This is a genomic window from Micromonospora sp. NBRC 110009, from assembly GCF_030518795.1.
GTDB lineage: Bacteria > Actinomycetota > Actinomycetes > Mycobacteriales > Micromonosporaceae > Micromonospora.
In genome coordinates, this window is sequence record NZ_CP130427.1 from 2,991,488 (window position 1) to 3,439,787 (window position 448,300).

428 protein-coding genes, 6 tRNA genes, 6 pseudogenes and 1 riboswitch (1 of these 441 only partly in view) are annotated in these 448,300 nt (G+C 72.9%); of the genes and pseudogenes, 277 read left to right on the forward strand and 163 right to left on the reverse strand.

What is annotated here, in order from left to right; all coding sequences use genetic code 11:
• Positions 1-57: 57 nt before the first annotated feature.
• Positions 58-696: a ferritin-like fold-containing protein gene (locus Q2K19_RS14335; RefSeq protein WP_302771392.1), complete on the forward strand. Its 639-nt coding sequence runs from the start codon at positions 58-60 to the stop codon at positions 694-696.
• A gap of 44 nt (positions 697-740) precedes the next feature.
• On the opposite strand, the gene Q2K19_RS14340 is transcribed toward Q2K19_RS14335, so the two are convergent.
• On the reverse strand, positions 741-968 hold the full coding sequence (locus tag Q2K19_RS14340; RefSeq protein WP_302771394.1) for a DUF3107 domain-containing protein: 228 nt from the start codon (positions 966-968) through the stop codon (positions 741-743).
• A gap of 65 nt (positions 969-1,033) precedes the next feature.
• Positions 1,034-1,672, reverse strand: a complete 639-nt coding sequence (locus Q2K19_RS14345; protein WP_302771396.1) for a TetR/AcrR family transcriptional regulator — start codon at positions 1,670-1,672, stop codon at positions 1,034-1,036.
• 150 nt (positions 1,673-1,822) lie between these two features.
• Between Q2K19_RS14345 and Q2K19_RS14350 the strand changes: the two genes are divergently transcribed.
• The 6 genes and pseudogenes from Q2K19_RS14350 to Q2K19_RS33340 form a co-directional block, all read left to right on the forward strand.
• Positions 1,823-4,885, forward strand: a complete 3,063-nt coding sequence (locus tag Q2K19_RS14350) for a hypothetical protein (protein ID WP_302771398.1) — start codon at positions 1,823-1,825, stop codon at positions 4,883-4,885.
• A 46-nt stretch (positions 4,886-4,931) separates the two neighbouring features.
• Complete coding sequence (locus Q2K19_RS14355; protein WP_302771400.1) at positions 4,932-5,933, forward strand: alpha/beta fold hydrolase; 1,002 nt, start codon at positions 4,932-4,934, stop codon at positions 5,931-5,933.
• Between the two features lie 5 nt (positions 5,934-5,938).
• Positions 5,939-6,823, forward strand: a complete 885-nt coding sequence (locus tag Q2K19_RS14360; protein WP_302771402.1) for a DUF3152 domain-containing protein — start codon at positions 5,939-5,941, stop codon at positions 6,821-6,823.
• Between the two features lie 83 nt (positions 6,824-6,906).
• Positions 6,907-7,800, forward strand: coding sequence for a DUF3152 domain-containing protein (locus Q2K19_RS14365; protein ID WP_302771403.1), 894 nt, complete (start codon positions 6,907-6,909; stop codon positions 7,798-7,800).
• 41 nt (positions 7,801-7,841) lie between these two features.
• Positions 7,842-9,089 (forward strand): adenylyltransferase/sulfurtransferase MoeZ, encoded by a 1,248-nt coding sequence (moeZ, locus tag Q2K19_RS14370; RefSeq protein ID WP_302772494.1) that lies wholly within the window; start codon positions 7,842-7,844, stop codon positions 9,087-9,089.
• A gap of 68 nt (positions 9,090-9,157) precedes the next feature.
• Positions 9,158-10,027: pseudogene (locus Q2K19_RS33340) on the forward strand (hypothetical protein); the annotation flags it as partial.
• Positions 10,028-10,560: 533 nt separating this feature from the next.
• Here Q2K19_RS33340 and Q2K19_RS14380 read toward each other — a convergent pair.
• Positions 10,561-11,802 carry a glutamate-5-semialdehyde dehydrogenase gene (locus Q2K19_RS14380; RefSeq protein WP_302771406.1) on the reverse strand — a complete coding sequence of 414 codons (1,242 nt, stop codon included), beginning with the start codon at positions 11,800-11,802 and terminating at the stop codon, positions 10,561-10,563.
• Positions 11,803-11,868: 66 nt separating this feature from the next.
• Positions 11,869-13,026: a glutamate 5-kinase gene (gene proB, locus Q2K19_RS14385; RefSeq protein ID WP_302771408.1), complete on the reverse strand. Its 1,158-nt coding sequence runs from the start codon at positions 13,024-13,026 to the stop codon at positions 11,869-11,871.
• A gap of 13 nt (positions 13,027-13,039) precedes the next feature.
• On the opposite strand from proB, the gene Q2K19_RS14390 reads away from it, so the two are divergent.
• Genes Q2K19_RS14390 through Q2K19_RS14400 form a run of 3 tightly spaced genes read left to right on the forward strand, consistent with a single transcriptional unit; the run spans position 13,040 to position 16,266 of the window.
• Entirely contained in the window at positions 13,040-13,354 is a 315-nt protein-coding gene (locus Q2K19_RS14390) for an MGMT family protein (protein ID WP_302771410.1), read from the forward strand.
• Positions 13,355-13,386: 32 nt separating this feature from the next.
• The gene (locus tag Q2K19_RS14395; protein WP_302771412.1) at positions 13,387-14,763 is read left to right on the forward strand and encodes an MFS transporter; all 1,377 of its coding nucleotides are present in this window, start codon (positions 13,387-13,389) and stop codon (positions 14,761-14,763) included.
• Between the two features lie 27 nt (positions 14,764-14,790).
• Entirely contained in the window at positions 14,791-16,266 is a 1,476-nt protein-coding gene (locus Q2K19_RS14400) for a pyridoxal phosphate-dependent decarboxylase family protein (protein WP_302771413.1), read from the forward strand.
• Positions 16,267-16,320: 54 nt separating this feature from the next.
• On the opposite strand, the gene Q2K19_RS14405 is transcribed toward Q2K19_RS14400, so the two are convergent.
• From Q2K19_RS14405 to Q2K19_RS14420, 4 genes are all read right to left on the reverse strand, one after another.
• On the reverse strand, positions 16,321-17,265 hold the full coding sequence (locus Q2K19_RS14405) for a hypothetical protein (RefSeq protein WP_302771415.1): 945 nt from the start codon (positions 17,263-17,265) through the stop codon (positions 16,321-16,323).
• A gap of 127 nt (positions 17,266-17,392) precedes the next feature.
• On the reverse strand, positions 17,393-18,124 hold the full coding sequence (locus Q2K19_RS14410; protein WP_302771417.1) for a hypothetical protein: 732 nt from the start codon (positions 18,122-18,124) through the stop codon (positions 17,393-17,395).
• A 365-nt stretch (positions 18,125-18,489) separates the two neighbouring features.
• Positions 18,490-19,701, reverse strand: coding sequence for a hypothetical protein (locus Q2K19_RS14415; protein ID WP_302771419.1), 1,212 nt, complete (start codon positions 19,699-19,701; stop codon positions 18,490-18,492).
• On the reverse strand, positions 19,694-20,263 hold the full coding sequence (locus Q2K19_RS14420; protein WP_302771421.1) for a SigE family RNA polymerase sigma factor: 570 nt from the start codon (positions 20,261-20,263) through the stop codon (positions 19,694-19,696). Before Q2K19_RS14420 ends, Q2K19_RS14415 begins: the two co-directional genes overlap by 8 nt.
• 138 nt (positions 20,264-20,401) lie before the next feature.
• On the opposite strand from Q2K19_RS14420, the gene Q2K19_RS14425 reads away from it, so the two are divergent.
• On the forward strand, positions 20,402-20,962 hold the full coding sequence (locus Q2K19_RS14425) for an NADH-quinone oxidoreductase subunit B (protein ID WP_302771423.1): 561 nt from the start codon (positions 20,402-20,404) through the stop codon (positions 20,960-20,962).
• 36 nt (positions 20,963-20,998) lie between these two features.
• Entirely contained in the window at positions 20,999-22,315 is a 1,317-nt protein-coding gene (locus tag Q2K19_RS14430; RefSeq protein ID WP_302771425.1) for a DUF2252 domain-containing protein, read from the forward strand.
• A gap of 16 nt (positions 22,316-22,331) precedes the next feature.
• Here the strand turns inward: Q2K19_RS14430 and Q2K19_RS14435 are convergent, their stop codons facing one another.
• Entirely contained in the window at positions 22,332-23,378 is a 1,047-nt protein-coding gene (locus Q2K19_RS14435; RefSeq protein ID WP_302771427.1) for a glucose 1-dehydrogenase, read from the reverse strand.
• Positions 23,379-23,486: 108 nt separating this feature from the next.
• On the opposite strand from Q2K19_RS14435, the pseudogene Q2K19_RS14440 reads away from it, so the two are divergent.
• Together Q2K19_RS14440 and nuoH are read left to right on the forward strand one after the other, a co-directional pair.
• Positions 23,487-24,083: pseudogene (locus Q2K19_RS14440) on the forward strand (NADH-quinone oxidoreductase subunit C); the annotation flags it as partial.
• Between the two features lie 314 nt (positions 24,084-24,397).
• Entirely contained in the window at positions 24,398-25,360 is a 963-nt protein-coding gene (gene nuoH / locus Q2K19_RS14445) for an NADH-quinone oxidoreductase subunit NuoH (protein ID WP_302771429.1), read from the forward strand.
• Positions 25,361-25,413: 53 nt separating this feature from the next.
• Here the strand turns inward: nuoH and Q2K19_RS14450 are convergent, their stop codons facing one another.
• Positions 25,414-26,469: a glutathione S-transferase family protein gene (locus tag Q2K19_RS14450; RefSeq protein WP_302771431.1), complete on the reverse strand. Its 1,056-nt coding sequence runs from the start codon at positions 26,467-26,469 to the stop codon at positions 25,414-25,416.
• 93 nt (positions 26,470-26,562) lie between these two features.
• Here Q2K19_RS14450 and Q2K19_RS14455 point away from each other — a divergent pair, with 93 nt between their 5' ends.
• From Q2K19_RS14455 to htpX, 8 genes are all read left to right on the forward strand, one after another.
• Positions 26,563-26,985 (forward strand): ester cyclase, encoded by a 423-nt coding sequence (locus tag Q2K19_RS14455; protein ID WP_302771432.1) that lies wholly within the window; start codon positions 26,563-26,565, stop codon positions 26,983-26,985.
• 157 nt (positions 26,986-27,142) lie between these two features.
• A complete protein-coding gene (locus Q2K19_RS14460) occupies positions 27,143-27,733 on the forward strand; it encodes a NuoI/complex I 23 kDa subunit family protein (RefSeq protein ID WP_302771434.1) in 591 nt (196 codons plus the stop codon).
• The gene (locus Q2K19_RS14465) at positions 27,730-28,335 is read left to right on the forward strand and encodes an NADH-quinone oxidoreductase subunit J family protein (RefSeq protein WP_302771436.1); all 606 of its coding nucleotides are present in this window, start codon (positions 27,730-27,732) and stop codon (positions 28,333-28,335) included. The genes Q2K19_RS14460 and Q2K19_RS14465 overlap by 4 nt, the downstream gene beginning before the upstream one ends.
• Positions 28,332-28,703, forward strand: a complete 372-nt coding sequence (gene nuoK, locus Q2K19_RS14470) for an NADH-quinone oxidoreductase subunit NuoK (RefSeq protein ID WP_302771437.1) — start codon at positions 28,332-28,334, stop codon at positions 28,701-28,703. The genes Q2K19_RS14465 and nuoK overlap by 4 nt, the downstream gene beginning before the upstream one ends.
• On the forward strand, positions 28,700-30,628 hold the full coding sequence (locus Q2K19_RS14475; RefSeq protein ID WP_302771438.1) for an NADH-quinone oxidoreductase subunit 5 family protein: 1,929 nt from the start codon (positions 28,700-28,702) through the stop codon (positions 30,626-30,628). Before nuoK ends, Q2K19_RS14475 begins: the two co-directional genes overlap by 4 nt.
• Positions 30,625-32,133, forward strand: a complete 1,509-nt coding sequence (locus Q2K19_RS14480) for a complex I subunit 4 family protein (protein ID WP_302771440.1) — start codon at positions 30,625-30,627, stop codon at positions 32,131-32,133. Before Q2K19_RS14475 ends, Q2K19_RS14480 begins: the two co-directional genes overlap by 4 nt.
• Entirely contained in the window at positions 32,130-33,593 is a 1,464-nt protein-coding gene (locus tag Q2K19_RS14485) for an NADH-quinone oxidoreductase subunit N (RefSeq protein ID WP_302771442.1), read from the forward strand. Before Q2K19_RS14480 ends, Q2K19_RS14485 begins: the two co-directional genes overlap by 4 nt.
• 153 nt (positions 33,594-33,746) lie before the next feature.
• Positions 33,747-34,625 carry a zinc metalloprotease HtpX gene (htpX, locus tag Q2K19_RS14490; RefSeq protein WP_302771444.1) on the forward strand — a complete coding sequence of 293 codons (879 nt, stop codon included), beginning with the start codon at positions 33,747-33,749 and terminating at the stop codon, positions 34,623-34,625.
• 52 nt (positions 34,626-34,677) lie between these two features.
• Here the strand turns inward: htpX and Q2K19_RS14495 are convergent, their stop codons facing one another.
• On the reverse strand, positions 34,678-35,874 hold the full coding sequence (locus tag Q2K19_RS14495) for an MFS transporter (RefSeq protein ID WP_302771446.1): 1,197 nt from the start codon (positions 35,872-35,874) through the stop codon (positions 34,678-34,680).
• 262 nt (positions 35,875-36,136) lie between these two features.
• On the opposite strand from Q2K19_RS14495, the gene Q2K19_RS14500 reads away from it, so the two are divergent.
• Complete coding sequence (locus Q2K19_RS14500) at positions 36,137-37,396, forward strand: MFS transporter (protein ID WP_302771448.1); 1,260 nt, start codon at positions 36,137-36,139, stop codon at positions 37,394-37,396.
• A gap of 10 nt (positions 37,397-37,406) precedes the next feature.
• Here the strand turns inward: Q2K19_RS14500 and Q2K19_RS14505 are convergent, their stop codons facing one another.
• From Q2K19_RS14505 to Q2K19_RS14515, 3 genes are all read right to left on the reverse strand, one after another.
• Positions 37,407-37,967 carry a MerR family transcriptional regulator gene (locus Q2K19_RS14505; RefSeq protein ID WP_302771450.1) on the reverse strand — a complete coding sequence of 187 codons (561 nt, stop codon included), beginning with the start codon at positions 37,965-37,967 and terminating at the stop codon, positions 37,407-37,409.
• Positions 37,964-38,320, reverse strand: a complete 357-nt coding sequence (locus tag Q2K19_RS14510; RefSeq protein WP_302771452.1) for a hypothetical protein — start codon at positions 38,318-38,320, stop codon at positions 37,964-37,966. The genes Q2K19_RS14505 and Q2K19_RS14510 overlap by 4 nt, the downstream gene beginning before the upstream one ends.
• Before the next feature lie 62 nt (positions 38,321-38,382).
• Positions 38,383-38,877: a YajQ family cyclic di-GMP-binding protein gene (locus Q2K19_RS14515; protein ID WP_302771454.1), complete on the reverse strand. Its 495-nt coding sequence runs from the start codon at positions 38,875-38,877 to the stop codon at positions 38,383-38,385.
• Between the two features lie 147 nt (positions 38,878-39,024).
• Between Q2K19_RS14515 and Q2K19_RS14520 the strand changes: the two genes are divergently transcribed.
• The 4 genes from Q2K19_RS14520 to Q2K19_RS14535 all read left to right on the forward strand — a co-directional run bounded on the left by Q2K19_RS14520 (position 39,025) and on the right by Q2K19_RS14535 (position 42,761).
• Positions 39,025-39,108 (forward strand) — tRNA-Tyr (locus tag Q2K19_RS14520).
• Positions 39,109-39,339: 231 nt separating this feature from the next.
• On the forward strand, positions 39,340-40,035 hold the full coding sequence (locus Q2K19_RS14525) for an ElyC/SanA/YdcF family protein (RefSeq protein WP_302771456.1): 696 nt from the start codon (positions 39,340-39,342) through the stop codon (positions 40,033-40,035).
• A 388-nt stretch (positions 40,036-40,423) separates the two neighbouring features.
• On the forward strand, positions 40,424-41,014 hold the full coding sequence (locus Q2K19_RS14530; RefSeq protein WP_302771458.1) for a GrpB family protein: 591 nt from the start codon (positions 40,424-40,426) through the stop codon (positions 41,012-41,014).
• Between the two features lie 1,093 nt (positions 41,015-42,107).
• Complete coding sequence (locus tag Q2K19_RS14535) at positions 42,108-42,761, forward strand: class I SAM-dependent methyltransferase (protein WP_302771460.1); 654 nt, start codon at positions 42,108-42,110, stop codon at positions 42,759-42,761.
• 36 nt (positions 42,762-42,797) lie between these two features.
• On the opposite strand, the gene Q2K19_RS14540 is transcribed toward Q2K19_RS14535, so the two are convergent.
• Positions 42,798-43,232 (reverse strand): VOC family protein, encoded by a 435-nt coding sequence (locus Q2K19_RS14540; RefSeq protein ID WP_302771462.1) that lies wholly within the window; start codon positions 43,230-43,232, stop codon positions 42,798-42,800.
• 280 nt (positions 43,233-43,512) lie between these two features.
• Here Q2K19_RS14540 and Q2K19_RS14545 point away from each other — a divergent pair, with 280 nt between their 5' ends.
• From Q2K19_RS14545 to truA, 60 genes are all read left to right on the forward strand, one after another.
• The gene (locus Q2K19_RS14545; RefSeq protein WP_302771464.1) at positions 43,513-44,691 is read left to right on the forward strand and encodes a low temperature requirement protein A; all 1,179 of its coding nucleotides are present in this window, start codon (positions 43,513-43,515) and stop codon (positions 44,689-44,691) included.
• A gap of 643 nt (positions 44,692-45,334) precedes the next feature.
• Complete coding sequence (locus Q2K19_RS14550; RefSeq protein WP_302771465.1) at positions 45,335-45,466, forward strand: hypothetical protein; 132 nt, start codon at positions 45,335-45,337, stop codon at positions 45,464-45,466.
• A 34-nt stretch (positions 45,467-45,500) separates the two neighbouring features.
• Positions 45,501-48,023, forward strand: coding sequence for a putative bifunctional diguanylate cyclase/phosphodiesterase (locus Q2K19_RS14555; RefSeq protein ID WP_302771467.1), 2,523 nt, complete (start codon positions 45,501-45,503; stop codon positions 48,021-48,023).
• A 96-nt stretch (positions 48,024-48,119) separates the two neighbouring features.
• Positions 48,120-48,192: transfer RNA gene (locus Q2K19_RS14560), tRNA-Thr, on the forward strand.
• A 25-nt stretch (positions 48,193-48,217) separates the two neighbouring features.
• Positions 48,218-48,290, forward strand: a tRNA-Met gene (locus Q2K19_RS14565).
• A 131-nt stretch (positions 48,291-48,421) separates the two neighbouring features.
• A complete protein-coding gene (rpmG, locus tag Q2K19_RS14570) occupies positions 48,422-48,589 on the forward strand; it encodes a 50S ribosomal protein L33 (RefSeq protein WP_067301359.1) in 168 nt (55 codons plus the stop codon).
• Positions 48,590-48,711: 122 nt separating this feature from the next.
• Positions 48,712-49,158 carry a MaoC family dehydratase N-terminal domain-containing protein gene (locus Q2K19_RS14575; protein ID WP_302771470.1) on the forward strand — a complete coding sequence of 149 codons (447 nt, stop codon included), beginning with the start codon at positions 48,712-48,714 and terminating at the stop codon, positions 49,156-49,158.
• A 3-nt stretch (positions 49,159-49,161) separates the two neighbouring features.
• Positions 49,162-49,554, forward strand: a complete 393-nt coding sequence (locus Q2K19_RS14580) for a MaoC family dehydratase (protein WP_302771472.1) — start codon at positions 49,162-49,164, stop codon at positions 49,552-49,554.
• 128 nt (positions 49,555-49,682) lie between these two features.
• Positions 49,683-49,755 (forward strand) — tRNA-Trp (locus Q2K19_RS14585).
• A gap of 213 nt (positions 49,756-49,968) precedes the next feature.
• Positions 49,969-50,370 carry a preprotein translocase subunit SecE gene (gene secE, locus Q2K19_RS14590; protein WP_302771474.1) on the forward strand — a complete coding sequence of 134 codons (402 nt, stop codon included), beginning with the start codon at positions 49,969-49,971 and terminating at the stop codon, positions 50,368-50,370.
• 35 nt (positions 50,371-50,405) lie between these two features.
• Positions 50,406-51,125: a transcription termination/antitermination protein NusG gene (gene nusG, locus Q2K19_RS14595; protein WP_302771476.1), complete on the forward strand. Its 720-nt coding sequence runs from the start codon at positions 50,406-50,408 to the stop codon at positions 51,123-51,125.
• 187 nt (positions 51,126-51,312) lie between these two features.
• Positions 51,313-51,744, forward strand: coding sequence for a 50S ribosomal protein L11 (gene rplK, locus Q2K19_RS14600; protein ID WP_302771478.1), 432 nt, complete (start codon positions 51,313-51,315; stop codon positions 51,742-51,744).
• An 84-nt stretch (positions 51,745-51,828) separates the two neighbouring features.
• Positions 51,829-52,545 (forward strand): 50S ribosomal protein L1, encoded by a 717-nt coding sequence (rplA, locus tag Q2K19_RS14605; protein WP_302771480.1) that lies wholly within the window; start codon positions 51,829-51,831, stop codon positions 52,543-52,545.
• 76 nt (positions 52,546-52,621) lie between these two features.
• Positions 52,622-53,566, forward strand: a complete 945-nt coding sequence (locus Q2K19_RS14610) for an ATP-binding cassette domain-containing protein (protein ID WP_302771482.1) — start codon at positions 52,622-52,624, stop codon at positions 53,564-53,566.
• Positions 53,563-54,252 carry a hypothetical protein gene (locus tag Q2K19_RS14615; RefSeq protein ID WP_302771484.1) on the forward strand — a complete coding sequence of 230 codons (690 nt, stop codon included), beginning with the start codon at positions 53,563-53,565 and terminating at the stop codon, positions 54,250-54,252. The genes Q2K19_RS14610 and Q2K19_RS14615 overlap by 4 nt, the downstream gene beginning before the upstream one ends.
• Positions 54,253-54,599: 347 nt before the next feature.
• Positions 54,600-55,145: a 50S ribosomal protein L10 gene (rplJ, locus tag Q2K19_RS14620; RefSeq protein WP_302771485.1), complete on the forward strand. Its 546-nt coding sequence runs from the start codon at positions 54,600-54,602 to the stop codon at positions 55,143-55,145.
• A gap of 55 nt (positions 55,146-55,200) precedes the next feature.
• A complete protein-coding gene (rplL, locus tag Q2K19_RS14625) occupies positions 55,201-55,587 on the forward strand; it encodes a 50S ribosomal protein L7/L12 (RefSeq protein ID WP_302771486.1) in 387 nt (128 codons plus the stop codon).
• Between the two features lie 577 nt (positions 55,588-56,164).
• On the forward strand, positions 56,165-59,596 hold the full coding sequence (rpoB, locus tag Q2K19_RS14630; RefSeq protein ID WP_302771488.1) for a DNA-directed RNA polymerase subunit beta: 3,432 nt from the start codon (positions 56,165-56,167) through the stop codon (positions 59,594-59,596).
• Positions 59,597-59,678: 82 nt separating this feature from the next.
• Positions 59,679-63,566: a DNA-directed RNA polymerase subunit beta' gene (locus tag Q2K19_RS14635; RefSeq protein ID WP_302771489.1), complete on the forward strand. Its 3,888-nt coding sequence runs from the start codon at positions 59,679-59,681 to the stop codon at positions 63,564-63,566.
• A gap of 116 nt (positions 63,567-63,682) precedes the next feature.
• Positions 63,683-64,297: an ArsR/SmtB family transcription factor gene (locus Q2K19_RS14640; RefSeq protein WP_302771490.1), complete on the forward strand. Its 615-nt coding sequence runs from the start codon at positions 63,683-63,685 to the stop codon at positions 64,295-64,297.
• Positions 64,272-65,597 carry an MFS transporter gene (locus tag Q2K19_RS14645; protein WP_302771491.1) on the forward strand — a complete coding sequence of 442 codons (1,326 nt, stop codon included), beginning with the start codon at positions 64,272-64,274 and terminating at the stop codon, positions 65,595-65,597. Before Q2K19_RS14640 ends, Q2K19_RS14645 begins: the two co-directional genes overlap by 26 nt.
• Complete coding sequence (locus tag Q2K19_RS14650) at positions 65,533-65,901, forward strand: hypothetical protein (protein ID WP_302771492.1); 369 nt, start codon at positions 65,533-65,535, stop codon at positions 65,899-65,901. The genes Q2K19_RS14645 and Q2K19_RS14650 overlap by 65 nt, the downstream gene beginning before the upstream one ends.
• A gap of 541 nt (positions 65,902-66,442) precedes the next feature.
• Entirely contained in the window at positions 66,443-66,868 is a 426-nt protein-coding gene (locus tag Q2K19_RS14655) for a DUF4190 domain-containing protein (RefSeq protein ID WP_302772495.1), read from the forward strand.
• A 534-nt stretch (positions 66,869-67,402) separates the two neighbouring features.
• A complete protein-coding gene (gene rpsL, locus Q2K19_RS14660; protein ID WP_007465318.1) occupies positions 67,403-67,777 on the forward strand; it encodes a 30S ribosomal protein S12 in 375 nt (124 codons plus the stop codon).
• A gap of 1 nt (position 67,778) precedes the next feature.
• Positions 67,779-68,249 (forward strand): 30S ribosomal protein S7, encoded by a 471-nt coding sequence (rpsG, locus tag Q2K19_RS14665; RefSeq protein WP_088647009.1) that lies wholly within the window; start codon positions 67,779-67,781, stop codon positions 68,247-68,249.
• 75 nt (positions 68,250-68,324) lie between these two features.
• Positions 68,325-70,421, forward strand: coding sequence for an elongation factor G (gene fusA / locus Q2K19_RS14670; RefSeq protein ID WP_302771493.1), 2,097 nt, complete (start codon positions 68,325-68,327; stop codon positions 70,419-70,421).
• A gap of 227 nt (positions 70,422-70,648) precedes the next feature.
• A complete protein-coding gene (gene tuf, locus Q2K19_RS14675; protein ID WP_091317970.1) occupies positions 70,649-71,842 on the forward strand; it encodes an elongation factor Tu in 1,194 nt (397 codons plus the stop codon).
• Positions 71,843-72,197: 355 nt separating this feature from the next.
• Complete coding sequence (rpsJ, locus tag Q2K19_RS14680) at positions 72,198-72,506, forward strand: 30S ribosomal protein S10 (protein ID WP_007073037.1); 309 nt, start codon at positions 72,198-72,200, stop codon at positions 72,504-72,506.
• A gap of 11 nt (positions 72,507-72,517) precedes the next feature.
• Positions 72,518-73,183 carry a 50S ribosomal protein L3 gene (gene rplC, locus Q2K19_RS14685; protein WP_302771495.1) on the forward strand — a complete coding sequence of 222 codons (666 nt, stop codon included), beginning with the start codon at positions 72,518-72,520 and terminating at the stop codon, positions 73,181-73,183.
• Positions 73,180-73,830: a 50S ribosomal protein L4 gene (gene rplD / locus Q2K19_RS14690; RefSeq protein WP_302771496.1), complete on the forward strand. Its 651-nt coding sequence runs from the start codon at positions 73,180-73,182 to the stop codon at positions 73,828-73,830. The genes rplC and rplD overlap by 4 nt, the downstream gene beginning before the upstream one ends.
• Positions 73,827-74,129 (forward strand): 50S ribosomal protein L23, encoded by a 303-nt coding sequence (gene rplW, locus Q2K19_RS14695; RefSeq protein WP_073834931.1) that lies wholly within the window; start codon positions 73,827-73,829, stop codon positions 74,127-74,129. The genes rplD and rplW overlap by 4 nt, the downstream gene beginning before the upstream one ends.
• 12 nt (positions 74,130-74,141) lie before the next feature.
• Positions 74,142-74,981, forward strand: coding sequence for a 50S ribosomal protein L2 (rplB, locus tag Q2K19_RS14700; protein WP_088997376.1), 840 nt, complete (start codon positions 74,142-74,144; stop codon positions 74,979-74,981).
• 12 nt (positions 74,982-74,993) lie between these two features.
• Entirely contained in the window at positions 74,994-75,275 is a 282-nt protein-coding gene (gene rpsS / locus Q2K19_RS14705; RefSeq protein ID WP_007073032.1) for a 30S ribosomal protein S19, read from the forward strand.
• Between the two features lie 40 nt (positions 75,276-75,315).
• Complete coding sequence (rplV, locus tag Q2K19_RS14710) at positions 75,316-75,771, forward strand: 50S ribosomal protein L22 (protein ID WP_302771500.1); 456 nt, start codon at positions 75,316-75,318, stop codon at positions 75,769-75,771.
• Positions 75,771-76,628 (forward strand): 30S ribosomal protein S3, encoded by an 858-nt coding sequence (rpsC, locus tag Q2K19_RS14715; RefSeq protein ID WP_302771502.1) that lies wholly within the window; start codon positions 75,771-75,773, stop codon positions 76,626-76,628. Before rplV ends, rpsC begins: the two co-directional genes overlap by 1 nt.
• A gap of 3 nt (positions 76,629-76,631) precedes the next feature.
• The gene (rplP, locus tag Q2K19_RS14720; protein WP_088647000.1) at positions 76,632-77,057 is read left to right on the forward strand and encodes a 50S ribosomal protein L16; all 426 of its coding nucleotides are present in this window, start codon (positions 76,632-76,634) and stop codon (positions 77,055-77,057) included.
• On the forward strand, positions 77,057-77,293 hold the full coding sequence (gene rpmC / locus Q2K19_RS14725) for a 50S ribosomal protein L29 (RefSeq protein WP_007073028.1): 237 nt from the start codon (positions 77,057-77,059) through the stop codon (positions 77,291-77,293). Before rplP ends, rpmC begins: the two co-directional genes overlap by 1 nt.
• Positions 77,290-77,571, forward strand: coding sequence for a 30S ribosomal protein S17 (gene rpsQ / locus Q2K19_RS14730; protein WP_302771504.1), 282 nt, complete (start codon positions 77,290-77,292; stop codon positions 77,569-77,571). The genes rpmC and rpsQ overlap by 4 nt, the downstream gene beginning before the upstream one ends.
• A 97-nt stretch (positions 77,572-77,668) precedes the next feature.
• A complete protein-coding gene (gene rplN, locus Q2K19_RS14735) occupies positions 77,669-78,037 on the forward strand; it encodes a 50S ribosomal protein L14 (protein ID WP_007073026.1) in 369 nt (122 codons plus the stop codon).
• Positions 78,034-78,354 (forward strand): 50S ribosomal protein L24, encoded by a 321-nt coding sequence (gene rplX, locus Q2K19_RS14740; protein WP_007465276.1) that lies wholly within the window; start codon positions 78,034-78,036, stop codon positions 78,352-78,354. The genes rplN and rplX overlap by 4 nt, the downstream gene beginning before the upstream one ends.
• On the forward strand, positions 78,354-78,923 hold the full coding sequence (gene rplE / locus Q2K19_RS14745) for a 50S ribosomal protein L5 (RefSeq protein ID WP_091317981.1): 570 nt from the start codon (positions 78,354-78,356) through the stop codon (positions 78,921-78,923). Before rplX ends, rplE begins: the two co-directional genes overlap by 1 nt.
• Position 78,924: 1 nt before the next feature.
• Positions 78,925-79,110, forward strand: coding sequence for a type Z 30S ribosomal protein S14 (locus tag Q2K19_RS14750; protein ID WP_007465272.1), 186 nt, complete (start codon positions 78,925-78,927; stop codon positions 79,108-79,110).
• A gap of 96 nt (positions 79,111-79,206) precedes the next feature.
• The gene (rpsH, locus tag Q2K19_RS14755; RefSeq protein ID WP_013288624.1) at positions 79,207-79,614 is read left to right on the forward strand and encodes a 30S ribosomal protein S8; all 408 of its coding nucleotides are present in this window, start codon (positions 79,207-79,209) and stop codon (positions 79,612-79,614) included.
• A gap of 16 nt (positions 79,615-79,630) precedes the next feature.
• Positions 79,631-80,173, forward strand: a complete 543-nt coding sequence (gene rplF, locus Q2K19_RS14760) for a 50S ribosomal protein L6 (RefSeq protein ID WP_302771506.1) — start codon at positions 79,631-79,633, stop codon at positions 80,171-80,173.
• Positions 80,170-80,559, forward strand: coding sequence for a 50S ribosomal protein L18 (gene rplR, locus Q2K19_RS14765; protein ID WP_302771508.1), 390 nt, complete (start codon positions 80,170-80,172; stop codon positions 80,557-80,559). Before rplF ends, rplR begins: the two co-directional genes overlap by 4 nt.
• A 33-nt stretch (positions 80,560-80,592) precedes the next feature.
• Positions 80,593-81,207: a 30S ribosomal protein S5 gene (gene rpsE, locus Q2K19_RS14770; protein WP_120780907.1), complete on the forward strand. Its 615-nt coding sequence runs from the start codon at positions 80,593-80,595 to the stop codon at positions 81,205-81,207.
• The gene (gene rpmD / locus Q2K19_RS14775) at positions 81,207-81,389 is read left to right on the forward strand and encodes a 50S ribosomal protein L30 (protein ID WP_302771512.1); all 183 of its coding nucleotides are present in this window, start codon (positions 81,207-81,209) and stop codon (positions 81,387-81,389) included. Before rpsE ends, rpmD begins: the two co-directional genes overlap by 1 nt.
• Positions 81,389-81,832, forward strand: coding sequence for a 50S ribosomal protein L15 (rplO, locus tag Q2K19_RS14780; protein ID WP_123240576.1), 444 nt, complete (start codon positions 81,389-81,391; stop codon positions 81,830-81,832). Before rpmD ends, rplO begins: the two co-directional genes overlap by 1 nt.
• A 235-nt stretch (positions 81,833-82,067) precedes the next feature.
• Positions 82,068-83,396, forward strand: coding sequence for a preprotein translocase subunit SecY (secY, locus tag Q2K19_RS14785; protein WP_302771516.1), 1,329 nt, complete (start codon positions 82,068-82,070; stop codon positions 83,394-83,396).
• Entirely contained in the window at positions 83,397-84,050 is a 654-nt protein-coding gene (locus Q2K19_RS14790; RefSeq protein ID WP_302771518.1) for an adenylate kinase, read from the forward strand.
• A 91-nt stretch (positions 84,051-84,141) separates the two neighbouring features.
• Positions 84,142-84,993, forward strand: a complete 852-nt coding sequence (gene map, locus Q2K19_RS14795) for a type I methionyl aminopeptidase (RefSeq protein ID WP_302771519.1) — start codon at positions 84,142-84,144, stop codon at positions 84,991-84,993.
• Between the two features lie 138 nt (positions 84,994-85,131).
• The gene (locus Q2K19_RS14800; protein ID WP_302771521.1) at positions 85,132-85,653 is read left to right on the forward strand and encodes a DUF1707 SHOCT-like domain-containing protein; all 522 of its coding nucleotides are present in this window, start codon (positions 85,132-85,134) and stop codon (positions 85,651-85,653) included.
• Positions 85,654-85,922: 269 nt separating this feature from the next.
• Complete coding sequence (gene infA / locus Q2K19_RS14805) at positions 85,923-86,144, forward strand: translation initiation factor IF-1 (RefSeq protein ID WP_007073013.1); 222 nt, start codon at positions 85,923-85,925, stop codon at positions 86,142-86,144.
• Between the two features lie 92 nt (positions 86,145-86,236).
• Positions 86,237-86,353 carry a 50S ribosomal protein L36 gene (gene rpmJ / locus Q2K19_RS14810; RefSeq protein ID WP_091262778.1) on the forward strand — a complete coding sequence of 39 codons (117 nt, stop codon included), beginning with the start codon at positions 86,237-86,239 and terminating at the stop codon, positions 86,351-86,353.
• Between the two features lie 260 nt (positions 86,354-86,613).
• Positions 86,614-86,994 carry a 30S ribosomal protein S13 gene (rpsM, locus tag Q2K19_RS14815; RefSeq protein WP_091262776.1) on the forward strand — a complete coding sequence of 127 codons (381 nt, stop codon included), beginning with the start codon at positions 86,614-86,616 and terminating at the stop codon, positions 86,992-86,994.
• Between the two features lie 18 nt (positions 86,995-87,012).
• The gene (rpsK, locus tag Q2K19_RS14820) at positions 87,013-87,420 is read left to right on the forward strand and encodes a 30S ribosomal protein S11 (protein WP_007073011.1); all 408 of its coding nucleotides are present in this window, start codon (positions 87,013-87,015) and stop codon (positions 87,418-87,420) included.
• Between the two features lie 14 nt (positions 87,421-87,434).
• Positions 87,435-88,061: a 30S ribosomal protein S4 gene (gene rpsD / locus Q2K19_RS14825; protein WP_302771526.1), complete on the forward strand. Its 627-nt coding sequence runs from the start codon at positions 87,435-87,437 to the stop codon at positions 88,059-88,061.
• Positions 88,062-88,157: 96 nt separating this feature from the next.
• Positions 88,158-89,180 (forward strand): DNA-directed RNA polymerase subunit alpha, encoded by a 1,023-nt coding sequence (locus Q2K19_RS14830; protein ID WP_007073009.1) that lies wholly within the window; start codon positions 88,158-88,160, stop codon positions 89,178-89,180.
• 34 nt (positions 89,181-89,214) lie between these two features.
• The gene (gene rplQ, locus Q2K19_RS14835) at positions 89,215-89,775 is read left to right on the forward strand and encodes a 50S ribosomal protein L17 (RefSeq protein WP_302771528.1); all 561 of its coding nucleotides are present in this window, start codon (positions 89,215-89,217) and stop codon (positions 89,773-89,775) included.
• A 74-nt stretch (positions 89,776-89,849) separates the two neighbouring features.
• Positions 89,850-90,683, forward strand: coding sequence for a tRNA pseudouridine(38-40) synthase TruA (gene truA / locus Q2K19_RS14840; RefSeq protein WP_302771530.1), 834 nt, complete (start codon positions 89,850-89,852; stop codon positions 90,681-90,683).
• Between the two features lie 63 nt (positions 90,684-90,746).
• Here truA and Q2K19_RS14845 read toward each other — a convergent pair whose 3' ends face one another.
• A complete protein-coding gene (locus Q2K19_RS14845; RefSeq protein ID WP_302771531.1) occupies positions 90,747-91,733 on the reverse strand; it encodes a hypothetical protein in 987 nt (328 codons plus the stop codon).
• A gap of 344 nt (positions 91,734-92,077) precedes the next feature.
• Here Q2K19_RS14845 and Q2K19_RS14850 point away from each other — a divergent pair, with 344 nt between their 5' ends.
• From Q2K19_RS14850 to thiC, 10 genes are all read left to right on the forward strand, one after another.
• Complete coding sequence (locus tag Q2K19_RS14850) at positions 92,078-92,683, forward strand: class I SAM-dependent methyltransferase (protein ID WP_302772497.1); 606 nt, start codon at positions 92,078-92,080, stop codon at positions 92,681-92,683.
• Between the two features lie 41 nt (positions 92,684-92,724).
• Positions 92,725-94,404 (forward strand): ABC-F family ATP-binding cassette domain-containing protein, encoded by a 1,680-nt coding sequence (locus Q2K19_RS14855; RefSeq protein ID WP_302771533.1) that lies wholly within the window; start codon positions 92,725-92,727, stop codon positions 94,402-94,404.
• Positions 94,405-94,513: 109 nt separating this feature from the next.
• Positions 94,514-95,476: an aldo/keto reductase gene (locus tag Q2K19_RS14860; protein ID WP_302771535.1), complete on the forward strand. Its 963-nt coding sequence runs from the start codon at positions 94,514-94,516 to the stop codon at positions 95,474-95,476.
• A gap of 224 nt (positions 95,477-95,700) precedes the next feature.
• Positions 95,701-95,812, forward strand: a riboswitch (TPP riboswitch).
• Positions 95,807-96,433, forward strand: a complete 627-nt coding sequence (thiE, locus tag Q2K19_RS14865) for a thiamine phosphate synthase (RefSeq protein ID WP_302771536.1) — start codon at positions 95,807-95,809, stop codon at positions 96,431-96,433. It overlaps the preceding riboswitch by 6 nt.
• The gene (gene thiO / locus Q2K19_RS14870) at positions 96,427-97,563 is read left to right on the forward strand and encodes a glycine oxidase ThiO (RefSeq protein ID WP_302771538.1); all 1,137 of its coding nucleotides are present in this window, start codon (positions 96,427-96,429) and stop codon (positions 97,561-97,563) included. Before thiE ends, thiO begins: the two co-directional genes overlap by 7 nt.
• Complete coding sequence (gene thiS / locus Q2K19_RS14875; protein ID WP_302771540.1) at positions 97,554-97,754, forward strand: sulfur carrier protein ThiS; 201 nt, start codon at positions 97,554-97,556, stop codon at positions 97,752-97,754. The genes thiO and thiS overlap by 10 nt, the downstream gene beginning before the upstream one ends.
• Positions 97,755-97,759: 5 nt before the next feature.
• Positions 97,760-98,530 (forward strand): thiazole synthase, encoded by a 771-nt coding sequence (locus tag Q2K19_RS14880; protein ID WP_446839657.1) that lies wholly within the window; start codon positions 97,760-97,762, stop codon positions 98,528-98,530.
• A 38-nt stretch (positions 98,531-98,568) separates the two neighbouring features.
• Positions 98,569-99,237 (forward strand): thiamine phosphate synthase, encoded by a 669-nt coding sequence (locus Q2K19_RS14885; protein ID WP_302772499.1) that lies wholly within the window; start codon positions 98,569-98,571, stop codon positions 99,235-99,237.
• A complete protein-coding gene (gene thiD / locus Q2K19_RS14890; protein WP_302771544.1) occupies positions 99,234-100,022 on the forward strand; it encodes a bifunctional hydroxymethylpyrimidine kinase/phosphomethylpyrimidine kinase in 789 nt (262 codons plus the stop codon). The genes Q2K19_RS14885 and thiD overlap by 4 nt, the downstream gene beginning before the upstream one ends.
• Positions 100,023-100,039: 17 nt before the next feature.
• A complete protein-coding gene (thiC, locus tag Q2K19_RS14895) occupies positions 100,040-101,632 on the forward strand; it encodes a phosphomethylpyrimidine synthase ThiC (RefSeq protein WP_302771546.1) in 1,593 nt (530 codons plus the stop codon).
• Positions 101,633-101,673: 41 nt separating this feature from the next.
• Here the strand turns inward: thiC and Q2K19_RS14900 are convergent, their stop codons facing one another.
• From Q2K19_RS14900 to Q2K19_RS14915, 4 genes are all read right to left on the reverse strand, one after another.
• Positions 101,674-104,763, reverse strand: coding sequence for a hypothetical protein (locus Q2K19_RS14900; protein WP_302771547.1), 3,090 nt, complete (start codon positions 104,761-104,763; stop codon positions 101,674-101,676).
• A gap of 65 nt (positions 104,764-104,828) precedes the next feature.
• On the reverse strand, positions 104,829-105,137 hold the full coding sequence (locus tag Q2K19_RS14905) for a cupin domain-containing protein (protein WP_302771548.1): 309 nt from the start codon (positions 105,135-105,137) through the stop codon (positions 104,829-104,831).
• Positions 105,134-106,084: an LLM class F420-dependent oxidoreductase gene (locus Q2K19_RS14910; protein WP_302771549.1), complete on the reverse strand. Its 951-nt coding sequence runs from the start codon at positions 106,082-106,084 to the stop codon at positions 105,134-105,136. The genes Q2K19_RS14905 and Q2K19_RS14910 overlap by 4 nt, the downstream gene beginning before the upstream one ends.
• 2 nt (positions 106,085-106,086) lie before the next feature.
• Positions 106,087-106,908, reverse strand: coding sequence for an ABC transporter ATP-binding protein (locus Q2K19_RS14915; protein ID WP_302771551.1), 822 nt, complete (start codon positions 106,906-106,908; stop codon positions 106,087-106,089).
• Positions 106,909-107,193: 285 nt separating this feature from the next.
• Between Q2K19_RS14915 and Q2K19_RS14920 the strand changes: the two genes are divergently transcribed.
• Both Q2K19_RS14920 and Q2K19_RS14925 read left to right on the forward strand, forming a co-directional pair.
• Positions 107,194-108,222: an ABC transporter substrate-binding protein gene (locus Q2K19_RS14920; protein ID WP_302771553.1), complete on the forward strand. Its 1,029-nt coding sequence runs from the start codon at positions 107,194-107,196 to the stop codon at positions 108,220-108,222.
• 108 nt (positions 108,223-108,330) lie between these two features.
• The gene (locus Q2K19_RS14925) at positions 108,331-109,167 is read left to right on the forward strand and encodes an ABC transporter permease (protein WP_446839810.1); all 837 of its coding nucleotides are present in this window, start codon (positions 108,331-108,333) and stop codon (positions 109,165-109,167) included.
• Positions 109,168-109,343: 176 nt separating this feature from the next.
• On the opposite strand, the gene Q2K19_RS14930 is transcribed toward Q2K19_RS14925, so the two are convergent.
• Positions 109,344-110,525 carry an ABC transporter substrate-binding protein gene (locus Q2K19_RS14930; protein ID WP_302771556.1) on the reverse strand — a complete coding sequence of 394 codons (1,182 nt, stop codon included), beginning with the start codon at positions 110,523-110,525 and terminating at the stop codon, positions 109,344-109,346.
• Positions 110,526-110,956: 431 nt separating this feature from the next.
• Between Q2K19_RS14930 and Q2K19_RS14935 the strand changes: the two genes are divergently transcribed.
• The 5 genes from Q2K19_RS14935 (at position 110,957) to Q2K19_RS14955 (ending at position 116,343) form a co-directional block, all read left to right on the forward strand.
• Positions 110,957-111,793, forward strand: coding sequence for an IS5 family transposase (locus Q2K19_RS14935; RefSeq protein ID WP_302767336.1), 837 nt, complete (start codon positions 110,957-110,959; stop codon positions 111,791-111,793).
• 117 nt (positions 111,794-111,910) lie between these two features.
• Entirely contained in the window at positions 111,911-114,910 is a 3,000-nt protein-coding gene (locus Q2K19_RS14940; protein WP_302771558.1) for a sensor histidine kinase, read from the forward strand.
• Positions 114,907-115,314, forward strand: coding sequence for a roadblock/LC7 domain-containing protein (locus tag Q2K19_RS14945; RefSeq protein WP_046567138.1), 408 nt, complete (start codon positions 114,907-114,909; stop codon positions 115,312-115,314). The genes Q2K19_RS14940 and Q2K19_RS14945 overlap by 4 nt, the downstream gene beginning before the upstream one ends.
• 68 nt (positions 115,315-115,382) lie before the next feature.
• The gene (locus Q2K19_RS14950) at positions 115,383-115,745 is read left to right on the forward strand and encodes a DUF742 domain-containing protein (protein WP_302771561.1); all 363 of its coding nucleotides are present in this window, start codon (positions 115,383-115,385) and stop codon (positions 115,743-115,745) included.
• On the forward strand, positions 115,726-116,343 hold the full coding sequence (locus tag Q2K19_RS14955) for a GTP-binding protein (RefSeq protein ID WP_302771562.1): 618 nt from the start codon (positions 115,726-115,728) through the stop codon (positions 116,341-116,343). Before Q2K19_RS14950 ends, Q2K19_RS14955 begins: the two co-directional genes overlap by 20 nt.
• A 19-nt stretch (positions 116,344-116,362) precedes the next feature.
• Here Q2K19_RS14955 and Q2K19_RS14960 read toward each other — a convergent pair whose 3' ends face one another.
• Genes Q2K19_RS14960 through Q2K19_RS14980 form a run of 5 tightly spaced genes read right to left on the reverse strand, consistent with a single transcriptional unit; the run spans position 116,363 to position 123,983 of the window.
• On the reverse strand, positions 116,363-117,451 hold the full coding sequence (locus Q2K19_RS14960) for a uroporphyrinogen-III synthase (RefSeq protein ID WP_302771563.1): 1,089 nt from the start codon (positions 117,449-117,451) through the stop codon (positions 116,363-116,365).
• A complete protein-coding gene (gene nirD, locus Q2K19_RS14965; RefSeq protein ID WP_302771565.1) occupies positions 117,451-117,798 on the reverse strand; it encodes a nitrite reductase small subunit NirD in 348 nt (115 codons plus the stop codon). The genes Q2K19_RS14960 and nirD overlap by 1 nt, the downstream gene beginning before the upstream one ends.
• Positions 117,795-120,341 carry a nitrite reductase large subunit NirB gene (gene nirB, locus Q2K19_RS14970; RefSeq protein WP_302771566.1) on the reverse strand — a complete coding sequence of 849 codons (2,547 nt, stop codon included), beginning with the start codon at positions 120,339-120,341 and terminating at the stop codon, positions 117,795-117,797. Before nirB ends, nirD begins: the two co-directional genes overlap by 4 nt.
• Before the next feature lie 49 nt (positions 120,342-120,390).
• Positions 120,391-121,827, reverse strand: a complete 1,437-nt coding sequence (locus tag Q2K19_RS14975; RefSeq protein ID WP_302771568.1) for an FAD-dependent oxidoreductase — start codon at positions 121,825-121,827, stop codon at positions 120,391-120,393.
• Positions 121,824-123,983: a molybdopterin oxidoreductase family protein gene (locus Q2K19_RS14980; RefSeq protein WP_302771570.1), complete on the reverse strand. Its 2,160-nt coding sequence runs from the start codon at positions 123,981-123,983 to the stop codon at positions 121,824-121,826. The genes Q2K19_RS14975 and Q2K19_RS14980 overlap by 4 nt, the downstream gene beginning before the upstream one ends.
• A gap of 146 nt (positions 123,984-124,129) precedes the next feature.
• On the opposite strand from Q2K19_RS14980, the gene Q2K19_RS14985 reads away from it, so the two are divergent.
• From Q2K19_RS14985 to glmM, 7 genes are all read left to right on the forward strand, one after another.
• Positions 124,130-124,825, forward strand: a complete 696-nt coding sequence (locus Q2K19_RS14985; RefSeq protein WP_302771571.1) for a class I SAM-dependent methyltransferase — start codon at positions 124,130-124,132, stop codon at positions 124,823-124,825.
• Between the two features lie 128 nt (positions 124,826-124,953).
• Positions 124,954-125,214 carry a DUF6364 family protein gene (locus tag Q2K19_RS14990; RefSeq protein ID WP_302771572.1) on the forward strand — a complete coding sequence of 87 codons (261 nt, stop codon included), beginning with the start codon at positions 124,954-124,956 and terminating at the stop codon, positions 125,212-125,214.
• Positions 125,204-125,497, forward strand: a complete 294-nt coding sequence (locus tag Q2K19_RS14995; protein ID WP_302771573.1) for a hypothetical protein — start codon at positions 125,204-125,206, stop codon at positions 125,495-125,497. The genes Q2K19_RS14990 and Q2K19_RS14995 overlap by 11 nt, the downstream gene beginning before the upstream one ends.
• Positions 125,498-125,619: 122 nt before the next feature.
• The gene (locus Q2K19_RS15000; RefSeq protein WP_302771575.1) at positions 125,620-126,990 is read left to right on the forward strand and encodes an MFS transporter; all 1,371 of its coding nucleotides are present in this window, start codon (positions 125,620-125,622) and stop codon (positions 126,988-126,990) included.
• Positions 126,991-127,182: 192 nt separating this feature from the next.
• Positions 127,183-127,626, forward strand: a complete 444-nt coding sequence (gene rplM / locus Q2K19_RS15005) for a 50S ribosomal protein L13 (RefSeq protein ID WP_091262713.1) — start codon at positions 127,183-127,185, stop codon at positions 127,624-127,626.
• A 20-nt stretch (positions 127,627-127,646) separates the two neighbouring features.
• Positions 127,647-128,111: a 30S ribosomal protein S9 gene (rpsI, locus tag Q2K19_RS15010; RefSeq protein ID WP_030501567.1), complete on the forward strand. Its 465-nt coding sequence runs from the start codon at positions 127,647-127,649 to the stop codon at positions 128,109-128,111.
• Positions 128,112-128,229: 118 nt separating this feature from the next.
• Entirely contained in the window at positions 128,230-129,585 is a 1,356-nt protein-coding gene (glmM, locus tag Q2K19_RS15015) for a phosphoglucosamine mutase (RefSeq protein ID WP_302771577.1), read from the forward strand.
• Between the two features lie 39 nt (positions 129,586-129,624).
• On the opposite strand, the gene Q2K19_RS15020 is transcribed toward glmM, so the two are convergent.
• Positions 129,625-130,374 (reverse strand): ABC transporter ATP-binding protein, encoded by a 750-nt coding sequence (locus tag Q2K19_RS15020; RefSeq protein ID WP_302771578.1) that lies wholly within the window; start codon positions 130,372-130,374, stop codon positions 129,625-129,627.
• A 5-nt stretch (positions 130,375-130,379) separates the two neighbouring features.
• The gene (locus Q2K19_RS15025) at positions 130,380-133,208 is read right to left on the reverse strand and encodes an FtsX-like permease family protein (protein ID WP_302771580.1); all 2,829 of its coding nucleotides are present in this window, start codon (positions 133,206-133,208) and stop codon (positions 130,380-130,382) included.
• 99 nt (positions 133,209-133,307) lie between these two features.
• Between Q2K19_RS15025 and Q2K19_RS15030 the strand changes: the two genes are divergently transcribed.
• Positions 133,308-133,913: a PadR family transcriptional regulator gene (locus Q2K19_RS15030; RefSeq protein WP_302771582.1), complete on the forward strand. Its 606-nt coding sequence runs from the start codon at positions 133,308-133,310 to the stop codon at positions 133,911-133,913.
• A 72-nt stretch (positions 133,914-133,985) separates the two neighbouring features.
• Here the strand turns inward: Q2K19_RS15030 and Q2K19_RS15035 are convergent, their stop codons facing one another.
• From Q2K19_RS15035 to Q2K19_RS15050, 4 genes are read right to left on the reverse strand one after another with little or no spacing between them, the layout of a single operon-like run.
• Positions 133,986-135,095: a threonine aldolase family protein gene (locus Q2K19_RS15035; protein ID WP_302771583.1), complete on the reverse strand. Its 1,110-nt coding sequence runs from the start codon at positions 135,093-135,095 to the stop codon at positions 133,986-133,988.
• Positions 135,092-136,279 carry a pyridoxal phosphate-dependent aminotransferase gene (locus tag Q2K19_RS15040; RefSeq protein WP_302771585.1) on the reverse strand — a complete coding sequence of 396 codons (1,188 nt, stop codon included), beginning with the start codon at positions 136,277-136,279 and terminating at the stop codon, positions 135,092-135,094. The genes Q2K19_RS15035 and Q2K19_RS15040 overlap by 4 nt, the downstream gene beginning before the upstream one ends.
• A gap of 43 nt (positions 136,280-136,322) precedes the next feature.
• Entirely contained in the window at positions 136,323-136,991 is a 669-nt protein-coding gene (locus Q2K19_RS15045) for a hypothetical protein (protein ID WP_302771587.1), read from the reverse strand.
• Entirely contained in the window at positions 136,988-137,431 is a 444-nt protein-coding gene (locus tag Q2K19_RS15050; RefSeq protein WP_302771589.1) for an MmpS family transport accessory protein, read from the reverse strand. Before Q2K19_RS15050 ends, Q2K19_RS15045 begins: the two co-directional genes overlap by 4 nt.
• 848 nt (positions 137,432-138,279) lie before the next feature.
• On the opposite strand from Q2K19_RS15050, the gene glmS reads away from it, so the two are divergent.
• A complete protein-coding gene (glmS, locus tag Q2K19_RS15055; RefSeq protein WP_302771591.1) occupies positions 138,280-140,193 on the forward strand; it encodes a glutamine--fructose-6-phosphate transaminase (isomerizing) in 1,914 nt (637 codons plus the stop codon).
• A gap of 65 nt (positions 140,194-140,258) precedes the next feature.
• Here the strand turns inward: glmS and Q2K19_RS15060 are convergent, their stop codons facing one another.
• Positions 140,259-141,989: an alpha/beta hydrolase gene (locus Q2K19_RS15060; protein ID WP_302771593.1), complete on the reverse strand. Its 1,731-nt coding sequence runs from the start codon at positions 141,987-141,989 to the stop codon at positions 140,259-140,261.
• Entirely contained in the window at positions 141,986-142,282 is a 297-nt protein-coding gene (locus tag Q2K19_RS15065) for a type VII secretion target (protein WP_302771595.1), read from the reverse strand. The genes Q2K19_RS15060 and Q2K19_RS15065 overlap by 4 nt, the downstream gene beginning before the upstream one ends.
• A gap of 227 nt (positions 142,283-142,509) precedes the next feature.
• On the opposite strand from Q2K19_RS15065, the gene Q2K19_RS15070 reads away from it, so the two are divergent.
• From Q2K19_RS15070 to ung, 6 genes are all read left to right on the forward strand, one after another.
• Positions 142,510-142,878: a holo-ACP synthase gene (locus Q2K19_RS15070; protein WP_302771597.1), complete on the forward strand. Its 369-nt coding sequence runs from the start codon at positions 142,510-142,512 to the stop codon at positions 142,876-142,878.
• Between the two features lie 54 nt (positions 142,879-142,932).
• Positions 142,933-144,402, forward strand: coding sequence for an NAD(P)H-hydrate dehydratase (locus Q2K19_RS15075; protein WP_302771598.1), 1,470 nt, complete (start codon positions 142,933-142,935; stop codon positions 144,400-144,402).
• A gap of 86 nt (positions 144,403-144,488) precedes the next feature.
• Entirely contained in the window at positions 144,489-145,607 is a 1,119-nt protein-coding gene (gene alr / locus Q2K19_RS15080; protein WP_302771599.1) for an alanine racemase, read from the forward strand.
• The gene (locus Q2K19_RS15085) at positions 145,604-146,695 is read left to right on the forward strand and encodes an alpha/beta fold hydrolase (protein WP_302771600.1); all 1,092 of its coding nucleotides are present in this window, start codon (positions 145,604-145,606) and stop codon (positions 146,693-146,695) included. Before alr ends, Q2K19_RS15085 begins: the two co-directional genes overlap by 4 nt.
• 5 nt (positions 146,696-146,700) lie before the next feature.
• On the forward strand, positions 146,701-147,174 hold the full coding sequence (gene tsaE, locus Q2K19_RS15090) for a tRNA (adenosine(37)-N6)-threonylcarbamoyltransferase complex ATPase subunit type 1 TsaE (RefSeq protein WP_302772500.1): 474 nt from the start codon (positions 146,701-146,703) through the stop codon (positions 147,172-147,174).
• Between the two features lie 60 nt (positions 147,175-147,234).
• Positions 147,235-147,936, forward strand: coding sequence for a uracil-DNA glycosylase (gene ung, locus Q2K19_RS15095; protein WP_302771601.1), 702 nt, complete (start codon positions 147,235-147,237; stop codon positions 147,934-147,936).
• Here ung and Q2K19_RS15100 read toward each other — a convergent pair.
• Both Q2K19_RS15100 and Q2K19_RS15105 read right to left on the reverse strand, forming a co-directional pair.
• Positions 147,925-148,647: a helix-turn-helix domain-containing protein gene (locus tag Q2K19_RS15100; RefSeq protein ID WP_302771603.1), complete on the reverse strand. Its 723-nt coding sequence runs from the start codon at positions 148,645-148,647 to the stop codon at positions 147,925-147,927. The genes ung and Q2K19_RS15100 overlap by 12 nt on opposite strands.
• Positions 148,648-148,722: 75 nt before the next feature.
• Positions 148,723-149,985, reverse strand: a complete 1,263-nt coding sequence (locus Q2K19_RS15105) for an ISL3 family transposase (protein ID WP_302762472.1) — start codon at positions 149,983-149,985, stop codon at positions 148,723-148,725.
• A 434-nt stretch (positions 149,986-150,419) separates the two neighbouring features.
• On the opposite strand from Q2K19_RS15105, the gene tsaB reads away from it, so the two are divergent.
• The 6 genes from tsaB (at position 150,420) to Q2K19_RS15135 (ending at position 156,391) form a co-directional block, all read left to right on the forward strand.
• On the forward strand, positions 150,420-151,097 hold the full coding sequence (tsaB, locus tag Q2K19_RS15110; protein WP_302771605.1) for a tRNA (adenosine(37)-N6)-threonylcarbamoyltransferase complex dimerization subunit type 1 TsaB: 678 nt from the start codon (positions 150,420-150,422) through the stop codon (positions 151,095-151,097).
• Complete coding sequence (rimI, locus tag Q2K19_RS15115; RefSeq protein WP_302771607.1) at positions 151,094-151,546, forward strand: ribosomal protein S18-alanine N-acetyltransferase; 453 nt, start codon at positions 151,094-151,096, stop codon at positions 151,544-151,546. Before tsaB ends, rimI begins: the two co-directional genes overlap by 4 nt.
• A gap of 5 nt (positions 151,547-151,551) precedes the next feature.
• Positions 151,552-152,598 (forward strand): tRNA (adenosine(37)-N6)-threonylcarbamoyltransferase complex transferase subunit TsaD, encoded by a 1,047-nt coding sequence (tsaD, locus tag Q2K19_RS15120; protein ID WP_302771609.1) that lies wholly within the window; start codon positions 151,552-151,554, stop codon positions 152,596-152,598.
• A gap of 16 nt (positions 152,599-152,614) precedes the next feature.
• Entirely contained in the window at positions 152,615-152,869 is a 255-nt protein-coding gene (locus tag Q2K19_RS15125) for a hypothetical protein (RefSeq protein ID WP_302771610.1), read from the forward strand.
• 70 nt (positions 152,870-152,939) lie between these two features.
• The gene (locus Q2K19_RS15130) at positions 152,940-154,646 is read left to right on the forward strand and encodes an ABC transporter transmembrane domain-containing protein (protein WP_302771611.1); all 1,707 of its coding nucleotides are present in this window, start codon (positions 152,940-152,942) and stop codon (positions 154,644-154,646) included.
• Positions 154,643-156,391, forward strand: a complete 1,749-nt coding sequence (locus tag Q2K19_RS15135; RefSeq protein WP_302771613.1) for an ABC transporter ATP-binding protein — start codon at positions 154,643-154,645, stop codon at positions 156,389-156,391. Before Q2K19_RS15130 ends, Q2K19_RS15135 begins: the two co-directional genes overlap by 4 nt.
• 14 nt (positions 156,392-156,405) lie before the next feature.
• Here the strand turns inward: Q2K19_RS15135 and Q2K19_RS15140 are convergent, their stop codons facing one another.
• The 6 genes from Q2K19_RS15140 to Q2K19_RS15165 form a co-directional block, all read right to left on the reverse strand.
• Entirely contained in the window at positions 156,406-157,137 is a 732-nt protein-coding gene (locus tag Q2K19_RS15140) for a DUF4142 domain-containing protein (protein ID WP_302771614.1), read from the reverse strand.
• Positions 157,138-157,333: 196 nt separating this feature from the next.
• Positions 157,334-158,434 carry a substrate-binding domain-containing protein gene (locus Q2K19_RS15145; RefSeq protein WP_302771615.1) on the reverse strand — a complete coding sequence of 367 codons (1,101 nt, stop codon included), beginning with the start codon at positions 158,432-158,434 and terminating at the stop codon, positions 157,334-157,336.
• Between the two features lie 52 nt (positions 158,435-158,486).
• On the reverse strand, positions 158,487-159,785 hold the full coding sequence (mmsB, locus tag Q2K19_RS15150; RefSeq protein ID WP_302771617.1) for a multiple monosaccharide ABC transporter permease: 1,299 nt from the start codon (positions 159,783-159,785) through the stop codon (positions 158,487-158,489).
• Positions 159,782-161,302 carry a multiple monosaccharide ABC transporter ATP-binding protein gene (gene mmsA / locus Q2K19_RS15155; RefSeq protein ID WP_302772502.1) on the reverse strand — a complete coding sequence of 507 codons (1,521 nt, stop codon included), beginning with the start codon at positions 161,300-161,302 and terminating at the stop codon, positions 159,782-159,784. Before mmsA ends, mmsB begins: the two co-directional genes overlap by 4 nt.
• Before the next feature lie 404 nt (positions 161,303-161,706).
• Positions 161,707-162,186, reverse strand: a complete 480-nt coding sequence (gene ybaK / locus Q2K19_RS15160) for a Cys-tRNA(Pro) deacylase (RefSeq protein WP_302771619.1) — start codon at positions 162,184-162,186, stop codon at positions 161,707-161,709.
• A gap of 47 nt (positions 162,187-162,233) precedes the next feature.
• Positions 162,234-163,463 (reverse strand): THUMP-like domain-containing protein, encoded by a 1,230-nt coding sequence (locus tag Q2K19_RS15165; protein WP_302771621.1) that lies wholly within the window; start codon positions 163,461-163,463, stop codon positions 162,234-162,236.
• Positions 163,464-163,838: 375 nt separating this feature from the next.
• Between Q2K19_RS15165 and groES the strand changes: the two genes are divergently transcribed.
• The 4 genes from groES (at position 163,839) to Q2K19_RS15185 (ending at position 168,920) form a co-directional block, all read left to right on the forward strand.
• Positions 163,839-164,153, forward strand: a complete 315-nt coding sequence (gene groES, locus Q2K19_RS15170; RefSeq protein WP_089005269.1) for a co-chaperone GroES — start codon at positions 163,839-163,841, stop codon at positions 164,151-164,153.
• A gap of 70 nt (positions 164,154-164,223) precedes the next feature.
• The gene (gene groL / locus Q2K19_RS15175; protein ID WP_302771626.1) at positions 164,224-165,870 is read left to right on the forward strand and encodes a chaperonin GroEL; all 1,647 of its coding nucleotides are present in this window, start codon (positions 164,224-164,226) and stop codon (positions 165,868-165,870) included.
• 123 nt (positions 165,871-165,993) lie between these two features.
• Positions 165,994-167,694 carry a molybdopterin-dependent oxidoreductase gene (locus Q2K19_RS15180; RefSeq protein WP_302771627.1) on the forward strand — a complete coding sequence of 567 codons (1,701 nt, stop codon included), beginning with the start codon at positions 165,994-165,996 and terminating at the stop codon, positions 167,692-167,694.
• 56 nt (positions 167,695-167,750) lie between these two features.
• Positions 167,751-168,920, forward strand: a complete 1,170-nt coding sequence (locus Q2K19_RS15185; RefSeq protein WP_302771628.1) for a low temperature requirement protein A — start codon at positions 167,751-167,753, stop codon at positions 168,918-168,920.
• Positions 168,921-169,031: 111 nt separating this feature from the next.
• Here Q2K19_RS15185 and Q2K19_RS15190 read toward each other — a convergent pair whose 3' ends face one another.
• From Q2K19_RS15190 to Q2K19_RS15200, 3 genes are all read right to left on the reverse strand, one after another.
• Entirely contained in the window at positions 169,032-169,778 is a 747-nt protein-coding gene (locus Q2K19_RS15190; RefSeq protein ID WP_302771630.1) for an SDR family NAD(P)-dependent oxidoreductase, read from the reverse strand.
• Positions 169,779-169,920: 142 nt separating this feature from the next.
• Positions 169,921-170,829 (reverse strand): LysR family transcriptional regulator, encoded by a 909-nt coding sequence (locus Q2K19_RS15195; protein WP_302771632.1) that lies wholly within the window; start codon positions 170,827-170,829, stop codon positions 169,921-169,923.
• Positions 170,830-170,936: 107 nt separating this feature from the next.
• Positions 170,937-171,320, reverse strand: a complete 384-nt coding sequence (locus tag Q2K19_RS15200; protein WP_302771634.1) for a WhiB family transcriptional regulator — start codon at positions 171,318-171,320, stop codon at positions 170,937-170,939.
• Positions 171,321-171,575: 255 nt separating this feature from the next.
• Here Q2K19_RS15200 and Q2K19_RS15205 point away from each other — a divergent pair, with 255 nt between their 5' ends.
• A complete protein-coding gene (locus tag Q2K19_RS15205) occupies positions 171,576-172,400 on the forward strand; it encodes a helix-turn-helix transcriptional regulator (protein WP_302771636.1) in 825 nt (274 codons plus the stop codon).
• Between the two features lie 7 nt (positions 172,401-172,407).
• On the opposite strand, the gene Q2K19_RS15210 is transcribed toward Q2K19_RS15205, so the two are convergent.
• On the reverse strand, positions 172,408-172,818 hold the full coding sequence (locus Q2K19_RS15210) for a DUF5319 domain-containing protein (RefSeq protein ID WP_302771637.1): 411 nt from the start codon (positions 172,816-172,818) through the stop codon (positions 172,408-172,410).
• Positions 172,819-173,016: 198 nt separating this feature from the next.
• On the opposite strand from Q2K19_RS15210, the gene guaB reads away from it, so the two are divergent.
• The 4 genes from guaB (at position 173,017) to Q2K19_RS15230 (ending at position 178,741) form a co-directional block, all read left to right on the forward strand.
• Complete coding sequence (guaB, locus tag Q2K19_RS15215; RefSeq protein ID WP_302771639.1) at positions 173,017-174,579, forward strand: IMP dehydrogenase; 1,563 nt, start codon at positions 173,017-173,019, stop codon at positions 174,577-174,579.
• 30 nt (positions 174,580-174,609) lie between these two features.
• Positions 174,610-175,728, forward strand: a complete 1,119-nt coding sequence (locus tag Q2K19_RS15220; RefSeq protein WP_302771641.1) for a GuaB3 family IMP dehydrogenase-related protein — start codon at positions 174,610-174,612, stop codon at positions 175,726-175,728.
• A 75-nt stretch (positions 175,729-175,803) separates the two neighbouring features.
• The gene (locus Q2K19_RS15225) at positions 175,804-177,195 is read left to right on the forward strand and encodes a M1 family metallopeptidase (RefSeq protein WP_302771642.1); all 1,392 of its coding nucleotides are present in this window, start codon (positions 175,804-175,806) and stop codon (positions 177,193-177,195) included.
• A gap of 85 nt (positions 177,196-177,280) precedes the next feature.
• Complete coding sequence (locus tag Q2K19_RS15230; RefSeq protein ID WP_302771643.1) at positions 177,281-178,741, forward strand: M1 family metallopeptidase; 1,461 nt, start codon at positions 177,281-177,283, stop codon at positions 178,739-178,741.
• Position 178,742: 1 nt separating this feature from the next.
• Here the strand turns inward: Q2K19_RS15230 and Q2K19_RS15235 are convergent, their stop codons facing one another.
• Positions 178,743-179,852: an LCP family protein gene (locus Q2K19_RS15235; protein WP_302771644.1), complete on the reverse strand. Its 1,110-nt coding sequence runs from the start codon at positions 179,850-179,852 to the stop codon at positions 178,743-178,745.
• A 147-nt stretch (positions 179,853-179,999) separates the two neighbouring features.
• On the opposite strand from Q2K19_RS15235, the gene Q2K19_RS15240 reads away from it, so the two are divergent.
• Together Q2K19_RS15240 and guaA are read left to right on the forward strand one after the other, a co-directional pair.
• Entirely contained in the window at positions 180,000-181,694 is a 1,695-nt protein-coding gene (locus Q2K19_RS15240) for an FAD-dependent oxidoreductase (protein WP_302772504.1), read from the forward strand.
• Between the two features lie 117 nt (positions 181,695-181,811).
• Positions 181,812-183,365: a glutamine-hydrolyzing GMP synthase gene (gene guaA, locus Q2K19_RS15245; RefSeq protein ID WP_302771646.1), complete on the forward strand. Its 1,554-nt coding sequence runs from the start codon at positions 181,812-181,814 to the stop codon at positions 183,363-183,365.
• A gap of 7 nt (positions 183,366-183,372) precedes the next feature.
• Here the strand turns inward: guaA and Q2K19_RS15250 are convergent, their stop codons facing one another.
• Positions 183,373-183,741, reverse strand: a complete 369-nt coding sequence (locus tag Q2K19_RS15250; protein WP_302771647.1) for a PspC domain-containing protein — start codon at positions 183,739-183,741, stop codon at positions 183,373-183,375.
• 144 nt (positions 183,742-183,885) lie between these two features.
• Here Q2K19_RS15250 and Q2K19_RS15255 point away from each other — a divergent pair, with 144 nt between their 5' ends.
• The 3 genes from Q2K19_RS15255 (at position 183,886) to Q2K19_RS15265 (ending at position 187,107) form a co-directional block, all read left to right on the forward strand.
• Complete coding sequence (locus Q2K19_RS15255) at positions 183,886-184,833, forward strand: NUDIX hydrolase (protein ID WP_302771649.1); 948 nt, start codon at positions 183,886-183,888, stop codon at positions 184,831-184,833.
• A gap of 105 nt (positions 184,834-184,938) precedes the next feature.
• Complete coding sequence (locus Q2K19_RS15260; protein WP_302771651.1) at positions 184,939-185,850, forward strand: NUDIX hydrolase; 912 nt, start codon at positions 184,939-184,941, stop codon at positions 185,848-185,850.
• A 345-nt stretch (positions 185,851-186,195) separates the two neighbouring features.
• Positions 186,196-187,107 (forward strand): CDP-alcohol phosphatidyltransferase family protein, encoded by a 912-nt coding sequence (locus Q2K19_RS15265; protein ID WP_302771653.1) that lies wholly within the window; start codon positions 186,196-186,198, stop codon positions 187,105-187,107.
• A 58-nt stretch (positions 187,108-187,165) separates the two neighbouring features.
• On the opposite strand, the gene Q2K19_RS15270 is transcribed toward Q2K19_RS15265, so the two are convergent.
• The 3 genes and pseudogenes from Q2K19_RS15270 to Q2K19_RS15280 all read right to left on the reverse strand — a co-directional run bounded on the left by Q2K19_RS15270 (position 187,166) and on the right by Q2K19_RS15280 (position 190,750).
• Complete coding sequence (locus tag Q2K19_RS15270) at positions 187,166-188,413, reverse strand: phosphatidylserine decarboxylase (protein WP_302771655.1); 1,248 nt, start codon at positions 188,411-188,413, stop codon at positions 187,166-187,168.
• 385 nt (positions 188,414-188,798) lie between these two features.
• Positions 188,799-189,029 (reverse strand): annotated as a pseudogene (locus Q2K19_RS15275) (hypothetical protein); the annotation flags it as partial.
• Positions 189,026-190,750 (reverse strand): PspC domain-containing protein, encoded by a 1,725-nt coding sequence (locus Q2K19_RS15280; RefSeq protein ID WP_302771656.1) that lies wholly within the window; start codon positions 190,748-190,750, stop codon positions 189,026-189,028. The gene Q2K19_RS15280 and the pseudogene Q2K19_RS15275, both read right to left, overlap by 4 nt.
• Positions 190,751-190,948: 198 nt before the next feature.
• Between Q2K19_RS15280 and Q2K19_RS15285 the strand changes: the two genes are divergently transcribed.
• Both Q2K19_RS15285 and Q2K19_RS15290 read left to right on the forward strand, forming a co-directional pair.
• A complete protein-coding gene (locus Q2K19_RS15285; RefSeq protein WP_302772506.1) occupies positions 190,949-192,190 on the forward strand; it encodes an ATP-binding protein in 1,242 nt (413 codons plus the stop codon).
• Between the two features lie 2 nt (positions 192,191-192,192).
• On the forward strand, positions 192,193-192,873 hold the full coding sequence (locus Q2K19_RS15290; protein WP_302771658.1) for a response regulator: 681 nt from the start codon (positions 192,193-192,195) through the stop codon (positions 192,871-192,873).
• A gap of 45 nt (positions 192,874-192,918) precedes the next feature.
• Here the strand turns inward: Q2K19_RS15290 and Q2K19_RS15295 are convergent, their stop codons facing one another.
• Positions 192,919-193,653 carry a PIG-L deacetylase family protein gene (locus tag Q2K19_RS15295; protein WP_302771659.1) on the reverse strand — a complete coding sequence of 245 codons (735 nt, stop codon included), beginning with the start codon at positions 193,651-193,653 and terminating at the stop codon, positions 192,919-192,921.
• Positions 193,654-194,084: 431 nt separating this feature from the next.
• Between Q2K19_RS15295 and Q2K19_RS15300 the strand changes: the two genes are divergently transcribed.
• The 5 genes from Q2K19_RS15300 to Q2K19_RS15320 all read left to right on the forward strand — a co-directional run bounded on the left by Q2K19_RS15300 (position 194,085) and on the right by Q2K19_RS15320 (position 199,831).
• Positions 194,085-195,731 carry a peptide ABC transporter substrate-binding protein gene (locus Q2K19_RS15300; protein WP_302771660.1) on the forward strand — a complete coding sequence of 549 codons (1,647 nt, stop codon included), beginning with the start codon at positions 194,085-194,087 and terminating at the stop codon, positions 195,729-195,731.
• Positions 195,732-195,877: 146 nt separating this feature from the next.
• On the forward strand, positions 195,878-196,804 hold the full coding sequence (locus tag Q2K19_RS15305) for an ABC transporter permease (RefSeq protein ID WP_302771662.1): 927 nt from the start codon (positions 195,878-195,880) through the stop codon (positions 196,802-196,804).
• Positions 196,797-197,768 carry an ABC transporter permease gene (locus Q2K19_RS15310; protein ID WP_302771663.1) on the forward strand — a complete coding sequence of 324 codons (972 nt, stop codon included), beginning with the start codon at positions 196,797-196,799 and terminating at the stop codon, positions 197,766-197,768. Before Q2K19_RS15305 ends, Q2K19_RS15310 begins: the two co-directional genes overlap by 8 nt.
• A 25-nt stretch (positions 197,769-197,793) precedes the next feature.
• Complete coding sequence (locus Q2K19_RS15315; protein WP_302772508.1) at positions 197,794-198,822, forward strand: ABC transporter ATP-binding protein; 1,029 nt, start codon at positions 197,794-197,796, stop codon at positions 198,820-198,822.
• Complete coding sequence (locus tag Q2K19_RS15320) at positions 198,815-199,831, forward strand: ABC transporter ATP-binding protein (RefSeq protein ID WP_302771665.1); 1,017 nt, start codon at positions 198,815-198,817, stop codon at positions 199,829-199,831. The genes Q2K19_RS15315 and Q2K19_RS15320 overlap by 8 nt, the downstream gene beginning before the upstream one ends.
• 115 nt (positions 199,832-199,946) lie before the next feature.
• Here the strand turns inward: Q2K19_RS15320 and Q2K19_RS15325 are convergent, their stop codons facing one another.
• Together Q2K19_RS15325 and Q2K19_RS15330 are read right to left on the reverse strand one after the other, a co-directional pair.
• A complete protein-coding gene (locus Q2K19_RS15325; RefSeq protein ID WP_302771666.1) occupies positions 199,947-200,534 on the reverse strand; it encodes a MauE/DoxX family redox-associated membrane protein in 588 nt (195 codons plus the stop codon).
• A 107-nt stretch (positions 200,535-200,641) separates the two neighbouring features.
• The gene (locus Q2K19_RS15330) at positions 200,642-203,563 is read right to left on the reverse strand and encodes an AfsR/SARP family transcriptional regulator (RefSeq protein ID WP_302771668.1); all 2,922 of its coding nucleotides are present in this window, start codon (positions 203,561-203,563) and stop codon (positions 200,642-200,644) included.
• Between the two features lie 154 nt (positions 203,564-203,717).
• Here Q2K19_RS15330 and Q2K19_RS15335 point away from each other — a divergent pair, with 154 nt between their 5' ends.
• The 4 genes from Q2K19_RS15335 to Q2K19_RS15350 all read left to right on the forward strand — a co-directional run bounded on the left by Q2K19_RS15335 (position 203,718) and on the right by Q2K19_RS15350 (position 206,854).
• Positions 203,718-203,885 (forward strand): hypothetical protein, encoded by a 168-nt coding sequence (locus tag Q2K19_RS15335; protein ID WP_302771670.1) that lies wholly within the window; start codon positions 203,718-203,720, stop codon positions 203,883-203,885.
• 81 nt (positions 203,886-203,966) lie between these two features.
• Complete coding sequence (locus Q2K19_RS15340) at positions 203,967-204,500, forward strand: TlpA disulfide reductase family protein (protein WP_302771672.1); 534 nt, start codon at positions 203,967-203,969, stop codon at positions 204,498-204,500.
• Positions 204,497-206,335, forward strand: a complete 1,839-nt coding sequence (locus tag Q2K19_RS15345) for an ABC transporter ATP-binding protein (RefSeq protein WP_302771674.1) — start codon at positions 204,497-204,499, stop codon at positions 206,333-206,335. The genes Q2K19_RS15340 and Q2K19_RS15345 overlap by 4 nt, the downstream gene beginning before the upstream one ends.
• Positions 206,336-206,353: 18 nt before the next feature.
• Positions 206,354-206,854, forward strand: a complete 501-nt coding sequence (locus Q2K19_RS15350) for a S26 family signal peptidase (protein WP_302771676.1) — start codon at positions 206,354-206,356, stop codon at positions 206,852-206,854.
• Between the two features lie 74 nt (positions 206,855-206,928).
• Here Q2K19_RS15350 and Q2K19_RS15355 read toward each other — a convergent pair whose 3' ends face one another.
• Entirely contained in the window at positions 206,929-207,282 is a 354-nt protein-coding gene (locus Q2K19_RS15355; RefSeq protein ID WP_302771678.1) for a chorismate mutase, read from the reverse strand.
• A gap of 290 nt (positions 207,283-207,572) precedes the next feature.
• Here Q2K19_RS15355 and pcrA point away from each other — a divergent pair, with 290 nt between their 5' ends.
• Entirely contained in the window at positions 207,573-209,981 is a 2,409-nt protein-coding gene (gene pcrA / locus Q2K19_RS15360) for a DNA helicase PcrA (RefSeq protein ID WP_302771680.1), read from the forward strand.
• 60 nt (positions 209,982-210,041) lie between these two features.
• Here pcrA and Q2K19_RS15365 read toward each other — a convergent pair whose 3' ends face one another.
• On the reverse strand, positions 210,042-210,818 hold the full coding sequence (locus Q2K19_RS15365) for a M23 family metallopeptidase (RefSeq protein ID WP_302771682.1): 777 nt from the start codon (positions 210,816-210,818) through the stop codon (positions 210,042-210,044).
• Between the two features lie 250 nt (positions 210,819-211,068).
• Positions 211,069-211,782, reverse strand: coding sequence for a M23 family metallopeptidase (locus tag Q2K19_RS15370; RefSeq protein WP_302771684.1), 714 nt, complete (start codon positions 211,780-211,782; stop codon positions 211,069-211,071).
• A gap of 409 nt (positions 211,783-212,191) precedes the next feature.
• On the opposite strand from Q2K19_RS15370, the gene Q2K19_RS15375 reads away from it, so the two are divergent.
• The 4 genes from Q2K19_RS15375 (at position 212,192) to sucD (ending at position 216,485) form a co-directional block, all read left to right on the forward strand.
• Positions 212,192-212,596: a cobalamin B12-binding domain-containing protein gene (locus Q2K19_RS15375; protein ID WP_302771686.1), complete on the forward strand. Its 405-nt coding sequence runs from the start codon at positions 212,192-212,194 to the stop codon at positions 212,594-212,596.
• A gap of 1,086 nt (positions 212,597-213,682) precedes the next feature.
• The gene (locus tag Q2K19_RS15380) at positions 213,683-214,234 is read left to right on the forward strand and encodes a hypothetical protein (RefSeq protein WP_302771688.1); all 552 of its coding nucleotides are present in this window, start codon (positions 213,683-213,685) and stop codon (positions 214,232-214,234) included.
• Between the two features lie 182 nt (positions 214,235-214,416).
• Positions 214,417-215,595 (forward strand): ADP-forming succinate--CoA ligase subunit beta, encoded by a 1,179-nt coding sequence (sucC, locus tag Q2K19_RS15385; protein WP_302771690.1) that lies wholly within the window; start codon positions 214,417-214,419, stop codon positions 215,593-215,595.
• Between the two features lie 2 nt (positions 215,596-215,597).
• Positions 215,598-216,485 (forward strand): succinate--CoA ligase subunit alpha, encoded by an 888-nt coding sequence (sucD, locus tag Q2K19_RS15390; RefSeq protein ID WP_302771691.1) that lies wholly within the window; start codon positions 215,598-215,600, stop codon positions 216,483-216,485.
• 57 nt (positions 216,486-216,542) lie between these two features.
• Here sucD and Q2K19_RS15395 read toward each other — a convergent pair whose 3' ends face one another.
• Complete coding sequence (locus Q2K19_RS15395; RefSeq protein WP_302771692.1) at positions 216,543-216,812, reverse strand: DUF4190 domain-containing protein; 270 nt, start codon at positions 216,810-216,812, stop codon at positions 216,543-216,545.
• A 158-nt stretch (positions 216,813-216,970) separates the two neighbouring features.
• Between Q2K19_RS15395 and Q2K19_RS15400 the strand changes: the two genes are divergently transcribed.
• Positions 216,971-218,332, forward strand: coding sequence for a cell division protein PerM (locus Q2K19_RS15400; protein ID WP_302771694.1), 1,362 nt, complete (start codon positions 216,971-216,973; stop codon positions 218,330-218,332).
• Between the two features lie 122 nt (positions 218,333-218,454).
• Here the strand turns inward: Q2K19_RS15400 and Q2K19_RS15405 are convergent, their stop codons facing one another.
• The gene (locus Q2K19_RS15405; RefSeq protein ID WP_302771696.1) at positions 218,455-219,087 is read right to left on the reverse strand and encodes a DUF4190 domain-containing protein; all 633 of its coding nucleotides are present in this window, start codon (positions 219,085-219,087) and stop codon (positions 218,455-218,457) included.
• A gap of 174 nt (positions 219,088-219,261) precedes the next feature.
• On the opposite strand from Q2K19_RS15405, the gene purN reads away from it, so the two are divergent.
• The 4 genes from purN (at position 219,262) to Q2K19_RS15425 (ending at position 224,997) form a co-directional block, all read left to right on the forward strand.
• The gene (gene purN, locus Q2K19_RS15410; protein WP_302771698.1) at positions 219,262-219,882 is read left to right on the forward strand and encodes a phosphoribosylglycinamide formyltransferase; all 621 of its coding nucleotides are present in this window, start codon (positions 219,262-219,264) and stop codon (positions 219,880-219,882) included.
• Positions 219,879-221,450 (forward strand): bifunctional phosphoribosylaminoimidazolecarboxamide formyltransferase/IMP cyclohydrolase, encoded by a 1,572-nt coding sequence (gene purH / locus Q2K19_RS15415; protein WP_302771700.1) that lies wholly within the window; start codon positions 219,879-219,881, stop codon positions 221,448-221,450. Before purN ends, purH begins: the two co-directional genes overlap by 4 nt.
• 257 nt (positions 221,451-221,707) lie before the next feature.
• The gene (locus Q2K19_RS15420) at positions 221,708-222,184 is read left to right on the forward strand and encodes a hypothetical protein (RefSeq protein ID WP_302771702.1); all 477 of its coding nucleotides are present in this window, start codon (positions 221,708-221,710) and stop codon (positions 222,182-222,184) included.
• A 179-nt stretch (positions 222,185-222,363) separates the two neighbouring features.
• Complete coding sequence (locus Q2K19_RS15425; protein ID WP_302771704.1) at positions 222,364-224,997, forward strand: beta propeller repeat protein; 2,634 nt, start codon at positions 222,364-222,366, stop codon at positions 224,995-224,997.
• 158 nt (positions 224,998-225,155) lie between these two features.
• Here Q2K19_RS15425 and Q2K19_RS15430 read toward each other — a convergent pair whose 3' ends face one another.
• The 5 genes from Q2K19_RS15430 to Q2K19_RS15450 form a co-directional block, all read right to left on the reverse strand.
• Complete coding sequence (locus tag Q2K19_RS15430; RefSeq protein ID WP_302771706.1) at positions 225,156-226,184, reverse strand: ABC transporter ATP-binding protein; 1,029 nt, start codon at positions 226,182-226,184, stop codon at positions 225,156-225,158.
• Positions 226,168-227,205: an ABC transporter ATP-binding protein gene (locus Q2K19_RS15435; RefSeq protein ID WP_302771707.1), complete on the reverse strand. Its 1,038-nt coding sequence runs from the start codon at positions 227,203-227,205 to the stop codon at positions 226,168-226,170. The genes Q2K19_RS15430 and Q2K19_RS15435 overlap by 17 nt, the downstream gene beginning before the upstream one ends.
• A gap of 7 nt (positions 227,206-227,212) precedes the next feature.
• On the reverse strand, positions 227,213-228,169 hold the full coding sequence (locus tag Q2K19_RS15440) for an ABC transporter permease (protein ID WP_302771709.1): 957 nt from the start codon (positions 228,167-228,169) through the stop codon (positions 227,213-227,215).
• Positions 228,162-229,100, reverse strand: a complete 939-nt coding sequence (locus Q2K19_RS15445) for an ABC transporter permease (RefSeq protein ID WP_302771711.1) — start codon at positions 229,098-229,100, stop codon at positions 228,162-228,164. Before Q2K19_RS15445 ends, Q2K19_RS15440 begins: the two co-directional genes overlap by 8 nt.
• Positions 229,101-229,292: 192 nt before the next feature.
• Complete coding sequence (locus Q2K19_RS15450; RefSeq protein WP_302771713.1) at positions 229,293-230,900, reverse strand: peptide ABC transporter substrate-binding protein; 1,608 nt, start codon at positions 230,898-230,900, stop codon at positions 229,293-229,295.
• A 413-nt stretch (positions 230,901-231,313) separates the two neighbouring features.
• Between Q2K19_RS15450 and Q2K19_RS15455 the strand changes: the two genes are divergently transcribed.
• Both Q2K19_RS15455 and mdh read left to right on the forward strand, forming a co-directional pair.
• Complete coding sequence (locus Q2K19_RS15455) at positions 231,314-232,177, forward strand: bifunctional methylenetetrahydrofolate dehydrogenase/methenyltetrahydrofolate cyclohydrolase (protein WP_302771715.1); 864 nt, start codon at positions 231,314-231,316, stop codon at positions 232,175-232,177.
• A 100-nt stretch (positions 232,178-232,277) separates the two neighbouring features.
• Complete coding sequence (gene mdh / locus Q2K19_RS15460) at positions 232,278-233,228, forward strand: malate dehydrogenase (RefSeq protein ID WP_302771717.1); 951 nt, start codon at positions 232,278-232,280, stop codon at positions 233,226-233,228.
• A gap of 30 nt (positions 233,229-233,258) precedes the next feature.
• On the opposite strand, the gene Q2K19_RS15465 is transcribed toward mdh, so the two are convergent.
• Entirely contained in the window at positions 233,259-234,095 is an 837-nt protein-coding gene (locus Q2K19_RS15465) for an MBL fold metallo-hydrolase (protein ID WP_302771719.1), read from the reverse strand.
• 136 nt (positions 234,096-234,231) lie between these two features.
• Between Q2K19_RS15465 and Q2K19_RS15470 the strand changes: the two genes are divergently transcribed.
• Positions 234,232-235,449 carry an NADP-dependent isocitrate dehydrogenase gene (locus Q2K19_RS15470; protein ID WP_302771721.1) on the forward strand — a complete coding sequence of 406 codons (1,218 nt, stop codon included), beginning with the start codon at positions 234,232-234,234 and terminating at the stop codon, positions 235,447-235,449.
• A gap of 252 nt (positions 235,450-235,701) precedes the next feature.
• Here the strand turns inward: Q2K19_RS15470 and galT are convergent, their stop codons facing one another.
• The 3 genes from galT to cysC all read right to left on the reverse strand — a co-directional run bounded on the left by galT (position 235,702) and on the right by cysC (position 239,251).
• Complete coding sequence (galT, locus tag Q2K19_RS15475; protein WP_302771723.1) at positions 235,702-236,775, reverse strand: galactose-1-phosphate uridylyltransferase; 1,074 nt, start codon at positions 236,773-236,775, stop codon at positions 235,702-235,704.
• The gene (locus Q2K19_RS15480; RefSeq protein ID WP_302771725.1) at positions 236,772-237,560 is read right to left on the reverse strand and encodes a DeoR/GlpR family DNA-binding transcription regulator; all 789 of its coding nucleotides are present in this window, start codon (positions 237,558-237,560) and stop codon (positions 236,772-236,774) included. The genes galT and Q2K19_RS15480 overlap by 4 nt, the downstream gene beginning before the upstream one ends.
• Positions 237,561-237,721: 161 nt before the next feature.
• Positions 237,722-239,251, reverse strand: coding sequence for an adenylyl-sulfate kinase (cysC, locus tag Q2K19_RS15485; protein ID WP_302771727.1), 1,530 nt, complete (start codon positions 239,249-239,251; stop codon positions 237,722-237,724).
• A 166-nt stretch (positions 239,252-239,417) separates the two neighbouring features.
• Between cysC and Q2K19_RS15490 the strand changes: the two genes are divergently transcribed.
• From Q2K19_RS15490 to Q2K19_RS15505, 4 genes are read left to right on the forward strand one after another with little or no spacing between them, the layout of a single operon-like run.
• Complete coding sequence (locus Q2K19_RS15490) at positions 239,418-240,332, forward strand: ABC transporter ATP-binding protein (protein ID WP_302771729.1); 915 nt, start codon at positions 239,418-239,420, stop codon at positions 240,330-240,332.
• Positions 240,325-241,206: an ABC transporter permease gene (locus tag Q2K19_RS15495; RefSeq protein WP_302771731.1), complete on the forward strand. Its 882-nt coding sequence runs from the start codon at positions 240,325-240,327 to the stop codon at positions 241,204-241,206. The genes Q2K19_RS15490 and Q2K19_RS15495 overlap by 8 nt, the downstream gene beginning before the upstream one ends.
• The gene (locus Q2K19_RS15500; RefSeq protein WP_302771733.1) at positions 241,203-242,156 is read left to right on the forward strand and encodes an ABC transporter ATP-binding protein; all 954 of its coding nucleotides are present in this window, start codon (positions 241,203-241,205) and stop codon (positions 242,154-242,156) included. The genes Q2K19_RS15495 and Q2K19_RS15500 overlap by 4 nt, the downstream gene beginning before the upstream one ends.
• Positions 242,157-242,159: 3 nt before the next feature.
• On the forward strand, positions 242,160-242,870 hold the full coding sequence (locus Q2K19_RS15505; protein WP_302771735.1) for an ABC transporter permease: 711 nt from the start codon (positions 242,160-242,162) through the stop codon (positions 242,868-242,870).
• A gap of 147 nt (positions 242,871-243,017) precedes the next feature.
• On the opposite strand, the gene valS is transcribed toward Q2K19_RS15505, so the two are convergent.
• The 5 genes from valS to Q2K19_RS15530 are packed head-to-tail and all read right to left on the reverse strand — an operon-like array spanning position 243,018 to position 251,388.
• Positions 243,018-245,582 carry a valine--tRNA ligase gene (gene valS, locus Q2K19_RS15510; RefSeq protein WP_302771737.1) on the reverse strand — a complete coding sequence of 855 codons (2,565 nt, stop codon included), beginning with the start codon at positions 245,580-245,582 and terminating at the stop codon, positions 243,018-243,020.
• Positions 245,583-245,635: 53 nt separating this feature from the next.
• On the reverse strand, positions 245,636-247,543 hold the full coding sequence (locus tag Q2K19_RS15515) for an ABC transporter ATP-binding protein (protein WP_446839656.1): 1,908 nt from the start codon (positions 247,541-247,543) through the stop codon (positions 245,636-245,638).
• Positions 247,540-249,354 (reverse strand): ABC transporter ATP-binding protein, encoded by a 1,815-nt coding sequence (locus Q2K19_RS15520; protein WP_302771739.1) that lies wholly within the window; start codon positions 249,352-249,354, stop codon positions 247,540-247,542. The genes Q2K19_RS15515 and Q2K19_RS15520 overlap by 4 nt, the downstream gene beginning before the upstream one ends.
• Before the next feature lie 37 nt (positions 249,355-249,391).
• Positions 249,392-249,904 (reverse strand): methylated-DNA--[protein]-cysteine S-methyltransferase, encoded by a 513-nt coding sequence (locus Q2K19_RS15525; RefSeq protein WP_302771741.1) that lies wholly within the window; start codon positions 249,902-249,904, stop codon positions 249,392-249,394.
• Positions 249,901-251,388, reverse strand: coding sequence for a DNA-3-methyladenine glycosylase 2 family protein (locus Q2K19_RS15530; RefSeq protein ID WP_302771743.1), 1,488 nt, complete (start codon positions 251,386-251,388; stop codon positions 249,901-249,903). The genes Q2K19_RS15525 and Q2K19_RS15530 overlap by 4 nt, the downstream gene beginning before the upstream one ends.
• A gap of 361 nt (positions 251,389-251,749) precedes the next feature.
• Between Q2K19_RS15530 and Q2K19_RS15535 the strand changes: the two genes are divergently transcribed.
• Positions 251,750-252,205, forward strand: coding sequence for a hypothetical protein (locus Q2K19_RS15535; RefSeq protein ID WP_302771745.1), 456 nt, complete (start codon positions 251,750-251,752; stop codon positions 252,203-252,205).
• Positions 252,206-252,303: 98 nt separating this feature from the next.
• On the opposite strand, the pseudogene Q2K19_RS15540 reads toward Q2K19_RS15535, so the two are convergent.
• Positions 252,304-253,071 (reverse strand): annotated as a pseudogene (locus Q2K19_RS15540) (EamA family transporter); the annotation flags it as partial.
• 92 nt (positions 253,072-253,163) lie between these two features.
• Between Q2K19_RS15540 and Q2K19_RS15545 the strand changes: the two are divergent.
• From Q2K19_RS15545 to ychF, 3 genes are all read left to right on the forward strand, one after another.
• Positions 253,164-253,676, forward strand: a complete 513-nt coding sequence (locus tag Q2K19_RS15545; protein WP_302771747.1) for a MarR family winged helix-turn-helix transcriptional regulator — start codon at positions 253,164-253,166, stop codon at positions 253,674-253,676.
• A 30-nt stretch (positions 253,677-253,706) separates the two neighbouring features.
• Entirely contained in the window at positions 253,707-254,453 is a 747-nt protein-coding gene (locus Q2K19_RS15550) for a Type 1 glutamine amidotransferase-like domain-containing protein (RefSeq protein WP_302771749.1), read from the forward strand.
• Between the two features lie 68 nt (positions 254,454-254,521).
• Positions 254,522-255,607 carry a redox-regulated ATPase YchF gene (gene ychF / locus Q2K19_RS15555; RefSeq protein WP_302771751.1) on the forward strand — a complete coding sequence of 362 codons (1,086 nt, stop codon included), beginning with the start codon at positions 254,522-254,524 and terminating at the stop codon, positions 255,605-255,607.
• A gap of 1,159 nt (positions 255,608-256,766) precedes the next feature.
• On the opposite strand, the gene Q2K19_RS15560 is transcribed toward ychF, so the two are convergent.
• The 3 genes from Q2K19_RS15560 to Q2K19_RS33515 all read right to left on the reverse strand — a co-directional run bounded on the left by Q2K19_RS15560 (position 256,767) and on the right by Q2K19_RS33515 (position 259,013).
• Entirely contained in the window at positions 256,767-257,006 is a 240-nt protein-coding gene (locus Q2K19_RS15560) for a hypothetical protein (RefSeq protein WP_302771753.1), read from the reverse strand.
• A 270-nt stretch (positions 257,007-257,276) separates the two neighbouring features.
• Positions 257,277-258,149: a class I SAM-dependent methyltransferase gene (locus tag Q2K19_RS15565; RefSeq protein ID WP_302771754.1), complete on the reverse strand. Its 873-nt coding sequence runs from the start codon at positions 258,147-258,149 to the stop codon at positions 257,277-257,279.
• A 180-nt stretch (positions 258,150-258,329) separates the two neighbouring features.
• A complete protein-coding gene (locus tag Q2K19_RS33515; protein ID WP_458329372.1) occupies positions 258,330-259,013 on the reverse strand; it encodes a DUF7710 domain-containing protein in 684 nt (227 codons plus the stop codon).
• A 131-nt stretch (positions 259,014-259,144) separates the two neighbouring features.
• On the opposite strand from Q2K19_RS33515, the gene Q2K19_RS15570 reads away from it, so the two are divergent.
• From Q2K19_RS15570 to Q2K19_RS15590, 5 genes are all read left to right on the forward strand, one after another.
• A complete protein-coding gene (locus Q2K19_RS15570; RefSeq protein ID WP_302771755.1) occupies positions 259,145-259,636 on the forward strand; it encodes a SigE family RNA polymerase sigma factor in 492 nt (163 codons plus the stop codon).
• Positions 259,633-260,655: a hypothetical protein gene (locus Q2K19_RS15575; protein WP_302771756.1), complete on the forward strand. Its 1,023-nt coding sequence runs from the start codon at positions 259,633-259,635 to the stop codon at positions 260,653-260,655. Before Q2K19_RS15570 ends, Q2K19_RS15575 begins: the two co-directional genes overlap by 4 nt.
• 69 nt (positions 260,656-260,724) lie before the next feature.
• On the forward strand, positions 260,725-261,294 hold the full coding sequence (locus Q2K19_RS15580; protein WP_302771757.1) for an RNA polymerase sigma factor: 570 nt from the start codon (positions 260,725-260,727) through the stop codon (positions 261,292-261,294).
• Positions 261,295-262,510: 1,216 nt separating this feature from the next.
• The gene (locus Q2K19_RS15585) at positions 262,511-262,780 is read left to right on the forward strand and encodes a hypothetical protein (RefSeq protein ID WP_302771759.1); all 270 of its coding nucleotides are present in this window, start codon (positions 262,511-262,513) and stop codon (positions 262,778-262,780) included.
• Positions 262,781-262,993: 213 nt separating this feature from the next.
• Entirely contained in the window at positions 262,994-263,416 is a 423-nt protein-coding gene (locus tag Q2K19_RS15590; protein WP_302771761.1) for a glutaredoxin domain-containing protein, read from the forward strand.
• 345 nt (positions 263,417-263,761) lie between these two features.
• On the opposite strand, the gene Q2K19_RS15595 is transcribed toward Q2K19_RS15590, so the two are convergent.
• Positions 263,762-264,109, reverse strand: a complete 348-nt coding sequence (locus Q2K19_RS15595) for a hypothetical protein (protein ID WP_302771763.1) — start codon at positions 264,107-264,109, stop codon at positions 263,762-263,764.
• Between the two features lie 485 nt (positions 264,110-264,594).
• Between Q2K19_RS15595 and Q2K19_RS15600 the strand changes: the two genes are divergently transcribed.
• Positions 264,595-265,002 carry a DUF805 domain-containing protein gene (locus tag Q2K19_RS15600; protein ID WP_302771765.1) on the forward strand — a complete coding sequence of 136 codons (408 nt, stop codon included), beginning with the start codon at positions 264,595-264,597 and terminating at the stop codon, positions 265,000-265,002.
• A gap of 293 nt (positions 265,003-265,295) precedes the next feature.
• Here Q2K19_RS15600 and Q2K19_RS15605 read toward each other — a convergent pair whose 3' ends face one another.
• From Q2K19_RS15605 to Q2K19_RS15620, 4 genes are all read right to left on the reverse strand, one after another.
• A complete protein-coding gene (locus tag Q2K19_RS15605) occupies positions 265,296-265,676 on the reverse strand; it encodes a hypothetical protein (RefSeq protein ID WP_302771767.1) in 381 nt (126 codons plus the stop codon).
• A 457-nt stretch (positions 265,677-266,133) separates the two neighbouring features.
• Complete coding sequence (locus Q2K19_RS15610; protein WP_302771769.1) at positions 266,134-266,364, reverse strand: DUF2188 domain-containing protein; 231 nt, start codon at positions 266,362-266,364, stop codon at positions 266,134-266,136.
• Between the two features lie 643 nt (positions 266,365-267,007).
• The gene (locus Q2K19_RS15615) at positions 267,008-267,583 is read right to left on the reverse strand and encodes a hypothetical protein (RefSeq protein WP_302771770.1); all 576 of its coding nucleotides are present in this window, start codon (positions 267,581-267,583) and stop codon (positions 267,008-267,010) included.
• 128 nt (positions 267,584-267,711) lie between these two features.
• Positions 267,712-267,924 (reverse strand): hypothetical protein, encoded by a 213-nt coding sequence (locus tag Q2K19_RS15620; protein WP_302771771.1) that lies wholly within the window; start codon positions 267,922-267,924, stop codon positions 267,712-267,714.
• A gap of 145 nt (positions 267,925-268,069) precedes the next feature.
• Here Q2K19_RS15620 and Q2K19_RS15625 point away from each other — a divergent pair, with 145 nt between their 5' ends.
• Both Q2K19_RS15625 and Q2K19_RS15630 read left to right on the forward strand, forming a co-directional pair.
• Positions 268,070-268,567, forward strand: a complete 498-nt coding sequence (locus Q2K19_RS15625) for a SigE family RNA polymerase sigma factor (RefSeq protein ID WP_302771772.1) — start codon at positions 268,070-268,072, stop codon at positions 268,565-268,567.
• The gene (locus Q2K19_RS15630; RefSeq protein ID WP_302771773.1) at positions 268,564-269,574 is read left to right on the forward strand and encodes a hypothetical protein; all 1,011 of its coding nucleotides are present in this window, start codon (positions 268,564-268,566) and stop codon (positions 269,572-269,574) included. The genes Q2K19_RS15625 and Q2K19_RS15630 overlap by 4 nt, the downstream gene beginning before the upstream one ends.
• Before the next feature lie 330 nt (positions 269,575-269,904).
• Here Q2K19_RS15630 and Q2K19_RS15635 read toward each other — a convergent pair whose 3' ends face one another.
• The 7 genes from Q2K19_RS15635 to Q2K19_RS15665 all read right to left on the reverse strand — a co-directional run bounded on the left by Q2K19_RS15635 (position 269,905) and on the right by Q2K19_RS15665 (position 273,878).
• Positions 269,905-270,522, reverse strand: coding sequence for a GrpB family protein (locus tag Q2K19_RS15635; RefSeq protein WP_302771774.1), 618 nt, complete (start codon positions 270,520-270,522; stop codon positions 269,905-269,907).
• Positions 270,523-270,553: 31 nt separating this feature from the next.
• Positions 270,554-270,910 (reverse strand): transcriptional regulator, encoded by a 357-nt coding sequence (locus Q2K19_RS15640; RefSeq protein WP_302771776.1) that lies wholly within the window; start codon positions 270,908-270,910, stop codon positions 270,554-270,556.
• Positions 270,907-271,602 (reverse strand): hypothetical protein, encoded by a 696-nt coding sequence (locus tag Q2K19_RS15645; protein ID WP_302771778.1) that lies wholly within the window; start codon positions 271,600-271,602, stop codon positions 270,907-270,909. The genes Q2K19_RS15640 and Q2K19_RS15645 overlap by 4 nt, the downstream gene beginning before the upstream one ends.
• A 136-nt stretch (positions 271,603-271,738) precedes the next feature.
• Positions 271,739-272,194 carry a hypothetical protein gene (locus tag Q2K19_RS15650; RefSeq protein WP_302771780.1) on the reverse strand — a complete coding sequence of 152 codons (456 nt, stop codon included), beginning with the start codon at positions 272,192-272,194 and terminating at the stop codon, positions 271,739-271,741.
• 271 nt (positions 272,195-272,465) lie between these two features.
• Positions 272,466-272,819 (reverse strand): hypothetical protein, encoded by a 354-nt coding sequence (locus Q2K19_RS15655; protein WP_302771782.1) that lies wholly within the window; start codon positions 272,817-272,819, stop codon positions 272,466-272,468.
• Positions 272,820-272,897: 78 nt separating this feature from the next.
• Entirely contained in the window at positions 272,898-273,323 is a 426-nt protein-coding gene (locus Q2K19_RS15660) for a DUF6234 family protein (protein ID WP_302771783.1), read from the reverse strand.
• A gap of 177 nt (positions 273,324-273,500) precedes the next feature.
• The gene (locus Q2K19_RS15665; RefSeq protein ID WP_302771785.1) at positions 273,501-273,878 is read right to left on the reverse strand and encodes a hypothetical protein; all 378 of its coding nucleotides are present in this window, start codon (positions 273,876-273,878) and stop codon (positions 273,501-273,503) included.
• A gap of 92 nt (positions 273,879-273,970) precedes the next feature.
• Here Q2K19_RS15665 and Q2K19_RS15670 point away from each other — a divergent pair, with 92 nt between their 5' ends.
• A complete protein-coding gene (locus Q2K19_RS15670) occupies positions 273,971-274,684 on the forward strand; it encodes an SMI1/KNR4 family protein (protein ID WP_302771787.1) in 714 nt (237 codons plus the stop codon).
• Here Q2K19_RS15670 and Q2K19_RS15675 read toward each other — a convergent pair.
• The gene (locus tag Q2K19_RS15675; protein ID WP_302771789.1) at positions 274,675-274,953 is read right to left on the reverse strand and encodes a DUF7660 family protein; all 279 of its coding nucleotides are present in this window, start codon (positions 274,951-274,953) and stop codon (positions 274,675-274,677) included. The two genes, Q2K19_RS15670 and Q2K19_RS15675, sit on opposite strands and share 10 nt — an antisense overlap.
• On the reverse strand, positions 274,950-275,360 hold the full coding sequence (locus Q2K19_RS15680) for a GntR family transcriptional regulator (RefSeq protein ID WP_302771791.1): 411 nt from the start codon (positions 275,358-275,360) through the stop codon (positions 274,950-274,952). The genes Q2K19_RS15675 and Q2K19_RS15680 overlap by 4 nt, the downstream gene beginning before the upstream one ends.
• 238 nt (positions 275,361-275,598) lie before the next feature.
• Here Q2K19_RS15680 and Q2K19_RS15685 point away from each other — a divergent pair, with 238 nt between their 5' ends.
• Positions 275,599-275,916, forward strand: a complete 318-nt coding sequence (locus Q2K19_RS15685; RefSeq protein WP_302771793.1) for a DivIVA domain-containing protein — start codon at positions 275,599-275,601, stop codon at positions 275,914-275,916.
• A complete protein-coding gene (locus tag Q2K19_RS15690; RefSeq protein ID WP_302771795.1) occupies positions 275,916-276,173 on the forward strand; it encodes a hypothetical protein in 258 nt (85 codons plus the stop codon). Before Q2K19_RS15685 ends, Q2K19_RS15690 begins: the two co-directional genes overlap by 1 nt.
• 40 nt (positions 276,174-276,213) lie before the next feature.
• Here the strand turns inward: Q2K19_RS15690 and Q2K19_RS15695 are convergent, their stop codons facing one another.
• The gene (locus Q2K19_RS15695) at positions 276,214-276,921 is read right to left on the reverse strand and encodes a SanA/YdcF family protein (RefSeq protein WP_302771796.1); all 708 of its coding nucleotides are present in this window, start codon (positions 276,919-276,921) and stop codon (positions 276,214-276,216) included.
• An 83-nt stretch (positions 276,922-277,004) separates the two neighbouring features.
• Between Q2K19_RS15695 and Q2K19_RS15700 the strand changes: the two genes are divergently transcribed.
• Positions 277,005-277,454, forward strand: a complete 450-nt coding sequence (locus Q2K19_RS15700) for a hypothetical protein (protein WP_302771798.1) — start codon at positions 277,005-277,007, stop codon at positions 277,452-277,454.
• Between the two features lie 6 nt (positions 277,455-277,460).
• Here the strand turns inward: Q2K19_RS15700 and Q2K19_RS15705 are convergent, their stop codons facing one another.
• Genes Q2K19_RS15705 through Q2K19_RS15715 form a run of 3 tightly spaced genes read right to left on the reverse strand, consistent with a single transcriptional unit; the run spans position 277,461 to position 278,906 of the window.
• Positions 277,461-278,183 (reverse strand): class I SAM-dependent methyltransferase, encoded by a 723-nt coding sequence (locus tag Q2K19_RS15705; protein ID WP_302771800.1) that lies wholly within the window; start codon positions 278,181-278,183, stop codon positions 277,461-277,463.
• An 18-nt stretch (positions 278,184-278,201) separates the two neighbouring features.
• Entirely contained in the window at positions 278,202-278,564 is a 363-nt protein-coding gene (locus tag Q2K19_RS15710) for a PH domain-containing protein (protein WP_302771801.1), read from the reverse strand.
• 33 nt (positions 278,565-278,597) lie between these two features.
• The gene (locus tag Q2K19_RS15715) at positions 278,598-278,906 is read right to left on the reverse strand and encodes a 4a-hydroxytetrahydrobiopterin dehydratase (protein ID WP_302771803.1); all 309 of its coding nucleotides are present in this window, start codon (positions 278,904-278,906) and stop codon (positions 278,598-278,600) included.
• Positions 278,907-279,090: 184 nt separating this feature from the next.
• On the opposite strand from Q2K19_RS15715, the gene Q2K19_RS15720 reads away from it, so the two are divergent.
• Positions 279,091-279,531: a (deoxy)nucleoside triphosphate pyrophosphohydrolase gene (locus tag Q2K19_RS15720; RefSeq protein WP_302771804.1), complete on the forward strand. Its 441-nt coding sequence runs from the start codon at positions 279,091-279,093 to the stop codon at positions 279,529-279,531.
• 82 nt (positions 279,532-279,613) lie between these two features.
• On the opposite strand, the gene Q2K19_RS15725 is transcribed toward Q2K19_RS15720, so the two are convergent.
• From Q2K19_RS15725 to Q2K19_RS15750, 6 genes are all read right to left on the reverse strand, one after another.
• On the reverse strand, positions 279,614-280,681 hold the full coding sequence (locus Q2K19_RS15725) for a succinate dehydrogenase/fumarate reductase iron-sulfur subunit (protein ID WP_302771806.1): 1,068 nt from the start codon (positions 280,679-280,681) through the stop codon (positions 279,614-279,616).
• Positions 280,681-282,594 carry a fumarate reductase/succinate dehydrogenase flavoprotein subunit gene (locus tag Q2K19_RS15730; RefSeq protein WP_302771808.1) on the reverse strand — a complete coding sequence of 638 codons (1,914 nt, stop codon included), beginning with the start codon at positions 282,592-282,594 and terminating at the stop codon, positions 280,681-280,683. Before Q2K19_RS15730 ends, Q2K19_RS15725 begins: the two co-directional genes overlap by 1 nt.
• 10 nt (positions 282,595-282,604) lie before the next feature.
• Complete coding sequence (locus Q2K19_RS15735; RefSeq protein ID WP_302771810.1) at positions 282,605-283,411, reverse strand: hypothetical protein; 807 nt, start codon at positions 283,409-283,411, stop codon at positions 282,605-282,607.
• 297 nt (positions 283,412-283,708) lie between these two features.
• The gene (locus tag Q2K19_RS15740; RefSeq protein WP_302771812.1) at positions 283,709-285,121 is read right to left on the reverse strand and encodes a TldD/PmbA family protein; all 1,413 of its coding nucleotides are present in this window, start codon (positions 285,119-285,121) and stop codon (positions 283,709-283,711) included.
• The gene (locus tag Q2K19_RS15745) at positions 285,118-286,554 is read right to left on the reverse strand and encodes a TldD/PmbA family protein (RefSeq protein WP_302771814.1); all 1,437 of its coding nucleotides are present in this window, start codon (positions 286,552-286,554) and stop codon (positions 285,118-285,120) included. Before Q2K19_RS15745 ends, Q2K19_RS15740 begins: the two co-directional genes overlap by 4 nt.
• A 33-nt stretch (positions 286,555-286,587) precedes the next feature.
• On the reverse strand, positions 286,588-287,136 hold the full coding sequence (locus Q2K19_RS15750; RefSeq protein ID WP_302772513.1) for a Uma2 family endonuclease: 549 nt from the start codon (positions 287,134-287,136) through the stop codon (positions 286,588-286,590).
• A gap of 235 nt (positions 287,137-287,371) precedes the next feature.
• Here Q2K19_RS15750 and Q2K19_RS15755 point away from each other — a divergent pair, with 235 nt between their 5' ends.
• From Q2K19_RS15755 to Q2K19_RS15775, 5 genes are all read left to right on the forward strand, one after another.
• On the forward strand, positions 287,372-288,475 hold the full coding sequence (locus Q2K19_RS15755; RefSeq protein ID WP_446839654.1) for an ABC transporter ATP-binding protein: 1,104 nt from the start codon (positions 287,372-287,374) through the stop codon (positions 288,473-288,475).
• Positions 288,472-289,488, forward strand: coding sequence for an ABC transporter ATP-binding protein (locus Q2K19_RS15760; protein ID WP_302771816.1), 1,017 nt, complete (start codon positions 288,472-288,474; stop codon positions 289,486-289,488). The genes Q2K19_RS15755 and Q2K19_RS15760 overlap by 4 nt, the downstream gene beginning before the upstream one ends.
• Positions 289,485-290,486, forward strand: a complete 1,002-nt coding sequence (locus tag Q2K19_RS15765) for an ABC transporter permease (protein ID WP_302771818.1) — start codon at positions 289,485-289,487, stop codon at positions 290,484-290,486. The genes Q2K19_RS15760 and Q2K19_RS15765 overlap by 4 nt, the downstream gene beginning before the upstream one ends.
• 12 nt (positions 290,487-290,498) lie before the next feature.
• On the forward strand, positions 290,499-291,485 hold the full coding sequence (locus Q2K19_RS15770; protein ID WP_302771820.1) for an ABC transporter permease: 987 nt from the start codon (positions 290,499-290,501) through the stop codon (positions 291,483-291,485).
• 107 nt (positions 291,486-291,592) lie between these two features.
• Positions 291,593-293,338 carry an ABC transporter substrate-binding protein gene (locus tag Q2K19_RS15775; protein WP_302771822.1) on the forward strand — a complete coding sequence of 582 codons (1,746 nt, stop codon included), beginning with the start codon at positions 291,593-291,595 and terminating at the stop codon, positions 293,336-293,338.
• Positions 293,339-293,424: 86 nt separating this feature from the next.
• Here the strand turns inward: Q2K19_RS15775 and Q2K19_RS15780 are convergent, their stop codons facing one another.
• Positions 293,425-295,569, reverse strand: a complete 2,145-nt coding sequence (locus Q2K19_RS15780) for a prolyl oligopeptidase family serine peptidase (RefSeq protein ID WP_302771824.1) — start codon at positions 295,567-295,569, stop codon at positions 293,425-293,427.
• Positions 295,570-295,655: 86 nt separating this feature from the next.
• On the opposite strand from Q2K19_RS15780, the gene mshB reads away from it, so the two are divergent.
• The 3 genes from mshB to Q2K19_RS15795 all read left to right on the forward strand — a co-directional run bounded on the left by mshB (position 295,656) and on the right by Q2K19_RS15795 (position 297,621).
• Positions 295,656-296,579 (forward strand): N-acetyl-1-D-myo-inositol-2-amino-2-deoxy-alpha-D-glucopyranoside deacetylase, encoded by a 924-nt coding sequence (mshB, locus tag Q2K19_RS15785; protein ID WP_302771826.1) that lies wholly within the window; start codon positions 295,656-295,658, stop codon positions 296,577-296,579.
• Between the two features lie 17 nt (positions 296,580-296,596).
• A complete protein-coding gene (locus Q2K19_RS15790) occupies positions 296,597-297,073 on the forward strand; it encodes a hypothetical protein (RefSeq protein ID WP_302772517.1) in 477 nt (158 codons plus the stop codon).
• Between the two features lie 83 nt (positions 297,074-297,156).
• Complete coding sequence (locus Q2K19_RS15795; protein WP_302771828.1) at positions 297,157-297,621, forward strand: hypothetical protein; 465 nt, start codon at positions 297,157-297,159, stop codon at positions 297,619-297,621.
• 9 nt (positions 297,622-297,630) lie between these two features.
• On the opposite strand, the gene Q2K19_RS15800 is transcribed toward Q2K19_RS15795, so the two are convergent.
• Positions 297,631-298,581: a GNAT family N-acetyltransferase gene (locus Q2K19_RS15800; protein ID WP_302771829.1), complete on the reverse strand. Its 951-nt coding sequence runs from the start codon at positions 298,579-298,581 to the stop codon at positions 297,631-297,633.
• Positions 298,582-298,660: 79 nt separating this feature from the next.
• Between Q2K19_RS15800 and fdxA the strand changes: the two genes are divergently transcribed.
• The 5 genes from fdxA to Q2K19_RS15825 are packed head-to-tail and all read left to right on the forward strand — an operon-like array spanning position 298,661 to position 302,511.
• Positions 298,661-298,987, forward strand: coding sequence for a ferredoxin (gene fdxA / locus Q2K19_RS15805; RefSeq protein ID WP_089005361.1), 327 nt, complete (start codon positions 298,661-298,663; stop codon positions 298,985-298,987).
• Positions 298,984-300,090 carry a succinyldiaminopimelate transaminase gene (dapC, locus tag Q2K19_RS15810; protein WP_302772519.1) on the forward strand — a complete coding sequence of 369 codons (1,107 nt, stop codon included), beginning with the start codon at positions 298,984-298,986 and terminating at the stop codon, positions 300,088-300,090. The genes fdxA and dapC overlap by 4 nt, the downstream gene beginning before the upstream one ends.
• Before the next feature lie 16 nt (positions 300,091-300,106).
• Positions 300,107-301,168, forward strand: a complete 1,062-nt coding sequence (locus Q2K19_RS15815) for a prephenate dehydrogenase (protein WP_302771831.1) — start codon at positions 300,107-300,109, stop codon at positions 301,166-301,168.
• Positions 301,169-301,210: 42 nt separating this feature from the next.
• A complete protein-coding gene (locus tag Q2K19_RS15820; RefSeq protein WP_302771833.1) occupies positions 301,211-301,864 on the forward strand; it encodes an SIMPL domain-containing protein in 654 nt (217 codons plus the stop codon).
• The gene (locus Q2K19_RS15825) at positions 301,864-302,511 is read left to right on the forward strand and encodes a nucleoside/nucleotide kinase family protein (RefSeq protein ID WP_302771835.1); all 648 of its coding nucleotides are present in this window, start codon (positions 301,864-301,866) and stop codon (positions 302,509-302,511) included. Before Q2K19_RS15820 ends, Q2K19_RS15825 begins: the two co-directional genes overlap by 1 nt.
• Before the next feature lie 18 nt (positions 302,512-302,529).
• On the opposite strand, the gene Q2K19_RS15830 is transcribed toward Q2K19_RS15825, so the two are convergent.
• Positions 302,530-303,087 (reverse strand): sugar O-acetyltransferase, encoded by a 558-nt coding sequence (locus Q2K19_RS15830; RefSeq protein ID WP_302771837.1) that lies wholly within the window; start codon positions 303,085-303,087, stop codon positions 302,530-302,532.
• A gap of 66 nt (positions 303,088-303,153) precedes the next feature.
• Entirely contained in the window at positions 303,154-304,113 is a 960-nt protein-coding gene (gene dapD, locus Q2K19_RS15835; protein ID WP_302771839.1) for a 2,3,4,5-tetrahydropyridine-2,6-dicarboxylate N-succinyltransferase, read from the reverse strand.
• A gap of 24 nt (positions 304,114-304,137) precedes the next feature.
• On the opposite strand from dapD, the gene dapE reads away from it, so the two are divergent.
• Positions 304,138-305,211: a succinyl-diaminopimelate desuccinylase gene (gene dapE, locus Q2K19_RS15840; RefSeq protein WP_302771841.1), complete on the forward strand. Its 1,074-nt coding sequence runs from the start codon at positions 304,138-304,140 to the stop codon at positions 305,209-305,211.
• 72 nt (positions 305,212-305,283) lie between these two features.
• On the opposite strand, the gene Q2K19_RS15845 is transcribed toward dapE, so the two are convergent.
• Positions 305,284-305,445 carry a hypothetical protein gene (locus Q2K19_RS15845; RefSeq protein WP_302771843.1) on the reverse strand — a complete coding sequence of 54 codons (162 nt, stop codon included), beginning with the start codon at positions 305,443-305,445 and terminating at the stop codon, positions 305,284-305,286.
• A 157-nt stretch (positions 305,446-305,602) separates the two neighbouring features.
• Here Q2K19_RS15845 and Q2K19_RS15850 point away from each other — a divergent pair, with 157 nt between their 5' ends.
• The 6 genes from Q2K19_RS15850 to Q2K19_RS15875 all read left to right on the forward strand — a co-directional run bounded on the left by Q2K19_RS15850 (position 305,603) and on the right by Q2K19_RS15875 (position 316,106).
• The gene (locus Q2K19_RS15850; RefSeq protein ID WP_302771845.1) at positions 305,603-306,469 is read left to right on the forward strand and encodes an LOG family protein; all 867 of its coding nucleotides are present in this window, start codon (positions 305,603-305,605) and stop codon (positions 306,467-306,469) included.
• A 3-nt stretch (positions 306,470-306,472) separates the two neighbouring features.
• A complete protein-coding gene (locus tag Q2K19_RS15855; RefSeq protein WP_302771847.1) occupies positions 306,473-307,018 on the forward strand; it encodes an LOG family protein in 546 nt (181 codons plus the stop codon).
• 153 nt (positions 307,019-307,171) lie between these two features.
• The gene (locus Q2K19_RS15860; RefSeq protein WP_302772520.1) at positions 307,172-310,693 is read left to right on the forward strand and encodes an ATP-dependent helicase; all 3,522 of its coding nucleotides are present in this window, start codon (positions 307,172-307,174) and stop codon (positions 310,691-310,693) included.
• A complete protein-coding gene (locus tag Q2K19_RS15865) occupies positions 310,690-314,091 on the forward strand; it encodes an ATP-dependent helicase (protein WP_302771849.1) in 3,402 nt (1,133 codons plus the stop codon). Before Q2K19_RS15860 ends, Q2K19_RS15865 begins: the two co-directional genes overlap by 4 nt.
• 203 nt (positions 314,092-314,294) lie before the next feature.
• On the forward strand, positions 314,295-314,498 hold the full coding sequence (locus Q2K19_RS15870) for a cold-shock protein (protein WP_067374184.1): 204 nt from the start codon (positions 314,295-314,297) through the stop codon (positions 314,496-314,498).
• Between the two features lie 219 nt (positions 314,499-314,717).
• The gene (locus Q2K19_RS15875; RefSeq protein WP_302771853.1) at positions 314,718-316,106 is read left to right on the forward strand and encodes a DEAD/DEAH box helicase; all 1,389 of its coding nucleotides are present in this window, start codon (positions 314,718-314,720) and stop codon (positions 316,104-316,106) included.
• Positions 316,107-316,254: 148 nt separating this feature from the next.
• On the opposite strand, the gene Q2K19_RS15880 is transcribed toward Q2K19_RS15875, so the two are convergent.
• Genes Q2K19_RS15880 through Q2K19_RS15895 form a run of 4 tightly spaced genes read right to left on the reverse strand, consistent with a single transcriptional unit; the run spans position 316,255 to position 319,405 of the window.
• Positions 316,255-316,695 carry an RrF2 family transcriptional regulator gene (locus Q2K19_RS15880; protein WP_302771855.1) on the reverse strand — a complete coding sequence of 147 codons (441 nt, stop codon included), beginning with the start codon at positions 316,693-316,695 and terminating at the stop codon, positions 316,255-316,257.
• 4 nt (positions 316,696-316,699) lie between these two features.
• Positions 316,700-317,584 carry an ABC transporter permease gene (locus tag Q2K19_RS15885; protein WP_302771857.1) on the reverse strand — a complete coding sequence of 295 codons (885 nt, stop codon included), beginning with the start codon at positions 317,582-317,584 and terminating at the stop codon, positions 316,700-316,702.
• Positions 317,574-318,350, reverse strand: a complete 777-nt coding sequence (locus tag Q2K19_RS15890; RefSeq protein ID WP_302771859.1) for an ABC transporter ATP-binding protein — start codon at positions 318,348-318,350, stop codon at positions 317,574-317,576. The genes Q2K19_RS15885 and Q2K19_RS15890 overlap by 11 nt, the downstream gene beginning before the upstream one ends.
• Positions 318,347-319,405, reverse strand: a complete 1,059-nt coding sequence (locus Q2K19_RS15895; protein WP_368046147.1) for an ABC transporter substrate-binding protein — start codon at positions 319,403-319,405, stop codon at positions 318,347-318,349. The genes Q2K19_RS15890 and Q2K19_RS15895 overlap by 4 nt, the downstream gene beginning before the upstream one ends.
• Positions 319,406-319,634: 229 nt before the next feature.
• On the opposite strand from Q2K19_RS15895, the gene Q2K19_RS15900 reads away from it, so the two are divergent.
• From Q2K19_RS15900 to nudC, 3 genes are read left to right on the forward strand one after another with little or no spacing between them, the layout of a single operon-like run.
• Positions 319,635-320,945 carry a M16 family metallopeptidase gene (locus Q2K19_RS15900; RefSeq protein WP_302771863.1) on the forward strand — a complete coding sequence of 437 codons (1,311 nt, stop codon included), beginning with the start codon at positions 319,635-319,637 and terminating at the stop codon, positions 320,943-320,945.
• A complete protein-coding gene (locus Q2K19_RS15905; protein ID WP_302771865.1) occupies positions 320,942-322,279 on the forward strand; it encodes a M16 family metallopeptidase in 1,338 nt (445 codons plus the stop codon). The genes Q2K19_RS15900 and Q2K19_RS15905 overlap by 4 nt, the downstream gene beginning before the upstream one ends.
• 46 nt (positions 322,280-322,325) lie before the next feature.
• A complete protein-coding gene (gene nudC / locus Q2K19_RS15910) occupies positions 322,326-323,273 on the forward strand; it encodes an NAD(+) diphosphatase (RefSeq protein WP_302771867.1) in 948 nt (315 codons plus the stop codon).
• A gap of 134 nt (positions 323,274-323,407) precedes the next feature.
• On the opposite strand, the gene Q2K19_RS15915 is transcribed toward nudC, so the two are convergent.
• The 3 genes from Q2K19_RS15915 to Q2K19_RS15925 form a co-directional block, all read right to left on the reverse strand.
• Positions 323,408-323,683, reverse strand: coding sequence for a hypothetical protein (locus tag Q2K19_RS15915; RefSeq protein ID WP_302771868.1), 276 nt, complete (start codon positions 323,681-323,683; stop codon positions 323,408-323,410).
• 212 nt (positions 323,684-323,895) lie between these two features.
• The gene (locus Q2K19_RS15920) at positions 323,896-324,135 is read right to left on the reverse strand and encodes a DUF397 domain-containing protein (protein WP_302771870.1); all 240 of its coding nucleotides are present in this window, start codon (positions 324,133-324,135) and stop codon (positions 323,896-323,898) included.
• Positions 324,136-324,208: 73 nt separating this feature from the next.
• A complete protein-coding gene (locus Q2K19_RS15925; RefSeq protein ID WP_302771871.1) occupies positions 324,209-325,186 on the reverse strand; it encodes a helix-turn-helix domain-containing protein in 978 nt (325 codons plus the stop codon).
• A 231-nt stretch (positions 325,187-325,417) separates the two neighbouring features.
• Between Q2K19_RS15925 and Q2K19_RS15930 the strand changes: the two genes are divergently transcribed.
• Complete coding sequence (locus Q2K19_RS15930; protein ID WP_302771873.1) at positions 325,418-326,713, forward strand: MFS transporter; 1,296 nt, start codon at positions 325,418-325,420, stop codon at positions 326,711-326,713.
• 67 nt (positions 326,714-326,780) lie between these two features.
• On the opposite strand, the gene Q2K19_RS15935 is transcribed toward Q2K19_RS15930, so the two are convergent.
• Positions 326,781-327,023: a mycoredoxin gene (locus Q2K19_RS15935; RefSeq protein ID WP_302771874.1), complete on the reverse strand. Its 243-nt coding sequence runs from the start codon at positions 327,021-327,023 to the stop codon at positions 326,781-326,783.
• Between the two features lie 94 nt (positions 327,024-327,117).
• On the opposite strand from Q2K19_RS15935, the gene Q2K19_RS15940 reads away from it, so the two are divergent.
• The 3 genes from Q2K19_RS15940 (at position 327,118) to Q2K19_RS15950 (ending at position 330,149) form a co-directional block, all read left to right on the forward strand.
• The gene (locus Q2K19_RS15940; protein WP_302771875.1) at positions 327,118-329,271 is read left to right on the forward strand and encodes an ATP-dependent DNA helicase UvrD2; all 2,154 of its coding nucleotides are present in this window, start codon (positions 327,118-327,120) and stop codon (positions 329,269-329,271) included.
• A 131-nt stretch (positions 329,272-329,402) separates the two neighbouring features.
• Positions 329,403-329,657, forward strand: a complete 255-nt coding sequence (locus Q2K19_RS15945) for a hypothetical protein (protein WP_302771877.1) — start codon at positions 329,403-329,405, stop codon at positions 329,655-329,657.
• A 126-nt stretch (positions 329,658-329,783) separates the two neighbouring features.
• Positions 329,784-330,149: a WhiB family transcriptional regulator gene (locus Q2K19_RS15950; protein WP_091262418.1), complete on the forward strand. Its 366-nt coding sequence runs from the start codon at positions 329,784-329,786 to the stop codon at positions 330,147-330,149.
• Positions 330,150-330,445: 296 nt separating this feature from the next.
• Here the strand turns inward: Q2K19_RS15950 and Q2K19_RS15955 are convergent, their stop codons facing one another.
• The 3 genes from Q2K19_RS15955 to Q2K19_RS15965 form a co-directional block, all read right to left on the reverse strand.
• Positions 330,446-331,792 (reverse strand): ABC1 kinase family protein, encoded by a 1,347-nt coding sequence (locus Q2K19_RS15955; RefSeq protein ID WP_302771880.1) that lies wholly within the window; start codon positions 331,790-331,792, stop codon positions 330,446-330,448.
• A 36-nt stretch (positions 331,793-331,828) separates the two neighbouring features.
• Entirely contained in the window at positions 331,829-332,905 is a 1,077-nt protein-coding gene (locus Q2K19_RS15960; protein ID WP_302771882.1) for a hypothetical protein, read from the reverse strand.
• A gap of 203 nt (positions 332,906-333,108) precedes the next feature.
• Positions 333,109-333,276 carry a DUF5679 domain-containing protein gene (locus tag Q2K19_RS15965; protein ID WP_012014940.1) on the reverse strand — a complete coding sequence of 56 codons (168 nt, stop codon included), beginning with the start codon at positions 333,274-333,276 and terminating at the stop codon, positions 333,109-333,111.
• 492 nt (positions 333,277-333,768) lie between these two features.
• On the opposite strand from Q2K19_RS15965, the gene Q2K19_RS15970 reads away from it, so the two are divergent.
• The gene (locus tag Q2K19_RS15970) at positions 333,769-334,299 is read left to right on the forward strand and encodes a M48 metallopeptidase family protein (RefSeq protein WP_302771889.1); all 531 of its coding nucleotides are present in this window, start codon (positions 333,769-333,771) and stop codon (positions 334,297-334,299) included.
• Positions 334,300-334,429: 130 nt separating this feature from the next.
• The gene (locus Q2K19_RS15975) at positions 334,430-335,128 is read left to right on the forward strand and encodes a hypothetical protein (RefSeq protein WP_302771891.1); all 699 of its coding nucleotides are present in this window, start codon (positions 334,430-334,432) and stop codon (positions 335,126-335,128) included.
• A gap of 63 nt (positions 335,129-335,191) precedes the next feature.
• Here Q2K19_RS15975 and Q2K19_RS15980 read toward each other — a convergent pair whose 3' ends face one another.
• Positions 335,192-336,406, reverse strand: a complete 1,215-nt coding sequence (locus tag Q2K19_RS15980) for a zinc-dependent metalloprotease (RefSeq protein ID WP_302772523.1) — start codon at positions 336,404-336,406, stop codon at positions 335,192-335,194.
• A 184-nt stretch (positions 336,407-336,590) separates the two neighbouring features.
• Between Q2K19_RS15980 and Q2K19_RS15985 the strand changes: the two genes are divergently transcribed.
• From Q2K19_RS15985 to Q2K19_RS16015, 7 genes are all read left to right on the forward strand, one after another.
• The gene (locus tag Q2K19_RS15985; RefSeq protein ID WP_302771893.1) at positions 336,591-337,604 is read left to right on the forward strand and encodes a YlbL family protein; all 1,014 of its coding nucleotides are present in this window, start codon (positions 336,591-336,593) and stop codon (positions 337,602-337,604) included.
• Positions 337,605-337,727: 123 nt separating this feature from the next.
• On the forward strand, positions 337,728-340,712 hold the full coding sequence (locus Q2K19_RS15990; protein ID WP_302771895.1) for a UPF0182 family membrane protein: 2,985 nt from the start codon (positions 337,728-337,730) through the stop codon (positions 340,710-340,712).
• Positions 340,713-340,854: 142 nt separating this feature from the next.
• On the forward strand, positions 340,855-341,364 hold the full coding sequence (locus Q2K19_RS15995) for a SigE family RNA polymerase sigma factor (protein WP_302771897.1): 510 nt from the start codon (positions 340,855-340,857) through the stop codon (positions 341,362-341,364).
• Positions 341,354-342,286, forward strand: coding sequence for a hypothetical protein (locus Q2K19_RS16000; protein WP_302771899.1), 933 nt, complete (start codon positions 341,354-341,356; stop codon positions 342,284-342,286). Before Q2K19_RS15995 ends, Q2K19_RS16000 begins: the two co-directional genes overlap by 11 nt.
• A 50-nt stretch (positions 342,287-342,336) precedes the next feature.
• Positions 342,337-342,410: transfer RNA gene (locus Q2K19_RS16005), tRNA-Met, on the forward strand.
• Between the two features lie 115 nt (positions 342,411-342,525).
• Positions 342,526-342,599, forward strand: a tRNA-Met gene (locus tag Q2K19_RS16010).
• 97 nt (positions 342,600-342,696) lie between these two features.
• On the forward strand, positions 342,697-342,945 hold the full coding sequence (locus tag Q2K19_RS16015; RefSeq protein ID WP_302771901.1) for a hypothetical protein: 249 nt from the start codon (positions 342,697-342,699) through the stop codon (positions 342,943-342,945).
• A gap of 28 nt (positions 342,946-342,973) precedes the next feature.
• On the opposite strand, the gene Q2K19_RS16020 is transcribed toward Q2K19_RS16015, so the two are convergent.
• Entirely contained in the window at positions 342,974-344,293 is a 1,320-nt protein-coding gene (locus Q2K19_RS16020; RefSeq protein ID WP_302771902.1) for an ABC transporter substrate-binding protein, read from the reverse strand.
• Between the two features lie 160 nt (positions 344,294-344,453).
• Between Q2K19_RS16020 and Q2K19_RS16025 the strand changes: the two genes are divergently transcribed.
• Positions 344,454-345,287, forward strand: a complete 834-nt coding sequence (locus Q2K19_RS16025) for a phosphoribosylaminoimidazolesuccinocarboxamide synthase (RefSeq protein ID WP_302771904.1) — start codon at positions 344,454-344,456, stop codon at positions 345,285-345,287.
• An 18-nt stretch (positions 345,288-345,305) separates the two neighbouring features.
• Positions 345,306-346,244 carry a ribose-phosphate diphosphokinase gene (locus Q2K19_RS16030; protein WP_302771906.1) on the forward strand — a complete coding sequence of 313 codons (939 nt, stop codon included), beginning with the start codon at positions 345,306-345,308 and terminating at the stop codon, positions 346,242-346,244.
• A 23-nt stretch (positions 346,245-346,267) separates the two neighbouring features.
• Here Q2K19_RS16030 and Q2K19_RS16035 read toward each other — a convergent pair whose 3' ends face one another.
• Positions 346,268-346,732, reverse strand: a complete 465-nt coding sequence (locus Q2K19_RS16035; protein WP_302771908.1) for an ATP-binding protein — start codon at positions 346,730-346,732, stop codon at positions 346,268-346,270.
• Positions 346,733-346,847: 115 nt separating this feature from the next.
• On the opposite strand from Q2K19_RS16035, the gene macS reads away from it, so the two are divergent.
• Both macS and Q2K19_RS16045 read left to right on the forward strand, forming a co-directional pair.
• Positions 346,848-347,972 carry a MacS family sensor histidine kinase gene (macS, locus tag Q2K19_RS16040; RefSeq protein ID WP_302771909.1) on the forward strand — a complete coding sequence of 375 codons (1,125 nt, stop codon included), beginning with the start codon at positions 346,848-346,850 and terminating at the stop codon, positions 347,970-347,972.
• Positions 347,973-347,983: 11 nt separating this feature from the next.
• Positions 347,984-348,616, forward strand: a complete 633-nt coding sequence (locus tag Q2K19_RS16045; RefSeq protein WP_302772526.1) for a response regulator — start codon at positions 347,984-347,986, stop codon at positions 348,614-348,616.
• A 4-nt stretch (positions 348,617-348,620) separates the two neighbouring features.
• Here the strand turns inward: Q2K19_RS16045 and Q2K19_RS16050 are convergent, their stop codons facing one another.
• From Q2K19_RS16050 to Q2K19_RS16060, 3 genes are all read right to left on the reverse strand, one after another.
• The gene (locus Q2K19_RS16050; protein WP_302771910.1) at positions 348,621-349,196 is read right to left on the reverse strand and encodes a DUF5709 domain-containing protein; all 576 of its coding nucleotides are present in this window, start codon (positions 349,194-349,196) and stop codon (positions 348,621-348,623) included.
• Between the two features lie 79 nt (positions 349,197-349,275).
• Positions 349,276-350,004, reverse strand: coding sequence for an ATP-binding protein (locus Q2K19_RS16055; protein WP_302771912.1), 729 nt, complete (start codon positions 350,002-350,004; stop codon positions 349,276-349,278).
• 56 nt (positions 350,005-350,060) lie between these two features.
• Positions 350,061-351,059, reverse strand: coding sequence for an SDR family oxidoreductase (locus Q2K19_RS16060; RefSeq protein ID WP_302771914.1), 999 nt, complete (start codon positions 351,057-351,059; stop codon positions 350,061-350,063).
• Between the two features lie 193 nt (positions 351,060-351,252).
• Here Q2K19_RS16060 and Q2K19_RS16065 point away from each other — a divergent pair, with 193 nt between their 5' ends.
• Entirely contained in the window at positions 351,253-352,506 is a 1,254-nt protein-coding gene (locus tag Q2K19_RS16065) for a glycosyltransferase (protein ID WP_302771916.1), read from the forward strand.
• Here Q2K19_RS16065 and Q2K19_RS16070 read toward each other — a convergent pair.
• From Q2K19_RS16070 to aroA, 4 genes and pseudogenes are all read right to left on the reverse strand, one after another.
• A pseudogene (locus Q2K19_RS16070) lies at positions 352,404-353,383 on the reverse strand (hypothetical protein). The gene Q2K19_RS16065 and the pseudogene Q2K19_RS16070 sit on opposite strands and share 103 nt — an antisense overlap.
• A gap of 60 nt (positions 353,384-353,443) precedes the next feature.
• A complete protein-coding gene (gene hisN, locus Q2K19_RS16075) occupies positions 353,444-354,253 on the reverse strand; it encodes a histidinol-phosphatase (protein WP_302771919.1) in 810 nt (269 codons plus the stop codon).
• A gap of 16 nt (positions 354,254-354,269) precedes the next feature.
• Positions 354,270-355,457 (reverse strand): ribosome small subunit-dependent GTPase A, encoded by a 1,188-nt coding sequence (gene rsgA / locus Q2K19_RS16080; protein WP_302771921.1) that lies wholly within the window; start codon positions 355,455-355,457, stop codon positions 354,270-354,272.
• Complete coding sequence (aroA, locus tag Q2K19_RS16085; protein ID WP_302771922.1) at positions 355,427-356,728, reverse strand: 3-phosphoshikimate 1-carboxyvinyltransferase; 1,302 nt, start codon at positions 356,726-356,728, stop codon at positions 355,427-355,429. Before aroA ends, rsgA begins: the two co-directional genes overlap by 31 nt.
• A gap of 102 nt (positions 356,729-356,830) precedes the next feature.
• Here aroA and Q2K19_RS16090 point away from each other — a divergent pair, with 102 nt between their 5' ends.
• The 5 genes from Q2K19_RS16090 (at position 356,831) to rsrA (ending at position 360,266) form a co-directional block, all read left to right on the forward strand.
• Entirely contained in the window at positions 356,831-357,541 is a 711-nt protein-coding gene (locus Q2K19_RS16090; RefSeq protein WP_302771925.1) for an SOS response-associated peptidase, read from the forward strand.
• A gap of 213 nt (positions 357,542-357,754) precedes the next feature.
• The gene (locus Q2K19_RS16095) at positions 357,755-358,147 is read left to right on the forward strand and encodes a WhiB family transcriptional regulator (protein ID WP_109945430.1); all 393 of its coding nucleotides are present in this window, start codon (positions 357,755-357,757) and stop codon (positions 358,145-358,147) included.
• 105 nt (positions 358,148-358,252) lie between these two features.
• On the forward strand, positions 358,253-358,918 hold the full coding sequence (locus Q2K19_RS16100; RefSeq protein WP_446839653.1) for an alpha/beta hydrolase family protein: 666 nt from the start codon (positions 358,253-358,255) through the stop codon (positions 358,916-358,918).
• 251 nt (positions 358,919-359,169) lie between these two features.
• Positions 359,170-359,976 carry a sigma-70 family RNA polymerase sigma factor gene (locus Q2K19_RS16105; protein ID WP_302771930.1) on the forward strand — a complete coding sequence of 269 codons (807 nt, stop codon included), beginning with the start codon at positions 359,170-359,172 and terminating at the stop codon, positions 359,974-359,976.
• 2 nt (positions 359,977-359,978) lie between these two features.
• The gene (gene rsrA, locus Q2K19_RS16110) at positions 359,979-360,266 is read left to right on the forward strand and encodes a mycothiol system anti-sigma-R factor (protein ID WP_302771932.1); all 288 of its coding nucleotides are present in this window, start codon (positions 359,979-359,981) and stop codon (positions 360,264-360,266) included.
• Positions 360,267-360,366: 100 nt separating this feature from the next.
• On the opposite strand, the gene Q2K19_RS33520 is transcribed toward rsrA, so the two are convergent.
• Positions 360,367-360,441, reverse strand: a complete 75-nt coding sequence (locus tag Q2K19_RS33520) for a 50S ribosomal protein bL37 (RefSeq protein ID WP_369752275.1) — start codon at positions 360,439-360,441, stop codon at positions 360,367-360,369.
• A 222-nt stretch (positions 360,442-360,663) separates the two neighbouring features.
• On the opposite strand from Q2K19_RS33520, the gene Q2K19_RS16115 reads away from it, so the two are divergent.
• Positions 360,664-360,885, forward strand: coding sequence for a biotin/lipoyl-binding carrier protein (locus Q2K19_RS16115; protein WP_302772528.1), 222 nt, complete (start codon positions 360,664-360,666; stop codon positions 360,883-360,885).
• Positions 360,882-361,394: a GNAT family N-acetyltransferase gene (locus Q2K19_RS16120; protein WP_302771934.1), complete on the forward strand. Its 513-nt coding sequence runs from the start codon at positions 360,882-360,884 to the stop codon at positions 361,392-361,394. Before Q2K19_RS16115 ends, Q2K19_RS16120 begins: the two co-directional genes overlap by 4 nt.
• Here the strand turns inward: Q2K19_RS16120 and Q2K19_RS16125 are convergent.
• Positions 361,292-361,973: pseudogene (locus tag Q2K19_RS16125) on the reverse strand (TetR/AcrR family transcriptional regulator). The gene Q2K19_RS16120 and the pseudogene Q2K19_RS16125 sit on opposite strands and share 103 nt — an antisense overlap.
• Positions 361,974-362,087: 114 nt before the next feature.
• Between Q2K19_RS16125 and Q2K19_RS16130 the strand changes: the two are divergent.
• On the forward strand, positions 362,088-363,677 hold the full coding sequence (locus tag Q2K19_RS16130; RefSeq protein ID WP_302771938.1) for an MDR family MFS transporter: 1,590 nt from the start codon (positions 362,088-362,090) through the stop codon (positions 363,675-363,677).
• 89 nt (positions 363,678-363,766) lie between these two features.
• Here Q2K19_RS16130 and Q2K19_RS16135 read toward each other — a convergent pair whose 3' ends face one another.
• Positions 363,767-365,590: a tetratricopeptide repeat protein gene (locus Q2K19_RS16135; RefSeq protein WP_302771940.1), complete on the reverse strand. Its 1,824-nt coding sequence runs from the start codon at positions 365,588-365,590 to the stop codon at positions 363,767-363,769.
• Between the two features lie 182 nt (positions 365,591-365,772).
• On the opposite strand from Q2K19_RS16135, the gene Q2K19_RS16140 reads away from it, so the two are divergent.
• From Q2K19_RS16140 to Q2K19_RS16160, 5 genes are all read left to right on the forward strand, one after another.
• Complete coding sequence (locus Q2K19_RS16140; protein ID WP_302772530.1) at positions 365,773-366,804, forward strand: SIS domain-containing protein; 1,032 nt, start codon at positions 365,773-365,775, stop codon at positions 366,802-366,804.
• A gap of 25 nt (positions 366,805-366,829) precedes the next feature.
• On the forward strand, positions 366,830-368,356 hold the full coding sequence (locus tag Q2K19_RS16145) for a PAS domain-containing sensor histidine kinase (protein ID WP_302771942.1): 1,527 nt from the start codon (positions 366,830-366,832) through the stop codon (positions 368,354-368,356).
• Positions 368,357-368,623: 267 nt separating this feature from the next.
• The gene (locus Q2K19_RS16150; protein WP_302771944.1) at positions 368,624-370,276 is read left to right on the forward strand and encodes a glycosyltransferase family 2 protein; all 1,653 of its coding nucleotides are present in this window, start codon (positions 368,624-368,626) and stop codon (positions 370,274-370,276) included.
• A complete protein-coding gene (locus Q2K19_RS16155) occupies positions 370,273-371,277 on the forward strand; it encodes a glycoside hydrolase family 26 protein (RefSeq protein ID WP_302771946.1) in 1,005 nt (334 codons plus the stop codon). Before Q2K19_RS16150 ends, Q2K19_RS16155 begins: the two co-directional genes overlap by 4 nt.
• Positions 371,274-372,815: a glycosyltransferase family 39 protein gene (locus tag Q2K19_RS16160; RefSeq protein WP_302771948.1), complete on the forward strand. Its 1,542-nt coding sequence runs from the start codon at positions 371,274-371,276 to the stop codon at positions 372,813-372,815. Before Q2K19_RS16155 ends, Q2K19_RS16160 begins: the two co-directional genes overlap by 4 nt.
• A gap of 18 nt (positions 372,816-372,833) precedes the next feature.
• Here Q2K19_RS16160 and Q2K19_RS16165 read toward each other — a convergent pair whose 3' ends face one another.
• Entirely contained in the window at positions 372,834-374,426 is a 1,593-nt protein-coding gene (locus Q2K19_RS16165) for a glycosyltransferase family 39 protein (RefSeq protein WP_446839652.1), read from the reverse strand.
• A 386-nt stretch (positions 374,427-374,812) separates the two neighbouring features.
• Here Q2K19_RS16165 and Q2K19_RS16170 point away from each other — a divergent pair, with 386 nt between their 5' ends.
• From Q2K19_RS16170 to Q2K19_RS16185, 4 genes are read left to right on the forward strand one after another with little or no spacing between them, the layout of a single operon-like run.
• The gene (locus tag Q2K19_RS16170) at positions 374,813-376,519 is read left to right on the forward strand and encodes a nitrite/sulfite reductase (protein WP_302771950.1); all 1,707 of its coding nucleotides are present in this window, start codon (positions 374,813-374,815) and stop codon (positions 376,517-376,519) included.
• Positions 376,516-376,674, forward strand: coding sequence for a hypothetical protein (locus tag Q2K19_RS16175; protein ID WP_302771952.1), 159 nt, complete (start codon positions 376,516-376,518; stop codon positions 376,672-376,674). Before Q2K19_RS16170 ends, Q2K19_RS16175 begins: the two co-directional genes overlap by 4 nt.
• The gene (locus tag Q2K19_RS16180) at positions 376,671-377,435 is read left to right on the forward strand and encodes a phosphoadenylyl-sulfate reductase (RefSeq protein ID WP_302771954.1); all 765 of its coding nucleotides are present in this window, start codon (positions 376,671-376,673) and stop codon (positions 377,433-377,435) included. The genes Q2K19_RS16175 and Q2K19_RS16180 overlap by 4 nt, the downstream gene beginning before the upstream one ends.
• On the forward strand, positions 377,417-378,193 hold the full coding sequence (locus Q2K19_RS16185; protein ID WP_302771956.1) for a sirohydrochlorin chelatase: 777 nt from the start codon (positions 377,417-377,419) through the stop codon (positions 378,191-378,193). Before Q2K19_RS16180 ends, Q2K19_RS16185 begins: the two co-directional genes overlap by 19 nt.
• Before the next feature lie 116 nt (positions 378,194-378,309).
• Here Q2K19_RS16185 and Q2K19_RS16190 read toward each other — a convergent pair whose 3' ends face one another.
• On the reverse strand, positions 378,310-378,567 hold the full coding sequence (locus tag Q2K19_RS16190; RefSeq protein WP_073834718.1) for a WhiB family transcriptional regulator: 258 nt from the start codon (positions 378,565-378,567) through the stop codon (positions 378,310-378,312).
• 449 nt (positions 378,568-379,016) lie between these two features.
• Entirely contained in the window at positions 379,017-379,967 is a 951-nt protein-coding gene (locus Q2K19_RS16195) for a diacylglycerol/lipid kinase family protein (RefSeq protein WP_302771959.1), read from the reverse strand.
• A 43-nt stretch (positions 379,968-380,010) separates the two neighbouring features.
• Here Q2K19_RS16195 and Q2K19_RS16200 point away from each other — a divergent pair, with 43 nt between their 5' ends.
• The gene (locus Q2K19_RS16200; RefSeq protein WP_302771961.1) at positions 380,011-380,418 is read left to right on the forward strand and encodes a hypothetical protein; all 408 of its coding nucleotides are present in this window, start codon (positions 380,011-380,013) and stop codon (positions 380,416-380,418) included.
• Here the strand turns inward: Q2K19_RS16200 and Q2K19_RS16205 are convergent.
• The 3 genes from Q2K19_RS16205 to sodN all read right to left on the reverse strand — a co-directional run bounded on the left by Q2K19_RS16205 (position 380,412) and on the right by sodN (position 381,777).
• Complete coding sequence (locus tag Q2K19_RS16205) at positions 380,412-380,819, reverse strand: ATP-binding protein (RefSeq protein WP_302771963.1); 408 nt, start codon at positions 380,817-380,819, stop codon at positions 380,412-380,414. The genes Q2K19_RS16200 and Q2K19_RS16205 overlap by 7 nt on opposite strands.
• A gap of 32 nt (positions 380,820-380,851) precedes the next feature.
• Positions 380,852-381,307, reverse strand: coding sequence for a GNAT family N-acetyltransferase (locus Q2K19_RS16210; protein WP_302772534.1), 456 nt, complete (start codon positions 381,305-381,307; stop codon positions 380,852-380,854).
• A gap of 65 nt (positions 381,308-381,372) precedes the next feature.
• The gene (sodN, locus tag Q2K19_RS16215; protein ID WP_302771965.1) at positions 381,373-381,777 is read right to left on the reverse strand and encodes a superoxide dismutase, Ni; all 405 of its coding nucleotides are present in this window, start codon (positions 381,775-381,777) and stop codon (positions 381,373-381,375) included.
• An 85-nt stretch (positions 381,778-381,862) separates the two neighbouring features.
• Here sodN and Q2K19_RS16220 point away from each other — a divergent pair, with 85 nt between their 5' ends.
• The 3 genes from Q2K19_RS16220 to Q2K19_RS16230 all read left to right on the forward strand — a co-directional run bounded on the left by Q2K19_RS16220 (position 381,863) and on the right by Q2K19_RS16230 (position 384,572).
• A complete protein-coding gene (locus Q2K19_RS16220; protein WP_302771967.1) occupies positions 381,863-382,219 on the forward strand; it encodes a S24/S26 family peptidase in 357 nt (118 codons plus the stop codon).
• A gap of 139 nt (positions 382,220-382,358) precedes the next feature.
• The gene (locus tag Q2K19_RS16225) at positions 382,359-383,534 is read left to right on the forward strand and encodes an NAD(P)-dependent malic enzyme (protein ID WP_302771969.1); all 1,176 of its coding nucleotides are present in this window, start codon (positions 382,359-382,361) and stop codon (positions 383,532-383,534) included.
• A gap of 75 nt (positions 383,535-383,609) precedes the next feature.
• A complete protein-coding gene (locus Q2K19_RS16230) occupies positions 383,610-384,572 on the forward strand; it encodes a zinc-binding dehydrogenase (RefSeq protein ID WP_302771970.1) in 963 nt (320 codons plus the stop codon).
• Positions 384,573-384,620: 48 nt separating this feature from the next.
• On the opposite strand, the gene Q2K19_RS16235 is transcribed toward Q2K19_RS16230, so the two are convergent.
• The 3 genes from Q2K19_RS16235 to Q2K19_RS16245 form a co-directional block, all read right to left on the reverse strand.
• Positions 384,621-385,583, reverse strand: a complete 963-nt coding sequence (locus Q2K19_RS16235; RefSeq protein WP_302771972.1) for an alpha/beta hydrolase family protein — start codon at positions 385,581-385,583, stop codon at positions 384,621-384,623.
• A gap of 71 nt (positions 385,584-385,654) precedes the next feature.
• Complete coding sequence (locus Q2K19_RS16240) at positions 385,655-386,188, reverse strand: nucleotidyltransferase domain-containing protein (protein WP_302771976.1); 534 nt, start codon at positions 386,186-386,188, stop codon at positions 385,655-385,657.
• 39 nt (positions 386,189-386,227) lie between these two features.
• Positions 386,228-387,163, reverse strand: a complete 936-nt coding sequence (locus tag Q2K19_RS16245; RefSeq protein WP_302771978.1) for an alpha/beta hydrolase family protein — start codon at positions 387,161-387,163, stop codon at positions 386,228-386,230.
• A 157-nt stretch (positions 387,164-387,320) separates the two neighbouring features.
• Between Q2K19_RS16245 and Q2K19_RS16250 the strand changes: the two genes are divergently transcribed.
• The gene (locus tag Q2K19_RS16250; RefSeq protein ID WP_302771980.1) at positions 387,321-387,491 is read left to right on the forward strand and encodes a hypothetical protein; all 171 of its coding nucleotides are present in this window, start codon (positions 387,321-387,323) and stop codon (positions 387,489-387,491) included.
• A gap of 71 nt (positions 387,492-387,562) precedes the next feature.
• Complete coding sequence (locus Q2K19_RS16255) at positions 387,563-388,078, forward strand: hypothetical protein (protein ID WP_302771981.1); 516 nt, start codon at positions 387,563-387,565, stop codon at positions 388,076-388,078.
• Between the two features lie 9 nt (positions 388,079-388,087).
• On the opposite strand, the gene Q2K19_RS16260 is transcribed toward Q2K19_RS16255, so the two are convergent.
• From Q2K19_RS16260 to Q2K19_RS16295, 8 genes are all read right to left on the reverse strand, one after another.
• Positions 388,088-389,209, reverse strand: coding sequence for an acetate/propionate family kinase (locus Q2K19_RS16260; protein WP_302771983.1), 1,122 nt, complete (start codon positions 389,207-389,209; stop codon positions 388,088-388,090).
• Entirely contained in the window at positions 389,206-391,278 is a 2,073-nt protein-coding gene (gene pta / locus Q2K19_RS16265; RefSeq protein ID WP_302771984.1) for a phosphate acetyltransferase, read from the reverse strand. Before pta ends, Q2K19_RS16260 begins: the two co-directional genes overlap by 4 nt.
• 72 nt (positions 391,279-391,350) lie before the next feature.
• Positions 391,351-392,055 carry a DUF998 domain-containing protein gene (locus Q2K19_RS16270; RefSeq protein ID WP_302771986.1) on the reverse strand — a complete coding sequence of 235 codons (705 nt, stop codon included), beginning with the start codon at positions 392,053-392,055 and terminating at the stop codon, positions 391,351-391,353.
• A 103-nt stretch (positions 392,056-392,158) separates the two neighbouring features.
• On the reverse strand, positions 392,159-392,338 hold the full coding sequence (locus tag Q2K19_RS16275; RefSeq protein ID WP_302771989.1) for a DUF6104 family protein: 180 nt from the start codon (positions 392,336-392,338) through the stop codon (positions 392,159-392,161).
• A 90-nt stretch (positions 392,339-392,428) separates the two neighbouring features.
• Positions 392,429-396,163 carry a multifunctional oxoglutarate decarboxylase/oxoglutarate dehydrogenase thiamine pyrophosphate-binding subunit/dihydrolipoyllysine-residue succinyltransferase subunit gene (locus Q2K19_RS16280; protein WP_302771991.1) on the reverse strand — a complete coding sequence of 1,245 codons (3,735 nt, stop codon included), beginning with the start codon at positions 396,161-396,163 and terminating at the stop codon, positions 392,429-392,431.
• Positions 396,164-396,423: 260 nt separating this feature from the next.
• Positions 396,424-397,248, reverse strand: coding sequence for an ABC transporter permease (locus tag Q2K19_RS16285; protein WP_302771992.1), 825 nt, complete (start codon positions 397,246-397,248; stop codon positions 396,424-396,426).
• Positions 397,245-398,183 (reverse strand): ABC transporter ATP-binding protein, encoded by a 939-nt coding sequence (locus Q2K19_RS16290; RefSeq protein WP_302771994.1) that lies wholly within the window; start codon positions 398,181-398,183, stop codon positions 397,245-397,247. Before Q2K19_RS16290 ends, Q2K19_RS16285 begins: the two co-directional genes overlap by 4 nt.
• A 163-nt stretch (positions 398,184-398,346) precedes the next feature.
• On the reverse strand, positions 398,347-399,003 hold the full coding sequence (locus tag Q2K19_RS16295) for a hypothetical protein (protein WP_302771996.1): 657 nt from the start codon (positions 399,001-399,003) through the stop codon (positions 398,347-398,349).
• A 164-nt stretch (positions 399,004-399,167) separates the two neighbouring features.
• Between Q2K19_RS16295 and Q2K19_RS16300 the strand changes: the two genes are divergently transcribed.
• The 15 genes from Q2K19_RS16300 (at position 399,168) to Q2K19_RS16370 (ending at position 416,932) form a co-directional block, all read left to right on the forward strand.
• The gene (locus tag Q2K19_RS16300) at positions 399,168-399,974 is read left to right on the forward strand and encodes a GNAT family N-acetyltransferase (RefSeq protein WP_302771999.1); all 807 of its coding nucleotides are present in this window, start codon (positions 399,168-399,170) and stop codon (positions 399,972-399,974) included.
• Positions 399,971-400,879 (forward strand): lysophospholipid acyltransferase family protein, encoded by a 909-nt coding sequence (locus Q2K19_RS16305; protein WP_302772001.1) that lies wholly within the window; start codon positions 399,971-399,973, stop codon positions 400,877-400,879. The genes Q2K19_RS16300 and Q2K19_RS16305 overlap by 4 nt, the downstream gene beginning before the upstream one ends.
• 111 nt (positions 400,880-400,990) lie before the next feature.
• Positions 400,991-401,827, forward strand: coding sequence for a DUF4097 family beta strand repeat-containing protein (locus Q2K19_RS16310; RefSeq protein WP_302772002.1), 837 nt, complete (start codon positions 400,991-400,993; stop codon positions 401,825-401,827).
• The gene (locus tag Q2K19_RS16315; protein ID WP_302772004.1) at positions 401,824-402,450 is read left to right on the forward strand and encodes a PadR family transcriptional regulator; all 627 of its coding nucleotides are present in this window, start codon (positions 401,824-401,826) and stop codon (positions 402,448-402,450) included. Before Q2K19_RS16310 ends, Q2K19_RS16315 begins: the two co-directional genes overlap by 4 nt.
• A gap of 74 nt (positions 402,451-402,524) precedes the next feature.
• Positions 402,525-403,226, forward strand: a complete 702-nt coding sequence (locus Q2K19_RS16320; RefSeq protein ID WP_046571468.1) for a response regulator transcription factor — start codon at positions 402,525-402,527, stop codon at positions 403,224-403,226.
• Positions 403,223-404,779, forward strand: coding sequence for a HAMP domain-containing sensor histidine kinase (locus Q2K19_RS16325; protein ID WP_302772009.1), 1,557 nt, complete (start codon positions 403,223-403,225; stop codon positions 404,777-404,779). The genes Q2K19_RS16320 and Q2K19_RS16325 overlap by 4 nt, the downstream gene beginning before the upstream one ends.
• Positions 404,780-404,842: 63 nt before the next feature.
• A complete protein-coding gene (locus Q2K19_RS16330) occupies positions 404,843-406,414 on the forward strand; it encodes a trypsin-like peptidase domain-containing protein (protein WP_302772011.1) in 1,572 nt (523 codons plus the stop codon).
• Positions 406,415-406,577: 163 nt separating this feature from the next.
• Complete coding sequence (locus tag Q2K19_RS16335) at positions 406,578-407,249, forward strand: BON domain-containing protein (RefSeq protein ID WP_302772013.1); 672 nt, start codon at positions 406,578-406,580, stop codon at positions 407,247-407,249.
• Between the two features lie 81 nt (positions 407,250-407,330).
• On the forward strand, positions 407,331-408,446 hold the full coding sequence (locus tag Q2K19_RS16340; RefSeq protein ID WP_302772014.1) for a glycosyltransferase family 4 protein: 1,116 nt from the start codon (positions 407,331-407,333) through the stop codon (positions 408,444-408,446).
• Between the two features lie 171 nt (positions 408,447-408,617).
• Entirely contained in the window at positions 408,618-409,451 is an 834-nt protein-coding gene (locus tag Q2K19_RS16345) for a patatin-like phospholipase family protein (RefSeq protein WP_302772015.1), read from the forward strand.
• Positions 409,451-410,497, forward strand: coding sequence for a 1-acyl-sn-glycerol-3-phosphate acyltransferase (locus Q2K19_RS16350; RefSeq protein WP_302772016.1), 1,047 nt, complete (start codon positions 409,451-409,453; stop codon positions 410,495-410,497). The genes Q2K19_RS16345 and Q2K19_RS16350 overlap by 1 nt, the downstream gene beginning before the upstream one ends.
• 9 nt (positions 410,498-410,506) lie before the next feature.
• Positions 410,507-410,827: a divalent-cation tolerance protein CutA gene (gene cutA, locus Q2K19_RS16355; RefSeq protein WP_302772017.1), complete on the forward strand. Its 321-nt coding sequence runs from the start codon at positions 410,507-410,509 to the stop codon at positions 410,825-410,827.
• Positions 410,828-410,874: 47 nt separating this feature from the next.
• Positions 410,875-414,444 carry an SCO7613 C-terminal domain-containing membrane protein gene (locus tag Q2K19_RS16360; RefSeq protein ID WP_302772018.1) on the forward strand — a complete coding sequence of 1,190 codons (3,570 nt, stop codon included), beginning with the start codon at positions 410,875-410,877 and terminating at the stop codon, positions 414,442-414,444.
• Between the two features lie 122 nt (positions 414,445-414,566).
• Positions 414,567-415,616, forward strand: coding sequence for a fatty acid desaturase family protein (locus Q2K19_RS16365; RefSeq protein ID WP_302772019.1), 1,050 nt, complete (start codon positions 414,567-414,569; stop codon positions 415,614-415,616).
• 167 nt (positions 415,617-415,783) lie between these two features.
• Positions 415,784-416,932 carry an FHA domain-containing protein gene (locus Q2K19_RS16370; protein WP_302772020.1) on the forward strand — a complete coding sequence of 383 codons (1,149 nt, stop codon included), beginning with the start codon at positions 415,784-415,786 and terminating at the stop codon, positions 416,930-416,932.
• A 58-nt stretch (positions 416,933-416,990) separates the two neighbouring features.
• Here the strand turns inward: Q2K19_RS16370 and rocD are convergent, their stop codons facing one another.
• From rocD to Q2K19_RS16385, 3 genes are all read right to left on the reverse strand, one after another.
• Positions 416,991-418,205: an ornithine--oxo-acid transaminase gene (rocD, locus tag Q2K19_RS16375; protein WP_302772536.1), complete on the reverse strand. Its 1,215-nt coding sequence runs from the start codon at positions 418,203-418,205 to the stop codon at positions 416,991-416,993.
• Positions 418,205-419,020, reverse strand: a complete 816-nt coding sequence (gene ddaH, locus Q2K19_RS16380; protein ID WP_302772538.1) for a dimethylargininase — start codon at positions 419,018-419,020, stop codon at positions 418,205-418,207. Before ddaH ends, rocD begins: the two co-directional genes overlap by 1 nt.
• A gap of 342 nt (positions 419,021-419,362) precedes the next feature.
• Positions 419,363-420,040, reverse strand: coding sequence for a thrombospondin (locus Q2K19_RS16385; RefSeq protein ID WP_302772021.1), 678 nt, complete (start codon positions 420,038-420,040; stop codon positions 419,363-419,365).
• A 104-nt stretch (positions 420,041-420,144) separates the two neighbouring features.
• On the opposite strand from Q2K19_RS16385, the gene Q2K19_RS16390 reads away from it, so the two are divergent.
• Complete coding sequence (locus Q2K19_RS16390; RefSeq protein WP_302772023.1) at positions 420,145-420,954, forward strand: Fpg/Nei family DNA glycosylase; 810 nt, start codon at positions 420,145-420,147, stop codon at positions 420,952-420,954.
• A gap of 86 nt (positions 420,955-421,040) precedes the next feature.
• Here Q2K19_RS16390 and Q2K19_RS16395 read toward each other — a convergent pair whose 3' ends face one another.
• Both Q2K19_RS16395 and Q2K19_RS16400 read right to left on the reverse strand, forming a co-directional pair.
• Complete coding sequence (locus Q2K19_RS16395; protein WP_302772025.1) at positions 421,041-421,166, reverse strand: hypothetical protein; 126 nt, start codon at positions 421,164-421,166, stop codon at positions 421,041-421,043.
• A 52-nt stretch (positions 421,167-421,218) separates the two neighbouring features.
• The gene (locus tag Q2K19_RS16400) at positions 421,219-422,088 is read right to left on the reverse strand and encodes an aminoglycoside phosphotransferase family protein (protein ID WP_302772027.1); all 870 of its coding nucleotides are present in this window, start codon (positions 422,086-422,088) and stop codon (positions 421,219-421,221) included.
• 88 nt (positions 422,089-422,176) lie between these two features.
• Between Q2K19_RS16400 and Q2K19_RS16405 the strand changes: the two genes are divergently transcribed.
• Both Q2K19_RS16405 and Q2K19_RS16410 read left to right on the forward strand, forming a co-directional pair.
• Entirely contained in the window at positions 422,177-422,698 is a 522-nt protein-coding gene (locus tag Q2K19_RS16405) for a SigE family RNA polymerase sigma factor (protein WP_302772028.1), read from the forward strand.
• Complete coding sequence (locus Q2K19_RS16410; RefSeq protein ID WP_302772029.1) at positions 422,695-423,957, forward strand: hypothetical protein; 1,263 nt, start codon at positions 422,695-422,697, stop codon at positions 423,955-423,957. Before Q2K19_RS16405 ends, Q2K19_RS16410 begins: the two co-directional genes overlap by 4 nt.
• Before the next feature lie 43 nt (positions 423,958-424,000).
• On the opposite strand, the gene Q2K19_RS16415 is transcribed toward Q2K19_RS16410, so the two are convergent.
• The 3 genes from Q2K19_RS16415 to Q2K19_RS16425 form a co-directional block, all read right to left on the reverse strand.
• A complete protein-coding gene (locus Q2K19_RS16415; protein ID WP_302772031.1) occupies positions 424,001-425,422 on the reverse strand; it encodes a WGR domain-containing protein in 1,422 nt (473 codons plus the stop codon).
• Between the two features lie 128 nt (positions 425,423-425,550).
• Positions 425,551-426,924 (reverse strand): FAD-dependent oxidoreductase, encoded by a 1,374-nt coding sequence (locus Q2K19_RS16420; protein ID WP_302772033.1) that lies wholly within the window; start codon positions 426,922-426,924, stop codon positions 425,551-425,553.
• A gap of 40 nt (positions 426,925-426,964) precedes the next feature.
• Positions 426,965-428,107, reverse strand: a complete 1,143-nt coding sequence (locus tag Q2K19_RS16425; protein ID WP_446839651.1) for a carboxylate-amine ligase — start codon at positions 428,105-428,107, stop codon at positions 426,965-426,967.
• Positions 428,108-428,293: 186 nt separating this feature from the next.
• Between Q2K19_RS16425 and lysX the strand changes: the two genes are divergently transcribed.
• From lysX to Q2K19_RS16450, 5 genes are all read left to right on the forward strand, one after another.
• Positions 428,294-431,680 (forward strand): bifunctional lysylphosphatidylglycerol synthetase/lysine--tRNA ligase LysX, encoded by a 3,387-nt coding sequence (gene lysX / locus Q2K19_RS16430; RefSeq protein ID WP_446839808.1) that lies wholly within the window; start codon positions 428,294-428,296, stop codon positions 431,678-431,680.
• A 40-nt stretch (positions 431,681-431,720) separates the two neighbouring features.
• The gene (locus Q2K19_RS16435) at positions 431,721-432,008 is read left to right on the forward strand and encodes a DUF6412 domain-containing protein (RefSeq protein ID WP_302772541.1); all 288 of its coding nucleotides are present in this window, start codon (positions 431,721-431,723) and stop codon (positions 432,006-432,008) included.
• A gap of 123 nt (positions 432,009-432,131) precedes the next feature.
• Positions 432,132-432,875, forward strand: a complete 744-nt coding sequence (locus Q2K19_RS16440; RefSeq protein WP_302772037.1) for a YidC/Oxa1 family membrane protein insertase — start codon at positions 432,132-432,134, stop codon at positions 432,873-432,875.
• Between the two features lie 76 nt (positions 432,876-432,951).
• The gene (locus tag Q2K19_RS16445; protein WP_446839650.1) at positions 432,952-434,373 is read left to right on the forward strand and encodes a carbohydrate-binding protein; all 1,422 of its coding nucleotides are present in this window, start codon (positions 432,952-432,954) and stop codon (positions 434,371-434,373) included.
• Positions 434,374-434,530: 157 nt separating this feature from the next.
• The gene (locus tag Q2K19_RS16450; RefSeq protein ID WP_302772039.1) at positions 434,531-436,096 is read left to right on the forward strand and encodes a cellulose binding domain-containing protein; all 1,566 of its coding nucleotides are present in this window, start codon (positions 434,531-434,533) and stop codon (positions 436,094-436,096) included.
• Between the two features lie 12 nt (positions 436,097-436,108).
• Here Q2K19_RS16450 and Q2K19_RS16455 read toward each other — a convergent pair whose 3' ends face one another.
• Entirely contained in the window at positions 436,109-436,771 is a 663-nt protein-coding gene (locus Q2K19_RS16455; RefSeq protein ID WP_302772040.1) for a DedA family protein, read from the reverse strand.
• Between the two features lie 83 nt (positions 436,772-436,854).
• Positions 436,855-437,454 (reverse strand): DUF1349 domain-containing protein, encoded by a 600-nt coding sequence (locus tag Q2K19_RS16460; RefSeq protein ID WP_302772041.1) that lies wholly within the window; start codon positions 437,452-437,454, stop codon positions 436,855-436,857.
• Positions 437,455-437,537: 83 nt separating this feature from the next.
• On the opposite strand from Q2K19_RS16460, the gene Q2K19_RS16465 reads away from it, so the two are divergent.
• On the forward strand, positions 437,538-439,190 hold the full coding sequence (locus tag Q2K19_RS16465) for an alpha-amylase family protein (protein WP_302772042.1): 1,653 nt from the start codon (positions 437,538-437,540) through the stop codon (positions 439,188-439,190).
• A gap of 55 nt (positions 439,191-439,245) precedes the next feature.
• Positions 439,246-440,004, forward strand: a complete 759-nt coding sequence (fabG, locus tag Q2K19_RS16470) for a 3-oxoacyl-ACP reductase FabG (protein ID WP_302772043.1) — start codon at positions 439,246-439,248, stop codon at positions 440,002-440,004.
• Between the two features lie 65 nt (positions 440,005-440,069).
• Here fabG and Q2K19_RS16475 read toward each other — a convergent pair whose 3' ends face one another.
• Together Q2K19_RS16475 and Q2K19_RS16480 are read right to left on the reverse strand one after the other, a co-directional pair.
• The gene (locus tag Q2K19_RS16475) at positions 440,070-440,486 is read right to left on the reverse strand and encodes a hypothetical protein (protein ID WP_302772044.1); all 417 of its coding nucleotides are present in this window, start codon (positions 440,484-440,486) and stop codon (positions 440,070-440,072) included.
• The gene (locus tag Q2K19_RS16480) at positions 440,479-440,898 is read right to left on the reverse strand and encodes a hypothetical protein (RefSeq protein WP_302772046.1); all 420 of its coding nucleotides are present in this window, start codon (positions 440,896-440,898) and stop codon (positions 440,479-440,481) included. Before Q2K19_RS16480 ends, Q2K19_RS16475 begins: the two co-directional genes overlap by 8 nt.
• A 134-nt stretch (positions 440,899-441,032) precedes the next feature.
• Between Q2K19_RS16480 and Q2K19_RS16485 the strand changes: the two genes are divergently transcribed.
• Positions 441,033-441,932: a Gfo/Idh/MocA family protein gene (locus tag Q2K19_RS16485; RefSeq protein ID WP_302772547.1), complete on the forward strand. Its 900-nt coding sequence runs from the start codon at positions 441,033-441,035 to the stop codon at positions 441,930-441,932.
• 347 nt (positions 441,933-442,279) lie between these two features.
• Positions 442,280-443,110: an ErmE/ErmH/ErmO/ErmR family 23S rRNA (adenine(2058)-N(6))-methyltransferase gene (erm, locus tag Q2K19_RS16490; RefSeq protein WP_302772047.1), complete on the forward strand. Its 831-nt coding sequence runs from the start codon at positions 442,280-442,282 to the stop codon at positions 443,108-443,110.
• A gap of 24 nt (positions 443,111-443,134) precedes the next feature.
• On the opposite strand, the gene Q2K19_RS16495 is transcribed toward erm, so the two are convergent.
• Positions 443,135-443,326, reverse strand: coding sequence for a DUF2795 domain-containing protein (locus tag Q2K19_RS16495; protein WP_302772049.1), 192 nt, complete (start codon positions 443,324-443,326; stop codon positions 443,135-443,137).
• Positions 443,327-443,417: 91 nt separating this feature from the next.
• On the opposite strand from Q2K19_RS16495, the gene Q2K19_RS16500 reads away from it, so the two are divergent.
• Positions 443,418-444,674, forward strand: a complete 1,257-nt coding sequence (locus tag Q2K19_RS16500) for an erythromycin esterase family protein (protein ID WP_302772051.1) — start codon at positions 443,418-443,420, stop codon at positions 444,672-444,674.
• 62 nt (positions 444,675-444,736) lie between these two features.
• Here Q2K19_RS16500 and Q2K19_RS16505 read toward each other — a convergent pair whose 3' ends face one another.
• From Q2K19_RS16505 to Q2K19_RS16515, 3 genes are all read right to left on the reverse strand, one after another.
• Positions 444,737-446,911, reverse strand: a complete 2,175-nt coding sequence (locus Q2K19_RS16505; protein ID WP_302772054.1) for an MMPL family transporter — start codon at positions 446,909-446,911, stop codon at positions 444,737-444,739.
• 34 nt (positions 446,912-446,945) lie between these two features.
• Positions 446,946-447,491, reverse strand: coding sequence for a TetR/AcrR family transcriptional regulator (locus Q2K19_RS16510; RefSeq protein WP_302772055.1), 546 nt, complete (start codon positions 447,489-447,491; stop codon positions 446,946-446,948).
• An 80-nt stretch (positions 447,492-447,571) separates the two neighbouring features.
• Positions 447,572-447,964 (reverse strand): winged helix-turn-helix transcriptional regulator, encoded by a 393-nt coding sequence (locus Q2K19_RS16515; protein ID WP_302772057.1) that lies wholly within the window; start codon positions 447,962-447,964, stop codon positions 447,572-447,574.
• Between the two features lie 79 nt (positions 447,965-448,043).
• Between Q2K19_RS16515 and Q2K19_RS16520 the strand changes: the two genes are divergently transcribed.
• On the forward strand, positions 448,044-448,300 hold the start of the coding sequence (locus Q2K19_RS16520) for an MFS transporter (RefSeq protein WP_302772058.1). It continues 1,183 nt past the right edge of the window; only the first 257 of its 1,440 coding nucleotides appear in the window; it begins with the start codon at positions 448,044-448,046; the stop codon falls past the right edge of the window.

Consider the following 448,300-nt stretch of genomic DNA (forward strand, 5'->3'; position numbering starts at 1 on the left):
TCCGGGGGTGATTGGTGTGACCTGGACCACAGATCATCCGGACGGTAGCCTGCCCTGGTGTCCGCCCCCGACCCCGCCGTGGCCGACCTGCTCGGCCTCGTGGCGTACGGCGAGCTGCTCGCCTTCGACCGGCTTGCCGCCGACGCCCGCCTCGCCCCCGACCTGCGGCGCCGCGCGGCGCTCTGCGAGATGGCCGCCGCCGAGATCGCGCACTACCGGTGGATCGCCGACCGGATCACCGCCCTCGGCGCGACACCCGACGAGGCCATGACCCCGTACGCGGAGGCGCTCGAGGCGTACCACGACTCGACCGAGCCGAAGGACTGGCTGGAGGCGGTGACCAAGGCGTACGTGGGGGACGCGATCACCGACGACTTCCTTCGGGAGATCGCCGACGGGCTGGACGGGCCCGACCGTCAGCTCATCCTCGACGTCCTGCACGACTCGCGGTACGCCGGGTTCGCCGCCGCCGAGATCCGGGCGGCCATCGAGGCCGACCCCCGGGTGGCCAACCGGCTCTCCATGTGGGCCCGACGGCTGCTCGGTGAGGCGCTCTCGCAGGCCGGGCGGGTGGCCGCCGCCGACCGGGGCGCGCTCACCGCGCTGATCGCCCGCCGGGCCGACGTGTCGGCGCTGTTCCGCCGGCTGACCGACGCACACACCGCCCGGATGACCGCGGCGGGGCTGAACAACTGAGGTGCCGTGGCGGGTGCCCCCCGCCACGGCGACCCGGCAGGGAATCAGCGGACGGTGAACCCGACCGCGCGGGGCGCGGCCTCCGCGATCTCGACGTAGGCGACCTTGCCGACCGGCACGATGACCCGCCGGCCCTTCTCGTCGGTCAGGGAGAGGGTGCCCTCACCCTTGGCGACGGCGTCGGTCACGATCTGCTCGATCTCGGCCGGCGACTGCGCGCTCTCCAGGACCAGCTCCCGCGGCGCGTACTGCACGCCGATCTTGACCTCCACTGTGCCTCCTCAACTGGGGCGAAAGTGCCGCCGTGAGAAGGCTATCCGATCTGACGGGCCGATGTTCAGGCTGACTCACCTTGCAGCGGGAAGCTGGCGATGCCCCGCCAGGAGAGGGCCGCGACCAGCGCCTCGGCCTCCGCCTTGGGCACCTGCCGGCCGCCCGCCAGCCAGAACTGGGCGGCCGTCTCCGCCGTGCCGACCAGGCCGGAGGCGAGCAGCTCGGCGTGCGCCCGGCTCACGCCGGTGTCCGAGATGATGGTGTCGGTGATCGCGGCGATGGAGCCCTGCTTGACCCGCTCCACCCGCTGCCGGACGGCCGGGTCGTTGCGCAGGTCCGACTCGAAGACCAGCCGGAACGCTTCGCTCTCGTGGTCGACGAAGTCGAAGTAGGCGCGCACCGAGGCGCCGACCCGCTCCTTGTTGTCGGTGGTGCTGCGCATCGCGTCGTGCACCTTGGCCACGATGGCGTCACAGTGCGTGTCCAGCAGCGCCAGGTAGAGCTCCATCTTGCCCGGGAAGTGCTGGTAGAGCACGGGCTTGGAGACTCCCGCCCGCTCGGCGATGTCGTCCATCGCGGCGGCGTGGTAGCCCTGTGCGACGAACACCTCCTGGGCGGCCGCGAGCAGCTGCTTGCGCCGGGCCGAGCGGGGCAGGCGGGTGGGCCGGCCGGCGGTCTGCGCACCGTTCCCCACAGCGGTCATGCGAACCTCCGAGTTTCTTCGTACGAGCCGGCACTTAATCACCCGAACCGGTCCGGGCTCCTGAACCCGGACCGGAATTGGCCCGCCGCTGTAACTTATCGCCACTGTCACCACACGGTAGCCTCAGCGGGGGCGACCAAGGAGCGCGCGGTGAGTGAAACAGGGCAACCCGGAGCCGCCACCCCGGGAGAGCACGGCGACGGGACGGGTCGACAGGACGACCTGGCCCGCACCGGCAGCGGGTGGGCGCCCCCGGCGACCGGTTGGGCCCGGGGCGCGCAGGCGTCCGGCGGCTGGCCCCGGTCCGACCTCACCACCGGCTGGGGCGCCTCGTCCCCGCGCCACGGCGATCTTCCGGCCCCGCTGCCGGGGCTGCCCGTCGAGGAGCCGTCGGCCCGGGTCAACGGCCGACACGTCAACGGCGTGCCGCACGCCGGGGAGGAGTCGCCCGTGACCCACCAGGCGCCGGTGAGTGCCCCGCCCGTCGACGAGCCGCGTCGGGAGCCCGACGACGACCGACTGGTCCTACCGGCCCAGCGGCCGGCGCCCGCGGTGGAGCAGCCGACCGCCGACGCGGAGTCCGGGCCGGCCCGGCACGCCTCCGACGAGCCGCCCACCGGGCGGGCGTCCCGGTGGGCCGAGGGTGGCGTCCCGTCGTCCGCGCCGCCGGCCCTCCAGGTGCCGCCGGTGGGCGCCGCCGCCTCCGGCTTCGAGGTCCCGCCCGGATTCCACGCCCCCACCGCCGACCGGCCCGCCGCCGAGCAGCCCCCGTCCCTCTCCCACGGCTGGGCCGACCGGTTCGCGGACGAGTCGCCTTCGCTCTCCCGGGGCTGGGCCGACCGCCCGTCGTCCGCGCCCCCCGCCCAGCGGGACGCGGGCCCGGCCGACGAGCGCCGCGTTCCGGCCGAGGAGCCGCGGGTCGACGCCGACGACCGGCACACCGGGCGGGCGGACGAGCGTCGGGCGGCGTCGGCCGAGGAACCGGAGTGGGCCGCCCCGAACTGGAATCGGCCGAGCCTGGGCACCGGCTGGGCGCCGGCCTGGGCCCGGGAGGACGGGTCCGCCGGTCGCCGGGCCGCCGCCGAACCGGAGCCGGTCGGCCGTCGCGCCGCCGCCGAGGCCGAGCTCCCGGCCGACGCCTCCCGGAGCCGGGACGAGCCGGTGGGCCGCCGGGCCGCCGAGAACCAGGTGCCGGGCCGGGAGGACGGGCCGGTCGGTCGCCGGGCCCGCGACGAGCGGGCCGTCGAGTGGGCGCCCGAGCCGGCGCGGCCGTTCGAGCCGCCGCGAGCCGAGCAGCCCCCGGCGTACGAGCCGCCGCGAGCCGAGCCGGCCCTGGCGTACGAGCCGCCGCGAGCCGAGCAGGCTCCGGCGTACGAGCCGCCGCGGGCGGAGCCGGCCCCGGCGTATGACCCGCCGCGAGCCGAGCAGTCCCCGGCCTACGAGCCGCCGCGGGCCGAGCCGGCGCGGCCGTACGAGCCGGTGCGCGCCGAGCGGAACCCGGCGTACGAGCCGTCCCGCGCCGAACCGGCCCGACCGTACGAGGTGCCCCGGAGCGGGGAGCCGCACCCGGTGCCCGAGCCGGCCGCCCGGGAGGTCCCCGAGCGCCCCTCCTGGGCCGGGCCGCCCGTCCCGGTGACCCCGTTCAGCGCTCCGCCGCACGCCGCCCCGACCAGCGCCCCGCCGGTTCACCGCGAAACCCCCGCCCCCGCCTCGCCCGCCGCGTACCCCCCGCCGTCCGCCGGGTATGCCCCGGCCGGCGGGGTCCGGCGGGCCGAGGAGCGCGACGGCCTGGCGTACCGGCCGCGGAGCGCGGCCGAGGAGAGCCCCGCCGCGCCGCCGACCGCTGCCGGTCCCGCCCCCGTGACGAGCGGGACGGCCCGTTTCGACCGCACCCCCACGCCCGCTCCGACGAGCGCGCCTCCCTACGCGGCCCGCCGGTCCGCCCCCGAACCGGTGCCGCCGGCCGAGCCGGTCGCCGACCGCCGGGCGGCGGAGCCCGCCCCGGTGGTGCTGCCGCAGCGCGTTCCCGCCGAGCCGGACGTACCCGTCGTGCCGGAGCCGCCAGCCGTGGAACCGTCCGCCGAGACCCCGGAGCTCGCCCGCATCGCCACCCACCTGCGCCGCGACGACGAGCCAGCGCCGCTCCGCGAGCGCCCCGAAGGCTTCGACGTCAACGCCATCCTCGACGCCGTCCGTGAGGTCGCCGGCGTCCGGGACGCGGCGCTGCGCCGCACCCCAGCCGGCGCGCACAGCCTCCGGCTCGACCTGGCCGACGGGGCGGACCCGGCCGAGGTGAGCCGGGTGGTGGCCCGCCTGCTCCAGGAGCGGATGGGGTTGGCCGCCGCCCCGCAGAACCTGCCTGGCGCGCCGGCCACGCCGCCGCCCCCGGTCCGCCGCCGGTCGGCCGCGCCGCGCGCCGCCGAGCCGCGGCCGGCCGACGAGGGACCGCCCACGCCCGATCTGGCCCGGTCCGCCGAGGGGTCGACCGTGGCCCGCCCGGGGCGGGTCGGCGAGGGGCGGCCGGCGGAGAACCGGGCGGGGGAGAGCCGCTTTGCCGCACCGGAGGCGCGTGGCGGCCGGCTCGCCGAGGTACCCGCCGACGGCGCGGAGCCGGGCGACGAGCCGCCGCGTCGACGCCGACCGAGCGCGACCCACCGGGGCCGAGCGGCGGTCGAGGAGTCGTCGCTGGCGTCCGCCCCGACCGGTACGCCCACCGGCAGCCCGGCGACACTCGGCACGTCGTACTCCGGCGGGCATCTGACCACCACCGAGACCGCCCCCTCGCGACCGCTGGACACGGGCGGCGCGGCCGGGCCCCGGGTGGTGATCGACCACGTCCAGGTGAGCACCTTCGGCCTCGACGCCACCGTGGAGGTGCGCCTGATCGCCAGGGACCGGACGGCGGAGGGCCACGCCACCGGCCCGGCCGTCGACGGCTACGTGCTGCGGCTCTGCGCGGTGGCCGCCGCGGCGGCGGTGGACGAGCTGCTCGGCCGCGCGCCGGCGGGGGAGCGGGGGCGGTGCTTCGTCGAGCACGCCGCCGTGGTGCCGTTCGGCAACTGCGAGGTGGCCACCGTGGTGGTGCTGCTGGTCTGTGACGGCTGGGTGGAGCAGCTGGCCGGCTCGGCCCTGGTCGCCGGGGATCCCCGGCAGGCCGTGGTCCGGGCGACCCTGGCGGCGGTGAACCGCCGGCTGGAGGCCCTGCTCGCCTGAGCCGGAGCCGGTGTGGCGCGGCCGGGCTCCGGGGAAGACTGGGGGCATGAAGCCCGCCTCCCTCTGGCCGGACCACCACCTGCCCGTGCATCACGTCCCACCGCCCTGGCCCGGCCGGGAGGTGGTGCTCGACGGCACGGTCACCTACGTCCGGGAGACCCCGGCCACCGGCCCGGACGCCGAGCCGGCGCTCTACGTGCACGGCCTCGGCGGGTCCGCACAGAACTGGACGGACCTGGCCGGCCTGCTCGCCGACCGGCTCGACGGGCAGGCCATCGACCTGCCCGGCTTCGGCCGCAGCGAGCCCGGCCGGCGATACACGATCCCGGCCTTCGCCGACCGGGTGGTCCGCTGGATCGAGCAGAGCGGCCGGTGGCCGGTGCACCTGTTCGGCAACTCGCTGGGCGGCGCGGTCACCGTCCGGGTGGCGGCCCTGCGTCCGGACCTGGTCCGCACCCTGACCCTGATCTCCCCGGCGCTGCCGTTCCTGGACTTCCGGCGCTCGTTGCAGGGGCGGATGCTGCCGTTGCTGGCGGTCCCCCGCGGCGAGCGGCTGGCCGCCTGGCGGCTGACCCAGCTCGCCCCCGAGGTGATGGCCCAGCAGGTGATGGAGGCGTGCATCGCCGACCTGACCCGGATCAGCGAGCAGCGCCGGCTGGAGGCGGTCGAGGAGATCCGGATCCGCTACGAGGCCGCCCACTACGCCGCCGCGTACGTCCGGACCTTCCGCGGCCTGGTCTCCAGCTTCCTGCGCTCGTACCTGCCGGGGACGGGCTCGCTGTGGCGGCTGGCCGGGTCGGTGCGGGCGCCCACCCTGGTGGTCGGGGGACGGCAGGACCGGCTGGTCGACGTGCGGGTGGCGCCGCAGGCGGCCCGGGTCATCCCGGACAGCCGGCTGCTGATGCTCGACGGGGTCGGGCACGTGGCCCAGCTGGAGGTGCCCCGGACCGTGGCCCGGGCGGTGCTGGGCCTGCTCGCCGACGCCGGGGGACACGCGTCGCTCGGCGGACCGGAGGAGAGCGCCCGCCGCCGGGACATGGCAGGCTGAGCCGGATGCCCACTTCCTCCCGTCCGCGTGGCGCCGCCGCGCGGTCCGTCTCCGCCGGTCGCCCGGCCGCCCGCCGATGGCGGTCCGCGGCCGTGGTGGTCGCGTTCCTGGCCACCGCCGGCGTCGGCGTCGGGGTGGTGGTGCAACGGCCGTCCGCCGGGGCCGAGTTGCTGGTGAGTGAGGGGTCGGTGGTCCGGCCGGCGGAACCGTCCCCGACCGGGCCGTCGCCGTCCACCCCGGCGAGCCCGTCGCCGTCGCCGAGCCCGGTCCCGCCCGCACCGGTGTTCTCCCTGCCCGGCCCGGTGCCCGCGCACGGCCGGGGCAGCTACGCCTACGACGACCGGCCGGGCCGGGTGCTCGGTCGGGCGGGGGCGCTGCACCGGTTCCGGGTGGCCGTGGAGAACGGCTCCGGCGAGGACGTGCACGCCTTCGGCGACACCGTGCAACGGGCGCTCGCCGGGCCGGGGAGCTGGGTGGACGACGGCCGGCTGCGGCTGCGGCGGGTCGCCCCCGGTTCCCGGTACGACTTCACCATCTACCTGGCCACCCGGGACACCGCCGCCCGCCTGTGCCGCCGGGGCGGCATCGACATCCGCAAGGGCGGGGTGCCGTACACGTCCTGCCGGGTGTCCGGCAAGGTGGTCATCAACCTGGACCGCTGGCGCACCTCGGCGCCGCACCTGGTCGCGGCGGTGATGCCGCTGGACACGTACCGGCTCTACGTGATCAACCACGAGGTGGGGCACCAGTTGGGGCATCACCACGAGGGCTGCCCGGGGGCGGGGCGACCGGCGCCGGTGATGCAGCAGCAGACCCTCTTCCTCGACGGCTGCCAGCCGAACCCGTGGCCGTTCCGCAACGGCAGGCGCTACGTCGGCCCGACCGTCTGAACTACCTGATCGCGACGATGAGAACTCGCGAAACAAGCGGTAAAAGCGACCGAATGCCCTAATTTGCGTGGCACGCTGGTGGCATGACGCCGTCGTCCCCTTCCGACCCGCCTGCCGACCCCGGCGCACCGTCGGCACCGGCGTCCCGTCCCGTCCGGCTCGACTTCGACCGTCCGCCGGCCCACCCCGGCACGGCCGCCCCACCCGTCCGCCCCGGTCTGCGCCGGATGCGACGCCGGCGGCGCCGTACCGTCCTGCTCCTGGTCACCCTGCTGGTGCTGGGCGGCGGCGCGGCCGGCCTGACCGGGCTGCTCCGCCGGGCCGACCCGGCCCCGATGGCGGCCCGCGACGCCCGGCTGGCCAACCGCCTGGGCGCCGGAAACCACGAGGAGCCGACCGGCTACCCCACCCAGGGCGCCGGGAGCTTCGCCGCGGCCGACGGCCGCTCGCCGGTGCGGGGGTACGACGGGCCGCTGCGCCGCTACCGGGTGGAGGTCGAGCGGGACAGCGGCCAGGACGCCGACGGGTTCGCCGCCACGGTCGACGCGGTGCTCGGCGACCCGCGGAGCTGGATCGCCTCCGGTGAGCTGCGGGTGCAGCGGGTGACCGAGGCGGCCGCCGCCGACTTCACCATCTACCTCGCCACGCCGGCCACCTCGGAACGGATGTGCGCCGAGGGCGGCCTGATCACCGAGCGGTTCACCTCCTGCCGGCTGCCCGGCCAGGTGATCATCAACCTGGCCCGCTGGATGGAGGCGGTGCCGGACTACGGCACCTCGCTGGAGGCCTACCGGACGTACGTGATCAATCACGAGGTCGGGCACGAGTTCGGCGAGGTGCACCAGGCCTGCCCCGGACCCGGCCGGCCGGCCCCGGTCATGCAGCAGCAGACGTACGGGCTGGACGGGTGCGTCGCCAACGCCTGGCCGTACCTGGACGGGAGCCGCTACGAGGGGGAGCTCGTCGACGGCCTCTGAGTTATTCCCGCTCCCGCATGTCGGGCTACGTGGCCCTCATCATGGCCGATCCCTACCGGGGCGAGCGACAATGGCGCGGTCCCACCGCCGATCCCGGGGAGTCCACCGTGTCGTTGCCCCCGCTCGTCGAGCCCGCCGCCGAGCTGACCGTAGACGAGATCCGTCGCTACTCCCGCCACCTGATCATTCCGGACGTCGGGGTCGAGGGGCAGAAGCGGCTGAAGAACGCCCGGGTGCTCTGCGTCGGCGCCGGCGGTCTCGGCTCGCCGGCCCTGATGTACCTGGCCGCCGCCGGCGTCGGCACCCTCGGCATCATCGACTTCGACACCGTCGACGAGTCCAACCTCCAGCGGCAGATCATCCACGGCGTGTCCGACGTCGGGCGGTCCAAGGCCGAGTCGGCTGCCGCCTCGATCCGCGAGATCAACCCGCTGGTCAACGTGGAGATCCACAACACCGCGCTGGACCGGGAGAACGTCAAGGAGATCTTCTCCCAGTACGACCTGATCGTCGACGGCACCGACAACTTCGCCACCCGCTACATGGTCAACGACGCGGCGGTGCTGCTCGGCAAGCCGTACGTCTGGGGTTCGATCTACCGGTTCGACGGCCAGGCGTCGGTGTTCTGGGCCGAGCACGGCCCCTGCTACCGCTGCCTCTACCCGGAGCCCCCGCCGCCCGGCATGGTGCCGTCCTGCGCCGAGGGTGGCGTGCTGGGCGTGCTCTGCGCGTCCATCGGGTCGATCCAGGTCAACGAGGCGATCAAGCTGCTCACCGGGATCGGCGAGCCGCTGGTCGGGCGGCTGATGGTCTACGACGCCCTGGAGATGAGCTACCGCAAGATCAAGGTCCGCAAGGACCCGAACTGCGTGCTCTGCGGCGACGACCCGACGGTCACCGACCTGCTGGAGGACTACGAGGACTTCTGCGGCGCGGTCCCGGTCGAGGCGCAGGAGGCGGTGGTCGACTCCACCATCACCGCGCTGGAGCTGAAGGAGTGGCAGGACGCCGGCAAGGACATCTTCCTGGTCGACGTGCGCGAGCCCGCCGAGTACGAGATCGTCCGCATCCCCGGCGCCACCCTGATCCCCAAGGGCGAGATCATCTCCGGCGAGGCGCTGGCGAAGCTGCCGCAGGACAGGCAGATCGTGCTGCACTGCAAGTCGGGCGTCCGGTCCGCGGAGGCGCTCGCCGCGCTGAAGGCGGCCGGCTTCAAGGACGCCGTGCATGTGCAGGGCGGGGTGCTCTCCTGGGTGAAGCAGATCGACCCGTCGCTGCCCGCGTACTGAGTCCGTCCGCCAGGGCCCGTCCGGCACGGACGGGCCCTGCGCGTACCCACCGGTGGGCGAGGCCACCCCTGGCCGAGCTACCGAGGCGCAACCACGTTTGCACAGGTAGCGTTGCCGGCGTGGTCGATTTGGACGCCGCGATCGGGTTCGTCGTGGCTCATGGGGACGCGGTGGACCGCGCCCGTCTGTCCCGGCTGCGCACCGGAGCTCCCGTGCCGGCCGACCTGCTCGACTCGGCCGAGGCCGGGCAGGCGCCTGGCGGCGGCTGGCCGGCCGTGCTCGACGGCGAGGTGGCTTCGGTCGACGCCACCTGTTTCCGCCTGGCCGAGCTGGACGACCTCGGCGGGCTGGGCCGCCCGGCCGCCCGGCACGCCCTGGACTGGCTGGCCACCGGGCAACTCCCCGACGGCGGCTGGGACGAGCACCCGTCGCTGGCCGGGTTCGCCCCCGAGTGGGCCACGCCGGGTGACCCGGAGGCCCGCCTCTTCCTGACTGCCAACGCCGGGTTCTGGCTGACCGTGGCCGGGCTCGACGCCCGGGCCGCCGGCCCGCTGGACCACCGCGTCGGCGGGGCGTACGCCGGGGTGGTGCAGGCGGCGGCCCACGCGCTCGCGGCGCAGCTCGCGCCCGACGGGAGCTGGCCGTCCTTCCTCCCCGCCGGCTGGCTCGCCGCGGCGGTGCTGCACCGCCAGCAGCTGTACTACGAGTCGGCGCGGATCCAGGCGGTGCTGGCCGAGCGGATCCCGCAGATGTCCCCGGCCGACGTGGCCTGGCTCGCCGCCACGCTGCGCCGGGTCGACGTGGGCGAGGAGCAGTGGCTGCTGGTCTCGGCGCGCAAGCGGCTCGCCGAGACGCAGCGCAGCGACGGCGGCTGGGACAGCGACGACGGCCACCAGTTCGACGTGCACACCACGCTGCGCGCCATCCGGGCCTGCCGCCCGACCGCGCCCGAGGTCCCGGTCTCCGGGGCGCCCTTCCGGTCGCCGCAGCCGACCGCGCTGCCCGTGGTGCCCGCGCCGCGCGCGGCCCCCGTGGTCCCGCCGCCGGCCCCGGCCCGCGCGTCGTCCGTCACCGCGGCCGGATCGCCCGTCGTGGCGGCGCAGCCCGGTCGGCCCGTCGTGCCGGCGCAGCCCGGACCGCCCGTCCTGCCAGCGCAGCCCCGGGGACCGGTGGTGCCGGCGGAGGCGGAACCGCCCGCCCTGCCGGCATTGTCGGCCGAGGTGGGGCCGCCGGCCGCGCCGACCGTCCCGGGCGTCGAGCCGCCGTCGGACGTGGTCGCGCCGGCCGCCCCGCTGGCCCGGCCCTTCGTGCCGCCGGTCGGCATGCCGCCGTGGACGGTCGGGTCGACGCCGGAGGCCGTGGTGCCGCCGGTGGCGCCGCGGCCCGGGCCGGAGCCCGAGGGGCCGCGGGTGGCCCCGCCGGAGCCGACCGCCCCCACCGCCTGACCGGACGCGGCCGGCGGGGGTGCCGGTCAGCGCAGGTGGCCGTCGCCGGTGACCACGTACTTGGTGCTGGTCAGCTCGGGCAGCCCCATCGGGCCGCGGGCGTGCAGCTTCTGGGTGGAGATGCCGATCTCCGCGCCGAAGCCGAACTCGCCGCCGTCGGTGAACCGGGTGGAGGCGTTCACCATCACCGCTGCCGCGTCCACCCGGGCCACGAACTCCCGCGCCGCCGACTGCGAGTCGGTGACGATCGCCTCGGTGTGCCCGGTGCCGTACCGCCGGATGTGCGCGACCGCCGCGTCGAGGGAGTCGACCACGGCGACCGAGATGTCGGCGGAGAGGTACTCGGTGGCGAAGTCCTCCTCGGTGGCCGGCACGACCGCGGCGGAGTATCCGGCCACCCGCGCGTCGCCGTGCACGGTCACCCCGGCCTCGGCGAAGGCGGCCAGCACGGCCGGCAGGAAGGCGTCCGCGATTCCGGCGTGGACCAGCAGCGACTCGGCCGTGTTGCAGGTGGAGAGGCGCTGGGTCTTGGCGTTCAGGGTGATCGCCACCGCTTTGGCGAGGTCGGCGGCGGCGTCCACGTAGACGTGGCAGTTGCCCACCCCGGTCTCGATCACCGGCACGGTGGACTCCTCGACCACGGTCCGGATCAGCGACGCCCCGCCGCGCGGGATCAGCACGTCGACCAGGCCTCGGGCGCGCATCAGCTCCTTGACCGACTCCCGCGAACTGGCGTCGAGCAGTTGCACCGCGTCGGCCGGCAGGCCGGCCCCGGCGACCGCGTCCCGGAGCACCGCGACCAGGGCGGCGTTGGAGCGCGCGGCCGAGGAGGAGCCGCGCAGCAGCGCCGCGTTGCCGGACTTCAGGCAGATGCCGGCCGCGTCCACGGTCACGTTCGGCCGGGCCTCGTAGATGATGCCGACCACCCCGAACGGCACCCGGACCTGCCGCAGCTCCAACCCGTTCGGCAGGGTCGAGCCGCGGACCACCGCACCGACCGGGTCGGGCAGCGCGGCCATCTGGCGCAGGGCGTCGGCGATGCCGGCCACCCGGCCCGCGTCGAGGGCCAGCCGGTCCAGCACGGCCGCGGTCAGCCCGGCCTCGCGCCCGGCCGCCAGGTCCGTCGCGTTGGCGGCCAGGATCTCCGGGGTACGCGCCACCAGCGCGTCGGCCATCGCGTGAAGCGCGGCGTCCTTGACGGTACGGGTGGCGACCGCGAGGGCCTCCGCCGCGTCCCGGGCCCGCCGGGCCTGCTCGACGACGCTCATCGTGCACTCCTCAGTGGTTAGGAGGGGGCCCCTGTACAACGCCAGGCGTTAGCAAGGGGCCCGTGCTTACAGCAGTACGAGGTCGTCGCGGTGGACGACCTCTCGTTCGTAGGCCGGGCCCAGCGCCGCGGCGAGTTCCGAGGTGGAGCGGCCGAGCAGCCCGGGCAGCTCCACCGCGTCGTAGTTGACCAGCCCCCGGGCGACCGGCGCGCCCTCGGTGTCGACCAGGTCCACCGGGTCGCCGGCGGTGAACGCGCCGTCCACCGCGGTGATGCCGGCCGGGAGCAGCGACTTCCGCCGCCCCACCACCGCCTGCACCGCGCCGGGGTCGAGGTGCAGCCGGCCGCGCGGCGCGGTGGCGTGCGCCAGCCAGAACAGCCGGGCGGCGGGCCGCCGGCTGCTCGGGTGGAAGAAGGTGCCGACCGGCTCGCCGGCCAGTGCCGCCGCGGCCAGCGGCGCGGCGGTCAGCACGACCGGGATGCCGAAGCCGGTGGCGATCCGGGCCGCCTCGACCTTGGTCACCATGCCGCCGGTGCCCACCCCGGCCCGGCCCGCGCCGCCGACGTCGACGCCGGCCAGGTCGGCGTCGCCGTGCACCTCGGTGATCCGGGTGCTGCCGGGGCGGGTCGGGTCGCCGGTCCAGAGCGCGTCCACGTCCGACAGCAGCACCAGCAGGTCGGCCTGGACCAGGGCGGCGACCAGGGCGGCGAGCCGATCGTTGTCGCCGAACCGGATCTCCTCGGTGGCCACCGTGTCGTTCTCGTTGACGATCGGCACCGCCCGCAGGTCGAGCAGCTTGCGCAGGGTCCGGTACGCGTTGCGGTAGTGCGCCCGCCGGGTCACGTCGTCGACGGTGAGCAGCACCTGCCCGACGGTCCGGCCGTGCCGGGCGAAGCTGGTCGCGTACCGGCCGATGAGCAGGCCCTGCCCGACGCTGGCGGCGGCCTGCTGGGTGGCCAGGTCGCGGGGGCGCCGGGCCAGCCCGAGCGGGGCGAGGCCGGCGGCGATCGCGCCGGAGGAGACCAGCACCACCTCGCGGCCCCCGGCGGCCAGCGCGCCGAGCGTGTCGACCAGCGCGTCGACCCGGGTGTCGTCCAGGCCGCCCGTCGCGGTGGTCAGCGAGGACGAACCGATCTTGACGACGATCCGGCGGGCCGAGGTGACTGCTTCGCGCACCCGCCCATTCTGCGCGTCCGGGTCCCCCGGACCTCGGTGCGTTCCCATATCGTGGCCGGTCATGACGCCTGAGGAGTACGTCGAGGCGGTGCTCGACCTGGTCGAGCGGATCCCGCCGGGCCGGGTGATGTCGTACGGGGCGGTCGCCGACGCGCTGGCCGAGCGCTCGGGGCGCGTCTCCGCCCGGCTGGTCGGCTCGATCATGGCCCGGCACGGGGGCGGCGTGCCCTGGCACCGGGTGGTGAACGCGGCGGGCCGGCTGCCGCCCGGGCACGAGGTGGAGGCGCGCGCCCGGCTGCGGGCCGAGGGCTGCCCGTTGCGGCAGTCCGGGGTGGACATGTCGGCGGCAGCCTGGTCGCCGGAGGAGGGGATGTGACCCGGGCCATAACGTGAGCAACATTCGGCGCCATGAGGGGGACAGGGGCGGACCCCACCGGGCGGCTGCCCCGCCGGGTGCACGCCGGGTACGCGCTCGGTTCACTGGTCACCGGGGCGTTCGGCACCGTGCCCGGGCTGCTCCTGCTCCCGTACCTCACCGACACGCTGGGCGTCGCGGCCGGCGTGGCCGCCCTGCTGGTGCTCCTGCCCAAGGCGTGGGACGTGCTGGTCAACCCGGTCGCCGGGCGGATCTCCGACCGGACCCGGTCCCGCTGGGGCGCCCGCCGGCCCTACCTGCTCGGCGGCGGGCTCGCGCTGGCCGTCCTCTTCGCCGCGATCTTCGCCGCGCCGTTCGGGGCCGGCCCGGCCGCCGGGGCGTACGTGGCGGTGGCCTTCCTGGCCACGGCGACCGCGTTCGCCTTCTTCCAGGTGCCGTACGTGGCGATGCCCGCCGAGCTGACCGACGACCCGGCGGAGCGTACCCGGCTGATGACCTGGCGGATCGCGGTGCTGGCGTTGGCCATCCTGGTCTCCGGCGCGGTGGCCCCGGCGGTGGTGACCGCGGGCGGCGACGGCGTGCCCGGGCATCGCTGGATGGGACTCTTCGTCGCCGCGCTGATCGGCGCCGGCGCGATCGGCGCCTTCCTCGGCACCCGCGCGGCCCCGATCGGCCCGGTGGCGGAGAGCGAACCCAGCCTGCGCGCCCAGCTCGCCGTCGCCGCCGGCAACCGTCCGTTCCGTGCCCTGCTGGTCTGCTTCGTGGTGCAGTCCGCCGGGGTGGCCACCGTGCTGGCCGGGGTGAAGTACTTCGCCGACCAGGTGCTGCGCGCCCCGGACACCGGGCCGACCCTGCTCTTCGCCTGCTTCGTGGCCCCCGCCCTGCTGGTCATGCCGCTCTGGACCCGGGTCGGCGCACGGCTGGGCAAGCGGGCCGCGCTGGTCATCGCGTCGCTGCTCTTCGCGGCGGGCGCGCTGGCCCTGGTCACGGCCCCCGCGCTGCCGGCCGCCGGGGTGTACGTGGTGGTCGCGCTGATCGGCGTCGGGTACGCCGGCCAGCAGGTCTTCGCGCTCGCCATGCTGCCGGACTGCATCGCGTACGACACCGCGCGCACCGGGCGGCGGCAGGCCGGGGTGTTCACCGGGCTGTGGACCGCCGGGGAGACCTTCGGCCTCGCCCTCGGCCCCGGCAGCTACGGGTTGGTCCTCCAGTTCTCCGGCTACGTCTCGTCGTCGACCGGCGCGGCGGCCACCCAGCCGGCGAGCGCCCGGCTCGGCGTCCTGCTCGGCTTCACCGTCCTCCCCGCGCTGCTGGTCGCCGCCCCGGTGCTGCTGCTGCGCGCCTACCGCCTGCCGTCCCCCGCCGGTCCCACCGACCGGGGCGTCCTGGTGGGGGACGAGAGTCGCTGACCATCACGAGAAGGGCGCCACGAGTCCATGACCGACCATGAGCAGCTGAGCGCGCTGCCCGAGCAGGGGGTGGCGGCGGAGCGGGTGCTGGCCGAGATCCGCGCCCTGCGGGCGGCCGACCGGCCCACGCACGGGGGCCGGCTGTTCGCGTACGTCTACGACCCCGGGGTGGCCGGGCTGGACGAGCTGGCACAGGCCGCGTACGCCGAGAGCGCCCACGTCAACGGACTCGACCCGACCGCCTTCCCGTCCCTGCTGGCGATGGAGAACGCCCTGGTCGGCGCGGCCGCCCGGCTGCTCGGCGGGGGCCCGGGCACGAGCGCTCCGGACGTGGTCGGCAGCGTCACCAGCGGGGGCACCGAGTCCCTCATCCTGGCCGTGAAGGCGGCCCGGGACGCCCGGCCCGAGCTGGCCGAGCCGCGGATCGTGGTGCCGGCCAGCGGGCACGCCGCCTTCGCCAAGGCGGCCCACTACCTGCGGGTGAAACTGGACCCGGTCGAGGTCGACCCGGTCACCCTGCGCCCCGGGCCGGCGGACGTGGCCGCCGCGATCCGGCCGGAGACCGTGCTGGTCGCCGCCTCCGCCCCGTCGTACGCGCACGGCGTGGTCGACCCGGTCGCGGAGATCGCCGCGCTGGCCGGGGCGGCCGGGGTGCGCTGCCACGTGGACGCCTGCTTCGGCGGCTGGACCCTGCCCTGGCTGCGCCGGCTCGGCGCCCCGGTGCCGGCGTTCGACTTCGCCGTGGCGGGGGTCACCTCGATCTCCGTCGACCTGCACAAGTACGCGTACGCGCCGAAGGGGGTGTCGGTGCTGCTGCACCGGAACCCGGGGCTGCGCGCGCCGCAGTACTTCGCGTACGCCGACTGGCCCGGTTACACGATGGTCAACCCGGTGATCGCCTCGACCCGCTCGGGCGGCCCGATCGCCGCCGCCTACGCCACCCTGCGGCACCTGGGGGAGGACGGCTACCTGCGGCTGGCGGCGCTGACCCGGGACGCGGTGGCCGGGCTGGCCGATGCGGTCCGCGCGGTCGACGGGCTGCGGCTGATGGCCGAGCCGGCGTCGACCGTGGTCTGCTTCACCAGCGACGACCCGGGTCTCGACCTGTTCGTGCTGGTCGACGAGCTGACCGCCCGGGGCTGGCACACCCAGCCGCAGCTCGCGTACGCCGGGCTGCCGGCCAGCGTGCACCTGACGGTGACCGCGGCGGTGGCCCCCCGGGTGGCCGAGTTCGGTCCGGCGCTGGCCGAGGCGGTCGCGGCGGCCCGGGCGGCCGGGCCGGTCGTGCTGCCGCCGGAGCTGCTGGCCCTCGCCGGGAGCCTCACCCCCGAGGCGCTGACCTCCGAGCTGATCGCCGGGCTCGCCGCCGGCCTCGGGCTCGGCGCCGGCCCGGCGCCGGACCGGATGGCGGCGGTGAACACCCTGCTCGACGCCGCCCCGGTGCCGTTGCGGGAGCGCCTGCTGGTGGAGTTCGTCGGGCTGTTGCAACGCCCGACCTGGTGACCGCCGCGACGAGACCGTCGCCCGGCCGGGGCTCCCCGGCCGGGCGACGGTCGTTCAGCTCGCGGTGACGGTGAACGAGGTGGTGTTGTCGGTGGGGTCGACGTCCTGCACGGGCTCGCAGTAGCAGTAGCTGGACGTCACCGTGTACGAGCCGGCACCCAGCTCGCCCGCCGGGGTCTCGGCCGGAGCCCTCAGGATGACGTCGAAGGTCCGCTCCTCACCGGGCATGAACCGGCCGCCCGGCACGCTGAAGCCCAGGTTCCAGCTCGGGGCGTCCTGCGGCTCGATGTGGTCGACGACCACCCCCTCCGGCAGGGTCGCCTCTACGCCGAGGTCGTACGACGGGGCGTCGTTGCCGTACCGGACGGTCAGCGGCATCCGGCCCTGCAGGCTGCCGTCGGCGAGTCGGCTCAGGGCGACGGTGCCGGGCGTGGTGCTGGCCCGGATGTCGCTCTGGGTCGCCTGCACGTACGGCTTGGGCTTCTTCAGGCTGCCGTTGGTCGACCGGAACAGCGTGGTGAAGGCGACGTTGTCGGACAGTTCGCCGCTGCCGACCTCCAGTACGCCGATCTCGCCGCCGGTGGCGATCATGGCGTACTTCTGCGGGGTGGTCCACACGTGGAAGCCCAGCGTGTAGGCCTTGCTCGCGCCCGCAGCGATCTCCTCGCCGGTGCACTGGCTCCGCATCCGGTTCTGCGTCAGGCCCTGGATGGTGCAGCCGAAACCGGGGTCGATCGTCGTGTGCGAGCCTCCCGCCGGTTCGGTGAGGGCCAGCGTCGGGTAGTCGGCGACCGTGCCGTTGTTCGTGACGGTCACGGTGAAGGTGCCGACGTAGCCCTGGTCGGTCGGGTCGAGCACCAACTGCGGTGCCGTGATGGAGAACGTGCCGGTCGCCTCGGCCGGCGCGGCGGCGGCGGGTGCGCCGGCGGCGAGCAGCGCCAGCGCCGAGCCGAGCAGGCCGGCGGCGACCCGGCGTCCGGTGGACAGGGTGATGGACATGAACGATGAACCTTCCCCGTGATTCCCCACGCGCCCTTCTGGCTCGCGGTGAACGAGCAACATAACGAGGCCCGTTCCATCCACGCTGACCCATCGGATGAAACGGGCTTCTCGCCAGGAATGCCGCTCAGCTCGCGTCGACCGCCGTCACCGTGAACGAGGTGGTGTTGTCGGCCGGGTCGACGTCCGGCACCGGGATGCCGGAGAAGTAACCCGCCGTGACCGTGTACGAGCCGGTGCCCAGGTCACCCGCCGGGGTCCCGGCCGGAGCCCGGAGGATGACGTCGAAGGTGCGCTCCTCACCGGGCATGAACCGGTTGCCCGGCACGCTGAACGAGTCCGGGAAGCTCGGCATGTCCTGCGGGTCGGTGCCCCAGACGAGGACGCCCGCCGGCAGGTTCGCGGCCACGTCCACCTGGAACGACGGGGCGTCGTTGCCGTACCGGACGGTAACCGGCATCCGGCCCTGGAGGCTCCCGTCGGCCTGCCGGGTCAGCACCACGGCGTCACCGCGGATCGCCAGGTCCGTCGCGGTGGCCTGCTCGTACGTCCGGGGGTGCCGCAGGCTTCCGGTGGTGGAGGCGAACAGGGTGGTGAACCGGGCGGTGTCCGACGGGCTGGAGGCGCCGGACGGCACCACGGCGATCTGCCCGCCGCGGGCCACCATCGGGTAGTCCCGGGCGGTGGTCCAGACGTGGAAGCCGAGCTGGAACGTCAGGCTCGCCCCGGGCTCGAGCCGGCCGCCGTAGCAGTCGGTGACGAGCCGGTTCTCCACCAGCTCCTGGTAGAGGCAGGGCCCGCCGCCGGGCTCGAAGGTGGTGAACGAGGCCCCGGCCGGCTCGGTGACGAGCAGGTCCACGCTGGTGGCGGTGCGCCCGGGTTGGTCACCGTCGCGGTCAGCGTCCCGACGTACCCCCGGTCGGTCGGGGTCAGGACCAGGCGCTGGGCGGTGACGTCGGGGCCGGCCGCCGTGGCGGTCGCCGCGCTGGCGGGCGCCGCCAGGCCGAGCAGGGCCGCGCTCGCGCCGAGCACCGCGCTGGTGATCCGTGCCGTACGTGTGGTCATTGCTGTTCCTCCCGTGATCCCCGTGGGTGGGCGACGGTGCTTCCGTCCGCCCGGTACCGGGAACACGCCCCGCCGGGGCTGCCCGTTGCGACATCTTTTGTCGTGAATACGACGAGGGCCCGGCTGTTGCCGGGCCCTCGCCTCCGTTTCGTGCGGCGGTCAGCCCACGACGTGCAGGTTCACGAAGTTGTCCCGCAGACGGAGGTCCGTCCAGTACCGCCCCTGCGCGTCGAAGTGGATCACCCGCAGGCTCCGCTGGCCACCCGGCGGCCCGGCCGGATCGACCAGGAACCGGAAGGTGTACGTCCGGCTCCGCCCGACCTGGAGGCCGTCCAGCACGCAGGCGTCGCTCCCGTCCGTCGGTGTCATCCGGCAGCGGGTCAGGTCCCCGCCGGCCGGCTCACCGATCGTGAACTGCTCGCCGAAGCCGACCCCCGGCACGTCGACCGGACCCTTGTTGGTCACCGTCACGGTCACCGACCCGGGCCGTTTCCCGCTGGCGTCGGCCGGGCCGAGGACGAGGTCACCGGCGGTCAGCCTGAGGTCGGTCAGCCGGGGATCCGTCCCGAACTTCGTCGGCCCGGCCGTCTGGCTGAACCGGCTGCCCGTCCAGGTGTACGTCCGCCACTGCCGCTGCGGCCACCACTGGGGGGTGCTGCAACAGGGCTGGATGTCGGCCACGTGCGCCCGGACCGTCCCGTCGGCGGCGACGGAGAAGTCCGTGATGTCGCCCATCCCCTCGCGAACGCCGACCACCTGGCCCAGGGTGACGACCCGTCCGCGCTCGTCCCGGTCGAACGCGACCACCTGCTTCGCCGAGGCCTCGCCGAACCGGCAGGCGATCAGGGCCACCGTCTCGACGGCGCCGTCGCCGTCCAGGTCGCCGTAGCGGGGCTCGCCGAACAGCACCGGCACGGGGTCCGCGATGATCCCCGGTCCCGGGTCGAGCCGGACGTCGTTGACCGTGCAGGATTCCGGGGCGTAGGACGGCCAGTCGGGGAGGTCGACGCGGGCAGCCAGGAGCTGGGCCCGGCTGATCCGGCCGTTCGGGGCGGCCGGGGTGGGGCTGGCCGTGCTCGGCGTCGGCGACGAAGTGGCGGACGGCGTCGGCGACCCGGTCGGCTCCGACGGGGTCGGTTCGACGCTCTCGGTCGGTGCGGGCGACCGACGTTCGTGCAGGGCCGCGTTCGCCGCGACCGGGAGGGCCACCGCGAGCGCCACGACGGCGGCGGTGGTGACCGCGGCCCGCCGGCGGCGCCGGCGTACGGTCCGACGCACCTCGGCCGGCCCGGCCGGCCGCACCTCGGGGCCGTACGCGTCGCGGAACGCGGCGAACTCGCCGCTGACCAGGATGTCGTCAAGCTCAGTCACGGTCGTTCACCTCGTTCGTGCCGACGAGCTGCGCGGCCAGCGCGGCCCGCCCCCGGTGCAGCCAGGACTTGACCGTGCCCTCCGGCACCCCCTCCTGCTCCGCGATCTGCAGGACGGAGAGGTCCGCCAGGTAGTGCAGCACCACCGCGCGGCGCTGGTTGGTCGGAAGCTGGGCGAGGGCGACGTTCAGCGCAACCCGGTCTGGGTCGGGACCCGGCACGTGCTCCTCGCGCTGTCGGTGCAGCCAGGACTGGGCGGTGCGCAGCCGCCGCCAGCGGCTGGTGGCGAGGTTCCAGGCGACCCGGCGTACCCAGGCGACCGGGTCGTCGTAGCGGGATACCCGGGACCAGCGGGCGAACGCCCGGCAGAACGCCTCCTGCACCAGGTCCTGCGCCTGCGGCAGGTCGCCGCAGTACGCGGCGAGCTGGAGGGTCAGCGACCGGAAGTAGGCGTGGTAGAGGCCGTCGAAGTCGATCCCCTCGGCCCGCTCCCGGCGCTCCGGCCGCTGCGCTGTCCCGTCCGGTGGCGGCTCACCGAGCCGCGGTTCCCTCATCACCGTCATCCGGTCCTCCCCGTGCACCGTGGCCGCCCGTGCGGTCCACGTCGGTCACACGTGTCGACGCCGGGCCCGGTTGCGTCGGTTGCCGTCTCCGGCGCTGTGGTTGACTGTCGTATCGGGGACAGGTGAGGGAGGCCCGAGGTGCAGTTGCCGGCCGTGCTCGGCGAGCCGATCCGGTTCGTGCTGAACTGGGGCCGCCGCTACTCGTTGTGGGTGTTCAACTTCGGCCTGGCCTGCTGCGCGATCGAGTTCATCGCCACCAGCATGGGCCGGCACGACTTCATGCGGCTCGGCGTCATCCCCTTCGCGCACGGCCCCCGGCAGGCCGACCTCATGGTGGTCTCCGGCACGGTCACCGACAAGATGGCCCCGGCGGTCAAGCGGCTCTACGACCAGATGCCCGAGCCGAAGTACGTCATCTCCTTCGGCGCCTGTTCCAACTGCGGCGGCCCGTACTGGGACTCGTACTCGGTGACCAAGGGGGTCGACCAGCTCATCCCGGTCGACGTCTACGTGCCGGGCTGCCCGCCCCGCCCGGAGGCGCTGCTGCACGGCATCCTCCGCCTCCAGGAGAAGATCGCCGCCGAGGAGGCCGGCCTCGGCGGGGTCCACCGTCCGGACCGGCTCACCTCGCCGGCCGACGCGGCCCCGCGTCCGGTCGAAGCCCTCACCGCCCCGCCGGTACGTCCGCCGACCGGCTGACCGGTCGGGTGGCGGTCGAGGGCTAGCCTGCGGACCATGACCCAGTCCGCGGACCAGCGCTCCGCCTTCATCATCGACGTGCTGACCGAGGAGTTCGGCGCGTCGATGGCGCTCGACCCGGCCGCCTTCCGCCGCAAGTTCCGCAAGATGGCGGCCTCCCCGTTCGCCTTCTACCGGGGCAGCGCCTCGCTCTTCTACGCCGACCAGCTCGGCGACTTCGCCAGCGACCGGTTCCTCGACGATCGGACCAGCCGGGTGTGGATCCACGGCGACCTGCACGCGGAGAACTTCGGCACCTACATGAACGGCTCCGGGCAGCTCGTCTTCAACGTCAACGACTTCGACGAGGCGTACGTCGGGCCGTTCTCCTGGGACCTGAAGCGCTTTGCGGCCAGCGTGGCGCTGCTCGGCTACGCCAAGGCGCTCTCCGACCGGGCGATCGGCGAGCTGGTGGCCGGCTTCGCCCGCTCGTACCTGACCGAGCTGCGGGCCATCGCCGCGGGCGGCGACGACGCGATCGGCTCGATCACCCTGGAGAACGCGGACGGGATGCTGCGCCGGGTGCTCCAGCAGGCCCGGCTGAACACCCGGGTGGACCTGCTCGCCACCCAGACCACCATCGACAACTACGAGCGCCGCTTCTCCCTCGGCGACGGCGTCTTCGAGATCGACGCCGGGACCCGGGACAAGGTCTGCGCCGCCTTCCACGACTACCTGAACACGCTGCCGACGGCGACCGCCCGGCTGCGTCCGGTGGCCGCCAACATCAAGGACGTGGTGCTGCGCAAGGGCGTCGGCATCGGCTCGGCCGGGCTACCGTCGTACAACCTCCTGCTGGAGGGGCACACCCAGGCGCTGGAGAACGACGTCGTCATCTACATGAAGCAGGCCCAGGTGCCGGCGGTGGCGCGGCACATCGACGACGAGCGGGTCCGGTCGTACTTCCGGCACCAGGGGCACCGGACGGCCGAGTCGCAGCGGGCGTTGCAGGCGCACGCCGACCCGTGGCTGGGCTTCACCGAGCTGGACGGCAGCGGCCAGCTCGTCGCCGAGGTCTCCCCGTACGCGGCCGACCTGGACTGGTCCGACGTGAACGAGCCGGAGCAGCTCAGCGGCGTGCTCACCGACCTCGGCCGGGCGGTGGCCCGGATGCACTCGGTCGCCGACGACGAGTCCAGCCACGACCTGGTGGACTACTCCACGGAGGAGTCGATCGTCGCGGTGGTCGACGCCGACGCAGCCGGCTTCGTCGACTACCTGGTCGACTTCGCGCACGCGTACGGGATCCGGGCCCGCGAGGACCACCAGCTCTTCGTGGACCTGTTCCGCAACGGCCGGCTGCCCGGCATCTGATCCGCGAGCCGGGCGGTCAGGCCTGGAAGTCCAACACCACCTTGATGTCATCCTTCTGGGAGGCGTACGCGTCGGCGTACGCCCCCACCGGCACCCGCCGGGTGATCAGCGAGTTCAGCCAGCCCCGGTCGGCGCGGGCGAGGGCCTCGGCGGCCTGCTCCCAGTGCCGTCGGTTGGCGTTCACCGAGCCGAAGATGACGTTGTTCTCCAGCACCAGGGCCCGGTTGAGCGCGCCCGGGTCGGATTCGATGGTCCGGCCGCCGCTGGACACGCCGGTGAGGCAGACGATGCCGGTCGGTCCGACCTTGTACATCACGGCCATCACCACGACGGGCGCGCCGGTGCACTCCACCACCACGTCCGGCTCGAAGTCGAGCTCGGCCACCTGCGTCGCGTGGTAGGTGGCGCCGAGCGCGCGGACCAGGTCCGGCTTCGGGCCGGCGGTCGCCCGGTCGAGCACGTGCACCGACAGCCCGCGCTGGGTGGCGAGCAGCGCGGCCAGCAGGCCGATCGGCCCGGCCCCGGTGACCAGCACGGTCTGCGGCTTCCACTCGGCGCGGCGGCCGATCCGCTCGATGTGGTCCCAGGCCTTCGCCACCACGCTGGTCGGTTCCAGCAGCATCCCCACCTCGGCGAGGGCCGGGTCCAGGCCGACGGCGAACCTGGGCTGCACCCGCCACCGGTCCCGGGCGAACCCGGGGAGTCCCTTGATGCCGTGCTCCGTGTACAGCCCGTTGCGGCACATGTCCCACTCGTCCACCGCGCAGTTCGTGCAGGGCACCGGGTCGGGATGGCGGACGATGCCGGCGACCAGGTCGCCGGCCTGGAGTGTGCCGGTCGGGTCCTCCAGCACCCGGCCCAGCGCCTCGTGGCCCAGCACCAGCCGTTCCTCGCCGGGCGGCGCCTCCCCGTAGGCCCCGGCGATGATCTCCAGATCGGTGCCGCAGATGCCCACCGCAAGGGCCTCGACCAGGATCGCGCCCTCCTCGGGGGGCGGTTCGGGCCAGTCGGCGATGCAGCGTAGCGAGTTTTGGCTACCGGGAGTGACAGTCACAGCACGCACGGGTATATCTTTCCCTGCCGGACGGCCGCCCGTCCGCAAAGCGGCGGATCCGGCCCCGCCGCGGGCGGCCCGAGGCGGGTCATTGTCGGCAGCCCTAGGATCAGCGGCATGACTCCGGAAGAGGTCGGCCGGCGACTGGTCGCGCTGCTCGCGCCTGATGAGGCCACCGCGTCGGTCTCCGGCGGTCAGGGGTACGCCCGCGCCACGGTGGACGTACCCCCGGCGAGCTGGCGGGACGCGGTGCGCGCGGCCCGCGACGACGCCGAGCTGAGCCTCGACTTCTTCGACTGGCTCTCGGCGGTCGACGAGCTGGCCGACGGCTTCGACGTGGTGGCGCACCTCTGGTCCACCCGGCACCGGCACGGGCTGCTGCTGCGTACCCGGGTGTCCCGGGAGGCGCCGGTGGCGGCGTCGGTGGTCGACCTGTTCCCCGGCGCGGCCTGGCACGAGCGCGAGACCCACGAGATGTTCGGCATCGGGTTCGCCGGGCACGGCGAGCTGCGGCCGCTGCTGCTGCCGCCGGAGTTCGAGGGGCACCCGCTGCGCAAGGAGTTCGTGCTCGCCTCCCGGGTGGCCAAGCCGTGGCCCGGCGCCAAGGAACCGGGCGAGTCGGAGGCCGGCGGCGGCCGGCGGCCGATGCGGCCGCCGGGCGTACCGGCGCCGGGGGAGTGGGGGACGACGCCCACGCCGGCCGGCGCGGCCGGGGTGGGCGAGGGCCCGCGCGGCGGTACGCCCGCCCGGCCGGCCCGGGAACGCCCGGTCCGCGCGGCCCCGGGCGAGCGGCCGGCCCGACCCACGCCGGGTGAACGCCCAGCGCGGCCGGCCGGCGGTGCGGGCGTGGCCCGGCCGACCCCGGGCGAGCGACCGACCGGCCCGGCCCGGCCCGAGCCGGCCGGCGAACCCGAGCGAGCCGTCGGCGAAGCCGGCCCGCCCGGGCGTCCGCTGCCCGGCGAGCGGCCGACCGGGCCGACCCGGCCCGAGCCCGCCGCCGACACCACGCCCGAGGAGGGGGACGCCTGATGCCCGCCTGGTTGGAGCTGGTCCTCCGGGTGGTGGGCGTGCTGGTCGCGTTCCTCACCCTGCCGCTGATCGTGGGCCAGACCGAGCACAAGGTCATGGCGCACATGCAGGGCCGGCTCGGCCCGATGTACGCGGGCGGCTTCCACGGCTGGGCGCAGCTGGTGGCCGACGGGATCAAGTTCGTGCAGAAGGAGGACGTCACCCCGCGCGACGCGGACCGGCCGGTGTTCCGGCTGGCCCCCGCGGTGGCCCTGGTGCCGTACCTGCTCGCCCTGCTGGTGATCCCGCTCGGCCCCGGCGACCTGGTCGGGCAGCCGCTGGACATCGGCCTGTTCTTCGTGCTGGCGGTGGTCGGCATCGGGGTGCTGGCGGTGCTGATGTCGGCCTGGGCCTCGGCCAACAAGTACAGCCTCCTCGGCGGGCTGCGCGGCGCGGCCCAGCTGCTCGGCTACGAGCTGCCGCTGGTGCTGGCGGCGGCGTCGGTGGCGATGGCGGCGGGGACGTTGAGCCTCTCCGGCATCGTCGAGGCGTGGCGGCCGTGGTGGCTGCTCTGGCAGGCGCCGGCCATGGTGGTCTTCTTCGTCGCCGGGCTGGCCGAGATCCGGCGGCCGCCGTTCGACATGCCGGTGGCCGACTCCGAGCTGGTCTTCGGCTACATGACCGAGTACACCGGCCTGCGCTTCGCGTTCTTCCTGCTCGCCGAGTACGTCGGCATCGTGGTGATCGCCGCGCTGACCACGGTGCTCTTCCTCGGCGGCTGGCAGGGCCCGTTCGCCGACGCCCAGCTCGGCTGGCTGTGGACGCTGATCAAGGTGTTCGTCGTCGCGTTCGTGATCATCTGGCTCCGGGTGTCGTACCCCCGCCTGCGCGAGGACCAGCTCCAGCGTCTCTGCTGGCTGGTGCTGGTCCCGCTCGCCCTGGCGCAGCTCGTGCTGACCGCCGCCGTCCGCCTCGCCCTGTAAGGAAGGGCCCCTTCTTAACGCCTCCGGTAGAGAAGGGTGCCCTTCTCACCCACTCAGCCGAGGTCGCGCAGCGGGGTGTGGGCCGGGTCGACGCGTTCGGCGGGCGGGGCCGGCAGCGGGGGCGTGCCGTCGCCGAAGGGGCGGCCGCCCAGCTCCTCGCGGGCGTGCGGGGTGAGCCAGCCTGACAGGTCGGGGCCGAGCGGGACGATACCGGTCGGGTTGATGTCCCGGTGCACCTCGTAGTAGTGCCGCTTGATGTGGTCGAAGTCGATGGTGTCGCCGAAGCCGGGGGTCTGGAACAGGTCCCGGGCGTACGCCCAGAGCACCGGCATCTCGGTGAGCTTCTGCCGGTTGCACTTGAAGTGGCCGTGGTAGACCGGGTCGAAGCGGGCCAGCGTGGTGAAGAGCCGGACGTCCGCCTCGGTGATCGTGTCGCCGACCAGGTAGCGCTGCCCGGCCAGCCGCTCGCTCAGCCAGTCCAGCCGGTCGAAGAGCCGCTGGTACGCCCGCTCGTACGCCTCCTGGCTGCCGGCGAAACCGCACCGGTAGACCCCGTTGTTCACGTCCTTGAACACCACCGCGTTGACCTCGTCGATCTCGCCCCGCAGCCGCTCCGGGTAGAGGTCCGGAGCCCCCGGCCGGTGGTACGCCGTCCACTCCGTCGACAGGTCCAGGCTCATCTGCGCGTAGTCGTTGGTGACCACCTGCCCGGTGGGGACGTCCACGATCGCCGGCACGGTGATGCCCCGGTCGTACCCGGGGAACCGCGTGAAGTACGCCTCGGCCAGCCGCTCGATGCCGAGCACCGGGTCCCGGCCGCCGGGATCCAGGTCGAAGGTCCAGCTCCGCCTGTCGTGGGTCGGGCCGGCCACCGCCATCGAGATGGCCTCCTCCAGCCCGAGCAGGCGGCGGACGATGATCAGGCGGTTCGCCCAGGGGCAGGCCCGGCTCACCGCGAGCCGGTACCGGCCGGGCTCGACCGGCCAGCCGTCCCGTCCGTCCGCGGTGAGCCGGGTGGCGATGTAGCGCTGGTCCCGGGTGAACTCGCCGCCCGGCTCGACGTACTTCCCGCCGGTCCGTCCGAGGATCTCGTCGCCCTTGCCGCCCACGCCGCCTCCCGAGGTTGTCGTCCGGTCCCATCATGGTCGCTCCGGCGGCTCCCGGCAGGCCGGACGGGAGGCCGCCCGGGCTAGGCTGCCGCGGTGACCGATGTGGAGGCGGCGGCCCGACGCTTCATCGCCGACGTGTGGAACGCCGGCCGCGAGGAGAGCGCGTACGAACTGGTCGCCGAGGACTGCCCGGGACTGGGCGGGACCGGGCCGGCGGCCACGCTGGCCTGGCACCGGGACCGGCGGGCGGCCTTCCCCGACCTCCGCTACAAGATCGTCGAGCTGGTGGCGGCCGGCGACCGGGTGGCCGTGCACTGGCGGGCCGCCGGCACCCAGGCCGGCCAGTTCGGCCCGGTGCCGCCGACCGGCCAGGTGGTCAGCTATTCGGGGGCGTCGTTCCTGCGCTTCGACGAGGCCGGCCGGATCGTGGACGTGTGGAGCGTCAACGAGCTGTTCCAACTGCTCCAGCAGCTCGGCGTCGAGATGCTTCCCCCGCCGCCCGCCCTCGACGTCTGACCGCCGGCCGGCCCGGCGGCGGGCGATCGACCGGGTGGTGGTCGCGCGCGTCGGAGGCACAGGGCAGGATGGGCGGCATGAGCGAGCGCAGCGAGCGAATCAGCCAGCTCAGCGCGGAGGTGCCGCACGGCGTCGGTGAGCGAAGCGAGGCGACGGCGTGAGCGAGCGCAGCGAGCGGCCCGGCGAGGGGCTGGTGAAGGGGCTGGCGGTCACGCTCCGGACGATGACCCGCCGCTCGACCACCCAGCAGTATCCGGACGTCGCGCCGGAGCTGCCGCCGCGCTCGCGCGGCGTGATCGCGCTGCTGACGGAGAACTGCACGGTCTGCATGCTCTGCGCGCGGGAATGCCCGGACTGGTGCATCTACATCGACTCGCACAAGGAGGAGGTGGCGGTGCCCGGCGCCGCCCGCCCCCGGCAGCGCAACGTGCTCGACCGCTTCGACATCGACTTCTCGCTCTGCATGTACTGCGGCATCTGCGTCGAGGTTTGCCCCTTCGACGCGCTCTACTGGTCCCCGGAGTTCGAGTACGCCGAGTACGACATCAAAGACCTGCTGCACGACAAGGACCATCTCGGCGAGTGGATGGCCACCGTGCCCCCGCCGCCCGCCCACGACCCGCACGGCGAGCCCGCCAAGGAGGAGACCACCGCCGCCCGCAAGGCCGCGGCTCCCGCTGCCCGTCCGGCCCCGTCCGGCGTACGCCCCGAGCCCGGTGCGGAGCAGGGCGGAGGCACGCCGTCATGACGGGTGCCGACGTGCTGCTGCTCGCCCTCGGTACGGTGGCGGTGGGCGCGGGCGGGCTGGTGGTCGGCACCCGGCACCTGGTCCGGGCCGGCCTCTGGCTGGTGGTCTGCCTGGGCGCGCTGGCCGGGGACTACCTGGTGCTCACCGCCGAGCTGGTGGCCTGGGTGCAGGTGCTGATCTACGTCGGCGCGGTGGTGGTGCTGCTGCTCTTCGCGGTGATGCTGACCCGGGCGCCGATCGGCGCCTCCGACGACCTGGACCGGCCCGGCTGGCCGGCCGCGCTGATCGGTGCCGGCAGCGGGCTCGGCCTCGCGGTGCTGCTGGTCGACGCGTTCCGCTGGACCCGGGTCGACCTGCCCGCCGCCGGCACCGCCGAACGCCTCGGCGAGCAGGTGTTCCGCTCCTGGGTGCTGCCGTTCGAGGTGCTCTCGGTGCTGCTCCTCGCCGCCCTGGTCGGCGCGATCGTGCTGTCCCGCCCCGAGATCGGCCGCTCCCAGCCGACGGCGGCCGGTACGCCGGCCGGTCCCGGTCGGCCGGTCACCGGTCCCCACACCGCACCGGCCACCGTGGCCGCCTCGGCCGACGAGGGCGGACGCCCGTGAGGCCGGTCATCCCGTACGTCACCGCGGCGCTGCTGTTCGGCCTGGGCGTCTACGGCGTGCTGCGCCGCCGCAACGCCGTCCTGGTGCTGATGGCCGTCGAGCTGATGCTGAACGCGGTCAACCTGATCCTGGTCGCCGCCGACACCACCGTGCGGGCCCAGCTCCCGCACTCCGGCCAGGTCTTCGCGCTCTTCGTGATCGTGCTGGCGGCCGCCGAGATCGGGGTCGGGCTGGCCATCGTGCTCCAGCTCTACCGGCTGCGGGCCAGCGTCACCGTGGACGACGTGCCGCTGAGCGAGCCGGCGCCGGTCGGCGTGGGCGCCGGGGACGGGCCGTCGCGCCCCGGCGGGCCGGAGGGGGAGAAGTGACCGGACTGCTCGCGGCGGCGCTGCCGGGCGTACCCCTGCTCGTGGGTCTGGTCGGGTTGCTGCTGCTGCCGCCGTCGCCGCGCGGCGCGTCGACCGGCGAGGACCGGGCCCGGCGGGCGGCGATCGCGCTCGGCGTGGCCGGCGCGGCGGTGGCCCTGGTCGTCGCGGTGACGCTGCTGGTCCGGGTGGACCGTCCGGTCGAGGGCGGCACCACCTGGGTCGACCTCGGCGGGCTGACGGTCACCCTCGGCTACCGGCTGGACGGGGTGGCCGTGCTGGTGGCCACCGCGGTCGCCGCCGTGGCCCTGGCCGTCCAGGTCTACTCGATCGGCTACCTGCGGCGGGGCCCGCACGACGACGTCGAGGTCGACCACCGCTACCCGCCCTATGCGGCCCAGATCAGCCTCTTCACCGCCGCGATGCTGACCGTGGTGGTCTCCGGCGACCTGATCCTGCTGCTGGTCGGCTGGGAGGTGATGGGCATCTGCTCCTACCTGCTCATCGCCCACGACCGCCGGCTGCCCGAGGCGCCGGCCGCCGCGGTGAAGGCGTTCCTGGTGACCCGGGTCGGCGACGTCGGCTTCCTGCTCGGCATCGCGCTGCTCGGCGTCGGCGCGGGCAGTTTCAAGATCGCCGACGTGCTCGCCCACCACTGGTCCACCGGCACCCTCACCGCCGCCTGCCTGCTGCTGCTCGCCGGGGTCGCGGGCAAGAGCGCCCAGTTCCCGCTGCACACCTGGCTGCCGGACGCGATGGCCGGCCCGACCCCGATCTCCGCGCTGATCCACGCGGCCACCATGGTCGCCGCCGGGGTGTACGCGGTGGCCCGGCTCTTCCCGCTCTTCGCGCAGGCCCCGGCCGCCCTCGCCGTGCTCGGGGTGATGGCGGCGGTCACCCTGCTGCTGGGCGCGTTCGCCGCCACCGCGCAGGACGACATCAAGCGGGTGCTGGCCTGGTCGACGGTCTCCCAGATCGGCTACATGACCGGCGCGCTGGCCGTCGGGGCGCCCGCCGCGGCGCTGTTCCATCTGCTCACCCACGCCGCGTTCAAGGCGCTGCTCTTCCTCGCCGCCGGCGCGGTGATCCGCGCCGTCGGCACCACCCTGATGTCCCGGATGGGTGGCCTACGGACCAGCATGCCGGTGACCTTCTGGTGCATGGTGGTCGGCCTCGGCGCGCTCGCCGGGGTGCCGCCGCTCTCCGGCTTCTGGAGTAAGGACGGGGTGCTGGCCGCCGCCGAGGCCGCCGCGCTGGACGGTGCCGGCTCCGCCCCGGCCTGGGTGGGCTGGCTGGTCTGGCTGGCCGGGCTGCTCGGCGTCGCGGTCACCGCCTGGTACGCGACCCGCCTGCTGCTGCGCACCTTCCTCGGCGCCCCCCGCAGCCCACTGGTCCACCCGCACGACCCGCCGGCGGTGCTGCGCTGGCCGGTGCTGCTGCTCGCGGTCCCCGCCGCGCTGCTCGGCCTGGCCGCCTTCGCGCCGTGGTTCGCCGACCGCCTCCGGGTGCCGGCCGACGACACCGGGGCGGCCGTCGAACTGGTCCACCTCGCGCCGAACGTGCTGCTCCCGCTGCTGTTGCTGCTGGTCGGGGCGGGGGTCGCCGGGTTCCGCTGGCGCCGCGACCCGGCCGCCGACCCGGCCCGCTTCCTGGGTCCGCTGCGGCCGGTCTTCGCCCGGGCGTTCCGGCTCGACGACGTCCAGCACGCCCTCGTCGTACGCCCGACCACGGCGCTCGCCCGGGCCGTGCGTACCGGTGACGAGCTGGGGGTGGACGGCCTGGTCGAGGGGAGCGGGCGCGCGGCGGTGGGCCTGGGCGGCGGGCTGGCCGCGCTGCACCGGGCGGCGCTGCCGCGCGCGGCGGCCGCGGTGCTGGCCGGCGCGCTGCTGATCGGCCTCGCCGCCGCCCTGATCGGAGCGTGGTCATGAGCTTCGGACAGTTCCTGCTGGTCGCCGCCCTCGCGCTGCCCGCGCTGGGCGCGGTCGCGACCGCCGCCACTCCGGGCGACCGGGCCGGGCGCCTGGTCGGCACGGTCGCCGCCGGGCTGACCCTGCTCGCCACCCTGCCGCTGGTCGGCGGCGACCACGGCTGGTTCGGCTACGGGCCGCGGCCGGCCGTGCAGCCCTGGCACCAGGTCGACCTGCCCTGGGCGCCCGGCCTGGACCTCCGCTTCCACCTGGGCGTGGATGGCATCTCCTGGCCGCTGGTGGCGTTGACGGCGCTGCTCACCCTGCTCTGCTGCGGGTACACGTTGTGGCGGGTGCCGGACGGCGGCGGCAGCGGAAAGGCCCTGGTCGCGCTGCTGCTGGTGGTCGAGGTGGGCATCCTGGGCACCTTCCTCGCCCTCGACCTGGTCCTCTTCTTCCTCTTCTTCGAGGTCGTCCTGCTGCCGATGTACGCGATCATCGCCGGCTGGGGCGGCGCGGACCGGCGGCGGGCGGCCCGGAAGTTCACCCTCTACACCCTGCTCGGCTCGGTGCTGCTGCTGGTCGGCGTCTACCTGGTGGTCGCCGCCGCGGGCACCGCCGACCTGGTGGCGCTGACCGGCGGCGCCGGGCTGTCCCGGGGCACCCAGCTCGCCGCGTTCACCCTGCTGGCGCTGGCCTTCGCGGTGAAGAGCCCGCTCTGGCCGCTGCACTCCTGGCTGCCCGACGCGCACACCCAGGCACCCACCGTCGGCAGCGTGATCCTCGCCGGGGTGCTGCTCAAGATGGGCACGTACGGCCTGATCCGGGTGGCCGTCGGGGTGGCCCCGGAGGGCGCCCGCTGGGCCGCCCCGGTGCTCGGGGTGCTCGCCGTCGCGGCGATCCTGGTCGGCGCACTGGTCTGCCTGGCGCAGGACGAGCTGAAGCGGCTGATCGCGTACTCCAGCGTCGGGCACATGGGTTTCGTGCTGCTCGGGGTCGCCACGCTCACCGCCACCGGCCTGCAGGCCGCGCTGATCGGCAACATCGCGCACGGCGTGATCACCGGGCTGCTCTTCTTCCTGGCCGGGGCGGTCAAGGACCGGACCGGCACCGGCTCGCTCACCGAACTGTCCGGGCTGCGGGAGACCGCGCCCCGGCTGGCCGGGCTGCTCGGCTTCGCGGCGATCGCCTCGCTCGGGTTGCCCGGGCTGGCCGGCTTCTGGGGCGAGGCGTTCGCCGTGATCGCCGCCGTCCGGCGGGGCGGCGGGTTGTGGACCACCCTCGCGGTGCTGGCCGCGCTCGGCGGCGCGCTGACCGCGGCGTACTTCCTGCGGCTGCTGCGCCGGGTCACCCACGGCCGGCCCAGCGCGGCGGTCGGGCGGCTCGCGCCGGGGCTGGCCGGGGTGGAGCTGACCGCCTGGGCGCCGCTCGTGCTGCTCGCGCTCGCCGTGGGCCTGGTTCCGGCCCTCGTCCTGTCCTACGCCTCCGGTCCGGTTGAGGCCCTGGTGGGAGTGGTCACCAAATGAACCTGGTGCAGAGCGTGGACCACGTGGCGTTGCTGCCGGCCTACCTGGCCGGCGGCACGGCCGTACTGGTGCTCCTGGCCGACCTGCTGGTGGCCCGGGTCGCGGTCACGGTGACCACGGCCGCGACCGGCTGGGCGGCCACCGCGCTCGGCGCGGCCCTGGTCGGCGCGGGCGGCGAACGGCGCACCTTCTGCGTCGGCGCCGACTGCTCGTGGCAGTACGGCGGCCGGGCGGCTCTCGTCGCGGTCGTCTTCGCCCTGCTCACCCTCGGCGTGCTGGCGCTGTCCGGTCCGCTGCTGCAGGCCGGCCGGACGCCGGTGGGGGAATACTGCTTCCTGCTCGCCTGCGCGCTCACCGGCGGCGTGGTGCTCGGCGCGGCCGGCGACCTGATCACCCTGGTGGTGGCGCTGGAGACGCTCACCCTGCCGCTGTACATCCTGGTCGGGTTGCGCCGGGGCAGCGTGGCCGGCGCCGAGGCGGCGCTGACCTTCTTCGTGGTGAGCGTGGTGGCGACGACGCTGACCCTGCTCGGCGCGGCGCTGCTCTACGCGGTTACCGGCGGCCTGCACCTGGACCGGCTCGGCGCCGCCTTCGCCGACCGGGAGAGCCTGCTCGACCTGCCGCTCACCACGGTCGCCGTGGCGCTGGTGGTGGCCGGGCTCGCGTTCAAGGTCGCCGCGGTGCCGTTCCATGCCTGGGCCCCGGCCACCTACGACGGCGCGCCGTTGCCGGTGGCCGCGTACCTGTCGACCGCGTCGAAGCTGGGCGGGGTGGTGGCCCTGCTCGCGGTGGTGCAGCGCGCGCTGCCGGCCGGCGTCAGCGGGCCGGTGCTGGCGCTCCTGGCCGTGCTCACCATGACCGTCGGCAACCTGGTGGCACTGCGGCAGCGGCGCACGGTCCGGCTGCTCGCCTGGTCCTCGGTGGCCCAGGCCGGCTACATCCTGGCCCCGCTGGGCGCGTTGGCGCTGGCCGGCGGGCGGACCGCCGACGCCCGGGCCACGGCCTACGCGGCGGCCGTCGCGTACGCCGTCTTCTTCGTGCTGCTGGAGCTGGCCGCCTTCGCCGCGGTGGTGGCGCTGCGGCCGGCGGAGGGGGACGGCGGCACCCTGGCCGACCTGAGCGGGGCGGCCCGCCGGCACCCGTGGGTGGGCGGCGCCTTCGCGCTCGCCCTGATCGGGCTGGCCGGGCTGCCGCCCGGCCTGGCCGGGCTCTTCGCCAAGGTCACCGTGGTGCGCGCGCTGCTGGCCGGACACGCCGGCTGGCTCGCCCTGGTGGTGGCGGTGAACGCGGTCCTCGGCCTGGCCTACTACCTGCGCCTGGCCGCCACCCTCTACGCCGCGCCCGGCCCGGTGACCGCCCGGCCGACCCGGGTGGTGGCCGTGGCCCTCGGGGTGGCCACCGCGCTGGCCGTGGTGGTCGGCTTCGCTCCGCAGCTCGTGCTCGACGTGGCCGGCCGCTGAACCGGGCGTTTCGTCCCGCGGTGGGCAGTCGGCACAGCCGATGCACAGAAATCCTCAGTCAACTCTCAGCCATGAGCAGGATGGTTGACGGGTACCGGTGGTGTTGAACCGGTCAGCGGTCCCCGCGCGGGGCCGCGCACCGAAGGAGCGATCGTGCATCACAACCGTCTGAAGACCGCAGCGCTGCTCGGCCTGTTGACCTCGCTGATCCTCGCGGTCGGCTACTGGTTCGGCGGGAGCGGCGGCCTCGTCATCGCCGTCGTCGTCTCGTTGCTGATGAACGGCGTGACCTATTTCTACTCCGACAAGCTCGCCCTGCGCTCGATGGGGGCGCAACCGGTCAGCGAGGCACAGTTCCCCGAGCTGTACCGGATGGTGCGGGAGCTCTCCACCCAGGCGGGCCAGCCGATGCCCCGCCTCTACGTCAGCCCCACAGCGCAGCCCAACGCGTTCGCCACCGGGCGTAACCCGCAGCACGCGGCGGTCTGCGTCACCCAGGGCATCGTCGAGGTCCTCGACTACCGCGAGCTGCGCGGCGTGATCGGGCACGAGCTGTCCCACGTCTACAACCGGGACATCCTCATCTCCAGCGTCGCGGCCGGCCTGGCCGGCATCATCACCGTGCTGGCGAACATCGCCTGGTTCATCCCGCTGGGCTCCTCCGACGACGAGGACGCCCCGAACCCCGCGGTGCTGCTGCTCACCCTGATCCTCGGCCCGATCGCGGCCACCGTGATCCAGCTGGCGATCAGCCGGAGCCGGGAGTTCCAGGCCGACCAGTCCGGCGCCGAGCTGAGCCGGGACCCGCTGGCGCTGGCCAGCGCCCTGCGGAAGATCCACAGGGGGACGCAGATGCGTCCGTTGCCCCCGCAGGGTCAGCTCACCAGCACCGCCCACCTGATGATCGACAACCCGTTCAAGCGGGGTGGCGGCATTGCCGCTCTCTTCTCCACCCACCCGCCGATGGAGCAGCGGGTCGCCCGGCTGGAGCAGTTGGCCCGCAACTCCGGGCCGGTGCAGTTCCAGCGCTGACCCGACCTGTCACGCCGCCCGCGTCCGACCTCGGACGCGGGCGGTCGTGTCGTCAGAAGGTGGCCTGGGGCAACCGGTCGGGTCGGGCGAACACCACGGCGACCAGCAGGATCAGCCCCGCCACCAGGTACGCGGTCGCCGGACCGAACAGCTCGGCGGTGCTGCCCAGCAGGAAGATCCCGCAGCCGCCGACGACGATGTTCGCGGCGACCATGGTCGCCTCGACCTGCCCCATCCGCTCCTTGGGCGCCAGCCGGGCGAAGGTCGCCTGCGCCCCGATCAACCAGCCGGCGCCCGCGCCGATCAGCGCGTTCGCCCCCGCCAGCGCCCAGGCCGGCGCGTGGACCACGACCAGCACCGCGGCCAACAGCAACGCCCCGGCCAGCGCGGCGGCGGCCGCCACCTGACCGGCCACCCGGGCCAGCCAGCCCCGCCGCCCCGCCAGCAGCACGAAGACCGCGCCGCCGAACGCGGAGGCGGCCAGCACGACCGGACGCCACCCCCCACCGGCCAGGTCCGGGGCCAGGGTCTCCGGCAGGGCCCCGGAGAGGACCGTGCCGAAGGTGAGCAGCGCGACGCCGCGCAGCACCGGGTGGCCGACGATGGTGCGCACACCCGCGGTGGCCGGCGGCCGGGCCTTCCGGCGTTCCCCCCGGCCCCCCGGGAGCCCGGCCAGGACGACCGCGGCGAGCAGGAACGACACCAGGTCCACCAGGAGCGCGACCCGGGGGCCGAGCGCCACGGTCACGCCGGCCCCGGCGAGCAGGCCGGTCACCTGGCCGACCTGGTTCCCGAAGGCGGAGAGGCCGAACAGCGGCAGCCGCAGCGGCGTGTCCACCGCCTCGGCGGTGATCGCCACGTTGACGCTGGCGTACGCGGCCCGGACCCCGCCGAGCAGGCCGGCCGCGACGATCGCCGGCAGCGGCTGGGGGACCGCGGTCGGGACCGCGATCAGCACCGCGCCGGCCAGCGACAGCCCGACCAGCATGGTGCGCCGGGGCGGCACGTCCAGCCAGCCGCTGAACACGATCGCCACCAGCAGGGCGGGCACCGTCCGGGCGGCGTACACGGCGGCCGGGCCGAGCACCGACTGCGTCTGGTCGTACGCGAGCAGCAGCAGGGCGGCCAGCCCGACGAAGTCGCCCAGCTCGGAGATGCCGCGGGCGATGACCAGCCGGGAGGCGACGGGGTGGCGGAACAGGGCTCGGTAGCCGGGCGGGGGCGCGAGCCGTTCGTCGGCGTCGGTCATCAGCTCGGCTGATCCGCTTCCTTGCCCTGCCGCGCGACCCGCAGCGGTTCGATGGTGGCGCCGGTCATCGGACCTCCGTACGGCGATGGGCGGAGTCTGCGGGGAATGGACCCAGTTCGATCAGCAACCTACCGTCTCTCCGCTGGCGGGGCAGCCCCGCTCCGGGCCCCGATGTGAGCGAGCCGACCGTCCCCGCGGCGACCTTCGGCGTTAGGGTCAGAAGGGATTCCACCCGTTACCTGTCCGCACCGGAGGTGCACCCTTGGCCGCACTGCGCCACTACCTGGGCGTCTGGCGGATCCCCGGCGCTCCGATGCTGCTGATCCTCGGCATCATCGGTCGGCTCGGGATCGGCATGACCTCGTTGGCGCTGCTGCTCGTGGTCGAGGAGGTGACCGACCGGTACTCGCTCGCCGCGGTGGCCGGCGGCATCTACGCCCTCTCCGGCGCCGCGCTCAGCCCGGTGGCCGGCCGGATCGCCGACCGGGTCGGCCCCACGCCGGTGCTGCTCACCACCGCCGCCGCCCACCCGCTCGCGCTCTTCGGCCTGCTCTGGGCCAGCCGCTCCGGCACCGGAAGCCTGGCCCTGATCTACCTGGCCGCCGCCGCGGCCGGGGCCACCTACCCGCCGCTCACCGCCGCCATCCGGGGCGCCTGGAACGACCTCACCGCCCCCGCCACCGGCCGGGCCCACCTGCGCAACACCGCGCTCGCCGCGGAGACCTCCCTCTTCGAGATCGTCTTCGTGCTCGGCCCGCTGCTGGTGGCCGCGTTCGTGCTGGTCGCCGACGCCGCCGCGGCGCTGGTCGGCGCCGCCGTGGTCACCCTGGTCGGGACCACCGCCGTCGCGCTCGGCCAGGTGATGCGGAGTTGGCGGCCGCACCCCCGGGAACACCACGCCCGGGGGCTCGGCCCGCTGCGGGTCGGCGGCTTCCCCGCCCTGCTGCTCTGCGTGGCCAGCCTCGGCATCGCGTTCGGCGCGGCCGGCGTGATCGTCCCGGCCTTCGCCGGGAACGCGGCCGCCGACGACCCGGAGAGCCTCGCCGGCCTGCTGCTCGCCGTCTGGGGCATCGGCAGCGCCGCCGGAGGCTTCTGGTTCGGGGTACGCCCACCGGCCGCCAGCATGACCCGCCAGTTCGCCTGGCTGCTCGGCGCCGTCGCGGCCAGCTTCGCCGTCTTCGCGGTGATGCCCGGCCCGCTCGCCCTCGGCATCGCCCTGGTGCTCGGCGGGGCCACCATCGCCCCGGCGCTGACCCTGGAGAACACCCTGGTCGGCCGGATCGCCCCGGCGGGCATGCTGAACGAGGCGTACACCTGGGTGGTCACCATGTCGGTGGCGGCGAGCGCCGCCGGCGGAGCGGTGGCCGGGCTGATCGTCGACCACGCCGGCGGCGTGCCGTGGGCCTTCCTCTTCGCCGGCGCGGCGGTCGCCGTCGGGGCCGCGGTCGCCGCGCTCCCCGCCGGCCCCATCGCCCGCGCCGAGGCCGTGGCGGTCCGCGCCGAGCAGCCGGTCGCCGCCTGACCCGGGCGGATCAATCCCGCCCTGGCGGGTATCCGCCGGGATGTTCGTCTTCTTCTCGAACCGGATCGGCTGCCTCGGCTCGATCCTGGTCAGCGCGATCCTGACCGTGATCCTGCTGCTGATCTTCTCCCGCTGAGCGATCGTTCCCCTCGGCGAGTTCCGCGAACGGTAGGGGACAGCAGGAGCTGCCGGCGCAGGCGATCAGGTCGTCGCAGCCGGCCGAGATGGCGGCTCGCAGGGTGTCGCGGATGACGGTCAGGTCGGCCACCTTCCGTTCCACCTCGACGAGCTTCTGCTGGGCCCGTGCCCGGAGGCCGGCGTCGGATCGGCCGCGGTGCCGGTGTCGACCGGCGTCGAGCAGGTCGGCGACCTCGTTGAGGGTGAAACCGAGGCGTTGCGCCGTCTTGATGACCCGCAACAGGGTGACCGTCTCGGACGGGTAGAGCCGATGTCCGCCCGGCGACCGCCGCGGGGCGGTGAGCAGTCCCCGGCGCTCGTAGTAGCGCAGGGTCTGCGGGTTGACCCCGGCCGCGTCGGCCAGCTGGCCGACGCGCAGCCCGGCGCCGCTCATCGCGTGCCCGTGGCCGACGCGGCCCGATCGGCCACGCCGTCGAGCACGTCCACGTGTGCCGCCGGTACCCGAACGTCCAAGGCCAGCGCGCCGGGCTCGGGCCGGGACAGCTGGAAGGTGAAGAACGTGCAGCACGACGACTCCCGGGCCGTCAGATCCCGGGCCATCTGCTCCACCTGGGCCGTGCCGGCAAGCCGCAACCGCAGGTGCTGCGCCGACGGCCGGTCGACGGCGCGCACGGAGTCGGCGAAGAACTGATCGAACTCGGCGAGCCGCAGCGGCCGTTCCGCCGTCGGCAGGGTGCAGGCATCCGGCACCCAGGCGTCGTCCGTCGTGATCTGGTGGTCACCCATACCCCGACGGTAAGCCTGTACCCAGGTACCGGATGCAAGCCAACTGCGGCGCGAGCAGGTTCCTACCGGTAGTTGGTGAACTGCAGGGCGACGCCGAAGTCCTCGCCCTTGAGCAGTGTGATGACGGCCTGCAGGTCGTCCTTCTTCTTGCCGGTGACCCGGAGCTGGTCGCCCTGGATCTGCGCCTGGACGCCCTTCGGGCCCTCGTCGCGGATCTTCTTGCTGATCGCCTTGGCCTTGTCCGAGTCGATGCCCTGGATCACCTTGGCGTCGACCTTGAAGACCTTGCCCGAGGCGCGCGGGTCGCCGGCGTCCAGCGACTTGAGGGAGATGTTCCGCTTGACCAGCTTCTCCTTGAAGACCTCCAGGGCGGCCCGGACCCGCTCCTCGGTCTCCGCCTGGAGGCTGATCGCCTCCTCGCCCGACCAGGAGATCTCCGCGCCCGTGCCGCGGAAGTCGAACCGCGTCGCGAGCTCCTTCTCCGCCTGGCGGAGGGCGTTGTCGACCTCCTGCCGGTCGACCTTGCTCACGATGTCGAACGACGGGTTCGCTGCCATGCTCATGCTCCTGCTGTCCGGCGGTCTGTCCTGTTCCGTCCCCCGCTGACCAGCGTGGGACCCCCTGACGGTACCCGGTTGCGACCGCCCCGGGGGCAGCCGCTATCCTTGCTTCCGCTGCCGCGTTGCGACGCGGTGGGGTGCCCTGGCGGGTTGCCCGAGCGGCCAATGGGAGCGGACTGTAAATCCGTCGCGAAAGCTACAGAGGTTCGAATCCTCTACCCGCCACCAGGGATCGGCAAGGCCTCTGAACTGCGGAAACGTAGATCAGGGGCCTTAGTCGTTTGCTGCCCTTGTTGACCGTCGTTGCGCCTGATCGACCGGCCCATCGGGCACGTATCGGGCACGCGAGGGAGGGCTGAGGGCTGGAAAGATCGCATGCATGATCTCCCCCTACCTCGACCCGACGATCTGGCGTCCCTCGTGTTGCGCACCGGCCGTCACGACGCGTGGGGTGGTTCGGTGAATCCCAACAAGGCGGCCGCTCGGGTTGTGGCGGAAGAGGATCTAGCCGGCTTCACAGCGGGCCAGTTCCTGGAGGCGATGAAAGCCCTCACGGTGATCCTGACCCTGCCCCAGTCAGCCGCCGACCACGTCGACGCGCTCGTGGTAGCCACTGGTCAGGGCGAAGAATGGCGTCTCACTCATGCGATCCGCAACTGGGAGGCGAACCGAGCGCTCCGCTACCTTCTGGTAGCGAACGGGAACCCGGATGAAGACACCTACGTCGAGATCACGCTCGACTACCTGCGGAGCCTCGGCCTTCGTCGCACCAATGGTGTCTACCTCCAAGCCGAGCCGGCCCCCAACACCGGCTTACAGGCCGCATGGATCGTCAACCAGGTCCAAGCCCGCGGCATCACCAGCCTCGCGCTCGCTGTCTCCCCTTACCACCTGGCCCGCGTCTACCTCACGGTCCTCAAAGCCCTCACGAAGGCTGGATTTCGCCTCCCCATGATCCCCCTTCCCGTGCCCGTTCCTCCTGACACGCCCGTTCCGGAAACCGGAGCGACCGCCTACGACCTCGTACCCGGCGAGATCAAACGCATCCTCAACTACATGGACCACGGCTGGGTCGCCACGCCCGAGGAAATGCAGCAGTACCTACAGTGGCTTTGGAGCCACCACAAAACCCTCCTCGGCACGAGCCCGATCTGAGACAGTCGTAGCCCGGCGGGCACTCCAGCAGAAGGTGGCCGCCACTCTGCCCTCGGTCTCTCCGATCGGTGCAAGGACTGCGGCGCCCGGCCGATCTGTGCCTTGCGAAGATCAAGACTGCTGTCGGCCGGCGTCGTTAGCGGTCGCTGACCTGCTCGCTGTGTCGCCCGCCGTCGCCCTCGGACCACCTTCGACGGAAGGCTTGGCTGTACGGGTGGCTGTACAGCGCAGAGCTCTTTGTGGGGGAACATGGCGGGAGCACCGATCTTGGCTGTGGTCGTGGTCCGGTGGCTTCGCCCGCGCCGCCGGGAATCCCTCCTCGAACTTCCCCCATGAAGCTCGGCGAACGGGGCTGCGAATCACGGGCGACCTCACTAAGGTGCCTCCAATGCGCATTCCACCTCTGCCTAAGGCATCGCTGGATCTCACCGGCGACAAGGCTGCGAAGCGAGCAGTCGGCAACCGTCCGGCGAACGTCACCTCACCCATCACGATCGACGCCTACAACCCTGAGTGGCCCGCAATGTTCGCCAAGGAGGAGGCGGCCATCCGGGCTGCGCTAGGTGCCAAGGCGCTTGCGGTCGAACACGTAGGGTCGACCGCCGTGCCCGGTCTGGCGGCCAAGGATCGACTCGACATCGACCTCATCGTTGCGGACCCGGCAGATGAAGATGCCTACGTTCCGCCGCTGGAAGCCGCCGGCTACTTCCTACGCACCCGCGACCCCGACTGGTACCAGCACCGCTGCCTTTGGACCCACGACCACGGCGTGAATCTGCACGTCTTCGGTCCTGACTGCGATGAGTACCTCCGGCACCTAATCCTCAGAGACTGGCTCCGCACGCACCCAGAAGATCGCGATCGCTACGCAGCAGAGAAGCACCGGGTCGCCCAGGAACACCCGATGGACATGGCGTTGTACGTCCAGGGCAAGACGAGGATCATCATCGACATCCTCAAGCGATGCGGGCTGCGCTGAACAGCACACGCTGCCCCCCTCGCCCTCCGTCTGCTGCCGACCCACACACCGTGGAGCGGGCCAGGGCCAGGGTGACAAGGTGGAGCGCCCTACTGGACGAGTCTCAATGGCGACTGTCAAGGTCGATGTGAGCGGCCAGGCCTGGCCTAGGGATTAGAAGAGGAACGGAGCGGGCTGGTGCGGGAGCCGTTCTCCTGCTCAGCCCGTCCGTCACTGTCGGATGCCGTCGGCGTTGGCGGGCGGTCTGGGCTGTACGGATGGCTGTACGACACGCCGCTGCTGACCATCTGATCCGTAGATTCCCAAGACCACTCCGCAGCCGTTCGGCAACGTCCGCCTCGCCCTGGTCGCCGCGCTCTCGGCAACTGGATCGGTCCGGGCTCGTCCGGCTCCGTTCGCCCCGGTGGCTCCCGGCCATGGCTCCCACGCTCAGGTAGCCACCTTCTGGCCCAGGGGCCCCGCCAACCATGGCCCGTTTACCAACGCTGTCGGTTCTGTCATGGACTGACCGGCTTCTGGAGGTAGAGCATGCTCATCGTCACGGTGCTGATGGCCATTGCGGGGCTGGCCGCAATAATCTGGGTTGCCAACTGGCCCTTCAACACCCCCTTGCGAGAAGGACCTGAGTCCCGAAGAACGTCGCATTAGCGCTGCGCACAATCGGCGTCATCACCGCGCTGCGGCGCGTGGGATATTGCCCATTCTTGCCATCGTGTTCGGGATTGCATCGGTGAGCCCTTTGTCGGGCCCGAAAAGCGATCCGTTCGCGGCGGTAGTCATGGGCTTGTGTTCGGCCGTGTGCGTGGGCGTGTTCGGTGCGCTGATCAAGACGGGGCGCAGGCGGCGCACTTCGACACGGCGATGAACTCCCTGGACGGGACAAGGCGGAGCAGCCTCGTGGAGGGGCACGGCGACCGAGGGATTATGAGATCGAGTTGGCGACCTGTGCCCACAGCTGCGCCCTTGGTCATCCGTCTGATCGGGCGGGTATCGGGCACGCACGGAGGGCTAGGGTGGGCGACCAACGCGGCGAGGCCCTTCGCACCGACTCGAAGCCACGGGTCCAGGGCTTCCCGAAGGCGAGGAGGCGTCCGTGCACGACCACGATGTGACCCACCGGTTGCCTTCCCCGGCCACCGCCGAGAGCGATCCGGCCGGCTGGTTCGAGCGGCTCTACGCCGACGCCGAGCGAGGCGAGGCGGCCGTCCCGTGGGACCTCGACCGGGCGCAGTCCCTGCTCAGCGAGTGGACCGACCGGACCCGGCCGGACGGATCCGGTCGGCGCGCCCTGGTCGTCGGGTGCGGCTTCGGCCGCGACGCCGAACATCTGGCCCGCCTCGGCTTCGCCACCGTCGCCTTCGACATCTCTCCCACGGCGGTACGGGCGGCCCGCCGCCGCCACCCGGACTCCCCGGTCCGGTACGAGACCGCCGACCTGCTCGACCCGCCGCACGACTGGCTGGGCGGTTTCGATTTCGTGCTGGAGAGCATGAACGTGCAGGCACTGCCGGCCGAGCTGCGGCAGCGGGCGATCCCGGCGGTCGGCCGGCTGGTCGCGCCGGACGGGACGCTGCTGGTGATCGCGGCCGGCCGGCGGGACGACGAGGTCGTCGAGGGCCCGCCCTGGCCGCTGGCCCGGGCCGAGGTCGACGCCTTCGCGGACGGCCCGCTGACCCTCGCCCGGGTCGAGGAGATCGTCGCCCCCGACGGTGGGATCCGCTGGCGCGCGGAGTTCCGCCGCGCCTGAGGTTGGCAAACGGGGCGGTGCCACGTTCGCGGCCGCTCAGTCGAGACAGAACTCGTTGCCCTCGACGTCCTGCATCACGAGGCACGACTCGTTGTCGTCATCGGCAGGCAGTAGTCGCACGCGTACCGCGCCGAGCGCGACCAGTCGTGCGCATTCGGCCTCAAGTGCGGCCAGGCGTTCTTCACCCACGAGCCCGGTGCCGACCCGCACGTCAAGATGCAGCCGATTCTTCACGACCTTGCCTTCGGGAACGCGCTGGAAGTACAGGCGCGGGCCCACACCTGAGGGATCAATGCATGCGAACGCTGAACCCTGATGCTCAGGCGGCAGCGTGCGATCGAAATCGTCCCACGTAGCAAACCCCTCCGGTGGCGGCGGTACGACGTACCCCAACACCTCGCACCAGAAACGAGCGACGCGCTCAGGTTCTGCGCAGTCGAAGGTGACTTGGATCTGCTTGACCGACGGCATCGGCCCACCCTAGAGGCGGGGGTCTTCCATCGTCTCCACGGGCCCGCCCCCGGGCTAGGTTGTGGCGCATGCGGCCGACTCGTCAAGACGAGTGGGACCTTGAGCCCTGGATGACACGATCACGCTCCGTCGGCGAGGCGTTCGCAGGCGAAGATGAGCAGGTCCGTGAGCGCCAGTCCCAGGAGTGTGTACGACGTCCAACCGCCGGTGAGCCGGGTATTGCCCGGCGAGTATGAGCGGTATGGGGGATCGGGAAGGCGGTGGACCGGGGCAGGACCTGTTGCAACGTCGTGAGGACGTGCGGCAGGCCAACTTCCTGGAGCTGTTCGTCGACCTGGTGTTGGTGTTCGCCCTCGCCGGGGTGGTCAGCCGGGTCGCGCGGGACCTGATCAACGATGACGTTGTCGTGCGATGGCGGGCGATGGCCTACATGCTCGTGCTGTCGCTGCCGCTGATCTGGTTGTGGATCACGACCGCGCACATCACCAGCTGGTTCGACCCCCGTCGCCGCAAGATCCAGTGGATCGTGCTGGCCAGTGCGTTCGGGCTGCTGGTCATGTCGACCTCGCTGCCGTCCGCGTTCATCGGCCGCGGGTTGGCGTTCGTGCTGCCGTACGTGATCCTGCAGTTGGGCCGGCCGCTCATCCTGATACCCGCGCTGCGCGGACACCCCCTGCAACAGATCTACCGCCGGTCGCTGCCCTGGCACGTGGTCTCGGCGGGGATCCTTGTCGCCGGCGCGGCCGTCAGTGGCGGTGCCCGGGCCGCTCTCTGGGGGGCCGCCGTGACCGTGGACATCGTCTCCGCGCAGCTACGCTGGCCGGCACCGGGGATGGCCGGGCCGCCGGTCAGCGCGTGGGCCACGGACAGCAAGCACCACCTGCCCGAGCGCTATCAGCAACTCCTGATGATCGCCCTCGGCGAAACCGTGCTCGCCGTCGGCACCACCTTCACCAACGAACCGATCAGCCCGGCGACCTCCGCGCTGCTGGTGGTGACGTTCGTGTCGACGGTGCTGCTCTGGCGCATCTACTTCTACCGCTCCGGGCAGATCCTCGCCGAAGCCCTCGCCACCGCCAGGGACCGGGACGCCGCCGGCCGCGCCACCGGCACTGCCCACGTCGTCATGGTGCTGGGCATCGTCGCCACCGCCGTCGGCTTCGAGGCGGTGCTGAAACACCCGCAGGGCCTGCCTGAGCCCGCGTGGCTCGTCGCCAGCCTCGGCGGCCCGGCACTGTTCCTCTACGGCCGCATCCGGCTGGAACGCATCGTGTTCAACCGGCTCTCGCGCCGCCGCGTCGTCGCCATCGCCGCCCTGGCAGCCGCCGCCATCCCCCTGGACTTCGCCCCGCCGCTAGCCTCTCCGATCGTCGCCGGACTCATACTGCTCGCCGTCGCCCTCGCCGACGCCCACCACTCCGCCGGCCGTCCCCCCGAGGCCCCCTCCCCGGCGCACTAGGTGTACTGCCCGGGGGCCTTCCTTCCGGCCGGCTGGATTCCTCGACCGACCGCCGCGCCGTCGGGGGCGGGCCCCGCGGCAGGGGCCCACGTCCTGGATGAGCGGAGGCCGTCAGAGGCCGAACATCGAGCGGCAGGCCGACAGCCCGTCGACCCTCGCCGCCGGCCGTACCTGCTGAGTCCACTCTTCCCTGGTGAGCCGTAGGCGGTCGGACACGAGGGCCTCGCCGCCGCGCGCGTCGGGTTATCGCGAGAGAAGGTCAGGGGTGTGCCGACCCGGGTGGCCGGCTGGGTGGAGTCGGATTCGCGCGGACGGGTTGCCCGGTGAGCTGGGTGAGTTATGGTGGTCGATGCGACGGCTCGCGGGGCGACGTACCGGGCCGCCCCTGATGGTCCCTGATGGCCGGACCCGAGGTGACATCGCCGGATTTGTGCTGTTGGTGTGATTGAGCGATTCGCGGACAGGGTCAGCCGGGCGGTCCAGGCCGGGGACCTGACACGACGAGATGGTGGGTGCTGGGCCGAACGGCGGAACCTGACCGAAACTCGGGCTGCCCTCGGCCTCCCCGCTTTGCTGCCCGTGCGCCGTGTGGCACGATCGTGGAACCTCACCATCCTTGCGACATTCCCCGACAGGAGCAATCATGTCTGGTCGAAGGCTGGGCCTGCTGCTCGGCTCGCTCCTCCTGCTCGCCGGTGTCCTCGTCGGTGCGGGCACCCTCACTCCCGATGTGCAGCTCACCGACGTCATCTGGGCCGCCGGCATCTTGCAGTAACCCACGGCGGGGCGGTGCCGAGTAGGGGAGTGGTATGGCGGGCCCAGACCAACAACGCAGGTCGACGGAACGCGCCTGGCTCATCACCGCACCCCTGACGCTTCTTGCCGTCGTCTTCAGCACCGCGGTCGCCCTCATCTCCGATGAGCCCGTCGGTGAGTGGCTCCTGGCGCTGGTTCTCTTCGTGGCCATAACGGCCGTCAGCGTCCCGGTGCTGAACTTCATCGTCCGGCGCCAGTCGATGGTCGTGACACTGACCGAGGTGCCGCTGGTGGTGGCGCTCTTCTTCCTGCCGCCGCTGACGGTCGTCGTGATCTACACCCTCTCGTCGCTGGCCCGTTACTCCTGGCAGCGGTTCGCCCCGGCGAAGTTGTGGTTCAACGTGGCCAAGGCTGCGGCAGCCACCTCCCTGGCCGGCCTTCTCCTGCTCGCCCTACCACCGCTGGAAGGCGTGGGTCCGGGGACCTGGGGAATTCTCTTCCTCGCCGTCAACACCATCACGCTGGTCAGCGTGGTGTCGGTGGTCGGCGTGAACGTGCTGCTGCAGGGTTGGCAGGCGGGCCGGGAAATGCTGCGTACCACTCCTTCGGTCTTCCTGACCACCTCCATCAACGCCTCGGTGGGCCTGCTCATCCTGATCGCGTTGTACACGACATGGTGGTCCGCGCTGCTGCTGGCCGCGCTCTTCGCAGCGCTCGTTCCGGTCTACCGGTCGTACTCCCAGTTCTTCCAGCAGCACCGCACGTTGACCGGCATCTACGACCTGTCCCGCGTGATCACCACCAGCACCGAGGGTGCCCTCGGGGATGTCCTGCTCGGTCGGGTCCGGGCGCTCATGCAGGCCGAGTACGCGACGCTCTGGTTGCCAGCCCAGGGTCGGCATCCCGAGGTGCTGCTCACCGCCCGCGTCGACACCACCGGGCTGCTGGATGTCGCCCCGACCCCGGCGGCGTTCCGGGAGCAGGCTCGCGACCTTGGGCGGACCCTCTCGACCGGGCGGCTGCTCGGGGGCGACAGTGCGCTGCGCGGCGTCGCCGACGCGAACCAGGTCAAGGACGCGATCGTCGTGCCACTCCGCTCGGGTCAGGCGGTGATCGGCACTCTCGAGGTGATCAACCGGCTCAGCGACATCGGCCACTTCGCGCCCAGCGACATCCCGGTCTTCGAGACGGTCGCCGCACACGCCGCGATCGCGCTGGAAAACTCCCGCCTGGTGGACCGGCTGCGGCACGACGCGAACCACGACGGGCTCACCAAGCTGCCCAACCGTCGGCGGATCACCGCGGCGGTGGCCGACGCGGTCAAGATCGCGGCACCCGGCGAGGTGGTGGCGCTGCTGCTGTTCGATGTGGACGGGCTGCGTCAGGTCAACGAGTCGCTCGGCCACGCGGCCGGGGACAAGGTCCTCGTCGAGGTCGCCGAGCGGCTGCGCGCCTGCGCGCCCTCCTCGGCGCTGGTCGGCCGGGCCGGCGGCGACGAGTTCCTGGTCACCCTGCGGCTGGAGAGCGCCGAGGCGGCGCTGGAGCTGGCCGGGCAGCTACGCGAGCAGATCCGCGACGAGATGGTCTTCGACGCCCTCACCCTGGACGTGGACACCGCGGTCGGGGTGGCCGTGCACCCCGACCACGGCAGCGATGCGGTGGCCCTGCTGCAGCGGGTGGACCTGGCGGCGTCGGCGGCCAAGTCCGTCCCGGGCAACGTGCAGCTCTACAGCCCGGCGCTGGAGTCCCGGTCGCTGCGCCGGCTCGGCCTCGCCGGCGACCTGCGCCGGGCGTTGGACGACGGCGCGCTGGAGGTCTACTTCCAGCCCAAGATGACGCTGCGGGACCGTCGCCTGGTCGGGGTGGAGTGCCTGGCCCGCTGGGACCACCCCGCGCACGGCACGGTGGCCCCGGACGACTTCGTGGCGGTGGCCGAGCACACCGGCCAGCTGGGGCGGCTCACCGAGTTCGTGCTCCGGGAGAGCCTGCGCCGCAGCCGGGACTGGGGGCACGGCGAGCAACCGCTCGCCGTCTCGGTCAACCTGGCCGCCCGTACCCTCACCGATCAGCATTTCCCCGCCGTGGTGCGGGACCTGCTCGAGGAGTACGGCGTGCCGCCGCAACGGCTCACCCTGGAGATCACCGAGGCCGGGGTGCTGGATGGCACCGAACGTCCGATCCCCACCCTGCGACGCCTTCGCGACCTCGGGGTCCGGCTCTCCGTGGACGACTTCGGCACCGGGAACTCGTCCCTGGCGCAACTGCGCCGGCTGCCGGTGCACGAGGTGAAGGTCGACCGGTCCTTCGTGCAGGGAATGGCGACCGACCCGGGCGACCTGGCGATCGTGAACGCCGTGGTGACCCTCTCGCAGCAGTTCGGCCTGGCGGTGGTGGCCGAGGGCGTGGAGAGCGAGCTGACCCTGGAGCTGCTCCAGGACATCGGCTGCGAGATCGGCCAGGGATTCCTGTTCAGCCGGCCGCTGCCGTACGAGCGGCTGGAGGCCTGGTTCGGCGCCCAGGTGGACCCGGAGACGATCTCGGCCAGCGAGCTGCCTCGCCTGCGTGTGGTGCCCTGAGCTGCCGATACGGCACAATAGGGGATCCGATTTCACCTCGGCGGCGAGGTCGTGTACTGTTTCCTCTGCGCGACACCCCACGGGGTGATCGGGCAGGCCCCCTTAGCTCAGTCGGCAGAGCGTCTCCATGGTAAGGAGAAGGTCTACGGTTCGATTCCGTAAGGGGGCTCAAAGGGTCCGGCTGGACCCGTCACGGCGGTGTAGCTCAGATGGCAGAGCAAGCGGCTCATAATCGCTGTGTCGCCGGTTCAAGTCCGGCCACCGCTACTCTCGTCCTCCGGGTTCGCCCGGTGGTCGGTGGGATGGGCGCCACAGGCGCCCACTTTGCATGTCTGCGCCATCAGCGCGTAGGCTCATGCGCCGTAGTTGTTACCCGTTAGCGAGGAAGGCACTCCGCCGTGGCGAAGGCGACCGATGTCCGGCCGAAGATCACTTTGGCGTGTGTGGAGTGCAAGGAGCGCAACTACATCACGCGCAAGAACCGTCGTAACGACCCGGACCGCATCGAGCTGAAGAAGTTCTGCCCCCGGGACGGCAAGCACACGATCCACCGCGAGACCCGCTGACCCACGGCCGGCTCGCCGGCCTGGTCCCGAAGCATCTCCCGAAAGCCGATCCGCACGGACGGCGGCCCCGAGCCGCCAACCCGTAGGGGTCGGCTTTCGTGTTCCCCGTGTAGGTTCGCGCCATGTCCCTGGACCCGTCCTTCGTCGGCCGGACCTATCCGCCGACCGCCCCCTACCTGGTGGGCCGAGAAAAGATCCGCGAGTTCGCCACGGCCATCGGCGCCACCGACCCCGCGCACCACGACCCGGCGGCTGCCCGGGCGCTCGGGCACCCCGACGTGGTGGCCCCGCCCACCTTCCCGGTGATCGTCACCATGGCCGCCAGCCGGCAGATCGTCGAGGATCCGGCGCTCGGCGTCGACTACAGCCGGGTGGTGCACGGCGACCAGCGGTTCGCGTACACCCGGCCGGTGGTGGCCGGCGACGAGCTGGTCTGCGTCAACACCATCGAGGAGATCACCACCCGGGGCGGGCACGGCTTCCTGACCACCCGCACCGACGTGAGCACCGCCGCCGGCGAGCCGGTGGTCGCCGTCTGGTCCAAGATCGTCGTACGCGGGGAGGCCTGACCCATGGAGCTGCCCACCCAGACCTTCCGGGTGACCCGGGCGGACCTGGTCCGCTACGCCGGCGCCTCGGGCGACTTCAACCCGATCCACTGGAGCGACCGGACCGCCACCAAGGTGGGGCTGCCGGGGGTGATCGCCCACGGCATGTTCACCATGGCGCTGGTCGGCCGCGCGGTCACCGCCTGGGCCGGCGCGCCGGACGCGGTGGTCGACTTCGGGGTGCGGTTCACCCGCCCGGTGGTCGTCCCGGACACCGACGAGGGCACCGAGATCGAGGTCAACGCGGTGGTCAAGGAGGTCACCGCCGACGGCCTGACCAGGCTCGACGTGACCGCGACCTGCCTGGGCGAGAAGGTGCTGTCGCAGGCCCGGGCGACCGTCCGAACGCCGCGCTGACCAGCCGGTCGACGCGCTAGGGGCAGACCGGTTGGGAAAGTCGCACGACTACCCGTACACTGGTCCGCCGTGGGGCAAGTGACCCCTGCCCGGCACCGCGTGCTCGGGTGGGGTGGCAGTTGCCGCACAGGGGTGTAGCTCAATTGGCAGAGCAGCGGTCTCCAAAACCGCAGGCTGCAGGTTCAAGTCCTGTCACCCCTGCGCCTCAGGCCTGACCGTTCCCGTGGGTCGCGCCGCCCGTATGGCGGCGTCCGGCCCGTGGTGGTGGCATCGGCGGGGTGGTTCCGAGGCATCGGGACCCTCTCGTTCGGTCCGCCGGCCGCGGCCCGTCGCGGGACGGTTGGTCCGGCCGGCGTGACCACACGCCGCGCACGCCCATCGGCGTGCGACCCGATATCCCGCACGGAGGGCGAAGTGGCCGAGAGCAAGCGGCGCGGCGAGGACGCCGGCGACGAGCGTCTGCCTGAGGACGCGGTCGTCGACGACGTGGCCGACGACGACGCCACCAGCGCGGACGAGGCCGAGGAGTCGGTTTCCCGGGGCGGCACGGCTACCCGCAAGCGGGCCCGCGCCGAGTCGACCGAGGGCCGGAAGACCCGGAAGGACACCGAGCGGATCGGGCTGTTCGCCCGCATCGCGCGTTTCTTCCGCGAGGTCGTGGCCGAACTGCGTAAGGTCATCTGGCCGACCCGCAAGGAGCTGCTGACCTACACGGCGGTGGTGGTCACCTTCGTCGCGGTGATGCTGACGATCGTGGCCGGCCTGGACTACGGCTTCGCGAAGGCGGTGCTGTTCGTCTTCGGCAACCCCAGCTGACGGGCCAACAGCGATAGTGACGGAAGTGAGCGAGCGTGCCTGAGTACGACGAGACCGCCGAGACCCCGGACGAGCAGTCCGCGGTGGCGACGGCGGCCAACGATGAGTCGGTCGAGGCCGCCAGCGAGCCGGAATTCCCGACCGCCGAGCCCGCGGACGAGGAGTTCGACCCGGTCGCCGAGCTGCGCCAGAAGCTGCGCTACGCCCCGGGCGACTGGTACGTGGTGCACTCCTACGCCGGCTACGAGAACAAGGTCAAGACCAACCTCGAGACCCGGATCACCTCCCTCGACATGGAGGACTTCATCTACCAGGTCGAGGTGCCGACCCGGGAAGAGGTCGAGGTCAAGAACGGCAAGCGTTCGCAGGTCCAGGCGAAGGTCTTCCCGGGCTACATCCTGGTCCGGATGGAGCTCACCGCCGAGTCCTACTCCTGCGTCCGGAACACCCCGGGGGTCACCGGCTTCGTCGGGGCGACCGACCGGGCCGACCGTCCGGCGCCGCTGAGCCTCGACGAGGTGCTGAAGTGGCTGGCCCCGGCGGTGGAGGCCGTGGAGAAGAAGGCCAAGCCCGAGGTCAAGGTCCTCGACTTCGAGGTCGGCGACTCGGTCACCGTCACCGACGGCGCCTTCGCCTCGCTGCCGGCGACGATCAGCGAGATCAACGCCGACCAGCAGAAGCTCAAGGTGCTGGTCTCGATCTTCGGCCGGGAGACGCCGGTCGAGCTCAACTTCAACCAGGTCGCCAAGATCTGACGTACGCCCAGGCACCGGCGGTGGGCCTCCCGGCCCGCCGCCGGTGTGTCGTTTCGCCGCCCCGCCGGACCTCGGCGGAAGGATGGCGGACGGCTGCGCTACCCTAGAACGTCGGCTGTCCGCACCGCGCTGACCGTGCGCGCCCGCGAGCGGCCGAAAATCCCAGTTCCAAGCCCCAGGAAGAGACATGCCTCCGAAGAAGAAGCTCGTCAAGACGTTCACGCTTCAGCTGCCGGCGGGCCAGGCCACCCCGGCGCCGCCGGTCGGCCCCGCGCTCGGTCAGCACGGCGTGAACATCATGGAGTTCTGCAAGTCCTACAACGCGCAGACCGAGTCGCAGCGGGGCGACATCGTCCCCGCCGAGATCAGCGTCTACGAGGACCGCACCTTCAGCTTCGTGCTGAAGACCCCGCCCGCCGCCCGGCTGCTGATCAAGGCCGCCGGCGTGCAGAAGGGCTCGGGCGTCCCGCACACGCAGAAGGTCGGCTCGGTGACCCGCGCCCAGCTGCGCGAGATCGCCGAGAAGAAGATGGCGGACCTCAACGCCAACGACATCGAGCAGGCTGAGAAGATCATCGCCGGCACCGCCCGGTCGATGGGCCTGACCGTCGCCGACTGACCTCTCCTCACCGCTCCACCCGATCAGATCGTGGGAGGGCCGCGGACGCCGCGGGCCCGCCATAGACCACAGGAGTAACGAGAAATGCAGCGCAGCAAGAGCTACCGCAAGGCCGCCGAGGTCATCGACCGGTCGAAGCTCTACTCTCCCGCCGAGGCCGTCAAGCTGGCCAAGGAGACCACCAATGTCAAGTTCGACGCCACGGTCGAGGTCGCGATGCGCCTCGGCGTCGACCCCCGCAAGGCGGACCAGATGGTCCGCGGCACGGTCAACCTGCCGCACGGCACCGGTAAGACCGCCCGCGTGATCGTCTTCGCCGCCGGCGCGAAGGCCGAGGAGGCCGCCGCCGCGGGTGCGGACGAGGTGGGCACCGACGAGCTGGTCGCCCGTATCCAGGGCGGTTGGCTGGACTTCGACGCGGCGATCGCCACCCCGGACCAGATGGCCAAGATCGGCCGGATCGCGCGGATCCTGGGCCCGCGCGGCCTGATGCCGAACCCGAAGACCGGCACGGTGACCATGGACGTCACCAAGGCTGTCGCGGACATCAAGGGCGGTAAGATCACCTTCCGGGTGGACAAGCACTCCAACCTCCACCTGATCATCGGCAAGGCCTCGTTCACCGAGTCCCAGCTGGTCGACAACTACGCGGCGGTGCTGGACGAGGTGCTCCGCTCGAAGCCGTCCGCGGCCAAGGGCACCTACCTGAAGAAGGTCACCCTCACCACCACCATGGGCCCGGGCGTCCCGGTCGACCCGAAGCTGGTGAAGAACCTGCAGGAGGCTCCGGCCGAGGCCTGAGCACCACTGCCCTGACGGGGCCCCGCCACCTGGTGGCGGGGCCCCGTTCGTCTGTCCGGTGTGGCAGGCTCGGCGCATGCGGCTGGAAGGCGTCTGGCTGCGGTACCACCGGCGCGGTCCGTGGGTGCTGCGGGAGACCGACCTGCGGATCGACCCGGGCGAGGTGGCGGTGGTGCTCGGCCGCAACGGGGTGGGCAAGTCGACCCTGCTCCAGCTCGCGGCGGGCGTGCTCCGGCCGACCCGCGGCCGGGTCGTCGACCGGCCGGCGGCCGTCGGCTGGGTGCCGGAGCGGTTCCCCGCCGATCAGCCGTTCACCGTCGGCGCGTACCTCACCGCGATGGGCCGGGTCGCCGGCCTCCCCGCCGCCGAGGCGGACCGGGCGGTCCGACGCTGGGTCGACCGGCTCGGCCTGACCAGGTTCCACGGGGTCCGGCTGCCGCAGCTCTCCAAGGGCACCGCCCAGAAGGTCGGCCTGGCCCAGGCGCTGCTGCGCGCGCCCGGGCTGCTGGTCCTCGACGAACCCTGGGAGGGGCTGGACGCCGCCGCCCGGGAGCTGGTGCCGGAGGTGATCGACGAGGTGCTGGCCGACGGCGGCGCGGTCCTGGTCAGCGACCACCGCGGCGAGACGGTCCGGCTGTCGGGCGCCCGGCACTGGACGGTCGCCGCCGGCACCGTCGCCGAGCAGGCGCCGCCCGCGGGCGCGGCCGTCGCGGTGGTCGAGCTGGCGGTCCCGGCCGCCGGGGTCGCCGCCACCGTGGCCCGGTTGCGCGCCGACGGCCACCACGTCCTGCGGGTACGCGACCACGCGGCCCCGCCCTCCACCACGCGGCCCGACACAGCGCCGTTGTCCCACGCCGCCCCCGAGCCCGACGATGGCCCGGTTCTCGCCGGTGACCCGGGTTTCGCTGCCGGTCCGACGGCCGACGTCGCGATCCCGGTGGAACCGGCTCCGGCCGCACCCGACGGTCGTGCCGCGGCCGGGCGTGGCCTGACCGGGCCGGCGACCGAGGTGGTGCGGTGATCGCGCTGGTCCGGCTGCGGCTGGCCGGCTTCCTGCGTACCGGACGGGCGCTGGCCCCGGTCCTGGCCGGCCTGCTCGCCCTCGGCGTCCTCTACGGCGGCGGCCGGGCGCAGCCGGCGGAGGCCTACGGGGTCTCCGCCGTGGTGCTCTTCCCGGTGCTGGCCTGGCAGACCAAGATCCTGCTGGACGTGGAGCCGGACGTGCAGCGCCGGCTGGCCCAGGTGCTGCTCGGGTCGGCCCGGGAGCGGGCCGCGGGGCTGCTCGCGGCAGCGGTGGCCGGGCTCGGCACGATCGTCGTGGCGCTGGTCCTCCCGTGGCTGGTCGGCGGGGTGACCGGCCCGGCCGGGCCGGGGGACCGGTCGGTGGTCGCCGGCGTGGCGCTCGGCCTCTGGGCCCATCTGCTCGCGCTGCCCGGCGCGGTGGCCGTGGGCGCCCTGGCCAGCCGGGCGGTCACCCGCAGCGCCGGGTACGGCGTCGCCGTGCTCGCCCTCGGCGCCGTCGGGGCGCTGGTCCTCGGCCTCTCCGGCTCGGTGGCCCCCTGGCTGGTGCCGCCGCTGCTGCCGACGGCCCGGGCGCTGGCCGAGCACCTGGCGGTCGTCACCGGCCTGCTGCTGACCGCCTGGGCGTCCGCGTGGGCCGTGCTGGCGCTGGCCGGCTACGCCTGGGCCCGGCGAAACCGGGCGTGAGGGCATAAACGGCGCTCGGGGGCCACCCCGTGCCGTGACGGACGGCACTTCGGGGGCGATTTGGCGGTACCGGGACCCGTCGCGTAACCTTGTCGCGTAGTTCCACCCAAAGACCGCTGGTCACCGTGCCCCGGCACGGTCGAAGGTCCCGCGATGACGGGCGACCCGCGCAGGGCGGTAAGCGAAAATCGGTGCTGTGCGTGGTCCGCCGACTGCGTTCATCGTGCCGGCCCTCGCCCCGTGCGCCCTGCGCCGGGGCTTTTCTCGTTGTCGTGATGCCTCCGCCGCCGTCGCGAGCCTCCGCTCGTCGCCGGCGTACCAGCTCCGAGCAACGAGAGAGGAGGGACATGGCGGACAAGCCGATCCGGGCCGACAAGGCCACGGCCGTCGCCGAGCTGACCGAGAGCTTCCGCAACGCGGGGGCCACCGTGCTGACCGAATACCGCGGGCTCACGGTTTCGCAGCTCACCCAGCTGCGGCGCTCGCTCGGCAACGAGACCAGCTACACGGTCGCGAAGAACACGCTGGCCAAGCGTGCCGCGACCGAGGCGGGCATCTCCGGCCTCGACGAGCTGTTCACCGGTCCTACCGCGCTGACTTTCGTTTCGGGCGACGTCGTCGAGGCGGCGAAGGGGCTTCGCGACTTCGCGAAGGCCAACCCGAAGCTCGTCATCAAGGGCGGTGTCTTCGAGGGCAAGGCCATTTCCGCGGCCGAGGTCACGAAGCTCGCCGACCTGGAGTCCCGCGAGGTGCTGCTGGCGAAGCTGGCCGGCGCCATGAAGGGCAACCTGAGCAAGGCCGCGGCCCTGTTCCAGGCTCCGCTCGCCAAGACCGCGCGTCTGGCGGCCGCTCTGCAGGACAAGCGCGAGAAGGAGGGCGCCGAGGCGGCCTGAGGCCACCCGGCGCACCCACGTTCTTAGTTAAACCATTCAGGAAAGGACGCCAGACATGGCGAAGCTCAGCACCGAAGAGCTGCTCGACGCGTTCAAGGAGATGACGCTGATCGAGCTCTCGGAGTTCGTGAAGCAGTTCGAGGAGACCTTCGAGGTCACCGCCGCCGCTCCGGTCGCCGTCGCCGGCGCCGCCGTCCCGGGTGCCCCGGCCGCCGAGGCCGAGCCGGAGAAGGACGAGTTCGACGTCATCCTCGACGCCGACGGTGGCAAGAAGATCCAGGTCATCAAGGTCGTGCGTGAGCTGACCGGCCTGGGCCTCAAGGAGGCCAAGGACCTGGTCGAGGCTGCTCCGAAGGCCGTCCTGGAGAAGGCCAACAAGGAGACCGCCGAGAAGGCCAAGGCCAAGCTCGAGGGCGAGGGCGCCAAGGTCACCCTCAAGTGACCTTGCGCTTGACCTGACGCGCGTCCGGCTCACGTGAGCCGGGGCACACCGCGTTCGCAGCGGGCGGTGATCCGGGAACGGATCGCCGCCCGCTGTGGTTGGTGGTACCCGGTGGCAGCGGCGTGAGCAGGGCGTCCAGGTTGTTCGTACCGGCTTCACAGCAACGCCTGTCGGTAGCCCGTCGGTGGGAAAGACACCCCGAGCGGTAACCGGCCCTTGACGCGACACCCGGCTGACAGGCACGCTGACACCAGCAAGACCTTCCGCGCTTGCAACGGCCACCTCTTGGGTAATGGCAGCGGCAGCAAGATCCCGCCGTGACACCCGAGCGGACCGGCAGGAGCGTCGCGTTCCGAGCGGCCCGGTAGACCCGGTTTTTGGGGGTCCCGAGGCAAGTTCCGCGACGACCTGCGGGGTGGGCTGGACAGCGGTTAGCCTCTCGGCTACACTGCTAGTTTGCGCTGCCTTCCGACTTGACCCCTGCTCGGAAATGTCCGTTTGTGGATATTTCCGGTGGGGTCATTGGAGTGCACGCGTACCAGCCGTTCTGCAGCACCGGTCCTCGGAAGGACGCATCTTGGCAGCTTCCCGCCCTGCGAAGACCAGTCGTACGTCGAGCGCTTTCGCGCCCCGCCGAGTTTCTTTCGGTCGGATCACCGAACACCTCGAGGTCCCCAACCTCCTCGCCATCCAGAACGAGTCCTTCGACTGGCTGGTCGGCAACGAGGCTTGGCAGGGCCGGTCGTCCGACGACGCGCACGCACGCTCGGGTCTCGCGGAGATCCTCGACGAGATCAGTCCCATTGAGGACTTCTCCGGCACCATGTCGCTCTCCTTCTCGGCTCCGCGCTTCGACGAGGTCAAGGCCTCGATCGAGGAGTGCAAGGAGAAGGACCTGACCTACTGCGCCCCGCTGTTCGTGACCGCGGAGTTCACCAACAACACCACTGGCGAGATCAAGAGCCAGACGGTGTTCATGGGTGACTTCCCGATGATGACGCCGAAGGGCACCTTCATCATCAACGGCACCGAGCGCGTCGTGGTCAGCCAGCTCGTCCGCTCGCCGGGCGTCTACTTCGACAAGCAGCCGGACAAGACCTCCGACCGCGACCTCTCCAGCGTCAAGGTCATCCCGAGCCGGGGTGCCTGGCTGGAGTTTGACATCGACAAGCGCGACACGGTCGGCGTTCGCATCGACCGCAAGCGCCGGCAGGCCGTCACCGTCCTGCTCAAGGCCATCGGGTGGTCCGCGGAGCGGATCCGCGAGAAGTTCGGCTGGTCCGAGCTGATGATGACCACGCTCGAGAAGGACCACATCGCCGGTCAGGACGAGGCGCTGCTGGACATCTACCGCAAGCTCCGTCCCGGCGAGCCGCCGACCCGCGAGAACGCCCAGACCCTGCTCGACAACCTCTTCTTCAACCCGAAGCGGTACGACGTCGCCAAGGTCGGTCGTTACAAGTTCAACAAGAAGCTCGAGCTGGACGTGCCGATCACCACCGGCACGCTGACCGAGGACGACATCGTCGCCACCGTCGAGTACCTCTGCCGGCTGCACGCCGGTGAGGAGGGCTACGAGGCCGACGACATCGACCACTTCGGCAACCGGCGCCTGCGTACCGTGGGCGAGCTGATCCAGAACCAGGTCCGGGTCGGCCTCTCCCGCATGGAGCGGGTCGTCCGGGAGCGGATGACCACCCAGGACGTCGAGGCGATCACGCCGCAGACCCTGATCAACATCCGCCCGGTGGTGGCGGCGATCAAGGAGTTCTTCGGTACGTCGCAGCTGTCCCAGTTCATGGACCAGACCAACCCGCTGGCGGGCCTGACCCACCGGCGCCGGCTGAGCGCGCTCGGCCCGGGTGGTCTGTCCCGGGAGCGGGCCGGCTTCGAGGTCCGCGACGTGCACCCGTCCCACTACGGCCGGATGTGCCCGATCGAGACGCCGGAAGGCCCGAACATCGGTCTGATCGGCGCGCTCTCCACCTTCGCCCGGGTCAACCCGTTCGGCTTCATCGAGACGCCGTACCGGAAGGTCATCGACGGTCGGGTCACCGACCAGATCGACTACCTGACCGCGGACGAGGAGGACCGGTTCGTCAAGGCGCAGGCCAACGCCCCGCTGAAGTCCGACGGGTCGTTCGCCGAGGACCGCGTCCTGGTCCGCCGTAAGGGCGGCGAGACCGAGGACGTGGCGCCGGAGGCCGTGGACTACATGGACGTCTCGCCGCGGCAGATGACCTCGGTCGCGACCGCGATGATCCCGTTCCTCGAGCACGACGACGCCAACCGGGCGCTCATGGGCGCGAACATGCAGCGCCAGGCGGTGCCGCTGGTCAAGGCCGAGGCCCCGCTGGTCGGCACGGGCATGGAGTACCGGGCGGCCGTGGACGCCGGTGACGTCGTCGTCGCCGAGGTCGGCGGTGTGGTCGAGGACCTCTGCGCGGACTACATCACGGTCCACCAGGACGACGGCCACCGCCGGACGTACCTGCTGCACAAGTTCCGCCGCTCCAACGCCGGCTCCTGCGTCAACCAGAAGCCGGTCGTCTTCGAGGGCGACCGCGTCGAGGCCGGCCAGGTCATCGCCGACGGTCCGTGCACCGACGAGGGCGAGATGGCGCTCGGGCGCAACCTGCTCGTGGCGTTCATGTGCTGGGAGGGCCACAACTACGAGGACGCGATCATCCTGTCGCAGCGCCTCGTGCAGCAGGACGTGCTCACCTCGATCCACATCGAGGAGCACGAGGTCGACGCCCGGGACACCAAGCTCGGCCCGGAGGAGATCACCCGCGACATCCCGAACGTCAGCGAGGAGATGCTCGCCGACCTCGACGAGCGCGGCATCATCCGGATCGGCGCCGAGGTCGTCCCCGGCGACATCCTGGTCGGCAAGGTCACCCCGAAGGGCGAGACCGAGCTGACCCCCGAGGAGCGGCTGCTCCGCGCGATCTTCGGTGAGAAGGCGCGCGAGGTCCGGGACACCTCGCTGAAGGTGCCGCACGGCGAGACCGGCACGGTCATCGGCGTGCGTACCTTCTCCCGCGAGGACGGCGACGAGCTGCCCCCGGGCGTGAACGAGCTGGTCCGGGTCTACGTGGCCCAGAAGCGCAAGATCCAGGACGGTGACAAGCTCGCGGGCCGCCACGGCAACAAGGGCGTCATCTCCAAGATCCTGCCGATCGAGGACATGCCGTTCCTGGAGGACGGCACCCCGGTCGACATCGTGCTGAACCCGCTCGGTGTGCCGTCCCGGATGAACATCGGCCAGGTCCTGGAGACCCACCTCGGGTGGGTGGCCAAGACGGGCTGGAGCGTGGACGGCGACGACGCCGACTGGAAGCGCCAGCTCCGCTCGATCAACGCGCACGAGTCCGAGCCGGACACCAACGTGGCCACCCCGGTCTTCGACGGTGCCCGCGAGGAGGAGATCTCCGGTCTGCTCGAGTCGACCCTGCCCAACCGGGACGGTCAGCAGCTGATCGGGCGCAGCGGCAAGGCGCAGCTGTTCGACGGTCGCTCCGGCGAGCCGCTGCCGGACCCGATCGCGGTCGGCTACGTCTACATCCTGAAGCTCAACCACCTGGTCGACGACAAGATCCACGCCCGGTCGACCGGCCCGTACTCGATGATCACGCAGCAGCCGCTGGGTGGTAAGGCGCAGTTCGGTGGCCAGCGCTTCGGTGAGATGGAGTGCTGGGCGATGCAGGCGTACGGCGCCGCCTACGCCCTGCAGGAGCTGCTGACGATCAAGTCCGACGACGTCCTCGGCCGGGTGAAGGTCTACGAGGCGATCGTCAAGGGCGAGAACATCCCGGAGCCGGGCATCCCGGAGTCGTTCAAGGTGCTGCTCAAGGAGCTGCAGTCGCTGTGCCTCAACGTCGAGGTGCTGTCCAGCGACGGCGTGGCCCTGGAGATGCGCGAGACCGACGACGAGGTGTTCCGGGCCGCGGAGGAGCTGGGCATCGACCTGTCCCGGCGCGAGCCGAGCTCGGTCGAAGAGGTCTGAGGTTGGTGGTTCGGGGGCCGGTGCGCCGGCCCCCGACCCCGCCCGTTAGCTAGGCAGTACAGACGACGACATAGGGGACATAGTGCTCGACGTCAACTTCTTCGACGAGCTGCGCATCGGCCTCGCCACCGCCGACGACATCCGTCAGTGGTCCCACGGCGAGGTCAAGAAGCCCGAGACCATCAACTACCGCACCCTGAAGCCGGAAAAGGACGGGCTCTTCTGCGAGAAGATCTTCGGTCCGCAGCGGGACTGGGAGTGCTACTGCGGTAAGTACAAGCGGGTCCGCTTCAAGGGCATCATCTGCGAGCGCTGCGGCGTCGAGGTGACCCGCTCCAAGGTTCGCCGGGAGCGGATGGGTCACATCGAGCTGGCCGCTCCGGTGACCCACATCTGGTACTTCAAGGGCGTGCCGAGCCGGCTGGGCTACCTGCTGGACCTCGCCCCGAAGGACCTCGAGAAGATCATCTACTTCGCCTCGTACGTCGTGACGAGCGTGGACGCCGAGGCGCGTCACCGTGACCTCTCGACCATCGAGAACGAGATCCTGGCCGAGAAGCGGCAGGCTGAGAACAGCCGCGACTCGGAGATCGAGAAGCGGGCCGCCAAGCTCGAGGCCGACCTGGCCGAGCTGGAGGCCGAGGGCGCGAAGGCGGACGTCCGGCGCAAGGTCAAGGAGGGCGGAGAGCGCGAGATGCGCCAGATCCGCGACCGGGCCCAGCGCGAGATCGACCGCCTCGACGAGGTCCTCGACACCTTCCGCAAGCTCGAGCCGAAGCAGCTGGTCACCGACGAGCTGCTCTACCGCGAGCTGCGCGACCGCTTCGGCGAGTACTTCACCGGCAGCATGGGTGCCGAGGCCATCAAGGCGCTGGTCCAGAACATGGACCTCGACGCCGAGGCCGAGAACCTGCGCGAGACCATCCGCTCCGGCAAGGGCCAGCGGAAGATCCGGGCGCTCAAGCGGCTGAAGGTCGTCGCGGCGTTCCAGAACACCCGCAACTCGCCGCTCGGCATGGTGCTGGACTGCGTCCCGGTCATCCCGCCGGACCTGCGTCCGATGGTGCAGCTGGACGGTGGCCGCTTCGCGACCTCCGACCTGAACGACCTGTACCGCCGCGTGATCAACCGGAACAACCGCCTCAAGCGGCTGATCGACCTCGGCGCGCCCGAGATCATCGTCAACAACGAGAAGCGGATGCTCCAGGAGGCCGTCGACGCGCTGTTCGACAACGGCCGTCGCGGCCGGCCGGTCACCGGCCCGGGCAACCGCCCGCTGAAGTCGCTCTCCGACATGCTCAAGGGCAAGCAGGGTCGGTTCCGCCAGAACCTGCTGGGCAAGCGCGTCGACTACTCCGGCCGTTCGGTCATCGTGGTCGGCCCGAAGCTCAAGCTGCACCAGTGCGGCCTGCCCAAGCAGATGGCGCTGGAGCTGTTCAAGCCGTTCGTGATGAAGCGGCTGGTCGACCTCAACCACGCGCAGAACATCAAGTCCGCCAAGCGGATGGTCGAGCGGCAGCGGCCGGTCGTGTGGGACGTGCTGGAGGAGGTCATCGGCGAGCACCCGGTTCTGCTGAACCGGGCGCCGACCCTGCACCGGCTGGGCATCCAGGCCTTCGAGCCGCAGCTGGTCGAGGGCAAGGCCATCCAGATCCACCCGCTGGTCTGCACCGCGTTCAACGCCGACTTCGACGGTGACCAGATGGCGGTCCACGTGCCGTTGTCCGCCGAGGCCCAGGCCGAGGCGCGGATCCTGATGCTGTCGTCGAACAACATCCTCAAGCCGGCCGACGGCAAGCCGGTCACCATGCCCACCCAGGACATGGTCATCGGCCTCTACCACCTCACCCACCTCACCCCCGGTGGGCAGGGCGAGGGTCGGGCGTTCAGCTCGGACGCCGAGGCCCGGATGGCGTTCGACAACGGTGAGCTGCACCTGCAGACCCCGGTCAAGATCCGTCTGCGGGACATCGTCGGGGTCGACAACGGCGCCGGCGCCGAGCCGTGGGTCGCGCCGGAGGGCTGGGTCGAGGGCGAGCCGGTGACCGTCGAGACCACGCTGGGCCGGGTCCTGTTCAACGAGACGCTGCCGCAGGGCTACCGCTTCGTGAACTACGAGATCCGCAAGGGCCAGCTCTCCGCGATCGTCAACGACCTCGCCGAGCGCTTCCCGAAGGTGGCTCTCGCGGCCACCCTGGACGGGCTCAAGGAGGCCGGTTTCCACTGGGCCACCTGGTCCGGCGTCACCATCGGCATGGAGGACGTCATCGCTCCGCCGCGCAAGCGGGAGATCCTGGAGCGGTACGAGAAGGAAGCCGACCGGATCGACAAGCAGTACCAGCGTGGTCTGATGACCGCCGAGGAGCGTCGCGGCGAGCTCATCGAGATCTGGACCAAGGCGACCAACGAGGTGGCCAAGGAGATGGACACCGCGCTGCCGCAGGAGAACCCGCTGTGGAAGATGATCAACTCGGGTGCCCGCGGTAACCTGCTCCAGCTCCGGCAGATCGCGGCGATCCGTGGTCTGGTGGCCAACCCGAAGGGTGAGATCATCCCGCGACCCATCAAGGCGTCGTACCGGGAGGGTCTCTCCGTGCTGGAGTACTTCATCTCCACGCACGGTGCCCGTAAGGGTCTCGCCGACACCGCGCTGCGTACCGCCGACTCGGGTTACCTGACCCGTCGTCTGGTGGACGTGTCGCAGGACGTCATCATCCGCGAGGAGGACTGCGGCACCGACCGCGCCATCCCGATGCAGATCGGCGAGCGGCTCGACGGCAAGCTGGTCGTGCACACGCACGCCGAGACCAGCGTGCACGCCCGTACGCTGGCCGACGACATCAAGGGGCCGGACGGCACCGTCGTCGCCGAACGGGGTCAGGACATCAACTCGATCGGGGTCGACCGGATCGTCGCGGCCGGGGTGGAGACCGTCCGGGTGCGCAGCGTGCTCACCTGCGAGTCGAAGCTGGGCGTCTGCGCGGCCTGCTACGGCCGTTCGCTGCCGACCGGCAAGTCGGTCGACATCGGTGAGGCCGTCGGCATCATCGCCGCCCAGTCCATCGGTGAGCCGGGTACGCAGCTGACGATGCGTACCTTCCACACCGGTGGTGTCGCGGGTGAGGACATCACCCAGGGTCTGCCCCGGGTCCAGGAGATCTTCGAGGCCCGGATCCCGAAGGGCAAGGCGCCCATCGCCGACACCCCGGGCCGGATCCGGATCGAGGACGGCGAGCGGTCCCGGAAGATCATCGTGATCCCGGACGACGGCAGCGACGAGATCGTGTACGACAAGATCTCGAAGCGGGTCAAGCTCCGGGCCCACGACGGCGACCACGTCGAGGTCGGCGAGAAGCTCACCGAGGGCACCATCGACCCGCACGAGCTGCTGCGCATCCTCGGCCCGCGCGCGGTCCAGGTCCACCTGACCCAGGAGGTCCAGGAGGTCTACCGCTCGCAGGGTGTGCTCATCCACGACAAGCACATCGAGATCATCATCCGCCAGATGCTCAAGCGGGTGACGGTCATCGACTCCGGCTCGACCGAGTTCCTGCCGGGCGTGCTGGTCGACCGGGCGCTCTTCGAGTCGGAGAACCGCCGGCTCGTCTCCGAGGGCGGCGAGCCCGCCGCGGGTCGCCCGGTGCTGATGGGTATCACCAAGGCCTCGCTGGCCACGGACTCCTGGCTGTCGGCGGCCTCCTTCCAGGAGACCACCCGGGTGCTGACGGACGCGGCGATCCACGCCCGCAGCGACTCGCTGATCGGCCTCAAGGAGAACGTGATCATCGGTAAGCTCATCCCGGCCGGTACGGGCATCAGCAAGTACCGCAACGTCCGGGTCGAGCCGACCGAGGAGGCGAAGGCCAAGGTCTACTCGATGACCGGCTACCCGGAGACCGACTACGGCTTCGGGCCGGCCAGCGGCCAGGCGGTGCCGCTGGACGACTTCGACTTCGGGTCGTACCGCTAAGCAGTAGGAAACGACGAGGCCCCCGGCAGCCGCCGGGGGCCTCGTCGCGTCTCGGGGTGCATCATCTGAAGAGAAGGCTATCGAGAGAAAGCTGTCGAGAGAATACTCTCGACACCATGGAGAGCGACGAGCCGCGTACCCTCACCGACGCCCGCGAGCTGCGGGCGCTCAGCCATCCCGTGCGCCTGGCCCTGATGGAGGCCCTCGGCGGCGGCCCGCTGACCGCCACCCAGGCCGGCGAGTTGATCGGGGAGACGGCCACCACCTGTTCGTTCCACCTCCGGCAGCTGGCCCGCTACGGCTTCGTCGAGGAGGCGGGCGGCGGGCGCGGCCGGGCCCGGCCGTGGCGGCTGACCCGGCGGGGCTGGTCCGCGCCGGCCCGCCCGGAGGACCCCGACTGGACCCGGGCCTCCCAGGCCCTCGACCGGGTGCTGCTCGAGCGGTACGTCCAGCGGCTGCGCCGCTTCGTCGACGAGGCCCCCACCTACCCCCCGCAGTGGTACGCGGCGGCCACCGGACAGCAGCACCTGTTCCACCTCACCCCCGACGAGCTGGCCGAGTTCGTCGCCGCGTACCGGGAGCTGGTCGCCGGTTTCACCGCCCGCTTCGACCGGCGGCGCACCGACTCCGGCGCCCGCCCGGCCGGGGCCCTCCCGGTTGAGTTGCTCTTCTTCGGCTACCCGGTGCAGGCTCCGGAGGTGTCGGATGTCGACCCGACGGCTGCTGGCTGACCGGCCCGCCCGCCGCTACCTGGCCGGGCAGACGCTGTCCCTGATCGGGGACAGCTCGATGTGGCTGGCCTGCGGCATCTGGGTGAAGGAGCTGACCGGCAGCGACGGGGCGGCCGGCCTGACCTTCCTCTTCTTCGCCGCCCCGGCGCTGCTCGCGCCGCTGGCCGGGATGCTGGCCGACCGGCTGCCGCGCCGTCGGCTGCTGGTGGCCGCCAACCTCGTCGGCGCGGTCGTCCTGCTGCCGCTGCTGGCGGTCCGCGGCCCCGGCCAGGTCGGCCTGGTCTACGCGGTGATGTTCCTGTACGGCTGCCTCAACCTGGTCATCGCGCCGGCGCAGTCGGCCCTGCTCACCACGCTGCTCCCCGATGACCTGCTGGCCAGCGCGAACGGGCTGCTGCGTACGGCCCGGGAGAGCCTGCGGCTGCTCGCCCCACTCGCCGGCGCCGGCCTGTACGCGCTGCTCGGCGGCGCGGCGGTGGCCGTGCTGGACATGGCGACCTTCGTCGGCGCGGCGGCGCTGCTGCTCACCCTGCGCGTCCCGGACCCGGCCCCGGACCGCCCGGACCGCACGGGTGGCGTGCTGCGGCACTGGGCGGGAGAGGCGACGGCGGGGATCCGGCACCTCGCCGGCCACCCGCTGCTGCGCCGGGTGGCGCTCGCCTGCACGGTGCTCGCCCTGGTGCTCGGCTTCAGCGAGTCCACCGGGTACGCCGTGGTCGACCGCGGCCTGCACCGGGCCCCGGAATTCCTCGGCGTGCTCCAGGCCGCCCAGGGAGTCGGCGCGATCCTCGGCGGGCTGGGCAGTGCGGCGGCCATCCGCCGGTGGGGTGAGGTACGGGTCGCCGCGGCGGCGTTCCTCGCCTGGGCGGCAGGCGCCACGCTCGCCGCCGGGCCGGTGCTCGGGGTGGTGCTGGCCGGCCGGGTCAGCTCCGGGATGGGGCTGACCGTCATGGCGATCGCCCTGCTCACCGTCCTCCAGCGCAGCGCGCCCGACCGGCTCCAGGGCCGGGTGTACGCCGCCTTCGAGGTGACCACCACCGTCCCGCAGACCGCCTCGATCGGGCTCGGGGCGTACCTGATCGGGGCCCTGGACTACCGGGCGGTGCTGCTCACCGAGGCGGCCGTGGTGGTGGTCGCCGCGCTGCTGCTGCTCCGGGCGGACCGGTTCGCCGTGCCGCCGCCGGTCGGGGCGTCGGCGGGACCGGGCGCGCCCGGATCGGGGCATGATGGTGGGCATGACGACCATGCCCGGGCAGCTGCCCGTCGCCCAGCAGGGGTCGCGCCATCCGCTCGACCCTGAGCCGGTCCGGTCGACGAAGGCCCGCGCGGTCTTCGCCCTCGGGCTGATCGGGGCGCTGACCGGGTTCTTTCTCGGCGGGGTGGTCCCGTCGACGATCGCCCTCACGCTCGCGAGGCAGGCCCGCCGGGAGGCGTACGCCTCGGGGGGCTTCCTCACCGGTGGGGACTGGCTGCGCCGGGGCGAGCGGCTGGCGTGGACCGGGCTGGTGCTGGCGGCCGTCGCGGTGGTGGCGGCGGTGGTGGTCGGGGTGGTCCGGCTCGCCGACGCTCCCTTCGGCCACGACTACGCCCCGAACGTCGACTGACCGGGCGGGGGAGCGGGCCGCGCCCGGCCCCGCCGGCGGGACGCGCGACGGTAGCCTTGGCCGATGTCCGCCGCGCGGCGGGCGAGCCAGTCGACAGGAGGACCCCGTGACGGAACCGGCCCCTCCGCCGGGAGACGACCCGACCCGGTCCGCCGCCGGGCCGGACGCGGTCGGGGGCGCGCGCGGCGCCGAGCCGGTCAGTCCGTGGGCCGGGCCCGACGAGGGGCCGAGCGCACCGCCGGAGGTCGCCACCGTGGGGTACGCCCCGCCGCCCGTCCCGCCGGCCGGCCCGTACCCGCCCGCCGGACCGTCGGCCCCGGGCGTCTTCCCGGGCCCGCCCCCGTCGCCCGGTGTCCCGGCGGGTCAGCCCGGCCCGGCCCGGCCGGGGCCGTACCCCGGATCGCACCCGGCGGCCGGCGGCGGGTGGGCGGCGCCCGGGGCGTACCCGGGGAATCCGCCGCTGGCGGGTGGCGGGTGGCCGGCTCCGGGCGGCGGCTGGGGCCCGGTGCCGCCGGCGGTGGTCGGTCCCTCGCCGGGGGCGGTGCCGCCGCCCCCGCGGGAGGCGCCCCGCCCGCCGAAGCGGGTCGACCCGGTCCCCGGCACCCCGTTCGGCGTGGTCCACCTGGACGTGCCCCCGGTGACCTCGGGGCTCGCCGTCGGGTCGCTGGTCAGCGGGATCGCCTCGATCCTGGTGTCGCTGCTGGTCCTCTGCTTCGGCGTCGCCGGGCCGGACTACGGCGGCGCCTGGGCGGCCGGGGCGTTCACCGTGCTCGGCGCGCTCGGCGGGACCGCCGCGATCGTCGCCGGCCTGCTGGCGCGGCGGCAGATCCGGCGGCCGGCGCCGCCGCCGCCGGCGGTCCGGTTCACCGGGCGGGGCCTGGCCGTGGCGGGGCTGGTCTGCGGGGTTGTCGGCCTGCTGCTCAGCCTGCTCGGGCTCGCGGTGGCGCTGGTGGTGCAGATCACCTGACCGGTGGCGGCCGCCGGCGACGGGGGTGAACAGGTGCGACGCCGTCCCGGGGGCCGGTGGGGCGGGCGGAACCGGGGCCGCCCGGCCGGTAGCACGGGAAGCCGGTACACTTGTAGCCGTAGGTGCCCAGCATGGGTGGGTAGGGACGAGACGACCGGCCGGTGGACTGCGACGCAGTTCTCCCGGACCGCTCCGTTTTGACCTGCGCGCCTGTGGTAGGTACTCTTCCTCCTTGTGCCCGGGCAAGCCCGGGCAATGCGTGCGTGCGTCGGAACCGGTCAGCCGGTGATCGCGCGGCGGCACGAACAAAGCCCAAGACCCGGCGTTTGAGATTTCCTGCGCCGGTGACAGAAACACCGGTACGACGTGTGAGCGGCGACACCGGGACCGTGATCTGGGCGACACGCCCGACCGCGGGTGCTGGGACCTCCGTCAGGTGGCCCTGGTTGGAATGTAGGAGAGCCGTCCATCAGGTCGGCTAACGAGCAGACGGCGCGGTCGCCTCGCAGCGGCCGAAGGGAGCGGAGAAACCCGGTGCCCACCATTCAGCAGCTGGTCCGAAAGGGCCGCCAGGCCAAGACGACCAAGACCAAGACCCCGGCGCTGAAGGGGTCCCCCCAGCGGCGCGGCGTGTGCACCCGCGTGTACACCACCACCCCCAAGAAGCCGAACTCGGCGCTGCGCAAGGTCGCTCGTGTGAAGCTCAGCAGCCAGATCGAGGTGACCGCCTACATCCCGGGCGTCGGCCACAACCTGCAGGAGCACTCGATCGTGCTCGTCCGCGGCGGCCGTGTGAAGGACCTCCCCGGCGTGCGGTACAAGATCGTTCGCGGCTCGCTGGACACCCAGGGTGTCCGCAACCGCAAGCAGGCTCGCAGCCGCTACGGCGCGAAGAAGGAGAAGAGCTGACATGCCGCGTAAGGGACCCGCTCCGCGGAAGCCGCTGGTCGCTGACCCGGTGTACAACTCGCCCCTGGTCACCCAGCTGGTGAACAAGATCCTGATGCGCGGCAAGCGTCAGCTCGCCGAGCGCATCGTGTACGCCGCCCTGGAGGGGTGCCGCGAGAAGAGCGGCACCGACCCGGTCGTCACGCTCAAGCGCGCGATGGACAACGTCAAGCCCACCCTCGAGGTGCGCAGCCGCCGGGTCGGTGGCGCCACCTACCAGGTGCCGGTCGAGGTTCGTCCGGCCCGCGCGACCACCCTCGGCCTGCGCTGGCTGGTGACGTACTCCAAGGCCCGTCGCGAGAAGACCATGGTCGAGCGGCTGATGAACGAGCTGCTGGACGCGAGCAACGGCCTCGGTGCCGCCGTCAAGCGGCGCGAGGACACGCACAAGATGGCCGAGTCCAACAAGGCCTTCGCGCACTACCGCTGGTAACACCCAGGTTCCGGCGCCCACGAGGCGCCGGAACCGCCACCAGTTGTGTCTAGACGACGATAAGTAGGGATTGAAGTGGCCGCCGCAGACGCGCTCGCCAACGTACGCAACATCGGCATCATGGCGCACATCGATGCCGGTAAGACCACGACCACCGAGCGGATCCTGTTCTACACCGGTATCACGTACAAGATCGGTGAGGTCCACGAGGGCGCTGCCGTCATGGACTGGATGGAGCAGGAGCAGGAGCGTGGCATCACCATCACCTCCGCTGCTACCAAGTGTGAGTGGAAGGGCCACACGATCCAGATCATCGACACGCCCGGTCACGTCGACTTCACGGTCGAGGTCGAGCGGTCGCTGCGGGTGCTGGACGGTGCGGTCGCGGTCTACGACGGTGTCGCCGGCGTGGAGCCGCAGACGGAGAACGTCTGGCGGCAGGCCGACAAGTACCACGTCCCGCGGATGTGCTTCGTCAACAAGCTCGACCGGACCGGTGCCGACTTCTTCCGCTGCGTGCAGATGATGATCGACCGGCTCAACGCCACCCCGCTGGTGCTCCAGATCCCGATCGGGCTCGAGGGCGACCACATCGGTGTCGTCGACCTGATCGGCATGCGCGCCCTCACCTGGCGCGGGGAGACCCAGAAGGGTGAGGACTACGCGATCGAGGAGATCCCGGCCGACCTGGCCGACTCCGCGGCCGAGTGGCGCGAGAAGCTGATGGAGACCCTGGCCGACGTCGACGACTCGGTGATGGAGAAGTACCTGGAGGGCGAGGAGATCTCCGTCGAGGAGATCAAGGCCGCCATCCGCCGGGCCACCATCGCCGGCAAGGCCAACCCGGTGCTCTGCGGCTCCGCGTTCAAGAACAAGGGCGTCCAGCCGATGCTCGACGCCGTGGTCGACTTCCTGCCGTCGCCGCTGGACATCCCGGCGATCGAGGGCACCGCGACCGACGGCGAGACCCCGATGCAGCGGAAGCCGTCCACCTCGGAGCCGTTCTCCGGCCTGGCCTTCAAGATCCAGACCGACAAGCACCTCGGCAAGCTCACCTACGTCCGGGTCTACTCCGGCGTGGTCGAGTCCGGGTCCCAGGTGGTCAACTCCACCAAGGACCGCAAGGAGCGGATCGGCAAGATCTACCAGATGCACGCCAACAAGCGGGAGGAGCGCAGCTCCGCCAAGGCTGGCGACATCATCGCGGTCCAGGGTCTGAAGCAGACCACCACCGGTGACACCCTGTGCGACCCGGCGAACCCGGTCATCCTCGAGTCGATGACCTTCCCGGAGCCGGTCATCGAGGTGGCCATCGAGCCGAAGACCAAGGCCGACCAGGAGAAGCTCAGCACCGCCATCCAGCGGCTGGCCGAGGAGGACCCGACCTTCCGCGTCAAGCTCGACGAGGAGACCGGTCAGACGGTCATCTCCGGCATGGGCGAGCTGCACCTGGACATCCTGGTCGACCGGATGCGCCGCGAGTTCAACGTCGAGGCGAACATCGGTAAGCCGCAGGTGGCGTACCGCGAGACGATCCGCCGCAAGGTGGAGAAGATCGAGTACACCCACAAGAAGCAGACCGGTGGCTCCGGCCAGTACGCCCGCGTGATCGTGAGCATCGAGCCGCTGCCGCTGGACAACGACTCGCCGACCTACGAGTTCGCGAACGCCGTCACCGGTGGCCGCATCCCCCGGGAGTTCATCCCGTCGGTGGACGCGGGCGCCCAGGACGCGATGCAGTACGGCATCCTCGCCGGCTTCCCGCTGGTGGGTGTCAAGCTGACGCTGCTGGACGGCCAGTACCACGAGGTCGACTCGTCGGAAATGGCATTCAAGATCGCCGGCTCGATGGTGATGAAGGAGGCGGCCCGCAAGGCCGACCCCGCACTGCTCGAGCCGATGATGGCCGTTGAGGTCACCACCCCTGAGGAGAACATGGGTGACGTCATCGGCGACCTCAACTCCCGGCGGGGCATCATCCAGGCGATGGAGGAGCGCAGCGGCGCCCGCATCGTCCGGGCCCTGGTGCCGCTCTCGGAGATGTTCGGCTACGTCGGCGACCTGCGGTCGAAGACCCAGGGCCGGGCTAGCTACAGCATGCAGTTCGACTCCTACGCCGAGGTTCCGCAGAGCGTGGCGAAGGAGATCATCGCCAAGGCGACCGGTGAGTGACGCTCACCTGAGCTGATCCGATGATTCGGGGCCGGTCGCGGGAGGGTTTTCTTCCCGCCCGCGACCACCTCGGTCGGGTTGTGTGAATCCGGGCCTGTAGGCTTCATCGCCGCAGAACCCACAAAGGCTCTCCGGCCGTCAAGGTCGGAAAGGCTGTCGACAGAGTCCTAAGCGCCGACCCGGCGCACCGGGGCGAACGAACCAAGAAAGTCCACAGGAGGACACCAGTGGCGAAGGCGAAGTTCGAGCGGACTAAGCCGCACGTCAACATCGGCACCATTGGTCACATCGACCACGGTAAGACGACGCTGACGGCGGCCATCACCAAGGTCCTGCACGACCAGTTCCCGGACCTCAACCCGTACACGCCGTTCGACGAGATCGACAAGGCGCCGGAGGAGAAGGCCCGCGGCATCACGATCTCGATCGCGCACGTCGAGTACCAGACCGAGGCGCGTCACTACGCGCACGTCGACTGCCCCGGTCACGCCGACTACATCAAGAACATGATCACCGGTGCCGCCCAGATGGACGGCGCGATCCTGGTGGTGGCGGCGACCGACGGCCCGATGCCGCAGACCCGCGAGCACGTGCTGCTGGCCCGTCAGGTCGGCGTGCCGTACATCGTCGTGGCGCTCAACAAGAGCGACATGGTCGACGACGAGGAGCTCCTGGAGCTCGTCGAGCTCGAGGTCCGCGAGCTGCTCTCGTCGCAGGAGTACCCGGGTGACGACCTGCCGGTCGTCCGGGTCTCGGCGCTGAAGGCCCTCGAGGGCGACCCGGAGTGGACCGGGAAGCTCATGGACCTGATGAACGCCGTCGACACCGCGATCCCGCAGCCGGAGCGCGAGACTGAGAAGCCGTTCCTCATGCCGATCGAGGACGTCTTCACGATCACCGGCCGCGGCACCGTGGTCACCGGTCGCGCCGAGCGCGGCATCCTCAAGCCGAACGAGGAGGTGGAGATCGTCGGCATCCGCGAGAAGTCGATGAAGACCACCTGCACCGGCATCGAGATGTTCCGCAAGCTGCTCGACGAGGCCCGCGCGGGTGAGAACGTCGGTCTGCTGCTGCGCGGCATCAAGCGCGAGGACGTCGAGCGCGGCATGGTCGTCATCAAGCCGGGCACCACGACCCCGCACACCGAGTTCGAGGCGACGGTCTACATCCTCTCCAAGGAGGAGGGCGGCCGGCACACCCCGTTCTTCCAGAACTACCGTCCGCAGTTCTACTTCCGGACCACGGACGTCACCGGTGTCGTCACCCTTCCCGAGGGCACCGAGATGGTCATGCCGGGCGACAACACCACGATGACCGTGAAGCTGATCCAGCCCATCGCGATGGAGGAGAACCTCAAGTTCGCGATCCGGGAGGGTGGCCGTACGGTCGGCGCGGGTCGCGTCACCAAGATCATCAAGTGAGCTGGGTAACCCCGATTAGCGTTGCCGTGCGGTAGTACGGCATACTGGTCAGGTTGCGTAACGACGGTTAGTCGCCTGCGTCCGGTGCATGCTGGACCTCCGGGCCGACCAACAGTCGCGCGTAGGGTGGTTGATCGCCCCTGGCGGTCAACCACCCTCGCAGGGCGTCCAGGTCGCGGTAACGCGATCGGCGCCATGACCCACCGCGTGGTCAGAGAATCGCTCCGGAGCCTCGGGGCGGAGCCTGGTCCACGGGCGCGACACGCCCGACCGCGGGGGTCGGCGAAGTGGGCCTGTGCCAGCCGGTACAGGCGCCCGCAACACAGCGGCATCGAGAGAAGGAACAGAAGCCACCATGGCGGGACAGAAGATCCGCATCCGGCTCAAGGCCTATGACCACGAGGTCGTCGACTCCTCGGCTCGGAAGATCGTCGAGACGGTGACGCGTACCGGGGCGCAGGTCGCTGGCCCGGTGCCGCTGCCCACGGAGATCAACCGTTTCTGCGTTATCCGCTCGCCGCACAAGTACAAGGACTCGCGCGAGCACTTCGAGATGCGCACGCACAAGCGGCTGATCGACATCATCGACCCGACCCCGAAGACGGTCGACTCGCTCATGCGCCTCGACCTGCCGGCTGGCGTCGACATCGAGATCAAGCTGTAGGGACCGGACAAATGGACAGGCAAGTCAAGGGGATCCTGGGCGCAAAGCTCGGCATGACCCAGGTCTGGGACAACAACAAGGTTGTCCCGGTGACCGTGGTTCAGGCCGGCCCGTGCGTCATCAGCCAGGTTCGTAGCGCCGAGAAGGACGGTTACTCCGCGGTCCAGCTGGCGTACGGCACGATCGACCCGCGCAAGGTGAAGAAGCCGATCGGCGGGCACTACGCGAAGGCGGACGTCGCGCCGCGCCGGCACATCGTCGAGCTGCGCACCGTGGACGCCGCGGACTACTCGCTGGGCCAGGAGGTCACGGTCGAGGAGTTCCCCGCCGGCGTGACCATCGACGTGACCGGCAAGACCAAGGGCAAGGGTTACGCCGGCCCGATGAAGCGGCACGGCTTCCACGGTCTGCGCGCCAGCCACGGTGTCGAGCGCAAGCACCGCTCGCCGGGCTCCATCGGCGCCTGCGCGACCCCGGGTCGCGTCTTCAAGGGCACCCGGATGGCCGGTCGCATGGGTGGCGTGCGCTACACCGTGCAGAACCTCACGGTGCAGGCGATCGACACCGAGAACAACCTCCTGCTCGTCCGCGGCGCCATCCCCGGCCCGAAGGGCGCGCTGGTCCTGGTCCGTTCCGCGGCCAAGACCAAGGTGAAGAAGGGCGGTGCGGCCAAGTGACCACCGTTGACGTCCGCAACGTCGAAGGCGCCAAGAGCGGCTCCGTCGAGCTGCCGGCCGACATCTTCGACGTCCAGGCCAACATCGCGCTGATGCACCAGGTCGTGGTGGCTCAGCTCGCGGCGGCCCGGCAGGGCACGCACAAGGCCAAGAGCCGCGGCGAGGTCTCCGGCGGAGGCAGGAAGCCGTACAAGCAGAAGGGCACCGGTCGTGCCCGCCAGGGCTCGACCCGCGCGCCGCAGTTCGCCGGCGGTGGCGTGGTCCACGGCCCGGTGCCGCGCGACTACAGCCAGCGCACCCCGAAGAAGATGAAGGCCGCCGCCCTGCGTGGCGCCCTCTCCGACCGGGCCCGCGCCGGCCAGGTGCACGTCGTCGAGGCGTTCGTCTCGGGCGAGAAGCCGTCGACCAAGGCCGCGCTGGCCACGCTGGCGAAGCTGACCGAGGCCCGTCGGGTCCTGGTCGTGCTGAGCAGCACCGACGAGCTGAACTGGGTGTCGCTGCGCAACGAGCCGCGGGTGCACCTGATCGAGGCCGGCCAGCTCAACACGTACGACGTGCTGGTGGCCGACGACGTGGTCTTCACCAAGGAGGCCCTGGACGAGTTCCTGGGCGTTCCCGCCGAGACCACCGAGGAGGGTGGCAAGTGAGCACGATTGCCGATCCGCGCGACATCATCGTCGCTCCGGTCGTCTCGGAGAAGAGCTACAGCGAGCTGAACCGCAACTGGTACACCTTCCTGGTGCACCCGGACGCCAACAAGACCGAGATCAAGATCGCTATCCAGCAGATCTTCAACGTCCGCGTCCTGACGGTCAACACGCTCAACCGCGAGGGCAAGCGCAAGCGCACCAAGACCGGCTTCGGTCAGCGCAAGGCCACCAAGCGGGCGATCGTGAAGCTGGCTGACGGTGACCGTATCGAGGCCTTCGGCGGCCCGGTCAGCTGAGGGGTGTAGACAATGGCTATCCGTAAGTACAAGCCGACGACGCCGGGCCGGCGTGGCTCGAGCGTGGCCGACTTCGCCGAGATCACCCGGTCGACGCCCGAGAAGTCGCTGCTGGCTCCGCTGCCGAAGAAGGGCGGACGCAACGCCCACGGCCGGATCACCACGCGGCACCACGGTGGCGGCCACAAGCGGCAGTACCGTCTGATCGACTTCAAGCGGGTCGACAAGGACGGCGTGCCGGCGAAGGTCGCCCACATCGAGTACGACCCGAACCGCACCGCGCGCATCGCGCTGCTGCACTACGCCGACGGCGAGAAGCGCTACATCATCGCGCCGAAGGACCTGAAGCAGGGCGACACGGTGGAGTCGGGCCCGGGCGCCGACATCAAGCCGGGCAACAACCTGCCGCTGCGCAACATCCCGGTCGGTACCACCATCCACAACGTGGAGCTGCGTCCGGGCGGCGGCGCCAAGCTGGCCCGCTCGGCCGGCGTCGGCATCCAGCTGCTCGGCCGGGAGGGCGCCTACGCGACCCTTCGCATGCCGTCCGGTGAGATCCGGCGCGTCGACGTCCGCTGCCGCGCCAGCGTCGGTGAGATCGGCAACGCCGACCAGTCGAACATCAACTGGGGTAAGGCCGGCCGGATGCGGTGGAAGGGCAAGCGCCCGACCGTCCGTGGTGTCGCCATGAACCCGGTCGACCACCCGCATGGTGGTGGTGAGGGTAAGACCTCCGGTGGTCGCCACCCGGTCAACCCGCAGGGTAAGCCCGAGGGCCGCACCCGTCGTAAGGGCCAGCCGAGCGACCGGCTGATCGTCCGCCGCCGCTACGCCACGCGTAAGCGCGGCTGAGGGAGATAAGACATGCCTCGCAGCCTGAAGAAGGGCCCGTTCGTCGACGACCACCTGCTCAAGAAGGTGGAGACGCAGAACGACAAGGGCTCGAAGAACGTCATCAAGACCTGGTCGCGGCGCTCGACGATCATCCCGGAGATGCTGGGTCACACGATCGCCGTGCACGACGGACGCAAGCACGTCCCGGTCTTCGTGACCGAGGCCATGGTCGGGCACAAGCTCGGCGAGTTCGCGCTGACCCGCACGTTCAAGGGTCACGAGAAGGACGACCGGAAGAGCCGCCGGCGCTGACGCCGCGGGCATACGGATAGAGGAACAAGGGGTTACAGCGATGCCAGGAAAGGGCGACGCTCCGGTGCTTCCGGGCGCGCGGGCGGTTGCGCGGCACGTGCGCATCTCGCCGATGAAGGCGCGCCGGGTGGTCAACCTCGTCCGCGGCCTGCCCGCGAAGGAGGCGCTCACGGTGCTGCAGTTCGCGCCGCAGGCTGCGAGCGAGCAGGTGTACAAGGTGCTCGCGAGCGCGATCGCCAACGCGGAGAACAACGAGCGGCTGGACCCCGACGCGCTGCTCGTCAGCGAGGCGTTCGTCGACGAGGGCCCGACGATGAAGCGGTTCCGGCCGCGGGCGCAGGGCCGGGCGTACCGGATCCGCAAGCGGACCTGCCACATCACCGTGGCGGTCGAGGCGGTCGCGCCGGCCACGCCGAAGAAGTCGGCGAAGAAGGCCGCCCCGGCCAAGCAGGCCGAGGCCGCCGAGGGGCAGAGCACGACGGAAGGTGCCGAGTAATGGGTCAGAAGGTTCACCCCACTGGGTTCCGGCTCGGCATCTCGACCGACTGGAAGTCCCGCTGGTTCGCGGACAAGCTCTACAAGGACTACATCGGCGAGGACGTCAAGATCCGCCGGATGATGTCCAAGGGCCTGGAGCGCGCCGGCATTTCCAAGGTCGACATCGAGCGCACCCGGGACCGGGTCCGCGTCGACATCCACACCGCCCGGCCGGGCATCGTCATCGGCCGTAAGGGTGCGGAGGCCGACCGGATCCGCGGCGAGCTGGAGAAGCTCACCGGCAAGCAGGTTCAGCTGAACATCATCGAGGTGAAGAGCCCCGAGTCGGACGCGCAGCTGGTCGCCCAGGGCGTCGCCGAGCAGCTGTCCAGCCGGGTCAGCTTCCGTCGGGCCATGCGCAAGGCGATGCAGTCCGCGATGAAGAACCCGGTCTGCAAGGGCATCCGGGTCCAGGTCTCGGGTCGCCTCGGCGGCGCCGAGATGAGCCGGACCGAGTTCTATCGCGAGGGCCGGGTTCCGCTGCACACGCTGCGGGCCAACATCGAGTACGGCTTCTTCGAGGCCCGTACCACCTTCGGCCGGATCGGCGTGAAGGTCTGGATCTACAAGGGCGACGCCGTCCCGGGCCGGGAGGCTCCGGCCGAGGCCGGCCCGTCCCGCCCGCGCCGTGACCGCGGCGACCGGCCCGAGCGGCCGCGTCGTGGCCGGTCGGGTTCGTCCGGCACGACCGCCGGTGGCACCGAGGCCGGCCGGGCTGCCGCGACCACCATCGCGCAGCAGGCCGAGACGCCGAGCGGCGAGCCGGTTGACGCCGGTGCTGTCGCCGCCGCGGCAGAAACGCAGCAGGAGGGCTGACAGATGCTGATGCCGCGCAAGCCCCCGAAGGGCTTCCGCAAGCCGCACCACCCGGACCGCCACGGCGCGTCCAAGGGCGGTAACCGGGTGGTGTTCGGCGAGTTCGGGATCCAGGCTCTCGAGCCGGCGTACGTGACCAACCGCCAGATCGAGTCGGCGCGTATCGCGATGACCCGTCACATCAAGCGTGGCGGCAAGGTCTGGATCACGGTCTTCCCGGACCAGGCCCTCACCAAGAAGCCGGCGGAAACCCGGATGGGTTCCGGTAAGGGTTCGCCCGAGTGGTGGGTCGCCAACGTCAAGCCGGGGCGGGTTCTCTTCGAGATGTCCTTCCCCAACGAGCAGATCGCGCGAGAGGCGATGCGTCGCGCGATCCACAAGCTCCCGATGAAGTGCCGCATTGTTACGCGCGAAGTGGGTGAATCCTGATGGCAGCGGGCGTCAAGGCCTCCGAGCTGCGTGAGCTCTCCGAGGAGGAGCTGGTCACGAAGCTGCGCGAGGCGAAGGCGGAGCTGTTCAACCTCCGCGTGCAGGCCGCAACCGGGCAGCTGGACAACAACCGGCGGCTGCAGGTCATCCGTCGGGAGATCGCCCGGATCTACACGATCATGCGTGAGCGTGAGCTGGGTCTCTCGGCCGCGCCGACTGAGGTGACTGCATCATGAGTGAGAACACCACCACCACCGCCGCCGCGCGGGCCACCCGCAAGGTGCGTGAGGGCCTCGTGGTAAGCGACAAGATGGACAAGACCGTCGTGGTCGAGGTCGAGGACCGGGTCAAGCACGCGCTGTACGGCAAGATCATGCGCCGGACCAGCAAGCTGAAGGTCCACGACGAGCAGAACTCGGCCGGCATCGGCGACCGGGTCCTGATCATGGAGACCCGGCCGCTCTCCGCCACCAAGCGGTGGCGGCTCGTGGAGATCCTCGAGAAGGCCAAGTAGCGAAGGCTCGAGCTCGGCCGGCTTCGGTCGGGCGCAGGTTCCGCCAGGCTCCGGCCGCCTCCGGCGGCCGGAGAACCGGCAGACATAGGAGATAGACGTGATTCAGCAGGAGTCGCGACTGCGCGTCGCCGACAACACGGGTGCCCGGGAGATCCTGTGCATCCGGGTTCTCGGTGGCTCCGGTCGGCGCTACGCGAGCATCGGCGACGTCATCGTGGCCACGGTCAAGGACGCGATCCCCGGTGCCGGTGTGAAGAAGGGCGACGTCGTCAAGGCCGTCGTCGTTCGCACCGCCAAGGAGAAGCGGCGGCCGGACGGCTCGTACATCCGCTTCGACGAGAACGCCGCCGTCATCATCAAGGACGGCGGGGACCCGCGCGGTACCCGTATCTTCGGCCCGGTGGGCCGCGAGCTGCGGGACAAGCGGTTCATGAAGATCATCTCTCTCGCGCCGGAGGTGTTGTGACCGTGAAGGTCAAGAAGGGCGACACGGTCGTCGTCATCGCCGGCAAGGACAAGGGTGCCAAGGGCAAGGTCATCGCGGCCTACCCGCGGCAGGACAAGGTCCTGGTCGAGGGCGTGAACCGGGTCAAGAAGCACACCCGCATCAGCACCACCCAGCGTGGCGCCAAGACCGGTGGCATCGTCACCCAGGAGGCCCCGATCCACGTCTCGAACGTGCAGGTCCTGGACTCCGACGGCAAGCCGACCCGCGTCGGTTACCGGATCGACGACAACGGCCAGAAGGTCCGCATCGCGCGTAGCACCGGTAAGGACCTCTGATGACCACGGCTACCGAAACCAAGACCCTGCCGCGCCTCAAGGAGCGGTACCGCAACGAGGTCGTGGCGAAGCTGCAGGAGCAGTACAGCTACGGCAACCCCATGCAGGTGCCCGGGCTCGTCAAGATCGTCGTCAACATGGGCGTCGGCGAGGCCGCTCGGGACGCCAAGCTGATCGACGGCGCGGTCCGCGACCTGGCCACCATCACCGGCCAGAAGCCGCTGGTGCGGCGGGCGACCAAGTCCATCGCGCAGTTCAAGCTCCGCGAGGGCATGCCGATCGGCGCGAAGGTCACCCTGCGGGGCGACCGGATGTGGGAGTTCCTGGACCGGCTGCTCTCCATCGCGCTGCCGCGTATCCGTGACTTCCGCGGCCTGGACGGGCGCAAGCTCGACGGCCACGGCAACTACACGTTCGGTCTGACCGAGCAGTCGGTGTTCCACGAGATCGACCAGGACAAGATCGATCGCCAGCGGGGCATGGACATCACGGTGGTCACGACCGCCACGACCGACGACGAGGGCCGGGCGCTGCTCAAGCTCCTGGGCTTCCCGTTCAAGGAGAACTGAGATGGCCAAGAAGGCGCTGATCATCAAGGCGGCCGCGAAGCCGAAGTTCTCGGTTCGCGCGTACACCCGCTGCCAGCGGTGCGGGCGTCCGAAGGCGGTCTACCGCAAGTTCGGTCTCTGCCGGGTGTGCATCCGGGAGATGGCCCACCGCGGTGAGCTGCCCGGCGTGTCCAAGGCTTCCTGGTAATAGCCCGGCGCGCTTCGCGCGTCAGCTGAACTGTCTCTTCGCCGTAGGCCCCGGGCCTGGCCCGGGGAACCCCGGCGAGAAAGGTTGACGAATTTCATGACGATGACCGACCCGATCGCAGACATGCTCACGCGTCTGCGTAACGCCAACCAGGCGTACCACGACCGGGTGACGATGCCCTACTCGAAGATCAAGGCGAACATCGCCGAGGTCCTCAAGGCCGAGGGTTACATCGCCACCTGGTCGGTCGAGGAGCCCGAGGAGGGCGCCGTCGGCAAGCGACTGGTCGTCGAGCTGAAGTACGGCCAGAACCGGGAGCGGAGCCTGGCCGGCATCAAGCGCGTGTCCAAGCCCGGTCTCCGGGTGTACGCCAAGTCGGACGGGCTCCCGCGGGTGCTCGGCGGGCTGGGCGTGGCGATCATTTCGACGTCCCAGGGGCTGCTCACCGACCGGCAGGCCCGCAAGCGGAGCGTTGGCGGGGAAGTCCTCGCCTTCGTCTGGTAACGGGAGACAGGTAGAAATGTCGCGTATTGGACGTAAGTCGATCCCGGTGCCAGCCGGCGTCGATATCACCATCGACGGCCAGACCGTCAAGGTCAAGGGCCCCAAGGGCGAGCTGAGCCACGTGCTGGCCGAGCCGATCACGGCGGAGCGGGGCGAGGACGGCGAGCTGCACGTCAACCGGCCGAACGACGAGCGCAAGGCCAAGGAGCTGCACGGCCTGAGCCGTACGCTGGTGGCCAACATGATCGTCGGCGTGACCGAGGGCTACCGCAAGAGCCTCGAGATCGCCGGTACCGGTTACCGTGTCACCGCCAAGGGCAAGGACCTGGAGTTCGCGCTCGGGTTCTCGCACCCGGTGCTGGTTCCGGCCCCGGACGGCATCACCTTCACGGTGGAGAAGCCGACCCTGTTCCACGTGGCCGGCATCGACAAGCAGCAGGTCGGCGAGGTCGCCGCCAACATCCGGAAGATCCGCCCGCCGGAGCCCTACAAGGGCAAGGGCGTGAAGTACCAGGGCGAGGTCATCCGCCGCAAGGCTGGAAAGGCAGGTAAGAAGTGAGCGCCACGCTGCTCAAGCGCCGCCGCGGCGTCGCCGCCAAGCGTGCCGTCGGGCGTGCGCGTCGGCACTTCCGGGTCCGCAAGAACGTCAGCGGCACCGCCGCCCGTCCTCGCCTGGTCGTCACCCGCTCGCTGCGTCACATCGTCGCCCAGATCGTGGACGACACCAAGGGTCACACCCTGGCGTCGGCCTCGACCATGGACGCCTCGCTGCGCGGTGCCGAGGGCGACAAGAGCGCCCTGGCCGGCAAGGTCGGCGCCCTGCTCGCCGAGCGCGCCAAGGCCGCCGGCGTCTCGAAGGTCGTCTTCGACCGCGGTGGCAACCGGTACGCGGGGCGGGTCGCCGCGCTTGCCGACGCCGCCCGCGAAGCCGGGCTCGAGTTCTAGAAACCCCGTCACGAGAGAGAAGGAAGGCTGCTGATGCCAGGTCAACAGCGCCGTGGCGGCGGGTCCGGTGGCAACGAGGGTGGTCGCCGCGACAACCGCCGTGAGGGCGGCCGCGGAAACGCGCCCGTCGAGAAGACCCCGCACCTTGAGCGGGTCGTCGCGATCAACCGCGTCGCCAAGGTCGTGAAGGGTGGTCGTCGCTTCAGCTTCACCGCCCTGGTGATCGTGGGCGACGGCGACGGCACCGTCGGCGTGGGCTACGGAAAGGCCAAGGAGGTGCCCGCGGCGATCGCCAAGGGTGTCGAGGAGGCCAAGAAGCACTTCTTCAAGGTGCCGCGGATCGGCCAGTCGATCCCGCACCCGGTGCAGGGCGAGGACGCGGCCGGTGTGGTGCTGCTCAAGCCGGCCTCGGCCGGTACGGGCGTCATCGCCGGTGGTCCGGTGCGTGCCGTGCTGGAGTGCGCGGGCATCCACGACGTGCTCTCCAAGAGCCTCGGCTCGTCCAACCCGATCAACATCGTGCACGCCACGGTGGCGGCCCTGAAGGCGCTCGAGTCGCCGGAGGCGGTCGCGGCCCGTCGTGGTCTGCCGGTCGAGGACGTCGCGCCGGCCGCCATGCTGGCGTCGCGGGCGGGGGTGGCGTCCTGATGGCGCGCCTGAAGGTCACCCAGGTCCGGTCCGAGATCGGGACCAAGAAGAACCAGCGTGACTCGCTGCGTTCGCTCGGTCTCAAGCGGATCAACGACGTGGTGGTCAAGGAGGATCGTCCGGAGATCCGGGGCATGATCTTCGCGGTCAACCACCTCGTGAAGGTCGAGGAGGTCGAGTAATGACGATCAAGGTGCACCACCTGCGTCCGGCGCCCGGGGCCAAGACCGACAAGACCCGCGTGGGTCGCGGTGAGGGCTCGAAGGGCAAGACCGCCGGTCGCGGTACCAAGGGTTCCAAGGCCCGGAAGAACATCTCGCCGGCGTTCGAGGGTGGGCAGATGCCCATCCACATGCGCCTGCCGAAGATGAAGGGCTTCAAGAACAAGTTCAAGGTCGTCTTCCAGGTGGTCAACCTGGACCGGCTCGCCGAGCTCTTCCCGAACGGCGGCCAGGTCGGCCCGGTCGAGCTGGTCGAGGCCGGCGCGGTCCGCAAGGGCCAGCCGGTCAAGGTGCTCGGCACCGGCGACCTCGGCGGTGTGGCGCTCCAGGTGTCGGCGCACGCGTTCAGCGCGTCGGCCAAGGAGAAGATCACTGCTGCCGGCGGTTCGGTCACCGAGCTGTAAGGCACGACTCATGGCGCCCGCTCAGTTGTCGACAACTGGGCGGGCGCCATGGTCTCCACGGCGAATGTGCGCCGGGTAACATCGGATTCGTTTTATGTAGCCGGGCACGTCTGCCCCCACCGGGATCGGGCTGTTAGAGTCCCTTCCCAGCTATGGATATCGGGCGCTCGCCCGGCACCCACCCCGCCCCGCCAGGGATCATCACCGGCGGCCCGCCTCGCGCAGGAGGAAGAAGTTGCTGTCCGCCTTTCTCAGTGCGTTCCGTACGCCTGACCTGCGCAAGAAGCTGCTGTTCACAGTAGGCATCATCGCGGTCTATCGGCTCGGCGCCACTCTGCCCAGCCCAGGCGTCTCGTACGGCAACGTGCAGAAGTGCCTCGACACGATCCAGGGGAGCGGCACCGGTGTGCTGAACCTGCTGGACCTGTTCTCCGGCGGTGCGCTGCTCCAGCTCTCGGTCTTCGCGCTCGGCATCATGCCGTACATCACCGCGTCGATCATCCTGCAGCTGCTGACCGTGGTCATCCCGCGGCTGGAGCAGCTCCGCAAGGAGGGTCAGGCCGGCCAGGCGAAGATCACCCAGTACACCCGCTACCTGACGCTGGGCCTGGGCATCCTGCAGTCGTCGGCGTTCGTGGCGCTGGCCCGCTCCGGGCAGCTCTTCCAGAACCGCTGCGACCAGTTCCCGATCATCCCCCGGGGCACCGGCATCCCGGACTGGCTGACCCTGTCCATCCTGGTCATGACCATGACCGCGGGCACCGGTGTGGTGATGTGGCTCGGCGAGCTGATCACCGACCGCGGCGTCGGCAACGGCATGTCCGTGCTGATCTTCACCTCGATCGCGGCCCGGCTCCCCAGCGAGGGCTGGAAGATCAAGACCACCAAGGGCTGGGGGATGTTCCTCCTCGTCATCGCCCTGGTCCTGCTGGTCATCACCGCGGTCACCTTCATCGAGCAGGCCCAGCGCCGGATTCCGGTGCAGTACGCCAAGCGCATGATCGGCCGGCGGATGTACGGCGGCACATCCACCTACATCCCGCTGAAGGTGAACCAGGCCGGTGTCATCCCGGTCATCTTCGCCTCGTCGCTGCTCTACCTGCCGACGCTCGTGCTCCAGTTCTTCGACCAGACCAACCCGGGCAAGACCCAGGCCTGGATCCAGAACCACATCGTGAAGGCGAGCGCGCCGGAGCACATCGCGATCTACTTCCTGCTGATCATCTTCTTCACGTACTTCTACGTGTCGATCACGTTCAACCCGACCGAGGTCGCGGACAACATGAAGAAGTACGGCGGCTTCGTGCCGGGCATCCGCCCCGGCAAGCCGACCGCCGAGTACCTCGACTTCATCCTCAGCCGGATCACCCTGCCGGGTGCGCTCTACCTGGGCATCATCGCGATCCTGCCGAACTTCTTCTTCATCTGGCTCGACAACCAGCAGTTCCAGAACTTCCCGTTCGGCGGCACCGCTGTGCTCATCATGGTCGGCGTCGGTCTGGAGACCGTGAAGCAGATCGAGAGCCAACTCATGCAGCGGAACTACGAAGGGTTCCTGCGGTAGATGCGACTCGTTCTGGTTGGCCCGCCGGGCGCGGGCAAGGGCACACAGGCGGAGTTCATCGCCGCCCACCTTTCGGTGCCGAAGATCTCCACCGGTGACATCTTCCGGGCCAACGTCTCCCAGGGCACGCCCCTCGGGGTAGAGGCGAAGCGGTACATGGACGCCGGCAAGCTGGTCCCGGACGAGGTCACGATCAACATGGTGCGGGACCGGCTCGCCGAGCCGGACGCCGGCGAGGGCTTCCTCCTCGACGGCTTCCCGCGTACCACGCCGCAGGCCGCCGCGCTCGACAAGCTCCTCGCTGACCTCGGCACCGCGCTGGACCTGGTGCTGGAGCTGGTCGTCGACGACGACGAGGTGATCCGGCGGCTCTCCGGCCGGCGCACCTGCCGCGGCTGCGGCAAGATCTGGCACGTCGAGTTCGACGCCCCCACCCGGGAGGGGGTCTGCGACCGCTGCGGCGCGGAGCTGTTCCAGCGGGACGACGACAAGCCGGAGACCATCGCGGCCCGGCTCCGGGAGTACGCCGAGAAGACCGCGCCGCTGGTCGACTACTACGGCGCCCAGGGCAAGCTCGTCGGCATCGACGCCACCGGGCCGGTGGAGGACGTCACGGTCCGCGCCATCGACGCCCTGCGCTCGTACGGCGGCTGACATCCCGCCGGCGATCCCGGCGGATAGAGTGCGACCAGCGGGGTACGTCCGGCGTGCCCCGCTGTTCCGCGCGACGAAAGGTAACGCCTCCATGCGTCGTCCCCAGCTGGACATCCAGCTGAAGACCCCGGACCAGATCGAGCTGATGCGGGCCGCCGGTCTGGTGGTCGCCCGTGCGCTGCGTCTGATGCGGGAGGCGGTCGCCCCCGGGGTGACCACCGCGGACCTCGACGCGATCGCCGAGGCCACCATCCGCGACGCCGGCGCGATCCCGTCCTTCAAGGGCTACCACGGCTTCCCGGCGTCGATCTGCTCCTCCGTCAACGAGCAGGTGGTGCACGCGATCCCGTCGTCGCAGCAGGTGCTCCGCGAGGGAGACCTGATCTCGATCGACTGCGGCGCGGTGCTCAACGGCTGGCACGGCGACTCGGCGATCACGGTCGGCGTCGGCGAGGTCGACCCGGCGCTGCTCAAGATGGCGGCGGTGGCCGAGGACGCGATGTGGGCCGGGATCGCGGCCGCCGCCCGCGGCGCGGCCAGCGGGAAGGGTCGCCTCACAGACATCTCGTACGCGGTGGAGAACGCGGTCCGCAAGGGCGGCCGGTACGGCATCGTCGACGGCTACGGCGGCCACGGCATCGGCACGGAGATGCACCAGGACCCGCACGTGCTCAACCACGGGCGCCCGGGGAAGGGGCCCCGCCTGGTTCCCGGGCTGGCGCTGGCGATCGAGCCGATGATCACCATGGGCTCGCCGCGGACCGTGGAGCTGGCGGACGGCTGGACCGTGGTGACCCGGGACAGGTCGATGGCGGTGCACGTGGAGCACTCGATGGCGCTGCTGGACGACGGGGTGTGGGTGTTGACCGCCGAGGACGGCGGCCGGGCCCGGCTCGGCGACCTGGTCACGTCCCGCCAGCCGGCCGGCTCCCCGGCGGTCTGACCGGTCCGTCCCGGCCTTGGCGCTCCTCGCGCCGATCGGGCGGTTTCCGCCCGGCTGCGTACCGCCGCACCGCTCGTCGCCGCTGGGTGCGACAGAGGGGTTACCGCGCGGTGGCACGCCGGTGGCATGCTTGCCGTCATGGACGGGCGGAGCGGGATGCGGGCGGCCGACGCCGACCGGGCGGCCACGGCGGAGCGGCTCCGGGTGGCTCTCGAGGAGGGCCGGCTCGACCTGCACGAGTACGACGAGCGGCTGGTCCGGGCCTACCAGGCGAAGACGTACGCCGAGCTGGACGAGGTCGTGGCCGACCTGCCCGGGGCGACACGCGCACAGCGCGCCGCGGTGGCCCCGTCCGCCCCGTCGGCCCCGACGGCCCCGGCCCCCGATGCCAGCGAGAAGGTCGCCGACAACAGCGGGCGCGGCGCCGGCTGGGTGCTCGCGATCTGGTCACCGTGGCTGCGGGTCGCCGGGATCCTCACCGTGATCTGGTTGTTCGCCTCGGTCGGCTCGGGTCACCTCGGCCACTACTGGCCGGCCTGGGCGATCGGGCCGTGGGGGTTTTTCCTACTGATGCGCACCGTCGGCGGCCACGACCATGGGTGGCGGCACTCGACCGAGCGGCGCCGCAAGGACCGGCGGGACCGGCGCAGACGATACTGACCGCCGAGGCTGTGGCCAGGGTCACAGCAGGCGATCGGGGCTTGACGAATTTCCTTCGGCCAGGTGACCGGCCGGGCGGCCGGTTTGGCGACGGCCCGCTGGCGGGCGTACACTTTCTGATCGGCGCACAGCGTCCACTCCGGCATGCCCACCCGCGCTTCGGTGGGAGCTGGAGCCGCGGCTGGCGCGGGTTTCCTGATCTTGGTCAGTTCACCCGTGTAAGACGTTGTGGGCCGTCCGGAGCAACCGACGTCAGGACAGCGGAGGACATGCCGAAAAAAGACGGAGCCATCGAGATCGAGGGTCGGGTCATCGAGCCCCTGCCGAACGCCATGTTCCGGGTGGAGCTCGCGAACGGCCACAAGGTGCTGGCTCACATCAGCGGCAAGATGCGGCAGCACTACATCCGCATCCTGCCGGAGGACCGGGTCGTCGTCGAACTCTCGCCGTACGACCTGACCCGCGGGCGCATCGTCTACCGCTACAAGTAAGCCTGACGACGGCCGGGACGTCCCCGTGTCCGTCTTCGACGTCCGGGTCGCGCTGCGTCGCGCCTCCGGGCCAGATGGGAAGTAAGGCAACCGTGAAGGTCAAGCCGAGCGTCAAGAGGATCTGCAACAACTGCCGGGTGATTCGCCGGCACGGCCGGGTCATGATCATCTGCTCCACCGACCCGCGCCACAAGCAGCGCCAGGGCTGAACCAGTCCCACCGGCCGTGACGGCCGGTCGGATCGGTCCGGGCCGCAGATCCCGACAACAGATCATCAGCTCGTCCCAGCCGCGAGCGGTACGCAGCGCGTACTCCCTCGTGGTTGACCCCCGGTCGGAGGCCGGGGCCCGCTCGGGCAGCGACCGATCCCGGTCGCCGGCGCGGAACGCGTCGGAAGGACGGGACGGTCGGTAGCGGGGTGGGACGGGTCCACACCTCCGCCACAACATCACGAGGAGTACGCCCGCACATGGCACGTCTAGTCGGCGTGGACCTCCCCCGCGACAAGCGGATGGAGATCGCGCTCACCTACATCTTCGGGGTCGGTCGCACCCGTGCCCTGGAGACGCTCGCCGCCACCGGCATCTCGCCGGACAAGCGCGCTCGGGACCTCACGGACGAGGAGCTCGTGCAGCTCCGCGACCACATCGAGGCCAACTACCAGGTTGAAGGTGACCTTCGCCGCGAGGTCGCCGCTGACATCCGCCGCAAGGTCGAGATCGGCTGCTACGCGGGTATCCGGCACCGCCGGGGCCTGCCCGTCCGTGGCCAGCGGACCAAGACCAACGCGCGGACCCGGAAGGGCCCGAAGCGGACCGTGGCCGGCAAGAAGAAGCCCGGCAAGAAGTAACTAGGAGCGCACAGACTTATGCCACCGAAGGCTCGTGCCGGAGCCGCCGTCAAGAAGGTCCGGCGCAAGGAACGCAAGAACGTCGCCCACGGGCAGGCGCACATCAAGAGCACCTTCAACAACACCATCGTGTCCATCACGGACCCGACCGGTGCGGTCATCTCCTGGGCCTCCGCCGGCCAGGTGGGCTTCAAGGGCTCCCGCAAGTCGACTCCGTTCGCCGCGCAGCTGGCCGCCGAGGCCGCCGCGCGTCGGGCCATGGAGCACGGCATGCGCAAGGTCGACGTGTTCGTCAAGGGACCCGGCTCCGGCCGGGAGACCGCCATCCGTTCGCTGCAGGCCGTGGGCCTCGAGGTCGGTCAGATCTCCGACGTCACCCCGCAGCCGCACAACGGGTGCCGTCCGCCGAAGCGTCGCCGGGTCTGAGAGGTTAGAGAGAGATGGCTCGTTACACCGGTGCTGACTGCCGCCGTTGCCGGCGGGAGAAGATGAAGCTGTTCCTCAAGGGCAGCAAGTGCGATGGCCCGAAGTGCCCGTTCGAGTCCCGGCCGTTCCCGCCCGGGCAGCACGGCCGCGGCCGCACCAAGGAGACGGAGTACCTGCTCCAGCTCCGTGAGAAGCAGAAGGCTCGCCGGGTCTACGGCGTGCTGGAGAAGCAGTTCCGCGGTTACTACGAGGAGGCCGTGGGCAAGCAGGCCAAGACCGGTGAGGTCCTCCTGCAGATCCTCGAGTCGCGGCTGGACAACGTGGTCTACCGGGCCGGCTACGCCAAGTCCCGGGACATGGCCCGTCAGCTGGTCAAGCACGGTCACTTCACGGTGAACGGCAAGAAGGTCGACATCCCGTCGTACCGGGTCAAGGAGCACGACATCATCGAGGTGCGTGCGAAGAGCAAGGAGCTCACCCCGTTCCTGGTGGCGCAGGGTGAGGCCGGCTCGCGGACCGTCCCGGCGTGGCTGGAGGCCATTCCGAGCCAGCTGAAGATCCTCGTGCACTCGCTCCCGGCCCGCCAGGTGATCGACACCCAGGTCCAGGAGCAGCTGATCGTCGAGCTCTACTCCAAGTAAGGGCTCGTTGCGGTGGCCCGCCCTCCGGGGCGGGCCACCGGAACAGTTTGTGTCGTGGGCGTCATATAGCGGGCGCCCCGGAAGAGAAGAGAAAAGATGCTCATCAGCCAGCGACCGTCTCTCTCCGAAGAGTCGATCAACGAGACCCGGTCCCGGTTCACCATCGAGCCGCTGGAGCCGGGCTTCGGCTACACCCTGGGCAACTCGCTGCGGCGCACGCTGCTGTCGTCCATCCCGGGTGCGGCGGTCACCTCGATCAAGATCGACGGTGTCCTGCACGAGTTCACCACGATCCCCGGCGTCAAGGAGGACGTGGTCGAGCTCGTCATGAACATCAAGGAGCTCTGCGTCAGCTCCGAGCACGACGAGCCGGTCAGCATGTACCTGCGCAAGCAGGGCCCGGGGGACGTGACCGCCGGCGACATCCAGCCCCCGGCCGGTGTCTCGGTGCACAACCCGGACCTGAAGCTCGCCACCCTCAACGGCAAGGGCCGGCTCGACATGGAGCTGACCGTCGAGCGGGGTCGTGGCTACGTCACGGCGGCGCAGAACAAGCAGGCGGGTGCCGAGATCGGCCGCATCCCGGTCGACTCGATCTACTCGCCGGTGCTCAAGGTGACCTACCGCGTCGAGGCGACCCGTGTCGAGCAGCGGACCGACTTCGACCGGCTGATCATCGACGTCGAGACCAAGCCGTCGATGGGCCCGCGTACCGCGCTGGCCTCGGCCGGCTCGACGCTGGTGGAGCTCTTCGGGCTGGCCCGGGAGCTGGACGAGACCGCCGAAGGCATCGACATCGGGCCGTCCCCGCAGGACGCCCAGCTGGCGGCGGATCTGGCTCTGCCGATCGAGGAGCTGGACCTGACCGTCCGCTCCTACAACTGCCTCAAGCGCGAGGGCATCAACTCCGTTGGTGAGCTCATCGGGCGTACCGAGGCCGACCTTCTCGACATCCGTAACTTCGGTCAGAAGTCGATCGACGAGGTCAAGATGAAGCTCGCCGGGATGGGTCTGGGGCTGAAGGACTCGGCTCCGAACTTCGACCCGGCGCACGTCGTGGACGCCTTCGGCGAGGCCGACTACGACACCGACGACTACCGCGAGACCGAGCAGCTCTAAGTCCGGCTGCCGCCACTTCTGAGGAGCACCAACAATGCCCACGCCCACCAAGGGCCCCCGCCTCGGCGGCAGCCCCGCGCACGAGCGGCTGATGCTGGCCAACCTGGCCACCGCGCTGTTCCAGCACGGCAAGATCCAGACCACCGAGACGAAGGCCCGGCGGCTGCGTCCGCTGGCCGAGCAGCTCATCACCAAGGCCAAGCGCGGCGACCTCGCCTCGCGTCGGCGGGTGCTGGGCGTCGTCAAGGACAAGGACGTGGTCTACGCCCTGTTCGACCAGATCGCGCCCCGGTACGCCAACCGCAACGGTGGCTACACCCGGATCGTGAAGACCGGTCCGCGCAAGGGTGACGCCGCTCCGATGGCGATCATCGAGCTGGTCGAGGAGCTTCAGGTCGCCGAGCCGAAGGCGAACAAGAAGACCGCCGCCCGCAAGGCCGCCCAGCAGGACAAGGTCGAGGCCCTGGCCCCGGCCGAGGAGACCCCGGCGTCGGCCCCGGCCGACCAGGACTCCGAGCCGCCGGTGCACGCCTCCGGTGACACCGCCGAGTCGCGCGAGGACAGCGACGAGGCCGGCGAGAACGACAAGGCCTGAGCGCAGGCAGCAACGTCGGGCCCGGCACCCCTCCCGTGGGTGCCGGGCCCGACGGCGTCAACGGGAGGTACGAGGTGGACGAGCGGACCCGGCTGCGGCTGGACGTCTCGTACGACGGCACCGACTTCTCCGGCTGGGCCGCCCAGCCGACCCGCCGTACCGTGGCCGGCGTCCTGATGGAGACGCTGGACCTGGTCCTCGGCGCCGGGACCGCGACCGGGCTGACCGTGGCCGGCCGGACCGACGCCGGCGTGCACGCCACCGGGCAGGTCTGCCACCTCGACCTGCCGGCGGAGGTCTGGCGCCAGCACGACGGGCGGCTGCTGCGCCGGCTCGCCCGGCTGCTCCCGCCGGACGTGCGGGTGCGCGCGATGACCGAGGTGCCGGCCGACTTCGACGCCCGCTTCTCGGCCACCTTCCGCCGCTACGAGTACCGGGTCACCGACGCTCCCTGGGGTGCCGAGCCGCTGCGCCGCCGGGACACCCTCGCCTGGCCGAAGCCGCTCGACCTGGCGGCCCTGAACGCCGCGGCCGCCGGTCTGGTGGGGGAGCACGACTTCGCCGCCTACTGCCGGCGCAAGGAGAACGCCACCACGCTGCGCGAGGTGACCCGGCTGGACTGGCGGCGCGACCCGGACGGGATCCTGGTCGCCACCGTGCAGGCCGACGCGTTCTGCCAGAACATGGTGCGCAGCCTGGTCGGCGCGATGCTGGTCGCCGGGGACGGCCGCCGCCCGGTCGAGTGGCCGGCGAGTCTGCTGACCCGCCGGGAACGGTCCAGCGAGGTGACCGTGGCGCCGGCGCACGGGCTGGCCCTGGTCGAGGTCGGCTACCCCGACGATCCGGCCGGGTACGCCCGCCGCGCCGAACTCACCCGCCGGCTGCGCGTCCCGGTCGCCGAGGGCTGACCGCCCGGGACGGGAACCGGTCCGCCGCCCGCGGGTGGGGGCGACGGGCCGTCGAGGTGGGGGTCAGTTGTTCGACGGGCCCCGGCCGGTGGTGTCGTCCTGGCCGGTGGTGCCGTCCGTCGGGTCGTCGGCGGGCTGGCTGGCCACCCCACCGTTCGCCCGGCGCTCCAGCACGCCACGGTTCAGGTGGACCTCGATCAGGTCGTACAGGATCTCGCGCGCCCGCGTGTCGGTGGAGCTGATCCTCTCCCCGTCGGCCCGGGTGACCAGGCAGTACGCGATGTAGTGGCCGCGTACCTGCCAGCCGACCCGGGCGGCGGCCTGCTCGACGGCCTGGGTGTCGTTGCCCGCCGCCAGGCCCCGGAACCGGCCCTGGCGCTCGTCGAGCAGCTGGCGGATCCGGTCCCGGGCCCGCTGGGCGCTGGCCACGTCGGTGAGGTTGAGCAGCCCGGCGGTGAGCAGGTACTGGCCGTCGGGGGAGCGCAGCGTCGCCCGGACCACCTGGTTGCAGCCGAGGCGGACCAGCAGGTCCGCGATCTCACCGGTCGCCGCGACCGCGCAGCTGCCGCTGGAACTCGCCTTGAGCACCTGGTAGGCGGGCTGGCCGGTGGTGGTCACCAGCGCCTTGCCGGGGAAGACCTCCTTGGCGGTGAGCGCCAGCTGGTCGGTGTCCCGCGAGTCCAGGTCGGTGTTGTCGGCCGCGCCGGCCTGCTCCACCGCAGGCTGACCGGTCGGCGTGCCGGCCTGCGGCGTGCCGTTCCGATCCTGGAGCAGGGCGGCGACGGCCAGGCCGCAGAGGGCGAGCAGCACCAGTACGGCGGCCCCGCCGATGAGCGCCTGCCAGGCCCGGCCGCCGCCGCGTCGGCCCCCGTCCTGGCGGGTACGGGCCGGGTCGGTCGGGTCGTTGGTCCGGAAGTCCGGCGGCGGAGGGGTGGACGCGGGCGGGTGCGGCGTCTCGTCGGGCGCCGGGACGGTGGCCCGGGGGACGTCGGTCGCGACCGCGGGCCGGGCCGGTTCGGGAGCGGGCAGGGGCGCCGGCCGGGACGGCACGGAAGGCGGCGCCGGAGTGACCTCGACGGCCCGTCTGCTGGGTCGGACCGGCGGGGGGAGCGACGGGGTGGGGAAGCGGGACGGTGAGGGCCCCGCAGGCGGAGGCACGGCGGCGCCGGGCATGGACGGGTCCGACCCGGGCCTCGGGTACTCCAGGAAGGCGTCCTCATCGGACTCGTACCGATACACCATGTCGGATACAGTAGGACTGATTGCCCCTTTCGATGGGAATTTCGCGAGATTCTAGCGGAGTGGCGTCTTTGCGGCCTTCGCCGCGCCCCGTCCCGGGCACCACGGCCGCACCGTCGCCGGGGCCGTGCCCGACCGGTGCGACAATGCCCGACGTGACCGGCGACCACTACTTCTCCGCTGAACCCACGAGCGCCGCCCAGCCGCGCGAGGTCGAGTTCTCCGTCGCCGGGCGCGACTACACCCTCGCCTCGGCGGGTGGGGTCTTCTCCGCCGACCGGCTCGACCCCGGCACCGCTGTGCTGCTGCGCAAGGCCGAGCTGCCGGGCGCCGACCACACCGGTCAGTTGCTCGACATCGGCTGCGGCTTCGGCCCGATCACCTGCGTCCTGGCCACCGTCGCGCCGTCCGCCACCGTGTGGGCGCTCGACGTCAACGAGCGCGCCCGCGCGCTCACCGCCGCCAACGCCGCCCGGGTGGGCGCCGCCGGCCGGGTCCGCGCGGTCGCGCCCGAGGACGTACCGGCCGACCTGTCGTTCGACCAGATCTGGTCCAACCCGCCGATCCGGATCGGCAAGGGGGAGCTGCACGAGCTGCTGCGGCGCTGGCTGCCCCGGCTCGCCCCGGACGGGGTGGCCTGGCTGGTCGTCGCGAAACACCTGGGCGGCGACTCGCTGCACCGCTGGCTGGTCGAGCAGGGCTGGCAGGTGCAGCGGCACGCCAGCCAGAAGGGCTACCGGGTGCTCCGCGTCACCCGGTAATCGAGTGTCGTCCGCCCCGGTCCCTCGGGCAGGATGCCGGCGTGGGATACGTGGACGTGGCAGCGGTCGGGCACATCCTCCCGGACGGCCGGGAACTCTTCGCCGAGGTGTCGTTCCGGGTCGGTGAGGGCGCCAAGGTGGCGCTGGTCGGGCCCAACGGGGCCGGCAAGACCACGCTGCTCCGGATGGTCGCCGGTGATCTGACGGTGAAGACCGGCGCGATCGCCCGCTCCGGCGGCCTCGGGGTGATGCGCCAGTTCATCGGCATGATCGGGGACGGCTCCACGCTCGCCGACCTGGCGCTCTCGCTCGCCCCGCCGGCGCTGCGCGACGCCGGCCGCCGGCTCGCCGAGACCGAGGCGGCCATGCGGGCGGCCGAGGTCCGCGGCAAGTACAGCACCGCCGCGAGCAAGGCCCAGCTCGCGTACGCCGACGCGCTGGCCGCCTGGGGCGAGACCGGCGGGTACGACGCGGAGGTGCTCTTCGACACCGTCGCCACCATCGTCCTCGACCTGCCCTGGGACGCCGCCCGGGACCGTCCGGTGCGGACCCTCTCCGGCGGCCAGCAGAAGCGCTTCGCCCTGGAACTGCTGCTCCGCGGCACCGACGAGGTGCTCCTCCTCGACGAGCCGGACAACTTCCTCGACGTACCGGGTAAGCGCTGGCTGGAAGCCCGGCTGCGGGAGTCCGGCAAGTCCGTGCTCTACGTCTCACACGACCGGGAACTGCTCGCCCAGACCGCCGACCGGGTGGTCGCCGTGGAGGGCGGCAGCGCCTGGGTGCACCCGGGCGGCTTCGCGAGCTGGCACGAGGCGCGGGTGGCCCGGCACGCCCGCCTCGACGAGCTCCGCAAGCGCTGGGACGAGGAGCACCAGAAGCTGCGCGAGCTGATGCTGATGTACAAGCAGAAGGCCGCGTACAACGACGGGATGGCCTCCCGCTACCAGGCCGCGCAGACCCGGCTGCGCAAGTTCGAGGAGGCCGGGCCGCCGCCCGTACCCCCGAAGGACCAGGACATCCGGATGCGGCTGACCGGCGGGCGGACCGGCAAGCGCGCGGTGATCGCCGAGCAGCTCGAGCTCGACGGCCTGACCTACCCGTTCGACCTGGAGCTCTGGTACGGCGACCGGGTCGCCGTGCTCGGCGCGAACGGGACGGGGAAATCGCACTTCCTCCGCCTGCTGGCCCGCGGCGGCACCGACCCCGACCCGGCCAACACGCCGGTCGACGGCGCGGCGGCGCTCGCACCCGTCGCGCACGACGGGGTGGTCCGGCTCGGCGCGCGGGTCCGCCCCGGCCACTTCTCGCAGACCCACGACCGGCCGGAACTGATGCAGAAGACACTGGTCGACATCCTGTGGCGGGGCGACGAGCACCGGGCCGGGATGGACCGGCACGCGGCCATGGCCGCGCTGTCCCGGTACGAGCTGGCCGGCCAGGGCGACCAGCGCTTCGGCACCCTCTCCGGCGGTCAGCAGGCGCGTTTCCTGGTGCTGCTGCTGGAGCTCTCCGGGGCCACCCTGCTGCTGCTCGACGAGCCCACCGACAACCTCGACCTGGCCTCCGCCGAGGCGCTGGAGGCCGGCCTGAACGCCTTCGAGGGGACGGTGATCGCAGTGACCCACGACCGCTGGTTCACCCGCTCCTTCGACCGGTTCGTCCTGTTCCGGGGCGACGGCGAGGTGGTCGAGACGCCGGAGCCGGTCTGGGACGTCGGATGATCGACGGCGGGGGGGCTGGCGGTGACCCGCGCGGCCGCGCGGGCCCTGGTCGCCGAGGCGCTGGGCTGAGCGGCGACTCGGTGGGTGGCCGTCCGGCGGTCGGCATAGGGTGGCTCTCGTGACTGAGATGACCTACCGTCGACTGGGCGACTCCGGGCTCGTGGTGTCCGTGGTCGGCATCGGCTGCAACAACTTCGGCCGCAAGCTCGACTTCGACGGCACGCGCGCGGTGGTCGACGCCGCGCTCGACGCCGGAATCAACTTCTTCGACACCGCCGACATCTACGGGGAGCCGCAGGGCGGCTCCGAGGAGCTGCTCGGCCAGGCGCTCAAGGGCCGCCGCGACGACGTGGTGGTCGCCACCAAGTTCGGCATGGACATGCACGGCCTGAACGGGCCGGACCACGGCGCCCGGGGCGCCCGGCGCTACATCGTCCGCGCGGTCGAGGCGTCGCTGCGCCGGCTCGGCACCGACCACATCGACCTGTACCAGATGCACGAGCCCGACCCCGCCACCCCGGTCGACGAGACCCTCGCCGCCCTGGACGACCTGGTCCGCGCCGGCAAGGTCCGCTACCTGGGCAACTCGAACTTCGCCGGCTGGCAGATCGCCGACGCCGACTGGACCGCGTCCTCCCAGGGCCGCACCCGGTTCATCTCCGCGCAGAACCACTACTCGCTGCTGGAGCGGAGCGTGGAGGCGGAGGTGATCCCCGCCTGCGAGCGGTTCGGCCTGGGCATGCTGCCGTTCTTCCCGCTGGCGAACGGCCTGCTCACCGGCAAGTACAAGCGGAGCGAGGCGCCGCCCGCCGGCAGCCGGCTCGCAGGCGGCGGCCGGTACGCCGCGCGGCTCGCCGCGGCCGACTGGGACACCATCGAGGCGATCGAGGCGTACGCGGCTGAGCGCGGGGTCAGCATGCTCCAGGTGGCCATCGGCGGGCTGGCCGCCCGCCCGGCGGTGACCTCGGTGATCGCCGGCGCCACCACCCCCGAGCAGGTACGCGCCAACGCCGAGGCCGGCACCTGGCAGCCCACCGACGAGGACCTCGACGCGCTCGACGCCCTCCTCTGACCGGGCTTTCCGCTGCCCCGGTGCCGACGGCGCCGGGGCAGCGTGCTGTCCGGCGCCAGTGGCGGCCGCCGAGGCACGGTTGCGTACGAGCGGTCGAGGGCATCCGGAGAGCATGGCGTGAGTGGACGGTCACGCGCTGTCCCTGTCGTCCGTTCCGGACGGTGGGTGGGAAAAAGTGTCACCGGCCCTTGGCGGATCCGGGGGAACGTCGTACGGTAGGCGCGCAAGTGACCCACGGGAGCCCGGTGTGTACCGGGCTGAGAGGGGGGCTGGAAGCCCCCGACCGTCGAACCTGATCCGGGTAATGCCGGCGCAGGGAGGAGTGTTGCCGTGCCGTCCCTGGGACGACTGCATCTGATCACCGACACCCGGCCCGGGCGGGACCCCCTCGGCGTGCTGCGCGCCGCCCTGCCGGTGGCCCGCGCCGAGCTGGTCGTCCAGGTCCGGGTGGCGGACGACGCCACCGACCGTGAGGCGTACGAGCTGGCCGGCCGGGTCCTCGCCCTGTGCCGGCCGTACGGGGCGGCGTGCCTGGTCAACGACCGGCTGCACGTGGCGCTGGCGGTGGGCGCCGACGGGGGCCACGTGGGCGCGGACGACCTGCCGGTGCCGGCCGCCCGCCGGGTGCTCGGCGCCACCGCGGTGCTCGGCGCGACCGCGCGGGAGCCGGGCGGCGCCGCCGCCGCGGTCGCCGCCGGGGCCAGCTACCTGGGCGTGGGACCGTGCCACCCGACCACCACCAAGTCCGGCCTGCCCGACCCGATCGGCCCCGCCGGGGTGCGCGCCGTCGCCGGGGCGGCCCACGTGCCGGTGATCGCCATCGGCGGGGTGACCGCCGCTGCGGTGCCGGCGCTGCGGGCCGCCGGGGCGTACGGGGTGGCGGTGGTGGGGGCCCTCTCCGGGGCCGCCGACCCGGGCCGGGCCACCGCCGAGCTGCTCGGAGCGCTGACGTGTTGACCGGGGAGCCCTCCGCCACCGGAGGCGTTGACCGGGGACCTTTCCTGCCGGACGTCGCCGTGGTGGGGGCGGGGCCGGTGGGGCTGGCGATCGCGTGGCGGTGCGCGTCCCGGGGACTGCGGGTGGTGGTGCACGACCCGGCGCCCGGTTCGGGCGCCTCGCACATGGCGGCGGGGATGCTGTCGCCGGTCGCCGAGGCGTACTTCGGGGAGCACGAGCTGACCGCGCTGCTCGCCGAGTCCGCCGCCCGCTGGCCGGGCTTCGCCGCCGAGCTGGCCGCGGCCGCCGGCACCGACTTCGGCTATTGCACCGACGGCACCCTGATGGTCGGGTTGACCGCCGACGATCTGGCCGAGGCGCGCCGGCTCTGGTCGTACCAGCAGGGGTTGGGGTTGCCGATCACGCCGCTGCGGCCCTCGGCGTTGCGGGACCGCGAACCGGCGCTGGCCCCGCGGGTGCGGGGCGGTGCGATCGCCCCCGGCGACCACCAGGTCGACCCGCGCCGGCTGGTCGCCGCGCTGCGCGCGGCGGCCGAGCGGGCCGGCGCGGTGCTGCGGCCGGCGCCGGTCGGCGCGCTGTCCGAGGTGGACGCCCGGGTGACCGTGGTGGCGGCGGGCTGCGGCGCGGCGGCGCTCACCGGCCTGCCGGTCCGGCCGGTGAAGGGGCAGGTGCTCCGGCTCCGCGCGCCCGGTCGCGGCGCGCCGGGCTTCCGCCACGTGATCCGCGGGTACGCCGACGGCGAGTCGGTCTATCTGGTGCCCCGGGACAGCGGCGAGGTGGTGGTCGGGGCGACCGTCGAGGAGCGCGCCGACCCGGAGGTGACCGTCGGCGCGGTGCTCCGGCTGCTTCGCGCCGCCGTGGACCTGGTCCCCGAGCTGGCCGAGTACGACCTGGTCGAGGCGGCCGCCGGGCTGCGCCCCGGTACGCCGGACAACGCGCCGATCATCGGGCCGCTGCGCGGGCGGCCCGGCGTGCTCGTCGCCACCGGGCACCACCGGCACGGCATCGTGCTCACCCCGGTCACCGCCGACCTGGTCACCGGGCTGATCGTCACCGGCGAGCCGGACCCGCTGCTCGCCCCCTTCACCGCCGACCGGTTCGTGGCCGGGAAGGAGCGCACGTGGAACTGATCGTCAACGGCGCCGGGCGGAGCGTGCCCGGTGGAGCGACCGTGGCGGACGTGGTCCGCGCGCTCACCGACCAGCGGCGCGGCCTCGCCGTCGCGGTCAACGGCGAGGTGGTGCCGCGTGGCGGCTGGTCGGCGACCGTGCTGCGGGACGGCGACCGGGTCGAGGTGCTCAGCGCCGCGCAGGGCGGGTGAGCGCGGTGTCCCTCGAGATCGACGGGGTCACCTTCGGCTCCCGGCTCATCCTCGGCACCGGCGGCGCGGCCAACCTGCACCTGCTGGAGCAGGCGATCCGCGCCGCAGGCACCGAGCTGGTCACCGTCGCGCTGCGCCGGGTGGACACCGCGCCGGGCAGCACCGGCGGCCTGCTGGGCCTGCTCGACCGCTGCGACGTACGGCTGCTGCCGAACACCGCCGGCTGCTACACCGCGCCGGAGGCGGTGAAGGTGGCCCGGCTGGCCCGGGAGGCGTTCGACACCGACTGGGTGAAGCTGGAGGTGATCGGGGACGAGCGCACGCTGCTGCCCGACGGGGTGGAGCTGCTGCGCGCGGCCGAGGAACTGGTGGCCGACGGGTTCACCGTCCTGCCGTACACCTCGGACGATCCGGTCCTGGCCCGGCGGCTGGCCGATCTGGGCTGCGCGGCGGTGATGCCGGCCGGCGCCCCGATCGGCTCCGGGCTGGGCGTCGGCAACCCGCACCACATCCGGCTGATCCGGCAGAGCGTGGACGTGCCGGTGATCCTCGACGCCGGCATCGGCACCGCCTCGGACGCGGCCCTCGCCATGGAGCTCGGCTGCGACGCGGTGCTGCTGGCCAGCGCGGTCACCCGGGCCGCCGACCCGGTGGCGATGGCCACCGCGATGCGGTACGCGGTGGAGGCCGGGCGGCTCGCGTACGGCGCGGGCCGGATCGCCCGCCGCTTCCACGCCCTGGCGTCCACCCCCGACGACGGCCGGCCCGAGCTGTGATCGCGCCTCCCGATGTGGATCTTGGAAGGATCGGGCCCCTGGAGTGGCCGGGAACTGCCAAGGTCTCGGGGGGTACGGCACCGACCGGCGTCGTGCTGTTGGCGGATCGGCGGGTGGCGCGCAGGCCACTTCTGGAGGTGGTCGCGGGAGCGGGGGCCGGGGGAGTCCGGTTCGTGGTGCTGCGCGAGAAGGACCTGCCGCGCCCCGAGCGTCTCGCCCTCGCCGTCGAGCTGCGCGCGGTGCTCGCGGACGTCGGCGGCACCCTGATCGTCGCCGGCCCGGACCCGCTCGACGGAGACGCCGTGCACCTGCCCGCCGCCGGCCCGTACCCGCCACCGCGGCTCGGACTGGTCGGCCGCTCCTGCCACGACCCGGCGGAACTCGCCCGACTCAGCACAGAGGACTACGCCACCCTCTCGCCGGTCTTCCCCACCAGAACCAAGCCCGGCTACGGCCCACCCCTCCAGCCGACCGGGCTCGCCGAGCTGATCAAGGTCAGCCCGGTCCCGGCCCTGGCACTCGGCGGCATCGAAACCCCAGACCAGGTCAGGGCGTGCGTCGAGGCAGGCGCCACCGGAGTGGCCGTGCTCGGCGCGCTCATGCGAGCCGAAGACCCCACCGAAACAGCAACCACGCTGACCGGGAGCTTTCAGAAGGTGGTCACCCCGGTGCCGCAGCCCCCCACCGCAACCAGGGGGAAAGAGTGACGCCGAAAACCATCCTCACCATCGCCGGCTCCGACTCCGGCGCCGGCGCCGGCATCCAGGCCGACCTCAAGGTCTTCGCCGCCCTCGGCGCGTACGGCACCAGCGTCCTCACCGCCGTCACCGCGCAGAACACCCGGGGCGTCGACGCCGTCCTGCCGTTGCCCCCGCAGACCGTCCGCGACCAGCTCGACAGCGTGCTCGGCGACTTCTCGGTACGCGCGGTGAAGACCGGCATGCTCGGCACTCCGGCGGTTGCCGAGGCGGTGGCCGAGGCGGCCCGGGCGGGCCGGCTGCCCCGGCTGGTCGTCGACCCGGTGCTGGTCGCCACCAGTGGACACCGGCTCGGCGTCGTGGAGGCGGTCGAGCGGCTGCTCCCGTACGCCGAGGTGGCGACGCCGAACTGCGCGGAGGCCGCGGCCCTCACCGGACGCCCGGTGACCACGGTGGCGGAGATGGTCACGGCGGCCGAGGCGCTGGCGGCCGGCGGTCCGGCGCACGTGGTGGTGACCGGCGGCGACGTGGACGCCCACGGCGAGTCGGTGGACGTGCTGGCCGGCGGCGGGACGACCACGCTGCTGCGGGCGCCCCGGGTGGCCACCCGGCACTCCCACGGCACGGGCTGCTCGTTCTCGGCGGCGATCGCCGTCGGGCTGGCGGCGGGCGACCCGGTGCCGGTCGCGGTGGCCGCCGCCAAGGAGTACGTGACCCGCGCGCTGACCGGCGCGCGGGACTGGGACCTGGGCGCGGGACGCGGCCCGCTGGACCACTTCGGCTGGTCCTGTTGACCATCAGGGAGGCTGTCATGCAGGCACGACGCAAGGTCTACGTGGAGGGGTCGCGGCCGGACGTCCGGGTGCCGTTCGCCGAGGTGGAGCTGACCGGGGACAACCCGCCGGTGCGCCGCTACGACACCTCCGGTCCCGGCTCGGACCCGGGGGTGGGGCTGCCGCCGCTGCGTGGCCCGTGGATCGCGTCCCGCGGCGACGTGGCCCCGGTGCGGGGCGCCGGTACGCCGCTGGCGGGCGTGGCCGGGAAGCGCCCGACGCAGCTCGCGTACGCCCGGGCGGGCGTGGTCACCCCGGAGATGGAGTTCGTGGCGATCCGCGAGGGGGTCGCGCCGGAGTTCGTGCGGGACGAGATCGCGGCCGGGCGGGCGGTGCTGCCGCTCAACGTCAACCACCCGGAGTGCGAGCCGGCGATCATCGGCAGGGCGTTCCTGGTGAAGGTGAACGCCAACATCGGCACGTCGGCGGTCACCTCGTCGATCGCCGAGGAGGTGGAGAAGCTGACCTGGGCCACCCGGTGGGGCGCGGACACCGTGATGGACCTCTCCACCGGCAAGCGGATCCACGAGACGCGCGAGGCGATCGTGCGGAACTCGCCGGTGCCGATCGGCACGGTGCCGATCTACCAGGCGCTGGAGAAGGTCGGCGGCGACCCGGTGAAGCTGAGCTGGGAGGTCTTCCGGGAGACGGTCGTCGAGCAGGCCGAGCAGGGCGTGGACTACATGACGGTGCACGCCGGGGTGCTGCTGCCGTACGTGCCGCTGGCGGTGGACCGGGTGACCGGCATCGTGTCCCGCGGCGGTTCGATCATGGCGGCCTGGTGCCTGGCGCACCACGAGGAGAACTTCCTCTACACCCACTTCGCCGAGCTGTGCGCGTTGCTGGCCCGGTACGACGTCACCTTCTCGCTCGGCGACGGGCTGCGCCCGGGTTCCATCGCGGACGCCAACGACGCGGCGCAGTTCGCCGAGCTGCGTACCCTCGGCGAGCTGACGAAGGTGGCCTGGGAGCACGACGTCCAGGTGATGATCGAGGGCCCGGGTCACGTGCCGATGCACAAGATCAAGGAGAACGTGGACCGCCAGCAGGAGTGGTGCCACGAGGCCCCGTTCTACACGCTCGGCCCGCTGACCACCGACATCGCGCCCGCGTACGACCACATCACCTCGGCGATCGGCGCCGCGATGATCGGCATGTTCGGCACCGCGATGCTCTGCTACGTCACCCCGAAGGAACACCTCGGCCTGCCGGATCGGGACGACGTGAAGGCGGGCGTCATCGCGTACAAGATCGCGGCGCACGCGGCCGACCTGGCCAAGGGGCATCCGGGGGCGCAGGCCTGGGACGACGCGCTCTCCAGGGCCCGGTTCGAGTTCCGCTGGGAGGACCAGTTCAACCTCTCGCTGGACCCGGAGACCGCGCGGTCCTACCACGACGCGACGTTGCCGGCGGTGCCGGCGAAGACCGCCCACTTCTGCTCGATGTGCGGGCCCAAGTTCTGCTCCATGAAGATCACCCAGGAGCTGAAGGACTACGCGGCGCGCGGGATGAAGGACAAGTCCGCGGAGTTCGTCTCGGGCGGGGCGCGGGTCTACCTGCCGCTGGCCTGAGCGGGTGCGGTGGCCGGGCCGGACCAGGGCCCGGCCACCGGTCAGTCGCGGTGGTGGCGACCGGTGCGCAGCGCACGGATGTCCCCGGCGTCGTCGTCCGAGGCGAGGCCGGCGACCCAGTCGACGTACTCCTCGTCCTGCGCGAGCTGCCCCGACTCGCGATCCGGCTCCGGCACGTCGCCGCCCTTGGCCCGGTTGCGCCGGAACAGGCCGCGTCGCTGCTTCGACTTTCCACCGCCGGGCTCGTCGGCCTCCTCGGCGGGGTCGGCGGCCGTCGCGGCGGGATCGACCGGGCCGGCATGCCGGCCGCCGGCCGGCGACGCGTCGGGCCCGACCGGGGTGGCGGGTCGGGCGTTGGGGAAGGCATCCCAGTTCGGCCGCGCCAGATCCGGCAGCGCCCGGTGACGCGGACGCGGGGCGGGTGGCGTCTCGGCCTCGTCCGCCGGGGCCACGCTGCTCTCCGGCCCGCCGCTCGGGCCGGCCTCGCCAGGGGCGGCGGTGGCCCGCGGGGTGACCGGCCAGTTCGGCGCGGCCGCGGCCGGCCGAGCGGGCCGGTCGTCGTCCGGCCGGTCCGTCACGTCCTCGAACATCGGGACGCGCGGGCGGGGCGACGCCGGGGGGTCGAGCGGGCCGGGTCCGGCCGGCTCGTCGGCGAAGAGGTAGCTCCTGCTCCTCCCGTCGGTCGAGGTGTCCGGCGCGGGCGACCCGGGAGTCCCCGCCTTCGCCACCCCGGCGGGTTCGGCGGCGGCCGGATCGCGGGGCACGGGGGTGACCTGCGCCCGCGCCGGCACGTCGACCTCGGCGGCCGGCTCGGCGGGAGTCGTCCCGACCGGCTCGGTGGTGGGAGCCGGGGCGGCGGCGGGGCTCTTGCGCCCGCGCTTGGACCGCCCGCGCGGCGCGGCCGGCGTCCCGTCCTCCGGCTGGCCGACCGGGTGCTCCGCCGGAGCCTCGGCCTGGTCGGGACGGGCCGGCGGGAGGACCTCGGTCTGTGCCGGCGTCGACTGGTCCGCCGGCGTGGGCGCGTCGATGCCGTCCGGCCGGTCGGTGCGCTCCTGCCGGGCCGACGCGGGAACGCCTGTTCGCTCCTGCTGTGTTGTTGCGGAAGCGTCGGTCCGGTCCGGGGCTGTGGCGGCGCCGGCCCGTTCGGGTCGGCTGGTCGCCGGGGTGGTGGGGATCAGCCCAGCGGCGCCCTTCGCGCCGGAGGTGCCCCGGCGGGAGCGGCGTCCGCCGCGCGGTGTGGGCGCGGTGCCCGGCTCCGCGTCGCCGGGCTGCGGCGTTGCGGAGTCGGACGGCCGGTCGCCGGCGGCCGGTGCCGGTGCCGGTGTGGCGGACGCGCCAGCGGTCGCCGGGCCGCTCGCCGCCATGCCGCGGGTGACCGCGGCCTTCCGGTCCGGACGGTCGCCTTTGGACGGTTCACCGCCGCGCTGCTCCGCCCGCGACGACGCCGGGGCCGGCTCGGCGGGCCGGGCCGACCGTCCGGCAACCGGCGGGGCCGATTCCGCAGGCGCGGCCGGCGACTCCTCGCCCGGCGTCGCCGAAGCCACGCCGGCTGCCTTCCGAGCCGGCTCCGAGATCCGCTCCCGTCGCCTCGACGGCGTGGCGTCGGCGGGCGTCGCGGCGGGGGCCGGCGGCTTCGGCTCGGCGGCCGGTCGACCGGCGGCGAGCACGTCGATGGCGGAGGTCCGCCGGCCCGGGGGCAGCATCGGAGCGGGCAGGTTCCGGGTCAGCTCGTCGGCGTCGCGGGTGCCGCGCTCCGCGCGGCCGTCGATCTCCGCGATGCTCGCCGCCGGCTCGGCGACAGCCACGTCGGGAGTGGCCGTCTCGGCGGTCGGGATCGGGTCGTCCGGGGCGGCCGTCGCGGCGGTCGGTCTCACCGGGCGGACCGGCTCGTGCTCGGTCGTCCCGGCGGCCGCCCCTGCCGGGGGGACCCGGTCGTCGGGCGTGGCCGGCGCCACCGGGGGGATCCCCTCGTCGGGCGTGGCCGGCGCCACCGGGGCACCGCGATCGTCGGGAGCGGAGTGCCGGGGCACCGTCCGGCCGGACCGGACCGGTGCGGGTGTGAGGCCGGACGCGGCCGGCCAGTCCCAGTGGGCGGGGGCGAGCGAGCCGGCGCCCGGAGACTCCGACATCGGGGCGATCCGGCCCGGCTGGTCCGCCGTGCCGTCGGCTGCCGGCGCGGCGAGGTTCGACCCGGTCGCGGCCGCCGCGACCGGAGTGGCGGGCGAGGCCGGCAGGGGCTGGAGGATGTCGGTGGGCTCGATCGCGTCGGTGTCGGGGGCCGGCGTCGGCCGGCGCAGCACCGTGGCGGCGGTCGAGCCGAGCGCGCCGGCGGCGACCGCGATCAGCGCCCCGTAGTAGGGGGCGAGCTGGTAGCGGTCGCTGGCGTCGCCGGGCCCGGCGGTCAGGTACGCGAAGGCCAGCAGCACCGGTCCGGCCAGCCCGGCCGCCCCACCGATCGGCGCAAGGTGACCCCGCCGGCGGGCCAGCGCGCCGGTCGCCGCGCCGGCGAGCAGGGCGATCGTGGGCAGGACCAGCATCGCCAGCCGCTGCGCCGCCGCCGGGTCCAGCCAGGACGGTTCGAGGACGCCGAGGCGTACGGTGCGCAGCGGCCCGGTCGAGGCCACCGTCGGCGCGACGGAGACCAGCGCGAGCAGCCAGATGACTGCGGCGGTGAGCGCGATGTTCCACCCGAACGGCGGTCTGAGCAGGACGACCATGGCGGCGCCCGCCCCGACCAGCGCGCCGAGCATCGCGCAGATGCCGACCGCCCAGACCGGGTCGACGGTCCCGCCGAGCTCGGCGGTACGGGCCGGCTGCATGCAGAGCGGGGCGACCACGGTCGCGCCGAGCGCGGCGACGCCGGCGACGGCGAGCTGTTCGCTGATGCCGCCCGGCGACCCGTCCCGGCGGGCGAGGCGTTCCGTCACGACGGCACCGGCCACCGCCGCGATCGCCGCGAACCAGCCCACCCAGGCGAGCTGGGCGGGCCACCGGTTGACCGAACCGTCGGCGAACGCACCGTCGAGGCGTACGACGCCGAACCCGTACGCGATGCCGAGCTGGCCGGCCCCGGCCAGCATGCTCACTCCAAGCGCGGTGAGCGGCAGCCTGCCCCACGTCCGAAAGGCCATGTCGGGCACGTTACGGCCCGGTGGGGTCGGCCGCTACTTACTCGCCGAGGTTGGTGTCGGCGTGGTTACTTCAGCTCGACCAGGCGGGCCAGGTAGGTGGTGTCCCCGACGTTGGTCAGCATGTGCACGGCGCCGGGGTCGCGGTAGACCACCCCGCCGGTCGGTTCATCCGCGTCGATCTTCGTGCCGTCGATGGTCTGCACCACGTTCTTCGCGCCCTGGATCGCCACCACGAGGTAGGGGTGGTCGTGCCGGTGCAGCGGCTGCCGCTCGCCCGGCTCCAGTCGGATGTGCCAGACGCGCACCCGGTCGTTCTCGTAGACGATCTCCTGGCCCACCGGGCCGAGTTCGAGATCGGTGGCGCTGCCGGTCATCGCGTTCCGTTCAGTTGGGGGAGCACCTCGGCGGCGATGAGCTCCAGGTGGTCGAGGTCGGCAAAGTCGATCAGGCGCAGGTGCGCCCGGGTGGCGCCGACCGCGGCGAACTCGCCCAGCCGGTCAACGAGCTGCGCGGGGGAGCCGACCACCGGGTCCTCCGGCGGCAGGGCGCTCTTCACGTGCAGTGGCGCGGCCCGCAGCCGCGCCTCCGCGTCGGTGCGCCCGATGGCCACCACCACGCCGGCGGAGAGGACCAGCGGCGCCCGCCCCGAGGCGGTACGCCCGATCCGGTCGCACGCCTCGCGGACCCGCTCGTAGGCGGCGGCCGTCTCGGCGACGGTCTTGAACGGCATGTTGAACTCGTCGGCGTACCGGGCGGCCAGCTCGGGGGTGCGCTTCGGGCCCCGGCCGCCCACGATCACCGGCGGGCCGGGGCGCTGCACCGGCTTGGGCAGCGCGGGTGCGTCGAGGAGCTGGTAGTGCTCGCCCTTGAAGCTGTACGTCTCGCCGGGCGGGGTGCGCCACAGCCCGGTGACGACCTCGAGCTGCTCGGCGAGCCGGTCGAACCGCTCGGCGACGCCGGGGAACGGGATGCCGTACGCGGTGTGCTCGCGCTCGTACCAGCCGGCGCCGATGCCCAGTTCGACCCGGCCGCCGCTCATCTGGTCGACCTGCGCCACCAGCACGGCCAGCGGCCCGGGCAGCCGGAAGGTGGCCGAGGTGACCAGGGTGCCGAGCCGGATCCGGGAGGTCTCGCGGGCCAGCGCGGCGAGGGTCAACCAGGCGTCGGTGGGGCCGGGCAGCCCCGGCTCGTCGCCCATCGACCGGTAGTGGTCGGCCCGGAAGAAGCCCTCGAAGCCGGTCTCCTCGACTCGCCGGGCGAACCGGAGCTGGTCGTCGTAGCTGGCTCCACGGTGCGGTTCGGTGAACACCGACACCCGCATGGTCACTGCCCTCCCGTGCCGGCGGAGGCCGGCGTCTCGGTCCCGTCGGTCGACTCGGCCGGCGCGGGCGCGTCCCGCTCCATCAGCAGCTCGTGCAGTTCGGCGCTGATCCGGGCCACCTCGGCCAGGTGCGCGTGCCGGCCGAGCGTGCGCGGCCGGGGCACCTTCACCTCGACGACCTCGCGGATCCGGCCGGGGCGCGGGCTGAGCACGACGACCCGGTCGGCGAGCAGCACCGCCTCGTCGATCGAGTGGGTGACGAAGACGATGGTCGCCCGGGTCTCCATGTGCACCCGCTGGAGCTCACCGGCGAGCTCCTCCCGGGTGAGCGCGTCGAGCGCGGAGAAGGGCTCGTCCATGAGCATCACCCGCGGTTCGCCGATCAGCGAGCGGCAGAGCGAGACCCGCTGCTGCATGCCGCCCGAGAGTTCGTGCGGCAGCCGCTTCTCGAAGCCGCCCAGCCCGGCCATCTCCAGCAGCTCCCGGGCCCGGTCGCGGTGCTTCGCCCGGCGCCAGCCGAAGATCTCCACCGGGAGCAGGACGTTGTCCAGCACCGAGCGCCAGGGCAGCAGGGCCGGCCGCTGGAACAGCATGGCGATGTCCCGGCGGGGTCTGGTGATCGGCGTCCCACCGACGGTGATCTCGCCCGCGCTGACCGGCAGCAGGCCGGCGATCATGCGGAGCAGGGTCGACTTGCCGCAGCCGGACCGGCCGAGGACGGCAACGAACTCGCCCTCGGCGACGTCGAGGTCGACCTCGCGCAGCGCCTCCACCCGCCCCGAGCGGCCGTCGAAGGTGCGGGACACCCCGGACAGTCGGATCATCTCCCGCCGGCTCCCTTCCACGTCGCGAACGCGAGCCGGGCCAGCGTAGCCGGACGGGCTCCTCATAGCACCGTCCGGGGTGGACAGCGACCACTTTCCGTCAGGCAACTTCGTTTCCGTACCGCAACGGTGGGCCGGACGTGCCGGCAAGAAGCTTCTCGTACGCTGTTGCGCGCGAAGAGTCCCCTCACGACGGTCCCGTCGGCTGCCCCCTCCCGCCGACCCCGTCAGACCCACGACCCGTCCGGGCGAGCATGGCCTGGTCGGAAAGGACATGGTGCACTGATGAGAAGGCTGACCCGTACGGTCGCCGCCGCCGCGCTGGCCACCGCCCTCGCCCTGGTTTCCGGTTGCAGCAGCGACTCGGACAAGTCCGCGGACAAGGCCGCGGGTGGCGCGGCGCTGGAGAAGGTGACATACCTCACCTCCTTCGGCAACTTCGGCCGGGACTCGTACGCCTGGGTGGCGAAGGAGAAGGGCTTCTTCAAGGAGGCCGGCTTCGACGTCGACATCAAGCCGGGCCAGGGCACGGGCGATGTCATCAAGCTCGTCACCGGCGGCCAGGCCGACTTCGGCCCGATCGACCTGACCGGTGGCATCCTCCAGATGGGCAACGGCCAGGCCAAGGACTTCGTCGCGGTGGCGGCGATCCAGCAGCGCACCATGGCCGCGATCGTCTCGGTCGAGGGCAAGAACATCGCCACGCCGAAGGACCTGGAGGGCAAGAGGCTCGCCGACACCAAGTTCTCCGTCGTGTACAACCTCTTCCCGACGTACGCCAAGCTGGCTGGCATCGACGCCAGCAAGGTGACCTGGGTCAACGGCGACGCAGCGGGACTGATCGGCATGCTGGGCGCCGGCTCGGTCGACGGCATCGGCCAGTTCGTGGTCGGCCAGCCGACGGTCGAGGCGGTGACCAAGAAGAAGCCGGTGGTGCTGCCCTACAGCAACGTGATGCAGGACCTCTACGGCAACGCGCTGATCACCTCCACGAAGATCGCCAAGGAGAAGCCGGAAATGGTCAAGCGCTTCACCGCGGCGCTGATCAAGGGCTTGGAGTACTCCCTGGCCCACCCGGAGGAGGCGGGCCAGATCTTGAAGAAGAATGTGGACGCCGCCAACCCCGCCGCGGCCGCCGCCGAGCTCCAGCTGATGGCCGCGTACGTCCGGTCCAACAACTCCGGCACCGCGCTGGGCACCCTGGACAGCGGCCGGGTCGCCAAGAGCATCGCGCTGCTTCAGGGCGCGGGCGCGCTCAAGCAGAACCTGACCCCCGACCAGATCATCGACTTCAACCTCGCGCCGAAGGCCTGACCGGCCGGCTCGGACCACGGGGTGCGGCCCGCCGGGGTTCCGGTGGGGCGCACCCCTTTCGCGTGCCGGTCGTCCGACCGGCCGAGAGAGGAGGACACGTTGACGCAGTTGACCGGGACCCGCGCCGGGGCACCGGCGCCGCACCCGTCGGCGCAGACCGCGACCGTTCCGCGCCGGCTGGGCGTACGCCCGGCGGTGGGGCTGCCAGCGCTCGGGCTGGTGATCGCGGTGGCGGCCTGGTGGCTGGTCAGCTCGGGACTGCACCTGGTCCACCCGGCAGTGCTGCCACCGCCGCAGGCGGTGTGGCAGGGGCTGACCGCCAGCTTGCCCGTGCTCCTGCCGGCGCTGGGGATCACCATCTGGCTGACCCTTTTCGGCTTCCTGCTCTCGTCGGTCGCCGGCGTGCTGATCGGGATGGCCCTGGCCGCCTCCCGCCGGGTGGAGCGGATGTTCGCGCCGCTGCTGGTGGCGGTCAACGCGGTGCCGAAGATCGCCTTCGGACCGCTGCTCGTGGTCGCCGTCGGCTGGGGGCAGAAACCCATCCTGACCATGGTGTTTCTGCTCTGCTTCTTCCCGATCGTGCTGTCCACCGCGACCGGGCTGACCACCACCCCCGCCGACATGGCCGACCTGGCCCGCTCGCTCAACGCGTCGTGGTGGCAGGCGTTCCGGAAGGTGCGCTTCCCCGCCGCCCTGCCGCAGATCTTCGTCGGACTGAAGGTGGCGATGCCGCTCGCCGCGATCGGCGCCGTGATCGGGGAGTTCTACTCGGACAAGCCCGGGCTGGGCTACCAGATTCTCCAGTACAACGGCGTCGGCGACATCGCGACGGCGTGGGCGGCGATCGTGCTGGTAGCACTGATGAGCATCCTGCTCTACTCCGCCCTGACCCTCCTCGAACGCCTGGCCCTCCCCTGGGTCCGAGCCACCACCTCCGCCAGATGACCCGCAAGGCAACCAGTCGACAGTGGACCCGGCGTTGACCGTAGACACCCGAGGTCCACAGAAGCGGACGGACGGCGCGGCACCACCGAAGGTGTGGCCCCACCGCAACCGGCGGAGGGATCAAGCCTGACCGCCCGGAGCCGGTTGCGGTGGGGCCACACCCCCAAGCCCAACCACTAGCCGGCGAGACGCCAGCGACCCCCACGCGCCACGAGCGTCGTCAACGCCTGCGGCATCAATCCCGAGTGGTTGTCCGGCGTCATCCGGATCGGCCCGGAGAGTCCGTCGAGCTGCGAGGTCTCCAGCACGTCGCGCAGGGTGTCCCGGTGCGCCGTCCCGGACTCGTCGCCGCTGCGCAGCTCGGCGTCCGCGATGAGCTGGACCGCGTCCGCGGCGAACGAGGAGAAGCCGTTGTAGCCGCCGAAGCGGGCGGTGTAATCCTGGAACCACTGCCGCCGGGCGGCCTTGGCCGGGGTGGTGGCGATGACGTCGTCGATCACCATGGTCTGGGTGAAGATCAGCGTCGCCTTCTCGGCGGAGCGGGCGGAGGCGCCGAGGAAGAGGTCGCCGGCCGCCGAGGCGTCGAAGAACAGGTCGCCGCTGAAGCGGCTCTGCCGGGCGTTGGCGGCGGCCAGCGCCGCCTGCTCCGGCGGCGTCCAGACGATCAGCGCGTCGGGCTTCCGGTCGACCAGCTGCCCGACCTGGCCGCTCACGTCGGTGTCGGTGGTGCGCGCGGCCTCGGCGCGGAGCAGCCGGATGCGGGCCTTGTCGAACTCGCCGCGCAGGGCGGTCAGCCCCTCCTCGCCGTAGCTGTCGGCGCTGTGCAGCACGGCCACCTTGGCGATGCCGCGTCGCTTCAGTTCGGCGGTGAGCGTTGCGGCGCTGTCGGCCGCGTTCGGGGCCAGCTTGAAGACGTACCGGCGTTCGGCGACCGGTTCGGTGATCGCGCCGGAGGAAGCGAGCGCGACGGTCGGAATGTGCTTCTCGCCGATCGTGCGGACGGCGCCGACCGCACATTCGTTGCAACCGCCCATGATGATGGCGCTGACCCGCGAGTCGCCGCTGAAATCGTTGATGTTGCGCAACGACTCGGCGGCGTCGGATCGGTTGTCCTTCACCTTGAGCTCGATCTTCCGGGCACCGAGCGCGCCGGACGAGTTCAACTGCTCGACCTTCAGTTCGAGGGCCCGTTGGTACACCTTGCCGATCGCTGCGGATGCGCCGGAAAGTTCGAGGTCCGCAGCGATCACGATGGGCCTGCTGTCCTGCTTTTCCCCGCCGAACTGGCAGCCGGTGAGCGTGGTGGCCAGCACGGCCGATGCGAGCGCCGCGATGCTCGCGGAGCGGATGGGGCTCAACTCAGTCCTCCAGGTGTGGCGCGGGTGTACGCCCGATCACCGCCGCTCATCCGTCCTCAGTGGAGGAACGAGATTGGTGTGCCGTACGGTGTGCGCGAAGCCTGCAAAACCTTGCCAATGCCGGGCCGTGTGGTCAAGCGCGGACGCGGTGCGCCGTTTCGGGACACCCGTCCCACATGTTGGGGACACGAAACGTTAACTTGCAATTACTGCGCAGATGCGACCGACCACTCTGGAGTTACATCCCCTGTTCAGGGGCCCGAAAAAATGAAGGCATTAGTTGACTGCTGCACTGGTTGAGTCGCCGCCGACCGTTTCCGGTCTCACTGCGGCTTCCCAAACAGCACCTCGTCTGAGTGCGTGTTTGAGAAGGCCGGGTGTGGACGGTGTGGCGGCGTGACGATGGCCGCCGGGGCGGGCAGGGTGTCTGGGTGTCGTCGCCTCGTCGTGGTTACCCGTCGGACCTGACCGATGCCCAGTGGGCGTTGATCGAAGGGTTGTTGCCGGAGCCCAGCACGGACGGGCGGCGGGAGAAGCACCCTCGTCGGGAGATCGTCAACGCGATCTTGTACGTGGTCCGCTCGGGGTGTCCGTGGCGGTACCTGCCGGCGGATCTGCCGCCGTGGCAGACGGTGTACTGGTATTTCGTGCGCTGGGAGGACGCCGGTGTGACCGAGAACCTGCTGGCCACGCTGCGGGTCAAGGCGCGGGTGCAGGACGGGCGGAATCCGGAGCCGTCGGCGGGGATCATCGACTCGCAGTCGGTGAAGGGCGCCGACACCGTCGGGCAGCAGACGCGTGGTTACGACGCGGGTAAGAAGGTCAACGGCAGGAAACGGTTCATCATCACCGATACCGGCGGGCTGTTGGTCACCGTGGCGGTGATGGCCGCGTCGTGGCAGGACCGCGACGGCGCGAAGACGGCCCTGCTCGGCGCTTATCTGGCCACCCCGATCCGGCACGTCTTCGCCGACCAGGGCTTCGCGGGCCGTCTCGTCGACTGGACCCGCGACACCTTGAAAATCACGCTGGAGATCGTGCGCAAGCCCGCTGAGCAGCGGGGCTTCGCCGTGCACCCGCGCAGGTGGGTCGTGGAGCGGACCCTGGCATGGCTCACCGCCTGCCGCCGGCTGGCCCGCGACTACGAACGCCACCCTGAAACCTCCGAAGGCATCGTCAGGTGGGCCGCCATCGCCGGCATGACCCGCCGCATCACCCGCGGCCGACCAGCCCGACGGCAGGCAAAGCGCACCTTCATCTGGACCTGATCAAGTCCCTCTCAAACACGCTCTGATGAAATCGCGGCCGTGCCGCGCGCGGCGCCGCCCGCCGCGCCAGGCACGGGTCGGTGGGTCAGCCGTGGAAGAAACGACGGAGGCGATGTCGTGAGCACCGGACCTACGACCCTGCCCGAGAGTCCCGGCGCCGACCAGCGAAACCGGCGACGGCGACTTCCTCGGCTGCGTGACGCGCGGATCCGTTCCAAGCTCGCCCTCATCCTGGTCGTTCCGGTCGCCGCAGTTATCGCACTGGCGACAATCCGACTCGTCTCGGTCGGCGAGGGCGCGTACGAGGCCACCCGGATCCGGTCGCTCACCGCGCTGTCGATCGACGTCTCGGCGCTCGCCCAGGACCTGCACAAGGAGCGGATGGCAGCGGCCGCGTACCTGGCCGCGCCGGACCAGAAGCCGGACGACTACAACCTGCGGGTCCGGCGCACCGACGAGCGGATCGCGGCGTACCGGGAGGAGCGCGGAAAGCTCGGCGGCGTGCCCCGTTCGGTGACCGACCGGCTCACGGTCATCGAGGACCACCTGGCCACGCTGAACGGCACCCGCCAGGAGGTGCTGGACCGGCAGCAGATGCCGGTGGCCGAGGCCAGCCTGCGCTACGGCATCATCGTCAACGACCTGGTCGCGTACGGCGACACGCTGGCCCAGCAGCCCGGCGCCGAGGGCATCGCCGACGCCCGCCGCGCGGTGGCCGCGTTCTCCCACGCGAAGGCGGAGGTCGCCGAGGAGCAGGCGGTCGCCTTCACCGCCCTCGCCACCGGCCAGTTCGACGAGGAGCAGTTCTCCTCCTTCGTCGCCACCCTGACCGGCCAGCAGGAGGCGCTGCTCTCCTTCTCCCGTGCCGCCGAGCCGGCACAGCGGGCCCTGGTGGACGGCACCGTCTCCGGTGACGCCGTGCAGCTCGCCGACCGGGTCGCCAACGACCTGTCCCGCTCGGTCAACCAGTCCCCGCTGGTCGGCCGGGACGACGCCGCGGCGGCCATCGGCGCGGTCGCCGACCTGATGCGGTGGGCCGAGATCCAGCTCCAGGACCGGCTGCTCGCCGATGCCGACGCGGTCCGGACCGACGTCATCCGGCAGGCCGTCCTGGAGAGCCTGCTCGTCCTGGTCACGCTGCTGATCGCCGTGACGCTGGCGGTGGTGCTGGCCCGCTCGCTGAACGACTCGCTGCGCCGGCTGCGCGAGGGTGCCCTGGCGGTGGCGAACCACGACCTGCCGGACGCGGTGAGCCGGCTGCAGAGCGTCAATGCCATCGGCGACGGTGGCGTCGACGAGATCGTCCAGCAGGTCCGGGACCCGATCAGGCTGACCAACCGCGACGAGGTCGGCCAGGTGGCGGCGGCGTTCAACGTGGTCCACCGGGAGGCGGTCCGGGTGGCCGCCGAGCAGGCCGCGCTGCGGACCAGCGTCTCGGCGATGTTCCTCAACCTGGCTCGCCGGTCGCAGAGCCTGGTCGACCGGATGATCGGCGAGCTGGACGCGATCGAGCGTGGCGAGGAGGACCCGAAGCGGCTGGCCCAGCTCTTCGAGCTCGACCACCTGGCCACCCGGATGCGTCGCAACGACGAGAACCTGCTGGTGCTGGCCGGTGCCGACTCGGCCGTCCCGCGCCGGGAGGACGCCCTCCTGGTCGACGTGCTGCGCGCCGCCCAGTCCGAGGTGGAGCTCTACAACCGGATCGAGTTCGGCACCGTCGACACCGACATCTCGGTCGCCGCGCACGCGGTCAACGACGTGGTCCGGCTCGTCGCCGAGCTGCTGGACAACGCCACCCGCTTCTCGCCGCCGAACACCACGGTGGTCGCCGACGGCCGGCGGATCCGCGACTATGTGCTGATCCAGGTCGAGGACCGCGGTCTGGGCCTGAGTGACGAGCAGCTCGACTCGCTGAACCGCCGGCTGGCCGCCCCGCCCACCGTCGACGTGGCCGCGTTCCGGCTGATGGGTCTGGCCGTGGTGAGCCGGCTCGCCTCCCGCTACGGCATCCGGGTCGAGCTGCGGCGCAACGTCGACGGCGGCACGGTCGCCCAGGTGACCCTGCCCAACTCCGCGGTGGTGCTGCCGGCCAACCGGGGCCAGGCCCCGCTGACCCGGCCGCGCCAGCCGCTCGCCGTCGAGCAGTCCCCGCTGAGCCAGCTCGGCGCCGCCGTCGAGCCGCTGGCCGGGCGGGGCGCCACGGCGACCCTGACCGACCAGTGGCAGACCGCCGCCCCGCCGCCGGCCCGCTGGCAGGCCGCCACCGAGGCGCGGGACACCGGTCCGGCCGTGCAGTTGGGCGGGGTGGCCGGCGCCCTGCCGAGCCTGCCGACCGTCCCGGTCGCGTCCGCGCCGCCCGCCCCGGCCACCCCGGTCTCCGGCGCCGGCTACGGCCTGGGCACGCCGGGTCCGGCGTTCCCCGCGCGCGACCCGCTGCCGAAGCGGGCCCCGGCCGGCGGGGCGGTCGACCCCGCTCCGCTCGCGCCGCCGACCTTCCCTCCAGCGGCGTATGCGCCGGTCGCGGCGGTCCCGCCGCCCGTCGAGACCGCGCCGGCGCCGGCCGCACCGGTGGCGGCCCACCGGGCCGAGGCCCCGATCTTCCGGGAGATGGAGGCCGTCTGGTTCCGGTCGCACGGGGAGGACGAGACGACCATCTTCGCCCGCCCGCGGTTCGACGACGAGCCGGCGGCGCAGCCGGTCGCCGCGGCCACGCCGCCGCCGCTGCCGACCCGGACCCCGGGAGCCCAGGCCGCCGGCGTGACCACGCCGCCGCCGTACAATCCGCCGCCGGTGCCGTCCGCGCCGCCCGCCGCCGCGGTACCCCCGCCGGCGACCGACCCGGACGCCTGGCGGACGGCGGCGGACGAGGGCTGGTCCCGGGCCAACCGGGCCGCGGAGCCCACCAACGGCGGCACCACCCGCTCCGGCCTCCCCAAGCGGGTGCCGCAGGCCCAGCTGGTGCCCGGCGGCATCGAACAGAAGGGCGGCCGGGACGTCACCCGGCGTACGCCGGACGAAGTACGCGGCCTGCTGTCGGCCTACCACCGCGGGGTACAGCGGGGGCGGACGGCCGGCGCGGACCTGAACAGCACCTCGACCAAGGAGACGAACCGATGAACAGGCCAGCGGCCATGCAGGACATGGGTTGGCTGCTCACCAACTTCGCCGACAGCGTGGCGGGCATCGCCCACGTGGTGGCGGTGTCCGCCGACGGGCTGCTGCTCGCCTCCTCCCGGGACCTGCCCGCGGACCGGGCCGACCAGCTCGCCGCGATCACCTCCGGCGTGGTGAGCCTGACCGAGGGTGCCGCCCGGATGTTCAGCGCCGGCGGGGTCCTCCAGACGGTGATCGAGATGGACAGCGGATACCTCTTCCTCATGTCGATCAGCGACGGCTCCTCGATGGCGGTCCTGGCCGCCCGGAGCTGCGACGTCGGACAGGTGGGCTACGAGATGGCGCTGCTGGTGGAGCGGGTCGGCCAGGCGTTGTCGCCGCTGCCGAGGGACGCCGTCCGGTCCTGACCGGGCGTCGGGTGTGACTGGGTGATCCGGAGCCGGCCCGGCTCCGGACGAGGGGAGGTGATCGCGAGATGGAACCACGGCGGGACCCGCGTGGGGCGCTGGTGCGACCGTACGCGGTCACCCGTGGCCGCACCGAACCGTTGCAGAACATCGCGCTGGAGGCGGTGCTGTCCTGCACCGCGACCCAGTCGGCCGAGGCGCGGTTCGCCGGGCACGACAAGTACCGCATCGCCACGGTCTGCGAGGGCCGGGCGCAGTCGCTCGCGGAGATCGCCGCGTACACCCGGATGCCGCTGGGCGTCACCCGGGTGCTGGTCGCCGACATGGTGGCCGAGGGCCTGCTGACGCTACACACTGCCGCTCCCGCGACGGGGTTCGCGGCGCGGATGAACCTGCTTGGAAGGGTGCTAAGTGGACTTCGCGAACTATGACCCCGCCGGGGCGAACCGCAGCCGGGAGATCATCTCCGCGAAGATCGTGATCGCGGGCGGCTTCGGGGTGGGCAAGACCACCATGGTCGGTGCGATCTCCGAGATCACGCCGCTGACCACCGAGGCGCTGATGACCGCGGCCGGCGTGGGCATCGACGACCCGTCGAAGGTGCCCGGCAAGGAGACCACCACGGTCGCCATGGACTTCGGCCGGATCACCATGGCCGAGGACCTGATCCTCTACCTCTTCGGCACGCCCGGTCAGACCCGCTTCTGGTTCATGTGGGACGAGATCATCCGGGGTGCGGTGGGCGCGGCCGTCCTGGTGGACACCCGCCGGATCACCGATGCCTTCGCCCCGCTCGACTACTTCGAGAACCGCAACCTGCCGTACGTGGTGGCGCTGAACCGGTTCGACGGCGCGCCCCAGTACGAGCCGGAGGAGGTCCGCGAGGCGCTGGCGATCTCGCCGGACGTACCGCTGGTGATGTGCGACGCGCGGCAGCGGGAGTCGGTCAAGCAGGTCCTGGTGACCGTCGTCGAGCACGCCATGCTCCGCCTCCAGGCCGAGCACGGCTTCGCGGCCCCAGTCGGCTGATCCTCCGCCCGGCGGCGGGTCAGTCGACCCGCAGCCGGTAGCCGCGCTTGACCACGGTCTGCACCACGCGGGGGGCGTTCAGCCCGACCCGCAGGCGGGCGACCGCCATCTCCACCGCGTGCTCGTCGGCGCCCCGGGGCAGCGTACGCAGCAGCGCGGTGCGGGACAGCACCTTCCCGGGCGCCGCGGCGAGCGCCCGCAGCACCGCCATCGGGGCCGGGGCGAGCGGCCGCAGCTCGCCGTCCACCACGGCCGCGTGCCCGCGCAGGGTCAGCAGGTGCCCGCCGGCCTTCACGGTGACGGTCCGCCGGGGCAACTCGTCGACGATCGTCCGGACCAGGGCGCCGAGCCGGGCCCGGCTCGGGGCGCTCACCGGCACCCCCCGCCGCACCAGCGGCTCGGCGGTGACCGCGCCGACGCAACTGGCCAGCACGTCACCGCGCAACGCCGCCAGCACCGTCTCGGTGCGGTCCCCGGCCGCCCGCAGCAGCGCCTCCGCCGCCGGGGCGGAGGTGAACGTGACCGCGTCGACCAGCCGTCCCGCGACCAGGTCGATCAGCCGGTGCAGCGGGGCGGGGTCGGTGGGGGGCGCCCACCGGTAGACCGGCACCTCGATCACCGTGGCGCCGGCCGCCTCCAGCGCCTCGGTGCACTCCGGCTGCCGCTCGCCGTGCAGCTGCATGGCGACGACCTGGCCGGCCACTCCCCGCCGAACCAGGTGGTCGATCACCTCATCGCAGCTCTCCGACGCCGGGGACCAGTGCTCGCGCAGGCCGGCCGCCCGGATCGCGCCGGTGGCCTTCGGGCCGCGGGTCACCACGTACGACCGGGCGAGCACGCCGCGCAGCGGCTCCGCCAGCCCCCACCCCTCGGCCGCCTCCAGCCAGCCGCGCATGCCGATGCCGGTGTTGGCCATCAGGACGTCCGGCGGCCGGTCGAGGCAGGCCCGGGTGGCCTCGCGCAGGTCGGTGTCGTCGGCCAGCGGCACGATCCGCAGGGCGGGGGCGAGCACCACCCGCGCGCCGCGCCGCTGGAGCAGCGCGGCCAGCTCGTCGCGCCGCCGGTCCGCGGTGACCCCGATGGTGAAGCCGGCCAGTTCCTCCCGCATCACTCCTCCTGTCGCAACCGCACCTCGACCAGCCCGTCCCGGCAGCGCGCCTCGTGCCGCCGCAGCGCCACGCCCGGGAGGTCCAGACACCGCCCGGTGGTCAGGTCGTAGACCTGCTTGTGCAGCGGGGAGGCGAGCGTGGGCAGGCCGCCGCGGCTGCCCACGATCCCCCGGGACATCACCTGCGCGCCGCCGACCGGGTCGAGGTTGTCGACCGCGTACAGCTCGCCGCCGGTGCGGAAGAGGGCCACCTGCACCCCGTCCACCAGCGCGGCCACCCCACGGTCGGGCTCCAGCCGGTCCACCGGGCAGATCGGGGTCCAGTCGAGGGTGATCGAGGCGGTCATCGGCGTACCTCCGGGAGACCGAGCGGGACCGGCTGGCGCCTGCGGTCGGCGCCGGCGCCCGGCGGCGCCCCGCGTGCCGGCACGGGCTGCCCCCGTTCGACGGCGAACGTGATGGACGGGTCGGGCACGTCGGGGGCATTGACGAAGGAGGTGAAGCGGCGCAGCCGCTCCGGGTCCTCCAGCACGTCCCGCCACTCGTCCGAGTAGGACGCGACGTGCCGGGCCATCGCCGCGTCCAGTTCGGCGCAGAGCCCGAGCGCGTCGTCCACGATCACCGACCGGAGGTGGTCCAGGCCGCCCTCCATCGCCTCGATCCAGGCGGCGGTGCGCTGCAACCGGTCGGCGGTGCGGATGTAATACATCAGGAATCTGTCGATCAGCCGAATCAGCGCTTCGGTGGACAGATCGGTGGCGAACAGGTCGGCGTGCCGGGGGCGGAAGCCACCGTTGCCGCCGACGTAGAGGTTCCAGCCGGTGTCGGTGGCGATGATGCCGAAGTCCTTGCCGCGCGCCTCGGCGCATTCCCGGGCGCAGCCGGAGACCGCCGACTTGAGCTTGTGCGGGGCGCGCAGCCCCCGGTAGCGCAGCTCCAGCGCGACGGCGAGCCCGACCGAGTCCTGCACCCCGTACCGGCACCAGGTCTCGCCGACGCAGGACTTCACCGTGCGCAGCGCCTTGCCGTACGCGTGGCCGGACTCGAACCCGGCGTCGACCAGCCGCCGCCAGATCTGCGGGAGCTGCTCGACCCGGGCCCCGAACAGGTCGATCCGCTGCCCACCGGTGATCTTGGTGTAGAGCTGGAAGTCCCGGGCCACCTCGCCGATCACGATCAGCTTCTCCGGGGTGATCTCCCCGCCGGGGATCCGGGGCACCACCGAGTAACTGCCGTCGCGCTGCAGGTTGGCCAGGAAGTGGTCGTTGGTGTCCTGGAGGGAGGCCCGCTCGCCGTCGAGCACGTGCCCGGTGCCCAGCGAGGCGAGGATCGAGGCGACCACCGGCTTGCAGATGTCGCAGCCGCGCCCCCGCCCGTGCTCGGCGATGAGCTGCGAGAAGGTGCGGATGCCGCGGACCCGGACGAGGTCGAACAGCTCCTGCCGGCTGGCATCGAAGTGTTCGCAGAGCGCGGTGGACTGCCGCACCCCGGCCGCGTCGAGGAGTTGCTTGAGCATCGGCAGGCATGAGCCGCAGCTCGTCCCGGCCCGGGTGCACGCCTTCAGCGCGGGCACGTCGGTCGCCCCGCCGGCGATCGCCGCGTCCAGGTCGGCCCGGGTCACCGCGTTGCAGGAGCAGACCTGTGCGGCGGCCGGCAGCGCGCCGGCCCCGGCGCCCGCACCGCCGGCCGGGGCCAGCAGCGCCAGCGGGGGAGCGGGCAGCGGCCCGCCGACGCTCGCCCGCAGCGTCGGGTAGGCGCCGGCGTCCCCGACCAGCACGCCGCCGAGCAGCGTGCGCGCGTCGTCGGAGAGGACCAGCTTCGCGTACGAGCGGGTGACCGGGTCGGTGAAGGTCACGTCGAGGCAGCCCGGGGTGGTGCCGTGCGCGTCGCCGAACGAGGCCACGTCCACCCCGAGCAGCTTCAGCTTGGTCGCGGTGTCCGGGCCGGGGAAGGTGGCCGCCCCACCGAGCAGCCGGTCGGCGACCACCTCGGCGGTCGCGTACCCGGGGGCGACGAGGCCGTGACAGGTGCCGTCCACGGCGGCGCACTCACCGACCGCCCAGATCCGTTCGTCCGCCGTCCGGCAGGTCGCGTCGACCAGCACCCCGCCGTGCGGGCCGAGCGGCAGGCCGGCCGCCCGGGCCAGCTCGTCCCGGGGCCGGATGCCGGCGGCCACCACCACCAGGTCGGCGTCGATCGTGCGCCCGTCGGCGAGTTCCAGCGCGGCGACCGTGCCGTCCGGGCCGGGACGCAGCGCGCTGCTGGCCACCCCGAGGTACGGGGTCACGCCCAGCTCCTCGACGTAGCGGCGCAGCATCGCCCCGCCCGCCTCGTCCACCTGCACCGGCATCAGCCGGGGCGCGAACTCGACCACGCTGGTCGCCAGCCCCAGCAGGCGCAGCGCGTTGGCCGCCTCCAGGCCGAGCAGCCCGCCGCCGATCACCGCGCCGGTCTGCCGACCCGCCGCGTGCGCCCGGATCGCGGAAAGGTCGTCCAGCGTCCGGTAGACGAAGACCCCGGGCAGGTCGGTGCCGGCCACCGGGGGGACGAAGGCGGACGAGCCGGTGGCCAGCACCAGCGCGTCGTACGGGTGCTCGCCGGTCACGGTGTGCACCACCCGCCGCCCCCGGTCGACGCCGAGGGCCGGCTCGCCCAGCCGCAGCTCCACCCCGGCGTCGGGGGTGTGCAGGTTCAGCTCCTCGGCGCTCACCCCGTCGAGGAAGGCCGACAGCCGCACCCGGTCGTACGCCGGCCGCCGCTCCTCGGCGAGCACCGTGACCCGCCAGCGCCGGTCGTGGTCCCGGGTTCGCAACGCTTCGACGAAGCGCTGCCCGACCATGCCGTTGCCGACGACCACCAGCCTGCCGCCGCTCTCGCTCCGCTCGCTCATCGCGTCACCTCCACGCGGTCGGTCCCGTCACCTGCCCGGGCGCGTCCGGTCATCGGGCCGCCACCGGGTCCGCCTCGGCGAGCCAGCCGGCGATGCCGGCCACCGCGTCCCGGCAGCCGCCGCAGCCGGTGGCGGCCCGGGTCGCCGTGGACAGCTCGTCGACGCTGCGCGCGCCGGCGCGCCAGCACGCCACCAGCGCGCCCTTGTTGACGTCGTTGCACTGGCACACCGTGGCCGCGTCCGGCATCAGTGCCGGGGACGCGGCCGGGGTGGCCGGGGCGGTGCCGAACGCCCGCCCGAGCAGCAGCGATCGCCGGTCCGCGGGCACCGGGGCACCCCGGTCGAAGAGCTGCACCACGGTGCCGACGGCCGGGTTGTCGCCGAGCAGGATCGCCCCGGTCAGCCGCTCGTCGCGGATCCGCAGCCGGGCGTACGTGCCGCGGGCCGGGTCGGCGAAGGTCAGCTCCTCGACCGGCCCGCCGTCGGCCGGTACGCCGGTGGCGTCGCCCATCGCGGCCAGGTCGATGCCGGCCGCCTTGAGCCGGGTCACCACCGGCCGGGGCCGGTACCGGGCGAGCGGGTCGCCGCCGGAGAGCACCTCGGCCACCACCCGGGCCTGTGCCCAGGCGGGGGCGACCAGCCCGGTCAGCGTCCCGTCGTGCTGCGCGCAGTCGCCGATCGCGGAGATGTGCCGGTCGCTGGTCCGCATCCGGTCGTCCACCACCACGCCCCGCTCCACGACCAGCCCGGCCGCGGCGGCCACCGCGGTGTCGGGGCGTACGCCGCAGGAGAGCACCAGCAGGTCGGCGGTGAACGCGCGACCGTCGGCGAGATCCAGGCGGACCTGGTCGGCGTCGGCGGCCACCGCCACGGCGGGGGCGGCCAGCGCGGTCCGGACGCCGAGCCCGGCCAGGGTGCCGGCGAGCACCGCCCCGGCGGCCGTGTCGAGCTGCCGTTCCATCAGGTGCCCGACGGGGTGGACGACGGTCACGTCCAGCCCCCGGGTGGCCAGCCCGCGGGCCGCCTCCAGCCCGAGCAGGCCGCCGCCGAGCACCAGGACGCGGCGGGCGTCCCGGGCGGCGGTGCGGATCCGCCGGCAGTCGTCCAGGGTGCGGAACGGCACCACCCGGTCCGGCAGCGGGTCGAGCCCGGGCAGCGGCGGCACCACGGCCTGGCTGCCGGTGGCGAGGATCAGGTGGTCGTAGCGGTGCCGGTCACCGTCGGCGGTGCGTACCTCCCGGGCGGCCCGGTCGATCGCGGTGACCGCCACCCCGGTCCGCACGTCCACGGCCTGTCCGGCGACCTCGGTCAGCGCCACGTCCGGCTCGTCGATCTTCCCGGCGAGCAGGGTGGCGAGCATGATCCGGTTGTACGCCCGGTGCGGCTCCGCCCCGAGCACGGTGACCTTGCGGTCCCCGTCCCGCGCGTGCAGTTCGGCGGCGACCCGCGCCCCGGCCATGCCGTAGCCGACGATGACGATGCTCATGCTCGCTCCACCCGGACCGCGCAGATCTTGAACTCGGGCATCCCCGAGACCGGGTCGACGGCGTCGTTGGTGACCGAGTTGGCCCGGGCCGCGCCCGGCCAGTGGAACGGTGCGAAGACGGTGTCCGGCCGGATCGCCGGGCTGAGCCGGGCCGGGGCGCGCAGCTCGCCGCGGCGGGACAGCACCCGTACCTCGTCCCCCTCGGCCACGCCGAGCCGGTCGGCCAGGTCCGGGTGCAGCTCGACGAAGCCGCCGGGGGCGGCCCGGCGCAGCGCGGCGACCCGCCGGGTCTGCGCGCCGGACTGGTACTGGGCGAGCACCCGGCCGGTGGTGAGGTGGAGCGGGTAGTCGGCGCAGACCGGCTCGGCGGCCGGCCGGTGGGTCACCGCGTGGAACCGGGCCCGGCCGTCCGGGGTGGGGAAGGAATCGGCGAAGAGCCGGGGGGTGTCCGGGGCGTCCTCCGCCGGGCAGGGCCAGAAGACCCCCTCGTCCCGGTCGATCCGCTCCCAGGTCACCCCGGCGTAGTCCGCCGGCCCGCCGGCCGAGGCCCGCCGCAGCTCCGCGAACACCGCCCGCGGATCGCTCGGGAACGCCTCCTCCGGTGTTTGGCGGGGGCCCTTGTTATGCATTTCCCGATAAGAAGGGGCCCCTCCTTGCAGGCGGGCGGCGAGGGCGGCGAGGACGGCGAGGTCGGTGCGGACGCCGGGCGGGGGTTGACGCAGCGCGCGGCGGCGCAGCACCCGACCCTCCAGGTTGGTCATCGTGCCGTCCTCCTCGGCCCACTGGGCGACGGGCAGCACCACGTCGGCCAGCTCGGCGGTCTCGGAGCGCAGGAAATCGGCCACCACCAGCAGGTCCAGGTCGCGCAGCCGGGACTCGACCCGGGCCGCGCGGGGCGCGGAGACCACCGGGTTGGAGCCGAAGACCAGCAGCGCCCGCGGACCGGTCGCGGTGCCGAGCGAGTCCAGCAGGGCGTACGCGGGCACGCCCGGCCCGGGCAGGTCGTCGGCCGCCACGCCCCAGACCCCGGCCACGTGCTCGCGGGCCGCCGGGTCGTCGATCCGCCGGTAGCCGGGGAGCTGGTCGGCCTTCTGCCCGTGTTCCCGGCCACCCTGTCCGTTGCCCTGGCCGGTCAGGCAGCCGTACCCGGAGCCGGGGCGGCCGGGCAGCCCCAGGGCGAGCGCCAGGTTGATGAAGGCGGTGACCGTGTCCACGCCCTTGGCGTGCTGTTCGGCGCCCCGGGCGGTGAGGATGACCGCGCGGTCCACGGTGGCCAGTGCCCGGGCGGTCGCCTCCAGGTCGGCCACCGGCACGCCGGAGAGGAGTTCCACCTCGGCCGGCCACCAGCCGGCCACGGTCCGGCGCACCTCGTCGAAGCCGCTGGTGCGCTCGGTCACGTACGCCCGGTCGAGCCAGCCCTCGGTGAGGGCGATGTGCAGCAGCGCGTTGGCCACCGCCAGGTCGGTGCCGGGCAGCGGCTGCAGGTGGAGGTCGGCCTGGCGGGCGGTGGCGGTGAGCCGGGGGTCGACCACGATCAGCCGGCCGCCCCGGCGCCGCTGGTCGGCGAGGTGCCGCATCAGCGGCGGCATGGTCTCGGCCGGGTTCGCGCCGACCAGCAGCAGGGTGTCGGCCCGGCCGAGGTCCGCCACCGGGAAGGGCAGTCCCCGGTCGACGCCGAAGGCGCGCAGCCCGGCCGCCGCCGCCGAGGACATGCACCAGCGTCCGTTGTAGTCGATGTGCCGGGTGCCCAGCGCCACCCGGGCGAACTTGCCGAGCGCGTACGCCTTCTCGTTGGTCAGTCCGCCGCCGCCGAAGACCGCGACCGCGTCCCGCCCGTACCGGTCCTGGACGGCGCGGAGGCCGGCGGCCACCCGGTCGAGAGCCTCGTCCCAGCCCGCCGGCCGCAGCTCGGCGCCGGGCCGGTCGCGCAGCAGCGGGGTGGTCAGCCGGTCCGGGTGGTCGAGCAGCTCGGCCGCGGTCCAGCCCTTCTGGCAGAGGCCGCCCCGGTTGGTGGGGAACTGCCGGGGGAGGACCTCGACCCGCCGGTCGGTCTCGCGCAGCACCATGCCGCACTGGAGGGCGCAGTACGGGCAGTGGGTGGCCGCCTCCCGGGGGTGGGCCTCCGGTCCCGTCGCCATCCGTGCACCGTGCGTCATGTCCGAAGAGCGTGCCGCCGGGCGGTTTCCGGTCCGGGTCCCTTCTGTTTCGGCCCTGTCAAGAGCACCTCACCCCGCACGGGAGTGACGGACCGGACCGCCGGGTTTAGAATGTGGGACACATATCCTGAATACTGGGAGACCCGATGAGTGTGGCGGACGCGTTCGACGCGGTGGCGGGAAGCTACGACGAGGCCCGGCGCCGGCTGGTGCCGTGCTTCGACGCGTTCTACGGCACGGCGGTCGAGGTGGCCGCGCCGCCGCTGCGGGCCGCGCTCGCGGCGGGGCGTACCCCCGAGGTGCTGGACCTGGGCGCGGGCACCGGGCTGCTCTCCCTGCTGCTCGCCGCGGCGGTGCCCGGGGTGCGGCTGACCCTGGTCGACGCCGCGCCCGGCATGCTCGCGGTGGCCGCCGGCCACCTGGCCGCCCGGGACGTGCCGCACCGGACGGTGCTCGCCGACCTCACCGACCCGCTGCCCGCCGGCCGGTACGACGCGGTGGTCTCCGCCCTGGCCATCCACCACCTCGACGACGACGGCAAGCGGGCGCTCTACCGGCGGGCCGCCGAGGCGTTGGTGCCCGGCGGGGTCTTCGTCAACGCCGAGCAGGTGGCCGGCCCGACCCCCGCCCTGGACCGGCGCTACGACGAGGTCTGGACCGCCAGGATCACCGCGCTCGGCTCGGCCGCCGAGGAGATCGCCGCGGCCCGGGAGCGGATGCGGCACGACCGGCCCGCGCCGGTGGCCGAGCAGTGCCGATGGCTCTCCGCGGCCGGGCTGGCCGACGTCGACTGCTTCTTCAAGGAGTGGCGCTTCGCCGTCTTCGGCGGTCGCCGCCCCTGACGGCGGCGCCGGACCGGCGCGGCTGACCGCTCTTCCCGGTCGAAGGGCCAGCTGGGCGGCTTGTCCGGTTCGCCGGCCGGCGCGAGCGGGGATGACTACTGGTCATACCAGTGGGTAATCTCTCCGGCATGACCGCCAAGGTGACACTGTCGTTCTCCGACGAGACGATCGAGGAGGCGCGCCGGTTCGCCAAGCGGGAAGGGCTCTCCCTCTCCGCCTGGATGGACCAGGCCGCCCGGGAGAAGGCGCTGCGCGAGGTCTTCACCGCGCACGCCGAGGCGGTCGCCCGCGCCGGCCTGGACCTGGAGTCCGCCGCGCTGGCCGACGCCCAGGAGGCCGCGATCGTCGACGACGCCCTCTTCGGCGGCGGGCGCCCGCGTGCTGCGTAGGGGAGAGGTCTGGCGCATCTCCGGCGCCCGGGAACGATTCGGTCTGGTGATCAGCTCCGACGTCTACAACTCCACCGACGTGCCGATCGTCATGGTGGCCGAGGTGGTCGAGGAGTCGCTGCTGCGGGATTCGCCGCTGGCCGTGCCGATGGGCGGCTACGTGGTCATGCCCGATCGGCTCTCCTCGCCGATGAAGAAGTGGTTCACCGAGTGCGTGGACGTGGCCGACACCGAGACCATGCAGCGCGTCGGGCGGGCGCTGCGCATCCTCCAGGAGCTCTGACCGGCTCACCGCCGGTTCCCGGCGGACGTGCGAGCTCCGTTTCCGGAACGACCCGCGCCGGGCACGGCCGGGAAACCGCCCGTTCCTAGCGTCCCCCTCGTCGCCGACGAGGAGGAGTCGCCGTGAGCACGCTCGTTTCCCCCACCCCGACCCCGGCCGCCGCCGGGCGCCGGAGGCCGATCACCGACTGGCGCCCCGAGGACTCCGGGTTCTGGGCGACCACCGGCGCCCCGGTCGCCCGCCGCAACCTGTACGTCTCGATCTTCGCCGAGCACGTCGGCTTCTCCGTGTGGAGCCTCTGGTCGGTGACGGTGCTCTTCCTGGGCCCCGACTACGGCATCGACCCGGCCGGGAAGTTCCTGCTCACCGCCGTGCCGGCCGCGCTGGGCGCGGTGCTGCGCCTGCCCTACACCCTGGCGGTGGCCCGGTTCGGCGGGCGGAACTGGACCATCGTGAGCGCGCTGCTGCTGCTCGTGCCGGCGATGCCGATGGCCCTGCTGATCGAGCCCGGGGTGTCGTACGCCACGCTGATGGTGCTGGCCTGCCTGACCGGGGTGGGCGGGGGCAACTTCGCCTCCTCGATGGCGAACATCAACCTCTTCTTCCCGGAGCGGCTCAAGGGCCGGGCCCTCGGCCTCAACGCCGGCGGCGGGAACCTGGGCGTGCCGGCCGTGCAGCTCGTCGGGCTGGCGGTGCTGGCCACCGCCGGGGCCGCGTACCCCCGGCTGGTGCCCGCCGTCTACCTGCCGCTGATCGTGCTCGCGGCGCTGGCCGCGGCGCGCTGGCTGGACAACGTCCCCGGGGCGCGCAACGAGCCCGGCGCGCTGCGCGCGGCGGCCCGCGAGCCGCACACCTGGGTGATGTCCCTGCTCTACGTCGGCACCTTCGGCTCGTTCATCGGCTTCGGCTTCGCCTTCGGGCAGGTGCTCCAGCTCCAGTTCCACGACCGGTTCCCGACCGCGGTCGACGCCGCCTGGCTGACCTTCCTCGGACCGCTGATCGGCTCGCTGATCCGGCCGCTCGGCGGCCAGCTCGCCGACCGGCTCGGCGGCGCCCGGGTCACCTTCTGGAACTTCGTCGCGATGGCCACCGGCGCCGGGCTGGTGCTGTACGCGGCCCGGGACCGCTCCTTCCCGCTCTACCTGGCCGGGTTCCTGGCGCTCTTCGTCTTCTCCGGCATCGGCAACGGGTCGACGTACAAGATGATCCCGGCGATCTTCCGGGCCCGGGCCGCCGCCGAGGCGGAGCTGACCGGGGACCGGGCGGCGGCCGAGCGGCGGGCCCGGCGGCTCTCCGGGGCGCTCATCGGTATCGCCGGGGCGGTGGGCGCCTCGGGCGGGGTGCTGGTGAACGTCGCTTTCCGGCAGTCGTTCCTGGCCGCCGGCACCGCCGACGCCGCCTACCTGGCCTTCATCGGCTGGTACGCGCTCTGCTTCCTGGTGACCTGGGCGGTGTATCTGCGGCCGGGGCCGCGTAAGCTGACCGGCGTGTGACCTCCGCCATGGGGAAAGGCGCAGGCCACGCGGGGTGACACCCCGTTTTGACCTGCCGCCGGGCGGCCGGGTATCGTTGCCTGCTGTTGTACGACATTCTTAGGCGTGCCGCATCAGGTACGCTTGGTCGTTCGTGCGCGCCTGGTCACCTCGGCGCGCGACCCCAGACCGACGACGAGACAAGGTAGACCTGTGCGTACGTACAGCCCGAAGCCGGGTGAGATCGAGCGTCAGTGGCACGTCATCGACGCCTCTGATGTCGTGCTGGGCCGCCTCGCGACCCACGCCGCCACGCTGCTGCGTGGCAAGCACAAGCCGACTTTCGCGCCGCACGTCGACACGGGCGACTTCGTCGTCATCGTGAACGCGGGCAAGGTCGCGCTGACCGGCAACAAGCGCCAGACCAAGATCGCCTACCGCCACTCCGGCTACCCGGGTGGTCTGAAGCAGGTCGGCTACGACGAGCTGCTGACCAAGCGGCCCGAGCGGGCCATCGAGCTGGCCGTGAAGGGCATGCTCCCGCACAACAAGCTGGGCCGCCAGATTCTCAAGAAGCTGAAGGTCTACGCCGGTGCCGAGCACCCGCACGGCGCGCAGCAGCCGGTGCCGTTCGAGATCAAGCAGATCGCGCAGTGAGCGCGGGCGAAGGAAGCAGCATGACCGACATCACCGCCACCGAGGTTGCCCCCGAGGCCACCGAGGCGCCGGCGCCCGTCGCCCGCGCGCCTCGTGGCGACCGCCCGATCCAGACCGTGGGTCGGCGCAAGGAGGCCATCGTCCGGGTTCGCATCGTCCCCGGCAGCGGCAAGATCACCTGCAACGGCCGCGACCTCGAGGCCTACTTCCCGAGCAAGGTGCACCAGCAGCTCATCAAGGACCCGCTGGTCACCGCCGAGAAGGCCGAGGCCTTCGACGTGATCGCCAACCTGCGGGGCGGCGGCACCACCGGCCAGGCCGGCGCGCTGCGCCTCGCCATCGCCCGGGCGCTGATCGTCAGCGAGCCGGACGACCGCCCGGCCCTGAAGAAGGCCGGCTTCCTGACCCGTGACGCCCGGGTCAAGGAGAGCAAGAAGTACGGCCTCAAGAAGGCCCGTAAGGCTCCTCAGTACTCGAAGCGCTGATCACCACCAGCGCCTTGTACTCCTGACGGACGGCCGGGTCCGCCTCCCTCGACCGGGGAGGTGGCCCGGCCGTTCCGCGTTTCTCCTCTCAACGGCACTCCATCGGAGGTTGGCGGGTATGGGTCGGTTGTTCGGCACGGACGGCGTACGCGGGCGGGCGAACGCGGATCTCACCCCGGAGTTGGCGCTCGCGGTGGCGGTCGCCGCCGCGCACACGCTGGCCGAGTCGGACAAGAGCCATCCGCCGCTCGCCGTGGTCGGCCGGGACACCCGGGCCAGCGGCGAGATGCTGGAGGCCGCCGTGGTGGCCGGGCTGACCAGCGCCGGCGCCAACGTCGTGCGGGTCGGCGTGCTGCCCACCCCGGCGGTGGCGTTCCTGACCGCCGAGGCCAAGGCCGACCTGGGCGTGATGCTCTCCGCCTCGCACAACCCGATGCCGGACAACGGCATCAAGCTCTTCGCCGCCGGCGGGCACAAGCTGCCGGACGAGATCGAGATGCGGATCGAGGCGGCCGTCGAGGCGAACGCCACCACCGCCTGGGAACGCCCGATCGGCGCCGGCGTCGGCCGGGTGCACGACCTGCTCGACGGCGCCGACCACTACGTCCAGCACCTGGTCGGCACCGTGCCGCACCGGCTGGACGGGATCAAGGTCGTGGTCGACTGCGCCAACGGCGCGGCCGCCGAGGTCGCCCCGGTCGCGTACCGGGAGGCCGGCGCCGAGGTGATCGCGATCTGCGCCGAGCCGGACGGCCTCAACATCAACGACGACTGCGGCTCCAACCACCTCGACGCGCTGCGCGCGGCCGTGGTTGAGCACGGCGCCCACCTCGGCATCGCCCACGACGGGGACGCCGACCGCTGCGTGGCGGTCAGCGCCGACGGCGAGGAGGTCGACGGCGACCAGGTGATGGCGATCCTGGCCCTGGCCATGCGGGAGTCCGGCGAGCTGACCCGGGACACCCTGGTCGCCACCGTGATGAGCAACCTCGGCCTGCGGCTGGCCATGTCCGCGGCGGGCATCCGGCTGGTCGAGACCAAGGTCGGCGACCGGTACGTGCTGGAGGAGCTGCGCGCCTCCGGCCTGGCGCTCGGCGGCGAGCAGAGCGGCCACATCGTGATGCCCGCCTACGCCACCACCGGCGACGGGGTGCTCACCGGGCTGCACCTGATGTCCCGGCTGGCTGCCACCGGCAAGTCCCTCGCCGAGCTGGCCTCGGTGGTCACCAAGCTGCCCCAGGTGCTGATCAACGTGCCGGTGGGCGACCGCACCGTGGGTGCCGCCGCGCCGGCCGTCCGCGCCGAGGTGGAGCGGGCCGAGGCCGAGCTGGGCGAGACCGGCCGCGTGCTGCTCCGCCCGTCGGGCACCGAGCCGCTGGTACGCGTCATGGTCGAGGCCGCCACCGAGGCCACCGCCCAGTCGGTGGCCGAGCGCATCGCCGAGCAGGTCCGCAGCGCCAGCCCGGTCGCCTGATCCGGCCGATCGCGCGGCCGTCACCCGGTGAATCCGGGCTCAGAGGCGCAGTGTGCTGGCCCGGGCGTACGTGGTGGACGGGTCCTCGCCGTCGGTGAGGTCGACGTCCTCCACCACCCGGCCGTCGCCGAGCCGGATCAGCCGGTCGCAGCGGGCGGCGACGGCCCGCTCGTGGGTGGCCAGCAGGATCGTCATCCCGTGCCGGTCGCGGAGGCCGAGCAGCAGGTCGAGGATCTGGACGCCGGTGGCCGAGTCCAGGTTGCCGGTGGGCTCGTCGGCGAGCAGCAGGCCGGGCGAGCCCATCAGCGCCCGGGCGATCGCCACCCGCTGCTGCTGGCCGCCGGACAGCTGCGCGGGCAGCGCCCGTTCCCGGCCGGCCAGGCCGACGGCGTCGAGCAGCTCCCGGGCCCGGTCCACCTGATCGGCGCGGCCCCGGCGCGGCAGCACCGGCGCGATCACGTTGTCCAGCACGGTGAGCGCGGGCAGCAGGTGGTAGCGCTGGAAGACGAACCCGACGCGCTGCCGGTAGCGGGCGAGCGCGGCCCGGCGCAGGCCGGTCACGTCCACCCCGTCGACCGTCACGGTGCCGTCGTCGGCCTGCTCGATCGCGCCGATCAGGTGCAGCAGCGTCGACTTGCCCGAGCCGCTCGGCCCGGTCAGCGCCACCACCGAGCCGGCGGTGATCTCCAGCGCGACCCCGTCGACCGCAGTGATCCGCTCCGCGCCGGCCCCGAACCGTTTCACCAGGCCCGCGATCTCGACGCGGCTACCGGCGGTGCTCTCGCCCATGGCTCTCACTCCTCTGCCAGCAGTCGTGCGGTGGGTAGGCGGCGCAGTAGCGCGGCCGGCGCCAGCGCCGCGCAGGCGGTGAGCAGCACGCCGCCTGCCGCCGTCAGCGCGGCGACCAGCACCAGCGCGCCCGGGACGTCCCCGACCAGCCAGGCCGCACCGCCCGTGCCCAGCCCGGCGCCGGCGAGCGCGCCGAGCCCGCCGAGCAGCAGCCCCTCGTAGCCGACCAGCCGGCCGAGCGCGAGGTCGGTCCAGCCGGTGGCGCGCAGGGTGGCCAGCTCGGCCGCCCGGTCCCGGATGTTGAGGTAGAGCACGTCCGCGACCGCGGCGGCGCCGAGCAGCACGGTCGCGCCGGCGGCCAGCACGTCGGCGCCGCGCACGCTCAGCGCCACCGAGTCACCGAGCAGGGTCCCGACGATCGCGCCCCGGAACGCGTACCCGACGGCGGCCACCAGGGTCAGCGCCGCCACGCCGATGGCCAGAGCGCCGGCACCGAGCAGGGTCCGCCCGGGGGTGCGTACCAGGTTGGCCAGGGCCAGCCCGAACAGGGTGCGGGGCCGGCGTATCCAACGGGCGGTGGCGACCTGCGGGCGGAGCGCGGCGGCCGGGTGGGCGCGCGCCGCCCGCAGCGCGGGCGCCAGGCCGGCGGCCAGCGCGAGCAGCAGCGCCACCGGTACGGCGAGCGACGCCCGCCGCCAGTCGACGCCGATGCCGAGGGCGGCGCCGAGCGGTACGGCGAGCCCGAGCGACAGCAGCCCGGCGGCGAGGCCGAGCAGGGCCACCTCGCCGAGGATGAGAGCCCCGATCCGGCGGGCCGGCCACCCGAGGCAGGCCAGCACCGCCAGTTCGGAGCGGCGGTCCCGGACGGCGGCGGAGACGGCGTTGCCGAGGAAGAGCACACAGACCACCAGCACCAGCAGGAACAGCACGGCGCTCTTGCGGTCCACCGCCTGGACGATGGTCGAGGCGACGCCCAACGCCGACCAGTTCTCGGTGAGCCGCAGGTCGGGGCGGCCGAATGCGCCGCCCGGCAGCTCCACGGTCTGCGGGGCGGCGGACGAGCCCAGCGTGATGTCGACGTCCAGGCCGGTCGCCCGATTGATCTGCTCGGCGATCAACCGGACCCGCTCCGCGGCGTGCTCGCTGTATCCGTCCACGCCGGCGACCCGGACCCGGATCGCGCTGATCGGCGCGCCGCGTTGCGGGCTGTTGCTGGTCTCCAGCAGCTTCGGCACGCTGGCGAGGTTGGTGAGCACGAGCGGCGGCACCGAGAGGTAGCCGGCCGGATTGCCGCTCGGCTCCAGGGGCCGGCGGCCGAGCGCGGTACGGCTGCGGTCATCCGCGCCCTCGGCGCGCGGCGCCTCGTACGTCTCCAGCGGGACCGCGCCCACGTCGCTGAAGCCGGCCAGCTTCTCCGGGTCGAACACCCCGACGGCCTGCCACTGGTGGTACTGCGTGACCGCGCCGCCTTCCTTTCCGGCGAGGGCCCGGACCGGCCGGGAGCCGGTGTCCTCGGCCAGCCAGGGCCGGGGCAGGAAGTTGAAGGTGAACCGATTGCCGTACACCTCGGGGTCCGCGGGCGGCACCGCGTCGGCGCGCAGGGTGCCATCAGGCAGTTCGCGGTAGGTCACCGGCCCCGCCTGGATGACCCGCTGGAGCTGGCCGCGGCAGCAGGCGTCCTCGGCGACCCCCTCCGTCAGCTGGGCGCGGTAGGCGGCGCCCGCGTCGACCTCGGCGGAGCCGGCCGGGATCCCGGCGGCGCGGCCCAGGGTCTGTTCGAGTTCGATCGCCGGCACGGTGGCCGGCCGGGCCGTGGGCAGCCGGGTGAACCGGACGCGCACCGTGCTGTCGAAGAAGGGACGGTTGGTGACGAGCGCCGGTGCGGTACGGGTGAGCAGGGTGCCGCCCCGGCGCTCGGTCACCGGGTCGTCGGCCCGGACCGACCGCCCGCTGACCACCGCGGAGTCCAGCCCCACGAGCCGGTTCTCGGCGACCGGGTCGATGGCGGCGATCAAGAACGGCACCGTCAGCTGGTAGGTGAGCACCAGGCGGTCGGTGGTGGTGGGGGCGGTGCCCGGCGCGAGCACGCCGTCGGCGGTCTCGAACCGGCCGTCCGGCAGCAGCCGCGCCGAGTCCAGGCTCCACACCTCCCGCTCGGAGAGGGTGGCCGGGCTGGCCTGCAGACCGCCGAACATCGGATCGCAGATCGGGCGGCTCGCTCCGCCCGGGAGCACCTCCCGCGGGACGGGCCCGCACACGTGGTCCCACGCGTACGACCGGCCGTCGCTGTAGGGCGTCGCCTGCTCGGACAGGTCGCCGTCGTAGCGGGGGTAGATGAGGCGGTGCTTCGTCACGTACACGTAGCGCGGCTTGGCCGGCGCGGTGGAGAGGCCGCGTTCGGCGACGAAGGTGGGGTCGACGCGGATCACCTGGCGGTCCAGGCTCCGGTCGACGGCGTCGGTGACGTCGAACGACATGGGCACCGGTACGGTGGAGTGGCCCAGCATCGCGATGGGCGCGGCCACGTCGACGCCGTCCACCGCCTTGACCTGCTCGTACTGGGCCGTGGTGATCCCACCGAAGAGGCCGGAGAGGTAGTTGGGGCGGACTAGCCGTCGCTCGACCTCCAGCGGGGTGCGCGTCCCCTTCGGACGGACCAGGATCTGGTACGCCGCCTCGGTGTTCCGCTCGACGGTGCCGGTGACGTCCAGGCGGGAGGTGGTGGTGGCGCCGGTCAGGACGGTGAAGCCGGTGGTCGCCACCAGCACGCCGACCAGCAGCGCCACCGACCGTCCCGCACGGCCACGAAGTTGCCCCCAGATGACGTGGAACATGTCGCGCCTCCCCGTGTGCTGACTCACACTGTGCGCGATACATTGTGACAATGCAAGGCCCCTCCGGGGTGCCTGTCCGGAACCGGATCGGAGGAGACGGTGGCGATCCAGCACGCGGTCCTGGCCCTGCTCGCCCGCGGCCCCAGCTACGGGTACGAGCTCAAGGGCGCCTTCGAGGCGGCGGTCGGCCCGCAGTGGGGGCCGCTCAACATCGGGCACCTCTACCAGATCCTCGACCGGCTGTCCCGGGACGGACTGGTGGTCGCCGAGCGGCACGCCCAGCCGGTCAAGCCCGACCGGGTGGTCTACGAGATCACCCAGGCCGGCCGGACCGAGCTGGATCGCTGGCTCGCCGAACCCAGCCCGCGCAGCGGCGGCTTCCGGGACGACTTCTTCCTCAAGGTGACCGCCGCCGCCCGGTCCGGCGAGGCCACCACCGTCCGCACCGTGCTGGCCAACCAGCGCGGCCACCTCATGCGGGAGCTGCGCAACCTTGACGGGCTGCGCCGCCGCTCCGAGGACCCGGTGGTCCGGCTGCTACTCTCCGCCGCCGCCCGGCACGTCGAGGCGGACCTCGCCTTCGTCGACGACGCCGAGTCGGCGCTGCTCGCCGACGGGGGTGCCGTGCTCCGGGCCCTGGCAGCGGACCGGCCGGGCCCGGCGACGCCGGCAGCGGACGCGGGCCCGGCCCGTTCCGCGGGCTGACCGCTGTCGGTGCGCGCCCGGGCTCGACGGTGCGCCGGCCCGGGTGCGGGACGGCGGGTCGTCAGGCCGGGGTCAGCGGGACGACACCCGGCGCAGGAACCGGTCGGCCAGGTCGAGGATCTGGTCGGGGCCCAGCTCCAGCGCCGGGCCCGCCACGGTCACCTCGGTCAGCGCCAGGCCGGGCACCTCGGTGTCCCGCCAGCCGCCGGCGAACCACGACTTCTCCTCCTCGGCGAGCGCGAGGTTGGCCGCGTCCAGCGCCTCGGCCGGATGTGGCAGCCAGAGGCGGAACTGGTGGGTGTGCGGGGGCGCCGGGTGGACCTTGGCGCCCGGCAGGGCGGCCAGTGTCTCGGCCACCATCGTCGCGTGCGCCACGTAACCGGGCAGCCGCGGCAGCTCCCGCTCCAGGCCGGCGAGCGCGGCGAGCGCGGCCGGCCACTGCTGGAACAGGGTCCCCCCGTAGCGGTGCCGCCAGGCGCGGGCATACCGGACCAGCTCGGCGTCGCCGGCCAGGGCCGCGCCGGAGTGGCCGCCCAGGGACTTGTAGAACGAGACGTAGGTGCTGTCGGCCAGGGCCGCGATCTCGGCCGGAGAGTGCCCCAGGCGGACGCTCGACTCCCAGAGCCGGGCGCCGTCCAGGTGCACCCGGGCGCCCCGCTCCCGGGCCGCGCCGACCACCGCCACCAGCTCGTCCCAGTTCGGCAGGACGAACCCGGCGTCGCGCAGCGGCAGCTCCAGGAAGAGCGTGCCGATCGGCTCGTCGAGCGCGGCCACCTCCTCGGCCGTCGGGTTGCGCGGCGCCGCCGTCGTCCGCACCGCCCGCAGCCCGCCGAGCACCGCGTACGCGTCGCGCTCGTGCAGCAGCGGGTGGCTGAGCGGGTGCAGGCCGACGGCGTCGCGGCCGGTCAGCTCGGCGCCGTGGCGCATCGCGACCTGCTGGGCCATGGTGCCGGTGGGGAAGAAGGCCGCCGCCTCCACGCCGAGCAGCTCGGCGACCCGCCGCTCGAGCTGCTCCACCGCCCCGCCCTCGCCGTAGAAGTCGGGCAGCAGGTCGTCGCCGACGGCCGCCCCGAGCGTCGCGAGCTGCTCCCGCACGGTGGCCGGCCGGACGCCGGAGAGCACCGTGTCGCAGTCGCGCTGCGCGGCGAGGCGGCGCATCCGCTCGGCGTACGCGTCGGTCATGCGTCCTCCTTGAGCCGGCGCAGCCGGCTGACCGCCTCGGTGAGCACCGCGGGTCGCTTGCAGAACGCGAACCGGACCAGCCGCCGGCCCGCCTCCGCGTCGTCGTAGAACACCTGGGTCGGCACCGCCACCACGCCGCAGCGTTCCGGCAGGGCCCGGCAGAACTCCACCCCGTCGCGCCCGCCCAGCGGGGTGACGTCGGCGGTGACGAAGTACGTCCCCTCCGGCGCGAGCACCCCGAACCCGGCGTCGATGAGCCCGGCGACGAGCTGGTCCCGCCGCCGCTGCATCCCGTCGCGGAAGTCTTCGAAGTACGCGTCCGGCAGGCCGAGCGCCACCGCCACGGCCGGCTGCAGCGGCCCGGCGTTGACGAACGTGAGGAACTGCTTCACCCGCAGCACGGCGGCGACCAGCGGCGCGGGCCCGCTCACCCAGCCGACCTTCCAGCCGGTGCAGGAGAACGTCTTGCCCGCCGAGGAGATGCGCAGGGTCCGCTCGCGCATGCCCGGGAGCGTCGCCAGCGGCAGGTGCGGTGCGGCGGCGTCGGTGAAGACCAGGTGCTCGTAGACCTCGTCGGTGACCGCGTACGCGCCGTGCTCCTGGCACAGCTCGGCGACCAGGGCCAGCTCGTCGGCCGTGAACACCTTGCCGGTCGGGTTGTGCGGCGTGTTCAGCAGCACCAGCCGGGTGCGCGGCCCGAACGCCGCGCGTAGCTCCGCCGGGTCGACGGCGTACCGACCGTCGGCGCCGGGACGCAGCGTCACCGGGCGACGGACCGCGCCGGCCAGGGCGATCGAGGCCGCGTACGAGTCGTAGTAGGGCTCGAAGCACACCACCTCGTCGCCCGGCTCGCAGAGGGCGAGGATGCTCGCCGCGATCGCCTCGGTGGCGCCCGCGGTCACCACGATCTCGTCGTCCGGGTCGTACTCCAGGCCCCAGAACCGGCGCTGGTGTGCCGCCACGGCCGCCCGCAGCGCCGGGATGCCCGGGCCCGGCGGGTACTGGTTGTGGCCGGAGCGCAGCGCCACGGCGGCCGCGGCGAGCATCTCCGGCGGGCCATCGGTGTCGGGGAAGCCCTGCCCGAGGTTGACCGCGCCGGTGCGCACGGCCAGCGCGGACATCTCGGCGAAGATCGTGGTGCCGAACGGCCGCATCCGGGCCACCAGCGGGTCGGTCGTCGTCACGCGGGCCAGCCTACGGCCCGGCTCCGCCGCCGCAAGCCCGCCGTCAGCCGCCGACGCCGCACCGCCAGCCACCGGGGCCGACCGTCTCGGTCACCCGCCGGCCGCCGTCCACCGCGACAGCGCAGGTGATCGTCCGCCCGCCCTTGTCCTCGGCCTTGCCGGCCTGCAGAAACAACTGGTTCGGGTCGTCGGTGTGGACGGTGCGGCGCCAGGGCAGCGCCACCTTGTCGAGCCAGATCAGGTAGCCGTCGGCGTCGCGATACAGGATGTCGGCCGGCCCCTGCCCGGTCACCGCGTAGGCGACGGCGAACCGGCCGGGCCCGTTCGACGGGGTCGACGCGGGCTTCCGGGTCGGGGTCGGATCCGGTGCGGGCTCCGCCCGCGGGCTCTCGTCGGCCTCGGACTCGGCCGGCCCGTCGGGCGTCTGCTGCTGGCCGACCTGTGCCTCGGGGTGTGACCGGTCCGGCAGGTTGAGCACGAGGCTCGCGGCGCCGAGGCCGCCGCAGACCAGCACCACAGCCGCCGCGAACGTGGCGAGCAGGACGGTGGTGAGCCGGCCGTCCCCGAATCGGGGCCGGGGCACACCGGACGCTTCGGCCGCCGGCAGGGCCGGCAGTTCGCCGGTCGGGACGGGCGGTGCGGGCTGCACCGCTGCAGGGACGTGGGGCGGGTCCGGAGGAACCCAGGGCGCGGCCGGATCGGTCTGGCTCACGCGAAGCAGTCTCCTCCGTACACGCCGCTGTCTTCCGCGACGACGTTACCGTCGACGATGATCCGGCAGGTCGCCCGGTCGATCTCGTTCGGCTCGGAGAGCTGGGCCAGCACCATCAGCCCCCGGTCCGTCCGGTTGGTGGTGAACTGCAGCCGCCACGGCGAGGTCACCCGTTCGTTCTCGATGTAGTCGCCGTTCGCGTCGTAGTACTGGAGGTCCACCGGGCCGACGCCGGTCACCTCGTACACCACGCTCAGCTCGCCGGGGCCGCCGGACGGTTGGGTGGCGGGGTGCCGGGACGGCACGGGGAACGGCGCCTCGGCGGTGGCGCCCCCGCCCGGCTCGCCATTGCCGTGGCCGTCGTACGAGTCCCCGTACCAAGGGCCCAGCACGCCCATGCTGAGGCAGCCGCAGAAGACGAGCACCACGACGGTGGCCACGGCGATCACGATCGCCGCGATCCGCCCGTCGCGCGTCCGGGCCGGCGCCCCAGGGTGCGCGTACGGCGGCGGATAGCCGGGTGGGGGCCAGGGCGCCGTGGCGGACCCGGGCCAGGGATGGCTGGGCGGGTACCCCGGCCCTGGCGGGTTCGTGGGCGGGACGGTCGGCCCTGGTGCCCGGCCCGGATCAGGTCGCCCGGCCGGGGGCGGCGGTCCGGGGTGGCCGGGCGGTGAGCCGATTTGGCCGGGCTGTCCGTGGGGAGCCACGGGCGGGTCGGCGGAGGTTCCGGAGTCGCCCGGCGCGCCGGTCGAGTCCGGGGTGCCCGGCGTGCCGGACGGCGACCAGGGGCTAAGCGACCACGGGGTGGGTGTCCAGGGCGCCGGGGGTGCCCACGGTTGCGGGGTGGCGAGCGGGTCCGGCGGCGTCCAGGGCGTGGGCGTCGGGGTGTCCGGCCCGGCGGTGGGATCGGTCGGGTTCCCGCCGGTGCCGGGATCGGGGGAGGGCGGCATCGCTTCGGGCATCAGCTCAGCTCGCAGGGGACGGGCGCGGACACGACCGCGGGCAGGGGGCCGGTCGAGGTGGCTCCCGACCAGGGCCTCAATGTAAGGCCCGGCCACCACTCCCGCGGCCCCCGCCGGCTCGTCGCGGCGCAGCGCCGCCAGCCGGCGTTGGCGGCCGGCGGCGAAGGGCGCGTCGGTGCCCGTTCCCTGCCTCCGGCCTACTGCCGGTCCGGTATGGGTGATTCACCCGATCCTTGTCCTCTGCCCACCGGTTCGCTCAAATTCAGTGATCGTTTACCCGGCTTCCGAGCACGCATGATGAGCGAAACTGGGTTAGGCTGCGGACCATGTGTGGAATCGTGGGTTACGCCGGCGCGCGCCCGGCGCTCGGCATCGTGCTCGACGGACTGCGGCGGCTGGAATACCGGGGCTATGACTCGGCCGGCGTGGCCATCGTCTGCGACGACGAGCTGCTGATCGAGAAGAAGGCCGGCAAGCTGGCCAACCTGGAGAAGGTCCTCGCCGAGCGGGCCGCCTCCGACCCGGAGTCCTGCGCCGCCAGCCCGATCGGCATCGGCGACGGGACCACCGGCATCGGCCACACCCGGTGGGCCACCCACGGCGGCCCGACCGACCGCAACGCCCACCCGCACCTCTCCCCGGACGGCCGGGTCGCCGTGATCCACAACGGCATCATCGAGAACTTCGCGAAGCTCCGCACCGAGCTGGAGGCCGACGGCGTCGAGTTCACCAGCGACACCGACACCGAGTGCGCCGCCCACCTGCTCGCCCGCTCGCTGGCCGACCTGCGTTCGGCCGGCGAGGTCGACAGTCCGCAGCTGCTCGCCTCCGCCATGCGGCTGGTCTGCCAACGGCTGGAGGGTGCCTTCACGCTGCTGGCCGTCGACGCCGGCATCCCCGGCGCGGTGGTCGGGGCCCGGCGCAACTCGCCCCTGGTCGTCGGCCGCGGCGACGGGGAGAACTACCTGGCCAGCGACGTGGCCGCGTTCATCGAGCACACCCGCGACGCGGTCGAGCTGGGCCAGGACCAGATCGTCCTGATCACCCCGGAGGACATCGAGATCACCGACTTCGCCGGGCAGCCCGCCACCGGCAAGGACTTCCACATCGACTGGGACTCCTCGGCCGCCGAGAAGGGCGGCTACGACTGGTTCATGCTCAAGGAGATCGAGGAGCAGCCGCAGGCCATCGCCGACACGCTGCTCGGTCGGCTCACCGAGACCGGCGAGATCGCCCTCGACGAGGTCCGCCTCAGCGAGCAGGACCTGCGCGACGTCGACAAGATCTTCATCGTCGCCTGCGGCACCTCGTACCACGCGGGCCTCGTCGCCAAGTACGCCATCGAGCACTGGACCAGGATCCCCTGCGAGGTGGAGCTGGCCAGCGAGTTCCGCTACCGCGACCCGGTCCTCGACCGGTCCACGCTGGTCGTGGTGATCTCGCAGTCCGGCGAGACCATGGACACCCTGATGGCGCTGCGCCACGCCAAGGAGCAGAAGGCCCGGGTGCTGGCCATCTGCAACACCAACGGCTCCACCATCCCGCGCGAGTCCGACGCCGTCCTCTACACCCACGGCGGCCCGGAGATCGCGGTCGCCTCGACCAAGGCGTTCCTCACCCAGGTCGTCGCCTGCTACCTGATCGGCCTGCACCTGGCCCAGGTGCGCGGGATCAAGTTCGCCGACGAGGTGGGCGCGGTCGTCGCCCAGCTCCAGGAGGTGCCGGGCAAGCTGCGTGAGCTGCTCGACCGGATCGAGCCGGTCCGGGAGCTGGCCCGCGACCTGAAGTCCGAGCCGACCGTGCTCTTCATCGGGCGGCACGTCGGCTACCCGGTGGCCCTCGAAGGCGCGCTGAAGCTCAAGGAGCTGGCGTACATGCACGCCGAGGGCTTCGCCGCCGGCGAGCTGAAGCACGGCCCGATCTCGCTGATCGACCAGGGCACCCCGGTGATCTGCATCGTCCCGTCGCCGATCGGCCGGGGCATGCTGCACGACAAGGTCGTCTCCAACATCCAGGAGGTGCGGGCCCGCGGTGCCCGGACCATCGTGATCGCGGAGGAGGGCGACCAGGCGGTGGTCCGCTACGCCGACCACCTGATCTACGTGCCGCGGGTGCCGACGCTGCTGGCGCCGCTGGTGACCACGGTGCCGCTCCAGGTGCTGGCCGCCGAGATCGCCGCCGCCCGCGGCCACGACGTGGACCAGCCGCGCAACCTGGCCAAGTCGGTCACCGTCGAGTAGTCGTCCCCGCCGAGGCCCCTCCGTCCCCGGGCGGAGGGGCCTCCGCATGTCCGGACCTGGCGCGCTCATCGGCCCAGCACGATCCGGGCCATCCCGTCCAGCGCCGGGTTGTCCGGGTCCCAGTAGCCGGTGTGGCCGTGCCGGCCGCTGGGGAAGCGCCGGCCGCCGAAGCCGGGATCGGTCGGATCCCGGCCGAACCACAGCTCGTGGTCGTCGGGCAGCACCGCCGCCAGCGGGCCGAGCGGCGTCCCGGCCAGGACCGCCCGGGGGGCCAGCTCCGCCGGCGGCCGGGCCAGCCGGATCACGTCGTCCGGCGCGGTCGCCGACCAGACCTGGCCGGGCGGCATCCGCAGCTCGGTGGCGTGGTCGACGCCGACGCCGGGCGAGCCGACGAAGACCAGCGCGTCGGCGCTCAGCCCGTGGTCGCGGGCGGCGCTGCCGACCACCAGCGCGCCGTAGCTGTGGCCGAGCACGGTCTGCCGGGCCGGCGGACCCTCGTGCGAGGCGCGCAGCCCCTCCTGGAAGCGGTGCAGGGCCGGCCCGGCGTCCTCGGCCTGCCGGGAACGGGACGCCTCGTCCAGGAAGTCCGGGGCGTCGTAGTCCAGCCAGAGCACCGCCGCCGCCTCGTCGGCCGGGGCGACCGCCGCGCACCGCTCCAGCACCCGGCCGGCCCGGCCCAGCTCGCCGGGGGCGTCGGCGAGGTCCGCGGTCATCCCCGGCACGTACGTCAGCACCGCGCCGGCCCGGTCGGGGTTGCCCAACGCCACCACCGCCCGCCCGTCCCCGGTCGGGTCGAGCCCGAGCAGGTACGCCCGGGGCGCCCCCGGCGAGGCCAGCCGCTCGCCGAGCTCGTCGAGGCCGCGCAGGGACGCCTGCACCCGGCGGAGCCGGGTCAGCCGGAGCAGCTCGGCCGGACCCGGCGGCAGCGGGCGCAGCAGGCGGCGGCGCAGGGTCAGCAGCTCCGCCCGCCGCTCGGCCAGCAGCAGGCGGTTGGCCTGGTCGCGGGCCGCCACCGGCACCCCGTCGAGGCCGCCCACCCGGGCCGGCTCGTGGCGGACCAGCCAGCGGCGCTCGGCCGGGGTGAGCCCGGCCCACCAGCGGCTCACCTCGGCCGGGCCGGCACCCGGCGGGGGCCGCCAGGCGGGCCGGACGCTCAGCCAGCCGGTGACCGCCGCCGTCGCCAGCCCGGTCAACCGGGCGGCCGCCTCCCCGTCGGCCGCGCCGGCCAGCGCCAGCGCACCGCGGATCTCGGCGGCCACCCGGGCCATCCCGGGACCGACCTGGGCGACGGGGCGGGGGCGGGCCGGATCCGGGCGTACCGTGCCCGCCCGGTCCACCAGCAGGCCGCCGGCGTCGGCATCGGCCACCGCGGCGGCGAGCCGGGCCTTGGCCACCCGCAGCCGGGCGGCGAGGTCGGCGAGCGCCTGGTCGACCTCCACCAGCGCGGGCAGCACGTCGGTGAGGGTGTCCCGCAGCGCGCCGATGCGCCCCCGGGCGGCCGTGGCCGCCCCACCGGACCAGCCGGGGCGCAGGGCGGCGGCCCGGGCGGCCAGCCCGTCGGCCCACTGCCGGACCGGTCCGGTGAGCCCGCCCCAGGCCGCCCCGGCGCCGGCCCAGGCCCCCGGGTCGGCCCGCCAGAGCTGCGCGTACCCGACCGGTTGCGGCGCCTCCGGGCGGCCCGCCGGTCGCCGGCCGCGGACGGCCGCCGGGCGGCCCGCGGTCGCTGGTGCGCGGCCGGGTCCCGTCCCCGCGGGCGGCGCGGCGCGGGCCGGGGAGGTGCGCGGATGCCCGCTCACCGGACCACCCCGGCCAGCCGCGCGGCGGCCCGCTCGTCCACCGCCTCGTAGCCGTCGGCGGCGCCGCGGACCGCCTCGGCGGTCGCCGCCATTCCGGCGGCCAGGGTGCCGCACCAGTGCTGCACGGCCGCCTCCAGCTCGGCCAGGGCGGTCCCGGCCCGCCAGCCGTCGGCCGGCACCAGCAGCCCCGGGGCGGCGGCCAGCCCGTGCGCCAGCCGGTACGCGTCGTCGCCCAGCTCCCGGGCCACCCCACGCAGCAGCTCCGGCTCGACGGTGAACGGCTCCTCGGACATCGGCGCACCCCCACGGGACGGGCCGCCGGCGGGTGACGCCGGCGGCGGACGACCGTCCGCCCGGCGGCGCGGCGGAACGGACACCGGGGACGTTAGGCGCCCCGGGCGCGCCGGCACCGGCCCTGTGGACAACCGACGGTCGCCGCACCGCGCCGTTGTCCACAGGCGTTGTCCACGGCCGCATCCGCTGACTAATGTGCGGCCGCGACCGCCGGTAGGGTGAGTTCGTGATCGTGGCTGTCGGCATCGATGTCGTGCTGGTGGACCGGTTCGCCCGGGCCCTGGAGCGGACGCCGCTGCTTTCCGACCGCCTCTTCACCGAGGCGGAGCGCTACACCCGCGCCGGCAACCCGCGCTCGTCCGAGTCGATGGCCGCCCGCTTCGCGGCCAAGGAGGCGGTGGCCAAGGCGCTCGGCGCGCCGGCCGGGCTGAGCTGGCACGACTGCGAGGTCGTGCCGGACCCGGACGGCCGGCCCTGGCTGACCGTCTCCGGCACGGTGGCCGCCGCGGCGGCGGAACGTGGGATCAACCGCTGGCATCTGTCGTTGTCGCACGACGGCGGGATCGCGTCGGCGATGGTGGTCGCGGAACGCTGAGCTGACCGGTGGGCCGGCCGGCCCACCGGGGACGAACGGACTGGACGGGGTGGCATGAGACCGGTGTGGCGGGTCGCGGACGTACGCGCGGCGGAGGCGGGCCTGATGGCCACGCTCCCGCCCGGGACGCTGATGCAGCGGGCCGCCGCCGGGCTGGCCCGCCGCTGCGCGCTGCTGCTCGGCGACCGGGGCGGCGTCTACGGCGCCCGGGTGCTGCTGCTGGTCGGCTCCGGCGACAACGGCGGCGACACCCTCTACGCGGGTGCCCACCTGGCCCGCCGGGGCGCCGCGGTGGCCGCCCTGCTGCTCTCCCCGGGCCGGGCGCACGCCGAGGGGCTGGCCGCGCTGCGGGCCGCCGGCGGGCGGGTGGTCGACCGACCGCCGGCCGTGGTGGACCTGGTGCTCGACGGCATCGTCGGAATCGGCGGCACCGGCGGGCTGCGGGAGACCGCCGACCAGCTCGCCGCGAGCCTGGCCGAGCGCAGCGGGCGGGACGGCACCCGGGCCACCGTGGTGGCGGTGGACGTGCCGAGCGGCGTCGCGGTGGACACCGGGCACGTGCCGCTCACCGCGTCCGGCCGGCCCTGCGCGGTCCGCGCCGACGTGACGGTGGCCTTCGGCGCGCTCAAGCCGGCCCTGGTGGTCGGCCCGGCCGCCGCGCTCGCCGGGCACGTCGAGTTGGTCGACATCGGGTTGGCGCCGTGGCTGCGCGGGACGCCGGCGCTGCGCGTCGTCGAGTGGTCGGACGTGGTCGACTGGTGGCCCCGGCCCGGCCCGTCGTCGGAGAAGTACAGCCGGGGCGTGGTGGGGCTGGCAACCGGTTCGGCCCGCTACCCGGGCGCGGCCGTGCTGTCGGTGGGCGGCGCGCTGGCCGGCCCCACCGGCATGGTCCGCTACGCGGGCGGCGCCCGGGAGGAGGTGCTGCACCACCACCCGTCGGTGGTCGCGGCCGACCGGGTCGCCGACGCCGGCCGGGTGCAGGCGTGGGTCTGCGGCTCCGGGCTGGGCACCGGCGAGGAGGCGGCGGCCGAGCTGCGCGCGGTGCTCGCCGCGCCGGTGCCGGTGGTGCTCGACGCCGACGCGCTGACCCTGCTGGTCGACGGCAAGATGGCGGACCGGCTGCGGGACCGGGACGCGCCGATCGTGGTGACCCCGCACGACCGCGAGTACGCCCGGCTCTGCGGCGAGACCCCCGGCGCGGACCGGGCGGCGGCCGCGCTGCGGCTGGCCGCCTGGATGAACGCGGTGGTGCTGCTCAAGGGCGACCGGACGATCATCGCCACCCCCGACGGCCGGGCGTACGTCAACCCGACCGGCACTTCGGCACTGGCCACCGGGGGCACCGGCGACGTGCTGGCCGGGCTGCTCGGCTCGCTGCTCGCCGCCGGGCTGCCGGCCGAGCGGGCGGCCGCCGCGGCGGCGTACCTGCACGGGTTGGCCGGCCGGGAGGCGACCCGCGGCGGGCCGGTGACCGCGCCCGACGTGGCGACCGCGCTCCGCCCGGTGATCGCCCAGCTGGGCTGACCCGGCGCGGGACGGCGGGTTCCGCGGCCCGGGCCGGCCGGGCGGCTCGCGGCCACGGTGATCACCGACGGAAGTAGGCTGGGGGCATGTGGCAGTCGGAGGTGCGCGTCGACCTGGACGCGATCCGGGAGAACGTCGCCCGGCTCAAGTCGGGCACCAGCGCCGAGCTGATGGCGGTGGTGAAGGCCGACGGATACGGCCACGGCATGGTCCCGGCGGCCCGCGCGGCGCTGGACGCCGGCGCGGACTGGCTCGGGGTCTGCACCCTCGACGAGGCGCTCGCCCTGCGCCAGGAGGGGGTAACCGCGCCGGTGCTGGCCTGGCTGCTCGACCCGGGCCTGCCGCTGCACGACGGGGTCGCCGTCGGCGTCGACCTGGGCTGCGCCAGCCTCGCCCAGCTCGACGAGATGATCGAGGCGGGCCGCCGGGCGGACCGCCCGGCCCGGCTGCACCTGAAGATCGACACCGGGCTGTCGCGCGGCGGGGCGACCGTCGCCGACTGGCCCGCCCTGCTGGAGGCCGCCGCGAAGGCCCAGGCCGACGGCCTGGTCGAGGTGGTCGGGGTGTGGAGCCACTTCGTGTACGCGGACTCGCCCGGACACCCCACCACCGACCGGCAGCTCGCCGTGTTCCACGAGGGGCTGGAGATGGTGGAGCGGGCCGGCCTGCGCCCCCGCTACCGGCACCTGGCCAACTCGGCCGCCACGCTGACCCGCCCGGACACCCACTTCGACCTGGTCCGCCCCGGCCTGGCCGTCTACGGCCTCTCGCCGATCGAGGGCGAGCAGTTCGGCCTGCGCCCGGCGATGACCGCCCGGGCCCGGGTGATGTTGACCAAGCGGGTCCCGGCGGGCACCGGCGTCTCGTACGGCCACACCTACCTCACCGAGCAGGAGGCCAACCTTGCCGTCGTCCCGCTCGGCTACGCCGACGGGGTGCCCCGGCACGCCTCGAACACCGGCCCGGTGCAGCTCGGCGGGAAGCGGCGGAGCATCTCCGGCCGGGTCTGCATGGACCAGTTCGTGGTCGACTGCGGCGACGACGAGGTGGCCGCCGGGGACGTGGCGACCCTCTTCGGCAGCGGCGCCGACGGCGAGCCGACCGCCGACGACTGGGCCGCGGCGGTCGGCACCATCAACTACGAGATCGTGACCCGGTTCGGTGGCGTCCGGGTGCCCCGCGTCTACGACGGCGAGCGGCCGTGAGCCGAGGCTTCCGCGTTCCCCGGCCGCGGACCGCCGCCGGCAAGGTGGCCGGGGTGGTCGGTGCCGCCGTCGGCGTCGCCGCCGCCGGGCTCGCCGCGGGCGTGGTGAGCGAGCGCGTCCTGGTCCGCCGGCTCCGGAACGACCCCACCGACCCGTACGCCCGCGAGGTCTTCGGCGAGCAGCGGTACGACGAGGCGTACCTGTTGGAGATGCCGGACGGCACCGACATCCACGTGGAGGTGGTCGAGCCGACCCGGCCGGTCGCCGGGCACCCGACGGTGCTGCTGGTGCACGGCTTCTGCCTGGACATGGGGACGTTCCACTTCCAGCGCAAGCTGCTCGCCGCGCGCGGCGACTACCGGGTCGTCGCCTACGACCAGCCCGGGCACGGCCGCTCCGGGAAGCTGGAGACGGGCGACTACGACCTGGCCACGCTGGGCCGGACGCTGCGCCGGGTGATCGACCGGGTGGCCCCCGAGGGGCCGCTGGTGCTGGTCGGGCACTCGATGGGCGGCATGACGATCATGGCGTTGGCCGAGCTCTACCCGGAGCTCTTCGGCGACCGGGTGGTCGGCACGGTGCTGATGGCCACCTCGGGCGGCCTGCTCGCCGAGACCAAGCTGGTGGCCCCCGCGCTGCTCGGCCGGGTCGGCGCGCCGGTGCTCTACATGATGAGCAACGCCACCCGGTACGGCGGCACGGTGATCGACAAGGCCCGCAAGTCGACCACCAACGTCGCCTGGCTGCTCACCCGCAGGTACGGCTTCGGCACCGCCAAGCCCAGCCCGGCCCTTGTCTCGTACGTCGAGACGATGAACTCGCGGACCTCGGCCGACACGGTCACCCGCTACCTGCGTACCCTGGCCACCCACTCCCGGTTCCCCGCGCTGGCCGCGCTGGCCGGCACGCCGGTGCTGGTGATCGTGGGGGACAAGGACATGATCACCCCGGTGACCCACTCCGAGGAGATCGTCCGGCGGCTGCCGCACGCCGAGTTCGTCAAGATCCACGACAGCGGACACGTGGTGATGCTGGAGCACGCCGACGAGGTGAATGCGGCCCTGGAACGTTTCCTGGGGTCGCTGTGACCGTCATGGTCGAGCTGAAGACGGTCGACGACACCCGCGAGTTCGGCCGCCGGCTGGCCGGGGTGCTGCACGCCGGGGACCTGCTGCTGCTCAGCGGCCCGCTGGGGGCCGGCAAGACCGCGCTGACCCAGGGCATCGGCGCCGGCCTCGGCGTACGCGGCGACATCACCTCGCCGACCTTCGTGATCGCCCGGGTGCACCGGCCGGACCCGGCCCGGGGCGGGCGGGTGAGCCTGGTGCACGCCGACGCGTACCGGCTGGGGGAGTCGGCCGACCCGCGCGCCGAGATCGACGACCTGGACCTGGACGCCTCGGTGGACGAGGCGGTCACCGTGGTCGAGTGGGGCGAGGGCATGGTCGAGCAGCTGGTCGACGCCCACCTGCGGGTGCTGATCGACCGGCGGGAGGACGACACCCGGGTGGTCACGCTGGAGCCGGTCGGCGGCGACTGGGCCGCGCGGCTGGCCACCCTGGACTGACGGTTGTCGTACCCGCTGCCTACAGTGCCGGGGACCGATCCGACCGGTGAAAGGTTGCCGATGCCCGACGACGTTGCCCCCCTCGACCTGCTGGCGCTCCTTCCCGAGGCGTGGCGGACGGCGCTCACCCCGCACCTCGACCCGGCCGGCACCGCGGCGCTCGCCGAGTTCGTCGCCGAGGAGTATGCGACCGGGACGGTCTTCCCGCCGGTCGAGGACCTGTTCTCCGCCTACCGGGTGTGCGGGCCGGCGGAGACCCGGGTGCTGATCCTCGGGCAGGATCCCTACCACAAGGCGGGGCAGGCGCACGGGCTGAGCTTCAGCGTGCGGGCGGGGGTGTCGGTGCCGCCGTCGCTGCGCAACGTCTTCAAGGAGCTCGGCGAGGACCTGGGCGTGCCGAAGCCGTCCAGCGGCAACCTGGACGGCTGGGCGGCGCAGGGTGTGCTGCTGCTCAACTCGGTGCTCACCGTCCGGCAGGCCACCCCGGGCTCGCACGCGAACAAGGGCTGGGAGGAGTTCGCCGACGCCACCATCCGCGCCCTGGACGCCCTCGACCGGCGGGTGGTCTTCCTGCTCTGGGGTGGCTACGCCCGCAAGAAGGCGGCCCTGGTCACGAACCCGCAGCACGTGGTGCTGGAGGCGGGCCACCCGAGCCCGATGAACCCGCGCGGCTTCCTGGGCAGCCGTCCGTTCAGCGCGGCCAACAAGGCCCTCGCCGACGCCGGCCTGCCCACCATCGACTGGGAGCGCTCAGCCGGCTGACCCGGTCTTCCGGGACGTGGCGGCGAGGCGTTGCCGATGCCGGCGCAGCAGGTCGGCGGCGCGTGGGTCGGCCAGCTCCACCCGGACCAGCGGCTCCACCGGATAGCTCCGGCCGGCGTGCCGCACCTCGACCGGCTCCGGCAGTTCGTCGCACATCCGGGCCCGTAGTTCGCCGTACCGGGTCTGCCAGCGGTGCTCGCCCGGCTCCTCCGGTTCCAGTCGCAGCCCACCCCACTCCTCCCAGCGGGCGTTCCAGCGCTGCCCGTACGCGTTCTCGAGGAATGCGGTGAGCCGGGGCGAGTCCGGCCACCGCACCGCGACCTCGACCGCGTCCACCGGCAGCGGCGCGCCCTGGAGCAGCGCCGCCGTGCTCCCCGTCAGCACGTACGGCAGCTCGCCCAGCGCGTCGAGCATCTTGGCCAACCCGAGTTCCCGGATCCGCTCGGTCACCGGCCGCCCGGCCAGCCCGTCCAGCGCCGCGTCCAGGTGGCTGTCCAGCGGCTCCAGCTCGATGCGCAGCTGTCGTCCCAGCGCGGCGAACAGCCGCTCCACCATCGGCAGGCTCGGCAGCCGGTCGCCCCGCTCGATGCGTGCTACGGCGCCCTGGCTCAGCCCGGCCAGGTTGGCCAGGGCCTGCTGGGTCAGCTCTCGGCGATCCCGCTCGTGTCGAACGGCGGCGGCGATCTGGTGGGCCAGGCGACTCTCGGACATCTCCGGAGGATGACAAAGACTCGTGAGCGATATGCCTCCGAGTCATATTTATGGGTCTTGTGTCGGATGTGTGGGTCAGCGGCCGGGGAGTTGGGGCCGGTGGCCGCCGAGGCTGAGCATGGCCAGGGCGATGAGGGCGTCGGGGGAGTGGAAGCCGAAGGCCATGCGGGTGAGTAGGCGGATCTTGGCGTTGACGGACTCGATCCGGCCGTTGGACATGCCGTGTTCGATGGCGGCGATGATCGCGTCGCGGTGGCGGGTGACGCGTCGTTGCAGGTCGATGAAGATGTCGATGCGGCTGCGGCGGGCCCAGCCGATCCACCTGTCGAGGGCTTCGACCGCGGCGGTCGGGCTGGTCTTGGCCAGGCTGAAAATGCAGCGCAGGCCTTCCTTGAGCGCCCATGCCCGGTGCAGGCGGGGGTGGGTCTTGGCGATCCAGTCGAGCTTGGCCCGTTGACCCTCGGTCAGGTTCTCCGGGTTCTTCCACAACGCCCAGCGGGTGTTCTTCAACATCCGGGCCTCACCGATAGCGACGCCACGACGGCCGGCCCCACGGCCGGTGGCCTCGTTCCACACCTGCCGGCGAACTCGGTCGACGGCGTCGGTGGCCCAAGCGACGACGTGGAACGGGTCGGCGCAGCGGACGGCGTTCGGGCAGCGACGACGGATGACCGTGGTGATCCAATCGGCGCCGTCGGCGGACACGTGGGTGATCGCGGCCGTGCGCTGCGGGCCGAGCAGGTCGAAGAACGCGTTCAGCGTCGCCGCGCTCTTGCCCGGCGCAGCCCACACCAGCCGACCGGTGTCGTGATCCACCACGACGCTCAGATACCGGTGGCCCTTCTTGTAGCTGACCTCGTCAATACCGATACGACGCAACCCGTCATACCGGTCCTGCAGACCACCGGTGTCTGCCCACACCCGCGCCACGATCGACCCCACGGTGCGCCAACTGATCCGCATCAACCGCGACACCGCCGACTTCGTGGTGTGCACCGCCAACCACGCCACCGTCGCGTCGAACGCCCGAGTATGCCCCGCCCCATGACGAGCCCACGGGACCGCCGCGACCACCACCCCATGCACCGGACACGACACCCGAGGCGCGTCCGCCTCGATCACCGCCCGCACCACGCCCAGATCCAACGCCCGCCACCGACGACGAACACCAGCGTCATACCGCGCACACCGCCGCCCGCAATGCGGACACCGCTGCCGAGCAGCCTTACGCACCCGCACCCGAGCCACCAACACCGACTCGGCCGGGTCGAACTCGACGTCCTCCACCACCGCCTGCTCGACCCCAAGCAGCCCAGCCCATACCCTGGCAGAACGCACGCCGTTCTCCCACCCATCCAGTTCTGACCTTCGACAAGCCAGAACCTAGGCAGGACAACGGCGTGCGCCATCAACGACGCACCGCACCACCCACAGATGCGCCACAAGACCCATATTTATGCCTCAGAGGCATATCGCTCACTGGTGGTGTGCCTCCCAGCGGGCGTCACGGCGAGTAACAGACGCGGCCAGGCTTGGCTCTGCCCGAATTGTGCGCGGGGGGCGAACCGAGGGGCCGACGGCCAGGCCGCGCGGTGAAGATGCGGCGACGGCCGGACAAGGCCGGAACGGCGGTTCGCCGACCTGATCTGCGGCCGCCGACTCCGTCGCCCGGCCGACCATGCCCCACGCCTGCCACCCGGACGCGCCCGCTGGCAGTCGTCGAGGACAGGTCGTGACCGGCCGTGAGCGGAGGGCGGCTAGGCTGGCTTACCGTGCTCGTACTCGTGGTGGACTCCTCGACGCCCGCGGTGACCGCGGCCCTGGTCGAGGTCTCGGCGGCCGGCGTGGTGGCGCGCGCGCAGCGGTGCACGGTCGACGCCCGGGCGCACGGTGAGCTGCTCGCCCCGCAGGTCGACGCGGTGCTGGCCGACGCCGACGCCCGTCCCGCCGACCTGGCCGCGATCGTCGCCGGGCTCGGCCCCGGGCCGTTCACCGGGTTGCGGGTCGGCCTGGTCACCGCGGCCACCATGGGCCAGGTGCTCGGCATCCCCACATACGGTGTCTGCTCGCTGGACGGGATCGGCCACCCGGCGGCCGCCGGCGAGCCCGTGCTGGCCGCCAGCGACGCGCGGCGCCGGGAGGTCTACTGGGCCGTCTACGACGGCGCCGGCCAGCGCATCGCCGGCCCGGACGTGGACGCTCCCGCGGTCGCCGCCGAGCGGGCCCGGGGCCTCGCCGTCACGGTCGCGGTCGGCGACGGCGCGCACCGGTACGCGGACGTCCTGGGCCTGCCGGTGCGGGAGGAGCCCCGCTACCCGGACGCGACGGCGCTGGCCCGCCTCGCCGCCGAGCGGATCCGCGCGGGTGCCCCCGGCGAGCCGCTCACCCCGCTCTACCTGCGGCGTCCGGACGCCGTCGCGGCGACCGGGCACAAGCCGGTCCTCCCATGAGTGGGGTGCGTCTCGACCGCTTCCGGTGGTGGCACATCGACCAGGTGCTGCCGATCGAGGCGGACCTCTTCGGGGCCGAGCGGTGGTCCCCGGCGATGTTCTGGAACGAGCTGGCCAGCGGGCACTTCTACCTGGTCGCCAGCGACGACGACGGCAGCGTCCTCGGCTACGCCGGGCTGATGGTGGCCCCGCCCGACGAGGCCTGGGTACAGAACATCGCGGTCCGCCGGGACGCCCAGCGGCGGGGGATCGGCCGGGAGTTGCTCGAGGCGCTGCTGGCGGAGGCGGCCCGGCGGGGCGCGCGCAGCACGCTGCTGGAGGTCGCCGCGGACAACGGCCCGGCGCAGCGGCTCTACGCGATGTACGGCTTCGAGCCGATCGGCGTGCGCCGCGGCTACTACCAACCGAGCAACACCGACGCGCTGGTCATGCAGCGCAACGAGGACTGACGAGCATGGCTGACGAACCACTGATCCTCGGCATCGAGACCTCCTGCGACGAGACCGGGGTCGGCATCGTCCGCGGGCACACCCTGCTCGCCGACGCGCTGGCCTCCAGCGTCGAGGAGCACGCCCGGTTCGGTGGCGTGGTGCCCGAGGTGGCCAGCCGGGCCCACCTGGAGGCGATCGTGCCGACCATGGACCGGGCGCTGCGCGAGGCCGGGGTGACGATCGCGGACATCGACGCCATCGCGGTCACCTCCGGTCCGGGCCTGGCGGGTGCGCTGCTCGTCGGCGTCGCCGCCGCGAAGGGGTACGCGGTGGCCGCCGAGAAGCCGGTGTACGGGGTGAACCACCTCGCCGCCCACGTGGCCGTGGACACCCTGGAGCACGGTCCGCTGCCCGAGCCGGCGATCGCCCTGCTGGTCTCGGGTGGGCACTCCTCGCTGCTGCGCATCGACGACCTGGCCCGGGAGGTCACCCCGCTCGGCGCGACCATCGACGACGCCGCCGGCGAGGCGTTCGACAAGGTGGCCCGGCTGCTCGGGCTGCCGTTCCCGGGCGGCCCGTACATCGACCGGGAGGCCCGGGCCGGCGACCCGGCGGCGATCGCCTTCCCGCGCGGCCTGACCGCCGCCAAGGACCTGGCCGGCCACCGTTACGACTTCTCCTTCTCGGGCCTCAAGACCGCGGTGGCCCGCTGGGTGGAGGCGCGGCAGCGGGCCGGCGAACCGGTTCCGGTGGCCGATGTGGCCGCGTCCTTCCAGGAGGCGGTCTGCGACGTGCTGGTCGGCAAGGCGCTCGACGCCTGCCGGAGCAGCGGCATCGACACCCTGGTGATCGGCGGCGGGGTGGCCGCCAACTCCCGGCTGCGGGCGATGGCCGAGCACCGCGCGGCGAAGCACGGCGTCCGGGTGCGGACGCCCCGGCCGAAGCTCTGCACCGACAACGGCGCCATGGTGGCCGCGCTCGGCTCGCACCTGGTCGCCGCGGGTGTCGCCCCGAGCCGGCTGGACCTGCCGGCCGACTCCGCGATGCCGCTGACCGTGGTCAGCGTCTGACCGGGAGAGGACCGACGTGATCGTCCGGATGTGGGAGGCGAAGGCCGAGCCGTACGGCTTCGCCGACCTGATCACCTGGGTGTGCGAGACCGCGCTGCCCGAGTTCGAGCACGACCCGCTGCACCTGTCCAGCGAGGTGTTCTCCTCCACCGACCACCGGCTGGTGGTCATCTCGAAATGGCGCAGCGCGCCCCGGGACCTGCCCGAGCCACCCATGCGCCTGGTCGCCCGGCCCCCGCACAGCTGGGACTTCACGCAGGTCGATCGCTGATCCGGAGCCCGCCTGACCGGCGGGAATTGGTTGGCGCCGGGCCCGGCCCGGCACCTAGCGTCGGGACGTCATGCGCTTCGCACCCGCCGGCGATCCCGGCACCCCCGACGCCCGGTCCGCCACCCGTTACCTGGTCTGGCTCGCCGGTCGACACCCCGTGTACTTCGGTGCCGCCATCGCCCTCGGTGTCATCTGGATGGTGGCCCAGGCGCTGATGCCCGCCGCCGTCGGCCGGGCCGTCGACGCCGGCCTCGCCCAGCGCGACCCAGACGCGCTGCTCCGCTGGGGCCTCGTCCTGCTCGGGCTGGGCCTCGTCCAGGCGACCGCCGGCATCCTGCGGCACCGCTGCGCGGTGCGCAACTGGCTCGGCGCGGCGTACCGGACCGTGCAGGTCACCGTGGACGCCACCAACCGCCTGGGCGCCGCGCTGCCCCGCCGGGTCGCCGCGGGCGAGGTGGTGAGCATCGGTACGGCCGACATCGAGCACATCGGCGGCGCGGTCGACATCACCGCCCGGGGCACCGGCGCGGTGGTCGCCATCGCCACGGTGACGACGATCCTGCTCACCGCGTCCCTGCCGCTCGGCCTGGTGGTGGTGCTCGGGGTGCCGGTGCTGATGGGGCTGGTCGCGCTGCTGCTCCGGCCGTTGCACCGGCAGCAGGTCGCGTACCGGGACTCCACCGGCCGGCTCACCGCCCGCGCCGCGGACATCGTCTCCGGGCTGCGGGTGCTGCGCGGCGTGGGCGGCGAGCCGGTGCTCGGCGCCCGGTACCGGGAGCAGTCCCAGGCGCTGCGCGCGGACGGCCTGCGGGTGGCCCGGGTCGAGTCGCTGCTCCAGGCGGCGCAGATCCTGCTGCCGGGTGCCTTCGTGGTGCTGGTGACCTGGCTCGGGGCCCGGTTCGCCCTGCGCGGCGAGATCAGCGCGGGCGAGCTGGTCTCGTTCTACGGCTACACGGCGTTCCTGGTCAGCCCGCTGCGCAACCTCACCGAGGCGGCCGACAAGCTGACGCGGGGACACGTCGCGGCCCGCCGGGTGGTGCGGCTGCTCCGCCTCGCCCCGGAGTTCACCGACCCGGCCCGCCCGGTGCCGCTGCCCGAGGGGCCGGGCGAGCTGGTGGACGTCCGCTCCGGGCTGGTGCTGCGGCCGGGCCGGTTCACCGCGCTGGCCGCCACCGCCCCCGAGGACGCGGCCGAGATCGCCGACCGGCTCGGCCGGTACGTCGACGCGGACGTGACGCTGCACGGCGTACCGCTGCGGGACGTGGCGCTGGCGACGGTGCGGGAGCGGATCCTGGTCGCCGACAACGACGCGCAGCTCTTCAGCGGGGCGCTGCGCGCGGAGCTCGACCCGCACGACCGGGGTGACCGGCCCGCGGTGGAGGCGGCGCTGGCCGCGGCGAGCGCGACGGACATCGTCGAGGCGCTGCCCGCCGGCCTGGACAGCACGGTGGCCGAGCGGGGGCGGGAGTTCTCGGGCGGGCAGCGGCAGCGGTTGCGGCTGGCCCGGGCGCTGGTCGCCGACCCGGAGACGCTGATCCTGGTCGAGCCGACCAGCGCGGTGGACGCGCACACCGAGGCGCGGATCGCCGACCGGCTGGGCGCGGCCCGGTGCGGCCGGACCACGCTGGTCTGCACCACCAGCCCGCTGGTGCTCGGCCGCGCCGAGCACGTGGTCTTCGTGGAGGACGGCAAGGTGGTCGCCGAGGGCCGCCACGACGAACTGCTCGCCGCCGAGCCCCGGTACGCGGCCGCGGTGAGCCGGGAGGAGGACCGGTGAGCAACGCCCTGCCCGTCGCCGACGCCCACCAGGTCCGGCGGTACGCGCGGGAGCTGGCCCGCCGGCACCCGCGCGGCCTGGCCGCGGCGCTCGGCCTGCACGCGCTCGCCGCGGCCGCCGGCCTGGTCGCGCCCCGGCTCCTCGGCGACCTGGTCGAGGGGATCTCGCGCGGCGTCGGCGCAGTGACCGTGGACCGGGTCGCCCTGGCGATCGCCGGTTTCGTGGTGGTCCAGTCGGTGCTGGTCCGCTTCGCCCACCTGGCCTCGGCCCGGCTCGGCGAGCGGCTCCTCGCCGAGCTGCGTGAGGAGTTCGTCGACCGGGTGCTCGCCCTGCCGCTGTCCACGGTGGAGCGGGCGGGCACCGGCGACCTGCTCACCCGGACCTCGCGGGATGTCGCCGCGCTCTCCCGGACGGTCCGGTTCGCCGCGCCCGAGACGCTGATCTCGGCGGTCACCGTGCTGCTGATCCTCGGCGCGCTGGCGCTGACCGGGCCACTGCTGGTGCTGCCGTGCCTGATCGCGGTGCCGATGCTCTGGGCCGGCACCCGCTGGTACCTGCGCCGGGCGCCGGAGGGGTACCTGCGGGAGAACGCCGCCTACTCCGACATCACCGACGGGATCAGCGAGACGGTCGAGGGGGCGCGGACCACCGAGGCCCTGCGCCAGCGGGCCCGCCGCCGGGCCCGCAGCGACACCGACATCCGCCGGTCGTACGCGGCCGAGCTCTACACGCTGAAGTTGCGGACGGTCTTCTTCCCGGTCGCCGAGATCGGCTACCTGCTGCCGGTGGTCGGCACCCTGCTGCTCGGCGGCTGGTTCTACCTGGAGGGCTGGGTGAGCCTCGGCCAGGTCACCGCGGCCACCCTCTACGCCCAGCAGTTGGTGGACCCGGTCGACCGGCTGCTCTCCTGGCTGGACGAGTTCCAGGTCGGCGGCGCCTCGCTGGCCCGGCTGCTCGGCGTCACCGCCGACCAGCCGGACGCTCCGGCCACCCCGCCCGCCGGGCCGCGCGTCCCCGCCGACGGCCGGCTCGCCGCCCACGACGTGCGGTACGCGTACCGGGACGGCCGCGACGTGCTGCACGGGGTGACCCTGGTGCCCCGGCCGGGGGAGAAGCTGGCCATGGTCGGCCCGTCCGGGGCGGGCAAGTCCACCCTGGGCCGGTTGCTGGCCGGGGTGCACGTGCCCCGCGCCGGCTCGGTGGCCGTGGACGGCCGGCCGCTCGCCGAGCTGCCCCTGGCCGAGCTGCGGACCCACGTTGCGCTGGTCAGCCAGGAGCACCACGTCTTCATCGGCACGCTGACCGACAACGTGGCGATGGTCCGCCCGAACGCCGACGCCGCCGAGGTGCGCGCGGCGCTGGCCGCCGTCGAGGCGCTGGGCTGGGCGGAGGCGCTGCCGGACGGGCTGGACACCCGGGTCGGTTCGGGCGGGCATCCGCTCTCGCCGGCCCAGGCGCAGCAGCTCGCGCTGGCCCGGCTGGTGCTCGCCGACCCGCACACGCTGGTGCTGGACGAGGCCACCTCGCTGATCGACCCGCGGGCGGCCCGGGCGCTGGAGCGCTCGCTGGCCGCGGTGCTCCAGGGCCGTACGGTGATCGCGATCGCGCACCGGCTCTTCTCCGCGCATGACGCGGACCGGGTGGCGGTGGTCGAGGACGGCCGGATCACCGAGCTGGGGTCGCACGACGAACTGGTCGCGGCCGGTGGCTCGTACGCCGCCCTCTGGCGCTCCTGGCACGGGTGAGCGAACGGACGGCGTCAGTTGCGGCGCAGGATGCGCCAGGTGGCGTAGCCGCCGGTGAGCAGGGCGAGGAGGAAGACCGCCCACACCACCGTGGTGCTGACCTGGACGCCGCCGCCGCTGCCGATGTTGGCCCCGGCCGCGGCGACCAGCGAGTCGCTCTGCGCCGGGGGCAGCGCGGCGGGCGGGAGCTGCTGCCAGCGGACCAGCCCGGTGCTCTCCAGCATCGTCATGTGGTCGTTGACGAACGTGTTCGCCTGCTCGGCGAGCTTGCGCACGATCGGGTCCCGGGTGCTGGCCCGGACCGCGCCGATCACCGGGAAGATCTTGCCGTGGGCCACCCGGAGCCGGGTCACGAAGATCTGGTCGAACCGGGCGCCGGTGGCGTTCTGCAGCTCGCTCAGCCACCCCTTCTGCTCGGTCGTCGGCTCCGTCGGCAGGGTGGCGCCCAGCTTGTTCGCCGCCTCGACCACGAGCTGGTCCAGCACGCCGTGCTGACGCGCGATCTCCGCGCCGATCTCGCGTACCCGGGCCGACTGGCCCTTCTCGGCGGCCATCTGCCCGGCCGGCATCTCCCAGAGGCCGGCCAGCCGTACGCCGTTCAGCAGGGTCATGTCGGCGGCGTTGAGCTGCTGTCCGGGCGCGGCCGTCGCCGGGCCGGGAAGGATGCCGATCCCCGCGACGAGCGCGACGAGCAGCAGCGCCACCCGGTGCGCCACCCGGCGGCGTGCGGATTCCAGCGGTGCCATGGTTGCGGTGCCTCCTCGGTCCGGACCGGTACGCGGTTGTCCCGGGCGGCCGCACCCTGCCGGCCGTCCGTCCGGACACTGGTACGGATCACCGGCCCGCTCGGTTCAGCGCCGGTCGAGTTGGCTGGCGGATCCCGCAACGACGAAGGGTCCCGGAGCGGACTCCGGGACCCTTCGTGGCGACGAGCGCCGGGTGTTACTTGGTCAGCGGCGAGAGCTTCGGGTCGTTCGCGTACGCCTCGGCCGCGTTCGCCTTGGTGACGGCGACCGGCGGGAGCAGGTACGTGTCGACGACCTTGACGCCGTTGTTGTAGGACTTGGTGTCGTTCACCTCGGGGGCGTTACCGGCCTGCAGCGCCTTCACCATTTCGATGGTCTGCTTGACCAGGTTCCGGGTGTCCTTGTTGATCGTCATGTACTGCTCGCCAGCCATGATCGACTTGACCGACTCGACCTCCGAGTCCTGGCCGGTGACGACCGGGATCGGCTTGCCGGCGCTCTTGACCGAGGTGATGATCGCGCGGGCGAGGGTGTCGTTCGGAGAGAGGACGCCGTCCAGCGTCTTGCTGCCGTAGGCCGAGGTCAGCAGCTGGTCCATGCGGGCCTGCGCACCCTCGGCCTTCCAGCCCTGGATGGCGGTCTGCTTGACGTCGGTCTGCTTCGAGGCGACGACCAGGTTGCCCTTGTCGATCTCCGGCTTGAGCACGCTCATCGCGCCGTCGAAGAAGACACCGGCGTTGTTGTCGTCCGGCGAGCCGGAGAAGAGCTCGATGTTGTACGGGCCGTTCGGCTTCTTGGCCTTCATGCCGTCCAGCAGGGCCTGGCCCTGGAGCTGGCCGACCTTGAAGTTGTCGAACGCGACGTAGTAGTCGAGGTCCGGCGTGTTCTTGATCAGCCGGTCGTAGGCGATGACCTTCGCGCCGGCCGCGTGCGCGGCGGCGACCTGGGTCGACAGCTGCGAGGCGTCGGTCGCACCGATGACGATGACCTTGGCGCCCTTGGTGACCATGGCGGTGATCTGCGCCTGCTGGTCGGCGACCGTGGTCGACGCGCCCGCGTACTGCACGTCGCTCTTGAAGCCGGCCTCCTTCAGGCCGTTGGTGAACAGGTCGCCGGCGAGAACCCAGTTCTCCGAGGTCTTGGACGGCAGGGCCACGCCGATCAGCGAGTCCGCCGCGAAGCCCTTGGTCTCGGCCTTCGATCCGTCGGTGCCCCCGTCGCGGCCGGAGCCGCAAGCGGTCAGAGCAAGCGCCGCGATGGCACCGATGGCCACCGACTTGCCGATGAGATTGCGCATGACTAGGGAGTGCCCTTCTGAAGTGGTGATACGGGGTGGGGGTCGGTGACCGTCAGCCGGGCACCGAGGCCTTGGCGGGCTCGCGGTCCACGTCGGACGACGACGTGGCCGTTCTGGTTCCGTCATGGCGGAAGTTACGCATGATGCTGCCGATGATGGAGAACCGGCCCTGGCGCTTGTTGTAGACGTCGAGCGCGACGGCCAGCAGCAGAACCAGGCCCTTGATGATCTGGACCCGGTCGGTGCCGACGCCGAGGAGTTGCAGGCCGTTGTTGAGCACGGCCATGACCAGACCGCCGACGACCGAGCCGCTGATGGTGCCGATACCGCCGGAGACGGCCGCGCCACCGATGAAGACCGCGGCGATCGCGTCCAGCTCCCAGCCGTTGCCGTCCTGCGGGCCGGAGGCCGCCGACCGGGCCACGAAGATCATGCCGGCCAGTGCGGCCAGAATCGACATGTTCATCATGACGAAGAAGTTGACCCGCTTGAGCTTGACACCGGACAGCTCGGCGGCTCGGGAGTTGCCGCCGACGGCGTAGATGTGCCGGCCGCCGGCGGTGTTGCGGGTGTAGAAGGAGTAGGCCAGGAGCAGCGCCACCAGGATGATGCCGGAGACCGGGAAGCTGGTGCCGACGCGGCCGCTGGCGAAGCGCAGCGCGACGAAGACGATGACGCCGACCATGACGGCCATCCGCAGCACCGAGATCCACATCGGGGCGGGATCGGCGTCCATCTCCCGGCGCGTCCGGCGGGCCTTGAGCTCCCGCCACACCACGGCCACGCACCCGGCGAGGCCGAGCAGCAGCGTCAGGTTGTTGTAGCCCGTGTCCGGGCCGACCTCGGGCAGGAACCCGGCGCCGATCACCCGGAAGCCTTCGGGCACCGGGATGGTGTTCGCGTTGCCGATGAACTGGTTGCCGCCGCGGAAGAGCAGCATGCCCGCCAGGGTGACGATGAACGCCGGCACCCCGATGTAGGCGACCCAGAAGCCCTGCCAGGCGCCGATGATCGCGCCGATCACCAGGCCGAACAGGATGGCCGCGGGCCACGGCAGCGACCACTCCGCCATCGACTTGGCCACCAGGATGCCGGCGAAGGCGGCGATCGAGCCGACCGACAGGTCGATGTGCCCGGCGACGATCACCATGAGCATGCCGATGGCCAGGATCAGGATGTACGAGTTCTGCTGGAACAGCGCGATCAGGTTGTCCGACCGCAGGGTCAGGCCGTCGGTCAGGATCTGGAACAGGACGACGATCGCCACCAGCGTGAAGATCATCCCGAACTGGCGGGCGTTGGAGGTGGTGCCTCCGAAGAGGTTCTTCTGCAGGTCCTTCAGTCGGCTCATCGTGTCTGCATCTTCTTCGTCGAGGTCATCTGCTTCATGAGGGTTTCCGGGTCCGCGTCCTGCCGGGCGATCTCGCCGGTGATGGTGCCTTCGAACACGGTGTAGATGCGGTCGCACAGCCCGATCAGCTCAGGCAGTTCCGAGGAGATGACGACGACGCCCTTCCCCTGGTCGGCGAGCCGCTGGATGATGCCGTAGATCTCGTACTTGGCGCCCACGTCGATGCCGCGGGTCGGCTCGTCGAGGATCAGTAGATCGGGGTCGGTGAACATCCACTTCGCCAGCACGACCTTCTGCTGGTTGCCGCCGGAGAGCTTGGAGACGCTCTCGTCGACGGTCGGGGCCTTCGTCCGCAGTTCCTTGCGGTACGACTCGGCGGCCCGGTACTCCTCGACCTCGTCCAGCACGCCGTGCCGGGAGATCTTGGACAGCTTGGCGGACACCGTGGACGCCTTGATGTCGTCGAGCAGGTTCAGCCCGATGGCCTTGCGGTCCTCGCTGACGTAGGCAAGTCCGTGGGCGATGGCGTCGGCGACCGACTTCAGGACGACCGGCTTGCCGTCCTTGACGATCGTGCCGGACTCGTACACGCCGTAGGAGCGCCCGAAGACGCTCATGGCCAGCTCGGTGCGGCCCGCGCCCATCAGCCCGGCGAAGCCGACGATCTCCCCCCGACGTACGACGAAGCTCTCGTTCTTGCAGACCTGGCGCTCGGCGGAGATCGGGTGCCGGACGTTCCAGTCGCGGACCTCGAAGAAGACCTCGCCGATCTTCGGCGTGTGGTCCGGGAACCGGCTGCTCAGCTGGCGGCCGACCATGCCCCGCACGATCCGGTCCTCATCGACGTCGCCCGCCTTGACCTCGAGCGTCTCGACCGTCTTCCCGTCCCGCAGGATGGTGATCTGGTCGGCGATCGCCTCGATCTCGTTGAGCTTGTGCGAGATCATGATCGAGGTGATGCCCCGCTCGCGGAAGCCGCGCAGCAGGTCCAGCAGGTGCTGGGAGTCGGCCTCGTTCAGCGCGGCGGTCGGTTCGTCCAGGATGAGCAGCTTGACGTCCTTGGCGAACGCCTTGGCGATCTCCACCAGCTGCTGCTTGCCGACACCGATGTCCTTGACCAGGGTGTCCGGGTCCTCGCTCAGACCGACCCGGGCCATCAGTTCGAGCGCCATCCGGTTCGCGGACTTCCAGTCGATCGCGCCTCGTTTGCGAGGCTCGTTACCGAGAAAGATGTTCTCGGCGATCGACATGTCCGGAATCAGGGCGAGTTCCTGATGGATGATGACGATCCCGGCGTGTTCACTGGCCCGAATGTCGGAAAAGCGAGTTTCGGTCCCCTGATAGAAGATGTCGCCGTCGTACGTGCCGTACGGGTAGACCCCGCTGAGCACCTTCATCAGGGTGGACTTGCCGGCACCGTTCTCGCCGCAGATCGCGTGGATCTCGCCGGCGCGCACCACAAGGTTGACGTCGGAGAGAGCCTTGACCCCGGGGAACTCCTTGGTGATGCCGCGCATCTCCAACAGGATCGGCGTCTCGCTCACTGTTCGGCCCGCCTCACGACTGTCATGGATGCCTCCGCGAGGGACTGGGTTCCACTTGCCTTAGTTGCCAGTGCAACCTATTGCGGGTGGAAGGACTTTCACAAGCTTCGGGCCTGAAAAAAGGGTAACAATCCTGCAATAAAGGGCGCTCACAGGCAAGTCCAATATCGGACTGACACCTGAATGTGAGCGATATCACAATTCCGTTGGATGTCGTTCGGGCCGTCCGGGGTGTACCGCACCGGCCTGCTCGACATCATCGGCAATGGTGGCGCGGAGCGGTAGAGGGCCCTGGTTCCGGAACTTCTCGGCCGTCGCCCCGGCACGGACGCCCGGGGCCGGGTGCAGTGTGCCAGAGGTCTCTTGCCGCCGGCCGTTCAGCGGGCCGCGATGGGGGCGGTGACGGCGTCGGTCAGCGCGACCAGATCCGCCGGGGCGAGTTGCACCTGCAGGCCCCGGCGGCCCGCCGAGACGTAGACGGTCGGGTGGTCCAGCGCCGACGCGTCGACCACGGTGGGCAGCCGCTTGCGCTGGCCGAGCGGACTTATCCCGCCGCGGACGTACCCGGTGGCCCGCTCGGCGACCGTCCGGTCCGCCATGGCCGCCCGCTTGCCACCGCGCGCGGCGGCCAGCGCCTTGAGGTCCAGCTCGCCGGTGACCGGGACGACCGCCACGGTGAGCGCGCCGTCGACCTCGGTGACCAGCGACTTGAACACCTGCTCCGCCGGTACGCCGAGGGCCGCCGCGACCAGCGCGCCGTAGTTCGGCGCCTCGGGGGAGACGTCGTACGGGTGGGTGCGGTGGGCGATCTTCCGCTTGGTCAGCAGTGCCGTCGCCGGAGTGCCCTGTCCCGCCATGCCCGACAAGCTAACCCGGCCGGGGCGCGCGGGCGAGGGAGAAACCGTCAGCCGGGAACCGGCCGGCAGAGCAGGACCGTCGGCGCGCCGGCCACCCGGGTCAGCACCAGGCTGGCCGAGGCGTCCCCGGCCAGCTTCAGGTCCCGCCGCAGCCGCTCCGGCTCCAGCGCCGAGCCGCGCTTGAGGATCTCCACCCGGCCGACCCGGCGCTCGCGGAGCAGGGCGCGCAGCCGCTTCAGCGAGAACGGCAGCACGTCCGTGACCTCCAGGCAGCGGGCGAAGGGCGTGGTCACGCGCTCGTCGGCGTACAGGTACGCGATGCTCGGGTCGGCCAGGTTCCCGCCCAGCGTGGTGGCCAGCTCGGCGACCAGGTGGGCGCGGACCACCGCCGGGTCCGGGTCGTACAAGAAGCGGCGGACCGGCCCGACGGTTGCCTCGATCTCGCCCGAGCCGGTCAGCTGATAAGGCTGATAAGAGGGGACCCCTGCTCTACCGGAGGCGTTAAGAAGGGGCCCTTCCTTCAACACGGTCGCGCGGCGGGGCACCTCGGCCAGCGCGCCGCACCAGAGCGCCGCCTCGACCAGGTCGCCGTCCACGCTGACCCATTCGGCCTCGGCGCCCGCCGGGATCAGCCCGTGGTCCAGGCCGGGGGCCACCTTGACCACCGTGCGCGGCACCCGCTCGGCCAGCCCGGTGACGAAGTCCCAGGGCGGCGAGTAGGCGTTCGGGTCGAAGATCCGCCGTCCGGTGCCCGCCGCCCGCCGGGCCGGGTCGCAGAAGACCGCCTCCACCCGGCTGACGTCGAACGCCGTCGCGTCCCCGCACTCCACGGTGAACCACGCGCCCAGCCCGGCCGCCTCGGCGTTCGCGGCGGCCATCGCGGCGGTCACCGGGTCGGCCTCCACCCCGTACACGCGGATGCCGGCGCGGGCGGCGGCGAGCGCGTCCGCGCCGAGGCCGCAACCCAGGTCGGCGAGGGTGCGCACCCCGGCGGCGTGCAGGCGCGCGGCCCGCCGGTCGGCGACCACCCGGCGGGTGGCCTGCTCCAGCCCGGGGCGGGTGAGGAACATGCCGTCGGCCTCCGGCCCGAACTTGCCCACCGCCCGGCGGCGCAGCTCGGCCTGCGTCAGTGCCGCCGCCGCGAGTCCGGCCGGCACCCCGGCCGAGCGGAGCGCCGCCGCCGCGGCCAGCGGGTCGCCGCCGGCCACCCGGGCGGCCGCGGCGAGCGCGGCCGACCCCTCGGGGGTACGCAGGGCGGCGAGCTGGTCCAGATCCACGCGCCCATTCTCCGGCCCCGGCCGGACCGTCCGGACGGTGGTGTCAGCGCCGGACGGGGGTGGCGGCCACGAAGGCCCGCCAGGTCGCGGTTCGAAGGTGAACACCGGACCGGACGGGTCCTTGCTGTCCGGACGGCTCGGCGCCGGCGACACGAGGGGTGGCGGGTTGGCACTCTCCTTGACGGAGTGCTAGCCGAGGAATAACCTGCGAGTTAGCACTCTCGCCCTGAGGGTGCCAACGCCCGGGCCCGGTGCCCGGGGGTTTAACGCCAGGCGGACCGGCACCCGCGACGACGGCCCCGCCCGGTGGCATGTGGCAGATTGACACTGGTCGGCCCCGGTCGACCGGTAACGAAACCAGTACCCCAGGAGGGTATGCCCGTGACTACCGCGACCAAGGTTGCGATCAAGCCGCTCGAGGACCGCATCGTGGTCCAGGCGAACGAGGCCGAGACCACCACCGCCTCGGGCATCGTGATCCCCGACACCGCCAAGGAGAAGCCGCAGGAGGGCACCGTCCTCGCTGTCGGCCCGGGCCGGATCGACGACAAGGGCAACCGCGTGCCGCTCGACGTCAAGGTCGGCGACACCGTTCTCTACTCGAAGTACGGCGGCACCGAGGTCAAGTACGCCGGCGAGGAGTACCTGGTGCTCTCCGCCCGCGACGTCCTCGCGGTCATCGAGAAGTAAGCAACCGATCAGTGTCGCTGCCCCGGTCCGGCTCGCCGGGCCGGGGCAGCGACGCTTCGAAGGGATATTGATGGCGAAGATCCTGAGCTTCTCGGACGACGCCCGGCACCTGCTGGAGCACGGTGTCAACGCCCTCGCGGACGCGGTCAAGGTCACTCTCGGCCCGCGGGGGCGCAACGTCGTCCTGGACAAGAAGTTTGGTGCGCCCACGATCACCAACGACGGCGTGACGATCGCCAAGGAGATCGAGCTCACCAACCCGTACGAGAACCTCGGCGCGCAGCTGGTCAAGGAGGTGGCGACCAAGACCAACGACGTCGCCGGCGACGGGACCACCACCGCGACCGTGCTGGCCCAGGCCATGGTCCGCGAGGGCCTGCGCAACGTGACCGCCGGGGCCAACCCGACCGGCCTCAAGCGGGGCATCGACGCGGCGGCCGGCAAGGTCTCCGAGGCGCTGCTCGGCAAGGCCGTGGAGGTCGCCGACAAGGAGTCGATCGCGCACGTCGCGACGATCTCCGCGCAGGACGCCACCATCGGCGAGCTGATCGCCGAGGCGATGGAGAAGGTCGGCCGCGACGGTGTCATCACCGTCGAGGAGGGCTCCGCCCTGACCACCGAGCTTGAGGTCACCGAGGGTCTCCAGTTCGACAAGGGCTTCATCTCGCCGAACTTCGTCACCGACGTGGAGGGGCAGGAGGCGGTCCTGGAGGACCCGTACATCCTGATCACCACGCAGAAGATCTCGGCGATCGAGGAGCTGCTGCCGCTGCTGGAGAAGGTCCTCCAGAACAACAAGCCGCTTCTGATCGTGGCCGAGGACGTCGAGGGCCAGGCCCTGTCCACGCTGGTGGTCAACGCGATCCGCAAGACCATCAAGGTCTGTGCGGTGAAGGCCCCCGGCTTCGGCGACCGCCGCAAGGCGATGCTCCAGGACATGGCGATCCTGACCGGCGCCGAGCTGGTCGCCCCGGAGCTGGGCTACAAGCTCGACCAGGTCGGCCTGGAGGTGCTCGGCACCGCCCGCCGCGTGGTGGTCGACAAGGAGAACACCACCGTCGTCGACGGCGGCGGCCAGTCCGCCGAGGTCGCCGACCGGGTCGCCCAGATCCGCAAGGAGATCGAGGCCTCGGACTCCGAGTGGGACCGGGAGAAGCTGGCCGAGCGGCTGGCGAAGCTCTCCGGCGGCATCGCGGTGATCAAGGTCGGCGCGGCCACCGAGGTCGAGATGAAGGAGCGCAAGCACCGCATCGAGGACGCCATCGCGGCGACCAAGGCGGCGGTCGAGGAGGGCACGGTCCCGGGTGGCGGTGCCGCCCTGGCCCAGATCCTCCCGGTGCTCGACGGCGACCTGGGCCTCACCGGCGACGAGAAGGTCGGCGTCTCGATCGTGCGCAAGGCGCTGGTCGAGCCGCTGCGCTGGATCGCCCAGAACGCCGGCCACGACGGCTACGTGGTGGTGCAGAAGGTCGTCGGCCAGGACTGGGGCAACGGCCTCAACGCGGCCAACGGCGAGTACGTCGACCTGGTCAAGTCCGGCATCATCGACCCGGTGAAGGTGACCCGTAACGCGGTCGCCAACGCCGCGTCGATCGCCGGCCTGCTGCTCACCACCGAGAGCCTGGTGGTGGAGAAGCCGGAGAAGGCCGAGCCGGCCGCCGCCGGCGGCCACGGCCACGGCCACGGCCACGGTCACCAGCACGGCCCGGGCTTCTGATCCCACGCCTACGGCCTGAGTCAGGGCGCACCGCCTTCCCGGCGGTGCGCCCTGATCCGTATCTGGTTACGGAACGCTGACGTGGTTGGCGGCCGCCCGGTCGGCTCGACAACACTGGTCGGCGTGAGCAGCATCTCCCGCGGCCACGCCGCGCTGGCCGGGGTCACCGCCGCGGCCGTGGCCATCGGCGCCGCCGAACCGGTGGCCGTCCTCACCGGACCCCGATCCGCGCCGCTGATCGCGGTCGGCGGGCTGGTGGTCGACCTGGTGCCCGAGTCGCTGAAGCATCTCGCCATCTCGCTCTTCGGCACCCACGACAAGATCGCCCTGCTGATCGGGACCGGGGTGCTGCTGGCCGCGTTCGCCGCGCTGCTCGGCGTGCTGGCCGCCCGGCGGCTCCGGATCGGCCTGGCCGGCATCGCCGCGTTCGCCGCCCTCGGGGTGGTCGCCGCGCTGACCCGGCCCGGCGCGGGCCCCGCCGCGGCACTCCCCGCGCTGGTCGGGGCGGCACTGGGCGGGCTGACGCTGTGGCTGCTGCTGGCCGGTCCGCTGGCCCCCGACCTCTGGTCCTGGTCCCCGCCCACCCCCGCGGGATCCGGCGCGCCGGCCGGTCCCGCCGGGCCGACCGCCCCGGCCGCGCCCGCCGAACCCACGTCGGCCGGTCCGGTGGGCGGGCCCGAGGTCCGGCCGGGGGAGCCGGCACCCATCGGTGCCCGGGCGGCGGGTCGGCCCGGGGAGCGCGGGGACGAGGCCGACCAGGAGGGGCGGCGGCGGTTCCTGACCGGGGCGGGGGCGCTGCTGGGCGCGGCGGCGGTGGCCGGGCTCGGCGGGCACTGGCTCGCCGGGCGGCGCGGCGTCTCGGCGGCCCGCCAGTCGGTAACCCTGCCCACCCCGTCGGCCGCCGCGCCGGCGGCGCCGGCCGGCGCCGACCTGTCGCTGGCCCAGCTCGCCCCGTACGTGACCCCGAACAGCGGCTTCTACCGGATCGACACCGCGCTGGTGGTGCCGCAGGTGGACCCGGCGACCTGGCGGCTGCGCATCCACGGCCGGGTCCGCAACCCGATCGAGTTGAGCTTCGCCGACCTGCTGGCCCGGCCCATGGTCGAGCGGTACGTGACGCTGGCCTGCGTCTCCAACGAGGTGGGCGGGGACCTGATCGGCAACGCCCGCTGGCTGGGCGTACCGATCAAGGAACTGCTGGACGAGGCCGACCCGGAGGACGGCGCGGACCAGGTGGTCGGGCGCTCGGTCGACGGCTGGACCTGCGGCACCCCGACGGCGGTGCTCCGCGACGGGCGGGACGCGCTGCTCGCGGTGGGGATGAACGGCGAGCCGCTGCCGGTGGCGCACGGCTTCCCGGTGCGGATGGTGGTCCCCGGGCTCTACGGGTACGTCTCGGCGTGCAAGTGGGTGACCGAGCTGGAGCTGACCAGCTTCGCCGACTTCGACGCGTACTGGGTGCCGCGGGGGTGGGCGGCCCAGGGGCCGATCAAGACGGAGTCCCGGATCGACACCCCGGGCCCGCGCAACCGGCTCACCGCCGGCGCGGTCATGGTGGCCGGGGTGGCCTGGGCCCAGCACCGCGGCATCCGCCGGGTCGAGGTACGCGTCGACGGCGGCCTGTGGCGGGAGGCGACGCTCGCCCCGACGGTCTCGGTGGACACCTGGGTGCAGTGGTCGTGGCGCTGGGACGCCACTCCCGGGGAGCACACCCTCCAGGTCCGGGCCACCGACGCCGACGGGGTGACCCAGACCGCGCAGCGCCGTCCGGTCGCGCCGGACGGCGCCACCGGCTGGCACACTGTCAAGGTCGCCGTGCGCTGACGGGTCACCCCGCGGAATCCGGATATTCCGGGCCGGCCCCTCGTTAGCCTCATCCGGTGGAGGCGGGGCAGGGACGCAGGCGGTCGCTGATCCACGGCTACGGGACCGCCCGGCGGGCCAGCTGGCTGGAACTCTTCTTCGACCTGGTGTTCGTGGTCGCGGTGTTCCGGCTCGGCCAGCTGCTGCTGGACGATCCGTCGACGCGCGGGCTGTTGGTCTACGCCGGCCTGATCAGCACGATCTGGTGGTTGTGGTTCAGCTTCTCCTACTTCGCCGACCTGTTCGACGACGACCGTCCACCGAGCCGACTGGTGCAGCTCGCCGCGATGCTGGGAGTGCTGGCCCTCTCCGCCGCCCTGCCGAGCGCGAGCGCCGCCGACGCGGAGCGCTTCGCGGTGGCGTACGGGCTGCTGCTGGTGCTGCTCACCGCCGCGTACGGGGTGGTGGGCCGGATCGACGTCGAGGCGCGCGAGTTCTGCTGGTGGAACGCCGGCGGCTTCCTCTCCGCCGCCGTGCTCTGGTTCGGTTCGCTGCTGGCGCCGCCACCGCTGCGGTACGGGGTCTGGGCGGTCGCCCTGGCCGTCAACGCCGCGATCGCCGGGCCGCTGGCGTACGCCCTGGTGTCCCGGGCACCCACCCAGAAGTCGCACATGCCCGAACGGTTCGGCCTGTTCACCATCGTGGTGCTCGGGGAGGCGGTGCTGGCCGTCGCGAACGGTATCGACGCCAGTGGCTGGCAACCGAGCTCGGTGGCGATCGGCGTCGCCGGGTTCGTCATCGCCTGCGGGGTGTGGTGGGTGTACTTCCTCGCCACGTACGACAGCGAGGCGGGCAACCGGGTGCTGCGCGCCGGACGGCAGGCGACCGTCCGCAGCTACTTCTACGCCTACGGCCACCTGGTGGTCTACGCGGCGATCGTGACCGCGAGTGTCGCCGTCGAGCTGGCGGCGAAGGCGGCGGCGCATCAGGGACCCGGCCACGAGGTGGCCGCGCGGCTGCTGGGCGGCAGCCAGCTGGCGATGATGGCCGGTTGCGTCATCATCTACCGGGGGATCAGCCTGTCGGTCAGCCGGCCGGTCGCGCTGACCCAGGCCGGGCTGGCGCTCGTCGCGCTGGTGATCGCCCTGGCGGGGCCGCCGCCGCTGGTGGCGGTGTCGCTCAGCGCGGCGGCCTGGGTGGTGCTGGCGGTCGTCGAGCAGCGCTCCGCGTCGGGCCCGCGTCGGTGACCGCCGGAGCGCCGGGGGTGACCGGCCCTCGCCCGGTCGACGCCGCACGCAGGGCACGCGGCCCGCTCCACGGCATGCGGGAGCGGGCCGCGGCGGCCCGGCCGAACGAACTCAGACGGCGATGCGCCCACCGTCGACGGGCAGGATCGCGCCGTGCACGAAGCTCGCCCGGTCGGTCGCCAGGAAGATGATCGCCTCGGCGATCTCCTCGGCCGAGCCGGGCCGGCGGGCCGGGAGCGTCGTCGCCAACTGGTCGAAGTCATCGCCCATGCCGGCGGTGCCCTCGGTGCGGGTCGGGCCGGGGCTGACCGCGTTGACCCGGACCCCGTGCGGCCCGTACTCGGCGGCCCACGACTTGGTGAGCAGCACCAGCGCGGCCTTGCTGGCCCCGTACAGGCCCATCCCCGCCTGGCCGAACTCGGCGACCATGGTGGTCAGGTTGATGATCGAGCCCTCGCCCCGCTTCACCATCTCCGGGGCGAGCTCGGCGACCAGGAAGTACGGCACCTTCACGTTCAGCGAGAACACCTCGTCGAAGGTCTGCTCGGTCGTCAGCTCGGTCGGGCCGAACGGATAGATCCCGGCGTTGTTGACCAGGATGTCCACGTGGCCGGCCAGCTCCCTGGTCCGTGCGGCCAGCTTTCGGGCCGAGGCCTCGTCGCGCAGGTCGATGGCGACGAAGTCGGCCCGGCCACCGCTCGCCCGGATGTCGCGGACCACCTGGTCGCCCCGCTCGGCGTCCCGGCCGGAGATCACCACGTGCGCGCCGAGGTCGGCGAGCGCCTTGGCGGCCGCCCGGCCGATGCCGCTGTTGCCACCGGTGACCAGCGCCGACCTGCCCTGCAATGCTGTGCTCATCGTTCACCCACTTCTGTTCCGCAAAGCTGCGACTTCGGTCGGGGCTGTCCCGACCAGTAGGTGAAAGTCGGCGGGGGGATCGAGCTTTCCCGGCGAGTCGATGGCGTCACTTATGGCGGCCATAAGCGAACCGCCCGGCGGCCTAGCGGACCTGCTCCGGCCGCCGGATCTCCAGGGCGGCAATCAGCTGGCCGAGGTCGCGGCGGCGGGAGCTGGCCGGCCACACCGCCCAGGTGCGCCGGATCAGGGGATGCCCGACCAGTGGCGACCAGGTGACCGAGGCCGGGAGCGGCGGCGAGAAGTCGGGCGGCGCCAGCGCGAACGCTCCGCCTGCGGTCACGGCCGCGAGTTTCACCTCGGCGATCAGCTCCTGCCCTTCCGGTGCGGCGGGCCCGAGATCCAGCCCGTGACTGCGCAGGATCGCGGTGAGTTCGTCGTACCAGGCGGGGCTGCCGGAGCGGGGGAAACCGACCCAGTCCAGCCCGGCGAGCGCGTCGAGCCGGATCCCGTCCGGCCCGGCGAGCGCGGCGGCCCGGGTGGTGGCCAGCAGCACGCCCAGCCGCTCCTCGACGGCCAGTACGGCGTCCAGGTCGAGGCCGATCGGGTGTTCGCGGACCAGCCCGACGTCGAGCTCGCTCTGGCGCAGCGCGGTGAGCTGTGCCGCGGTGGACATGTGGCGGGCCTGGACCCGGGTATCCGGGTAGGCGGTGGCGAGGTCGGCGAGCGGTCTGGTCAGCAGGTCGGGAGGAAGCTCCAGCGGGATGCCGAGCCGGAGGAGGCCGCCGCCCGCCGCGGCGTGCCGGGTGACCGCGGCCACCGCCTGGTCGTACCGCGCGAGGACGGCGCGCGCCTCCGCCAGCAGGGTCATGCCCGGCTCGGTGGCCCGCACGCCGGTGCTGCCGCGGACCACCAGTTGCACGCCGAGCTGTCGCTCCAGCGCGTTCATGGTCTGCGACAGTGCGGGCTGACTCACATGCATCCGCCGTGCGGCCGCGGACAGGCTCCCTTCCTCGACGACCGCCACGAACGCCCGCATTTCCCGCAGTTCCACCGGCCCATCACACCACGCCCACCCGTGGCTCCCGGGCGGTCCGGGGCGGGCATATGCCGACGCCGCGCCCTACCGGGCGCGGCGTCGGGTTGGTCGGTGTCGGTGGATCAGGCGATCTTGCGCTGGTCCGGCACGGCGGTCTTGTGCGGCCGGCCGAGGCGGGCCTCCAGCCGGGCGACGTCCACCCGGGTCTGCCGGCGGTCGGCCAGGTCCTCCCAGCCGAGGGCGAGCAGGCGCAGCCGCTCCGCCTCGCTGAACCCGCCCCACACGCCGTAGGGCTCGCGGACCGACAGGGCGTGCGCGGCGCACTCGGCGCGCACGGGGCAGCTCCGGCAGACCGCCTTGGCGCCCGACTCGCGGCGCAGTCGCGAGGAGCCGCGCTCGCCGTCGGGGTGGAAGAACTGGGCGCTGTCCCGGCCCCGGCAGGCACCGAGCCGCTGCCAGTCCCACAGGTCGACGATGGGTCCAGGCAGCCTACGTACGTTCGACATCAGCACCCCTCCTCCCGCGCGGCACCGCGGAGAATCCTTTGTGGCGAGCTACCGGGCGGCGGGCCCGCGCGGGACGCCGGTTCCGGTCTGGACCCCTCGGTACCCGGGCTTTCCCGCGCTCACACATCTGTGATCGAAAACCTCGGACAACTAGCGGCATATGCCCCATCTGCCGGAAAAGTTCGGATGATTGCCCGGAACCTCCTCCCGAGCCGACGCCGTCATGGTCTGCTCTGAGGCGGAGAGGAGACCACTGTGCGTAGCGTTCTCGTGTGCGTTCGGACACCACTCGCGGCCCAGCATCTGACCTCCGCGGCGGCGCGGCTCGGGCTGTCCGGCGTCCTGCGGACCGCCGTCTCCGATCCCGAGGTGATGTTGCGGCTCGCCGAGCGGCCGGTCGATGTGATCCTCGCCGACACCGCCCTCACCCGGCCGGACAGCGCGGGGTTCGTCCGCCGGGTGCTCGCCCGGGCGCCCCAGGCCGCCGTGGTGCTGCTCGGCACGGAGGAGTCCGAGGCGGCGGCCGCCACCATCAACGCCGGGGCGCGCGGGCTGATCCAGGGCGCGGACCACGACCTGACCAGCGCGGTGGCGAAGGCCCTGCTGCTGCTCGCCGCGCCCGGACGGGCCACCCGGAACCGGGTGACCGACCCGGCCCGGGACGCCGCCGCGGTCGGCGGACCGGTCCGGTCGGCCGCGCCCGGGCGCACCCCGAGCGGGTCGACGCCGGCCTGGCCGGCGGGGGCGGCGGAGGGGCCTGGCAACGCGCCGACCATGGTGCCGGTGCAACGCGGGGACGACCCGGCCGAACCGACGGCCGGTGAGCCGGAGCCGACGCCGGCGACCACTGCGCCGCGCGCGGGCTCCCGGGGCCCCCGCAGCGCGATCGGGCTCACCGAGCGTGAGCTCCAGGTGCTGCTCGGCATGGCCGAGGGGAAGAGCAACGCGGAGATCGGCCGGGAGCTGTTCGTCTCGGAGGACACGGTCAAGACGCACGCCCGGCGGCTCTTCCGCAAGTTGGGCGCCCGCGACCGGGCGCACGCGGTGGCCGCCGGCTTCCGTGCCGGCCTGGTCGCCTGAGCGCCGGTCAGTCCCCGGCGGGGGTCTCGTCCTCGGTGCCCTCGGTCAGGGTGTCGTGCACGCCGTCGGCGTAGCCCCGGGCGTAGTCCCAGCTGACGTAGTGGTCCGGATCCGGGTCGTAGGCCGGCTCGTGCACCCGCGGGCGACCGGAGTTGAGCAGGTGCCGCAGGTTGCCCCGGAGGAGGTCCCAGTCGAAGTAGTGCGGCTCGCGGCAGTCCTCGCACTCGATGACCAGGCCCCGGACCCCGATCGGCTGGAGCAGCGCCTGGTAGATCTCCAGGTCGGCGAGGTCCTCCAGGACGTCCTGCCGCTCGACCTCGGTCAGCGGGTCGAGCGGGTCGTCCTCGCGCGGGTCGTGCAGGCCGGCGGCCGGATCGGCCGGGTCGCCGTTGAACGGGTCCATGGGCTCGTCGTGCACCCCCTCACCGTAGTCCCCGACGCGCCGGAAAGTCCGCCCCAGGGGACTGCGTGTGGCACGGCCTGCCGGGGCCCGCCGCTGCCGGGGGCGGCGCAGCTCAATGGGTACGATGAAGCGACGCGCCGTCACCTCGGTGCGCGCCGGTGCCCGCGCGCGCCGCCTCGCTGAAGCCCGTCCGAACAGCTCAGGGGAGCAATCGTGGAGAATTCGCCCAGCACCGAACTTCTGGCCGGCGTTGACGGCGGCGAGCTGGGTGGTCACCTGCCCGAGCTGCCCGCCGGCTCGGCGCGGGTGGTGCCGCTCGGGCTGACCTTCGACGACGTGCTCCTCCAGCCGGGCGAGTCGGACGTGGTGCCCAGCCGGGTCAACACCCGCACCAAGCTCACCCGCAACATCGAGCTCAACATCCCGCTGCTCTCCAGCGCGATGGACACCGTCACCGAGGCGCGGATGGCGATCGCCATGGCCCGCCAGGGCGGCATCGGCGTGCTGCACCGCAACCTGTCGGTGGAGGACCAGGCGCTCCAGGTGGACCTGGTGAAGCGCTCCGAGTCCGGCATGATCACCAACCCGGTGACCGCCAGCCCGGACGACACCCTGCGGGAGGTCGACGCGCTCTGCGGCCGCTACCGCATCTCCGGCGTCCCCGTCATCGACGGGCAGGGCCAGCTGGTCGGCATCGTCACCAACCGGGACATGCGCTTCGTCTCCGAGCCGGCCACCCCGGTCCGCGAGATCATGACCCGTACCCCGCTGGTCACCGCCCCGGTCGGGGTGAGCAAGGACGAGGCGCTCGCGCTGCTGCGCCAGCACAAGGTGGAGAAGCTGCCGATCGTCGACGACGCGGGCAAGCTGCGCGGGCTGATCACCGTCAAGGACTTCACCAAGAGCGAGCAGTACCCGAACGCCACCAAGGACTCCGCCGGCCGGCTCCGGGTCGCCGCCGCGGTCGGGGTGGGCGAGGACGCGTACAAGCGGGCCCGCACCCTGGTCGACGCGGGCGTCGACGTGCTGATCGTGGACACCGCGCACGGCCACCAGCGGGCCGTGCTGGAGATGGTCGCCCGGCTCAAGAAGGACGTCGCCATCGACATCGTCGGCGGCAACGTCGCCACGTACGCGGGCGCGAAGGCGCTGGTCGACGCGGGCGCGGACGGCGTCAAGGTGGGCGTCGGCCCGGGCGCCATCTGCACCACCCGGATCGTCGCCGGGGTCGGCGTGCCGCAGATCACCGCGATCATGGAGGCCGCCCGGGCGGCCCGCCCGGCCGGCGTGCCGGTGATCGGCGACGGCGGCATCCAGTATTCCGGCGACATCGCCAAGGCCCTGGTCGCCGGCGCCGACGCCGTGATGCTCGGCAGCCTGCTGGCCGGCTGCGAGGAGAGCCCGGGCGAGCTGATCTTCATCAACGGCAAGCAGTACAAGGCGTACCGGGGCATGGGGTCGCTCGGCGCGATGCAGTCCCGGGGCCAGGGCAAGTCGTACTCGAAGGACCGGTACTTCCAGCAGGACGTGCTCGCCGAGGACAAGCTGGTGCCCGAGGGCGTCGAGGGCCAGGTGCCCTACCGCGGCCCGCTCGCCCAGGTCGCCCACCAGCTCATCGGCGGGCTCCGCGCCGCGATGGGGTACGTCGGCGCCGAGAGCATCCCCGAGCTGCACCGGCGCGGCCAGCTCATCCGGATCACCGCGGCCGGGCTCAAGGAGAGCCACCCGCACGACATCCAGATGACCGTCGAGGCGCCCAACTACCACTCCCGCTGACCCACCACCCCCAACCACCTGGAGTCCCCCATGCGTGACGTGGTCGAGATCGGGCTGGGCAAGACCGCGCAGCGCGGCTACCACCTGGACGACATCGCCATCGTGCCGAGCCGTCGCACCCGGGACGTCGACGACGTCTCCACCGCGTGGCAGCTCGACGCGTACCAGTTCGGCATCCCCTGCGTCGGGCACCCGTCCGACGCCACCATGAGCCCCACCTCCGCGGTGAAGCTGGGTCAGCTCGGCGGCCTCGGCGTGCTCAACGTCGAGGGCCTCTGGACCCGCTACGAGAACCCGACCAAGGTGCTCGAGGAGCTGGCCGGCCTGGACGAGGAGGCCCGGGCGACCAAGCGCCTCCAGGAGGTCTACGCGGAGCCGATCCGGCCCGACCTGATCGCCGAGCGGGTCCGCGAGCTGCGGGCCGGCGGCGGCACGGTGGCCGTCCGGGTGTCCCCGCAGCACACCCTCGCGCTCGCCCCGGTGATCCTCGACGCCGGCGTGGACATCCTGGTCATCCAGGGCACGATCGTCTCCGCCGAGCACGTCTCCACCACCGACGAGCCGCTGAACCTCAAGGAGTTCATCGCCGACCTGGACCTGCCCGTCATCGTCGGCGGCTGCACCGACTACAAGACCGCGCTGCACCTGATGCGGACCGGCGCCGCCGGCGTGATCGTCGGCATCGGCGGCGACGACTGGTCGACCACCGAGTCGGTGCTCGGCATCCGGGTGCCGATGGCCACCGCCATCGCCGACGCCGCCGCGGCCCGCCGCGACTACCTGGACGAGACCGGCGGCCGGTACGTGCACCTGATCGCCGACGGCGACATGCAGACCTCCGGCGACATCGCCAAGGCGCTCGGCTGCGGTGCCGACGCGGTGATGCTCGGCGAGCCGCTCTCGCTCTGCGAGGAGGCCCCGGCCGGCGGCGCCTGGTGGCACTCGGCGGCGAGCCACCCGTCGCTGCCGCGCGGCGCGTTCGAGGTGGCCGGCGAGCCGCTCGGCTCGATGGAGAAGCTGCTCTTCGGGCCGGCCGACGAGCCGGAGGGCCAGCTCAACCTCTTCGGCGGCCTGCGCCGGGCGATGGCCAAGTGCGGCTACCGCGACCTCAAGGAGTTCCAGAAGGTCGGCCTGGTGCTCGACCGCTGAACCGTCGGCGACCGGGCGACGGCGCGGGTGCGGGATTTCGTCCCACCCGCGCCGTCGCGCATCTAGGCTCGGCGGATGACACGGGGGTGGCGCTGGTCGGCGGTCGCGCTGGCCGTCGCGCTGCTGGCCGCCGGGTGCACGGGGGACGACGGTCGGTTCCGTCCCGGTGCGGCCGACGCGGGCGACCCGTACGTGCCCGGGGCCGGCAACGGCGGCTACGACGTCGACCACTACGCGCTGAAGGTCCGCTACGACCCGGCCGACGACCGGCTCACCGGCCAGGCGACCATCACGGCCACCGCCACCACCGGGCTGTCCCGGTTCCACCTGGACCTCGCCGGCCTCACCGTCGACCGGGTCCGCGTCGACGGCGCCCCGGCCACCCAGCGGCGGGACGGCAACGAGCTGGTGGTCACCCCGGCGCGCGGCCTGCCGGCCGGGAAGCGGTTCACCGTCGAGGTGGCGTACGGCGGGGTGCCGCGGTCGCTGCCCAGTGGGGAGCTGGGCGACGGTGGCTTCCACGCCACCCCGGACGGCGCGATCGCGCTCGGCCAGCCGGAGTCGGCGAGCACCTGGTACCCGGTCAACGACCACCCCTCCGACAAGGCCACCTACGACCTCGAGGTGACCGTGCCGGACGGGCTCGCCGCGCTGAGCAACGGGGTGCCGAAGGGGCGGGACAGCCGGGCCGGCTGGACCACCTGGCGCTGGGCCGAGGGCGCGCCCATGGCCAGCTACCTGACCACCCTGGTGATCGGGAACTACCGGGTGTCGACCGGCACCCATGCCGGGAAGCCGCTGGTCACCGCGGTCGCCGCCGGGCTGCCCGCGGACGGGCCGGAGGCCGCCTCGGTGGCCCGCACCGGCGAGATCGCCGACTTCCTGGCCGGCCGATTCGGGCCGTACCCGTTCGACGCGTACGGCGGGATCGTGGTCGCCGACGGCCGGATCCGGTATGCGCTGGAGACCCAGACCCGCCCGGTCTACGGGCCGGGCTTCTTCCGCGGCGGCCGGCCGAACCCGACGGTCGTCGCGCACGAGCTGGCCCACCAGTGGTTCGGCGACAGCGTGTCGCTGGCCCGGTGGGGGGACATCTGGCTCAACGAGGGCTTCGCCACGTACGCGGAATGGCTCTGGGACGAGCACGACGGCGGCCCCACTGTCGCGCGGGCCTTCGCCGAGCGCTACGCGGCGACCGACTGGACCAGGCCGACGGTCGACCCGGGCCGGGCGGGGATGTTCGGCGACGCGGTCTACCAGCGTGGTGCGCTCGCCGTGCACGCGTTGCGCCGCGCGGTCGGCGACGAGACCTTCTTCCGGATCCTGCGCGGCTGGCTGGCCGAGCGGCGGAACGGCACCGCCACCACCGCCGACTTCGTCGGCTACGTCGAGCGGGTGGCCGGCCGGCCGCTCCGCCCGCTCTTCGACGCCTGGCTGGCCGGTGCCACCGCGCCCGCCCTGCCGTGATGCGGGCGTGACGGTCGGTCGGTAGGCTGCCGCGGGCGGAGCGGCCCGCGTGGGTCCGCTCGCCCGCCAGGGAGGGATCGAGGCGATGACGCTGGCGCGGCGGAGCGGACGACGACTCGGGCTGCTGGTCTCCGGCGTGCTGCTGCTCAGCGGCTGCGGCGCCCCCGCCGCCGAGCGGGCGGCCACCACGTCCGGCGCACCCACGCCGACGGCCGCGCGCAGCTTCGCGCCCGGCGCGCCCGGGGTGGGCGACCCCTACTTCCCGAGCTACGGCAACGGCGGGTACGACGTCGCCCACTACACGGTCAAGGTCCGCTACGACCCGGCGACCGACCGGCTCGCCGGCACCACCACGCTGCGCGGCACCGCCACCACCAACCTGTCCGCGTTCAACCTCGACCTGGCCGGGCTGACGGTGCGGTCGGTGACGGTGGACGGGGCCAAGGCCCGGCACGCGCGCACCGGCGACGAGCTGGTCGTCACCCCGGCGGTCGGCCTGACCTCGGGCAACGGCTTCGTCGCCGAGATCCGGTACGACGGGGAGCCGGCCGCCCTGAAGAACGACGTGCTCGGCGAGGGCGGCTGGCTGCACACCTCGGACGGCGCCATCGCGCTCGGCCAGCCGGAGTCGGCGAGCACCTGGTTCCCGGTCAACGACCACCCCTCCGACAAGGCCGCCTACGACTTCGAGATCACCGTGCCGAAGCAGCTCACCGCGGTCAGCAACGGGGTGCCGACGGGGCGGACGGTCCGGGGTGGCTGGGCCACCTGGACCTGGTCCGAGGGCGCGCCGATGGCCAGCTACCTCGCCACGGTGGTGATCGGGAAGTTCCGGGTGACCACCGGGGAGCACAAGGGACGGCCGGTGTTCAGCGCGGTCAGCACGAAGGTGGCCGCCGGGGCGCCGGACCGGTCCGTCGCGCGGACCATCGAGGTCGCCGACTACCTGGAGAGCGTCTTCGGGCCGTATCCGTTCGACGCGTACGGCGGGGTGGTGGTCGCCGACGACCGGGTCCGGTACGCGCTGGAGACCCAGACCCGGCCGGTCTACTCGGCCGGCTTCTTCCGGCAGGGCGAGAACACCGGCGTGGTCGCGCACGAACTGGCCCACCAGTGGTACGGCGACAGCGTGTCGCTGGCGAAGTGGCAGGACATCTGGCTCAACGAGGGGCTGGCCACCTACGCCGAGTGGCTCTGGGCCGAGCACACCGGCTCCTCGACCGTGCAGCGCACCTTCGACCAGACGTACACGACCGCACCCGGGCAGGTGTGGCGTACCCCGCCCGGCAAGCCCGGGGTGTCGAACCTGTTCGGCCGGTCGGTCTACGAGCGGGGCGGGATGACGGTCCACGCGTTGCGGGTCGCCGTCGGCGACACCGACTTCTTCTCCATCCTGCGGAGCTGGGCGGCGGAGCGGAAGAACGGCAACGCCACCACCGCCGACTTCGTGGCCCTCGCCGAGCGGGTCTCCGGCAAGAAGCTGGGCAAGGTCTTCGACTCCTGGCTCTACGGGACCGAGCGGCCGGCCCGGCCGAAGCCGCTCTGACTCAGGTCTTCACCCGCAGCGACGGGTGGGCGGCGAGGAACCGGTCGGCGGTGCCGCCGCGCAGCGCCGCGAGGAACTGCCGCCCCACCGGGCGGAGCTGTTCGCCCCGGTACGACCCGCCGCTGCCCACCGCCCCGCCGGGGAGCCCGACCAGCACGAAGCCGTCGGCGGGCACCCCGCTCAGGGCGTACGCGAAGTCCACCAGCTTGCGCCCGCCGCCGACGTACACCAGGGTCCGGCCGAGCGCGGCCACCACCTGCTCGACCCGGTCCGGGTCCCGGGCCAGGCCCTGGTCCAGGATCTTCCGGGCCAGCGCCCGGATGAGCTGCTGCTGGTGGCGCTGCCGGGTGTAGTCACCGCCGGCGGTGTAGCGCTGCCGGGCGTAGTCCAGCGCCTGCCAGCCGGTCAGGTGGCGGTTGCCCTTCTCGTAGACCATCTGCGGTCCGGTGTACGTGCTGCCGGCGCGGTCCCGGTAGCGCCCGTCGGGCCGGCGGTGGATCGAGGCGACCCGCTGGTCCACGTAGAGGTCCACCCCACCGAGGGTGTCCACCAGCTTGTCGAAGCCGCCGAAGGTGATCACCGCGCCCGCGTCGATGCGCAGCCCGGTGTACCGGCTGACGGTGGCGCGCAGCAGCTCGTACCCCTGGGCGGTGCTGGGGTGCGCCTTGTCCCCGGGGACCCGGCTGCCGTAGCTCATCGCGTGGGTGAGCTTGGTCCGGCCGCCCGGGTAGCCGGACTTCGGGTAGGCGGGGATGTCCACCACCAGGTCGCGGGGGAGGGAGAAGAGGTACGCCCGGCCCAGCCCGGCCGGCACGTGCAGCACCAGCACCGCGTCGGCGTGCGGCTCCCAGCCGGGCACGCTGACCCGGGTGTCGACGCCGACGAGCAGCAGGTTGAGCGGGCCGGTGAGGTCGGCGCCCGGCGGCGGGGTGGGGCTGGCCGGGCTCGGCGTCGGGGTCGACGGGCCGGGCGATCCGGTGGGTGCGGCGGAGCCGGCGATCGGGGCGGGCGACGGGCGGGACACCAGCCGGGCGGTGACCACCGCGCCGGCGGCGACCAGCAGGACGGCGACCAGGGCGGCCAGCCCCAGCGGCCAGCGTCGTCTCGTCATGGGTTTCTCCTTCCCCCGTGTGACTCGACGCGGTAGGGGGTGCCACAGGTTGCAGTGACAGGAATCCCGGGCCATCGAGCGCTCTGCATGATCCGCGAAAAACTCGTGCTGGCGCTATAGCTACTCGTCGGTAATGATGCGTTCATGGTGCGGTACGACGTGGTCGTCATCGGGTCCGGCTTCGGTGGCAGCGTCACCGCGCTCCGCCTCGCCGAGAAGGGCTACACCGTCGGCGTGCTGGAGGCCGGGCGGCGCTTCGCCGACGACGAGTTCCCGGAGACGTCCTGGCGGGCCCGGCGTTTCCTGTGGGCCCCGAAGCTCGGCTGCTACGGGCTGCAGCGGATCGACCTGCTGCGCTCGGCCGACCGGAAGGCCGGCGGCGGGGTGCTGGTGCTCTCCGGCGCCGGGGTGGGCGGCGGATCCCTCGTCTACGCGAACACCCTCTACGAACCCCTCGACGCGTTCTACGCCGACCCGCAGTGGCGGGACATCACCGACTGGCGCGACGAGCTGGCCCGCCACTACGACCAGGCGAAGCGGATGCTCGGGGTCACCACGTACCCGATCGTGACCGGCGCGGACCGGGCGATGCGGGCGGTGGCCGAGCGGATGGGGGTGGCGAACACCTTCCACGCGACGCCGGTGGGAGTGCACATCGGCCGGCCCGGCGAGCGGGTCGCCGACCCCTACTTCGGTGGGGTCGGGCCGGAGCGGACCGGCTGCAACCACTGCGGCTCGTGCATGACCGGCTGCCGATACGGCGCGAAGAACACCCTGGTCAAGAACTACCTCTGGCTGGCCGAGCGGCTGGGCGTCCAGGTCCACCCGCTGACCACGGTGACCGCGGTCCGGCCCGCCGCCGGCGGCGGCTACGACGTGCACACCACGCGCACCGGCGCCTGGGTGCGCAAGCGCCGCCAGGTGGTCCACGCCGACCAGGTGGTCTTCGCCGCCGGGGCGCTGGGCACCCAGCGGCTGCTGCACGAGATGCGGGCCACCGGCGCGCTGCCCGGGCTCTCGCCCCGGCTCGGCGAGCTGACCCGGACCAACTCGGAGGCGATCCTCGGCGCCTCGGTCGGGCCGCGGCAGGCCCGGCAGCGCGGGCTCGACTTCACCCAGGGGGTGGCGATCACCAGTTCGTTCCACCCCGACCCGCAGACCCACATCGAGCCGGTCCGCTACGGCAAGGGCTCCAACGCGATGGGGCTGCTCCAGTCGCTGCTGGTCGACGGGGGTCCCCGCCGGGCCCGGCGCTGGCTGGGCAGCATCGTCCGGCAGCCCGGGCTGGCCGCCCGGATGCTCTCCGTCCGCGGCTGGTCGGAGCGGACCGTGATCGCCCTGGTCATGCAGTCGGTGGACAACTCGCTCACCACCCGGTTCCGGCGGGGGCTGTTCGGCCGCCGGCTGGTCTCCGGCCCGGGCCACGGCGCCTCCAACCCGACCTGGATCCCGGCCGGCAACGAGGCGGCCCGGCTGCTCGCCGAGGAGATCGACGGGACGCCCGGCGGGGCGCTCACCGAGCCGTTCAACATCCCGATGACCGCGCACATCCTCGGTGGGGCGGTGATCGGCGCCAGCCCGGAGCGCGGGGTGGTCGACCCCTACCACCGGGTCTACGGCCACCCGGGGCTGCACGTGGTGGACGGCGCGGCGGTCTCGGCGAACCTCGGGGTCAACCCGTCGCTGACCATCACCGCGCAGGCCGAGCGGGCCATGTCGTTCTGGCCCAACAAGGGCGAGGAGGACCCGCGCCCGCCGCTCGGCGCGGCGTACCGGCGGCTCGACCCGGTCCCGCCCCGTGACCCGGCGGTGCCGGCGCACGCGCCCGCCGCCCTGCGGTAAGGAAGGGCCCCTTCTTAACGCCTCCGGTAGCGCAGGGGCCCCCTGTTAACACGCTCACGTCGGCTCACCGCCAACCCGCGCCCGGTCCGGCGGTGACTGTCGGTAGGCTTGCTGCACATGAGCACGCCTCGCCCCGTCCTCGTGGTGGACTTCGGAGCCCAGTACGCCCAGCTCATCGCGCGCCGCGTCCGCGAGGCGAAGGTCTACTCGGAGATCGTCCCGCATTCCATGCCGGTGTCCGAGATGCTGGCGAAGAACCCGGCCGCGATCATCCTCTCCGGCGGCCCGTCCAGCGTCTACGCGCCGGGCGCCCCGCAGATCGACGCCGGCATGTTCGAGTCCGACGTCCCGGTCTTCGGCATCTGCTACGGCTTCCAGGCGATGGCCCAGGCGCTCGGCGGCACCGTGGCGAAGACCGGCAACCGGGAGTACGGCGGCACCCCGCTGCACGCCCGCCCGCAGGCCGGTGTGCTGCTCCGCGACCTCCCCGACGACCTGCCGGTCTGGATGAGCCACGGCGACTGCGTCACCGAGGCGCCGACCGGCTTCACGGTCACCGCCGAGTCGGCGGGCGCGCCGGTCGCCGCGTTCGAGGACCTGGCCGGCCGCCGGGCCGGCGTGCAGTTCCACCCGGAGGTGGGGCACACCGCGCACGGCCAGGAGATGCTGGCCCGCTTCCTCCACGACATCGCCGGGATCGAGCCGACCTGGACGCCCGAGAACATCATCGACGAGCAGGTGGCCCGGATCCGGGAGCAGGTCGGCGACAAGGAGGTCATCTGCGGCCTCAGCGGCGGCGTCGACTCGGCGGTCGCCGCGGCGCTGGTGCACAAGGCCGTCGGCGACCAGCTCACCTGCGTCTTCGTCGACCACGGCCTGCTCCGCGCCGGCGAGGCCGAGCAGGTCGAGAAGGACTACGTGGCGGCCACCGGCATCAAGCTCAAGGTGGTCGACGCCCGGGAGCGGTTCCTCGGCGCGCTGGCCGGGGTGACCGACCCGGAGCAGAAGCGCAAGATCATCGGCCGGGAGTTCATCCGGGTCTTCGAGGCCGCCGCCCGGGAGATCGCCGTGCACGGCGACGTGGAGTTCCTGGTCCAGGGCACCCTCTACCCGGACGTGGTGGAGTCCGGCGGCGGCACCGGCACCGCCAACATCAAGAGCCACCACAACGTCGGCGGCCTGCCGGAGGACCTGAAGTTCGCCCTCGTCGAGCCGCTGCGCACGCTGTTCAAGGATGAGGTCCGCGCGCTCGGCCTGGAGCTGGGGCTCCCCGAGGCGATGGTCTGGCGGCACCCTTTCCCGGGCCCGGGCCTGGCCATCCGGATCATCGGCGCGGTCGACGAGGAGCGGCTCGCCGTGCTCCGCAAGGCCGACCTGATCGCCCGGCAGGAGCTCACCGCCGCCGGGCTGGACCGGGGCGTCTGGCAGTTCCCGGTGGTGCTGCTGGCCGATGTGCGCAGCGTCGGCGTGCAGGGCGACTTCCGCACCTACGGCCATCCCGTGGTGCTGCGCCCGGTCTCCAGCGAGGACGCGATGACCGCCGACTGGTCCCGGCTGCCCTACGAGGTGATCGCCAAGATCTCCACCCGGATCACCAACGAGGTCGCCGAGGTGAACCGGGTGGTGCTGGACGTGACCAGCAAGCCGCCGGGCACCATCGAGTGGGAGTGACCCGGCCTCAGGTCGCCGGCGGCTGAGGCGCGGGCCGGGGCGCCGGCTCCGGCGTCGGTCCGGCCTGCGGCGCCGGTCCGGCGGTCGGCTGTGGCGCGGTCGGCGGGACCGGCGGCCAGCCCGGTGCGGTGCCCGCCGGGTGCGGCCAGGCGGGTGCGCCCGCCGGCTCCTCCGGCATCAGGAACCACATGATCGGGTACGCCAGCGCGGCGAGCCCGCCGGTGAGCAGGGTGGCCACGGCGAAGACCACCCGGACCAGGGTGGGGTCGACGGCGAAGTAGCGTCCGACGCCGCTGGCCACCCCGGCGATCATCCGGTCGGTGACGGGTCGGCGGAGCTGCTTGTACGGGGCATGAGGGGTGCTGGTGTAGGTCATGTCCCCACGGTCCCGCGCGGCACGGCCGACGACCTCGGTGACCGCCCGGACTCCTACCCTGATGGATCCCTGAGGTGCCAGCCAAGTGTCAGGAATCTGACTCTTTTCGATGGAGGTAACCGGCGCCGGGGAGAATTTCCTCCCGTGACCACCTCGCTGGAGCCGCTCCGCAGGATCGCGGCATACGCAGTTTGTGCTGATTCCGCCGGCCGAGTGTTGCTGGTCCGCGCATCGGAGCGCTCCGGCACCCCCGGCGCCTGGTCGCTGCCCGGCGGGGCGGTCGACCACGGTGAGGACCCGAACCACACCGTCGTGCGGGAGACCGCGGCGGAGACCGGCCTCTCGGTCGCCGTGTCCGGCCTCCGCGACGTGATCGCCGACATGCGGGCGCTGCCCGAGCGGGGCATCACCATCCACACCGACCGCCTGCTCTACACGGTCTCGGTGCGGGGCGGGACGCTCGGCGACCGGGTCGACCGGCCGACCGACCTGGCCCGCTGGTTCACCCTCGACGAGGCCCGGGAGCTGCCGCTGCGCTCGTTCACCGCGCGCGCCCTGAGCCTGCCCACCGCCACCGGCGACATCGTGCCGGAGGAGGTGCCCGAGTTCCCGTCGTTCTACGCCGTCCCCGGCCCCGACGGGCTGCACCGGGCGCAGCGCTTCGCCGCGTACGCGGTGGTGACGGATCCGGAGGAGCGGGTGCTGCTCACCCGGGTCTCCGACGGCTACCCGGGCGCCGGCTGCTGGCACCTGCCCGGCGGGGGCACCGACTACGGGGAGCAGCCGGGCGCCGCGCTGATCCGGGAGCTGGTCGAGGAGACCGGGCAGACCGGCCGCCTGGTCGAGCTGCTCGGGGTGGCCAGCCACCGGGACGCGGCCTCGCTCGGCCCGGAGGGCTACCCGATCGACTGGCACGGCGTACGCGCCTTCTATCGGGTGGTCGTCGACCAGCCGGCCCCGCCCACGGTGGTCGACGTCGGCGGCTCCACCTGCGAGGCCCGCTGGTTCCGCCGGGAAGAGCTTGGCGCCCTCCCCACCGACCGCCTCACCGAGGTGACCGCCGAAGCCGTGCACGCCGCCCAGCTCATCTGACCCACCCCCGAGCACCCCGCAGCCGCCGTTGATCATGAGGTTGGCCGCTAACCTCATGATCGACGGGAGCGAGGCGGCGGCGAGCGGGATGACGAGGGGTGTGCGGTGGAGGAACGGCGGCGGATCGGGGCGTACGGGGTCCTCCGGGATGAGCACGGGCGGGTGTTGTTGGTCCGCGGGTCCGCGGTGGCGGACTTCCCGGGCGTCTGGCAGCTCCCCGGAGGCGGGCTCGAGCACGCCGAGCACCCCGAGCGCGCCGTGGTCCGCGAGTTCGCCGAGGAGACCGGGCTGACCGTCCGGGCGGCCGGGCTGCGCGCCGCGGTCGCCGACGTCACCCGGTACGCCGACCTCGGCGTCGCCCTGCACACCGACCGGATCGTCTTCGACGTGGTGGCGACCGGCGGGACGCTGCGGGACGGACCGGACAACACCACCGACCTGGCCCGGTGGTGCGCCCTCGACGAGGCGCCCACCCTGCCGCTGCTGCCGTTCACCGCCGAGGTGCTCGGCCTGGCCGTCGACCCGCTGCCGGAGAGCGCCGTCCGGCGGGCCCGGGAGCCGTTCCCGCCGCTGCCGACCGACCGCCGCCAGCGCTTCGCCGCGTACGGGCTGGTCACCGACCCGGCCGACCGGGTGCTGCTCACCATGATCGCCGACGGGTACCCGGGGGCCGGGCAGTGGCACCTGCCGGGTGGTGGCACCGACCACGGAGAGCAGCCGGCGGCCGGGCTGCTCCGCGAGCTGGTGGAGGAGGCCGGCCAGCTCGGGCGGGTGGTCGACCTGCTGGCCGTGGACAACCTGCACAACCCGGCCGCGCTGGGCCCGGAGGGGCGGCCGCTGGACTGGCACGGCGTCCGGGTGATCTACCGGGTCCGCGTCGACGCCCCCACCGACGCGGTGGTGACCGAGCTCGCGGGCGGTTCCACGGCGCGGGCCGCCTGGTTCGCCCCGGAGCAGGTCGGCGTCCTGCGGATGACCGACGTGGCGGTCCGGGCAACCGGACAGCGGGGCAGGTAGCGCCCGCTCGCCGAGCCGGCGTGGGGTGCCTCCGGTACAGTCGGGAGTTGGGGTTGGCCGAGGAAAACGGGCGATGAGGCCCGAGATGGGAATAAGTGAGCAGTTCGCGCGGTTAAGGGAGTTATAAGTACCGCCGGCAGCTATCGCCAAGCCCCTATCCCCTGTGCAATGGTGTACTCCGCAAAACGGGCTGCCGGACCAGAGAGGTCCGGCACGAGACAGCCGGACAGCCGCCCCGAGGCGGTCACCCGATCCGGTGATGGAGGAAACGTGCCGAGAGCCCCATGGCGCCGGCGTCGTACGACTGACAGTCCGCGCCCCGCAGGGCGTCGCTGGGCGGGCCGGTTGCGCCGCAGCAGCACGTTCGCCCGCCAGGTGCTGCTGGTCCGGGTGGGCCGCCGGGACGGCGCCGCCGCGACCGCGACCGACCTGGTCACCCCCGACCACCGGTGGAGCGACCGCCAGCGCCGCCGCTACGGCCGGTTCGACGCCGAGGTGGAGGCGGTGATGCCGGTCAGCCCGGCGCTCGCCCCGGTCGCATCGGTCGACGAGGCGCCGGCGATGTCGATCCCGCTGCTGCCGGGCGAGCGGACCACCGCCCGCCGGGCCAAGTTCGCCCTGGTCAACGCCTGCACCCTGAGCAGCCTGATGCTCGGCATGCTGGCCATCTTCCTGGCCATGCAGGGCGAGGTGCGGTCCGCGGCGCTCTGCCTGATCGCCTGCGTCGCGTTCGACGGCCTGGACGGCGCGCTCGCCCGCAAGCTCGGCGTGGCCAGCCCGTTCGGGGCCCAGATGGACTCGCTGGCCGACATGTGCTCGTTCGGTCTCGCCGCGCCGGTCGTGGTCTACGCCTCGCTGGCCGGGTCGGTCCCGCCGGCGGCCGCCGCGGTCGCCTGCGCCCTCGTCGCGGGCTGCGCCGCGATCCGGCTCGCCCGGTTCAATGTCTCACCCAAGGACGGGCGCTTCTTCTGCGGCGTACCGACCACCATGGCGGCGGCCGTGCTGGCGCTGACCGTGGCGATCGGGCTGCCGGTCTCCGGCCTGGTGATGGTCGGCGGGGTCGCCCTGCTCGCCTTCGCCATGGTCTCCAGCTTCCCGTACGCGAAGCTGGCTCGGCTGGTGAAGCTGCCGCCGTGGATCTGGCTGGCCCCGGTGGTCGGCGCGCTGGTCGACATCCGGCTCACCTTCGCCCTGGTGGTGGTGGGCTACCTGGTCAGTGGCCCGGTGCTCTGGCTGCACCAGCGCCGCACCGCCTGACCCGTACCAACGAAAAGGGGCGCCGCGACGAGCGGCGCCCCTTTTCGCAGCTGCGGGATCAGACCCAGCGGGCGATCACCGTCGCACCACCGACCACCTTGTCGCCCGGGCCGACCAGCGGCTCGGCCGCCGTCGCCGGCAGGTAGACGTCGGTGCGCGAGCCGAACCGGATCAGGCCGAACCGCTCACCCTTCGCCAGCAGCGCGCCGACCGGCGCCCGCTGCACGATCCGCCGGGCGATCAGGCCGGTCCGCTGCGCGACCACCACCGTGCCGTGCTCGGTCTCCAGCACCGTGTACGCCGCCACGTTGTGCTCGGCGTCCGGCTTCATGGCGTTGACGAAACCGCCGTCCGCGACGAAGTAGTCGACCACCTTGCCGGCCACCGGGGCGCGGTTGACGTGCACGTCCAGCACGGAGAGGAAGACGGCGACGCGCAGCCACTCCGCGTCACCGAAGCGCTCGTCGTGCAGCCGCTGCACCGAGAGGACCTGTCCGTCGGCCGCGGCGACCACCGCCGACGGGTCCTCCGGCACGTCCCGCTCCGGGTCGCGGAAGAACGCGGCCACCGGCGCGGCGGCCAGCGCCGGGAGCAGCCACAGCTTCGACTTGGGCCGGGCCACCCGGGCCAGCGCGGCCAGGCCGAGGCTGATGCCGGCCGCGGCGACGCCGTTGGAGTCGATGTGCATGCTCCGGGTCAGCGGCACGCTCGACGGGCGGTACGCCGGGGCGAGCTTGGCCGCCAGCGCCGCGCCCGCCGGGGTGAAGCGGAGGTGGTGCACCCGCACCGGCGGGGAGTTGCGCAGCACCAGGTCGGTGCGGACCCCGTGCAGCACGCCCTGCCGGTCCAGTTCGGCGCCGGCGCCCTCGGTGCGGAACACCGGTGCCGCCAGGCTGAGCACCGCGCCGTCGGTGAGGTACTTCGACAGGCCGTCGACGGCCACTCGGGCCTCGTCGGCCGTGCCGGTGAACGGCTCGGCGGCGATGACCACCTCGGCGGCGTCCGCCTCGGCGAGGGTGTCGGCCACCCGTACCCGGTCGGCGACCCAGCGGCCCTGGGCCGTCACGTGCTCGCGGAGCGCCGCCGCGGAGGAGCCCTCCGCCGGGACGACGGTGAGCCGGTCCCCGGGGAGCAGCGCGTCGACCGCCGCGGCGAGCACCGCGGAGTCCGGGGTCGCGCCGACCAGCAGGCCGGCCTTCGGGTCGTTGCGCCGGGCGAGCTCGGAGACGAGGGCGCGGGCGGCGCGCTCGCCGATGCGGACCGGGCCGGACAGGCCGGGGGTGCGCACGGCGGGAGACTGGGTCATGTCGGACGGGCTCCTGACGGTAGCGACGGGACGCGGCGGGACCGCCACGGCGACCTGGCCGGCCGGGGCCGCGCACGGGGTGGGCCGGCCGGCGGAGGCGGGATCTCCACCAGCCAGCATAGGCGGCGCCGCCGGAGCGCCGCACCGCCCGTGGTCAGCCCGGCGGACGCTCCCCGGGGCCCGGCTCGTCCCCGTCCGTGCGCCGGTCGCCGGCCGGCCGCTCCGGCGGGTCCGCGACCGGCAGCTCCCGGGTCACCGGCTCGCTGCCGAACGGGCGGTCCTCCCGCGCCGCGACGAGGTCGTCGCTGACGGCGTCGGTGGCCCACTCGTCGGCCTCCCGGGCGACGGGACCGCCGCTGGTCGGGGTGCCGTCCACGTAGGGCGCCGCGACGGTGGCCTCCGGCTGCTGGTCGGCGGCCTCCCGCTCGGGGTGCCGCCCGGAGCGCAGCGCGCCGACCAGGCCCAGCAGCCCGACCACGATTAGCGCGCCGGCCAGGAACCAGCCCACCGGGGGCAGGGTGAGCCCGAGGATCCGGGCCAGCAGCCACCAGAGGGCGAGGGCCAGGAAGACCAGCCCGAAGGCGAACGACACGAGGTCGGTGCGGTGGGCCTTCACCGGGTCACCTCCAGGTTGCCGGCGTTCATGTGGACGAGCAGCCGCAGGGTGCCGCCGCCCGGGCCGTCCGCGCCGAGGTCGGTGCTCTCCCACTGGCGGCCGTTGAGGCCGCCGCTGTGCCGGCCGAAGACGGTGGCGTCACCGGCGTTCACGTCGGCCACCGTGGTGACGTCGACGTTCGGCGGTACGACCACCGTGGCCTGGCCGAAGTTGACCTCCACGGTGATCTGGGTGTCCTTCTTGTCGAAGTCGACCGCGCGCAGGTCCAGCACCGAGTCCCCGAAGTTGTTCTGGTAGCGGACCGCCAGGTCGCGGTAGTCGACCGGGGCCCAGGTGACGTCGCCGTCGATGCCGCGTACCCGGTCGTAGGACTCGGCCACGGTGGCGATGCCGAGCGCCGCCGCGGTCACCAGGCCGAGGGCGATCAACCAGCGGGCCCGGCCGAACCAGGTGCCCACCAGCAGCCCGAGCCCGATGGTGGCCAGCGCCGCGGCGAAGTATCCGGCCGCGCCCACCGGGAAGACGTCGAGCAGGTCGAGCATGGCCACCACGCCCAGCGCCAGGAAGATCAGTGAGAAGGTCACCGCGCCGAGGGCGGAGCGCTCCCTGGGCCGCTTCGGGGCGCGGACCGGCCGGGCCGGGGCCGCCGGCGCGGGCGGGTACGGCCTGGCGTACGGGCCGTGCGGGGCGAAGGGCGGCCGGTAACCGCCCGGCGGCAGCGGTGCGGTGACCGGCGACGGCGGTCGCGCCGAGACCGGCTCCCCGAGCGGGGCACCCGTGGTCGGCGTGCCCGGCCAGCTCGGCTGCGCGACGGTGGGTTCGGCCGGCGGCGGGACGACCTGCCCGGTCTCCGCCCAGGCCGGCTGCGGGGCCGTACGCTCCGCGCCGGACCAGACGACGCCGTCGTCCGCGGGTGGCACCTCCGCCACCTGTGCGGTGGCCGGGGCCGGCGGCGCGGCGGCGGGCGGTTCCGCGCTCGCGCCGGCCGGAGCGGCCGTCCGCCAGGCGGTGCCGCCGGCGGTCGCCGGGGCGGCGCCGGACCAGGCCGGGCCGGCGGTGGGGCCGGCCGGTGCGGTGGCGGGACCGGGCGTCGGCCAGCCGGCCGGCGGCACCGGACCGGGCGCGGGCTGCCCGGCCACCGGGTTGCGGGGGTCGCGGTTGAGCAGCAGCGCCCCGCCGATCAGGATCACCGCGCCGAGCAGGATCGCCCGGAACGCGTTGGTGACCACGTAGCCGAAGCCGACCGCGACCACGATGCTGAGCACGATCACGGTGACCGGGGACATGCTCGACCGCCCCCGCCCGAGCATCGACTCCACCGGGGAGGCGGTGTCGCCCTCGCCGGGGATGATCAGCCAGGCGGTGACGTACACCAGAATGCCGATCCCGCCGAAGAAGCCGAGCACGGCGAGGAGCACCCGCCAGAGCACGGGGTCGGTGTTGGTGGCCCGGCCGATCGCCGCGCAGACGCCGGCCAGGTACCGGCCCTCGCGGGGACGGACCAGCCCGTACCGGGAGGTGAAGCCGGCGCCGCCGGGCGGCGGGCCGTACCCGGCCGGGGCCGCGCCGGGGTACGGCGGGGAACCGGCGGTCTGCGCGCCGGGCGGCGGGGGCGCCGCAGGGTCGGCGGCGGTGGGCGCCGGCCCCGGCGGTGGGGGTGGCGGTGGCCCGTCCTGTGCTGCCGCCCCGGGGCGGGGCGGACGGGCAGCTTCCTCGGTCATGCCTCCGATCCTGCTGCCCCGGTCGCCCGAGCGTCCTCAGGACCCGACCCTGACGCCACCCTGAGATCCCGGAGACCCGAATGTCGGGGGCGTCCCCGTGGTCGGGACGGGTTCGCCCGTGTGACGATCGGGGCGGTGCCGGCGGAGACCGGCCCGCACCGCCGTCCCTCGACCCGGGAGCCTCCGATCAGCAGCACCATCACCCCCCACCCGCCGCGGCTCTACCGGGCCACCGAGCACCGGTTGGCCGCGGGGGTGGCCGCCGGCCTCGCCGAGCACCTCGGCATCTCGGTGCTCCGCGTCCGGATCGCCTTCATGGTGCTGCTCGGGCTGAACGGTCTCGGGCTGCTGCTGTACGCGGCGTTCTGGGCGGTCGTCCCGCCCCGGCCCGGCGACACCGCCGTGCCGCCCCGCCGCGACCTCGGGCAGCTGCTGCCCTTCGTGGCCATCGGGCTCGGCGTGCTCATGATCCAGGTGATGGCCTTCCATTCGGTCGGCGCGGCCGGCACGGCCGGCTGGCTGGTCGCCATCATCGCGGTCGGCGCCGGGGTGATCTGGCACCAGTCCGCGCCGGAGCGCCGCCGGCAGTGGGGCGGGTCCATGCCGGTGCCCTGGCTGGGCGTGGTGGTGGAGGAGAGCGACCGGCGGGCGTTCGTGCTGCGCTTCATCGGCGGCGGGGTGCTCGTCGCCGTCGGCATCATCGGCGTGGCCGCGGTCTACTCGCCGGCGCAGAACTTCGACGCCGTGCTCAACGGCGTCATCTTCGCGCTGGTCGGGCTGGCCGGGGTCGGCGTGGTGACCGGCCCGGTGCTGTGGCGCACATGGAACCAGCTCCGCTCGGAGCGCGAGGGGCGGATCCGGGAGCAGGAGCGGGCCGAGCTGGCCGCGATGGTGCACGACCAGGTGCTGCACACCCTCGCCCTGATCCAGCGCAACGCCAGCGACGTCAAGACGGTGCAGCGCCTGGCCCGTGGTCAGGAACGGTCGCTGCGCAACTGGCTCTACAAGCCGACCGCCTCGCCCACCGAGCGCTTCGCGGCCGCGCTGGAACAGGCCGCCGCCGAGGTGGAGGACACCTTCGCGATCACCGTCGAGGCGGTGGTGGTGGGCGACCGGGAGACCGACGAACGGGTCGGCGCGCTGGTCGCCGCGGCCCGCGAGGCGCTGGTGAACGCGGCCCGGCACGCCGGGGTACGCACCGTGTCGCTCTACGCCGAGGTGGAGCCGGACCAGGTCAGCGCCTTCGTGCGGGACCGGGGCAAGGGTTTCGACCCGGATACCGTGGAGGATCATCGGCACGGCGTCCGGGGCTCGATCATCGGGCGGATGAAGCGGCACGGCGGCCGGGCGGAGATCCGGTCCGGCCCGGGGGAGGGGACGGAGGTCCGGCTGATCCTGCCGATCAGCGGCACCGGCTCCACGGCGGAAAGGGACAGATGACCATGGCCGAGCAGGGACCCGTCGAGCCGGCGGCGCCACGGGACGGGCGGCTGCGGGTGTTCCTCGTCGACGACCACGCCATGTTCCGCGCGGGCGTGCGCGCGGAGCTCGGCGCGCACGTCGAGGTGGTGGGTGAGGCGAGCACGGTGGCCGAGGCGGTCACCCGGATCGCGGCGACCCAGCCCGACGTGGTGCTGCTGGACGTGCACATGCCGGACGGTGGTGGCCGGGCGGTGCTGGAGGCGATGCGGCGTACCCACCCGCAGGTGCGGTTCCTGGCGCTGAGCGTCTCCGACGCGGCCGAGGACGTGATCGGGCTGATCCGGGCCGGCGCCCGGGGGTACGTCACGAAGACGATCTCGCCCGACGAGCTGACCGACGCGATCCGCCGGGTGGCCGACGGGGACGCCGTGTTCAGCCCCCGGCTGGCCGGGTTCGTGCTGGACGCCTTCGCGGCCCGCCCGGACGCGCCGGTGGCCGATCCGGAGCTGGACCAGCTCACCAACCGGGAGCGCGAGGTGCTCCGGCTGCTGGCCCGGGGGTACGCGTACAAGGAGATCGCGAAGGAGCTGTTCATCTCGATCAAGACGGTCGAGACGCACGTCTCGAACGTGCTGCGCAAGCTCCAGATGTCGAACCGGTACGAGCTGTCCCGGTGGGCGGCCGACCGCCGGCTGGTCTAGCGACCTCGCGGGACGCGGTCCGGGTGATCGGTTCCGGTCACCCGGTCACTCGGTGCGGAACACGGTGAACGCCTCGGCCATCCGGCCGGCGGGGAGCCCCGCGTTGTCGGCCATCGTGGTGAGCCGGTCCCGGACCCAGGTCTCCACGTCCAGGTGCGCGGTCTGCGAGCGGTGTGCCCGCATCGCGGCGATCTTGCGGTCGACCTGGTCGGTCACGTCGACGACGTGGTCCGGCGCGGGGCCGCCCGCATACCAGATCTCCCGGACCACGCACGGCTCCAGCCCCTCGGCGAGCAGGTCCGGGAAGACGAAGCGGTTGCGGGAGTCGGGGTAGACGGCGCAGGTGGTGGCCTCGCCGACGGCCAGGTGGTCGGGGTGGCTCGGGCCGGCGAGGTGTTCCCAACGGCGCAGCGGCGAGCTGGTCAGCACCCGGTCCGGCCGGAACCGGCGGATCGCGGCGGTGATCTGACGGCGCAGCTCCACGCTGGGGGCGATGATGCCGTCGGGGTGGCCGTCGAGGAAGGCGACCCGGTGCACGCCGACCGCGGCCGCCGCGGCCCGCTGCTCCGTCTCCCGCCGAGCGGGCATCGCCGCGCGCGGGGTGTCGTCGAAGCCGCCGCTGTCCCCCCTGGTGACGACCAGATACGCCACTTCGATACCCTCATCCACCCAGCCGGCGATGGTGCCCGCACAGCCGAAGTCGACATCATCCGGATGGGCAAAAACGGCGAGGGTCCGGCGGACGTCGGTCAGCACCGGGGCGGAGGCAGGAAAGCTCACAGCGCCTGAGCCTACGCGCCCGGTCTCGCGCGGTCTGGTCGTGTCTTACCTGTTCAGAGCGGTACGACCGGCGCGTTTCATGATCTTTTCTCAAGTATCGGCAACGTGGCGGCCAACTAACGGCTTGATAACGGCACCTTCACGGAAAGGGCCGGTGAGTGTCACAGTGGCAGCACCTCACCCCCGGTGTGGGGCACCCCGTCGGGCCCACCGACCACGTGACGCCGCCTCCGTGCGACGGCGCGTGGCCGTCGACCCTGCGCGGTGTCTGTCGCCGAGGGTGCGGTGCCCGGCGGATCGGTGCCCCTGGGGTGTCCCGATTTCCTCTGCGGTAAACCGACGACCCGTGGTTCGGGTCGGCGGTGGTGTCACCCCCCAGACGTGCGTGAAACCCACGACGGAACCAGGTTAGAAAGAGGAGGCCCCTCGGAATGAGAGTCTCGAAGCGGGCGAGCGGCGCGCTCGCGGTGGGCGCGGCGTTCGCGCTCATCGCGTCCGGCTGCTCCAGCGGGAACAGCGGCGACGGCGGCGACGCCGGCGCCAGCTCGGACGGCGCGATCGTCGTCGACGGCGGCCAGCCGGAGAACCCCCTGGTTCCGGCGAACACCACCGAGACCCAGGGTGGCAAGGTCATCGACTGGATGTTCACCGGTCTGGTCGAGTACCCGAACAACGGTGGCGCTCCGCAGAACGCGCTGGCCGAGTCGATCGACACGACCGACTCCAAGGTCTTCAAGATCAAGATCAAGCAGAACACCAAGTTCCACGACGGCACCACCGTCAAGGCCGAGAACTTCGTCAAGGCCTGGAACTGGGCTGCGTACGGCCCGAACGGCGCGCAGAACGCCAGCTTCTTCTCGGACATCCAGGGCTTCGGCGACACCTACACCGAGGACCCGGACGGCCCGGACGGCCCGCAGAAGGCCCCGGAGCCCAAGGCCAAGGAGATGTCCGGCCTGAAGGTCATCGACGACTGGAACTTCGAGGTCACGCTCTCCGCGCCGACCGCCGTGTTCCCGACCAAGCTCGGCTACAGCGCCTTCATGCCGCTCCCGGACGTCTTCTTCACCCAGAAGCCCGAGGAGTTCGGTAAGAAGCCGGTCGGTAACGGCCCGGTCAAGTTCGTCTCGTGGCAGGACAACGTCGAGATCAAGCTCACCCGCTTCGACGACTACAACCTGCGCGACAAGATGAAGATCAAGGACGTCACCGTCAAGCTGTACCAGGACGACACGGCGGCCTACAGCGACCTGGTCTCCGGCAACCTGGACTTCCAGCAGCAGGTCCCGGTCTCCTCGCTGGCCGGTGACAAGTGGAAGAGCGACCTGGGCGACCGGGCGATCTCGTCGACCACCCCGTCGACCGGCATCATCGCCTTCCCGATCTACGACCCGAAGTTCAAGAACCCGAAGCTCCGGGCCGCGATCTCGCACGCCATCGACCGGCAGCAGATCACCGACAAGATCTTCTTCGGTAACCGCAAGCCGGCCGACAGCTGGGCCAACCCGCTGACCCCGGGCGCCGAGCCGGGCAACTGCACCGCCTGCAAGTTCGACGTGACCCTGGCGAAGCAGCTGCTCCAGGAGGCCGGTGGCTTCACCGGTAAGCTGACCCTGTCGTACAACGCGGACGCCAGCCACAAGGAGTGGATGGAGGCCGTCGCCCAGCAGATCAAGACCAACCTGGGCATCGACGCCGTCGCCGTCGGCGTGCCGACCTTCGCGGTCTTCCGGGCCAACATCAACGCCTACAAGATGACCGGCGCCTACCGGGCCGGCTGGCAGCAGGACTACCCGGACGTGGAGAACTGGATCAACCCGCTCTACGTGACCGGTGGCTCCTCGAACGACGGCAAGTACAGCAACACGCAGGTGGACGCCCTCGCCAAGGAGGCCTCGTCGGCCCCCAGCCTCGAGGACGCGCACAAGAAGTTCGCTGAGGCCGTCAAGCTCATCGACCAGGACGTCCCGGCCATGCCGATCTACTTCGGTGGCCAGCAGTCCGGCCACTCCGAGAAGATCAAGAAGATGGAGCTGACCAACGTCGGCGAGATCGACATCACCTCGGTCGAGCTCTGATCCGAACGGTCTGACCCCGGGTCGGGCTCGCCTACCGGTGAGCCCGACCCGGGGCCGTTCCGCGAGGGGGTGTACAACAAACCCCTCGCACGTTTGTCACCACCGTGTCGGCCGTCCGACGCGCCCCCTGTCTGGAGGACCACCCCATGGGCCGTTATCTCTTGAGACGGCTGCTGCAACTCGTGCCGGTGTTCATCGGCACGACGTTCCTGATCTACTGGCTCGTCTGGTCGGTGCCCGGCGACCCGTTCGCCGGCAAGTGCGGCGACCGCGGTTGCCCGGACAACTTCCGGGCGATGATGACCGAGAAGTACCACCTCGACCAGCCGATCTGGGTGCAGTACGCCAGCTACATGAAGAACCTTTTCCAGGGTGACTTCGGCACCACGTTCAGTGGTCGCCAGATCAGCGACATCATCCTGACGTCGTACCCGAACACCCTGAAGCTGGCGGTGGTGGCGCTCACCATCGAGGCCGTCATCGGCCTCAGCGCGGGCGTGCTGACCGGTCTCCGGCGCAACGGCTTCCTGGACAACCTGGTCCTGATCTCCACCCTCTTCCTGATCGCGCTGCCGGTCTTCGTCATCGGCTTCGTGCTCCAGTGGCTGTTCGGCGTCAAGTGGGGGATCGTCCACCCGACGGTCTCCAACGAGATGCGGATCTCCGAGTTGATCCTGCCCGGCTTCGTGCTGGGTAGCGCCTCGATGGCATACATCGCCCGGGTGGCGCGGACCAGCATCGCCGAGAACCGGCGGGCCGACTACGTCCGCACCGCCATCGCCAAGGGCCTGCCCATGCGGCGGGTGGTGGGCGTGCACCTGCTGCGCAACTCGCTGATCCCGGTCGTCACCCTGCTCGGCACCGACCTCGGTGCCCTGATGGGCGGCGCCATCGTCACCGAGGGCATCTTCAGCATCAACGGCATCGGCCGCCAGGTTCTCCGGTCGATCGTCACGAAGGAGAGCGCTACCGTTGTCTCCATCGTGGTGGTCCTGGTGATGGTCTATCTCCTGATGAACCTGCTGGTGGACCTGCTCTACGCCGCCCTGGACCCGAGGATTCGCTATGAGTGACCCGAGTACCGCGTCGATCGTCTCGACGCCGCCCGCGACCATGCCGTCCGAGGCGCCCGTCACCGGCCTGCCGGAGAGCGCCCAGAAGCAGCAGAAGCCGCGCAGCCTGCTCGGCGACGCCTGGCGCGACCTGCGCCGCAAGCCGCTGTTCTGGATCTCGGCGGCGTTCATCGTGCTCTTCGTGCTGATGGCGGCCTTCCCCTGGGTCTTCACCTCGGGTGACCCCGTCAACGGCTCGCTGGACCGCAGCCGGGTGGAGCCGTCCGGGTCCGCCTGGTTCGGCTACGACGTGCAGGGCCGGGACGTGTTCGCCCGGACCATCTACGGTGCCCGTGCCTCGATCATGGTGGCCCTGCTGTCCACCATCGGCACCCTGCTGATCGGCGGCACGATGGGCATCATCGCCGGCTACCGCGGTGGCTGGGTGGACGCCCTGCTGTCCCGGGCCGCGGACATCTTCTTCGGCCTGCCGTTCGTGCTCGGCTCGATCGTCATCCTGACCACCTTCAACGGTTCGGGCACGGACAACGGCGAGTGGACGATCATGGGGCTGGTGATCATGTCGCTGACCGTGCTGAGCTGGCCGGTGGTGATGCGGCTGATGCGCTCCTCGGTGCTGGCCACCAAGGAGGCCGACTACATTGTCGCCGCCCGGGCCCTGGGCGCCGGTACGGGTCGGATCATCCTCAAGCACCTGCTGCCGAACTGCCTGGCCCCGCTGCTGGTCTACGGCACGATCATGGTCGGCTCGTTCATCGGCGCCGAGGCCACCCTGTCCTTCCTGGGCATCGGCCTGAAGACCCCCGTCGTGTCCTGGGGCATCATGATCAGCGAGGCGCAGAACTACATCCGGGTCTCGCCGTACCTGCTGTTCTTCCCCGCCGCGTTCCTCGTCACCGCCGTGCTGAGCTTCGTCATGCTCGGCGAGGCGGTCCGCGAGGCCCTCGACCCGAAGCTCCGATAGGGGAACTGAGTTGTCCGACATTCTCGTGTCCGAGCAGTCCGCGCCGGGCGCCGACGGATCCGGTCGCCCCTCGGGCCGGCTGCTGGAGGTCGACGGCCTCCGGGTCGAGTTCCGCACCCGGGACGGCGTCGCCAAGGTCATCAACGGGGTGACGTACCACGTCGACGCGGGGGAGACCCTCGCCGTGCTCGGCGAGTCCGGCTCCGGCAAGAGCGTCACCGCGCAGACCATCATGGGCATCCTCGACACCCCGCCCGGCTTCGTCACCGGCGGCCAGATCCGCTTCCACGGCAAGGACATGCTCAAGATGTCCGCCGAGCAGCGGCGAAGGATCCGTGGTGAAGGCATTGCGATGATCTTCCAGGACTCGCTCTCCGCCCTCAACCCGGTTTTCACCGTCGGTTTCCAGATCGCCGAGCAGTTCCGCATCCGCCGTGGCATGAGCCGCGCGGACGCCAAGAAGCGGTCGATCGAGATGCTCGACCAGGTCAAGATCCCGAACGCCAAGGGTCGGTACAGCAACTACCCGCACCAGTTCTCCGGCGGCATGCGGCAGCGCGCGATGATCGCGATGTCGCTGGCGCTCGACCCGGAGGTGCTGATCGCGGACGAGCCGACCACCGCGCTGGACGTGACCGTGCAGGCCCAGATCATGGACCTGCTCGGCGAGCTCCAGCGGGAGCGGCAGATGGGCATGATCCTGATCACCCACGACCTCGGCGTGGTCGCCGACGTCGCGGACCGGATCGCGGTCATGTACGCCGGCCGGATCGTCGAGGAAGCCGATGTGTACGACCTGTACGCCAAGCCGGCGCACCCGTACACGCTCGGCCTGCTCAACTCGATCCCGCGGATGGACGAGAAGGGCCAGGAGCTCCGGACGATCAAGGGCCTGCCGCCGAACCTGATGAACATCCCGCCGGGCTGCCCGTTCAACCCGCGCTGCCCCATGGCGCAGCCGGTGTGCCGGGAGCAGCTGCCTCCGCTGCTGCAGATCGGCAGCGGCCGGGCCAGCGCCTGCCACTTCGCCGAGGAGCTCGTGAGCCGTGACTGAGAACATCATCGAGGTCCGTGACCTGGTCAAGCACTACCCCGTGACCCGGGGCATCGTGTTCAAGAAGACCATCGGGCACGTCAAGGCGGTCGACGGCGTCTCCTTCGGGCTCAAGGCCGGCGAGACGCTCGGCGTGGTGGGCGAATCCGGCTGCGGCAAGTCGACGCTGGCCCGGGTCCTGATGAACCTGGAGAAGCCGACCGCCGGTCAGGTGCTCTACAAGGGGCAGGACATCTCCAAGCTCCGGGGGGCGGCGCTGCGGCGCCTGCGCCGGCAGATCCAGCTGGTCATGCAGGACCCGTACACCTCGCTGAACCCGCGGATGACGGTCGGTGACCTGATCGGCGAGCCGTTCGAGATCCACCCGGAGGTGGCCCCGAAGGGGTCCCGCCGGAGCAAGGTCAAGGAGCTGCTCGACCTGGTCGGCCTGAACCCGGAGCACATCAACCGCTACCCGCACCAGTTCTCCGGTGGTCAGCGGCAGCGCATCGGCATCGCCCGGGCGCTCGCCCTGCGGCCCGAGATCATCGTCTGTGACGAGCCGGTGTCCGCCCTGGACGTGTCGATCCAGGCCCAGGTGATGAACCTGCTGGAGAAGCTCCAGGCGGAGTTCGGCCTGTCGTACGTCTTCATCGCCCACGACCTGTCGGTCGTGCGCCACCTCTCCGACCGGGTCGCCGTGATGTACCTGGGCAAGATGGTGGAGGTCGGCACCGAGGACGAGATCTACGAGCGGCCGACGCACCCGTACACCCAGGCGCTGCTGTCGGCGGTGCCGGTGCCGGACCCGACCCTGCGGGACAACAAGGCGATCATCCGGCTCACCGGTGACGTCCCCTCCCCGGTGAGCCCGCCCTCGGGCTGCCGGTTCCGCACCCGGTGCTGGAAGGCGCAGGACATCTGCGCCCAGGAGGTGCCGCTGCTGCAGATCCGGCGCTCCTCGGACCACCCGAGCGCCTGCCACTTCGCGGAGCGGCGCGAGATCGTGCCGACCCACGAGGCGGCCTGATCGAAACGGACCGCCTGCCGGCGTCAGCGTGACGCCGGCAGGCGGTTCGCCTTATCCGGGGGGTGCACGGTCACCCGGCCGATCGTTCCGGGTGGCCCGGCCGCCGTCAGGACGCTCAATCCGAGCGGCTGGTCCGGTGTGGTCCGCGCGTGGATGTCGCGGACACCGACCGGAGCGTCCCGATCGGCTTCACCAGGGCGACGATGTCCTCTGCCGCCGTGATCAGGATGCCGAGGATCAACCCGCCGGTGCCGGCCAGCAGCGCGTACGGGACCTCGGCTGTGCCTTCGCTCAGCGCACCGATCAGCCCGAGCACGGCCGCGAGGATCAGCACCAGGTTCCGTATCACGTGCGGCATGCCCAGCGGGACCCTGGAGGCGCCAAAGCATCGGCAGGGGGCGCGGTTGCCGCGCGAAACGGCCAGTCCGATCACGACGGTGAAGGCCAGGAGCAGGCCGGCCGCCACCGCGAATCCGGCCGCACCGACGGCCCGCACCGGAACGAGCAGCAGCAGGGCGACGGTCGTCTCCGTCGTCACCGCGGCAACCGCCACCGGCCGCACCAGCGAGGCAGGCACCTGCCTCAGCTGGTGCAGTGACTGAACGAAGCTGAGCCAGGCGGTCTTCCCGGAGGCCTTGTTGAACGCCGCCACGACGAAGACCGCCGCGAGGAGTAGCCGGCACGTCACCTCCAGATACCGCACGGAGGGAATCTATCCGTTCGGCCCCAACGCAACAACCTGCTACCGGTGCCGGATTCGCCGGCTGCCTCGCGGTGCGATCCGCCGAAGCCATCGCCCGCCGACGACGCTCAGCTGGCCACCGTTACCGCCGGCGACGAAGGTGCGCGGTTCAACCTGGCCCGGACTTCCGCGGCCCGGGCATGGCCCAGCGCGGTCAGGATGGCCAACGCCTGGGTCCAGTAGGCGCGACCGGCATGCGGGTCACCGGCCGCGCGGCAGGTGTCACCCAGCCGCGTCAGCGACATCGCCTCCTCGAACCGGTCAGCCGTCTCCTGGAACCGCGAGACCGCCCGCTGGAAGCAGCGTGCCGCGGACCCGTACCGGCCCAAGCCGTAGCTGGCGTATCCGATGCTGTCCCAGACGTGCCCCTCCCCCCGCCGGTCGCCGAGGCGCTGGTACAGCCGCAACGACCGGGTGCAGTACGTCAGCGCGCGCCCGTGGTCGCCGAGCAGCGCGTGGCACCAGCCGACCGCGTTCAACGCCTTGGCCTCGCCCGGCTGGTAGCCGACGACCTCGTAGAGACCGAGCGCCTGCTGCAGGTGGGCGAGCGCCTCCCGGTGACGACCCTGCCGCTCACAGCAGTCAGCCAGGCTCATCATCGTCGTGGCCAGGCCGGCATCGTCTCCCAGCGCCTCGTAGCGGACCAGCGCCTCGCCCAGCTCACGACGGGCATCCTCGGGCCGGCCCAGGCGCAGGTATGCCCGGCCCAGGCCACGATGCGTGCGGGCCCGCACCGACGAGTCCCCCAGCCGTTCGGCCGCGGCCAGCGCGGCTCGCTGGACGTGTTCCTGCTGGGTCCAGTAGGCCCGACGGTCGAGAAAGGCGGTCAGGTGCCACGCCAGATCGCACACCGCCTGGTCGAAGCCGGCCTCGACCGCTTGGTCGATGAGCGCGAACAGCGCCCGGTACTCCATTGTGAACCAGGCGAGCGCGGCCTCGACGTCGGCCGGCGGTTCGCTGTCGCCGGAGTGCCCGGTGGCGTCCCGCACAGGCGTGCGGCCCGGGTCGACCGGGGGCCCGGGCGGCACCGGGCCGCCGGGAAACCGGTTCGGCGTGATCAGCTGGTCGGCGAGCGCCGCCGACCGCACGTAGTGGTCGAGGACCCGGCGCAACGCGGCCCGTCGCGCCTCCTCCGGGTCGACCGTGCGGGCGAGTTCCGCCGCGTACGCCCGGAGCAGGTCGTGGCAGCCGAACCGGCCGGGCCGGTGCTCCATGACGAGGTGGGCCCGGGCGAGCTGGGTCAGCAGCGGACGGACCTGACCCTCCGCGGAGCCAGCCAGGGCGGCGGCGGCCGAGACGGAGATGTCCGGCCCCGGATGCAGACCGAACAGCCGGAACAACGCCGCCGCGTCGGCGCTGAGCAGGCGGTACGACCAGGAGAAGACCGTTCGCACGTCGAACGCCGCATCCTCGTCGGAGAACACCGTCAAGGCGTCGGACCCCTCCCGCAGCTCCCTGCTCAGCGCGGCGAGGGGAAGCTGGGGGTTGGTGCTGGCGCGGGCGGCGACGATGGCCAGCGCCAGCGGCAGCCGCGCACAGGCGGCGACGAGATGATCGACCGCCGCGGGCGCGGCGGCGACCCGGTCCGAGTCGATCCGGCTGGCCAGCAGTTGCCGTGCCTCTGCGCCGGTCATCAGCTCCAGGGTGAGCGAGTGGGCGCCAGCGGCGACCAGCCCGGGCAGATGATTGCGGCTCGTGACGACGACCAGACAGCCGGCCGAGCCGGGCAGCAGCGGACGGATCTGGTCGGCGCGGCGAGCGTTGTCGAGCAGAATCAGCACCCGCCGTCCGGCGAGCAGACTTCGGTAGAGGCCGACCTGCGTGGTCAGGTCCACCGGGATGAGTTGCGGGGCGACTCCGAGTGCCACCAGAAAGGCCCGCAGCACCTCGTCGGTCGGGGCGGGTCCGACGTTTGCGTCGAAGCCCCTGAGATCGGCGTGGAGTTGCCCGTCGGGGAACCCCTCGGCCACCCGGTGTGCCCAGTGCACCGCCAAGGTGGTCTTACCGACGCCCGCCGTTCCGGTTATCGCGGCCACGACCGGCCGACCGCGCACCGGGGCCGTCGCCAGTTCGTCGAGCCAGTGCAACTGCTCGGTCCGCCCGGTGAAGGCCACAATGTCGGGGGGCAGCTGGGCCGGCATCACCGGCGGCGGGGCCGACGCCGGTGGATCGACCGTGATCGCGGGGAATTCGGCCGGCGGTGCCGCAACGCTGGCGCGTCGCTCTGGTTCGAGCAGCTCCTCGTAGGCGGCGGTGAGCAGGGTCCCCGGATCGACACCCAGCTCGGTTGCCAGCCGTCTGCGCGTTTCGTCGAAGACGGCGAACGCCTCTGCCCGCCTGCCCACGGCTGTGTAGCACCGCATGAGGTGTGCCTGGGTCTGCTCATCGAGCGGCCGGCTCCGGGCCTCTTCCCGGACCAGGGCCAGGACCTCATCGGCGCGACTCTCGCGGATCGCGACGTCGACGCGCCAGGAGAGCACCAGTTGCGCCTCTGCGATCAGCGTCATGATCCGGGAATTCTCGGCGAGCATGGGCAGGTCGGCCAGCGGCGGTTGCCACAGCCGTAACGCCTCTCCGGTCAACTCCCAGACCCGCGGATGGTCGTTGAGCCGCCGGGCCGTGCGCGACTCCGCAACCAGGCGCCGGAATCGGGCCAGGTCGACGGTGAGATGGTCCACGTCCAGGCGGTACGCGGTCCCCGCCGACGGCAGCAACCGGCTCGCCGTTCGCGCCGGTCGGTTCGGCTCCAGGACCCGGCGCAGGTGCTTCACATGCGTCTGCAGGACGTTGGTGGCGCGCCTCGGCGGCTCCACCGGCCACAGCGCGTCCACCAGCTCGTCTCGGCCGACCGGCTGGCCCGCGGCCAGCGCGAGCAGGGCCAGCACCGCTCGCCGTTGCGGTGGACCCGCCGAAAGTTCGACCGCACCTCGCCACAGGCGGATCGGGCCCAACAGCTGTAATCGCACCCCGGTCGATCCGTCGTCTTCCACTGTGTCCCCCGTTCGCGGTGGGGCCCGCTCGACGCCGGCCCCCTGTCTGTCAGGCCGTCCATTCTGCATCCAGTCGACGACCAATCGAAAGATTCATACTCGTGATCACGCGGGGATGAAGGAGGTGAATCAGATGTTGCGAGCGATCAATGCCATGGGCGACAGGCTGCTGGGTCTCGTCGCCCCCCGGGCCACCGCCTCGGCGGATGACTGCGGGGCGTACTACCAGTACCGCTGCTACAACGGCTACTACCAGAAGCGCAAGTGCTGCAATGTGGGCGGCGGTTGTTACCGCTGGGAGACGCTGTACTACGGCTGCTGATTCCCTGGGCTCGACGGCCGGCCGGGTTGCCGGCCGTCGAGCCGCGTCATCCGATCCTGTCACGCATGGAGGAGAGAGACAGTGCCCTACCTTGTCACCGGCGTCGTCCTGGCCTCCGCGTTGGGCATCCTCAACCTGTTGCTCAGCCTCGCGGTGATCCGACGTCTACGGGAACACACCGAGCTGCTGGCCGCGGCCGGCGACGAGCCAGGCATCATCGCGGCCGGGCAGGTGCCCGGCGAGTTCACGGCCACCGATCTCGACGGCGGGCGGCTACGGCGGGTGGACCTTACCGGTGAGGTGTTGGTCGGCTTCTTTTCGACGAACTGCCCGGCGTGCACGGAGGCGCTGCCCCGGTTCGTGACGTGGGCCGCCGCGTTCCCGGGCGGGCGCAGGCAGGTGCTCGCCGTGGTGAGCAGTGACGAGCCGACCGGCGGCGGGTTGTCCGCAACGCTGACCGGCGTGGCCCGGGTGATCGTCGAGGAGCCCGACGGTGCACTCGCCACGGCCTTCCGGGCCACCGCCTCTCCCGGCTGGTGCATCCTGGATGCGACCGGCGCCGTCCGGGACAGCGGTACCGGGGTGCGGCGGCTGCCCGCTCCCGTAGCGGCGTGACCCGGGACGTGGCCGGCAGCCGGGTGGACGTTCGGCTGGCCGGCGCGGCAGCCGGTCTCGCCTACCGGTCCGCGCCGGTGACGGCCGTGACGCAGGCCCTGCTCGCTGTCGCCGCCGGGCTCACCCCGGTCGCTGTCGGTCTCCTGACGAAGGTCGTCGTGGACCGGCTCGCCGGGCCGGACGGCGGGTCGGTGGCGACGGTGATCGGGGCGGCCGTCGGTCTCGCCGTCGCCGGGGTCGCCGTGGCCACCCTGCCGCACCTGCTGCGGCACGTGGAGGCCGAGTGGCGGAGGGCCACTGCGGTCCGGGCGCAGGCCGCCCTGTACGCCGCGGTGAACCGGCTGCCCGGGTTGAGCCGGCTGGAGAATCCGGGCTTCCGTGACCACCTCAACCTTGCCGACGAGGCGGGGCGGAACAGCCCGATCGCGGTCGTCGGCGGCGGTCTGGACCTGCTGCGCAGTGTGCTCACCATCGTTGGTTTCGCGAGCACGCTTGCGCTGCTCAATCCATGGATGGTCGGCCTACTCGCGTTGGCCGCCATCCCGACCGCGCAGGCCGAACTGCGGCTGTCCCGGCAACGGGCGGAGCTGATGTGGCGGCTCAGTCCCGTGGAACGGCGCCAGTTCTTCTATGCGGAGCTGTTGATCGGCCTGGCGGCGGCGAAGGAGATACGGCTGTTCAACCTGGGAGACCTGTTCGGCCAGCGGATGCTCAAGGAACTGCGCGTGCTCAACGCGGCCAACCGGCGGATGGACCGCAGGGAACTCGTTGTCCAGGTGGTGCTGGCCGTCGCCGGTGCCGTGGCCGCCGGCGCCGGTCTGGTCTGGGCCATCCAGGCCGCCCGCGCCGGTCGGCTGAGCATCGGCGACGTAACGATCTTCGTTGCCGCCGTGGCCGGGGTGCAGGGGGCGGTGGCGACGGGGATCGGCCGCTTCGCCAGCGCCCACCAGGCCCTGCTGCAGTTCGCCCACTACCGAGAGGTCTTGACCGCCACACCGGATCTGGTCCTGCCCACCGAGCCCAGGCCGGTATCGCCGCTGCGGCAGGGCATCGAGCTGCGCGACGTGTGGTTCCGGTACGGCGAGGGGCAGCCCTGGGTGCTGCGCGGCGTCGACCTGACCATTCCACGGGGACAGACCGTGGCGCTCGTCGGGCTCAACGGCGCCGGTAAGAGCACCCTGGTGAAGTTGCTGGCCCGGTTCTACGACCCGAGCCAGGGGAGCGTGCACTGGGACGGCGTGGACTTCCGCGACCTGTCCGTCAGCGAGCTGCGTGACCGGATCGGGGCGACCTTCCAGGACTTCATGTCCTATGACCTGTCAGCTGCGGAGAACATCGGCGTCGGGGACGTCGCGGCCCTCGATGACCGCGAACGGATCGTCGCCGCGGCCCAGCGGGCCGGCGCGCACGATGCCGTGACAGCGCTGCCGCACGGGTACGAGACCCAGTTGACCCGGCTCTTCACCGATCCCGCCGACCGCGACGACGTGGGCAGCGGAGTCCTGCTCTCCGGCGGGCAGTGGCAGCGCCTCGCGCTCGCCCGATCCTTCCTGCGCGCCGACCGCGATCTGTTGATCCTCGACGAACCCAGCGCCGGCCTGGACGCGGAGGCGGAGGCGGAGCTGCACCAACGGCTGCGCGGACTGCGCGAGGGGCGGACGACCCTGCTGATCTCGCACCGTCTGGGCACCGTCCGCGACGCCGACCATATCGTCGTGCTCCGCGACGGAGTGGTGGCCGAACAGGGCAGCCATGCCGAGTTGCTGGCGGCGCAGGGCGCGTACGCCCGGCTGTTCAACCTCCAGGCTGCCGGCTACCAACCGGTAGCGGGCTGACCGGCAGGGAGGCGGCCGATGGTCTACGCCCTGATCGCCGGGTCCGTCGGACTGACGCTGGGTGTCCTCTTGATCCGGTTACGGCGTGGGTGGGTGCTGGTCACGGTGGAGGGCCGGTCCATGGTGCCGGCGCTGGCGCCGGGGGACCACGTCCTGGTCCGGCGCATCCCGCCGACGAGCATCCAGGTCGGGCAGATGGTCGTCGTCGAGAAGCCGGTCGACGGGGCGTGGCCTACGCCGCCGCTGGCCGGGGGTGCCTCGCCCTCGACCGACCGGAGCTGGATCGTGAAACGCGCGGTCGCCGGACCGGGCGATCCGGTGCCGGCCGATGTCATCGCCGCGGTCGGCGGCGGCCCCGGGGCCGACGACGGGCCGGCGGCGGGCGACGTACCGCAGGTTCCGTCCGGGTACTTCGTGCTGCTGGGCGACAACCGCGACGCCAGCTTCGACTCCCGGATCTTCGGGTTCGTCCCCGCCGCCCGAATCCTCGGACCGGTACGCCGCGTCGTGCCCCGGTAGGTGACGCCCCTGGCACACCTGGCCAGCGGGGATGCGGACCCTCCCGCGGCAATCGACGGCCGGCATGCCAGGACTCACAAAGGGCCCCGGCCGGCACGGAGCAGCAGCAGCGCCACCTGGGTGCCGTCCGCGCCGAGCGCCTGGCGGAACCGCTCCAGGATCTCCCGCTCCCGGGAGAGCACCAGCCGGGTGCCGCCGGAGGCCATCCGGGTGGCGCCGACCTCCTGGGACAGCGCGGCCCGCTCCTGCCAGAGCGCGATGATGGTGCGGTCGATCTCGTCGATCCGCTCCCGGATGGCCACGATCCGCTCGGCGGCCGCCGAGTCGTCGGTGCCGGTGCGGGACGCCGCGGCCCCGGTCGGGTCCGTGCCGTCGGCCCGCTCGCCGGGCGCCAGGCTGCCGCTGGACTCCACCACGTCAGTCATCATCGTCGTACCCTTCGGGGTCTCGGGCCCGGTGCCCGGATCCCGGGACGAAAAAGCCCCGGGCTCCAGGAGCCCGGGGCTTTCGTAGGTCTTGTGATCAGGCGCGACCCACGGCTGCCGGACTCCCGGTGCCGTAGTAAAAGTAGAAGCGCTGACCGAACACGCCGTCGAGTATGCCGACCGGTGGGCGGCCGGCGCAAGGAAACCGCCAACCTGTGGGACGCGACGCCTTTGTCTCGTCCGGGCCCGCGCGCACCGGAGATGTCCGTCCGGCGGCATAGACTCGCCGTGCGATGCATCCTCTCTTCGACATCCCCGTGTCCCCGTCCGCGCCGGAGTCCCGGTCGACCCCGCCGCGCCGCAACCTCGCGCCGTCGGCCGCCCGGTCGGATCCGCAGGCCCTGCTCACCGGGCTGAACGGCCCCCAGCGGGACGCGGTCACCCACGCCGGCTCCCCGCTGCTGATCGTGGCCGGCGCCGGCTCCGGCAAGACCCGGGTGCTGACCAATCGGATCGCCTACCTGCTCGCCGCGCGGGACGTGCACCCGGGCGAGATCATCGCGATCACCTTCACCAACAAGGCCGCCGGCGAGATGAAGGAGCGGGTGGCCGCCCTGGTCGGCCCGCGCGCCCGGCTGATGTGGGTGTCGACCTTCCACTCGGCCTGTGTCCGGATCCTGCGCGCCGAGCACGAGCACGCCGGCCTCAAGTCGACCTTCTCGATCTACGACGCGGACGACTCCCGCCGGCTCATGCAGCTCGTCGCCCGCGAGCTGGACCTCGACCCGAAGCGCTACCCGGCGCGCGGCCTCGCGGCCCAGGTCTCCAACCTCAAGAACGAGCTGGTCGACCCGGAGGAGTTCGCCGGCCGGGCCAAGGGGCCCAACGAGCGGGCTCTGGCCGAGGCCTACACGCTCTACCAGCGGCGGCTGCGCGAGGCGCACGCGCTCGACTTCGACGACCTGATCATGACGACGGTGCACCTGCTCCAGTCTCACCCGCACGTGGCGGAGAGCTACCGGCGCCGGTTCCGGCACGTGCTGGTCGACGAGTACCAGGACACCAACCACGCCCAGTACGTGCTGATCAAGGAGCTGGTCTCCGGCACCGAGGGGATCCCGCCGGCCGAACTCTGCGTGGTGGGTGACGCCGACCAGTCGATCTACGCGTTCCGCGGCGCCACCATCCGCAACATCCTGGAGTTCGAGCGCGACTTCACCGACGCCCGGACGATCCTGCTGGAGCAGAACTACCGCTCCACCCAGACCATCCTCAACGCCGCCAACGCGGTGATCGACCGGAACACCTCCCGCAAGCCGAAGCGGCTGTGGAGCGACGCCGGGGCCGGCGAGCAGATCGTCGGCTATGTGGCCGACACCGAGCACGCCGAGGCGGACTGGGTGGCCCGCGAGATCGACCGGCTGGTCGACGAGGGCGACACGCGCCCGGGCGACGTGGCCGTCTTCTACCGCACCAACGCCATGTCCCGGGTCTTCGAGGAGGTCTTCATCCGGGTCGGCCTCCCCTACAAGGTGGTCGGCGGCGTGCGCTTCTACGAGCGCAAGGAGGTCCGGGACGCGCTGGCCTACCTCCGCGCCGTGGTCAACGACGACGACACGGTCAGCCTGCGCCGGATCCTCAACACCCCCCGCCGGGGCATCGGCGAGCGGGCCGAGGCGTGCGTGGAGGCGCTCGCCAGCCGGGACCGGATCTCCTTCGGGGCGGCGCTGCGCCGGGCCAAGGATGCGCCGGGGATCTCCACCCGGGCCGCGAACGGCATCGCCGAGTTCGTCGCCCTCCTCGACGGCGCCCGCGAGCTGGCCGCCACCGGCACCCCCGAGGAGGTGCTGGAGGCCCTGCTGACCCGCTCCGGCTACCTCACCGAGCTGGAGGAGAGCCTGGACCCGCAGGACGCCGGCCGGGTGGACAACCTCCAGGAGCTGGTCAGCGTCGCCCGCGAGTACACCGAGCGGATCGAGGCGCTGGGGGCGGAGGACGAGCGGGCCACCCTGGCCGGCTTCCTGGAGCAGGTGGCGCTGGTCGCCGACGCCGACCAGGTGCCCAGCGACGACCCCGACCACCAGGGCGTGGTCACCCTGATGACGCTGCACACGGCGAAGGGCCTGGAGTTCCCGGTCGTCTTCCTGAGCGGGCTGGAGGACGGCGTCTTCCCGCACCTGCGCTCGCTGGGCGACAGCCGGGAGCTGGAGGAGGAGCGCCGGCTCGCCTACGTGGGCATCACCCGGGCCCGGCAGCGCCTCTACCTGTCCCGAGCGGTCACCCGGTCGGCCTGGGGCGCGCCGGCCTACAACCCGCCCTCCCGGTTCCTGGAGGAGTTGCCGACGGAGCTGGTGCGCTGGGAGCGCACGGAGGGGTCGTACACCTCATGGGCCGGCGGGGGCGGCGGTGTCGGCGGCCGCGCGGACCGCGCGCCCGGCGGGCGCGGCGGCTTCACCGGGGGTACGCCGAAGGCGGCGCAGCTCGCCAAGCGGCTCGGGGTGGACGCCAGCCGGCTCGCCACGGCCAGCGAGCTGAAGCAGGCGCCGAAGGTCTCGGCGGGGGACCGGGTCAACCACCAGCGCTACGGCCTGGGCCGGGTGCTGGCCGTCGAGGGGCACGGCCCGGGCGCCCGGGCGCAGATCGACTTCGGCGACCAGACCATGTGGCTGGTGCTCCGGCACGCCCCGATCGACAAGCTCTGACAACGGCGAGGCCCGGTCCGGCGGAGCGCCGGACCGGGCCTCTCCTCGTGCCGTGGCCCGTCAGCAGGCCACGTCGATGCCCCGGGCGCGCAGGAACGGCGCCGGGTCGATCTGGTTCCACATGGCGCCCTTGTGCACCTCGAAGTGCAGGTGCGGGCCGGTGGCGTCGCCGGTGGCGCCCTCGTAGCCGATGACCTGGCCCGCGCTCACCTTGTCGCCGACGCTCACGATGAGGCGGCTCTGGTGGGCGTAGTGGGTCAGGTAGCCGTTGTGGTGGTCGATGAAGACCGAGTTGCCGTACCCGTCGCCGGCGTCACCCGCCTTGACCACGGTGCCCGCCGCGGCGGCGTGGATCGGGGTGCCGGCGGGCATCGCGAAGTCGATGCCGGCGTGCAGCGTGCCCCACCGCTGCCCGTAGCAGGAGGTGATCGTGGCGCCCTTCATCGGGATGACCCAGGTCGGCTTCGGCTTGCTGGTCTTCTTCGGGCTGGGCTTGACGGTCCTCGTCGGCTTCGGGCTGGCCGTGGTCGGGCTCGGCGACGGGCTGACCGGGGTGGCGGACGGGGTGGCCGGGACGGCCGGCTCGCGGACCGAGCGGTCGGCTCGTGCGGCGGCCTCGGCGCGGGCCCGGGCGTCGAAGTCGACGGCGGTGGGGGTCGGGGTGCCGTGGTCGGCGGTGACGACGGAGACGCCGCCGAGACCGAGGCCGACCAGGGCGACCGCGCCGATGATGAAGTATGCGGTGCGCCGGGCCGGACGCGTGCGCCGGTGCCGGGCGGGGGTGTCCTGGGTGTTCTCGTTCTGGATGGAGCTGTCTTCCTGCACGGGGACCTTCATCAGTCGAGGGGGCACGTGACCTCGAAATACTGGTGTCGGTCGGGCCGCCGGCGGGTACTGGCTCCGGGGGCCGGGCAGGTCCGTCCACCGCCCGCCGTCGGTTTCGTCCCCGGTCGGTCGGTTTGGTGCGGTAGAGGATCATGTAGCGCTGTGGCGCCGCGCACAGTTTCGACTGTGACCGGGCAGACTTTGCCGCAACGAAAACCGCCCGGATCGGCCGATCCGGGCGGTCAGTGGACGATACGGAGCGTCAGGACGCGGCTACGTCGGCGTAGATTGCCTCGACTTGCAGCTTGATGTCCACCCCGCGCTCCGCGAGCCACGGCACCGGGTCCAGCGGCTGCCCGTTGACATGGATCTCCAGGTGCAGGTGGGAGCCGTAGGAGTGGCCGGTGTTGCCGACCAGGCCGAGCTGGTCGCCCGCCTTGACCTGCTGGCCCTCCTGCACGTTGATCGCGGAGGAGTGGCCGTAGATGGCCTCGCTGCCGTCCGCGTGCTGGACGATCACCGCGTAGCCGTAGCCGCCGAACCAGCCGGCCTTGGTGACCGTGCCGTCGTGGATCGCCACGTAGGGCGTGCCCTCCGGGGCGACCAGGTCGATGCCGGTGTGCAGCTTGCCCCAGCGCATGCCGTAGGGCGAGTTGAAGTCGTAGCCGTGCAGGGGGAGCAGCCAGACGTCCTGCTCGGTGGAGGCCTTGCTCTCGGCGCGGCCGTCGCGCGTGGCGACGTTGGCGGAGTCGGCCCGGGCCGCGGCGTCCTGGCTGGTGACCGAGGCCTGCTTGAGTTCGTCGAGGACCGACGGGCTGACGCTCTTGGCGTCGGGGAGGGCGTTCGCGCCGAGGGCGACGAGGCCGGCGCCCACGAAGGCGGTGGTCACCACCGCCGCGTAGCGGCTCCGCGGGGGGGTGGGTACGCGGCGGCGGCCGCGATATCTATCGGGCTCAGACGACAGGCGCTGGCGCACGCACACCCTCCGTTGTCGGGGATCCGAGGCGACCTCGGGCCGTTCGGTGAAGCTCTGTCGAACGTCCGGTGGCCGCGTCGTCACCCGTCCATGGACCTGATGACAACCGTGGACACGTTAGCCAACCGCCACTCCTGTCACAAGCCGAAGCGCCGAATTGGCGTTTCATTCTGTCCGTTTCTATCCGGTCTTGCCCCGGCTCGTGCCGCCGCTCGGTTGGCGCGACAACCGTCCGTTCGTCGCGCACAGTGACCGTTCGGCGGAGGCGTCCGGCTTCCCGGGCGGGGCGTCGGACGCTAGGGGCGCCGCGTCGAGGCTAGGGGTGTGGCCCGGGTTCCCGGTCGCGAGCCGGCCGGGTTACCGTTCGTTCAGTTGAGGTAGTGCGGTAGCCGGGGAAAGGTGTGCGCTGATGAGCTCTCGTATCCGGGTCGTCGTCGCGAAGCCCGGCCTGGACGGCCACGACCGGGGCGCGAAGGTGGTCGCGCGCGCCCTGCGGGACGCCGGCATGGAGGTCATCTACACCGGCCTGCACCAGACGCCGGAGCAGATCGTGGAGACCGCGATCCAGGAGGACGCCGACGCCGTCGGCCTGTCCGTGCTCTCCGGCGCGCACATGACCCTCTTCAAGCGGGTACTGGAGCTGCTCGCCGAGCGCGACGCCACCGACATCGTGGTCTTCGGCGGCGGCATCATCCCGGACGCCGACATCCCCGAGCTGGAGCAGCTCGGCGTCGCGAAGATCTTCACCCCGGGCGCGACCACCCAGTCCATCGTCGACTGGGTCCGGGAGAACGTCGCCCAGCCGGTGGCCTGAGCTTCGACCCCCGGCGGGTCGCGGTCGCGGGACCGGGGCCCGGACAGGGGGGAGGGGCCGGACGCACCCCTCACACGCCCGGCCCCTCTATGCACGATGCCCCGCCGCCACCCCTCGACCGACAGGGCATCGGCCGTCTCCCGTCGCCGCGCTGTACCAGCGCTCCGACATCAGACTCAACGACGCCCCCATCGGGGGGTTACGCAACTTCTCCAACATCCCCCGGACGGCTGATCCCCGCCCGCCGGTGCCCTGCTCCCAGCCTCCGCGCCCGGGATCCCGGCGGGAATCCGCGCGGTTTCCGGGACGCGGTCGTGCCCCGACCCGACGGGACCGCTACTTCTACTTCGCTCCCTCCTGCAGAGCCCGGACGCGCGCCACGCGGGGCCCGCGTTCGGGGCCCGGGTCGTATCGTGTGGCTGCCCGTACCGCGTCCGCGGTCGACGACCCCGCCGGGAGCCCGCCGTGACCCAGCCGTCGTACCCGTCCCCGCACCCCGCCGAGGGCTGGCCGCCGGCACCGCCGGCCGACGGCGCGGCGCAGCCGCCGTCCGCCCCGGGATGGTCCGGCCCACCGGCCCAGCCGGGGGCGGCAGGTCCGGCCCCGCAGCAGCCCGGCGCCGGCTGGCCGGCCCCACCCCAGCGGCCCCCGGCCGGCGGCGGGCAGGCGGCGGCGCGCCAGCCCGAGGCCGGTTGGCCGGCTGCGCCGCAGCAGCCCCCTGCGGGCTGGCCCGCGACACCTCAGCAGCCCACCACCGGCTGGTCGCCGCCGCAGTCTCCGCCGCCGGCGGGTCAGGGTTGGCCCGCAGCGCCCCAGCAGCCCACCGCCGGTTGGTCGGCGCCGCAGTCCCCGCCGCCGGCCGCCCAAGGTTGGCCCGCCCCGGCGGCGCCGCCGGCCGGCCCCGGATGGCCCGCCCCGGCCGCCCCGCCGCCGGCGGGCGCGGGTTGGCCCGCCCCCGCCCAGGCCGGCGCGGGTTGGCCGGGACAGCCGCAGCCGGGGCAGGGTTGGCCCGCGGGGCCGCAGCCGGGGTACCCCGGCGCGGTCGGCCCGGCGCAGCTGCCACCGCCGTGGCAGCCCCCGACGGCGGTGACCGCGAAGCGGATCCCGGAGGACCTGCCGTTCGTGTCCCGGCCGAGCCTGCGCAAGCGGGCCCTGGCCCTCGGGGCGGTGACGCTGGTCATCGGCCTGGTACTGGCCTGCCCGATCGGCGCCGCCGCGTCCGGCCCGAACGGCGACCTCGCGCTGCTCTGGATGATCCCGGTGATCATGCTGCTCTTCTTCCTGCCGGTGGGCCTCCAGCTCTGGCTGGTCTCCTCCGGTGGCCCGGTGCTCGCGGTCGGGCCCGAGGGCCTGTGGATCAAGACCCGGCCGACCCGGGGGCAGGCGATCTGGCTGCCCTGGGCGGCGATCGACCGGATCTACCTGCGCCGCTGGGGCCTGGAGAAGATGCTCTGCGTCAAGCCGCGTGACCCGCGCGTGGGCAGCGGGCTGGGTGCCTTCACCGCCGTCGACGCCGGCATGACGCAGGCCTTCTTCGGCACCGGCTTCACCGCCACGGTGAACTACGCCGACCACTCGGAGGACGAGATCATGCGGGCGGTCGTCGGCTACGCGGCCGGCCGCTGCCGGGTCGGCTGACCCCCGAGCGGCCGGCGGCTGTGCATTACCGCACACCGCGCACCCGCTCGGTTGCCGCCGGTTCCCATCTCGTTAGGCTGCGGCAAATGGCCTGTCTCATCTGATGACAGGCGTCAAACTGATTTTCCAACGCTGGTGGCGGCGCGACGGCGCGCCGCGGAGACGGGACGGGACGCGCAATCGTGGACCTGTACGAGTACCAGGGGCGGGACCTGTTCGAGCGGCACGGGTTGCCCGTGCTCGCCGGCGGCGTCGCCACTACCCCGGAGGAGGCCCGCGCGATCGCCGAGCGCCTCGGCGGCCGGGTGGTCGTCAAGGCGCAGGTGAAGGTCGGCGGCCGCGGCAAGGCCGGCGGCGTGAAGCTGGCCGAGGGCGCGGAGGAGACGGTGGCCCGGGCCACCGACATCCTCGGCATGGACATCAAGGGTCACACGGTCCACAAGGTCATGATCACCGTGACCGCGGACGTGGCCGAGGAGTACTACTTCTCGTACCTGCTCGACCGGGCGAACCGCACCTTCCTCTGCATCGCCAGCGTCGCCGGCGGCATGGACATCGAGCAGGTCGCCGCCGAGACCCCGGAGAAGGTCGTCAAGGCCCCGATCGACGCCAACACCGGCGTGGACGAGGCGAAGGCGCGGGAGATCGTCAGCGCGGCCGGCTTCCCGGCCGAGGTCGCCGACCAGGTCGTCGAGGTCGCGGTCAAGCTGTGGCAGGCGTTCGTCGCCGAGGACGCCACGCTGGTCGAGGTCAACCCGCTGGCCAAGACCAAGGACGGCAAGCTGCTGCTGCTGGACGCCAAGATCACCCTGGACGAGAACGCCGCGTTCCGGCACCCGGACCACGAGGCCCTGGTCGACCAGGCCTCGGTGGACCCGCTGGAGCAGGCGGCCAAGGAGAAGGACCTCAACTACGTCAAGCTCGACGGCGAGGTCGGCATCATCGGCAACGGCGCGGGCCTGGTCATGTCCACCCTCGACGTGGTGGCGTACGCGGGCGAGCGGCACGGCGGCGTCAAGCCGGCCAACTTCCTCGACATCGGCGGCGGCGCGAGCGCCGCGGTGATGGCGAACGGCCTGGAGATCGTCCTCTCCGACCCGTCGGTGAAGAGCGTCTTCGTCAACGTCTTCGGCGGCATCACCGCCTGCGACGCGGTGGCCAACGGCATCGTGCAGGCGCTGGGGCTGCTGGAGCAGCGGGGCGAGAAGGTCACCAAGCCGCTCGTCGTCCGCCTCGACGGCAACAACGCCGAGGCCGGTCGGGCGATCCTCGACGGCGCGAACAACCCGCTGATCGAGCGGGTCGACACCATGGATGGCGCGGCCGAGCGGGCCGCCGAGCTGGCCGCTGCGGGGGTCTGATCATGGCAATCTGGCTGACCAAGGACTCGAAGGTCATCGTGCAGGGGATGACCGGCTCCGAGGGTTCCAAGCACACCCGGCGGATGCTTGCCGCCGGCACCAACGTCGTCGGCGGCACCAACCCGCGCAAGGCGGGCCAGAAGGTCGACTTCGACGGCACGGAGCTGCCGGTCTTCGCGACCGTCGCCGACGCCATGAAGGAGACCGGGGCCGACGTCACGGTCATCTTCGTCCCGCCGCAGTTCACCAAGGCCGCGGTGATCGAGGCGATCGACGCCGGCATCGACCTGGCCGTGGTGATCACCGAGGGCGTGCCGGTGCACGACACCGCCGCGTTCTGGGCGTACAACGTGGCCAAGGGCGAGCGGACCCGGATCATCGGCCCGAACTGCCCGGGCATCGCCTCGCCGGGCGCCTCCAACGCCGGCATCATCCCGGCCGACATCACCGGCTCCGGCCGGATCGGCCTGGTCAGCAAGAGCGGCACGCTGACCTACCAGATGATGTACGAGCTGCGGGACATCGGCTTCTCGACCTGCGTCGGCATCGGCGGCGACCCGATCATCGGGACCACCCACATCGACGCCCTGGCCGCGTTCGAGGCGGACCCGGAGACCGACGCCATCGTGATGATCGGTGAGATCGGCGGCGACGCCGAGGAGCGGGCCGCCGAGTTCATCAAGGCCAACGTCACCAAGCCGGTGGTCGGCTACATCGCCGGCTTCACCGCCCCGCCCGGCAAGACCATGGGCCACGCCGGCGCCATCATCTCCGGCTCGGCGGGCACCGCCGACGCGAAGAAGGCGGCGCTGGAGGCGGTCGGCGTCAAGGTCGGCAAGACCCCGACCGAGACCGCCAACCTGATGCGGGAGATCATGTCCAACCGCTGAGCGGTCCCGTGACGTGCCGAGGGGGTCGACCGGAAAGCGGTCGGCCCCCTCGTCTGCTCAGCGGTACCAGTACGGGTAGTAGTAGCTCCCCCGGGCCCGGATGATCGCGCTGGTGATGATGTTGATGACGCCGAACGCGATGGCCAGCCAGCCGAGCAGTTGGGACCGCCCGAAGCGCTTCGCGTCCCGGATCGACAGGTAGCCGAAGACGATGCCGAGGATGCCGCAGCACAGCAGACCGAAGATGATCCCCAGGACGCCCCACAGGGTGGTCCGGTCCCGGCCGGCGGCCGGCGGCGGTGGCGGCGGCGGATACGGAGCGTTCACGGCGTCCTCCGAGCGGTCGGTGCCGCGACAGGAAAGGTCGCGTCCTGGGCCGAGGCTAAACCGGATCAGCGCCGGGAACCGGTGGATCACGGAACTCGCCGGGGCGCCGGGGCGGTATCGGACTGCCACCGTCGGCGCGACATGCCAGAGTAGAGCCGATGTCACCCGTCACCCCTGACCAGCCCCGCCGTTCCGCCGCCGAGGTCACCGCCGACGCCCGGCCGGCCGGGCGCGCCCGGCCGGCGCCCCGGGTGCCCGCGCCCCGGTCGCCGGAGGCGCCGCGCGGTCGGGCCCCGCTCCCCGTCGCCGCCGGGGTGGCGGCCGGCTGGGCGGCCGTGACGTCGTGGCTGCCGGTCACCCTGGTGCTCGGTCTGGCCCAGCTCAGCGAGGACGCCGGCTCGCTGACCGGGGCGATGCGCGCCGGCCTCGCCGGCTGGCTGCTGGGGCACGGGGTGCCGCTGGAAACCTCCGCCGGGCCGCTCGGGCTGGTGCCGCTCGCCCTGACCGCGCTCGCCGTCTGGCGGCTCACCCGGGCCGGGGTGCACGTCACCCGGGCCGTCGGCGCCCGCGGTAGCCGGTCCCCCGGGCGGGCGCTCACCGTCGCGGTCGCCGTCGGCATCGGGTACGCGCTGCTCGGCGCCGTCGCCGCGATCGCGGTCAGCGCCGGTGGCCTGCGGGTGTCCCCGATCCGGGCCGGGCTGGCCTGCGCGGTCGTCGGCACGCTCGCCGCCCTGGTCGGCGCGGTGCGCACCACCGGCGTGTCGGTGCTGCTGGCGCGGCGGTCTCCACCGGCGCTGCGGAACGGGCTGCGGACCGGGCTGGTCGCCGGGTTGCTGCTGCTCGGCGCGGGTGCCGGGGCGGCCGGGCTGTCGGTGGCGACGGGGGGTGGCGACGCGGCCGACATGATCGGGGCGTACCGGACCGGGGTGGCCGGTCAGGCCGGCATCACCCTGGTCAGCCTCGCGTACGCGCCGAACGCCACCGTCTGGTCGGCCAGTTACCTGCTCGGCCCCGGGTTCGCCGTCGGCACCGACACCGCCGTACGGACCAGCGAGGTCTCGGTGGGCGCGCTGCCCGCCGTACCGCTGCTGGCCGGCCTGCCGCGCGGCCCGGTCGACGGGCTCGGCGTGGGGCTGCTCGCGGTGCCGGTGCTGGCCGGGATGGCCGCCGGCTGGCTGCTGGCCCGGCGGCTCGTGCGAATCGCGGCCGAGGAGCGGGCGGCGCTCGGCTGGCCGGCGCTGCTGGCCCCGGCGGCGCTCGCCGGCCCGGTGGCCGGGGTGCTGCTCGGCGCGGCCGCCGCGGCCTCGGGCGGCCCGCTCGGCGGGGGGCGGCTGGCCGAGATCGGCCCGACGCCGTGGCTGGTGGCCGGGGTGGCGGCACTGGTCGTCGCCGCCGGCGCCCTGCTCGGCGCGGCAGCCGTCAAGGCCCTCACCCACGACACCCCCACCTCCCGCCCGACCACCTCCCGCCCGACCACCCCTCGCCCCGCCGCGCCGCGTCCGGCCGCCCCGCCCCGCTGAACAGGTAGTTCCGGTCGCGGGACCGGGTTCGCGGGCGACCCTCCTGGTCGACGCCGAGGGGTGGGAGGAACGGCGAGGGGCGCTCCGGATGCTCCGGAACGCCCCCGCGGTGATCGGGTCGATCAGGGCTCGGTCGGCAGGTTGACGTTGGCGACGATACCGAGGATGAGCACCAGGATGCCGAGACCGGCGCCGACGGCGCCGCAGATCAGCCCGGCCTTGGCCTGGCCGTCATTGCTGGCCAGCCCCTGCGCGGCCTTCTGCCGGCCGAGGTAGCCGGTGATCACACCGGCGATGCCGACCGGGATGCCCAGGTAGAGGCAGCAGGCCAGCGGGATCGACGCGATGCCGAGGATCATCGACACCAGGCCGAGGGTGTTGTTGTTCTGCCCCTGTCCGCTGGGGTAGCCGGCGGCCGGGTAGGTCGGCGCGGCGCCATACGGCTGCTGCTGCGCGTACGGGTCCTGGTACGGCTGCTGCTGTCCGTAGGGCTGGCCCGAGGTCGGCTGGCCGTAGGGCTGGCCCGAGGTCGGCTGCTGGCCGTACGGCTGCCCGGAGGTCGGCTGCTGCCCGTACTGCGGAGCCTGCGGCGGCTGGGCGTACGGGTCCTGCCCGTACGGCTGGCCCGAGGTCGGCTGCTGCCCGTACTGGGGAGCCTGCGGCGGCTGGGCGTACGGGTCGTACTGAGGGGAGGTCGGGTCCTGGTTGGGCTGCTGCTGGCCGTACGGATCCTGACCGGGGTAACCGGGCTGCATTGCTGGTTGCTCCTCAAACTGGGGGTCGACGGTCCATGGTGCCGCTGATGATTCCGCCCAGCACCGGGACGCACCGGGCGTCGGCAGCGTATCGTGCCGATGCCACCCGGGAGATCACCCGCGACGCCGCCGCCCGAGCGCTGGACGGCCCGAGCAGCCCGATAGGGTTGCCGGGTGACCGAGCCCGCGTCCGTCGCCCGCCTCGTCGTCCTCGTCTCAGGCTCCGGCAGCAACCTCCAGGCGCTGCTGGACGCCACCGCCGACCCCGGGTACGGGGCGCGGGTGGTCGCCGTGGGCGCCGACCGGGACGGGATCGCCGGCCTGGACCGGGCGACCGCGGCCGGGGTGCCCACCTTCGTCGAGCGGCTGACGGACCATCCGACCCGCGCGGACTGGGACAAGGCGCTGACCGCCCGGGTCGCCGAGCACCAGCCGGACCTGGTGATCAGCGCCGGCTTCCTCAAGCTCGTCGGCCCGCAGTTCCTCGCCGCGTTCGACGACCGCTACCTCAACACGCACAACACCCTGCTGCCGGCGTTCCCCGGCATCCACGGCCCCCGGGACGCGCTCGCGTACGGCGTCAAGGTCACCGGGGCCACCCTGTTCTTCGTCGACGCCGGGATGGACACCGGCCCGATCGTCGCCCAGGTCGCCGTGCCGGTGCTGGACGACGACGACGAGGAGACGCTCACCGAGCGCATCAAGGAGGCCGAGCGGCGCCAGCTCGTCGAGCAGGTCGGTCGGCTGGTCCGTGAAGGTTGGACGATCACCGGCAGAAAGGTCACGGTTCCGTGAGCACCACTGAGGACGCCCGCCGCCCGATCCGGCGTGCGCTGGTCAGCGTCTACGACAAGACCGGCCTGGTCGAGCTGGCCCGGGCCCTGCACGAGGCCGGCGTGGAGATCGTCTCGACGGGCAGCACCGCGTCGACCATCTCCCGCGCGGGCGTGCCGGTGACCCCGGTCGAGCAGGTGACCGGCTTCCCGGAGATCCTCGACGGCCGGGTGAAGACCCTGCACCCGAAGATCCACGGCGGCCTCCTCGCCGACCTGCGCAAGGACGCCCACGCCGCGCAGCTCGACGAGCACGGCATCGCCGGCATCGATCTGCTGGTCTCCAACCTCTACCCGTTCCAGGCCACGGTCGCCTCGGGCGCCGGCCGGGACGAGTGCGTCGAGCAGATCGACATCGGCGGTCCGGCGATGGTCCGGGCGGCAGCCAAGAACCACGCCTCGGTCGCTGTGGTGACCGATCCGGCGGCGTACCCGGCGCTGCTGGCCGCGCTCGCCGAGGGCGGCTTCACCCTGGCTCAGCGCCGGGCGCTCGCCGCCCGCGCGTTCGCCGACATCGCCGACTACGACGTGGCCGTCGCGGAGTGGTTCGCGACCACGGTGGCGCCGGCCGCCGACGGGTGGCCGGAGTTCGCCGACCTGGCGCTGCGCCGGCAGGCGGTGCTGCGCTACGGCGAGAACCCGCACCAGGCGGCCGCCCTCTACGCCGACCCGGCGAGCCCGGCGGGCCTGGCGCAGGCGGAGCAGCTGCACGGCAAGGAGATGTCCTACAACAACTACGTCGACGCGGACGCCGCCTGGCGGGCCGCGAACGACTTCCCCGGCCAGCCGGCGGTGGCGATCATCAAGCACGCCAACCCGTGCGGCATCGCGGTCGGGGCCGACGTGGCCGAGGCGCACCGCAAGGCGCACGCCTGCGACCCGGTGTCCGCGTACGGCGGGGTGATCGCGGTGAACCGGCCGGTCAGCGTGGCGATGGCCCGACAGGTCGCGGAGATCTTCACCGAGGTCCTGGTGGCGCCCGGCTTCGACGAGGGCGCCGTGGAGATCCTCCAGGCCAAGAAGAACATCCGGCTGCTGCGGGCGCCGGAGTTCGACCCGCTGCCGGCCGAGTGGCGGCAGGTCACCGGCGGCGTGCTGGTGCAGCTGCGGGACCGGATCGACGCCGACGGCGACGACCCGGCGAACTGGCGGCTGGCCACCGGCGAGGCGGCCGACGAGGCGACGCTGCGGGACCTGGCATTCGCCTGGCGGGCGGTCCGCGCGGTGAAGAGCAACGCGATCCTGCTGGCCCGGGACGGCGCCACCGTCGGCGTCGGGATGGGTCAGGTCAACCGGGTGGACTCGGCGCAGCTCGCGGTGCGCCGGGCGGGCGCCGACCGGGCCCGCGGGTCGGTCTGCGCCTCGGACGCCTTCTTCCCGTTCGCGGACGGGCCGAAGATCCTCATCGAGGCGGGCGTCCGGGCGATCGTCCAGCCCGGCGGCTCGATCCGCGACGAGGAGACCATCGCGGCCTGCAAGGAGGCCGGCGTGACCATGTACCTCACCGGCACCCGGCACTTCTTCCACTGATCTCCCGGGCTTTGCAGGGGCGCGACCGACCGGTCGCGCCCCTGTTTCATGTGTTGACATTCCTGTTCGGAGCGATGTCACGAGCCGGGCGCTGACCAGCCGAAAGTACGACTGCTTCCCATTGCCCGGTTGTGAAAGTTGTTGCTAGCGTTGTCCCGCAGCAAGCGATCGACCCTCCCCGTTCTCTCCGCCGCCCGCTCCGGCCCGCGGCCACCGCGCCGCCCGCCCGAGCGGCTCCCCCTCCCGACAGGTTGCCCATGCGCGTACTCGACCGGTTGACCGCCGTCGTCGTCGCGTTGGCGTTCGTCCTGGCCGGCCTGGGGGCGCCCGCCTGCGGAGAGACCCTCGATCCCGGCGCGGTGGTCACCGCCGCGCACCGGTCGATCGTCCACGACGGCCCGTCCGTTCTTCCTCCGGACGGATGGTCCGTCGACGCACCGGTCACCACGCCGAGCAGTCCCGCCCCGCCCTCCGGCGACCCCCGAGCCGTCGGCGCGCGCCTCACGCATCCCGACGCTCCGTCGGAGCTGTGGACGGAAGTCTCCGGCGGACCCTGTGGTGATCACCGCGCCGGCGTCGTCACCGACGGACCGGACGATCTCCTCCCGGCCGCGCCCCCGCGCGTCGACGACACGTCCGCCCCGGACCTCGTCGCGACCGGTTACCGGCAGCCCGCCGTGCCGTTGCCGCCGCGCGGCAGCCCCTCCGGCCGGGCCCCACCGGCCGTCGCCTGACCCTCCTCGAGTTCGTTCATCGCGGCTGATCCACGCGTCACCGCGCGCCCAGCCGGCTCTGGGTCGACTCCGGAGGGTGTCCGCCCGATGACCGATGCGCCGTGGGGGGTCATCCGCCGCCCACGGTTTCCCACCCCGGGCAACCCTGCCCGGGACCCCTTGAATCCCGGAGGATTCACATGTCCACATCACGCTGGCGCAGGCCGGCGACAATCGCGGGCGCGCTGGTGCTCACCGCCGCGCTCGGTGGCGTGGTCGCCACCAACCACGAGGTACAGGAGAAGCTGGGCCTGGCCGACGAGCCGGGCGCCAACATGCCCTGGCACCCCAGAGAGTTCATGGAGATGGCGGCCGGCGAGGAGTCGGAGGAGGCCGGCGAGGAGGCCTTCGAGGCCCGCACCATCGCCGAGCAGTTCGCCCAGGCTCGCTACGCCCCGGGCATCGTCTCGCCAGGCGCGTACTCGAACGCGCTGAGCCAGCTCAACGGGCTCGCCGCCACCAAGGGCACCTGGCGCGAGGTAACCAACATCAAGTACGACGGGGACGACCCGCGCTACCGCGACTACGCGTCGAACTCCTCCGGTGGCGCCGGCCTGGTCACCGGTCGGATCACCGGCCTCGCGTCGGACAACAGCGGCTACGTGTACGCGGCCGGCGCCGACGGCGGCGTGTGGCGTTCCTCGACCGGCGGCGGGAGCTGGACGCCGATCACGGACGCGCTGCCCACCCTGTCCAGCGGCGACATCGTGCTGGCCGGCGACGGTTCGCTCTGGTACGCCACCGGCGAGGCGAACACCGGCGGCACCTCGTACGTGGGCGCCGGGGTGTACCGGCTGGCCAACCCGAAGAGCGGCAGCTTCAAGCCGACCGACCGGGTCGGCGGGACCGAGCTGGAGAGCACGGTCATCAACAAGCTGCGCTTCTTCGACGGCAAGGTCTGGGTCGCCACCAACCGGGGCCTGTTCTCGCACGCGATGAGCAGCACCTCGGGCGCCTGGAAGCGGGAGTTCGCGCCGAACCCGAGCTACCTGCCGGGCGGGGCGAACGCCGGCGACGCGAACGCCGCGTACAAGAACATCGTCAACGACGTGGCCCAGGACCCGCGCAACCCGAAGCACGTGGTGGTCGCCTCGGCGTGGCGCTCCGGCGACACCTACAACGGTTTCTACGAGACGGCTGACTACACCGCCGGCGGCTGGACGAAGGTCAACCCGACCGGCGCCATGCCGGCCGACGACATCGGCTACGTGACGTTCGCCTTCTCCGCCGACGGCGGCAAGCTGTATGCGATCAACCAGTCGCCGCGGCTGCTCAACAAGCCGGCCGGCAACGTGAACAGCTACCTGGACGGCATCTACGTCTCCAACACCGGCTCGCCGGCCGGGCCGTGGAACAAGATCGCCGACTCGTCGAAGCTGGGCAACTCCGGCTCGGCGCTGAAGCAGACCGTGATCGGCAAGGGCTACGGCCCGGGCATCCAGGCCTGGTACAACCAGTTCCTGGCGGTGGACCCGGCCAACCCGAACCACGTCTGGGCGGGTCTGGAGGAGGTCTACGAGTCGACCGACGCCGGCGCCAACTGGAAGACCGTGGGTCCGTACTGGAACTTCGGCTTCTCCTGCTGGAGCATCTACGACGCCCAGAACAAGTGCAACAAGACCACCCACTCCGACCAGCACTCGGTGGCGGTCGGCAACGGGTTCGTCTACGTCGGCAACGACGGTGGTGTGTACCGCCGGCCGATCAACGGCAAGACCGACAAGGACGGGCACGCCACCGACTGGCAGAGCCTGAACGACGGCACCATCGACGCCCTCCAGTACTACTCGGTGGCGCTGGGCAAGGACCCGGCCAAGGCCGGCACCATCGTCTCCGGCGGTCTGCAGGACAACGGCACCTCGATCCTGCGCCCCGGCGACACGGTGATGGGTTCGCACTTCGGCGGTGACGGCGGCGACTCGCAGGCCGACCCGGCGAACGGCTGCCGGCAGGTCCAGGAGTACACCAACCTGGCCATGCGGGTGACCGAGAACTGCAACGCCAACACCGGCTCGGGCACGCTGGCGGACTCCACCTCGCGGGACATCCAGCCGTACACCAACGCGCCGGGTGACGAGCTGGCCCGGTTCATCGCGCCGTTCGCTCCCGACGACCACGACGCGAACGTCTGGGTCGCCGGTGGCCAGCACGTCTGGGTCAACACCAAGGGCTACTCGATCCAGAACGGCAAGGGCTGGACGAACGTCTTCAACCTGGGCGCCGGACACACCGCCACCTCGGTCGCCGTCTCCGGCGGCATGGCGTACGTCGGCTGGTGCGGACCGTGCAACAACGCCGGGTTCGCCCGGGGCCTCGCGGTCGGCAAGGTCACCGACCCGTCGAGCTGGCACCAGGTCAGCCTGCCGGGTGACTTCCCGAACCGGTTCCTGCAGGGCGTCGGGATCGACCCGGCGAACGCCTCGCACGCCTTCGTCGCGGTCAACGGCTTCTCCCGCCGCTTCACCGAGGGGCCGGGGGCCGGCTTCGGCCACGTCTTCGAGACCACCGACGCGGGCGCGACCTGGAAGGACGTCTCGGCGAACCTGCCGGACGTGCCGGCCAGCTCGATCAAGGAGCTGTCCACCGGCGCGCTGGTGCTCGCCACCGACCTGGCCACGTTCTACCGGGCGCCCGGCGCCACCGACTGGCAGCGGCTCGGCGCCGGCCTGCCGCTGACGGTCGGCATGGACGTCGAGTACAACGCGGCGGACAACTCGGTCTACGTCGCGACCCACGGTCGGGGCATCTGGGCGTTCAACCTGGCCCAGCTCTGAGGCGTCGTCCGGTCCGGCGCGGCCCCCGATCCGCCCGGGCCGGACGACCCCCGGTCCGGCGCCCTCGTCCGGGCCGGACGCAAGGAGGGGCCCCTGCTCAACGCCAGGCGTTGAGCAGGGGCCCCTCCTTTCCCCACAGGCTTCCGGTTGTGCCCTGCTCAGGCGGCCGGGCGTACCTCGGCGAAGTGGCACGCCGAGGGGTGCGGGTCCGCCGCGCGGAGCACCGTGTGCGGCTCCTGCTTGGCGCAGATCTCCTGGGCCTTCCAGCAGCGGGTGCGGAACCGGCAGCCGGACGGCGGGTCGGCCGGGCTCGGCACGTCGCCGGTGAGCCGGATGATGTTCCGCTCGTTCCGGGCGTCCGGGTCGGGCACCGGCACCGCCGAGAGCAGCGCCTGGGTGTACGGGTGGGTGGCCCGCTCGTAGATCTCCTCCTCGGTGCCGATCTCCACGATCTTGCCGAGGTACATCACCGCGACCCGGTCCGAGATGTGCCGGACCACCGACAGGTCGTGCGCGATGAAGATGTACGACAGCCCGAACTCGTCCTGGAGCTGCTCCAGCAGGTTGATCACCTGGGCCTGGATCGACACGTCCAGGGCGGACACCGGCTCGTCGCAGACGATGATCTCGGGCCGCAGGGCGAGCGCCCGGGCGATGCCGATGCGCTGCCGCTGACCGCCGGAGAACTGGTGCGGGTAGCGGTTGATGTGCTCGGGGTTGAGGCCGACCACGTCCAGCAGCTCCTGGACCCGGCGCTGCTTGCTGCCCTTCGGGGCCGCCTCGGGGTGGATGGCGAACGGCTCGCCGATGATGTCGCCGACCGTCATCCGCGGGTTCAGCGAGGTGTACGGATCCTGCATCACCATCTGCATGTTCCGGCGCAGCCGGCGCAGCTCCGACCCGGAGGCCTTGAACAGGTCCTTCCCCTCCAGGGTGGCCCGGCCGGCGGTCGGCGTCTCCAGCCGCATGAGCAGCCGGGCGAGGGTGGACTTGCCGCAGCCGGACTCGCCGACCACGCCGAGCGTCTCGCCCCGGCGCAGCTCGAAGCTGACCCCGTCGACGGCCTTGACCGCGCCGGTCTGCTTCTTGAACAGCACCCCCTGGCTGATCGGGAAGTGCTTGACCACGTTGTTGACCTCGAGAATGGTCTCGCCGCGGACCTTGGTCGGGCTAGCGGACGCTGTCATCACGGACCTCCTGCGCGAAGTGGCACGCGCTGGTCCGGCCGTCGCCGAGGACCAGGTCGTGCGGCACCTCGTCCACGCAGACCTGCTGCGCGTACGGGCACCGGGGGTGGAACGGGCAGCCGGACGGGATCCGCATCAGGTTCGGCGGCAGCCCCTTGATCGTCGAGAGCTCCTGCCCGCGTACGTCCAGCCGCGGGATCGACTCCAGCAGCCCCTTGGTGTACGGGTGGGCCGGCGCCCGGTACAGCGAGCGCACGTCGGCGTGCTCCACGATGCGGCCGGCGTACATGACGGCGATCCGGTCCGCGACGCCGGCGACCACGCCGAGGTCGTGGGTGATCAGGATCATCGCCATGTTCAGGTCGCGGCGCAGGTCGGCCAGCAGGTCCATGATCTGGGCCTGCACGGTGACGTCGAGCGCCGTGGTCGGCTCGTCGGCGATCAGCACCCGCGGGTTCAGGGCGAGCGCCATCGCGATCATCACGCGCTGGCGCATGCCGCCGGAGAACTGGTGCGGGTAGTCGCCGAGCCGCTTCGCCGCGGCCGGGATCCGGACCAGGTCCATCAGCTCGACGGCCCGCTTGCGGGCGTCGGCGCGGGACATCCCCTCGCGCTGGCGCAGCGTCTCGCCGATCTGCCAGCCGACGGGGAAGACCGGGTTCAATGCCGACAGCGCGTCCTGGAAGATCATCGCGATCTCCTTGCCGCGCACCTGCCGGCGCTGCTCCTCGGACTGGGTCAACAGGTCCCGGCCCTGGTAGAGGATCTGGCCGGAGCGGATGTGCGCCGGGGGAGTGTCCAGGATGCCCATGATCGCCTGGGCGGTCACCGACTTGCCGGAGCCGGACTCGCCGAGCACGGCCAGGGTCTCGCCCGGGTCGAGGTGGTAGGACACCCCGTTGATCACCGTGGCCACGCCCTCGCGGGTGCGGAACTCGATGTGCAGGTCCCGCACGTCGAGCAGGTGGCCGCCCGGCGGGGTGGGGGAGGCCGGCGTGGGCCGGACAGCGGACTGGGTCATCAGGGTCTCACCGCAGCTTCGGGTCGAAGGCGTCGCGGATCGCGTCGCCCAGCATGATGAAGGCGAGCACGGTCAGCGCGAGGAACGCCGAGGGGACGATCAGCGGGGTCGCCGACTCCCGCATGTGGATGCGGCCGGTGTCGATGTCCTGGCCCCAGGAGATGGTCGGGGCCTTCAGGCCGATGCCGAGGAAGCTCAGCGTCGCCTCGGCGGCGATGAACGAGCCGAGCGCGATGGTCAGCACCACGATGGCCGGGGCGAGCGCGTTCGGCAGGATGTGCCGCCACATGATCCGGCCGTTGCGGGCGCCGAGCATGCGGGCCGCGGCGACGTAGTCCTGCTCCTTGGCGGTGATCACCGAGGAGCGCACCACTCGGGCCGCGGTGGTCCAGCCGAGCACCGCCAGCACGAAGATCACCGCGAACAGCCGGACGTTGTCGCTGCTGGTGCTCACCCGCTTGAGCAGCACGATCGCGGCGAGCAGCAGCGGGATGCCGAGCACGATGTCGATCACGCGGGAGAGCACCGCGTCCACCCAGCCGCCGAAGTAGCCGGCGAGCATGCCGACGAGCAGCGCGATGACGCCGGTGGCCAGCGCGGCGAGGGCGCCCACCAGCAGCGACGCCCGCGTGCCGTAGACCGCCCGGGCGTAGACGTCGCAGCCCTGGAAGTCGTACCCGAAGATGGCTCCGCCGGACGGCCCGGCGTGCTGCCGGGAGAGCAGGCAGTCGCGCGGGTCGTTGGCGGTGAACAGCGACGGCACGACGGCCATCGCGGCGACCAGCACGACCAGGGCCAGGCTGATCCAGAAGATCGGGTTGCGGCGTAGGTCCCGCCAGGCGTCGCCGGCCAGGCTGCGCGGCTTCTGCGGCACGCCGACCTGGTTGGGCGTGCCCGGCTCGCCGGAGACGCCCCGCCGCGCGGCCTGGTTCTCCGTGGCCGCCACGGTCTCGAAATCACTCATAGCGGATCCTCGGGTCGAGTACGGCGTACAGGACGTCCACCACCAGGTTGGAGATCAGGTAGACCACGACGAGCACGCTGACGATGCCCACCACCAGGGGGCCGTCCTCGGTGCGGATGCCGCGGAAGAGGTTGAAGCCGACGCCGGGGATGTTGAACACGCCCTCGGTGATGATCGCGCCGCTCATCAGGTTGCCCAACTCGACGCCGAGGAAGGTGACCACCGGGATGAGCGAGTTGCGCAGCACGTGGACGCTGACGATCCGCCGCTTGACCAGGCCCTTCGACCGGGCGGTCCGGACGTAGTCGGCGCGCAGGTTCTCCGCCACCGAGGTGCGGGTCAGCCGCAAGGCGGTGGCCAGCGACAGCGAGCCGAGCACGATGCCGGGCAGCAGCAGCGCGTAGAAGCTCGGTTGGGCCCCGGCGGTGGGCGGGAAGAGCTGCCATTTCACGCCGAGGAAGTACTGGGCCAGCGGGGCGAGCACGATCGTCGGGATGCCGAGCACCAGCAGGGTGAGCACCAGGGTGGAGTTGTCGAAGATGCTGGCCCGCCGGATGCCCGCGATCACGCCGGCCGTGACGCCGAAGACGATGGCCACGGCGAGCGCGATCAGCGCCAGCTTCACGGTGACCGGCCAGGCCTGCTGAAGGATGTCGCCGATCTGCCGGCCGGTGAGCGACTGGCCCAGGTCGCCCTGGAGCAGGCTCTTCACGTAGTCGAAGTAGCGGTAGAAGAAGCCGCCCACGCCGGTCTGGTCCAGGTGGTACTTCTGCGTGAGGTACGCCCGCTGGGCCGCCGTCACCGGCCGCTCCCCGGCGAGGGCCTGGATCGGGTCGCCCTGCCCGGCGAACATCAGCGCGTAGACGATCAGCGTGGTCCCGAAGAACGCGAGGACCATCTGCAGGAGGCGCCGCAGGATGAAGCGGAACATACTTGCCAGTCTCTCCGGAAAAGTGCGAATGGGGCGCAGATCGACATCTCTGGCTGAACCGGAAAATTGGGATCGGCGCGTCCGGTCCGGTGGGGACCGGCGCCGAGACCGGCCCGGCGGGGTGCCAGCGAGCCGGACCGCCGCGTGCACGGGCCACCCGGGTCGCCCCGGGTGGCCCGTGCCACGATCAGCTCAGCTGGCCGCCTCGATCTTGACGAGGTTGACCCGCTGGAACAGGTCCATCTGGACGTTCTTGACCTTGGCGGAGTGCCCGTACACGTTCTCGCCGAAGCGGAGCGGGATCACCGGCATGTCCTTGGCCAGGATGTCCTCGGCCTGCTGGTACTTCTTGATCGCCTCTTCCTGGGTGGGCGCGGCCGAGCCCTCCTTGACCAGGCGGTCGAACTCCGGGTTGCTGTAGCCGTAGTAGTTCGACGAACCGTTGGTGCTGTAGAGCGGGCCGAGGTAGTCCTCCATCGAGGGGTAGTCCATGACCCAGCCCATCCGGAACAGACCCACCGGCTGCTTCTTCTCGACCTTGGTCAGCAGGTCGGCGAACTTCGGCTCGGCCGAGCCGACGCAGTCGACGCCCAGGTTGGCCTTGAGCTGGTTGCAGGTCGCGTCGACCCAGTCCTTGTGACCGCCGTCCCCGTTGTAGGAGATGGTGATCTTCGACGGGCCGCCGGCGGCCTGGTAGAGCTTCTTGGCCTCGGTCGGGTTGAACTGACCCGCAGCACCCGTGGTGTTGTCCCGGTAGCCCGGCAGGACCGGCGAGACGAACGAGCGGGCCGACTGCTGCGAACCCTTGAAGATCGACTTGGTGATCTCGTCACGGTCGATCGCCATCGAGATCGCCTTGCGCACGTCCGGGTTGCTGTAGTCCTTCTCGAAGGTGGGGAAGGCCAGGAACTGGAACGACGACATCGGGCTGGTCTGGTAGCGGTCGCCCAGGTCGCTCGGCGCGGTGCTCAGGTTCTCGGTCGGGATCGTCGGCAGCACGTCGAGGTTGTCCGACTGCAGGTCCGAGTACGCCGCGGTGAGCTGCTGGTAGACCCGGAACTCGACGTCCTTCACCTTGGGCTTCTCGCCCGGGTACGCGTCGTAGCGCTCGACGTCAATCTTGGCGTCGTGCTGCCAGGTGCCCTTGATCTTGAACGGACCCTGGCCGATCGGCGCCTGCTCGTACGAGTCGTTGAGCACGCCCGGCGCGGAGAACGCGGCCTTCGGCAGCGGATAGAACGCGGTGTAGCCGAGCATGGACTCGAAGTCGATGTACGGCTCGGCGAGCGTCACCTGGAAGCTCAGATCGTCCAGCTTCTTCAGGCCGGACATCGTCTTGGCCTTCGGCTTGTCACCCTGCAGGTCCTGGTAGCCCGCGATCTTCTCGAAGAAGTAGCTGGCGCCCTGGCCGTTGGGCGCGTACGCGCCGTAGTTCCAGGCGTTGATGTAGTCGTCGGACGTGACCTTCTCGCCGTTGTGGAAGGTGAACCCGTCCTTGAGCTTGATCGTCCAGACCTTGTTGTTGTCGGACGGCGTCACCGACTGGGCCGCGACCTCGTACGGCTTGTTCTGCGCGTCGTAGTCGACGAGCGGGCTGAACAGGCCGGCGAGCACCTGCGAGCCGGACGTTTCGGTGGTGTTGGTCGGAACCAGGTGCTGCGGCTCGGAAATCTGGATGCTGACCGCCGCATCCTGGCCGCTGCCGCTCGATCCGCCGTTCCCGCCGTTGCCGCAGGCCGTCAGGCCCAGCGTCACCACGAGCGGGAGGGCGGCCCAGGCGGCGAGTCTACGAACTCGCATGGGAGTCTCCTCATCTCCTCACAGTGCGCAGTCAGGCCCGACGCTGGGTAACGCTGCGCAACGCTCGGTAACGGTAGGTCGGTGGTCAGGCTTCGACAACGAAGCCATTGCGATGCGATAACGGAGTCGGCATGGACTCCTTGTTGGCTGCCACGTGCTGTGGTAATGCCAAGCGACGTAACTCCTGCCCAGCCGGGCTGTCGCCCGGCGTCTTGCGGCACCCGTCGGGCCGCTCCGTCCCGGTCCTGCCCGCCTCGGCGGGCTGTCGGGTCTCGCCGGTTTCCGGGCGCCTGTCCGAGCCGAGGTGTGGAAAAGACCACAGGATGTGACTGTTAGTGACAATGGCCACGTAACAGATCGTGACCGTTTGCCGTCATCGGCCCGCCGGTTCGGCGGCGTGAGACGATCTGGTAGTGACGGCGACGATCCTGGACGGCAAGGCGACCGCGGCGGAGATCAAGGACGAGCTGCGGACGCGGGTCAAGGCGCTGGCGGAACGGGGCATCACCCCCGGGCTCGGCACGGTCCTGGTCGGCGGCGATCCCGGCTCCCAGGCGTACGTGAACGGCAAGCACCGGGACTGCGCCGAGGTGGGCATCGCCTCGATCCGGCGCGAGCTGCCCGCGGACGCCACCCAGGAGCAGCTCGACGCGGTCCTGGCCGAGCTGAACGCCGACCCGGCGTGCCACGGCTACATCGTCCAGCTCCCGCTCCCGGTCCAGCTCGACACGCAGCGGGCGCTGGAGATGATCGACCCGGCCAAGGACGCGGACGGCCTGCACCCGGTCAACCTCGGCCGGCTGGTGCTCGGCTACGAAGGGCCGCTGCCCTGCACCCCGCGGGGCATCGTCGAGCTGCTGCGCCGGCACGAGGTCCCGCTGCGCGGTGCGAAGGTGGCGGTGGTGGGCCGGGGCAACACCGTGGGCCGGCCGCTCGGCCTGCTGCTCACCCGCCGCAGCGAGAACGCCACCGTGACCCTCTGCCACACCGGCACGCTGGACCTGGCCGCGCACACCCGCGAGGCGGACATCGTGATCGTGGCGGCCGGGGTGCCGGGCCTGCTCACCGTCGACATGATCACGCCGGGCGCCACCGTGGTCGACGTGGGCATCACCCGGGTGATCGGCGCCGACGGCAAGGGCCGCTACACCGGCGACGTCGACCCGGAGGTGGCCGAGGTGGCGGGCAAGCTGGTGCCGATGCCGGGCGGGGTCGGCCCGATGACCCGGGCCATGCTGCTGACCAACGTGGTGGAGCGCGCCGAGCAGCAGGTCTGACCGCCCAAGCACGCCATAACCGTCCGCCCCTGGCCCGATCGGTGCCAGGATGGCTGATACGGTCCGGAAAACCGACTGGTATCAGGGGAGTGGGACGACCATGGGTAAGAAGGTCACTGTCGTCGGCGCCGGCTTCTACGGCTCCACCACCGCACAGCGCCTGGCCGAGTACGACGTCTTCGACACCGTCGTGATCACCGACATCGTGGAGGGCAAGCCGGCCGGTCTCGCGCTGGACCTCAACCAGTCGCGCGCGGTCGAGGGCTTCGAGACCAAGGTCGTCGGCGTCACCACCGGCCCGAACGGCGAGGGCTACGAGGCCATCGAGGGCTCGGACGTCGTCGTGATCACGGCCGGCCTGCCCCGCAAGCCGGGCATGAGCCGGATGGACCTGCTCGAGACCAACGCCAAGATCGTCCGTCAGGTCTCCGAGAACGTCGCCAAGTACGCGCCGAACGCCGTCGTCATCGTCGTCTCCAACCCGCTCGACGAGATGACCGCGCTGGCCCAGCTCGCCACCCAGTTCCCGAAGAACCGGGTGCTCGGCCAGGCCGGCATGCTGGACACCGCCCGGTTCACCAACTTCGTGGCCGAGGCGCTGAACGTGCCGGTGAAGTCGGTGAAGACCCTGACCCTGGGCTCGCACGGCGACACCATGGTCCCGGTCCCCTCGAAGAGCACCGTGGACGGCAAGCCGCTGCGCGACGCCATGCCGGCCGAGCAGATTGAGGAGCTGGTCGTCAAGACCCGCAACGGTGGCGCCGAGGTCGTGGCGCTGCTGAAGACCGGCTCGGCGTACTACGCCCCGTCGGCCGCCGCCGCCCGGATGGCCAAGGCGGTCGCCGAGGACTCCGGCGAGATCCTGCCGGTGTGCGCCTGGGTCGACGGGCAGTACGGCATCTCCGGCGTCTACCTGGGCGTCGAGGCCGAGATCGGCGCCGAGGGCGTCAAGCGGGTCGTCGAGACCGACCTGGACGCCGACGAGTTGGCCGCCCTCAAGGCGGCCGCCGAGGCGGTCCGCGCCAAGCAGGGCGACGTCGCCAACATGTGACCTGAGCACCTCCCGAAGGGGCGGGCCCGGCTACCGCCGGCCCGCCCCTTCGCCGTCCCGCTCCCCGCGGGAGGGGCGGGGGAGGGGGGTGAAGGGGTGGCCCAGGTGGGGGGTGGCGAGCGTGGCCGGGCCGCGGTGGGCGAGGGAGTCCAGGAGGCCGGTGCGGGAGGTGCGGGCCAGTGCGGGGTCCTCCTCGTGGGCGTAGGCGAGGGCCGGGTCGACGAGTTGAAGGGTGTGGACCAGGAGGTCGCCGGTGACCAGCAGGCGGTCGGCGCCGGAGTCGACCAGCACGGACTGGTGGCCAGGGGTGTGTCCGGGCGTGGCGAGCAGGCGTACCCCGGGGGTGAGGTCGCGGTCTCCGTCGACCACCCGGAGCTGGCCGGCGGCGCGCAACGGGCCCAGGAGCCGGGCCGGCAGCTCGGGGTGGAACAACTCCAGCGCGGCCAGCTCGGCGCGCTGCACCAGATGGTCCGCGTTCGGAAAGAGCGGGCCCGCCCAGCCCACGTGGTCGGTGTGCAGGTGGGTGAGCACCACGGTGCGCACGTCCGCCGGGTCGATGCCGGCGGCGGCCAGTTCCTCGGGGAGCCGCCCGGGCACCGGCGCCCAGCTCGCCGCGAGCGCCTCGGCCGGGCCGATCCCGGCGTCGACCAGGGTCACCGGCCCGTCCCCGGCACGCAGCGCGAAGCAGCGGAACGGCAGCCACCAGCGGCCGTCCGGAGTGACCGTCTCGGGGTCCCGCCGGTCCGCCTCCCGCCACTGCGCCGGGGTGGCGTCCGGGAACGCCTCCTCGCGGGGTTGGAAGAAGGGACCCGCCCCGTCGGGCAGGGCGGTGACCGTGATAGACCCGACCGTGTGAGTCAGCGGCATCCGGGAAGGATGCCACCGCGGCCCGTCCCGGGCGACCCCGCGTCCGGCGCGGGGTGAGGCCGGCTGGGGAGCCCCGGTCCGTTTGCAGTACGCTCGTACTGCTTGAGCACGTGTCCCCCGAGAGGAGCGCCGGCCGATGGCGAAGATCAAGGTAAACAACCCGGTCGTGGAAATCGACGGCGACGAGATGACCCGGATCATCTGGAAGCAGATCCGGGAGCAGCTGATCCTGCCGTACCTCGACGTCGACCTGCACTACTACGACCTGTCGATCCAGCACCGCGACGCCACCGACGACCAGGTCACCGTCGACGCCGCCAACGCCATCAAGGAGCACGGCGTCGGCGTCAAGTGCGCCACCATCACCCCGGACGAGGCCCGGGTGGAGGAGTTCGGCCTGAAGAAGATGTGGCGGTCGCCGAACGGCACCATCCGCAACATCCTCGGCGGCGTCGTCTTCCGTGAGCCGATCATCATGTCCAACGTGCCGCGGCTCGTCCCCGGCTGGACCAAGCCGATCATCATCGGCCGGCACGCGCACGGCGACCAGTACAAGGCCACCGACTTCGTCGTCCCCGGCCCGGGCACGGTGACCATCACCTACACCCCGGCCGACGGCGGCGCGCCGATGGAGATGGAGGTCGCCAACTTCCCCGGCGGCGGCATCGCCATGGGCATGTACAACTTCGACGACTCGATCCGGGACTTCGCCCGCGCCTCGTTCCGGTACGGCCTGGACCGCGGCTACCCGGTCTACCTGTCGACCAAGAACACCATCCTCAAGGCGTACGACGGCCGGTTCAAGGACATCTTCGCCGAGGTGTTCGAGAACGAGTTCAAGTCGGAGTTCGACGCCGCCGGCATCACCTACGAGCACCGGCTGATCGACGACATGGTCGCCGCCGCGCTCAAGTGGGAGGGCGGCTACGTCTGGGCCTGCAAGAACTACGACGGTGACGTGCAGTCCGACACCGTCGCGCAGGGCTTCGGCTCGCTCGGCCTGATGACCTCCGTGCTGCTCTCCCCGGACGGCCGCACCGTCGAGGCCGAGGCCGCGCACGGCACTGTCACCCGGCACTACCGGCAGTGGCAGAAGGGCGAGAAGACCTCGACCAACCCGATCGCCTCGATCTACGCCTGGACCCGGGGCCTGGCCCACCGGGGCAAGCTGGACGGCACCCCGGCGGTCACCGAGTTCGCCAACACCCTGGAGCAGGTCATCGTCGACACCGTCGAGGGCGGCCAGATGACCAAGGACCTCGCGCTGCTCATCTCGCGGGACGCCCCGTGGCTGACCACCGACGAGTTCATGAACGCGCTCGACGAGAACCTGGCTCGCAAGCTCGCCGCCTGATCGTCACCGTCGCACCGGAGCCCGTCGGCCGTCGGCCGGCGGGCTCCGTCGTGCCCGGCCGCGTCACCGCCGGTGGCGCGCCTCGTTGAACAGGGTGGACGCGATGCCAGTCCCGTCCACGGAAGGTTGACCCGCGGTCGCCTCGCGGCGCGAGTGCCGACCAGCAACCTTCCCGGCTGTCGCACACAGCCGGCCGTCCCTTCCCTTGCGGGGGGCCCTGTCCCGGGCCCCCCGCGCCCTGTTGTGCGGGCGTCAGGCGGCGCGGAGCAGTTCCGCCGCCCGCTCGGGCGCGACGTCGTTGATGAACACGCCCATCGCGGACTCGGAGCCGGCCAGGTACTTCAGCTTGTCCCTGGCCCGCCGGATGCTGAACAGCTGCAGGTGCAGGTGCCCCAGCTCGCGGTCCACCCGGACCGGGGCCTGGTGCCAGGCGGCGATGTACGGCATCGGCAGGTCGAACAGCCCGTCGAAGCGACGCAGCAGGTCCAGGTAGAGCGGGCCGAACGCGTCCCGCTCGGCGTCGTCCAGGGCCGGGATGTCCGGCACCGGCCGGTGCGGGGCGACGTGCACCTCGAACGGCCAGCGCGCCGCCGCCGGGACGTACGCCGTCCAGTGCTCGTTGGCGGCCACCACCCGGTCGCCGGCGGCGCGTTCGGCGGCGAGCACGTCCGCGTACAGGTTGCCGCCGGTGCGGTCGGCGTGCCGACGGGCCGCCGCGAGCATGGTGCGGGTCCGGGGCGTGACGAACGGGTACGCGTAGATCTGGCCGTGCGGGTGGTGCAGGGTCACGCCGATCTCCACGCCCCGGTTCTCGAACGGGAAGACCTGCTCGACGCCGGGCAGCGCACCCAACGCGGTGGTCCGGTCGGCGAGGGCGTCCACGACGGTCCGGACCCGGCCGGGGGAGAGGCTGGCGAACGAGGCGGTGTGGTCGTCGGTGAAGCAGACCACCTCGCACCGGCCGCGCCCGGCGCGGACCGGGGTGAACGGGGTGATCTCGGCCGGCTCCTCCGCGACCCGCTGGCTCAGCGAGGGGAAGCGGTTCTCGAAGACGGCCACGTCGTAGTCGGGGGCCGGGATCTCGCTGAGCCGGCCGTCCCGGGACGGGCAGAGCGGGCACTCGTCCGCCGGGGGCAGGAAGGTCCGGGTCTGCCGGTGCACCGCCACCGCCACCCACTCGTCGGTGAGCGGGTCGTACCGGAGCTGGGACGCCGGCGGTGGTGGGGGCAGCTCCCGCCGGTCCGGCTGGTCGCGGACCGCGTCGTCCCGCTCGTCGAAGTAGATCAGCTCGCGGCCGTCGGCCAGCTCGATCTGCGTGCGCTTCACTCCGCTCCCTCCGTGGCCGGCACCAGCATCAGCTCGCCCACCCGGTCCTCCAGTACCCGTCGCGCGTCCGGCGCCAACCGGTCGTCGCTGACCAGCACGTCCGCCGCGTCCAGGCCGACGATCGAGGAGATGCCGACCGTGCCCCACTTGGTGTGGTCGGCGAGCACGACCAGCCGGTCGGCGGCCGCGACGAGGGCCCGGTCGGTGTCCGCCTCCATCAGGTTCGGGGTGGTGAAGCCGGCCCGCTCGCTGATCCCGTGCACGCCGAGGAAGAGCAGGTCCAGGTGGAGCGCCCCGAGCGCCGCCACGGCCAGCGGGCCGACCAGCGCGTCGGAGGGGGTGCGCACCCCGCCGGTCAGCACCACGGTCTGGTCCGGCCGGCCGCCGATGTGCAGGATCTCGGCCACCGGCAGCGAGTTCGTCACCACGGTCAGCCCCGGCACATCGACCAGGCGGCGGGCCAGCTCGGCGGTGGTCGTGCCGGCGGAGAGGGCGACCGCGGCGCCGGGGCGGACCAGCTGCGCCGCCCGGGCGGCGATGGCGGCCTTCTCGGCGGACTGGCGGATCGACTTGGCGTGGAAGCCGGGCTCGTCGGTCGAGCCGGGGCCGGCGAGGGTGGCCCCGCCGTGCACCTTGGCCAGCAGGCCCTGCTCGTGCAGCGTTTCCAGGTCGCGCCGGATGGTCATGTCGGAGACGCCGAACTCGGCGGCGAGCTGAGTGACCCGTACGCCTCCGGCGGCGCGGACCCGCTCCAGGATGGCCGCCTGCCGCTGCCGCGCCAGCACCCGCCGTCACCTCCGGCTTCCTCGACCACGTGCCCACGCGGTCGAACGTGTTCCAACAAAGATGAACACTAGCGCGCACCGGCGCACGGCGGAAGGAAGGGGTGGGCATACGCGAACCGCCGCCGTCCCCGGTCCGGGACGGCGGCGGTCGGCGGCAGGAATCAGGCGGACTGGAGGCGCGGCTCCACCCAGCCGGTCTCGGTCAGGTGATCCATCACCCGCTGCACCGCCTCCTCGACGGTCAGGTCCGTGGTGTCCACCACCAGGTCCGCGTCGGTCGGCTCCTCGTACGGGTCGTCGATGCCGGTCATCCCGGTCAGCAGGCCGGCCCGGGCGCGGGCGTACAGGCCCTTGCGGTCGCGCTGCTCGCAGACCGCCAGCGGAGTCGCGACGTGGACCAGCAGGAAGCCGGCCCCGGCGGCGGTCGCCATCTCCCGGGCGATGAGCCGGGCGGCCGCGTACGGGGCGATCGGGCAGCAGATGCCCACGCCCCGGTGCCGGGCGATCTCGGCGGCCACCCAGCCGATCCGGCGGACGTTGGCGTCCCGGTCGGCCTTGCTGAAGCCCAGCCCCGCGGAGAGCTCCCGGCGCACCACGTCCCCGTCGAGCAGGGTGATCGTGCGGTCGCCGCCCTCGCGCAGCAGGTCGGCCAGGCCGCGGGCGATGGTCGACTTGCCGGAACCGGAGAGGCCGGTCAGGAAGACCACCAGGCCGCGGTGCCGACGCGGCGGGCGAGCCCGGGCCAGCTCCTTCGCCACCGCCGGCGGGGTGTGCCACTCGGGCAGCGGGAAGCCCCGGTCCAGCAGGTCGTCGATCTCGTCCTGGCGGAGCGCCAGCCGCCGGTTGCGCGGCGGGATGTCCTCCCGCCAGCGCCACTGCCCGTCCCGGTTGTCGTAGGCCAGCTCCCGGGGCAGCAGCACCCGCAGGCCGGCCCCGGAGAGCATGCCCTCGGTGGAGAGCAGGTGGGTCACCCCGTACGCCGCGGCGACCCGGGCCCGCAGCAGGGCGTCGCTGATCTCGTCCGGGCGGCGGGCCAGCGGCACCGCCACCAGGGTGGCCGGGGGCATCCGGTCCCGGGCGGCGAACACGCTGCGCACCAGCGCCTCGGCCGGCACCCCGCCGGTCGCCTCCTCGCCCACCGGGATCAGCACCAGCAGGTGCGCGCCCAGGGTGCGCGCGGCGTGGGCGATCTGGGCCAGCTGCGGCCGGTGCAGCGGACGGTCGGCGAAGACCCCGAGCACCCGCCCCGGCGGCAGCAGCGCGCGGATCTCCTCCGGGTCGCGGCGCAGCCGCTGGAACGGCCCGTGGCCGCCGTCGCCCAACCGGCGGACCGCGCCGCCCACGCCGACCACGCCGGTGCGGACCGGCCAGACGTCGGTCACGTCCATCGCGGCCACCGGGGCGCCCTCGCCGTCGGTGAGCACCAGCGCCCGGCGCAGCGGGTCGTCCAGTTCCAGCCCGTCGGCCAGCGGCGCCGGCACCTGGAGGGTCACCGGCACCGGCCACGGCGTGCCGTCGGCGAGCCGGCCGCGGCGGCTCAGCGAGGTCAGGTCGGCGCGGGTCATGAAGCCGGTCAGCGGGGCGTACGCCCCGGTCAGCAGCAACTCCAGATCGGCCAGCTCAGCGGCCCGGAGCGCGTACGTCGGCGCGTCCCGCAACACGTCCTCGGGCAGCACCCACCCGTTGCTCATCAGACCCCCAACGTCACCGGCCGGTCCACAGTTTCTCAGCCCATCGCCATTCGGTCGAGAGCGCCACTCCTTCCGCGGGTCCGCGCCCCCCATCCGGGCGGAATCAGGGGCAACCCCGAGCGTTTCCCGGTGCCCGGGCGTGCCCCGCCTTCCTACGCTGTACCCCGTGACACTGCTCGCGACCGAGTCGCTGACCAAGACGTACGGAGGTCGGGTCACCGCGTTGACCGATCTCACCGTGTCGGTCGAGCCGGGGATCATCGGGCTGGTCGGCGCGAACGGCGCCGGCAAGTCCACGCTGATCAAGATCCTGCTGGGTCTGCTCGCGCCGACCAGTGGCCGGGTCTCCGTGCTCGGCCTCGACCCCACCACCGACCCGGCGGCGGTCCGCGCCCGGGTCGGCTACATGCCCGAGCACGACGCCCTGCCACCGGACCTGTCCGCCGCCGAGCTGGTGACCCACCTGGGCCGGATGAGCGGCCTGCCCCGCACGGTCGCCCGGGAGCGGGCCTCCGAGGCGCTGCGCCACGTCGGCCTGCACGAGGAGCGCCACCGCGCCGTCGGCGGCTACTCCACCGGCATGAAGCAGCGGGTGAAGCTCGCCCAGGCCCTGGTGCACGACCCCGACCTGCTGCTGCTGGACGAGCCGACCAACGGCCTCGACCCGGCCGGCCGGGACGCCATGCTCGCCCTCATCCACCGGATCGGCACCGAGTTCGGCATCTCCGTGGTGGTCTGCTCGCACCTGCTCGGCGAGGTCGAGCGGATCTGCGACACCCTGGTCGCCATCGACGGTGGGCGGCTGCTGCGGGCCGACCGGGTCGCCGCGATGACCTCGGCCACCGACGTGCTGGCCGTCGAGGTCAGCGAGGGCACCGAGGACCTCGCCGCCCGGCTCGCCGGGCTCGGCCTGCCGGTGTCCCGGGACGGGCGGCTGCTGCTCGTCCCGCTCGCCGACGACGTCACCTACGACCTGATCCTCGGCGCGGTCGCCGAGCTGGACCTGCCGCTGCACCGGCTGGACCAGCGGCGGCACCGGGTGGCCGAACTCTTCGCCACGAGGGAGCCCAGCCATGTCTGAGCCGACCGGCGTCATCCACGACATCGGCTACCAGCGCTACACCGGGCCGCGGCTGGGCCGCCGGCACGTCCTCGGCGCGCTCTACGTGCACGGGCTGCGTACCGCCTTCGGGCTGGGCCGGTCCGCCAAGGCGAAGATCTTCCCCTGGCTGGTGATGGGCATCGTGCTGGTGGTGGCCGCCGGGGTTACCGCGGTCCGGACCCAGACCGGCCAGGTTGTCATGACGTACGCCCAGTTCGCCGACGCGATGAGCTGGCTGGTCATCTTCTTCGTCGCGGTGGTCGGGCCGGAGCTGGTCTCCCGCGACCTGCTCAGCGGTGTGCTGCCGCTCTACTTCTCCCGCCCGCTGCCGCGTGGCGACTACGCCCTGGCCAAGCTCGGCGCGCTGGTCAGCGCGCTCTGGCTACTGCTCGGCGCGCCGCAGCTGGTGATGTTCCTCGGGGCGGCGTTCACCACCAAGGACGGGCTGCACGGCGTCTGGACCGAGCTGGGCGACCTGCTGCCCGGCCTGCTCTACGCGGCGCTCTGGGCGGTGGTCTTCGCCTCGGTCGGGCTGCTGATCGCCTCGCTCACCGGCAAGCGGGCGTTCGCGGCCGGCGGCATCGTGGCCGTGTTCCTGATGACCGCCCCGATCGTCGGCATCCTGTCGATCATGCCGTCCCGGACGGTCAACGAGCTGGCGATGCTCGGTTCGCCCACCGCCCTGATCCACGCCGTCGGCGAGTACACCCTCGGCGACCTGCTCGTTCCCAACGGGCAGACCGATTATCAGATCGGCGGCTTCGGGCCGGTCTACGTGGCCGCCGCCGTGCTGCTGGTGGCCGGCTGCGTCGCCCTGCTGCTGCTGCGATACCGGAAGGTGGCCACCCGATGACCACGATCAGCGCGGAGGTGGCGGCCCCGGCCACGCCCGCCGCCACCCTCGACCTCGCCGGCGTCTCCCGCTGGTACGGCAACGTGGTGGCGGTCAACGACGTCACCATGCGGCTCGGGCCGGGGGTGACCGGCCTGCTCGGGCCGAACGGCGCCGGGAAGACCACTCTGCTGCACATGATGGCCGGTTTCCTCGCCCCGTCCCGGGGCGCGGTCACCCTGGACGGCGCGCCCACCTGGCGCAACCCGGGTGTCTACCGCCGGCTGGGCCTGGTCAGCGAGCGGGAGGCGGTGCACGCCTTCCTCACCGCGTACGAGTTCGTGCTGGCCAGCGCGAAGCTGCACCGGCTGCCCGATCCGGAGGCGGCGGCCCGCCGGGCGATCGACCTGGTCGAGATGGCGGACGCGCAGGACCGGCGGATCGGCACGTACTCGAAGGGCATGCGGCAGCGCACCCGGGTGGCCGCCGCCCTGGTGCACGACCCGCAGGTGCTGCTCCTCGACGAGCCGTTCAACGGGATGGATCCGCGGCAGCGGCTGCACATGATGGCCCTGCTGCACCGGCTCGGCGACGCCGGCCGGACCATCCTGTTCAGCTCGCACATCCTGGAGGAGGTCGAGCAGGTCTCCGGCACCGTGCAGGTGATGGTCGCCGGCCGGCTGGCCGCCTCCGGCGACTACCGGACCATCCGCCGGCTGATGACCAACCGCCCGCACGTTTTCCGGGTGCGCTCCACCGACGACCGGGCCCTCGCGGTCGCGCTGATCGCCGAGGAGTCGGTGACCGGGGTGGAGCTGGGCCGGGAGGGGCTGACCGTCCGGGCCGGCGACTACGGCGCCTTCACCCGGGCGCTGCCCAAGATCGCGCTGGCCCGGGGCGTCCGGGTCCGGTCGCTGACGCCCGAGGACGAATCCCTGGAGAGCGTCTTCTCCTACCTGGTGGGGAGCTGACCCATGTCGACGGTTACCTGGATCACCGCGCGCGGACTCTTCGGCCGGCGCCGGTTCCTGCTGCTGCTCCCGCTGCCCGTGCTGCTGCTGGCGCTGGCCATCCTCTCCCGCTCGCTCGGCGTGGACCCGGGCCAGTGGGGCCCGCCGGTGCTGGTCGGCCTCGGGCTCGCCGTGGTGCTGCCGGTCGTCGCGCTGATCGTCGGCACCGGGGTGCTCGGCGCCGAGATCGATGACGGCACAGTGGTGCACATCCTCACCAAGCCGCTGCCGCGCTGGCAGATCGTGCTGCCGAAGCTGGCGGTGGCCACCGGGGTCACCGCGGTCACCGTCGCCGTGCCGCTCTACGTCGCGGGCGTGCTCGCCGATTCGGTACGCCTCGGACTGGCCCTGGCCGCCGCGTCGGCGCTGGGCGCGCTGGCGTACTCGGCGCTGTTCCTGGCGCTGAGTCTGCTCACCCGCCGGCCGGTGCTGCTCGGCCTGGTCTACGTGCTGATCTGGGAGGGGCTGCTGGGCCGGTTCGTGGACGGCACCAAGGTGCTCTCCATTCAGCAGTGGGTGATCGCGCTGGCCGACCGAATGGCCCCCACCGACCTGCTCGCCACCACGGTCTCGGTTCCGGTCGCCGCCGTGCTCACCGGCCTCGTCGTGGTCGGCTTCACGGTGCTCGCCGTCGACCGCCTCCGCTCCTTCAGCGTGGCCGGCGAAACGAGCTGACGGGTAAGGAGGGGGCCCCTGTTAACGCCTCCGGTAGAGGAAGGGACCCCTGTTAACACCGCGCACAGAGCCCCGCGGGGAAGCGCAGGTGTTAAGAAGGGGCCCCTGCTCTACGCCAGGCGTTAACAGGGGGCCCCTCCTTGCACCTCAGAAGGCGCAGGCGACGACGAGTTCGGGGGTGCGGTCGGGGAGCAGGTCGAGCTTGGCGATCCGGCCCGCCGCCCGCAGGTCGTCGGCGACCAGGGTGAGCTGGTCGAGCAGGGCGGCCGGGCCGAGCGCCTCGGCCAGCGGCACCTCCGCCTTCATCGACAGCTTCCGCTCCGACTTGGCCCGACGCACCTGGCCCAGCGCGTCGGCCGCCAGCCGCAGCAGCTCCGGGTCGCCCGGCGCCTGCACGGCCCGGCCCACCTCGTAGGTGGTGGGCCACGGGGCGCGGTGCACCGAGCCGTACCGCCACCAGGACCAGACCTCCTCGGTGACGAACGGCAGCACCGGGGCGAAGAGCCGCAACTGCACCGACAGCGCGGTGGCCAGGGCCGCCCGGGCCGAGTCGGCCCCCGGCCCGGTGCCGTAGGCGCGCTCCTTCACCAGCTCGATGTAGTCGTCGCAGAACCGCCAGAAGAACGCCTCCGTCGCCATCAGCGCGGCCGTGTGGTCGTACCCGTCGAAGGCGGCGGTCGCCGTGGCCACCACACCGGAGAGCTCGGCGAGCATGGCGGCGTCCAGCGGCTCGGTCGCCGGGGCGCGCAACGCGTCGGCGGCGCCCAGCCCGAGGGCGAACTTCGACGCGTTGAGCAGCTTGGTGGCGAGCCGTCGCCCCACCTTGATCTGGGCTGGGTCGAAGGCCAGGTCCATGCCGGGCTTGCCGGTGGCCGCCCAGTACCGGACCGCGTCGGAGCCGTGCTGCTCCAGCAGCCCCATCGGGGTGACCACGTTCCCCTTGGACTTGGACATCTTCTTCCGGTCCGGGTCGAGGATCCAGCCGGAGAGCACGGCGTCCCGCCAGGGCAGCACGCCCTGCTCGAGGTGGGCCCGGACGACCGTGTCGAAGAGCCAGGTCCGGATGATCTCCTGCCCCTGCGGGCGCAGGTCCATCGGGAAGACCCGGCGGAACAGGTCCGGGTCGGTCTCCCAACCGCCGACGATCTGCGGGGTCAACGACGAGGTGGCCCAGGTGTCCAGCACGTCCGGGTCGCCGGCGAAGCCGCCCGGCGCCCCGCGCTGCGCCTCCTCGTAGCCCGGCGGCGGGTCGCTGGACGGGTCGACCGGCAGCAGCGACTCGTCCGGTGTGAGAGGCTGGGACCAGTCCGGCTCGCCAGCGTCGTCGAGCCGGTACCACACCGGCACCGGCACGCCGAAGAAGCGCTGCCGGCTGACCAGCCAGTCGCCGGTCAGGCCGCCCACCCAGTGCTCGTAGCGGTGCCGCATGTGCTCCGGCACCCAGCGCAGCTCCCGGCCCCGGGCCAGCAGCTCCTCGCGCAGGCCGAGGTCACGGCCGCCGTTGCGCAGGTACCACTGCCGGGTCGAGACGATCTCCAGCGGCCGGTCGCCGCGTTCGTAGAACTTCACCGGATGGGTGATCGGGCGCGGCTCGCCCACCAGGTCGCCGGCGTCGGAGAGCAGCTCCACGATGGTCCGCCGGGCGCCGTTCACGGTCTGCCCGGCCAGCGCCGCGTAGGGCTCGGCGGGCACGCCGGCCGGCGGCTCGGGCAGCAGCCGCCCGTCCCGGCCGATCACCACCCGGGTGTCCAGCTGCAGCTCCCGCCACCAGGTCACGTCGGCCAGGTCACCGAACGTGCAGACCATCGCGATGCCCGTGCCCTTCGCCGGGTCCGCCAGCGGATGCGCGCGGACCGGCACCTCGACCCCGAAGAGCGGGGTACGCACGAAGCCGCCGACCAGGTCCGCGTACCGCTCGTCGTCGGGGTGACAGACCAGCGCCACGCAGGCCGGCAGCAGCTCCGGCCGGGTGGTGTCGATCAGCACCTCGCGGCCGCCCGGCCCGGCGAAGCGCAGTCGGTGGTAGGCCCCCGGCCGCTCCCGGTCCTCCAGTTCGGCCTGGGCCACCGCGGTGGCGAACCCGACGTCCCAGAGCGTCGGCGCCTCCGCCTGGTAGGCCTCGCCCCGGGCCAGGTTGCGCAGGAACGCCCGCTGGCTGGTCGCCCGGGCCACCCGCCCGATCGTGGTGTAGGTCAGGGACCAGTCCACGGAGAGACCGAGCCGCCGCCAGAGCGCCTCGAAGATCTTCTCGTCGTCCACGGTGAGCAGCTCGCACAGCTCGATGAAGTTGCGCCGGGAGATCGGCAGCGGATCCTTCCGGGCCGCCTCGCTCACCGGCCCGGCCGGCGGCCGCCAGTCCGGGTCGTACGGCAGCGCCAGGTCGGGCCGCACGCCGTACACGTTCTGCACCCGCCGCTCGGTGGGCAGGCCGTTGTCGTCCCAGCCCATCGGGTAGAAGACGGTCCGGCCGCGCATCCGCTGGAACCGGGCCACCGTGTCGGTGTGCGTGTACGAGAAGACGTGCCCCATGTGCAGCTCGCCCGATACGGTCGGCGGCGGGGTGTCGATCGCGTACACGTCGCCGCGCTCCTTGGCGCGGTCGAACGCGTACGTGCCCTCCTCCTGCCAGCGGCGCGCCCAGGTCTCCTCGATGCCGTCCAGGGTGGGACGCTCGGGGACGCCGGCGCGGGCCGACCTTGCCGTATCGGTCATCAGCCGATCGTAGGCACCCGGTGACGTGCCGACCACGGGTTATGCCGTCGCGGTCAGATCAGCGAGTCGCGCCACTGCCGGCGCAGGTCGGCGTACCGGCCCCCGGCGGCGGCCAGTTCGGCCGGCGGGCCGTCCTCCACGATCCGGCCGCCGTCCAGCACCAGCACCCGGTCGGCGATCTCCACCGTGGAGAGCCGGTGCGCGATGACCACCGCGGTGCGGTCCCGCAGCACGCTGCGCAGCGCCCGCTGCACCAGGCGCTCGGTGGGCACGTCCAGCGACGAGGTGGCCTCGTCCAGGATCAGCACCCGCGGATCGGCCAGGAAGGCCCGGGCGAACGCGACGAGCTGGCGCTGCCCGGCCGAGAGCCGGCCGCCGCGGCGGCGCACGTCGGTGGCGTACCCGTCGGGCAGCGCGGCGATGAAGTCGTGCGCGCCGATGGCTCGGGCGGCCGCCTCCACCGCCGCCTCGTCGGCGTCCGGGCGGCCGAACCGGATGTTTTCCGCCACCGAGCCGCTGAACAGGTGGTTCTCCTGGGTCACCAGCACCACCGCGCGGCGCAGTTCGGCGTCGGCCAGGTCCCGCAGGTCGACCCCGTCCAGGCTGACCGTGCCGGCGGCCGGGTCGTGGAACCGGGCGAGCAGCTTGGCGATGGTGGACTTGCCGGCGCCGGTCGGCCCGATCAGCGCGACCGTCTGCCCGGCCGGCACGGTCAGCTCCAGCCCGGCCAGGATCGGCGCGTCCGGCCGGTAGCCGAAGGAGACCGACCGGAAGACCACGGTGCCCCGGCGCCGGACGGCGGGCAGCGGCACGGGCCGCGCCGGCTCGGCCACCGCGGGCCGCTCGTCGAGCACTCCGGCCAGCTTCTCCAGCGCGGCGGTGGCCGACTGCAACGCGTTGTAGAACTGGCTCAGCTCCTCCATCGGCTCGAAGAAGCGGCGCAGGTAGAGCAGGAACGCGGCGAGCACCCCCACCTCGGTCCCGCCGTTCAGCACCCGGACGCCGCCGTAGGCCAGCACCACCGCGGCGGTCAGGTTGCCGATCAGCCGGATGCCGGGCGAGTAGACCGCGATCAGCCGGAAGGCGTCCAGGCTGGCCTGCCGGTAGTCGTCGTTCACCGCGGCGAAGATGCGCTGGTTGCGCGGCTCCCGCCGGTAGGCCTGCACCGCCCGGATGCCGCGCAACGACTCGACGAAGTGGACGATCACCAGGGCGACCGCCTCCCGGGTCCGCCGGTACGCCCCGGCGGACGCGCGGGCGAACCAGCGGGACAGCCAGAACAGGAACGGGAACGCGAGCAGGGTGACCGAGGCCAGCGGCAGGTCCAGCCAGAGCAGGATGCCCGCCACGGACAGCACCGACAGCGCGGCCATCACCAGCTTGTCGATCCCGCCGTCGACCAGCTCGGCGATCGAGTCGAGATCGCTGGTCAGCCGGGACACCATCCGGCCCGAGGTGTAGCGCTCGTGGAAACCCACGTCGAGGCGGAGGAAGTGCCCGTACACCCGGCGGCGCAGGTCGAGCAGGACGGCCTGGCCGATCCGGGCGGCGAGGGTGAGGAAGCCGCGCCGGGCCACGTACTCGGTGCCGGTGGCGACGGCGAAGGCGGCGGCGACGGCGACCAGCGGGCCGGGGTCGCCGGCCCGCAGCGGGGCGATGCCCCGGTCGATACCGAGCATGACCAGGTACGGGCCGGCCATGGCGGCGGCGTTCTGGACCAGCAGCAGCGCGACCGCCACCCCGAGCCGACCCCGGTGCGGGCGCAGCAGCCGGCGGAGCAGCAGCCGGCTGCGGGCCCGGAGCCGGGCCACCGCCGCCGGGGTGGCGCCCTCGGCCCGGCTGCGGTCGGCGTCCGGGTCGGTGGCCCGCCCGCGCCACCGGGTCAGGTCGAGGTCGTCGCCGTCGGGGGCGCGGCGCGGCCGGGGGACGCGGGCCGGCCCGCCCGGAGCGGCGTCGGTCACGAGCGCACCAGGCCGGCGTCGTCGCGGCGCCGCTCCGGCTCGGCGGAGAGCACCGCCCGGTACGCCGGCACCTCGGCCAGCAGCTCGGAGTGGGCGCCGACGGCGACGATCCGCCCGCCGTCGAGCAGCGCCACCCGGTCGGCGAGCGCCACCGTGGAGGGGCGGTGCACCACCAGCAGCGCGGTGGTGTCCCGCAGCACCCGCCGCAGTGCCGCCTCCACCAGCGCCTCGGTGTGCACGTCGAGCGCGGAGAGCGGGTCGTCGAGGACGAGCAGCGCGGGCCGGCCGAGCACGGCCCGGGCCAGCGCCAGCCGTTGCCGCTGCCCGCCGGAGAGGGAGAGCCCCTGTTCGCCGACTCGGGTGGCCAGCCCCCACGGCAGCCCGTACGCGAACTCCGCCTGGGCCAGCGCGAGCGCGGCGCGGACCTCGTCCTCGCCGGCGTCGGGCCGGCCCAGGGTGAGGTTCTCCCAGACCGACATGGAGAAGAGGGTCGGCTCCTCGAACGCCACCCCGACCAGCCGGCGCAGCGACCCGAGCCGCAGCTCGCGCAGGTCGTGCCCGTCCAGGGTGATCCGGCCGCCGGTGACGTCGTGCAGCCGGGGGACCAGCGAGAGCAGCGTGCTCTTGCCGCAGCCGGTCGCCCCGACCAGGGCCAGCGTCTCGCCCGGCTCGACGGTCAGCTCGACCTCGCGCAGCACCGGCGGGCCGGTCCCCGGGTAGCGGAAGCTCACCCGTTCGAAGCGCAGCCGGCCGCGGACCTCGGCGCGCCCCAGCACCCGGGCGTGCGGGGCGTCCACGATGGCCGGCCGGGTGTCGAGCAACTCCTGGATCCGGTCGGCGGCGGTGGCCGCCTCCTGGCCGTTGGCGATGATCCAGCCGAGCGACTGCACCGGCCAGATCAGCATGAGCTGGAGGCTGACGAAGGCGACCAGTTCGCCGATGGTGAGCGCCCCGGCGGCCACCGCCGCCGCCCCGGCCACCAGCACCGTCCCGAGGGTGAGGTTGGGGACCAGGTCGAACAGGGCCGACGTGCGGGCCAGCAGCCGCGCCTTAACGATCCCGGTGTCGTGCAGGGCCCGCGCGCCGCCGGCGAACCGGGCGGCCAGCTCGGGCCCCCGCCCGTACGCCCGCATGGTGCGCAGCCCCTGCGCGGTCTCCTCGACCAGCGTGGCCACGTCGCCCTGCTGGTCCTGCATCCGCCGGGACGCGGCGTGGTAGTGCCGGGCGAACCGGCGGCTGATCAGGAACAACGGCACGGCGCTGGCGGCGACCAGCAGGCCGAGCCAGGGGTGCAGCCGGATCAGCAGCACCACCACGGCAGCGTAGGTGACCAGGTTGAGCACCAGGAAGAGCAGGCCGAAGGAGAGGAACCGCCGGATCACCGAGAGGTCGCTGGTGATCCGGGAGAGGAGCTGGCCGGACTGCCAGCGGTCGTGGCAGCCGGCCGGGAGGCGTTGCAGGTGGGCGTAGATGTCGGCGCGGATCGCCGCCTCCATCCCGACCGAGGAGGAGGACTGGGTCCACCGGCGGATGAAGATCAGCGCCGCCTCGGCCAGGCCGAGCAGCAGGGCGAGGGCGCCGAGCCGGACCAGCCCGGCCACGTCGTGCCGGGCCACCGGCCCGTCCACCACCCGCTGCACCACCAGCGGCACGGCCAGGCTCGCCGCCGTGGCGGCCAGGGCGGCGAGCAGCAGCCAGGCGAACTCGGTCGCGTACGGGCGGAGGTAGGGACGCAGCCGCCAGAGGTTACGCAGCGGGTGGTACCGGGCTTCGTGACGCACCGCCGGGTGCCCGTCGCTCTGCGCACGCACTATCCGACGGTAGCGGCATTTGGGAGCGGTGCCGGTGTCAGCTTGCCGTCACCCGTCCCTCATGCCCGAGAAGCCACTTCTTCACGTCCAGCCCCCAGCGGTAGCCGCCGAGCGTGCCGTCGGTGCGCAGCACCCGGTGGCACGGCACGAAGAGGGCGGCCGCGTTGCGGGCGCAGGCCGCCGCGGCGGCACGTACCGCGGCGGGGCGGCCGGCCAACTCGGCGAACCCGGTGTAGGTGACCGGCTCGCCGGGCTTGACGTGGCGCAGCACCTGCCAGGCGTGCGCCATGAAGTCGCCGCCGGTGTGCTGCGCGACCGGCACGGTGTCGATCGCGGTGAGGTCGCCCGCCAGGTACGCCCGGACGGCGGCGGTCACCGGGCCGAGGTCGGCCCGGTCCCGCAGTTCGCCGCGGAGCGTCGGGTGCATCAGCGGCACCAGGGCCGCCGGGTCGGCGGTGAAGCCGGCGGCGCGTACCGCCCCGTCGGGTCCGGTGAGGACGCTCAGCGGGCCGGCGGGGGTGTCGATGACGGTGCTGTCCAGTGTGGTCATGCCGCTCTCCAGAGTCGGATCACCGCGTACGACCGCCAGGGACGCCAGCGGTCCGCGTACGCGTTCAGGGTCTTCGGGTCGTCGGGCAGGCCGAGCGCGGTGGCGCCCCGGCGTACGCCCAGGTCGGTGGGGAGGAGGACGTCCGGGTCGCCGAGGGCCCGCATGGCCACGTAGCCGGCGGTCCACGGCCCGATCCCGGGCAGCGCGACGAGCCGCCGTACCGCCTCCTCGCGGTCCCCGCCCGGCTCCAGGTCGAGTGCTCCCTCGGCGACGGCCCGCGCCACCGCCCGCAACGTCTCCCGCCGCGCCCCCGGCATCCGAAACGCGCTGTCCGGCGCCGCCAGCACCGCCTCCGCCGCCGGAAACCCGCGGAGCTCCTGTTGATCAGGAAGTTGACCGCGGCTTTGGAGATCGACTTCGCCGTCAATCTCATGATCAGCGGGCTGGGTGGTGGTGGCCGTCAGCAGGTGGGTGAGGGTGGTGCGGGCGGAGGCCAGGGAGATCTGCTGGGTGGTGATGGCGCGGACGGCCATCTCGAAGCCGTCCACCGCGTGCGGGAGGCGGACGCCGGGTTCGGCGTCCACCGCCGGGGCCAGGGCGAGGTCGGCGGCCAGGACGGCGTCGATCGCGACCGGATCGGCGTCGAGGTCGAGCAGGCGGCGGCAGCGGGCCACCGCGGGTGCCAGGTCGCGCAGGTCGGCCAGGCGCAGCGTGGCGGCCACGTGCCCGTCGGCCGGGGTCAGCGACACCGTGCCGGGCCCGTGCGGCAGCCGCAAGCCCCGGTGGTACGTCCCGTCGCGTACCTCCTCGACGCCGGGCAGGGCCCGCAGGGCGAGGAAGTCCAGCAGCGCCGCCGCGTGCAACGGCGGCCGGTACGCCAGCCGCAGCGAGATGGTGCCCGCCCCGCCCGCCGCCGGCCGGCCGCCCCGGGTGATCCGCAGCTCGGACGGGGTGGTGGCGTACACCTCCCGGACGGTGTCGTTGAACTGCCGGACGCTGCCGAACCCGGCGGCGAAGGCGATCTCGGCCATGCCCAGCTCGGTGGTCTCGATGAGGATCCGGGCGGTCTGCGCCCGCTGCGCCCGGGCCAGCGCGAGCGGCCCCGCGCCCAGCTCGGCGTAGAGCATCCGGTGCAGGTGCCGCTCGGTGTAGCCGAGCCGGGCGGCCAGCCCCGGTACGCCGTCCCGGTCGACCACCCCGTCCGCGATCAGCCGCATCGCCCGCCCCACCACGTCCGCCCGCACGTCCCACTGCGGGGAGCCCGGGGCGGCGTCGGGGCGGCAGCGGCGACAGGCCCGCAGCCCGGCGCCCTGTGCGGCGGCAGCGGACGGGAAGAACCGGACGTTCTGCCGTTTCGGCGTCATCGCCGGGCAGGACGGCCGGCAGTAGATCCCGGTCGACGTCACGCCGGTGTAGAACCACCCGTCGAACCGCTGGTCGCGGCTGTCGACGGCCCGGTAGCACCGCTCGAAGTCCAACTCCACGCCATCGATACTGCCTCGCAGGTCCAGCCGTCGGCTGGCGGGATTCGGACCTGACCGCACGCCCCCTGGTCTGCCGCCCCCGGGCCACCCTCGGCGAGGGGGGTGCGCCTCCCGGCCGTGACGGGCGGGGGGAGGGAACCGCGGTGACGGTCGGAGCCAGCCCACTGGGTGAGGGACGGTGGAGCAGGTCCTCCCCGTTCGTGTGGGTCACCCATACAGACGCCCCAGCTCACGCCGGCTGTCCCAGGCGCGGCAAGGGATTCCGGCGCGGAAAAGTGTCGGTAGTGGTCGGTACGGTCCCGCCACCAACTCAAGAAAAGGTGCGAGAGATGGCGAGCGTGGCCGGGCGAGGTGCCCGCTGATGCGGTCGGGGCGGATTCGGCTGGACCGCGCGGTGGTGCAGGGCTTCTACGACCGGATGCGGGTGGTGGCGCCGGCCGCGTACGGCGCGATCGAGCGGGACCGGGCCGACGACCCGGGGCGCGCCTTCGCCGAGACCGCCTGCGGCCGGCTCGCCGGCTCGCTCGACGCGGCCGGCTTGCGGGCCCTCGGCATGTGGGCGCACCACTGGTGCATGCGCTTCTACGACGACGACACGCGGGTGGGGCTGCGCCTGGTCCGGGAGATCGCCAACCGGCCCCGGCTGGGCTGGACGGTGGACGAGGTGCGCTGGCTGCTCGACCAGTCGCACTCGGTCGGCCCGGCCGTCGCGCACCGGTTCACCTTGCCGCTGGCCGCGGCGGCCGAGCTGCCCCCGGGCGCGCTGCCCGAGTGGGGTGACGAGGCGCTGGAGTGGCCTCGCCTGCTCGCCGGCTGAGCTGCCGGCCCGGGACGGCCGGGTAGCTGACCGGCAACCATCGCGGCGACCGCCACGGCGAAGCCGGCGAGCTGGACCGGGCTGAGTGACTGGCCGAGCACCAGCCAGCCGAGCGCGGCGGCGGTCAGCGGGCTGAGCGCCCCCAGCATCGACACCCGGGCGGCCGGCAGCCGGGCCGCGCCCCGGAACCAGAGCACGTACGCCAGCGCCGTGCCGACCAGCCCGAGCCACGCGTACCCGAGCAGGGCGGGCCCGTCCGGCGCGGGCGGCGCGCCCTCGACGGCGGCGGCGACCGGCACGATCATCAGGCCACCCGCGACCAGCTGCCAGCTCGTCGCGGCGAGGGTGCCGACGCCGGCGGGCCGCCCCCAGCGGCGGGTGAGCACCAGGCCGGTGGCCATGGCGGCGGTGCCGGCGAGCCCGGCGGCGACGCCGAGCGGGTCGAGGCCGGCGCCGCCCCGCAGCACCACCAGGGCGACGCCCGCCGGCGCGGCGAGCGCGGCGAGCAGCGCCCGGCGTCCGGGCCGTTCGCCGAGGGCGGCCGGGCCGAGCGCCGCGACCAGGAGCGGCTGGGTCGCCCCCAGCACGGCCGCCGTGCCGCCGGGCAGCCGGTAGGCCGCGACGAAGAGCAGCGGGAAGAACGCGCCGATGTTGAGCGCGCCGAGCACCGCGGCCCGCCACCACCACCCGCCGGTGGGCCGTCGGCGGGTCAGCGCGAGCAGCAGCAGCCCGGCCGGCAGGGCGCGCAGCGCGCCGGACCAGAGGGGCCGGCCGGCCGGCAGCAGTTCGGCGGTGACCAGGTAGGTGGTGCCCCAGGTGGCGGGGGCGGCGGCGGTGAGCGCGACACCGGTCCAGCGGCGGTTCATGGCATCCCTCTTCCTTCGATGCTAAGTAGCTTAGCTCTAAGCTAGTCAACGCCGAGTGAACGGGGAAGTGGGAGGTGCGGCACAATCCCTGCGTGGCAGCGGACGAGGTGGACCAGATCGTCGAGCAGTGGCGGCGGGAGCGCGCCGGCCTGCGGCCCGAGCCGATGGCCGTCTTCGGCCGCATCTACCGGCTGGCCCGGCTGGTCGGCGACCGCCAGGAACGGGTGTACGCCGGCTGGGGCATCGGCCGGGGCGAGTTCGACGTGCTCGCCGCGCTGCGCCGCTCCGGCGCGCCCTACACCCTGGCACCCAAGGCGCTCGCCGCCGCGCTCATGCTCACCTCCGGCGGGATGACCGGGCGGCTCGACCGCCTGGAACGGGCCGGCCTGGTCCGGCGCGCCCCCGACCCCGCCGACCGGCGCGCGCTCCGGGTCAGCCTCACCGACGACGGCCGGCGGGTGGTCGAGGAGTCGGTCGAGGCCGGCCTCGCCGTGCAGCGCCGGATCCTCGACGCCCTGCCCCCCGACGACCAGGAGCGCCTGGCCGACCTGCTCCGGACGCTGCTCGCCGCCGCCGAGGCGGAGCAGCCCGGCCAGGCAGGATGATCTCGACCGTCACCGACCGGAAGGACGACCATGCCCGCCAGCGAACCGACCATCGTCGCCACCAGCATGGGCTTCAGCAGCCGCCGCCGTGGCCCGTGGGACGCCCAGCCCGGCCCGGTCTTCGACCTGATGGCCGAGCTGGCGCAGGCCGGCGACGCGCCGAAGATCTGCTACCTGAACCAGGCGGTCGGTGACCAGCCCACCTCGTTCACCGTCTTCCACGGCGCCTTCGCCGGCACCCGGTTCCGCGCCTCCCACCTGGCGCTCTTCCCGATGCCCAACGTCGAGGACATCCGGGCCCACCTGCTCGCCCAGGACGCCATCTGGGTGGGCGGCGGCAGCGTCGCCAACCTCTGCGCCGTGTGGCGGGTGCACGGCCTGCCGGACATCCTGCACGAGTGCTGGCAGGCCGGCGTGGTGCTGGGCGGGGTCTCCGCCGGGTCGATCTGCTGGCACCTCGGCGGCGCCACCGACAGCTACGGCCCGACCCTGCGGCCGTTCACCGACGCGCTCGGCTGGCTCCCGTACGGCAACGGCGTGCACTACGACAGCGAGGAGCAGCGTCGACCGCTGATGCACCGGTTGGTCGGCGACGGCACGCTGCCGACCAGCCACTGCACCGACGACGGGGTCGGTCTCGTCTACCGGGGCACCCGCCTGGCCGAGGCAGTGGCGGACCGGGAGGGCGTGGCCGCGTACGAGGTGAGCCGCGGCGAGGACGGCAGCGTCCGGGAGACCCGGATCGAGCCCCGGCTGCTGACCGCCCAGCCCTCCTGAGGCCGTTTTCCGGCCCCGCCGGACCTGCCTGCCCGAGACTCGCGGCGAACCGCGTAAGCTGGCTCGTCGTGAGTCTCACCATCGGCATCGTCGGCCTGCCCAACGTGGGCAAGAGCACCCTGTTCAACGCGCTGACCAAGAACGACGTGCTCGCCGCGAACTACCCGTTCGCCACCATCGAGCCGAACGTCGGCGTGGTCGGGCTCCCCGACGAGCGGCTGGCCACGCTCGCCGAGATCTTCTCCTCGCAGAAGGTGCTGCCGGCGCCGGTGTCGTTCGTCGACATCGCCGGCCTGGTCCGGGGCGCCTCCAAGGGGCAGGGACGGGGCAACGCGTTCCTGGCGAACATCCGCGACGCCTCGGCGATCTGCCAGGTGGTGCGCGCCTTCTCCGACCCGAACGTGGTGCACGTCGACGGCAAGGTCTCCCCGGCCGACGACATCGAGACGATCAACACGGAGCTGATCCTGGCCGACCTCCAGACCCTGGAGAAGGCGCTGCCCCGGCTGGAGAAGGAGGCCAAGCTCCGCAAGGACCGGGCCGCCGCCGTCGAGGCCGCCAAGAAGGCCGTCGAGGTCCTGGACGGCGGCACCACCCTGTACGCGGGGGCCGCCGCCGCCAAGATCGAGCTGGAGCACCTGCGCGAGCTGCACCTGCTCACCACCAAGCCGTTCCTCTACGTCTTCAACGTCGACGAGGCCGAGCTGGGCAACGCCGAGTTCCTCGACGAGCTGCGCGCCCTGGTCGCCCCGGCCGAGGCCGTCTTCATGGACGCCAAGATCGAGTCCGAGCTGGTGGACCTGCCCGAGGAGGAGGCCCGCGAGCTGCTGGAGTCGATCGGGCAGTCCGAGCCGGGCCTGGACCAGCTCGTCCGGGTCGGGTTCCGCACCCTCGGGCTCCAGACGTACCTGACGGCCGGCCCCAAGGAGGCACGGGCCTGGACCGTCCCGGTGGGCGCGACCGCGCCGGAGGCCGCGGGGGTCATCCACAGCGACTTCCAGCGCGGCTTCATCAAGGCCGAGGTGGTCTCCTACGCCGACCTGGTCGCGGCCGGATCGATGGCGGCGGCCAAGGCCGCCGGCAAGGTCCGGATCGAGGGCAAGGAGTACGTCATGCAGGACGGCGACGTGGTGGAGTTCCGCTTCAACGTCTAACACCCGAGCTGGGCGACCAACTGGGTGACGGTGGGCGCAAGCAACGCTGAACGTCCGTGGACTTCGGTGGACCGTTCAGGCAGGTTAGCGCTACCGCTGACGCTGCTCATCGACGGCTGGTCATTCCTTCGGGACGAGAAACCGACTGGGTTGCTAGCTGTAGCCCAAATGCGAGATGGGCCAAGATGGCTGTGGAAAGTTGGGGGGCATTTGAGTTGAGACGCCGTGAATTATTAGGGGGAACTCTCGACCGAGGGACTCGCCTTTTCGACCCCTGCGCCTTTGCTGGCCGGTCTAGGCAGGGATCGGGCTCGCGAACCTCGTACTCTCCACCTCAGCAACCCCGGCGGAGGTGGGAGGGGTCCTAGACCCAACTCCTTACGCGCAGCACATAGGAATGCGTAGCGTGCTTCCGCGTATTTCCAGTAAAGCTCGCGCTCCCTGCTCAAATCATATTCTGGCGTGCCAGCGTTCAAACGTAAATATTCCCATCCATCCGCTATTGAAGATGTGACCTCCTTGGCCGCAGTGGCTACCTTTGAGCTTGCTGTCACTTCCAGGGCATCAAGAAGCTCTTTAGAAATCCTGTATTCGGCCCTCGCGGTAGTTTCCTTCTCCTCCCGCGAATTCTGCCATTTCTCGACTTGAAAAAAAACCATCGCGTTCAGCTTGTGATTAGATCCGCTGAACATGCGAATGAGGTCAGGAAGTTTATCGCGCTGCCATTTGCGGGCCTCGTTCTTGTTCGATAGGTAAGCTTGGTAGCCAACGTTAATGAGGCTGAGGGCGGCGGCGGCGCATGCAGCGACGGCTGCCAACGTCTGTGCCTGCATGGCCAGCAACCTACCGGACATGAGCCAGTCTGCGAGGCAAACCATACGGCGGTCAGCGCGGCGACAGTCGCGCCGAGGTGATAGGCGTCAGCACCGACGCTGGTGGCGCTGGGCGCGTCCAGCTTGAAACGGACATGGTGCGCGAGGCCGAGGCCTTGCTGCGGGACGTGGGTGACTAACTGGGTGACGATCGGGTCGGACACCGCCGGACGAGCACGGACGAGGGTGGACCAGGCCCGCAGTCCAGAGCCAACAAAGCAGTAGGTGAGAGCGCCGTGATTGTTGCCTGGGGGTCAAGGAGTCGCGGCATTCGCAGACAACCGCATCTACTCGTCGTCGACGTTGGAGGGGACGGCGGATGTCCGACTGTTGTGCCAGCGGCGAGCGTAGACCCAGGTCAGCAGACCGAAGATAGCGAGTCCGAGCCCCTGACCTACCGTGGCAAAGGACACCCGCTGGAGTGCAATGCCGAGCACCAGCGCAAGTCCGTTGATGAGCGCAAAAAAGCCGAAGGCGATCGTGATGAAGGCAACGGACCGCCGGCTCTCAACAGACGAGGTGGCCACGACATGAAGGTTACCGAGCCGTCAAGCGGAAGGATCCGGACGGCCGCGTCCTGTCGTACGCCGCTTCTGTGACAGCAACGGTGACAGCAACCGGCCCGGACGGAAGCGACCAGGACGAGCCGCCGGTGGACAGATGTCCGAGGTCACGACCGTGCCGCGGATGACGCCGGACGAGTCGCCTAGGACTTGTAGACGAGGCGTCCGGGCTCCCGAGCAGCCAAGCAGGCACCCAAACCGGCGAGCAAGAGCGGACAATCCCGGACCTGAACCTCAGGGCCGCAGCGCGCGTAGGAACGCTATGGCTGTAGTGCGGCGGGTAGGCGTCCTGGCCGCTGCCAGGGCAGCCATGTGCGCGTCGAGGCGCTCGCGCTCGTCGTTAGTCAGCGCGGCGGCGATGGCTTCGCCATACGTCGGGACCAGGGGGTTGGGGGCGACCCGCTTGAGCGCGTCCCAGTCGCTGATCGGCTCGGCGGGTACGTCGAGCTGGGCGCGGTAGTCCAGCTCCACCGCCTCGAAACCCGAAGTCTCTGCCCAGGCGATCAGGTCGCGCTCGTCGAAGTCAACCATCGGCTGCTCGTCCGCTTCTGTGCGTCCCCGGTACTCGTTGCGGACCTTGGCCACCAGGTCGTCGACCGGGGAGCCGCCCAAGCCGAACAGTTCGTCGGGGCGGTGCTGCCGCGCGAAGCGGTTGATGGGCTCGAAGAGGGAGAGCCTTCCGCCTGGCCGCAGCACTCGGAAGAACTCTGCGAACGCGGCGGCTTTGCGGTCGGAGTAGATGAGCACCGACCGGGTGGTGACGACGTCGACGGAGGCATCCGCAACGCCGGCAAGGTCCTCGGCCGGCGACTGTACGAAGCTGCACCGCTCATCGCCGTCGGCGATCCGCCGGCACTGGTCGAGCAGGTCCTGCGACACGTCGCTGAAGATGACACGGCCGTCCGGGCCGAGACGGTCGAGAGCACCAAACCCAATTAATCCGGTTCCGCATCCGACGTCGAGGAGGACGTCATCGCGCTTCAGATCGGCTCGGTCGAGGACGCCGTCGCGGAACCACGCCAGGTCTGAGGCGTACCGGGCGCGCAGGGTGGCGCTTCCGCCGTCTCGGCGCGTCAACAACCACTGTGCCCACCTGTCGGTCGTCATCGGGTCACGATAGTTCCGGCCCGAGCACCGCACTGGCCCGTCACACAGCGATAGCGGGCCAAGATCCGGACTATGCGCGGAATGATCAAGGATGGTAGGTGACGGGCAACCAGCGCTTCCGCTGCTCAAAGTGCCATTGCAGCTTGCAGCGCAACTGCCTTCCTAAACCGTGTGCCCTAGCTAGTCCGGCACGCCATCGGTCAGATGCAGGTGGCTGAGGCTAGGTGAAAAGGCAGCAACATGGTCAGGGGTTCCATGGTGCGGCTTGCCTGGTCGGAAGCGACCGGCCGCCACGGCCTGGTCGTAGCAGCCGACGCCTACGGGGTACTCGCTCAGAATGCCCGACAGCCGATGCTGCGCCGCCCAGGCGAGTCCGTCAGCCTGAGACTGAAACACGCCGGAAGCGAATCGCGCATTCGAGCCGTGAAAGATCCACACCGTGGAGGTCGCTGCGCCACGCGGGTCTGGGCTGGCAGGTGTTTGCACGGCCCGAGTATGCCGGGCACAGCCAGCCAGCGTGCGGCCCGTACCAGCCGACCGGATCGCAGCAGGGATGGCTGTCGACAGCAACGGCGACAGCAACCGGCCGGGACGAGAGCAGCCGGCAGCGGCCGGGCACGGACAGTCGCCCGAGGTCGCAGACGCGGATGGACCCCGCCGGACAGCGCGCCTAGAACTTACAAGCGAGGGGTCGGTTGGGCCGTCTACGGGCCGTCTGGTCCGTCGCTGGGCCGCCAAACGCCGACCAGAGATAACCGCCGACGACCAGCAGCACCCAAGAAAACAGCAGGTCAGCCACCACGTGACGGCGGCTGACCTGGTGGGCGACGGACGAGTCGACCTGTACGCCGGATTCTGGGTCACCGATCCTTGAAGTCGCGGCGGCCACTCCCACCTCGAGCTTGTCCGCGGCGCTCGACTTTCTCGGCCAGGCAGGCAACCTTCCAGGGAGCCCGACTGGTATCTCCCCTGTGACCGGGTCGAAGGAGATGGTGGTGTCGAAGCAGCAGGAGTTCGATGAGTTTGTGGTGGCGTGCTCTCGTCGGCTGCTGCGTATGGCCTATCTCCTCACGAGGGACTGGGTGGCCGCCGAGGACCTGCTACAGACAGCGTTGACGAAGGCATGGTTCGCCTGGCATCGGATCGAGTCGAACCCTGAGCCGTACGTCAGGAAGATCATCGTGAACACGTACGCGTCATGGTGGCGGCGTAGGTGGAACGCCGAAGAGCCTGTGGCGGACCCGCCGGAGCGGACAGGCCCGTCGTCCGATCCCTTTGCGGCCCTCGACGTCCGCGACGAACTCTGGCGGTCCCTCGGCCGGTTGCCGAAGCGCCAACGCACTGTCCTGGTGCTGCGCTACTTCGAGGACATGACGGAGGCAGAGATCGCACAGGCGATGGGCTGCACGGCCGGCACGGTCAAGAGCCAGGCATCCAAGGCGCTGGCGAAGCTTCGACTGGACGAAACTCTTGGGGTGATGGCATGAGCAGCTTGCTGCGGGAAGTGTTCGAGGACCGCTCGACCGGCGAGCCCGACGAAATCATCCACCAAGCACGGCCCTCCGCAGTCCGTCGCAGGATCGCCCGTGCCCGCCGTCGTCGCGCCGCAGCGACCGGTTCGGCGGTCGCCGCCGTCGCCGTTCTGGTCGGGGTCGTGATGTCCGGCCTGGGGGTACCACGGCATCTTCCCGACCGACCCGCCGACGGCGCACCCACGGTGAGCCCCAGCCCGACCGCCAGGACGATCGAGGGCTTCCCGGAATACCTGAACGGCGCGCGGGTGCTTTCCGCTGCGTCCGCGTCGCTCCCGGACACTACCGCGACCCTGACATTCGTACCCACGACGCATGATCTCGTGTTCTTCACCAGATGCGATCCGCCCGAGCTCGACGCCCAGTTGATCCTCCCTGACGGCGGTATGGCGGGCGGTCGCTGCGGGTCCAGCCATGGGGGATTCACCGAGAAAGGGTTGTCGTTCGCTGGGATTCGCGTCGGCAAGCCCGCCACCATCAGGCTGGAGGCCATTGGCACCCTGTCGTTGACCCGCCCGCCGCGGCTCGGACCGCTGCCCGCTACTGGGACCTTCGCGGTCGCTGTCGGCGAGCGGATCCCCTTCGACGAGTACCCCCTGCCTCCCCGGCCCGCGACGCTGCCGCCGCTGGCCATACCGCCGGGTGCCGACACCACGGTGCGCAGCACGCCGGGAGATGCCCTCGCTCCGCGAACGATCGAGGTCAGATCGCGGAAGAGACTGACCTTCTTCGCGCAGATGCAGACACCCGGCACCCTGCGCGTGATGGCCAACGGCCGTGAAGTCACTAGCTGCGTGAAATGGAATTACGACAAGACGTCAACGACCCCGAGCCAGACGGAAATCGACAACGGCTGCTACGAGGAACTGATCCCCGGGGATAGCGACAAGCCTGTGAAGAACGGTGATGCCATCACGGTCACGATCGAACCGCAGCATGTGACAGGCGACTGGGCCGTTCATGTCTCCTACTAGCCGGCCATCGTCGGCTGCCAGCATCGCCCGGCGACAAGTATTGGTGTGAGACCACAACCTGGAGGATCGGTGCCCGACGCCCCGAGAACAGCTTTGGACCGTCAGCGCCTTACCGACTTGTTCCGTCGGCATGGCGAGGCCGTCTTCGCCTACGCCAGCGATCGACTGGGCGGAGAGGATGCTCAGGATCTGGTGGCCGAGGTCTTCGTCGTTGCATGGCGGCGACTGGCAACCATCAAGGAAGGCCGGGAGCGGCCGTGGTTGTTCGGGGTCGCGCGGCAACTGGTGATGCAGCATCGGCGAAGCCGCGCCAGCCAGGCAGCGTTACAGATCCGGCCCTATTCCCATGCGGAGCCCAGCGACCCCTCACACTCGAGTCCCGCGGCCACTCAGCGGGCTGAGGTGCTCGCGGCGTTGGCGACGCTGCCAGAAGCGGACCGGGAACTGCTGCTGCAGCGCTACTGGTACGACCTCAGCGGGAGTGAGTCGGCGATGGTGCTGGAGTGCACTGTGGCGACGCTCGCCGTGCGGCTGCACCGGGCACGCCGCCGGTTCGCAAATATCTACGAGCACCGATCAGTTGAGCCGAAACCGTCTCCGACGGAAAGCTTGACCGCCTACGCGAGAGGGCTGCAGTGAAGCGGCAGGACAGCGCAACCGATGAACTGATCAAGAGCGCGCAGCCAAGCGCTCGGGTCCAATTCACCACAACTCCACAAGGAGCGAGGATCCTTGCCCGGATCCTCGACATGCCGCTGCAGTCCCACAGGGCGCCCGAGCGAAGGGCGCTGGGTATCTCGGCGCTGGTCGCTGGTTGGGGCGTTGTTCGCTGGCGGCGCGGCGGCGGCGATCGGCGGCGTGAATCCACGACCGTAAGGGCCAGCCGGCACCCGTGAGGGAGAGTAATGGCAGTCAGGTGGGCGCCCGTTGCGGGCGGTCTTGTAGCAGCCGTAGCGGTGCTGGCCTTCCTTGCGAGCCTTACGCCGGGCAGCTCTGGTCGGGTGATAGTGGACCATTGTTACGTCACGTATGACCGCCAAGAGCAGCGGTACAGCCGGTGCGTCGGGCACTGGACTCAGCTAGGGCGCGCCCAGTCGGGACCGGTCTTTGGCGTGGATGTCAGCCGGCACTGGCAGGTGCTCAGGGTCGAGCCCGATCCCAACTACGAGTGGGAAGTACAGGTTCCGCAGTCCGCACGCGAGCAGGTTGCAATACTGGCCGGCTCGCGTGCCCATGTCGCCCCCGGGTTTCTGCCGGCCCTTCTTGTCGTCCTGGACTTGTTGGCAGTGAGCTTTCTGGGCTGGATCACGGTAAAGCGGATACGACGGGCCGTGACGCCTGCATAGATTGCAGAGCCTTCGCCGCCGAGACCTGTCGGTTCGTAGCTCCGGCTCAACGGACTGGCGCGACGGGCTGCCGGAGGGACAGCCACGCACGGACGCTCGGAGGCAGCAACGAGGCAGCAAGCCGGTCGATACAAGCCGGTATCCAGCATCGAAGGACGAGTGCGTGGCGTACCCGAGCCAGCAAGGATCGACGCCGACCGCCACGGGCGGACAAGGGGTGTCCGACTCCGCCAGCGGGTTCGTGCTCGGGGAGTGGTGCGGACGTCGACAGCAACGCTGGCAACCAGCGTGAACGACGACGCGCGGACAAGCCCAGCGAGGGACGCCGCTCCGAGCGGGCGACGGTTGCCGGACGGACGCGGACGCAGTGCACAGAGCTTGTAAGCGAGATGTCCTAGCCGCTGGCCGCGATCGAGAGAATGGGGCGGACGAGGCGACAGCGGCTGTGGATCCGCGGCGAGCTGCTTCGTAGACTCGGGCATGTCCCCGAGCTGGAGCCGGCAGAGCCGATGAGCGACCTCTACGGCGATATCGAAGAGTTTGTCCGCAACCTGCGCCGAGGCGGCCTGGGGCAGCTGGCGCAGTCGCTGGAGGACGCCGTGCTATACGGCGCTACCAGTGGTGAGATCCTGACTAACATTGCGCGCCTGCTTGACCCGACTCCTCGTGAGGAATCCAGGTTGCCCGAGGAGCTGGCATCGCAACGCGACGACATTCTCCAGAGGGCAGTACGCGCCCTCGGAGATGTTGGACAGCGCCTAGCTTTTGAGCCCGACTAAGAGCAGCCAAGCGAGCAGCCAAGCCGGCGGACGGGCGCGGACGATGACGGACCTGGACACCATGTGACACGCGCCGAGCGCCCCCGGGAGCAGGAGCCGGGGACTGACTCGTAATGCGTAGGTCGACGGTTCGATTCCGTCAGGCAGCTCGGTACGGAAAGCCCAGATCATCGGCCTGGGTTTCGCCGTTTCCGAGGGGTAGCGTTCGGCGGCGTGGTGCGTAGTTGGAGTCTGGCCGGCCTCATGCTGACATGCGGCGTCATCGTGGCCGTCGCCCAGGAACTGCCCTGGATCGGTGTCATTGAGTTCGTGGTCTTCGTGGCCCTGGCCGGTCTGTTGTCGCCGCTGGTCTTCCCGCGCTCGCTGACTGCCGCGGAAGCGCAGCAACGCAGCAGCGGGGATGGCCATCCGATCGTCTACTGGCGGCCCGGCTGCCGGTACTGCCTGCGGCTGCGGCTGCGCCTCGGCCGCTCGGCACGCCAGGCTCACTGGGTCAACATCTGGCGCGACCCGTCGGGCGCGGCAACGGTACGGGCGGCCACCGGCGGCGACGAGACGGTGCCGACGGTGGTGGTCGACGGGGAGCCGTACGTTAACCCCGAGCCGGCGTGGGTGCGGCAACGGCTGGCGCAATAACAGCGGGCCGGCGGCGCGGACCCCGGCGCCGCCGGTGGGTGACCCGAACCATGTGCCGGTAGAGGCAGCTAGAAGGCAGCGAGACGTGCGTCAGCGGCCGAGGTGAGTCGCCAGCGGACCGCAGATGCGGTGCGGTGATTGGTAACCCCAGTACTCAGCCACAGCCGTTGGTACGCCGCACCCGGCTCCCCCCGGCGGGGGTCGTCCCATTGTGGAAGGGATGCTCCGCAGCTGGCTCACGCAGGTCCTGAGACCCCCGACAGCCGCCGCGCTTCAGCAGCCGGCCGACGGCGGCGTCTAGGTTTCGCTTCAACGTCTGACTGCAGTCGGAGGCGCGTCGGGTGGCTACATCCAGATGTACTCCTCAGCGATGGCGCCGTCGCGCCATTTCGCTACCGTCACCATCCGGCTGCCGTCTTCCAACTCGCCTACCACACAGGTCCACTCTCCCGACCCGAACCCGATGGGATGCGACTTGATCTGGACCGGCTTGCCACCGGTCTTCTGGGCGAAGGCTTGCATGGCGTCGATGTGCTCCTGGAGGCCATGAGTCTGCGGTTGCCCTTTCAAGTCCACGAGCACGTCATCAGTGTGGTGGTGGGCGAACACTCCGTTCCAGTCCGCCGGGTTCCACCCCTTGAAGTCGAGGTCGTCCATGCCCTTCAGGTTGCGGGTGACCTGGTTGTCGGCCATGACAAAGCCCCTTCCACGGCCTGTCGCGAGTACGTCTCTGAGTGAGCCTACGGAGACTTTCGGGACCTATCAGGTGAATGGCGAGCCGGGCAGTAGTACTCACTCTGACGTTCCGCCCGCTTCATCATCGAGGGGGTGGCTCATCATCCGCCGTGCAAGTCCAGGACTACGGCCACGGCCAGGGCCGAGGCCGGCAACTGACGGCGATCGACGGGCTGGCGAGATCACCCGGCACAAGGTGGGCACAAGTGACGCCGACAAGGACTATCGACTGCTGTAAGGCGACGAGAGGCCTCGCCCAGGTCGGGACGCCGATCCGCCCGATCTGGGATGATCCACGGGCCGCCGGAGGGGTTCAGGGTTCAAGTCCCAGGCCCCAACCGGGCAGGGGCAGCCGAATGGCCATTGACCGCCCGCCGGCCGTCTGCTTGGCTGCGTCGCAGTTGACCTTGCAGGTCTGAGTCTCCGATTGCACTGGAGAATGTATGTCCCCCGTGGATGCCATCAAATCCGTTCTCTCCCAGTACGCCGGCTTTGGCGGTCGAGCTCGCCGGTCCGAGTACTGGTGGTTCTTCCTCTTCACCCTGATCCTCAACGGCCTCGCCGGAGTTCTGGACGGCGCGCTGGGGACCGACATCGGGTCGGGTTCCAGCTCTACCGGCGTCATCGGGATCATCGTCGGCTTGGCCCTGCTACTGCCGGGCCTGGCAGTTGCCGTGCGGCGACTTCACGACACCGACCGCTCGGGCTGGTGGCTGTTGATCGGACTCGTGCCTCTCGTGGGGGCCATCGTCCTGCTCGTGTTCCTCGTGAAGGACGGCACGCGGGGAAGTAACCGGTACGGTGCCGACCCGAAGGACGCTCCGCAAGCCGCCGCCCCCAGCATGGCCTGATAGGGCCCAGCGAGTGGCTGCTTGCTAGAGCTAAGCCAGCCCAGGAAGCCCATGCCGGCGGTGACAGCGCACGACTGTCGCCGCCGGCGCCATTCATCGGACTTTGGCCAGCGCCGGCAACTGTGGCCACGCCCAGGGCCGGAGGCAGCGAGAAAGCAGCAAGCCCTTTGATGTGGGCCGCGACTACGCATCAGAGGACGCTTGGCGCGAGGTACGGATCAGCACCGCCCGGCATCCACCGACACATAACGGCAGCGGGCGTCCGGCTCCCCCGGCGGGGGTCGTCGCACTGTCTACCCCACGTCTTCGGGCAGCTCCCCGACGCGGAGCTGCACCAAGCCGTCGTCGTTCCACTCCTCTCGAGATTGAGCTGGTGGGAGTTCCACTCCCGCAACACCGGCAGGGGATGAGAACTCCTGCCGGAGACGGCCGAGAAGGTCCGTTGCCTGCTCAAGCGTCTGCGCGGAGCTTTCGGGGTCATCCAGGCTTAGGCCCAGGACACTCGCGCCTTCACTGGTGACTGTGATGATGGCCTTGTAGTAGTTGCGAGCTCGGACGTAGAGCGAGAAGCCGCTGCCAGCGTCGGCGCTTCGGCCGAGGTCCCGGAGCGCTTCTGCGTCCCCGCCCCAGGGCGATCCCGCGATGTAGGTCCGCATAAACGGATGCAGCCTCATCGCCGGGATCATCGACGTCGACATACCGGTCGACGAAGGCCCGGAACACATCCGGCTCGCAGCCGGGGACCCATACATACACGTCAAGGCAGGGGGGCATGATCGAAGGCTACGGCCTGCCCGATGGCCAGGCGGCCAGGCGTGAGAGCCACGTAGTGGGCGATCGGTCGACCGAGCGCCGGCCGCAGGGGCAACGTGACATCAGCCGTTGACATCAACGGTGGCGGCCGAGGCCGCACACGTGCGTACGGATCTCGCCACCGGCCCGAACCCAGTGGACGTCAACGGACGCCACGACTCTCGCCGAAAACGCCTTGTAAGCGAGATGTCGCGCGCGGAGCCGTCGGGGCTGTAGCCGCCGGCGGTGGCGTCCGGACACCCGGACGCCACCGAATCCACCAACAGCGCTTCAGTAACCGTTGGGGGCGCGCCAGCAGTGCTGGTAGCGACAAGCAGGTCAGCCTTTGGTCTCGCGAGGGTCACGGCTACGGGGGTAGGTGTTCCTCTCGCCGATCGTGCCGTCCTTCTTCTTGATCACGTGCTCGACGCCGCGCTGAGTGGCCATCTGTCGGCCTGCGGCTTCCGCTTCTGCCTTGGTGTCGTGTGCGCTGCTCGCCCGCTGATTGCCCGCTGGGCGATTCTTCCACTGCCCGTCCTCGTAGTAAGTCTCGATGTCGCCCTGTGCCATGTCGTGGCCTCCCTGATTGCATGGTCGGTCACGAATATCTGCCCGCGCCGTATCCCTCCTCAAACGTCGTCACGTCGCCTCGCCAATTGGCAGCCGACGAGCTGATCCGAGAGGAGGGGGCGAGATCAAATGCAGGAGGTTGGAGGGCTGGCATCGAGAGCAGCGAGGCAGCAAGGAGGCATCCCGAACCTCGATCAGAGTCGGTCCCGGACGGCAAGGGACGCTGCCCACCACGTGCTGCGCCACGCAGGTTGGTGCGGTCCGGCAACCGTCGGCACGATGTGTTGTCGGCTCCCCCGACGGGGGTCGTCCCTTTCCGGGCTGAATGCTCCGACGTAGGTCACAGGCACTCGTCGTCCTCGTCGAGCGGGTTTCGCGCCGGCGTTTCCTCGGCCGGAGTCAGCAAATCGCCAGGGTGGCCGCCGGTGACCAGCTCCGAGCCCGGGAGCCGGGTTCGCGCCAGACGAGGTTAGTTCAACTGCGCCGCTGTGGCGGTGTCCGTGGGGCTCGCGGTCCGTGACACGAGAGCCGACTCGCCTGTTCGGGCAGGGGCCGTACGAGCCGTCCAGGCCCGCTTGACGTGACGGGCCGGGCGGCGGCCCGCTCCCTAGAAGTCCGGGTCGACGGCGGACGGGACGGCAAGTTACCTGCGGGGGCGTGCCGGGAGTGGGTACTTCCAGGTCTGCTCCTCGCGGCCGGAGTCCCCGCCGAACCATCGGATGGTGATCGTGCTGTCGCTGGTCGCCATGCTTCGCGCCGCGATGAAGATGATTGCTTCGTCAGGTGCGACCATGGCGTGCTCCGGGGCCTTCAGGAACATCGACTCGTGAGCAGTGATCCGGACGTTCTCCGCGACCTCATCTCCGACGTTCGTCAGCCGATAGGCGTCGTTCTGATGGTGTTCCAGCGACCATTGAACTCGTGGAGCTATCGGCCCTGCTTCGGCATTGCCGGTGCTGTTAGCGGCCATGGTTTCCAGTGCCTCAACGACTCGACGGGTGTATTCCTCCGTTAGCCGAGCGGCTGACTCCGAGCGTTCCGCAGCAGCCCGAGCCTCTGTCGCCTGGAGCCGCTGGCCATCCCTCGTAACCTTCTCCTGCCGGATCATCACGACGGTGGTCGCAATGCCTACAGCCAAGGCGACAAGGACGCCGATGACGGTCGCTTGATCCGATGCCTCTTGCCAGTCGAGGGCCAGGGCGGTGGGACTCAGCAGCACCAGATCAAAGTAGCGGTGGCGAGCAAGAGAGGACTTGCCCGAGGCTACGCGCGGAGACCGTCGACGAGCTTCTGAAGCCGGGCGCGGATGTCGTCGCGCACCTGGCGGACGACATCCAGGGGGCTCACTCACATGGAGTTGTTGGGCATGTTGCGGCTCGCTGCCTGGCCCTGCACGATGTGACGCTCCGCCTCGTGCCGATCCTGTTCGGCACCGGCCCGGAGAACCGCACCGGGATCCTCATCCGAAGAGAGGCGGTTCCGGTCTCGCCATGCCACGAAGACAACAACCGCGGCAACCAGCAACAGAAGCCCCACCAGAGTTACCGCCATCGCCGTCATGGCATCGACGCTACGGCGTGGACTCCGGTTCTGGCGACCACAGAGGGAGTGGGCATCGGCGCGACCGAGTCGAGTGGCCGTTGGCCATGCAACCTTTTCTGTTCACAGCCGGTACTACCTGATGACTGGGAGGAAGGGCGGGAACTTGATCACACCTGAGGGGTTCGACGAGTTCGTCGCGACCCGCTCGCCCCGGCTGTTGCGTACTGCGTTCCTGCTCACGCGTGATTGGGCGTTGGCCGAGGATCTCTTGCAGACGGCACTGGCGCGGGCGTGGGAGGCGTGGCGGCGTATCGAGGGTGACCCGGAGCCGTATGTGCGACGGATCATCGTCAACGCGAACGCGTCGTGGTGGCGGCGCCGGTGGCGGGGTGAGGTTCCCACGGCGGACCTTCCTGAGGTGGCCGTCGAGGCGGACCGGTACTCGGGCCTCGACGACCGGGACCGCCTCTGGCGGGCATTGGGACGCCTGCCTCGCCGGCAGCGCGCCGTGCTCGTGCTGAGGTACTTCGAGGATCTGTCGGATGCCGAGATCGCCGAAGTGCTCGCGTGTTCCGTCGGCACCGTCAAGAGCCAGGCCAGCCGGGCCGTGGCCAAGCTCCGCCTCGACGAGACCCTGGCACCGGAAGGGATGCTGCGATGAATCTGACCGATCTGACGCAGGTGCTCGACGAGCGTTCCGGCGAGGCGGCGGCCCAGGACCGGCACGACGAGCGGCTGCGCGGCGTCCGGGCAAAGGTAATCGCGCGGCGCCGCCGCCGTGTCGCAACCTGGACGACCTGCGCGGTGGTCGCCCTGGGCGGCGTCGTCGCGGCCGCTGTCCTGCCGGGGCTCCGCCCGGACGCCACCCCCGCTCCGGCGGACAGCCCGTCGCCGGGACGCACCATCGAAGGATTTCCCGAGTACGCCAACGGGGCCCGGCTCGTGGCCGTGAAGTCCGCAGCGCTGCCGCAGCGCCGCGTCGAGGTGACGTTTGTGCCGAGCACCCTCGATCTCGTCGTGTCCACCCGCTGCGACTACCCCCTGCTTCAGGAGCAGCTGAGCATCAACGGTCACGACCTTTCCTCCCACGGTGACTGCGGCACGGTCCAGCTCGGGCCCGGATGGGACGAGTACGGCGTGGCTGTCGGCAAGCCCGCGACTTTCGTCCTGACGATCACCGGGACGCGGCCGTTGGACCAGTCGGGCGAGATTCGGACGCAGGTCCCCGCCAGCGGCACGTTCGGGCTCGCGATCAGCGAGCGGACTTCGCTGGACCAGTACCCGCTGCCATCCCGGCCGTCAGGAGCACTCGTCCCACTGACGCTCCCAGCCGGCTGCACCGAGGTGCCGTGCCAGGGCTTCGTCATCATCCGGTCCGATCCCGCCGACCCGTCGCGCCCCGTCCGACAGACCGTGACCTGGAAGACCACCCACTCCATCGTCATGGCCGCCCAGACGACCGGGCTCCTCCACCTCCGCGTCAACGGCACAGAGATCAAGACCGGCCGGTGGTGGGACTACGCGGGAAACCCAGACGGTATGTACGGCGACGAGGACAGCCGCTGGAAGCGCGATTTCGGCCTCGATCTACGCCCCGGGGACCCGGTGACCATCGAGATCGTGCCCGAGCGCGTCACCGGAGCTTGGCAGGTCATCTTCGCGACCTGAACAACATCAACTGCCGCCCGCACGCGCCGAGATGCGGAGCCTAGCCCGGCTGAGTAGCCACCGAAGTAGGCAAGGCGGCGTACCCGGCCGAACTATCCCGTACTTCGGGGGAGCCGTTGAGCAGTGCTGGGCGAGGCTGACCTACCTCTGCCCGCTCCTGGCAGTGTGGGGCACACGCGGGGCACAAGACACCGCGAAACGTCGAGAACCAGCCATCAACGATGGCAGCCCAGACACCGCACGAGCAGGCGTCACGTGCGGTTCTCGCAGGTAGCGAGGCGGCGGCTCTATGTTCCGCTTCAACGTCTGAATCCGACCCGTTCCCCCAGGTCAAGAGGGTGCGCCCGCGCTTTGGGGGCGAAGTCCCGCTCGCCGTAGGACCTCGATGATCGAGGTGGCTTTCTGCGTGTTGTAAGCGGACATGGACCAGGGGCTGTCAGCGGCGGCGCGTCGTTTTTCGGCCTCGTAGAAGTCGCGGTCGTCCGGGTGTGTGCGCAACCAGTCGCGGAAGATCAGATGCCGTAGGTGCTCGTCGCAATCGGGCCCGAACACATGCAGGTTCACGGTGTGGCCCTGGTTCCACAGGCAGCGATGTTGGTACCAGTCCGGTTCCCGGGTCCGCAGCGCGTACCCAGCGGCTTCCAGGACGGGCACGTAGGCAACCTCGTCGGTCGGATCGGTCACGATCAGATCGATGTCCAGCCGGTTCTTGGCCGACAGTCCCGGTACCGCCGTCGATCCGACGTGCTCGATGGCGAGTGCGCGGGTGCCGAGCGCGGTGAGTATCCGGCTCCGCTCGGCGGTGTACAGCGCGGGCCAGGCCGGGTCGTACGGCATGATCGTGATCGCCGAGAGCGGAACGTCGATGGGCCGGTCTCCGACTGCTCCGGCGGCGATGCGGTCGGGGGTGAGCGGGGTCGACGGGTTCGGCAGTGGCGGCATTCGCATGCCGACGACCTTATGGCGTCAGTTGGTGTCGCTACTGACCGCTGGCCGTCTCGACCCGCGTGATCAGTAGCTTCAGCCGTGCGATCTCGTCGGCGAGGGCGGCGTTGCCCGCTGCGGTGAGGGTGATCCAGGTCCGGCCGCGCCGCCCGGCGTAGCCTTTCTCGACCTCGATCAGACCGGCCGTCTCCAGCACGCCCAGGTGCTGAGAGAGGTTGCCGGCGGTCAGTTCCAGATGGGTGCGCAGGTAGCCGAACTCCACCCGGCGCGCCTCGTGCGTGATGGTGAGGATCCCGAGCCGGACCCGCTGGTGCACCACGTCGTCGAGCCCGTTGACCGGGTGGGCGGGTGCGGTCGGCTCCGGCGCCGGGCCGTCGGTGGGGTCGCTCACCGGGGCCGCCGCAGCCGTTGCGCCAGGGCGAACCCGGCGCTGCCCAGCAGCAGCGCGCCGCCGTTGATGACCAGTTGGGGGATGAACCAGGTGTGCGGACCCCAGTGCGCGCCCCAGCCGAAGGTGATCGGCACCAGCACCACCGTCAGGTACCCGAGGGTGAACAGCAGCAGCGCGACGTGCCGCTCCAGCCAGGCCAGCACCAGCAGGGCCAACCCGATCGCGCCGGGCGGGTCGAGCAGCCGGGACAGGAACTGGGCGAGGGCGGACGGCTCCTCCGGGTAGGTCAGCGGGTTGAGGCGGACCCACACCGCCGCGAAGGCGAAGCCCAGCGCGACGAGGGCGACGCCGGCGACTGCGTACGGCAGCACCCGGGCGTCCACGCCCCGGGCCCGGGCGACCCGCAGGTACCCGCCGGCGATCACCACGTACGCCAGGACCAGTGCCGCCAGCCAGTAGAACGTCACGGCCTGGAACCAGACCTTGCACACCTGACCGCCGTCCACGGGCTGGCAGTCACTGACGACCCGGCCGAACCGGTAGACGGGAATGGCCCCGAAGGTGACCAGGGCGAGCACCAGCAGCGGCAACCACGTGACCCGCTGGGCAAGACGGACCCGCTGCGCGAGGTGGCGCAAGTCCGCCAGCAGCCGGCGGGGGTCGCCGCTGTCGGGTACCGAATCAGTAGTCATGCAGACAGGTTTGCATAACAAACCGGTTGGCGCTAGAGGTTGCGAACAGTGCTGTTCCAGTTGCCGACGAGCATCTCGCCTCAGGCGCTGGAACTCGCTGGAGGACGGGTGGGGCACACAGGGTGCGGTCGCTTGCCTAACCTTGCAGCCTGTGCGCCCAATAGATCTGGTTGTCGGAGCCGACGCAGACCACGGCCAGGAGCAGGTCCGACACTGCGATCGGCTCGGTGGTGAGGGCAGTCTCTGGTAGCTGGGGATTCCGCGTCGGCGGGAAGCGGGCCACGAAGGTCAGCGGTGACGCTTCCTGGTCGTGCGCCCAGATGACGTTGCCTTCACTGAGCCACTCGTTCTCCCCGATCTTCTTGTAGCCCATGCCTCTCAACCACGGGTAGCGCTGGGCGATCTTGTTCTGCGGCCCACCACCCCCGACCCCAGCCGGGTACGCGTCCCTGGCCCAGTTGCGTCGCAGGTCGATCACGGGCAGCCGGTTCGAGCGCTTGTCGATGAGAACGACCATGAGGAAGCCGTCGAGCGGCTCAGGTGTAGGGCGCCAGGAGACTCGACCGACCACCATCCGGACCTTTGGCTCCATCGATGGCGGGTAGTCCACGGGTCGGCCAAGGGCCTCCTGGGACTGCGTGTAGCCGACCAACTCAAGCGACGACTGCAGTGACAGCGCTTCAGGGCCGAACGGGGGGCGGTTGTGCCACCAGCGCCAGCCAGCGTTGGCAGACAACGCCAGACCGACAACCAGCGCCAGCGCCAAGGCCCACCGAACTCTCCGCCTCATCATGGTCAACAGTGAAGCAGTAAGAATCTGGCGTAGCGTGCCCGGTCGACCTGGTGGGTGGCCGGGTACGGAATCAATCGTCCTCGATCACCGGCTCGGCCCATGCCGCATGGTCGAACCTCCAGTACCACGCCAGATCCTCGGACCGACCCAGGGACCACTCGACGGCGGCGGCGATCAGGTGCCGCCCGGCCGGCACGATTTCGACCCGCTGGCGGACCCGTGGCGCGTGGCGGATGCGGTAGGGCAGGCCCTCGACGTCCACCACACCGCACTCGTCGCCCGGCTCGTCCACCGAGGACGACTGCACCGTCACGGACCAGCCTTGCTTCTCGGCCTTGTAGCGCCAGACCTCGAAGGCGCGCTGCTTCCCGTCCCGCTCTGCCACCCGGGCGATGATCTCGATCGGGTCCGTTCGGTTGTCCATCCTCGTCCTCTGCCGGTCGGCGACGACCGCACCCTAACCGGACCCGGCGGTCCGGGGCGTCCCGTGGCGGCGTGGGCGTCAGCCGCCCGGGCACCGGGTGTCGCCGCCGCTGAGCTCCACGCAGTGGCCCGGCGGCCCGGGCGGCGGCGGTGATGGAGCGAGGTCGCGGTAGGCGTGCGCGGCGACCCACAGGGCAGGAATCCCGATCGCGACGGCCAGCACGAGGAAGACGGTTCCGGTACGGACGAGCCGCATCCAGTACGCCGCCAGCGCGATGAGAGCCGGGCCGCCCGCCGCCACCACGGCCAGGGCCAGCAGCAACTGGTTCCCTTGCCGACCCAGCTCCGCCGCGCGGGCACCGCCATTCGACTGCTGGTCGGCCCAGCTCTCCATACCGAGGGCGAACGCCCACCACAGCAGTGCGAGCAGGCCCACCAGCCAGAGCAGGACCAGGAGCCCGACGACGGGTCCGCCCCGACGGGCGGTCGTGGTCGAAGACGTCATGCGGTCCAGGTTGGTCCAGCCGGGTTGGCCAGGCATGAGTCGGCGTACTCAGACCCGGATTCCCGGGCCCGCAGGCGGAGCTGATGGCTCCGCTCCTCGACGATGTCCACCGCGGCTGGGAGGGAAAGCCGGATCCGTCCAGCCGCGACGGTCGCCGCCGGCCACGGTGCCGCCGCCTCAGGCCGTGCTCGACGCCGTCTGGGCCAGCTCGTGCAGGGTGTCCCGGCAGCGGAGCAGGCGTGCGGTGATCTCGTCGAACATCGCCGGGTCGGTCCGGCCGCCCGGGCGCCACATGGCCCGCAGAGCAGCCTGGCTCACGGCGAGCTGCGTACCGGCGCCCTCGACCATGTTGACGTGGTCGTCACGGTGGGTCCGCGGCGCGGACCGGACGGCCTCGCGCGCCGCCCGCAACGCCGCTCCGGGTCGCGCGAAGAGCGCGTCGGCGTCGCCGTCGGCGCGGTGTGCGCCGATCGCGGCCAGCGTGTGCTCCAACTCGGTCGCCGCGACGGTCATCCGGCCGATCGCCGCCAGTGTCTCCCCGGCCAGCTTCACCACGCCCCGACCATACTGCCGGCCGGCTGCGCGGATCCAACTCGGCAGGCTAGCCTCGCCGCCGTACGACTCGATGCGACGGGTGGGTGGGCAGGGTGGACGGGTACGACGTCGCCGCCGCGTTGCGGGACGGGGTCGCCGATCGACGTGCGGCATGGCGATTCATCCGGGCCTTCGCAGCTGCGTGGGCCGAACCCCTGCGGGACAACGACGGGGTCGATCCGCAGGAGCTCGGCGCGGCGCAGGAACGGCTGGGGATTCCGCTGCCGGCCGCGCTGCGCGAGGCGTACCTGTTGTTCGGCCGGCGCGACGACCTGACGAGCAACCAGGACTGGCTCGCGGCCCCGAACGGACTTTCGGTCGACCGCGAGGTGCTGGTCTTCCGCCACGAGAACCAGAACGCCGCGTCGTGGGGAATACCGGTGGCGGCCGTCGCCGACCCGGACCCGCCCGTGCTGGTGGAGCACGATGCCGGCTGGCAGCCTTTCCTGGACCGGGTGTCGCTGGCCTGCGTCGAGATGGTGCTCTCCGAGACGCTGTTCGCCCCAGGCGACCGGGACAACGCCGCCGAGGTGCCGGCGGAGCTGATCGAGCTGGTGGAGAAGAACTACCGGCGGGTCAACTTCCCGGAATACCCGTCCTGGGCCGATCCAGCGGACCCGATCCGGTGGTACTCGGCTCCCGGGCAACTGTTGCGGATGGACGGCGGGGGCGAGTGGGCGTGGCTCTACGTCCGGGGCCGGACGGCTGAGGAACGGGAGCGGATCGAGCAGGCCGTGCCGGCGCGGTGGGCGATCGGTCACTCGTAGCCGGTGGCCATCACCAGAGCTTCGGCGAACTGTTTCCAGGTCGGCGGGTCGGGGAAGTCCTCACCGCGGTTCCGGTAGAGCTGCGGCAGGCCCTGGAGCGACCTCGACAGGGCATCGAGGAAGGTCTCGGGGCTGGTGTTCTCCCACTCGCCGGGGTGCGCCTCCAGGTCGCCGAGCATCTCGTCGACGATGCGGGCGACGTCCGTTGGGGAGGCCACGCCGTCGAGGTTGCTGGTCTCGGCGAACCGGCCGCTCTCGTACGGGTTCATGCCGGACGGGTCAGCTCGACCTCGTCGGCGGCGAAGACCTCGGTGCCGCCCTTCGGATCGCGGACCTCCAGGACCGGTACGCCCTCGTTGAGCTGCATCGACCGGCGCTCGCCGCCGCTCGGCATCCGCGCGATGACCGACGCGCCCGGTGCCAGCTCGACCTGCCGCCGGTCCGGCGTTTCCCGGACGTAGCTGCCGTGCCCGCGCACCGTGTTGACCAGGCCTTCCGAGCGCAGCAGCGAGATGGCCATTCGCACCGCCTCTCGGCCGACTCCGTGCTCCTGGGTCAGCCTGGCTTCGCTGGGCAGTGCCGATCCGGCTGCCAGCACCCCCGACTCGATCTGCTCGCGAAGCAAATCGGCGAGCTGCACGTAGACCGGAGTGTGTGAGCGCGGATCGATGGTCATGGCACGAAGCCTTATTCCCCCGTGGGCAAGTCTGGTTGTGCCCCTGAGCCCCTGGGCGTATGGTCGCAGTAACAACCAGTGGCCGGGCGGAAACGCTCGAATGCGCTGACAGCTGCTGACCAGCCTTGCTGTCGTACCGCTGATCGGAGCTGCGGTGGTGGGGCGGGGTGGTCGGCCCGCGCGCGGCGGGTGGGCACGGCCACCCCTTCAGTGCTGAACCGAGAGAGGTGGGGCGATCATGCGTGCCTTCATCCGTGGGCTGCGCCGGAACGAGGGGCCGCGGCCCGGCGCGTCGACCTGTTACCGCTCCTCGACGTACGTCCCGCTGTCGGCCTGGCAGGTGCGGCAGCGGCGGTTCCGGCCGACCCGGTTCGGCCGGCGCGGCCTCGACCCGGGCGAGGTGCAGGATTTCCTGGACCGGGTGGCCGACGAACTCGCCGCCGCCTACCAGGCCCTGGGCGACAGTCGGCAGGAGACGGCCCGGATCAAGGACGCACTGCGGAGGTGGCAGTCCGAGCAGGCGCAGCAGCGGGCCAACGCCGGGCGGTACTGCTGATGGTCGAGCGGGAACGGTTCGTCATCCACCTGCCGGTGGCCGCCGGCGACCTCACCGGCGCGGTCCGCCTGGCCCGGGTGGTCGCCCGCTGGGCGGGTCTGCTCCCGCAGGCCGACCCGGGGGAGACCACCGTCTCCGCCGAGGACGACCAGGGCGTACGCCATCGGGTCTTCTGCGACCTGCGGCTGGCCGGCGGCCGGCGCTGCCTGCTGCGGGCTGACCACGACGGACCGTGCACCCGCCGGCTGACCCGCTGAGCGCCGCGTGCCCGGCCGTCGCCCCGGCGGGACCCGATCGTCAGCCGGCGCGGAGGGCGTCCTCGACGCCGGTCTCGTGCCGGCCGAGGTGGACCGGGTCGCGGCCGGAGAGCAGATCCACCGCCGCCTTGACGGAGGCGCCGTACTCGCGAGCGGAGCTGATCCGCCACCGCTCGGTGTACCGCCGGGCGGTGTCGTCGCCGACGCCGTTGGCCGCGATGCCGAGACGCCGGCACAGCGCCACCGCGCGGGGCAGGTGGAAGGACTGGGTGACCACCGTCGCGCGGTCCACCCCGAAGATCCGCTTGGCCCGGGCGCACGAGTCGTACGTGTCGAAGCCGGCGTAGTCCATGACCACCTTCCCCGCCGGCACGCCCCGGTCGAGCAGCCAGCGCCGCATCGCCTCGGGCTCGTTGTAGCCGACGTTCATGTTGTCCCCGGACACCAGGATCACGCGGACCTTTCCGGCGTCGAGGAGCCGCCGCGCGATCTCCAGCCGGGCGGTGAGGAACGGCGACGGCGTGCCGTCCGGGTCCACCTTGGTGCCCAGGACCAGGGCGACGGGTGCCTCCGGCACGTCGGCCTCGGTGAAGAGGTGGCCGTCGGCGCCGCCGCGGACCCACGCCACGCTGGCCACCGTGCCGGCGACGAGCAGCACCACGCCGGCGAGACCCGCGACGAGCAACCTGCGCAGCAACGATCGGTGCGTCCCGCACCAGCGCCTCAGCCCCGCCAACCGCCCCCGCATGCCGACGATTATTCCGGCGCGGGGCCGACACGCCACCCCGGCCATCGATAGCGTGGATGCTTCGACAGCGGGAGGAGAACGAGATGGCGGAGCGGCATCCCGCGCTCGCGCGGCTCGACGTGCTCGTCGGACGGTGGACCGTGCAGCCGAAGGTGCCCGGTCTCGGTGCCGGGTGGACCGAGTTCAGCTGGCTCGAGAATGGCCAGTACCTGCGACAGTTCAGCGACGCTGAACCGTTGCCGGAGACGGCGCCGCAGGCCTGGCGGGACAACAACCCGTTGCCCACCACACAGGTGATCGGGCTCGACGACACGACGGAGACGTTCGCCGCGCTGTACGCGGACGCGCGTGGCGTGCACCGGGTCTACCAGATGACGTTCGCCGACGGCGCCTGGCGGATGTGGCGGCGGGCGCCCGGCTTCCACCAGCGCTGGGTCGCCACGGTGGGCGACGCCGTCATCGACGGGCGGTGGGAGCGGTCGGCGGACGGCTTCGACTGGGCGCTCGACTTCGAGTTGACGTACCGCCGCTGACGGCGGTCAGGGTGCCGCGCGGGCGATGACGATCAGCTCCCCGTCGTCGCCCGTCCCGACCGGCTCGCCTGCCCAGCCGCCGCACACCCGCTCGACGGTGAAGCCGGCGTCGGCGAGGGACGCCCGCAGCTCCGCCTCGGTGCGGAAGCGCAGCGTGCCCCGGCTGCACAGTGCTTCCCCGTCGGGGAACTGGTAGTGGTGGCGGTAGCGGACCAGCCCGTCGCGGACCTCGGTCAGCTCGGTCCAGGCGTCCACCGCCGTGCCGTCGGGCAGGGCGAGGCGGCGGCGGGACGCGGCCGGCGTCCAGCGTTCCCAGCGGCGGGCCGACGGGTCGCGCGAGTCGAACGCCAGCCGGCCGCCGTCGGCCAGTGCCCGGCGCAGGTCGGCCAGGGTCCGCGCCCATTCGTCGTCGTCCCGGATCTCCTGCGCCACGTGGCTGGTCAGCAGGGCCACGTCGTAGGCGGCGGCGGGCAGGTCGGCCGAGGTGCCGTGGATCCAGGCGATCCGGTCGGCGCCGGGCTTGGCGCGGGCCGCGTCGAGGGACGTGCGCAGGGGCTCGACGCCGGTCACGGTGTGGCCGGCAGCGGCCAGCGCCAGGGTGAGCCGGCCCGTGCCGCAGCCCAGGTCGAGGACGCGGGTCGGGGCGCTGCCGGCGACACCGAGGAAGAACTCGTCGTCGCGCCCCCACGCGTTCTCCACGTCGTAGAGCGCTGCCAGCCGGTCCGTCATGACCGGTCAGGGTAGCGGTCAGGAGATGTGGTGGAGGATCACGTTGTGCACGTGGTGGCTCTTCTGCGCGCCGCGGAACTCGACCTCGTAGGTGTGCGCGCCGACGTGGATGGCGATCGCCCCGGTGGAGAAGAACGCGCCGCCCCAGGACTTGTTGCTGACCACGCTCACGCTGGTGATCTTCGAGTAGGGGATGCTGGTGATGGCGTGCCGCTTACCGACGAAGGAGCGGTCCTGGATGATCACCCGGCGGTCGGTCAGGCCGACGAATCCGGTGCCCGTGCCGATCGCGTCGTAGACGGCGATGATCTGCTCTCCGGCCAGGAGTCCACTCTGGATCTGCTGGAACTGTTCCCTGCGGTCGTACGTCGGCTCAGCCATGTCCCCGACGGTAGGTGGGGCGCGCCAGCCGGCTCAGGGCTCGGTGACCGCGCGGACGGCGTCCTCGATCCGGGCGGCGAGCAGCACCTCACCCTCGGTGAGCGGCTCGCCGTCGCCGTGGCCCACCTTGATCTGCGTACGGCCGGCCCGGCGGCTGATCTCGGGGCGCAGGCGCAGTGCGTCGGCGACCACCGCGACCCGCTCGGTCAGCGCGGCGTGCTGGGTGTCGTCGAGGCTGAGGGTGCGTCGGATCTGCTCGCCCTCGCGGGTCCACCCGGACAGCAGGGCGAGGGCGTCGTTGAGGTAGTCGTGCTTCTGCCGGCTGTTGAACAGCACGCGCATCACCGCACCTCCCAGGCGTCGTTGCCGGCTTGTGGCCAAATCGTCGCCGTCCCGTGTCCTCGTAGACGCCCTCTAGTCTGTCGTCGCACAGAGGGTGTGTCCACGCCCACACTTCCGGGTTCTACTGACCTCACGGCGACGTCAGGTACCCAAACCGCCGATTGATCTGGCACCCTGGACGGCCGTGCGGACCGAACGGGTAAGCGGAAACGGGCACGCCGACCGGCGTGAGCCGAAGGTCGTCGTCGGGGCGGCGATCATCGCGGACGGCAGGGTGCTGGCGTGCGCCCGCTCGGCGCCCCCCGAGGTGGCCGGCCGCTGGGAGTTTCCCGGCGGCAAGGTCGAGCCGGGGGAGGGCGAGACCGCCGCGCTGATCCGGGAGTGCGCCGAGGAACTCGGCGTACGGGTGGAGATCGGCGCGCGGGTCGGCCGCGACGTACGGATGGCCCACGGCCGATCCGTGCTCCGGGTGTACGTGGCCCGCCTCCTCCATGGTGACCAGCCGAAGGCGCTGGAGCACTCCGAGCTGCGCTGGCTCTCCGCCGCCGAACTCGACACCGTGCCCTGGCTCCCCGCCGACGTGCCGGTGGTCGCCGCGCTGCGCCCGCTGCTCCCCGACGCCTGACCGGCGAGAGCGGACACGGAGGCGGAAACAGGACGGGGGCCGGCGGCATCCGCCGCGGCCCCCGTCGTCGTCGTTGTGCTGGTCAGTGCCTCGGCTCGTCCTGCTGCGGGTGAGCGAAGTTGAGGTGCTCGGGCGGCAGCGGGAAGGTGACGTCGTCGCCGAACGGCGACGGCGCGGCCGCCCTGTCCAACGTCAATTCGGTCAGCGGCAGCTTGCCGTTGACGTCGACCGCCGGGGCGGTCGGGTGCGGCACCTCGCGGTGCCAGTTGACGCCCTGCTGAGCCTGCCTCTCGGCCCGCGTGTCGTGCGAGCCGCCGGCGTGCGAGTGCACCCCGCCGTGGGCGCCGGCGGTCGTCGCGCCGCTGGAGTGCCCGCTGGTCACGCTGGTCTGAGGCACCTGACCCCTCCGGAAGATCTTGCTACCAAGCCACACAAGGGGATCGTACCTGCGGTCGACGACCCGCTCTTTCATGGGGATGATCCCGTTGTCGGTGATCTTGATGTGCTCGGGGCAGACCTCGGTGCAGCACTTGGTGATGTTGCAGAAGCCGAGACCCATCTCGGACTGCGCGTACTCCTTGCGGTCAGTCTTCGCGTCGAGCGGGTGCATGTCCAGCTCGGCGGCCCGGATGAAGAACCGGGGACCGGAGAACGCCTGCTTGTTCTCCTCGTGGTCGCGGATCACGTGGCAGACGTTCTGGCACAGGAAGCACTCGATGCACTTGCGGAACTCCTGCGAGCGCTCGACGTCCACCTGCTGCATCCGGTAGTCGCCGGGGGCCACGTCGGCCGGCGGCGCGAACGCCGGGGTCTCCCGGGCCTTCTCGTAGTTGAACGAGACGTCGGTGACCAGGTCCCGGATCACCGGGAACGTCCGCAGCGGCGTGACCGTGACGGTCTCGCCCTCCTCGAACGTCGACATCCGGGTCATGCAGCTCAGCCGCGGCTTGCCGTTGATCTCCATCGAGCAGGAGCCGCACTTGCCCGCCTTGCAGTTCCACCGGCACGCCAGGTCGGGCGCTTCGGTGTTCTGCAGCCGGTGGATGACGTCGAGGACGACCTCGCCCTCGTTGACCTCGACCGTGTAGTCCTTCAGGTCGCCACCGGTGTCGTCGCCCCGCCAGATGCGGAACTGTCGCTTGGTGCCCATCAGTTGCCCGCCTCCTCAGCGAGGGCGTCGAACTCGGCGAGTTCCTCGTCGGTCAGGTACTTGGCCAGCTCGGCCCGGTCGAACAGCGTGATCAGCTCGGGACGCATCTTCGGCAGCGGCTTCCGGGTCAGCCGGACGGCGTCGCCGTCCAGCGCGCAGACCAGGTTCACCTGCCGCCACTTCGGGTCCATCCCAGGGAAGTCCTCCCGGGTGTGCCCGCCGCGCGACTCCCGCCGCTCCAGCGCCGCCTTCGCGGTGCACTCCGAGACCACCAGCATGTTGCGCAGGTCCAGCGCGAGGTGCCAGCCCGGGTTGTAGCGCCGGCCGCCGGCCGCGCTCACCTTGGCCACCCGCTCGCGCAGCTCGGTCAGCTTGCCCAGGGCGTCCGCCAGCTCGCCCTCCCGCCGGATGATGCCCACCAGCTCGCCCATCACCGCCTGGAGGTCCTGCTGCAGGACGTACGGGCTCTCCCCGGTGTCCCGCTGCAACGGGGCCAGGGCCGTCTCCACCGCGGCCTCCACCGCCGCCACCGACACCGCCGGGCGCGAGGTGAGCTGGTCGGCGTACGTGGCGGCGTGGCCACCCGCCCGCTTGCCGAAGACCAGCAGGTCGGAGAGGGAATTGCCACCGAGCCGGTTGGAGCCGTGCATGCCGCCGGAGACCTCGCCGGCGGCGAAGAGCCCGCGCACCGTGCCGTACGCCGCCCCGGAGTCCGGGTCCACCTCGACGCCGCCCATCACGTAGTGGCAGGTCGGGCCGACCTCCATCGGCTCCTTGGTGATGTCCACGTCGGCCAGCTCCTTGAACTGGTGGAACATGGACGGCAGGCGGCGGCGGATCTCCTCGGCCGGCAGCCGGGAGGCGATGTCCAGGTAGACGCCGCCGGCCGGCGTACCCCGACCGGCCTTGACCTCGCTGTTGATCGCGCGGGCGACCTCGTCGCGGGGGAGCAGCTCGGGCGGGCGCCGGTTGTTGTCCGGGTCCTTGTACCAGCGGTCCGCCTCGGCCTCGTTGTCCGCGTACTGCTTGCGGAACACGTCCGGGACGTAGTCGAACATGAACCGCTTGCCCTCGGAGTTCTTCAGCACCCCGCCGTCGCCGCGCACCGACTCGGTGACCAGGATGCCCTTCACCGAGGGCGGCCAGACCATGCCGGTCGGGTGGAACTGGAGGAACTCCATGTTGATCAGCGTCGCCCCGGCGCGCAGCGCCAGCGCATGACCGTCCCCGGTGTACTCCCAGGAGTTCGAGGTGACCTTGTAGGAACGGCCGACGCCGCCGGTCGCGAGGACCACGGCCGGCGCCTCCAAGAGGATGAACTGGCCGGACTCCCGGTAGTAGCCGAACGCGCCCGCGACCCGGTCGTTGTCGAGCAGCAGCTCGGTGATCGTGGTCTCGGCGAAGACCTTGATCCGGGCCTCGTAGTCGCCGAACTCCCGCTTGTCCTCCTGCTGCAGGGAGACGATCTTCTGCTGGAGGGTGCGGATCAGCTCCAGGCCGGTCCGGTCACCGACGTGCGCCAGCCGCGGGTACTCGTGACCACCGAAGTTCCGCTGGGAGATCTTCCCGTCCTTGGTGCGGTCGAAGAGCGCGCCGTACGTCTCCAGCTCCCAGATCCGCTGCGGCGACTCCTTCGCGTGCAGCTCGGCCATCCGGAAGTTGTTGAGGAACTTGCCGCCGCGCATGGTGTCGCGGAAGTGCACCTGCCAGTTGTCCCGGGAGTTCACGTTGCCCATGGCGGCCGCCGCGCCGCCCTCGGCCATCACCGTGTGCGCCTTGCCGAACAGCGACTTCGAGATGATCGCGGTCTTCTTGCCGGCCAGCCGGGCCTCGATCGCCGCGCGCAGGCCGGCGCCGCCGGCCCCGATCACGACGACGTCGTAGTGGTGTCGTTCGATTCGCGTCTCAGTCATGTCCAGGCTCTCAGTTGATGAACCGCAGGTCGTTGAACCATCCGGCCGCCACCGCCATGACGTAGAAGTCGGTCAGCGCCAGGGTGCCGAGGGTGATCCAGGCGAGCTGCATGTGCCGGACGTTCAGCCAGGAGATGCCCGTCCAGGCCCGGTAGCGCAGCGGGTGCTTGGAGAAGTGCTTGAGCCGCCCGCCGATGATGTGCCGGCAGGAGTGGCAGGAGATGGTGTACGCCCAGAGCATCACCACGTTGACCAGCAGCACGATGTTGCCGAGGCCGAAGCCGAAGCCCTTCGGCGAGTGGAAGGCGTAGATCGCGTCGTAGGTGTTGATCAGCGAGATGATCGCGGCAGCGTAGAAGAAGTAGCGGTGCAGGTTCTGGCCGAGCAGCGGGAACCGGGTCTCCCCGCCGTACGCCTTGTGCCCATCGGGCACGGCGCAGGCCGGCGGCGACAGCCAGAACGACCGGTAGTAGGCCTTGCGGTAGTAGTAGCAGGTCAGCCGGAACAGCAGCAGGAACGGCAGGGTCAGTGCCGCGTCCGGGATGATCCACCAGCCCGGCAGGAAGCTGCCGAAGTGTGAGGAGCCCTCGACGCACCGCTCGGTCACGCAGGGGGAGTAGAACGGCGTCAGGTAGTGGTACTGGTCCACCCAGTACCACTTGTGCATGAAGACCCGGACCGTGGCGTAGATGACCCAGGCGCTGAGCCCGACGACGGTGATCAGTGGTGCGAACCACCAGCGGTCCGTGCGCAACGTCTTCGCCGCTATCGCGGCGCGTGCCCGCGCCCCTCGCGGCCTCGTTGCCGTTGATGTCATTCGAGTCGTCTCCCTGACGGCGCCCTCGCGGGGGCGGCGGATCACGTTCCGTACCGGTCAGCGGACCGGCGAGACCGCGTCCACTGCCACGTCGTGCGCACACCAACGACCGCGCCGGCGAAACCGACGCAGCTAAGTGACACACGTTACGCCGATCTTCGCGGCCCGGCCGCGCAACGCAGTGTCCCGTGTGTCCCGCGGCTTGGAAAGACCCGAACCATGATCAATATCTTTGGGCGGGGTGGACGGTGCGCCGACCGGAAACCCCGGTGCCGGGCCGGGAGAGCGGCGGGAACCTCAACCGGACGCCCCGCCGGTGAAGTTCCACGACGCCAGGCGCAGCGGCGACGCCTCCCACCAGGCGCCGTCCACCCGGTCCGGTTGCCGCACCGGCTGTCGGCCCAGGCCCAGCACCCGGCCCGGGCCCAGGGCCCGCGGGTACGACTCGGTGAACCGGAAATCGCGGACCGCCCGGGTGGGCACCCCGTCCTCGACCAGCCACACCCCGTTGCGGGTCAGCCCCGTGATGACCAGGCGTTTCGGGTCGAGCACCCGGGTGTACCAGAAGTCGCTCACCAGCAACCCGCGCGCCATCCCGGCGACCAGCAGGGCGGTGTCCGGATCCGCCACGGCCCCCGCGGTCCCGCCCGACGTCGGCCCACCGACGGGCGCAGGGCTGTCGCCGCCGGCCACCCGGCCGGCGCCGGGGAGCAGGCGAAGGTTGTGCGGGATCGGGCCGAAGGTGGCGGCGCCCGGCATGCCGTGCCCGGTGGACGCCACCCCCGCCTCGCCGCCGCTGCGCCGGTCGTGGGCCACCGCCATGGTGGTCCCGGCGTCGACCAGGGTCAGCGCGCGTCGGGGCGTGCCCTCCAGGTCGTACGGCAGGGCCGAGCCGTGCAGCGGATCGTCCACCAGGGTCACCGCCGGGTCGAACTGGGCGGCGCCCGGCTCGGCGAAGGACTGCCGCTCGGCGTACCGCTTGCCGTTGAAGCCGAACCAGGCGAGGTTCTGCAGCAGGTCGGCGACGGCGGCGGGTTCGAGCACCACGTCGTACCGCCCCGGGGGCAGCTCGATCGGATCGGCCGCCGCCCGCGCCTTCGCCGCCGCCCGGGCGCCGAGCGCCGCGCCGTCGAGGTCGGCCAGCCGGTCGGCGCAGCGCCGGGCCACCCCGTCGGCCCCGCCGGTACGCGCGATGCCGTCCATCGCCGCCTCCGCCGTCCGCCCCTGCGCCGAGTGCCCGGCCGAGTTGGCGAACGCCCCCGACCGGTAGGCGGTGCGGCAGTAGCCGGCCGCCTCCAGGCCGCCGACCGCGTCCACGAAGGCGCGCACCCGGGCGGCCCGCTCGTCCGGCGACGCGTCGGCGGTGGCCTCGTCGAAGACGGCGGCCGGCGGGACCGGCGACGCCGGGGCGAGCCCAGGCCAGCCCGGGTCGGGCGGGCAGAGCCGGGCCGCCGCCAGGGTCCGTTCGACCAGCGCGGTCAGTCCGTCAGGGTCGACCAGGCTGCCACTGCCGGCGGCGGTCCGGCCGTCGAGGTGCAGCCGCAGCCGCACCGCGGTGCCCGACTCGGCGACGTTCTGGTGGATGAACGAGTTCGCGAACCGGGTCAGCGCCAGGTCGGTGCGGGTCACCACCACCTCGGCCTGGGCGTCCGGCCCGGCCAGCCGGCGGACCAGGTCCACCACCTGGCCGGCGAGGTCCAGCTCGGTCATGCCCGCACCCCCACCCGGACGTTGCGGAAGCGGGCCGGGGCCGCCGGGTGGCCGGTGTGCCCGACCTGGCCGGGCTGCCCCTTGCCGCAGTTCGGCGTGCCCCACGGGACGATCTCCGAGGAGAGCATGTCCATCGAGCGCCAGAAGACCGGCCCGATCCCGGTGTATGTGGGGTTGCGCAGCATCCGCCCCCGCCGGCCCTTCCTCACCTCCCAGCCGACCTCGCAACCGAACTGGAAGTTCAGCCGCTTGTCGTCGATCGACCAGGACCGGTTGATGTCCATCAGCACCCCGTCGTCGGTGGCGTCGATGATCTCGTCGAGGGTGTGCGGGCCCGGTTCCAGGCCCACGTTGGTCATCCGCACCATCGGCAGCCGGGCCCAGCCGTCGGCCCGTACGCTGCCGCCGTAGCCGAGACCGGCGACGGCGGCCGAGTCCCGGCCGGCGAGCACCCCGACCCAGCGTCCGGCGCGGACCGCGTCCCGCTTGACCGCCGGGGAGCCCTCGTCGTCGAAGCCGAAGCTGCCCAGCGCGCCGGGGATGGTCGGATCGATGGTGATGTTCATCAGGTCGGAGCCGTAGCGCAGCGAGCCGAGCCGGGTCAGGTCCAGCCAGGACGTGCCGGCGAAGGCCGCCTCCCAGCCGAGGATGCGGTCCAGCTCGATGGCGTGCCCGACCGACTCGTGGATCTGCAGGGCGAGCTGCTCGCCGCCGAGGATCAGGTCGGTCTCGCCGGCCGGGCACTCGGGGGCGGTCAGCAGCTCCCGCGACTCCTCGGCGATCCGCGCGGCGTGCGCGGCGAGGTCGAGCGAGGTGACCAGCTCCCAACCGGTGGTGCCGTACTGGCCGCGGTAGCTCGGGTAGGACCGGCGCTGCGTCTCGCCGTCGCCGATCGAGGTGGCGGAGATGCCGCCGCCGCACTCCCGGATGCGCTGGTCGATCCGGTGCCCCTCGCTGGAGACGAACCACTTCGCGGTGTCCCAGATCTGGTAGAGCCCCTCGGCCAGGTCGGCGCCGTGCGCGCGCATCGTCTCGGTGGCCCGGACCAGCAGGTCGCCCTTGTCGGAGAGGGGGACGCCGAGCGGGTCCACCACGCAGCCGGAGGCCCAGCTGGCGACCCGAGCCTCGACGGGGACCAGGTCGATCGGCGGGCCGGGGACCCGCGCGCTCGCGGTGGCGGTCGCCGCGGCGCGCCGGCCGGCGTCGCGGGCCGCGGCATCCGACAGGTCCGGTACGGCGTGGAAGCCCCAGCTCGAGCCGACCAGGGCCCGGACGCCGAGCCCGACGCTCTCGTCCTGAGTCAGCTCCTCGATGTCGCCGTTGCGGGCCGACATCGACTCGTACCGGCGGTGCATCACCCGGGCGTCCGCGTACCGGGCTCCCGCGTCGAGGGCGGCCTGGACGGCGGCGGTCGCCGCGTCGAACTCGGTCATGCGCCCGACCCTAGGCGAGCGCACCGACATCCGTCAGCCGAGCAGGTCTTCCGGCCGGATGCCGGCCCGAACGGGCTCGGTCAGCTCCAGCACCTCGCCCGCCTTCGTGACGGACCGCTCGACATAGTGCCCACCCTGCCGCTGATAGAGGTACATGGTCAGGGTCTCCTGCTCGATCAGGAGGTACCACTCGATGCCGGCGGCGGCGTAGTAGTGCATCTTGAGCACCTTGTCGGTGGCCGCGTTGCTCGGCGAGATGATCTCACAAACCAGATGGACATCGCTGGCGTCGATGACGAGCACCTGAAGATCGATGTCGTTGGTGATGACCAGATCGGGAATCGGGATCCGGCCTGGCCGCAGGCGGACGTTCACCGCTTCGAGCACCCGCAGGCCGGCCTCACGCACCGGCTTACGGAGCGCGGCGCGTAGCTCGCCGGAAATGTTCTGGTGCAGCGGCGTCGGTCCAGGGGTCACGTAGAGGCTCCAGTCGAAGAGTTCGACGCGTTGCTGCGTCTCGCCGAGGGCGAGGTACTCCTCTTCGGTCCACGGGCCGTCGTGGTCGAACACCGCCGCGGTCATGGCCACCTCCACCTCGTGTCGGCCGGAATCCTCACCTGAGCCTCCGGACCATGGTCGCACTCGCCGTGCGACGTGCGGCGCAGACATCGAGTTGTGGATGTGAATGTCCAGGTGAGGGCTGGTCAAGCCCGAAACCCACTCGTTACGCTCAGGCCGCTGACAGCCCGCGTTTTGTAGCTTATTTTCGCCTCCAGAACTTTGCTGTAAGTTCTCTTCGTCACAGAGGGAGGCGGTCGTGGGCAGGTCGGAGTCGGCGCCGTCCGGGGAACCGGACCGCCCAGCGGTGCCGGAGCAACGCTCCGGCGAGGGTCCCTATCTGCGGGTGAAGGACCTGCGGGTCCGGTTCGACACGGAGGACGGCGTGGTCCGCGCCGTCGACGGGGTGTCCTTCTCGGTCGAGCGCGGTCGCACCCTCGGCATCGTGGGGGAGTCCGGCTCGGGCAAGAGCGTCACCTCGCTGGCGATCCTGGGCCTGCACAACACCAAGCGCGCCACCATCAGCGGGGAGATCTCCGTCGGCGGCCGGCAGCTGGTCGGCCTGCCCGAGGAGGAGGTACGCCGGCTGCGCGGCCGCGACATGGCGATGATCTTCCAGGACCCGCTGTCGGCGCTGCACCCGTACTACACCGTGGGGCGGCAGATCGCCGAGGCGTACCGGGTGCACCACCCGAGGGCCGGCAAGCGGGAGGCCCGTAGCCGGGCCGTCGACATGCTCGGCCGGGTGGGCATCCCGCAGCCGGCCAAGCGGTACGACCAGTACCCGCACGAGTTCTCCGGCGGCATGCGGCAGCGCGCGATGATCGCGATGGCCCTGGTCAACGACCCGGACCTGCTGATCGCCGACGAGCCGACCACGGCGCTGGACGTGACGGTGCAGGCGCAGATCCTCGACCTCCTCGCCGACCTGCAGGAGGAGTTCCACTCGGCGATCATCCTGATCACCCACGATCTCGGCGTGGTGTCGCAGGTCGCCGACGACGTGCTGGTGATGTACGGGGGACGGGCGGTCGAGCAGGGCAGCGTCGAGCAGGTGCTGCGCCGGCCGCAGCATCCGTACACCTGGGGGTTGTTGTCGAGCGTGCCGTCCCTGCACGGTGACGCCGACGCGGACCTGGTGCCCATCGCGGGCAACCCGCCCTCGCTGATCAACCTGCCCGCCGGGTGCGCCTTCCACCCGCGCTGCCGCTACGCCGACCGCAACGGGGACCGGTCGCGGACCGAGGTGCCGGAGCTGCGCTCGGCCGGGGAGGCGGGCCACCTGGTCGCCTGCCACCTCCCGGCCGAGGACCGCACCCGGCTCTACCAGCAGGACATCGCCCAGGTGGGGGTGGCTCGATGACCGAACCGCTGCTGAAGGTACGCGGGCTGACCAAGCACTTCCCGGTCCGCGAGGGGTTCCGCGCCGGCGGGGCCGTGCGCGCGGTCGACGGGCTCGACTTCGACGTCCGCCCGGGCGAGACGCTGGGCCTGGTCGGGGAGTCCGGCTGCGGCAAGACCACCACCGGCCGGATGCTGGTCCGGCTGCTGGAACCCACCTCCGGCACCATCGAGTTCGCGGGACAGGACATCACCCACGCCCGGCGGCGGGCGCTGCGGCCGCTGCGGCAGGACCTCCAGATCATCTTCCAGGACCCGTACGCGTCGTTGAACCCCCGCCACACGGTGGGCCGGATCGTGGCCATGCCGTTGCAGGTCAACGGCATCAACCCGCCCGGCGGCACCAAGAAGCGGGTGCAGGAGCTGCTGGAGCTCGTCGGCCTGAACCCGGAGCACTACAACCGCTACCCGCACGAGTTCTCCGGCGGCCAGCGGCAGCGCATCGGCATCGCCCGCGCGCTCGCCCTGCGGCCCAAGCTGATCGTGGCCGACGAGCCGGTCAGCGCGCTCGACGTCTCCATCCAGGCCCAGGTCATCAACCTGCTGCGCGACCTGCAACGCGACCTCGACCTGGCCTTCGTCTTCATCGCCCACGACCTGGCCGTGGTCCGGCACTTCTGCCACCGGGTCGCCGTCATGTACCTCGGGAAGATCGTCGAGATCGGCGACCGCGACGAGATCTACGAGCGCCCGCAGCACCCGTACACCCGGGCGCTGCTGTCGGCGATCCCGGACGTGACCGCGCTCGGACCGGCCGGGCGGATCCGGCTCACCGGAGACGTGCCGACCCCGCTCAACCCGCCGTCGGGCTGCCGGTTCCGGACCCGCTGCTGGAAGGCGCAGGACCGGTGCGCGACGGAGGAACCGGCGCTGGTCACCCGGGACGGTGGCCGGCAGCTCACCGCCTGCCACTTCCCGGAGCAGGGGTCGATCAGCCGGGAGTCGGAACCGACCGCCGAGGAGGTGGCGAAGTGAGCCTGTCCCCGGTCGAGGGCGTGGCGCTGGCCGAGATCGAGTCCACCGGTGACGGCCCCGAGGAGAAGCGGCTCGTCGGGCGTTCCCCGGGCCAACTGGTCTGGGCCCGGTTGCGCCGCGACCGCACGGCCCTCGTCAGCGGCGTCGTGCTGGTCCTGTTCGTCCTGGCGGCGGTGGCGGCGCCGCTGCTCCAGCGGCTCTACGGGATGTCGCCGAGCCAGCAGTTCGGGGACCTGCTGGACTCCACCGGCATGCCCCTCGGCTACGTCGGCGGGGTCAGCGGCGATCACTGGTTCGGCCTCGAACCCGGTCTGGGTCGGGACATCTTCATCCGGATGATCTACGGCATCCGCACCTCGCTGTTGATCGCGCTCGGGGCGGCCCTGGTGACCACGACGATCGGTGTGGTGCTCGGGATCGTCGCCGGCTATCTGGGTGGCGTGGTCGACGCGGTGATCGGGTGGTTCACCGACGTCGCCCTGGCCATGCCGTTCCTGGTCTTCGCGCTGGCCGTGGTGCCGACCTTCTCGCTGCGGTTCTACGGCCCCCGCGACGCGATCCCGACCTGGTTCGCGGTCACCACGCTGGTCGTGGTCTTCGCGGCGTTCGGCTGGACCGGGACCGCCCGGCTGGTCCGGGGACAGGTGGTGTCGCTGCGCGAGCGGGAGTTCGTGGAGGCGGCCCGGGCCAGCGGGGCGGGGCTGGGACACATGCTGTTCCGGCAACTGCTGCCGAACATCTGGGCCCCGATCCTGGTCGCGTTTTCGCTCGCCGTGCCGTCGTACGTGACGGGCGAGGCGGCGCTCTCCTTCCTCGGCGTCGGGCTGCCCGAATCGGTGCCGAGCTTCGGCCGGATGATCTACCGCAGCATCGACTACCTGCAGACCGACCCGGCGTACGTCTTCTTCCCCGGCATCACCATCTTCGCGCTGGTGCTGGCGTTCAACCTCTTCGGCGACGCGCTGCGCGACGCGCTCGACCCGAAGTCGTCACGGTAAGGGGTTCGGCACATGGCGCGGTTCCTGCTGAAGCGGCTGCTGCTGGCGGTCTCGGTGCTGCTCGCGGTCAGCGTCGTCAGCTTCCTGATGTTCTTCGCGCTGCCCCGCGACCCGGTGACCGGCATGTGCCCGAAGAACTGCAACGCCGAACGCCTGGAGCGGGTGCGTACCGAACTGGGGCTGAACGACCCGAAGCCGCAGCAGTACGTCAACTACATGAAGGGCATCTTCGTCGGCCGCGACCTGGGCAGCGCGCAGGGCGGCAAGTGCGAGGCGCCCTGCCTCGGCTACTCCTACGTCAACAGCGAGGCGGTCAGCGACACCTTCGCCCGGGTGCTGCCCGTGACGTTGAACGTGGTCCTTCCGGCGGCGGTGCTGTGGCTCGCCATCGGGGTGGGGCTCGGCATGATCTCGGCACTACGGAGAGGTTCGCTGCTCGACCGGATCTCGATCGGGCTCACGCTGACCTTCGCCTCGTTGCAGCTCTACTTCGTCGGGGCCGTGCTCCTGCTGATCTTCGTCTACTCGCTGAAGATCCTGCCGACACCGCGCTACACGCCGATCTTCGACAATCCGGTGGAGTGGGCCCGGGGGCTGGTGCTCGCCTGGGTGACCCTGGCGCTGCTCTTCTCCGCGATCTACGCGCGGCTGTCCCGGGCGCAGATGCTCGAGACGCTCTCCGAGGACTTCGTACGCACGGCCCGCGCCAAGGGCATGTCGAAGCGGAAGGTCTACGGGCGGCACGCGCTGCGGGCGGCGATCACGCCCATCGTCACGATCGCCGGTCTCGACGTGGGCGCGGCGCTCGGCGGCACGGTCATCACCGAGACCACCTTCGGCATCCAGGGGCTGGGGCGGACGGCCGTGGAGGCGGTCCGCCAGGGGGACCTGCCGACCATCATGGCCACCGTGTTGATCTCGGCGCTCTTCGTGGTCATCGCGAACATCGTGGTCGACCTGCTCTACGCGTTCATCGACCCGCGGGTACGCCTCGGCTGACCGCCCTGTGCCAGGGTGCCGATCGTTGTGGCCCCGTTATCTGCTCGAAATTTACCGCGAGTGAAAGCTAGGCGAAGCTTTCCTTCATCGGACCCGGAGGAGTGAGTATGCGAGCAAGACTCGCCACCGCCATGGGCGGTGCGATGGCACTGGTGGTAGCCCTCAGTGCATGCAGCAAGAACACCGGCGACAACGCCAACGACGTGGACACCAACAAGCCGCGCACGGGCGCCATCGCGACCGACCCGAAGGACTCGCTCGGCCCGGCGGCCGAGGTGCCCGGCGCGGCAAAGGGCGGGACCTTCTACATCCTGCGGGAGAACAAGATCTCCCACCTGGACCCGCAGCGGGTCTACTCGTTCGCCGGCCTGATGGGGAGCCAGCTCTACGCCCGCTTCCTCACCACGTTCAAGGACGACGGCAAGGGCAACGTGACCCTGGTCGGCGACCTGGCCGAGACCCCCGGCACGAACGTCAACAACGACTGCAAGGTCTGGGAATTCAAGATCAAGCAGGGCGTCAAGTTCGAGGACGGCCGGCCGATCACCTCCAAGGAGATCGCGTACGGCATCGCCCGCTCGTTCGACCCCGACCTGACCGGTGGCCCGACCTACCTGCAGGAGTGGCTGGTCGACAGCCCGCAGTACGACACCAAGTGGAACTTCAAGGCCAACAAGAACTCGCTGCCGCCGGGCCTGAGCACCCCGGACGCGCAGACGCTGCGCTTCGAGTTCAACAAGCCGCGCTGTGACCTGCCGTTCGCCGTGTCGCTGCCGGCCACCGCGCCGCTGCCGCCGGACAAGGACACCGGCGTCAACCTGGACAACCAGCCGTTCTCGTCCGGCCCCTACAAGTTCACCAAGATCACGCCCGGCGTGGAGATGGTGCTGGAGCGGAACGCGAACTGGGACCCGGCGACCGACCCGGTGCGGCACGCGTACCCGGACAAGTTCGTCTGGTCGCTGGGAGCGGACAACACCACCCAGACCAACCGGGTGCTCGCCGGCACCGGCAACGACGCCGCGGCGGTGGCCACCGGCGGTGTGCCGTCCGAGCTGATCGCGAAGGTCACCGGCGACGCCAAGCTCAAGGAGCGGATGATCGTCGCGGCCACGCCGAACGCGTACCGGCTGAGCATCAACACCAGCCGGGTCACCGACCTGCCCGTGCGGCAGGCGATCAACTACGCGATCGACCGCAGCAGCATCACCAAGAACCTCGGCGGCCCGTACGGCGCGGTCCCGCTGACCACGCTGCTGCCGCCCACCACGCTCGGCTACAAGAAGTTCGACGCCTACCCGGCCGGCGAGAGCGGCAACCCGGAGAAGGCGAAGGAACTGCTCGCCGGCAAGTCGGTGAATCTGGTGCTGGGCACCTCCGACGACACCCCGTCGCAGGAGACCGCGACGCAGGTCAAGAACGCCCTGGAGAAGGCCGGCTTCACCGTCACGATCAAGCCCATCCCCGAGGACGGCTACCTCGACTTCGTGAAGAAGAAGAGCAACCCGTGGGACATCTGGGTCGACTCGTGGGCGGCCGACTGGCCCAGCGGTGCCTCGATCCTGCCGGTGCTCTTCGACGGCCGGAACATCAAGGCCGAGGGCAACAGCAACACGTCCCAGCTCAACAGCGACGCCATCAACGCCGAGTTCGACCGGGTCCTCGCTGAGGACCCGTCGAAGCAGGCCGACGAGTGGAGCAAGCTGGACGAGCGGCTCATGAAGGAGTCGGCGCCGGCGGTGCCGCTGTACAACGAGGTGGTCTCCGTCGCCCACGGCGACAAGGCCGGCGGCCTCTTCATCGGCAGCATCTTCGGCTGGCCCAGCTTCGTGAACGCCTACGTGAAGCAGTGACCGCCTGAAAGCAGGGGCCCCTTCTTAACGCCTGGCGTTAATAAGGGGCCCCTGCTCTGCCGCAGGCGTTAATAAGGGGCCCTTCCTTACAGGTGCCGGCGGAGGAAGTCGAGCTCCAGGCGGAGCAGGCGCTCGGCCACACCACCGGCGGCCATGTGGGTGGCCCCGGTCAGCGGCAGCACGGCGTGCGGCCGGCCGGCGGCCAGCAGCGCCGCCGAGAGGCGCAGCGTGTGCGCGGCCAGCACGTTGTCGTCGACCAGGCCGTGCACCAGCAGCATCGGCCGGGCCTGGGCCGGGTCGCCGACCGGCTCGGCGGCCAGCTCCACCAGCGAGTGGTGGGCGTACACGTCCATCCCGTCGTCCGGCATACCCAGGTAGCGCTCGGTGTACGCGGTGTCGTACAGCGTCCAGTCGGTGACCGGGGCGCCGACCACCGCGCAGCGGAACAGCTCCGGGTGGCGCAGCACCGCCAGCCCGGCCAGCCAGCCGCCGAACGACCAGCCGCGCACCGCCACCCGCTCCAGGTCCAGGTCCGGGTGCTTGCCGGCGAGCGCGGTCAGCGCGTCCACCTGGTCGGAGAGGATCACGTCGGCCATCCGCCGGTGGATCGCCTTCTCGAACGACGGGGCGATGCCCGGGGTGCCCCGGTTGTCGATCGTCACCACCGCGAAGCCCTGCTCGGCCCACCACTGCCGTTCCAGCCAGGCCGACCGGGCGGCGACCACCTCCTGGTGCCCCGGCCCGCCGTAGACGTCCAGCAGCACCGGCAGCTTCGTGCCCTTGACGTGCTCCAGCGGGTAGAGCACCGCGCTCGGCAGCCGCCGGTCGGTCACCCGGACCATGGTCGGCCGCGGCGCGTACGGCGGGGTCGCGGCCAGCGAGCGCAGCTCGCCCACCTCACGGTCGTCGTGCCACACCCGCCAGTGGGTGCCCGGTTGCTCCAGGGAGGCGAGGCCGACCACCAGCGTGGCGCCGCCGATCGCCGCGGTGTGCCAGCCCGGGTCGCTGCCCATCCGGCGGGCGTCCACCCCGCCGCCGATCACCGTCCGGACCCGGTAGAGGTGGCGCTGGCTCGGCTCGCCCTCGCTCGCCTCGACCAGCAGGTCCGCCGGGGCGTTCGGCCCGGCGGGCAGCCGCCCCACCACCCGGCGTACGTAGAGCGACGGCGGGGTGAGCAGGGTGCCGTCGGCGAACAGGCAGCGGGCGTCGTACCCGTCGTGGGCCAGCTCGCCGCCGACCAGCACCCGGCCGTCGGGCAGGTGCGCCGGGGTGCCGGGGATCGGTTCCACCCAACGCGGGTCGGCCAGCTCGGCGTGCACCTGGGTCTCCCCGGTCCGCGGGTCCACCGCGAGCACCAGGCCGTGCTGCTGCGACCGGCGCAGCACGGTGATCAGCGGCCCGCCGTCCGCCCAGTCCACCGACGTCAGGTACGGGTAGGTCTCCCGGTCCCAGTGCACGTCCACCCAACCGCCGTCGAGGTCGAGCAGGTGCAGGCTGACCTCGGCGTTCGGCCCGCCCGCCACGGGGTACGCGACGGTCGTCGGCAGGCTCGCCGGGTCGGCCGGATCGTGCAGGTGCCACTGCGGCAGCCGGGACTCGTCCACCCGGGCGGCCAGCACCGAGCGCCCGTCCGGGGCCCACCAGTAGCCGCGGAACCGGCCGAACTCCTCCGCCGCGATGTGCTCGGCCAGCCCCCAGCTCACGCCGCTGTCCTCACCGGCGAGGAGGTTGTCCGTGCCGTCCGGCTCGACCACCCGCAACTGGCCCCGGCGGACCCCCTCGGCGGCGTCGGTGACGTAGGCCAGCCGCTCGCCGGTCGGGTCGGGACGGGGGTCGATCACCGGGCCGACGGCGGTCACCTCGATCACGTCGCCGTGCACCAGGTCGGCCCGGAACAGCCGACCGGCCAGGGCGAACGCCGCCACCCGGCCGGCGGCGTCCAGGGCGTACGAGCCGATGCCGGCGGCGGCGAGTCGCAGCCGCTCGCGCAGCGCCCGCTCGCCGGGGGAGAGCGCGGTGGGATCAGCGTCCGAGCCGAGCAGCACCGCCGGATCGGCGACCAGCCGCTCCTCGCCGGAGGCGACGTCGAGCAGCCAGAGCGCGTCGGCCGGGTCCTCCGGTCCGGAGGAGCGCAGGAAGATCACCCGGCAGCCGTCGTCCGCGACGGAGACGGCGCGCGGCGCCCCGTGGCTGAACCGACGGGTACGGGCGGCCAGCTCGGGAAAGTCCACGCTTCGGATCGTAGGCGCGCCCCGGGGGTGATGTGGCCGACCTGCGCGGACGCGTAATCCTCGGCGGGACAGGACCGCCGGATAGAGTGACGGGCGTGACGACGCTGCCCGATCGACGCCTTCTGCTGGTTCACGCGCACCCCGACGACGAGTCCATCGGCACCGGCTCGACGATGGCCCACTACGCCGCCACCGGCGCCCACGTCACCCTCGTGACCTGCACGCTGGGCGAGGAGGGCGAGATCCACGTACCGGAGCTGGCCCAGCTCGCCGCGGCCGAGGCCGACCAGCTCGGCGGCTACCGGATCGGTGAGCTGGCCGCCGCCTGCGCCGCGCTCGGCGTCACCGACCACCGCTTCCTCGGCGGCGCGGGCCGCTACCGCGACTCCGGCATGATGGGCCTCGCCACCAACGAGCATCCCCGCGCCTTCTGGCAGGCCGACCTCGAGGAGGCCGCCGGTCACCTGGTGGCGATCATGCAGGAGGTACGCCCCCAGGTCATGATCACCTACGACGCCAACGGCTTCTACGGCCACCCGGACCACATCCAGGCCCACCGGGTGGCGATGCGCGCCGTGGAGCTGGCCGCCGCCGAGGGGATCGCCCCGGCGAAGGTCTACTGGACGGCCATGCCGCGCAGCGTGCTGGCGGCCGGCCTGGACGCCTTCACCGAGTCCTCGGACAACCCGTTCGCCGGCATCGAGAGCGCCGACGAGCTGCCCTTCGGCACGCCCGACCCGGAGATCGCCGCCCGGATCGACGCCACCGAGCAGCACGCCGCCAAGGAGGCGGCGATGCGGGCGCACGCCACCCAGATCCCGGCCACCTCCTGGCTCTACTCGATCGCCGGCAACTTCGGTGCCGAGTTCATGGGCGTGGAGTACTTCACCCTGGCGCTCGGCGCGAAGGGACCGGGCAACGGCCCGTACGGCTGGGAGGACGACCTCTTCGCCGGGTTGGCGCTGGACGGCGCGGACCGGGCCCCGGTCGCGGCGGCCGGCCTCCGGTGACGCTGCCCGCCGTACCGATGCCGGTCGCCCCCGAGCAGCAGCCCGCCGCGCCGCCCGCCCGGCCGGGGCGGGCTCTCGACCTCGCCCTGCGGATCGCGGGCGGCGTGGTGACGGTCTGGGCGGGCGTGCTCGCCGCGCTGCTGGAGGTGCTCTTCGCCACCTGGGCCTGGGAGGTGGTCAAGGGCCGGTCCGGCGGCCTGGCGAAGGCGGTGGTCGGCATCTCGGCCGCGCTGGGCGGCGTCGCCGCGGTGGTCGTGCTGACGGTCCTGGTGGGCTGGTTCGCGCACGCCGCCGTCGGGACCCGGTGGGCGGCGGCGCTGGCCGCGCTGCCCTGGTTCGTGGTGATCGTCGCGGGCGGCTTCCCGACCACCGAGGGGGACCTCGCGCTCACCGGCGACAACGTGCTCGGCCTCGCGCTGGTCGTGACGGGCGCGGTCACCTTCGCGGTGCTGGGTTTCCGGCAGCTCGTGCTGCCGCCGCCCGCCCCCCGCTGAGGTACAGACGCGGCACAGGTGGTGGTGGTAGATATTCCTGCCAGGAGCCTGCCGTGCGGCGGGCATACGGCGGGAGGCGGGCGATGAGGGAGCGGTGGCGCGCGATCGGCGTGCTGGCGGCGGCGCTGTTCGTGGTCAACGTGGTGGCCCGGCTGGTCATCAAGTTCGGCTTCCCGAACGACGACGCCGCCGCCGACCGGGTCTCCTGGGTGATGTTCGTGGTGATCGGGCTGATCCTGGCCGTGGTGGCGTTCCGCTGGGGGCGGGACCGTCCGGTGGGCCGGTGGCTCGCCGACCTGGCCGGCGCGGTCGCGGTGGCCCTGGCGTTGACCGTGTTCGTCGGCCCGCTGCTGGTCGGGGAGAACCCGTTCGGCGGGGGTGCCGGGCTCTTCTTCGCCCAGATCTGGCTCTACCTGGCCGCCACGGCGGCGGGTGTGCTGGTGGGTTTCCTGACTCTCACCGCGCTGGGCCGGGACTACCGCTCCCAGCAGCTCAAGCGGTACGCCGAGCTGAGGGCCGCGAAGCCTCGCAAGATCGTCCGGCGCTGACCCGGGCGGTCAGGCCGGGGCGACCCGGGTCAGGTACGTGTGGTGGGTGGTGAAGCCGAGCCCCCGGTAGAGGGTCACGGCGGGGGTGTTGCGCTGCTCCACCTGGAGGAAGGCGTGCGTGGCACCCTCCGCCACCCCCCAGTCGACCAGCGACCGGATCACCCGGCCGGCCAGCCCCTGCCGGCGCGCCTCGGGCAGCACCTCGATGGAGGTCAGCCCCAGCCAGCGGCCGCCGCCGGTCACCGTGCCCCGGCCGGCGGCGAGCAGCCGGCCGTCGGCGTAGACGTGCGCGAAGCGGACCCGGTCCACGGCGGTGAGCACGTGCCGGGCGACGTCCGGGAGGCCGCCCTTGCGCGCCTCGGCGGTGGCGAGCCAGTCCTCCGACGGTGTCGCGGTCAGTTCGACCGGCGGCAGGTCGGCCCGGCCGGCCGGCAGGGCGGCGAGCGGGACGGTCTGGACCAGCACCGGCGGCCGGGCGTCCCAGCCTCGGGCGTCCAGCTCCGCGCCGACCGGCGCGGCCAGCGGCAGCGGCGTGTTCACCAGAGCCGGCCGGCCGTGGTCGGCGTACCAGCGCTGCACCGCGTCCAGCGCGGCGGGCAGCGGGCGGTCGGGGTCGCCGACCGGGAGCGCCGAGTTGGCCCGGCCGGTCCAGCCGTCCGCGCTGCGCAGCAGCCAGTCGCCGAGCCGTTCGCGCACCGGGGCGGGCCACGCCTCGTCGGCGGCCAGCTCCAGGGCGACCACCGCGGCGGCGGTCGGCCGGCGGGCCGGCGGTACGCGCTTGGCGCGGTGCACCTCGCCGACCGGAACCTGGAGCCGGCCCGTGTCGGTGGCGAGAGTGATGTGGCTCTCGCTCAGTTCGACGAGCTCGCCCAGAGCGTCGGTGAACAGCGGCCGGCCTTCGCGAATACCCACAATCCGGCGGACCACGATCCGGTGTCCCACATCCTGCTGTCGGAGCACGATCGACCTCCTCCCCGGCGAGATACTAGGCTCTTACCGTCGCGGGTGATCGCGATGAGTCTTGCGGAGGAGAAGACCGGTGACCTACATCATCGCCGAGCCGTGCGTGGATGTGCTCGACAAGGCATGCATCGAGGAGTGCCCGGTCGACTGCATCTACGAGGGCAACCGGATGCTCTACATCCACCCCGACGAGTGCGTCGACTGTGGTGCCTGTGAGCCGGTCTGCCCGGTCGAGGCGATCTTCTACGAGGACGACGTGCCGGAGCAGTGGAAGGACTACACCGGGGCGAACTACGAGTTCTTCGAGGACCTGGGTTCGCCGGGCGGCGCCTCCAAGATCGGCAAGGTGGAGAAGGACGCGTCGTTCGTGGCCGCCCAGCCGCCACGCGGAGAGGGCCACTGAACCGGCCCGCGCCGGTCTCGTCGCGGCTGCCCGACTTCACCTGGGACACCCTGGACGCCGCGGCGACGACGGCCGCGGCGCACCCGGGCGGTCTCATCAACCTCTCGATGGGCACGCCGGTCGACCCGGTGCCTCAGGTGATCCGGCGGGCCCTCGCCGACGCGTCGGACGCCCCGGGCTACCCGCTGACCGCGGGCACGCCCGCGCTACGGGCCGCCATCGCGGCCTGGGTGTCCCGGGCCTGCGGCGCGGGCGTCGACGGGTTCGGCGTGCTGCCGACGATCGGCTCCAAGGAGCTCGTCGCGTGGCTCCCCACGCTGCTCGGCGTCGGCCCCGGTGACGTGGTCGTGGTGCCGTCCATCGCCTACCCGACCTACGAGGACGGGGCCCGGCTGGTCGGCGCCACCACGGTGCGCGCCGACTCGCTGACCGCGGTCGGGCCGACCCCCCGAGTGCGCCTGGTCTGGGTCAACTCGCCCGCCAACCCGACCGGGCGGGTGCTGCCCGCCGCCCACCTGCGCAAGGTGGTCGACTGGGCCCGCGAGCGGGGCGCGGTCGTCGCCAGCGACGAGTGCTACCTCCCCCTGGGCTGGGAGGCCGAGCCGGTCTCGATCCTCTCGCCCGAGGTCTGCGGTGGGTCGTATGACGGCGTGCTGGCGGTGCACTCGCTCTCCAAGCGCTCCAACCTGGCCGGCTACCGGGCCGGCTTCGTCGCCGGCGATCCGGGGCTGGTGGCCGAGCTGCTCAAGATCCGTAAGCACGCCGGCATGATCGTGCCCGCCCCGGTACAGGCCGCCATGGTGGCCGCGCTGGGCGACCAGGCGCACGCCGATGAGCAGCGGGAGCGGTACCGGGCCCGGCGGGAGCGGCTGCGCGCCGCGTTCACCGGCGCCGGCTTCACCGTCGAGCACTCCGAGGCCGGGCTCTACCTCTGGATGACCCGCGACGAGGACTGCTGGGACACGGTCGACTGGCTGGCCCGCCGGGGCATCCTGGTCGCCGCCGGCGTCTTCTACGGTCCGGCCGGCGCCCGGCACGTCCGGGCCGCGCTGACCGAGTCCGACGAGCACGTCGCGGCGGTCGCCGACCGGCTGCGCGACTGACGCCCGGGCGGCAGCGGTGACCGACGGCGCGACCCGGCGGGGCGGCCCGTCCACCGTCGACCCCCCGGCGGCCGGCGTCCGCGCCGCGGTGGTCGGCACCGGGCTGATCGGCGGCTCGCTGCTGCTGCGGCTGCGCGACGTCGGGCTCGACGTGGCCGGTTGGGATCCGGATCCGGCCACCCGGGCCCACGCGCGCCGGTGGGGCGTCCCGTGCCCGGACACCATGGAGGAGGCGGTGGCCGGCCGGGACGTGGTGTTCCTCTGCGGTCCGCTGCCCACCCTGCCGGAGATGTTGCCCCGGGTGGCCGCCGCCACCGACGAGCGGTGCGTGCTCACCGACGTGGGCAGCACGAAGGCGGAGGTCGCCACCGCCGCGACCGCGCAGGGGCTCGGGCACCGGTTCGTCCCCGGGCACCCGATGGCCGGCGCCGACCGGGCCGGGCTGGCCGCCGCCGACCCCGGGCTGCTCGTCGGGGCCGCCTGGGTGCTCTGCCCGGGCCCGAACGGGATCGCCGCGTTCCGTCGACTCGCGGCGCTGCTCATCGAGGTGTTCCGGGTCCGGGTGGTGCCGATGTCCGCGCCGGAGCACGACGCCGCGGCGGCCCTCAGCTCACACCTACCGCACCTGCTGGCCGGCGCGCTGGCCGGGGCGGTGCAGCGGTCGGCGCTGCGCGACGCCGTGCTGGCCCTCGCCGCCGGGAGCTTCACCGACGGCACCCGGGTGGCCGGCGGCCCGCCGCAGCGGACCGCCAACATGCTGCTCGGCAATCGGGGTGACGTGCTGACCGGCCTGGCGTCCGTCCGCGCGGTCCTCGATGAGCTGGCCGACGCGCTGCGGGCCGGCGACGCGGCGGCCCTGACCGCCCGGCTGGACGAGGGGCGGACCGCCCGCGCGGCGCTGGGGCAGCGCCCGTTCGGCACCCACCAGCGGGAGTTCCGGGCCGCCGCCGACCATGCGGGGGAGCTGGCCTACCTGCGGGAGGTGGGGGCGGCCGGCGGCCACCTGAGCGGCTGCCGGATGACGGCCGGTGGCGTCATCTACACCGCGCACCTGCCGCAGCCGCCCGCTGCTGCCTGAGCCGGGCGACGGGCACCGCGGACAGGTCCTAGGGTGGGAGGCATGGCGGACGCACCGGTCGTGGCGGTACGCGGCGAGGCGTACCGGGAGGTGGCTCCCGAGGTGGCCCGCTTCACCGTGACCGCGACCGCCCGGGACCGCGGTCGGGAGACCACGCTGGCCCGGCTGGCCGAGCGGGCCGCCGCCGTCCGGGTGCTGCTGGACCGCGCCGAGCCGGCCGTGGAGCGGCGCGAGACCGGCCAGCTCCGGGTGTGGCCGGAGACGAAGCGGTCCGGTGAGCGGGTGGTGGCCTACCACGGCAGCGTCAGCACCACGGTGACCGTCGGCGATTTCACCGCGCTCGGCGAGCTGATGCTCCGCCTAGCCGACCAGGACCAGGTCCAGGTGGCCGGCCCGTGGTGGTCGCTCCGGCCGGACAGCCCGGCCTATCGCGAGGCGCGGCACGCCGCCATCGCGGACGCGCTGGCCCGGGCCCGGGAGTACGCGGAGGCGCTCGGCGCCCGGATCACCGGGCTGCTGGAGCTCTCCGACAGCGGGGTGTCCGCCGCGCCGCCGATGTTCGCCCGGGCCGCCGCCGGCCGGGGTGGCGGGCCCGGTGGTGGCGCCCCGCCGGAGCTGGAACTGGACCCGCAGCCGCAGCCGGTGCAGGCGACGGTCGAGGCCCGGTTCACCATCAGCGAGCCGGTGCTCGGCTGATGCCCCCGGCACGGGAGGTCCCCCTCGACGAGCTGGTCGCCCGGGCCCGGGCACTGGCCGATGCCGGCCCGCGGCAGCTGCTCGGCATCGCCGGCGCGCCCGGGGCGGGCAAGTCGACCCTGGCCGAGCGGATCGTCGCCGAGGTCGGGCCGCTCGCCCGGCTGGTGCCGATGGACGGCTTCCACCTGGCCCAGTCGGCACTGGTCCGGCTCGGGCGGGAGGGGCGCAAGGGCGCCCCGGACACCTTCGACGTCAACGGGTTCGTCACCCTCCTGCGCCGGGTGCGGCGGATCGAGCCCACCTCGGTCTGGGCGCCGCTGTTCCGTCGTGACCTGGAGGAACCGGTCGCCGGGGCGATCGAGGTGCCGCCCGAGGTCCGGCTGGTGGTGACCGAGGGCAACTACCTGCTGCTCCGCGACGATCCGTGGGAAGAGGTGCGCACGCTGCTGCACGAGGCCTGGTTCCTGGACCTCGACGCCGAGCTGCGGGTGCGCCGGCTCACCGCCCGGCACGAGGCGTACGGGAAGACCCCGGAGCAGGCGCGCGCCTGGGCGCTGGGCAGCGACGAGGAGAACGCCCGCCGGGTCGTGGCCACCGCCGACCACGCCGATCTGGTGGTTCGGCTGGCCGCACCCCTGCCCGGGTGACGGGATCGCCGCGGCCGGCTATGCGAGGGTGCGGACCGGTCGAGCGGGGTTGCCGACCGCCACCACGTTGGCGGGCAGGTCCCGGGTCACCACGGCACCCGCGCCGACCACCGTGTTCTCGCCGATGGTGACGCCGGCCAGCACGATGGCCCCGCCGCCGAGCCAGACGTTGTCGCCGATGGTGATCGGCTTCGCCGCCTCCCACTTGCCCCGCCGGGCCTCGGGTTCGACGGGGTGGGTGGCGGTGAGGAGCTGGACGTTCGGTCCGATCTGGACGTCCGCGCCGATGGTGATCCGGGCGACGTCGAGGAAGACCGCGTTGAAGTTGACGAAGGTGCGCGGCCCGAGGTGGGTCTGCCAGCCGTAGTCGCAGTGGAAGGGCGGCCGCACCCAGGTGTCCTCGCCGACCGAGCCGAGCAGTTCACGCAGCGCCGCGAGCCGCCCCGCCGGGTCGTCGGCGGGGCTGGTGTTGAAGCGTTCGGTGAGCCGCGCCGCCCGGTCCAGGTCGGCGATGATCTCGGGCTCGTCGGCGATGTAGAGCTCGCCGGCGAGCATGCGTTCCTTCATCGAGGCCATTGAAGGATTCTGCCCCCGTCCCGCCCGGGTTTCCTCGACTTGGCGGAGGTGCGACGCCGCTGCGGGTCAGTCGTTGGCGTGCAGCGCGGCGTTCAGCTCGATGCCCCGACCGGTTCGCGGCTTCGCCTCCAGCGCGCCGGTCACCGAGTTGCGCCAGAAGAGCAGGCCGGCCACGCCGGAGAGGTCACGTGCCTTGACCACCCGGCCGTCCGGCAGGGTGATCTTGGAAGCGGCGGTGATGTAGCAGCCGGCCTCCACCACGCAGTCGTCGCCGAGCGAGATGCCCACCCCGGCGTTCGCCCCGATCAGGCTCCGCTCGCCGACGCGTACCTTCTCGGTCCCGCCGCCGGAGAGGGTGCCCATGATCGACGCCCCGCCGCCGATGTCGGAGCCGTCGCCGACCAGCACACCCTGCACGATCCGCCCCTCCACCATCGAGGTGCCCAGCGTGCCGGCGTTGAAGTTGACGAAGCCCTCGTGCATGACGGTGGTGCCGGCGGCCAGGTGCGCGCCGAGCCGGACCCGGTCCGCGTCGGCGATCCGCACGCCGGAGGGGACCACGTAGTCGGTCATCCGGGGGAACTTGTCCACCCCGTACACGGCCAGGTGGCGGCCGGCGGCCCGCTCGATGACCCGCAACTCGTCCACCCGCTCCGGCGGGCACGGCCCCGCCGAGGTCCAGGCCACGTTGGCCAGCTTGCCGAAGATGCCGTCGAGGTTGAGCTCGTTGGGCCGCACCAGGCGGTGGGAGAGCAGGTGCAGCCGGAGGTACGCGTCGGCGGCGTCCTTGATCGGGTCGTCCAGCGAGCCGATCACGGTGACCACCTGGGCGGTACGCAGGCCGGGCAGGGCCCGCTCGCCGACCGCGCCGGGCGGCAGGTCGAGCACGTCGGCCTGGTCCTCCCCGGCGACCAGCGGCAGCTCGCCGAGTCCCAGCTTGCCGGTCGGGTACCAGGTGTCGAGCACCTGGTCGTCAGCGGTGATCGTGGCCAGGCCGATGCCCCAGGCGGATTCTGCGGTCGTCACGATTTTGACGGTACCGTGCCAGACATGCAGAACCCGCTGACCCCCGAGGTCCTGGCTGATCCGGTGGCGCTCACGCGCGCGCTGGTCGACATAGAGTCTGTCTCCCTCAACGAGAAGGCGATCGCCGACTGCGTCGAGGAGGTGCTGCAGGGCGTGCCGCACCTGACCACGTTCCGGCACAGCAACACGGTGATGGCGCGTACCGACCTGGGGCGGGCGCAGCGGATCGTGCTCGCCGGCCACCTGGACACCGTCCCGCTCAACGACAACTTTCCGTCCACCATGCGGGGCGATCTGATGTACGGCTGCGGCACCTCGGACATGAAGTCGGGCGTGGCCTTCGCGCTGCACCTCGCGGTGACCCTGCCGGACCCGCGCTACGACGTGACGTACTTCTTCTACGAGGCCGAGGAGATCGAGTCGAAGTACAACGGTCTCACCCTCGTCGCCGAGGCCCACCCGGAGTGGCTGGAGGCTGACTTCGCGGTGCTGCTGGAGCCGACGTACGGCATCGTCGAGGCCGGCTGCCAGGGCACCTTGCGGGCGATCGTCACCACGCACGGCGCGCGGGCCCACGCGGCGCGGTCCTGGCACGGGGTGAACGCCATCCACGACGCCGGTGAGGTGCTGCGGCGGCTTCAGGCGTACGAGGCGCGCCGGGTCACCATCGAGGGCTGCGACTACCGCGAGGGCCTGAACGCGGTGCGGATCACCGGCGGGGTGGCCGGCAACGTGATCCCGGACCGCTGCGAGATCGAGGTCAACTACCGGTACGCCCCGGACCGCGACCCGGCGGCGGCCGAGGCGCACGTACGGGAGGTCTTCGCCGGCTTCGACCTGGCGGTGACCGACGCGGCGGCCGGCGCGGCCCCGGGCCTGGACAACCCGCCGGCGCAGGAGTTCCTGGCCGCGGTCGGCGCCGCGCCGATCGGCAAGCTGGGCTGGACGGACGTGGCCCGCTTCGCGGCGATGGGGATCCCGGCGCTCAACTTCGGCCCGGGCGACCCCAACCTGGCCCACCACAAGGACGAGCACGTCGAGCTGACCAAGATCCGCGACGGCGCGGCCACCCTGCACCGCTGGCTCGCCGCCGCCTGAGCCGGCCGGGCGGACGCGATCGGGGGGCCCGCGTCGGTGACGCGGGCCCCCCGAGGTCGTGCCGGCGGACCGTCAGGCGGTCGTGGTCAGCGAGGAGTCCGTCTCGCTGGGCCCGCCGGTGAGGTCGGTGTGGTGGGCTTCCATCATCCGGGCACGGCGGCGCTCGGCCACCACGTCGCGGATCCGCCGCTGCATCTGCCGGCGGATCCGGATCATCTCCGAGTTGCTGATCAACGCTTGCTCCTCCCCCGAAAGGCAACGCGCCAGGGCATACCCCGTATGTGAATAGTAAGACGTACGAGCGACCGAATTAGTTGCCCAAGATCACGAAGAATTTCGCCGGGCCACCCGCCTGCGCACCCGGGCGGCCCGGCTCCACTACGGTGGCTGCATGAGCCAGAGCAACGGGCCGGAGCCGGGTCGCGGCCCGGGCGGGGAGCGGCACCGGGGCGCCGTGACGCTGCGCAACCGGGCCATCCCGACCAGCACCGCCGACCAGCGGCTGCTGGACTCCCGGGGCCGGGGCGACTGGAAGACCAGGGACGCCTGGCGGGCGCTGCGCATCCTGTCGGAGTTCGTCGAGGGCTTCGACACCCTGGCCGACCTGCCGCCCGCGGTCAGCGTGTTCGGTTCCGCCCGCAGCAAGCCGGAGAGCCCGGAGTGCCGGATGGCCGAGGATCTGGGCCGCGCACTGGCCCGGGCCGGGTACGCGGTGATCACCGGCGGCGGCCCGGGCGTGATGGAGGCGGCCAACCGGGGCGCTGGCGAGGCGGGCGGGCTCTCCGTCGGGCTCGGCATCGAGCTGCCGTTCGAGCAGGGCCTCAACGACTGGGTCGACCTGGCCATCGACTTCCGCTACTTCTTCGCCCGCAAGACCATGTTCGTCAAGTACGCCCAGGCGTTCGTCGTGCTGCCGGGCGGCTTCGGCACCATGGACGAGCTGTTCGAGGCGCTCACCCTGGTGCAGACCGGCAAGGTCACCCGCTTCCCGGTGGTGCTGATGGGCGCCGACTACTGGCGGGGGCTGCTCGACTGGCTGCGCGACACGATGGCCGTCGACGGCAAGATCGGTCCGACGGACCTGGAGCTGATCTGCGTCACCGACGACGTCGACGAGGCGGTCCGGCACATCGTGGAGGCGGAGGCGGTGCTCTCCGCCGAGCAGGAGGCGATCCGGGAGGAGGCGGTCGCCCGGGTCGCCGCCGACCAGCGGGCCGCTGCCGACGCCGCGCCCGAGGGCCCGGCGGGGCAGGGCTGACCGATGGCCGCGATCTGCGTCTTCTGCGCCTCCTCCCGCACGCTGGACCAGCGCTGGCTGGACCTGGCGTCCGAGACCGGGGCGGAGCTGGCCCGGCGCGGGCACACCCTGGTCAGCGGCGGTGGCTGCGTCGGCATGATGGGCGCGGTGGCGGACGGGGCCCGGGCCGCCGGCGGGTACACCTCCGGCGTCATTCCCCAGTCCCTGGTCGACCTGGAGGTCGCCGACCTGGCTTCCGACGAGCTGCTGGTGACCGACGGGATGGCCAGCCGCAAGACCCTCATGATCGACAAGTCGGACGCCTTCGTCGCCCTGCCGGGTGGCCTCGGCACCCTGGACGAGCTCTTCGAGGTGTGGACCACCGCCACGCTCGCCCTGCACACCAAGCCGATGGTGCTGGTCGACGCCGACGACTTCTACCGCCCCCTGCTCGACTGGCTGCGCACCCTGGCCGAACAGCGCTTCCTCAAGCCGGCCGGCCTCGACCTCCTCCTGGTGGCCCGCACCGTTCCGGAGGCCCTCGACCTCCTCGACTCCCGCCTCATCTGACCCGGACCGACTCCGCCCCACGTCCGCCGACCGCGAGGTTGACGGCGAAGTCGATCTCCGTGGGTGCGGCCAACCTCATGATCGACGTGAGCTGGGCGCGCGGGGGCAGCGGCAGGTTTTCCGGTGTCGTACCGGCGTGGTGGGATGTGGGGGATGCAGGCGTACCGGTTGGTGCGCCGGCCCGGCGGGGCGGGGACGGGGGTCGCCCACCCCGGCGGGGCGGGGCAGGGGGGTGGTCGGTCCGCGGGGCCGGCCGGAGCGGAGCCGCGATCCGGGGGGTCAGCGGGCGATGCCGCGCACCCACGCCGGCCCGACCCGGTGCAGGCCGAGGTGGTCGCGCACACCGACGGGCCGATGCTGGTCGTCGGCGGTCCCGGCACCGGCAAGACCAGCACCCTGGTCGAGGCGGTCGCCGCCCGGGTGGCCGAGGGCGTCGACCCGGAACGCGTCCTGGTGCTCACCTTCGGCCGGCGCGGCGCCACCGACCTCCGCCACCGGATCGAGGCGCGGATCGCCGGCGACGGGCACCGCGTCGTCCGCGAGCCGCTGGTGCGCACCTTCCCGGCGTACGCCTTCGGGCTGCTGCGCCGCGCCGCCGCCGAGCGGGGCGAGCCGTCGCCCCGGCTGCTCACCGGCCCCGAGCAGGACCTGATCATCCGCGAGCTGCTCGACGTGGTCGGCGAGGAGCCCGGCGACGACCCGGTCGGCTGGCCGGAGGACCTGCGCCCCGCGCTGCGCACCCGGGCGTTCGCCCAGCAGCTCCGCGACCTGCTGATGCGCGCCGCCGAGCGGGGCGTCGGCCCGGTCGAGCTGGCCCGGCTGGGGGAGAAGCTGGGCCGCGCCGACTGGCCGGCCGCCGCCCGTTTCCTCCGGGAGTACGTCGCCGTCCTCGCCCTGCGCGACGTCAGCAACCGGGGCTCCATCGCGTACGATCCGGCCGAGCTGGTCCGGGCCGCCACCGGCATGCTGCTCGACGACCCCGAGCTGCTGGCGGCCGAGCGCCGCCGGGTGGCCCACGTCTACGTCGATGAGCTCGCCGACACCGACCCCGCCCAGCTCGACCTGCTCGCCGTCATCGCCGGCGGCGGCAAGTCCCTGGTCGCCTTCGCCGACCCCGACTCCTCCACGTACGCCTTCCGCGGCGCCGACCCGGCCGGCGTGACCACCTTCCCGCACCGGTTCCGCACCGCCTCCGGGGCACCGGCCGCGCAGGTCGTGCTGACCACGTCCTACCGGGCCGGGCCCGAGCTGCTGGCGGCGACCGCCCGGCTGGCCCGCCGGCTGCGCGGCCCGGCGGCGCACCGGCGGCTGCACCCGCTGCCCGACGCGCCACCCGGCGCCGTCGAGGTACGCACCTTCCGCTCCGCCACCAGCGAGTCCGCCTGGCTGGCGCACGCCCTGCGCGAGGCGCACCTGCTCGACGGGGTGCCCTGGTCGCGGATGGCGGTGCTGGTCCGGTCCACCGGCCGGCAGCTCCCGTCGCTGCAACGCGCCCTGCACACCGCCGGGGTGCCGACCGTGGTGCACGGCGAGGACCTGCCGCTGCACCTCCAGCCCGGGGTGGCCCCGCTGCTGCTCCTGCTCCGCTGCGCCCTGGAACCGGACCGGCTGGACGAGGAGGCGGCGGTCGCGCTGCTGCACTCGCCGCTCGGCGGCGCGGACCCGCTCGCCGAACGCCGGCTGCGCCAGGGACTGCGCGCCCTCGCGCTGGCCGGCGGTGACCGCCGCCCCTCCGGGGAGCTGATCGTCGAGGCGCTGCGTGATCCGGCCGAGCTGGCCACCGTGGCGCGGCGCTGGGCGGCCCCGGCCCAGGCGGTGGCCCACCTGCTGGCGACCGCCCGGCAGGCCGCGGCCACCCCGGGCGCCACCGCCGAGGACGTGCTCTGGGCGGTGTGGAAGGAGAGCGGGCTGGCCGAACGCTGGGCCGGCGCGATCACCCGGGGCCGGGCCGCCACCGGGGAGCACGAGACCGCGCAGCGCTGGCGGGCCGAGGCCGCGGACCGGGACCTCGACGCCGTGCTGGTGCTCTTCGACGCGGCGGCCCGGTTCACCGACCGGCTGCCCGGCGCGCGTACCGAGGTCTTCCTCGACCACGTGCTCGGCCAGGACCTGCCGGCGGACACCCTGGCCGCCGGAGCCGACCGGGGCGAGGCGGTCCGCCTGCTCACCGCGCACGCCGCCAAGGGCCTGGAGTGGGACCTGGTGGCGGTGGCCGGGGTGCAGGAGGGCGTCTGGCCGGACCTGCGGCTGCGCGGCAGCCTGCTCGGCTCGGAACGGCTGGTCGATGTGCTGGCCGGCCGGTCCGACGGCACCGGCGTCCGGGCCAGCCTGGTCGGGCAGACCTCGGCGCTGCTCGACGAGGAGCGGCGGCTGTTCCACGTCGCGGTCAGCCGGGCCCGGCGCCGACTGCTGGTCAGCGCGGTCGCCTCGGCGGCGGTCGGCGGCGACGACCACGAGGAGCAGCCCAGCCGCTTCCTGCACGAACTCGGCGCGACCGAGCCGCCGGCCGTCGGTGGGGGCGGCGCGGTCCCGGCCGGCCCGCAGCCGGGGCCGGCAACGACCGGCCCGGGCGGGGCCGCCCCGGCCGAGGAGACGGTCCCGGTCGGCGAGGCCGCGCCGGCCGAGCCGCCGACCGGGGACGACGATCCGCAGGACGGGCCGCCGGGCGCACTCCCGGTCACCCTGCCGCCGCGCGGGCTGACGCTGTCCGCGCTGGTGGCGGAGCTGCGTACCGCGGTCACCGATCCGGCGGCGCCGGCCGCCCGGCGGCGCGCGGCGGCGGGCGAGCTGGCCCGGCTGGCCGCCGCCGGCGTGCCCGGCGCGCACCCGGACGACTGGTGGGGGCTGCGCGGGCTCTCCGACGACCGGCCGCTGGTCGACGCGGGCGAGCCGGTGAAGGTCACTCCCTCGGCCATGGAGAGCGCGTTGCGGTGCAGCCTGCGCTGGCTCCTGGAACGGCACGGCGGCAGCGCCCCGGCCAGCGCCGCGCAGGGCGTCGGCAACCTGGTGCACGCGGCCGCCATGCTGGCCGAGGACGCCAGCGTCGACCGGACCACCCTGCTGGAGTACGTGGCCGCCCGGTTCGACGCGATCGAGCTGGCCGCCCGCTGGATGGTCGGCCCGGAGCGGGCCCGCGCCGAGGCCATGGTGGACAAGCTGCTCCGCTGGCTGGCCGGCAACCCGCGCCGGCTGCTCGCCATCGAGCACGAGTTCGCGGTCCGGCTGGACGACCCGAACCGGCCGGTCGAGCTGACCGGCCGGGTGGACCGGCTGGAGGTGGACGCCGACGGCCGGCTGGTGGTGATCGACCTGAAGACCGGCAAGTCCACCGCGGTCACCGAGCGGGAGGTCGCCGAGCACCCGCAGCTCGGGGCCTACCAGGCGGCGGTCGAGGCGGGCGCCTTCGCCGAGTTCGGCGACGAGTCCGGGGGCGCCGCGCTGGTGCAGCTCGGCACCGGCGCCAAGGACGCCAAGGAGCAGAGCCAGACCGCCGCCGGGGAGGGGCCCGGGGCCGGCTGGGCCACCGCGCTGGTCCGGCGCACCGCCGACACGATGGCCGCCGCCACCTTCGCGGCGGTCGCCAACTCGAAGTGCCGGGTCTGCCCGGTCCGCACCAGCTGCCCGGTGTCCGGGCAGGGCCGCCAGGTCGTCGAGCCGCCCACGGAGCACCCATGACGACCCAGCCGACGCTGTTCAGCGCCACCGCCACCCCGACGCCGCGGACCGCCGACGCCGGACCGCGCTACACGCCCGTCGAGCTGGCGAAGCTGCTCCGGCTGCCGGCGCCCACCCGGGAGCAGGCGGCGATCATCGCGACCCCCGTCGAGCCGCTGCTGGTGGTCGCGGGCGCCGGCTCCGGCAAGACCGAGACGATGGCCGCCCGGGTGGTCTGGCTGGTCGCCAACTCCTACGTCCGACCCGAGCAGGTGCTCGGCCTCACCTTCACCCGCAAGGCCGCCGGTGAGCTGGCGCACCGGGTGCGTACCCGGCTCGACCAGCTCATCCGCCGGCTCGGCCGGCAGGGCCGGGACCCGCACGACGACCCCTTCGCCGGCGAGCCGACCGTCTCCACCTACCACTCGTACGCCGGGCGGATCGTCACCGAGCACGGCCTGCGGGCCGGGTACGAGCCGACCACCCGGCTGCTCACCGAGGCGTCCCGCTGGCAGCTCGTCGACCTGCTGGTGCGCAACTACGACGGCGACATGTCCGCGGTGGACCGGATGCCGAGCACCATCACCGACGCGGTGCTCGCCCTGGCCGGGGAGCTGGACGAGCACCTGGTCGACCCGGACCAGCTGGCCGCCTGGACCGGGCGGTTCTTCGCCGACGTGCAGTCCCGCCCCGGCCGGGTCTACGCCGACGTGCGGAAGGCGTTGCAGCTCCAGCAGATCCGGCTGAAGCTGCTCCCGCTGGTCCGGGCGTACGGGCGGCGCAAGGACGACTTCGAGGCGATGGACTACGCCGACCAGCTCGCCCGGGCGGCCCGGGTGGCCCGGGACCACCCCGGCGTCGGGGTGATCGAGCGGGACCGGTTCCGGGTGGTGCTGCTCGACGAGTACCAGGACACCAGCCACGCCCAGGTGGTGCTGCTCAACGCGCTCTTCGGCGGCGGCCACCCGGTGACCGCCGTCGGCGACCCCTGCCAGTCCATCTACGGCTGGCGGGGCGCCAGCGCCGGCACCCTGGACCGGTTCCCCGCCGAGTTCGCCCGCGCCGACGGCACCCCGGCCCGGGTGCTCAGCCTCACCACCAGCTGGCGCAACCGTCCGGAGATCCTCGGCGTCGCCAACGCGCTCTCCGTGCCGCTGCGGGCGGCCGGCGCGCGGGTGCCGGAGCTGCACGCCGCGCTCAGCGTCCGGGAGCCGATCCCGCACCGCAGCCCCCGCGGTCAGGCCGCCGGCACCGTGCACTGCGCGCTGCTGGAGACGTACGCCGACGAGGCCGAGTGGATCGCGGACAGCGTGCTGGCCGCCTGGCGGGGCGCGGCCGGCATGCCCGGTGCGCTGCCCGAGCACATCCCGGTGCCGCGGCGCCCCACCACCGCCGTGCTGGTCCGGCTGCGCAGCCAGATCCCCGCGATCGAGTCCGCGCTGCGCGCCCGGGGCCTGCCGGTCGAGGTGGTCGGGCTCGGTGGCCTGCTGGACACCCCCGAGGTGCGGGACGTGGTCTGCACGCTGCGGGTGCTCGCCGACCCCACGGACGGGGCCGCCCTGCTGCGGCTGCTCACCGGGGCGCGCTGGCGGATCGGTCCGCGCGACCTGGTCGCCCTGCACCGGCGGGCGAAGGCCATCGCGAGGGCCCGCCGGGAGCTGGCCGGCGGGGACGGCCCGGAGATCACCGTGGACGGGCTGGACGAGGCGACGCTGGTCGAGGCGCTGGCCGACCTGGGGCCGGCGCAGGCGTACTCGGCGGAGGGGTACGCGCGGCTGCGCGCGTACGGGATGGAGCTGGCGCTGCTCCGCTACCGGCTGGACCAGTCCCTACCGGAGCTGATCGCGGACATCGAGCGGACCATCGGCCTGGACGTGGAGGTGGCGGTTCGGGCCGGCCGGGACGGCACCGGCGACGCCGGCCTGGCCCGCGGCCACCTCGACGCGCTCGGCGACGTGGCGGCCCGGTTCAGCGGCGAGACCCCCGGCGCCACGCTCGCCGGATTCCTCGCCTACCTGGCCGCCGCCGAGGACGAGGAGCGTGGGCTCACCCCCGGCGAGGTCGAGGTGGTGGAAGGCGCGGTGCAGATTCTCACCGCGCACGCCGCCAAGGGGCTGGAGTGGGACGTGGTGGCGGTCGCCGGGCTCACCCGGGGCGTCTGGCCGGGGCCGGTCCGCAACTCCGACCACTGGCTCGGCGGGCTGGGCGTGCTGCCGTTCCCGCTGCGCGGTGACGCCGACGGGCTGCCCGAGCTGGGCCTTCACGGGGCGGAGGACCAGCGCGGGGTGGCCCGGGCGCTGGAGGACTTCACGGACGCCTGGCGGGCCCACGACGAGCGGGAGGAGCGCCGGCTCGCGTACGTGGCGGTGACCCGACCCCGGCGGCTGCTGCTCTGCTCCGGCTACTGGTGGGGGGAGGGGACGAAGAAGTTCCGCGGCCCCTCGGTCTTCCTCCGCGAGGTGCACGACGCCTGCCTGGACGGCGCGGCCGGGCACCTGGTCGACGAGTGGGCCCCGGAGCCGGCCGGCGACGCGGTGAACCCGACCACGGAGGTGGTGCTCCGGGCGGAGTGGCCGGCCGACCCGCTCGGCGCCCGCCGGCCGGCGCTGGCCGAGGCCGCCGCGCTGGTCCGCCGCCACCTGGCCGACCCCGGGGCGGCCCGGCACGAGGACGCGGTGGCCGCCGCCGGGCCCGACGACGACCCCGAGGTGGCCCGCTGGCGGCGGGAGGCCGACCTGCTTCTCGCCGAACGCGCCGAACTGCTGCGCGGGGCCGAGGCGGTCGAGGTCGAGCTGCCCCACCACCTGTCGGTGACCCAACTGGTGGCGCTGCGCCGCGACCCGGCGGCCCTGGCCCGGGCGCTGCGCCGCCCGATGCCCACCGAGCCCAACCCGTACGCCCGGCGCGGCACCGCCTTCCACACCTGGCTGGAGCAGCGCTTCGGCGCCGACCGGCTGCTCGATGTGGACGAGCTGCCCGGCGCGGCGGACGACGACGCCGCCCCGGACGAGGCGCTCACCGAGCTGCAGGAGCGCTTCCTGGCCAGCGAATGGGCCGACCGGGTGCCGGTGGAGGTGGAGGTGCCGTTCGCCACAGTGATCGCCGGGGTGGTGGTGCGCGGCCGGATGGACGCCGTCTTCGCCCGCCCCGGCGGCCGGTACGACGTGGTCGACTGGAAGACGGGCCGCCAGCCCACCGGGCGGGAGGCCGAGGCGGCGACCGTGCAGCTCGCCGTCTACCGGCTGGCCTGGGCCGAACTGGCCGGCGTGCCGGTCGAGCGGGTGGGCGCCGCCTTCCACTACGTGCGGGACGGGGTCACCGTGCGGCCGGCGGACCTGCTCGACGCCGACGGGCTGACCGCGTTGATCGCCGGCGTGCCGGAATTTTCGGCGGACGCCCCGGCGTTGCTCAGTTCGTGATAGGTTAGGCGCGTTGCAGTTTTGGTTTCCAGAGACTCTGTGTGCGCCTGGCGGATTGTGGCCCCAGGCGCACTTTGTTGTGTCCGGAGTTCTCCGGGCGGGGCGACCAGCAGCGACAGGTGTGGCGCGCAGTCCAGCGCGACGCACTCCTCCGGCCCCACAACAGGTGTGGGGCCGACCGTTCCGTCAAGGAGACGAAACAAATGGCTATTGGCACCGTCAAGTGGTTCAACGCTGACAAGGGCTTCGGCTTCATCACCCCGGACGGCGGCGGCGCCGACGTCTTCGCCCACTTCTCGGCGATCCAGACCTCCGGCTACCGGAGCCTGGACGAGAACCAGCGGGTCGAGTTCGAGGTGACCCAGGGCCAGAAGGGCCCGCAGGCGGAGAACATCCGCCCGCTCTGATCTTCGGATCACCCGGCACCATCCACCGCGCCCTCAGGGCACGGTGAGGGTTCGGTCCGCCGCGCCGCCCCCCGCTCCGGCGGGCGGGCGGCGCGCTGCGGCGGACCGGCCCCTACCCCTTCGGTTCGTGCTTGTGAGTCCCGGTGGACGAGTCCCCGGTTGACAGCGCCGCTTCCGGCGCCTCCCTCGACACGTGCCGCGTCGAGGAAGGCATTCCGCATGACCATGACCGTTCCCACGTTCGCCGCGACGGGCCTGGCTTCCGAGCTGCTCGCCGAGCTGTCGGCGCAGGGCATCACCGAGCCGTTCCCGATCCAGGCGGCCACCCTGCCGGACTCGCTGGCCGGTCGCGACGTGCTCGGCCGGGGACGCACCGGCTCCGGCAAGACCCTCGCCTTCGGGCTGCCGCTGCTGTCCCGTACCGCCGGCCGTAGGGCTCGCCCGGGCCGCCCGCTGGCCCTGGTGCTGGTGCCGACCCGTGAGCTGGCCCAGCAGGTGACCACCGCGCTCGCCCCGTACGCCCGCGCGGTCGGGCTGCGTTGCGCGACCGTCGTGGGCGGTCTGTCGCTGCAACGGCAGGCGGACGCCCTGCGCGCCGGCGCCGAGGTCGTCATCGCCACCCCCGGCCGGCTGCACGACCTGATCAACCGCGGTGACGCCCGGCTCGGCGAGGTGGCGATCACCGTGCTCGACGAGGCCGACCAGATGGCCGACATGGGCTTCCTGCCGCAGGTCACCAAGCTGCTGGAGCAGGTCGCGCCGGACGGCCAGCGGATGCTCTTCTCCGCCACGTTGGACGGCGGCGTGGACAAGCTGGTCCGCCGCTTCCTGACCCGGCCGGTGTCGCACTCGGTCGATCCCGGCACCGCCACGGTGACCGCGATGACCCACCACGTGCTGCACGTCGACGCGGTCGACAAGCCCGCCGCGCTGACGCAGATCGCCGCTCGTGAGGGTCGCACCATCCTCTTCATGGGGACCAAGCACCGCGCCGACCGGCTCGCCCGCCAACTGCTCGCCAAGGGCGTACGCGCCGCCGCGCTGCACGGCGGTAAGTCGCAGCCGCAGCGCACCCGGATCCTGGAACAGTTCCGTACCGGCCAGGTGACCGCGCTGGTGGCCACCGATGTGGCGGCCCGCGGCATCCACGTCGACGGGCTGGACATGGTGGTCAACGTGGACCCGCCGACCGAGGCGAAGGACTACCTGCACCGGGGCGGGCGTACCGCCCGGGCCGGGGAGTCCGGCACCGTGGTCACGCTGGTCCTGCCGGAGCAGCGCCGGGACGTCTCCCGGCTGATGAGCGTGGCCGGGATCAGCCCGCGGACCACCCAGGTCCGTCCGGGCGACGCGGAGCTGACCCGGGTCACCGGGGCGCGGGAGCCCTCCGGCGTGCCGGTGACGATCGTCGCCGCCCCGTCGGCGCCCGCCGCGCGGGCCGGGGCACCCCGGGGGCGCCGGGCGGCCGGCAACGGCGGTCGCGTCGCTGCCGACTCCGGCCGCGCCGCAGGTGGCCGCCAGTCCGGCGGGGAGACCGACGCCGCTCCGCGTCCGGCGCATCGCGCGTCCGGCCGACGCCGTCGCCCCCAGCGTCCCCGTACCGCCTGACCTCGCCTCCGTCGCCTCCGCCGCTGCTCCCCGTCAAGTCGGGGATCAGCGGCGGTCGCGTCTGATGGGCGACTGTCCCGGGTCTCGTTCCCGCCGATGCTGGGCTTTCGAGCCTCGTCGCATCCGGGGCCCGATCCCGCGGGTCCGGTCAGGGTGCGGCGGCCCGGTCCGCCAGCAGGTCCGCGAGGGTGGTCCGGTCGACCACCAGGGCGATCGCGCCGTCGACCGCCAGCCAGACGTCCCGCAGCCCGGTTGCCACCCCGCGGTAGCCGGTGCGATCCGCGGGCAGGCCCCGGACGCTGGTCAGCGCCCCGCCGACCGCGCGCAGGACATCCCCGACGGTGATCTCCCCGGCGGGGCGGGTGAGGGCGTACCCGCCCTCGGTGCCGCGGTGGCTGTGCAGCAGCCCGGCCCGGCGCAGGTCGAGCAGGATGCCCTGGAGGAAGCTGAGCGGGATGTCCTGGCTCTCGGCGAGGTTCCCGGCCTTGACCAGCTCGCCGCCGGGTCCACCGGTGCCGGTGGACCCGGCCGCGTCGGCGACGGCGAGCATGGCCCGGAGCGCGTAGTCGGCGCGGGCGGAGACGTACACGGCGTCAGTTGCCGGCCTGGTCCAGCACGCCCCACCGCCGGCGGATCGCCTGGTCGACCGCGCCGAAGGCGGCGTCGACGAGCAGCCCGACCACCAGGATGACGATCATGGTGGAGAGCAGCCACGGCGCGTCGGACAGCTCCCGGGCGTAGGTCAGCTGCGCCCCGAGCGAGGTGGTCGAGATGCCCACCACGATCAGCTCGCCGGCCATCAGGCTGCGCCAGGAGAAGGCCCACCCCTGCTTGAGCCCGGCCACGATGGCCGGCAGGGCGGCGGGCGCGACCACGTACCGGTAGAGGTTCAGGCCGCGGGCGCCGAGGTTGCGGCCGGCCCGCACCAGCAGCGGTGGCACGTAGTCGACCCCGCTGATCACCCCGTTGGCGATGGACGGCGCCGCGCCGAGCACCACCACGAAGAAGATGGCCTTCTCGCTCAGCTCGAAGAGCAGGATGGCGAGCGGGAACCAGGCGATCGACGGCATGGTCTGCAACGCGGTGATCATCGAGCCGATGGCCGCGCGGAGCACCCGGAACCGGGCCACCGCGAGGCCGAGCAGCAGACCGACGCCGACCGAGAAGAGGTAACCGACGGCGGCCCGGCGCAGCGTGGTGACGAGGCCCTGCCAGAGCTGCGCGCTCTCGGCCTGCCGGATCAGCTCCTGGCCGACGGTGGCCGGCCCGGGCAGCGAGTACGACGGCCACACCTCGGCCCAGACGACCACCTGCCAGGCCCCGATCGCGATGGCCAGGGCGGCCAGCTTCGGCCAGGTCGACGCCCAGGTCCGGGCGGCCCGGGTGGTGGTCTTCTGCCGGCCGGCGATCTCCAGGGCGTCCAGCCCGGAGATCTCCGCGTCGGTGCGCGGGGACCCGGTGAGGGTGTCACTGGCCATGGCGGCCCACCTCCGTACGCAGCCGGTCGGTGACCTCGGCGGCGATGTTCGCCACCTCCGGGGAGTCGATCCGCCGGGGCCGGGGGACGTCGACCCGGGTGGACCAGATGATCCGTCCGGGTCGGCTGGAGAGCAGGATGATCCGGTCGGCGAGCCGGGCCGCCTCCCGGACGTTGTGGGTCACGAAGAGCACGGTCAGCTTCCGCTCGGACCAGATCCGCTCGAGCTCGTCGTGGAGGATGTCCCGGGTCATCGCGTCGAGCGCGCCGAACGGCTCGTCCATCAGCAGCACCGGGGTGTCCAGGGCGAGGGTGCGGGCCAGCGCGACCCGCTGCCGCATGCCGCCGGAGAGCTGGTGCGGGCGCTTGCGGCCGAAGTCGGCCAGGTGGACGGTGCGCAGCAGTTCGGCGACCCGGGCCTTCCGCTCGGCCCGGGGCAGCCGGCGCAGCTTCAGCGGCACCTCGACGTTGGCCTCGACGGTGAGCCAGGGGAAGAGCGCGGACTCCTGGAACATCAGGCCGGGGTTCGCGTCGTCCAGCTCGATCCGGCCGCCGCTGGGCCGGTCCAGGCCGGCGACCAGGTTGAGCAGCGTGCTCTTGCCGCATCCGGAGGCGCCGACCAGGCAGACGAACTCGCCGGGCTCGACGTCCAGCGACACCCCGTCCAGGGCCAGCACGGCGTTGCCGCCCTGGCCGTACACCTTGGTCACCTCGCGCAGCGCGACCGAGCCGGTCGCGCTGCGCGAGGTCGTCGTGGTCGACGTCACGGCTGGGTGACCTCGGGCTTGCCCTGCGCCTGGAGCACCTCGTTGAGGTACTTCAGGTCGTACAGGCCGTTGAGGTCGACCGGCTCGGTGAGCCCGACGGCGACCGCGTGGTCCAGACCGGTTTTCAGCGACGAGGCGATCGGGTCGTTGGTGAACTCCAGGGTGGGCCAGGCCTGCTTGATCAGCTTCACGTCCAGCGGCTTGCCGGTGATCTTGCCGATGTGGTCCGAGATGGCCTGCTGTGCCTCGTCCGGCTTGGTGTTGACGAACTCGTTCGCCGCGACCTGCCCCTCGACCAGCTTCTTCACCACGTCCGGGTGGGCGGTGAGGAACTTGGTGCTGACCAGCAGGTTGGTGATCACGAACTTCTTGTCCGGCCAGAGGTCCCGCTCGTCGACCAGCACCTTGCCGCCGGCGTTGACCAGCCGGGAGACGAACGGCTCGGGGACCCAGGCGCCGTCGATCGCGCCGCTGGTGAAGGTCTCCACGGTCTGCGCGTTCTCCTGCGGGACGACCTTCACGTCGCCGCCGCCCTCCTTGGTGGTCTGCAGGCCCTTCTCCTTGAGCCAGTAGCGCAGCGCGACGTCCTGGGTGTTGCCGAGCTGCGGCGTGGCGATCTTCCTGCCGCGCAACTGCTCCACCGAGGTGATCTCCGGCTTGACCACCAGCGCGACGCCGCCGGAGGCGGCGCCGGAGACGACCCGGACCGCCTCGCCCTTGGACTTGGAGAAGGCGTTCACGGTCGGGTTCGGGCCGATGTACGTGGCGTCGAGCGCGCCGGAGAAGACCGCCTCGATGGCGGCCGGGCCGGCGTTGAAGGTCTTCGTCTCCAGCTTGACGTCGCTGCCGAGCTTCTCGGCGAAGATGCCCTTCTCCACGCCGACGACGGCCGGCGCGTGGGTGATGTTCGGGAAGTAGCCGAGGCGCAGGGTCACCGGACCGGAGCCGCCGGCGTCGGCGGCGTCGCCGCCGCAGGCCGCGGTGCCCAGGGTGGCCGCGCCGACCGCGACGAGGGTGGCGAGGGAGAGCAGCCGACGGACGGGAAGGCGTCTCATCATGATTCCAATCCACAGTATTCCTACTTAGTTAGTAGGAAGAGTGGGGTAGTGGATGAGCGGCGTCAAGGCCCATCCACGATCCGGGACGGCCGACCTCGGTATTCTCGGCAATTCCCACCTGTCCGGTGGAGTAAGCTGACCCACTCGGGCCACCCTGCGAGCGGCCGGCCGGGGTGCCGGGCCACACCGCCGGTGCGCGCGGGGCCGGCGCGTTAGGGTCGAGGACGTGCCGACGCGGAGAGCGAGAATTCCAGCGACGAAATACCCGGTCGAGCGGTTCACCCTCGACAACGGCCTGCGGGTGGTGCTCACCCCCGACCGCAGCGCCCCCGTCATCGGGGTGGCGGTGGTCTACGACGTCGGTATCCGGTCCGAGCCGGAGGGGCGCACCGGCTTCGCCCACCTCTTCGAGCACCTGATGTTCCAGGGCTCGGAGAACCTGGAGAAGCTGGCCCACTTCCGGCACGTCCAGGGCGCCGGCGGCACCTTCAACGGCTCCACCCACCTGGACTACACCGACTACTTCGAGACGCTGCCGAGCAACGCCCTGGAACGCGCGCTCTTCCTGGAGGCCGACCGGATGCGCGGCCCCCGGCTGACCGAGGAGAACCTGCGCAACCAGGTCGACGTGGTCAAGGAGGAGATCCGGGTCAACGTGCTCAACCGGCCGTACGGCGGATTTCCCTGGCTGACCCTGCCGCCGGTCATGTTCGACACCTTCCCCAACGCCCACGACGGCTACGGCTCCTTCGACGACCTGGAATCGGCCACCGTCGCCGACGCCGCCGACTTCTTCCGCCGCTACTACGCCAGCGGCAACGCGGTCCTCGCGGTCAGCGGCGACATCGACGTGGCCGAGGCGACCGCGCTGATCGAACGGCACTTCGGGGACGTGCCGGCCCGGCCCGCCCCGGCCCGCCCGGACTTCGCCGAGCCCGACCTCACCGTCGAGCGGCGGAAGTCGTACACCGACAAGCTGGCCCCGCTGCCCGCGGTCGCCGGGGCGTGGCGGGTGCCCGACCCGGTGACCAACTTCGCCGGCTACCTGCCGTACGTGGTGCTGGCCGAGGTGCTCACCGACGGGGACGCGTCCCGGCTGGTCGAGCGGCTGGTCCAGCGGGACCGCACGGTCACCAGCCTCGGCGGCTACCTGGGCTTCATGGGCGACCCGTTCGACGTGCGCGACCCCACCGCGCTGCTGCTCCAGGCCCACCTGCCGCCCGGCGGCGACGTGGACAAGGTGCTGCGCACCATCGACGAGGAGCTGGACCGGCTGGCCACCGACGGGCTGACCGAGGGGGAACTGGCCCGCACCCAGGCCCGGATGGCCACCCACCTGCTGCGGGACACCGACGCGGTGCTCGGCCGGGCGCTCCGGATGGCCGTGCTGGAACAGCAGCGCGGCGAACCGGGCCTGCTCAACGAACTGCCCCGGCTGGTCGGCGAGGTGACCGAGGAGCAGATCCAGGCCGCCGCCGCCACCGTGCGGCCGCAGCGCCGCGCGTCCATCGAGGTCATCGCCGGAGGTGCCCGATGACGGCAACCGTGGAGACCGGGACGCGGGCGCTGCCGCCGCTCGGCCCCAACCGCAGGCTCAAGCTGCCGAAGCAGGCCGAGCGCACGCTCGGCAACGGGCTCACCGTGATCGCCGTACGCCGGCCCGCCGTTCCCCTGGTCGAGCTGCGGCTCTGGATGCCGTTCGGGCGGACCCACCTGGCCCGCGGCGCGACGCTGGCGCAGACCGTGCTCTCCGGCACGGCCGAGCTGACCGCCACCCAGATCGCGGCCGAACTGCAGAAGGTCGGCGGCGGCCTCTCCGCCGGCGTCGACCCGGACCGGCTGATGCTCTCCGGAGCCGGCCTGGTCACCGGGCTGGACCGGATGCTGGAGATCCTCGCCGACGTGCTGACCGGGGCGACCTACCCGGCCGACTGGGTGGAGACCGAGCGGGACCGGCTGGTCGACCGGATCCAGGTGGCCCAGAGCCAGCCCGCCCACCTGGCCCGGACCGCGCTGCTCAAGCGGATCTACGGCCGGCACCCGTACGCCGTCCAGACCCCCGAGGCCGACCAGGTCCGGGCGGTCCGCCCGCCGGTCCTGCGCCGGCTGCACGCCGAGCGGGTGCATCCGGCCGGAGCGGTGCTGGTACTGGTCGGCGACGTGCAGCCGGAGCGAGCCGTGGACGCCGCGGAGAAGGCGCTCTCCGGCTGGGACGGGGCGGGGCACGTCGCCGAGCTGCCGCCCGCGCCGCCGCTGGAGCCCGGTCCGCTGCTGCTGGTCGACCGGCCCGGCTCGGTCCAGTCGTCGCTGCGGCTCGCCCTGCCCGCGGTGCCCCGCACCCACCCGGACCACGCCGCGCTGCAACTGGCCAACCTGGTCTTCGGCGGCTACTTCTCCTCCCGCTGGGTGGAGAACATCCGGGAGGACAAGGGCTACACGTACGGGCCGCACTCGCTGATCGAGCACTCGGTGGCCGGATCGGTGCTGGTCGCCGGCGCCGAGGTGGCCACCGAGGTGACCGCCCCCGCGCTGCTGGAGACGATGTACGAGCTGGGCCGGCTGGCCACCCTGCCGCCAAAGCCGGACGAGCTGGAGCAGGCCCGCCAGTACGCCCTCGGAACGCTCCAGCTCGGCATGTCCACCCAGGCCGGGCTGGCCTCGCTGACCAGCGCGTACGCCGGCAACGGGCTGCGCCTGGACTTCCTCGCCGAGCACGCCGCCCGGCTGGCGAAGGCGACCGTGGACGACGTGGCCGAGGTGGCGGCGCGCTACCTCGCCCCGGCGAAGGCGGTCACCGTCGTGCTCGGCGACGCGGAGCGGGTGGCGGACTCCCTCGCCACCCTCACCCCGGTGCGTACGGAGTCGGCGTGAGCGAGCGGAGCGAGCGAACCAGGTGGCTCAGCAGCGAGGCGGCGGCGTGAGCGGCGAGCCCGCCCCGCCGCTGGCCCGCTCCACGCTGGACCGCGCGGCGCACCGGCGTACCGATCCGGACTGGCTCGCCGAGGCGTGGGAGCGGGCCCGGGTGCTGGTGCTGGACTCGGCCGACGACGGCCGGGCCCTGGTGCGCGGTCCGGCGGCCCCGCCGGAGCTGGTGCTGGTCGGCCCCGGCGAGCTGCCCGCGGTGCCCCGCTCGGTGCCGATGTTCCTCGGCGTCGAGCCGGACGGCGTACCGGTCTTCGCGGTGGACGCCCCCCTGCCGGAGTTGCCCGGCACCCGGCGGGCCAACCTTCGCGAGGTGGGTCACCTCCTGGTCGACCGGGACGCGGGCATCTTCACCACCGCGCTGGCCCTGATGAACTGGCACGTCCGACACGGCTACTCGTCGGTCACCGGGCACCCGACCCGGGCGGACGAGGCCGGCTGGTCGCGGGTGGACCCGGCCGGCACGCGGGTCTGGCCGCACACCGACCCGGCCATGATCGTGCTGGTCCACGACGGGGTGGCCGGTCCGGAGGGACGCTGCCTGCTCGGCAACAACGCCACCTGGCCGCGGAGCCCGGGCAAGCGCCGCTACTCCTGCCTGGCCGGCTACATCGAGCCCGGGGAGTCGGCCGAGGCCGCCGTGCTCCGGGAGGTCCGCGAGGAGGTCGGCATCGGGGTCGAGGGGATGGCGTACGCCGGCAGCCAGTCCTGGCCGTTCCCCGGCTCGCTGATGCTCGGCTTCCTGGCCCGCGCGGACGCCGACGAGCCGATCCGGGTCGACCCGGCGGAGATCGCCCACGCCCGCTGGTTCACCCGGCGGGAGATCGGCACGGCCCTGGCCGGCGAGTCGGTCGAGGCGGACGGCGGCGATCTGCTGGTGCTCCCGCCGCCGTCCTCGATCGCCCTGTTCCTGATCCACCGTTGGCTGGACGGCCACTGCTGACCCGGAACGCGGCCCCGGCCCGCGACCGTCGTTGCCGCGGCGGTCACGGGCCGGGGGCACGGGCCGCCGTGGCCGGGTGAGGCGAGGAACGCGGCGGGGGAGCCGGTCCGACCACGACGGACGTCAGCTGTGGGTCAACTGCCGGCCCAGCGGTACGACCAGGCCGGGTCCGGGTCGGGGTCCGCGATCGGGAGCACCTTGACCCGGTGCCGGCCGGCGCGGACGGCCCCCACGGAGGCCAGCGCCCGGGCCAGCAGCAGGGCGGCCTCCCGGTCCTCGGCGTGGACGACCTGGCGGCGCGGCTCCGGCGCGGTGGTCTCGTCCCGCAGTCGACCACCACCGGCCCAGACGGCCGCGATGTCGGTGTCGGCGACGGATCGGATCTCGGTGCGGACGATCAGGAACCGCATGAGTGTCCCCCGGGTACGGATGGACGGATTACGCGCTGGAACTTCCACGTCACTCGTTCGTCATGTTACGCCGGGTGGTCGTCCCAGCAAGTGAAACTCGACGATTGTTCGAGGCGTAGACCGTTCGGGGGAGCCCAGGTCAGCACGCTGGTCCCGGGTGGACATGCGAAGGGCCGCCGGCACCGAGCCGACGGCCCCTCGTGTTCGCCGGATCAGTTCAGGTCGAACTGCCCGTTCTTCGCGCCGGCGATGAAGCCCAGCCATCCGGCCCGGTTGAACAGCAGCACCGGCCCGCCGCGATCCTTGCTGTCGCGGAGCGCCACCGCCGCCGGCCCGGTACGCAGGGGCGCGACCTCGACGCAGTTCGAGGTCTGGCTCCGGGTGCTCTTGCGCCAGGCGGCGTCGGCGAGCTGCCGCGCGCGGCCGGGCGAGCTGTTGCGGATCTCGTTCATGGTTCTGCTCCTGGTCTGAGTGCTCCGATGGGGACGAGTGACGCCGCAGGCCGGACGGCCGGTCCTGGCTGGATCACCGGTCCGTCGCGAGGCGCCCCGAGTTGCGGCGGCGCTGGACCGGCGCCGTTGCCGGCCCGTGCGCCACTGTGGACTCGGCTGCCGTCTCGGGCCGTCCCGTCGCCTCGAAGAGCCAGGAGAGGGTGTCCGATGCGGAGAGCGCTGCCGAGCATAGCCACTCGAACACCACTTTATAGCGATTTAGGGTGTTTGCCTCGGTCGACATGACGTCGGTGAAGCCGCCTTCGATGGCCAGGGTCTCCGGATCGAGCGGGTCGGCGAACCGGTAGACCGAGAAGGCGGTCGGTGGGAGGTAGTAGTCGCCGACCCGGGTGTCGCGCAGCAGCAGGCGCAGGGTGACGTTCGGCAGTACGGCCAGCTCGCAGAGGTGCGCGAGTTGCTCGTGCAGCACCTCGGGCGGGCCGGCCCGCCGGCCGAGCGCCGCCTCCTCCAGCACCGCCGTGTAGCGCGGCGCGTCGGGGCGGGTGAGCAGCGACTGCCGGGCCTGGCGCGCGCGTACCTCGGTCTCCGGGGCCTCGCCGGCCTCCGGGTCGCCGGCCTGCGCCGCCACCCGCGCCGCGGACAGGATCCGGTGCCGGGCGTACCCGGGTGTCTGGAGCAGCCCGGGGACCAGCACCGGGTTGTACTCCGAGATCTCCGCGCAGCCCGCCTCCAGCTCGGCGAAGCCACGCTGCTGCTCGGTCATCACCGGGAAGTTCTTCAACCAGCCGCGCATGTCGCCGGCCTCCTGCGTGATCGCGAGCAGCTCCTGGCGTTGCGCGTCGGCCGCGTCGTAGAGGGTCAGCAGCACGCCGACGTCGTCCGGGTCGGGGCGGCTGCGCCCGTTCTCCAGTCGGGACAGCTTGGACGCGGACGCCCAGCCGATCCGCTCGATGACCTGGTCCCCGGTGAGCCCGGCCTGCTCACGCAGCCGGCGCAGCTCGGTGCCGAGCCTGCGACGGCGCAGGATCGGGCCTGGTGCGGCAGGAGGCACGGTGTCCTCTTCTCGGTCGACCGTCGCGGGACGCGGCGGTAACTGTATGAAATTCGCCCCCAACGGTCAGTATGGACGGCGCGACCAGCGCCGGAGCTCCCGGTGAGGGCGTGTCTTCCGACAAAAGAGGACCGTGGAGGGGTGCTCGACGCTCCGGACGGGGAGGTCCGGGGCCCGACGACCGACCCCGACGCGCCCGCCGAGGGCGCATCCCCCCGCCGGAGGGAACCGATGCGCACCGTCCTGCGCCGACCCGACTTCCGTCTGCTCTTCGCCGCGGTGCTGGCCAGCATGGCGGCCGAGTCCGTGTTGCTGCTGGCCCTCGCCGTCTGGGTGAAGGACCTCACCGGAGCGGACGGCATGGCCGGGGCGACGATCTTCGCCATCATCGCGCCGATGACGCTGGCGCCGCTGGTCGGCTGGCTGGTCGACCGCTACCGCCGCCGGCCGTTCTTCGTGGTCGCCAACCTCGGCGCGGCGGTGCTGCTCGGCCCGCTCCTCGCGGTTCGGGACCGGGCCGACGTCTGGATCATCTACGTGGTGGCGGTGCTGTACGGGCTGTCGTACATCACGTTGAGCGCGGTGCTGAGCGGGCTGATCCAGCACCTGGTGCCCAGCGAGCTGCTGGCCGACGCCAACGGCGTGCTGCAGACCGTCCGGCAGGGCCTGCGGCTGGTCGGCCCGCTCGCCGGGGCGGGGATCTACGCCGCCGTCGGTGGCTGGCTGCTGGTGGCCCTCGCGATGACCGGCTTCCTCGCCGCCGCGGCCGTCGTCGGCCTGCTCCGGGTCACCGAGACCGCGCCGGGCGGCGCCGACCTGCGCTGGCCGGCCGAGCTGGGGGCCGGGCTGCGGCACCTGTCCGGCGAGCCGGCGCTGCGCCGGGCCCTGCTCGGCTACGGGCTGGGCTCGCTGGTGATGGGCTTCACCGAGTCGCTGATCTTCGCGTACGTCGACCAGGGGCTGCGCCGGGACGTGGCGTTCGTCGGCGTGCTGGTCACCGTGCAGGGGATCGGCGGGCTGGTCGGCGGGCTGCTCTCGGCGACCGTGGTGCGCCGGACCGGGGAGGTGGGCACGCTCGCCGCCGGGGTGACCTTCTTCGGGCCGGCCGCGCTGGCGCTGGCGTACCCCCGGCTCTGGCTGGGTGTGCTGGCGCTGCTGCTGGCCGGGGTGTCGCTGCCGCTGACCATGGTGGGGCTGAACACGCTGGTCCAGCGGCGCACCCCGCCCGGGCTGCTCGGTCGGGTCGCCGCCGCGTCGGAGGCGCTGGTCAGCGGCCCGCAGGCGGTCTCCATCGGCACCGGCGCGCTGCTCGTCGGCGTCCTCGACTACCGCCTGCTCTTCGCCCTGGTCGGGGTGGTCACCATCGCGGCCGGCCTCTACCTGTGGCGCGGCCGCCGGCTCACCCCGCCGTCCGTGCCCGTCCGCCGGCCCGTCCCCGCTCCCCGCCGCCCGGTGGAGGCCGCCCTGGCGGCCGTGGTCGGCGATCACGAGGTGGTCGCCGCGACCCGCTGTCGGCGGGCGCGGTGACTCCCGGCCGACGCACAGGAGCGGCCGGCCCAGGTGGGGCGGCCGCTCCTGTCGGGTACGGGTGGGGTCAGCCGGCGATGCCGGCGAGGTGCTGCTTGACCTGGATGATCGAGGGGTTGGTCAGGGCACTGCCGTCGTCGAAGCGCAGCGTCGGCACGGTCTGGTTGCCGCCGTTGACGCTCATCACGAACTCCGCGGCCTTCGTGTCCTGCTCGATGTCGACCACCTCGTACGCGATGCCCTCCCGGTCGAGCTGCGACTTCAGCCGGTGGCAGTAGCCGCACCACGAGGTGGAATACATCGTCAACATGGTCAGGTCCTCCAAGGGGTGGCTCTCGCGCCCGGTCCGGGTCAGGCCAGGCTAACCGCTGCAACATCGCCGGCGGCTGGAATGATTCCTGGCTGTGGTGGTTCACTCAGCGGCGCAACGCGTGCTGGCCGGACTGGATCCGGAGCAGCGCTCCGCGGTGACCGCCTCGGCCGGCCCGGTCTGCATCCTGGCCGGCGCCGGGACCGGCAAGACCCGGGCGGTGACCTCGCGGATCGCCCACCGCGCGCTCAGCGGGGAGATCTCCGCCCGGCATGTGCTGGCGGTCACCTTCACCGCCCGCGCCGCCGCCGAGATGCGGGCCCGGCTCACCGCGCTGGGGGTCGGCGGTGTCCAGGCCCGCACCTTCCATGCCGCCGCGCTGCGCCAGGTGCGCTACTTCGCGCCCCGCCTGCTCGAGGGGCGGGCCATGCCGGAGCTGTTGGACAGCAAGGTCCGGGTGGTCACCCTGGCCGCCGCCAAGGTCGGCCTGCGCGCCGACCGGGCCGCCGCCCGCGACCTGGCCGGCGAGATCGAGTGGGCCAAGTCGTCGCTGGTCGAGCCGGGCGAGTACGTGGTGGCCGCGGCCAAGGCGCTGCGCGAGACCCCGTACGAGCCGACGAAGGTGGCCGAGGTCTTCGCCGCGTACGAGCGGCTCAAGCGCGGCAACGGAGTGATCGACTTCGAGGACATGCTGCGCGCCGCCGTCTGGGGGATCGAGGAACACACCGACGTCGCCGAGCAGGTCCGGGGCCAGTACCGGCACTTCGTCGTCGACGAGTACCAGGACGTCAACCCGCTCCAGCAGCGGCTGCTGGAGGCGTGGCTCGGCGGCCGGGACGACCTCACCGTGGTCGGCGACGCCAGCCAGACCATCTACTCGTTCACCGGCGCCACCTCGTCCTACCTGGTCGACTTCCCGCGCCGCTACCGCGGCGCCACGGTGGTCCGGCTGGTCCGCGACTACCGCTCCACCCCGCAGGTGGTCGGGCTGGCCAACGCGGTGATCTCCCAGGCCCGGGGCAGCGAGGCGCGGCTGCGGCTGGAGCTGCACGGCCAGCGCCCACCGGGCCCGGAACCCGAGCTGCGGATCTTCACGGACGAGCCGGCCGAGGCCAACGCGGTCGCCGCCCGGTGCCGGGCGCTGGTCGACGGGGGCACCCCGGCCCGGGAGATCGCGGTGCTGTTCCGCACCAACGCGCAGTCCGAGGCGTACGAGAAGGCGCTCACCGAGGCCGAGGTGCCGTACGTGGTGCAGGGGGCGGAACGCTTCTTCGAACGGCCCGAGGTGCGCCAGGCGATGGTGGCGTTGCGGGCCGCCACCCGGTCCATCCCGGGCGAGACCCCGCTGCCAGCCGCCGTCGTGGAGGGGCTCGGCGCGGTGGGCTGGGCCCCGGACGCGCCCCCGGCCGGCGGCGCCGCCCGGGAGCGGTGGGAGGCGCTCGCCGCCCTGGTCCAGCTCGCCGAGGAGTACGCGGCGACGCCCGAGGTGGTGCCGATCGGGGAGGCCGTGGCCATCGAGCGGCCGGTGACGCTGGCCGACTTCAACGAGGAACTGGCGCGCCGGGCGGCCCAGCAGCACGTGCCCACGGTCGAGGGGGTGACCCTGGCCTCGCTGCACTCGGCCAAGGGCCTGGAGTGGGACGCGGTCTTCCTGGTCGGCCTCGCCGAGGGCACCCTCCCCACCACGTACGCGAAGACCCCGGAGCAGGTCGAGGAGGAGCGGCGGCTGCTCTACGTCGGGATCACCCGGGCGCGGGAGTGGCTCTGGCTGTCGTACGCCGCGGCCCGGTCGCCGGGTGGGCGGGCCCGGCGGCCCTCTCGCTTCCTGCCGCAGCTCGACCGCTCCGGCGGCGGCGAGCGGGCCGGCGCGGGCGCGGCCCGGCGGACCGAGCGGCGGCGCACCCAGGTGGTCTCCTGCCGGATCTGCGGGGCCACCCTGCTCGCCGGCGCGGACCGGAAGCTGGGGCGCTGCCCGACCTGTCCGTCCGATATCGACGAAGAGCTGTACGAGCGGCTGCGCGAGTGGCGGCAGCGGGTGGCCGGGGCGCAGAAGGTGCCGCCGTACGTCGTCTTCACCGACGCCACGCTCACCGCGCTGGCCGAGCGGAAGCCGGGCCGCACCGAGGAGCTGATCGCGATCGCCGGAATCGGCCCCCGCAAACTGGGACTTTACGGGGATACGGTGCTGGCCCTGGTGGCCGGCGCACCGGTCGACGAGGTCTGCCCGCAGAAAAGTTTCGAAATCTAGCCGTAAATCGTTTGCCCTCGCCTGCGGGCGAGGAATAGCCTCAGGACACACCTCGCGAGCGGCATCATTTTGGCTGCTCACGGGGGATGAGTCCATGGTCGGCACGAGGAACGTTGAGGGAGGTGGCACCCGTGGAGATCTTCACCTATGAGCGTCCGGCGGCGATGCCAGCTGCCCGCGCTCCGCTGTCGTCCGTCCGGGTGGCCCTTGCCGCTCGACCGTCGGCTCCGCAGGTGCACCAGGCCCAGGTTCAGGCCGAGCTGAACCTGACCGTCGCGCCGCTGGCGGAGATCGAGGGGACCAGTGGCTTCACGGGCATGGGCATCGGTGACGTCAAGAAGCGCACGGATGTCCGCGGCGTTCCACCTCGAGGTAGACCGGTCTGATCCAGACCACCGGCTCACCTCGAGGCCGCGGAACCCGCATACCGGGATCCGCGGCCTCAGTTTTTTTGCCGAAGTACGTCGGAAATGCGATCCACGAGATCGAAGTGAGAGAGAGGTGACCGGAGGATGAGTCTGGCGTTGGCCCCGCTCGACGTGAGCGTCGAGGTGGAGGCGAACCTGCCCTGCCGGAAGTTCGACCCCGACCTGTGGTTCTCCGACTCGCCTGCCGAGCTCGAGCTGGCCAAGTCGCTCTGCGGGGACTGCCCGCTGCGCGTCGAGTGCCTTGCCGGCGCGGTGGAGCGGGCCGAGCCCTGGGGCGTCTGGGGCGGCGAGATCTTCGAGCGTGGCGCGGTCGTTCCGCGCAAGCGGCCCCGGGGCCGTCCGCGCAAGGAGGACCTCGCCCGTGACGCCCAGCTTCGGGTCGAGGCGGAGGCGCGACTGGCGGCCAGCGGGCTGTCCGAGTCGCGTAGCTCCGTCCGGCTGGCAGCCTGACACAACCCCGTTCCAACGTCCCCGCCGGTGACCTCACCGGCCGCGAGAAAGCCGAAATCGATGCTGCACCTGCCGAATGGAACCGAGATGCAACTACTCCACGAAGCGTTGTCCCGGGCTCGAATGCGCCGGCCTCAGGCCGGCACCACCACGAGCACTGAGGCAACCCGTTCCGCCCGTACCGTCGCGATGAAGAGCCGCAGCCAGTCGGCTCGCGACCTGGGCGTTCTCTAGATCCCCACACCACGGAAGGGGCGGTGACCGGATGGTCACCGCCCCTTCGGCGTGTGCGCCGGTCAGCTCACCGGGGCGAAGCCGGGCAGCCAGCGCTCCAGGATCGCCCGGTACGGCGCCTTCGCCTCCAGTTGGCAGAGCACGCCGATCGAGCCGAGCGTCACCCGGTGGATCATCAGGTACGAGGGGGGCAGGTTGAGCTGGCGGCTGAGCTGGTAGGCCGCCGAGCGGGGATTGGCCAGGCGGGCGGCCTCGGACCGCAGCCAGGCCCGGGTGAACCGGAACTCCTCGGCGGCGATCGGCTCCAGCATCGGGCGGAGGAAGTCGAGCACCGCCTGGGCGTCGATCGGCTCGGTGGAGCTGACGAAGCCCTCGCTCCGCAGCCCGGCCGCCACCCCTTCCGCGTCGCCGCGCAGCGCCAGCGCGGCGATCCGGCCGATCGGCTCAGGGGTGCCCTCCGGCATCCGGGCCACCGCGCCGAAGTCGATCACGCCGAGCCGGCCGTCGGGCAGCAGCCGGAAGTTGCCCGGGTGCGGGTCGGCGTGCAGCAGCCCGGCCCGCATCGGCGCGGAGAGGTGCAGCTCGGCCATCAGCCGGCCGGCCTCGTCGCGCTGCTCCTCGGTGCCGTCCCGGATGATCTCCGCCAGCGGGGTGCCCTCGACCCACTCAGTGATCAGGACCCGGGGCGAGGAGTCCAGCACCTCGGGGATGTAGATGTCCGGGTCGTCGGCGTACGCGGCGGCGAAGGCGCGCTGCGACTCGGCCTCCAGCTCGTAGTCCAGCTCCTCGGTGATCCGCTCGCGCAGCTCGACCAGGAGCGGCTTGACGTCCAGCCCGGGCTGGATCGCCCGGAACATGCCGCCCAGCCGGGAGAGCTGCTTCAGGTCGGCGAGCAGCGCGTCCCCGGCGCCCGGGTACTGGATCTTCACGGCCACGTCGCGATGCTTCGGGCCGCCGCTCGGGCCGTAGCCCGGGTCCCGCCAGACCGCGCGGTGCACCTGGCCGATGCTGGCCGCGGCGGCCGGGGTGTCGTTGAACTCCACGAACCGGTCGCGCCAGTCGGGCCCGAGCTGCTCGGCGAGGACCTTGTGCACGGATGCGGCGGGCAGCGGCGGCGCCGCCTCCTGGAGCTTGGTGAGCGCCTGCCGGTAGGGGGCGGCGATCTCCTCGGGCAGGGCCGCCTCGAAGACCGACAGCGCCTGACCGAACTTCATCGCCCCGCCCTTGAGCTGCCCAAGGACGCTGAACAACTGCTCGGCGGTGCGCTGCTGGATCTCGGCGGAGATGACGTCGGACGCCAGCCCGGTGACCCGCTTGCCCATGCCGAGCACCGTCCGGCCGGCGAAACCGAGCGGCAGGGCGGCGAGCTTGGCGGTCCGGGAGACGGCGCGGCGCGGGATGTCGGTCACCCGGTCATTGTTACCGACCGGAGGGGTCCGCTGGTGCTACGAAGCCCGGAGCGGGTCGGGGCCGCCCCGGATCGGGCGACGTCCGGAGCACCGGCAGGACGGATGCGGTGGCCACCGGCGGCGCCGGAAGTGGCCGGCCCCGGCGATCTCCACCGCACAGCCGAGGGTCTCCGGGACGCCGCCGTCGAGGTGGGCCAGCGCCTCCGCGACCGCGTACGCGACCGCCGCCAGCCGGGTGGTGGCGGTGCAGGCGCGCTCGGCACGGTCGGCGGCGAGTGCCGGCCAGTCCGGATCCCGGTCGACCCGGTGCAGGTCGAGGCAGTTCAGGCAGGGACCCACCGGCGGCCGGACCAGCGGACCGACCACCGGCACGCCGCCGCGCAGGTCGACCAGGAGGTGGGGCTGGCGGCGCTGCGCGTACCCGGTGGCGAGCAGCGCGGCGGGCCGGTCGGTGCCGAGCTGGACCACCAGGTCGACCCGGCCCCGATGCAGCGCCCCGGTCTGCGTGCCGGGCGCGCACCGGGCGAGCGCGCCCCGGACCGCCGCGGCCAGCGGTCGACCCACCTCGGCAGCGGTCAGGCCGGTGCCGACCAGGTCGGCCGGGCGGACCGGGCCGCTCAGCTCCGGCGCCACGTGCCCCACGCCGGCCTGCGCCAGCGCGACCGCGATCGCCCCGCCGCCCCGGCCGGCGCCGGTGACCCGGACGCGGGCCGCCCGGCGGCGGCGCACCACCTGGGCCGGCGTGCCGGGCGGTCCGGGCACGGCGAGCGCCAGGGCATCCGCCTCGCCCGCGAGCCGCGCCCGGACCGGACCGGCGAGGTCGCGGGGGAGCAGGCAGTGCGCCGGCACGACGAGACCGGCGGCGCGGAGCGTGTCGAGCAGGACCCGGGCCTCGTCCGGCGCCACCTGGGCGGTGGTCGCGGACGCCAGGACGGCCCGCTCGCTGCGGGTGCCGTCGAGCAGGTCGAGCAGGCGGGCGGCCCGGGGGTTGGCCACCTCCAGCAGCACCGCGCGGCCGGGCTCGACCCCGAGCTGCAGGGTGTGCCGGTCCCGCCAGAGCCTGGTGAGGCCCGGCAGGAGGGTCGGGCGGGGGAGCGGCGTCGGGTGGGTCATGCCACGGATCGTGACCGCGTCTCCGCTCTCCGTCGATCGTTGTCCACAGGCGCGCCCGGCGGCATCCAGGGTTGTCCACAGGGCTGACCAGGGTTATCCACAACCGGCCGGTAGCTGGTGTCGGCCAGCCGACAGTCCGGGCCCGGACACGACACGGGGGAGGGCGGCCGGTGGCCGCCCTCCCCCGGTTCGACCCGTACGGGTCAGACCTTGGCCTTGCCCAGGATGCGGTTCACTGTTGTGCCGCACACCGGGCACTTGCCCTTGGCCATGTTCATGCCGGTCTTCGAGACCTCCACGCGGCCCTCGAAGTCCCGCTTCTCCTTGCACTTCACGCAGTAACCGTTGTAGGTCTGGGCCTGGTCGGCCACGGTAGCCCTCCTCGTCTCGTCCGCCGGGCACGCCGTCCCGGCGGGTTTCCCTGCGGCGGGCCACGCACGGCACCGGCGCCGGGGGGTTCTCCGCGGCCACGCTCGTGACCGCTGGTTGGCGGACCCTACCCAGGTCTGGGCAGTTCCATGTCAGCTGTGCGTCGACTCTGTGAGGAAGTCGACGTCGAGAGTGTGCATGCCGAGTTACGTCGGATAAGTCAGTTTCGCGGGGACACGCCGGATGAAGGCCCTCAGATCCCCCTTCGGGGAGACCCCGCGCGACGGCCCGTTGGTAGATCATCTAACGTGAGCGGGGGCCGACAGGTGACGTGCAAACTGCCGAGCGGGTCACCCGCAAAGAAATTTTTCAGGACTCCTGACGACCAACCCCCATTTTCCGGGCGCGTGTCGTCGTGTTGACTCTTGCGGACCCCTGGTCACTACGCAGTAACTTTCCCTCGTGACAGTCATCCGAGGCTGCGCGGACCAGTGATGGCCGGGACGCGGAAGCCCGTCGTCGAGGTACGGCGCAGTCAGCGCCGGCGACGCACGGTGTCCGCGTACCGGGACGGGGAGCGGGTCGTGGTGCTCATCCCGGACCAGTTCTCCCGCGCCGAGGAGAGCGAGTGGGTCGACCGGATGCTGGCCCGGCTCGCCGCCCGGGAGGGCCGGCTCGCCCGCTCCGACGCCGAGCTGCTGGCCCGGGCCACCCGGCTGATCAACCTCTACCTGTCCGAGCACGGCGTCGCGGCGGCCCCGGCCAGCGTCCGCTGGGTCACCAACCAGAACGGCCGCTGGGGCTCCTGCACGCCGGCCGACCGGACCATCCGGATCTCGCACCGGATCCAGGACATGCCCGACTGGGTGATCGACTACGTGCTCCTGCACGAGCTGGCGCACCTGATCGTGCCGAGCCACAACGCCTCGTTCTGGGCCCTGGTCGGCCGGTACCCGAAGACCGAGCGGGCCCGTGGCTACCTGGAGGGTGTCGCCGCCGCCGCCGGCGTCTCCCTGGCCGACTGACCCGCTCGTATCGCCGGAGCCCCCAGATCTTGGAAGGAATCGGCCCGGGTCGGGGTCACCTGCTACCGAGGTCTCCTGCGTCGCAACCCGGTCGGGCTGGCGACAGGGGGCGGCGGGTTAGGGTCGTCGGGTGGCCCGACGTGTGGTGGTGGCGTTGCTCGGCCCGGTGGCCTGGACGCCTCCGGGGATCGACCCGGCACGGTGGCGCACCGCGCTCGCCGAGGACGTGGTGGACCTGCTGGCCACGCTGCACGAGGTGGAGATCGCGGTTGCGGTGACCCCGGAGGACCGCTGGCTGGCCGACGCCGTGGTCTGGCCGGGCACGGCCGTCCACGAGGTTGCCGAACCCACCGTCAACGCCGTCTTCACCGCGCTGTCGAGGGCCGCCGCACCGGGCACGGGGGCCGGGCCGGGCGAGGATGTCGCCTCGGCCGACACCGCTGCCCCGGCCCGGACCGGCGGGACTTCCTCGGGCGGGTACGACCAGGCTGCCGTGGTGGTCGCCGACGCGCCCGACGTTCCCGGACTCACCCTAGGCAAGCTGCTCCGGCCGCTCTCCAGCCGCCCGGTCGCGGTCGCTCCGGTGGAGGGCGACGGCCCGGGCCTACTCGGCGTGGCCGCCCGGCTGCCCGTACCGGGCTGGTTGCCGGCGCTGGACGTGGACACGGCCGTGCCGGCCGACCTGCGCGCGGCCGCCCCGCGCCCCGGCGACGTGGCCGTCACCGCCGGCTGGCGCCGGCTGCGCGGCCCCGCCGACCTGGCCACCCTCGACCCGGCCTTCGAAGGCTGGGAAGCCACCCGCGCCCTGCTCTCCGGCCAGCCCGGCTGACCGACCGACGCCACCAGGAGCCGCACAGCCTGCGCGGATCCTGGTGGCGCCGCGACGGCCGAGTCAGGGCTTGTTGTCGCCCTCGCCCTCGTCCTCGCCCGGGGGCTGCTCCTCCGGGGCGCCGGGGGCGGTGAAGTCGAAGTTCGCCAACTCCTCGTCGAGGTCGTTGGTCGTCGCGGCGAACGCCTCCGGGTTGGCGAAGTCGTCGTCCGAGGGGAGCAGGTCCGGGTGGCCCCAGACCGCGTCCCGGCCGGCGATCCCGCGCTGTTCGGTCAGCGCCGCCCAGAGCACGGTGGCCTCGCGCAGCCGGCGCGGTCGCAGCTCCAGGCCGACCAGGGCGGCGAAGGTCTGCTCGGCCGGCCCACCGGCCGCCCGGCGGCGGCGGAAGGCCTCGCCGAGGCGTACGACGTTGGGCAGCCGGTCGCCCGCGGCGCTGTCGACCACGTGGCACACCCAGCCCTCGACCAGGGCGAGCACCGTCTCCAGCCGGGCCAGCGAGGCCTTCTGTGCCGGGGTGTCCTCCGGGGTGAAGATGCCCTCCAGGGCGATCGCCTGCATCGACTCCGGATCGGCCGGGTCGACCCGGCCCATCGCCTCCTCGATCGCCTCCCGGTTGACCCGGATGCCGGCGGCGTAGTTCTCCACGGCCGTGAGCACGTGCCCGCGCAGCCACGGGACGTGCTGGAAGAGCCGCTGGTGGGCGGCCTCGCGCAGGGCGACGTAGAGGCGTACCTCGTCCTCGGGCAGCTCCAGGCCCTCGCCGTACGCCCGGATGTTGGCCGGGATCAGCGCGCCGGTGCCGGCGGGGCCGAGCGGCAGGCCGATGTCGCCGGCCGAGAGCACCTCGGCGGCGAGCGAGCCGAGCGCCTGGCCGAGCTGGCCGCCGAAGAGCGCGCCACCCAGCGTGGCGACCATCGACTGCATCGGGCCGAGCTGAGCCCGGGCCTCCGGCGGCACCAGGTCGCCCATCGCGCCGACCATCCGGCTGGCCACCGGGTCGCAGAGCTTGCGCCAGACGTCGAGGGTCTTGTAGATCCACTCGTTGCGGTTCCAGGCGACCGACGCCCGGATGCCGGACGGCCACGAGGTGGCCGGCTCCAGCCAGAGGTCGGCGATGCGCAGGGCCTCCTCCACCGCGTTGCGTTCGAACGGCGAGACCGCCGGGTCGCCGGCGGCGGCGAGCTGGCTGGCGGCCACCTGCCGGGCGAGGTCCCAGTTGACCGGTCCGCTGCCCGGCGCGGAGAGCAGGTGCTGCAACTGCGACATGAACTGCTGCATCTGCGCGGGATCGTTGGGGTCTGGTGGTTGCCCACCCGGGAGCGCGAAGCCGAACGGAATATCAGGCACGACGTCTACGGTACGCGTGCCGCGCCGCAGGTCGCGCCCGCTGGCGTTGCGCTGAGGGCGAAGTCCGCCGGTCGTCGCGCCGGACATCACGGGCCCTATCGGTACGCTCTGCCGCATGAGACGTCGCGGCGTGACCGTTCTCCTCGGTGCACTGCTCACCGCCCTGCTCAGCGTCGGGGTGCTGAGCGTGCCCATCCCGTACGTGGTGCTCGGTCCCGGCCCGACGGTCAACACCCTCGGCACCTCCGACGGCAAGGAGGTCATCCAGGTCGACGGGCGGCCCACGTCCACGTCCGCCGGCCAGTTGCGGCTCACCACGGTCGGCGTGCAGCCCACCGTCCGGCTCCGCTCGGCACTGGCCGGCTGGTTCTCCCGGGACGAGGCGGTGGTGCCGCGCGAGCTGGTCTACCCGCCGGGCGAGTCGCAGGAGGAGGTCGAGAAGCGCAACGCCGAGGACTTCCAGAACTCGCAGACCAGCGCGGAGACGGCCGCGCTGCGGGAGTTGGGCTACCCGATCCAGGTGCTGGTGAAGGCGGTCACCCCGGGCGGATCGTCGGTCGACGTGCTCAAGACCAACGACGTGCTCACCTCGGTCGACGGCCAGCAGGTGACCAGCGCCGCCCGGCTCACCGAGCTGATCCGGGCCAAGCCGGCGGGGACCGCGCTGAAGATCGGGTACACCCGGGCCGGCGTTCCGGCCACCGCCACGGTGACCAGCCGGGAGCAGGACGGCCGGCCGCGGATCGGCATCGAGATCGACCAGCAGCAGCCGCACCCGTTCACCCTCAAGATCGATCTCGGGGACATCGGCGGGCCGAGCGCCGGGCTGATGTTCGCGCTGGGCATCGTCGACAAGCTGGAGCCGGCCGACCTGACCGGCGGGAAGGTCATCGCGGGCACCGGCACCATCGACGACGAGGGCCGGGTCGGGCCGATCGGTGGCATCGCCCAGAAGCTGGTCGGCGCCAAGGACGCCGGGGCGAAGGTCTTCCTGGTGCCCGCCGACAACTGCGCCGAGGCGGTCCGCAACCCCCAGCCCGACCTGCCGTTGCTCAAGGTGGCGTCGCTGGACGACGCGCTGAAGGCGCTGGAGACGCTGCGTGCCGGAGGGCAGCCGACCCGCTGCTGAGCCGGCCCGGCGGTCCGCCGGACGATCGTGACGTGACCTTGACCCGACGTGTTCAGGAACACCCCGTACTCTGGGTGCCTGGTCGGAGCCGATCACATCGAGCGTGCGGAGCCAACAGTGGTCATGCGTAGCAGCCCCCTGCCGAGGATGAGTCGGCGCGGACGCGTCACCATCGGGGTCCTGATCGGGGTGTTCCTGCTGTTCACCCTGCTCGGCTGGGGTGTCAACGCGTGGACCGACTGGCTCTGGTTCGACGAGGTCCGCTACACCCAGGTCTTCACCGGCGTGCTCGCCACCCGGCTGCTGCTGTTCCTGGTGATCGGGCTCGGCATGGCGCTGGTCATCGCCGGCAACCTCTGGCTGGCCTACCGGCTGCGCCCGCGGCTGCGGCCGCACTCCCCGGAGCAGGCCACGCTGGAGCGCTACCGGATGCTGCTGAGCCCGCGGCTCGGCACCTGGATCGCCCTGGCCGCCGCGGTCATCGGGCTCTTCGCCGGGCTCTCCGCACAGAGCCGGTGGAGCCAGTGGCTGCTGTTCCGCAACGGCGGGAGCTTCGGCGTCAAGGACCCGGAGTTCGGGGTCGACGTCGGCTTCTACGTCTTCCAGCTGCCCTTCTGGCGCTACCTGCTCGGGGTCGGGTTCACCGCCGTGGTGCTCGCCCTGCTCGGCGCGCTGGCCATGCACTACGTCTTCGGCGGGGTGCGGCTGCAGGGCGTCGGCGACCGGATGACCAACGCGGCCCGGGCCCACCTGAGCACGCTGGTCGCCGTCTTCGTCCTGCTCAAGGCCGTCGCGTACGTGCTGGACCGGCGGGCGATGCTGCTGGAGTACAACGAGGGCGCCAAGCTCTACGGCGCCGGCTACGCCGACGTGAACGCGCTGCTCCCGGCGAAGGAGATCCTGGCGTACATCTCGGTCGTGGTGGCGATCGCGATCATCGTGTTCTCCAACGCGGTGATGCGGAACCTGGTCTGGCCCGGGATCGCGCTGGCCCTGCTCGGGGTCTCCGCGGTGGCGATCGGCGGCATCTACCCGTGGGCGGTGCAGACCTTCGAGGTCAAGCCGAGCGCCCGGGACAAGGAGGCGCCGTACATCCAGCGGAGCATCGAGGCGACGCGGGCCGCGTACGGGCTGACGGCCACGAAGAGCACCGGGTACGCGGCGAACAATCTCGTCCCGCCGGCCAGCCTGGCCACCGACACCTCGGTGGTGCCGAACGCCCGGCTGCTCGACCCGCAGCTGGTCTCCGAGACGTACACCCAGCTCCAGCAGGTCCGGGGCTTCTACGACTTCGGCCCGAAGCTGGACATCGACCGGTACGCGGTGGCCGGCAAGACCTCCGACTACGTGGTCGGGGTCCGCGAGATCAACTACGGCGAGCTGACCGACCAGCAGAGCAACTGGATCAACCGGCACACCGTCTACACCCACGGCTACGGCCTGGTCGCCGCCCCGGCCAACCAGGTGGTCTGCGGCGGCCAGCCGTTCTTCGTCTCCGGCTTCCTGGGCGAGAAGGCGCAGGAGGCCTGCTCCTCGCAGGCGGAGCAGATCCCGGCCCAGCAGCCGCGGATCTACTACGGCGAGCGGATGGAGCCCGACGACTACGCCATCGTCGGGCAGACCGGCGACCGGAACGTGGAGTTCGACCGGCCGACCTCCACCGGTGGCGAGCAGTACTACACCTACACCGGCGAGGGCGGCGTCAAGATCGGCTCGTTCACCCGCCGGCTGCTCTACTCGATCAAGGAGCAGGAGTCGAACTTCCTCCTCTCCGAGGCGGTGAACAACGACTCCAAGCTGCTCTACGTGCGCAACCCGCGCGACCGGGTGGAGAAGGTCGCGCCGTTCCTCACGGTGGACGGCGACCCGTACCCGGCGGTGGTGAACGGCCGGGTCCTCTGGATCATCGACGGCTACACCACGGCGGCGACCTACCCGTACGCCGAGCGGGTCAACCTCCAGGCCGAGACGGCCGACGAACTCACCGGGCGGGGCACCTTCCAGCTCGCCCGGGAGAACGTCAACTACATCCGCAACTCGGTGAAGGCCACCGTCGACGCGTACGACGGCACGGTGAAGCTCTACGCCTTCGACGACGCGGACCCGGTGCTGAAGGCGTGGAACAAGGCGTTCGGCGGCGACCTGGTGCTGCCCAAGGGCGACATCCCGCCGGAGCTGGCCGAGCACTTCCGCTACCCGGCCGACCTGTTCAAGGTGCAGCGCAACCTGCTCACCAAGTTCCACGTCACCGACCCCGGCGACTTCTACTCCGGCCAGGACTTCTGGCAGGTGCCCAACGTGCCGGACGCCCCGGACAGCGGGCAGAAGCAGCCCCCGTACTACCTCTTCACCCAGTTCCCGAAGCAGGACGGGCCGCGCTTCCAGCTCACCTCGGCGGTCACCCCGAACGGCCGGCAGAACCTGGCCGCGCTGATCTCCGGGTCGTACGTCGACGGGCAGCCGAAGCTGGAGGTGCTGGAGCTGCCGGACCAGACCCGGATCTCCGGCCCGGTCCAGGTGCACCAACAGATGACCAACAACGCCGACATCCGGCAACAGCTCAACCTGCTCTCCTCCAATCAGGCGCAGGTGCAGTACGGCAACCTGCTCTCGCTGCCGTTCGCCGACGGGATGCTCTACGTCGAGCCGGTCTACGTGAAGAGCAGCAACCAGGACGCGTACCCATTGCTGCAGAAGGTGCTGCTCTCGTACGGCGACGGCGGCTCGTACGTGGTGCTCGCGAACAACCTCGGCGACGGCATCAAGCAGCTCGTCGAGCAGGGCAAACGCGCCACCCCGGGCAATCCGCCCGCCCCGGGTGGCGGCACCCCGCCGCCGACCGGCGGCACCAGCCCGCCGGTGCTCACCGGTGAGCTGGCCCAGGCCGCCGAGCGGGTGCAGGGCGCGATCGCGGAGGTCAGGGCGGCCCAGGCGTCCGGCGACTTCGAGCGGTACGGGCGGGCGCTGAAGGCGCTGGACGAGGCGATGTCCGCGTTCCAGCAGGCGCAGACGGCGGCCAATCCGTCGGCGGCCCCGTCGCCCGGCGGCAGCGCCCCGGCCTCGCCGTCGGCCGCACCGCCGACCTCCTCACCGTCACCGAACGGCTGACGCCGACCCGACCACCCGAGCCCGTGGCCCGGAACCCGAAGCGGTCCCGGACCACGGGCTCGTGTCGCTTTCCGGACGGAAGGCCCGCAACCCGGCGCCCGGTTCAACCGTCAACAGGGCAGGTGGACCGAGGGGGAGGCCGATGCGGGACGCGAACAGCTTCGACGACTTCTACCGCAGCACGTCGGCGCGGACGCTCCGCTACGGCTACGCGGTGGCGGATGATCCCGGCGAGGCGCAGGACCTCGTCCAGGAGGCGTACGCCCGGGCCTGGCGGCAGTGGGCGAAGCTGGCTGCCCACCCGGCCCCCGAGGCCTGGCTGCGGCTGGTGATCAGTCGGCTGGCGACCGATCGCTGGCGGCGGCTGCGGAGCTGGCGGCTGGCGGCCAGCCGCACCGGACCACCGGACGACGTCCGGCCGCCCGGCGAGGAGACGGTGCTGCTGGTCGGCGCGCTCCGGCAGTTGCCGGTCCGGCAGCGGCAGGCCCTCGCCCTGCACTACCTGTTCGACATGCCGGTGGAGGAGATCGCCCGGGAGGCCGGCGTCCCCACCGGCACCGTGAAGTCCTGGCTGGCCCGTGGCCGGGCCCGGCTGGCCGAGCTGCTGCCCGGGGTGGCCACCGAGGAGCTGGAGGTCAACGATGTCGCGTGAACTGACCCGTCTCTACCGGGCCCTGGCCGCCGACACCGACGAGCGGGCGCTGCCAGCGCCGGACCAGCTGCGCCGGCGGGCCGACCGGCAGGCGCGGAACCGGGCCGCGCTCGGCGCGCTGACCGCCGCCGTCCTGGTCGCCGGCACCGCCGTCGGCACCCGGATGGTGCTCATCGCCGGGCCGGACGCCCCGCCGGGACCGCCGGCCGCCAGCCCCACCGCCACCGGCACCCCGGCACCGTCGCCCACCGCGAGCCCGTCCTCGCCGGTGCCGAGCCGGACCACCCAGCCGCCGTCGTCCCGTACGCCGGGCTCGCCGCCGCCGACGAGCGCCGGGCCGACGGCCACCACCGCGATCAGCATCCCGGACCGCGCCTTCTTCGCCCTGCCTCCGGCGAACGATCTCGGGACGGCGGGGGATTTCGTCCCGGGGCCGGTGCTGCCGGAGCTGTGTGGCGCCATGCCCGGCGAGGGGCAGATCGCGCAGCGCCGGGCCCGCTCCCTGCCGTACCGGCTGGCGGACGCCGCGCCGGCGTCTGTGCCGGACGGCTACTACCGGCACAGCATCACCGTCTACCGGACGGGCGGGGCCGACGAGGCGCTGCGGGAGCTGCGGGGTGCCGTCCGGGACTGCCCGGAGCAGCCGGTGACCGAGGCGCCGGCGGTGACCTCGACCCAGCGGCTGCTGGACGGCACCGGCTACGGCGACGAGTCGGTGCTCTTCGAGCTCCGCAACCCGAACCTGGATGTCGAGGGGCGGCCCGTCAGCGGTGAGGAGGTCCACCTGGTCCGCGCGATCCGGGTCGGCGACGTGGTGACCGTGCTCTGGGAGCAGGGCTGGGAGGGCAGTTCTACGGACCGCGCGCAGTTCGACGCCGACAGCGGTCGGGCGGCCGAGGCGCTGCGCGGGTGGCTGGGCTGAGGGCCTGTTTTGCGCCCCCTGGGGTCGGTGCGCTACGGTGTACGAACCGACGCGGGGTGGAGCAGCTCGGTAGCTCGCTGGGCTCATAACCCAGAGGTCGCAGGTTCAAATCCTGTCCCCGCTACTCGTCACGAAGGGCCCCGGAGATCTCTCCGGGGCCCTTCGTCATGGGCGCCCCGGTCGCGTTCCGGGACCCGGCTGATCTCCACGGCGGAGATGCGATAAGCTGTACGAGCCGACGCGGGGTGGAGCAGCTCGGTAGCTCGCTGGGCTCATAACCCAGAGGTCGCAGGTTCAAATCCTGTCCCCGCTACTCGTCGCGAAAGGCCCCGGAGATTTACTCCGGGGCCTTTCGTCCTTCTCCGGCCGTCCGCCCTGCCCCGGTTGCGTCGCTCGGCGAGGATGAGGGCATGTCTGCTTGGAGCAAGTGGTGGGGCCGGCTCGGCGCGCTCCTCGGCGCGGTCGTGCTCTCGGTCTTCGTGCCGGCCGCGGCGTGGGCGTCCACCGGTACCGGCGAGCTGGTGGTGGAGGCTGCCCGGCGGCGGTCCCGCGGCGGTGGTGGCTTCCTCGGGCTGCTCTGCTGCCTGGTGGTGGTCGTGGTGATCGTGCTGCTGGTGCTGCGGCTGTTGCGCCGGCGGCGCGGCGGCCCGCCGCGCTGACCGGTCGGCCGCGCCCGGCCGACGGTGGTCACGCCGCCAGGGCCGAGCTCGCCTGCGCCATGAAGCGGGAGGTCGCCGCCCGGGCCCCGGACCGCTTCGCGCGGATGCTCTCCGCGGCGGCGACGAGCAGGGTACGCACCTGAGCGTGCCCCTCGGGCGGCGGAGCGGGCGCCGGTCCCATCAGGTCGCCGAGGGCGTTGTCGAGGGCGATCATTCGCTTCTCCACCCGGTCGGTGACGCCGTCGGTGACGTACCGCCGGACCGGGACGCTGGCGTTCAGCCCTCGTTCGGTGCCGAGGATGCGGCCGGCCGCCACGTTGGTGGTCAGGAAGTTGATCACATCGGCCACCAGGTCGGGCTGGCGGGTGCCGCGGAACCCTGCCCAGTACATGGACGCCCGGGGCCACTGCGCGGCCGGGGTGCCGGGCAGGGCGGTCAGGCCCAGCTCGTCGTGGGTGAGCCGCTGGAGGTCCGGGAGCTGGTGCGACCAGGCGAAGGACGCCGCGGCGTGCCCGGTGACCACCAGCTGGCGGTCCAGCTCGCCGGTGTCCGCCAGCTCCACCAGGGCGGCGCTCGGGGTGGCCCGGTCGTGGCGGGCCACCTCCCAGAACTCGAACCATTCGAGCAGCTCGGCGGAGCTGAAACCGAGCTGCCGCCCCTGGTAGAGCTCGCTGCCCTGGCCGCGCAGCCAGAGCCAGAGGGCCCGGTAGTCGCCGGAGGCGTCCATCGTGCCGGCCACCCGGTTGCCGGAGACCCGGGTGATCTGGCCGGCCCAGCGGGCGTACTCCTTCCAGCTCATGCCGGTGCGCGGCTCGGCCAGCCCGAGGCGGCGCAGCAGGTCCCGGTTGTAGACGAGCGCGGCGTTGGTCTGCCCGGCGGGGACCGCCACGGTCCGGCCCTCGACCTGGCCGTAGCGGGCCAGGTTCGGCGGCAGGTCGCGCAGGTCGAGCCGGTTGTCGGTGACGTACCGGCTGAGGTCGAGGACGATCCCCCGCTGGGCGTACTCGGTCAGCACGGTGTCCTCGATCTGGAACAGGTCGGGCACGTTGCCGCCGGTGGCCTGGGTGGCCAGCCGGTCGTAGTAGCCGGTGAGACCCTGCCAGGTGACCCGGAACCGCACCCGCGGGTGCTGCTGGGAGTAGAGCCGCAGCGCCTTCTCGGTCGCCTCGGCCCGCCGGGCCCCGCCCCACCAGAACACCGACAGCTCGAGCGGTCCGTCGTCGACCCGGCTCTCCTCCTCCGGCCCGCAGCCGGCCAGTCCGCCGCCCACCAACGGCAGCCCGGTCAGTGCGCCGAGGAGCCGCCGCCGGTCGAGACCGGGACGGGGCACGGACTGCGGAGCGCGCACGGGTTCTCCTGGGGGCGCGGGCGGCGGCTGCGGACGGACCATTTACACAGGCCCCGGACGGGGGTGTCAACGCCGGGCGGCGGCGGACATCGACCGGGGCGGATGAGGCGGCCGGTGGCCGCGCCGGGCGGGCGTCCCGCCCCGTGGTGTACTAGGCGCCGTGGAACTTCTGCACTCAGGCAAGGTCCGGGACGTGTACGCGGACGGTGACGACCTGATCCTGGTCGCCTCCGACCGCATCTCCGTCTACGACGTGGCGTTGCCGACGCCGATCCCGGACAAGGGCCGCCTGCTCACCGCCCTGTCGCTGTGGTGGTTCGAGCAGCTCGCCGACCTGGTGCCGAACCACGTCATCTCCGCCACCGACGTGCCGGCGGAGTTCGCCGGCCGGGCGATCCGCTGCCGGCGGCTGGAGATGGTCCCGGTCGAGTGCGTGGCACGGGGCTACCTCACCGGCGGCGGCTTCGCGGAGTACCAGCGCACCGGCGCGGTCTCCGGCGTGGAGCTGCCCCGGGGCCTGACGGAGGCGTCCATCCTGCCCGAGCCGATCTTCACCCCGTCGACCAAGGCGCCCGCGGGCGAGCACGACGAGCCGATCACGTACGCGCAGGTGGTCGACAAGCTCGGCGCGGAGATCGCCGAGCGGCTGCGGCAGATCACCATCGACGTCTACCGGCGGGGGGCGGAGATCGCCGCCGATCTGGGCATCCTGGTCGCCGATACCAAGATCGAGCTGGGCTGGGCGCCGGACGGCACGCTGATCCTCGCCGACGAGGTGCTCACCTCCGATTCGTCCCGGTTCTGGCCGGCCGAGTCGTACCAGCCGGGCCGGGCCCAGTTCTCCTACGACAAGCAGTACGTCCGGGACTGGGCCACCCAGAGCGGCTGGGACAAGCAGCCGCCCGCCCCCGAGGTCCCGGCCGAGGTGGTCGAGGCGACCCGGGCCCGCTATGTCGAGGTCTACGAGAAGCTCACCGGCAACCGCTGGGACTGACCCGTACGATCAACAGGCGTGCGTGACATTGCCGTCTTCAGCGGAACCGCCCACCCCGACCTCGCCGCCGAGATCTGCAGCCACCTCGGCGTGCCGCTGTACCCCGTCCGCGTCTCCCGGTTCGCCAACGACTGCCTCGAGGTGCAGCTGCAGGCGAACTGCCGGGAGCGGGACGTCTTCCTGATCCAGCCGCTGGTGCCGCCGGTGCAGGAGCACCTGGTGGAGCTGCTGCTGATGATCGACGCGGCCCGCGGCGCGTCGGCCGGCCGGATCACCGTGGTGCTGCCGCACTACGCGTACGCCCGGTCGGACAAGAAGGACGCGCCGCGGATCTCCATCGGCGGCCGGCTGGTGGCCGACCTGCTCACCTCGGCCGGCGCGGACCGGGTGCTGGCGATGACCCTGCACTCGCCGCAGGTGCACGGCTTCTTCAGCGTCCCGGTGGACCACCTGCACGCGCTGCGCGAGCTGGCCGCTCACTTCAAGCGGTACGACCTGAGCAACGCGGTGGTGGTCTCGCCGGACCTGGGCAACGCCAAGCAGGCGGCGGCGTTCGCCCGGATGCTCGGCACCCCGGTCGCGGCCGGCGCGAAGCAGCGGTACAGCGACGATCGCGTCGAGATCAGCACGGTGATCGGCGACGTGGCGGAGCGGGACGTGATCGTGCTGGACGACGAGATCGCCAAGGGCAGCACGATGATCGAGCTGATGGCGCACCTGCGGGAGCGGAAGGTGCGGTCGATCCGGCTGGCCTGCACCCACGGCCTGTTCTCCAGCGGTTCGCTGCAGCGGCTGAGCGGGCAGGACGGGGTGCTGGAGATCGTCTGCACCAACACCGTGCCGATCCCGGCGGAGAAGCGGGTGCCGAAGTTGGAGGTGCTCTCGGTGGCGCCGGCCCTGGCCGAGGCGATGCGGCGGATCCACAACGGCGAGTCGGTGAGCGCCCTGTTCGGCTGAGCCGCCGGGGGGCCGCCTCCGGGTCAGCCCTCGGCGGGGCGGGGGACGTGCGGTCGGGCCAGCGCGGCGCTGATCCGCACGATGGTGCCGGCCTCCCCGGTCTCGACCGCCATGGCGTCGCTCAGCTCCCGGGCCAGCCAGAGGCCCCAGCCGCCGGCGGTGTCCGGGGCGGGCCGGTTCCGGTCGCTGAGCTGCTGGACGCTGATCCCCTGGCCGTGGTCGGAGACCTCGCAGACCAGCTCCCCGGCCCGGCGCCACAGGCGCAGCCAGCCCTGGCCGCCGCCGTGCCGCACGGCGTTGGTGATCAGCTCGTTGACCGCCAGCACGAAATCCTCCAGCCGCTGGCCGTCCAGCCCCGCGGCGTGCGCGCAGTCGGTGACCGAGTGCCGTAGCTCGGTCACCTGGGCCTGGTCGAAGGCCTGGGCGATCAGGAGGGAAGGTTCGATGGGCACAACCGTACGCGGTGCGGGGGGTTCTGCGTTCGTCATGGCCCCGTCCCGGCGGTTGGTCTCGGCGATTTTCGCGGCATTTCCACCGTACGTCAGGGTTTCCCACGCCGCAGCCGTCACCCCGGCGTCGTCGCGTTGTGGCATGGTGTCGCGCATGCCGTCGTCCCCGGGTGGCCTGGAGGTCCCGCTCTGGCGGTCCATCGCGGTGTTCCGCTTCGCCTCGCTGGCGTACGTGGGCCTGCTGGTCCTCCGCGACGCCCACCGGTACGCGCACCCGCTCGCCGCCGGCGGCGTACTCCTGGTGATGCTGGCCTGGACCGGGGTGACCGCGGCCGGCTACGCGCGCCCGGCCGGGCGCCGCTGGCCCCTGCTCCTGGCCGACCTCGGCGTGGTCGTGGCGATCATGCTGGCCACCCCGTGGGTGGTGGGCCGCGCGGCCCTGGCCGCCGGCGTGCCCACGCTGACCGTGGCGTGGCTGGCCGGGCCGGTGCTGGCCTGGGCGGTCTCCGGCGGTCGGCGGCGCGGCGCGGTCGCCGCCCTGCTGCTCGGCGGTGTCGACCTGGCGACCCGGGAACGGATCACCCAGTCCTCGCTCACCGGGGTGATCCTGATGCTGCTCGCCGGGGTGGTGGTCGGGCACGTCGCCCGGCTGGCGGTCACCGCCGAGGAGCGGCTGCAACGGGCGGTGGAGCTGGAGGCGGCCACCCGGGAGCGGGAGCGGCTGGCCCGGGACATCCACGACTCGGTGCTCCAGGTGCTGGCGCTGGTGCGGCGGCGCGGTGCCGAGCTGGACGGCGAGGCGGGCGAGCTGGCCCGGCTGGCCGGCGAGCAGGAGGCCGCCCTGCGCGCGCTGATCGGCCGGGCGGGGGTCGCGCCGGCCGAGGCGGGGGATGCCCGGGACCTGCGAGACCTGCTCGACCGGTACGCCTCGGCGACGGTCGAGGTCGCCGCGCCGGCCACCCCGGTCCGGCTGCCCGGCCGGGTGGCGCAGGAACTGGCTGCCGCGGTGGGAGCGGCGTTGGAGAACGTGGCCCGGCACGGCGGCGGGCGGGCCTGGGTGCTGGTCGAGGACGAGGGGGAGACGGTGACGGTCTCGGTACGCGACGAGGGTCCGGGCATCCCGGAGGGGCGGCTGGCCGAGGCCGCCGCGCAGGGCCGGCTCGGGGTGGCGCAGTCGATCCGGGGCCGGGTGGCCGACCTCGGCGGCGCGGTGCGCATCGTCTCCGCCCCCGGCGTCGGCACGGAGGTCGAGTTGAGCGTGCCGAGGGGCGAGCGGTGAGCATCCGGGTGATGGTGGTGGACGACCACCCGATGTGGCGGGAGGGCGTCGCGCGCGACCTCACCGAGGCGGGCTACCTGGTGGTGGCGACCAGCGGCGAGGGCCGGCAGGCGGTGCGGGTGGCCCCGGCGGCCCGCCCCGACGTGGTCGTGCTCGACCTGCAACTGCCGGACGTCTCCGGGGTCGAGGTGATCCGCGGCCTGCGCGCGGCGCTGCCGGACGTCCGGGTGCTGATGCTGTCGGCCAGCGGCGAGCCGCAGCGCGTGCTGGACGCGGTCAAGGCCGGCGCCACCGGCTACCTGGTCAAGTCGGCCGCACCGGCCGAGTTCCTGGACGCGGTGGGCCGCACGGCGGCCGGCGAGCCGGTCTTCACGCCGGGGCTGGCCGGGCTGGTGCTGGGGGAGTACCGGCGGCTGGCCGCGGCGCCCGCCGCCCGGCACGACGCGGCACCCCGGCTCACCGATCGGGAGACCGAGGTGCTGCGACTGGTGGCCAAGGGCCTGTCCTACAAGCAGATCGCCGAGCGGCTCGGGCTCTCCCACCGGACGGTGCAGAACCACGTGCAGAACACGCTCGGCAAGCTCCAGCTGCACAACCGGGTCGAGTTGACCCGCTACGCCATCGAGCGGGGCCTGGACGAGTGACCCGTCACGGGGTCGCCTCGGGCGGCCGGGTCTCGTGGACGGCCAACTCCTCGGCGGTCGCCCCGCCACCGGCCGAGCCGGCGTCGTACGCCACGTTGTCCGTCTCCTGATCGGTGTGCGCGCCCTCGTCCGGTTCGACCAGCCGACCCACCTGATGGTCCGCGACCGTGCCGAGCTGGCCGTGGTCGTAGATCGAGACCGGCGAGTGCGGGTCGGAGGTCGGGCCCGCGTCGATCACGTCGGCGTCGAGCTGGGCCTGCGCGGCGGCCTCCTCGCTGTCCGCCTCGGCGGCGATGTCCGGGTCGACCGGGCCGGCGAGCGGGTCGTCGGCCGGCCGCTCGTACACCTCCCGCTGGAGCTTGTAGTCCAGCGACTCGCCGTCGAGCTGCTCCTCGGCGGTGGTCCCGAACCGGTCCACGGCCACCGGCGTGCGGTCGGCGGGAAGCTGGGCCGGCTCGGGGCCGTCCGCCTCGCGACCGGTCAGGATGTCGTCCTTGGCCGTGGAGTCGTCGTCGGCGGTGTCGGGCAGGCCCTCCGCCTCGGGGTCGGACACGGGGGTCGGGTACTCGTCGTCGCGCATGACCGGTCACTACCCACTGCACTCGTCGCATTAACCGCGTACGGGCGGGGGGAACGGGAGGAAGAGGGTCATACCACCCTCAGCTGCGGCACGCCGCCTCGTCCTCGGCGTGCAGGACGCACCAGACCACCTTGCCGCCCCCCAGCGGCGTGCTGCCCCACCGCCGGGCGACCGTGTCGATGAGCAGCAGCCCGCGCCCCCCGGTCGAGGTCAGCGGCGCCAGCCCGGCGTACGCGGGCCGCCGGGTGGAGTGATCGCGGACGGCCAGCTGCAGGGCGCTGCCCCGCGGGGCGACCCGGACGGTCATCGGCGTCCCGGCGTGGGCGACCACGTTGTTGACCATCTCGGTGACCGCGATGCAGGCCGGCTCGGCCAGCTCCGGCACACCCCACCGGGCGCACCCGTCCGTGACCAGCCCCCGCGCCTCGCGGGCCGCCGCCACCACCGGCGGCAGGTCGGCGTTGAGCACGGCCGCCAGCGGCGCGCCGACCAGCGCCGCCTGCGCCGCGGCCAGCGACGGGTAGACCGGCGCGCCGCCCCCCGGGCCGCCCGAGGGGTCGAGCACCAGCAGCGCGGCCGCCGGCCAGTCGGCGACCATGCGGTGCACGTGGTCGACGACGGCCCGGGCGGCGGGCTCGACGATCCGGACCGTGGACAGGTCGACGATCGCCGGGCCGGGCCGCTGCCAGAGCCGCGCCAGCAGAGCGTCGCGGACGGCGTCCGTCTCGGCCAGGTCGAGCACACCGGTCAGCCTGACGACCGCGGAGGACTCGTCCGTCTCCACCAGGCATCGCACGTCCGTCGGCATGATCGTCCCATTGTGCATGCCGGGTCGAGGACGCGCATCCGGCCGGCCCGCCTGTTTCATGCGCGTCCCGCCTTGGACCGGCGGGTCATCGCGGCCATCGTGCCGACGGCGGTCCCCGCCGCGGCGAGCCCGAACGCCGTCATCCGCACCAGCTGCCGGCGCCGGCCGTGCCAGCCACCGGTCGGCTCGGCCGCCGCGTCGGGCCGGAACACGTTCCCGCTGCTGTCCAGGCGTACGCCCGGGCCGAACTGGGTGCGCGCGGTGTACCAGCCGAGCAGCCGCTCGGCCAGCGCCGGCGCGAGCCGCCACTGCAACCCGATCAGCCGGGCTGCGCCCCCGGCGTACGCCTCGCGCCGGGGCCGACGCAGCAGCCGGACGATCGTCTCGGCGACCACCTCCGGCGGGTAGACCGGCGGGGGCGGGGTCAGCTCGTGCCCGGTGTGGTTGGCGGCGTGCCGGAACAACGGGGTGTCGATGGTCGCCGGGAGCACGGTGCAGATGGAGATGTTGCCGCGCCCGGTGACCCGCAGCTCCTGCCGGACCGTGTCGGCCAGCCCGCGGATGCCGTGCTTGGTGGCGTTGTACGCCGACTGGTAGGGCATCGCCGCCTCGGCCAGCACGGAGGCGTTGTTGACCAGGACCCCGCCGCCGGCCGCCTCCAGCCAGGGCAGCGCCGCCTTGGTGCCGTACACGGCACCGAGCAGGTTCACCGTCACCACCCGCCGGAACTCCTCGACCGGGATCTCGTCGAAGAGCCCGACCGCGCTCACCGCCGCGTTGTTGATCCAGGCGTCGATCCGGCCGAACTCCGCCGCCGCCCGCGCCGCGAGCTGCCGCACCGCCTCCGGTTCGGTCACGTCGGTGGGCACCATCAGGCACTGCCCGCCCAGCTCCCGGCAGTGCGCGGCGACCCGGCGCAGCGCCTCCTCGGTGCGGGCCGCCAGCACCACGTCGGCGCCCCGACGGGCCAGCGCGTACGCCGTCGCCGCGCCGATCCCGCTGGAAGCGCCGGTGATCACGACCGTCGCGTCGTCGAGGGTGCGGGTGAGAGGCATTCTTCGCCGGTACCCCGGGTCCGGGCGGTCATGCCGGGCGGGTAGCCCGGATCACGATTGACCAGGGGGCGGTTCCGGGCAGGTGATCCGCCTGACCGATCCCGATCTGCCAGGTTTCGGCGCACCGGGGCCGGGTTAATGGGACCCTCTGACCGGAGGACCCACCGCTCGCGAGAACGCATGGAGGTGCACCATGCGCGTCGGCCTTGTGTGCGCGCACGCCGGCCCGTCCGTCGACGGTCCGACCGTCGGCACGCACCAGCACATCGCGCGGGTCGCGGCCGAACTCGCCGCACGGGGTCACGACGTACGGGTCTACGAGCGCCGGGACGAGCCGGGCCAGCCGGCGTCCACCGAGGTGGACGGCTACGGTCTGGAGCGTGTCCCGGTCGGCCCGGCGGCCCCGCTGCGCACCGCCGAGCTGGTGCCGTTCGTGGCGGAGTTCGGCGGCTGGCTGGCCCGGCGCTGGTCCGGCGACTGGGCGCCGGAGGTGGTGCACGGGCACTACTGGCTCGGTGGCCTGGCCGCCGCCCACGCGGTCCGCGAGACCGACATCCCGGTCGTGCAGACCTTCCACTCGCTCGGCGTCGAACAGCTGCGCCACCTCGGCCGGGGGTACGACGGGCCGGGGGAGCGGATCCCGCTGGAGCGGGCGCTGACCCGGGCGGTGGACATGGCGGTCGCCCAGTGCAACGACGAGGTCGACGAGCTGACCCGGATGGGACTCCAGCGCACCTCGGTGGCGATGGTGCCGACCGGGGTGGACACCGCCCAGTTCCACCCGGACGGCGAGGCGGCGCCCCGGGACCAGCGCGCCCGCATCCTCTCCGTCGGTGGGCTCGCGCCCGGCCACGGTCAGGACGACCTGATCCGGGCGCTGCGACTGGTCGGCGACGCCGAACTGGTCATCGCCGGTGGCCCGCCGGCCGAGCAGCTCGCCGGGCACGCCGAGGCCCGCCGGCTGCGCGAGCTGGCCGAGCAGAACGGGGTGGCCGAGCAGGTGAAGCTGGTCGGCGCGGTGCCGCACGACCAGATGGCCACCTGGTACCGCTCCGCCGACGTGGTCGCCTGCACCCCGCACTACTCGTCCGCCGGGCGGGTGTCGCTGGAGGCGATGGCGTGCGGCGTGCCGGTGGTCGGCTACGCGATGGGCGGCATCGCCGACGCGGTGGTCGACGAGGTCACGGGCAAGCTGGTCCCGCCCGGGGACGTCCGCACCCTCGGGGTCACCCTGCGCCGGCTGCTCGCCGACAACGCCGGGCGGTTCGCGTACGGGCACGCCGCGGTGGACCGGGTCCGGTGCAGCTACACCTGGGAGCGGACCGCCGGGGCACTGGAGCGGCTCTACGAGCGGGTGATCGGCCGCCGCCGCCCGGTCGAGGCGGCGGAGGCGCCCCAGCCCGTGGAGGCGGCCGTCGAGACGCGCGGCCCCGTCGAGGCGGCCTGACGCCCGCTCAGCGGCGGGGCCGGGCCGCGGGCGCGCCGGCACCGATCATCGCGCGCTCCCGGTCCCGGGCGACCGCGTGGTGGTGCTGCGGCTCGGCGTACCGGGTCAGGCCGACCACCGAGACCAGCGTGGCCAGGAAGCCGACGCCGGCCAGCCACTCCCGCCCCGGCCAGATCCGGTCGTTGAGCAGCAGCAGGCCGACGATCGCCGCGGGCACCGCGCCGGCGGCGTCCATCGCGGCCACCGCCGCCGTGGTGGAGCCACGTTGCATCGCCAGCCCGAGCAGGAGCTGCCCGACCACCGAGTGGGCGACCAGCAGATAGAGCAGCGGGTCGCGGACGAACGCCTCCGCCGTGTCGGCCGAGGCGAGCGGCCGGGCGGCCACCGCCGCAGCGGAGAACGCCATGCCGGCCAGGGAGCCGAGCACCACCGAGCCGGGCGCGCCGTGCAGCCGGACGGCGAAGAAACCGAGCACGGCGATCACGCCCAGCGCCACCGCCAGGCCGACCAGCCCGGCGGTGCCGAGCTGTCGCGACGGCGCCGGCTGGGCGGCCAGCACCAGCGCGGTGATCCCGCCGAAGAGCAGCGCCAGCAGCCCGATCTCGGCGGCCGGCAGCCGCCACTTGAGCACCAGCACGCCGAGTACGGCGGTCACCCCGAGCCCCGCCGCCACGCTCGCCTGGACCAGGAACAGCGGCAGGTCGCGGCGGGCCAGGAAGGCCAGCACGAAGCCGGTGACCTGGCACAACAGCCCGACCAGGTAGGTGCGGTGACCGGCCAGCCGGAGCAGCAGACCGGGGTCGAAGGTGTGGTGCACGGTGGTCCGCGCCGCGGCCACCGACTGGAGGAGGTTGGCGAAGCCGTACGCGACGATCATCGCCGCCAGGAAGCACCAACCGGAGGACACCACCTGGCGAGGATAGAGGCTACCGCCGGGTCAGCGCTCGGCCGGCCGGCCGAGCCGGGCCAGGATCTCGTCGTGCAGCGGGCCGTTGGTGGCGACCGCGCTGTTCTCGCCCGCGGCCGGCGCCGGGCCGCCGGACAGGTCGGTGAACGTCCCGCCCGCCTCGGTGACGATCGGCACCAGCGCGGCGACGTCCCAGAGCGAGAGCTCCGGCTCCACCATCACGTCCAGAGCCCCCTCGGCCAGCAGCATGTAGCCGTAGAAGTCGCCGTACGCCCGGCTGCGCCAGACGTCCCGCATGAGCTGTAGGACGGCGTCCAGCCGACCCGCTTCCTCCCAGCCGGTGAGCGAGGAGTAGCAGAAGCTGGCGTCGGCCAGGTCGGTGACGCCGGAGACCCCGATCGGCGCGCCGGAGGCCAGGTCCGGGCCGGCGTACGCGCCCCCGCCGAGCGCGGCCCACCAGCGCCGGCCCAGGGCCGGGGCGGAGACCAGGCCGAGGACGGGCCGGTCCCCCTCCAGCAGGGCGATCAGAGTCGCCCAGACCGGCACCCCCCGGACGAAGTTCTTGGTGCCGTCGATCGGGTCGACCACCCAGCGTCGCCCGTCCGGGCCGGCCGCGGGCTGCTCGCCGTACTCCTCGCCGAGCAGGCCGTCGCCGGGCCGGTGGTCGGCCAGCAGGGACCGGATCTCCCGCTCCACGGCGGTGTCCGCGTCGGAGACCGGGGTCAGGTCCGGTTTCGAGTCGACCCGCAGGTCGAGGGCGCGGAACCGGGCGGTGGAGATGGCGTCGGCGGCGTCGGCGAGCCGGTGGGCGAGGGCGAGGTCGTCGGCGTACCTGGTCATGGCGACACGCTAGCCGTCACCGGTCGAGCGGATCCCCGGGGTTCCGCTGGTCGGACTCGCCGCGGGGGTCGCCCTCGCCGCTGCGGGAGGCCAGCAGCCGACGGTACGAGGCCAGCCGGCGCGGGTCGGCCTTGCCGGCGGCCACCCAGCCGTCCAGCGCGCAGTCCGGCGCGTCGGCCGTGTGCGGGCAGTTCGGCGGGCAGTCGACGGTCGCCTCGACCAGGTCGGGGAAGCCGTGCAGCAGGCTGTCCGCGGAGACGTGGGCCAGCCCGAAGCTGCGTACCCCGGGGGTGTCGATGATCCATCCGACGGCGGCTCCAGGTCGCGGCGCGGCGCCGGACGCGTCGAGCTGGAGTTGCCGGAGGTCGCCCTCGGCGCCCTCGGCGGGCGGCAGCCGCAGCGCCACCGCGCTGGTCGAGGTGTGCCGGCCCCGGCCGATCGCGCTGACCGAGCCGACCGCCCGGTCCGCCTCCGGCACGAGGCGGTTGACCAGCGTCGACTTGCCCACCCCGGAGTGCCCCACCAGCACCGAGAGCCGGCCGGCGAGCAGCGCGCGCAGCGCGTCCAGGTCGGAGTCGGGCTGGATCAACAGGTACGGCAGCTCCAGCTCGGTGTAGTAGTCGAGCACCGCCTCCGGGCCGGCCAGGTCGGCCTTGGTCAGGCAGAGCAGCGGCTCGATGTCGGCGTCGTACGCGGCCACCAGGCAGCGGTCGATGAACCCGGTCCGCGGCGGCGGGTCGGCCAGCGCGCTGACGATCACCAGTTGGTCGGCGTTGGCGACGACCACCCGTTCCAGCCGCCCCTCGGCGGTGGTCGCGTCGTCCTCGGCGGTGCGCCGCAGCACCGAGCGGCGCTCGGCGATCCGGACGATCCGGGCCAGCGCGCCGGGCGTGCCCGAGGTGTCACCGACCAGCCCGACCCGGTCACCCACCACCACCGACTTGCGGCCCAGCTCCCGGGCGCGCATCGCGGTGACGGTCGGGGCGTCCGGCCCGGTGTCGGGGAGCACGCAGGTGTAACGGCCCCGGTCGACGGCGATCACGAACCCTTCGACCGCGTTCTCGTGGCGCGGCCGGGTCCGGGTACGCGGACGCGAGGACTTCCCGGGTCGGACCCGGACGTCGTCCTCGTCATACTCCCGTCGCCTGGTCGCCAGGAGGTCCCCCCGTCGGGTCAGTTCTTGCCGGTCACCATCCCCGACCATAGTGCCGGAAACTCCGGCATGGTCTTCGAGGTGCACGCCACATCGTCCACCTCGATGCCGGGCACGGCCAGCCCGGCCACCGCCGCGGCGTGCGCCATCCGGTGGTCGTCGTAGGTCCGGAAGGTCCCGCCGCGCAGCGGCCGGGGCCGGATCTCCAGCCCGTCGGGGAGCTCGCTGAGGTCGGCGCCCAGCGCGGTGAACTCCTTCGCCAGCGCGGCGACCCGGTCGGTCTCGTGGCCCCGGATGTGCCCGATCCCGGTCAACCGGGACGGCGAGTCGGCGAGCATCGCCAGCGCGGTCAGCACCGGGGTCAGCTCGCCGACGTCGGAGAGGTCGGCGTCCAGCCCGTGCACCGTGCCGGCGCCGCGGACGGTCAGCCCGGCGGTGCCCAACGTCACCTCGCCGCCCATCCGGGTCAGCAGGGCACGGAACTGCTCGACCGGCTGGATGCTGCTGTGCGGCCAGCCCTGCAGGGTCACCTCGCCGCCGGTGACCAGCGCGGCGGCGAAGAACGGCGCCGCCCCGGAGAGGTCGGGCTCGATCTCCCAGCCCCGCCCGGTCAGCGGGCCCGGCTCGACCGCCCAGACGTCGGGGGTGGTGTCGTCCACCGCCGCCCCGACGGCCCGCAGCATCTGCACGGTCATCCGCAGGTGCGGCGCGGACGGCACCGGGGCGCCCCGGTGCCGGACCACCACGCCCCGGTCGAAGCGGGGCGCGGCGAGCAGCAGGCCGGAGACGAGCTGGCTGGAGGCGGACGCGTCGATGACCACCTCGCCGCCGGCGACCCGCCCGGTGCCGAGGACGGCCAGCGGCAGGCTGCCGGTCTCCGGGGTGTCGATGCGTACGCCGAGGGAGCGCAGCGCCCCGATCAGCGGCCCGAGCGGGCGGACCCGGGCCTGCGGGTCGCCGTCGAAGGTCACCCGCCCCGCGGCGAGGCCGGCCACCGGCGGCAGGAAGCGCATCACCGTGCCGGCCAGGCCGACGTCGACGTGGGCCGGGCCGACCAGCTGGTGCGGCCGGACCAACCACCGCTCGTCGTCGGAGACCGAGACGTGGGCGCCCAGCTCGCGCAGCCCGCCGGCCATCAGCTCGGTGTCCCGGGCGCGCAGCGGCCGGACGAGCGTCGACGGCCCGCTGGCCAGCCCGCTGAGCACCAGGGCCCGGGCGGTCATCGACTTGGACCCGGGCAGGCGCAGCGTGGCGCCGACCGGATCGGAGGCGGTCGGTGCGGTCCACGGCTGCGGCGGCCGGGTCGCGGTCGGATTTCCCACGCTTACATTCTGCCAACTCGCGGAGGCGGGGGAACCGCCCGTCGTCCCAGCTCCCGGTTGGCGGGACAGCCAGGACGACGGCGGCGCGTTAGCGTGTGCGCCATGTGCGGGAGGTACGCGACGACCCGGAGTGCGGGCGACCTGAGCGCGCTGTTCGAGTCGTACGACGAGACCGGCGGCGGGGCCGGCCCGGACTGGAACGTCGCCCCGACCGACCCGGTGCCGCTGGTGCGGCTGGCGCCGGAGGGGCACCGGCGGCTCTCCGTGGGCCGCTGGGGCCTGGTGCCGCACTGGTCCCGCAGCGCCGCCGGCGCGGCCCGCATGATCAACGCGCGGGCCGAGACCGTCGCCACCAGCCGCGCGTACGCCCCGTCCTTCGCCCGCCGGCGCTGCCTGGTCCCGGCCGACGGCTGGTACGAGTGGGTCCGCGAGCCGGATGGCCGGCGGCAGCCCTACTACATGACCCCGACCGACGGCTCGGTGCTCGCCCTCGCCGGCATCTGGTCGGTCTGGGAGTCGGCGGGCGCCGAGCTGCTCACCTTCAGCGTGCTGACCACCGCGGCGGTGGGGGAGCTGGCCGAGGTGCACGACCGGATGCCGCTGCTGCTGCCCCGGGAGCGGTGGGCGGCCTGGCTCGGCGCCTCCGGTGACCCGGCGGCGCTCCTCGTCCCGCCGGCGCCGGAGTGGCTCGCCGGGCTGCAGGTCCGTCCGGTCTCCCCGGCGGTCGGCGACGTCCGCAACGACGGTCCCGGCCTCACCGCCCGGGTTCCGCTCAGGCGCGAGGAGGCCGGCACGGAAATGACCCTCTTCTGATCACTGTCAGCACATTGTCGTGTGCTGATTTGCCGGGGTTGCGCCGGAAAGGTCGCCCGGTCATTTAGCCATGTTTACGGCAGAGTCTTGTCCCCGTGTCCTCAAGTGCGATAGAACACAGCGCCGGCGTTGGACGTCTGTCCGCACGGGGCGGATGACATCCATCGATCTTCTCTCATGATCACTGCCGGTCCCACGGGGGAGGTGGGTGTATTGACACGGGCACGTATGCCCCGCCCGCACGAGGTGGCCGCCGCGCGACGAGACCCGCGACTGCTGCGGGCGTTGCGCGAGCGGCGGCAGGACGATGCGTGGCGGACCAGAGGAACCTGTCAGAGCGTGGATCCGGAGACGTTCTTTCCGGCGCCCAACGAACCGGCCGACGCGGCGGTCGCGCTCTGCCGCAGTTGTGACGTCCAGGGATCCTGCCTGGCCTGGGCGCTGGAGGTGGGCGACTGCCACGGCGTCTGGGGCGGCACCACGCCGCGCGAGCGCCGGGCCATGCTCGTCGCCTGGCGCAGCGAGGTGCAGCCGGATCCGGACGCCGTCGACGAGGCCGGTCCGCCGGTCCGCGATCGGCTGCTCACCCTGGTGCCGCTGAGCTGACCGCAATTCCGCCGCCCGCGTTTCCCGTCCGGGACGCGGGCGGCGGCAATGTCCGGCGGATTCCCCGGTGGCGTCGCCGCCCCTGCCGCGTCCCGGACCGCGCCGATGCCGGTCCACCGTCGGGCATCGCGGGGCAGGACGCAGAATGGGCCGGTGCGGCACGGCGACGAGATCGAGACGCCCCGCGGCCCGGCCCGGGTCGACACCGACCTGCCCGTTGCGGGATGCGCCACCCTGCTGGTGCTCGGCCACGGTGCGGGCGGTGACGTGGACGCCCCGGATCTGCGCGCGGTCCGGGACGCGGTGGTCGAGGCCGGGGTCGGAGTGGTCCGGGTGACCCAGCCCTACCGGGTCGCCGGCCGGCGCGCGCCCGCCCCGGCCGGGCACCTCGACGAGGCCTGGCGGGCGGTGCTGGCCGCCCTCCGGGAACGCCATCCGGAGGTGTCCCGCTGGGTGGTGGGTGGACGCTCCAGCGGTGCCCGGGTCGCCTGCCGTACCGCCGGTTCGGTCGGCGCGGCCGGAGTGGTCGCGCTCGCCTTCCCGCTGCACCCTCCGGGCCGCCCAGAGCGCTCGCGCGCCGACGAACTGGGCACCGGTCTGCCCACCCTGGTGGTGAACGGCGACCGCGACCCGTTCGGCGTCCCGGAGCCGGGCCCGGGTGTCGAGGTGGTGGTCCGCCCTGGCGAACGGCACGACCTGCGGGGCGACCCGGCCGGCATTGCCGCCGTGGTCCGCGACTGGCTGCGTGCCCAGGGCTGGACGCCCGCCTGATGCCGCCGGCCGGGGCCCGGCGGCCGGACACCCCGGCCGCCGCGTGACCGGGGGCGGCGGCGCGTCGTTGGACCGGTTGGTGACGAGTGCCCGGTTCGGGCGTATCGGTACCACCTCCCAGGCCCTTCCTGGTCCCAGCGTCGGTTCGCGGCCGGGGCCGGGACCAGGAACGGCGGGTGGCGGCGGAATGTGGCGGCCCACGCCGCGCGTTACTACCCCCGGACGACATTTCCAGCCGAGGGGGGTGACCGGTGCCGACCGAGACACGGAGCCGGGAGCGGGACGAACGGGACGCGCGGCAGGTCAGGCAGCTGCTCGACGCGCCGGAGTGGCCCGCGGCGGCGTCGGCCGTGAGCACCAGCACAGAGTCTGGAAGTGAATCTGCCGGCAAGTGGGTACGCGTATCCTCGGCGGGAAAGCATCCGACGCGAGGGGATGTGCGGTTGACCACCGAGAAGACGGACGAGCGCAGGGCCCGCTTCGAGCGGGACGCGATGCCCTTCGTCGATCAGCTCTACGCTGCCGGGCTGCGGATGACGCGTAACCCGGCGGATGCCGAGGACCTGGTCCAGGAGACGTACCTGAAGGCGTACGCGGCCTTCCACCAGTTCGAGCAGGGCACCAACCTGAAGGCCTGGCTCTACCGGATCCTGACCAACACCTACATCAACTCCTACCGCAAGCGGCAGCGCCAGCCCGTCCAGGCGCCCACGGACGAGATCACCGACTGGCAGCTCGCCGAGGCCGAGTCGCACACGTCCAGCGGGCTGCGCTCGGCGGAGACCGAGGCGCTGGACCGGCTGCCGGACAGCGACGTCAAGGAGGCCCTCCAGCAGTTGCCGGAGGAGTTCCGCCTGGCCGTCTACCTGACCGATGTCGAGGGCTTCTCCTACAAGGAGGTCGCCGACATCATGGGCACGCCGATCGGCACCGTGATGTCGCGGCTGCACCGCGGTCGACGTAATCTGCGCAAGCTGCTCGAGCAGTACGCGGCGGAGCGGGGCTTCAGCGCCGCGCCGTCGAAGGGTTCGACCGCCGCCGCCGGCCGGGAGGTGTGACCATGAGCTGTGGGGAGCCGCACGAGACGGATTGCCGTGAGGTGCTCGCGGAGGTCTATCTCTACCTGGACCTGGAGTGCGCCGAGGAGCGGCGGGTCCTGATCCGGACCCACCTGGAAGAGTGCGGGGGCTGCCTGCGCGAGTACGGCATCGAGCAGGAGGTGAAGGCGCTGGTGGCCCGCTGCTGCGGCAACGAGGTCGCGCCGGAACAGCTGCGCGAGCGGCTGCGGGTGCGCCTGACCGAGCTGGTGGTCTTCGAGTCCACCGAGTCCCGCGAACTCGCCGACTGAGCGACCGCGACACGACGTAAGACACCGGTGGCCCGGGTCCGAAGCGGACCCGGGCCACCGGTGTGTCCGGCCCGGGGACCGGCGCTGATCGGCGTGCCGATCAGGAGTTGGGGCGCTTGCCGTGGTTCGCGCTGCTCTTCTTACGGGCCTTCTTCTTGCGGGCCTTCTTCGCCATGCTCTGCCTCCTTGTGCTGGTCACGGTCCGGCCGCGACGAGCGCGGCGGAGGTCGCGTACCGGTCCGCCGGGTGTCCGGGGACCGACCCGCTGATGCTAGTGCCGGGGGTGCCGGCCCGGGTCCGGTGGGGCGCGTTCCGGCGTGCCGGCGGTCAGGACTTCGGACGTGACCCGCGCCATGATTGGATACCGTTCGCAGACAGACCGGTGGAGAGGGAGGGCCTGGGAATGGCCGAGGAGATCCGCGCCGAGATGGTGGCGAACGTCTGGAAGGTCGTCGCGTCGGCCGGAGACACCGTGTCCGAGGGAGACACGCTGGTGATCCTGGAGTCGATGAAGATGGAGATTCCGGTGGTCGCCGAGTCCGACGGCGTGGTGCAGCAGATGGCCGTCAACGAGGGCGACGTCGTGCAGGACGGGGACCTGATCGCGGTGATCGGTTGACCGCCCTGGTCGTCCGCCGGGCCGAGCCGGCGGACCACCCGGCGGTGGCCCGCCTGACGGTCGCCGCGTACGAGGCGGACGGGCAGCTCAAGGGTGAGACCGGCTACGGCGCGGTGCTCGCGGACGTGGCGACCCGGGCCGAGACCGGCGAGGTGCTGGTCGCCGTCGACGAGGCCACCGGCGAGGTGCTGGGCGCGGTGACGTTCGTGCTGGCCGGCACCCCGTACGCGGAACTCTCCGGGCCCGGCGAGGCCGAGTTCCGGATGCTCGCGGTCGACCCGGCCGCGCAGGGTCGCGGCGCCGGCTCCGCCCTGGCCCGGGCCTGCGTGTCGCGGGCCGCCGAGCTGGGCTGCTCGGCCGTGGTGATCTGCGTACGCAGCGGGATGGCCGCGGCGGCGCACCAGCTCTACGAGCGGCTCGGGTTCGTCCGGCTGCCGGAGAAGGACTGGTCCCCGCTGCCGGGTGTCGACCTGCTGGGGCTCCGCCTGGACCTGGCCGGGCGCGGCTGACCCGGCCCGTCAGTCGGCGTCGGCGATCTTCGCGAGCAGCTCGTCCGCGACCTGGAGGGAGATCTTCCGGCGCTCCTCGTCGGTGATGCCCGGGGTGCGGACCGCGAACCAGCTGCTGTGCACCGCGAAAATGGTGAGCGCGGCGCGGAGCTGGGCCTCCGGCGATTCGTCGCCCCGGCACAGCTCGTTGGCGAGCTGCATCATCCGGTCCCGCATCTGCATCCCGGCGGCGAGGCTCTTTAGCACGGTCTGGTTCTGCTCGAAGAAGCGCATCACGGCGGGCAGTTCGTCGGAGAACATGGTGTCCGCGTACCGGCTGATCAGCGTGTGCCGGGTCTGCAGGTTGGCCGGCTGGGTCCGGGCCCACTCGATCAGCTCGTCCATCCGGCGCAGCCGGTCCTCGACGAAGCTGTTGACGATCTCGTCCTTGCTCTTGAAGTGGTAGTAGAGGGCGGCCTTGGTCACGCCCAGCCGCTCGGCGATCTCCCGGAGCGAGGTCTTCTCGTAGCCCTGCTCGGTGAAGAGCTCCAGCGCGACGGACTGGATCCGTGCCCGCGTGCCGCCTGTGCTCTCCCTCACCTGAACCACCTAACTTGCTTGACCGACTTTTGCTGTCCAACTTACCGTGCGGCTAGTAAGGTAACTAGCCGGGCGGCAAGTAAGTCGGTCACAGATCTTCGGGGGAGCTTACCCATGAGTCAACCAGTACAGGCGGCAGCGCGACCCAACGTCCGGGTCGTGCTGTTCGGCCTGATGATCGCGATGATGCTCGCGATGCTCGACAACATGATCGTCAGCACCGCGCTGCCCCGGATCGTGGGCGAGTTCGGCGGCCTCGACCACTTCACCTGGGTGGTCACCGCGTACGTCCTGGGCACCACCGTCTCCACCCCGATCTGGGGCAAGCTCGGCGACCTCTACGGGCGCAAGGCGGTCTTCCTCACCTCTGTGGTCATCTTCCTGATCGGTTCGGCCCTCTGCGGCATGTCCGGGTCCAGCATGTTCGGCGGCACCCAGGACGGCATGGTCGAGCTGATCGCGTTCCGGGCCATCCAGGGCCTCGGCGCCGGCGGCCTGATGGTCGGCGTCATGGCGATCATCGGTGATCTGGTGCCGCCCCGCGAGCGGGGCCGCTACCAGGGCATGATCGCCGGCATCATGGCCATCGCCATGGTGGCCGGTCCGCTGGTCGGCGGCTTCATCACCGACCACCTCTCGTGGCGCTGGGCGTTCTACGTCAACCTGCCGCTCGGTGGCGTCGCCCTGCTGGTCCTCGCCACCACCATGCACCTGCCGAAGTACCGCACCGAGCACAAGATCGACTGGCTGGGTGCCGGACTGCTCTCCGTCGGCATCACCTCGATCGTGCTGATCACCACCTGGGGCGGCAAGGAGTACGACTGGGCCTCGCCGCAGATCCTCGGCCTCGCCGCGCTCGCCCTGATCGCCCTGGTCGCCTTCGGCTTCGTCGAGCGCCGGGCTCCCGAGCCGATCCTGCCGCTGGGGCTCTTCGCCAACCGCAACTTCGCCCTCATCTCGGTGATCGGCTTCCTGCTCGGCTTCGCCATGTTCGGCGCGATGAACTTCCTGCCGATGTTTCAGCAGACCGTGCAGGGCGCCTCGGCCACCAACAGCGGGCTGCTGCTGCTCCCGCTGATGTTCGGCATGCTCGTGGTCTCGCTGGCGGTCGGCCGGGCCATCACGAAGACCGGTCGTTACCGGGCCTTCCCGATCATCGGTGGCGTGGTGATGACCGCCGGCATGGGCCTGCTGACCCGGCTCGACGTCGGCACCAGCAAGATCGAGTCCTCGCTTTACATGATCGTCCTCGGCATCGGCATGGGCTTCCTCATGCAGACCTCGATGCTGATCGCACAGAACAGCGTGGAGCAGAAGGACCTGGGCGCGGCGAGCGGCGCGGCCACCTTCTTCCGCTCCATCGGCGGCTCGTTCGGCATCTCGCTCTTCGGCGCGATCTTCGCCAACCGGCTCGCCGACTCCGCCGCGGGCGCCGCGTTCAGCGGCGGTGGCGGCGACGGCGGCGGGATGGACCTGGAGAAGCTCGGGAAGCTGACCGGCCCGATGCGGGACATCGTCCTCGGCGCCCTGGCCGACGGCATCTCCCACGTCTTCTTCTGGGCGGTGCTCTTCACCGTGGCGGTGCCGGTGCTCGCCTGGTTCATCAAGGAGGTCCCGCTCCGCTCGGCGAACGACGCCCCGCCCGCCGGCGCCACGCCGGAGGACGAGGCCGAAGCCGCCCTCGGCAAGGCCCCCGTCGCCTGACCCACCCTCCGTCGCGGCCACGCCAACCCCCCGGGGTACGGCGGGGCCGCGCCGCATTTCTCCCAGGTCCGCCCGCCGGGCGCGGGCTGTCAGCGGCGGCGGAGTGCGGCGGCGAGGCGGTGCCAGAGGCGGGCCAGGCGGCCCATCCGGCGCGTACCGTCGGCCGGGCCGGCGATCAGGGCGTGGGCCAGGTCGCGGGTGGGCGGGTCGAGGTCGGGGGTGGCCAGGGCCAGGTGGGCCAGGGACACCGCGATCGGCATCCGGCGCTCGCGGGCCACGGCCGCCGCGTCGGCGAGCCGCTCGGCCACCACCCGGGCCACGTCGGGGCGTACGGCCGGGTCCACCCAGGCGGCGGTGACCAGGGCGAAGAGGGCCGCCTCGGTGATCCAGTCCTCCACCCCCCAGACGAGTTCCAGCAGCACCCGGCGGCGGGTGGACCCGGCCCACGGCTCGTCGGTGCGGTGGTGCAGCAGGCCGAGACAGGCCCAGACCTGCACGCACCGCACCCAGAGCGACGGGTCCTGGCCGGCGAGCACCCGGCCCAGCGCGGTGCCCGGCGCCTCGGGCGGGTGCACCAGCAGGCCGAGCAGATCGGCGAGGTCCAGCGTGGCCAGTCCGACCGCCGCGTCGTAGGCGGCCGGCGGATGGGGCCAGGCCGGGTGGGCGAGCTGCCGGATCCGTTCCGCCGCCGCCGCCGACGGGGCGGGCAGGGTGGGCGCGGCGGTGGTGCCCTCGTACCGCCAGAGCTGGCAGGTGGTGGCCCGACGGGGTTCCCGCGGGTCCGGGTCGGCCACCGCGGCCACCTCCACGTCCAGCCCCGGCACGGCCGCGGCCGCGGTCCGCATGGCGCTCGGCGGTTCCAGCGCGTCGAGGCGTACGGCGACCCGGACGGCACCCTCGGCGGCGAGGGCCTGGCGCAGCGCGTCCAGCACCGGCCCACCGGCCGGGGTCACCTGCCCGAGCCACGGGCGGCTGCGGCAGCACTCGGCCAGGTCGCCGTGCTCGTGGGTGTCGTCGGGGTGGTCGCGGACGAAGTCGGCGAGCGCCACCAGGTGGGCGACGTCCTCGTCGCGCTGGAAGCGCAGCCGGTGCGCGGTGTGCACCGCGCAGTCGAAGCTGGGATCGCGGGCCAACGCCCGGTCGATCCAGTCCAGCGCCTCGTCGAGCCGACCGTTGTCGGCGAGGGTGCCGGCGATGTCCGCGTAGACCGCGAGGTCGTCGGGGTCGTGCCGGACGGCCCGGCCGAGCGCGGCGAGGGCGTCCCGGGTGCGACCGGCGCTGCGGTAGGCGTACCCGAGCCAGACCTCGCCGAGCTTGGTGGACTGTGCGCGTACCCCCCGGGCGGCCCAGGTGACGGCGAGGGCGACCTCGCCGACGCGCCGGGCCAGCGCGGACGCCGCGCCGAGCAGCAGCGGGTGGCCGGGGTGCACGGTGACCGCGTTGCGGGCCAGCGCGAGGTACGGCCGCAGCGGGTCGCGCAGCCGGCGGGGAACCGGGTCGGGCACCGCCGCGCAGATCTGCATGAGGATTCGGGCGGCGCGCTCGGGGTCGAGGCGCTCGGGCAGTTCGGGCGCGGTCACCCAGGGCACGCCGGCCCAGTCGGCGCCGGGCGCGTAGCCGGTGGCCGCGGCCAGCAGGTCGAGCCCCTCGGCGGGGCGCCCGGCGGCGGCGAGCAGGTGGGCGCGGGCCACCACCGCACCGACGAAGGCGTGGTGGCCGAGCGGGAAGAGTTCCAGGTCGCCGCCGCTGGCCGCGTTCACCCGGGCCAGCGTCTCGTGCACCTCGGGGAGGGTCGGGGCCTGCACCAGGGCGGCGGCGACGTGACCGGCGGCGTGCGCCAGGTCCCCCTCGTCCAGCGCCAGCCGGGCGAGCGCGAGCTCCTCCGCGGCGGAGAGCGCGGCGTCCTCGGGCACGGGGTCCTCTCGGTGGTCTTCCGTCAGCCGGGCAAGCCTAGGCGATCAAGGATCGAGATGGTGATCCACTGCGCACTACTGCTCGTTCCATTGCTCGTTGCCGTCGAAAGATGCAAGACTGAGCACGATTCGCGCGGGGAACGCGCAGGAAGGGGTCTCAGGTGACGCGTCCAGGGGCCGGCATGGCCGCCGACATCGACGAGCAGCCGGGTGGCTACGACCGACTGCTCTCCGCCGAGCACGCCGGTGCGATCGCCCGGGTCGCGGCGGTGATCGCCGAGCGCCGGCCCCGCCACGTGGTCTTCACCGCCCGGGGCACCTCCGACCACGCCGCCCTCTACGCGGCCTACCTGAGCGAGATCCGGCTCGGCCTGCCCGCCGGCCTCGCCTCGCCCAGCGCGGTCACCGTCTACGGCGCCCGGCCCGACCTCTCCGACGCCCTGGTGGTCGGGGTCAGCCAGAGCGGCGGCTCGCCCGACCTGGCCGAGGTGCTGCGGGTCGCCCGGGCCTCCGGCGCGCTCACCCTCGCCGTCACCAACAACCCCGACTCGCCGCTGGTGGCCACCGCCGAGCTGAGCATCGACATCGCCGCCGGGCACGAGCGGGCGGTGGCCGCCACCAAGACGTACACCGCCGAGCTGCTCGCGTTGCTGATGCTGGTCGAGGGCGTGCGGGCCGGCGACGGCGTGCTCCCCGCCGAGGAGCAGGCCGCCCTCGCCCGCCTGCCCGAGCTGGCCGAACGCACCCTGGCCGACGACACCCCGGCCCGCCTCGCCCCGCGCTACCGGTTCGCCGGCCAGCTCGTCACCACCGGCCGGGGATACGCGTACCCGACCGCCCGGGAGGCCGCGCTCAAGCTGATGGAAACCTCCTACCTGCCCGCGCTCGCCTTCTCCGGCGCCGACCTGCTGCACGGCCCGCTCGCCATGACCGACCCGGACGTGCCGGTGCTCGCCGTGGTCGGCGCCGGCCCGGGCGGGCAGTCGATGCGCGAGGTGCTGCCCCGGCTCGGCGAGCGCCGGGCCGACGTGGTGGTGGTCGGCTCCGCCGACGTCGAGGCGACCGCCCGGATGGCGGTCCCCGAGGTCGACGAGCGGTACGCCCCGCTGCTCGACATCCTCCCGCTCCAGCGGCTCGCGCTCTCCCTCGCGCTGGCCCGCGGCGAGGACCCGGACGCCCCGCGCGGCTTGAAAAAGGTCACGGCGACGATGTGAGGCCCGGCGTGGCACTCTGTTCAGCGTGTCCACGCTGCGCGACCTCGCCGAGGAGCACACCCAGCTCCGGCCGGCCGACATCGACCACCTGCACCGGATCGCCGGCGACTGGCAGCTCCTCTCCGACCTGTCCTTCGCCGACCTGCTGCTGTGGGTGCCGGTGGACGGCGACGGCACGTTCCTCTGCGTGGCCCAGGTCCGCCCGACGACCGCCCCGACCGCGTACCTCGACGACCAGGTCGGGCGGATCGTCGGCGGGCCCGAGGTGGCGCACCTGGAGGTCGCGCACCGGCAGGGCCGGATCTGGCGGGAGGGCGATCCGGTCTGGTACGGCGACGTCCCGGCCCGGCACGAGGCGATCCCGGTCCGGCTGCGCGGCGTCGACGGGGAGTCCGGCGAGGTCATCGCCGTGGTCGGCCGGGACACCAACCTGTCCACCGCGCGGACGCCCAGCCAGCTCGAACTGAACTACCTGACCACCGCCGACGACCTGGCCCAGATGATCGCCGACGGCACCTTCCCGCCGCCCCGGCACCCGGGCGAGACCACCTCCGCGCCTCGGGTCGGCGACGGCCTGGTCCGGCTCGACGCCAACGGCAAGGTCACCTACGCCAGCCCGAACGCGCAGTCCGCGTACCGCCGGCTCGGCTACGCCTCCCACCTGGTGGGGGAGGACCTGGCCGAGCTGCACCGCCGGCTGGCCAGTGACCCGCTCGAAGGCACCGACGCCGGCAACGCGGTGCTGGCCGCGCTGCGCGGCGAGGCGCCGCCCCGGCGGGAGATCGACGCCCGGGGCGCCACCATGCTGACCCGGGCGCTGCCGCTGATGCCGGCCGGCGTGCCGATCGGCGCGCTGGTGCTGGTCCGCGACGTCACCGAGGTACGCCGCCGCGACCGCGCCCTGATCACCAAGGACGCCACCATCCGGGAGATCCACCACCGGGTGAAGAACAACCTGCAGACGGTGGCGGCGCTGCTGCGCCTCCAGGCCCGCCGGGTCGCCATGCCGGAGGCCCGGGTCGCCCTGGAGGAGTCGGTACGCCGGGTCGCCTCCATCGCCCTGGTCCACGAGACCCTCTCCCTGTCCAGCGACGAGGCGGTCGAGTTCGACGGCATCGTCGACCGGGTGGCCAGCGCGGCCACCGAGGTCGCGGCCACCGAGGTGAGCGTCGGGATGCGCCGGCAGGGCAGCTTCGGCGTACTGCCCGCCGAGATCGCCACCTCGCTGGTGATGATCCTCAACGAGCTGCTGCTCAACGCCGTCGAGCACGGCTTCCCGCCGGCCGGGGAGGAGGCTGCGGCCCGGGCCGAGGGCGCGGCGGAGCCGGAGGTGGTGGTCTCCGCGCACCGGTTCCGCAAGCAGCTGCACGTCTCCGTCGCCGACAACGGGCGCGGCCTGCCCGAGCAGTTCGACGCCGAACGGGGCGGCAACCTGGGCCTGCAGATCGTCCGGGCGCTGGTCACCGGGGAGCTGCGCGGCAGCATCGAGCTGCGCAACGGCGCGGCCGGCGGCACCGAGGCGGTGCTGGTGCTGCCGCTGGCCAAGGCCTGATGAGCGCCGGCTGGCCATCCGCCCTCCGGTTGAAAATGAGCCGCTGTTCAGGCCGATGTGAGCAAGCCCTCCGGGTGGTTCCGGCTACCGCGCGGCTTTCGATCAATTTCGACGCATTGACACCTTGCGTGAGACTGCATAACTTTGGCACGACCATCAAGCAGACACGGCCGACGTTCGCCGTGCCCGGCTTCCTGGACGCGTCAGGCGAACCCTCGCCGGCACCACCGGAGGAGGGCGTGCTGCTTGACTAGCGGGGAGACGGGAATGACTTCACCACCTGCGATCGAGCCGGTTACCGTGCCGGATCCGACCGCGGAGTTCCGGGTGCCGCACCAGTTCGCGCGCTGGACGCCCCGCCGGGTCGGCCAGGGGGTGAACCGGCCGGCGTACGCGGTGGTGCCGCTCCCGCCCACCGACGAGGAGCTCTTCTCCTACCGGAAGCGTCGCCTGGCCGGGCTGATGCTGCCGTCGCTGGTCAGCTTCGGCTGCCTGATCACCAGCCAGGTGCTCTTCGTCCGGCTCACCCCGTGGCTGTGGCTGCTCGCACCGATGCTGGCGTTCACCGTCGTCTACTACCTCATCTCGTTGGCCGTGAACCTCTTCACGCCCGGCTTCGACATGGCGCGCCACCAGGAGCTGGTGCGCAACTGGCGGCCGTCCCGGTACCCGAGCGTCGACGTCTTCCTGCCGGTCTGCGGCGAGCCGCCGCACGTGCTGCGCAACACCTGGGAGCACGTCCGGGCGATGAGCCAGCACTACCGGGGCGACGTGACCGTCTACATCCTCGACGACTCGCCCAGCGAGGCGATGGAGCGGACCGCCCTCGCCTTCGGCTTCGTCTACCAGCGCCGACCCAACCGCGGCTGGTTCAAGAAGGCCGGCAACATGCGCTACGCCTTCGAGCGCACCATGAGCGACTTCATCCTGGTGCTCGACGCCGACTTCGTGCCGCGCAAGGACATGCTCGACCAGATGCTGCCCTGGTTCGACGCCGAGCCCCGGGCGGGCATCGTGCAGTCGCCGCAGTACTTCCGGGTGCACCTGGGGCAGACCTGGGTCGAGCGCGGCGCGGGCGCCGTGCAGGAGCTCTTCTACCGCTCGGTGCAGGTGTCCCGGCAGGCGCACGACTCGGCGATCTGCGTCGGCAGCTGCGCCATCTACCGGCGGGACGCGCTCTTCTCCATCGGCGGCTCCACCCTGATCGAGCACTCCGAGGACGTGCACACCGGGTTCGACCTGCGGATGAAGGGCTGGAACCTGCGCTACATCCCGGTCGTGCTGGCCGCCGGGTTATGTCCGTCCGACGTGGACTCGTTCTTCACCCAGCAGTACCGCTGGTGCGCCGGCTCGATGAGCCTGCTCGGTTCGAAGAAGTTCTGGCAGACCAAGCTGAAGCTGCGCGCCCGGCTGAGCTACATCTCCGGCTTCTGCTACTACCTGCACACCGGGCTGTTCACCTTCGTCGCGCCGATCATCCCGGTGCTGATGCTGACCGCGTTCGCGCACGAGATCGCCCTGGCCAACTACCTGCTCATCGTGCCCAGCGTCATCTACAACATGATCATCTTCCCGCTCTGGCACCGGAACCGGTACCAGCTGGAGAGCTGGACGGTCAAGATGATCTACGGCTGGGCGCACGCGTTCGCGATCATCGACATCATCCGCGGCCGGCGGATGGGCTGGCAGCCGACCGGCGGCACCGCCAAGAAGAGCAAGACCAAGCGGCTCTGGACCGGCATGAAGTACTGGACCGCCGGCACCGGCCTGGTCTGGGCCGGCGTCGCCGCCTGGCGGATGCTGGTCGAGCCCGACCCGATGGTCTTCGCCCCGGCCTTCCTCAGCGCGGTCTTCTACCTCGCCATCGTGGGGCAGGCGCTGCTGGTCAAGCCCGAGAAGGACGTCGAGGTCGTGCGGTGAGAACCAAGTACCTGATCACCTTTTTGGCGGTGCTGGCGCTGGCCTTCACCGAGCTCGCCGTTCTCCGCAAGGTGGACATCAAGGTCAACTCGGGGGTGACCGGCGGGCCGGGCGGCGTCGCCAGTCCCGTCGAGGAGCAGGTGCCGGCGTACGACGTCACGGCGCTGAAGTCCCCCGCCGGCAAGTACCTCGGGGTGACCGTGGAGGGCGGCGCGGAGATGGGCCGGATCCGGGGGTTCGCCGACGAGATCGGCAAGACCCCGAACCTGGTGGCGATCTTCGAGAGCTTCGACGACAAGTTCGCCGCCAGCGAGGTCCGCGAACTGCACCAGTACGGAGCGCTGGCGGTCATCCGGTGGGAGCCGTACGAGGTGCCGCTGCGCGACATCGCCGCCGGCAAGCACGACGCGTACGTGAAGGAGTTCGCCGCCGCGGTGCGGATGCTGAACCTGCCGATCGCGCTCACCTTCGCGCATGAGATGAACGGGCACTGGTACTCCTGGGGCACCAAGAAGACCACCGCCGCCGAGTACGTGGCCGCCTGGCGGCACCTGCACGAGATCTTCGAGCAGCAGGGCGCCACCAACGTGATCTGGACCTGGACCCCGAACGTCATCAACTACCTGCGCAAGGTCAGCATCAAGGCGCTCTACCCGGGTGACGCGTACGTGGACTGGGTCGGCATGGACGGCTACTACACGGTCCGGGGGCAGAAGACGTTCAAGGACCTCTTCAACCCGACCATCAAGGAGATCCGGACCTTCACCCGCCGGCCACTGCTGATCGTGGAGACCGGGTGCGAGCCGGCCGCCGGCCGACCTGCCCAGATCGCCGACCTGCTCAGCAACGTGGCGCGCCGGAAGGACATGGTCGGGGTGGCCTACTTCAACATCAACGGCTCCGGCAAGTGGAACATCGACCGGGACCAGAGCGCGCTGTCGTCGTTCAAGCGGGCCGCCGCCAAGGACGTCTTCGGCTTCGACATCAGGACCGCGAAGTGACCGCGCCGGCGGTCCAGTGGGTCGGGCGGCCGACCGCGGCCGAGGTCAGGGCGACGGTCGGCGCCACCGCGGCCGCGCCGGCGGCCCGGGGCGGCTGGTGGGCCCTGCTGCCGGCCGTGGTCGCGCTCGGCCTTGGCTGGTGGCGGCTGGACGCCCGGGACCTGTGGAACGACGAGCTGGTCACCTGGCACGCCACCTCGCTCTCGGTCGAGCAGTTCCGCATGATGATCGGCAACATCGACCTGGTCCACGCCTTCTACTACCTGATCATGGCGGCCGTGACGGCGGTGGGCGGCGACTCCCTGATCGCCCTGCGGCTGCCCTCGGTGCTGGCCATCGGGGCCAGCGCCGGACTGATCGCCCTGATCGGCCGGCGCCTCTTCGGCACCCCGGTCGGCGTGCTCGCCGGACTGTTCTTCGCCCTGCTGCCGACCGTCTCCCGCTACGCCCAGGAGGCCCGGTCGTATGCGCTGGTCACCCTGGCCGCGGTCGCCGCGACCTGGCTCTTCCTCCGCGCGGTCGACCGGCCGTCGCGGGGACGCTGGTGGGCGTACGCGGTGCTGCTGGTGGTGGTCGGCTGGCTGCACTTCGTCGCGCTGCTGGTGGGGGCGGCGCACCTGCTCTACCTGTGGCGGGCCGTGCCCGGGGAAGAGCCGCGCTGGCGGTGGTCGGCCTCGGTCGGCATCGCCGGGCTCTTCATCCTGCCGCTGTTGCTGCTCGCCGGGCGGCAGTCCGGCCAGATCTCCTGGGTGAAGAACGACGGAAACGCCGTGCTCCGCTTCCTGGAGAACCTGACCGGCACGCTGCCGGTCCTGGCGGCCGTCGCGCTGCTCGCGCTCCTCGCGGTGGCGGTGGCCGGCCGGGAGCGGCGGCCGGCCGCCCTGATGCTGGTGGTCTGGGCCCTGCTGCCGCCGGTGACGGGCTACCTGACCTTCGCCTGGCTGCACCTGTTCCTGGCCCGCTACTTCCTCTTCACCGTGCCCGCCTGGGCGCTGCTGGCCGCGTTCGGCGTGTGCCGGACGATCCAGCTGCTCACCCGGGGGCGGATGCCGGCGGCCTGGCTGGTCGGGGCGCTGATCCTGGTGCCCGCGCTGGCCTGGCAGACCATGCCGGCGCAGGAGAAGGTGCGGTCCAACGACGCCGACGGCCAGCCGCACTACCTGGACGCGGTCCGCTACCTCGGGCAGCAGGCGAAGCCGGGCGACGGGGTGGCCTTCAACGACGGCTTCGGCGGCTCCAGCGACGTGGCGCGCAAGGCCACCAACTACGGGCTGCGGGACCAGCTCCAGCCGCGGGACGTCTTCGCCGACGTCCCGGCCCGGGACACCGGCTGGCTGACCGCCCGGGAGTGCAAGAACCCGGCCCTCTGCCTCGGGGACACGAAGCGGCTCTGGCTGGTCGAGACCGGACACCTCAACGACCCGCTGGCCGGGCTGCCGCCGGCGCGGGAGGCGCTGCTGCGGCAGAAGTTCCTGATCAAGCACGTCGAGCGGTTCGACCGGGTCCGGGTGGTCCTGCTCGAACGGAAGCCGGCCTGACCGGGGCCGTGGCGCTGCTCAACCCCGCCGGACGAGCAGCGCCACGGTCACCCCGGCCCGGGGCTGGACCAACGCCACGGTGAAGGCGTCCCGCAGGGCGGCCCCCTTGGCGCCGCCGACCGCGGCCAGCGGATCGCCCCGGCGCCCGGACACCACCAGCCAGACCCGCCGCACGCCGGCCAGGCACTCGGCCGGCCGGTCGCACTCGCTCGCCCAGAGGTCCGCGCGCTGCCGCTCGTCGCGCACCACCAGCACGTCGCGGGGCTCCCGCGACCCCAGGTGGTACGCCACCCCGAGGTCCAGGAAGAGCCAGCTGTGCCGGGGCGAGAAGACGATCGCGTCGCCGGGCTGTTCGTGATCGGCGATGACCCGGGCCGCGCCCGCGTAGTCGACGGGGGCGCTGCGCGGCCACTCGTGGGTGTGGCGCAGCGCCGCCTGGTCGGGCAGGCCGAGCAGGCCGGCCAGGGTCACCACGGCGAGCGCCGGCGCCAGCCGTACGCCGGCCAGCGCCGCACCGGCCAGCAGGCAGCCGAACGGGACGGTGAAGACCAGGTACCGGGTCACCCAGAGCGGCAGTACCGTGCCGGCGGCGAAGAGCAGCAGCGCCGGCAGCAGGATGGCGGCGCCCGGCAGCAGCGCCCGCCGGCCGAGCCGTCCCGCCCCGAGCGCGGCGAGGCCGAACAGCAGACCGCCGACCACCCCGCTCTGCGCCACGCCCCCGGGCAGCGCCGCCAGGTCGGGCAGGCGGGCGAGGTCCACCCAGTCGAGCTGCCGGGACCGCTGCCCCCGGGCCTCCAGCACCAGCGGGGTGACCAGGACGGCGGCTGGCAGCACCGCCAGCAGCCAGCGCCAGAGCAGTCCCCGGCTCCCACCCGGCCCGCCGCGCGGCGCGCCCGGGGCCGCGGTCGCCCGCCCGTGGTCGGCCGGGAGGTCCGGAGCGGTGGGCTCGCCCGTCGTCGGCCGCTCGGGCCGCTCGCCGTCCGGCCCGTCGACGCCGGCCGCCGCCGGGCCGCGCCCCGTGGCGAGCAGCACCACGAGTCCGTGGGCGGCGAGCAGGGTGAGGGCGATCAGGTGGATCAGCCCGAGGGCGGCGACGGCGAGGGCGTACCCGGTCCAACGCCGCCAGCCCGGCCGGCGCAGCGCCCCGACCAGCGCCAGCGTGGCGAGCACGGCGAGCAGGGTCGCGAGGGCGTACGGGCGGGCCTCCTGGCCGTACCGGGAGGTGCCGGGGAGCAGGGCGAAGAGCAGGCCGGCGAGGAGCCCGGCCCGGGCGCCGGCCAGTCGCGCGCCGAGCCGGGCGGTGAGTCCGGCGGCCGCGGCCATGGCCAGCGCGGACGGCAGCCGCAGCGCGGTCGGCGAGGTCCCCGCCAGCGCCGTCCACCCGTGCATGACCAGGTAGTAGGGGCCGGTCGCGGCGTCGATGGTGCCGGCCAGCCGGGCTAGGTCACCGACCGGCCGGGTGGCCGCGCTCCAGCTCGCCAGCTCGTCCCGCCAGAGCTGGGCCTGGCCGATCCCGGTAAGGGTGATCGCCAGGGTGAGCAGGGTCGGTGCCGCCCAGACCAGCCACGCCGGGCGATCGCCGGTCGGTCCGGAATCCGACGCTCCGCTCACCTTCGCAGCGTCACACACCGCCGTCGGGCGGGTCCGCCGATTCGCGGTGCCGGCCAGCCGACGCTGCCGCAGGGTGCGGAACAGCGTCGATGTGGTCGGGGCGGCCCGTGATGTGGGATCACACCTTCGGCTGGTGGTCGGCCCCTGCGGGGTGTGGCAGCATATGGCCCATGACCGCCGCTGTCGTCCGCCGCTTCGTGGCCCGTCGCCACGTCGACTACGGCCGCGTGCGCAGCGCGATCTGTCCGGCCCACTGACGACGCCCGACCCATCCGTCTCGGGCGCGCTCCGCGCCGGCCGTCACCGACACCGCCGTCCACGGCCCTCACCAGGGCCGGCCGTCGCGTTTGCGTAACCAGGCACAGCAGACAACGGAGGACGCCGCGATGGCGGTCAGCAGCACCCCCACCCGGTCCGAGACCCCGCCCGCCGCGCGGGCGACCCGCCGTGCCCGTGGTGAGGGGCAGTGGGCGCTCGGGCACCGCGAGCCGCTCAACCCCAACGAGCGGATCAAGAAGGACGACGACCCGCTCAACGTGCGGGCCCGGATCGAGAACATCTACGCGCAGCGGGGCTTCGCCTCCATCGACCCGCAGGACCTGCGCGGCCGGTTCCGCTGGTGGGGCCTCTACACCCAGCGCAAGGCCGGCATCGACGGCGGGCGCACCGCCGTGCTGGAGCCGCACGAGCTGGAGGACGAGTTCTTCATGCTCCGGGTGCGGGTGGACGGCGGGGAACTGAGCCTGGCCCAGCTCCGGGTGATCGCCGGCATCTCCCGGGAGTTCGCCCGGGACACCGCCGACATCACCGACCGGCAGAACATCCAGTTCCACTGGATCCGGGTCGAGGACGTGCCGGAGATCTGGCGCCGGCTGGAGGCGGTCGGGCTGCAGACCACCGAGGCGTGCGGCGACTGCCCGCGGGTCGTGCTGGGCAGCCCGGTCGCCGGGGTGGCCCGGGACGAGGTGCTCGACCCGACGCCGGCGATCGACGAGATCGTCCGCCGATACGTGGGCGACCAGCGGTTCTCCAACCTGCCCCGCAAGTTCAAGACCTCGATCTCGTGGCTGGTCGACACCCCGTACGAGGCGAACGACATCGCGTTCCTCGGCGTCGAGCACCCGGAGCACGGCCCCGGCTTCGACCTCTGGGTCGGTGGCGGCCTCTCCACCAACCCGATGCTCGCCAAGCGGCTCGGCGTCTGGGTGCCGCTGGCCGAGGTGCCGGACGTCTGGGCGGGCGTGGTCGGCATCTTCCGGGACTACGGCTACCGCCGGCTGCGCAACCGGGCCCGGTTGAAGTTCCTGGTCGCCGACTGGGGCGTGGCGAAGTTCCGCGAGGTGCTGGAGAAGGAGTACCTGGGCCGGACGCTGCTCGACGGGCCGGTCGCGGCGCTGCCGGCGAAGCCGGTCGACCACATCGGCGTGCACCCGCAGAGGGACGGGCGCAACTACGTCGGCGCCGCCCCGGTGGTGGGTCGGGTCTCGGGCCCGCAGCTCGCCCGGCTCGCCGACGTGGTGGAGGCACACGGCAGCGGCCGGGTCCGGCTCACCCCGTACCAGAAGCTGCTGGTGCTGGATGTGGCGCCGGAGCGGACCGACTCGCTGGTGGCGCAGCTGCGGACGATCGGCCTGGAGGCCCGGCCGTCGGCCTGGCGGCGCGGCACCATGGCCTGCACCGGCATCGAGTTCTGCAAGCTCGCCATCGTGGAGACCAAGCGGCGCGGCGAGGAGCTGGTGGCCCGGCTGGAGGAGCGGCTGCGCGACTTCGACGCCGACATCTCCATCCACCTCAACGGCTGCCCGAACGCCTGCGCCCGGACCCAGGTCGCCGACATCGGGCTCAAGGGCCAGCTCGTGGTGGGTCCGGACGGCCGCCAGGTGGAGGGCTTCCAGGTGCATCTCGGCGGCGGCCTCGGCATGGCCCAGGGGCAGACCGCCGGCTTCGGCCGCAAGCTGCGCGGCCTGAAGACCACCGCCGAGGAGCTTCCGGAGTACGTGGAACGACTGGCCCGCCGCTACCTGGCCGGCCGGACCGAGGGCGAGACGTTCGCCAACTGGGTGATCAGGGTCGACGAGGAGGAACTGCGATGAGCGAAAGCCGATCCGTACCTCTCTACTGCCCGTACTGCGGGGAGGAGGACCTGCGGCCGAGCGAGGCCGGGCACGGCGCCTGGGAGTGCCACGCCTGCGCGCGGGTCTTCACCGTGAAGTTCACCGGCCTGCTCTCCCGGGCGGTGACCCGGTGAGCGGGCTGGTCTCCGCCGCCGGCCTGGGTCTGGTCGGGCTGGGCGGCCCGACGCCCGCCGACCCGGATCGGCGGGACCCGGAGGAGCTGCGCGCGCTGGCCGAGGCGGCCGGCCGGGAGCTGGAGGGCGCCCCGGCGCTGGAGATCGCCCGCTGGGCCGCGGAGACCTTCGGCGACCGGTTCTGCGTGACCAGCTCGATGGCCGACGGCGTGCTGGCACACCTGGTCTCCCGGGTCGCGCCCGGCGTCGACGTGGTCTTCCTGGACACCGGGCTGCATTTCCCGGAGACGCTCAAGGTCCGCGACGAGGTGGCCCGCCGGCTGCCGGTGAACGTGCGCTCGATCCGCCCCCGGATCACCGTCGGGCAGCAGGACGGCCAGTACGGTCCGCGCCTGTTCAACCGCTCCCCGGACGAGTGCTGCCAGCTGCGCAAGGTGGAGCCGCTGGAGCGGGCGCTGACCGGGTACGACGCCTGGGCCGCCGGGTTGCGCCGGGACGAGTCCCCCACCCGGGCCAACACCCCGGTGGTCGCCTTCGACCCCCGGCGCGGCAAGGTCAAGGTGAACCCGATCGCCGCCTGGACCCAGCGGGACGTGGACGCCTACGTCGCCCGCTACGACATCCCGGTCAACGAGCTGTTCAGCCGCGGCTACGGCTCGATCGGCTGCTGGCCCTGCACCCGCCGGACGAAGGCGGGGGAGGACCCGCGGGCGGGCCGGTGGGCCATGTTCGAGAAGACCGAGTGCGGCCTGCACACCTGACCGCCCCACCGGTGGTGCTGGTCGCGCACGGCAGTCGTGACCCGCGGGCGGCCGAGGCGACGCGGGCGCTGACCCGGGCCGTGGCGGCCGCCCGCCCGGGCACGCCGGTGCTGCCGAGCTGGCTGGACCACACCGAGCCGGGGCCGGCCGCCGTGCTGCGGGACCTCGCCGCCGCCGGCCGGGACCGCGCGGTGCTGGTGCCGCTGCTGCTGACCGCCGCCTACCACCGGAGGGTGGACATCCCGGCCGCGGTGGCCGCCGCCCGCGGGGCGGGCGCGCCGATCGAGGTACGGGTCACCGACGTGCTGGGCCCGGCGGACGGGGTCGTGGACGCCGGGCTGCTGGCCGGGTTGCGGCGCCGGCTGGCGGAGGCGGAACCCGGCGGGTACGACGGACTGGTGCTGGCCGCCGCCGGTACCCGGGATCCGCGGGCGCGCGGCTCGGTCGGCCGGGTGGCCGCGGTCCTCGGCGCCGAGCTGGGTGTCCGCTGCCGGGTGTCGTACGCCTCGGCGGCGCCGCCGGGGGCGGGCGTCGCGGTGGCGAAGCTGCGCGCGGGCGGGGCCCGCCGGGTTGCGGTGGTGGCCTACTTCCTGGCGCCGGGCCTGTTCCATGACGGCGTGGTGGCCGGGGCGGCGGAGGCCGGCGCGGTGGCGGTCGCCGACCCGCTCACCGACCTGCCCGAGCTCGCCGAGCTGGTGCTGCGCCGGGTGGACGCCGCCGTGGCGGGCTGGTGCGGCCCGGTGGCGGGTTCGCGGTGACGAGCGTCGCCGCCGCCCCGGTGATCAAGGACGACGGCGACGGGGTAGTCGGGGAGCCATGGACAGCAGAACGCCCCGGCGGGATGACCCGGCCGGGGCGTGTAGCTGCGGTGCGATCAGGCGGAGTGAGCGCGCAGCACCCGGAGCCCGCCGCGGCGCTTCACCGCGCGGCGCTCCTCCTCGCTCATCCCGCCCCAGACGCCGGCGTCCTGACCGGACTCCAGCGCCCACTGCAGGCACTGGTCGGTCACCGGGCAGCGCCGGCAGACGGCCTTGGCCTGTTCCACCTGCAGGAGGGCCGGGCCGGACGTCCCGATCGGGAAGAACAGCTCCGGGTCCTCGTCGCGGCAGACGGCATCGTGGCGCCAGTCCATGGCGGCAACACTCCTCATTCTTAAGTGGGTGGCCAATAACGCTTGGTTGCTATTCCTATATGCATCCGCATTGCCGATCGGTGACGGTAAGCAGCCATCAATTCGGCGCTGCGTGAGCAGGCTGCGGGGCCCCGGGACCTGCTGGAACAGCTCAACCTGCCGAGCATATCCAGGCAATGTCCCGGTAACACGAGTTCGCTTGTGAATACTTTCACGAACTGCCGCGATGTCAAGGGTGGCGCTCGGAAAAACTCCGAACAGTGAGCGGGCTCACCACCCTTTTGTCCGGGTTTCAGAGCGCTCTGGTTACCCGGCGTGCCACAGTCGAGGATCAATGTAGTACGGTCTGCGTGACGTTGCTGACATTTCCGGCACCTGCCCCTCGTGTGTCGCGGCACCGCACCGGGCGTGCGATGAGTCCCGCGTCAACCGACGGCAGTACCCGAGACCTAGCAGATTACTCTCAGTGCGGCCGGAACGGATGTGAATCTGACTTTCTCCCGCTCGCCAAGGTAGTCCCCGTCGAGCTGGAACGCCTGCGGACGGGCCGAGAGCAGGGTGAACTCCGCGACGTCGTGCAGCCGGAGCACCTGCTTGCCGTGCGGATCGGGATCCCGGGAGAAGAACTGGGTGACCGTACGTGCCGTGCTCGCCACCTTGAGCTGCCGGATCGCCAGCACGTCCAGCCCGAGGTCGAAGGACGCCTCCGGGTTCGGGTTGATCTCCCGTTCGCCCAGGTACGTCCACGGCGCGGTGTTCTGGATGATGGCCGTGGCCAGTTCGGTCTCCGCCGCCTCTCCCGGGCGCTCCAGGGTGATCGACGGATGCCGCCGGTCCGAGCCGACGAAGTACTGGCTCACCGTGGCGCGGAAGTAGAGCGTCGGAGTGGAGACGCGGCCCCGCTTGCGGGCCCGCTCCACCCGCTGGATGACGGCCGCGTCGATGCCGAAGCCGGCGCAGAAGGTGAAGTAGCGGTCGTCCGCCCGGCCGAGCCCGATGGTCCGTGACCGACCGAGGCGCAGCCCCTCCAGGATCATGCTGGTCCCGTCCGCCCACTCCCGGGGCAGGCCCAGTGCGCGGGCGAAGACGTTGGTCGAGCCGCCCGGGACGGTGGCCAGCGCCGGCAGTCGTTCCGCCGTGGTCTCCCCGGTGCGGAAGGTCGGCGGCTCGGCCGCCATCAGGCCGTTCACCACCTCGTTGACCGTGCCGTCCCCGCCCAGCGTGACCACCAGGTCGACGCCCTCCTGGGCGGCCTCCCGGGCCAGGTCCATGGCGTGCCCCCGCCGGCGGGTGTACCGCACCGACAGGTCGACTTCGCTGCGCAGCGCCCGGACCAGGACGTCCCGGCTGCGTTCGCTGGTGGTGGTGGCCTTCGGATTGACCACCAGGACGGCGCGCATGGGCGGCACTGTACCGCGCCTACCCACGGGTATCGTGTCGCGCGTGACGATCGACTCCGAGCCGGTCCCCGCCACGCTCCGCTGGGCGGTGCGCCTTTTGCGCGCCCAAGCCGTGGCGCTCGCCCTGGTCGCGGTGTGGCTGATCTGGTCCGACCTCACCTCCGAGGCGCACGACCTGACGACGGCGTTGCTGCTGACGGCGTTCGCGGTCGGCGGCGCGGCGGCGCTCTGGGCGCTGGCCGGTGCGCTGGTCCGTCGGCGGGCCGGTGCCCGGGCCCCGGCCGTCGTGCTCCAGCTCATGTTGCTGCCGGTCGGCTGGTACATGATCCAGGGTGGCCTGCCCTGGCTGGGGCTGCCGCTGATGGTGCTCGGCCTCGGGGTGACCGGGCTGTTGGTGAGCGCGCCGAGCAACCGGGCGCTCGGCTTCGCCGACGGGGCGGACCGTCAGTAGCCGGAGGCGCGGCGGGTGAGCAGGGCGATGGTGGCCCGACCGTCGGCGGCCCGGGCGGACGCCGCGGTGGTCAGCGCGGTGAGCACCTTCCAGGCGAAGGACGACTCGGAGGGCAGCGTGGCGCCCCGGACCGTCGGCACGGTCACCTCGACCGTGAGCGCGTCCTCGGTGACCGCGAACCGGCACTCCAGCTCGGCGTTGCGGGTGGCGATGGCGAGCAGCATGGCGCAGGCCTCGTCGACCGCGATCCGCAGGTCCTCGATCTCGTCGAGGGCGAACTGGAGGCGGGCCGCGAGGCCGGCCGTCGCGGTGCGGAGCACACCCAGGTAGCCGCCGTCGGCGGGCACGGTGAGGTGCACGACGTCGTCGTCGGTCGTCGGCTGGCCGGTCAGTTGAGTCACGCCTCATCCCCCCGGTGCCGGACTCTACCCGGTCAGGCGCGCGGGTGGGTGGGCGCGGCCGTCGCCTGTGCGGCTAGTTCGTGCAGGGCCGGGCCGGCGAGCCGATAGGGCACCCACTCGTCCATCGGGTTCGCCCCGATCCGGGCGTAGAAACGGGCCGCCGGGTTCCAGTTGATCATCCACCAGTCCAGCCGCCGGTAGCCGCGCTCGACACAGATCGCGGCGAGGGTGGCCAGCAGCAGGCGACCCGCGCCGGTGCCCCGGGCGGCCGGGCGGACGTAGAGGTCCTCCAGGTAGATGCCGTGTACGCCCTCCCAGGTGGAGAAGTTGAGGAACCAGAGGGCGAAGCCGATCGGTCGGTCGGTGGCGTCGACCGCGACGTGCCCGTAGAGCGCCGGCGCAGTCGTGAAGAGTGCGGCGGTGAGCTGCTCCTCGGTGAGGTGGCACTGCTCGGGGGCGCGCTCGTAGTCGGCGAGTTCGTGCACCATCGCGACGACGGCCGGCACGTCCTCGGGACGCGCCGGCCGGATCGTCGGTGCCTGGGCGGGCAGGCTCACGCCTGCTTGGTCTCCCAGAAGATCTTCGAGATCTCGTCGATCTTCTGCAGCAGCTGGTCGGCGATGGCCGGGTCGGTCGCCCCCTTGGCGCCGGCGGAGCCCGCGAGCTTGGTGGTCTCGTTGAAGAGCTGGTGCAGGTTCGGGTACTTCTCGAAGTGCTGCGGCTTGAAGTAGTCGGTCCAGAGCACCCAGAGGTGGTGCTTGACCAGCTCGGCCCGCTGCTCCTTGATGATGATCGCCCGGGTGCGGTACTCCGGGTCGGTGTTCGACTGGTACTTCTCGCAGATCATTTTGACCGACTCGGCCTCGATCCGGGCCTGCGCCGGGTCGTACACGCCGCACGGAAGGTCGCAGTGGGCGCTGGCGGTCACACGCGGCGTGAGGATGCGAGGAAGGCGCATCAGGGTCCTCCATGGGATGTTTGCGATGATCGGAGACGACATTACTCCTGGACATGCTCCCCGGCGGGCGAGAGGTGAAACCCCGGTGCGTGCCGCGAACCAGCCCGGCGTGCCGGGGTTGCCCGGGCCGCTGGCGGCGGTGCTGGTCACCGGCCCGTCCATGGTGCCGACGCTGCGGCACGGCGACGCCGTGCTGGTGCGTACCGGGGGGCGGCCGGTGCACCCCGGCGACGTCGTGGTGGCGGTCTTCCGCAGCCGCCCCGACCTGCTCGTGGTCAAGCGCGCGGTCCGGCCGCAGGACGGCGGCTGGTGGCTGCGCGGCGACAACGACCTGGTCACCGACGACTCCCGGGCGTACGGCGTGGCGGACGTGCGCGGCCGGGTGGTGGCCCGGTACTGGCCGCGTCCCGGACTCGTCACGGGGCGGCGGCCACGGATATGACCCCGCTCACATCCGAGCGCCGGATGCCTGACTATGCTCGGAAAGTGCCCGGGTGACCCCCGCACCGCCGCCCCGCTCGCCGCTGACCATGGCGCGCCGAGCCGGCCGGTCCGTCTGCTCGACAGATCCTGGAGTCACCATGTCTTCGTCCACCCCGGACCTCGCTGATCCCGTCTTCCGGCTGCACGCCGGCGGCAAGATGGCCGTCGCCGCCACCGTGCCGCTCACCAGCCGGGAGGACCTCTCCCTCGCGTACACCCCCGGGGTTGCCCGGGTCTGCGAGGCGATCGCCGCCGACCCCGACCTCGCCGACGACTACACCTGGGTGTCGCACACCGTCGCCGTGGTCACCGACGGCTCCGCCGTGCTCGGCCTGGGCAACATCGGGCCGCGCGCGGCGCTGCCGGTGATGGAGGGCAAGGCGGTGCTCTTCAAGCAGTTCGCGGGGGTGGACGCGGTGCCGATCTGCCTGGACACGCAGGACGTGGACGAGATCGTGGCCGCGGTGCGGGCGCTCGCCCCCTCGTTCGGCGGGATCAACCTGGAGGACATCAGCGCCCCGCGCTGCTTCGAGGTGGAGCGCCGGCTGGACGAGGCCCTGCCGATCCCGGTCTTCCACGACGACCAGCACGGCACCGCGATCGTGGTGCTGGCCGCGCTGCGCAACGCGGCGACCCTGCTCAACCGCAAGCTCGGCGACCTGCGGGTGGTGGTCAGCGGGGCCGGCGCGGCCGGCGTCGCGGTGACGAAGATGCTGGTCGCCGGGGGAGTGAACCCGGATCAGGTGGTGGTCTGCGACTCCCGGGGCATCATCGGCCGGCATCGCGAGCTGACCGGGACCAAGGCCGAGCTGGCCGAGACCACCAACGCCGAGGGCCGGCAGGGCGACGTCACCGAGGCGCTGCGCGACGCGGACGTGCTGGTCGGCGTCTCCGGCGGGCAGATCCCCGAGGCGGCGGTGGCCGGGATGGCGCCCGGCGGCATCGTCTTCGCGCTGGCCAACCCCACTCCGGAGGTGCACCCGGAGGTGGCCGCCCGGCACGTCGCGGTGGTCGCCACCGGCCGCAGCGACTACCCCAACCAGATCAACAACGTGCTCGCCTTCCCCGGTGTGTTCCGCGGCGCGCTGGACGCCCGGGCCACCCGGATCACCGACGGGATGAAGGTGGCCGCGGCCGACGCCATCGCCAACGTGGTCGCCGAGTCGCTGACCGCCGAGGCGATCGTGCCCTCGCCGCTGGACCCGCGGGTCGCCCCGGCGGTCGCCGAGGCCGTCGCCGAGGCCGCCCGCCGCGACGGGGTCGCCCGCCGCTGACCGGAAGGAAGGGGCCCTTCTTATCGTGTTTTGCATAGGAAGAGCCCCTTCTTAACGGGCGCTCAGCTTGTTACCGTGCCGATCATGCGTGCTGCCTTCGCCTCGGCCCTGGACGCCGACAACCCGCTCGCCGCGCTCACCGTCGGCGACCGCCCCGAGCCGACCCACCCGCAGGACGACTGGGTCACCGTGCAGGTACGGGCCAGCTCGCTCAACCACCACGACCTCTGGTCGCTGCGCGGGGTCGGCCTCACCGCCGACCAGCTCCCGATGATCCTCGGCTGCGACGCGGTCGGCACCGACCCGGACGGCAACGGGGTGGTCATCTACCCCGTGGTGACCACCCCGGGCGACCCCCGTGGGGTCTCGATCCTCTCCGAGCACTTCCCCGGCACCTTCGCCGAGCGGGTGGCCGTGCCCCGGATGAACCTGCTGCCGCTGCCGGACGGCCTGTCCGCGACCGACGCGGCCTGCCTGCCCACGGCCTGGCTCACCGCGTGGCGCATGCTCACCACCAAGGGCCGGGTCGACGAGGGCGAGTCGGTGCTGGTCCAGGGGGCCGGCGGCGGCGTCGCCACCGCGGCCGTCGCACTCGCCGTCGCGCTCGGCAAGCGGGTGTACGCGACCAGCCGCGACCCCGCCAAGCGGGAGCGGATCAGCGCGCTGGGCGCGACCGCGGTGGAGCCCGGCGCCCGGCTGCCCGAGCGGGTCGACGTGGTGATCGAGACGGTCGGCGCGGCCACCTTCGACCACTCGCTGAAGTCCGCCGCGCCGATGGCCCGGATCGTGGTCTCCGGCGCCACCGCCGGTTACGAGCCCAAGGTCAACCTGCGCCGGGTCTTCGCCATGCAGCTGGCGATCCTGGGCACCTCGATGGGCACCCCGGACGAGCTCACCCAGCTGCTCGCGTTCTGCGCCGAGCACGAGGTGCGCCCGGTGATCGACAGCGTGGTGCCGTTCAGCCGGATCGATGAGGCATTCGCCCGCCTGCACTCCGGCGACGTCTTCGGCAAGGTCGTCATCGACCACACCGCCTGACGGCGTCAGGAAGGGCCCCTGCGCCACCGGAAGCGTCGGGGCGCCTCCCTACAGGTGGTCGTCGAGGGTGGCGAGGCCGCCGCGGGCGGCGTCGGCGGGGAGCCGCTTCTTCGCCGCCGCGTCGCCGTAGAGCGACCAGCGGAGGAACTCGACGGTGGTGTCCTCGACCACCCGCAGCGCCTTCCCGTCGGCGAGCAGGGCCCGGCCGTGGTCGCCCTTCGGCAGGCTGAGCATCGCCTTCGGCCAGGGCACCGCGTCGTAGACCGCCTTGCCGGAGGCGTAGCTCACCACCTCGTCGGCCTCGCCGTGCACGAAGAGCTGCGGCGCGGCCGCCCCGGCGAAGGCGGTGCCGACGCCGAGCGCGGTGCCGGCGAAGACGATGCCGGCGTCCAGCCGCTCGTCCCGCCCGGCGGTGAAGAGCCCGATCGTGGTCACCCCGCCCGCGCTGTGCCCGGCCGCGGCCACCCGGTCCGGGTCCAGCCGGCCGCGCAGTGGGTCACCCGCCCTGCCGTTCAGCGCGAGCACCTGGGTCAGCGCGTACGACACGTCGGCGGGCTGGTTGAGCACGTCGAGCGGGTTGCCGTCGCCGCCGGCCCCGGTGTGCGGGAACTTCGGCGCGGCCACCACGAACCCGGCCGACGCCCAGCGGCTCAGCAGCAGCTGGTAGTCCTCCGGCCGGGCCCCCAGCCCGTGGCTGAACATCACCACCGGGAACCGCCCGGCCGCGGCCGGCGCGGACCGCTCCGGCTCGCCGCCGGCCTCGCCCCGGGCCGGGTACCAGATGGTCACCGGCAGCGGGCGGTCGCCGTCGCGGTTCAGCTTCAACTGGCGTACGCCGACCGCGAAGCTCTCGGCGGGGGCGTGCCCGGCGGCGACGCGCGGTGCCGGCGTGCTCGCCTTCGGCGGCGCGCTCGGCGCGGGCCGCTGCACCGGGGCGGTGCCGCCGGAGCAGCCGGCCAGTCCGGCGGTGAGCAGCGCGGCGGTGACCAGGGCGGTAGGGCGACGGAGCATGAAGACGATTGTGCCTCGCGATCCGGCCCGGCCGGCCGGACATCGGCCCAGGGTGAGCGGATCGGCACACCTCAGCGCGGCGGCCGGGCGAGCCGGCTCTCCCGCAGCCGGGCGAGGTCGGTGGCGTCCTTCGGCCGGCGGGGCCGCTCCGGCATCCAGACCGGGTACATCTCCTTGAACTCGATCTGCGCGGCCACGCTGATCACCGGCGCGGTGAGCGGGCCGAGCCGGCCCGGCGGGCCGGCCAGCATGCCGTCGGGCAGCGGCGTGCCCGCCCACGCCCCGGCGCCGACCACCACCCGGCCCTCGGCGTCCCGGTCCAGGTACGCGAAGCTCAGCTCGACATCGTCGCGGAGCAGGTCGAGCTGCCGTTCGACCGGCATCCGGGGGTCGGGCCGCCAGCCCTGCCCGCCGAGCCGGGCGGCCAGCGGGCCGCCGTCCCGCCGCCAGCAGTACCAGTCGACGTCGACGTGCGGCCGGGTCACCTCGCCGAGGTGGAAGTCCATCGCCCAGCCGCCGCGCAGCCACACCGGGATGCCGGCCGACCCGGCCAGCTCGCCCACCTCACGGATCGCCTCGAGTTGCCGTGCCGCCAGCCCGTCCACCCGGGCGACGCTACCCGTGGCGGGCACCGGCGTGGGGGCTCAGCCGGGCAGGGCGCGCGTGATCAGTGAGGTGGTGCCGGGCAGGCGCGCGTCGGCCGGCAGGCGGCGGAGGGCGGGCCGGTCGTCGTACAGGGTCCAGCGAAGGAAGTCGGTGGTGGTGGCCAGGACCTGGGCGAAGCCGGGACGGCCCGGGGTCAGGTACTCGCCGTGGCCCTGGCCGGGGAGGCTCAGGAAGGCGGCCGGCCCGAGGCTGCGGGCGTACGCGGCCCGGCCGACCGACTCCGGCACGATCGCGTCGGCGGCGCCGTGCACGAACAGCAGCGGCGCGACCGGCCCGGCGAAGCTGCCGGCCAGCCCGCCGCCGGCGATCACGATGCCGGCGCGCAGCCGGGCCGAGTGCCCGGAAGTGAACATGCCGGCCGTGGTGAAACCGCCCGCCGAGTGCCCGGCCGCGGCGATCCGCGCGACGTCCAGATGCCCGGCGAGCGGGTCGGCGGCGCGGGTGTCGAGGCGTACCAGGTGGCGGATGAGCCGCCACCCGTCGGCGGGCTGGTTGCGGACGTCGGCGCGGGTGAAGTCGCGGGCCCGCAGGTTGGTGCGCGGGTAGGTCGGCGCGGCCACCACGAAGCCGGCGGCGGCCCAGCGGGTGGTCAGCGGCGCGTGCAGCTCGGGCAGGCTGCGCAGGCCGTGGCTGTAGATCACCACCGGGAACCGTCCGGCGGCCACCGGGGCGCCCGGCCGGACGACCGGCCCGGCCGACGCCGGGGTGGCGGACTCCGTCGGATACCAGACGGTGACCGGCAGCGGCCGGGCGCCGCCCGGGTCGACGACGATCTGCCGTACCCCGACCGCGTACGCCCGCGGTGGGACGTGCCGGGCGGTGACCGGGGGACCGTCGTCGGTCGCGGCGGTGGCCGGGCCGCAGCCCGCCAGCAGCGCCGTCACCAGCGCGGCGGCCAGCCGCTGCACCCTCACCCTTTCACGGTAGGCACCGGGTGGCCGGCCGGGCCCCGCCGTCCGGACCGGCTGTCGCCGCCACCCGGCCGGCACCCGCCTCCACCGGCCGGACCGGATTGCCGGCGCCGGCCGGGCGGGACCCTGCGGGTGGACAGGCTTCGCTAAGGTCACGCCCATGTCCGACAACTACACCGACCCGAGCGGCAACACGGCGCAGTTCCGCGCCTTCGTCGACTCTCCCGAGCCCGCCGCCGCGGCGCAGACCCCGTCCCGGCTGCCGCTGATCGCCGGCATCGGCGTCGCCGTCGTGGTGGTCGCCCTGATCGCCTGGCTGGTGCTGGGCTGACCGAGCCGGCCGGCGCCGCGCCCGCGCGGCGCCGGATCCGGTGGCTGCCGGCGCTCGGCGGTCTGCTCCTGATGCTGGCCGGTCTCGGTTGGGCCGGGGCGGTCGGGGCCACCAAGTGGCACCTGCACGCCAAGGCCGAACGGCTGCGCGCCGAGGGCGTCCCGGAGCGGGCCACGGTGGGCGACCGGCGGAACACCGTCGGCCGGGGCGGCGGGACCGACACCGTCCAGGTCTGGTACACCCACGGCGGCAGCACCTACTCGACCCGCATCCCCTGCGGGAGCGCGCGCGGCTGCATGGCGGAGCCGCCGGCGGAGATGACCGTCTGGGTAGATCCGGCCCGGCCGGCGGAGTTCGTCGCCGAGAACGGGCACACCGACGACTCGCTGCGCATCTCCAACGCGTGGGCCGGGCTGCCGTTCGGGCTGGTGGTGGCCGCCCTGGGCGCGTGGCTCACGGTGCCCGTCACCAGGCCGGCCGGGCCGGCCACCCGGCGGCTCCCGGTGCGCCGCGGTCCCGGGCCCGACCGTCTCCGGCGCGGCGGCCGGTCGCGGGTGCGGCAGCGTCGCCGGCGCGCCCGCCGCTGACCGGGCGGATCAGGGCCGGGCGGCCAGCATGTCGCGGGTCTCCCGGGCGATCTCGAGCTCCTCGTCGGTGCTGATCACGCTGACCGTGACCGCCGTTCCGGCGGGGGAGATCACCCGGTCGCCGCGGCCCGCGTTGCGCGCCGGATCCACCGCGATGCCGAGCCGCTCCAGACCGGCCAGCGACGCCTCCCGGACCGGCGCGGCGTGCTCGCCCACCCCGGCGGTGAAGGTGACCGCGTCGACCCGCCCGAGCAGCGCGTAGTACGCGCCCACGTAGCCCTTGATCCGGCGGCAGTAGACGTCGAAGGCGAGCCCGGCGGCGGCATCCCCGGAGTCCCGCCGGGCCAGCACCTCGCGCATGTCGTTGGCCCCGGTCAGGCCGAGCAGACCGCTGCGGTGGTTGAGCAGGTCGTCGATCTCGTCCACCCCCATCCCGCCCTCGCGGCGGAGGTGGAAGATGACCGTCGGGTCCAGGTCTCCGCTGCGGGTGCCCATCGCCAGGCCCTCCAGCGGGGACATGCCCATCGAGGTGGCCACGCTCCGCCCGCCCTGGACCGCGCAGGCGCTCGCCCCGTTGCCCAGGTGCAGGGTGATGGTGTTCAGTTCGGCGTACGGCCGGTCCAGCAGTTCCGCCGTGCGGCGCGAGACGTACGCGTGCGAGGTGCCGTGGAAGCCGTAGCGGCGCACGCCGTACCGCTCGGCGGTCTCCCGGTCGATCGCGTACGTGGCGGCGGCCTCGGGCAGCGTGTGGTGGAACGCGGTGTCGAAGACGGCGACCTGTGGGGTGTCCGGCAGCGCCTCCCGGGCCACCCGGATGCCGGCCAGGTTCGCCGGGTTGTGCAGCGGGGCGAGCGGGACGAGGTCCTCGATCGCGGCGAACACCCGGTCGTCGATCAGCGTCGGCGTGCTGAACCTCCGGCCGCCGTGCACCACCCGGTGCCCGACCGCGCTCAGCCCGCCGAGGTCGAGCCGGTCGATGATCTCGCGTACCGCGGTCTCGTGGTCGGCCGGCCCGCCGCCGGGCTCGCCCACCCGCTCGATCTTGCCGTTGTCCCGCACCTCCTCGCCGTCGTACAGCCGGTACTTGACCGACGAGGACCCGCAGTTGAGGACCAGCACCCGGTCGGTCACGCGACCCCCTCCGACGACGCGGCGGCCTGGATGGCGGTGATCGCCACGGTGTTGACGATGTCCGGCACGGTGGCGCCCCGGGACAGGTCGTTGACCGGGCGCCGCAGGCCCTGCATGACCGGGCCGACCGCCACCGCGCCGGCCGAGCGCTGCACCGCCTTGTACGTGTTGTTGCCGGTGTTCAGGTCCGGGAAGATGAACACGGTGGCCCGCCCCGCCACCGGACTGTCCGGCAGCTTGGTGGCCGCGACCCTCGGGTCGATCGCCGCGTCGTACTGGATCGGGCCCTCCACCAGCAGCTCCGGCCGGCGCGACCGGACCACCTTGGTGGCCGCCGCGACCTTTTCCACGTCCGCCCCGAAGCCGGAGTCGCCGGTCGAGTACGACAGCATCGCCACCCGCGGCTCGATGCCGAACCGGGCCGCGGTGTCGGCCGACGAGATGGCGATGTCGGCGAGCTGGGTGGAGTCCGGGTCCGGGTTGACCGCGCAGTCGCCGTAGACGAGCACCCGGTCGGCGAGCAGCATGAAGAAGACGCTGGAGGCCACCGAGACACCGGGCACCGTCCGGATGATCTCGAACGCCGGCCGGATGGTCGCCGCCGTGGTGTGGGTGGCTCCGGAGACCATGCCGCCCGCCCGCCCGGTCTGCACCATCATCGTGCCGAAGTAGTTGGCCTGCGCCACGACGTCGTACGCGAACTCGACCGTCACGCCCCGGTGGGCGCGCAGCTTCGCGTACCCGTCGGCGAACTCGTCCCGCCACTCGCTGGTCACCGGGTCGACCACCTCGGCGTCGCCGATGTCGATGCCCAGCTCCCGGCTGCGCCGGGCGACCTCCTCGGGCCGGCCGAGCAGGGTCAGTTCGGCCACACCCCGGCGCAGCAGGATCTCCGCCGCCCGCAGGATGCGCTCCTCCGTGCCCTCCGGCAGCACCAGCCGGCGGCGCTGCGCCCGGGCCCGGTCGATCAGGTCGTTCTCGAACATCAGCGGGGTGACCCGCGCGGAACGGCTGACCCGCAGGCGGCGGGCCAGGTCGACGGTGTCGACGCAGCGTTCGAAGGCGCCGAGCGCGGCCTCCACCTTGCGCGGGTTCGCCGTGCTGGGCCGGCCCTCGATCCGGCTGGACGCGGCCACCGTGTCGTAGCTGTCGCTGGTCACCGACAGCACGGCCAGGCCGGTGTTCAGCCGTTCGACCAGCCGCATCGCCCGCGGGTCGGGCTGCTCGCCGAGGGTGAGCACCAGCCCGGCCACCGACACCTGCCCGGCCACGTGCGCGGCGCTCGCCGCCACCAGCAGGTCGTCCCGGTCGCCCGGGGTGATCACCAACGCGCCGTCGGTCAGGTGGTCCAGCAGGGTGGGCACGTGCGCCGCACCCACCACGTAGTCGAGCACGTCCCGGTCGAGCGCGGCGTCGTCGCCGGCGAGCAGGGTGGCGCCGAGCGCCGCCGCCACCTCGGCCACCGTCGGCGCCGACACGGCCGGCACCTCCGGGATCGCGTACGCGGGCACCGGCAGCTCGGGCAGGGTCAGCGGCCCGGGCACCCGGTTCGCGACCACCGCGATCACCGTCGCGCCCAGGTCCTCCAGGTCGTGGTACGCCCCGCGGACCGCGGCCACGATCGCCTCGGGCTGCTGGCCGAACCCGTCGACGACGGGCACCACCACGCTGCCGAACTCGGTGGCCAGCCGGGCGTTGAAGGCCAGCTCGCGCGGCCCGGCCCCGTCCCCGTCGGCGAAGTCGCTGCCCACCACGACCACCGCCGGGCAGCGCCGCTCGACCTCCCGGTAGCGGGCCACGATCCGCGCGATCAGCTCCTCCCGCCGGCCCTCCGCGACCAGCGCGGTGGCCTCCGCGTACGTCGAGCCGTGCAGCTCGTCGACCGGGAGGGCGACCCGGTAGCGCTCGGTGAGCAGGGCGAGGATCTGGTCCGGACCGGTGCCCGCGACCAGCGGCCGGAACGCGCCGATCCCCTCGACCTGGCGGGACAGCAGCTCGGCCAGCCCGAGCGCGACCGTCGACTTGCCCCCGCCCGACCCCACGCTGGTCAGGTACACGCTGCGCGCCACGACCTCACGCTACAAGGTCATGGTCTCCGTCGCCCGGGTCCCTCGGCCCGGGCCCGAGGACCCGTTCGGCGGTCAGGAGGGGGTCGGCGCGGCGGGCCCGAGTGCCGGTTCGGGTGCCGCGTCGGCCGGCCCGGCGGCCCGGAACAGGGCGTCGCTCTTCGCCACCCAGGCCGCGCCGAAGGCGAACACGGCGAGCGTCTCGCACCACAGCACCGGCTTGAGGGTGTGCCGCGCGTCGGCCGGCAGTTGGCTGCTCGCCAGGGCGAGCACGATCGCCAGCAGGATGAGCCCGCCGCAGACCCGGTAGAACCGGACGGCCGAGCGGCGCGGGGGCACCCCGGCCCGGTCCGGGCGGGTGAAGAGGACGAGGCAGAAGACGGCGAGGAGCGCGAAGAGGGCCGCGGCGGACACCTGGTGCACCACGCCGACCGTCCGATCGCTGTGGCTGGTGGTGCCAGCCGGCGTGCCCACCGTGGTGGGGAAGAGGGCCACCGCGACCGCCAGGACTCCGGCGACGGTGCCCAGCGCGTCGTCCGGCCAGCGGTACCGGTAGGCGATCAGGAACACCCCGACGGCGCACAGTGAGCCGACGAAGACGTCCCGCATCTCGGTGTGGTAGTAGCCGCTGAGCGAGTCGAGCAGGGTGAGCCGGCGGGCGACGACCAGGTGGCCGACCACCAGCACCACCGGCAGGGCGATGCCGACGGCTCCGATGCCGAGGCGCAGGTGGCGTACGGTCACCGCGTCCTGCGGCGGCTTGCGGGGCTCGGGGTTCATCTCCGCCTCCCTGGCGTCGGGCGGCGTGTGGTCCGGCGCGTCCTCGTCGGACCCTGGACGCTGCTCTCCAGTGGACTCGATGGAACGGCCTGCCGTCAAACAGTCACTCGTCGTCCTCGTCGTCGAGGCGGGCCAGCCAGGTGGCGAAGCGCTCGATCGGCGTCTCGAACTCGGGGTTGAGGTCGACGAAGTCACGCAGCCGCTCGCCCAGCCACTCCATGGTGACCTGCTCGTCACCCCGGCGCTGGACCAGCTCCTCGATGCCACGGTCGGTGAAGTACATGTGCGTCCCTTCCTGGGATGGGGGCCGCCACGCGACCGGGGCAGCGGCCGTCGTACGGTCGCTGCCCCGGATGCTGGCGGTGCGGTCAGGTCACGAGCGGGGGAGGGCCGCCTCGATCAGCGCGGACTGCTCGACCTCGTGCATCTTCGCCGAGCCGACGGACGGTGCGGCGGCGGCCGGGCGGGAGATGCGGCGCAGCCGGACCTCGGGGAGGTGCTCCAGCAGGTTGAGCGCGACGAACGACCAGGCGCCCTGGTTGGCCGGCTCCTCCTGGACCCAGGCGAAGTCCTCGGCGTTCGGGTACTGCGCCAGGGCCGCCCGGACCTCCTCGACGGGCAGCGGGTAGAGCTGCTCCATCCGCAGGATCACGGTGTCGGTGACGCCCCGCTCCTGCCGCGCCTGGAACAGGTCGTAGTAGACCTTGCCCGAGCAGAGCAGCACCCGCTTCACCTGCTCCGGCGCCGGGGCGGCGGTGTCGGCCAGCACCGGCTGGAAGGTGCCCGTGGTGAAGTCCTCCACCGACGACACGCAGAGCTTGTGCCGCAGCAGCGACTTCGGGGTGAACACCACCAGCGGCTTGCGCTTCGGCGACAGAGCCTGGCGGCGCAGCAGGTGGAAGTAGTTCGCCGGAGTGGTCGGGATGGCCACCCGCATGTTGTCCTCGGCGCAGAGCTGGAGGAACCGCTCCGGGCGGCCGGAGGTGTGGTCCGGGCCCTGGCCCTCGTGGCCGTGCGGCAGCAGCAGGGTGACCGCGGAGCGCTGGCCCCACTTCACCTCGCCGGAGGAGATGAACTCGTCGATGACCGACTGGGCGCCGTTGACGAAGTCACCGAACTGGGCCTCCCAGCAGACCAGCGCGTTGATGTTCTCCACCGAGTAGCCGTACTCGAAGCCCATGGCGGCGTACTCGGAGAGCAGCGAGTCGTGCACGAAGAAGCGGGACCGCTCGCCGTCGCCGGTGAGCGACTTCAGCGGCAGGTAGTCGTCGCCGGTCTTCCCGTCGACGATCGAGGCGTGCCGCTGGACGAAGGTGCCCCGGCGGGAGTCCTGCCCGGCGAGCCGGACGGTGACCCCGTCGTGCAGCAGCGAGCCGAACGCGATGATCTCGCCGTAGCCCCAGTCGATGTTGCCCTCGACGGACATCTTCGCCCGGCGGTCCAGCAGCTGCTGGATCCGCTTGTGCGGGGTGAAGCCCTCCGGGAGGTTGACGTGCGCCTCGCCGATCGCCTTGACGACGGCGGCGTCGGTGGCCGTCTCCACCTGCGGCTCCGGCTCCACCAGCCGGGGCGGCCGGCCGAGCTGGCGCGGCGTAGTGGCCGCGTCCCGCGTGGCCTTGAAGACCCGCTCGAGCTGCGCCTGGTAGTCGCGCAGCAGCTCCTCCGCGTCCTCCACGGTGATGTCACCCCGCCCGATGAGCTCCTCGGTGTAGAGCTTCCGGACCGACCGCTTCGAGTCGATGATCTTGTACATCTGCGGGTTGGACATCGACGGGTCGTCGCCCTCGTTGTGCCCGCGCCGGCGGTAGCAGACCATGTCGATCACGACGTCCTTGTTGAACGCCTGCCGGTACTCGAAGGCGAGCCGGGCCACCCGGACCACGGCCTCGGGGTCGTCGCCGTTGACGTGGAAGATCGGCGCCTGGATCATCCGGGCCACGTCGGTGCTGTAGAGGCTGGACCGGCTGTACTCCGGGGCGGTGGTGAAGCCGACCTGGTTGTTGACCACCACGTGCACCGTTCCGCCGGTGCGGTAGCCGCGCAGCTGCGACAGGTTGAGCGTCTCCGCCACCACGCCCTGGCCGGCGAAGGCGGCGTCACCGTGCACCGCCAGCGGCAGCACGGTGTAGCCCTCCAGCTTGAGGTCGATCCGGTCCTGCTTGGCCCGGACGATGCCCTCCAGCACCGGGTCCACGGCCTCCAGGTGCGACGGGTTGGCCACCACCGACACCTTGACCGCGTGCCCGCCGTCGGGGGTGGTGAACTTGCCGTTCTGACCGAGGTGGTACTTCACGTCGCCCGATCCCTGCGTGGAGCGCGGGTCGAGGTGCCCCTCGAACTCGGAGAAGATCTTCTCGTACGGCTTGCCGACGATGTTGGCCAGCACGTTGAGCCGGCCGCGGTGGGCCATGCCGATGACGACCTCGTCCAGCCCGCCCTCGGCGGAGCACTCCAGCACCTCGCCGAGGAGCGGGATCAGCGACTCGCCGCCCTCCAGCGAGAAGCGCTTCTGGCCGACGTACTTGGTCTGCAGGAAGGTCTCGAACGCCTCGGCCGCGTTGAGCCGGTTGAGCACGTGCTTCTGCTCGTCCGGGGTTGGCTTCTCGTACTTGCGCTCTACCCGCTCCTGGAGCCAGCGCCGCTCCTCCGGGTCCTGGATGTGCATGTACTCGATGCCGACCCGGCGGCAGTAGGAGTCGCGCAGCACGCCGAGGATCGAGCGCAGCTTCATGCGCTGCTTGCCGGCGAAGCCGTTGACCGGGAAGACCCGGTCCAGGTCCCACAGGGTCAGCCCGTGCTGGAGGACGTCCAGGTCCGGGTGCTTGCGGATCTTGAACTCCAGCGGGTCGGTGTCGGCCATCAGGTGGCCGCGGACCCGGTACGCGTGGATCAGCTCGTGCACCCGCGCGGTCTTGTTGATCTGGCCCTCGGAGTCGACGGCAACGTCCTGCACCCAGCGCACCGGCTCGTAGGGGAGGCGCAGCGAGGTGAAGATCTGGTCGTAGAAGCCCCGCTCGCCGAGCAGCAGCTCGTGCATCACCTTGAGGAACTCGCCGGACTGCGCGCCCTGGATGATCCGGTGGTCGTACGTGCTGGTCAGCGTGATGATCTTGCTGATCGCCAGCTCGGCGAGGGTGGCCTCGCTCATGCCCTGGTACGGCGCCGGGTACTCCATCGCGCCGACGCCGATGATGGCGCTCTGGCCCTGCATCAGTCGCGGGATCGAGTGGACCGTGCCGATGCCGCCCGGGTTGGTCAGCGAGATGGTGGTGCCGGCGTAGTCCTCCATGGTCAGCTCGTTGCGGCGGGCGCGCCGGACCACGTCCTCGTACGCCTGCCAGAACTGCCGGAAGTCCATCTGCTCGCAGCCCTTGATGGAGGGCACCACCAGGTTGCGGGAGCCGTCCGGCTTGGTCAGGTCGATCGCGATGCCCAGGTTGACGTGCTCCGGGCGGACCATCGCCGGCTTGCCGTCGACCTCGGCGTAGGAGTTGTTCATCTCCGGGTGCTCGACCAGCGCCCGGACCAACGCGTAGCCGATCAGATGGGTGAAGCTGACCTTGCCGCCCCGGCCGCGGGCCAGGTGGTTGTTGATGACGATGCGGTTGTCCACCAGCAGCTTGGCCGGGACCGCGCGGACGCTGGTCGCGGTCGGCACGGAGAGCGAGGCGTCCATGTTCTGGACGATCTTGGCGGCGACCCCGCGAAGCGGGGTGGTGCCGGCGGCGCTGGCGGTGGGGGCCTTGGCGGCCGGCTTCGCCGGGGCGGCCTTGGCGGCCGGCTTGGCGGCGGGCTGCGCTGCCGGCTTGGCCGCCTGCGGTGCCGGCTTCGCCGGGGCGGGAGCGGCCTTGGCGGCGGGCTGCTGGCTGACCGTGGCGGCCGGCTCCTGCTGCTCACCGGGCTCGGGGCGGGCGGCCGGCGCGGCCGGGGCCTCCGGCCGCGGGGTGGCGGCGCCCGGCGCGGGTCGGTAGTCGGCGAAGAAATCGTGCCAGGCAGAGTCGACACTCGAGGGGTCGGCGAGATAGCGCTGATACATCTCCTCGACGATCCACTCGTTCGGGCCGAAACCCGCCAGTGGGTTCTCCTGCGAAGTCTGCTGGGTCGACACGGCCGCTAATCGCCTCTTTCACGCGGGTTCTCGATGTCACGCGGTGTCATCCGATGCCCGAATCCGGGCGTCGGGGAGACGGGTCCCAGGCTACGCCGTACGAATGGCGCAGGCATTCTCGCCTCCGGCTGGTGGTCCGTTTCACAGAAGATGCCAGAAGTTCGGCAAACGCTGCGTGTCCCGCCCAGTCCTGCTAAGCGACGAACGGCCCCGGCCGGTGACGTGTGGTCACCGGCCGGGGCCGGGTGGGAAAGCCGACTTCAGGAGATGTCGCGCCGTCGGATGGTCAGTACGCCGATCGCGCCGGCCACCACCGCGTAGCCGATCAGCACCGCGGCCCCCGCCCAGCGCGGCGGGTTGCCCGGGATCTCGGTCCCGCTCACCATCAGTCCGGACGCCAGCGACGGCACCAGCAGTTGGAGCTTGTTGATCCAGTCGCCGAACCTCGCCGCCAGCAGGCCGATCGCGATCCCGGCGCCGATCGCGCCGCCCAGATAGAGCAGGATGCCGGTCACCGTCGCGCCGATCTGGCTGCGGATCAGCACGCCGATGCCCACCCCGAGCACCGACCAGAGCAGATAGGCGAGCCCGTTGAGGGCGACCGCCCGCCAGACCGCGCCGCTGCCGAACTGGGCGCCGACGTCCGTCGCGTTCAGCACCAGCGGGGCGGCGACCAGGTTGAGCGCGGTGGTGCCCACCCAGAAGAGCAGCGCCAGCACACCCGCGGCAGCCAGCTTGGCCAGCATCACCGCGGTGCGGTGCGGTGCGGTGAGGAAGGTGGTGGTCACCGTCTGGTGGAAGAACTCGCTGGTCACCACGACGATGCCGAGCAGCATCACGATGAGCAGGCCGAAGAACTGACCGTTGGTGTACAGGTTGGCGGCCAGGCTGTCGGCGCTGGAGACGGCGGCCATCTGGTCGGCCTGGTCGGCCGGCACGTCGCCCACGTTCCCGCTGGTCAGCGCTGCGGTCTGCAGCCAGTTGAAGAGCAGGGCGAGGGCCCAGAGCGGCAGGGTGATCAGGCCGAAGATCCACCAGGTGTTGGTCGTACGGATCTTGAGCAGCTCGGAGCGGACCAGGTTCATCGGATCTCCGCCTTTCCGGCCGTCAGTTCGAGGAAGACCCCCTCCAGGTCGGGGCGTTCGGTGGTCAGCTCGTGCAGCTCCACCTTGGCGGCCAGCGCCGTCCGGCCCACGGTCGGGGCGTCCACCCCGCTCACCAGCAGCGTCCCCTGGCCGTCGGCGTCCACCGTGGCCGACTGCTCGCGCAGCGCCGCGGCCAGCTCGTCGGCCTGCGGGGTGCGTACCCGCACCCGCCCGCCGTGCGCCATCGAGCCGATCACCTGCTCGACCGGCCCCTGCCGGACCAGCCGGCCGGCCGCGATGATCACCACGTCGTCGGCGAGCAGCTGCATCTCCGAGAGGAGGTGGCTGGAGACCAGCACCGTCCGCCCCTCGGCGGCCAGCCCCTTGAGGAAACCGCGCATCCACCGGATGCCCTCCGGGTCGAGACCGTTCGCCGGCTCGTCGAGGATCAGCACCTGCGGATTGCCGAGCATCGCGGCGGCGATCCCGAGCCGCTGCCTCATACCCAGCGAGTAGCCCTTGAACTTGCGCTTCGCCGCCGGGGTGAGCCCGACCAGCGCGAGCGCCTCGTCGGCCCGCTGCCGGGGCAGGCCGGCGGCCGCGCAGATCACCCGCAGGTGGTTGATCCCGGTCCGGCCCTTGTGGGCGCTGGAGGCCTCCAGCACCGCACCGACCGAGCGCAGCGGGTCGGTCAGGTCGGCGTACCGGCGGCCGCCGATGGTGGCCTCGCCGGCGGTCGGCGTGACCAGGTTGAGCAACATGCGCAGGGTGGTCGTCTTGCCGGCGCCGTTCGGCCCGAGGAAGCCGGTCACCCGCCCCGGCTCGACGGTGAAGGACAGATTGTCGACCGCCCGCACGTTCTTGTACTGCTTGGTCAGTCCGGACACCACGATCTGGCCGGTCCCGGCGCTGGGGCTCCACTGCCCGTCGGACATCGTTCTCCTCTCCTGCCACGGCGCGCGGGCGCGCCGGTGGGGACGCCGTCGCGGAGGCGCCGTGGCACAGCCTGGCAACCCCGCGCAAGGGGGTCAATCAGGCGGGATGCTGACGTCCTCCTCCCGCGGAAGCAGGAGGTGATCATCCTGAGGGAGGAGAGGGTCAGGTCGGGGGGAGCGCGATCCAGGTGGCCCGGGCGTAGCCGAGCAGGGCGCCGTCCGGGCCGTAGAGGCTGGAGTGCACCTCGGCCTTGCGTCCCTCGCCGCCGACCATCGCCCCGGTCACCACGCACTCCGCGCCGGGATCCGGCAGCGCCCGCACCACCGCGGCGATCCGACCCAGGACGTACGGGCGGCCGGGCGCGATCACCGCCCAGCCGCCGGGGCAGTCCAGCGCGGCCCAGACCGTCGCCGGCACCACCTCGGCCGGGGCGCGGAACGGCGCCGCGGTTCGCCCGTCCGGCAGCTGGCCCGGGAAGATCCGCAGCCCCGCCGGGTTCTCCGGCCCGCAGACGTAGCAGCCGGGGAAGGGGTGCTCCACCAGCCCGGGGTACGCCTTCGCCGCCGCCTCGGCCGTCGGCCGGTCCACCGGGGGGACCACGGCGGTGAACTCCTCGACCCGGCGTACCTGGGCGATCACCTGGCCGTCCGGGTCGCGGACCTCGTCGCCGACCGCGGTCAGCGGGGTCTCCAGCGGGGGCGGCTTGCGGAGCGTGACCTCCACCGGGCCCCGGTCGTCGACCGCCGCCGCGAAGATCCCGGCGCTCCAGCCGCCGTTGCCGGAGCCGGCCGGCCCGTGGAACCGGGACTCGATGATCATGCTGCCCTCCGCGTGTGTGCCTGCCCCCGCAGCCTCGCACGCCCGCCCCGGCGGCCGCCCACCGGCTGATCACCGGGGTGGCGGGACCGGAGCGCCGGTTGGCGTTCACCGGATCGACACCCGTCGCCCCGGGGGCGGCAACCCGCGGCCCTTACACAGGTGCCATGGCCGTTCTGCCCGCCGCTGGCGCACCCCTCACGACCAGCGGGTACACCCTTCTGATCGCCGACGACCCGAACCTGGTCGCGGCCGCGCAACGCCTGCGACACGTGGTGTTCGCCACCGAGCTCGGCGCGACCCTGCACCCGGGCTCCGCCGGCCTCGACACCGACGAGTTCGATGCCCACTGCGACCACCTGGTGGTGCTGCGGGAGGGCACCGACGAGGTGGTCGGCACGTACCGGTTGCTGCCGCCCGGTCGCACCGACCGCCGCTACGCCGACGCCGAGTTCGACCTGACCGCCCTGGCCCCGCTCCGCGACGACCTGGTCGAGGCGGGCCGCTCCTGCGTGCACCCGGACCACCGCTCCGGCGCCGTGATCAACCTGATGTGGGCCGGCATCACCCGCTACCTGCACCTGCGCGGGTCGCGCTGGCTCGGCGGCTGCGCCTCGGTGCCCGTGGCCGACGGCGGGACGGCGGCCGCCGAGGTGTGGGCCCAGGTCACCGCCCGCCATCTCGCGCCGCCGCCGCTGCGGGTGACGCCCCGCCGTCCGTGGTTCGCCGAGGCGCCGGCCGCCGCCGACCCGGCCACGCGCGGCGACGGACCCGCCGGGCTGGCGTTGTCGCCGGCCGCCCGCCGCGCGCTGGTCCCGCCGCTGCTCCGCGGTTACCTGCGGCTCGGCGCCTGGGTCTGCGGGGAGCCGGCGTACGACCCCGACTTCGGCTGCGCCGACTTCTACATCCTCTTCTCGCTGGACCGGCTGAACCCCCGCTACCTGCGGCACTTCCTGGGTGGAGAGCCGTCGTGACCGCCGGCGAGCTGTGGCGGCCGGCGTCGGGCTGCGGCCCGGCGTGCCTGCCGGCCGGCACCGATCCGGCCGTGCCGCTCGCGCGCCGGGTCGGCCGGCTGCTCGGCGTACTCGGGATGCTCCTGGCCGGGGTCGGGCTGGCCGCGCTGCTGCCGCTGCTGCCGGCGCGGGACCGCCGGGCGGCGCTGCGCGGCTGGGCCCGGGGGACGCTGCGCGCCCTCGGCGTGCGGCTGCTGGTCCGGGGCCGGCCGCCGCGCCGGCGGGCCCTGCTGGTCGCCAACCACGTCTCGTGGCTGGACATCCTGGCGGTGCTCGCGGTGGCGCCGGCCCGGATGGTCGCCAAGCGGGAGGTACGCGACTGGCCGCTGGTCGGGCCGCTGGCCGCCGCGGCCGGCACCGTCTTCGTGGACCGGTCCCGCCCGCGCGACCTGCCGGCCACGGTCGCCCGGGTGGCGGCCGCGCTGCGCGCCGGACACTCGGTGGCCGTCTTTCCCGAGGGGACGACCTGGTGCGGCGAGGCGGCCGACTGCCGGCCGGCCCGGGGCTTCCGGCCGGCCGTGTTCCAGGCCGCGGTGGACGCCGGCGTGCCGGTGGTGCCGCTGCGCCTCAACTACCGGTACGCCGGCGACCCCACCACCCTGGCCGCGTTCCTCGGCGAGGAGACGCTGTGGCAGTCGGTCCGCCGGGTGCTCGGCGCCCGGGAGCTGACCGTGTCGGTCGGGGTGACCGCCGCGCTGCATCCGGCCGCCGGGGCGGACCGGCGGGTGCTGGCCCGCGCCGCCGAGTCGGCGATCCACCTGAGCCCGGCCCGGCCGGCGCCGGTCGGTCGGGTCCGGCCCGCCCACCTCGTGACGGCTGGGGGCGCTGTCCCGCTGCGGGAGGTGGAGCTGGATCTCGCCGCCTGACAGTGTCGCGACATACTTCGCGACAGTCTTGTTCAGTCGCGATGTATCGCGTTATGCTCCTCCCGTCACTCGACGCGCCGTGGGTCGGCGCGTCGCCGAGGGGAGGACGCCATGGCCAGCTGGACGGTCGACAGTCCGCAGCGGCTCACCCTGGACGGCCCGGTCACCCGGCTGGACGTCCGGCTCATCAGCGGGCGGCTCAACGTGGTCGGCACCGACGGCCCGGCCCGGGTCGACGTCACCCGGGTCAGCCGCCAGCCGGTCCTCGTCGAGCTGCGGGACGGCCGGCTCAGCGTCGGCCACGAGCGGCCACCCCGCTGGCCGGGAGTGCTCTGGTGGCTCGGTCAGCTGGGCCGCCGGTTCCAGGCCGAGGTCTCCATCGCCGTCCCCGCCGACGTGCTGGCCGACCTGCACCTGGTGGACGGTTCGCTGGTCGCCTCCGGGCTGCGCCGGGACACCCGGGTCGACGTCACCTCCGGCCAGGTCACCCTGATGGGGCTGCGCGGTTCCACCACGGCGAAGGTCACCTCGGGGCCGGTGGAGGCGCTCGGCGTGAGCGGAGACCTCAACCTGGAGACCGTCTCCGGCGAGCTGATCCTCGCCGACAGCGCGCCCGAGCGGGTGCGCGCCCACGCGATCTCCGGGTCGATCACCTGCGACCTGGACAATCCGAAGGGCAGCGAGATCCGGCTCAGCGCCATCTCCGGCAGCATCACCGTCCGGGTCCGCGAGGACAGCGACCTCACCGTCCACCTGCACACCACCTCCGGCCGGATCACCAGCGGCTTCCCCCAGATCGGCGGCGGGCCCGGGTTCGGTGCGGTGAAGGACAGCCACGGAGTCCTCGGCGCGGGCGCGGGTAAGCTCTGGGCGTCCGCGACCTCCGGCAGCATCGCGCTGCTCGCCCGGCCCGTCGAGGACGCCGACGACCAGGAGGAGCAGCCGTGACCGCCGTGTTCAGTCACGGGCGGCTCCGGCTCTACCTGCTCAAGCTCCTCGATGACGGCCCGAAGCACGGCTACGAGCTGATCCGGCTGCTGGAGGACCGCTTCCTCGGGCTCTACGCGCCGAGCGCCGGCACCATCTACCCGCGGCTGCAACGCCTCGAGGTGGAGGGGCTGGTCACCCACACCGCGGCCGGCGGCCGCAAGGTGTACGAGATCACCGAGGCAGGCCGCGCGGAGTTGCGGCAACGCGCCGGCGAGCTGGCCACCCTGGAGTCCGACATCACCGCCTCCGTCGAGGACCTCTCCGCCCTGGCCGGGGAGATCCAGACCGAGGTACGCGGCTCCGTGCGGGACCTCAAGCGGGAGCTGCGCGAGGCGGCCCGGCAGACCCGGCGGAACCGCTGGGAGGCGCCGCCCACGCCCACCCGCCCCACCCGGGCCAACGGCGGCCCGACCACCGCCGCCGAGTCGCCCCTGCTCGCCGAGTTCGACCAGCGGCTCGCCGCGTTCACCGTCGAGGTCGGCGCGCTGGTCCGGGCCGGCCGGCTCACCGACACCCAGCTCCGGACGGCCATCCGGCTGCTGGACGGCGCGCTGGACGGGCTGCGCCGGCTGCTCCGCTAGGGCGCCACCGGCTCACAGCTTGTTTCCAGGATCCACCCAGCGCGACCGCAGCCAGAGCGCGGATGATGGGCCACATGGTGGCTACCCAGACCGAGGCCCGACTGCTCGTCGTCGAGGACGATCCGAACATCCTCGAACTGCTCTCCGCGAGCCTGCGTTTCGCGGGCTTCGACGTCGCCACCGCGACCAGCGGCAGCGCGGCGTTGAACGCCGCCAAGGACCACCGGCCCGATCTGGTCGTCCTCGACGTGATGTTGCCCGACCTGGACGGCTTCGAGGTCATCCGGATGCTGCGCGAGGGCGGCACCCGCACCCCGGTGGTCTTCCTGACCGCGCGGGACGCCACCGACGACAAGATCCGTGGGCTCACCCTGGGCGGCGACGACTACGTCACCAAGCCGTTCAGCCTGGAGGAGCTGACCGCCCGGATCCGGGCGGTGCTGCGGCGCACCGCCACCGGTGAGCACGCCCCCTCCCGGCTCACCTTCGCCGACCTGGAGCTGGACGAGGAGACCCACGAGGTGCACCGGGCCGGCCAGCGGGTGCAGCTCTCGCCGACCGAGTTCAAGCTGCTGCGCTACCTGATGCTCAACGCCAACCGGGTGCTCTCCAAGGCGCAGATCCTCGACCACGTCTGGAACTACGACTTCCGCGGCGACGACAACATCGTCGAGTCCTACATCTCCTACCTGCGGCGCAAGGTCGACAACACCCAGCCCCGGCTGATCCACACCCTGCGCGGGGTCGGCTACGTGCTGCGCAAGCCCGCGGCGTGAACGCCGTCCACGACGCGAAGGGGTGGCTGCGCAGCATTCCGCTGCGGGTCAAGCTGGTCACTGCCGTGCTCGCCCTGGTGGCTGCGGCGCTTGTCGTGATCAGCTCGCTGACCACCTACTTCCTCCGCAACTATCTGATCAGTCAGGTCGACGGCGAGCTGCGGGCCTCACAGCGCACGCTGGAGAGCGCCGTCGCCGAGCCGCACGAGGGTGGGCTCGGCATTCCGACCGACTATCTGCTCGTTGCCACCAACCCGGACACCGGGGCAGTGCTCTTCTCGCGTTACGACACCTCCCGGTTCCGCCCGGCAGACCTCCCATCCTGGCCGAGCGACGCGACCGGATTCGCCCGGATGAGCGACGAACCCTTCACCGCCCGGGCACGCGACAGTTCGGTTCGCTGGCGGATGCTCTACACCCAGCTCCCGAACGGTCAGATGGTCGCCATCGGGCAAAACCTCACCGACGTCGACTCGGCGGTCAAGCAGTTGGCCTGGATCGACCTGCTGGTGGGCGGAGCGGTGCTGATCATCATGGCCTCGGTCGGTGCGGGCATCGTGCGTACCAGCCTCAAGCCGCTCGTGGAGATCGAGCGGACGGCGGCGGCCATCGCCGGCGGCGACCTGACCCGCCGGGTGCCCGACCCGGAGGAGGGCCGGGCCTGTCCCACCTCCGAGCTGGGCCGGCTCTCCCGCGCGCTGAACGCGATGCTCGCCCAGATCGAGGCGGCCTTCACCGCCCGGGCGGCGTCCGAGGCGGCGGCCCGGACCGCGGAGGTCGGCGCCCGGGACGCCGCGGCCGCCGCGCAGGCGTCCGAGGCGCGGGCCCGCCGCTCGGAGGAGCGGATGCGGCAGTTCATCGCGGACGCCTCGCACGAGCTGCGCACCCCGCTGACCACGATCCGGGGCTTCGCCGAGCTCTACCGGCAGGGCGCGGCCCGCCAACCGGAGCAGACCGCCGGCCTGCTGCGCCGGATCGAGGACGAGGCGGCCCGGATGGGGCTGCTGGTGGAGGACCTGCTGCTGCTCGCCCGGATGGACCGCGAACGGCCGATCACCCTGGCGCCGGTGGAGCTGCCGGTGCTGGCCTCCGACGCGGTCCAGGCCGCCCGGGCGGTCGACCCGGAGCGCCCGATCGAGTTGGAGGTCGAGCCCGGGGCCGGTGCGCTGGTGGTGCTCGGCGACGACGCCCGGCTGCGCCAGGTGATCGGCAACCTGGTGACCAACGCGCTCACCCACACCCCGCCGGACGCCGCGGTGACCCTGCGGCTGCGCGTCGAGCCGGGCAACCTGGCCGTGGTGGAGGTGGCGGACACCGGCCCGGGGCTCACCCCGGAGCAGGCCGAGCGGGTCTTCGAACGGTTCTACCGGGTGGACGCCGCCCGGACCCGGCGGGCCGGCGGGCCGACCAGCACCGGCCTCGGGCTGGCCATCGTCGCCGCGCTGGTCTCCGCCCACCACGGGACGGTCGAGGTGGCCGAGACGCCGGGCGGCGGGGCGACCTTCCGGGTCAAGCTGCCGCTGCTGCCGGCGACGCCGGACTCGGGCGAGTGACTTTCAGAAAACATTCAGGCACGTTCCAGGCTGGTCGCAGTGCTGGAGGGGAAGGTGGAACGCATGACCGACCACGAGACCGACCCGCAGCGGTCGCCGGCTCCCGCCGACGCCGAGCCGTCGCACCCCACCGCCGAGCTGCCCCGCACCGGAAGCGGGCAGTCGGACTCCACGACCGAGCTGCCGCGTACCGCTGACGGGCAGCCGCAGACCTCCGCCAGCCCGGCCGCCGCGCCGGTTCCGGCCGACTCCCCGGCCGCCGGAACCCCCGCCCCGACCGTTTCCGACGCCGGCCACACCGCAGCGCCGATCGCCTTCGACCCGGGCCGCGCCGAGATGCCGATCCAGCCCACCAGCCCGTACGCGCCGCCGGCGGCCACCCCGTCGGCCCCGCCGTACCAGCCGCAGCAGTCCTGGTACGGGGGTCAGCAGCAGGGCGGCTGGGCGCAGCAGGGCGGCTACGCCCCGCACGGCGCCGGGCCGGTCCCGCCCTACCAGCCGCACCAGCCGTACCCGGGTGGGCAGCCGCACCAGCCTGGCGCGCCGGTTCCGCCGTGGGTCCCGCAGCACCAGCCGGCCCGGCCGAGCCGGGCGGGCAAGTTCGTCGGCGCGGGCGCCCTGGCGCTGGCCCTGATGCTCGGCTCCGGCGTGGCCGGCGGCGCCCTGGCGCTCGCCGTGGGCGGACACACCACCGTCACCCGCACCTACTCGGCGGCGCCGGTGATCAACAGCGCCGACCTGCCGAAGATCGCGGCCGCCGTCCAGGACAGCATCGTCACGATCATGACGGACAGCGGTGAGGGCTCCGGGGTGATCCTCAGCGCCGACGGGTACGTGCTGACCAACAACCACGTGGTCGCCTCCGCCAGCGGCGACACGGTGAAGGTCGTCTTCGCCGACGGCAAGACCGCCCAGGCGAAGATCGTCGGCACCGACCCGAAGACCGACCTGGGCGTGGTCAAGGCCAGCGGGGTGAGCAACCTCAAGGCGGCCAAGTTCGGCGACAGCGACGCCATGCAGGTCGGCGACCAGGTGCTCGCCCTGGGCAGCCCGCTCGGCCTGCAGGGCTCCGTCACGGCCGGCATCCTCAGCGCCCGCGACCGCACCATCCAGGCCGGCGAGGGCGGCCAGCAGCAGCAGGAGCCGCAGCAGGCCGGCAGCTCGATCTCCGGCCTGCTCCAGACCGACGCCCCGATCAACCCGGGCAACTCCGGCGGCGCGCTGGTCAACACCCGGGGCGAGGTGATCGGCATCAACACCGCGATCGCCACCGCCGGGCAGGGCAGCAACGGCAACATCGGGGTCGGCTTCGCCATCCCGAGCAACAAGGCGAAGGACGTCGCCGAGAAGCTCCAGCGCGGCGAGAAGATCAGCCACCCGTCCCTCGGGGTCAGCGTGACCGGCGCGGAGGACGGCGGCGCACTCGTCTCCGACGTGGTTGCGGGCAGTGCCGCCGAGAAGGCCGGCCTCCAGCGCGGCGACGTGGTCACCAAGTTCGGCGACAAGGCGATCAACGACTCCAACGACCTGGTGGGCGCCGTCCAGGCCGGCAAGGTCGGGGACCGGGTCGAGGTGCAGTTCAAGCGGAACGGATCGACCCAGACCGCAACCGTGACGCTCGCCGAGACGTCATAACCCGTACGGACCTGCCTCCTCCACGGGCGGCGGGTGACGGAGCCAAGGGGGTTGGCTCCGTCGCCCGCCGCCCATTTTCGTGTCTCACCCGGTCCGGGTGAGCCCGGCTCACCCCGGGCGGCGGGACCCTTCAGGGACGCCGAAGCGCACGGGAGGGGACGTCATGACCACCACCACCGCCGTCCGTACCGACCAGGAGATCCAGCGGGACGTGCTCGCCGAGCTCGACTGGGACGCGCAGACCCGGCCCACCGAGATCGGGGTGACCGTGGCCGACGGCGTGGTCACGTTGACCGGCCAGGTGGACAGCTATGCCCGACGCTGGGCGGCCGAGCGCTGCGCCCACCGGGTACGCGGGGTCCGCGCCGTCGCCAGCGACCTCGAGGTGCTCCTGCCGGCCGCCGAGGAGCGCACCGACGCCGACATCGCCATCGCGGCCAGCCGGGCGCTGGAGTGGGACAGCTACGTCCCCGCCGAGCGGCTGGACGTGACCGTGGCCGACGGCTGGGTCATGCTCCGCGGCGAGGTCGAGTTCGGCTTCCAGCGGCGTACCGCCGAGCGGGAGCTGCGCCGGCTGCGTGGCGTACGCGGGGTGACCAACCTCGTCGAGGTGCGTCCGCCCACCCCGCCCAGCGACGAGCAGAACCGCCGCGACCTGCAACGGGTGCTCTTCCGACGGACCGGCACGGAACGGATCGACGTGCAGGTCACCGGCGACACGGTGGTCCTCGACGGCGTGGTCCGCTCCTGGTGGCAGCGGGAGGAGGCGGAACGCGCCGCCTGGGCCACCCCGGGGGTACGCGAGGTGCACGTCCGGCTCGTGGTGGCCGGCTGAGCCGCCCGTTTACCGCCGGGCACGCCGGGAAAGCGCCGCTGATCAGGCAGGCCAGGGACCATCGGGGGAGGACTCGTCGCCGTGAATCACCTGACCTCGGACCGTTCGCGGGCCCGGCCGTTGCGGATCGCCACGGTGGTCCCGCCCTGGCTTTCCGTGCCGCCGCCCGGCTACGGCGGCCTGGAGCACGTGGTGGCCGGGCTGCTCAACGCGCTGGTCGACCGGGGCCACGCGGTGACCGTCTTCGGTGCCGGCCCGGACCACGGCACCGCGGCCGACTACGTCTCCACCTGTGCGGACCTCCAGTACGAACGGCTGGGCGAGGCCCTGCCCGAGCTGGCCCACCTGGCCCACGTCAGCCGGCTCGTCTCCCCCGAGGACTTCGACGTCATCCACGACCACACCACCATCGGCCCGCTGGTCTCCGGCCGCCGTCGGGTGCCCACCGTGGCCACCGTGCACGGCAACCCGGTGGGGGAGTTCGGCACCGTGCTCAGCAACACCGATCCCGGGGTGGGGCTGGTCGCGATCTCGCACGCCCAGCGCCGGTCCAACCCCGACCTGCCCTGGGTGGGGACCGTGCACAACGCGATGCCGTTGCGGGATCTCCCGCAGAAGCGGAACCCCGGCCAGGGACCGGTGCTCTGGCTCGCCCGGTTCAGCCCGGACAAGGGCCCGGACGTGGCGATCCGCGCCTGCCGGGCGGCGGGCCTGCCGCTCACCCTGGCCGGCAAGTGCAACGAGCCGGCCGAACGCCGCTACTTCGAGCAGGTGGTCGAGCCGTTGCTGGGCGAGGACGTGAGCGTCGTCATCAACGCCGACCGGGAGGCGACCGTCCGGCTGCTGCTCGACGCCCGCTGCCTGATCATGCCGATCCAGTGGGACGAGCCGTTCGGCATGGTCATGGTGGAGGCGATGGCGACCGGCACGCCGGTGGTGGCGCTGCGCCGGGGCGCGGTGCCGGAACTGGTCCGCCCCGGGCTGACCGGGCTGGTCTGCGACCGGGCCGAGGACCTGCCGGCGGCGCTGCGCGAGTCGTCCCGCCTGGACCCTGCCGACTGCGTGGCACACGTCGCGGAGAACTTCTCGGTGGAGCGGATGGCCATCGGCTACGAATCCGTCTTCCGCAACTTCCTGGCCTCCCGCGCGCGGCATCAGCCCGGGCCCCGGGAGGCCGCCCGGGTCGCCGCCCGCTGACCGCGGGCCGCGCCCAAGCGCTAGCAGGCTGTGGGAAGGCGTCCGTCCTGTCAACGGGTGTCCGGTCCGTGCTCGACGGGCCGCGCCGCGCCGGTCGCCCGCGGTGATCGCGGTCGCCGCCCCGGCCGGCTGCACCGGGCCGCCTTCCGGGCCCGTGCCAGGATGAACGGCATGGCAGGCGGTCCGGTGGCGTTCGTGCTCGGCGGCGGGGGAGTGCTCGGCGCGGTCGAGGTGGGCATGCTGCGTGCCCTGTTCCGGGCCCGGATCCGGCCGGACATGGTGCTCGGCACCTCGATCGGCGCGGTCAACGGCGCGCTGGTCGCCGCCGACCCGACCGAGGCGGTCACCGACCGGCTGGTCCGGCTCTGGGCCTCGCCCGAGGCCAGCGAGGTGTACGGCGACTCGGTCGCCCGCCAGCTGCGCCGCTTCGCCGCGCGGACCCACCTGCACTCGCCCCGGCCGCTGCGCAGGCTGCTGGAGAACGAGCTGGGCGAGGAGACCACCTTCGCCGACCTGAAGGTGCCGTTCCGCTGCTGCGCCGCGAACATCGAGCGCGCCGCCGAGCACTGGTTCCACAGTGGGCCGCTGGTGCCGGCGGTGCTCGCCTCCGCCTCGGTGCCCGGGCTGCTGCCGCCCACCCAGATCGACGGCCAGCACTACATCGACGGTGGGGTGGTGAACTCGATCCCGGTCGGCGAGGCGGTCGCCGCCGGCGCGAAGCAGATCTTCGTCCTCCAGGTGGGCCGGATCGAGCGCGAGCTGTCCCCGCCCCGCCGCCCCTGGGAGATCGCCCAGGTGGCGTTCGAGATCGCCCGGCGGCACCGGTTCGCCCGGGAGATGGCGGCCCTGCCCGAGGACGTGGAGGTGCACGTGCTTCCCACCGGCGGCTCTGGGCCGCGCGAGGACAGCCCGTGGGCGTACCGCGACATGGCGGCGGTGGGGCGGCGGATCAGTCGTGCGTACACCGCCTCCCGCCGCTACCTGGACAACCAGCTGGAGCGCTGATGCCGCTGCCGCCCCGGTGGGTACGTCGGTTGCTGCTGGCCCCCGGCGTGGTGCTGCTCGCCGTCGCGGTGCTGGCCACGCTCCCCGGGTGGGCACTGCTGGCGCTGGCCGCCTCGCCGCTGGTGCCGGGGCGGCTGCGGCCGCTGCGGCTGCTCTGGATCGGCACGGTCTACTTGGTCTGGGACGCGGCCGCGCTGCTCGCGCTCTTCGCGCTCTGGCTCGCCTCGGGATTCGGGGCGCGCAAGCGGTCGCCCGCCTTCCAGCGGGCGCACTACCTGCTCGCCGGGCGCTTCCTGCGGATGCTCTTCTGGCAGGCCCGGTGGACGCTGCGGCTGCGCATCGACGTGGTCGGCACCGACCCGGACACCGCCCTGCCCGGCCGCCCCGAGCTGGTGCTCTGCCGGCATGCCGGGCCCGGCGACTCGTTCATCCTGATCCACGCGCTGGTGAACTGGTTCCACCGGGAGCCCCGGATCGTGCTCAAGGAGAGCCTCCAGTGGGACCCGGCGATCGACGTGCTGCTCAACCGGCTGCCCAACCGGTTCATCGCGCCCGGCCCGGACGGTCGGGAATCGGCGATCCGGCAGATCGGTCACCTCGCCACCGACCTGGACGACGACGACGCGTTCGTGATCTTCCCCGAGGGCGGCAACTTCACCCCCAAGCGGCGGCTGCGGGCGATCGCCCGGCTGCGGGCGCTGGGCCTGGAACGGATGGCGTTGCGCGCCGAGCGGATGCAGCACGTGCTCGCCCCGCAGCCGGGCGGCCTGCTCGCCGCCCTGGACGCCGCCCCCGACGCCGGGGTGATCTTCGTGGCGCACACCGGGCTGGACCGGATGCTCACCGTCACCGACGTGTGGCGGGAGCTGCCGATGGACAAGCGGATCGTGATGCGCTTCTGGTCGGTGTCACCCGAGGAGATCCCGACCGGGAGGCAGGAGCGCATCGACTGGCTCTTCGACTGGTGGGCGCGCATCGACCGGTGGATCGCCGCCAACCGGGACGGGGTGGCCGCGGCCGACCCGCCCCGACCGGATGTTGCGTAGGGTGCGCTCGTGGAGCAGATCTGCGTGGTGACGACGGTGGTGGACGCGCGCGGGGTCGCCGACCTCCTGGCCGCCGCGGCCGTCGCCGGACGCCTGGCCGCGTGTGCCCAGGTCGGTGGGCAGGTGGACAGCACCTACTGGTGGCAGTCCGCGATCCAGACCACGACCGAATGGTCGGTGCAGTTCAAGACCGCGCCGGACCGGGTGACCGCCCTGGTCGACCAGATTCGCGCCAACCACCCGTACGAGGTGCCGGAGATCCTGGTGACCCGGGTGGAGAGCGGCAACCCCGACTACGCGACCTGGGTGCACGACCAGACCCGCCCCTAGGTACGCCTACTCTGTACCCCCTTGCCGGGGGTGCCGATGCTGGTCTGGTGGAGAACACCGGCTACCCCTGCCCCGGCTGCGGCGCCCCCGCCGATCTCGTCTCCGGCTGTCGCGGCTGCGGTCGACCGCCGTACCCGCCGGCCGCCGAGGTGATCCGGCTGGACCGGGAGATCGCCGCGCTCGCGCCGCGGGTGGAGCAGGCGCGGGCGACGTACCAGGAGTTGGCGGCCCGGCTGGGGGCGGCCGGGCAGCGGCGGGCCGAGCTCAGTGCGCGGATCCGGCTGGAGATCCCGCCCCCGCGCCCGGTGGCGACGCCGCCGATGGCCCCGGTCCACCCGGTGCCGGCCGCCCCCGCGCCGCCCGGCGGGGCGGAGACCTCGGCCCGGGCCGTGCAGGGCCTCCTCTTCGTCCTCGGTGGACTGCTGCTGGGCACCGCGGCGGTGGTCTTCACCGCGGTCGCCTGGTCCGCGTTCGGGGTGGCCGGGCGGGCACTGATCCTCCTCGCGGTCACCGCGCTCACCCTGGCCGTGCCGCTGGTCGCCCGCTGGCGCGGGTTGCGGGGCACCGCCGAGACGTTCGCCGCGGTGGGGCTGCTGCTGGTGCTGCTCGACGGGTACGCCGCCTGGTCGGTGGACCTGTTCGGGGTGGCCGGCTGGCCGGGCAGCCGCTACGCCGCGCTGGTCGGCGGGCTCGGCGCGGCGGTCGCGGCCGGTTACGCGCGGCTGAGCCGGCTCACCGTGCCGTGGTTCGCGGCGCTGCTGACCGCCCAGCCGGTGCTGCCGCTGGCCGCGCTGGCGGCGGAGCCGTCCGCCGCCGGCTGGGCGGTGGTCCTCACCGGGCTGGCGCTGGGCGACCTCGTGGTGGTGGTCGTCCTGCGAAACCGGGTCACGTCGCGGGTGGGCGGCGAGGCCCGGGACCGGTCCGGGGTGCCGTCGTCCGTCGGCGGCGCCCCGGCCGGGAACGAGGGGCCGGTCGGGAGCGGGGCGTCGGCGGCGGTGCTGGCCGGGTGGGTGCTCGGCTGGATCGGGCACGGTGCCGCGCTGGCTGTGGCGGCCGGCTGCGCGCTGGTGCCGCTGGTCCTGGGCCGGGCCGGCGGCACCCCACTGCTGGCCGGCGCGCCGTTGCTGGTCGTGGCGCTGGCCCTGTTCGCCGGGGCGCTGGCGGCCGGCGGCCGGACCTACCGGGCCGTCACCGCCGGCCTGCTGGTGCCGGTGCTGGCCGGCGCGCTGCTCCGCCCGGTCGCCGAGCTGCGCCCGGGATCGCTGCTGATCGCCGCCGGTCTGGTGGTGGCCGGGCTGGCCGGGGCGGTGCGGGCGGTGCCGGGGCGGCAGCGTACCGGGCCGCGGGTGGGTGCGTTCGTGGTGGCGGCCGCGCTCGGTCAGGTCGCCACCGTCCTCAGCCTGCTCGTCGCGGGCGCCACCGCGCTCGCCGCGGCGCCGGCCTGGCAGAGGGCGGAACCCGTCCCGGCCCCGTCCTGGGGCTGGCAGCTCCCGCTGGCCGTGCTGCTCACCGCCGGCGCGGTGGCGCTGCACCTGCCCCGGCCCGCCCGACCGGTGGTCGGGGTGGTCGGCGGGGCGCTGGCCGTACTGGCCGTGCCGGCCGTCGCAGCCACCCCGTGGCCGCTGGTGGTGGCCGCCGACCTGGCCGCGGCCGGCGCGCTGCTGCTGGGCGCCGTGCGCCGGCCGCGCCCCCGGTACGCGACCGTGCTGGCGCCCGCGTTCGCCGCCGCGGTGCTGTCCGGGCACGCCCTGCTGGTCGGCCGCGCCGAGCCGGCCGGCGCGGCCGCCGGGTGGGCCGTCGTCGCCGGCGTCGGCCTGCTGGCGGCGGCGCTGGGCAGGCGGGGCGCGGGCGCACAGCCGGCCGTCGCCGGGGTGGCGCTGGGCGCGGCGCTGTTCGCCGTACCCGCGGGGGTGGCGGTGGCGCTGCTCGGCTTCGGCCTGCCCTCCTGGTGGCAGCTCCGGGGCGCATCGGCCGCCGTCGCGCTGCTGGTGGTCGCCGTCCTCGCCGTCCGTCGACACTGGCCCGACCTGCACGGGTACGCCTCGACCGGCTTCGCCGTCGCGCTGGCCGCGGTGGCGGTCACCCCGCTGGTCCTGCGCAGTGGCGAGCCGGCATCGGTCTACGCCGCGTCCGGTGTGCTGCTGGCGCTGGCCGCCGGTGGGGGCACCCGGCCGGCCCGCGCGCCCCGGCTGGTCGGCGCCGGGCTGGCCGGTCTGGCGCTGCTGGCCGCCGCCCCGGCGAGCCTCGCGGTGCTGCTGGCGTTGCCGGTTCGACCCTGGTCCGGGGTGCCCGCCGCGGCCCCGGTGCCGGCCGCGACCCGCGCCGCCCTGACGCTGCTGCTGCTCGCGGTCGCCGCCGCCGCGTACGTCCGGGTCGCGACGGCTCCCGGTCGCGGCGCGGCGTCGGACGCGCCGAGCGGGAGTCGTCGAAACGGCGGGCGGTGGCGGCCCGCGCTCGCCGCGCTGCCGTTCGGCGCGGTCGCCGTCCCGGTGCTGCTGGCCGGCGCCGGCGCACCCTGGCCGGTGGTACCGGCCGTGGCGTTCGGCGCCGGGCTGGGTGCGCTGCTGGTGGCCGCGCTCGCCGCGCCGCGCCCGCCGCTGCTCCCGGTGACCCTGGCGCTCGGGCCGGCGCTCGCCGTGCCCGGGCTGGGCGGGCTCGCCGCCACCCGGGCCGGGACGCTCGCCGCCCTGGGCGTGCTGGTCGTCGCGGCGGTCGTCGTCGGGGTGGCCGGGCGGCCCGCCGCTGCCCGGTGCGCCGGCTGGTTGGCCGCCGTGGCGGCGGCCACCGGCTTCGCGGTGACCGCGCCGCTGGCCGCCGGGCTGCCGCTGCGGACCGCCGCCTTCGCGGCGCTGGCGGTGGCGGCGCTGGTCCTGCACGGCGTACCGCTGCGGCGCGCCGGGGAGGCCGGTGCGGCGGCGGGGACCGGGGCGCCGGCCCGCGCGGGCGCGGCGGCCAGCGCGGCGGCGGCGCTGGAGGCGGCGGCCCAGGCCGTGGCCGTGCTGGCGCTGCTGCTCACCGGCGGCGCGCTCCGGCACGCGGCGGCGGTCTGCGCGCTCTGGGGCGCGGCCGTGGCGGTACGGGTGCTGCGGCGAGGCGAGTCGGCGGCTCGCCGGCGCATCCTGGCCGCCGTCGCGGGCGGCAGCGAACTGCTCGGCGGCTGGCTCCTGCTGGCCGCCGGCGGGGTGGTGGTGCTGGAGGCGTACACCGCGCCGGCCGCCGCGCTCGCCCTCGTCGCCGGCCTGGTGGCGGTGCGGACCCGGCCCGGCCTGAACAGTTGGCTCGCGCTCGGCCCGGGGCTGGCGGCGGCGCTGCTGCCCAGCCTGGTCTCGGTGCTGGCGGCGCCGGACCCGCAGCCGTGGCGTCGGCTCGCGCTCGGCGTGGTCGCGCTGGCCGCGGTACTCGGCGGCGCGACCCGGCGCTGGCAGGCGCCCGTCGTGCTGGGCGCGGCCACGCTGGTGCCGCTCGCGCTGCACGAGCTGGCCCGGGGCTGGGACCTGCTGCCCCGCTGGATCTTCCTGGGGTTGGGCGGGCTGGCGCTGATCGGGCTGGCCGCCACCTACGAGCGCCGCCGGCGCGACCTGGCGCGGTTGCGGGCGCTCGTCGGCCGGATGGGGTAGGGCCAGCACCACCCCCGGCTGGGGGGTTGCCAGGATTACCCAGAGCGACCGTCCCGACCAGACTCGATCACGCGGAGTCGCGCCGTCCGGCGTGGCGCACGGACCGAGAATCGGGGATCGGGATGACCTCATCGACGTTGACGGCACCAGCGGCCCGGCGGGGCAGCGACTACGCGCGGCTGTCCCGCCGGGTCGCCGAGGCCGGGCTGTTCGCCCGCCGGCCGGGCTGGTACGCGATCCGGATCGGGCTCACCCTGGGCGCCTACCTGGCCGGCTGGGCGCTGGTGGTGGCGGTCGGCGACTCCTGGTGGCAGCTGCCGCTGGCGGCCGCGATGGCGGTGGCCACCACCCAGGTGGCGTTCCTCGGGCACGACGCCGGCCACCGGCAGATGTTCCGCCGGCGCGGCCCGAGCGAGCTGGCCGGGCTGGTCGCCGGCAACCTCGCGGTCGGGCTGAGCTACGGCTGGTGGGTGGAGAAGCACAACCGCCACCACGCCAACCCGAACCACACCGACGAGGACCCGGACGTCGGGGCGGGCGCGCTGGTCTGGACGGACGAGCAGGCGGCGGCGACCCGGGGGTTCGGCCGGTGGCTGGCCCGGCGGCAGGCGTGGCTCTTCTTCCCGCTGCTCCTGCTGGAGGGGCTCGCGCTGCACGTGGCGAGCGTGCGGGCGCTGGCCGGCCGGGAGGACGGCCGGTGGCGCACCCCGGTACGGCACCGCGCGGTCGAGGCGCTGCTGCTCGTCGCGCACGCCGCCGGCTACCTCGGCCTGCTGTTCGCGGTGCTGTCGCCGGGGAAGGCACTGCTCTTCGTCGCCGTCCACCAGGGGCTGTGGGGGCTCTACCTGGGCTGCGCGTTCGCCCCGAACCACAAGGGCATGCCGATGCCCGACCCGGACGACGACCTGGACTTCCTGCGCAAGCAGGTGCTCACCTCGCGAAACGTGCGGGGCGGCCGGTTCGTGGACGCGGCGCTGGGGGCGCTCAACTACCAGATCGAGCATCACCTCTTCCCGAACATGCCCCGCGCCAACCTGCGCCGGGCCCGGCCGATCGTCCGGGCGTACTGCGCCGAGCAGGGCATCCCGTACGCGGAGACCGGGCTGGTGGAGTCGTACCGGCAGGCCCTGGCGCACCTGCACCAGGTCGGCCGCCCGTTGCGGCGCAGCTGACGGCGGCGACCCCGGTCCTGCTCAGGAGGCGTGCCTGGGCCGGGCCGCGGCGCGTCCGCCCGGTAGGGTCGGCGCATGGCAGACGTGCTCACCGCCGCGGCGGTGCGGGACGAGCCGGGCGGGTCGACCCCGTCCCGGCGGATCGACGACATCGCCCGGAGTGCCCCGTGAGATTCGAGATCAGCAAGGTGCTGGACGCCATCGAGGGCCGGGTCTGCACCGACCCCTCGCTGGCGCGCGCCGTGGTGGACCTGGCCGAGGTGATCCGCTGGCAGGACCTGGACGGCGGACGGCCGGCCAGCCTGCTGCGGCTCGGCATGGTGATCGACGCCCTGTCCCGGCAGTTGGAGGAGGACAGCGTCCCGGTCTACGCGATCGTGCACCGGGCCCTGCTCTCCGACGCGGACCTCACCTCGAACGAGCGGATGGTGGTCCGGCGCTGGGCCGACGACGGACTGGTCGAGGTGCTCGACCACCCCGGCGACCGGATGCTGGAAATCGCCGACCTGCTCGGGCTGCCGGTGCTCAGCCGGATGCGGTTCGACGGGCTGAGCGGCCGCTACCCGTGGCTGGGCCAGGCCGGGCGGGTGCTGGCCCCGGTGCCCGGCGCCGGCGGTCCGGTGTTCATCGCCCACGTCGGCGGCGGGCAGAGCCCGGCCTCCGGCAGCCGCTCGCCGGTCGGCGAGAAGCTGCTGGCCCGGCAGTGGCGCTGCCCCGAGCCGGGTTGCGCGCTCTTCGGCGGCGGTGGGGGCGGCGGCGCCTTTGCCGACCTGGCCCGGGTCGACCGCGCCCCGGCCGGCCAGCCGCCGCCCGCCCTGCGCAACGGCGTGCCGACCTGCCCCCGGCACGGCGCGCGGCTCGGCGACGCCGGCCCGCGGCCGCGTACGGCGGTGCTGGCGGTCCGGATCGGCGGGCTGGTGCGGCGCCGGTTCGCCCTCACCGAGTCCCAGCCGGTGCTGGTCGGGCGGGCGCCGGACGCCTCCGGTGGCGTCGTGCTCGGCCAGTGGCTCAACGACGAGGCGCGGCGCTGGATCAGCCGCAGCCACGTCCGGTTCGAGCTGCGGGTGGGCGAGGTGATCGTGACGGACACCAGCACCAACGGCTCGGGCGTGCGTCCCGGCGGCTCGATGGCCGAGCCGGACCGGATCACGCTCGCCCCGCAGCAGTCCCGGGTGCTGGCCGAGGGGGATCTCGTCGAGCTCTACCCGGGCGTGCAGATCGGCCGGGCCGACGAGGTGGCCAGCGACGCGAAGTTCACCCCGAACTCGGTGATGGCGGAGGCCCCGACCATGGCGATGCGGCTGCCCCGTCCCTGACGGCGACGACGAAGGGCGCCGGGACCGTCGCGGTCCCGGCGCCCTTTCGCGTACGGGGTCAGCCCTCCAGCACGGCCGCGAGCTGGGCCACCGCGTGGTCGATCTCCTCCTCGGTGATCACCAGCGGCGGGGCGAGCCGGATGGTGGAGCCGTGGGTGTCCTTGGCCAGGACGCCCCGCTCCATCAGCCGCTCGCAGGCCTGCCGGCCGGTCATCAGCGCCGGGTCGATGTCCAGGCCGGCCCAGAGGCCCCGACCCCGGACGGCCACCAGGCCCTTGCCGATCAGGCCGCGCAGCCCGGCGTGCAGCCGCTCGCCCAGCTCGGCCGAGCGGCGCTGGAACTCGCCGGTGGCCAGCAGCCGGACCACCTCGGTGGCGACGGCGCAGGCCAGCGGGTTGCCGCCGAACGTCGAGCCGTGCTGGCCCGGCTTGAGCACGCCGAGCACGTCGGCGTTCGCGGCCACCGCGGAGACCGGCACGATGCCGCCGCCCAGCGCCTTGCCGAGCAGGTACATGTCCGGGACGACGCCCTCCAGGTCGCAGGCGAACGTCGCGCCGGTGCGGCCCAGGCCCGACTGGATCTCGTCGGCGATGAAGAGCACGTTCCGCTCGGTGCAGACCTCGCGGACGCCCGGCAGGTAGCCCTCCGGCGGCACCACGACGCCCTGCTCGCCCTGGATCGGCTCGAGCAGCACGGCGACCGTGTTCTCGTCGATCGCGGCGGTCAGCGCGGCCAGGTCGCCGTAGGGGACGACCGTGAAGCCCGGCGTGTACGGCCCGAAGTCGGCGCGGGCGTCCTCGTCGGTGGAGAAGCTGACGATGGTGGTGGTCCGGCCGTGGAAGTTCCCCTCGGCGACCACGATGTTCGCCTGGCCCGGGGCCACGCCCTTGACCTGGTAGCCCCACTTGCGGGCGACCTTGATGCCGGTCTCCACCGCCTCGGCGCCGGTGTTCATCGGCAGGACCAGGTCCTTGCCGCAGAGCGCGGCCAGCTCCCGGCAGAAGTCGGCGAACTGGTCGTGGATGAACGCGCGGCTAGTGAGGGTGAGCCGGTCGAGCTGCGCGTGCGCGGCCTCGATCAGCGTCGGGTGCCGGTGGCCGAAGTTCAGCGCCGAGTAGCCGGCCAGGCAGTCCAGGTAGCGGCGGCCGTCCACGTCGGTCAGCCAGGCGCCCTCGGCGGACGAGATCACCACGGGCAGCGGGTGGTAGTTGTGCGCCGTGTGGCGCTCCGCGTCCCGGACCGCGGACGGCGTCCGCAGCATGTCGTCGACGATCACTTGACTGCCTTTCCCTGACGGAGTCGCAATGTGCAGCACTTCGGTCCGCCGCCGGCCTTGCGCAGCTCGGACAGGTCGATCCCGATGGTCTCGTAGCCCCGGTCGCGCAGCTTGGCGGCGAGGTCGGTGGCCTGGGCGGGCAGCACCACGTGCCGCCCGTCGCCGACCGCGTTCAGCCCCAGCACCTCGGCGTCGGCCATGGTCGCGTGGACCGCGTCCGGGAACAGCCGGCGCAGCACCGCCCGGCTGCCCGGCGAGAACGCCTCCGGCAGGTACGCCACGGTGCGCTCGTCGAGGACGGTCAGGGCGGTGTCCAGGTGGTAGAAGCGCGGGTCCACCAGCTGCATGGTGATCACCGGGTAGCCGAAGACCTCCTGGAGCTGGGCGTGCGAGGCGTGCGCGGTGCGGAACCCGGTGCCGGCGAGCAGGTGGTCGCCGACCAGCAGGACGTCGCCCTCACCCTCGTTGACGTGCTTCGGGTCGTACATCTCGAAGCCGGCGGCCTCGAACCAGGCGCGGTAGGCGGGGGCCTCGTCGGCGCGCTGCGGGTCGCGGAACTGCACCGCCATGGCCTTGCCGTCGATCACCGTGCCGCCGTTCGCGGCGAAGACCATGTCCGGCAGGCCGGCGACCGGGTCGATCAGTTCGACCTCGTGGCCCAGGTCGACGTACGTCTGGCGGAGCTGCTCCCACTGCCGGATCGCCAGGTCGGCGTCCACGGGCGCGGTGGGGTCCATCCACGGGTTGATCGCGTAGTCGACGGCGAAGTACGTCGGCCGGCACATCAGAAAGCGCTGGCGGGTCGCGTCCATCGTCATGTCGTGCTCCCAGGGTCGGGCGCGCCCGGCCACCGTCGGCCCACGGGCTGGCGCCGTGGTCCAACGGTATGCGGCGCGGGCCGACGACATCCACCGTGAGAAGTTGCGTACGGCGACGGATCGTTGCGTCTGGGCTCCCGCTCGCGGTGGATCGTTGCGTCGTCGGTCGGGCCCGTTCCACCCGGAGGCGCGGGTGCCGGTGCCGGGGCACGGCGGGTGACCCCGGACACGCTTCGGGGGCGGCGAACCGCCGCCCCCGAAAGGGTGTGTGCCCGGCTGGTGAACCACCAGAGCTGATCGGGCGGGCCGGCGCTGCCGGCGGCCGGACAGTGCCCGTCAGAACCAGTTGGCAAACTGTGAGTCGAGCCACTCGCGGAACCGGCCCACCCACGCGCCGTCAGTGGTCGGCCAGTCGAACTGGCCGGTCAGCGCCACCACGCCGAGCACCACGGCGGCGAGGCCGACCACCACGCCGATCAGCGCGTCGGTCGTGCCGGCCACGTGCCGGCGCCGGGTGGCGATCAGGCCGAGCACGGCGAGCACCGCGCCGACCGCGCCGAGCCCGACGCCGTACCCGGCCAGGGTTCCGGAGAGCACGAACAGCGCGCCGACCACCGAGACGATCAGGCCGAGGGTGGCCAGCAGGCTGGTCCGGGGCCGCGGGCCGAGCGCCACCGGGGCGGTCCGCTCCGCGACGTCGGCGCGCTCCGCCCGGTCCGGCCGGCCGTCCCCGTCCAGGTCGACGGTGCGTTCCAGGGTCGGGTCCGGGTCCGTCGTCGCGTGGGTGCGCGTGGCGTCGTCCACCCGCGCGTGCGCGCGCCGCTCCGCGTCGGTGGCGCGCTCGCCCTCGGTGACGGTCGCGCCGCTGCGGTAGGTCGTCCGGTCCGCGTCGCGGTCGGTGACCACCGGCTGGCCGTCCACCCGGTCCGCGACCCGGTCGCGGGCGTCGACGACGCCGTCGCCGTCGACGTCCTCACTTCGCGCCGGGGCGCTCCGGCGGGACAGAATCTTCACTTCGACACCTCCTGATCCAGGCGCGGAGGCCGCGCGTGACAGTCAGGAGGTACCCAGTGGTGGAGAAGTCGACACCCGGTGACCGGTGACTACGCTTGGCAGCCGTGCCAGAGGGACACACCATCCACCGCCTGGCGGCCCGGCACGCCGAGCTGTTCGCCGGCGACAAGGTGCACGCCGCCAGCCCGCAGGGCCGCTTCGCCGAAGGCGCCGCCCGGCTCACCGGCACCGTCCTCGACGGCACCGAGGCGTACGGGAAGCACCTGCTGCACCACTACGCCGGCGAGCTGACCCTGCACGTCCACCTCGGGCTCTACGGCAAGGTCACCGACGGATCCGGCGAGCCGCCACCCCCGGTCGGGCAGGTCCGGTTGCGGCTGCACACCGACCGGCACTGGCTGGACCTCCGCGGCCCGACCGCCTGCGAGCTGCTCACCCCGCCCGAGGTGGCCGCGCTGCGCGGCCGGCTCGGCCCCGACCCGCTGCGCGCCGACGCCGACCCGGACCGGGCGTACGCCCGCATCCGCCGCAGCGCCACCCCGCTGGCCGCGCTGCTGCTGGACCAGTCGGTGGTGGCCGGCACCGGCCTGATCTTCGTGACCGAGGCGCTGTTCCGGGCCGGGCTGCCGCCGACCCTGCCCGGCCGGCAGCTCACCCCGGCGGGCTGGCGGGAGCTCTGGGCCGACCTGGTCGCGCTGATGACCCGCGCGGTCGAGCGGGGCCGGATCGACACCGTACGGGAGGTCCACCTGCCGGAGGCGATGGGCCGCGCGCCCCGGGTCGACCGGCACGGCGGCGAGGTGTACGTCTACCGCCGCCCCGGCGCGCCCTGCCACGTCTGCCGGGCCGAGGTCAGCCGGGGCGAGCTGGCCGGCCGCAACCTCTACTGGTGCGCCACCTGCCAGGCCGGCTGACACCGGACGGTGCCCTCGCAACCGATCCGGCCGGCCGCCGGTGTCGCGGCGAGCGCCGGGCCGCGCCCCGGACCGCGGCGGCGGCGTCAGCTCGCCGCGCGGAGGATGCCGCGCGGGCGGTGCCGGAGCTGCTCGACGGCGAGCGCGGTCGCCTCGTCGGCGGGCAGCAGGACGACCAGGTGGGCCGCCGCGCTGCGGGCGGCACGCGACACGGTCCCGTATCCGGCCTGAACCCGCGTGGCGTGGGTGGTCCCCGGGGACCACTCACGCCAGGCCGAGCAGCCAGCGGACCGTCTCGACCTGGCGGGGGAACACCTGGTCCTCGCCGATGCTCCAGGCCAGGGTGTGCACGACCGTCCAGCCCCGGACCCGCCCCCGGTCCAGGCCCAGCTCGGCGCTGAGCCGGTCCAGCCGGTGCCGCACCGCCTCGGGGGAATGCCCCAGCTCGGGGCCGCGCACCATCGGCACCGCCGCGAACTCCCGCTCGCCGACCAGCGGCTTCGGGTCGATGACCAGCCACGGCTCCCGGGTCGCCCGGAGCACGTTGCCGGCGTGCAGGTCCTGGTTGACCAGCACCTGCTCGCCCTGACTCGGCACCAGGTCGGCGAGCAGCCCGAGGGCGGTGTCCAGCAGCCGGCGCTCGTACGGCCGGTTGGCCCGCTCCCACTGCGCCGGCATCCGCTCCGCCCAGCCGGCCGCCTCCTCGGCGAGCGGGGTGAACGGCGGGCCGGCCGGCACGGCGAGCCGGGGCAGCAGCTCGACCACGGCGTCCAGCGCCGCGTCGGCCGGCAGCGCGTGCAGCGGGGTGCCGGGCAGGCAGCGCTCCACCAGCAGCGCCCGCCGTTCCGGGTCGTGGGCCAGCATCCGGATCGCGCCCCGGCCGGCCCAGTGCGCCAACGCGGTCGCCTCGTGCACGCTGTCGTCGTCCGGATACTGCAGCTTCAGCACGGCCGGCGTGCCGTCCGGCAGCTCGGCCGGCACGGCCAGCGAGGCGAACGCGTACCCGAACGGGGGTCCCACCACCCGCAGGTCCCACTGCGCGACGCACTCCGCCAGCCGGTCCGGCAGCACCGCCTGCCAGGCCCGGCCCGCCGGGATCTGGTCGGTCCACCGCAGGCTCTCAGGGATCTCCATCCGGCCATCCTCGGATCTGCTGCGGATCGCGTACAACCGTTTCCGGCCTGGTGCCGTCTGGAACAGCGAACCCCAGGGAGGTGGCCGGATGCCGGATGCATCGGACCAGGAATACGTCGAGTACGTCACGGCGCGCCTGCCGGCGCTGCGGCGGCTCGCGTACGGACTCTGCGGCGACCGCGACCTGGCCGACGACCTGGTGCAGGAGACCGCCACGCGGCTCTACCTGCGCTGGGCGCGGATCGCTGAGGTCGAGCAGCTCGACGCGTACGTCCGCACGGTGCTGGTCCGGCACTTCCTGGACACCCGGCGGCGCGGCTGGTGGCGGGTGCACCTGTTCGGCGGGCCGCCCGACGTGCGGTCCACCGAGGACCGGGGCGTCGAGGAGCAGACCGTGCTGCGCGACGCCCTGGCCAAGGTGCCGCCCCGCCAGCGAGCGGTGCTGGTGCTGCGTTTCCTGCACGACCTGCCGGTGGAGGAGGTGGCCCGGACGCTGGGCTGCTCGCCCGGCACGGTGAAGAGCCAGACCTCGCACGGCCTGGCGGCGATGCGACGGCTGCTCGGGGACCGCGAGCTGGCCGGTCGGACCGGAAAGGAGCGGTGGGCATGAGGACCGATGACGAACACGTCGCCGACCGGCTGCGGTGGCTGGACGACGAGCCGGCCGGCCCGCCCCGGATCGACCTGCCGGGGGCGATGCGGGAGGCCCGCCGGCGGCGGCGCAACCGCCGGGTGGCGGCGGCCGGGGCGGCCGCGCTGGGTGTGCTGGCGGTGGCCGCGCTGCCGGCGGCGCTGCGCGGGGACGGGCGGGCGGCGCCTGCGCCGGCCGCGAGCACCAGCCCGTCGATGCCGTCGCCGACACCGCGGCCGACCGGCCCGTGGCAGGGGATCTGCACGGCCGCCCTGCTGTCCGTGCCGGGCGATCCACACGGCGCGGTCACCGGCGGTGACCCGGACGGCCGGTGGCTGGTCGGCCGTCGGGCCCCGCAGGGGCAGGGTCGCCTGGATTTCGGCCTGCTGATCTGGGAGGGCGACCGGGTCCGGGAGGTCGAGCTGCCGGGCGAGGCGCAGGAGTTGACGGATGTGAACCGGGCCGGCCTGGCGGTGGGTTCGTCGTTGAGCGCCGGCAACGAGTGGCGGGCGTGGGCCGTGCGCGACGGCGAGGTCATCCGCCTGCCCGGGGGAACGTCCGAGGGCGCGGCGGCCGTCAACGACGCCGGCCGGATCGTCGGTTACCGCAGCCTGGGGCACGCCTGGGAGCCGGCTTTCAAGCAACTGCCGGTGGTCTGGGACTCGTACCAGAGCCGGCCGGTCGACCTGCCACTGCCCGGCCCGCAGTGGGAGGGCACGGCCGTCGGCATCGACGAGGACGGCACCATCCTGGGCGCGATGTCCGACGGGCACCCGGACAAGCCCACCCGCGCGGTGGTGTGGCGTCCGGGCGCCGCCCGGCCGGAGGTGCTGCCGTTACCGCGGGTGCCCGACGGGAAGGCCGACCGGTTCCTGCCCCTGTCGTTGGCCGGTGGCTGGGTGACCGGCACCGCCGAACGCGACACCAAGGTGGTCCCCCGGAGCGGCATCAACAGGTACCCGGTGCGGATCGATCTGCGTACCAGACAGGCGGACGTAATGGAGGGCATCCTCTGGTCCGGGACCGGCAACAGTCGGGGCTGGCTGGCCGGTGTGGTCTCCGGTGACGTCCCCGGCGTGATCACCGACACGAAGACTGTAAAGCTGCCCGTGCCGGACGGCTGGCGCGGCGGGCGGCAGGGCGGGGTGAAGAGTCTCAGCGACGACGGGCGGGTGCTCGGCGGAAAGCTCGAGCGCGACGACCAGGACGTCCGGCCGGTGCGCTGGACCTGCCGGTGACCGGTCCGGGGGCGGTCCCGCACCGCCCCCGGACCGGAGCCATTCACCGCAGCCGGCGGATGTCGCCGTACGTCCGGTAGAAGCCGCCGCGCCCCGACTCCCGCACCTCGGTGACCAGGTAGCGCGCCCCCACCTCCCGGATGCCCTTCGGGAACTGCACCGACCAGTCCCGCCGGTAGCCGTCGGAGAGGACGTGGATGCGCAGCCGCCCGCCCTGCTCGACGCACTGCACCACCACGCCGGCCCGGTCGTCCGTGGTCACCTCCACCGAGGTCCAAGCGGCCGGCTCGGGCAGCCGGGCCGGCGCCTTGACGTCCACCACCTCCGGCACGGTGCCCGCCTCGGCCGCCCGGATCGCCGGCTCGCTGGCGTCGATGCAGGCCAGGTAGCCGCCGGTGGTCACCACGTAGAGCCGCTCCTGGTGGTACTGCATCGAGTAGGCCGAGCCGCAGCCGGTGCCGAGCTTCCACAGCCGGTTGCCGGCCGCGTCGAAGCAGTAGATCGAGGACTGGTTGTCGCCGGCGAAGACGTACCGGCCGTCCTCGGCGGTGGCGCAGGAGAAGACCGGGGCGTCGCACCGGTAGCTCCGCTCCGGGCGCCCGTCCTTGCGCAGGCGCACCACCTCCCGGGTGCCGGTGCCGGCGAACACCGCGTCGCGCTCCTGCCAGCCGAAGAGCACCGACCCGGTGCGGGTGTGCCACAGCTCCCGCCCGGTACGCCAGTCGTAGCCGGTGACCCCCTGAGAGTGGCCGTGGTAGAGGGCGTCGGTGTCGCAGCGCACCATCCAGGCGGCCCGGCCGCGCCCCGGCCGGCGCCAGAGGAACTCGTCCTCGTGGTCGATCGCGGCGATCCCGCCGTCGGCGTCGGAGACGCCGAGCACGCCGTCGTGGATGTCCAGCCAGTAGATGTCGATCTCCGGAGCGATCGCGTACGCCACCCGGGGCACCTTGCCGGAGAAGTCGTAGACGTTACCGTCGTCGCAACCCGCGTAGAGCCAGGCGTCGTCGGCGACGATGCACTTCACCCCGTCGGGGAGCCGGACCTGGTGGAGCACGCGGGCGTCGTGGTCCAGGGTGGTGATCACCCCGTGCTCGTTGCCGACCATGCAGCTCTGCCCGTCGATGAAGATGCCGAACGCCGGCGCGCCCGAGGCGTACCGCCAGAGGACCGGGGCGGTGCGGGCGGTGGAGCGGGTGCTGACGATCTGCCGGCGGGACACCGCTCGCTTCTGGCGTACGCCGCGCACCGCCGGGGCGTAGCCCTTGCGGACCTTCTCGCCGATCTTCTTCGCGGCGGCGGCCCGGGCCCGGGCGTTGTCCGGGTAGCTGGTCGTCTTCACCTGGCCCTGGTCGCCGATCCGGCCGTAGCGCACGGTCATCGCGGTGTCGTCCACCGCCACCTCGTAGAACTTGTGCGCGCCACCGTCCACTTCGGACAGTTCGAGATAGGTCGTCTCCTGCGACAAGGGGTGCCTCCAGGGGGAATCGGCCGGAACCGGCGACAACACCCACACGCTAACCGCGCCCCCCGACAAAGAACCGGGCGTTAAGAAGGGGCCCGCGCTATACCGCAGGCGTTAAGAAGGGGCCCTTCCTACCGGTGGGCGAGGGCGTCGACGGCCTTGCGGGCGGCGATCAGCACCGGATCCCAGACCGGGGCGTACGGCGGGGCGTAGCCCAGGTCCAGCGCGGTCATCTCGTCCACCGTCATGCCGTTCCACAGCGCCACGGCCAGCGCGTCGATCCGCTTGGCCGCCTCCGACCAGCCGACGATCTGCGCCCCGAGCAGCCGGCCGCTGGGCCGCTCGGCGATCAGCTTGACCGTCATCGGTCGGGCCCCGGGGTAGTAGCCGGCCCGGTTGGTCGACTCGGACAGCACCGTGACGAACTCGAAGCCGGCCGCGATGGCGTCCCGCTCCCGCAGCCCGGTCCGCCCCACCTCCAGGTCGCAGACCTTGGTGACCGCGGTGCCGATCACGCCGGGGAAGGTGGCGTACCCGCCGCCGATGTTGATGCCGGCGACCCGGCCCTGCTTGTTGGCGTGGGTGCCGAGGGGTACGTGCACGGGCATGCCGCTGACCAGGTGCAGGGTCTCCACGCAGTCGCCGGCCGCCCAGACGCCGGAAACCTCGGGCACCCGCATCCGCCGGTCGCAGCGCACCCCGCCGGTCGGGCCGAGCGGCAGGCCGGCGGCCTTGGCCAGCCCGGTGTTCGGGCGTACGCCGAGACCCAGCACCACGACGTCGGCCGGCATCGGCCCCTCGTTGGTGACCACCGCCGCGACCCGGCCGTCCCGCTCCTCCACGCCGGTGACCGTCAGGCCGGTACGGATCGCGATGCCGATGCCGCGCATCGCTTCGGCGACCAGCTCAGCCATGTCCGGGTCCACCGTGGACATCGGCTGGGCGGCCTGCTCGACCAGGTCGACGGAGAGCCCGCGCTGGATGAGCGCCTCGGCCATCTCCACGCCGATGTAGCCGCCGCCGACCACCACCGCGCGGCGTGGCCGGGGCTCGCCGTCCAGCCAGTCCAGCAGCGCGGTGCCGTCGTCGAGGGTCTGCATCCCGAACACCCCGGCGGTGCCGCCGCGCGCCCAGTCGGGTTTTACCGGCACCGCGCCGGCCGCGTACACCAGGGCGTCGAAGCCCTCGCGCAGCTCGCCGCCGCCGTCGAGGTCCCGCGCGACCACCTCGCGGCGGTCCAGGTCGATGGCGGTGACCTCGTGCCGCAGCCGCACGTCGATGGCGAACTTCTCCCGGAAGGTCCCCGGGTCGCGGGCGATGAGCTGGTCCCGCTCCGGCACCACCCCGCTCACCCAGTACGGAATGCCGCAGGCCGAGTAGGAGATGAAGTGTCCCCGCTCGAAGGCGACGATCTCCAGGTCCGCCGGGTCACGGCGGCGTCGGGCCTGGGACGCCGCCGCCATTCCGGCCGCGTCCCCGCCAACGACGATCAGGCGCTCCGCCACGTGGCCCATCCTGTCACGGGGAGATCCGGCGCGGGTCCGGTCAGCCCCGGGTCTGCCGGGCCACGTCCTCGACCACGTCGACCAGCCGACCGGTGCGGGCGAACACCGCCCGCTGCCGTGCCGCGCCGCTGCCGTGCCGGCGCAGCCCGCCCAGCAGGTCGGTCACCTGGTCGAGGTCGCCGTGCCGCGCCAGTTCGGGACGGACCCGCTCGACCAGCCGGTCCAGCAGCTCCCAGGCGGGGCGCAGCTCGCCGTCGGTCAGGTCCACCCCGTCGCCCTCCAGCCCGTCGTGGGCCGCCCGCCAGTGCGCGGCGACCAGCAGGTGGTGGTCGGTGTTGATCGCCGGGCGGCCCTCGGCGATCTCCGTCAAGGACGTCGCCACCAGCGCCCGGACCAGGGCCGCCACCAGCACCGCGTCGTCCACCGAGGGGCAGACGTCGCCGATCCGGATCTCCACGGTCGGGTACCTCGCGGACAGCCGCGCGTACCAGTAGAGCATCCCCTCGTCGAGCATCACGCCGCTGGCGATGAGCTGCCGGATCAGCCGTTCGTAGTGCTCGTGGGAGTCCAGGTACGGGGTGGGCGCCACCGACGGCCAGCGCTCCCACTCGACCGAGCGCCAGCTCGCGTACCCGGTTTCCTCGCCCTTGGCGAACGGCGAGTTGGCGGTGACCGCGTGCAGGATCGGCAGCCAGGGCCGGACGTGGTTGAGCACCCGCACCCCGGTGTCCGGGTCGGGGATGCCCACGTGCACGTGCATGCCGTTGTTGCCGGGTCCGGGCACCAGCAGCCGGAACCGCTCGATCATCCGGTCGAAGCGGGGCTTGTCCACCACCGGCGGGACCGGGCCGTCGACCGGGCCGGTGCCGATGGCCAGCAGCCGTACGCCGGCCCGCTCGGCGGCGTCGGCCAGCGCCGTGCGGAGCACCCCCAGCGAGTGCCGGATGGCGGACAGCTCCAGCCCGGGCGGGCTGCCGATCTCGATCTGGCTGGTCTGGAACTCCCGTTCCACCTGGCCGCGCAACTCGGCCGGCACCTGCTCCATGACCAGGTCGACGGCGGGTACGGCGGCGCCGGTGTGCGGGTCGGCCAGCAGGAACTCCTCCTCGACGCCGACCGTGAGAAGGTGCGTGCCGCCGCCCGGGGCGGCGCTCCGTTCCTGTTCCGCCACTGACCCGTCCATGGCCACCACCATCCGATTCGTGTCTCGCGGCGCCGTGCCGCGACCGGGAGCCGTCGTGGGCGCCCTGTTACCCACCGTGTCGGCGGCGGGAAACGCCGGGCGGCGTGTCGCCGCCGCACGCCAAGGTTCCGCCCAGCTTCGGCGCGGATCGGGACAGCCGGGCGACGGGCAGGCGGCGTGACTACGATGGGCCGCGGCCGACGCCCCGGCGCGTCGCCGCCAGCGAGGGAGGCCGCGTTGACCCCGAGCCCCACGTCACAAAAGGTGACCGACGCCCGGCGTTCCGGCCGGGGGTGGCGTGGTCAGGTGCCCCGGGCCTTCGCCACCCTGCTCTGGGTGGTCGCGGCGGTCTGCGCGCTCGCCGCGTTGAGCAGCGCCGCCCGCCTCGAGTTCCAGCCGGTGCGCACCGCGATCGACGCGCTGCTGGTGCCCGCCCCGGCCAACCTGGCGTACGCGGTCTTCCTCGGCACCCTCGCCGCGGCGGTGCGGCGGCGCAAGCGGCTGGCCCACTGGGTGCTGGTCGCCTATTTCAGCCTCACCCTGCTGGTGGGCGTGCTGGCCGGGGCGCTGCTGCTGGTGGTGGGGACCAACCGGCTCAACGAGGCCGCCGGGCGGCGGCTCTTCGGCACCCTGGAGACGGTCGGCGTCTGGGTCGGCATCGTCTTCGCCGCCGCCGCGCTGGCCCTGCTGCTGGCCGCCCGCCGCGAGTTCTACGCCCGGGTCCGCCCCGGCAGCGCGTGGCAGGCCCTCGGCGTCTTCCTCGGCCTGGCCGCCGTCTCGGTCGGGCTCGGCTACCTGCTGGTCCTCGCCGCGCCGGGCAGCCTGCACACCTGGTCGGACCGGCTGGGCTACGCGGTCGAGAAGGTGTTCGGTGGCGCGATCACGCTGGACCTGACCCGGCAGGGCCAGGCGCCCGGCTGGGTCAACCTGCTGCTCGGCGCCCTCGGTGCGCTCGCCTTCGTCGCCGGCCTGTTCACCCTGGTCCGCTCGCAGCGGGCACACGCGGTGCTGCACGCCGACGAGGAGGAGCGGATCCGTGAGCTGCTCGCCCGGTACGGCGAGCGGGACTCGCTGGGCTACTTCGCCACCCGCCGGGACAAGGCGGCCGTCTTCTCGCCGAGCGGCAAGGCGGCGATCACCTACCGGGTGGTCAACGGGGTGAGCCTGGCCAGCGGCGACCCGGTCGGTGACCCGGAGGCGTGGGGCCCGGCGATCGAGGCGTGGCTGGCCCGGGCCCGCGAGTACGCCTGGACCCCGGCGGTGCTCGGCGCCGGCGACGCCGGGGCGCGGGCGTACCACCGGCACGGCCTCAAGGTGCTCCAACTCGGCGACGAGGCGATCCTGCTGACCCGCGAGTTCGACCTGGACGGCCGGGACATGCGCCCGGTCCGCCAGGCGGTGCACCGGGTGGAGCGGGCCGGCTACACGGCCCGGGTCCGCCGGCACGCGGAGATCCCGCCGGAGGAGCTGTCCCGGCTGGCCGCGCTCGCCACGTCCTGGCGGGACACCGAGCACGAGCGGGGCTTCTCGATGGCGCTGGGCCGGCTCGGCGACCCGGCCGACGGTGACTGCGTGCTGGTCGAGGCGCGGGACGGCGAGGGCCGGGTGCGGGGGCTGCTGTCGTTCAGCCCGTGGGGTGCGCACGGGGTGTCGCTGGACCTGATGCGCCGGGATCGGAGCGCCGAGAACGGGATCACCGAGTTCATGGTGGCGGCGCTGCTGACCACGGGCCCCCGCCTGGGGGTCGAGCGGGTGTCGTTGAACTTCGCGGCGTTCCGGTCGGTGTTCGAGCAGGGCGCCCGGATCGGCGCCGGCCCGGTGATCCGGCTCTGGCGGCACACCCTGCTCTTCTTCTCGCGCTGGTGGCAGCTGGAGTCGCTCTACCTCTCCAACGCCAAGTACCAGCCGCACTGGACCCCGCGCTACCTCTGCTTCGCCGAGCGCCGGGAGCTGGCCCGGGTGGGCATCGCGGCGGCGGCCGCCGAGGGCTTCCTCGGCCTGCCCGGCGGTCGGCCCGCCCCGCTGCACGGGGTGCCGCCGGCCGGCGGCGGGGTCGGGTTCGTGCCGCCGGCCGCCGCGACGGTCCGGGCCGTCCCGCCGCAGGCGGCCGAGGTGCCGCGGCCGGAGCAGATCCGGGTACGCCTGGCCAAGCTCGACCGGCTGCGCGCCGCGGGGGTGGACCCGTACCCGGTGGGCTACCCGCGGACGGAGACCTGCGCGGCGGTGCGGGAGCGGCACGCCGGGCTGGCCCCGGACACCGGGACCGGGGAGACGGTGGCGGTGGCCGGCCGGGTGATGCTGGTCCGCGACCACGGCGGCGTCCTCTTCGCCACCGTCCGGGACGGCAGCGGCGACCTCCAGCTCATGCTGGAGCACGACCTGGACCGCTGGCGGGCCGCCGTCGACATCGGCGACCACGTCGGCGCCACCGGCGAGGTGTACGCGACGAAGCACGGCGAGGTGTCGCTGCGGGTCGCCGACTGGCGGCTCACCGCCAAGTGCCTGCGTCCGCTGCCGGACAAGCACCACGGGCTGGCCGATCCGGAGGCCCGGGTCCGGCAGCGCTACCTGGACCTGGCCATCAACGCCGACGCGCGCGACCTGTTGCGGGCCCGCGGCGCCGCCCTGCACAGCCTGCGCTCCTCGCTGGTCGGGCGGGGCTTCCTGGAGGTGGAGACGCCGGTCCTCCAGCGGGTGCACGGCGGGGCGAACGCCCGCCCGTTCGTCACCCACAGCAACGCGTACGACCTGCGGCTCAGCCTGCGCATCGCACCCGAGCTCTACCTGAAACGGCTGGCCGTGGGGGGCGTCGAGCGGGTGTACGAGCTGGGCCGGGCGTTCCGCAACGAGGGCGTCGACGCCACCCACAACCCGGAGTTCACCGTGCTGGAGGCGTACCAGGCGTACGCCGACTACCAGGACATGCGCGAGCTGGCCCGGGAGCTGATCGTGGCGGCGGCGGTGGCGGTGCACGGCGCGCCGGTGGCCCGCCGCCCGCACGGCGGTGAGCTGGTCGACATCGGTGCCGAGTGGCCGGCCCGGACGGTCAACGAGGCGATCTCCGCCGCGCTGGGCGAGGAGGTCACCGCCGACACCGACGTGGCCGCGCTGCGCAAGCTCTGCGACGCGGCCGGGGTGCCCTACGACCCGCGCTGGGGGCGGGGCGCGGTGCTGCTGGAGCTCTACGAGCGGCTGGTCGAGCCGAGCACCGAGGTGCCCACCTTCTACCTGGACTTCCCGACCGACGTGTCGCCGCTGACCCGGCAGCACCGGCGCGACCCCCGGCTGGCCGAGCGGTGGGACCTGGTCGCCTTCGGGATGGAGCTGGGCACCGCGTACACCGAGCTGGTCGACCCGACCGAGCAGCGGCGCCGGCTCACCGCGCAGTCGCTGAAGGCGGCCGGCGGCGACCCGGAGGCGATGGAGCTGGACGAGGACTTCCTCACCGCCCTGGAGTACGCCATGCCGCCCACCGGCGGCCTGGGTCTCGGCGTGGACCGGCTGGTGATGCTGCTGACCGGCCGGTCGATCCGGGAGACCCTGCCGTTCCCGCTGGTCCGCGAGTCCTCCTGAGGGCGTGACCGGGGGTTCTAGGCTGGGCGGTGTGCCGGGGATGCTGGTGGCGGTGACGAGCGCGTGGGCGTACGCCCTCGCCCAGCTCACCGTGCTCGCCGACCGCCCGGCCACGCTGCTCGCCGGTGCGGCGGTGGCGGCCGCGCTGCTGCTGGCCGCGCTGCTCGCGCTCCGGTCCCGGGCGGTGCCCGGCGCGCCCGGCGCGATGCGGCACGCGACCGCCCTGCGGGCCCGGGCCCGGGGCCGGCGGGTGCCCCGGCAGGCCGACCCGGACGCCGCCGGCCGGCCGCGTCCCCGCGCGCCCGGCGTGCGCCCCTCGGCCGCGTAGCGCTCCGCCCTCCCCGGGTCCATCGGGCACGGCGGGTGGCCACGCGGCCGGTTCCGTCGTCATCCACCCCGCTGGGACGCGTTGTCCCGACGGGGCATCCGGGATCGGACCGAGGGGTTCCCCATGCACGCCTTCGCACCACTGCACACGGCGGCGTCCGTCGCCGCCACCGTCGTCACCTGGCTCGCCGGCACGCTCGCCCCGCTGACCGGCGGGGCCGCCACGGCCGCCGCGATCGTCCTGTTCACCGTCGGGGTCCGGCTGCTGATCTCGCCGCTCAGCCTGGCCCAGGTCCGCGGGGAGCGGCGCCGCGCGGCGCTCGCCCCCGAGGTCCGCAAGCTCCAGCAGCGGCACGCCGACGACCCGGCCCGCCTGCAGAGCGAGCTGTTCGCGCTCTACCGGCGCGCCGGCGCCAACCCGGTCGCCGGCTGCCTCCCGGCCCTGTTGCAGGCGCCGTTCTTCCTGGTCATGTACCGCCTCTTCGCCACCGGCGACGGCGGCCCCACCCTGCTCGACGAGCGGCTGGCCGGGGTGCCGCTGGGCTGGCACCTCGGCGACGGGCTCTCCACCTCGGTGGTGGCGGTCTTCGGGGTGCTGCTGGCCGCGCTGCTCGCCCTGGCCTGGTGGTCCGCGCGCCGCGCCCGCCGGGCGGCCGCGGCCACCGGCACCGTCGCCGGTACGCCCACCGACGGCCCCGGCGCCGCCGTGCTGGGCCGGCTGCTGCCACTGCTGCCGTACACGACGGTGCTGGTGGCCCTGGTGGTGCCGCTGGCCGCGGTGCTCTACCTCGTCACCACCACCGGCTGGACCGCGCTGGAGCAGGCGGTGCTGCGGCGACCGCGGGCGGAGTCCATCGACGTGCGTTGACAAGTTGCGGGCGGGGGCGTAGAAAAACGCTCCAGAGAGCGCTCTCTTGCCCCCGTCCCCGCAGAGAGGCACCCCGATGAGTCCTGCCCCGGCGGCGTCCGCCGCCCCGTCCGGCGTGCGCCGAGCGCGCCGGCTCCTCCCCCTCGCGGCCGTGCTCGCCACCACCACCGCACTGGCCACCGTCGCGATGACCGCTCACGCCGCCGTCCCGCCGCCCCCGTCCGGCTGGAGCCTGGTGTGGAGCGACGACTTCACCGGCGCGTCCGGCAGCCTGCCGTCCGCCGCCAACTGGATCATTGACACCGGCACCAGTTACCCGGGCGGCCCGGCCAACTGGGGCACCGGCGAGATCCAGACCTACACCGCGAACACCGCCAACCTGTCCCAGGACGGCGCCGGCAACCTGCGGATCACCCCGCTGAGGGACGGCGCCGGCCGGTGGACCTCGGCCCGGATCGAGACCGTCCGCACCGACTTCAAGCCGCCGGCCGGGGGAGTCCTGGCCATGGAGGGGCGGATCCAGATGCCCAACGTCACCGGCGCGGCGGCCGCCGGCTACTGGCCGGCGTTCTGGTCGCTCGGCTCGCCGTACCGGGGCAACTACCAGAACTGGCCGGGCATCGGCGAGATCGACGTGATGGAGAACGTCAACGGGCTCAACCAGGTCTGGGGCACGCTGCACTGCGGCGTGGCCCCGGGCGGCCCGTGCAACGAGTTCAATGGCCTGGGCAACATCCGGGCCTGCCCGGGCAGCGCCTGCCAGGCGGCGTTCCACACCTACCGCACCGAGTGGGACGCCTCGGTCAGCCCGCAACAACTGCGCTGGTACGTGGACGGTCAGCTCTTCCACACCGTCAGCCAGAGCCAGGTCGGCGACCCGTACTGGGGTCAGATGACCAGCCACGGCGGCTACTTCCTGCTGCTCAACGTCGCGATGGGCGGCTCCTTCCCGAACGGGGTGGCCGGCTTCACCACGCCGACCGCGTCGACCGTCCCGGGCCGGCCGATGCTGGTCGACTACGTGGCCGTCTACGCCCGGGGCGGTGGCGGCAACCCGACCCCGTCCCCGACCACCCCGCCGCCGGGCGGCACGGTGGACCCGTACTCGACGATCCAGGCCGAGGCGTACGCGGCGCAGAACGGGGTGCAGGTGGAGGCGTGCGCCGAGGGCGGGCAGAACATCGGCTGGCTGGCCAACGGCGACTGGACCCGTTACGACAACGTCGACTTCGGCGCCACCCCGCCGAGGGACTTCGTGGCCCGGGTCGCCTCCGGCGCGCCGGCCGCGGTGAGCGGGCTGGTCGAGGTCCGGGTGGACAGCCCGACGAGCGCCCCGACCGGCAGCTTCGCCATCGCCAACACCGGCGGCTGGCAGAGCTGGCGCTCGGTGCCGGGCAACGTCACCCCGGTGACCGGCCGGCACACCGTCTACCTGACCTTCACCAGCGGCCAGGGTGCCGACTTCGTCAACGTCAACTGGTTCACCTTCCGCCACTGAAGTGCAAGGAGGGGCCCCTTCTTAACGCCTCGCGTATAGGAAGGGGCCCCTGTTAACGCCTGGTTCCCCTCTGGACAGAAACAGTTAACAGTCTTAATAATGGGCGCTGACGTCGACGGTCATGAATCTCCCACCGCAACGGTTCCTGGAGGACGCCGTGAGACTCCGCTCCGCCCGCGTGGCGACGTTCGCCGCCGCGCTTGCCACCGCACTGGTGGCGGCCACCCTGCTGGCCGCGCCACCCGCCTCCGCCGCCACCGCCGCCTTCGTCCGCACCTCCAGCTGGAGCACCGGGTACGAGGCGAAGTTCACCGTCACCAACAACAGCTCGGCCAGCATCTCCTCGTGGAACGTCCAGTTCGACCTGCCGGCCGGCAGCACCGTCGGCTCGTACTGGGACGCCCTGCTGAGCACCTCCGGCCAGCACGTCACCGCGGTCAACCAGTCCTGGAACGGCACCCTCGCCGCGGGCGCCAGCACCACCTTCGGCTTCATCGTCAGCGGCACCGGCGACCCGATCAACTGCACGGTCAACGGCGGTTCCTGCACTGGCGGGGGCGGCGGCAACCCGTCCGCGCCGGCCACCCCCGGCGGCCTGCGGGTCACCGGGGCCACCAACTCCACCATCTCGCTGGCCTGGAACGCCGTGTCCGGCACGGTCAGCGGCTACCGGGTGTACGAGGGCACCAGCGTGAAGGCCACCGTCACCGGCACCTCGGCCACCGTCTCCGGCCTGGCGGCCTGCACCGGGCACAGCTACACGGTGACCGCGTACAACGCCAGCGGGGAGTCGGCGAAGTCGGCGGCAGTGTCGGGCAGCACCACCGGCTGCACCGGCGGGGGCGGTGGCGCGATGGCCGCCGCGCCCTACCTCTACCCGGGCTGGGGCGACCCGCCCGCGCCGTCCACGGTGATGGGGGCGACCGGGATCAAGTGGTTCACCATCGCGTTCGTGCTCTCCGGCGGCGGCTGCACGCCGGCCTGGGACGGCAGCGGCCCGCTCACCGGCGGCGCGCACGCCAACGCCATCGCCGCGATCCGGGCGGCCGGCGGCGACGTGATCCCCTCCTTCGGCGGCTGGAGCGGCAACAAGCTCGGCCCCAACTGCTCCTCGGCGAGCGCCCTGGCCGGCGCGTACCAGCAGGTCATCAACGCGTACGGGCTGAAGGCGATCGACATCGACATCGAGAACACCGACGAGTTCGAGAACGAGGTCGTGCAGGACCGGATCCTCGGCGCCCTGAAGCTCGTCAAGCAGAACAACCCGGGCCTCAGGACCATCGTCACCATCGGCACGTCCACCAGCGGCCCGTCCTGGTGGGGCACCCGCCTGATCAACCAGGCCGCCGCGCTCGGGGCCAACGTCGACGTCTTCACCATCATGCCGTTCGACTTCGGCGGCGGCGCGAACATGTACCAGAGCACGGTGAACGCCGCCGAGGGCCTGAAGAACGCGCTCAAGACCGCCTTCGGCTGGTCCGATGCCACTGCGTACTCCCACCTGGGAATTTCCGGCATGAACGGCCTCTCCGACCAGCAGGAGCTGACCTCGCCGGCCACCTGGACCCAGATCCGGGACTGGGCCAAGGCCCGCGGGCTCGCCCGGTTCACCTTCTGGTCGGTCAACCGGGACCGCCCCTGCCCGGGCGGCGGCGTGGTCTCCAACTGCTCCGGCATCGCCCAGAACACCTGGGAGTTCACCTCGATCACCGCCCAGTTCTGAGCGGCGTCGCGGTCAGCGCCCGGCGGTCACCGACTGCCGGGCGCGCCGCCGGCGCAGCTTCCGGACCACCCAGCTCGCCGTCATCACCGCGAAGGCCGCCAGGATCGCGTAGTTGAACCAGTCGCTGTAGCGGCCGACCTGCTGCCAGCGCGAGCCGAGGGCGAAGCCGAGGCCGACGATCAACGCGTTCCACCCCCCGCTGCCGAGCGTGGTGAGCAGCACGAACTCGCCCAGCGGCATCCGGTTGGCGCCGGCCGGCACCGACACCAGGCTGCGGACCACCGGCACCAGCCGGCCGATCAGCACCGCCCACCGGCCGTGCCGCTCGAACCAGTGGTCGGCCTTCTCCAGGTCGTCCCGGTCCACCAGCGGGATGTGGTCCAGCCAGCGCTTCAGCCGGTCCTCGCCGAGCGCGGCGCCGAGCCAGTAGAGCACCAGCGCGCCGAGCACCGAGCCGGCCGTCGCGGCGAGCACGATCAGCACCACGGAGAACCGGCCCTCGGCGGCGAGGTAGCCGGCCATGGCCAGCACGACCTCGCTCGGGATCGGCGGGATGACGCTCTCCAGGGCGACCAGCAGCGCCACCCCGACCGCGCCGAGCGAGTCGATGACGGTCGCCACCCAGCCGGTCAGCCCGGTGAACTGGTTCGGGTCGACGTTCTGGGCGAGAGCCATCGGCGTCCTTCCACGTGCTGCCGGGGGATCCGGAAGTGGTACCCCGGCGGCGGCCGGTCACACCTGCCGGTGATCGGCCCCACTCAGCCCGCCGGGTGCAGCGCCTCGTCCGCCGGCCCCCGCCGCCAACCGGTGAAGCGGACCAGCAGGCCGCCCCGGCTGGGCGAGCAGCAGTACGGCCCGGCGGACGCCGCGGCCGCCGGGTCCAGCGGGGCGACCCGGACCAGCCGCCACGGCTCGGCGTCCGCCCGGGCCCGGACGGTCAGCGCGTCACCGGCCCGGCTGACCCGGACGGTCACCTCCCGCCCCGACCACTCCGGCACCGGAGCGACCGACCAGTCGGAGACCTCGTCGGTGACCACCGCGCCGACCTGCGGCCGGCCGTCGCTGACCTCCACGCCCGCCTTGGTCCAGCGCCGCTCGTCCACCCGGACCAGCACGCCCGCCTGGTCGAACTGCGCTGCGTAGTCGAGGCGGAAGCTCACCTCCACCGCGCTGCCGGTCGGGAAGGGCGCCAGCAGCGCCGACCCGTCGTCGTGCACGAAGCCGTAGCTGGTCCGCCGCCAGAAGTCGCTGCCCCCGCGCGGCTCGACCAGCAGGCCGTCACCGGACTCGTCGGCCCGCTCCGGCGGGTTCAACCAACTGCCGGCGGACCAGTCGACCGGCTGCGCGTCGAGGCTCATGCCGGCACCGTACCGACCGTCCGGCGGGCAAGGGTGCGCGAGGCGGGTTTGCCGGATCGACGGACCGGAGAAGTAACGCGGGCATGGGCGACAGGTGGTATCAGGAGGCGGTCGTCTACTGCCTCGACGTCGACACGTTCGCGGATTCCAATGGCGACGGGGTGGGTGACTTCCGTGGCCTGATCGGCCGGCTGGACTATCTCGCCCGGCTGGGCGTGACCTGCCTCTGGCTACACCCGATCCACCCGTCGCCCAACAAGGACGACGGCTACGACGCCACCGACTTCTACAACGTCAGCCCGCGGCTGGGCACCCTCGGCGACTTCGCCGAGCTGCTGCACCAGGCGAGGAACAAGGGCATTCACGTGATCATCGACCTGGTGGTCAACCACACCTCGGACGAGCACCCCTGGTTCCAGTCCGCCCGGTCCTCACCCGACTCGCCCTACCGCGACTGGTACGTGTGGAGCGAGGAAGCGCCGCCGGACCGGCACCAGGGCATGGTCTTCCCCGGCGAGCAGAACGAGACGTGGAGCTACGACCGCACCGCGAAGGCCTGGTACTACCACCGCTTCTACAAGTTCCAGCCGGACCTCAACGTCGCCAACCCGGAGGTCCGGGCCGAGATCAAGAAGGTCATGTCGTTCTGGCTCCAGCTCGGCGTCTCCGGCTTCCGGATGGACGCGGTGCCGTTCATCATCGAGCTGACCGAGGCGGGCAACCCGGACTCGCCGAAGGACCTGGAGTTCCTCACCGAGCTGCGCCAGCACGTGCAGTGGCGGCGGGGCGACGCCGTCCTGCTGGCCGAGGCGAACGTGGAGCCGGACCAGTTGCCGGTCTACTTCGGCGACAGCGGTGGCTCCGCCAACCGGATCCACATGCTCTTCGACTTCATGCTGAACGGGCGGCTGATGCTCGCCCTGGCTCGGCAGGACCCGGAACCGGTGATCGAGGCGCTGCGGGACACCCCGGCGCTGCCCGAGGGCGGGCAGTGGGCGACCTTCCTGCGCAACCACGACGAGATCGACCTGTCCCGGCTCACCGCCGAGCAGCGCAACCAGGTGTACGAGCAGTTCGGCCCGGACGAGGACATGCGCCTCTACGGCCGGGGCATCCGCCGCCGGCTGGCCTCGATGCTCGGCAACGACCGCCGTCGCATGGAACTCGCGTACGCGCTCCAGTTCTCGCTGCGCGGCACCCCCGTGCTGCGCTACGGCGAGGAGATCGGGATGGGGGAGGACCTGTCGTTGCCCGGCCGGGAGGCGATCCGCACGCCGATGCAGTGGTCGTACAAGGAGAACGCGGGCTTCTCGACGGCGGATCCGGAGAAGCTGGTCCGCCCGGTGATCGACAAGGGTGAGTACGGCTACCAGCAGGTCAACGTGACCGCCCAGCGCAAGGACCCGAGGTCGCTGCTGGCCTGGTTCGAGCGGATGATCCGTACCCTCCGGGAGGCCCCGGAGATCGGCTCGGGCAGCACCAGCCACATCGACGTGCCGATGCCGCCCGGGGTGCTCGCGCACCGGGCCGACGGGCCGACGGGGACGATGGTCTTCCTGCACAACCTCGGCACCGAGGACGTCGAGGTGGACCTGAGTGTCCTCGCCCCCGAGGCGGACCTGCCGATCGACGTGCTCACCGACCGCAACTACGAGGAGGTCGGCAAGCTGGACCGGCTCAAGCTCACCGGGTACGGCTACCGGTGGATCCGGATCTGCCGGGGCCAGCATCCCTGACGACGGGCCCGGCGTTAAGCTCCTTCGATCGAGCCCAAGTTACCGGGAGGTAATCATGTCGGAGGAGCCCCGCGTCGCCATCGTGACCGGAGCCGCACGCGGCATCGGCGCGGCCACCGCCCGCCGGCTGGCGGCCGACGGCATGGCCGTCGCCGTGGTCGACATCGAGGAGTCGGCGACCAAGGAGGCCGTGGACGCCATCGCCGCCGCCGGCGGCCGGGCCCTCGGGGTCGGTGCGGACGTGTCCGACCGGGCCCAGGTGGAGGCCGCCGTCGAGCGGGTCGCCGCCGAGCTGGGTGCGCCGACCGTGCTGGTCAACAACGCCGGGGTGCTCCGCGACAACCTGCTGTTCAAGATGACCGACGCGGACTGGGACACGGTCATGGGTGTGCACCTGCGCGGCGCGTTCCTGTTCAGCCAGGCGGTCCAGAAGCACATGGTCGAGCGGAAGTGGGGCCGGATCGTCAACCTCTCCAGCACCTCCGCGCTGGGCAACCGGGGCCAGGCCAACTACTCCGCCGCCAAGGCCGGCCTGCAGGGCTTCACCAAGACCCTTGCCATCGAGCTGGGGCCGTTCGGGGTGACCGTCAACGCGGTCGCGCCGGGCTTCATCGTCACCGACATGACCGCCGCCACCGCCGCCCGGATGAAGGTCGACTTCGCGGCACTCCAGCAGCACGCCGCCGCGGAGATCCCGGTCCGCCGCACCGGCCGGCCGGAGGACGTGGCGCACACCATCTCGTTCCTGGCCAGCGAGGGCGCGTCCTTCGTCTCCGGTCAGGTCATCTACGTCGCCGGCGGCCCCAAGGACTGACCCGCCGCCCCTCCCGCGAACGGCCCCTCTTTCCGCCGAAAGAGGGGCCTCAGCATCGGTGCGGGTCAGGCGGGGTCGTGGCGGGTGCGCCAGAGCCAGAAGAGGCCGAGCATGGGGAGCACCAGCGGGATGTAGCCGTAGCCGCTGCCGAAGTCCGACCAGACCGTCTCGTCCGGGAAGAGTTCCTTGTCGGCGACGCTGAGGACGCCGACCGCGACCACCCCGACCAGCTCCACCGAGCAGCAGGCCAGCGCGACCCGGCGACCGGTGTGCCCGGCCCGGGCCAGCCCGACCGCCGCCACGATGTAGATCAGCGCGGCCACCGCGGAGAGCAGGTACGCCACCGGCGCCTCGTCGAACTTGGTGGCGATCTGCAACCCGGCCCGCGAGGTCGCGGCGATGGCGAAGAGGATGTAGACCGCGATCAGCAGCCGGCCCGGCCCCTTGTTGGTGGCGCGCTCGGGCGCCCTCGTCTCAGCCACCGACGACCTCCCAGGTCTGCTGCAAGCGGACCACCACGACCGGGGTGACCAGGCAGATCGCGCAGACGATCGCCGAGCCCCACCGGGTCGGCTCCATCCGGGCCAGCACCCAGGCCAGCGGCGGCAGGCAGACCAGAGTCACCAGGTAGCCGAAGAAGGCCCCCGGCTCGCCCGGCCGCTCCCCGCCGCCGAGCGCGACCAGCGCCACCACGGCGAGCGCGAGCAGCGCCAGCTCCAGCACGGCCAGGCCGGCGAACTGGAGCCGGTCCGGCGCCCGGTGGCGCACCGCCGCCACCAGGGCCCAGATCGCGAGTACGAGCGACAGCACGATCGCGGCCGTCGCGAGGATCCCGTCCACCGGCGAGCCCGCCGCGGCGGCGCTGGTGATCGACGCAGTCCCAGTCACCGGCACAGCCTACTAAGCGTCGTAGTAGCCACTCTCGCCCGGCTCTCCCACGGGGTCGCGGCGCGCCGGCCGGGCCGTGCGACTAGCGTGGATCACGGCCACCGGTGTACGCCGTGGCGGAGGACGACAACAGGGGGTCCGTGGTGCGGTTCGGCTTGTTCGGCACCGGTCACTGGGCGGCGGAGACGCACGCCGCGGCCATCGACGCCCACCCCCGGGCCACCCTGGCCGGGGTGTGGGGACGGGACCCCGCGAAGGCGGCGGCACTGGCCGAGCGGCACGGGGTGCCGGCCTTCGACGACGTGGACGCGCTGCTCGGCGCCTGCGACGCGATCGCCGTGGCGCTGCCGCCCGACGTGCAGGCCGAGATCGCCGTGCGGGCCGCCGCCGCCGGGCGGCACCTGCTGCTCGACAAGCCGCTGGCGCTGAGCCTCGCCGAGGCCGACCGGGTGGTCGACGCCGCGCAGGCGGCCGGGGTGGCCTCGGTGGTCTTCTTCACCCAACGGTTCCACCCGAACATCACCGGCTTCCTCGCCTCGACCGCGGCGGCCGGGGGCTGGCAGCACGCTCGGGCCACCATGTTCGCCTCGATCTACCAGCCGGGAAATCCGTACGGGACCTCGGAGTGGCGGCGGCAGCACGGCGCGCTGTGGGACATCGGCCCGCACGCGCTGTCGCTGATCCTGCCGGTGCTCGGCCGGGTCACCCGGGTCGCCGCGATGAACGGCCCGAGCGGTCTGGTCCACCTGCTGCTCACCCACGACGGCGGCGCCACCAGCACGCTCTCGCTCACCCTCGACGCGCCGGCCGAGGCGGTCACCCGGGACTTCGTCTTCTTCGGCGAGAACGGCACCGAGACCGTCCCGCCGGGCGACGGCAGCGTGCTCCAGGCCTTCGGCACGGCGATCGACCAGCTGCTGGAGGAGGTCGAGGCGGGCACCCGCGACCACCGCTGCGACGTGCGGTTCGGCCGCGAGGTGGTGGCCGTGCTCGACGCCGCCGAGACCGCCCGCGCCGAGGGGCGCACGGTCGACCTCTGACAATTCCGTCGCGAGCCGGGCCGCCCCCCGGCTAGCCTGGCCGGCATGTTCACGCACGCCCTGCTCGACGTGGCCGTCACGCCGGCCGCGCGAGGGCTCCTCCTGGTCGCCCGTCCGCGTGTCCGGCGTCCGGCCCTGGCCGGCCGGGCCGCCCACCGCGCCTGACCTGACCATCCGCATCGCCGGCCGCTGACCGGGCCGGCCGGTGCCGGCTGCCCGGTGGCGAACGTTCGCATCGCGTCCCCCGCCGACTCTCCAGGGTCGTCCGAGTCCCATTCGCTCGGGCAGGCCCGCTCCGCGCTGCCTGTCCGTACCGTCGCCGCCCGGCGACAGACAGGACGATCCCCGTGGCGCCCCGCCGACACCGCACCACCGCACGCGACCGGTCCCGTCGCGTACTGTCCCAGAACTTCCTCGCCGACCCGGCCGCCGTCGCGCGGATGGTCCGGGCGGCCCGGCCCGGCCCGGACGACCTGCTGCTGGAGGTGGGTGCCGGGCGCGGCCAGCTCACCCGGCCGCTCGCCGCGCGGTGCGGCCGGCTGATCGCGTACGAGGTCGACCCGGCCGTCCTGGCCGAGCTGGGCGAGGTCTGCGCGGCCCTGCCGCACGTCCGGGTCCGGCCGGCCGACTTCCTCGCCGCCGACCCGCCCGACGAGCCGTTCGCGGTGGTCGGCAACATCCCGTGGTCGCTCACCGCCGCCGTGGTCCGCTGGTGCCTCGCCGCGCCCGGGCTGCGGTCCGCCACGCTGCTCACCCAGCTCGACTACGCCCGCAAGCGCAGCGGCGACCACGGCCGCTGGAGTCGCCTCACCGTGCTCACCTGGCCCGAGCACCACTGGCGGCTGGCCGAGCGGGTGCCCCGGGCCGCGTTCCGGCCGGTGCCCGTCGTCGACGGCGGCATCCTCCGCGTGGACCGCCGGCCGACGCCGCTGTTGCCCCCGGGGGTGCTGCCCGCCTACCGGCGGATGGTGGAGCTCGGCTTCGGCGGGGTCGGCGGCTCCCTCGCGGCCTCGCTGCGCACCGCCCACCCGGCCCGCCGGGTCGACGGGGCGCTGCGGGCCGCCCGGCTCGCCCCGGACACCCCGGTCGGTCTGGTCTGGCCCGAACAGTGGCTGGTGCTGTTCCGCCTGCTGCACGCCGCGGACCCGGCCCAACGGTCGGCGTCGAGCCGCAGGTGACCAGGGCCGGGCCTTCGACCCGCCTCAGGTGAGCGTGTTCAGCGCATCGGCCAGCTCGGCGGGGTTGTCGAACTCCTCCGCCGGGAGCGCCTTGAGCAGCTGCAACATCTCGGTGCTGCCGCCGTTCTCCTGGTACCAGCGGATCAGGTCCTCCCGGGAGACCGGGTAGTCGAGCCCGGCCAGGAACTCCTGCAACTGCACCCCGGTCACGGTCATGCCGACCGGCTACCCGCTCCGCCCGCCGGCATGCCCGGCGGGCGGGTGGGGCCGGCGGTTTGTCCGGGCGGGTCCCGGGTAGCCGCCCGGCATGCTGGTACAGCGGCTCGGCGCGCCGAGCGACTTCGACCCGTTGCTGGACCGCGTCCGGGACGCCCGGATCGTGATGATCGGCGAGGCGACGCACGGCAGTTACGACTACTACCGGCTGCGTGAGCAACTGACCCGGCGGCTCGTCGCCGAGCAGGGCTTCGACTTCATCGCCGTGGAGGGGGACTGGCCGGACTGCGACCGGGTGCACCGCTCGGTGGTGGGCGCCCCCGGCGGGCTGGCCGATCCGCTGGCCGCCCTGGAGCGGTTCGAACGCTGGCCCACCTGGATGTGGGCCAACGCGGAGGTGGCCCGCTTCTGCCGCTGGTTGCGGGCGTGGAACCTGGAACGTCCGGAGGGGGAACGGGCCGGCTTCCACGGGCTGGACGTCTACTCGCTGTGGGAGTCGATGCAGGCGATCTTCGACTACCTGGGCGAGGAGGACCCGGCCGCGCTGGAGGCGGCCCAGGAGGCGTACCGCTGCTTCGAGCCGTACGGCAAACAGGTCGAGGAGTACGGCATGGCCAGCCGGTTCGTCTCGGCCCGCTGCGAGGAGGAGGTGGTCCGGCTGCTGGCGCGTACCCGGGAACAGGCCACCGCGGACGGCCCGGACCGCTTCTCGGCCTGGCAGAACGCGGAGGTGGTGGCCGGCGCCGAGCGCTACTACCGGGCGATGGTCGGCGGTGGCCCGGAGTCGTGGAACGTCCGGGACACCCACATGGCCGACACCCTGGACCGGCTGCTGGATCTGTACGGGCCCGGTTCGCGCGGCATCGTCTGGGCGCACAACACCCACGTCGGGGACGCCCGGGCCACGGACATGGCGGCGGACGGGATGGTCAACATCGGACAGCTGGCCCGGGAGCGGCACGGACCGGACGAGGTGGTGCTGGTCGGCCTGGGCAGCTACCGGGGCACGGTGATCGCCGCGCCGCGCTGGGGTTCGCCCGCCGAGGCCATGGTGGTGCCGCCGGCCCGGGAGGGCTCGGTGGAGTGGCGGCTGCACGAGCTGATGCCGGAGCGCGCGGTGCTGGTCTTCGGCGGGCCGGACGAGCCGGAGTGGGTGACCGGTGAGGTCGACCACCGGGCCATCGGGGTGGTCTACGAGCCGACCTTCGAGTCCTGGGGGAACTACGTGCCGACCCGGCTCGCCGCGCGCTACGACGGGTTCATCTGGTGTGACGAGGCGACCGCGCTGCACCCGCTGCCGGCGTTCAGCGCGCCGGGCGAGATGGAGACCTACCCGGCCGGGGTCTGACCGGGGTGTTAGGAGGGGCCCCTTGTTATGCACGAGGCGTTAACAGGGGACCCCTCCTTTCATCACACCCCGGCGGGCTCGCGCTCGGCGAGGTGGGCGCGCAGCCCCTCGCCCTCGACGTCCACGTTGGGCAGGATCCGGTCCAGCCAGCGCGGGATCCACCAGGCGGCGGTGTTGAGCAGCGACATCACCGCCGGGACGATGGTCATCCGGACCACGAAGGCGTCGATGGCGACGCCGATCGCGAGCGCGAAGCCCATCGACTTGATCACCGGGTCTTCCAGGAAGACGAAGCCGCCGAACACCGAGATCATGATGAGCGCGGCGGCGGTGACGACCCGGGCGCCGTGCCCCATCCCGTTGATGGTGGCCTGCCGGGCGGTGTCGCCGTGCACGAAGTCCTCCCGCATCCGCGAGACCAGGAAGACCTCGTAGTCCATGGCCAGGCCGAACAGGATGCCGATCAGCAGGATGGGCAGGAAGCTGACCAGCGGACCCGGGGTGTCCAGCCCGACCAGGTCGGCCAGGTGGCCCTGCTGGAAGACCGCCACGGTGATGCCGAAGGTGGCCGCGACGGTGAGCAGGAAGCCGAGCGCCGCCTTCACCGGCACCAGGATCGAGCGGAACACCAGCATCAGCAGGAGCACCGACAGGCCGACGACCAGCAGCAGGTAGACCGGGAGCGCGGCGGAGAGCTTCTCCGACACGTCGATGCCGATCGCGGTGACGCCGGTCAGCAGCACGTCGGCGTTGCTGATCCCGGCGACCTGGTCGCGGATCTCGTGCACCAGCGTCTCGGTGGCGGCGTCGGTCGGGCCGGTCTTCGGGATGACCCCGAGCAGCGCGGTCCGGCCGGTCGGGTCGAGCTGCGGCGGGGCCACCGCCAGCACCCCGTCGGTCTTCTGGATCAGCGCGGTGACCTGCGGTACGGCGGCCTGGGTGGCCTGCGGCGAGTCGGCGGTGACGACCACCGCGAGCCGGCCGGTGAAGCCGGGGCCGAAGCCCTCCCGGATCAGGTCGTTGCTGACCCGGGCCGGGGTGCCCTCGGCCGCGGCGGAGGCGTCCGGCAGCGCCAGGCGCATGTCCTGGGCGGGGATCGCGAGCAGGCCGAGGCCGAGCAGCCCGACCAGGATCACCGGGATGCGCAGCCGGGTCACCCAGGGCGCCCAGCGGAACCCGAAGCCCGACCGGTGCTCCGAGCCCACGGCGGGCGCCACCGCCCGGTTACGCAGCTTGCGCGGGAGCACCTTGCGGCCGGCGAAGCCGAGCAGGGCCGGGGCCAGGGTGATCGCCACCAGCACGGCCACGGTGACCGTGCCGGCGGCGGCCAGGCCCATCACGGTGAGGAACGGGATGTCCACCACCGCCAGGCCGGCCAGCGCGATGACCACGGTGGCGCCGGCGAAGACCACGGCGGAGCCGGCGGTGCCGACGGCCCGGCCGACCGCCTCCTCCGGGGAGTGCCCGTCGAGCAGGTTCTGCCGGTGCCGCGAGGTGATGAAGAGCGAGTAGTCGATGCCGACCGCCAGGCCGAGCATCAGGGCCAGGATCGGCGCGGTGCTGGTCAGCTCGACCGCGCCGCTGAGCGCGTACAGGCCGGCCATGCCGACGCCGACGCCGATCAGCGCGTTCAGCATGGTCATCCCGGCCGCGACCAGCGAGCCGAAGGTGACGATCAGGACGATCGCGGCGACCAGGACGCCGAGCGCCTCGGTCGAGCCGACCTCCGGCTCGGCGTTCAGCACCTCGCCGCCGGGGGCGATCTGCCAGCCCTGCGCCTCGGCCGGCGCGCCGACCTTCTCGTACGCGTCGCGCTGGGCGTCGGTCACGTCGTCCGCCCGGCCGGAGAACTGCACCTGGATCAGGGCGTACCGGCCGTCCGGGGTCAGCGCCTTCACCTGGTACGGGTCGACCGCGCCGACCACGCCGGGCAGGGTGGCCGCCTCCTGGGTGACCTGCTTGACCACCGCCTGCCCCTCCGGGGTGAGGAGCTGGCCGGCCTGGGGCGCCTTGACGGCGATGGTGCCGGTGGCCCCGCTGGCCGCCGGGAACCGGTCGGCGAGCAGGTCGATCGCGCGCTGCGACTCGGTGCCCGGCATGGTGAAGTTGCTGGCCGTCGGCCCCTTCAGGGTGGCCGCGGCGACGCCGAGGCCGACGAGTACGACGAGCCAGACGACGGCGACGAGTCGCCGCCGGCGCAGTGATGCCCGGCCGAGCCGGTACAGCAGGGTCGCCATGGACCTTCCTTTGCCCTCGGGGTCGGAACTGGGGTCAGGTGGTGGGCTCGAGCGCGCGGCGCGCCACGGCGAGCAGCGCGGGCCGCAGCTGCTCGTCGGGGATGTCGAGGAACTCGCCGCAGGTCTCGGCGATGCCGGCGAGGACGACCAGCGCGGCGATCCGCGCCGCCGGGCGGTCGGAGTGGCCGGCGAACGCGGTGATCAGCCGTTCGGAGATCTGCTGGACGTGCGCGAACGCCGGCTGCTGGAGCAGGTCGGGGAACTCCCCGCGGAGCAGCGCGATCTCCCGGCGGAAGCGCACCGCCAGGTCGACGAAGCCCTCGGCGGCGACCCGCTGGGCGTCCGCGCCGACGTGCTCGGCGAGCCGGGCGTCGAGCGCCTCCAGCATCGCGATGGCGGGTGCCATCAGCTCGCAGAGCAGGGCTTCCTTGTTGGCGAAGTGGTAGAGCACGGTGGCCTTGGAGCAGCCCACCTCGCGGGCGATGTCCTGGAGCGAGGTGCCCTTGTAGCCGGTGACGGCGAAGCGGCGCGCCGCCGCGGCGAGGATCTCGTCGTGGGTCTCGGGTACTGCGCGTGCCATGTCCTCCAGCATGCCTGACCGATCGGTCAGGAGCTGACCGATCGGTCAGACGGATTGCGTGGCCTTCGCCACAGCACTGCTCAGGCCGCCGCGCCGTGCTCCCGGTCGTACGCGGCCCGGGCCGCGCTGATCGACTGCCGGTGCCGCTCCGCCCAAGCGGTCAGCGCGACCAGCGACTCGTAGAGCTCGAGTGCCATCGGGGTGGCGGTGTACTCGACCTTCGGTGGCACGGTCGGATGGACGCGCCGGTGCAGCAGGCCGTCCCGCTCCAGGTTGCGCAGGGTCAGCGTGAGCATCCGCCGGCTGATCCCCTCCACCTGCCGCTCCAGCTCGGTGAAACGGATCGGCCCCTGCGAGGCGGCGATCAGGATGCCGATGCTCCACTTCCCACCGACCCGGTCCAGCGCCTCCCGGACCGTGCAGGCCCGCGCCTGCTGGGCCGTCACGGTCACACAGCTGTTCCCCTGGGACACCAAAGTGCCTCCTTCCGCTCCGCCTGATGGTCACAGACGATGGCCTCGGTAACAAACCGTGCACCAAGGAGGCACTCCGATGACGGGGACCAACCGCTGGCCCGCGCTGCTGGTGCTCTGCGCCGGCAGTCTGATGATCATCCTGGACGGCAGCATCGTCGCCGTGGCGCTGCCGGCGATCCAGGCCGACCTCGGCTTCTCGGCCGCCGGGCTGGCCTGGGTGGTGAACGCCTACCTGGTGGCCTTCGGCGGCCTGCTCCTGCTCGCCGGGCGGCTCGGCGACCTGCTCGGCCGGCGGCGCGTGTTCCTGGCCGGGGTCGCCCTGTTCACCCTCGC

Excerpts from the sequence above, each read along its gene's own strand:
- Q2K19_RS14575 (WP_302771470.1), top strand. The coding sequence starts at position 48,712 with ATGTCCCTGGACCCGTCCTTCGTCGGCCGGACCTATCCGCCGACCGCC.
- Q2K19_RS15190 (WP_302771630.1), bottom strand. The coding sequence starts at position 169,778 with ATGAGCACAGCATTGCAGGGCAGGTCGGCGCTGGTCACCGGTGGCAAC.
- lysX (WP_446839808.1), top strand. The coding sequence starts at position 428,294 with ATGGGCCGCGGCCGACGCCCCGGCGCGTCGCCGCCAGCGAGGGAGGCC.
- Q2K19_RS16495 (WP_302772049.1), bottom strand. The coding sequence starts at position 443,326 with ATGACCGTGACCGGGGTGCAGTTGCAGGAGTTCCTGGCCGGGCTCGAC.
- Q2K19_RS15730 (WP_302771808.1), bottom strand. The coding sequence starts at position 282,594 with ATGACTGAGACGCGAATCGAACGACACCACTACGACGTCGTCGTGATC.
- Q2K19_RS16045 (WP_302772526.1), top strand. The coding sequence starts at position 347,984 with ATGGTGGTGGACGACCACCCGATGTGGCGGGAGGGCGTCGCGCGCGAC.
- Q2K19_RS16330 (WP_302772011.1), top strand. The coding sequence starts at position 404,843 with ATGACCGACCACGAGACCGACCCGCAGCGGTCGCCGGCTCCCGCCGAC.
- rpsE (WP_120780907.1), top strand. The coding sequence starts at position 80,593 with ATGCCAGGTCAACAGCGCCGTGGCGGCGGGTCCGGTGGCAACGAGGGT.
- Q2K19_RS15690 (WP_302771795.1), top strand. The coding sequence starts at position 275,916 with ATGGTCGAGCGGGAACGGTTCGTCATCCACCTGCCGGTGGCCGCCGGC.
- Q2K19_RS16195 (WP_302771959.1), bottom strand. The coding sequence starts at position 379,967 with ATGCGCGCCGTCCTGGTGGTCAATCCGAAGGCCACCACCACCAGCGAA.
- Q2K19_RS15225 (WP_302771642.1), top strand. The coding sequence starts at position 175,804 with ATGACACGGGGGTGGCGCTGGTCGGCGGTCGCGCTGGCCGTCGCGCTG.
- Q2K19_RS15770 (WP_302771820.1), top strand. The coding sequence starts at position 290,499 with ATGGCGCGGTTCCTGCTGAAGCGGCTGCTGCTGGCGGTCTCGGTGCTG.
- Q2K19_RS14610 (WP_302771482.1), top strand. The coding sequence starts at position 52,622 with ATGCGGCTGGAAGGCGTCTGGCTGCGGTACCACCGGCGCGGTCCGTGG.
- rplF (WP_302771506.1), top strand. The coding sequence starts at position 79,631 with ATGTCGCGTATTGGACGTAAGTCGATCCCGGTGCCAGCCGGCGTCGAT.
- Q2K19_RS16335 (WP_302772013.1), top strand. The coding sequence starts at position 406,578 with ATGACCACCACCACCGCCGTCCGTACCGACCAGGAGATCCAGCGGGAC.
- Q2K19_RS14750 (WP_007465272.1), top strand. The coding sequence starts at position 78,925 with ATGGCCAAGAAGGCGCTGATCATCAAGGCGGCCGCGAAGCCGAAGTTC.
- Q2K19_RS16255 (WP_302771981.1), top strand. The coding sequence starts at position 387,563 with ATGCTGGCCGGTCTCGGTTGGGCCGGGGCGGTCGGGGCCACCAAGTGG.
- Q2K19_RS15895 (WP_368046147.1), bottom strand. The coding sequence starts at position 319,405 with ATGAGACGCCTTCCCGTCCGTCGGCTGCTCTCCCTCGCCACCCTCGTC.
- Q2K19_RS16015 (WP_302771901.1), top strand. The coding sequence starts at position 342,697 with ATGTCTGCTTGGAGCAAGTGGTGGGGCCGGCTCGGCGCGCTCCTCGGC.
- Q2K19_RS14380 (WP_302771406.1), bottom strand. The coding sequence starts at position 11,802 with ATGAGCGTCGTCGAGCAGGCCCGGCGGGCCCGGGACGCGGCGGAGGCC.
- Q2K19_RS15635 (WP_302771774.1), bottom strand. The coding sequence starts at position 270,522 with ATGCGAATGCCGCCACTGCCGAACCCGTCGACCCCGCTCACCCCCGAC.
- Q2K19_RS15290 (WP_302771658.1), top strand. The coding sequence starts at position 192,193 with ATGGCCGAGCAGGGACCCGTCGAGCCGGCGGCGCCACGGGACGGGCGG.
- rplK (WP_302771478.1), top strand. The coding sequence starts at position 51,313 with ATGCCTCCGAAGAAGAAGCTCGTCAAGACGTTCACGCTTCAGCTGCCG.
- Q2K19_RS15630 (WP_302771773.1), top strand. The coding sequence starts at position 268,564 with ATGAATCTGACCGATCTGACGCAGGTGCTCGACGAGCGTTCCGGCGAG.
- Q2K19_RS14550 (WP_302771465.1), top strand. The coding sequence starts at position 45,335 with ATGTCTGGTCGAAGGCTGGGCCTGCTGCTCGGCTCGCTCCTCCTGCTC.
- Q2K19_RS15795 (WP_302771828.1), top strand. The coding sequence starts at position 297,157 with ATGAGGGAGCGGTGGCGCGCGATCGGCGTGCTGGCGGCGGCGCTGTTC.
- Q2K19_RS14580 (WP_302771472.1), top strand. The coding sequence starts at position 49,162 with ATGGAGCTGCCCACCCAGACCTTCCGGGTGACCCGGGCGGACCTGGTC.
- Q2K19_RS15465 (WP_302771719.1), bottom strand. The coding sequence starts at position 234,095 with ATGCCGCTGACTCACACGGTCGGGTCTATCACGGTCACCGCCCTGCCC.
- Q2K19_RS14465 (WP_302771436.1), top strand. The coding sequence starts at position 27,730 with ATGACGGGTGCCGACGTGCTGCTGCTCGCCCTCGGTACGGTGGCGGTG.
- Q2K19_RS16225 (WP_302771969.1), top strand. The coding sequence starts at position 382,359 with ATGTCTTCGTCCACCCCGGACCTCGCTGATCCCGTCTTCCGGCTGCAC.
- mmsA (WP_302772502.1), bottom strand. The coding sequence starts at position 161,302 with ATGCGCGGCATCACCAAGGAGTTCCCCGGGGTCAAGGCTCTCTCCGAC.
- Q2K19_RS15035 (WP_302771583.1), bottom strand. The coding sequence starts at position 135,095 with ATGACCGACGCGTACGCCGAGCGGATGCGCCGCCTCGCCGCGCAGCGC.
- Q2K19_RS15715 (WP_302771803.1), bottom strand. The coding sequence starts at position 278,906 with ATGCGCGTGCTGTTCAACAGCCGGCAGAAGCACGACTACCTCAACGAC.
- Q2K19_RS15355 (WP_302771678.1), bottom strand. The coding sequence starts at position 207,282 with ATGATGACTGACGTGGTGGAGTCCAGCGGCAGCCTGGCGCCCGGCGAG.
- Q2K19_RS15300 (WP_302771660.1), top strand. The coding sequence starts at position 194,085 with ATGAGAGTCTCGAAGCGGGCGAGCGGCGCGCTCGCGGTGGGCGCGGCG.
- Q2K19_RS16505 (WP_302772054.1), bottom strand. The coding sequence starts at position 446,911 with ATGGCGACCCTGCTGTACCGGCTCGGCCGGGCATCACTGCGCCGGCGG.
- Q2K19_RS15745 (WP_302771814.1), bottom strand. The coding sequence starts at position 286,554 with ATGACCGAGTTCGACGCGGCGACCGCCGCCGTCCAGGCCGCCCTCGAC.
- Q2K19_RS15305 (WP_302771662.1), top strand. The coding sequence starts at position 195,878 with ATGGGCCGTTATCTCTTGAGACGGCTGCTGCAACTCGTGCCGGTGTTC.
- Q2K19_RS14945 (WP_046567138.1), top strand. The coding sequence starts at position 114,907 with ATGAACAGGCCAGCGGCCATGCAGGACATGGGTTGGCTGCTCACCAAC.
- Q2K19_RS15750 (WP_302772513.1), bottom strand. The coding sequence starts at position 287,136 with ATGACCGCGGCGGTGTTCGACCACGACGGCCCGTGGACCGAAGAGGAG.
- rpsG (WP_088647009.1), top strand. The coding sequence starts at position 67,779 with ATGCCGCGTAAGGGACCCGCTCCGCGGAAGCCGCTGGTCGCTGACCCG.
- Q2K19_RS14365 (WP_302771403.1), top strand. The coding sequence starts at position 6,907 with ATGACGCCGTCGTCCCCTTCCGACCCGCCTGCCGACCCCGGCGCACCG.
- Q2K19_RS16150 (WP_302771944.1), top strand. The coding sequence starts at position 368,624 with ATGACTTCACCACCTGCGATCGAGCCGGTTACCGTGCCGGATCCGACC.
- Q2K19_RS15870 (WP_067374184.1), top strand. The coding sequence starts at position 314,295 with ATGGCTATTGGCACCGTCAAGTGGTTCAACGCTGACAAGGGCTTCGGC.
- Q2K19_RS15470 (WP_302771721.1), top strand. The coding sequence starts at position 234,232 with ATGGCGAAGATCAAGGTAAACAACCCGGTCGTGGAAATCGACGGCGAC.
- Q2K19_RS15905 (WP_302771865.1), top strand. The coding sequence starts at position 320,942 with ATGACGGCAACCGTGGAGACCGGGACGCGGGCGCTGCCGCCGCTCGGC.
- rplV (WP_302771500.1), top strand. The coding sequence starts at position 75,316 with ATGCCAGGAAAGGGCGACGCTCCGGTGCTTCCGGGCGCGCGGGCGGTT.
- Q2K19_RS15735 (WP_302771810.1), bottom strand. The coding sequence starts at position 283,411 with ATGACATCAACGGCAACGAGGCCGCGAGGGGCGCGGGCACGCGCCGCG.
- Q2K19_RS16050 (WP_302771910.1), bottom strand. The coding sequence starts at position 349,196 with ATGCGCGACGACGAGTACCCGACCCCCGTGTCCGACCCCGAGGCGGAG.
- Q2K19_RS15860 (WP_302772520.1), top strand. The coding sequence starts at position 307,172 with ATGCAGGCGTACCGGTTGGTGCGCCGGCCCGGCGGGGCGGGGACGGGG.
- cysC (WP_302771727.1), bottom strand. The coding sequence starts at position 239,251 with ATGAGCAACGGGTGGGTGCTGCCCGAGGACGTGTTGCGGGACGCGCCG.
- Q2K19_RS15430 (WP_302771706.1), bottom strand. The coding sequence starts at position 226,184 with ATGACAGCGTCCGCTAGCCCGACCAAGGTCCGCGGCGAGACCATTCTC.
- Q2K19_RS15820 (WP_302771833.1), top strand. The coding sequence starts at position 301,211 with ATGGCGGACGCACCGGTCGTGGCGGTACGCGGCGAGGCGTACCGGGAG.
- Q2K19_RS15595 (WP_302771763.1), bottom strand. The coding sequence starts at position 264,109 with ATGGCCGACAACCAGGTCACCCGCAACCTGAAGGGCATGGACGACCTC.
- Q2K19_RS16400 (WP_302772027.1), bottom strand. The coding sequence starts at position 422,088 with ATGGAGATCCCTGAGAGCCTGCGGTGGACCGACCAGATCCCGGCGGGC.
- groES (WP_089005269.1), top strand. The coding sequence starts at position 163,839 with ATGCCCGTGACTACCGCGACCAAGGTTGCGATCAAGCCGCTCGAGGAC.
- macS (WP_302771909.1), top strand. The coding sequence starts at position 346,848 with ATGCCGTCGTCCCCGGGTGGCCTGGAGGTCCCGCTCTGGCGGTCCATC.
- proB (WP_302771408.1), bottom strand. The coding sequence starts at position 13,026 with ATGGGAACGCACCGAGGTCCGGGGGACCCGGACGCGCAGAATGGGCGG.
- Q2K19_RS14405 (WP_302771415.1), bottom strand. The coding sequence starts at position 17,265 with ATGTCCATCACCCTGTCCACCGGACGCCGGGTCGCCGCCGGCCTGCTC.
- Q2K19_RS16190 (WP_073834718.1), bottom strand. The coding sequence starts at position 378,567 with ATGGACTGGCGCCACGATGCCGTCTGCCGCGACGAGGACCCGGAGCTG.
- rsrA (WP_302771932.1), top strand. The coding sequence starts at position 359,979 with ATGAGCTGTGGGGAGCCGCACGAGACGGATTGCCGTGAGGTGCTCGCG.
- Q2K19_RS16000 (WP_302771899.1), top strand. The coding sequence starts at position 341,354 with ATGTCGCGTGAACTGACCCGTCTCTACCGGGCCCTGGCCGCCGACACC.
- Q2K19_RS15825 (WP_302771835.1), top strand. The coding sequence starts at position 301,864 with ATGCCCCCGGCACGGGAGGTCCCCCTCGACGAGCTGGTCGCCCGGGCC.
- Q2K19_RS15020 (WP_302771578.1), bottom strand. The coding sequence starts at position 130,374 with ATGGGCGAGAGCACCGCCGGTAGCCGCGTCGAGATCGCGGGCCTGGTG.
- Q2K19_RS16065 (WP_302771916.1), top strand. The coding sequence starts at position 351,253 with ATGCGCGTCGGCCTTGTGTGCGCGCACGCCGGCCCGTCCGTCGACGGT.
- Q2K19_RS15830 (WP_302771837.1), bottom strand. The coding sequence starts at position 303,087 with ATGGCCTCGATGAAGGAACGCATGCTCGCCGGCGAGCTCTACATCGCC.
- rpsM (WP_091262776.1), top strand. The coding sequence starts at position 86,614 with ATGGCACGTCTAGTCGGCGTGGACCTCCCCCGCGACAAGCGGATGGAG.
- Q2K19_RS15505 (WP_302771735.1), top strand. The coding sequence starts at position 242,160 with ATGTCGACGGTTACCTGGATCACCGCGCGCGGACTCTTCGGCCGGCGC.
- Q2K19_RS14645 (WP_302771491.1), top strand. The coding sequence starts at position 64,272 with ATGTCGACCCGACGGCTGCTGGCTGACCGGCCCGCCCGCCGCTACCTG.
- nirB (WP_302771566.1), bottom strand. The coding sequence starts at position 120,341 with ATGAGCGAGCGGAGCGAGAGCGGCGGCAGGCTGGTGGTCGTCGGCAAC.
- Q2K19_RS15235 (WP_302771644.1), bottom strand. The coding sequence starts at position 179,852 with ATGACGAGACGACGCTGGCCGCTGGGGCTGGCCGCCCTGGTCGCCGTC.
- Q2K19_RS15350 (WP_302771676.1), top strand. The coding sequence starts at position 206,354 with ATGGTCTACGCCCTGATCGCCGGGTCCGTCGGACTGACGCTGGGTGTC.
- Q2K19_RS16140 (WP_302772530.1), top strand. The coding sequence starts at position 365,773 with ATGGCCGCCGACATCGACGAGCAGCCGGGTGGCTACGACCGACTGCTC.
- Q2K19_RS15685 (WP_302771793.1), top strand. The coding sequence starts at position 275,599 with ATGCGTGCCTTCATCCGTGGGCTGCGCCGGAACGAGGGGCCGCGGCCC.
- Q2K19_RS15865 (WP_302771849.1), top strand. The coding sequence starts at position 310,690 with ATGACGACCCAGCCGACGCTGTTCAGCGCCACCGCCACCCCGACGCCG.
- rplP (WP_088647000.1), top strand. The coding sequence starts at position 76,632 with ATGCTGATGCCGCGCAAGCCCCCGAAGGGCTTCCGCAAGCCGCACCAC.
- Q2K19_RS15575 (WP_302771756.1), top strand. The coding sequence starts at position 259,633 with ATGAGCAGCTTGCTGCGGGAAGTGTTCGAGGACCGCTCGACCGGCGAG.
- Q2K19_RS16440 (WP_302772037.1), top strand. The coding sequence starts at position 432,132 with ATGCACGCCTTCGCACCACTGCACACGGCGGCGTCCGTCGCCGCCACC.
- Q2K19_RS15100 (WP_302771603.1), bottom strand. The coding sequence starts at position 148,647 with ATGTCCGAGAGTCGCCTGGCCCACCAGATCGCCGCCGCCGTTCGACAC.
- rpsD (WP_302771526.1), top strand. The coding sequence starts at position 87,435 with ATGGCTCGTTACACCGGTGCTGACTGCCGCCGTTGCCGGCGGGAGAAG.
- Q2K19_RS16460 (WP_302772041.1), bottom strand. The coding sequence starts at position 437,454 with ATGAGCCTCGACGCGCAGCCGGTCGACTGGTCCGCCGGCAGTTGGTTG.
- rpsC (WP_302771502.1), top strand. The coding sequence starts at position 75,771 with ATGGGTCAGAAGGTTCACCCCACTGGGTTCCGGCTCGGCATCTCGACC.
- rplC (WP_302771495.1), top strand. The coding sequence starts at position 72,518 with ATGGACAGGCAAGTCAAGGGGATCCTGGGCGCAAAGCTCGGCATGACC.
- Q2K19_RS15585 (WP_302771759.1), top strand. The coding sequence starts at position 262,511 with ATGAGCGACCTCTACGGCGATATCGAAGAGTTTGTCCGCAACCTGCGC.
- nuoH (WP_302771429.1), top strand. The coding sequence starts at position 24,398 with ATGCCCGCCTGGTTGGAGCTGGTCCTCCGGGTGGTGGGCGTGCTGGTC.
- Q2K19_RS15500 (WP_302771733.1), top strand. The coding sequence starts at position 241,203 with ATGACCACGATCAGCGCGGAGGTGGCGGCCCCGGCCACGCCCGCCGCC.
- rplJ (WP_302771485.1), top strand. The coding sequence starts at position 54,600 with ATGGCGGACAAGCCGATCCGGGCCGACAAGGCCACGGCCGTCGCCGAG.
- Q2K19_RS15660 (WP_302771783.1), bottom strand. The coding sequence starts at position 273,323 with ATGACGTCTTCGACCACGACCGCCCGTCGGGGCGGACCCGTCGTCGGG.
- Q2K19_RS15775 (WP_302771822.1), top strand. The coding sequence starts at position 291,593 with ATGCGAGCAAGACTCGCCACCGCCATGGGCGGTGCGATGGCACTGGTG.
- Q2K19_RS15760 (WP_302771816.1), top strand. The coding sequence starts at position 288,472 with ATGACCGAACCGCTGCTGAAGGTACGCGGGCTGACCAAGCACTTCCCG.
- glmM (WP_302771577.1), top strand. The coding sequence starts at position 128,230 with ATGGGTCGGTTGTTCGGCACGGACGGCGTACGCGGGCGGGCGAACGCG.
- Q2K19_RS15650 (WP_302771780.1), bottom strand. The coding sequence starts at position 272,194 with ATGGAGCCAAAGGTCCGGATGGTGGTCGGTCGAGTCTCCTGGCGCCCT.
- Q2K19_RS14495 (WP_302771446.1), bottom strand. The coding sequence starts at position 35,874 with ATGACCGACGCCGACGAACGGCTCGCGCCCCCGCCCGGCTACCGAGCC.
- Q2K19_RS16410 (WP_302772029.1), top strand. The coding sequence starts at position 422,695 with ATGAGGACCGATGACGAACACGTCGCCGACCGGCTGCGGTGGCTGGAC.
- Q2K19_RS14540 (WP_302771462.1), bottom strand. The coding sequence starts at position 43,232 with ATGCCGTCGGTCAAGCAGATCCAAGTCACCTTCGACTGCGCAGAACCT.
- Q2K19_RS16055 (WP_302771912.1), bottom strand. The coding sequence starts at position 350,004 with ATGCCGACGGACGTGCGATGCCTGGTGGAGACGGACGAGTCCTCCGCG.
- Q2K19_RS15200 (WP_302771634.1), bottom strand. The coding sequence starts at position 171,320 with ATGTCGAACGTACGTAGGCTGCCTGGACCCATCGTCGACCTGTGGGAC.
- Q2K19_RS16435 (WP_302772541.1), top strand. The coding sequence starts at position 431,721 with ATGCTGGTGGCGGTGACGAGCGCGTGGGCGTACGCCCTCGCCCAGCTC.
- Q2K19_RS15740 (WP_302771812.1), bottom strand. The coding sequence starts at position 285,121 with ATGACCGAGCTGGACCTCGCCGGCCAGGTGGTGGACCTGGTCCGCCGG.
- Q2K19_RS14990 (WP_302771572.1), top strand. The coding sequence starts at position 124,954 with ATGACCGCCAAGGTGACACTGTCGTTCTCCGACGAGACGATCGAGGAG.
- Q2K19_RS14830 (WP_007073009.1), top strand. The coding sequence starts at position 88,158 with ATGCTCATCAGCCAGCGACCGTCTCTCTCCGAAGAGTCGATCAACGAG.
- Q2K19_RS16300 (WP_302771999.1), top strand. The coding sequence starts at position 399,168 with ATGGCCGTTCTGCCCGCCGCTGGCGCACCCCTCACGACCAGCGGGTAC.
- dapE (WP_302771841.1), top strand. The coding sequence starts at position 304,138 with ATGCAGAACCCGCTGACCCCCGAGGTCCTGGCTGATCCGGTGGCGCTC.
- Q2K19_RS15960 (WP_302771882.1), bottom strand. The coding sequence starts at position 332,905 with ATGACCCACCCGACGCCGCTCCCCCGCCCGACCCTCCTGCCGGGCCTC.
- Q2K19_RS15855 (WP_302771847.1), top strand. The coding sequence starts at position 306,473 with ATGGCCGCGATCTGCGTCTTCTGCGCCTCCTCCCGCACGCTGGACCAG.
- Q2K19_RS15495 (WP_302771731.1), top strand. The coding sequence starts at position 240,325 with ATGTCTGAGCCGACCGGCGTCATCCACGACATCGGCTACCAGCGCTAC.
- rpsS (WP_007073032.1), top strand. The coding sequence starts at position 74,994 with ATGCCTCGCAGCCTGAAGAAGGGCCCGTTCGTCGACGACCACCTGCTC.
- Q2K19_RS16060 (WP_302771914.1), bottom strand. The coding sequence starts at position 351,059 with ATGCCTCTCACCCGCACCCTCGACGACGCGACGGTCGTGATCACCGGC.
- mdh (WP_302771717.1), top strand. The coding sequence starts at position 232,278 with ATGGGTAAGAAGGTCACTGTCGTCGGCGCCGGCTTCTACGGCTCCACC.
- Q2K19_RS15920 (WP_302771870.1), bottom strand. The coding sequence starts at position 324,135 with ATGAACGAGATCCGCAACAGCTCGCCCGGCCGCGCGCGGCAGCTCGCC.
- Q2K19_RS14400 (WP_302771413.1), top strand. The coding sequence starts at position 14,791 with ATGACCGACCATGAGCAGCTGAGCGCGCTGCCCGAGCAGGGGGTGGCG.
- Q2K19_RS14345 (WP_302771396.1), bottom strand. The coding sequence starts at position 1,672 with ATGACCGCTGTGGGGAACGGTGCGCAGACCGCCGGCCGGCCCACCCGC.
- Q2K19_RS15310 (WP_302771663.1), top strand. The coding sequence starts at position 196,797 with ATGAGTGACCCGAGTACCGCGTCGATCGTCTCGACGCCGCCCGCGACC.
- Q2K19_RS14420 (WP_302771421.1), bottom strand. The coding sequence starts at position 20,263 with ATGACGGTGATGAGGGAACCGCGGCTCGGTGAGCCGCCACCGGACGGG.
- valS (WP_302771737.1), bottom strand. The coding sequence starts at position 245,582 with ATGACCGATACGGCAAGGTCGGCCCGCGCCGGCGTCCCCGAGCGTCCC.
- Q2K19_RS16510 (WP_302772055.1), bottom strand. The coding sequence starts at position 447,491 with ATGGCACGCGCAGTACCCGAGACCCACGACGAGATCCTCGCCGCGGCG.
- Q2K19_RS15065 (WP_302771595.1), bottom strand. The coding sequence starts at position 142,282 with ATGTCCGAGGAGCCGTTCACCGTCGAGCCGGAGCTGCTGCGTGGGGTG.
- Q2K19_RS15425 (WP_302771704.1), top strand. The coding sequence starts at position 222,364 with ATGTCCACATCACGCTGGCGCAGGCCGGCGACAATCGCGGGCGCGCTG.
- Q2K19_RS15990 (WP_302771895.1), top strand. The coding sequence starts at position 337,728 with ATGCGTAGCAGCCCCCTGCCGAGGATGAGTCGGCGCGGACGCGTCACC.
- rpsJ (WP_007073037.1), top strand. The coding sequence starts at position 72,198 with ATGGCGGGACAGAAGATCCGCATCCGGCTCAAGGCCTATGACCACGAG.
- glmS (WP_302771591.1), top strand. The coding sequence starts at position 138,280 with ATGTGTGGAATCGTGGGTTACGCCGGCGCGCGCCCGGCGCTCGGCATC.
- Q2K19_RS16250 (WP_302771980.1), top strand. The coding sequence starts at position 387,321 with ATGTCCGACAACTACACCGACCCGAGCGGCAACACGGCGCAGTTCCGC.
- Q2K19_RS14505 (WP_302771450.1), bottom strand. The coding sequence starts at position 37,967 with ATGAGCGGCGCCGGGCTGCGCGTCGGCCAGCTGGCCGACGCGGCCGGG.
- Q2K19_RS15875 (WP_302771853.1), top strand. The coding sequence starts at position 314,718 with ATGACCATGACCGTTCCCACGTTCGCCGCGACGGGCCTGGCTTCCGAG.
- Q2K19_RS14650 (WP_302771492.1), top strand. The coding sequence starts at position 65,533 with ATGACGACCATGCCCGGGCAGCTGCCCGTCGCCCAGCAGGGGTCGCGC.
- Q2K19_RS15450 (WP_302771713.1), bottom strand. The coding sequence starts at position 230,900 with ATGCGAGTTCGTAGACTCGCCGCCTGGGCCGCCCTCCCGCTCGTGGTG.
- guaA (WP_302771646.1), top strand. The coding sequence starts at position 181,812 with ATGAGCACGCCTCGCCCCGTCCTCGTGGTGGACTTCGGAGCCCAGTAC.
- ung (WP_302771601.1), top strand. The coding sequence starts at position 147,235 with ATGCCCGACGACGTTGCCCCCCTCGACCTGCTGGCGCTCCTTCCCGAG.
- Q2K19_RS16035 (WP_302771908.1), bottom strand. The coding sequence starts at position 346,732 with ATGACGAACGCAGAACCCCCCGCACCGCGTACGGTTGTGCCCATCGAA.
- Q2K19_RS14915 (WP_302771551.1), bottom strand. The coding sequence starts at position 106,908 with ATGATCCGACTGTCCGGGGTGTCCCGCACCTTCGACGGCCGCTCGGGG.
- rpmC (WP_007073028.1), top strand. The coding sequence starts at position 77,057 with ATGGCAGCGGGCGTCAAGGCCTCCGAGCTGCGTGAGCTCTCCGAGGAG.
- Q2K19_RS14905 (WP_302771548.1), bottom strand. The coding sequence starts at position 105,137 with ATGACCGGCAGCGCCACCGATCTCGAACTCGGCCCGGTGGGCCAGGAG.
- Q2K19_RS16310 (WP_302772002.1), top strand. The coding sequence starts at position 400,991 with ATGGCCAGCTGGACGGTCGACAGTCCGCAGCGGCTCACCCTGGACGGC.
- Q2K19_RS15995 (WP_302771897.1), top strand. The coding sequence starts at position 340,855 with ATGCGGGACGCGAACAGCTTCGACGACTTCTACCGCAGCACGTCGGCG.
- Q2K19_RS15420 (WP_302771702.1), top strand. The coding sequence starts at position 221,708 with ATGCGCGTACTCGACCGGTTGACCGCCGTCGTCGTCGCGTTGGCGTTC.
- Q2K19_RS14485 (WP_302771442.1), top strand. The coding sequence starts at position 32,130 with ATGAACCTGGTGCAGAGCGTGGACCACGTGGCGTTGCTGCCGGCCTAC.
- Q2K19_RS16320 (WP_046571468.1), top strand. The coding sequence starts at position 402,525 with ATGGTGGCTACCCAGACCGAGGCCCGACTGCTCGTCGTCGAGGACGAT.
- Q2K19_RS14900 (WP_302771547.1), bottom strand. The coding sequence starts at position 104,763 with ATGGCCTTTCGGACGTGGGGCAGGCTGCCGCTCACCGCGCTTGGAGTG.
- Q2K19_RS15655 (WP_302771782.1), bottom strand. The coding sequence starts at position 272,819 with ATGGACAACCGAACGGACCCGATCGAGATCATCGCCCGGGTGGCAGAG.
- Q2K19_RS14430 (WP_302771425.1), top strand. The coding sequence starts at position 20,999 with ATGACCCAGTCCGCGGACCAGCGCTCCGCCTTCATCATCGACGTGCTG.
- Q2K19_RS14395 (WP_302771412.1), top strand. The coding sequence starts at position 13,387 with ATGAGGGGGACAGGGGCGGACCCCACCGGGCGGCTGCCCCGCCGGGTG.
- sodN (WP_302771965.1), bottom strand. The coding sequence starts at position 381,777 with ATGCGCCTTCCTCGCATCCTCACGCCGCGTGTGACCGCCAGCGCCCAC.
- hisN (WP_302771919.1), bottom strand. The coding sequence starts at position 354,253 with ATGACCAGGTACGCCGACGACCTCGCCCTCGCCCACCGGCTCGCCGAC.
- Q2K19_RS14530 (WP_302771458.1), top strand. The coding sequence starts at position 40,424 with ATGCGCATTCCACCTCTGCCTAAGGCATCGCTGGATCTCACCGGCGAC.
- Q2K19_RS14950 (WP_302771561.1), top strand. The coding sequence starts at position 115,383 with ATGGAACCACGGCGGGACCCGCGTGGGGCGCTGGTGCGACCGTACGCG.
- Q2K19_RS15435 (WP_302771707.1), bottom strand. The coding sequence starts at position 227,205 with ATGACCCAGTCCGCTGTCCGGCCCACGCCGGCCTCCCCCACCCCGCCG.
- rpmD (WP_302771512.1), top strand. The coding sequence starts at position 81,207 with ATGGCGCGCCTGAAGGTCACCCAGGTCCGGTCCGAGATCGGGACCAAG.
- Q2K19_RS15790 (WP_302772517.1), top strand. The coding sequence starts at position 296,597 with ATGCCGGTCGCCCCCGAGCAGCAGCCCGCCGCGCCGCCCGCCCGGCCG.
- Q2K19_RS16350 (WP_302772016.1), top strand. The coding sequence starts at position 409,451 with ATGCCGCTGCCGCCCCGGTGGGTACGTCGGTTGCTGCTGGCCCCCGGC.
- Q2K19_RS15440 (WP_302771709.1), bottom strand. The coding sequence starts at position 228,169 with ATGAGTGATTTCGAGACCGTGGCGGCCACGGAGAACCAGGCCGCGCGG.
- Q2K19_RS15970 (WP_302771889.1), top strand. The coding sequence starts at position 333,769 with ATGGCCGGGACGCGGAAGCCCGTCGTCGAGGTACGGCGCAGTCAGCGC.
- rimI (WP_302771607.1), top strand. The coding sequence starts at position 151,094 with ATGAGTGGGGTGCGTCTCGACCGCTTCCGGTGGTGGCACATCGACCAG.
- Q2K19_RS14510 (WP_302771452.1), bottom strand. The coding sequence starts at position 38,320 with ATGGGTGACCACCAGATCACGACGGACGACGCCTGGGTGCCGGATGCC.
- rplA (WP_302771480.1), top strand. The coding sequence starts at position 51,829 with ATGCAGCGCAGCAAGAGCTACCGCAAGGCCGCCGAGGTCATCGACCGG.
- Q2K19_RS15365 (WP_302771682.1), bottom strand. The coding sequence starts at position 210,818 with ATGAAGGTCCCCGTGCAGGAAGACAGCTCCATCCAGAACGAGAACACC.
- Q2K19_RS16090 (WP_302771925.1), top strand. The coding sequence starts at position 356,831 with ATGTGCGGGAGGTACGCGACGACCCGGAGTGCGGGCGACCTGAGCGCG.
- Q2K19_RS16455 (WP_302772040.1), bottom strand. The coding sequence starts at position 436,771 with ATGGCTCTCGCCCAGAACGTCGACCCGAACCAGTTCACCGGGCTGACC.
- Q2K19_RS15980 (WP_302772523.1), bottom strand. The coding sequence starts at position 336,406 with ATGCAGCAGTTCATGTCGCAGTTGCAGCACCTGCTCTCCGCGCCGGGC.
- Q2K19_RS15680 (WP_302771791.1), bottom strand. The coding sequence starts at position 275,360 with ATGACCATCGATCCGCGCTCACACACTCCGGTCTACGTGCAGCTCGCC.
- Q2K19_RS14515 (WP_302771454.1), bottom strand. The coding sequence starts at position 38,877 with ATGGCAGCGAACCCGTCGTTCGACATCGTGAGCAAGGTCGACCGGCAG.
- ybaK (WP_302771619.1), bottom strand. The coding sequence starts at position 162,186 with ATGGCGGGACAGGGCACTCCGGCGACGGCACTGCTGACCAAGCGGAAG.
- Q2K19_RS15075 (WP_302771598.1), top strand. The coding sequence starts at position 142,933 with ATGAGACCGGTGTGGCGGGTCGCGGACGTACGCGCGGCGGAGGCGGGC.
- Q2K19_RS16445 (WP_446839650.1), top strand. The coding sequence starts at position 432,952 with ATGAGTCCTGCCCCGGCGGCGTCCGCCGCCCCGTCCGGCGTGCGCCGA.
- Q2K19_RS16425 (WP_446839651.1), bottom strand. The coding sequence starts at position 428,107 with ATGGACGGGTCAGTGGCGGAACAGGAACGGAGCGCCGCCCCGGGCGGC.
- Q2K19_RS14960 (WP_302771563.1), bottom strand. The coding sequence starts at position 117,451 with ATGCGGGAGGAACTGGCCGGCTTCACCATCGGGGTCACCGCGGACCGG.
- Q2K19_RS14480 (WP_302771440.1), top strand. The coding sequence starts at position 30,625 with ATGAGCTTCGGACAGTTCCTGCTGGTCGCCGCCCTCGCGCTGCCCGCG.
- Q2K19_RS16235 (WP_302771972.1), bottom strand. The coding sequence starts at position 385,583 with ATGCTCCGTCGCCCTACCGCCCTGGTCACCGCCGCGCTGCTCACCGCC.
- Q2K19_RS15525 (WP_302771741.1), bottom strand. The coding sequence starts at position 249,904 with ATGACCACACTGGACAGCACCGTCATCGACACCCCCGCCGGCCCGCTG.
- ddaH (WP_302772538.1), bottom strand. The coding sequence starts at position 419,020 with ATGGACGCGACCCGCCAGCGCTTTCTGATGTGCCGGCCGACGTACTTC.
- rsgA (WP_302771921.1), bottom strand. The coding sequence starts at position 355,457 with ATGGTCGGGGATGGTGACCGGCAAGAACTGACCCGACGGGGGGACCTC.
- Q2K19_RS16290 (WP_302771994.1), bottom strand. The coding sequence starts at position 398,183 with ATGTCCGACGGGCAGTGGAGCCCCAGCGCCGGGACCGGCCAGATCGTG.
- Q2K19_RS14975 (WP_302771568.1), bottom strand. The coding sequence starts at position 121,827 with ATGAGCATCGTCATCGTCGGCTACGGCATGGCCGGGGCGCGGGTCGCC.
- Q2K19_RS15645 (WP_302771778.1), bottom strand. The coding sequence starts at position 271,602 with ATGACTACTGATTCGGTACCCGACAGCGGCGACCCCCGCCGGCTGCTG.
- groL (WP_302771626.1), top strand. The coding sequence starts at position 164,224 with ATGGCGAAGATCCTGAGCTTCTCGGACGACGCCCGGCACCTGCTGGAG.
- Q2K19_RS15605 (WP_302771767.1), bottom strand. The coding sequence starts at position 265,676 with ATGAGGCTGCATCCGTTTATGCGGACCTACATCGCGGGATCGCCCTGG.
- rplL (WP_302771486.1), top strand. The coding sequence starts at position 55,201 with ATGGCGAAGCTCAGCACCGAAGAGCTGCTCGACGCGTTCAAGGAGATG.
- thiC (WP_302771546.1), top strand. The coding sequence starts at position 100,040 with ATGCAGGCACGACGCAAGGTCTACGTGGAGGGGTCGCGGCCGGACGTC.
- Q2K19_RS15950 (WP_091262418.1), top strand. The coding sequence starts at position 329,784 with ATGAGTCTGGCGTTGGCCCCGCTCGACGTGAGCGTCGAGGTGGAGGCG.
- Q2K19_RS15695 (WP_302771796.1), bottom strand. The coding sequence starts at position 276,921 with ATGCGGGGGCGGTTGGCGGGGCTGAGGCGCTGGTGCGGGACGCACCGA.
- Q2K19_RS14555 (WP_302771467.1), top strand. The coding sequence starts at position 45,501 with ATGGCGGGCCCAGACCAACAACGCAGGTCGACGGAACGCGCCTGGCTC.
- Q2K19_RS15935 (WP_302771874.1), bottom strand. The coding sequence starts at position 327,023 with ATGTTGACGATGTATTCCACCTCGTGGTGCGGCTACTGCCACCGGCTG.
- Q2K19_RS15280 (WP_302771656.1), bottom strand. The coding sequence starts at position 190,750 with ATGACCGAGGAAGCTGCCCGTCCGCCCCGCCCCGGGGCGGCAGCACAG.
- rpsQ (WP_302771504.1), top strand. The coding sequence starts at position 77,290 with ATGAGTGAGAACACCACCACCACCGCCGCCGCGCGGGCCACCCGCAAG.
- Q2K19_RS15725 (WP_302771806.1), bottom strand. The coding sequence starts at position 280,681 with ATGGGCACCAAGCGACAGTTCCGCATCTGGCGGGGCGACGACACCGGT.
- fabG (WP_302772043.1), top strand. The coding sequence starts at position 439,246 with ATGTCGGAGGAGCCCCGCGTCGCCATCGTGACCGGAGCCGCACGCGGC.
- rplE (WP_091317981.1), top strand. The coding sequence starts at position 78,354 with ATGACCACGGCTACCGAAACCAAGACCCTGCCGCGCCTCAAGGAGCGG.
- Q2K19_RS16175 (WP_302771952.1), top strand. The coding sequence starts at position 376,516 with ATGAGCGAAAGCCGATCCGTACCTCTCTACTGCCCGTACTGCGGGGAG.
- Q2K19_RS15130 (WP_302771611.1), top strand. The coding sequence starts at position 152,940 with ATGCGCTTCGCACCCGCCGGCGATCCCGGCACCCCCGACGCCCGGTCC.
- Q2K19_RS15600 (WP_302771765.1), top strand. The coding sequence starts at position 264,595 with ATGTCCCCCGTGGATGCCATCAAATCCGTTCTCTCCCAGTACGCCGGC.
- Q2K19_RS14910 (WP_302771549.1), bottom strand. The coding sequence starts at position 106,084 with ATGCGGGTGTCGGTGTTCACCGAACCGCACCGTGGAGCCAGCTACGAC.
- rpsK (WP_007073011.1), top strand. The coding sequence starts at position 87,013 with ATGCCACCGAAGGCTCGTGCCGGAGCCGCCGTCAAGAAGGTCCGGCGC.
- Q2K19_RS16405 (WP_302772028.1), top strand. The coding sequence starts at position 422,177 with ATGCCGGATGCATCGGACCAGGAATACGTCGAGTACGTCACGGCGCGC.
- Q2K19_RS15675 (WP_302771789.1), bottom strand. The coding sequence starts at position 274,953 with ATGAACCCGTACGAGAGCGGCCGGTTCGCCGAGACCAGCAACCTCGAC.
- Q2K19_RS15445 (WP_302771711.1), bottom strand. The coding sequence starts at position 229,100 with ATGTTCCGCTTCATCCTGCGGCGCCTCCTGCAGATGGTCCTCGCGTTC.
- Q2K19_RS15705 (WP_302771800.1), bottom strand. The coding sequence starts at position 278,183 with ATGACGGACCGGCTGGCAGCGCTCTACGACGTGGAGAACGCGTGGGGG.
- Q2K19_RS14390 (WP_302771410.1), top strand. The coding sequence starts at position 13,040 with ATGACGCCTGAGGAGTACGTCGAGGCGGTGCTCGACCTGGTCGAGCGG.
- Q2K19_RS15230 (WP_302771643.1), top strand. The coding sequence starts at position 177,281 with ATGACGCTGGCGCGGCGGAGCGGACGACGACTCGGGCTGCTGGTCTCC.
- rplQ (WP_302771528.1), top strand. The coding sequence starts at position 89,215 with ATGCCCACGCCCACCAAGGGCCCCCGCCTCGGCGGCAGCCCCGCGCAC.
- Q2K19_RS16275 (WP_302771989.1), bottom strand. The coding sequence starts at position 392,338 with ATGTACTTCACCGACCGTGGCATCGAGGAGCTGGTCCAGCGCCGGGGT.
- Q2K19_RS14800 (WP_302771521.1), top strand. The coding sequence starts at position 85,132 with ATGGACGGGCGGAGCGGGATGCGGGCGGCCGACGCCGACCGGGCGGCC.
- map (WP_302771519.1), top strand. The coding sequence starts at position 84,142 with ATGCGTCGTCCCCAGCTGGACATCCAGCTGAAGACCCCGGACCAGATC.
- Q2K19_RS15140 (WP_302771614.1), bottom strand. The coding sequence starts at position 157,137 with ATGGCACCGCTGGAATCCGCACGCCGCCGGGTGGCGCACCGGGTGGCG.
- Q2K19_RS15335 (WP_302771670.1), top strand. The coding sequence starts at position 203,718 with ATGGGCGACAGGCTGCTGGGTCTCGTCGCCCCCCGGGCCACCGCCTCG.
- Q2K19_RS14985 (WP_302771571.1), top strand. The coding sequence starts at position 124,130 with ATGAGTGTGGCGGACGCGTTCGACGCGGTGGCGGGAAGCTACGACGAG.
- Q2K19_RS15915 (WP_302771868.1), bottom strand. The coding sequence starts at position 323,683 with ATGCGGTTCCTGATCGTCCGCACCGAGATCCGATCCGTCGCCGACACC.
- Q2K19_RS14355 (WP_302771400.1), top strand. The coding sequence starts at position 4,932 with ATGAAGCCCGCCTCCCTCTGGCCGGACCACCACCTGCCCGTGCATCAC.
- Q2K19_RS15710 (WP_302771801.1), bottom strand. The coding sequence starts at position 278,564 with ATGGCTGAGCCGACGTACGACCGCAGGGAACAGTTCCAGCAGATCCAG.
- Q2K19_RS16270 (WP_302771986.1), bottom strand. The coding sequence starts at position 392,055 with ATGAACCCCGAGCCCCGCAAGCCGCCGCAGGACGCGGTGACCGTACGC.
- Q2K19_RS16130 (WP_302771938.1), top strand. The coding sequence starts at position 362,088 with ATGAGTCAACCAGTACAGGCGGCAGCGCGACCCAACGTCCGGGTCGTG.
- Q2K19_RS15405 (WP_302771696.1), bottom strand. The coding sequence starts at position 219,087 with ATGCAGCCCGGTTACCCCGGTCAGGATCCGTACGGCCAGCAGCAGCCC.
- Q2K19_RS16170 (WP_302771950.1), top strand. The coding sequence starts at position 374,813 with ATGGCGGTCAGCAGCACCCCCACCCGGTCCGAGACCCCGCCCGCCGCG.
- Q2K19_RS15930 (WP_302771873.1), top strand. The coding sequence starts at position 325,418 with ATGCGCACCGTCCTGCGCCGACCCGACTTCCGTCTGCTCTTCGCCGCG.
- Q2K19_RS14640 (WP_302771490.1), top strand. The coding sequence starts at position 63,683 with ATGGAGAGCGACGAGCCGCGTACCCTCACCGACGCCCGCGAGCTGCGG.
- Q2K19_RS14360 (WP_302771402.1), top strand. The coding sequence starts at position 5,939 with ATGCCCACTTCCTCCCGTCCGCGTGGCGCCGCCGCGCGGTCCGTCTCC.
- mmsB (WP_302771617.1), bottom strand. The coding sequence starts at position 159,785 with ATGAGCCGACTGAAGGACCTGCAGAAGAACCTCTTCGGAGGCACCACC.
- moeZ (WP_302772494.1), top strand. The coding sequence starts at position 7,842 with ATGGCCGATCCCTACCGGGGCGAGCGACAATGGCGCGGTCCCACCGCC.
- Q2K19_RS16345 (WP_302772015.1), top strand. The coding sequence starts at position 408,618 with ATGGCAGGCGGTCCGGTGGCGTTCGTGCTCGGCGGCGGGGGAGTGCTC.
- Q2K19_RS15250 (WP_302771647.1), bottom strand. The coding sequence starts at position 183,741 with ATGACCTACACCAGCACCCCTCATGCCCCGTACAAGCAGCTCCGCCGA.
- Q2K19_RS15850 (WP_302771845.1), top strand. The coding sequence starts at position 305,603 with ATGAGCCAGAGCAACGGGCCGGAGCCGGGTCGCGGCCCGGGCGGGGAG.
- Q2K19_RS15885 (WP_302771857.1), bottom strand. The coding sequence starts at position 317,584 with ATGGCCAGTGACACCCTCACCGGGTCCCCGCGCACCGACGCGGAGATC.
- Q2K19_RS16285 (WP_302771992.1), bottom strand. The coding sequence starts at position 397,248 with ATGAACCTGGTCCGCTCCGAGCTGCTCAAGATCCGTACGACCAACACC.
- rplB (WP_088997376.1), top strand. The coding sequence starts at position 74,142 with ATGGCTATCCGTAAGTACAAGCCGACGACGCCGGGCCGGCGTGGCTCG.
- Q2K19_RS15375 (WP_302771686.1), top strand. The coding sequence starts at position 212,192 with ATGAGCTCTCGTATCCGGGTCGTCGTCGCGAAGCCCGGCCTGGACGGC.
- Q2K19_RS16465 (WP_302772042.1), top strand. The coding sequence starts at position 437,538 with ATGGGCGACAGGTGGTATCAGGAGGCGGTCGTCTACTGCCTCGACGTC.
- Q2K19_RS15400 (WP_302771694.1), top strand. The coding sequence starts at position 216,971 with ATGTCACCCGTCACCCCTGACCAGCCCCGCCGTTCCGCCGCCGAGGTC.
- pcrA (WP_302771680.1), top strand. The coding sequence starts at position 207,573 with ATGCATCCTCTCTTCGACATCCCCGTGTCCCCGTCCGCGCCGGAGTCC.
- Q2K19_RS15700 (WP_302771798.1), top strand. The coding sequence starts at position 277,005 with ATGGCGGAGCGGCATCCCGCGCTCGCGCGGCTCGACGTGCTCGTCGGA.
- Q2K19_RS16295 (WP_302771996.1), bottom strand. The coding sequence starts at position 399,003 with ATGATCATCGAGTCCCGGTTCCACGGGCCGGCCGGCTCCGGCAACGGC.
- Q2K19_RS16500 (WP_302772051.1), top strand. The coding sequence starts at position 443,418 with ATGCTGGTACAGCGGCTCGGCGCGCCGAGCGACTTCGACCCGTTGCTG.
- alr (WP_302771599.1), top strand. The coding sequence starts at position 144,489 with ATGTGGCAGTCGGAGGTGCGCGTCGACCTGGACGCGATCCGGGAGAAC.
- tsaE (WP_302772500.1), top strand. The coding sequence starts at position 146,701 with ATGGTCGAGCTGAAGACGGTCGACGACACCCGCGAGTTCGGCCGCCGG.
- Q2K19_RS15535 (WP_302771745.1), top strand. The coding sequence starts at position 251,750 with ATGCGGTCGGGGCGGATTCGGCTGGACCGCGCGGTGGTGCAGGGCTTC.
- Q2K19_RS15620 (WP_302771771.1), bottom strand. The coding sequence starts at position 267,924 with ATGACGGCGATGGCGGTAACTCTGGTGGGGCTTCTGTTGCTGGTTGCC.
- Q2K19_RS16100 (WP_446839653.1), top strand. The coding sequence starts at position 358,253 with ATGCCGGTCCACCGTCGGGCATCGCGGGGCAGGACGCAGAATGGGCCG.
- rpsH (WP_013288624.1), top strand. The coding sequence starts at position 79,207 with ATGACGATGACCGACCCGATCGCAGACATGCTCACGCGTCTGCGTAAC.
- rpsI (WP_030501567.1), top strand. The coding sequence starts at position 127,647 with ATGACCGACATCACCGCCACCGAGGTTGCCCCCGAGGCCACCGAGGCG.
- Q2K19_RS15565 (WP_302771754.1), bottom strand. The coding sequence starts at position 258,149 with ATGACGACCGACAGGTGGGCACAGTGGTTGTTGACGCGCCGAGACGGC.
- tsaD (WP_302771609.1), top strand. The coding sequence starts at position 151,552 with ATGGCTGACGAACCACTGATCCTCGGCATCGAGACCTCCTGCGACGAG.
- nirD (WP_302771565.1), bottom strand. The coding sequence starts at position 117,798 with ATGACCGCCTCGATCACCCTCGACTGGACCCCGATCTGCCCGGTGGAC.
- Q2K19_RS15610 (WP_302771769.1), bottom strand. The coding sequence starts at position 266,364 with ATGGCACAGGGCGACATCGAGACTTACTACGAGGACGGGCAGTGGAAG.
- Q2K19_RS15550 (WP_302771749.1), top strand. The coding sequence starts at position 253,707 with ATGCCCGCCAGCGAACCGACCATCGTCGCCACCAGCATGGGCTTCAGC.
- infA (WP_007073013.1), top strand. The coding sequence starts at position 85,923 with ATGCCGAAAAAAGACGGAGCCATCGAGATCGAGGGTCGGGTCATCGAG.
- Q2K19_RS16210 (WP_302772534.1), bottom strand. The coding sequence starts at position 381,307 with ATGGTGCACGAACTCGCCGACTACGAGCGCGCCCCCGAGCAGTGCCAC.
- Q2K19_RS15025 (WP_302771580.1), bottom strand. The coding sequence starts at position 133,208 with ATGTTCCACGTCATCTGGGGGCAACTTCGTGGCCGTGCGGGACGGTCG.
- Q2K19_RS16365 (WP_302772019.1), top strand. The coding sequence starts at position 414,567 with ATGACCTCATCGACGTTGACGGCACCAGCGGCCCGGCGGGGCAGCGAC.
- Q2K19_RS14790 (WP_302771518.1), top strand. The coding sequence starts at position 83,397 with ATGCGACTCGTTCTGGTTGGCCCGCCGGGCGCGGGCAAGGGCACACAG.
- Q2K19_RS15220 (WP_302771641.1), top strand. The coding sequence starts at position 174,610 with ATGCGTGACGTGGTCGAGATCGGGCTGGGCAAGACCGCGCAGCGCGGC.
- Q2K19_RS14920 (WP_302771553.1), top strand. The coding sequence starts at position 107,194 with ATGAGAAGGCTGACCCGTACGGTCGCCGCCGCCGCGCTGGCCACCGCC.
- Q2K19_RS15985 (WP_302771893.1), top strand. The coding sequence starts at position 336,591 with ATGAGACGTCGCGGCGTGACCGTTCTCCTCGGTGCACTGCTCACCGCC.
- Q2K19_RS15145 (WP_302771615.1), bottom strand. The coding sequence starts at position 158,434 with ATGCGCAATCTCATCGGCAAGTCGGTGGCCATCGGTGCCATCGCGGCG.
- rplO (WP_123240576.1), top strand. The coding sequence starts at position 81,389 with ATGACGATCAAGGTGCACCACCTGCGTCCGGCGCCCGGGGCCAAGACC.
- sucD (WP_302771691.1), top strand. The coding sequence starts at position 215,598 with ATGGCAATCTGGCTGACCAAGGACTCGAAGGTCATCGTGCAGGGGATG.
- Q2K19_RS15270 (WP_302771655.1), bottom strand. The coding sequence starts at position 188,413 with ATGACCCAGTCTCCCGCCGTGCGCACCCCCGGCCTGTCCGGCCCGGTC.
- Q2K19_RS14980 (WP_302771570.1), bottom strand. The coding sequence starts at position 123,983 with ATGACGCACGGTGCACGGATGGCGACGGGACCGGAGGCCCACCCCCGG.